Source organism: Butyrivibrio fibrisolvens, from assembly GCF_037113525.1.
Classification (GTDB): domain Bacteria; phylum Bacillota; class Clostridia; order Lachnospirales; family Lachnospiraceae; genus Butyrivibrio; species Butyrivibrio fibrisolvens.
The window spans coordinates 4,210,019-4,671,138 of the sequence record NZ_CP146963.1 but is presented as its reverse complement, the minus strand read 5'-3'; the positions used below and the strand labels follow the sequence as shown (position 1 = coordinate 4,671,138).

Here is a 461,120-nt window from a genome sequence, read left to right as displayed (position 1 = left end):
AGATTCCCCCATTAATGTAGTAAGAATAAATTAATTTTATCGTAAAAAATACAAAACATCAATTTGGCGGGATTGTGGATAACTTTTTTGAAAAATCATGAAAAAAATTTCTAAAAAAGTTATACACTAAGGTCGTTACGAACAAAATCAACCATAAAAAGGTGGATAAAAACTCAAATCAGCTCTTTTTAGTATCTCATAAAAGTACTTTATCCACATTTTTTCCACAATTTGTGGATTTTTATGAGAAAAACCAAATAAAACACAGGTTATCCACAATTTCCATATTTGGTTGTGGATAAATATTTTATATACAAGATATTGATAATTATTTTGTGGATAACTTTTTTAATAATTTTTCATTCCATAATATACGGACATTTTTCCGTTTAATCATACTTGACGAAAAAGATGTTTTTATATATAATTAGAACGATTTTTTCCACACAGGAATAATTACAGACCTATCAAAATCTGTTTTCCTGTCAGGGAAACGGATTTTATTTCCCGAGTCGAAATCCCGTTTGTTTAGGATTTCGCACTTGTATTATTTTGGTAAAGGAGGTGTTACAAGACATGGCAAAGATGACATTTCAGCCGCATAAGCTTCAGCGTAAGAGAGTTCACGGTTTCAGAGCTAGAATGAGTACTCCAGGTGGAAGAAAAGTGCTGGCTGCCAGAAGACTTAAAGGTAGAAAGAGATTATCCGCTTAAGGATACTTGACGTAAAGGCTGCATTTAATTTAAATGTAGCCTTATTTTTTAATTACATGAAATCACTTAGAAAATCACACGAATTTAAAAACGTATATAACAATGGAAGATCAATAGCAGATAGGTATCTGGTCCTGTATGTGTGGGAAAATAAGACGCAGGATAGCTATCTTGGTATTTCCTGTTCTAAAAAGATCGGAAACAGTGTTGTAAGACATCATTTTGCAAGACTGATCCGTGAGATCGTGAGGCTACATGAACAGATGTTTAATAGTGGTTTAAACATCGTAGTCGTTGCCAGATCAGCAAGTAAAGATGCTGATTATCACACGCTTGAGGATTCTTTTCTTAAGCTGATGGCAAGAGCTCACTTAATGCAAAATAGTGAGCAGGTCTGATCGGTTAATGCAGATATATTCTATAGAATATTATGGAACATGGAGAAGTTTGAAACTTTTGTACGCAATTTCGTACACTCTCCTTAATTCTCTTTATATTAATAGAAGATATTACTTATCAGATTATGTACCAAAACTGCATGTAACTTAGAAATTATGTGGCATTCCTTTTTTCTTTCAGGAGGTGCACATGAAAAAACTATTTATTATTCTTATCAGGTTTTACCGGAAATATATCTCGCCTTTTAAGAGCACTAAATGTCCATATATTCCGACATGCTCAGAATATGCTCTTGAGGCGGTTACTAAATACGGCGCTTTTAAGGGAGGATTGCTTTCTTTATGGAGAATACTAAGATGCAATCCGTTTTCAAGCGGCGGGTATGATCCGGTCCCCTGAAAAGAGCGGAGGACTGCTTAAATGTTCAATTGGATTGCAGTAATTCTCGGTTATATCATGAACGCTATTTATGTCGTTCTTGCCGGAATTGCAGGGTTATTTACAAACGGTGACGGAAGCGTTGCTGTCGGCAATATTGGTATTGCCATTATTCTTTTCACACTTATTATCTATGTAGCTATGCTGCCTCTTACATATAGACAGCAGAAATTCAGTAAACTACAGGCTAAGATGCAGCCTGAGATCAAGGCTATTCAGGATAAGTATAAGGGCAAAAAAGATACAGATTCACAGATGGCTATGAATCAGGAGATTCAGGCTGTATACGGTAAGTATGGCGTATCAATGTCAGGTAGCTGTGTACAGATGGTTCTTCAGATGGTTATCCTTCTTCCTCTGTATCGTGTTATCTATAACATTCCTAAATACGTTCCTGCTGTAAACGATGTATTTGCAAACCTTGGTAATGCTCTTGTCGGACTTGGCAATTCTGCTTCCGAGAAGGTAACAGAGCTTCTTTCAGGTTCTGCAAGTGCTTCAGCTATCGTTAAAGAGATGACTGAAAACGGAGCATCAAGCGACTATTATGCTCAGCTCCTTAACAAATTCTCTACAGCTAACTGGGAAGATCTTTCTAACTGGGCATCCTCAACAGGCAACACAGAACTTGTTGATACAATTAACACAACATCTTCTAATGTTGAGACAATGAACAGCTTCCTTGGACTTACAATTTCCAACTCTCCTCAGTTCATGTTCTCTGAGGCAATTGATAAGTTCCATTCAGCAGGATTTTCAGCAGGCGTAGTTCTTGCTATCATCCTTGCTGTTATCGTTCCTGTACTTGCTTTCCTGACACAGTATCTGTCAGTTAAGCTTACAACTTCAATGACTCAGTCAGGCCAGAAGCTTGATCCTAACGATCCTGCAGCTCAGATGCAGAATTCCATGAAAACTATGAACGTAGTAATGCCTATTTTCTCAGCATGGATCTGTTTCACACTTCCTGCAGGTATGGGTATCTACTGGATCGCAGCTGCTGTTATCCGTACAATACTTGCTATCATCGTTAATCACCGTATCGACAAGATCGACATCGATGCAATGATCGAAGAGAACCAGGCTAAGTATCAGAAGAAGCTTGAGAAGAGAAAAGACCTTACACCAGGCCTTACTAACTACGCTAACTTCTCTAACAGAAACCTTACTTCTCTTACAGAAGAGGTTACTACAAGCTCTGTTTCTGAAGATGATCGTACAAGAAGACTTGAAGAAGTAGGAGCTTTATACGATTCTGGAAAGGCACGCAAAGATTCACTTTTAAATGCTGCCAATATGGTAAAAGAATACGATAGAACTCACTAATTGATATATGTAAACTAGGAGACTAAAGATGAGTGAATATAAAGAATATGCTGCAAAAACAGTTTCCGAGGCAATAACAGAAGCTTGTGCGCAGTTATCAGTTACATCTGACCGCCTTGATTATCAGGTAGTCAGCGAAGGATCTACAGGTTTCCTCGGAATGGGAATCAAACCTGCTATTATCAAAGCTCGTATTAAGGAAGAGGAAGTTAAAGCCGAAAACTCTTTTGAAGAAAAAGAAGTTTCTGCTCCTTCAGAACCGGTAGCAGTTAATGAAGAAACTCTTGAAAATAAAGAAAGCGAAGTTTCAAATGAAACAGTAAGCGAAGACAAAGCTCCTGCATCTTTTGACGAAGAAGCTATTGTATCTGCTGCAAGAGTATTCCTTGATGACGTATTTAAGGCAATGGAAATGCCTGTAGAACTTGATATTACTTTTGATAAAGAAAATATCGTTCTTAATATAGATCTTAAGGGCGCAGATATGGGTGTTCTTATCGGTAAGAGAGGTCAGACACTTGATTCCCTCCAGTACCTGGTATCACTTGTAGTTAACCGTAACCAGGAAGATTACATCCATGTAAAGGTTGACACTGAGAATTATCGTCAGCGTCGCAAGGCTACACTTGAGAACCTTGCCAAGAATATCGCTTATAAGGTTAGAAAGACCAGAAGAAACGTATCTCTTGAGCCAATGAACCCTTACGAAAGAAGAATCATTCACTCAGCACTTCAGAATGACCGATATGTTACAACTCATTCAGAAGGCGAGGAACCATATCGCAGGGTTGTTGTTACACTTAAGAAATAATATTCGGCCTCTATTATAGGTAGAGGTGAAGAGTAAGATTTTACTATACACCCCGCTTTTTAGTGGGGTGTATTTTATGAGTTTGAAAATAATATTTTCAAACTCATTAGTCACTCGTTTCACTCGCGACATGAGGTTATGAGTTTGAAAATTAAATTTTCAAACTCTCAAAAGTGGTGTAGAGAACTCCACCACTTCAACCATTAGTCACTCGTTTCACTCGCGACATGAGGTTATTATGATACATACAAATGAAGATACAATTGCTGCAATAGCGACTGCAGCCAGTGATGCAGGTATAGGAATAATACGTGTAAGCGGCAGTAAAGCTGTAAGCGTTGTATCACGTTTTTATCAGAACTCAAAACATGAATATGACCTTGAACAGCATGCAAACGGAACTATCCGCTTTGGATATTTTTGTGATGCAAAAGGTAATCTTATAGATGAAGTCATGGTATCAGTTATGAGAGCTCCTCATTCTTATACCAAAGAAGACGTTATTGAAGTTAATACTCATGGCGGAACCATGGTCATGCAGAAGATCCTTCACGAACTTATATCTGATGAGAATGAATGCCGACTTGCAGAACCAGGAGAATTTACAAAAAGAGCTTTCCTTAACGGAAGAATTGACTTAACAAGAGCAGAAGCTGTAATGGATATTATAGAGGCTAAGTCAGAATTTGCCTTATCTAATTCTGAGAAACAGCTTCGCGGTGATATGCGAAACATCATTGTAGATATGAGAGCACAGATCATTTATGAGATGGCTTTTATCGAGTCTGCTCTTGATGATCCTGAAAATTATGATCTGACAGATTATTCATCCCGAATCATGCCAATGTGCGACAAACTTATACGAAAATGCGATAACCTACTCAAAAGCGCTGACGAAGGAAGAGTACGTGCTACAGGTCTTAGCACAGTAATTATTGGAAAGCCTAATAGCGGTAAGTCTTCACTTCTTAATGTACTTACAGGTGAAGAGACTGCAATCGTTACTGATATCGCAGGTACTACAAGAGATGTTATCGAGCATGACGTTAAGATCGATAATATACTCCTTCATGTAATAGATACAGCCGGAATCCGCGATTCTGCTGATAAGATAGAAGCTATAGGTGTTGAGAAAGCAAGAAAATTCGCCAAAGAAGCTGAACTTATTATATATATGGTAGATTCCACTTCACAGGTCGGCGATGAAGATATAGAGATTCTCACATCTGTAAAAGATAAAAAGATAATCGTCCTCCTTAACAAGACCGATAAGGAAGATGAGATAATCATTACAAAAGAAAACATACAAAAGCTATTGGAAACTGTTGGTATTAACACTGACGTTCCAATTATCACCACATCTATGATATTAGGAAACGGAATAGATGATCTAAAGACTGCGATCAGTGATCTTTTCTTTAATGGTAAGCTTGTTCCGGAAGATGAAATATATATTACTAACCTTCGTCATAAGCAGCTTCTTGAAAAAGCTGACAGATCTCTTAATCTTGTAAGAGACTCTATTGAACAGGGACTTAGCGAAGACTTCTATACAATAGATCTTCATGATGCATATGAAAGTCTCGGTCTTATCATAGGTGAAGAAGTAGGAGATGACCTTGTAGAAGAGATATTCTCTAAATTCTGCATGGGTAAATAACTCATTTTTAATATAGAAACTAATATTTTTTAAATATAGAAATACCATTTATATATTAAGGATAATTATGATTAATACCGTATTTGATAATGTTGATGTATGTGTAATAGGTGCCGGTCACGCCGGATGTGAAGCAGCTCTTGCCTGCGCACGTCTTGGTCTTGAAACAGTTGTATTTACTGTAAGCGCCGACAATATTGCTTTTATGCCCTGTAATCCTCATATCGGAGGATCTTCCAAGGGACATCTCGTAAGAGAGATAGATGCTCTTGGCGGTGAGATGGGCAAAAATATAGATAAGACTTTCCTTCAGTCCAAAATGCTTAATGTATCAAAGGGACCTGCAGTACATTCACTTCGTGCCCAAGCCGATAAGCTTCAATATTCTCTTCTTATGAAAAAGAAGCTTGAAGCTCAGGAACACCTTACGATCAAGCAGACAGAAGTTGTTGAACTTATAACTGAAGAAGTTACACCCGAAAGTGTTGATGCTTTTGGCACAAACCTTAGTAAAGAAGGTTATAAATACAGGATCACAGGTGTAAAGGTCGCAACAGGCGGAATATATAACTGCAAAGCCGTAATCCTTTGTACAGGAACTTACCTTAAGGCAAGATGTCTTTGTGGTGAATCCATTACCTACACAGGTCCTAACGGAATGCAGCCATCTAATTCTCTTTCTGCTTCCTTAATTAATGCAGGAATTGAACTCAGAAGATTTAAAACAGGAACACCTGCCAGAATGGATGGTAATTCTATAGACTATTCAAAGATGACAGAGCAGTTTGGTGATACCCCTGTTGTTCCATTTTCATTTTCAACAGATCCTGCCGAAGTTCAGAAACCTCAGGTTTCATGCTGGCTTACATATACTAATGAAAAGACACATGAGATCATCAGACAGAACATCGACAGATCACCTATGTATTCAGGTGTTATAGAAGGAATCGGACCAAGATACTGTCCTTCAATAGAAGATAAGGTTGTTAAATTCCCTGATCATGACAGACATCAGGTATTCATCGAGCCTGAAGGAACCTTTACTAATGAAGTTTATGTTGATGGTATGTCATCATCCATGCCGGAAGATGTTCAGCTTCAGATGTACAGATCCGTACCGGGACTTGAGAATTGTAAGATAGTAAAAAATGCTTATGCTATCGAGTACGACTGCCTTGAATCAGGACAGCTTTCCCCTGTTCTTGAAGTAAGAACCATAAGAGGATGCTTTAGTGCAGGTCAGTTCAACGGAAGTTCAGGTTACGAAGAAGCTGCAGCACAGGGTCTTTATGCTGGGATTAATGCAGTAAGACAGATTACAGGAAAGCCTTATATCACTATCGACAGAAGTGAGGGCTATATCGGAGTACTTATAGACGACCTTGTAACCAAAGATAATCACGAACCATATCGAATGATGACATCTCGTGCTGAGTACAGACTTTTCCTTCGTCAGGACAATGCTGATCTCAGACTTAGAAAAAAAGGCTATGAAGCAGGACTGATCTCTCAGGAGCAGTACGACTACCTTCTTCTTAAAGAAAAACTTATCGCAAGTGAGATAGAAAGGCTTAAGGCTACACGAGTTGGAGCAAATGCGGCTGTTCAGAAATTCATGACAGAGCACGGCTCTTCAACTTTAAAAACAGCCTGCACCCTTGCAGAACTTATCTGTAGGCCTGAGCTTTCTTATGACATTATTGCTGATATAGATCCAGACAGACCTCAGCTTACAAAAGATGTTACAGAGCAGGTTGAGATCAATATTAGATATGAAGGTTATATCACCAGACAGGAATCTCAGATAGCAGCATTTAAAAAGCTAGAAAATAAACTTATTCCTGCTGATATTGATTATGATAAAGTATCAAGCCTTAGAATTGAAGCAAGACAGAAACTCAAGAAGTTTAAGCCTATTAATATAGGACAGGCAAGTCGTATTGGCGGAGTTAATCCTGCTGATATATCAGTGCTTCTTGTTTATATTGATTCAGTTTATAAAACAGATAGGGCATAAGGAAAAAATATGAACGATTACAGTAAGATGATCAGTGATTTTAAATCCATAGGAATAGAATTATCTGATCATCAGATAGAACAGTTTGATAAGTATTATAATCTGCTTGTTAAATGGAATGAGGTAATGAACCTGACAGCCATCACTGAATTTAATGATGTATGTCAGCTTCATTTTGTTGACTCCATTATGGCAGCTCCATATTTTGATTTTACAAAAGAAGGACTAACACTTATTGATGTTGGAACTGGAGCCGGATTTCCAGGTATTCCACTCAAGATAGTTTTCCCTTCTCTTAAGATTACTCTTCTTGATTCACTCAATAAGAGACTTAACTTCCTTAATGAAGTTATAACAGAACTTGGCCTTAACGAAGATGGAGGATCTATAGAAACTGTTCATGGAAGAGCAGAAGATTTCTCCAAAGCAAAAGGTGGAGTTTTACGTGAAAAATTTGATATCGGAACAGCAAGAGCAGTTGCTAATATGTCAACACTTTCTGAGTACATACTTCCATATGTAAAAGTTGGTGGTTTTTTTGTTGCGTACAAAAGCAACAAAATTAATGAAGAAATTGATTTGTCAAAAGCGGCCATAAAAACTCTTGGTGGAACTATAAGCTCTGTAAATAATACATTCTTACCTGACTCTGATATAGAAAGATCTATTGTAATTATTAACAAATCAAAACCAACTCCAAAATTATACCCCCGAAAAGCTGGACTACCTTCTAAACAACCTCTATAATAAATAAGAGTTCATAACGTGAATCTAAATTCAATTTCTTTGTTTCACGTGAAACATTCCAATTTTTAGCTTTGTAATTCCAAAAAAGCACAAAACTTTGTTTCACGTGAAACAATATAATCAATATTTAGTATAATTGCCCGTGAAACATTATCAAAAATCGATAATGGCGCATGTGAAACAATAGAGTTTTGCTTCACAAAATGCGTGAAAAACGGGAATTTATAAATGTTTTCAATGTTTTTAGCTCCACGGAATTGCCAAAACTAAATAAAATAGACATCTAAAAGTCTTTCATGTTTAGTTTTGGAATGAAGATTCCAAATAAAACCACTAAAAAATGATCGCAGGCGCCGTTTGCGATTGTTTTTGTGTTTTTTATTAACGTTATAATTTGGAATCAAAGAAAATATTTCGGCGCAGAAATGGGAGATATATGGGAAGAATTATAGCGGTAGCAAACCAAAAGGGAGGAGTTGGTAAGACTACAACTTCTATTAACCTTTCAGCAGCTCTTGCTGAAGAAAACAAAAAAATTCTCGTAATCGATGCAGACCCCCAGGGAAATACAACAAGCGGATTCGGTTTAGACAAAAATGAAATAGACAGAACTATTTATCATCTTATGATAGGAGAGAGTTCTGTAGACGAATGTATTCGTCACAACATTGTCGAAGACCTTCCCGGAATAGATATCATTCCTTCTAATATTAATCTGTCAGCAGCAGAGATCGAGCTGATAGATATAGAAAAGAAAGAATATATCCTCAAAAACGAGATCGATAAAGTCAAAGACAGATACGATTTTATCATTATTGACTGTCCTCCATCACTTAGTATGCTGACAGTTAATGCGATGACAACAGCAGATAAAGTACTTGTTCCTATTCAGTGCGAATATTATGCTCTTGAAGGATTAAGCCAGTTAGTCCACACAGTAAATCTTGTTAAAGAAAGACTTAATCCAAGACTCGAAATGGAAGGCGTTGTATTCACAATGTTCGATGCAAGAACAAACCTTTCATTACAGGTAGTTGAGAATGTTAAAGATCACATTGATGAAAATGTGTTCAAAACAATAATTCCAAGAAACATACGACTGGCAGAGGCTCCAAGCTACGGACTTCCAATTAATTTATATGAACCAAAATCTGCAGGCGCAGAAGCTTATAAATTACTTGCAGAAGAAGTAATCGCAAACGAAAGTTAAATTAGGGATACGGTGAAATTCCGGAACGAAAGGGAAGAATATGGCAGTTAAAACAAAAAGAGGTCTTGGAAGAGGACTGGATAGTCTCATACCGGCAGGAGAATCAAAAAAAGAAGAAACAAAAGCAGCTCCTATAATTAAGGAAGAAAGAACAGTTACAGATCTGGCAAAACAGGTTATAAAGATCACAAAAGTTGAGCCTAATCATGAGCAGCCAAGAAAACAGTTTGATGAGGATGCTCTTGCAGAACTTGCAGAATCAATCAAGCAGGTTGGAATTCTTGAACCTCTCCTTGTAAGATCAAGAGATGATCACTTCGAGATCATTGCAGGTGAAAGAAGATGGAGAGCAGCAAGAGCAGCAGGAGTAAAAGAGGTTCCTGTTGTAATAAGAAATGATCTGACAGATCAGCAGATCGTTGAGATTCAGCTTATTGAAAATATTCAGAGAGAAAATCTTAATCCTATTGAAGAAGCTAAGGCTTTCCATAGACTCATTACAGAGTTTAATCTTAAGCAGGATGAAGTGGCTGAAAGAGTATCAAAGTCACGTGTTGCTATCACAAATTCAATGAGATTATTAAAGCTTACCGATGAAGTTCAGCAGATGATCATCGACGGAAAGCTTACAAGCGGACACGCAAGAGCCCTTATCTCAGTAGAAGATAAGAAACTTCAGATCGAGCTTGCAGAGAAGATTTTTGATGAAAAGCTCAGCGTACGTCAGGCTGAAAAACTCGTTAAAGATATAGGCAAAGAAAAGCCTGCACCAAAGCAACCTGTAGTTATAGACAAGAACCTTGAAAATATATACAGGGATCTCGAAAAGAGATGTAAAGAAAAGACTGGTACAAAGGTTGCTATTACACCAAAAGGAAACGAAGGTGGCGGTAAGATTGAGATAGAATTTTATAATAATGATGACCTTGAGAAGATAACACGTATGTTACTTCTGTAAATATATTTAGAATTCGCTCATCAAAAAATATTATACCTATACTAATACAGAACATAAAAACTAAATAATTAAGAAGGAATAGCAGATGAACAGTAATATATTAAATTATGTGGGACTTTCAAATCTTGATCCCGGTATATATGTAATAGCAATTGCAGTACTTCTCTTATTAGTACTTATTCTTTTGATCTGCACTATAAAGCAGGGCAAAGAACTTTCTCTTATGAAGAAGAGACTCAAAAAATTCATGTCAGGAAGAGATGCAGAAAGTCTTGAAGATCAGATCATCGAGCTTTTTGAAGATAACCAGTACATGAAAGCAGCATCAGACAAGAACAAGAATGATATCATTGATATCAACAGAAGAATGAGACACTGCTTTCAGAAAATAGGAATCGTAAAGTACGATGCTCTTAATCAGATGGGTGGTCAGCTTTCTTATGCCCTTGCCCTTCTTGACGAAGAAGATAATGGATATATAATAAATTCAGTACACGGCAACGAAGGTTGCTATTCCTATACTAAAGTGATCAAGAATGGAAGATCAGATATAGAGCTTGGAACAGAAGAAAGAAAAGCTCTTGAAAATGCAGTAATGAGCAGATAAAACTTCTTTTATAAAGCATATTTACTGCACATTAGATAAGGAAAAGGATTTAGAAATAATTATATAACGAAACGGAGATAGTCATGATCGATATCAAATTTTTAAGAGAAAATCCAGATGTTGTAAAAGAAAACATCAAGAAGAAATTTCAGGACCAGAAGCTTGAACTTGTAGACAAAGTTATCGAGCTTGATAAAGAAAGCCGCCAGATCAAGCAGGAGTCCGATGATCTTAGAGCAAGCAGAAACACAATCTCCAAGCAGATTGGCGTTCTTATGAAAGAAGGCAAGAAAGAAGAAGCTGAAAAAGTAAAAGCTGAAGTTACCAAGAATGCAGAAAGACTTTCACAGCTCGAAGAGAAGCAGAAGGAAGTTGATGATGAGATTCTTAATATCATGTATCAGATTCCTAACATCATCGATCCTTCAGTACCGATTGGAAAAGATGATTCCTGCAACGTTGAAATCGAAAAGTTCGGCGAGCCTGTAGTTCCTGATTTTGAAGTTCCATATCACACAGATATCATGGAAAGATTCAACGGAATCGACCTTGATGCTGCAAGAAGAGTAGCAGGTAATGGCTTCTATTATCTCATGGGTGATATCGCAAGACTTCATTCTGCAGTACTTGCATATGCAAGAGATTTCATGATCGACAGAGGATTCACATACGTAATCCCACCTTATATGATCCACGGTAATGTAGTATCAGGCGTTATGAGCTTCCCTGAAATGGATGCCATGATGTACAAGATCGAAGGCGAAGATCTGTACCTTATTGGAACATCTGAGCACTCAATGATCGGTAAGTTCATCGATCAGCTTCTTCCTGAAGATGAGATGCCATACACTCTTACATCTTATTCACCTTGCTTCCGTAAGGAAAAAGGTGCTCACGGAATTGAAGAGAGAGGTGTTTACAGAATTCACCAGTTCGAAAAGCAGGAGATGATCGTTGTCTGCAAACCTGATGATGCATGGAACTGGTACAACAAGCTCTGGCAGAACACTGTAGATCTTTTCCGTTCACTTGATATTCCTGTAAGAACACTTGAGTGCTGCTCAGGCGATCTTGCTGACCTTAAGGTTAAGAGCTGTGACGTTGAAGCATGGTCACCTCGTCAGAAGAAGTACTTCGAAGTTGGAAGCTGCTCTAACCTCGGTGATGCACAGGCAAGACGTCTTAAGATCAGAATCAAGAGCAAAGATGGTAACTATTTTGCTCATACACTTAATAACACTGTTGTTGCTCCGCCTAGAATGCTCATCGCATTCCTTGAAAATAACCTTCAGGCTGACGGATCAGTTAAGATCCCTGTAGCTTTAAGACCTTATATGGGCGGAAAAGAAGTTCTTATTCCTACGAAAGATTAAATCATAATGCACAAATACATGAGAGCTGTCGGTCTTGCAGGATTGCAAGGCCGTGGTGCGCTCGAGAAGCTTTTGGAATATTGCGTTCAGCATGCTGACGAGCGAGATTATTATAAAAATGAAGATGATGAGATATTCGCACAGTTCACAAAAGAGTTCGCACCTGGACTGGGAGTGGTAGTATACGGCCAATTTAAGAGCGACAACCATTTTATATACGAATACTATTATCCATATATAAATGGTGGTGTGACATCATCATCTGAAGACATAACTGTAGAGCAACATGCTGCCACAGATTCTTATGCCGGAGTCTGCGACGATCCAAGAGTTGGTATCACAATGATATTCTATCTTCAGAATATGATGGAATATCTCAGGATCACAGAGAACGGCCAGAAGAAGATAACCGGTACATCTGTTACTTTGTCGGCTCTTTCTGTTCAGGGAACAATAATGTTCCCTATAGCTAAAACCCCGAATCAAAAGAGGCTTCTCAAAAAGAAGCGTCAGGCAAGAACAAAACTTGTAAACTCTGCAAGAAACGGGGATGAGAATGCTATTGAATCTCTAACCCTTGATGACATGAATATCTACACTACCATCTCTGATAAGATCCTTAAAGAAGATGTATACACACTTGTAGATAACTATTTCATGCCCTACGGCGTTGAATGCGACCAGTATTCGATCATGGGTGAGATAACAGATTATAGACTTACCATCAATACCTACACCAAAGAACCTGTGTATATCTTAAGTGTCACATGTTCTGATGTAGAATATGACATAGCAATTAACCGCAAAGACCTTTTGGGAGAGCCTGCGGTAGGCAGAAGATTTAAAGGAAATATCTGGCTTCAGGGTCATATTAACTTTGGGAAATAAAAAAGCGGAGTTCATCCTGAACTTCTAATGTATTTAATAAATAATAGATTGAAAAATTTCATTTATTATGTTAAATTGTAAAAGTGCCTTTTGTAATAAAGAGGCACTCCTACGTTTGGGTAGCTCAGCTGGATAGAGCGTCCGCCTCCTAAGCGGAAGGTCGGGGGTTCGAATCCCCTCCCGAACATTTTAGTTTTATCTGTCGTAATTTTCATTTCTAGTACATCTTAGGTTTTCCAAAATTTTTCACAAATTATCAGGCAGTACTAAACATATTGAATCTTAATTAAATTATTAATAAGTTTTAGGGGTAATTATGGGGAAAAATAAGATTCTGCTTTATACTCGCGATCATGATCTGCAAAAATTCCTGAAAAAAATTGCTTTACCATATGTCAGTTTTAGGTATAATTCAACATATGAACTTGAAGTATGTAATAATATGTTAGGAATCTACAAGAGCCTTAACGAACCAACTACCAGAGTTGATTATTGCTGCTTTTATTTGGAAGATGAGAAGGAGCTTGAAATATACAAGAATATAAAGAAGGACTTTCCTCATCTCCCTATGCTTTTATTTGCATATTCCAAAATTGATCATAATTTATTTTTCAGACCAGGTCTTTTCCCAGAACTTCTGGTCACAATAGATATAGATTCAAAAACTGCGCTTAAAGTAATAATCGATATAGAAATTGCGATGAACAACATAAAAGAGTATCTGGACAGCTATCAGCCGGACGAACTTAAAGATCATCGAAAAAGCATTCAGTCAAAGCTGGATAGAAATAATATTACTCTTATAAGCGGTGAAGAAATAATAAGCATTGAAACTGATAAGTCATCCGGAAAACGCCTTCAAAAAATCCTGACAACCAGAGGAGAGTATTTTTCCAGTTTAAGTATTTCCGAAATCGAAGAGATTTTTGCTACAATGTTATACAGGTGTAGAAGAGATGCACTTATCAACAAAAGCCTGATCGTAGGATATAATATCAATAATTTAGAAGTCCAGTTATCATCAGGCAATTATGAATATACCGTTAAAGCTTCAAGAGACAAATTAAATGAAATACAAAGCGCCTGCGACGTATTTTTAAAAAATGCCATGGCGTGCTAAATTTTATCGTCATAAGCTGCATACGTAACTAGCAGCATGGAGACTCACATGAACTGCACTAACTGCCAAAGAGAAATACCTGATAACATCAAATTCTGTCCGAATTGCGGCCAGCCTGTACAGATCAAGAAGACCAAAGGCAAGGCTAAAAAAGTTATTCTTGCTCTGGTTCTTTCATTTGTTATATTAGCCTCTTTTATCGGATACAGAATTTACAGCTCCCACAATGAAGAAGAAAAGCCTTCAATCGAATATAAGTACTTAAATGGAATCACCTATTGCACTGATGGCGTAATATATGTTGATCCTGATATCACGGATGATTCAGATCCATATGTGCTTGGTACAGAAGACGAAGAACTTGTAGATGAGTGTTCTTTCATATATCTATCGACTTTCAGCCCGGATACATCGACCATATTCTACATAGCAGATATGGAAGAAAAAAAGACCGAGGTTTGCGGTTCATTATATAGCGTAAAGACAGAAGACATAACAAGTGATGCAGATGAGACCAGAAAAAGATCCACACTGATAGCCAAAGATGTCAGCGAATATTATGTTCCATCCGGAAGAGATAATGGAGTCCTGTATCAGAATGTTGACGAAGAGTTGTACTTCTATTCAGATTACGGCAACGAATATCTTATGGATATAGATGGCATATCAGACGTAAACTGCATCTATAACTATGGAAGCTCTCATATTCTTTTAACCCTCAAAGAAGGTAAGAAAAAAAGTTCAACCAGTATGTATATTGGTTCCGGATACGATGTGTACCATTACGATTCAGCTACCCAAAAGCTTAGTATTATCGATGATGATGCATCAATTCCGGTAGGAAAATACAATAAGCTTGTATATACCAAAAATATTAATAATAAAACAAATAGTCTTGATATGTGTATGTCCGAGATAACTGATGATGGAATTAAAACCACCAAAATAGACGAAGATGTAAATAATATTGATGAAACCTATTTCACAGATGACATAACACATATTACATATACCAAAAAAGGTGAGCACTACGAGGATGATTATACGTATGATCTTTTTTCATATGATAATGGTACGATAACAGAACTTGGCGAAATTGATCTTGCTAGAACAACTACTGAATATGTAACTTTCTTTAATTATTATGAACCTGATGATGAAAAGAAGAATGATACCCAATATTACACAACAGGCACATCTGAAGTATTTGAATCTCCTTTTACCAAGGTACTAAACGCACAAGTTGCAATAGACGAAGGCAAGATCCTGATCCAGGCATTAAATGAAGACAGTGTAAGCTGCGTATATCTATGCGATGTAGCATATGGGAAAGAAATTTCTAACATCCAGATGGTCGCTTACAACGCATGTGTATCCGGATCATATTCAACCAATTATTTATTCTATGCTGCGGGTGAAAAGACAAGAAACCTGTATATATCAGGCGACGGTACTTATAAGCTGATGATGCATAGCGTTCCTTCCCAAACATCTGTTTACGTGAAAACAACCCCCGTCATGGATGATAATGCATATTTCTTTTTAGTAAATTTGCTTGATTATGATACCAGCTCAAGCATATATGACATCTATATAAGAGATAACGACAAATATCTTTCAAGAGTTGAGACGATGGTTGAAAACATAATGATCACAGGCAAAGGCGCTGTTTATACTAAAGATAAAGCCCTTTATTACTACAGCGCTGAAACAAATGAAGTTGAGAAAATTGCTGATGGTACCTACTATTATGAAGTAGGCAACAAGTATGAAACCTCAATTCCTCTAAGTACATATATATACTAAAAATAAACTTCGTACATATAAAGATCATTTGTAGATAGTTCGGATATAGATGATTTTTTATATGTACGAAGTTTTTATATGAAAAGATTTTTTCAAATTATCCTCTAAAAGTATTTTAATTATGTAACAAGCAAAGAACTGGTGAATTTTGGAATATTATTAACTTGTGGTGTAAATTGGAATGCATTCCAAAAACCACCATATATAGTGTAAAAAAATATTCCAAATACAAATTAACGGCTTGTCACACATAAAAGTATTGTTTATAATAAAAATATGGTGAAGAAGAAAACATTTGCAGATCTATCTAATAGAATGCAATTTCAGTCAAAGGCATGATGCAGGGTTCTCCTGCGTCATGCCTTTTGCGCTTTTCAAGGGGGCGTTTTTCTTCTGAGAATAGGGAGATTGGAGGAATCTGCACGTATGAAGAAGACTTATGTAATCGACACAAATGTCCTGATTCAGGCTCCGTACGCGTTGGAATGCTTCGAGGACAATAACCTCGTCCTTCCACTGGTCGTACTCGAAGAGCTCGACAGACTCAAGAATGCAGATGGTGAGAAAGGAGCTAATGCAAGAGCAGCAGTTCGTTATCTTGAAAATCTCAGGATGACAGGAGATCTACTGAAAGGGGTTGATTTAAAAAGCGGCGGAAGCGTTCGCGTAGAAAAGAACTGTGTAAGCGTAGAACTTCCGGAAGATCTGCCTGATGACAAGGCAGACAACAGAATCCTCCAGGTTTGTAAAGGACTTGTGGATGAAAAGAAAAAAGGCGATCAGATAATTCTGGTAACCAAAGATCTTCTTCTGAGGATCAAAGCTCATATAATTGGTATAAAAGCCGAAGACTTCACAACAGAGCAGATCACAGATGAAGATGAACTCTACACAGGACGAAATGAGGTATTCGTTCCAGAAGAAGAAATCGATAGTTTCAAAAAAGACGGGATACCTGTTGAATGTCTGTATGATACAGATGAACAGGGAAATAGAATCGAACTTACTTTCCATGAAAATGAATTTGTAATATTAAAGCCTGACCAGTCTGACAGAAAGTCACTGCTTGGTCGAGTACGGGCAGGCAAGGTTGTACCACTTAAGTATAAAAAGTGTAAACCTTATGGAGTTACTCCAAGAAACGTAGGCCAGTACTTCATGCAGGAAGCCTTAATGGCAAGTGCTCAGGAAGCACCCCTTGTCATCATAAAAGGTATGGCAGGAACAGCCAAGACTTTCTACTCACTTGCAGTCGGACTTGAAAAGGTATTCAACAACGTAACAGGTGAATACAGAAGGATCATAGTATGTCGTCCCAACGCTCAGTTTGACGATGACATAGGTTTCCTTCCGGGTGATGAGCAGGAAAAGATAGCACCTCTCATGAGGCCCATAATCGATAACCTGGAACAGATCCTTGATTCAGATGATGAGCAGCGCTACGGAGATGAAGAACAGCTCTCTGACAAGATAGCAGAGATCTTCGATCGTGGCATCATACAGACAGAAGCTCTGAACTTCATAAGAGGAAGATCCATTGCCAAAACCTACCTCATAATCGATGAAGCACAGAACATGACACCTAATCAGGCAAAGGGTATTATCACAAGAGCAGGTAAAGATACCAAGATCATACTTCTTGGAGATCCTAATCAGATTGATAAACCTTTCCTTGATAAAAGAACTAACGGTCTGTCCTATGCAGCTAAATGCATGAAGAACAGTCCATACTGCTGGCAGCTGACGTTGTCTGCAGAAGAGTGCGAACGCTCCATGCTTGCAATGGATGCGATCAAGAGACTCTAAAAAAGTAAATACTTACTGCTCTGAGTAGCAGCATTCGATCATTTCAAATCGCGCCCGTGTCTGACGATGCGGGCGCATTTTGTGTTGGTGGGGATAGGGGAATCTTCCTGGGGGTGGTAGTTTATAAATGGTTATTGAGTCGTCAAAAGTATTCTAATTCAAGGCTTCATAGCAATAATCTTATATTTTGGAATCCAAACTCGCTTCGCTCAAACATGTGGATTCCAAACAAAATATAAGATTATTGCTATTACGCTCTTGAATTTACGAATACTTTTGAAAGACTCAATAATCATTTATAAACTACCACCCCCAGGAAGATTCAAGCTATCGTTATTGCAAATGTACAATGGTATATAGTATATGTTTTCGCAACTTTGAATCAGCAATCCGCATTTACTGCGGATTGCGTAAGAAAGTGAATCGGTAGGTAAATAGGCTAGGCACCGAAGGTGTTCTCAATTGGCCTATTTACATGACTTTTGGAACGAAGTGACAAAAAGTCATGAGTATATTTGTAAGCAGAAGCTTAGTTAAATAGTTATTGTAATTGCGAACACTAGAAAATATCGGTATTATATATGTTATAGGGTTAATATATCTTTAAAACTTCCCATTTAATCAAGTGACCGCACAGTAGAATAGATAGATTAGTAGATTGCCTTATTATTTTTAGAGCGTTATATAAGTAAAACATAGTAGAAGCAACTATTGGATTTTCAATATAAATTCGGAAGTTTGAATTAAATATATATGTCATCAATAGGGTGTGGGGGACTGAAATGATCAAGAAAAGACTGATAGAACTTTTGGCAGATGCTGTTAAGTTTATTAAAGAGCAAGTTGTATGGAAAGTATTATCACTTATAAGTCAGATCGTAATTGTGATCTGCATTTCTAATATTCTAGCGGATGTTGTCACATCAAGTTCTCTAATAATATCAGGAAGCGAAGTTGATATCAGCGCCAAGGCGTATATCAAATATATAATTCCTGCCATTATCTGTATAGGACTTAGATTCTTCTTTGATAAGAAGGAATACGAAAGCGCTTTTATGGCGAGTGCAGATGTAAAAAGTATACTTAGGCAAAAGATTTATTCAAAACTTCTGTCTCTTGGATCTTCCTATAGAGAGAAGGTTTCAACAGGTGAGATAACGCAGCTCATGACAGATGGTGTAGACCAGCTGGAAACTTATTTTGGGCTGTATCTGTCGCAGCTTTTTTATGCGATGATTTCGCCTGTGATTCTTTTTGTTGTTGTCGCTTTTATAAGTTTTAAGGCTGCAACAATTCTTCTTATATTCGTTCCGCTTATTCCAATATCAATAGTAGTAGTTCAAAAAATTGCAAAAAAGCTTCTTTCCAAATACTGGGGCATATATGCAAATCTTGGTGATAGCTTCCTTGATAATATCCAGGGGCTTACAACTCTCAAAATCTATCAAAGTGATAAAGAAGCTGCTGATAAGATGGACGCAGAATCAGAGCACTTTAGGAATATCACGATGAAGGTTCTGACTATGCAGCTTAATTCTACCAGTGTCATGGATATCATGGCATATGGCGGAGCAGCAGTAGGCATAATCATCGCCCTATCAGAATATTCTAAATCACATATATCACTTGCAGGCGCACTTATCATAGTACTTCTCGCAGCAGAATTCTTCCTTCCGATGAGACGTCTTGGCTCATATTTTCATGTTGCAATGAACGGAATGGCAGCAAGCGACAAGATCTTTGCACTGCTTGATCTTAAAGAGCCTGAAAAAGGTACGGAAGACTTCCCTGAAGGAGCAGGAACGATCACCTTTGACAAGGTTTTCTTTTCCTACGACAAGGATTGTAAATTAGAAGAAGCTGATACCACTGATACATCGCTTAGCCCCTCCGGCAATCCGGATGATATCGGGCTTATCAATAGGCAAAAAGAAAAGAAGGCTGTCCTTAAGGGCGTGTCCATGGAGATTTCCAAAGGAAGCTTCACGGCTATCGCAGGCGTGTCCGGAAGTGGTAAGAGTACCATAGCGTCACTTCTTATAGGCAGGCAAAAGAGCTACAGCGGATCATTAAAGATCGGAGATGTTGAAGTTTCTACCATCAAAGAAGATGAGCTGTTTAAAAATATAACTCTCGTATCGTCAGGGGCTTTTCTATTTAAGGGAACTATCAGAGAAAATCTTGCCATAGCAGGTGAGAATATTTCTGATGAAAAGATGCTTGAGGCTCTTAAAAAGGTCAATCTGACAGCGCTTAATGAATCAGCATTAAAAGATCAGTCAGATACAACTGATCAAGTATTCGATGAAAACAATATTACAGATAAAGAAGTTAAAAATGACTCTGATGCAAAGAAAGTCACCAATGAAAGCATACTTGATTACCACTTGACAGAAGGTGCGTCAAACATATCTGGTGGACAAAGGCAAAGACTTGCCATAGCCAGAGCTCTTCTTCATGAGACCAACATCTACATATTCGACGAAGCTACATCCAACATAGATGCCGAGTCTGAAGAAATAATTCTGAATACAATAAAAGAGATCGCAAAAGATCATACAGTCATCATGATCACCCACAGGCTGGCTAACGCTCAGGATGCAGACAAAATCATTATGTTAAAAGACGGCGTTATAGCAGAGAGCGGAACCCACAAGGAACTTATGGGGCATTTTGGAAGCTACTCACTTCTTTATAATGCGCAACAAAAACTTGAGAACTATAACGGCGGAAAATGTAAGACTGATGAAATGCCGGTTCATAAATCGGGGGCGCAACAATCTTCCAAGGTCATTGCAGCCAACACGAATGATGAAGGAGCAGCTGCAAAGGTCATTACAAAAGAAGAATTAAGTAATGATAAAGAAAAGGCTAATTCTGAAGAAAAAAATATTGAGATAAACAATACAGAAACTAGTGCTACAGAAGAAATCAATTCTGTAATCCCCGGAGCATTAAAGGATACAAATAATACCAATAACAGCGATAATACTAATAATGATAAGAATGTTTCTATTAGTATTGACTCAAAAAACTCTTCTGATAAAGGAACTGAACAAAAAAGGCGAAGCGCTATCAGCCTGATGTTAAAGCTAATAGTCCTCATAAAGGCACTTCTTCCAGTTATGCTCCTTGCAATCACGCTTGGCGTACTTGGATTTATATGCGCTATATTCCTTACAATAAAAGCTGCTATGATTCTAAAAGGAAGCGCAGCTATAGCAGGTGGTACTTCTGTTATAACATTCACCAAAGCTGCTGCATGGACACTTGTGATAATGGCAGTATTAAGAGGCTTGCTCCACTATGGAGAGCAGTACTGTAACCACTTCATAGCATTTAAGCTCCTTGCGATCATAAGACACAATGTATTTAAAGCATTAAGAAAACTGTCCCCTGCCAAACTCGAAGGCCATGACAAGGGCAACATAATCGCGATCCTGACATCAGACATAGAGCTTCTTGAAGTGTTTTATGCCCACACCATATCACCTGTAGTGATCGCTGCCATCATGACTATCATCATGGTCGTTTTTGAATGGACGATTTATCCTATAGCAGGAATCATAGCTCTTTTTTCCTATATAGGTGTAGGTATTGTGATCCCTGTTATAAGTTCAAAGCGCGGCGCCCAGATAGGCATGAAGTACAGGCAGCGTTTTGGAGATCTTAATTCATACGCTCTTGAAAGCATGAGAGGACTTGATGAGACGATCCAGTTTGGAAATGGAGAATCTCGTCAAAAAGAGATCAAGGATAGATCCACATCTCTTACTGCTATCCAGAAGGTTCTCTCAGGATACCAGGGTGACACTAGCGCTATAACAGGCGTGACAATTCAGATCGCAACCTGGATCATGCTTCTTGCAGTCTTAATCGCGGGAGCCAATGACTTTGAGAACATTAGTAAGACGATGGTAGCAGTGGTTGCAATTATGAGTTCTTTTGGACCAGTAATAGCTCTTTCCAATCTGTCCAATAACCTCAATCAGACACTGGCCAGCGCCGAAAGAGTCATTTCTCTACTTGAAGAAGCTCCTGTGGTCAAGGAAAATACAAGCGGCCAAAAGCTCTATCCCAAAGTCGAGAACATCTATACAGAAAATCTTTCTTTTGCCTACGAGGGAGAGCCTGTTTTAAATGACCTTACCATAGGATTTCCTGAAGGTAGAATCATCGGAATCCACGGGCCTTCAGGCTGCGGTAAGTCAACGCTTCTAAAACTCCTTATGAGATTCTGGGACGCTGACAGCGGAAGCGTAAGGATGATCGCAAATGAAACGGATCCTACTACTTTGGAAAAAGAGAAAGCAGATTCACAGGAAGAAAAAGCTGATTCTTCTAAAAAAGATGGCAATACTGATTCTAAAGAAAATACAGTTTCAGAAAATAAAATATCAGCAAACAATAAGGCAGGAAATAAAACTCCATCAGACAATAAATCAACATCGGGCAATGGATCAAAATCTGATACCACCACAGCAGAGCCCGAAAGCGCCGATGATACTCCTAAAGAACCCGAACCACCAAAGCCGATGTCTGCTATAGAAATGCTCAAAGCCATGCAGGCTGCTGAGAAGGAAAAGATACGAGTTCAAAAGGAGCGAGAGAACGCTTTCCTTGAAAAATCAAGAGCACTAGCTCGTCAAAAAGAAGAAGCCAGAAAGAAAGCAGCCGTTGAAGCTGAAAAGATTGAAAAGCAAAAGCGCATGACCTTAAAAGAGCGAATTGATTCACTTCTTCCAAACGCTGAGGATAAAGAAAGATCCAAAGACATAAAAGAAGTAAGAACAAAGAGTTTAAGAAGCCTTGAAGCTTACGTAACTCAGGATACCTACATCTTCCATGACACAATAGCTGCAAACATTAAAGTAGCAAAGCCATCAGCAACCATGGAAGAAGTTGAGGATGCTGCCAAGAAAGCATCGCTCCACGAATTCATCATGAGCCTTCCTGATGGGTACAACACCAAAGTTGGAGAACTTGGCGATACCTTATCAGGCGGAGAGCGTCAGAGAATTGGAATAGCAAGAGCATTCCTTAACGATGCAGACATAGTCCTTCTTGATGAACCTACCAGCAACCTCGACAGCTTAAACGAAGGAATAATCCTTAAGTCTCTCAAAGAAACAGCAGGAGATAAGACCATCATAATCGTATCTCACAGAGATTCGACTATGGCAGTAGCTGATAATGTGTATAGCTTTGAATAAACGCAAGGAGAAGCATGTTCATTTGTGCTTCTCCTTTTTTCTATTTGTTTCAAATGTCATATACATTTGCCATGCAAAGAGAGAATAAACTATATCCTTGGTCAGTTCGACATATTCTATGAAACATACGATGTTGATCCTGAAAGTCCATATTATGTACCTACAGAAAAAAGATTGTCAGCTATGTGAAAACACTGATATTTTTTGACAGTAAAGCTTTAATTTGCTACAATTACCACAGTTTTTAATGCCTTGGAAATCGCATCATCTTCCGAGGCTTTTTATTAGATTAATAAGTGCTGGGGGCTGATGCTGCTTACAGTAATAGCGCCTTTGCCGGAATGGAGATCGAAATGGAATACAATCCAAAAGCCATTGAGCCCAAGTGGCAGAAATATTGGGACGAACATGAAACTTTCAAAACAGATGTATGGGACTTTTCCAAGCCTAAATACTACGTACTTGATATGTTCCCGTATCCATCAGGTGTAGGTCTTCACGCAGGACATCCTGAAGGATATACAGCAACAGATATCGTATCCCGTATGAAGAGAATGCAGGGATACAACGTCCTTCACCCAATGGGATACGATTCCTTCGGACTTCCGGCTGAGCAGTACGCTGTATCAACAGGTAATCACCCCAACGGATTTACAGAAAAAAATATTGAGACCTTCACAGGTCAGCTCAAAGAGCTGGGCTTTGACTATGACTGGTCCAAGATGGTTAAGACATCTGATCCTTCTTTCTATCACTGGACACAGTGGATCTTCAAGCAGCTCTACCTTGACGGATATGCAAAGTATGTAGATATGCCGGTTAACTGGTGTGAAGAGCTCGGAACAGTTCTTTCCAATGACGAAGTTATCGATGGAAAGTCAGAGCGTGGCGGATATCCTGTAGTTCGTAAGAACATGAAGCAGTGGGTTATCGACCAGCAGGCATTTGCAGAAGAGCTCCTTTCTGGACTTGATGAGATCGACTGGCCACAGTCTACCAAGGAGATTCAGAAGAACTGGATCGGCAGATCTGAAGGTGTTGAGGTTGATTTCAAGATCGTAGGCGGTGGAGATTTCTCCATCTATACAACATGTATCGAGACAATCTACGGTATCACATTCATGGTACTTGCTCCAGACGGACAGACTGTTCAGGAGCTTATGCCAAGAATTGAGAATAAAGAAGAGGTTGAAGCTTATATCGCTGAGACTCTTAAAAAGACTGAAATGGACAGAACTGAGCTCAACAAGACTAAGTCAGGTTGCGAGCTTAAGGGAATCCATGCAATAAACCCTGTTAATGGCAAAGAAGTCCCTGTATTCATCGGTGACTTCGTACTTGGCGGATACGGAACAGGTGCTGTAATGGCAGTACCAAGTCATGACCAGAGAGACTTTGAGTATTCTGAGGTTCACAACATACCAAGGATCCAGGTTATCGACGGCGGCGACGTATCAGAGCACGCTTTCGAAAAGGGCGACTATCTTGGCAAGGGCTGCAAGCTCATGAATTCAGAAGAGTTCAACGGCCTCACTGTTGAAGAAGCAAAAGAAGCTATCACAGATAAGCTTGTAAAGATGGGCGTTGCAAGAAGAACTGTTAATTACAGATTCCGTGAATGGATCTTCGCTCGTCAGCGTTACTGGGGTGAGCCAATGCCTATCGTATATCTTGAGGACGGCTCAATCCACGTACTTGATGATGATGAACTTCCTCTTGAGCTTCCTGTACTTGAAGATTACAAGGGCAAAAACGGTAAAGCACCTCTTGATAATGCTACAGATTGGAAGAACTATGATCACAATGGCGTAAAGGGAACAAGAGAAACCTCTACAATGCCTGGATCTGCAGGATCTTCCTGGTACTATTTCAGATATATCGATCCTGATAACAAAGAAGAGTTTGCTAATCAGGAACTCCTTAAGCACTGGCTCCCTGTTGACCTTTATGTTGGCGGACCTGAGCATGCTGTAGGACACCTTATGTATTCAAGAATCTGGAACAAGTACCTTTACAAGAAAGGTCTTTCTCCAGTAAGCGAGCCTTTCAAGAAGCTCGTACACCAGGGTATGATCCTTGGATCAAACGGTATCAAGATGGGTAAGAGATTCCCTGAATTCGTTGTTAACCCAAGTGATATCGTAGATAAGTATGGCGCAGATACACTTCGTCTTTACGAGATGTTCATGGGTGCACTTGAAGCTTCCAAGCCTTGGTCTGATCAGGGTGTAGAAGGTGCAAGAAGATTCGTTAACAAGGTTTGGAACTATTTCTCCAATCCTGATAACATCTCTGAAAACGATGCTGACAGACTTACAAGACTTTATCACCAGTCTGTTCGTAAGATCACACACGACTTTGAGACACTTGGTTTCAACACAGCTATTGCTCAGATGATGATCTTCATGAACGAGGCAACTAAGGGAACATGTCCTAAGGCCTACGCTGAAGGATTCGTAAAGATGTTCTCATGCGTATGTCCTCATGCAGGTGAAGAGCTCTGGAGCCTCCTTGGACATAACGAAACAATCGCTTACGAAGCATGGCCTACATATGAAGAGGCTCTTTGCAAAGAAGACGTTATCGAGATCGGTGTTCAGGTTAACGGTAAAGTCAGAGGCGTTGTAGGACTTACAGATGACGATACTCAGGAGAGCGCACTTGAGAAAGCTAAAGCAATCGACTCTGTTAACAAGTTCATCGAAGGAAAGAATGTTGTAAAGGTAATCTATGTTAAAGGTAAGATCCTTAACATCGTAGTTAAATAAGATCATTATTATTCAGGCACCCTATTACAAACTTAAGGGTGCCTGATTTTTTAAAGATTAAATTCACAAATTGGTACCGCGAGCTACGCCAATATTAAACCATAAATTACTCGCGACATGAGGTTAAAATGGAAAGCGAAAACGTTTATAGATTCTATAAAGATACGTTATGTGAAAATGCTATTGAAACAGCCCTTACGATCAAAGAAGGTGTTCTGGCAAAAAAGCGTTTTCAATTACGTAAATACGAGGTAGCATGTTCTGATATTTCTGATGACCACAAATGCATTATGCTGTGTTTTGAACGATACAGTTTTAATAAGAGTAACTATGTCGGAAGTACAGTACTTATCAAAGAGTCTGATTTTAAAATGGATATAACGGTATATAACTGTGGTGGTTCTTTGATGCCGTATGATTACCTTTACGAAAGAGTGTTTGAGGTTATTCAAAATCTTGGCTTCAAATTAAAACCAAGACCAAAAGATGACGATGCGAGCATCGACCCTTCAATAAAAGAATTGTTATAGGATAACTAAAGTATTATCTCATTCATAATTAATCAAATTTAGAAAACTCTATTACTACATAGCTTGAAACATAGATTCAAAAATGTAGTAATAGAGTCTTGGAAATTTGAGTAAATATATATTAGCAATTACACCAATATTAAGAATCACTATTTATAGCCTGTCATCTGTAATCTTACTATTTTCTCCACCGTGAATCTTTTCCTGAATAAATATCCTCCAAGATCTTACTCTGTCCAGCATCTCCTCTTTATTAAGGACAGCATAAGCAAAGCCTCTTCTGACAAGTTCTTCCGGAAGGATATCATCATATTTTTCAAATACAGGCACTTCCTTTGGATATAGAAGCTCCATAGCATCAAGCGGCTCATCTGCCATATCGCAGACAACTTCAAAGAAAGTATTCCTGTCAGCTTTCATAGTAAACTGAATGAAATAAGGGCGTGATGAATCAAGGCCTTTAAGTGCGAGGAAAGGCGCGCACTTTATCTTTAAAAATCTCTCCAGTGCAAGGAAGGAATAACTTCCAAGCCATGGGAACAAAGCCCACATATTCCCGCCAAGTGATATAAGAGGGTTATCAGTAATGCCTGCAGCTCTTGCGCTTTTTCTTCCAAGAGCAAGTCTGTTCACTGCATTAGGCATAAGATAAGGGTAGCCCTTATCTTCAAGAAGAACTTTCTTCATTCTCTCTAAAATATGTGTATGTATATCGCCGGGACATTCGCCAAAGTAAGCAGGCACCTGTCCTTTGACCATCTGACAATACACGTTGTGTCTCTTATGATCTACATCTTCTACGACCCAGGTTCTGCCTGCGATAGCGATCTTTTCCCCGATAGGAGGCGGAGCGCAGAGAGTGCCAAGTTCCTGTGACTCGCACCTTACTGTGTACTCAACATTCTCCTGAAATACCGCATAAAACTTGTATGAGTTCGTGATGCGCTCGCCCTTAAGACCTACGATAAGACCGCCTCTTTCTGTCTGCTGGATATGGTCGATCTCAATAAGGTGACGAAGCAGGATCTTATAATCATCCTGAGATACTCTGTGAAAATAGGATAGTGACAACACTCTTCCTGCCAGCTCTCCGGGAGTCATCTCGCCGCCTGATGCAAGCGTAGACATGGTCTGGTGGTAGAGAAGAGAGTAGGGGAGTCTGTCAAGGACAGGCGGCTCAACCCAGCGCTCTTCGATATATACCTGAACAAGGGCGATACCCTGAAGCAGCTTCCACGGAATAGTCTCAGGGAGCATAGCTCTTGCTTCCGGCTCATCCTCACGCATTACAAACCACATCTCCGGCGGATCATCACGCCTTCCTGTTCGTCCCATTCTCTGAAGAAAAGAAGACACAGTAAAAGGAGCATCCATCTGAAATGCACGCTCAAGTCTTCCAATATCAATTCCAAGTTCAAGAGTAGAAGTTGTAACAGTAGTAAGATAAGACTCTTCATCCTTCATGGCTTCCTCTGCGGTCTGCCTGTAGGATACAGACAGATTGCCATGGTGGATCAGGAACCTTTCAGGCTCATGCTTTGCTTCGCAGTACTGCCTTAAGGTTGTGGTAACAGCCTCGGCTTCCTCTCTTGAGTTGCAGAACACAAGACACTTCTTACCTCTTGTGTGTTCAAAGATATAACCCATACCGGGATCAGCAGCCTTGGGCGCTTCATCCGTAGCCGGTGAAATATATGGAAGAGTTTTTATATCATTTTTAGAAGAGGATATATTTTCATATTTATCAGAAGAATGTTGGTATGTATCAGAAACATGAACATTACCTTCAAAATCTGAATCAATACCATTTGTTGATGTAGCCTTAGTTGCGCTCACCACATCCGCATCAATAATATCGCCCTCAGCTTCCATCTGCTGAGCTCTCTTTGACTTCGTCGCAGCTTCCCCAGCCTGAGGCCCCTGAATATAGAAATGCTCCATAGAAAGTCGCCATACCTGGCCCTTGTCTTCAATCTTCGGTATAACGCAGCCGCGTCCTGTTCCTGAGGATAAGAATCTTCCGGTCTGTTCGAGATCTCCAATTGTAGCAGAAAGTCCTATACGCCTCGGATTAACCCCTGCCATGCGGGATAACCTCTCCATAAGACAGAGAGTCTGACCTCCGCGATCACCCCTCATAAGAGAATGGACTTCATCAACCACGATAAATCTAAGGTCGCCAAAAAGCCTTGCAATATCTCCATGCTTATGAAGCATAAGAGCTTCAAGAGATTCAGGAGTTATCTGAAGGATACCTGAAGGCTTTTTTAACAGCTTATTCTTATGAGACTGATTAACATCGCCGTGCCAGTGCCAGACAGGAATATCAGCTTCCGCGCACAGATCGTTAAGCCTAGAAAACTGGTCGTTGATAAGAGCCTTCAAAGGCCCTATATACAGCGCCCCAACAGATGCTGGCGGATCTTCATTAAATAAAGTCAGTATTGGGAAAAAAGCTGCCTCCGTCTTACCCGAAGCAGTAGAAGCACACAGAAGCAGATTATCTTCTGTATTAAAAATGGCATCGCCTGCAGCTACCTGAATAGCGCGAAGCGACTCCCAGTTATTCCTATAGATAAAGTCCTGAACAAACGGAGCATATCTGTCAAAAACATCCATGATTCGTCCTCTTATGGCATGTGATACAAATGGTTAATAGTAAAAAAATAGAGAAAAATATGTAAGAAACTATTTTTCTCTATTTTACTATTATTCATCAAACTTTATCCACTCGACAACAGTATCGTTTCTATTATCACCTGTTTTTTCTTCGACTGCATCCTTGGATTTGAATGGGAGCTCATAGATAGTACCATACTCATCAGGATGACTTTCATCTTCGATGACATAATAGCCGTATACATCGCCTTTTTCTTCAATAACATATTTTTCTATTGACGCATATTCTGCCTGTTTATAATCGCCTGCAAATGTTTTAAGATTCTCAGAATCAGCACCTGCGAATAATGCAAGTTCTTTATCATTTTGAAGATTTGATATCTTAGCTTCTTTAAGAATGCTGTAGGAAAAATTAAAACTTCCATTATTAACTTTGTAGCATGTAACTGACGTTAAGCTATCTGAAATGGTGTGATAAACACGTATACTTCCTCTGTTATCCACAGTCACCTGGTCATAAATAGATATTAGAAGATTGTTATCATTGCTGAGTGCTTCGTCAGATACCACTATTGGCATAACAATGCTTCCAAGTACAGCTTCATCCCTGCTAATAGAGAATTTGATCAAAACTCCATTTTCCTGCTCGTTTACAACATATCCATCTGTAATAAGATCAAGTCCAAGCTCTTTTGCATTATCCAAAAGACTGCTTGACAGATCGGAAATGGTACATGCACCATCTGGAAAAGCATCAATAGCATCTTCCCAGATGCTTGTGATTGTATCTGATACATCGCTATCGTAGGACATTTCTGTATTAAGCATGGGGCTTGGCTGTATTAGTATATCTCCCGATAATGCACCATTGAGCTGAGAATTCTCACAGACTATGTTAGGAAGTTCTATGCTGTCACAGGCATCAAATGAGATATTGGTTATTATAAAATCAAGAGTTTTGCTTTCTTTACTAGTGCCGTTATAGGTTTCGTGTTCACTGTTTCCGTTTAAAGAAACACTTAACAGATTTTTAGTTTTAGCATCAAACGAATATATTATCTCAGTAAATCCATTAGAACTTGTCGAACCCTCTCCAAAGGCCTCTGAAATACAGTAAAGTTTTTCCCCTGTAAAAGTAACTTTAAATCGTCCTGAGGCATCCGGAGTACCATAAAAATATACAGTCGTATCTTTCATGTTGTTAAGATCCGGAGCCAGTATTTTTTCAACGTTTATGTATAATCCTGATTTGCTGCCATCAGAATACTCAGATGCTGTATATTCTTGTCCATCTAACATTCCCTTATAATACTTGAAAGATGATGATGACGATGTAGACAGATCATCGAACAGTGCCAAACTATAATCGGTACGCTCAGAATCACTATTACTTCCACTGATTGTCCATAAATAATTATCTTTATCTATGTATAATCTTTTATATTCATAACTGGTTGATGAACTGCTACTGGAAGTACCCATGTCGAAATATTCTTTTTTATCACCAAGATTTACTGTAGAAACAAGATCTTTACTTCTGGAATATGAATATTTTCCACTAATATTCAGATGGCTTGCATAGTGAACATTCTCATTAGATGCTTCGAAGAGCTTTCTAACCGAGATTTCCTGACCATCATATTCATATGTCACATCAAGCGGATGCTGATTGTTCCAGATATATTGGCGAATCTTTGGATAGCTAAAATAGACAGCACAGGCTATGATTGCTATCAGGATCAGCCTGCTAATAATCTTTGATTTCATATTAATTGTCCCCCAATAAATTTTTTAGAGAAGATCATCCTCTAAAAATCCAACTTTTTCATCAGAAATTAATCCACGTAGCATCTTTTTCTTCTCTATTGTCTTCTGTTAGTTCAGTAGCATAGTCACTAGATAAAAATGTCAGATCATATTCTTCTGAAAGATGCTTTGAATATGTTGTGTTCTCTACTACATAATAAGTATTAAAATATCCATTTTCTCGAATTTCATACTTATCCATTCTAGTATAACCTGAGTCAGAATGCTCTTTTACAAATCTATGTAATTCTGAAAAATCTCCATATGAAAACAGGGAGAGTTCTTCTGTTTTTGAGAGTCTTGAAAAAGCTGATTCTCTGGTAATTCTATGATCAAGCTTTAATATACCATCTGTGTATAACCTGTAGTATGTATCTGTAGTAATACTTGAGGTAATCCTGTGATTTATCCATATGGTTCCATCTTCCCATGCAAATAATTCATCACCAGCAAATATTAATATATTGTTTTCGTTGCAAAGCTGGGCACTATAGACTGTAAGCGGCATTAAAATATAGCCTATTTCATTTTCATCCTGGGTTATGAGATATCTTATGTAAATAGCGTTCTCATATCTATTCATATAATAGTCTTTTTTTACAATGTTCATACCGTATTCAATAGCATTATATGAAAGACTTTCTGAAATCTCATCAACGGTACATGACTCTTTTGGTATTGAGGAAACAGCATTTTGCCAAATATTTGAAATAGTACTTGAAAGGCTGCTCTTTTCAGAAGCATCGTTTCTAATAACAGAGCTTGGTTTAAATGTTCCTTCTCCTGTAAGAGCACCACTTAGGATAGAATTATCGCATACCATATTGGGAACATCTGGTATTTCGTAATCACCATAGGCTAAATCATTAATTGTCAGTTCCAAACATATACTCTCTACTGAAAAAGGTCCATTACATCCTCCATGTGAATATTCATATTTAAGCGTAACCTTAACAAGCTTTCTTGTTTGGGCATCAAATGTATATTCAGCTTCATTAAAAGGAGAGCGTGAACCATCACCCCCAAAAGCAGGTGCAATACAAGGAAGTTTATTTCCTACAAATTTCACTACAAAATGTCCCTGCTCATCTACTGATCCATCAAAATAAATTGCAACTTTTGTCAAATTATCTAAGTTAGGCATAAGAATTTTATCAACTTCAAAACGTTCACTACATTCATGACCAGAGTATCCGTAAGCTGTTTTTTTATATCCATTGATTATTCCCACATAATAACTGTAAGTTGAGATTGTGCTTTGTTCGTCGAGATCGCCATAACACGTAAACTCATAATAAGGTTCAATACATTCTCCATCCAATATTCCCAACACATTATCTTCATCTTTATAGTAATGGTCATATTTGATATTGATAGATTTATTGAGTATTTCATATGGTGATGAACCTGGTGCTCTATAAGAAGAATGATAAGATTCAGTCCTTTCACTATACGATCCAGTAACAGACCAATAAGCTGAATAATGGATATCTTCATAAGATGCCTCAAAAAGCTTCCTTACAGATATTTCCTGGTCATCATATTCATAGATTGCATCTAATGGATATAATGGATCTACCGGGGTAATAAAGATATTACAAATTTTATAGATAACAACGAGTGACAAAAGAAATATTACAATTCCCCATAAAACTTTTTTCGTATCCAAAAAACAAAATCCTCCAATTTAAAATCCCACTTTTTTCATAAAAGAGATTATAACATAGAGAATTTAGAAAATAATTATCTTTGGACATATATTAGAATTACGTAAAACAGGTTTTTTTCCAAAAAATAACCGCCCGAAGGCGGTTACAAAAGAGGTCATCATTTAACACCAGCATTGTTAATGATGTAGTTCATGTCGTCAAGCACAAGCGCAGAGCATGTGGGGAATGTAGCCATTGTATCCTCAGGATACAGCATAAGACCTGCAAAGATAGTCGCATAAAACTCTACAGATGCAGCGGCACGGCTTATGTTTTTCTTATATCCTGATGGAAGCTTGCAGGAAGAAAGGGTATAATTGTTTTTCTCTGCATTAAAGGCAGCCTCAAATTCAGCAGAAATCCTGTAATCAGTGGATATTCCACGGAGCATATTGGATTTAATTGTGATATAATGGCCGAATTCATGGCATATGGAAATCTGGGCCTGGTCAGTTACACAGGCTTTGGGTCTCTCTACAGGCTTAGTACTGAGCATGATAAGTGGACCGCTGCTCCATTCAAAATAGCCTATGATATTGCCGACATTAGTCCAGCCGGAGGTATCTATCTCAGGAAGTGGATCGTTTTCTGCATATACACGAATATTACCACCATCTGCAACATAAATATCCTGAAGAGCCGCTGGAATAAAACTCAAGTAGTATGTAGAATAGGTAGTAACAGTAGAATCTTTGACAGTAGAACTGCATTTGGAGACAGGGGACCCATCAGCATAGGACCGTAGCGGACTCCAAATAGAGAGCACTAAAAGGGCTAGTGCCAGGAATTTGATAAACGTTTTTTTGGATACAGCACAGGAATATTTGGACATATTATTCCTCCTTTCAATATAAGTCAATTTCCCAAGATGTCAGTAGTAGGTAATAGCCAAATGTCTGTAATTAGCCTACAATGTTATATCGGATAATTATCGTTATAACATTAGCTTTTAGTCGTAATCAAATGATATCACTTATCGTTTTATCGCGCAAATGTCAAATGATTAACTGTTTAACGATAAGTTTTTTCAATATTAAATTTGTAGGCGTTTAGCATGTATACCAATTGTATATTTTCTATAAACATAGTATTTCAGTCAAGATAGAAAATTATTTTTGGCATATTGCAAAACGCACGAGTTTCAATATTATCACATTTTCACAGAAAAAGCACTCAAAAAAGGTAAAGCATTAAAATGGAAAACAAAAATAATACAACAAGAAAGATCCCAAAAAGAATAGCAAGCACAGTTATACAGTCGCTTAAGGGCGGTGTAGTACCGCGTATAGGACTTCCTTATATTACTGTTGGACGTAAAAACGAGATAGACGCACTTCTTCATGATGTGGATATCATTGCAGATGGTGGTGCATCATTCAGATTTATTAATGGTAAGTATGGAAGCGGTAAGAGTTTCCTTCTTCAGACAATACGAAACTATGTCATGGATAAGGGTTTTGTAGTAGTAGATGCCGACCTTTCACCTGACAGAAGACTTCATGGTAACAAGGGCCAGGGCCTTGCTACCTACAAAGAACTCATCCAGAACATGTCCACCAAGACAAGGCCTGAAGGCGGAGCGCTGACTCTCATATTAGATAAGTGGATCCAGAATGTTCAATCTCAGGTTGTAGCTGAAGGTATCATGCCTGACTCAGATTCTTTTTCCATAGAAGTTGAGAAAAAAATCTTTGCAGTGATCTCCTCTATGAACGAGCTGGTTCACGGTTTCGACTTTGCAAAGCTACTTACTATGTATTACAGATCATACATAGACGGAGATGAGGATACCAAGGCGAAAGTAATTAAATGGCTGAGGGGAGAGTATATCAATAAGACTGAAGCCAAGGCAGAGCTTGGAGTTAACATCGTGATCACGGATGATGACTGGTATGAATATATGAAGCTTTTTGCAAGGTTCTTGCAGCAGGCGGGTTATACCGGAATGATGATCATGATAGATGAGCTTGTTAATATCTATAAGATTCCCAATTCAATAACAAGACAATACAACTATGAGAAGATGCTGACCATGTACAATGATACTCTTCAGGGTAAGGCCAGATATCTTGGCTTTATCATGTGCGGAACGCCTCAATCCATTGAGGATCCAAGAAGAGGTGTCTACAGCTACGAAGCTCTTCGTTCAAGACTTGCTGATGGTAAGTTCTCCAAAGAGGGCGCAAGGGATATGCTGGCACCTGTTATAAGACTTGAACCTCTTACAGCAGAAGAGATGCTGGTACTGTGCGGTAAGCTTTGCGAGATTCACTCGCAGCTTTATGGATATGAGAACAATCTGTCAGACAACGATCTTGCTGTTTTCATAAGGATAGAGTATGGAAGGATCGGGGCAGATTCGCATATAACACCAAGAGAAGTTATAAGGGATTTCATAGAGCTTCTTGATATCCTTTACCAGCGTCCCGATATAAATGTAGAAACGCTTCTTTCATCTGATGAGTTCAGCTATGCAAAAGATGAGCTTGCACAGCAGGAAGACGATGTAACTTCCGGACTTCGTATAGATGGTGGACAGAAGCCAGATGAGCCGGGGAATTATGCGGAGTTCAGGCTGTGAGGTTAGGCTTAGCCTCAGGAAAGCTGCTAATTAAATCATATGTCTCATGTAAAAATAACCTTGTTTTTTCTAAGGGTCTTATCCGCTTACGTAAACACGCTGTACTGCAGCTCCTAAGACCCTAAGAAAAAATAAGGTTATTTTTAAAATCGACATATGATTTAATTAGTAGCTTTCCTGTTATAAGTTAATGTCAATTTGCAATTCACCGATTCATAGAAATCTATTTAAATGAAAATTTTCGGGCAATTTGCAGAATTAATATATTTTTACTATCATTATTTATAGCAATAATATTGTGGATGAGGTTATGAGCTTGAAAATATAAATATTTCCAAGCTTTAAGAAGTGACATCGCGAGCTCTGCCACTTCCAACCATTAGTCTCTCGTTTCACTCGCGATAAGAGGTTATATTATGAAAAAGAATCTTAAGAAAACAGGAGCAGTTTTACTTGCAACTTCACTGGTAATCCAGGCAGCAGGATGCGCAGATATTAATCTGGGTAAATCTTCCGATGATGCAAGTAGCAAGGATTCTGCAGAATCTGAAACATCTTCAAATGCGCAGGAAGCTTCTACCAAAGATGCGACAACTGCTGCAACGACTTCTTCAAACACAACTACTGTATCTGTAGAGTCACTTGAAAGAACAAATATGCTTAATGGTCTTTTTTCAGAAGAGACTGTAGAGTATACAGTTAAGGCAGATGGCCTTGTACCAGAAAGTGATCTATCTAATGTTGCTAATATAGAGGATTACAGCTATTATAGCGAAGACTTCCTTACAGCGCTTGCGACAGACGGTTTTGTAATATCTCCTTATAATACGGGATATGAATTTTTTGATTCATATGAGATGAACCGTTATCTGCAAAAGTGTAACTTCGTAACGGTCGACTCCATGATGCATACTTATCATCTCTACTTCACATACCTTCTTAAGAAGACAGAGAAAGAATACCTGTCATCAGAACTTGCAGAGCTTGGTAAAGAGATGCTGGATGCATCCAAAGAGCAGTATGAAGCTTTAAAGGGAACCGACTGGGAGAATGCGGCGCTTTTAAATGTTGCATATTTTGCAGTTGGAGCAAGTCTTCTTGACGATAGCACTGACGTACCTGATTATGTTGCAGATAATGTTAAGAGCGAGCTATCTCTTATCAATAATGCTGCAGGTATTACCTCTTCACCGATCTTTGGATTTGATGAAGACTACAGCCAGTACAAGCCCCGCGGATATTATGATCAGGACGAAGACTTAAAGCCTTATTTCAGAGCCATGATGTGGTACGGCCGCATCAATTATGACACATCAGAAGATGATCTCCTTAAGGCATCTGTTCTTATGACAACAGCAATGCAGCAAGGTCCTATCACCAGATGGGAAAAGATCTATACAGTAACTGCCTTCTTTGCAGGCGAAGCTGATGATCTGTCTTATTATGAATATCAACCTGCTATTGCAAGTAGCTTTGCTGATGCTTCAGATGTTACAGCTATAGCTTCTGACAGCGACGGATATGCTTCTTTCAAGGCACTTGTAGATGCAATGGAAGGCCCTTCAATAAATTCAACTATAACAATGGATGACGGCGGCGCTACAGATCACGTTGCAGAAAGCAAAGGATTCAGATTCATCGGACAGCGCTTTTCACTTGATGCAGCTATCTTCCAGAATCTTATCTATTCAAAGACCAAAGAGAATTCAGAAGGAGAGACGAGAAACCTTCCCGATGCTCTCGATGTACCTGCAGCTCTTGGATCTGAAAAGGCAATGGAACTCTTAGAAGAGCAGGGCGATACAGATTATGAAAACTATACTGAAAATATGGAAAAGCTTCAGGGAGTAATTTCAGCCAAAGATGATACATTCTGGGAAGCAAGCCTTTCATCAGCATGGCTTAAGACATTAACACCACTTCTTTCAGAAAAGACATCAGAACATCCTTACTTCATGCAGTCTGATAAGTGGGCGATCAAAGATATCGAAGGCTTCCTTGCAAGCTGGACTGAGCTTAAGCACGATACAGTTCTTTATGCTAAGCAGCCTGTAGCAGAAATGGGCGGCGATGATATCGAAAAGGATGACAGAGGCTACGTAGAGCCTGAACCTGACGTATATACAGGTCTTAAGAATCTCATCAATAAGACGTCTGAAGGTCTTGATGCATACGGATATATCTCTGATACAGAAAAAGAAAACCTTGCACTTCTTTCAGAACTTGCAGATAACCTTTCTACAATATCTGTTAAAGAACTTGCAGGAGAAACTCTTACAGATGATGAATATGAACTTATAAGAGGATACGGCGGATCTCTTGAGCACTTCTGGCACGATGCTGTTGTTTCACCTGATGATGAAAGCCCAAGTCCTGATGAGTATCCATCAGCTCTTGTAACAGATGTTGCAACTGATCCAAATGGCGGAGAATATCTTGAATGCGCTACCGGCGGTACAGCAACTATCTATGTAATCGCCCCTGTTGACGGACAGCTTAAGATCTGCGAAGGTGAAGTATTTGCATTCTATGAATTTGCATATTCAGAAAGACTTACAGATTCCGAGTGGAGACTTGGAATGGGATTTGAACATGAATATGATCCCGAAACTTATGGATATGTAGAACACGAGCCACTTGGAATCGAAAGACCATGGTGGGCTGAGCAGCTCAGAACTTCTACATGGTAATTGCAGGTACCGGATGTAACAAGGCATAATTAGAAATACTATAATGTAATTCTATGTCGTGTTAAGTCTTACCAAATATTATTTTACAGAATAAGAATATTTTTACTCAGCTATAAAAAGGCGTCTGTATCATGTATGCAGGCGCCTTTAGGCAATAATTCTCATGCCTTCGTTATCCTTAAGGAAGTAACTATATGAAGAAAAATCTCCCCAAAATCATACCTTTGATCATCTTTATAGCAGCTATCCTAGTTGTTTTGATCATATATAATTCCAAAAATGCCTCGCTTAATATCCCAGATAACATAGTCTTTAACACTAAGGACGCATCTGTTTTTGGCTTGCAGGCAAACCTAAACGATGGCCATTTTAAAATATCCGATGAAACTGGGGTAGCAGTCTGGGAGAGTGATGCAAACTGGAAAGTACAGGACTTTCTGACATGTGACATTGATAACGACAGCGAAGATGAAATCCTCCTTCTTACATGGAAGAAGGGCAGCTTTGGCAAGCACCTTCCTTTCTGGGTAGAAAGCAACGATACCGACACAAGCCAGCATATCTATATTTATGAAAAAAGAGAAGAAAACGCTGATAAAGACGGCTTTTTAAGAGCATCCTGGATGTCGTCCGCTTTAAGCGATACGATCATTTCCTTTAGCTTTGATCCATCTACAAGACTTCGCGTCACCTATGAAGACGGAAGAGTACAGTATTTTAACTGGAATTACTGGGGATTAAAAACATATACGATTCCTTCAAGTAAGGTTACATTCACAGCTTTTGGCGACACCATAGCCCACAAGCAGATATATAACTATGCCCTGGATCATGCAGATGGCAGCTACGATTTCCTTTACGAGAATGTAAGAGACATAATATCGCAGTCAGACCTTTCCGCCATCGTGCAGGAGACTCCTTTTGCAGATGACGCATCCTATACCTTAGAAGATCTCTCTGTAAAAAGAGATATGATCTACAGCGAGTACCCCGTATTCTCATCTCCATCAGGCATAGCTTTAGCCCAAGAGGCATCAGGCTTTGACATTATCGCCTGTGCAACTAACCACATGCTGGATCAGGGAATAGAAGGAATAGACAGAACATACCATGCATATGGAGATAACACTAAAGTAATAGGCATACTTCCATCCGATAAGACCGGAGATACAAACCTTAATATCATAGAAAAGAACGGAATAAGCATAGCCCTTTTTGACTACACCTATGGAACCAATGGACAGCCTATTCCTAAAGAATATACTGATTGTATAAATATACTATCAGATGAAAACAAAGTAAGAGCCGAGCTTACAAGCGCAAGAAGTCAGGCCGACGTAGTAATGGTATTCGTCCACTGGGGAGAAGAGTACTCATCTCAAATAAGCGATTATCAAGCCAAGTGGACAGATATCTTCTATGAATGCGGCGTCAACGTAGTCATAGGCTCCCATCCCCACGTCCTTCAGCCCTACGAACTCATAGAAAAAGACGGCGGGCAGCAGATGCTCATCTACTACAGCCTCGGAAACTCTGTATCCGGCCAGAACGAAATCGAACGCGTACTTGGAGGCATGGCAACCTTTACGATCAACAAGACCGTAACCCAGGAAGGCATGACCATAACATTCACAGACTACGACCTCGAACCCATCGTAACCCACCAGGAAAAACAAGGAATCTATACAGCCTACTTCCTTAGAGACTATACAGATTCCCTTGCTTCAATGCATAGATTATCTCCCGTCATCGCAGATTTATGGATGCTTTACGATGAGGAAAAGAGTAAATAAAATTACTCGACAGATATTTTTTCTATCTTACAGGAATGCTTTTTATCTTTAGTGCTATAATTTATTCCTATTTTCAGTACTGAACCTGAAAATCCATTAAATATATCTGCGTACCGATTATTATCTATTTGCTCTAAGGCTTTTGAACTACTCTTGTCCCACTTTAGTTCTACAATAAGTGCCGGACAAGAGGCCTTTTTCTTTGGCCAGAAGACCATATCAGCAAAACCTTTACCTGTAGGCAGTTCGTCTATTCGTGAATAGTAATCTATACTGCTAATATAAGCCATCTTTATAACACTTCTTAAAGCCTGCTCATTATTGTAAAAAGTAGGAGCAGTAATTTCGCTGTGCATTTCTTCTACAAGCTGCGCAACTGTATCTTCATCCATATTCCACGTAGCATCAAGAAGCGTGTTTGATTTCTGAATGGCTTTGATAAGCTCTTTTTTATTTCCGTTTTTTAAAGCTCTTACGAATTCGCTTTTTATTTCATCATTTGGAATAGATACCTTTTCTTCATTTTCATCATAAGCAAGATAGCCTAAATGGATTAGGAGTGTTAATACATCATCCCTATTTTCCATGGATGTAAGGTCATTCTGAAAAGAATTAGTATCTACTTTGATACTTGCTCCGCCAATCATATCAACAACAGCATCTTTTAAACCATCAAAGTTCATATCAATATAATCACGCAGAGATTCATAAGTTTCAGTCTTTACCCAATAATTACTGAGCTTTTTCCTTAGAATAGACTCCATAACGGATTTTGGGTTAAAAAGATGTTCATCTCCAACATGATATCCATCGTACCAGGATTTTAGTTCTTCAAAGTTAATATCATGTTTTTTGCAAAGACCTGCAACTTCTTTTTCTGTAAAACCTATGTATTCCTGAAGAGGCCTTGGCTCAACCATGCTATATTCAAAGAAATCACTCATGGCTGATTCGTGCCCATATTTTTTTATAGGGAGAATACCGGTCATATACACGCCATCAAAGAGCCTGTCTGTAAAATTGCTTTTAAAAAGAGAACGAAGCAAATTGATGTATTTTTCTAATATCTCTGCATTATCCTTGAATTCTCTGAAAGGTGCATCCCATTCGTCGATAATGAGGATAAGTTTTTGGCCGTTGAATGCTACATATTTGCTAAAAGCATTTATAAGGCTGGTATCGTTTATAACCGCTGGGAATATGTCAGAAAGATCTTCAATAACCTCTTTTTCTATCTTATCAATAAGATCTTCGTCATCTTTTAAAGTTGAGATGAAAAAGGTCATATCAAGATAAACGACATCATGTTGATTGAGGTGGGTTTTAAATGATTTATCTTTGGCTATTATCAGATCAGAAAAAAGGTCTTTAGAATCACATTCTTTGCAATAATATGCACACAGCATTTTGGCACCAAATGACTTACCAAAACGCCTGGGTCTGCTGACGCATATCAGCTTTTGAGAAGTAGACAAGCATGAGTTCATAAAAGAGATGAGTCCGGACTTATCAATATATTCGCTATTGCGAATGGTTCTAAAACCATCATCTCCCACATTAACGTATTTTCTCAAACCGCCGGTAGATACAGAAGATAGTACCTGGAGATCTTTCTTGTAACAATAATCATCGGGTATATTCCATTTTCTGTTTACCAGCTTGGCTCCGGGAATCTTCCCAGAAGAACACAAATAATTTACCTGCCTTTTAGATATATTCCATTTCTCTGATGCTTCTTTAGACGTCATGATCATTGCACCTCCATGGATATATTATAGCATAAAGTGGGAAGTAAACGGGAAGTTTACTTCCCACTTACTTCCCACATACTTCTCGATCACTTCCCACTAAATATTCTGATGCATTTCATCCTTTATTCTTTACTGTTCGTCGAAATTTTCTTTCCTATTATGTTGCTTTATGTATAATATGCTTGGCTTATTGGGCCATACTTCAAACTGAAATATTATGGGGAATAAAAGGATTTTTGTGATGGAAACAAGAACAAAGAGCAATACAAGTTTGATTAACAAAATAAAAAGTATTTCTAAAGAATCTACATTCTACATTTATATATTATTCAATCTTATCAATCTAATAATACATATTATGGGATTCTTCTCATATCCAATGTTTGCCCAGGTTGATTATGTTTTGTATTTAACCAAAATAGCAATAGTCTTTCTTGTGCGAAAGGCGTTACTCAAAAAAGATTCTTGTTTTTTGGCTGAAGCAAGGATGTTTAAAGGCATTATTATCTGTGATTGTATAGAACTGTTTGTAAGCGTTTTTGCTTATTCAGATGGAGCATTCCTTGTAATCTTTCTGACGTTTACTCTGAAAGCACTTTTAGACTATATAATCTTTTCTTCTTTTATCAATAAAGGGATCAAAGAAGCGTATGAAAGAATCAGTGAGCATCTTTCTAAAAGACTCAGAACTTATAAGAAATATTGGCATGTTTTAAATAGTTCTATTTTGGGAGTTTTAATATTTCAGATATTTGCAAAAAAGACATTCATTCTTATGTTCTTTTTCGCTTTGGTTCTTGTTAGATTTTTTGCTCAGATTAATTTTATTTATTTAATTTGGAATAAAGTTATCAAACAGCACAGTACTGCTATTGATCATTATTATTATGAAAAAAGAGATGCTAAACTCGTTTCTTCTAGCAATCACGATGATGATAGCCATATAAAAACCGAATTTGCAGCTGTTGATGAAATGGATTATGAATTCAAAATCATTAAAAAATCCAATCAAGTGCAGGATGAATTTCAAAAGCAAAGTAAATTAAAAAACAGGCATATACTCCAAAAAATCAAGAATTTTAGTCTTATGAAGAAGCTTATTAACAAGTTTCCACGAATTGATAAAAAATACAGATATGCCATATATGGTTGCCTCTTTATATGTTTTCTTTTTATGAGAAATACATACATAGAAGGAGACAATCAGCTCACAGATGAAAATGGTAATATTCTTTCAGATCAGAAATCTGTAGACTATATGTATTGTGCGCAATACATTCCCTGGTATAGTGACGAGAAAGAACAAGTGTATCAATATAATAAATGTAACTTAATGCCATCATGGTCTATGTTCTATGATGAAAAGTATGGACTGGTCAATATAGAAACCGGACTAAATACAGGTGCTATATATGAAGAAGACTTGGCTTTTGATAACGAAGGAATAGCCTATGACTACGATAGACATTTTATTAATCTAAATGGAGAGGAAGTTATAAAAGTTCCTTACATTGTTAAAGCCAAAACTTCGTTCCGTCAAATGATCGTAAATAAATTATTGGATTATTTTGATATATATGAAAGGCAAATCTTTGGTGTAGGGGACCGATGTAATGAGTCTGGTAAATTTGTACTATCTTCTAATCATACTTATTTTGCCAATGGAGTTACTTCATATCATACAGATTTGAATGATAAGTATGGACTTATGAGTGAAGATGGAAATCTTGTAACACTTCCGAAGTATTCGCGTATAAGCGGCAGTAGAGATTTTAAAGTATCTCCAGTTATCAATTATAATCGCACAGCTTTGGATGTCATTAATTCAAAAGGAGAGTCACTTTTCGAGTCTACTCCTCACGATATTGAATTTTATGATGCTCCCCAAATAATTAAATGCAGAACATATCAAGGAGATGAGTTTTATACCTATGAAGGAGAGAAAATCGAAGGTAGTTATCATCAAATTAATGAACATGGCACCGGCCGTGTTACTTGTTTTATTTATGATCATCCTGAGGATAAGAATTGGACATTAGAAGTTTATTATGGTTCTGAATTGATTTTTTCATCTGATTTATATTACTATTGCTATTCCTTCCCGGACAAAAATGGAAAAATAAATTATCTGGTAGTTGGAGATAAGGATAACATGTATTCATTGATAGATCTGGAGGGCAATCTTATATGTCCTGATAGTTATAAAGAGATCAAATGCACAGGAGATTACAATACATTTGTAGGTATTAAGCAAAATGGACAGTTAGATCTGCTCTATTTAGATGGAACCGTTATTAAAACATATTATACGTATGTAAATATAACTTACGAAGGCGATTTGATTGAAGTTTGTAATCCTATTCCCAAAAATCTATATAACTATATTGATCTTCAAGGGAATATCCAAATGGAAGAATGGTTCGAAGACGATGATGCTTATTACGATAATTAATAGGTATATGTAACCATCTAAAATTTTATATTACAGATTATATGGCGGATATTTTATAGACTATCCGCCATATAATTACTACGCAATTTCAATCGTCAATACATTCAGCCCCAGCAGATTCTGATAATTAGCGCTGCTCGCCAGCTTCATCACCATCCTGATACCAATATTTTTAGTAATATCCTCCGAATTAAGATGCCCTGCCATATCAACAGGATCAAAGCTCTTACAATCGTCCTTTATTCTCAGAATGATCGTACCACCTTTTTTTACAACTCTTGCTTCAAGGAAGTGAGCCTTGGCATCCATACTAAAGCCGTGTTCTACAACATTTCTTGTCATCTCTTCAAGGCAGAGAGCAGAGTAGTAGGCCTTCTTCTTATCAAAGCCCTTACCTGTGCAAAACTCCTGCACCTTCTGAGATGTGGTCGAAACGTCGTCCTTATCCTTGATTCTAAGCACCAGCCTGTCTTCATCCGGTACACCAAAATCATCTTTAAAGAGTAGCCACTCATCAGAATTTCTTGGCACACGCTTCCAGAAGATCATGGCATAAATTGGATATACGACCGCCGATATCACAATTCCAATCGGGGTTGCAAGCCATATTCCAAGAGCGCCCAGTACAGGCGCAAGTATTATGGCAGGAATGATCACGCTGAACAATCCATCTATCAGGGAAAAGATATTAACGCAGATATTCTGCCCCATGGCCTGCAGATAGTTGGTCTCTATCTGAACTACCATGATAAGCGGGATAGACAAACCATAAATAACAAAGAACTGATGTGCCAGATGATAAACATTTGACGTCGTGTCTGCAAAGAAGATACTTACAACCATTCCGGAGATCATGACAACGATCGCAGCAATGACAACTGACATTATAAGAACCTTGGTAAAAGAGAGTTTAATCAGATCTTTGATTGAATCTCTGTCTTCTTCACCAACATTCACACTGGCAAGCATACGGATGACCGCACCACCGCCAAGACATAAAGCTATAAAAAAGCCCCCAATCATTCCAAGAGATGACTTGGCTGAAAGACCGTCCTGTCCTGCATAAGTAATAACGACTCTGTTTAACACTATTTCTCTAAGCGCCAGGCAAAAGACAAGTAACGCTCCCGGGAAACCTATTTTTATAAGCTCTAAGGTCTTTTCCCAATAAATATTTTTAATATCATATCGAAGCTGAGCCTTGGGGGACAGATAATAGGTTTCCAGAATGATAAAATAGATCCAATTACACATAGATGTAGAAAGAGCAAGGCCGAATATGCCAAGGTTGAAGACGACCACAAATGTGATATTGAATACCACGTTTGATACAATCATAGCTGCAACGCCAATATAATTTCTAAGACTCTGCCTCTCAAGCTGGAGAAATGCAGCTACCTGAGCACCCAAAAGCTGCGGGATTATACCAATAGAAAAGCCTATGATATAAAGTTTAAGCTCGCCTCTAAGTTCGGGACTGGCTCCGCACAGATCAGCTATGAGCCCTGAGAAAAAAGCACAGATAACTGTAAGGACTGCTCCGATTAGTGTAATTACAGTCTGATTAAGAGAGACAATGCCGCGGGTTTTATCAATATCACCCATGCCCATATATCGTCCGCACAGAACAGATGAACCTCCAAGAAATACTGAACTGATAGCACTGATCATATTGACCATTACAAAGAAAAGACCTATAACACCAACGCTTGCTGCATTTATAAATCTTCCTGCTATCACACCGTCAACAACAGAATTGATAGAACCCATTGCGACGATCATTATCTGTACAGGCAATAATTTAAAGAAAATCTTACTGTTCATGGCCTACCTCATTATTCGAAAAAGTTTTCAACCATTTGATTCCATCTTACGTTTACAGATTTCTTCAGCTCTTTGAATTATCTTGTCCTTCCAATCGTCGTCCTGAGCATCAAGTTTATAGGTGCTAAAACCATATTCTCTACCCCATGAAGCTATGACTTCTTCGTCGTCAACATGAAGCGAAATATGATATCTGCTTGGTATTTTCTGGGGAAGTACTGTTTTACTGTTTCTTTGAACTTCTTTAAGATGCCTGTCCGCATTTACGATTCCGTCAAACTTTACTCCATATAATCTGAAAAGTTTTTTGATATAACCTTCTGTCCTAAAAGACGAAGTATAGACCCAGACCTCATACCCCATATTTTGAAGCGAGTTTATCAGCTCCGGGGTACCAAGTCTCAGCCTTTCTTTAAAGATCTTATTCAGTGGAAAAATCAGCTCTTTTTCTGTCTTATGAGTGCTTGGATCAACAAAAAGCACCTCATCAAGATCAAAAGAGACTCGCATCTTAAACTTGTAATCTGTCATGCTCATCGTGATCTATCCCGTCTACGATTCCCATTACCACATCTGACCATTTACCTTTTTCTTTATTGATCTCAAATTCTTTAAATTCAATACTTTTATCACTATAGCTTTGAATGACCATGTCGTTATCAACATGAAGAGTAGATTTATACTTATCCGCCAGCATCTTATCTATATCTTTTTTACCGGCTTCATTGATACTCGTTTTCTTGGCAGTTCCTGTTACAAGGCCGTCGATATGAACATGATATTTCCTGAAAAGATTGCGCAGATAGTCCATAGAATAGAACTTCGAAGTAAATACCCAGATGTCATAATCATGCTCAGACAAAAAATGAAACAGCGCAGGAACACCTTTTCTGATCCTTTCTTTATATTCCTTGTTCAAAGGAAATGGAAGGGGTCTTTCAAGTTCATCTTCATCAGTAAAACCTAAAATGACTTCATCAAGATCAAAGGTAACTCTTTTATCATTTTTACCTTTCTCGATCATACGTTTGATATCTTCTTCATGGGTAAGATTTACGATTTTTACAGGTATTTTCTTCATGCCCATTCTGATGGCAGCAGCCCAGCGGTGGTGCCCATTAATAATTATATAATCTTCCGGATGCATTTTTTCAACGACCACGGGTTCACCGTCAAAGAGCTCTTCATGGGGATGCTTAAAATAATGCCTGATTTTCTCTTCGTATTCAGATATGATCCTGTAGCTTGGTCCTATTTCAGGCTTACAGAATTCATCAATGGGATTTGGATGCATCTTGGTGCATCTCATACTGTGAACGAACATTCGAGGGAGAACCCCGGACTTTACAGGAAAGCAAACTCCCTTATATTTAGACATCTCATCAGCTATAAATTTATTAAAATCCATAGTATCACCTGTCCTGGTTTGACCATTTGACTCTTACGTAATAATATCGGCGGATACTGTGGGTTATATGAGACTAGATGGCAGACAAATGCCAATAATATTATAGAGGAACTACAAATTGTTAAAATTATTAAATGACAGACGGTAGAAAATCATGGATGAAAGGCACATCTCGTATATTGTGCGACTAATTCGGAATGTCATTCCGAATTAGTCGCGTTGAATCGCGTGTTTATATGTGATATAATACGACTAATTAGGAATGACATTCCGAATTAGTCGCATTTTACTCATAGGAGATAGTTATCATGGAATATATCAAAAGAGCCATTGAAGATGTAATCGAACATTCCGCTCAAACCTTCAAATGTACATTGATTACCGGTGCCAGACAGACAGGTAAATCCACGTTGGTCAAGCACTTGTTTGCAGATGTAAAACGGGTATCTTTTGATGATCCTTTTGTAGAGGAACAGGCCAAAACTAATCCTGAGATGTTCATGTCCTTAAATGAGCCGCCCGTATTTTTTGATGAGATTCAATATGTACCATCTTTGTTTAGATATATAAAACAGACAAGTGATAATAATGAATCAAAAGGATTGTTCTATCTTTCAGGATCTCAACCTTTTAAGCTTATGGAACTGGCTTCAGATTCACTTGCAGGACGTGTAGCTATTATTGAACTTCCGCCTTTATCTCTTCGAGAAATATTAAAAAGTAATTTTTCAAAACCATTTCTTCCCACAATGGAGTATGTACAAGAAAGAAATAAAGACGCTGTAAAACCAGATAATATATGGAAAATAATACATCGCGGTGGATATCCTGAGATGCAGGATCCAGATATGGACTGGGCGATGTATTTCTCAAGTTATGTTAAGACTTATTTAGAGCGAGATGTAAGAGAACTCGCTTCTGTTCAGGACCTTGATGCATTTCGCAGATTCATGATTGCATGTGCTGCAAGAACAGGACAGATGCTTAATTATTCTAATATTGCAGATGAAGTAGGTAAGGATGCAAATACTATCAAAAACTGGGTATCAATATTAGAAGCATCCGGAATAATATACATACTCGAACCATATGCAAACAGTGCATTAAAACGAGCAATCAAGACTCCCAAGATGTATTTTAGGGACACAGGGCTTGCTGCATATCTTACCAGATGGTTAACTCCCGAAACACTTGCATCAGGAGCAATGAGCGGAGAATTCTTCGAAACCTTTGTGATTTCTGAAATACTAAAAAGCTATTCAAACAAAGGACTGGATTATAGATATTTTGTTTCCTATTATAGGGGAAAAGACAAAAAGAAGATCAAGAAAAACGGAGAAGTATCCCAGGAAGAAGCTGAGATAGATTTTATTATCGAACAGGATGGTATTCTATATCCTATTGAGATCAAACAAAGCAGTAATGTTTCTGCGGATATGACTTCAGCATTTCAAATATTGGATAAGATTCCTGAAAAGAAAAGAGGAACCGGAGCAGTAATATGCATGTGCTCAATGCCGGGTGCATTAAGAGATAATATTCTTCAGATACCGTTTTGGTTCATTTGATGAAAAAACGAATTGACAGCATGAACGCTGCCAATTCGTTTTTTGGTATCATTCCTCAATCAGAGTTACTGACCAATCCCAAGAATCTCTTTAATATCCTCTACATAATCTTCAACAAGAGTAGGAGACTCCCCGTCAAATTCAATGACAGTATCGCCTATTTCATCGTACATAACCTCATTGATCGAATCTATTTCTATAGATAGCATAAGGTGATTAGCTGAGACATATTCACTTACGTTTCCTCCCGAGAGCAGGAGATTAACGATTTTCAGCTGGTGCTCTGAGAGAATTGATGACGATGTTGCAGCTTCAACATTTGTGTTAACCACAGCATCATTACTCATATTATCAATCTCTTGAACAGTACCACTAACAATATCTTCTTCAAAGGAAGCAGCCTTACTATCATCAAACGCCATAAACTCATCTTCATCAGACATCTCTTCAGCTGTAATGAGCTGCTCTCTTGTATAAGCAGCATCCTTTCTGATACCAGATAATTTATCAAAATCGATATGTATCTTAGGCCTTGCAGCTTCCTCTTTTTTCCTGATATAAGCATCAATCTCATCAGTTATAGCCTGGATCACAAGCGGGAGATTAAGCTTTTGCTGAAGCGGATGCCCAAAAGAAAACTTCCGTCTGCACAGTCTGTCTATCTCCCTGCAGATGGCGCCAAGGTCGCTGCTCTTACCATTTATCTCTCTGTAAGTTTCAACGCTCCAGTGACCCTCTTTGCACCTGTAAACGCGGCAGCTGCTAAAGCGGTATTCGTAGTTGTCGTACCTTAAGTGGTCGTAGAAGAGGGCCTTCCTGAACATGTGATAAGGATAGATTCCCCTTGCTCCAAAACACTTCTCAAGGAGCATAGGCTTGTCATGTTCCTGATAAAAGAGGGATATGGCTCTATAAGCCCTGACCGCGATCTCTTCCATATCCTTAGGATTCTTCCTATAGAACAAAGAACCCGAAAGAGAATAGGAGGAGAGAGCATCAATTGCTTCAAAAATCTTATGAGTATCTTCTTCACTTAAATTAAACTCATCATTTTCTGATTCAGAAGAATTGTCGTTTTCTTTTAAAGAATTCTTACTCCGATCCGTAGCTTCCAAAATATATTTTTCATAACTAAAAAGAGTAGACAGACTATCATCAACACCCTTGTCATAGATGCCTTCAAGAAGACTTACAGGAAGGTCATAATAAACCACGTAGTCGATGAGCCATTCCTTGATATAGTCATGCATAGAGGTATCGACCTTACCAAAAACTTCATCTATGTGAAGGATCTTCCTAAATCCATCCTCAGGATCAGATACACCAATATTGCATAAAAGTTCGTAAAGGTATACATACACAAAGGAGATGGAATTAGTATCAGTATCTCCCTCTCTTATTCGTCTTCTAAAATCAAAATAGCCGCGGAGCTGGTCATTGTTCATGACATGATATGTTGGGAAAAAGCGCATGAACCTTCCATGGAAGTCATAGCTTTCCTCATAATCTTCCATGAACTTACCCTGCTTGTAGAAATAATATCCATCAGCTCCAGGCCTTGAATCAATAACGTTATATAAGGCCTTCATCTCAGCTATTCTTGGAGGAAGGCTTTCATCTACATGTCTGCGGCCACCAAATGATAATGGCTGGTCCTTGTATGTTCCTGTAAAGACAACATTACCTGTATTAGAGTAGTTGTCTGAATAATCGGAACTGCCGCTAGTCTTGGGATAATCTATATCTATTGATTTATGATAATCTATCGACTTATTAATAGATTTATTAACAGTATCAGATCCAAGATATCTATCATCATTTATATTTCTTTGATTTCCATTAGAGGAAGCCGAAATATCTTTCCTATCCCTTGTTATCTCATAACTTTCATCCAATAGCTTTATGATCTCATCAAGCGCCACACTCCCATCCAAAAGGATCGTTACCCAGTTCTTTTTACTCATATGGTACGCAGGAAGAAATCCCTCTTTTTCCAAAAGAGATGGAATCTCAGCGTCGGGACAGCGTAGATCTATGACATCATAAATACGCCCGGGGGTAAGACCCAGGCGCTGACCGTCCACATTCATAAAAAGTGCGTACCATTTAAGAGAACTCTCATGCCTGAGCACTGCATACTCAGGCAGAAGAGTCCACGGATAAATTGGCTTTATATTATATTTGTTATTGGAATAATCTAAGATATCATAACGAAGAGAGCCATCGGGAATCATCTATCAGTTCCCTTTGTTCTTTTTGGAAGCCTTTTTGATATGCTCAAGATTCAACTCCGGCATAAGCTCGGTGTCGATGATATTAAGCATCTCTTTGAGCTTGTTATAGTCTTCCTCTGAAAAACGCTCTTTGCATCTTTCATCTATAGTCTTAAGATATGACTCATAGATATTAGAATAGTTTATGTATTTTTTAGTTGGACGTATATGGTACTCACGCTGATCTTCTTTGGACTGAATTTTCTCAATATAGCCCTTCTGAAGAAGACTGTTGACCCTGTACGCTGCATTAGGCGCAGAGATATTCATCATATGAGCAAATTCAGCTATGGTTGGATTCTTAAGAGCGCTGATACATTCCATACTGAAAGTCTCAACAGTCGTGAGCGTTGCTTCACGTGTTTCAAAATTTGAAAAGATCTGCATATAAAAATGTATCCTGAATTTACTGTAAATATCTGATAGAGCCTTGCTAAGCTTATCCATCTTTGCCTCCTGCTATACTAAAAAACATATTTGACTAATTGTTCTTGATAACGATCAAAATACAATTAATTCATCCTGTTAATTAAAAAATTTATTGCACTTTAAGTATAACAGTTTTATAGATCAAAAAGAAGAATCAATGTAAAAAAGACTTATAATTTAGCGTTAATCTGTATTTTGAACTATTAGCGACTATATGTTTTTGACAAAAATGTATATCTTTTTGATCAAAAAATACAAATTACTATATTTAATCCATTGATACGGCAAACATAAGCTCAGCTTTAACTGCAATCTTGCCATCAACACGAGCCTCAGCACTTGCAATACCAAGAGGCCCTTCCTGACGAACCAGCTCGCACTTAAGCTCTACAACATCCCCCGGAACAACCTGCTTCTTAAAACGAGCCTTATTAACACCACCAAACAGAGCAATCTTCCCCCTGTTCTCCGGCATTGAAAGAAGAGCCACAGCCCCTGTTTGCGCCAGTGCTTCAAGAAGAAGTACACCTGGCATAATAGGCTCACCCGGAAAGTGTCCCTGGAAGAACGGCTCATTCATAGTAACGCATTTTCTTCCAATAGCCCACGCTCCAGGCTCATAATCTTCTATGACATCTACAAGCGCGAAAGGATAACGATGCGGAAGTATCCCCGCGATTTCCTTAGCACTAAGCTTATTTGGATTTTCTCTTGGTTCCTTAGGTAATGACATATGTCACCTCTTAATTCACTATTATGATTCAATAACTATATAAATATTACGGAAACTTGGATTTCAGGGGCGTGACTTAATAAAGTCATAAGCCGATTTTGAAAAAATTCTTGATTATTCTTAGTGTCTTAGGAGCGAAAGTACAGCGTGTTCACGTCAGCGGATAAGACACTTAGAAGAATCTAGAATTTTTTCACATGAGGCTTATGATTTTATTAAGTCACGCCCCTGAAAGGCAAAGCCCCAATAATTAAGCAGTATACTTCTTGAATATAAGGCATGCATTGTGGCCGCCAAATCCAAGGGAGTTACTCATTGCGTATTCAACATCTGCGTTTCTTCCTTCATTAGGAACGATATCAAGATCGCACTCCGGATCAGGATTCTTGTAACCGATAGTTGCTGGAATAAATCCCTCATCTACAGCCTTTACGCAGAATACCGCTTCAACTCCGCCAGCGCCGCCAAGAAGATGACCTGTCATAGATTTTGTACTTGATACAGGAACCTTGTAAGCATCATCGCCAAATACCTTCTTGATAGCCTTGGTCTCGCCTGCATCGTTAAGGTGAGTTGATGTACCATGAGCGTTGATATAAGAGATGTCAGAAGCCTTGATTCCTGCATCCTTAAGAGCAAGTCTCATACAATCTGCTGCACCGTTTCCTTCAGGGTCTGGAGCAGTGATGTGATAAGCATCGCAGTTAGCGCCGTATCCAACGATCTCAGCATAGATGTGAGCGCCTCTTTTCTTGGCATGTTCAAGCTCTTCAAGAACAAGTACGCCGCTTCCTTCGCCCATAACAAATCCGCTTCTGTCTGCGTCAAAAGGAATACTTGCACGCTCAGGATCTTCTGAGTAGGAAAGTGCTGTCATAGAAGAGAATCCACCGATTGATAAAGGAGTGATAGAACCTTCTGCACCGCCGCATACCATAACATCTTCATAGCCGTCACGTACTCTGTGGAAGGCATCACCTACAGCATTAGTTCCGCCTGCGCAGGCTGTAACAGGACATGTACACATACCCTTAAGGCCGTGGGATATAGCAACTCTTCCGGCAGCCATATTTGAGATAGAAGTTGGAATATAGAAAGGAGATACACGCTCCCAGCCTCTTTCCTGACCTCTTGTATGCTCCTGCTCGATGATACCGATGCCGCCGATACCACTTGAAATGATAACGCCGCAGTTTGCAGCTTCATCTGCATTTACCTTTGCTTCATAAAAAGGTATCTCTTTGCCCTCTTCATCCTTCTGGTTCTGATCCACAAGACCTGAATCAAGGATAGCTTCTTCTGCAGCATATAAAGCATACTGTGTGAACGGTGCCATACGTCTTGCTTCACGCTTGTTAAGACGCTTTGAAACATCGAAATCCTTAACTTCACCGGCAACCTTAACCTTAAAATCTGTTGTGTCAAAATAAGTTATGGGGCCAATTCCGCACTCACCATTCCTGATAGCATCCCAGCTTTCTGAAACGCTGTTGCCGGTAGGGTTAACGGTTCCAATTCCTGTTACGACGACTCTACGCATAAAAACTCCTTATAAATTCTTGATACTCAATAATAAAAAACGCTATTGCAAACTAAGTGATTTCATTTAGAAATACATATTGAAGATAACTAAAGACATATATCAAAAGTATTTAATAACATGAACTAATATACTAAATACTTATCTATGCTAATCTCAGCATCCCATGCCGCCATCAACTCCAAGAACCTGACCTGTGATATAGGATGACTTTTCAGATGCAAGGAAAGTAGCTGCATTTGCTATATCCTCAGGCTCGCCCGCCTTCTTCATAGGGATAGTTGCAAAGGTTGCCTCCTTGGCAGCATCTGTCATCTCCTTGGTCATATCTGTGTTGATGAATCCTGGAGCTATCGCATTACATGTAATATTTCTTGAAGCAAGCTCCTTGGCTGTAGACTTTGTAAGACCTATAAGACCTGCCTTACTTGCAGAATAGTTGATCTGACCTGCGTTACCGTGAAGACCAACAATACTTGAAAGATTGATGATACGGCCATAGCGCTGCTTCATCATAGGCCTTGTAACTTCCCTTGTCATAAGGAAAGCGCCGCGAAGGTTTGTTGAGATAACATCATCAAAATCAGAAGTGTTCATTCTCATGAGAAGGCCATCTCTTGTGATACCTGCGTTATTAACAAGGACATCGATTCGTCCAAATTCGTTCATGGCAGTTTCTGTTAAGGCTTTAGCACCTTCCTCTGTAGAAACGTCTCCCTGAACGGATATTACTCGTATATCTTTTCCTTTTTCCGTAGCTGCACTAAAACAAAGCTCTCTTGTTTCATCAGCTTTAGCGCTGTTACCGGCGTATCCGATCACAAGGTCATAACCTTTTCTGGCAAAAGAAGTTGCGATCGCTCTTCCAATACCGCGGCTTCCTCCTGTGATAACGGCACATCTTTTTGTTTCACTCATTAGTTATTCCTCTTTATTTCATGAATAAAAAATATTCTAATAATATTCCTGATACCTGATTCACAAATAAGAAATCAGAATTATGCTGTTAACATCTTTTGCGAAAGCATCTCTTCGAATTCTGCAGCTGTCTCTACTCCGTAGATCACATAATCATCTACGCCGATAGCTTTAGCAGTCTTTTTGATAAAGCCTGAAAGTGCATGTCCTGGACCAACTTCTACGAATTCTCTAACGCCAAGTTCAAATAAGCGTCTGATGATAGCTTCCATACGAACAGGACTCTGAACCTGTTTTACTAAAAGATCCTCTATTGAAAGGCCTTCTTCATTTTCTTTTCCCAAATAATCATAGAGAACTGTGATTGATTCCTTGCCCCAGGAGATATCTTTGAACTTATCTGAAAGAGCATCACCGGCGCTCTTCATGAAGCTTGTATGGAATGGTCCGCTTACAGAAAGTGGAAGAACGCGCTTAGCGCCGGCTTCCTTTGCATACTCGCCTGCTTTATCTACGGCAGCTTTCTGGCCGCTTATAACGAGCTGGCCCGGGCAGTTGAAGTTACAGATCATAACTACTTCGCCTGTTTCCTTGCTTGCCTTTTCGCAGCACTCGTTAAGAACATCCTCCTCAAGATTAAGGACAGCGCTCATGCCGCAGTCGATTTCTTCTGCAGCCTTGGCCATTGCCTTTCCTCTGAATGCTGCAAGCTCAATTGCCTCTCTTGCGCTAAGAACACCTGCAGCTTCTAATGCTGAATATTCGCCAAGTGAAAGACCTGCGACGTAATCAGCTTCAAATCCGTTTTCTTTAAGAAGCGCTGTCATACCTGCAGCAAATGCAACCATGCAGGGCTGTGTATACTGAGTTTTGATAAGCTCTCCATCTGGATCTTCGAAACAGAGCTTGTGAAGATCGAAATCCAGAACGTCGTTTGCGCAGTCGAAGGCTTTTGCAAATGTTGTATACTTTTCATACAGATCCTTGCCCATACCTGCATGCTGAGCGCCTTGACCGGCATATAATATAGCTTTTTTCATATATTCCCTTTCCATAAATACTATTCATGAGATATATCATTTATATCTCTTTATATATTGAACAACCTTATTCATAACATCATTCAAATTTATAAGATTTATATAGCCTCTTTGACTTTGCTGAAATCTAACCCCCTGCAAAGGTCTGCAAATATATCTGCTACAGGCCTTACGCTTGTCACCTGTCCGCAGGTCTGACCTGTCATAAGAGAACCAGTTCTTGTATCACCTTCAAATACAGCTCTTCTTAGTGATCCAAGTGTATATTTTTCAAGCTCTTCAAGTGTTGCACCCTCTTTTTCCTTGGCAACATACTCGCGAGCCATCTTGTTTTTAAGAACACGTACGGGAGTTCCGCCGATACGTCCTGTAACGATGGTGTCACTTCCTTTAGCCTTGATGATCGCCTCTTTATAATTGTCATGAATAGGACATTCGATAGATCCAAGAAGACATGTTCCAACCTGTACACCGCAAGCTCCAAGCTCAAGTACTGCGCGCATCTGTCTGTTGTCTGCTACGCCGCCTGCTGCGATTACAGGGATATTTACAACATCGCACACCTGAGGAACAAGTGTCATTGTTGTCATCTCTCCGATATGTCCTCCGGATTCGCATCCTTCAGCAATGATCGCATCAGCACCGCAGTCTTCAAGGTGCTTTGCAAGAATAGGAGCAGCAACAACAGGCATTACAAAAATTCCTGCCTTTTTAAACTGATCCATATACTTACCCGGATTACCGGCACCAGTTGTTACGAAAGGAATTTTTTCCTCACATACGATCTTTACGAATTCATCAGTCTGAGGATGCATGAGCATGAGATTAACGCCGAAAGGCTTATCTGTTATCTTTCTTGCATCTTCAATTTCTTTTCTCAGAACATCAGGAGTCATACCGCCTGTAGCAATGATTCCAAGTCCGCCTGCATTAGAACATGCTGCTGCAAATGCGCCTGTCGCGATGTTGGCCATGGCTCCCTGAATGATCGGATATTTTGTTCCAAGTATATTATTTAAATAATTCATACCAGTCCTCTTTACTATTCAGAAATGATTTATATTTTTGATAAAAGATCTGTTTCCATCTTTATTTTATTAGCCAGGATGGTATCTGATCTCAAGCTTTTCCACCTTCAAAGCTTATCATTACTCCGCCCCAGGTAAGTCCTGCGCCAAATCCGACAAGGATAAGCTTGTTGCCTTTTTTCAGCTGCCCTGACTCGTACAATTCCGAGAGCGCAAGTGGTATAGAGCCGGCACTTGTATTTCCGAAATGATCGAGATTTTTATAGAACTTGGAAGGGTCTTCTTTGGATTTTTTGACAACATGGTCGATGATACGGGAGTTAGCCTGATGACATACAACGTGGTCGATATCTGAAAGAGTTATGCTGTTGCCATCGTTAATAGCCAGAAGATCATCAATGCATTTAGGCATAGCCCATACTGCAAATCTGAAAACTGCCTTGCCGTCCATCTGAACGAAGCTTTCGTCATTACCTGCTCCAAGACAGGATATTTCCTTGCCGCCTCTTGCTCCAAGTACCTGACGGAAAAGAGCCTCTTCGTCCTTTTCGATTACAGCAGCACCGCCGCCGTCTCCAAAGAGTACGCATGTAGTTCTGTCTGTCATATCAAGAAGGCGGGAGAGCTGCTCCATACCTATAACAAGTCCGTATTTTTTACCACCGCCTTCAAGAAGGCCTCTTCCTACGCACAGAGCATATATAAATCCGCTACAGGCTGCGTTAACATCAAGTACCGGTATATCCTCAGGAAGACCAAGCGCCTGCTGCACAAGACATGCGACAGAAGGAGTTGCATAATCCCCTGAAATAGTAGCGCAGATAACACATCCTATATCTTCTTTGGAGATTCCCGATCTTTCCAAAGCTTTGCTTGAAGCTTCTATAGCCATGGAAACACAGGATTCGCCATCTTCACAAAAATATCTTGACTGTATACCGGTTCTGGTTCTTATCCACTCGTCATCGGTCTCAACGATCCTTGACATATCGTCGTTGGTAACCTTTTTGGATGGATGTATTCCAGCTACCGATAATATTTTGATTCCCTGCATTATTAGTTAAATTTCCTTTCAGGCCTTTTTGCGGAAAAAGGATACAGGCTCTTTTACCTCACCTATATTCCTGTACTTTTCGTGCCTGTCGGCAATGATATCTTTTGCATTCATTCTCGAATAAGCTGTGAGAGCCTTTTCTATTGCTATAGAAAGATTCTCATATACATCTTCAGAATCTACCTGCATTCCGCCTTCAGGCTCTTCGATGATCTCATCGCAAAAACCTGCCTCTTTAAGATCATAGGAAGTCATCTTCATAAGCTCGCACGCTTCCTCAGCTCTTCCTGAATCCTTCCACAGTATGGAAGCAAAGCCTTCAGGTGAAAGAACTGAATATACTGCGTTTTCAAGCATGATGACTCTGTTGGCAACGCTTATTGCAAGAGCACCGCCGGAGTTTCCTTCGCCTGTAACGATCGTGATAACAGGAACAGAAAGATGTGACATGGCAGCAAGATTTCTTGCAATGGCTTCACCCTGCCCGTGTTCTTCAGCTTCTTTACCGGGATATGCTCCTGGTGTGTCAACAAAAGTGATGATAGGACGGTGAAACTTATCTGCCTGTTGCATGATCCTTAAGGCCTTTCTATATCCTTCAGGACGCGGCATTCCGAAGTTATAATCCATATTTTCCTGAACAGTATGACCCTTACGATGGCCAAGGACTGTTACGGGACGTCCGTTAAAACGGGCAATTCCGCCGAAGATGCTCTTGTCTTCATCAAAAAGGTGATCACCTTTTTGCTCAAAAAAATCTGAAAAAAGATGCTCTATAAAGTCTTCAATATGAGGTCTTGCAATTGAACGTTCAATAGAAACGCGCTGATGTGGTGTAAGATTATTATTCACCGAATGCTACCTCCTTTTTCTGAAGAAGAGTTATGCCGTGATGTTCGCTTCCCTGGTGGAGTTTTAGAAGATCTATCAGGGTATCACGCATATCTTTTCGTTCAACTATCTTGTCAACAAAGCCGTGTGATTCAAGATATTCAGCTCTCTGGAATCCCTTGGGGAGCTTCTTGCCTATTGTCTGTTCGATAACTCTTGGTCCTGCAAATCCAACAAGGGCGCCGGGCTCAGCAAGTGTTATGTCTCCAAGTGTGGCAAAAGAAGCTGTGACACCGCCAGTAGTAGGATGTGTCAGATAACTTATATAAAGACCGCCGTTTCTTGAAAACTCTTCAATAGCATCAGCTGTTTTGGCCATCTGCATGAGAGAGTAGATACCTTCCTGCATTCTGGCGCCGCCACTTGCTGAGAAGATGATAAGGGGTCTTTTCTTCTGGGTTGCATATTCAATTGCTCTTGTAACTTTCTCTCCAACAACGCTGGACATTGATCCCATGAAAAAGTGTGAATCAAGAACAACGCATACTGCTTTGATACCACCAATGCGGCCTGTAGCACATACGGCTGATTCCTTCATGCCTGTCTTTTTCTGCTGTTTTTCAACTTTTTCTTCATATTCTGGGAAATTAAGCGGATCTGCCGGAGACATTTTTGAATCCATCTCCTTCATTGTACCTGTATCGAATACAGCCTTAAGGCGGGTTTCCGCACTCAAAGGAAGGTACTTGCCGCAGACAGGGCATACATAAAGAAGTTTCTCCCACTTGGGGATCAGCTGTCTGCGTTCACAGGAAGGACATGTAATGAAAAGTTTATCCTGTATACTCATAGGAATAAAATCCTTTCAATGATATGATGCAGGCGCCAAAAGTACCTTTTGACGCCATACATAAAAGGTTAAGCTACTTTGTTCTCTTTAAGGTAAGCAACCACCTTACCAACTGTATCAAGCTTAGCGATTACTTCATCAGGAATCTTTGTTCCAATAGCATCTTCAAGAGCCATGTGAAGCTCAACAAGATCAAGTGAATCTGCTTCAAGATCTTCTGTAAGAGAAGCGTTCTCTGTAACCTTATCCTCGTCGCATCCAAGTGTGTCTACAATAATCTTCTTAACGTCTTCGAAATTCATTTTAGTTTCCTCCTTATTAATAATGAAAAATTGTTTTCATTTAATTAAGAAACAACTACATATCGTATAACTCTATGTTTTATCACGTAGTTCACAGAACCATATGATAAAGTTTCTTTAATTAAATTATTTTAAGCATCTTAAAACTGATTAAAATATTATAACTAGTTTCCAAAGATGTCAATATAAGACTTAAAACTTTTTAATATTTTATTGATAAACTTTTGAGGAGATTTAGACTTTGCCTATTCCAGATAGTGGCAGTTTATAAATGTTTTTTGCGTCAAAAAAAGTGTTATAATTCAAGGCTTAATATCTGGAAGCTTATAGTCTGGGATCCAAACTCGCTTCGCTCAGACAGGTGGATCCCAAGCAGACTATAAGTTTCCATCTATCAAGCTCTTGAATTTAATAACACTTTTTAAAGACGCAAAAATCATTTATAAACTACCACTATCCGGAATATCCAAGTTAAAGACCTTATAAGGAATATAAATAAAGATAGATAGTAAATTTCTAGAAGAATTCGAAGATTGAGGTGTTTTAGTTTTGGTTTTCTTTGTATAGTTCTTTGATATCTTCGATTTGAAGATCAGGAGACATTACGTGTAAACCAATATACATAGTATTGAGTTTTTCAATAGGTGCTTGTGTATAAATATTCATCGGAGTCTCATCAGGATAAGCGATACTCCAGTATTTAAAAAGCCATCCTGCCCACTCCATCATATCCAGATCATAAGACGGCCCTTGCTTTATGGTGCATTCTGTTTCTAAAGTGCTCAAAAGATAAGCTTCACCAAGCCACATTGGACTTTGGTCTTTTTTATATAGATGCTCTGCAAGCTCAGAATGCATAAGCTTGTCTACAAAATCTACTGAATCATAGCCTCTTTTAACTGATAGTCCAAAGAGTCTTGCAGACATTTCGCATGTAAAAGTATCTGAACTGGTAAGTCTCATAGGCTGTATTCCTCAAGTATTTCATCAAAGAACTTAACATCAGTTGCACGGCGAAACCTTGTAGTTATTTCATTAAGTACAGTTTCGTTTTGACGTCTTCTTTGATCATTGAAAGCTTTTGCCATACTTCTTTCATTTTCAGTAAGCTTTCTGCAACAATCGGGAAATAAGAGACATAAATATCATTTGTATACAGCAACTTTAACCATAAGTCTTCCTTTTCTTGTGTTGCCGTTCTGGCCGAGGTATTTGAATTTGCCGTGGCCTCTTACGGAAACGCGTGCTCCTTCTTTTAGGTCGTAACCTGCACTGTAAGCAGTGCGACCGTCGATGAATACGAGCTGCCTAGATACGAGTTCCTGAGCCTGGCTTCTGGATATGTGGTAGACAAAAGCAAGAATCGCATCAAGTCTTTCGGATGCAACAGATCCGGAAACTTCTTCGAAGGAAGGTCTCACGTCACATTCTTTATTAAGAACAGGAATACATTTTACAGAAGTGTGTTTGATGCGGATGAGTTCCTTACAAATTAGTTCTTCCATATCTTTTAGGATGTATAAATATGCAACCTGTCCATCTTCCGAAACGAGGATATCACCTATGATATCTCTTTCGATTCCGAGGTTCATAAGGCTGCCAAGAAAATCTCTATGAGTAAGTTTGTCTGCAAATTTTGCATTTACGGGCATAACTTTAAGGCAGGATACGATGGATCCACCTTCGTCTTCCTGAAGTTTTAAATTTTCGGCATCGAGATAGGAGGGCAGAAAGCAAAGAACGTTTCGCTCGCTGTCTTCGTAGCCGCCATATAATGTAAACTTTACGCCGTTATAGACCTGGTTACTTACAGAGCCGCCGTTTTTATTTATTTCATCAAGCACAGCTGCAAGTTCAGAAAGTCCCAGGAAGTTTGTGTGCGTAGTGTAATCATTTTGGTAAGCTCTGCCGGCCAGATCCTTAACGTGGCCAACCAGTATTGAATAATCATTTTCCATGAAATGGTCCTCTGTTGTTTTTTTGAAGTGATCAATTAAAAATATCATTTGTGCTAAGCTTTTTTCTGACATTAATTGGAAGCTTTATTTTTTTCAAACATTATTAATTCAAATATGTATTTCTCATTATGAAACAAGTACAAGTTTTCGCCGGGAATTTTTCGTTATCCCCTAACGATTATCATACATCATGTCCGCGGCCGGAGGATGATTTTTTCACTCCGCCTGGCAGTATTTTTCCTAAATAGCATTATTATGTATATTTGCCATCATCTTTTTTGGCGCCCCCGGCGCCCTTTTGTATAATTTGTCGCCCGGCCCTATTGTAAACTTTTTGGCCTGCCGGTGTATATTTATACTGCGCCCCGCGCCCTCTTGTTTAATTCCCCTCGCTTTGCGTATTTGATCGTTTTTTCGATAGTGTTCGCCTCTCCACACCCCTTTTCTAAGTGCCAAACAGATTTTTTTGAAAAGTAAAAGGAGCGTATGTGTCACTGTTGCTTAATTAAAGATTAATACAACAATTCTTTTTTTATTTAGCGCAGCTCGAAAACCGCGTATTTTAAGCCTTTTCCAGAAAAAGATATGTTGTTTTTTGGAATAAAGGTGGTTCATTTTTGGATAAATTTATGTTGAACTTAGGAAAACGTTATGGTGCGTTATGGAAGGCTTCTGAAAGGGTAAGTTCTGGTGGTTTTTGGAAAAAGAATATGTTTTGTGCGGGAAAATATGGGTTTTCTTCTGGAATCCAGAATCTAACAGGTCTTGCGGGGGTTATGAAAAAGGCAAAGATGTGCTTTTTTTTGGAATAAATGGGTAAAACTTGTGTGTAAAAATGGAATTTGTAAAACGAAGATGTGGTAATATTTGGAAAATCCAGAGCTAAGTTGTGCGTAATTCTGGAATGAAAATACAAAGATGTGATTAAATTCGGAATATTACACCTATAAATTCTGCTGCTTTTTGGAATAAAAAACCTAAAGTTTGAGTGTGATCTGGAATAAAAATACGTAAGAGGTGGTGAATTTTGGAACAAAAAACTATGAAAAAGGGCAAAATTAATAACTCCGGGTCTTATACGTTTACTATGCTAAGAAGATATGGTGAGTTTTGGAATAAAGATGTGGAATTAATTGGAATTAATGGGCGTGAAAGTGCGGAAAAAACTGGATTCTTCATTCCAATTTTAGCGTACTAAGTGAAAAAATGACGTTTTAGAGATTTAATTGTTAAAAATGTAATTGTTTAAATTATCATTTTATACATTACCAAATTAATGATCTGGTGTTTTTTGGAATGAATTAATGGTTTATTTGGAATTTATCGTGGTGCATTTTGGAAGATGGAATTTCTGGAAATATTTTTTGAAATTTTTTTTTAGAATTAGTTGTGGTTGATTTTGGAATGAAAATGGTATACATCTGTCTGATTTTGGAATGAATTAATTAACTCTTGCCGAATTTTGGAATCAGACATGCCGAATTTTGGAAGATTTCGAAAGTACGAGTAAAATGGAATGCTATTGCGGGGGCATGGTCTTTTGAGTATAATGATTTTACTTATAAACTAAGACTAAATTGGAATGGATATGGGGGTTAGTAAGAGAAAATTGGAATCTAAGACGAAAAATACTGAAAACAGTACGATGCTCAGCAATGTTACGTACAAGAAGTCCAATACTCTGATCACCGCAAAGGGTAAATCTACTCTTCTTGGCCAGAAGCTTTTTGCTATTGGTATCCTGATGGCAAAAGAACTTGACGATGGAAGTCTGGAAGCGATTATTCCCGGAACCTATTTGCGTAAAGCGCTCGGCAGAAACAACGGATCTTTTTACGATCAGATCGTTGCACTTGTTGAGCCTCAGAAGAATAAGGCATCTCTTCTTGACTGGCGTATTATATACAAAGACAAGGAAGAGCAGAAGATCGAAGCATCAAATGTTATCACTGATGTTACTTTTCACGATGGCAGACTTACACTTCGATACAACAGTAAGATCAAGAAATATATCACAGGTCTCAAGAACAACTATACCGTTTTGAACCTGTCAGAATCTTTAACTTTTACAAGCATATACACATATAGACTTTACGAAGTACTTAAAGCTGAAATGGATTATCAGCGTGCGATCAGTCATTCCGAAGGTCCTTATGAAGTGACCTACGAACTCACTGATCTTAAGCTCATGCTTGGAATTATCGATCCCCAGGAGAATGCAGATATTGCTAAAGCTCTGAAAAAAGAATCTCCTGACTATGAAAAGATCGAAAAGAAGGCTGAAGAGAGTGGTATCAACAAGATGTCTAACTATACAGACTTCAGAAGATACGCTCTTGAAAGAGCTAAAAAGGAACTTAATAAAAAATCCAGTATCCATGTAGACTATAAGCCAGTAAGGATGGGCCGCGGCGGAAAGGTTGTAAGTATCTGTTTCAAACTTTCCAGAGTCGGACATGAAAAAGCTAAAGAAGTTGAGGATGCTCCAAAGAAGGATATCTTCGAGCAGATCGATGAAATGCAGCAGCTCTTCAGCGAGAAGATCACAGCAAGTGATGCTAAGGCAATCTTAGAAGCAGCAGGCATGGATATGAAAAAAGTTCGTTACGCTTATGGTATTTCCAGAAAGTCCGGACGAATTGATAATATTGTTGGATGGATGATAAGTGCGATCAAGAATGGCTATACCGAGAACGTTTCGGGTGCGTCGGATGCTGATTTTGAGCAAAACACCTACGATTTTGAAGAACTTGAAAAGAGATTCGTAGAGAATTAAGACTTATGCGCCGACTTTTAGTCGGCGCTTTTTTAGCCTTAGTTGTTTTATCTTTGGGATATTACTAATTGATGGGGATTTTGGGGACTAGTACTGGGAGGAGTTATTTTAATGCGCCTAATGCATTTATCAGATCTGCATCTTGGAATCAAGGTATACGAATTTGATCTTTATGATGACCAAAAGTATATGCTTGATCAGCTTATTGATATTGCAAGAGAAAAATCTGTTGATGGGATCATGATCTCGGGAGATATCTATGACAGACAGGTTCCACCTGCTGAGTCTGTAGCACTCTTTGACTCATTTCTCACAAAACTTTCAAACTTAGGATTTAAAGTATATATTATCTCCGGTAATCACGATTCCCAGGAAAGACTATCTTTTGGTTCAAGGCTGATGGAAGGAAGCGGGATCTATTTTGGTGGAACTTTTGACGGAACTGTTCCGAGAATAGATCTTGAGGATGAATTTGGCCCTGTCCATATTTTCATGTTGCCATTTTTGAAGCCCACGATTGTCAGAGCACATATGCTTCCTGAAAAAGCGAGCTTCGAAGAAAATCTTGAAGAAGTCTCAGATGAAGAAATTAAAGAACTGATTGCAGATAATAAAGACAACATCGAAGAAACAATAGAAAAAAACGAAAATCAAGAAACAGAAGATAAGAGTAAAGAAAAAAATAATGAGAAAATAACAGGATATCAGGAGGCAATCGATTATGTTCTGGATAATTGCGATGTTAATGAAAATGATCGCAATATCATTATGGCTCACCAGTTCGTAACCGGTGCATCAAGAAGTGATTCCGAAGAAATAAATGTTGGCGGAGTTGATGGAATTAGCGCAGATTCTTTTGCCGGATTTGATTATGTGGCACTTGGCCATATCCATACTCCCCAGATAATCGGCGGCAAAGAAACTGTAAGATATTGCGGAACTATGCTCAAATACTCTTTTTCAGAATGTAGTCAGGATAAGAGTGTTCCAGTCATAACCTTTAAGGAAAAAGGAAATACTGAAATTGAGCTTGTGCCGCTTAAGCCTCAAAAAGATATGCGTGAAATAAAGGGAACATATCTTGAGCTTACTGCAAAAAATAATTATGCAGATACAAACACACAGGATTATCTTCACGTAACTCTCACTGATGAAGAAGATGTTCCGGATGCGCTTGGAAGGCTCAGGTCTATCTATCCCAATATCATGAAGCTTGATTATGATAACCTTCGCACGAGATCTGTTTACAACAATGAGATTCCCGATGAAGTAGAAAAAAAGTCACCTTTGGATCTTTTTGATGAATTTTATAATCTTCAAAATGGTCGAAGCCTGAATGAAGAGGAGTCATCCTATGTACAGTCCAAGATCGATGAACTCTGGGAAGGTGGTATCTGATGCGTCCACTTAATCTGACAATTTCAGCTTTTGGTCCCTACAAGGATAAGACAATCATTGATTTTACAAGGCTTGGGGAAAGGGGACTTTATCTTATAACAGGAGATACCGGTGCCGGCAAGACAACTATCTTTGATGCGATCTGCTTTGCACTTTACGGAGAACCAAGCGGAAGCAGCCGTGATCCCAAGATGTTTCGTTGTAAGTATTCGGAAGGCAGTGTGCCTACTTTTGTAGAACTTGTTTTTTCTTATCATGGTAAAGAGTACAGGGTCAAAAGAAATCCGGAGTACGAAAGACCAGCTCTTCGCGGCGGTGGTACTACAGTCCAGAAGGCAGATGCGGAGCTTTTTTTCCCAGATGGAAGAGAGCCTGTTACTAAAACAAGTGAAGTTACAAAAGAGATCGAGAAGATAATAGGTCTTTCCAAGGATCAGTTTACCCAGATCGCTATGATAGCACAGGGCGATTTTATGAAGCTTCTTTTGTCTGATACGGCGGAGAGATCCAAAATCTTCAGGCAGATCTTTATGACAGGAAGATATCAGCGCCTCCAGGATAATTTGAAAAAAGAGGCTAATAAAGCTGACAGCGAATATAAGATAAAGGCAGCTGTTGCCGAGGAATACATAGACCAGATTGAAACAAGAAATGAGGAGCAGGAAGATAAGAAAAAATATCTTGAATGCTCAAAGCTTGATGAGATCGAAGCTTTGTTTGATGAGATCGAGGAAGCTGATAAGGAAGATAAAAAAGTTTTTGCCAAAAATGAATCGGACCTTTTAAAGGAGCTTGGGGAATTAAACAAGGCGATCGGAATTGCAACCGAGAGGCAAAAATCAGAAGAGCTATTAAATAAAAGTAAGGCTATGCTTGAAGAAGCAAAGCCTGAACTTGAAGTAGCGAAAGAAAATTATAAAAAGGCAAAAGAGGATTTCAAAAAAAGTGAGCCTCTTGCTATAAAGATTTCTGCATTAAAAGAAAATCTTTCTGCTTACGATAAGCTTTCTGAGATCCAGCAGAATATTGAAAGTGGCAATAAGAACGCCAAGGCTTATACCAAAGAGATCGAGGATAATAAGAAAAAGATTTTAGAACTTGAAAAAGAGCATTCTGAGAAGAAAGCTCTTTTAATAAAGCTTTCAGATGTTTCTGCAAAGAAAGTCAGAGCAGATGAAGATCTTGCCAAAGTTAAACTTAAAGGTAAAAATGTTCAGGACATTGTTGTAGCTATTCGTAACACATACCCTGAAGAAAAAGAAGAGCTTAAAGATCTTCAGGACGATTACAAAAAAGAAGCTGAAAAGTTTGAAGAATACCAGAAAAAATATGATCTTAAGAGCCGTCTTTTTTTAGATGCTCAGGCGGGAATCCTTGCGCAGGACTTATCTGACGGAGAACCATGTCCTGTATGCGGATCAACGACACACCCTCATCTTGCGATTTTACAGGATGAAGTTCCGACGCAGAAGGATATCGATATAGCCAAAAAAGATGCAGAAAAACAAAGAACTGTCATGCAAAAAGCAGCCACTCGAGCTTCAGCAAAGAAGGCTGAAGTTGATAAGCTTTTTGACAGTATCATTGAAGACATAAAAGCATATATATCTTTTGAAGATAATGAAGAGCAGCAGACTCAGAATGATTCACTGCAAGTAGAAAGCGCATGTGGTGAAAACCTCAGCGTTATCGAAAGAATTTTAAGAGATACTGATAGTATATCTTCATACAAAGAAAAACGTGAATTCCCGGAAGATCTTATTGAAAGCTTTAATGCTGAATTCGAAGAACTTAAAAAAGCTCTCAAAGATCTGAATACAAAAATCGCAGAACTTAAGAAAGAAGCAGAGCTTGCTGACAGCCTTTCTAAAGAAGTTCCTGAACTTGAAAAGAAGATCAAGTCGATTTCTGAAAAGCAAAATGAAAATGCAGTTATGCTTAAGGAAATTGAAACAAGGCTTAAGGGCTTTGCAGAAAAAGAAAAAGAGCTGAAAGAAGGCCTCGCATTTTCTACTAAAAAAGAAGCTCAGGATCAGGTAGTAGCACTTGAACTTGAGAAAAAAGGAATAGATAAAGCCTACAAAGATTCTGATACTTCTATGCGAAATGCAGAAAAGAAGATCCAGGATCTTGAAGGAAGAATTGCGGCTCTTTCTAAGAACCTTTCAAAAGGTAAATCAGAAGATCTATCCGACCTTGAAGAAAAGAAAAAAGAAGTAAACAATAAGTATATTGAAAATAATAAAGCTCTTTCCGCAGTTAAAAACAGGATAGAGGATAACAAAGAACTTAGAAATAAGCTCGTATCGTCAGGGAATGAGCTTGCAAAGCTTGAGCATGAGCTTTCCATAAAGAAGATCATATCCCAGACGGCGAATGGAAATCTTAGCGGTAAGGCTAAGATCATGCTTGAAACTTATATTCAAAGAAGCTTTTTTGACAGGATCATTGTAAGGGCCAATGTCAGATTTATGACCATGTCAGGTGGTCATTATGAGCTTGTAAGAAGAGATGAAGACAGTCTTAAATCTCAGACAGGTCTTGAGCTTGATGTGATCGATCATTATAACGGCGGAACAAGAAATGTAAGAACTCTTTCCGGCGGTGAATCCTTTATGGCATCACTGTCTCTTGCGCTTGGACTTTCTGATGAGATACAGAGGAGCGCGGGTGGAATACAGCTTGATACAATGTTTGTGGATGAGGGATTCGGATCTTTGGATGACGCAACTTTGGATCAGGCGATCAGTTCGCTGGCATCTCTGTCTGAAGGTAACAGACTTGTGGGAATCATCTCGCACGTAAATGAGCTCAAGGAGAGGATCGATAATCAGCTGATAGTGACTGGCACGCAGGGACTTGGAAGTTTCATTGAGTGCAGAGCGGAGTAAGGGGGTGTCGCAGGAGGCGGATTCAGGGCTTTGGCAAATAAAGTCATAAGCCTCATGTAAAAATAATATTGGGTTTTCTAAGTGTCTTATCCGCTTTCGTGAACACGCAGTACTTCAGCTCCTAAGACACTAAGAAAACCCGAATATTATTTTTAAAATCGGCATATGACTTTATTTGCCAAAGCCCTAAATCCGCCTCCTGAAATCTACACTTACGCAGGCTAAGAAAGAGTAAATGATGACGAGAGGCTTGTGCTATCAGATTGACAATTATTCATGAAGATTGTTTTGTATATGGGAAGTTTGTGCTGAAAGATATTGGCATAGGAGAAATGATAAAATGAAAAGAACAATGAAACTTATAGTATCCGTACTTGTCCTAGTAGTGGCGCTTACAGGATGTTCATTATTTAAGAATGGCAACCCGGATAATGCAGAGCTTAGTAAGAGTATAGTCTTTGAAGTCGAGATGGAATCGGGGCTTGTAGAGCTTGATGGTGATGCAGCTTCAGAGGGTGTATCTTTAAAAGAAGTTTCGGATGATGGTACATCGGGTGATGTTGATAAAACAGGCGAAGAGGAGAACGTCACTTCTGCAGATGAGATAGATGCTCTTGATGAAGATGGCTACTACTACGATGTAGAAAGTGTCGTTATTTATCTTGAAACTTATGATAAGCTTCCTTCAAATTTTATTACAAAATCAGAAGCCAAGGCCCTGGGTTGGGAAGGCGGCTCTGTTGAGGATTATAAAGAGGGAGCTGCGATCGGCGGAGATAAGTTTGGTAACAGGGAGGGGATTCTTCCTGATAATAACTACACGGAGTGCGATATAGATACTAATGGTAAGGATTCAAGGGGAGCTTGCAGGCTTGTTTTTTCTGATGACGGACAGTACTATTATACTGAGGATCATTATGAATCGTTTACAGAGATTATCGTAACTGACGGCGAGATTGAATATGGCGAAGTCTTTGGAGATTAAAATCCGGAACTTCACCATGGATATTAAAAAGAGGATATATATGGAAAAAATATATACGATCAATTTAAGCGAGCTCGGGGGTCTTGAAAAAGAAGAGATCTATGATCTTCTTAAAGAAAAGCTTCATCTTCCGAACTATTGCGGAACTAATCTGGATGCACTTTATGATGCGCTTACCGAGATGGGCGAGTGTAATATTAATATTGTTGATTGCAGAGAAAATCCTGACAGCATTAAAGGTTGCGCAACTGACAATATAGGCTCAGATTCAAGTGTACCTAAAAAAGGAGAGAGCTATATCGATAAGATCAGAAAAGTATTCGAGGATGCTGCAGATCTTAATCCTGATATAAACCTTAGTATTATTAGCGGTAAGTACATTTCAAAATATATTAGCCTGTATGATTATGAATACAAAAAGGGTAGGCACTATCTAAATGCAAGCAGGAGATCTCCTGACAAGCTGGTGTACACTAAATCATCAAAAGAGTTTAAGGAGATGATCCCTGATGCAGTCAGCTGTTTTGTTATCGTAGATAATGAAATGTATGATGAGCCAAGGCTTCTTTTGTCTAATGAATACAGATATCCTACAGGGCAGTTTTTACTTAGCGTTCCGGCAGGACTTATTGATGCAAATGATGCAGATAGTAAAGAGACTCTTGGGGGAAAAGAGCTTAGTCCCTGCGAGAAGGCAGCAGTAAGAGAGATCAAGGAAGAAACAGGCATTGCTCTTTCTGATAAGGATGTGATAAAGACTGTAAATCCGCTTGTCTTCAGTACTCCCGGTATGACAGATGAAAGTAATGCACTGGTTTCTGTTGTTATAAGATCTGATATTAAAGATCAGTTATCACAGGAAGGCGCAGAAGGTTCGGAGCTTTTTGACGGCTTTGAAATATTAACCAAAGAAGAAGCTAAAAAGATATTAAAGCAAGGTGTTGATAATAACGGCATATTCTATAGCGTATATACATGTATAGCATTAATGTATTTTGTTTCTGATATGTGGACGGAAGAATAAATAATATACATCATGGGAGGAATAACAATGGGACAGGTATTAGACATTATCAAAGAGCGTAGTTCAACAAGAGGCTACACAGATGAAAAGCTTACAGCAGAAGAGCTTGATAAGATCATAGAAGCTGGGCTGTCTGCACCAACAGGTATGAACAAGCAGGAGATTCATTTTACAGTTTTAAACGGAGATAATCCTGTACTTGCAGAGATCGAAGCTGAGAAAAATAGGCTTAGAAATCTCGATAAGTTAGAGCACAATTTTTACTATGAAGCTCCAACAGTTATCATCCTTAGCGCTGAAGCTGGTTTTAAATGGAGCCAGGTTGATGCAGGAATCGCTGTACAGAACATGGCACTTGCAGCAACAGAGCTTGGACTTGGTAATGTAATCCTTGGATGCATATACGATGCACTTCATGGTGAAAAGAAAGCATATTTTTCTGAGAAGTTAGCTCTTCCTGAAAACTATGAATTTGAGATTGCTCTTGCTGTTGGACATAAGGCTGTTACTAAAGAGCCTCATACATTTGAAAGAGATAAGCAGGTTACAGTTCTTTGATTTTGCAACTTGTATAAAAAACTTCGCACTTATAAAATCTTTCCAATACCTTGAAGATTTTATAAGTGCGAAGTTTGAGTTATATAAGAGATTCAACGCACTTCTTAACTTCATTCATAGAAGCAGTTGGCTCGAATCTTGCAACAACTTCGCCCTTACGGTCAATGATGAACTTTGTGAAGTTCCATTTGATGTTAGGGTTATTTTTGTAATCTTTGTCGATTGTCTTAAGCATAGCGCTCATAGCAAGAGCCTTAGCACCTTTACCGAATCCTTCGAAGCCTTTCTGGCTCTTAAGATATTCAAATAAAGGAAGCTGATTTTCACCGTTAACATCAGATTTCTTCATCTGAGGGAACTGAGTATTGTACTTAAGTGTGCAGAACTCATGGATCTCTTCATCTGTTCCCGGAGTCTGGCCAGCAAACTGATTGCAGGGAACGTCTACAACTTCAAATCCCTTGTCATGAAACTCTTCATAGATATTTTCAATATCTTCGTACTGAGGTGTGAAGCCGCAGCCGGTTGCTGTATTAACAACCATGACAACCTTTCCCTCAAAGTCTTTCATAGAAACTTCTTCACCTTTTGTATTAGGTACACTGTAATCATAAAATCCCATTACACACTCCTATCTCGGCTATATGGCACGTGAACACAATAAATTGTTTCCAATTACGTTTAACATAATACAATTATATTGTATGCAATTCAAAATGTCAACAAGATTTAAAAAAAGCTAAAAAATCCCTATTTTCTCGTTTGTCAGAAGCCATGAATTCACTGTATAATAGAACTGCTAAATACGAGGAAATATAATATGTCGAATTATATTGTTTTTGACCTTGAGTGGAATCAGGGTGAGAGCGTCAGGGAGCAGGAACTTAAAGAGCTTCCTTTCGAAATAGTTGAGATCGGAGCGGTCAGACTTAATGAAGATCGCGTGGAAACAGGCACTTTTTCAAGACTTATACATCCACAGGTTTATCAGACCATGCACCAGATCACAGGCAAGATAATACACCTTACCATGGATGATCTTAAGGATGCAGATCCATTTACTACAGTTATTGCAGACTTTCTTGAATGGTGTGGAGAAGATCCTATATTCTGCAGCTGGGGAACGCTTGATCTTCCCGAGCTTCAGCGCAATATGGATTACTATGATCTGGATCCTTTATCAGACGGTCCGATCGAATTCATGGATGTGCAGAAGCTTTTTTCCCTTGCCTTTGAAGATGGTAAATCACGCAGATCACTTGAATATGGAATAGATTTCTTAGAGCTTAGTAAAGATCAGGCATTTCACAGAGCCTTGTCTGATGCAAGATACACAGCAAGTATTTTCCAGGCGATCCCGGATAAGTTCCTTCGCTATGTTTCTTTTGATAACTATGTGACACCTAAGGATAAGCGCCAGGAGATCCACATTGTATTCGACAATTATGCCAAGTACATATCAAGAGAATTTGCGGATAAGGAAGAGCTTCTTCAGGATCCTGAGGTTATAAGCACAAGATGTTATCTGTGCCACAAGAATCTTCGTCGTAAGATAAGATGGTTTACTCCTAATGGAAAGCACTATTACGCCCTTTCCCAGTGTCCTAAGCACGGCTTCATGAAGTCCAAGGTCAGGGTCAAAAAAGCTGAAGACGGCGGATACTATGCAGTTAAGACCAGTAAGTTCGTCGATGCTGACGGAGTACAGGATATAAGGCAGAAACAGCTTCGTGCCAAGGCTCATTCAAGGCGCGTCAAGAAGAACCAGGAGCTCAAAAAGAATAATAAAGAAACTCCAAAGGAAAAAGATAATAATCCGAAAGACCAGTAATTATCATAAATAAGGCCCGAAATATTATAAATCAAATTATAAAAGTGGATTACATGGATACATTAAAAGCCCATATCGGAATGTTCATTTTTGACACATCCGATACGGGCTTATTTTTATTTCTTCTTAGGTTTTTTATAAGTGAGCTTGTGCTGTTTCAGGAGCTTTTGCCTTCGCTTATATCTTCTTCTTTCTTTAGGATCATTGCCTGCATAATGAAGCGAACTGATAAAAGCCGAAAGATTCGTTATAAAGATAATGCTTCCTGCTACGGCCGATACGATGATTATTATGAGCTTAACGTTAACGTATATCGACTGGTTCAGGGCTGTATCCTTATCAGTCGTTGTGTTCGAGAATTGGAAGGAAGTCTGCGAGCTGCTGGTCATGACTCTTGCAGACCCAACGCTTACACCATTATATGAATAGTTAACGACCGCGATAGTTCCCTTGGGCTGGCCTGACACATCGCTGCTGACTTCAGAAGAACAGTCGTTTATAGATGCTGTGATCGGCAGGATGATACTGTCATCATCGTTCCATTCAATAACATTGCCTGAGTATCCGAAGATATCATTCTCTGAGAAAAAAAAGCTCGTGTCTTCGGGAATATAGTAGTTATCATTGTCAGAAACATTTACTATCTGGAAGTTATTAAAACCGTAATCAAAAAGCGTAGTCGTATCAGTAAACTGGTATGGAGATTCTTCTTTAAGAACAACACATACAAGCTTCATACCGTTTCTGGAAGCGCAGGTTACAAGCGTCTCTCTTGCTTCTGCAGTATAACCTGTTTTGCCCCCTAAGATTCCATCATAGGAGATCTCTCCATTTATTAGCTTGTGCTTATTGTTTATATAAAAATCATCCGGCTGAGTATCAGTTGGGGTAAAGTGATATCTTGCAGTATTACCAATGCTTGACAGAAGCTCATTTGAGAAAAAAGCACAGGCGATAAGTGCAAGGTCATGGGCACTTGTATAATGATCTTCACTAAAAAGGCCGTTTGCATTTACAAAATGTGAATGAGTACACCCAAGCTCTTTGGCCCTCTTATTCATAAGATCCGCAAAGTCATCAAGCGAGCCTGCAACATGCTCAGCAACAGCGTTTGCACATTCATTTGCAGATCCAACCATGATTCCGTAAAGGCACTGTTCAAGACTCATGGACTGACCGGCATCAATACCGATATTGGAACCGTCTCTTGGAACAGAGTGAACAGCGTTATAAGAGAAGGTTACCGTATCATTCATGTCAGCATTCTCAGCTGCAAGAAGACAGGTCAGGATCTTGGTGGTACTTGCAGGGTAGAGCTCTTCATCAATATTTTTTGCATAAAGGATCGTGCCTGTGTTAGCTTCTAAAAGTATCGCTGCCTGCGCTCCGATCGCAGGACCTTCCGGCCAGTCGTCCGTATTATTGGACTGTATCTCAAGAGTTTTGCGCTGTTCCATTTCAGCTTTATAGTCGGGAGCTGCCTGACAGGTAGAAGAAAAAGATGATAATGTCACAAAAACAGCAGCAATTGCAGCAGATATACGGGCTATAGGCTTTCGGGGATTCTTTTTATACTTAATCTTTTTTCTATGATCATAAAAATCAGAAAACATTACTTATCTGACCTTTCGTTTTTTTATATTCGCCATCAAAACTTAATGTTAACGATTAGGCAATAATTTGTACATTAAATAAGTTTGACATATACTAGTAAAATTATACATAATAGTTGGTGTATTTGAAAGTACAGAAAGATATTAGTAGTAAGGAAATGTAATAATTATGCGACTTAGAAACATACCCGGCGCACGTGAAAAAATAGCTGAAAACGAATGGTCAATAAAGGACCCTGAAAAAAATAAGGGAAGATGGAATGAAGTTTTCGGCAACGACAACCCTATCCGTATCGAGGTTGGAATGGGTAAAGGCCGTTTTATCATGACACTTGCTCAGGAGAATCCTGACGTTAACTATATTGGAATCGAGAAGTATTCAAGCGTAATGCTTCGCGGCCTTCAGAAACAGGAAGAGCTTCAGCTTCCCAATATCCGTTTTATCAGAATGGAAGCAGAGGTCCTTACTGAAGTTTTTGGTAAAGGCGAGATAGATAGAATATATCTTAATTTTTCAGACCCATGGCCTAAGGACAGACATGCAAAGAGACGTCTTCCATCAAGAGAATTCCTTCACAGATATGATGAGATCCTGAAGAAAGACGGAGTTGTAGAGTTCAAGACAGACAACACAGATCTTTTTGCATTTGCTCTTGAAGAGGTAGAGCCTGCCGGATGGCATTTGGATAAGGTAACACACGATCTTCACAATGATCCTGTTATGAATGAGGGGAACGTCATGACAGAATATGAAGAGAAGTTTTCATCTATGGGAAACCCAATCTGCAAGTACATTGTTAGCAGATAAGAGACTGGGGGAGGACTAACATGCCAGAAAAAATCTATAACATCGGTGATTTCAAAAAAGAAGAGGCGCAGGGAAAAGCTCCACTTCCTCAAAAGCCGGCAGCACTTCGCACACCTTATGTCAGACCTGATGAAATGAATCCTGATGAAATACAGATTGAGGATCCAATGAATTTCCTTACTTCTGAGGAAAAACAGGAATATATCAAGGCCCATCAGGAGACAATCCTAAGGAACAATGCTGTAGGCGAAGTAAGACAGGAAGTTAACGGAAGAAGAAATGCTCAGTATATGAGCAGAAGAGTAGGTAATGATGGCCCTTATCAGGGTAATCCTGGATATTCTTATCAGGATGGTTATCAAAATCGCCCGAATGCTCAGTATGGAAGAGGCGGATATGAAAGTCACCCTTCTCAGGGATATTCTGACGGATACGAAGATGACTATTACGAACAGTACGATGATGGATATAACGATGGTTATGATCAGGGTGATTACTACGAAGGTCAGCCGGACTATCAGCAGGGATATTCCGATGAAATGTATCAGGACCAGGCAGATTATGAGGAATACGCAGAGGATATGGAAGGCGGAGAAGACAAGATGGCTATCATCACCAAGATCCTTGCAGGTGTTACAGCTCTTCTTATAATCGTAATAGCTATCATGTTCATCTTTAACAAAGTTAATGATCCTGCAAAGGAACCTGAAACAGGTGATGAATTTGCCTATACCGGCGATAATACCGTAGCAGAAGAATCCGGTGATTCAGAAGATTCACAAGGTCAGGCTCAGGAAGAGGTTGCAGGTACTCCTGTATATACCACAAGCGGTCTTAACCTTAGAACTTCACCTGAAAAGACTGATTCCAACAAGGCTATGTCTGTAGACGCCGGAACAGAGCTTATAATGGTCGGAGAAGAGAACGGCTGGGCCAAGGTTTATTATCAGGGCCAGTACTATTATTGTTCCAAAGCATACCTGACACCAAATAAATAAAATAACATTACCGGCTTAGGGATATCCTTAAGCCGGCTTTTTTGTGATAATTCCAGCAAAACTACAATAAAAAATTAATTTATACGCAAAATCGTACAATGCTTGAAGTGGTAAATTGCTGTATTGGTCGGTTTTTGAGTGTCTGTGGGCGCCTAATTAATCAGAATAACATTTCAGCACTTTTATACATTGTCACAAAATCAGGAATAGAATATTATTAATGAGGACAGAAACGGAGGCAGCAGTTACTGCCTCCGTTTCATTTGCACGGTTGTGCACAAAAGGCACAGTTAACGCGTTTTTAGATTTTCAAATAAGAAGAGTGTGACCTTATGAAGATAGGAATTTTTGATTCAGGTTTTGGCGGTCTTTCAGTACTTCACGAAGCTTACCACAGACTTGGAGATGCAGAATATCTTTTTTATGCTGATCTTGATCACGTTCCATACGGGCTTAAGACTTCCGAGCAGATCAAAGAATATACAAGAAACATAACAAGATTCCTAATAGACAAGGGAGCTGAGGCTATAGTTATAGCCTGCAATACAGCAACCGCAGTGGCAGTCGAGACTTTAAGGCAGGAGTTCGACCTTCCGATCCTTGGAATGGAACCGGCTGTAAAGCCTGCTGTAGAAGAGACCTCTTCCAAGAAGCGCATTCTTGTGATAGCAACACCTGTTACTATCAGGGAAAAGAAGCTCTCTCATCTTCTTGAAAGAGTTGATGAAGATCACAGAGTAGACCTTCTTGCCATGCCTCATCTTGTAACCTTTGCGGAGAATGAGCAGTTTGAAGGCCCTGAAGTTGATGAGTATATTAACGAGCAGTTTGCCTCCTTTGATCTGTCCAAGTACCAGGCACTTGTTCTTGGATGCACACATTTCAACTATTTTAAGCCTGCATACAGAAAGGCATTTGGTAAGGATATTCTTCTGGTGGACGGTAACGTTGGTACTATAAGGCACCTTGCTGATGTTTGCGGCCTTAAATACAACGAAAAGGAAGCTTTTAATGTATCTTTTTCAGATACAGAAAAAATGCTTCATGATATAGAAACACAATATTTTGTGTCTGGTAATCCGATAACTGAAAAAAATCTACTAAATCATGTATTACGCATGCATAATAGACTGGAAGCGGTTCGAGAGCTATAAGGCTCTTTATGTAAAAATGCTGATTGTCTAAATTTTGTGCACAATTACACGGGGTAAAGTCTCTTTACCCACTTGAAAATAACTACATTTTGTATTAACATTTATTTAGAAACACAATATATAGTAATTAAATATCCATTCACGATAGTTTTACTTATATTTTCCAAATTTTTTCAAGAATAGTTTTTTTCCATACAAATATCTCAGCATAAATTGATCAGGCGGGTGTTTTTGGGACCGCGCAGGGTACTGATGCGTTTTTGTGCTGTATTTTGATAAAAAATAATTAGGAGGGCTCCATGAAAATCATTAAGAGGAGTGGCGAAGAGGTTTTGTTTGATGGTGGTAAGATAATTGCAGCTATTAAGAAGGCTAATCTCACAGTCACTGAGGATAAGCGTCTTTCAGATGAGGATATCATCCGTATAGAGAGTGATGTTGAAGCTAAATGTAATAACCTGACTCGTGCAGCTAACGTAGAAGAGATTCAGGATTTCGTTGAGAATGCACTTATGGATGCAGGCAATAATGATGTTGCCCGTAAGTATATTACATATCGTTATCAGCATGCTCTTATGCGTAAGGCTAATACTACCGACGATAAGATCATGTCACTTATCGAGTGCAATAATGAAGAAGTTAAGCAGGAGAACTCCAACAAGAATCCTACAGTTAACAGCGTACAGCGTGATTACATGGCAGGTGAAGTAAGCCGTGATATCACAAGACGTTTCCTTCTGCCTCCGGAAGTAGTTAAGGCTCATGAAGAGGGTATCATCCATTTCCATGATTCAGACTACTTTGCTCAGCATATGCATAACTGCTGTCTTGTAAACCTTGACGATATGCTTCAGAACGGAACAGTTATTTCTGAGACTCTTATCGAGCCTCCGAAGAGCTTTTCAACTGCATGTAATATTGCAACTCAGGCTATTGCTCAGATCGCAAGCTCACAGTATGGTGGACAGTCAATTACACTTTCACATCTTGTTCCTTTTGTAGATGTAAGCCGTCAGAAATTCCGCAAGCAGGTTCGTATGGAACTTGAGCAGGCCGGAATCGATGCTTCAGATGAGAAGATCGATGAGATCGCTGAGATGCGCGTTCGCAAGGAGATCAAAGACGGTGTTCAGGAGATCCAGTATCAGGTAATCACACTTATGACTACCAATGGTCAGGCTCCTTTCATCACAGTATTCATGTACCTTGACGAGGTTCCTGAAGGACAGCTTCGTGATGACCTTGCAGCAGTTATAGAAGAGATGCTCAAGCAGCGTATCCAGGGAGTTAAGAACGAGAAGGGTGTTTACATCACACCTGCTTTCCCTAAGCTTATCTATGTTCTTGATGAGGATAATATAACTCCTGATTCCAAGTACTGGAATCTTACACAGCTTGCAGCAAAGTGTACAGCTAAGCGTATGGTACCTGACTACATCTCAGCTAAGAAGATGCGTGAGTACAAGAATGGTGACGTATATCCTTGCATGGGCTGCAGATCTTTCCTTACACCTGATACAGAAGGTCTTGGCCAGGATGGAAGCCACAAGTACTATGGTCGTTTCAATCAGGGCGTTGTTACTATAAATCTTGTTGATGTTGCTTGTTCATCAGGCCAGGACGAAGATAAGTTCTGGGAACTTATGGAAGAAAGAACAGAGCTTTGCTACGAAGCTCTTATGTGCAGACACAAAAGACTTATAGGCACACCATCCGATGTTGCTCCTATCCTTTGGCAGTTCGGTGCTCTTGCAAGACTTAAGAAGGGTGAGACGATCGACAAGCTCCTTTTCAATAACTACTCAACAATAAGCCTTGGATATGCAGGCCTTTATGAGTGTACAAAGTTCATGAAGGGCGTATCACATACAGATGAAGATGGTAAAGAGTTCGCACTTAAAGTAATGCAGTTCCTTAACGATAAGTGTGCTAAGTGGAAGGCTGAGACTAATATCGCATTTTCACTTTATGGAACTCCTCTTGAATCAACAACTTATAAGTTCGCAAGATGCCTCCAGAAGAGATTCGGAATCATTCCTGGAGTTACAGACAAGAACTATATTACAAACAGCTATCATGTACATGTATCTGAGAAAATTGATGCTTTCTCAAAGCTCAAATTTGAATCAGAGTTCCAGGCCCTTTCACCAGGCGGAGCTATCAGCTATGTAGAAGTTCCAAATATGATGGACAACATCGATGCGGTTCTTTCTATCATGCAGTATATATATGAGAACATCATGTATGCTGAACTTAATACAAAGTCAGATTACTGCCAGTGCTGCGGTTACACGGGAGAGATCCAGATCGTCACAGACGAAGATGGAAAGCTCGTATGGGAGTGCCCGAACTGCGGCAACAGAAATCAGGACAAGATGAACGTTGCAAGACGTACTTGCGGCTACATCGGAACTCAGTACTGGAATCAGGGACGTACCCAGGAGATCAAGGAAAGAGTTCTTCATGTATCAAACGAAACTCTTGTACCTGAGGCAGAAGAGATAGCAGAAACTGTTAATGCATGACTTTTTGTCACTTCGTTCCAAAAGTCATGTAAATAGGCCAATTGAGAACACCTTCGGTGCCTAGCCTATTTACCTACCGATTCACTTTCTTACGAAATCCGCAGTAAATGCGGATTTCTGATTCAAAGTTGCGAAAACATATAACTTTTAAATCTATAAGAGATTTAAGAAAACTGTGGATCTAAGAGGCGTTCACAGTAAAAATGCTGATTACCGGGAAGGTTCATATATGTATGCTCGGTATGAAAACAGCGGTATGGGGAGGATGAGGCCGGATGCAAATCCGGCCTCATTTGTAATGAGTTTGAAAACAAATTTTCAAACTCTACGACATGGTGTAACAAGTTCCACCATGTCAAATGATTAGAGGCTTGGGGCGTTCGGATATGAGGTTATGAATATGAATTATGGACAGATAATAAAAAATGATGTTGCTAATGGTATAGGCTGCAGAACTTCTCTTTTTGTATCGGGTTGTACTCATCACTGTAAGGGTTGCTTCAATGAAATGACCTGGGACTTTGAGTACGGACTTAAGTTTACCAAGGCAGTAGAAGATGATATCATCGAATCTCTTAAACCCGCCTACATTGCAGGTATCACCATCCTTGGCGGCGAACCTATGGAGATACGAAATCAGGAAGTTTTAAGACCATTCCTTGAGAGAATCAAAAAAGAAGTCCCCAAGGCAACTATATGGATCTACTCCGGATATACATGGGAAGAGTTAACAGATCCTAATAATAAGAGGTGCCACGGAAATGATACAGATGCGATTCTCTCAATGACAGATATACTTGTTGACGGAGAATTTGTACTTGCCCAAAAAGACATGATGCTCAGATTCAAAGGCTCCAGCAACCAAAGAATAATAGATGTAAGAAAAACTATTGCCGAAGGCCAAGTGGTTCTTTCAGAATATAATAACTAACGGCTTTATATGTAGAAGTGCCTCGTTTCTTGGAGATTCCTGAGACTGGCAGTTGGTAAATGATTTTGTTGTCATGAAAATAAAATCATTTACCAACTGCCAGTCTCAGGAATTTCCAAGAAACGGGACACTTTTTTAGTGTAAAGTCAGTTATTATAAAGTAACAAAGGTTGTATGTTTTTAATTTCGTAAAAGTTCAGTATATGCGTAGATGAAGGGCCCTACGCCTTTTGCTTCGTTCTCTACGACTGGTTCAGAAAAATAATACTCCAGAGAACCGTCTCGGTGAGAAGCGCCTCCGAGGCCGGAGACAAGGCAGATTCCGGAGAGCTTTGGAGTTCCATCTTCGTTTCTGCCAAGGTACTTGTCTGCGATTCCGTCGAAAGCTTTTACGCCATATTCTCTATATTTATTATCAATATAGCCAAGCCTTGTGCCCTTTAAGATTGCATAGGATATAAGAGCCGTTCCGGATGTTTCGAGATAGTTCCTTGTATCGTCTGGAAGATTAACTATATCGTAGAACAGACCACTTTCGTCCTGATACTTAATAAGGGCTTCTACAAGATCACCAAGCATCTTGTGAAGGTGTTCCTGCTCATCTTTACATACATCTCCTGCAGCTTCGCATACATCAACAAGAGATGCTGCAAACCAGCCAAGTGCTCTAAGCCAGAAATTAGGGCTGCATCCAGTATCCTTATCAGCCCAGTACATTTCTCTACTTTCATCATATCCGTGATAATAAAGACCCGTTTCAGGATCTTTCATGAACTTCTCAACATTTCTGAACTGCTTAAAGCTATCTATGCATCCTTCAATACTTCCATATCTTCTTTCATATTCCATATAAAAAGGCTGCGCCATATAAAGACCATCAAGCCATACCTGATTCGGATATATCTTTTTGTGCCAGAAGTTTCCATCTTTAGTACGAGGCATAGTTTCAAGCTGGGCTCTTACAGTGTCCATCGCTTTTCTGTATTTCTCTTTGCCTGTAAGATCATAGAGCTTAAAAAGACATGTAGCACTATTAACATTATCTATGTTGTACTCTTCAGCGCTGTAAGTCTTGATCGATCCATCTTCATTCACAAACCATCCAAGGAACTTGTCTGCAAAATCAAGATACTTCTTATCCCCGCTTATATCATAAAGATTAAGAAGACTAGTTATCATACACCCATCAATATAATTCCACTTATTAGGCTTGCCCCCTAATATCTTCTCTATATTCCACATGGGATGCTCCGCATCAGACCTCGCCATGAGCATATCCACATATTCATTTAACATAGTTATGGTTTCGTTTCTGTCCATGTTCTCCCTCATTTAGAGCATTTATAACTTGGCTACGGTTAAAAAATTATTCTTATCGCTCCAAGTTATCAGGTTTAGATGTAATTATGGTAAATTTCTAAAAGAAAGTAATCGCTTACAAGCTTTAAAAATAAACATTATTAGAAACTCATCTGTAAGCAGTTACTATTTTATCATAATAATCCCCCAAAATACATCTACCAAAATACCAATAATCATCATGCCATTTTATCTATTTTGATAATCGTGATTTTAATATTTATTTAAATATATGTTATGCAACCAAATCAGTTAGTAAAAGAGGAGCCTTTTTTCTAAAAAGCTCCTTGCAAAAACTTTGTAGTCCACTCAAAAATCTTATTCTAACAGCTCAACTTAGCAGAAAGTAAATATATCAATAACTTTGAAGATTAGGGAGGGTGGCAGTTAATAAATGATCTAGTTGTCTTCGAGAGTTTTATTAAATTCAAGAGCATGAAATCCGGGGCTCTATATTCTGTTTAGGATCCGCATGTTTGAGCGCAGCGAGTTTCGGATCCTAGAATATAAAGCCCCAGATTTCATGCCTTGAATTATAAAACTCGAGAGACAACCAGATCATTTATTAACTGCCACCCTCCCTAATCGGCACAACCTATACCAATTTAAAATCTGCCAATTTTTGCATAACAAAAGAGACGACCTTACGTCGTCTCTTTTGTTAGTACTTAATCTCCGAAAACGGTGATCATATTTCCCTGGTTCTCAGTCATTCGATCCAGCAGTCACACCACCTTTTCTTGACATCCTACCTGATTCCCAATCCGAATGAAGCGAAAGCCATTCTTATATGAATCGGAAAATACGATCTGACACGTTGTGTACAGGTCCAAGTGAAGCTTAAGCCACCCTTTCTCTGTTTGCGTCGCTCCGTTTGTATTAAGTAACTTTAATATAACAGATAAAAAGATAGTTTTCAATCACTTTTGCAAAAAAATATTTATTTTCTGTAAATTCAGTTTTATCACAACAATATACTGTTAATTTAAAATAATAAAACTATTATTCAGAGATATTGAGGGTGATAATAAAACGAAATACCACATATTGTGGTTTAAATTGTCAGAATATTTATAAAATCGTAAGAATTCTCTGTGCTTACTACCTATATTAATACAAAGAAAACCCATCGTATGGCAAGTACGATGGGTTTCAGGTAGGAGATTTACAGACTATGTTTGTTGGCGATACGGATTGGCAAGATCCGTGCCCTGGCAGGGGCATTTGGCTAACTGGCAAGTTAGCTATCGCTAACGATATTCATATTAGCATATGCTAACAAAAAGCGCAAGTACTTTTTTATTCTTTTTCGTAATATTTTTTTGATATAGCCGGTTATAAAATTCATACAATTACAACATGACGAATATTATTGTGCGAAAAGTTGTTGCGCGTATGCCGTGTGTAACGTACAATATTAATAACAATCATCTTAATGTCGGAATTATTAATTATTCGCTTTTTTATCCAAAAATAAGGGGTGTATACCGTTTATATATGCGACTAATCCCGTTCCGGCTATCATGTGTAAATTTCATAGTAAAGGGAGGTATCCTATGAGTGAGGAAATGACTTATGTAACCAGTAGTAATCTTCAGGAAATGCAAGACTATTTAAAGGAACATGTAGACGACTATTCACTCAGGGATATGGCTGATCGCTTTGCGATGTCTCAGACCAATCTCCAGACTCATTTTATGGATGGGTATGGTATGTCTATCTATAGTTATCTGAAGACTCTTAGCGATGATGGCAAATAAAACTTTGTTGTACTTTTACAAAGGAGTTATATACTAAAAATATAATTTGTGTTGATCTTGTATGAGACAAAAGATTTATGATGGAGCAGATTTAGGTCTGCTCCATTTTTAGGAAGAAACTCATTTTTAGGAAGAAACTCATTTTTAAGAAATACTAAAGTAGCAGAGAACCATTGTCCAAGTCATTCTTCACTTAATGAACGAAGAAACAGGTAATATGAAAAGAAATAATGAAGTAGAAATAAAAGTTCATATAAAAAAAACAGGACAGAAAGTAGTAGTACTCCATGCTCCTAAAAACAAAAAACTCATAGACCTTCTGCGCGAAAATGATATAAAGATTGATAGTCCATGCTCCGGATCTGGTACCTGTGGTAAATGCAGGGTAAGGTTTGAAGGAAGCGGTGTCCGTATAACAAATGCAGACATGCGACATATATCCAAAGAAGACCTGAGCAGAGGATATCGTCTTGCCTGCATGTGCATGCTTACTTCTGATGCTGAGATTTACATAGATGAATTCTGCGAAGATGAGATGGAGGTTTTAGGAAACAGTCTTAGCATAAATCAAAAAGCAGATAAGAATAAAAAATATGGAATTGGTATAGACATAGGAACTACGACACTTGCCGTATGCCTTGTTGAACTTCCGCATGAAGACAGGATCATTGGAGTCAAAACAGGAGTCAATCATCAAAGAAGCTATGGCACGGATGTAATATCAAGGATAAAGGCTTCTAAAGAAAAGGGTGCGAGGCTCAAGGAGATCATTCAGACAGATCTTGTTAACCTGATCCTGGAACTGCTTGAAGAGACGCAGTGCAGCATATCCCAGATAAGCAGTATGGCTATAGCAGGTAACACAACAATGCTTCACCTCTTAAGGGGGTATGACTGTGAATCTCTTGGAGTGTATCCTTACACGCCTTTTAGTATAGGACTTGAGAGCCTGAAGGTTGGGGATGTATTTCCTTTTTTAAAAAAAGATAATATAAACAATATCCCTGTAACTATACTTCCGGGCTTCACCGCTTTTGTAGGAGCTGATATTTTATCGGGTCTTTATGCTGAGCGTCCCTGGAAAAAGAAAAAAGGATTTCTTTTCCTTGATCTTGGTACAAATGGAGAAATGGCGGCCGGTTGCGGGGATAAGCTTTATGTTACGTCCACGGCGGCAGGCCCTGTGTTTGAAGGTAATGGGATCAGTTTTGGAGTTCCTGGGATACCCGGGGCAATATCGGAAGCATATTTTAGAGATGGAAAATTAAAACTATCAACAATAGGAAATAAACCTCCGGTTGGAATATGCGGAACGGGAGTTCTTGAAATAGTAAGTGCTCTTATAAGAGAAGGCATCATAGATAATACGGGACTTCTTAAGAAAGTATACTTTGAAAAAGGATACCCGATCTGTAAGGCAGAGGATGGAAGTGATATTGTCATAACCCAAAATGACATAAGGCAGGTCCAGATGGCTAAGGCAGCAGTCAACGTGGGCCTTGATATGATATTCGAAAAGTTAAAGCAAAAAACTTCAGAAGACAGCACCTATAAGGCGGCTGATCTTAGCGAGAGGATAAGCGGCGCCGCAGATTCAAAGCCATATGTTATAATATCAGGCGGATTTGGAGCAAATCTTTCTTTTGACAGGATAAAAGAGCTTAAGATGTTCCCTGAAGAAATTATAGATTCAGGCGACAACGTATATATAGCCGGTAATACATCTCTAAAGGGCTGTGCAAAGTACTTGTGCGTAGAAGAGTTATATGGTACAAAGATAGCCCGGGATACTCTTAGCATAATACTCAAAAATGCAGAAGAGATAGAGCTTTCCCAGGATGATGCTTTTAGTGATAAGTATTATGAGGCGATGAATTTTTGAATTGTTTGGAGGTTAGACTATGGACTGCGATACATGCGCATATTATGAATACGATGAAGAGGACGAATCCTACAGCTGCAGCGTCAATCTTGATGAGGACGAGATGTACCACTTTTTAACAAGGCGTTCAAAAAAGTGTCCGTACTGGCGTAGTGATGATGAATACGGTGTAGTAAGACATCAGATATAAAAACTTCAACATGGAAACAGTTCGAACATGGGTTTTTAATATAAAAAACATATTGGTTATGGAGCACTTTATCGAACTTTAAGAAATAAGAAGTTTTACTTTAATTGCATTGTGCCTTAATAGATTTTATAATGCTATAAGGTGCATAATTGCGCTATCTATAATAAAAGTGAGGTAACAACCTTAATGGATAACGAAAATAATAATGAACGCCGCGGGCAGGGCGGTGGAAACTCATCAAACAACAGACAAAGTCTTTTTATGCTGCTTCTGGCAGCCCTTGTCTGTATGTTCGTGATCTCTTATTTTACTAATGCCCTGAGCTCGGCATCCACTATTGAAATAAGATACGATCAGTTTATAGAGATGCTTGAAAATGAGCAGATCGAATCTGTAGTGATCGAATCGGACAAGATCACTATCACTCCTAACAAGGATGGAATAATTGCTTATAATGAAAAAGCTGAAAAGGATGATGAGATAGCAACACCTGATACCAAGTTCTATACAGGTATAGTTACTGACTTTGAACTCCAGCAAAAGCTTGAAGATGCAGGAATCGAATATACATCAACAGTTCCGGATTCAAGGAACTATATCATATCCCTTATCCTGTCATACGTTCTTCCTATAGTTCTTTTGTGGGTGATCCTTGGATTCCTCTTTAGGCGTATGTCAAAAGGTGCAGGCGGAATCTTCAATGTTGGTAAGTCCAACGCCAAGGTCTATGTTCAGAAGGAGACAGGCGTTACCTTCAAGGATGTAGCAGGTGAAGATGAAGCTAAAGAGTCACTTGTGGAAGTTGTAGACTTCCTTCACAATCCGGGCAAGTATGTTAAGATAGGTGCCAAGCTTCCTAAGGGAGCCCTTCTTGTAGGACCTCCCGGAACAGGTAAGACACTTCTTGCAAAGGCCGTTGCAGGTGAAGCACATGTTCCTTTCTATTCACTTGCTGGTTCTGACTTTATAGAGCTGTATGTCGGCGTTGGTGCAAGCCGTGTAAGAGACCTATTTGCAGAAGCTAATAAGAACGCACCTTGTATCATCTTCATCGATGAGATCGATGCTATAGGTCGTAGCCGTGATTCCAAGTTTGGAGGCGGCAATGAAGAAAGAGAACAGACCCTCAACCAGCTCCTTTCCGAGATGGACGGTTTTGATTCAAGTAAAGGTGTACTGATACTTGGTGCTACTAACAGACCTGAGATCCTTGATAAAGCCCTTCTTCGTCCGGGACGTTTCGACAGAAGGATCATCGTTGATAAGCCTGATCTTAAGGGCCGTGTTGAGATCCTTAAGGTTCATTCCAAGGACGTTAAGATGGATGAAACCGTTGATCTTGAGGAGGTTGCACTTGCAACAAGCGGTGCGGTCGGATCTGATCTTGCCAACATGATCAACGAAGCTGCCATCAACGCAGTTAAGGGTAAGCGCGACTACGTATCCCAAAAAGACCTCATGGAAGCTGTTGAACAGGTTCTTGTGGGAAAAGAGAAAAAGGATAGAATTCTTTCTAAAGAAGAGCGTAAGCTTGTATCTTATCACGAAGTCGGACATGCTCTTATCAGTGCTGTTCAAAAGAATACAGAGCCTGTACAGAAGATCACCATCGTTCCACGTACAATGGGAGCTCTTGGTTATGTAATGCAGGTTCCTGAAGAAGAGAAGTTCCTTAATACAAAAGATGAAATGCACGATGATATCGTTGTAGCTCTTGGCGGACGTGCAGCAGAAGAGGTTATCTTCAACACAGTTACAACAGGTGCACAGAACGATATCGAAAAGGCTACTGAGATTGCAAGATCCATGATCACTATGTACGGTATGAGTGACAAGTTCGGACTTATGCAGCTTGAATCTATACAGAACCGTTATCTTGATGGAAGAAAAGAGCTTAACTGCTCTGACCAGACAGCAGCAGAAGTTGATAAGGAAGTTATGAAGGTTCTTGCATCCTGCTATGAGGAAGCTAAAGAAATAATCAGAGCTCACCTGTCAACAATGGATCGCCTTGCTGAACATCTTATCAGTAAAGAGACAATCTCCGGTAAGGAATTCATGCAGATCTATCGTGAGGTAGAAGGACTTCCTGAACCTACCGAAGAAGAAAAAAATCAGTCAAGACTTAGAATATATGCAACAAGACCTGAGTCAGCAAAAGTTGGTGAAGATAAGGAAGAACCCAAAAAAGAAAGTGCAATAGACCGCCTTTCATCACAGGGTTTTTCATCCGGAAGCAGCTCATCACAGAGTACCTCTTCCAATAGCATTTCATCTTCAGGCACTACAGAGCCGGTTAAGACCAAAAGCTCTTTTGACGAAGCAATGAATGATGCTCACAACTGGATGAGCGGACAGATAAGCAGTAGTGATACATCTGCTACAAACGATCAAAGCCCTGCAAGTCAGGTTGTAGAAGAAAAGAAAGATGAGCCATATATCCAAAAGCCAAGTACTCTCTATGGAAGCGATGCTAACAAAGGCAAGGATGATAAACCATCAGAGCCTGATCCAATGGACATTCTGACAAGAAGAGGCGGCTTTGACTCAGCTAATGACAGCAGATATATCTGGGCTAATCAGCCGGAGAATCTGTGGTCAAATGAAAAGAAGGATGACAGCGAAAACACTTCAAAGTCAGGCGGAAGATTTTCACATGTTCCGGATGATTTCGATAAAGCTGACAAGTCAGATGACGCTGAAAAAGGGTCTGACAACTAAAACTAAGAAATGATCATCAAGTGCATCTGTATTACAGGTTGGAAGGCAACATGTGATTCAGGTGCACTTTGTTATAAGTATTAATGTGAAATCTGCGGATCGATCATACGATCATGGAATGGAATCTGAAAAGAAGCAGATTTAGGACAAAGTTTAAAGAGGACCAGATGGAAGAAAGCAGATTTGATGTCAAAGAAGAATTAAAAAAACTGCCCCATAATCCCGGCGTTTATATAATGCATGATGCAGACGATGTCATCATGTATGTTGGTAAGGCTATTGACCTTCATAAGCGTGTGCAGTCATATTTCAGGAAGATAGTAGGACGCGGCCCTCAGATAGATCAGATGGTATCCAAGATCGCCAGGTTTGAATATATCGTTACTGATTCAGAGCTTGAAGCCCTTGTACTTGAGAATAATCTTATTAAGGAAAACAGGCCCCGCTACAATACCCTTTTAAAAGATGACAAGACTTATCCTTATATAAAGGTTACGGTCCAGGAAGAGTACCCCAGGATTCTTTTTTCAAGACTTATGAGAAAAGATAAGGCGAGATACTTCGGACCCTTCACAAGCGCTCAGGCAGTTAAGACTACTATAGATCTTATCAACAAGATATACGGACTTAGGACCTGTAACAGGTCTCTTCCCAAAGATATAGGCCAGCAAAGACCATGCCTTAATTTCCATATGGGAAGGTGCTGCGGCCCGTGTACGGGAAAAGTAAGTCAGGAAGAATATAAAGAGCATATTGATAAGGCGCTGGACTTTCTATCCGGTAATTACAATGTTATTTTAAAAGACCTTGAAGACAAGATGTATAAGGCTTCAGAGGAAATGGATTTTGAGAATGCAGCTCGCTACAGAGACCTTCTGAATGATGTAAGAAGCGTAGCCCAGAAGCAGAAGATGACGGATTCATCTATGGAGGATAAGGATATCATCGCGATCGCTTCTGATGAAAATGATGCTGTTATTCAGGTGTTCTTCGTTCGTGACGGAAGGCTTATAGGACGTGAACATTTCTATATGACTCATGTTGGTGGTAATCCTCAGGAAGAGATTGTTCTTGATTTTGTTAAGCAGTTCTATTCCGGAACTCCTTTTGTTCCAAGGGAGCTTATGCTGCCTGTCAGGATCGAAGATCAGGAGATAATAGAAAAATGGTTGTCCGGAAGAAAAGGAAGCCGTATGTATATAACTGTTCCTGAAAGAGGTCAGAAAGAAAAGCTCATGGAGCTTGCTTCTGAAAATGCAGCGCTTGTTCTTTCCAAGGACAGAGAACGTATAAAGCGTGAAGAAGGAAGGACCATTGGAGCTGTTAAGGAAATCGAACAGATCCTTGGAATGAAGAATCTTGTCAGGATGGAAGCCTATGATATTTCTAATATAAGCGGCTTTGCCAATGTTGGTTCCATGGTGGTATTTGAAAAGGGTAAACCCAAAAAGAGCGACTACAGAAAGTTCAGGATAAAGTCAGTAGAAGGCCCTAATGATTATGCCTGCATGCATGAAGTTCTGACAAGAAGGCTTCTTCACGGTCTTGAAGAAAGGCAGGACATGGAGCTTAGAAATATAGATGCCCAGTATGGAAGCTTTACCAGATTCCCTGATCTGATCCTCATGGATGGTGGACGAGGTCAGGTCAATATATGCCTCCAGGTCCTTGAAGAGCTTGGTATCAATATACCTGTATGTGGTATGGTCAAGGACGACAATCATAGAACAAGAGGCCTTTATTTTAACAATGTAGAGCTGCCTATAGACAGACATAGCGAGGGATTTAAGCTTATAACAAGGATTCAGGACGAAGCTCATAGATTCGCTATAGAATATCACAGATCCTTAAGAAGTAAAGCCCAGGTAAGGTCTGTCCTTGACGACATACCCGGAATCGGAGCTGCCAGAAGGAAAGCTCTCATGAGAGACTTTGAGTCGATCAAGGATATCAAGGAAGCTTCAGTAGAAGAGCTTCTAAAGGTTCCTGAACTTAGGGAAAAAGAAGCTTTGGCAGTCTACGAATTCTTCCATACAGAAGTGGCCGTCAGAAGACCTGGTACTTCTAAGTGATTCTCAGCCTGATCAGAAGATTGTAGAGAACAGGAAAGTCGGCACATACTGTTTTGACGAGTATCCTGTATATGATGAGTGGCTCTCCAAATTCGATATGGAAGAAGAACATCCTAACATGATGAAGCATGACCCATTCCACTTCGCTCATCTGCCTGTATGGATCGATGGAAATGCATACTTCGAAGGTGCAAAGCCATGGAAGAACGACAGTAAAATAGGAGATAATGAAAATGAATAGTATGAATATTTCAAATTGGAAGATAAAAAGAGTATCTGACGGGACTTACTACGATTCTTCCGTGCCGGGGAGTGTTCTTGAAACTCTTTTCAGAAACGGAGTAATTCCGGATCTTTTTGTGGGAGACAATGAAAAGTATGCCCTCTCGATGATGGAGGAGGACTTTGAATACGAGGCGTTCTTTGACTGTGACAGGGAAGTTTTTGAGAGCAGAAAAAAGGAGCTGGTTTTCGAAGGGATAGATACTATAGCGGATATCACACTAAACGGAGAGAGTCTGATTCATGCTGAAAATATGCACAGGACCTACGTGGCAGATGTTACGGAGTATTTGAATGAAAAGGGAAATGTACTTAAGGTATATCTTTACTCTCCACTTAAATTCATAAGGAAGGCATATGAGGAGTGCCGCTGCGACGGATCGGAGGATGCAATGCAGGGCTTTGCTCATATTAGAAAGGCCCACTGCATGTTCGGCTGGGACTGGGGTCCAAGGATTCCTGACGCAGGTATTTTCAGACCGGTTACTCTTAGAGGCTTTAATGAAGCAAGGATAGACAATGTGAGGATACATCAAAGGCATGAGGATGGAAAGGTGTATCTGTCTCTTTTCACCGATAAAGAAATCCTTGAAGGATGTGAAGGTGCTTTTATAGACGTTACTGTGACATCTCCTGAGGGAAAAGAGACGGTGGCTGAAAATTATCAAACAGGTGATGAACTTTTGGTAGATGATCCCAAGTTGTGGTGGCCAAACGGTTTTGGTGAACAGAATCTTTATACCGTGACCGTGACCTTGAGGATGGAAGGGCATATTGCAGACTCAGTCCAAAAACGCATCGGTCTTCGCACCATGACTTTGACCAGAAAAAAGGATGAGTGGGGTGAGAGCTTTTCACACTGCGTAAATGGCATTGATATCTTTGCAATGGGAGCGGACTATATTCCGGAGGACAACTTCCTCTCAAGGATAACTCCAAAGAGAACAAGGCAACTTCTGTCAGATTGCAAAATGTCCAATTTCAACACTATAAGAGTATGGGGCGGCGGCTTTTTCCCTGGTGATGAATTCTATGACCTATGCGACGAGCTGGGACTTATTGTATGGCAGGATCTTATGTTTGCCTGTGCCGTCTACGATCTTAATGATGAGTTTGAAGAGAACATACACTGTGAGATAAGAGACAATCTGCGCCGTATTGCCGACCATGCCTGCCTTGGACTTATCTGCGGAAACAACGAGATGGAGATGTTCGTCAAGGATGGCCTTTGGGTAAGCTCTCATAAACAGAGAGCTGATTACATTAAGATGTACGAGTATCTCTTCCCCAAGTGGGTGCATGAGTATGCCCCCGACACAGTATACTGGCCTTCAAGCCCCTCCTCAGGAGGAGCCTTTGATGCCCCCAATGATGACAGCAGAGGAGACGTTCATTACTGGTCGGTGTGGCACGACAACAAGCCCTTCACCGAGTACAGAAAGCATCATTTCAGGTATCTTTCCGAGTTTGGCTTCCAGTCGATCCCTTCAATGAAGACCATGGAAACAGTCATGGAAAGACCTGAAGATTTCAATCTCTTTTCCTACAACATGGAGAAGCATCAGAGGAACAGCTCTGCCAATGCCAAGATCATGCAGTATATGCAGGCTACCTTCAGATACCCTGGCGATTTCGATACCTTAACCTATGCATCCCAGCTTCTTGCGGGAGAGGCAATAAGATTCGGAGTTGAGCACTTCAGGAGAAACCGCGGAAGGTGCATGGGAGCAATCTACTGGCAGCTTAATGACTGCTGGCCGGTAATAAGCTGGGCTTCAGTGGATTACTACGGCAGGTGGAAGGCGCTTCAGTATTATGCAAAAAGATTCTTTGCTCCGGTGCTTCTTAGCTGCGAGGAGACAAGTACGGTATCCGAGGGAATCCTTGTTAATTCCGAAAAGACTGCCTTCACTCCGGCGATCAGGCTGAATGTGTCCAATGAGACAATCAAGGAGCGCACTCTTACAGTAGAGTGGGAGCTTAGGGATGCTTCGGGAAAAGAGCTGTCATCAAAGACCACAGGTCTTGAGACCCGTGGAGTGACGCAGGTGAAGGTTTCGCCGCTTACCTCGGTATGGATTCAGGAAAAGCACTTCCAAGGCATAGACATATATTCAACGTATGCTTCTTTCAGAGCGAAAGAGGGTGACAGGGTTGTATCGGAAGGAACAGTGCTTTTTGTGCCCGCAAAATACTTCTGCTTCGAAGATCCGACTCTTAAGGTAACTGCGGTTTCAGACAACCAGATCACGGTGGAAGCCGGCTCTTTTGCCAAAAATATAGAGATAAGAAATGAGAATGATGACCTGATTCTTTCAGACAACTTTTTTGACATGAATCCGGGAAGCAGACAGATAGAGGTTATCCGCGGAAACCTTAAGGGGCTTAAGGTAAGAAGCGTCTATGACATACATTAAGGACAGGGAAGGTCTTTTGACAAAAGTATAAAAAGCGGAGGCTGTCATGAACATATATGCTGTAACAAGATACAGATATCTTAATAAGAATGCTGTTAAAGGAGAAACTCTTTTTGTGGGTTCATCATTGATGGAACATTTTCCCATTAACGAGATTCTGATGAGCAGAGGGTTATCCAAGGTCATTTACAATCGGGGGATCAGTGGCTATACTATTCCCGAACTTCTTGAATCCATGGATGAGCAGATATTTGACCTAAAGCCCTCCGTAATCTTCATAAATATCGGCACCAATGATATAAGCCGTCAGGAGGAAACTTCCGAGATTTTCGAGGCGGATTACAGGAAAATTCTTATACAGATTAAAGATAGGCTTCCTGAAACTAAAGTGTTCATGATGGCTTTTTATCCGGTTAATCAGAAGGTGGCGGATAAAGTGACAGCATGGCCCGAGGCACCTCTTGCGGCAAAGCTTCGTCTTGAAAGGCTGGATAAGGCCAACGGCATTGTCGAAAAGCTTGCGACTGAGTTCGGCTACAGGTATATAAATGTGAACGAAGGACTCTTTGGTGAGAACGGGCAGATGCTTGAGAAGTACACCACCGACGGCATTCACATGTGGCCCTGCGCATATGAGCTCATCTTCGACAATATGAAGAAATATATTTTTTAGTAATAAGGTTGTACTAAAATGAAACGTGTTGATGAGATGCTGGGGCTATATGATATCGTACAGTCGATACCGCTCATTATGTTGAAACGCTTAAGCCTGTATGATAAACTGAAACTGATTTAATGGGGACTTTAATTGCCTTGTCTTTTATACAAAAGTCAGGGCAATTGTATCTTAACTTCCTAATATATGGAGGGATCTTATTATGGCTAGCGTTAAACTTAAAACTATCATCGAATGGATCAAACTTGATAACCTGACACCTGAAATCCCGATAGATAAGATCAGGATCACACAGCCGGATATCAACAGACCTGCGCTGCAGCTTGCCGGATATTTTGAACACTTCGAGGCAACAAGACTTCAGATTGTAGGATTCGTTGAGTATACCTACATGGAGTCACTTCCACAGGAGCAGAAAGAGAAGGCTTACAGAGATTTTCTTTCATTTGATATACCTGCTGTTATCTTCTGCAGAGAGCTGGTACCGGATAATCTTTTCTTAAAGATTGCCAATGAAGAACAGGTTCCTGTTCTTATGACAAGAAAACCCACATCTGCTGTTATGGCAGAGATCATCAGATATCTTAATGAGAAGCTTGCACCATGCATCTCCATTCACGGAGTACTTGTTGATGTATATGGTGAAGGCGTTCTTATCACAGGTGACAGCGGTATCGGTAAGTCAGAGGCTGCACTTGAGCTTATTAAGCGTGGACACAGACTCGTATCCGATGATGTAGTAGAACTTAGGAAAATAAGTGATGAGCTTCTTCTTGGAAGTGCACCTGATATCACAAGACACTTCATCGAGCTTAGAGGTATCGGAATCATTGATGTTAAGACTCTTTACGGTGTATCAAGTGTTCGTGACAGTAAGGCTATAGACCTTGTCATCAAGCTTGAGGACTGGGACAAGGACAAGGAGTATGACAGACTGGGACTTGAGGAGCAGTATACAGAGTATCTTGGAAACAGGATAGTATGTCACAGAATTCCGATAAGACCAGGACGTAACCTTGCGGTTATATGCGAATCTGCAGCTGTTAACCATCGTCAGAAGAAGATGGGATATAATGCTGCGCAGGAGCTTTATAATAGAGTACAAAACTCTCTCCAGCATCATGGAGATGAGGATGATGAATAATAAAAAAGGAAGGCTATGGTATTAAAGTAATGAAGTATGCATTTGGAGTTGATATAGGCGGAACGACTGTAAAGATGGGTCTTCTCGACTATGAAGGAAACATACAGGAAAGCTGGGAGATACCCACAAGAACAGAGGATAACGGAGAAAACATTCTGCCGGATATCGCAGCTTCAATTAAGGCTAAGATTGAAGAAAAGGGACTTACAAAAGAAAGCATTGCAGGTGTAGGAGTTGGAGCACCAGGTGCAGTTGACAGTAACGGAATCATTTTCCAGGCCGTTAATATCGGATGGGGAAGAAAGAACCTTCAGGAAGAACTTGAGAATCTTGTCGGACTTCCAGTAAAAGCAGGTAACGATGCTAACGTAGCAGCACTTGGAGAAGCATGGAAGGGCGGCGGACGCGGCCACGGCGACATGCTCATGGTAACTCTTGGAACAGGTGTTGGTGGTGGTATCATCATCGGCGGCAAAATCGTTAACGGTGTTGCAGGTTCAGGCGGAGAGATCGGACATATTCACCTTGAAGACAATGAAACAAAGCGCTGCGGATGCGGCAACAAGGGCTGCTTTGAGCAGTATGCAAGTGCTACAGGTATTGTTCTTCTTGCATCACGTATTCTTGGAGAGACAGACAAGGATTCTGTACTTCGCCGCGGTCAGCTTTCAAGTAAGGGAATCTTCGATGCTGCAAAAGCTGGTGATGAAGTAGCAATAGAGATCACAAAGAAGTTCGGTTATTACCTTGGAAAGGGACTTGCAACATGTGCAACAATCCTTAACCCTGAAGTTATCGTAATCGGTGGCGGAGTATCAAAGTGCGGAACTGTAATTTTTGATCTTCTTAAACCTTCATTTGACGAATTTGTATTCAAGGGATGCAGAGATACAGAATTTGCTCTTGCTCAGCTTGGAAATGATGCAGGTATCTGCGGAGCAGCAAAGATGGTAATTGGAGATTAAAATTATCGGAGATAATTTTAATCTCTGGACTTGGTTCCCAAGTCCGTGGAGATTGATAAGAATTATAATTCTTATCAATCTCTATACTTGGTTCCCAAGTCCGTGGAGATTAAAAATCATCTTCGATAATTTTTAATCTCTGGACCTAAAAAAACAGGTCCGTGGAGATTGATAAGAAGCTCTGCAAAGTTTTGGAGGCAGTTTATTGAATCAGGAAATACTTGATCAGATTAATATGATCATCCCTCAGGAAAATATCCTGAGGGATGAACCTATGAGCAGGCACACAACATTCAGAACAGGTGGGCCTGCTGACTGTTTTATTAGAATCAAAAGCGGCGAAGAGCTTTCAAAGCTAATAGCTCTATTGACAAAAGAAAATATAGATTTTTTTATCACAGGAAATGGAAGTAACCTCCTTATGTCCGATAAAGGATACAGAGGAGTTATCATATCAATGACAGGGCTTGATGAGCTAGAAGTAGATGGAAACCGCATCCACGCAGGCGCAGGTATCCTTACATCAAAGGTTGCTCAGGAAGCCTATAAGAATTCGCTTACAGGAATGGAGGCTCTGGCTGGGATACCGGGATCTATCGGCGGCTGCCTTTATATGAACGCAGGAGCTTATGGATCTGAAATGAAGGATGTCACTGTTTCTGCTGAAATTATGTTTGGCGACGGACATATCGAAGAAGTGTCTGTAGACGACCTTGGGCTTCGCTATAGAGGCAGCAGGATAAGTGATGAAAAGCTCCTTGTCCTTTCGGTTAATCTGTCTTTATTTGCAGGTGATAAGAAGGCTATTGAAGAAGCAATGGCTGACTTTGCGGCTAGAAGAAGAGATAAGCAGCCTTTGGAATTCCCAAGTGCAGGTTCTACATTTAAAAGGCCTGAAGGCTATTTTGCAGGTAAGCTTATACAGGATGCAGGACTTCGCGGTTTTAGCATAGGCGGTGCCCAGGTTTCTGAGAAGCACTGCGGATTCGTTGTTAATAAAGGCGGCGCTACGTCACAGGATGTGATAGACGTTATAAGACATGTCCAGAAGACTGTACTTGAAGATAGCGGCGTTAAGCTTGAAACTGAGGTTATCCTTCTTGGAGATTTCGAGTAAATACTGCCATGTATTTTGAGATAGGAAACAGGGTTAGATGCTGATCTTAAATGTGTTTCTTATTTATATTTGTTTTGAAAGGAGATTTATATGCGCTTTGTTATAGTGACAGGTATGAGCGGCGGCGGTAAATCGACTGCTATTCACATGCTTGAGGATTCGGGATATTACTGCGTAGACAATCTCCCAATATCTCTTATAGAGAAATTTGTAGAACTTATATTGGTGCCTGAAAGTGGAATAACCAAAGTGGCACTTGGAATGGATGTTAGAGGCGGCGAAGCCTTCCGCGAGGTTCCGGCTGTTATCGATACCTTGAGAGAGAAAGGTGTCCCTGTTGAAGTTCTCTTTATGGAGACTAGTGATCAGGTCCTTGTCAAAAGATATAAAGAGTCCAGACGTCTTCATCCTCTTGCAAACGGCGGAAGAATAGAAGAAGGTATAAAAAGAGAAAGAGAGATTCTTTCAGGACTTAAGGAAAAGGCTGATTACATAATCGATACATCCAAGCTTCTTACAAGAGAATTAAGGATAGAGCTTAATCGTATTTTTGTAGAGAATGCGACCTATAACAATCTTATCGTTACTATTCTTTCCTTTGGATTTAAGTACGGAATACCGGATGATGCAGACCTTGTATTTGACGTAAGGTTCCTGCCCAATCCTTATTATGTAGAAGAATTAAGTCCCCAGACAGGTAATGACAAGCCTGTTCAGGACTACGTTAAGAGCTTCCCTGAATGCGGGCAGTTTATTGATAAACTTGAAGATATGCTGACTTTCCTTATCCCCGGATATATCAAAGAAGGTAAATATCAGCTTGTAATCGGAATAGGCTGTACAGGCGGTCAGCACAGAAGTGTGACCATAGCCAATGAACTGTTTGCAAGAATGTATGGAAAAGGTAATTATGGCCTCAAGATATCACATCGTGATGTTGATAAGGCAAGAAAGAGCTTTGTTCCCCCACAGGCGTGATGAAGATGCGACAGGAGAGACTTAAAGGATGTCTTTTTCAACAGATATAAAGGAAGAGCTTATAGCGCATACAGGCAAAGCAAGGCATTGCCTTCTTGCCGGACTTTCGGTTATTTTTCGTATGGAATGTTACCTTGAAAAAGACCCGCAAAGCCACGATTTAACGCTCTTTATGCAAACAGATAACGTTTTTTCGGTTAGAAAATGCTTTACAATATTAAAAAAAGCATTTAATATAGATACTGATATTCTGGAGACGGAACGAGAGTTACACGTTAATGGCCGTTATTACAAGAAAGTTTCGCTTGATCAGGACCATTTGAAAACGATACTCATGGCGCTTAAGGAAATTGATGAGGACGGGACACTTCGGGTTCCAAACGGAGTCGTAAGTCCTCTTTTGTTGCGCAGTCAGTGCTGCAAGAGAGCATTCCTTAGAGACTTGTTTATCTGTTCTGGCTCTATATCAGATCCGACGAAGTCTTATCACATGGAATTCGTATGTGATAACGAGGGACAGGCGAGACAGCTAATGGATATCCTCGGTGATTTTGGTATTAAGGGTCGGCTGATACAGAGGAAGAAATATTACGTAGTATATCTCAAAGAGGGCGAGGAGATCGTAGATCTTCTTAATATAATGGAAGCCCACGTAGGTCTTATGAATCTTGAGAATCTCAGGATCTTAAAGGATATGCGTAATTCCGTCAATCGTAGGGTTAATTGTGAGACTGCCAATATTGCAAAGACAGCAAATGCGGCATCAAGGCAGATGGATGACATCATGTATATTGAGCAGCACTATGGACTCTCGAAGTTATCAGAAGGCCTTAAGGCCATAGCAGAAGTCAGACTCGAACATCCGGAAGCAACACTGTCGGAGCTTGGAGGTTATTTAAATCCACCAGTCGGCAAATCCGGAGTCAATCACAGACTTCGAAAACTCAGTGAACTTGCAGACAAGCTGCGAGGATAAGAGAAGCAAGGTTTTAGGACGCTTAATAGCGTAGAGGAAAGAGGAGTTATGATCAAAAAATCTATCGAAATCAAACTGCCACATGGACTTGAGGCACGTCCTGTCGCTGAACTTGTACAGGTTGCAAGCAAATACGACAGCACTATTCACATCGAAGTACAGGAAAGAAAAGTAAACGCTAAGAGCATTATGGGTATGATGACTCTTAATCTTAAGAGCGGCGAAATGGTTGATGTTATCGCTGAGGGCGGTGACGAAGCTGCTGCAGTCGCTGATATGGCTAACTATCTCGAAGGCGCAACATCACTTGCCTGAGAAAAATATTTAAAAAGGGCAGACCATAAAATATATGAATGCTCCCAGAATGTTATTTGTCTATAATCCTCATGCCGGGAAAGCAACTATAAGAGGACATCTTCTTGATATAATCGATATATTTACAAAGGCAGGATATGAGGTAACTGCTTATCCTACTCAGAGCCAGGGAGATGGAGAAAAACGTGTCCGTGATCGCGCAGACGACTACAGTATTGTAGTGTGCAGTGGCGGGGACGGTACTCTTGATGAAGTTGTATCCGGCATGATGAATTCTGAATTCAAAGTGCCGATAGGTTATGTCCCGGCCGGTTCTACCAACGATTATGCAAAGAGTCTGAAGATTCCTTCTGTTATGACGAAGGCCGCTCAGATAGTAGTAAATGGTAATGATTTTTTGAGTGATGTCGGTACGATGAACGATAAGTATTTCGTTTATTGTGCTGCTTTTGGCATATTCACAGATGTCTCATATTCAACAGATCAGAGCCTTAAGAACGCCCTTGGGCATGCTGCGTATATCCTTCAGAGTGTCAAAGAGCTTCAAGATATTAAAACCTATCATATGAAAATAACGTATGGAAATGGAACTGTACTGGAAGATGAATTTATCTATGGTATGGTAACTAACTCTATACAGGTTGGCGGAATACAGAATATTACAGGTAAGAATGTTAAGCTTGATGATGGCGAATTTGAAGTCACACTTGTAAGAAAACCGAAGAGTCTAATAGATCTTCCGAATCTTGTAGGTGCGCTTCTTGATAGCAAGATACTTAGCAGTAATGACCTGATCAATATAAAACTTAGAAATATTACATTTGAATCAGATATACCGGTTGCCTGGACAAGGGACGGTGAATACGGCGGTGAACATACAAAGGTTGTGATCAATAACCTGCCACGAGCTGTGACGATCAAAGTGCCGTGAAAACAGCACCTATGATATAAGATTAAAACGGAAGGAGTCATTATAATGGCTAATCAGAACCCAATAGTAACAATTACAATGGAAAGCGGAGATGTTATCAAGGCAGAGCTTTATCCTGAAATTGCACCTAACACAGTTAACAATTTCATTTCTCTTATAAATAAGGGATTCTACAATGGAGTTATTTTCCACAGAGTAATCAGGGGCTTCATGCTTCAGGGTGGAGATCCTGAAGGAACAGGTATGGGCGGTCCGGGATATTCGATCAAGGGTGAGTTCTCACATAACGGTTTCAAGAATGACCTTAAGCACACACCCGGTGTACTTTCTATGGCTCGTACAATGATCCCTGATTCTGCAGGATCACAGTTCTTCATCATGCACAAGGATGCTCCTCATCTTGATGGTGAGTACGCTGCATTCGGTAAGGTTACAGAGGGCATGGATGTTGTTAACACAATCGCTGAGACTCAGACAGACTGGAACGACAGACCTGTTAACGAGCAGAAGATGAAGAGTGTTACAGTTGATACATTCGGTGAAACATATCCGGAACCTGAGAAGCTTCCTGAAAGATAATTGGCGTTACATATAAGTACATTCATACAATTAGCATATATAAGAACCTGCCACCAAGTGTATGGTGACAGGTTCTCATCGTGATTATATTCTTGCTAAAATCCATAACAAGTGCTACACTACAGTAGCACGTTAAAAATGATATATACAAATTAAATATATGACAAGGGGAGCTGGTTACCGGCTGAGAGGTGTGAAGAACACGACCCTGTACCTGATTTGGATAATGCCAACGTAGGAATCGTCGACAAGTAGCACTCTACTTGTAACTATAGCTATACTTAGCGCCATCCAATTAGATGGCGCTTTTTTATAAAGATCTATCTATTGGATTTCTTTATAAAAGAGTGTTTCTAAAGCGCAAAGCTTTCCTTATATCCTCAGGTATGAGGGTTCTAACACATGTTCAGCCATCCAGAACATGAATATGAATAGTCTTATACGAAAGCATCATCCTCAGATTCACATTATTACCAATTATATAACTGCAGAAGTATCTGTTAACGCAGTACTAGCTACTGGAGCTACCGCTATAGGCGCAGACAGTCCGCTTGAAGTATCCGAAATTACTTCATCTTCTGATGCTCTTGTACTTAATACTGGAACTCCGTCTTTGGAAAAATACGAAGCCTTAAAACTTGCAGGGATAAGCGCTAATACTAAAGGCATCCCCGTTGTACTTGATCCTGTTGGAGTTGGAGCATCCTCCTATAGAAAAGAAAATATCACAAGCCTTCTTAACAAAATTCATGTTACCTGTATTAGGGGTAATGCTCTAGAGATCATGAACCTTTGTTCTCTGATAAAAAATGATACAGACCATAATGCAGATGAAGTATCTGAAATAACAACCGAAACAGCAAAGAAAACAGATGAAATAACCAATAAAACAATGCCGTATCCTAAGTCTCCAAGATTATCAGATAACAGTTCTGAATTAGATTCTAAAGCTAAGAAATTGAATACATACGGTGTTGAAGATGCAGGACTTGGCTTTGATAAGGACGCTGTTATCTCTTTATCCCAAAAGCTTAATACAATAATCATCATCTCCGGAGAAACAGTCACTGTAGTATCTGCAAAAGATGATTTTTATAAAGAATTCCCAGGTGGAAGTATCTTCCAAAAGCATTTCACAGGTGCAGGCTGTATGATGTCTGCCCTTCTTGGAACCTATCTTGCGACTGGTAGAAAAGAAAACATTTCTGATCTGGACAGTATTAGCAGCTGCATATTGGACTACGAAAGCTGTGCAAGAAAAGCTGAACGAAGAATATATGGAGAAGGGAAACTAGGCACAATGAGCTACCGAAGCACACTCATTGATGAACTCAGCCTTCTTGATAAAGCATGGAGATACAGATTTGATAAATCCGATCTTAACCTATATGCCATTACAGACAGAAGCTGGCTTAAAAATACTCTTGAAGAAGATGTAGAAAAAGCAATTCTTGGCGGAGCCACAATAATCCAGCTTCGTGAAAAGAATATATCAGATGATGAATATATCAAAAGAGCAGAATCTATTAAATCAGTATGTGATAAATACAACATCCCTCTTATCATCAATGACAATGTAAACGTTGCTCTCAAAGTAAAGGCTGCAGGAGTTCATGTCGGACAAGGCGATACTTCTGTTAGCGAAGCAAGAAAACTCCTTGGAAAAGGCTACATAATAGGCGCCACAGCTCATAACCTTGAGGAAGCAAGGATTGCGCAAGATCAGGGAGCTGATTACCTGGGCGTAGGAGCTGCCTTTGGCTCTTCAACCAAGAAGGATGCCACGCCTCTTACAAGCCTTGAAACCTATAAAGAGATTACGTCTAACATTTCAATCCCGGTAGTTGCCATAGGCGGTATCAATGAATCCAATATGGACCTTCTTACAGGAAGCGGCATCGCTGGAGTTGCCATAATATCAGGCATTTTCAGTGCTTCTAATATAGAGAAACAGACTTTGATTTTAAGCCATAAGGCAAAGGAGGATTTTTTATCATGAAAAAAGCAGAAGTCAAAAAACTTGTTGTTGCAGCAATGTTTACAGCTCTGGCTGTATCATTGTCCACATTTTCTTTTCCCATAGGAGCATCTAAGTGCTTCCCTATCCAACATATGGTCAATGTACTGTGCGCTGTGTTCCTTGGACCCTGGTACGGAGTTCTGGTTGCGTTCTGTACATCCCTTATCAGGAACCTTCTTGGAACAGGAACACTTCTTGCATTCCCTGGAAGTATGGTTGGCGCTCTTTGCTGCGGACTAGCTTACAAGTTGTCCCAAAAGTATATCCCAACCTATATAGCAGAAGTTGTAGGAACAGGAGTTATCGGAGGCCTTGTGGCATTCCCTGTTGCAAGCCTAGTTATGGGTAAGGAAGCAGCTCTTTTTACCTACGTGGTCCCATTCCTTGTAAGTACTGCAGGCGGAACAGTTATAGCCGCACTTCTTATAACCGTTCTGTATAAGAGTCACGCAATCAACACACTCACATCCCTTCTTGAAAATGATTCACCTGTATCAAAGTCCAAAGCATCATAACTTAAAGAAAGAGCAAATACTATGATCAAACACACAGCACTTACAATTGCAGGAAGCGACTCATCAGGCGGTGCCGGTATCCAGGCAGATCTTAAGACCATGCTCTCCTGCGGCGTATTCGGAATGAGCGCCATCACTGCTATCACGGCCCAGAACACCATGGGCGTAAAGAGCATCATGCAGGTTACGCCGTCTATTCTTTCAGATCAGCTGGATATGATCTTCACAGATATATTCCCTGAGGCAGTCAAAGTCGGAATGACCTTCAATGCAGATCTTATAGAAGTTATCGCTACTAAGCTGTCTGAATACAAGGCCAAAAATATCGTAGTTGACCCGGTAATGGTTGCAACAAGCGGAGCAAGACTAATTAACGAAGACGCTATAGATAGTCTATGCACCCTTTTGTTAAAAGAAGCTGATCTTATAACCCCAAATATTCCTGAGGCCATGATATTGTCAGGTCTATCCAGGATATCAAATGCAGAAGATCAGCTACTGGCAGCGAGGATAATCAGGGAAAAATACGATTGCAGCGTCCTTGTAAAAGGCGGCCATATGAGCGATGACAGCATGTCGGCAGATGTTTTATATAAAGAAGATAATTCATATTTTTGGTATACATCTCCAAGAATAGATAATCCTAACACTCACGGAACAGGCTGTACTCTCTCAAGTGCCATAGCTTCTTTTCTTGCAAAAGGAGAGTCTATGGAGGATGCGATATCTAAGGCTAAGAACTATTTAAGCAGGGCTATCGCTGCTGGTCTTAACCTGGGACAAGGATCAGGACCTTTGTGGCATATGGTTCCTTCCTGCTGCGATAATACTGATACTATGAAGAACTTTTCCTCTATAAATGATAATCAAATACTGTTGTAAATAATGCGTACACGTACAAACGGTAAATATCTCATCTTATATCAAAACACAAAACAATTAAATTCAAATCAATAATAGGAGATTTCATGAACAGACAATACCACACACAAATGGAAGCAGCGAGAATGGGAATCGTAACTCCCGAGATGGAGATCGTTGCTAAAAACGAAGGAAGAACAACTGAATTTATAAGAGAGCATGTTGCAAAAGGACAAATTGCGATCCCTGCCAACCCAAGACACAAGGGCCTTAAGCCAAACGGAATCGGAAGCATGCTCAAGACCAAGATCAATGTAAATCTTGGTGTCAGCCGTGACTGTAAAGACTATGACATTGAGATGGAAAAGGTAATGAGCGCTGTTAACCTTGGTGCTGAAGCTATCATGGATCTTTCAAGTCATGGTAATACTCAGCCCTTTAGACAGCTTCTTTGCAGTAAATGTCCTGCCATGATCGGTACTGTTCCGATCTACGATAGCGTAATCCACTATCAAAGAGACCTTGCTGATCTTACAGCAAAAGATTTTATTGATGTTGTAAGACTCCATGCAGAAGACGGCGTTGACTTTGTAACTCTTCACTGTGGAATCACAAGAAAGACCATTAGCCAGATCAGGGATGGAAGCCGTAAGATGAATATCGTAAGCAGAGGCGGAAGTCTTGTATTTGCATGGATGGCAATGACAGGACATGAGAATCCTTTCTATGAGTATTACGATGAGATCTTAGAGATCTGCAGAGAGCACGACGTAACAGTAAGTCTTGGTGATGCCTGCAGACCAGGATGCCTTGCCGATGCAACAGACCCTTGCCAGATAGAAGAGCTTATAAGACTAGGAGAACTTACTCAGAGAGCCTGGGATAGGGATGTTCAGGTTATGGTTGAAGGCCCGGGCCATGTTCCAATGGATCAGATCGCAGCTAACATGAAAGTTCAGCAGACTATCTGTAAAGGTGCACCTTTCTATGTACTTGGACCACTTGTTACTGATATTGCTCCAGGATATGACCACATTACAGCTGCCATAGGCGGAGCTATTGCCGCAGCTTCAGGTGCTGCATTCCTTTGCTACGTAACTCCAGCTGAGCACCTTGCTCTTCCTAACGTAGAAGATGTCCGTCAGGGAATAATCGCAAGTAAGATCGCAGCTCATGCTGCTGATATAGCTAAGGGACTTCCCGGTGCAAGAGACCAGGATGACAGAATGGCTGATGCAAGAAGAAAGCTTGACTGGGATGCTCAGTTCTTAGAAGCTCTTGACCCGGAAACTGCCAAAGCTATAAGAGACAGCCGCGCTCCTGAAGATGATCACAGTGATACCTGCAGTATGTGCGGTAAGTTCTGCGCAGTACGTAGTATGAACAAGGCACTGGCAGGAGAATACATCGATATCTTGTAATAGAAAAATACGATGGCACAGAATGTAAATATATAGAATGTACGATTCCAACTACAGCAGAACGTTACAGGATTAATAAAAAAGATCCCTATAAAAGGGAGGATGCCAGGTAAGTCCCCACTTACCTGGCATTATTATGAAAAAGTTTTTTATTAGTATTGCTTCATCTGACAATATTAGTGTATCGCATCAATATGACTAATAAATGATTTCGAGTAAAGAAACGTAAAACAAAATGTTAACAAAATATTAAGAAGTCTGTATGAGGCGTATTTACAAGCGTTATTAGCTGATCTATTATCTACCGGAAGTGCTTTCGTTGATTCGAAAAAGAAAAAAGAGTTTTAGCTTGATATGTAAGATTTGAAACTTTTCCCTGTCTATATAAGTGTAAGCTTACAAAACAGATGACATAAGGAGTAAGGATGAGAGACGAAGAGATTATAGAGTTATATTTCCGCCGGGATGAAAGGGCTATAGATGAAACAGGCAGGAAATATGGGAACTACTGCCAGACAATAGCTAATAACATTTTAGGCAATAGGCAGGACGTTGATGAGTGTCTGGATGATACCTACATGAAAGTTTGGAACAACATTCCGCCTACAAGGCCCAGGATATTCAAGGTTTATCTTGCTAAGATCACACGTAATCTGGCTTTTAATATGTTTGAAAAAAGCCGTACAAGAAAACGGGGAGGCGGAACCATCACTGAGGTACTTGATGAGTTGTATGACTGCATCCCTGATGGTAACAATGTTGAGCAGGGAGCTCTTGAAAGAGAACTTGCAGGGATCATCAGAGATTTTGTAAGAAATCTTCCGAAGAGGGATGCAGATATTTTTACCTGCAGATACTTTTATACAGAAAGTATCGAAGAAATAGCTGAAAAGTTTGGTATTAAGAAAAATAATGTATCGGTAATACTGAAAAGGCTTCGTGACAAGCTTGCGAAGAGACTTGAAAAGGAGGAATACCTGGTATCATGAAGGCAGAGAATTTATATAAAGCAATGAATTATATTGATGATGAAATAATATATAGAAATGGTAAAGTAGAAGGAATTGGAGATATAAAGCAAAAGAGTAAAAAGCAAGTGAATAAAAAACAGGTATTTAGGATAATGGCGGCAGTTGCTGCATCCGCAGTTCTTTTTACAGGAATGGGTATCATAAGACCTTGGGAAAAAGCAGTAGTAAATACCGGTACAGGAGATGGTTCTGACATAGAGGTGGTTAATAACGATACAAATACATCCCTTGTTCAGTCTACAAGAAATATGTTTGTGATAACTGCAAATGCAGCGGAACCAATATCTGACGAGCAGGACAGTGCTGTGGCTTCCGGTGACATAATGAGCATCTGTAACACTACGGCAAGTTTTGGAAGTTCTCTGTACATGGATCAAAGGTTTGCTATATCTGGAGAAAATATAGAAAAAGTAAAGATATCTACAGACAAGTGCAATATATACTCAGTAGTGCCTATTTATGAAGGCGATGCTGATTATGAGAAGGCACAAAGATATGAAACAAGTGGAAATGACGATTATCAGCTTGTCGTAGATGAGGAAGGTACAGGAGAAGATGCTCCAATGGAAGGGATTTCCAACCATTATGAACATTTGGTTGTAGCAGGAAGTACTTATGAGGGTATTTATGACAATACGATGATGTTTGGAATGTCTGTTCCGCAGGAACTCTGGAGTACAAATAGTGACCTTCAAAAGAGCTTTTGGGAAGATATAGATCAGGTTGCTGGTGCTACGATAACCATTGAAGTTACATTCACAGATGGAAGCATAGAAGTACATCATTACCAGCTGTCCACCGGTAAGATCTTCGTTCCCACAGATGAAAATGGGTATAATCAGTGGGATAATCTGACCAGATTTCTGACTGCAGAGGAGGAAGCTGCAGGAGAATCATATGCATACGGATATCTTATGAATAAAATCGATTGATAAAGAGAAATATTAAGCCGCAATTTTGGAATGATCTGAAATTGTGGCTTTTAAATTTGAGTAGCTATCTAACTTAAAAATTTTCGCTTAGGACCTTACCTGCGCGAAATGAACATGAATCAATGTTATAATGTTATTTATAAATTCACCAATCAGGATACTGAATATGGTAAAATAGTTTTCATAAAGAGAATAGCGCATATGCTTAAAAAAGTAGTTTTAGTTTTTCACGACAATGCAAATACATCTCTAAAAGAGCTGGAAGAAGAAAAGACCTATCTGTCTGATTTCGGGATAGATCTTGAAATCATATCTTCTCAGAGAATTCAGGATATCTGGTCTTTGTATGTGGGAAGTACAAAGGCAGCAGCTGTAAAAGGCGATATTCCTGAAAACGTCAGAGAAGTTCTTTTCCTGTGTGATGATCCTGAAGATTTTGCATATCTTAAGGATAAAGGCGCATATGTTTGCGGCATGATAACTCCTGTATCAGATCAGGGTACATCATTTGAAGGGGCGCAGTATATTTTCAGCGAGATAGATGATGTAGATGCAGATTCTTTTATCAAAGCATATCAGAGGCAGGCTGGGGAGCCGTGGGATATATTGGAGACTGACAGGCTCAGGATCAGGGAGACCACGGTTGAAGACGTTGATGATCTTTATAAGATATACGCAGAGCCTTCAATGACCAGGTACATGGAGGGACTCTTTGAAGATCCTGCTGATGAAAAGAGGTACATGAAGGATTATATAGAAAAGGTATACTCCCTCATGGGCTTTGGTGTATGGAGTCTTATAAACAAGGAAGACGGGAAACTTATAGGCCGCGCAGGATTCAGTATCCGAAACGGATTTGATGAGCCGGAGCTTGGATTTTTTATCGGAGTACCATGGCAGAAACAGGGATTTGCCACGGAGAGCTGCGCCGCCATAATGGAATTTGGCAGAAATGTCCTTGGCTTTGATAAGGTTCAGACTCTTGTAAAAAAAGAGAACGAAGTTTCAATACATCTGTGCGAAAAGCTTGGATTTAAGATAATAGATGAAGTTGAAATTGAAGAAGATATATATGGCACAAGCTATATGACGCAGGGACGCGTATCCTTCGGGCCCGAAAAACGGGGGCGTTACGTAAGGCTCGAGTGGACATATAAATAATTATGGGAAAAGGGGAAAACTATGTCACAGGAAAGTTACATCTTAGCCCTTGATCAGGGCACCACATCATCACGTTGTATCTTGTTCGATAAGACGGGCAAGATCGTATCAATGGCGCAGAAGGAATTTCAGCAGTACTATCCACAGCCGGGCTGGGTTGAGCACAATCCAAGGGAGATCTGGTCTTCACAGCTTGCTGTTGCAATAGAAGCTATGGCAAGTGTTGGGGCAACCGCAGATAATATTGCAGCGATCGGTATCACTAACCAGCGCGAGACAACCATCGTATGGGACAAAGAAACAGGCGAACCAGTTTATAATGCGATCGTATGGCAGTGCAGACGAACAGCTGATATTATAGAGAACATCAAGAAACAGGGGCTTTCTGACAAGATCAGGGAAAAGACGGGGCTTGTACCTGATGCATACTTTTCTGCAACCAAGATCCAGTGGATCCTTGATAACGTAGAAGGGGCAAGACAGAAGGCAGAGAACGGTCAGCTTATTTTTGGTAATGTTGATACCTGGCTTATCTATAACCTTACAAAAGGTAAAGTTCATGTAACAGACTATACTAATGCATCAAGAACTATGCTTTTTAATATACATAAGTGTGAATGGGATGAAGAGCTTCTTAAGCTCTTTAATATTCCTATTTCCATGATGCCGGAAGTTAAGCCTTCAAGCTGCATTTACGGCGATACAGATCCGTCTATCCTTGGCGGTCCTATCATGATAGCTGGAGCAGCAGGAGATCAGCAGGCAGCGCTGTTTGGTCAGAACTGTTTTGAACCCGGACAGGTTAAGAACACTTACGGAACCGGCGGATTCCTTCTCATGAACACGGGAAGAGATGCCATAAAGTCAGAGCACGGACTTATCACAACTATTGCAGCCAGCATTGGAAACAACGTTGAGTATGCCCTTGAAGGAAGCGTATTTGTTGCAGGCGCTTCTATACAGTGGCTCAGGGATGAGATGCGAATGATCAAGACATCTGCCCAGTCAGAAGAGTATGCAGACAATGTTTTTGACACAGCCGGAGTATATGTAGTTCCTGCCTTTACAGGTATGGGTGCTCCATATTGGGATCCATATGCAAGAGGCACCATTGTTGGAATTACAAGAGGATGTAAAAAAGAGCATTTTATAAGGGCAACTCTTGAATCCATCTGCTATCAGTCAGCTGATGTAATTAAGGCTATGCAGGAGGATGCAGCATGTCCGTTAAAAGAGCTGCGCGTTGACGGAGGCGCAAGTGCCAACAACTTCCTTATGCAGTTCCAGTCCAATATCTGCGGCGTTACAAGCTACAGACCCAAGTGCATAGAGACAACAGCTCTTGGTGCAGCTTACCTTGCCGGAATAGCTGTAGGCTACTGGAAAGACAAGGAAGATGTAACAAGGAACTGGCAGCTTGGAAGAAAGTTTGAATGCAAGATGGAAGAAGAGGAGCGTATAAAGCTTCTTAAGGGATGGCACAGAGCAGTTCGCTGCGCTATCGCTTGGAGTCAGGACGACGAGGATTAAAGACTTGAACAGTTTTATTAGAAAATCAGTAAGACCTTTTTACGATTTCCTTTCAGCGATCGGTAAGACCGGTTTATGGTTTACCGTTCCAATGAAAGGAAAGGCAAAGTTAAGATTCTATTCTAGGAAAAAATGCATAGACAGAAATTTTGATCTGAATGTAGCTGCATTTGAGAAGCACAAGGAAAGAATAGAAAGAGAAAAAGGCTTTATAGAAGATCAGAATTTATATGGCGATATGAAGTATGGCGTAAGCACCATGGCAGATTCAGGCTGTGGTGTCATCGCTGTGTACAATGCTCTTAAAGTGCTTGGGATCAATGAGTCAGGAAGTGAAGGAATTCCTTCACTTCCCAATCTCATTTCTATTTTTGAAAACAGTGGTATCACTATGGCGGGCCAGCTTGGCACAGGCCCTAAATCTATCGCAGCTTTTTTTAGAAAAAGAGGCCTTGCGATAGAGACTACCTATGATCAAAAAAGATATGAAGAGATCGTAAGAAAAAGTTCTGCAAGTGTCATAATCATCCTTAATAACAGAGAACGCCTGCACGACTACGTTCATACCATGTGCATAACCAAAGAAGAAGGACGCCTTATGCTCCATAATTCAAACGGGAAAAGAGAAAACTATTCTTCCATGAGAGAATTGATGCAAGGCTGCGGCATAAAAGGTAAAGCACAGGGAATCATGCTTGTGGGAATAAAAGGATAAATGAATCAGAGTCAGAGGACAAAATTAACAAAATTTAGTAAAATTAAATTGAATATCTGTTTAAGATTTTGATCGTCTATTTATTGTAATTTTTAGGTTCATCACATATGATAAACTTGTAATAAAGCGAAGGGATTAAATGAAAAGTGGTCAGGAATAGGCCACAATGGAGATCAGATGAATACAACAGAACTATTTGAACTTATAGCCGGCATTGTTGGCGGACTGGCAATGTTCCTCTACGGAATGAATATCATGAGCGGAGGCCTTACCAAGGCAGCAGGAGGCAAGCTTGAAAGCGCTCTTGCCAAAGTTACTTCCAGAAGATGGATAGCTTATTTTTTTGGTATTGGTATCACGGCTCTTGTTCAGTCATCTTCAGCTTCAACTGTCATGGTTGTAGGTCTTGTTAATTCGGGAATTATGCAGCTTTCCCAGTCTGTTAACGTTATACTCGGTGCCAATCTTGGTACTACAGTAACTGCCTGGATTCTTTCACTTAATGGAATCGAAGGTGGTAACTTCTTTACTAATCTTTTAAAACCAACTTCTTTTACACCTTTCCTTGCACTTATCGGTATAGTACTTCTCATGTTCAACAAGTCAGAGAAGCGTAAGAATATCGGAACTGTTCTTCTTGGATTTTCCGTTCTTATGTTCGGTATGAACATGATGTCAGAAGCGGTTGCGCCTCTTAAGGAAAGCGTGGAATTCCAAAACTTCCTCAGAAGTTTTTCAAATCCTATAATCGGTTTTATTATCGGTATGGCATTTACCATGATAATCCAGTCATCTGCAGGAACTATCGGTGTAGTTCAGACTTTCGCAGGTGAGGGTATGATGACCTACGGTATGTGTATTCCTGTTGTCATGGGAGCTGAAGTTGGTACCTGTATCACAGCTATTCTTTCATCTGTTGGCGCAGGCAAGAATGGTAAGCGTACAGCTCTTATGCATCTGTACTTTAACGTTATTAAAGCAGGCACATTCATGGTGGGCTTCTATCTGCTAAATGCATTCCTTCATTTTGCATTCCTTGATGATGTTGCAAGCTACTCAGGACCTGCTATCATACATACACTTGTAAACCTTGTAGCATCTCCTCTTATGGTACCGATTTCAGGCGTACTTGTTGCTATGGCTCTTCGTACTATTCCTATTGACGAAAGAGAGCAGCAGGAGCTGGAAGAAAGCCGCGGCATCACAACTCTGGATGACCGCTTCCTTTCCAATCCTCCATTTGCTTTGGAGCAGGCAAGAAATGCAACTGTTATGATGGAAAACCTTGCTGAGAAATCTCTTTTCCTTGCTATGGAACTTATTGAAGAGTTCGATATGGAGAAGGTATCTAATGTAGAGCATCTGGAAAAAGAGATCGACAGATACGAAGATCAGCTCGATACCTATCTCATGAAGGTCAGCCAGCACCACCTGGCACCTGAAGATAACCATACACTTTCCGTACTTCTTCATACGATCAGCGACTTTGAGCGTATTTCTGATCACGCTCTTAACATAGCCCAGGTTGCACAGAGAATGTATGAGAACGAAAGACAGTTCTCCAGTAAAGCAACTGAAGAAGTTAAGGTCTTTGCAGATGCGGTAAAAGAGATCGTATCTACAACCTTCAAGTCATTTGAAAATAATGATATAAGACTTGCCAAGACAGTAGAGCCTTTAGAGGAAGTCATCGACGGACTTCATATGGAAGTTAAGCGCCGCCATGTAAGACGACTTCGTAAAGGTAAATGTACTGTGGATCTTGGATTTGATCTTTCTGATATCGGAACGGATTTTGAAAGGATCGCAGATCACTGTTCCAATATCGCAGCTGCCATCATTCAGGTCAGCGAGGACGGCTTCGATACTCACGGATATCTTGAAATGGTTAGAGCTGAGAAGAATCGGGAATTCGAGCAGGCAGTATTCTATTTCGAAAGCAAGTATTCTCTTCCTAAGATGAAGAAAGCAGACGTGATGGAAGAAGACCGCATAGATACAACATTCAAAGAAGATCATCCTGTACTTGTAGATCTGAATGTGCTTGATGAAACTGAGGCTAAGAAGGCAGTTAAGATTGAAGATGCTGCCGCAGATGACTTCGATAAAACCCTTGATAATCTCTTTAAAGAAAAGGACAAGAAGAAAAACAAAGATAAGAAAAAAGATAAAAAGAAGAAAAAGTAAATTATAATTATTATGATATAGCAGATGGCCAATATTAACGCGCTATCTGCTATAATATTGTCTAAAAGTGCAGAGATGATGTTATTTTAATTCACCGATGCTAATATGGAAATTGGTGAAGACTTTGTAACGGGTAAGTACTTTTTCACGATAGAATTATTAACCGGAGGGTAAGTGATCCATGAATATAAGAAAGCTTACAAGGCTTGATGATTATATGCAAAAGCGCGCAGGAAGCATTCCTGGCGCTACTATTTTAATAGAGCACAATGGCAAAAGAGTATATGAAAACAATTTTGGCATGGACAGAAAAGACAGTATCTACCGCATCATGTCCATGACTAAGCCTATTACAGCTCTTGCTGCAATGATCCTCTATGAAAGAGGAGAACTTGACCTTATGGAAGAAGTGGGAAAATATCTTCCTGCATTTTCAGATATAAAGGTTGCGTCTTTAGGAGGATTTAAGGCACCTATACGACCTATACTAATAAGAGACCTTCTTAGCATGACCTCCGGAATAGTACTTCCGGGTGACTACGGCGAAGCAGGTCAGTCCATGAGTCAGGCTTATAGGCAGGCCCGTGTTCAGAGAAGATCCGGAATCCTTAAAAATAATGTTGATATTGCATCCAAGTTTGCAGATTCAGTTCTTATGTTTGATCCAGGAACATCTTTTCACTACGGACTTAGTGCAGACGTTCTTGCAGCTATAATCGAGATCATTTCAGGAATGAAGTTCTCTGAGTTTTTGAAAAAAGAGGTCTTTGCTCCTCTTAATATGTCAGAAACGGACTTCATGATAGATGGTGATAAAGCTTTCAGACAGGCTGTCATGATGGGAAGACCTGATAGCAAAGGAAAGGTATCAAGAGCAGATGCTAATACTCTTGCAAGATTCGAGATGGAGGCTCCATTTGAAAATCCCTGGTATGAGTCAGGCGGAATAGGCCTTTATTCTACAGTTGAAGACTATGTACACTTCTGCCAGATGCTTCTTAATAAGGGGGCATTCCATGGTAAGGAGCTTATCGGAAGAAGAACTTTTAAGTTCATGACAACTAATCATCTGACAGATGAGCAGCTTAAGGAATTCGGAAGAGAAGGCTATGGATACGGATGCTATTACAATATCCTTATGGATCCGGTAAGAGCTGCATCTAACGGAGCTGAGGGCTCTATCGAAGTCACAGGCGAAGCCGGCACCTACTTCTGCGTTGACCCTGAAGAAGATCTTATAATCATGTACATGTCCCAAATGGACGGCGGCGCAGATCCAGCCTTCATCAGAGGGCTTCGCCAGATCGTGTATGGGGCGATGTAAAGCAGGATGACCAGTTGTTTTGGGGAGCTTTTAGGTTGTTGGCGGCAGATACCGCTGATATAATCCTCGAGCTACCTTGCCACTCGTCATAGGGGCTTTTGCAGTTCGCAATTTATTATTCGAAAGCGTAAGGTGTTTTTACGAATGGACATACGATGCCCCTGAACATTCCTCGTACGGATGACGCTCGAGGATTATATCAGTGGTATCTGCTGCGAATGCGTTGGCGTCTCCCCAAAATAACTGGGAGTTTAAGCAAGCGCTAGAAAATAGAGTGTTGATAGGATATATAGTTATGAAATTCAAATTGATCAAAAAGCTAGAGCAGGGCAAATTCATTACTCGTTATGACGTGGAATATGAAACTGAAGACAAAGAACAAAAAATATACGAGATCATAAGTCGCAATTCTGAAATAGAGTCAGAAGAAGACTTACATAATATGAAGCCTGATGCAGTAGTTTTAATCATAGAAGACGAGAAGCATGAAAGACTTCTTATAAATAAAGAATTCAGGCTGGCAGTTGATTCATGGGTATATAACTTTCCTGCAGGGCTTATCGATCCGGGTGAAACTGCTGATGAGGCTGCAAAGCGCGAGCTGATGGAAGAAACAGGGCTTGAGCTTATATCCATAGAGGATCATATAGGAAGGTCTTATAGCGCAGTAGGTTTTTCTAATGAAGTTAATGTGTGCGTTGTGGGCACAGCAAAGGGTGAGTTTAAAAAGAGTACATCCAACGTCGAGGAGATAGAGCCAGGGTGGTATACAAAGGAAGAGGTAAGAGAGTTGTTAAAGACACAGCCTTTTGCAGCCAGAACACAGGCGTATGCTTACCTTTGGTCTAGGGAATAAAAACAAAAGTAATTTTTGCCGATACTGTAATGGAAAAGTGAATAAAGCATAACAAAGAATAATAATGAAAGAGGGTATGGGAGATGACATTTATTTATCCGTCAGTTATCAAAGAAGAAAATGGGGTTTTCAAGGGCTTTTTTCCTGACCTTGATAAAGTTACTTTTGAAGGAAATGATATTAATACAGCAATAGACGATGCGCAGGCGGTATTATATGACTTTATCAGAGTAGAACTTACAGAAGAAGATTCACCGCAGCTTCCATCTGTGTCAGACGAATCCGAACTTAATCTTTCAGATGGAGAGTTCGTAAGAAATATCTGTGTTCATTTCAGATATACAGAGGGCTGGGACGAGTAATTACAATTCAAAGTACTTGTAATGAAATAAGATATGAAAAAAGTTCGTTCCGAAAAATGTGCCAAATCAGAAAAAGTTCGTTCCGAAAAATGTAAACTATTGATTTTAATGGAGGCAATTCATGAATAAGTGGAGTAGAATTAACTACCTTCCCAATCTTCCTCTTTATGAGGGAAAAGAGAGGGTTACAGAGAGTGAAGCGCATATAGAGCTTTCTAAGAATGCAGCAAAAGAGGGCATGGTTCTTCTTAAAAATGATGACAAGATCCTTCCGCTTGCACAGGGAAGCAAGGTTGCGTTGTTTGGAAAAGGAACCTTTGACTTTGTTAAAGGTGGCGGCGGATCAGGTGATGTTACTGTGTCATTTATCCACAACATCTATGATGGATTTAAAGCTCTTCCTGACTGCGTATCTGTATATGAAGAAACAGCTTCTTTTTACAAAGAAAATGTTGAGAAGCAGTATAAGGAAGGTAAGGTTCCGGGAATGCTTGAAGAGCCAAAGCTCCCTAAGGATCTTCTTGCAAAAGCAGCTATAGAAGCTGACGTAGCAGTTATCTCAATAAGCCGTTTCTCAGGCGAGGGCTGGGATCGTAAGGTTGCAGGAACTAAGGCGGCTCAGGGGCGTAAAGAAGACTGGGTTAACCCTCTTGTTGAAGAGTCAGAACAGCTTTTTGAAAGAGGCGATTTCTACCTTACTAAGGCAGAAGAAACAATGGTTAAGCAGGTTTCAAAAGCTTTCTCCAAAGTTGTTGTAGTTTTAAATGTTGGCGGCGTTGTTGATGTCAAATGGTTCGCTGATGAGAAGAAGATCCAGGGCGTTCTTATGGCATGGCAGGGCGGTATGGAAGGCGGCCTTGCAGCAGCGGAGCTTCTGTGCGGTATCGGAACACCTTCTGGTAAGCTGGCTGATACATTTGCAAAAGATCTTACAGATTACCCTTCAACAGAAGGCTTCCATGAATCTAATGACTATGTAAACTATACAGAAGATATATATGTAGGATACAGATATTTTGAGACAATTCCGGGAGCAGCTGAAAAGGTTGTATATCCTTTTGGATACGGCCTTTCATATACAACTTTCCAGGTTGTAGATCCGGCTGCAAAGGTTGAGGATATTAATAAGGATAGGGATGGAGCAGAATTTACTTTTACATTCGAAGAAGATCCTGACAATGTAGAGCTTAAACCTTCAGATGTTAAGAAGGCATATATCACAGCGTCTGCCCGTGTACGAAATTCAGGCAAGTTCCCAGGACGTGAAGTAATACAGGTTTACTTCTGTCCTCCTCAGGGTAAGCTTGGTAAGCCGGCAAAGGTTCTTGCAGGTTACCAGAAAACAAGACTTCTTGCTCCTGGCGAATCACAGCTTGTTAAGATAACATTCCCTGTAACTCAAATGGCATCTTATGATGATGAGGGTAAGGTGGCTAAGTCTGCTTATGTACTTGAAGAAGGCGAGTATGGTATTTTCCTTGGAACATCTTCAAGAAATCTTATCTGCGTAAGTGAAGTTACTCTTTCAAAAGATACTGTTGTTGAGCAGCTCACAGAGCGTCTTGCACCTGTATCTCTTCCCAAGAGACTTCTTGCAAACGGTAAGTATGAAAAGCTTAAGATGGGAAAAGCAAGAGATATCAATGCAACAAAGCTTCCTGAAAATCCTGACAAGAATATGGGCTTTATGCCGCAGGTGCGTCACGTTGATCTGATCCCTATGTGGGCTGAAAGAGATAAGCATCAGCTTATAGAGGTTGCAGAAGGTAAGATCACTCTTGATGAATTCATTAAGCAGTTTTCTGACGAGGATCTTGCAGAACTTCTTGGTGGTCAGCCTAATACTGGTGTTGCCAATACATTTGGATTTGGTAACTTCCCTGAATATGGAGTTCCGAATGCCATGACAGCTGATGGCCCTGCTGGACTTCGAATCCAGCCTGAAGCTCTCGTTCATACAACAGCATTCCCTTGCTCAACACTTCTTGCATGCAGCTGGGATCCTGAGATCGTATATGAAGTTGGTAAGGCAGCAGGTGAAGAGGTTAAGGAAAATAATATTGCAGTATGGCTTACACCTGCTATCAATATTCACAGAAGTCCCCTTTGTGGAAGAAACTTTGAGTACTATTCTGAAGATCCTCTTCTTGCAGGTAAGCAGGCAGCAGCTATGGTTAAGGGCGTACAGTCCAACCGTATAGGTGTATCTGTTAAGCACTTTGCTCTTAACAACAAAGAGACAAATAGAAACGAGAGTGATTCCCGTGCATCCGAAAGAGCTATCCGTGAGATCTACTTAAAGCCTTTCGAGATCGTGGTAAAAGAGTCTGATCCATGGACAGTAATGTCTTCCTATAACGCGATCAACGGCGTGCGTGCATCAGAAAACCACGAGCTTCTTACAGATATCCTTCGAGACGAGTGGGGCTTCAAGGGTATGGTAACTACCGACTGGTGGGGACATGGCGAGCACTACAAAGAAGTTGCAGCAGGTAATGATATAAAGATGGCTAACGGATTCCCGAAACGTATTCTTGATGCCAAGAAGAAAAAGCTTCTTACAAGACAGGAGATGGAAATCTGTGGAAAGCGTATCTTAGAGCTTATCCTTAAGCTTGATTGATATAAATCAATGCATTAAAATCAAATAATGAAGTTTAAAAAGCACCGGTTGGAAACTTCCGGTGCTTTGTTTTTTAGAAAAAGAGGCTAGTGATGAAAATAGATAAAGAACACGTGAAAAGTGTATTCGCAGGCTATGTGGCAGATTATGATATTACGGATACCAAGGTAAAACTTAAGGTTGAGCATACATACAGAGTAGCAGACCTTTGCGAGATGATTGCAAAAAGTTTAAAGCTAAGTGATGAAGATGTTGACCTTGCCTGGCTTCTTGGAATGTTCCATGATGTCGGAAGATTTGAACAGTTAAGACGCTATAACACCTTTGAAGATTCCGTATCTGTAAATCATGCCGCACTCAGCGCAGACATCCTTTTTGTAGATGGTCATGTTCGCGATTATATCGAAGACGATACTGAAGATAAGCTTATGGAAAAAGCCATAAGGCTTCATAACGTATATGAACTACCCAAGGCCTTAACAGAAAGAGAACTTATGTATTCTCAGATACTGAGGGATGCAGACAAGATTGACATTCTCAAAGTTAACTGCGACTTCCCGATGGATGAGATCTACAATATGCCTATGGAGGCTTTTTATACAGATGATATAAGCCCAAAAGTTCTTGAAGATTCTCTAAATCATCTTAATGTAAACAGGTCTCATACAGTTACATCAATAGACCACCTTGTAGGACATATATCACTTGTATACGGACTCGTATATCCCGCCAGCGTCGCAGAAGCGATGAGACAAGGTTTCATCGAACAGATGCTATCATTTGAAAGTCGTAACCCACAAGCGCAGGAAGCCATGCAGAAGATCAGGGATTGCGTTCATAAGTACATGGATGAGAGAGTGAAGGAAATCCAAAAATAACGAAGAAAAAGTGTGACGAAATATCTTTTTTATCCGTCAATATAAGTAGAGGGGACACAGTATCTTATGGGATATCTTATGGAAGACAGTACGATCATAGAGTTGTACTTTGATAGAAACGAGGATGCTATAGTACAGACCAAAAACAAATATGGAAGGATGCTAAGCAGTATCTCCATGCGCATTCTTCACAGCCTTGAAGATGCGGATGAGTGTGAGAATGATACTTACCTTAAGACATGGAATGTTATTCCTCCGCAGAGGCCTGATATTTTTTCTGCCTTTCTGTCAAGGATCGTAAGAAACCTGTCCCTGGACCGCTACGATATGATGCATGCGGATAAGAGAGGTAATGCACAGGTGGGAGTACTACTTGATGAACTTGCAGAAGTAATTGCAGATGATAAGGCTGGGGATAGCGACAGCGCGCGTGAACTTAGTGAGATCCTTAACCGTTTTTTGTCTGAGCAAAAAGAGCTTACCCGTAAGATGTTCATAAGAAGATACTATTTTGGCTATAGCGTTGCTGAGATAGCTGAAAAGTATGACCTTACAGAGAGTAATGTCAAAATGACCCTGCTTCGTGTCCGCAATAAACTAAAGGATTATCTTGAGAAAGAAGGTGTCACTGTATGAAAAGAGATAATAAAGATCTGCTGCGTGCAATGAGTGACATTGATGACAAGTTTATACAGGAAGTTCTTAATGAAGACCTTGATGATGAGTCTATTCAGAAGACTTTAAATGAAAACTTTGATGACAAGCATATTCAGGATGCACTGGATGCTTTAACAAAGGAAGAAACAGGTAAGGTTGTAGATATAAATGCCTCAAAACGCAGGAGAAGAAAAGCTATATGGAGCGTGGTTGCCGTGGCAGCAGCATGCTTCCTTGGATTAACAGCTATCAATGTTCTTGATATAGGTGTTAAGACATCGCATGAGACAGCTTCTACTGATTCTGCAGCACCGGCTGGAGGAGATGGAGCAGCAGTTCCGCAGTCAGTTGATTCAGCTCCAAAATCTGAAGAGTCAAGTGAGTCAGCGGATGATAGCGTGGAGATGGCACCAATACATGAAGGTGACGCAGCTGTGAATAGTGCGCAAACTGGCGGAGCAGAAAGTGCTCAGGAGAGTGCAGAACCTGCTGAAGACGCTGCAAGTATAGACGAGCAGGCACAGGCCGGTGAAGAAGCGGAATCAGATAACGATATAAAGGATGCAGAAAGTGAAATCTATGAAGCAAAGATCCCTGAACTGGGACTGACACTTAAAGTAAATGATCCGACTGCGACAGGAGCAACACTTGTATGGAAGCAAAAGGGCGGAAATGCTACCGGCAGTTTAGAGTTTTCTAAAGCGTATAGGATCGAAAGATTCGACGGTACAAAGTGGACTTTAGTTGATATAGATGATGATGTGGCATTCGAAGATATAGCTATGAATATAGAAGAAGACGGTACCACAGAATATGAACTCGACTGGAGTAGTGTATACGGAGAACTTCCTTCAGGCACATACAGAATCGTAATGACAGTTAACGATTACAGAGGTGCTGGAGACTACGATACATATACAATAACTGCAGAATTTGATCTTTAATTATAAGAAACACCTAAAACATGTTGTATCAGTAATTTGGTACATGTTTTAGGTGTTTTTGGATTCCAGAAAACCTTTAGCCGCGCGGTACTTTTTGCGAAGTTAATCATTTTTGTTCATGAGCACAAGCGCGTTATGAGAAAAGGGCGTAAAATCTGCCATTCTGAAGTAATACATACACAGGTCTACAAAATCGTCCCTACTGGAAATGTTATCTACATTAGAGTAAAGGAGCATCTGCAAAAAGCGAACCTCACATTCAAGAAGTTGTCCTGCCTGTGAAAGAGTCATATCCTTCTCTGAAAAAGGAAACTGGGTATAGAAGATATCATTAATGAACATCTTACATATCCAGGTATCAAGTTCCGGGAAAGTGGAGTAGAGTTTATCTCTATTAGCTTTTAATGTATCTAACGGATCATCGCTTTCTGCAACTTGTAAAAATGCGTCGCAGTAATCAGCCATCGTATAGTACTGATCTTTGACGAATTCTGCTATCTTTACAAATGTACAGATATTAATGGATTTAAAAAAGGAGTTCGCTACGTTTTCATGATCAGAAAAATGCTGATCAGTATCGTTCTCTACCGTTGCATAGTTTTGGTAATCTTGAGAATCCTGGCTTTCAAGAAAGGCTCTTATATCAGCAATCTTTTTATCTATATCAATATCTTTATTTTGAAGAATCTCAAAGAGGTAATTCTGTATTTTTTCCAGTTCATCTTTTGTAACAGATTCAGATTTTACTTCTTCTCCTGCCAGATCAAAGGAATATTCACCTGAAGTTGTGGATATATTCTCTTTAGAATCCATCAGCATCTCGATCGTTTTTTCGCATCCGCAGGAGCATGCTACTCTTGGCGAAATATTAAGACGAGGGCTTCTTGGGAAATATCTGCAGGCATAAGTCATCACATCCTCACCGCACTCATACTGAAGGCGGCAAAATCCGTTATCCATAAGCATACGACAATTGCCAAAAAAGTCATGGCAAAGCTCTGCATATTTGTATGGATCGGGATTGGAAAGAGGTTTGATGGCAAGATCAAGTCCCTGTCTTAGCTCATCAGAGCATGACAAACCGACCAGCTTGAAATATTCCTGCTGGGACATATTGATAGTAAGACCGTTGCAGCATGTATGGCGGCAATCAGGTCCTTTGCATGAAAAACTGGGATAATAATCCGGACTAAGAAAAGTATCTTTAATTGTCATAGGATGACCCGGATTCTGAGGCTACGGATTCAGATATTACAAAAGTCGCACTGTCGCTCTGTGCAGCTTTTGTTGTGGATATTGCATTATTACATCCGGTCGCGAACAGCGAAAGTGCTGCTGTGAGCAAAATTATTACGATCATACATAAATATTTCATGTTTGACATATAAAACCGAAACCTCAAAGAACTATTACAAAATATTACAAAGTTGTTTACATGTGATTATATTATAATCCTCTTTTTTGAATTTGCAACAAAAATTAAGCAGAAATTTTGTACAAATTTTATGGGCCAAGAAGACCTGTTTTGACGCAAAATTCGCTAATATAGCGAGGCATTGAAATGATTATTTTTTTCTGATATTATAGATGAGCGTTTTAACGCTTAAAAGTTAGTTGTTGATACCAGATATCTGGTAGATGGAGGTAATAAAGATGCAGTCCCGTACTCATACATGCGGAGAATTAAGACTGTCAGACGCAGGCAAGAAGGTTAAGCTGTGCGGATGGCTTGAGAATTTCAGAGAAGTAGGAGCCGAGCTTGGATTCGTTGTAATCCGTGACTTCTATGGTACAACACAGGTTGTAGCTGAGAATGCTGATATGGTTAAGCAGTTCAAGGCAATCACTAAGGAATCAACTATTTCTGTAGAAGGTGTAGTAAGAGAGCGTAGCTCTAAGAACCCTAAGCAGGAGACTGGTGATATTGAGGTCGTTCCTGAAAAGGTAGAGATCCTTGGACGCTGCCGCTATAGCGAGCTTCCTTTTGAGATCAATCACAGCCGCGAAGCAGACGAGACAGCAAGGCTTAAATATAGATATCTTGACCTCAGAAACCCTGAAGTTAAGAAGAATATCATCTTAAGATCACAGATCATTGCAGCACTTAGAAGCTCAATGCTTGATCATGGATTTATGGAGATCACAACTCCTATCCTTACAGCATCATCACCTGAAGGCGCAAGAGACTATCTTGTACCTGCTCGTAAGCATCCGGGTAAGTTCTATGCACTTCCTCAGGCTCCTCAGCAGTTCAAGCAGCTTCTCATGGTTTCAGGTATTGACCGTTACTTCCAGATTGCTCCTTGCTTCCGTGATGAGGATGCAAGAGGTGACAGATCACCGGGAGAATTCTACCAGCTTGATATGGAGATGGCATTTGCATCTCAGGAAGACGTATTTGCAGTAATCGAGGATGTTCTTCCTCCTATCTTTGCCAAGTACGGTACATATAACAGAGCATCAGGTGCTCCTTTTGTAAGAATTCCTTATCTTGAAGCTTTAGAGAAATACGGAACAGATAAACCTGATCTTCGTATCGATCTTACAGTTTCAGATGTTACAGATCTTCTTCGTACACCTGATTTCGCTCCATTTGCTGATGGCGTTATCAAGGCTGTTGTTATTTCTGACTTCCATGAAAGCCGTAAGTTCATCGACAAGACAATGGAAGCTGTAGAAGTTCAGTCAGGTAACAAGGGTTACTGGTTCAGAGTAGATGAAAATGGCGAGCTTGTTGGTGGTATCTCCAAGTTCGTAGCTCCTAAGAAGGATGAAGTTGTTAAGGCACTTTCACTTGAGTCTAACACACTTGTAGTTCTTTCTGCAGGAGATAAGGGCGCAGCAGTTAAGACTGCAGGTGTTCTTGTTAAGACATTTGGTGCAGCTGTTCCTGGTCACATGGACAAAGAGCAGTACGCATTCTGCTGGATAGTTGACTTCCCTATGTACGAGATCGGTGAAGAGTCTGGCGAACTTGAGTTCTGCCACAATCCTTTCTCAATGCCTTCAGGTGGTCTTGATATCCTTCTTAAGGCAGAAAAAGGTGAGGTTGATCCTCTTACAATCATGGCAGATCAGTACGACCTTGTTGTTAACGGCGTAGAGCTTTCATCAGGTGCTGTTCGTAACCACGATCCTGAGATCATGATCAAGGCATTCGAACTTGTAAGACTTGGTGAAGAGGACGTTAAGAAGAAGTTCCCTGCTATGTACAACGCATTCTGCTATGGCGCACCGCCACACGCAGGTATCGCTCCTGGAGTAGACCGTATGATAATGCTTCTTGCAGCAGAAGAGTCTATCAGAGAGATCATTCCGTTCCCTATGAACAAGAATGCTCAGGATGTAATGATGGGAGCACCCAGCTTTGTAACAGACAAGCAGCTTGAAGAGCTTCACATCAAGACTACAGCTACAGAAGAAGAGTAAACTTAATAAATATATAAGTATATTGACGGTCATCCTGATAATTTCAGGGTGGCCGTTTTCTCATATACAATTAACTCATAAAGATTGATTTTGTAGAAAAAAATAGATAATGTTCCCAGTATTTTCTGACAATCTTGCACATAAATTCCACACTATGGTAAAATATCTGTGAACGTGCGTGATTTTATATTTTTGATATGAAAGGTATATATGCAGGACTGGTCTAATGCATTTAAATATCTCGTATATGTTGGACAGCTGGGGCTTGATCTGATAATGCCCGTGCTTTTATGTCTTGCAGGCAGCTGGTACCTTAACACACATTTTGGTTTTGGAATGTGGATTTATTTTGTTGGGCTTTTTTTAGGCCTTGGCGCAGGTTTTATGACGTTCTGGAAATTCTACACCAAGACTGTTATGAAAGGTCAGAAGAGACCGGACAAAAACAAACCAAAAAGTCATTCTTTTTCCAAACATTACTAAAATGGGCTTTTTAGCCGAAAATATATAATGTGGACACTTACTTTAGACAGATTCAAGAGGACATTTTAAGGGGAGGGAAGTTTCATGCATTTAGATGATGATATCAAAGGACTTGTAAAGGGCGTTTACGTTGGTTGCGGGATTTTGTGCGTCATTGAGATTGTGGTCGGTTTTCTTATTTCTTTAACTGGCCTCTATTCGTTTGATGCAACTATTATTATCGGTGCAGTAGGCGGTACTCTTATTGGAATGATCTGCTTTATCTGGATGGCAGTTTCTCTCCAAAGATCGCTTGACGCGGCACAGAACGGAGGTGCAGAAGTAAGAAGAGGCGTACAAAAAGGCTACACCCAGAGAATGGGCCTTCAGGGCTTATGGATAGTAGCTGCTGTTTTTGTGCCGTTTATTAATGTAATAAGCGCTCTCGTGCCGCTTCTTTTCCCAAAACTTGCTATCTTTTTATTGCAAATAACCGGTAAGCTGAATCTCACACAGAATGTAGATTCTACGGCCGGAGTAAAAGGAGGTGAATCCTGATTTATGGACATTAATCTTCATGGCGCGAGGATCTATACGATAATAGAAGACTCGCCGATTGGGGAAATCCACATCACGCAGACAATGATCATGGGCTGGATAGTTCTGATCGTACTGTCGTTTCTTTGCTGGATACTTGGAAGAAATCTGAAAGTAACAGGCATAAGTAAGAGACAGGCGATAGCAGAGTGGATAGTCGAGCTGCTCAATAACTTCGTAAGAGGTAATATGGGTGACAAATTCGACTATTACATTCCTTTCATTGGAGCTCTGTTTGGAACAGCTATCATCAGTAACATGATAAGCCTTGTCGGTGGATGCTGGAGTCCGACTGCTGACCTGGCAACAGAGGCCGGATGGGCTATCATTGTATTGATACTCATTACCAAGCATAAGATTAAGGCTAATGGAATCGGTGGATATCTTAAGGGATATCTGGATCCAATGCCGGTTATGCTTCCAATGAATATCATCAGTGAATTCTCCACACCTATCTCTATGGCTTGCCGTCACTTCGGCAACATACTTTCTGGTATGGTTATCGGAACCCTGATCTATTCAGCACTGGGACTTGCCAGTGCCGCGCTGCTGGGATTTATCCCTGTAGTTGGAGATTGGCTCGCAGATCATATTCCGATTCTTGAGATCGGTTTACCTGCAGTCACATCACTTTACTTTGACTGGTTCAGTGGATTGATCCAGCCGTTTATCTTCTGTACACTGACATGTATTTTCATTAAACAGGCATCAGAATAAATTAATGAAGCCTAAAAACGCGATTAAGCAGCAACAATAATTCTTAGGAGGAATTAAATATGGATTTAACAGTATTAGCAAAAGGTATCGCACTTGCAGGATGTGGCATTGGCGCCGGACTTGCTCTTATAGCAGGTATAGGTCCTGGTATTGGTGAAGGTAATGCGGCAGCAGCAGCAGTTTCTTCTATCGCTCGTCAGCCGGAAGCTTCCGGTGAGATCAGATCAACACTTATCCTCGGTGTCGCTCTTTCAGAGACAACAGGTATTTACGGTTTCGTTACCGGTCTTCTTCTGATCTTCGTAGCACCAGGTCTTTTCCTTTCAAACCTTTAATAGAGGCAGGAGCGAGGATACTTAAACTCAGAAAAGGAGAATACCATGGAAGCAACATATAATTTATTGGTTTCGCTGGACTGGCAGACGATTGTTGTTCAGCTGATCAACCTGGGTATTCAGATTCTTTTGTTCAAAAAGTTCCTGTACAAACCTGTAATGGACATCCTGGCTAAGCGCCAGGGGCTTGTAGATCAGCCTCTCAAGGAAGCTGAGGAAGCTAAGGCCAAAGCGCTTGATCTTAAAGAGCAGTACGAGACAAGCCTTTCAAGGGCCAACGATGAAGCGGATCGTATCGTTAAGGAAGCTACAAGTACTGCAACCAAGAGAAGTGAAAAGATCGTTGCAGATGCCCAGTCAGAGGCAGCCTCTATCAAGAGACAGGCAGAGAACGATATTGAACAGCAGAAAAAGCGTGCGATAAATGATGCCAAGGATGAGATCGGTTCTATGGCTATGAGCATCGCGTCAAAGGTTATCGGCCGCGAAATCAACGAAAAGGATCATGAGAACCTAGTTGACGAATTCATTCAGAATGTTGGAGATACGTCTATATGATGACCGAAACAGCCAAGAAATATGGTGGAAGCTTATATGAGCTTGCTTCGGAAGAGAATCAGACGGATCTGGTTTTGGATCAGCTTGGAACTGTGCTTTCTCTTATGAAAGAGAATCCCCAGTACGTAAAGCTCCTTTCAGAACCCAGTATCAGTAAGGATGACAGAATTAAGCTCCTGGACGAAGCGTTTGGAGCTGACATGTGGCCTTATCTTCTGAATTTCTTGAAACTCATGTGTGAAAAAGGATATATGGCTGAAGTTAAGGGATGCGCAAAAGAATACCGCAGACTTTATAACGAAGCCCATGGCATTGTAGAAGCTACCGTAACAAGTGCTGTTGCACTTACGGATGCTCAGAAGAATGCTTTGCACGATAAGCTTGAGAGAATGAAAGGCAAGAAGGTCGATATGACCTGCTATGTCAATCCCGCACTTATCGGCGGTATCCGTCTCGACATGGATGGCAAGCGGTATGATGGCACAGCCAAAGAGCGTATTGATGCTCTTAATTCCATCATCAAAGATACAGTTGTATAACCCTGTAAGGGTAAGTACGCGCAGTATGCGCAGGAATAAGAGGATGAGAAATGGCGCTGAAACCTGAAGAAATTAGTCAGATAATTAAAAGCCAGATTAAGCATTATTCCGCCGCTATCGAACAGGCAGAGACCGGTACGGTTATTCTGGTCGGTGACGGTATCGCACGTGCCAGCGGAATGGAAAAATGTATGGCCGGAGAACTTGTTGAATTCTCAAACGGTACTTACGGCATGGCACAGAATCTGGAAGATAACAGCATTTCAATCGTCCTTCTGGGTTCCGACGTAGGAATTAAAGAAGGCGATATTGTAAAGCGTACAGGAAGAGTTGTATCTGTTCCTGTAGGCGATGAAGTACTTGGACGTGTAGTTAATGCCCTTGGTCAGCCAATAGATGGCAAGGGTGATATTAAGCCTGTACGCTTCGATCCAATCGAGCATACAGCACCTGGAATCATTGAACGTCAGCCTGTTAAGGAGCCACTCCAGACAGGTATCAAAGCAATCGATTCAATGATCCCGATCGGCCGTGGACAGCGTGAGCTTATCATAGGCGACCGTCAGACAGGTAAGACTGTCATTGCTACAGATACCATCATTAACCAGAAGGGTAAAGATGTTGTCTGTATCTATGTAGCCATTGGCCAGAAGAATTCCACAGTTGCCAACCTTGTTGCAAACCTTGAAGCAGCAGGCGCTATGGAATATACAGTAGTTGTTGCAGCTACGGCTTCAGAAGGTGCACCACTTCAGTACATTGCACCATATGCCGGAGCTACTATCGGTGAGTATTTCATGAATAACGGCAAGCATGCTCTCATCATTTATGATGATCTTTCCAAGCATGCTGTTGCTTATCGTGAATTGTCACTCCTTATCAGACGTCCACCAGGACGTGAAGCTTATCCTGGAGACGTATTCTATCTGCATTCACGTCTTCTTGAAAGAGCAGCTAAGCTTTCTGATGCTAATGGCGGCGGATCTCTTACAGCTCTTCCTATCATTGAGACACAGGCAGGTGATGTATCAGCATACATTCCTACCAACGTTATCTCTATCACAGACGGACAGATATTCCTTGAGACAGAGCTTTTCCACGAAGGTGTACGCCCTGCGGTTAACCCAGGTATCTCCGTATCCCGTGTAGGTGGTAATGCTCAGGTTAAGGCCATGAAGAAGGTTGCCGGAACACTTAAGCTTTTGTATTCACAGTACAGAGAGCTTCAGTCTTTCGCACAGTTCGGATCTGACCTTGATGAAGATACCAAGTCTCGTCTTGATAAGGGTGCAAGAATTGTGGAAGTTCTCAAACAGAACAGGGGAACACCTATTCCTGTTGAGAAGCAGGTTGCAATTCTTTATGCCGTTAACAATGACTACCTTAAGGAAGTTGATACTACTCAGGTAGCAGAATATGAGTCCGGACTCTATGATTTCCTTGATGCAAATGAAGGCGGTAAGGCCGTTATGGACAAGATCGCTGCAACAGGCGCATGGGATGATGAGATCGAAGGTGCTCTTAAGAATTCACTTTCTGAGTATACAAAACGGTTCACAAAGAATGCTTAAGCGGAAAGGAGAACTGACATGGCTTCGATGAAAAGCATCAAGCTCCGCATAAAATCAGTGCAGAGCACCATGCAGATTACCAGAGCTATGAAGCTGGTAGCTTCTTCCAGACTCCGCAAGGCCCAGGAACGTGTTGAGAATTGCCGTCCATATCACGAAGTTTTAGCCAAGACACTTAATGATATAGCTAATTCCAATTCTGATTTCGATTCTGCTTATCTTAAGAAAAGAGAGATCAAGAAAAGACTCTATATCGTCTTTGGCGGAGACCGAGGACTTGCAGGCGGTTACAATGCAAACATGTTCAGGATGATCGAGCAGGAAACCAAAGGTAAGGAATGTGCATTCCTTCCTGTTGGAAAAAAGGCATTGGAATATTTCCGCAAAAGAAACAGAGAGATCATATCCGATGCTTTCCCGCTGGTAGGTGAAGTATCTGTCAGTGACTGCTTCGAAATGTCGAGACTTGTATGCCAGGGATATAAAAATGGCGAGTACGACGAGATCCATGTGGCCGGAACAGTCTTCAAATCGGTTCTTTCACAGGTTCCTACAACCTGGCAGCTGCTTCCGTTTACACCGGATCCGCCGTCAGAAGAGGGACGCGAAGTGATCATGTATGAGCCGAGCTCTGAAGAGACATTCAATGCGATAATACCGGAATACATTGCAGGTATCATCTTCAGCGTAATGTGTGAAAGTGCAGCATCCGAACAGGGCGCACGCCGCATGGCAATGGAGAATGCTACCAACAATGCTGCCGACATGATCGACAATCTCAGTCTGTACTACAACCGTGCAAGACAGGCTGCTATCACGCAGGAGATCACTGAGATCGTATCGGGAGCTGGTTCATAAGCTATGGAATGAAGCATGTAACTGTAAACATCTTTTTCTAATAAAAAGGAGATAATCATTGGCTACAGAAAATATAGGTACAGTTACCCAGGTAATGGGACCTGTACTGGACATCAAATTTGAAGATGGACAGCTGCCGGATCTGATGAATGCCATTGAGATTGATAATAATGGCACACGTCTGGTAGTAGAAGTTGCCCAGCACATAGGCGACGACAAAGTCCGCTGTATCGCCATGAGCAGTACCGACGGCCTTATGAGAGGAACTCCTGCCAAAGATACCGGAGCACCTATTAAGATGCCCGTTGGCGAAGAGTGCCTTGGTAGGGTATTGAACCTCCTTGGCGAGCCTGTAGATAACAAGGAGCCCATTCAGGCTTCTGACTACTGGCCGATCCACAGAGAGGCTCCTGTGTACGAAGATCAGCAGACATCCAGTGAGATTCTGGAAACAGGTATCAAGGTTGTAGACCTCATCTGCCCTTACCTTAAGGGTGGTAAGATCGGTCTCTTCGGTGGTGCCGGCGTTGGTAAGACGGTTCTTATTCAGGAGCTGATCCACAACGTAGCAACAGAACACGGTGGATACTCAGTATTTACCGGTGTTGGTGAGCGTACTCGTGAAGGTAATGACCTTTATGGTGAAATGAGTGAGTCAGGCGTTATCAACAAGACTGCACTTATCTTTGGTCAGATGGACCAGCCTCCGGGGGCTCGTATGAGAGTAGGTCTTTCAGGACTTACTGTTGCTGAGTATTTCCGTGATGTTAAGAAGCAGGACGTGCTTCTTTTCATCGATAATATCTTCCGTTTCACTCAGGCAGGTTCTGAGGTTTCAGCGCTTCTTGGCCGTATGCCATCAGCCGTTGGTTACCAGCCTACACTTGCTACAGAAATGGGTGAACTTCAGGAACGTATCACATCAACCAAGGACGGATCTATCACATCTGTTCAGGCTGTATATGTACCTGCGGATGACCTTACGGACCCTGCTCCTGCAACAACATTCACACACCTGGATGCAACTACAGTTCTTTCCCGTGAAATAGCTTCACAGGGTATCTATCCTGCAGTTGATCCTTTGGATTCTACAAGCCGTATCCTTACTCCTGAGATCGTAGGTAAGGATCACTATGAAGCAGCCAGAGGTGTTCAGCAGGTTCTTCAGAGATACAGAGAGCTGCAGGATATCATCGCTATCATGGGTATGGATGAACTTTCAGATGAGGATAAGCTCACTGTTAGCCGTGCTCGTAAGGTACAGCGTTTCCTGTCACAGTCATTCAGCGTTGCTGAGCAGTTCACAGGTATTCCAGGTAAGTATGTACCGCTTAAAGAGACAATCAGAGGCTTCAACATGATCCTTAACGGTGAGTGCGATGAGCTTCCTGAGTCAGCATTCCTCTTCTGCGGAACTATTGATGAAGCCTTCGAAAAAGCGAAGAAATCATAAGATGAAGGAGGGATGAGCTATGGCAACTCCGTTTCATCTGCAGATAGCTACTCCTGACGGGAGTAAGCTGGACGGACAGGCTACAAGGATCATCCTCCGTACCATAGATGGTGACGTTTGTGTTATGGCCAAGCATACTAATTATTGCTCTGCACTTGGTATGGGACCTGCAAAGGTTGTACTTGAGGACGGAACAGTAAGAACAGCGGCCTGCATGGGCGGAATGATCAATGTTATGGACGGCGAATGCCGTGTTGTTGCTACAACATGGGAATGGAAAGAGGATATTGATCTTGAGCGTGCTCAGGATGCTAAAAAGCGTGCACAGGAGCGACTTGCGACCAAGGATAAACTTGGCGACAAGGACGTTATGCTTGCAGAAGCAAAGCTGAAGAGAGCGCTTATCAGATCCGATGTAGCGAACAAAAAATAACAAGTTGTATTAATAAAAAGAGCTTAGGAACATGTGAATTTACACAGTTTCTAGGCTCTTTTTTTGTTGAATAGATAGAAAATGAAAAATGAGAAAGAAATAGCAATATTTAAACATTAAAAATTGTAAATGTGTTGTAGAATTAGTATTGTTAAATGCAAATAGTATATCAGTTGTACTATAAAGTTGTATTAAAAATAATATACAACTGGTAATAGTCTCGAGAAAAGTTAAAAGGTAAAAAGAGGTAGGAGGCAAAAAAATGAACAACATTCCAGAAATCAAAATCGGAATCGTAGCAGTAAGCCGTGACTGTTTCCCAGCTAGTCTTGCTGAGAACAGAAGAAAAGCACTTGTAAAGGCTTATGCTGACAAGTATGATGCAAAGGACATTTACGAATGCCCTATCACAATTATTGAGAGCGAAATCGACATGGTTAACGCTCTTGAAGATGTTAAGAAGAACGGATGTGACGCTCTTTGCGTATTCCTTGGAAACTTCGGTCCTGAAATTTCTGAGACACTTCTTGCTAAGCACTTCGAAGGTCCTAAGATGTTCTGCGCAGCAGCAGAAGAGAGCCAGAATGACCTTTTGGATGGCAGAGGAGATGCTTACTGCGGTATGCTCAATGCAAGCTACAACCTTGCACTTAGAAACGTAAAGGCATATATCCCTGAATATCCTGTTGGCGATGCTGAGGATTGCGCTGATATGATCCACGAATTCCTTCCAATCGCTAAGGCTGTATATGCTCTTCAGAACCTTAAGATCATCAGCTTTGGACCTCGTCCAATGAACTTCCTTGCTTGTAACGCTCCTATCAAGCAGCTTTACAACCTTGGTGTTGAGATCGAAGAGAACTCAGAGCTTGACCTTTTCGAAAGCTTTAAGAACCACGCAGGCGATGCTCGTATCCCTGAAGTTGTTGAAGACATGAAGAAGGATCTTGGTTCAGGTAACAAGAAGCCTGAAGTACTTGAGAAGCTTGCTCAGTACGAGCTTACACTTCTTGACTGGATCGAGGCTCACAAGGGTTACAGAAAATTCGTTACTCTTACAACAAAGTGCTGGCCTGCATTCCAGACACAGTTCGGATTCGTTCCTTGCTATGTAAACAGCCGTCTTACAGGAAGAGGAATCCCTGTATCATGTGAGGTTGATATCTACGGAACACTTTCAGAGTTCATCGGAACAGTTATCAGTAACGACGCTGTTACTCTTCTTGATATCAACAACTCTGTACCTAAGGATATGTACAAAGAGTCAATCGAAGGCAAGTTCGATTACAAGTTCACAGATACATTCATGGGTTTCCACTGCGGAAATACATGCACAAGCAAGCTTTCATTCCATGAGATGAGATATCAGAAGATCATGGCTCGTAATCTTCCTATCGAGGTTACAAACGGAACTCTTGAAGGAGATATCGTTCCTGGTGAGATCACATTCTATCGTCTCCAGAGCACAGCTGATTCTAAGCTTCGTGCTTACATCGCTCAGGGTGAAGTACTTCCTGTTGCAACTAAGTCATTTGGTTCAATCGGTGTATTCGCTATCAAGGAGATGGGCAGATTCTACAGACACGTACTTATCGAGAAGAACTTCCCTCACCACGGTGCTGTTGCATTCGGTAACTGGGGCAAGCAGCTCTTCGAGGTATTCAAGTACATCGGTGTACCTGTAGAAGAGATTGGTTACAATCAGCCTGCAGAAGTTAAATATCCTACAGAGAATCCTTGGGCATAATTATTACCAAAGAGATCTGACTGAATAAGGGTATTTAATATCTATATTTGAAAGATCATAGGTCGGCGTACTATTTTGTACGCCGACCTTTTTTGTGCAAATGTGATAAGGCTTAAAAGCGCTATATTCCTTGAAAATGAAGCGTTTTGTCGGTATAATTTACTTAATTGGTTAGGGAAAAATAGCTTTTAAGGAGGAGGAAAATGTCAAAAAAAGTCATTCGACGGATTACAGCCGTGGTATGCGCACTTGTCATTTCTATTGCAACAGCATTTTCGACGCCGCAGGCAGCAATTGATGCTCAGGCTGCACCTGTTCTTGCAAGAGGAATAGACGTATCTCACTATCAGGGTGCGATCAACTGGACAGCAGTTGCTCAGAGTGGGATCACTTTCGCATTTGTTCGCGTAGGAACTTCAAACACAATCGATACTCAGTATGTAAATAACCTTACAGGAGCTGCAGCAGCAGGTCTTCGTGTTGGTGTTTACTGGTATACTTATGCAATGAGCGCAGAGCAGGCAGCAAGTGAAGCTAATCTTTTGCTTCAGCTTATTGCACCATATCAGGTATCATTCCCGGTAGTAATTGATATCGAAGCTCAGTGTCAGAAGTCTCTTAACATGGCACAGCAGCAGGATATCGTTAATACTTTCTGTACTATAGTTTCAAGTGCAGGATATATGCCAATGGTATATGCGAGCAGAAACTGGTATGTACAGCGTCTTGGAGATGTATCATGGCAGAAATGGGTTGCCCAGTATTCTGATACTAATACAATGCCATACAGCTACGGCGTATGGCAGTATACAAGCAGCGGATCAGTACCGGGAATCAATGGCCGAGTTGATATGGATTATCTCTACACAGATTATTCACAGGTAATCATTCCGGAGGGATTCCTTACAACTAAGACAGGTACATATTATTACAACAACTATCGCTGGCAGAAAGGCTGGGTAACACCTTCATCAGGTGGAAAATATTTCTGCGATGCATCAAACGGTCTTGTCTGGACTGGTTGGATGAATGATGGAGTTAACCAGTATTATCTTGATCCTACTAAGGGAGGAATGGCTGCTGTAGGTCTTTCTGATATTGAAAATTCAAGATACTACTTCAATGCAGATGGAATCATGCAGACAGGTCTTCTTACTATCGGAGAAGGTATCCAGACATATTTCGGTGCAGATGGTAAGGCGGTAAAAGGCTTTGTAGCACTTCCTGATGGTATAAGATACTTTAATGATGACTATGTAATGCTTACAGGTCTTCAGTCAATTGGCGACAATCTCTACTATCTCGGAGCAGATGGTATTATGAGAACAGGTCTTCTTGGTCTTGATACAGGTATATACTATTTCGATGCTGAGGGTAAGGCATACACGGGATTCTATACAGATGCAGCTACAGGCAAGACATACTACTTTGAGCCTAAAACACGTACAGCTCTTGTTGGTCTTCAGAGTGTAAACGGTAATCTTTATTACTTTAATGAAAAAGCTGAGATGCAGACAGGTATGCTTGGCATTGAAGGCTTTAAGTATATGTTCGGCGCAGATGGCGCAGCTGTAAGCGGATTCTTCACAGATCCTGCAACAGGAGCTACATATTACTTTGATCCTAAGACACACGCTGCTTCAGTAGGAAGCGTTACAATCGACAAGAGTAACTACTTCTTTGATGCTGAAGGTGTAATGCAGACTGGATTCGTTGGCGAATACTTCTACGGCGTAGATGGTAAGATGGTAGTAGGACAGATGTTCAATGCAGGAACAAACTTCTACATTTCCGGCAAAGACGGAGCGCTGCTTAAGGGTCTTTCAAAGACAAAGGATGGCACATATATGCTTGATCCTGTAGATGGTCACATGGTAATCGGATTTGTACAGATCGGTGACGGATTCTTCTACTTTGGAGAAGACGGACGTATGGTTGCAAATACCACTGTCAACATTGGCGGCGTTGACTGCACATTCAATAAGGACGGTATGCTTATTGGTCCTGAAGGACTTGTACCTCCTGTAGTAGCAGTATATTAAAACTATATGACTTATGAAGAGCTGTGGCACATATCAGTGTGTCGCAGCTCTTTTTTTGACAAAAACTGTATTTGCGCAATAAAAGTGGAAACTTTACGAAAAATGTGATAAAGTATATAGGCGATTTTGAAAACAACAGGAGCTTTGGAATAGCTATGCTATTAGCTAGGACAGATAAACGAATAATAGTCCTGACTGGAGTTTTCGGATACAATATTATGGGAAACTTAATATGAAAAAGGGTGTTTGGAGGTAAGTGAAATATGAATTACGAACAGGCTAAAGAAAAGCTTGCAAAATATAACCAGGAACACGTTCTCAAATATTATGATGAACTTTCCGAAGAAAGCAAGGCTGCTCTTCTTCAGCAGATCGATGAAACAGATTTTGAAGTTCTTTCTAAGTGCAGCGAACTTGGAAAGGGTGGAAACCGTGGAGAATTCTCTCCACTTGCAGCAATGCAGCTTCCTGAGATCGAGGCTTCAAGAGAAGAGTTTGAGAGAATCGGTATTGAGACAATAAAGGCAGGCAAGACAGCAGCAGTTCTTCTTGCAGGTGGTATGGGAACTCGTCTTGGTTCAGACAATCCAAAGGGAATGTTTGATATTGGTCTTACCAAGAATGTATATATTTTCCAGAGACTATTTGAAAATCTTATGGATAGCGTTAACGCAGCAGGCGGCGCATTCATCCATCTTTTCATAATGACTAGTGAAAAGAATCATGAAGCTACAGTAAATTTCCTTACAGAGAAGAACTTCTTTGGCTATCCAAAGGATAAGGTAACATTCTTTAAACAGGATATGGCACCGGCTTCTGACTACAACGGAAAAGTTTACATGGAAGGCAAGGACCGTATCTCTACATCTCCTAATGGTAATGCAGGATGGTTCTCATCAATGATCAGAGCAGGCCTTCTTGATGTCATCCATGCAGAAGGCATTGAATGGATCGATGTATTTGCTGTAGATAACGTACTTCAGAGAATCTGTGATCCTTGCTTCGTTGGTGCTACAGTTAAGCGCGGAGTTAGCGTTGGTGCCAAGGTTGTTAAGAAGAACGCTCCTGATGAGAAGGTTGGCGTTATGTGCCTTGAAGATGGCAGACCATCAATCGTAGAATATTACGAACTTTCACAGGAGATGATGGATGCTAAGGATGAAAACGGTGATCCTGCATATAACTTCGGTGTAATCCTTAACTATCTTTTCAATGAAAAGGCTCTTGAAGAGATCGCTTCAAAAGAACTTCCTCTTCACGTAGTTGAGAAGAAGATTCCATATATCGATGAGAATGCAAATCTTGTTAAGCCTGAAAAGCCAAACGGATGTAAGTTCGAGCAGCTCGTTCTTGATATGATCCATATGCTTGATTCATGTCTTCCTTATGAAGTTGTAAGAGAGAAAGAGTTTGCACCGATAAAGAACCCTACAGGTGTTGATTCAGTAGAGTCAGCTAGAGAGCTTTGCAAGCTTAATGGTATAGAGCTATAAGGTACATAGAAATACATCCATGTATTTCTGGACATGTACAAATTACATCCTGTAATCGTACATAGAATAAAATGGTTAGTAGCCATAATATGATTCCAAAGACAAGTAGGTCTTCAGGAATCATAATATGGCTTTTATCGTATATAGAGAGGCATTTTTGAAAATGAAAATGCATTTAACATTTTGACAGCTTTAAATAACATGTTGTTATTGAAGATATAATGGCTGACATTTATAATTCATGCATAAGAACAAGTTTTGAAGTATTTGATCAGATTGAGCTTTTTATGCACTCTTAGGAGGAAAACATTATGACAATTTTAGTAACAGGTGGAACAGGATATATCGGCAGTCATACAGTAGTAGAGCTGCAGAATGCCGGATATGATGTTGTAGTAATGGACAACCTTAGCAACTCTTCCATGAAGGTTCTTGACAGAGTTGAAGCTATAACAGGTAAGAAGGTTCCTTTTTACAAAGCTGATATAAGAAATCGTGAAGATCTTGAGAAGATCTTTTCACAGGAAAAGATCGATGCTGTTATTCACTTTGCAGGACTTAAGGCTGTTGGCGAATCAGTTCAGAAGCCTTGGGAATACTATGAAAATAACATATCAGGAACATTAACACTTCTTGATGAAATGAAGAAGCATAATGTTAAAAACATCATCTTCTCTTCATCAGCTACAGTTTATGGCGATCCTGCCATCATTCCGATCACAGAGGAATGCCCTAAGGGAGTATGCACAAATCCTTACGGATGGACCAAGCACATGCTTGAGCAGATACTTTCAGATATCCAGAAAGCAGACAATGAATGGAATGTAGTACTTCTTAGATACTTCAATCCTATCGGAGCTCACAAGTCTGGTACCATGGGTGAAAATCCTAACGGTATTCCTAACAACCTTATGCCTTATATCACACAGGTTGCTGTAGGTAAGCTTGATCACCTTAGCGTATTTGGTGATGACTACGATACTCCTGACGGAACAGGTGTTCGTGACTATATCCACGTAGTTGACCTTGCTAAGGGACATGTTAAGGCGCTTAAGAAGCTTGAGCCTGGAACAGGTCTTTCGCTCTACAACCTTGGAACAGGTGTTGGCTACAGCGTTCTCGATATTGTTAAGAACTTCGAAGAAGCTAATGGCGTTAAGATCCCTTACGAAATTGCTCCAAGAAGAGCCGGCGATATCGCTACATGTTATTCAAACGCAGAGAAGGCCGAGAGAGAACTTGGCTGGAAGGCTGAGAACGGCATCCGTGAAATGTGCGAGGATTCATGGAGATGGCAGAAGAACAATCCTAATGGATACGAAGACTGATCGATAGTTCGATCTGTCAAAAAAGATATAAATGATATACTAAGGCTTTGCAGATTGATATGTTTAGAAATACATCCCTGTATTTCTAAACATATCATCATGCAAAGCCTTTTTTGACATTAATAGTTCTGTAAGCGCATTTATAAACAGGAATCGGATACCTGTTTTCTACTAATAATGACGCTTTATCATATCAAATATACCGTTCGTCGTATAAGAGAACTTTTTTATAGTAGGGTGATAATATATAAACAAGCTTATCTATGCTCATTCATATATAGAGTTAGCAAAATCCAGATTGCATTTTTCTTCGTTTTGGTGCAAAGTAATATAAGCACGGGAAGGAATTGAAGAAAATGTTTAGATTATGGGTCAGATTATTCAAAGATAATCACATGCAAAAAGATACAGTCATATGCAATGACGACGATGATACCAGAACACATAAAGTTATGGGGAGTCTTGAAAAGGCATGCTATGAGATGGATCTTCCCAAACCTATCTGGCTTGGGGTTAACGTAAATGACTTCAAGAGGCATAGTAAATGCAGATTCACTCAGGACAGTTTTATAGAAGAAGTTCCATTTGATTATATGGAAATATGTGTTATTGAAGAAGATTAAACCGGGCATGAAAGGGGAATAACATGAACGAAGTAAAAGATAATAATTACACACAGGGCGCAGGTACATACGGCAATACAGGCGCTAATTATTCTGTTAATAATGGAATGCAGAATAATGGATATCAGTATGCCGGATATGATAATAATCCTCCTAAAAAGAAGAAAAAGGGTAAAAAGATATTAGTTTCTTTTATAGCTCTTTTACTTGTAGCAGGACTTGGAACCGGTGCTGTATATGTTGCTAAGAGCAAAGACATCTCATTAAAGGGACTTCTTGAAAGCAAGGATAAAAATGAAGAAGTTGCTACTACTGAAAATGCAGATGATGCTAATAAAACAGAAGAGCCCCTGGTTGTTGCAACAGATGTATCTGCACTGATCGATAAGGTTATGCCTTCTATCGTTAGTATAGATAATACATTTATGGTTGACCTTGAAGAATATGGTTATGAAGAAGGAGAGGGCCTTAGTGGTGGTTCAGGCTCAGGAGTTATTCTCGGTCAGAATGATACAGAGCTTTTGATCGTTTCTAATAACCACGTAGTTGAAAATGCAGATGACCTTTCAGTAAATTTTGTAAATGGTACAACTAAAAAAGCTTATATCAAAGGTACTAACTCCGGAATGGATCTTGCAGTTATAGCTGTACCTCTTTCAGAAATAGATGATGCAACTATGAACGCAATTGCTTTTGTAGAAATAGGCGATTCTGATACATTAAAACTTGGTGAGCCTGCAATTGCGATCGGTAATGCTCTTGGTCAGGGCCAGTCAGTTACAGTAGGTGTTATCAGTGCTTTAAACAGAAAACTCCTTAATGAGGATGGATCTGAAGCAATATTCATTCAGACAGATGCGTCTATTAACCACGGTAACTCCGGTGGAGCTTTATTAAACTCAAAGGGACAGCTTATCGGAATTAACTCAAGAAAAGCTGTAACTTCCGATGCGGAAGGTATGGGATATGCTATTCCGATCTCAGTAGCTAAGCCTATCATTGATGGCCTTATGGAGTCCGGATCAAAACAGAAAGCAAGCAAAGACAACAGAGGTGTTCTTGGCGTAACAGCATACACACCTACAGGTGTTGAAGGTGCATATATCTCATCAGTTGACAGCGGAAGTGCTGCAGATGAAGCAGGTCTTGAAGTTGGTGATATCATTATTCAGATTGAAGATGCAAAAATTGCTTCCAGAACAGATCTTGATACCAACATGGCATATTATGAAGCTGGACAGACAATCAAGATCACAGTTCTTAGAAAAGGCAGTAACGGATACGAAGAAGTTGAAGTAGAAGTTACACTTAAAGAGCAGAAATCAAGTAATTCAAGCAGTAAAGATGACGACAAGAAATCAGATGACAAGAAGGACTCTGATGATGATAACAAGGGTTCAGACGACTACGAAGACGACGACGACTACGAAGACGGCGACGATTACGATGATGGAGACGACTACGATGACGGAGACGGCTACGACGAAGAGAACCCTGATGATGGAGACGATGAAGAAGATGACGGAAGCGACGGCGGAGACGACTTCGGATTCTAAGTCTTATGAATTGTAAATAATACCCTTCCTTACATAAAAAATATAAAAGCCATTTTGAGGAATCATATTGAAACCTCAAAATGGCTTTTGCTTTTGAATAAAATCTTATGACTTTTTGTCACTTCGTTCCAAAAGTCATGTAAATAGGCCAATTGAGAACACCTTCGGTGTTGGGCCTATTTACCTACCGATTCACTTTCTTACGAAATCCGCAGTAAATGCGGATTTCTGATTCAAAGTTGCGAAAACATATATCTTATTCTCTTAAAAAACATAAAACCTTTCAAGAGAAATCAGAAAACTTATAAAGATACTGTCAGGCCTGAAGGAATGCGTACTGGCTGTCGTAGAGATTGTGGTAGTATCCGCCAGGTATCTTTAAGAGCTCTTCGTGAGAACCCTTCTCCTGGATCTTACCATCATCTACATACATGATGCAGGTTGCATTCTTGATAGTACTAAGTCTGTGAGCAATGATGAAAGAAGTTCTACCTTTAAGCATTTCCTGAAGACCTTTCTGAAGAAGGATCTCTGTCTCAGTATCAATACTGGAAGTTGCTTCATCAAGTATCAGGATCTTTGGGTTAGCAAGAACAGCTCTTGCAAAGGATATAAGCTGTCTCTGACCTGCAGAGAGTCTGCTTCCTCTTTCATTGACCTGTGTGTTATATCCGTCTTCAAGGCCTTTGATAAAGTCGTGAGCACATACGGTTTTGGCAGCAGCTATTACTTCTTCGTCAGTAGCATCTTTATTACCATAACGAATATTGTCCATTATGGTTCCGGAGAAGATGAAGCTGTCCTGCATCATAACGCCCATCTGCTGACGTAGGGACTTAATGGTAACATCACTTATATCAGTTCCATCAATAAGAACCTTGCCGCTTTCAACGTTATAGAATCTGCTGATAAGGTTAACGATAGTAGATTTACCTGCTCCGGTAGGACCTACTATAGCATAGGACTGTCCTGCACCAACTTTGAAGCTTACATCGTGAAGGATCTCAACTCCGTCGTCATAAGCAAAGCTAACATTCTGGAATTCTACATCGCCCTTTATCTCAGGCATTTCCTTGGCGCCTTCATTATCCTTAACTGTTATCGGAGCGTCAATGGTCTCAAAGATACGTTCAAGATAGGAAATTGCTGTAAGAAGCGAATTATAAAAGTTTGCCAGTGTCATAATAGGCTGCCAGAATCTTGAAACATATCCGACGAAGGCAGTTAAGAGACCAACTGTGATAGCAGTTTCTCCGTGTGTAAGCCAGCCAATACCTAGAACATAGATAACAGAGGTCGTGATAACCGTAATATTCTCTATAACAGGGCTTAAGATGAAGTTATATTTAACCGCGTTCATCCATGCGCTTCTTGATTCTTTGTTGAGCCTGTTGAAAAGAACTGTATTAGTATCTTCTCTGACAAAAGACTGTGTGACCCTGATTCCGTTGATACTTTCTGCTATGTAAGCATTGAGGTTTGACTGTTTATTACTCTGTATCTGCCAGGCTCTTCTCTGTCTGTTTTTTACAAAAAGGATGATAGCAGTAAGTATTGGAAGACCGCACAGGCATATAAGAGTAAATCTTACATTCAGCATCAGCATGAATATCAGGATGAATACAAGCGAGAACATATCTGTAATGGTATTAACGATACCATTGGACAGAAGATCGCTTAGATTATTAACATAGTTAACAACCCTAACCTGAATCTTGCCGTGAGGCTTATCATCGTAGTAGGAAAAGGGGAGCTTTTGCAGATGTACAAAGAGCTCGCGCCTAAGGTTATAGATGACGCCCTGACCAACTCTTGATGTAAGTTTGATCTTGTACTTCATGATGACAGCACAGGTTATACCTACAAGGAGCGCCAGGATAGCATTGATTATAATAAGGCGGACAGCCTTATCCGGTGTATATACATTGTTGTAAACAGTATCTGAGATGATATCCATGACATTCTTCATAAAAAGAGGAATGAGCATGGAAATGGCACTTGATATTACCATTATGATAACGGCGATAGTCAGATCCTTTTTATAGGAGCCGACATAGTGCGCCAGTCTTTTGAGCTGGTTTATGTCAAAACCGCTTTCCAGTTCTTCGTCTTGTTCAATTTTATTTCTGGCCATTATGCGGTCTCCTTTCTTTTCATGATCTCATCGAATTCACCGTACTGATGTTCGAATACCTTCTTGTAATAGCCATCTTTGGCAATAAGTTCATCGTGAGTTCCGGACTCGGATATGCGGCCGTTCTCAACAACAAGGATCACATCAGCATCTTTGATCGAAGATATGCGGTGAGCGATGATGAATACAGTATGTCCGTTAAGCTTTTTTAGATCGCGCTGGATCTCAGCTTCTGTCTCCATATCAACAGCAGATGTTGTATCATCAAGGATCAGGATAGACGGCTCTTTGAGAAGTGCTCTTGCAAGAGAGATCCTCTGACGCTGACCACCGGAAAGACCTACACCTCTTTCACCGACAACTGTGTCATATCCATCATCCATCTTGGTGATGAAGTCATCAGCATCAGCCATCTTTGCAGCCCACTTAACCTTCTCAAACGGGCAGTCAGGGTCTGCATAAGCAATATTACCCTCGATAGTATCTGAGAAAAGAAATATATCCTGCATAGCAATACCGATACCATCACGTAGCCTGTGAAGATCAAGGTCTTTAACATTGATGCCGTCCATAAGGACTTCACCCTTGGTTGTATCAAAGAATCTGCACATAAGGTTCATGATAGTTGACTTACCTGAGCCTGTTGCACCGATGATACCTACTGTCTGACCCGGCTTTATGTGGAAGCTTACATCATGAAGGACAGGTTCATCATCAACTGTGTAGGATACGTTTCTAAACTCGACTTCGCCCTTGATCTTATCGACTTCCTTAGGATAGCGGGGAGTCTGGATATCAGGTTTTTGAGTGATAGTCTGGTATATCTTTTCTACAGAAGTTGTAAATCTGTGGTAGTCATTAATGAGCCAGCCCATAAACTGAAGAGGGTTATTGAGCATCCACAGATAGCTGTTGATCATAACGAGGTTACCAAGTGACATGTAACCATAAATGCACATGATACCACCTGCTACCATGAGGATGAAGGTGAGCATGTTTGAAAGGAGCATAAATATAGGCACATATTTGGTCCATACTCTTGCAGCTTCAAGCTCAGCTTCTTTGTACTGGGCATTTTCCTTATCGAATTTCTCGATCTCGTACTCTTCCTTGGCGAAGGCTCTTACGACTCTGTTACCGCTTATGTTCTCTTGAACAAAGGCATTAAGAGATGAGAACTTGTCTCTTATGTTCATGAACTTAGGCTTTATGGTCTTGGACTGTGAGTAAGTCATAAAAGCTGTTATAGGAAGAACAAGGATCATGGCAAGACCTATCCTGAAGTCAACAGAGAAGATCATGAACAAAGCGATAGTGAACAGAAGGACATTTTCATAAATGTTGTAAATAACAAAGGCAACGAAATGGCGGATCGCCATCATGTCACCTGTCTGTCTGCTCATAAGGTCGCCGGTCCTGCTTCTGTTATAGAAGGCAAAGTCCTTCTCAAGAAGATTTCTGTATACGCCATCACGCATGTCATAGAGCATATCCTGTGATGCTGTCTCGAACAGATACAGGAAAATAAGTCTGAAGATAGCTCGTATAAGTGTGATGCCTATCATCAGAAGAAGGAACTTTGGAAGAAGATCCATCCTGATGTTTTTGCCATCGCCGATGATATCGTCTACGATAAAGCCTGTAATTCTGGGGTTGATGATTGCCAGAATGGAAGTAGCTGTCACAAGGATAAGTCCCAGGGCAACCTTCCACGTGTACTTTTTGAGGTAGGAATAAAACCACCTCATTGCCGATTGTCTTTTTTTGATTTTCATAATATCCCCTCATACCAAAAATATTGCCAGATGAAAATTTTATATAAAATTGCTTTGCCATAAGCAATCCGTATTTTTAATGATAGACTGTTGCTTTATTTTTACAATGATATATATTGTTTAAGATTGATTTATTTTGCTTTTTTGAGATAGTATAATAAAGATATTGTAAAGCAACCATTTTTAAAAACAGGCATATAGCAAAGCGATTCGTGAGTTTGATAGATATGAAACGTTTGATAAACTGTGCTTTTTGAAAGGGAACCGTCATGATAGCAGTTGAAGGAATTGGTTATAGATATGTTCATCAAAGCGGCTGGGAGATAAACAGACCTGATGGCCTTCAAAATTATCTTTTCCTGCATATAGAGACTCCTTCGGATATTCTGGTGGGAGATGAGATGGTCTATTATCCTGAGCCTTGCTTTATATTGTTCAAAAAGGGCCAAAGGCAGCACTTTCACAACCATGAGAAGATGACATATATAGACAGCTGGGTGCATTTCGATACAGATGGAAGCGGGGATGAAATAGACAAGCTTATAGATGACCTTGAAATTCCAAGTGGCATGCCTGTGGTCTTATATAATACGGTAGAACTAAATGATCTGTGGCAGCTTGCTGATTCGGAGTTTCACCAGGCTGGTGGTCACAGGAAGGATCTTATTGATATGAAAATGAGGGTCCTTATCTATAAATTTGCAGATGTAATGCATGCTGAGAGTAAGACTCCCAGTAAGTTTAACCGTTACAGAAGATCTTTTGGCGAACTTAGAAACAGCATATTCAGCGGCAATAATGCGGCGTCTATTACAGATGTAGAAGAACTTGCCAAGTCCCAGAATATGAGCCTTTCATATTTTGAGCATGTTTATAAGGAACTTTTTCATGTACCTGTGACCAAGGATATCATCAAGAGCAGGATAAGCTATGCCAGATATCTGCTGCGTTCTACAGATAATTCCATACAGGATATAGCCAGATACTGCGGATATGAGAATATAGAACATTTTAATCGCCAGTTTAAGGCTACAGTTGGCTATACGCCTACAATGTTCAGGAGCAGATAATAAATCATATTAATTTAATATATTTTTTCTTGCCAATATGGGTTTATGCGCATATACTTAGAATGCTGAAATCGTTTTTACATATATTGTTGAATTAAAATTCAATAATACTTAAAATGTAAATCTTATTGAAGATCAGGCGACAAGCCAGCTTTGCAGTTTTGTTTTAGAAAGAAAGGTTTTTATGAGCAGTAATTTTAACAACGACGACAACAAGGAAAAGACAGATGCAATGGATTTCCGTGAAGTAGATGATAAGGGACAATCCACAGTAAACTCCGCAGATTCAAAAGATTCTGATAATAAGGACAGTGATTTCGAAGATATATGCTTTATATGCAGACGCCCTGAATCCAAGGCAGGCCGCATGTACAAGCTTCCCAATCATATATGTGTGTGCGAAGATTGTATGCACCGCACCATGGATACTGTAAGTCAGTATGATTACAATAATCTTCTCAATAACCCGGAACTCATGAACCAGCTTAACAAGAATAGCGGCATTACTTTCATGAATCTTGGGGACCTTAACTCTAACCTTCAGGGAGGAATCCCTAATTCACAGAAGATCAAGAAGTCCAAGAAAAAAGAGGAAGAGGAAACAATAGACATTAAGAAGATCCCTGCTCCTCACAAGATCAAGGCACAGCTTGATGAATATGTAATCGGACAGGATCAGGCCAAGAAGGTTATCTCAGTTGCGGTTTATAACCACTACAAGAGAGTTGCTACAGGCACTATGGACGACATTGAGATTGATAAGTCCAATATCCTTATGATAGGACCAACAGGTAGTGGTAAGACATATCTTGTTAAGACACTTGCCCGCCTTCTTGATGTACCGCTTGCAATAGCAGATGCTACATCACTTACAGAAGCAGGTTATATCGGTGATGATATCGAGAGCGTTATCTCTAAGCTCCTTGCGGCAGCAGGCAATGATGTTAAAAAGGCAGAGCGCGGTATCGTATTTATCGATGAGATAGATAAGATCGCCAAGAAGAAGTCTACAACAGCAAGAGACGTAAGCGGAGAATCTGTACAGCAGGGAATGCTCAAGCTCCTTGAAGGATCAGAAGTTGAAGTTCCTGTAGGTGCTAATTCCAAGAATGCTATGGTGCCTCTTACAACAGTTAATACCAAGAATATCCTCTTTATCTGTGGTGGTGCTTTCCCGGATCTTACAGATATCATCAAGAACAGACTTAACAAGTCTTCATCAATCGGATTTAACTCTGAGCTCAAAGACAAGTATGATGAAGAAGATCTTCTTTCATATGTTACAACAGAGGATATCAAGAAGTTTGGTATGATCCCTGAGTTTCTTGGAAGGCTTCCTATAGTATGTACACTTTCAGGACTGACTAAGGAAGCCCTTATCACGATCCTCAAAGAGCCTAAGAATGCTATTCTTAAGCAGTATCAGAAGCTCCTTGAGCTTGATGAAGTAGACCTTAGATTTGATGACGGAGCGCTTGAAGCTATTGCAGAAAAGGCTCTGGAAAAAGATACTGGAGCTCGTGCTCTTCGTTCTATCATCGAGGAATTCATGCTTGATATCATGTATGAGATTCCTAAGGATGACAACATCGGAAGAGTAACTCTTACTAGAGATTACATCGAAGGCACAGGCGGACCTCAGATCGAGATCAGAAGCGAGAGAGTTAAGGTTGATAGCTCTAAGAAAAAGGAAGCTATCGAGGATAAGTCTGATAAAGAATAAGCTAAATATGTGAAATTTGAAAGGCTTCATGATAGTGATATGTAGCTCTTCACTGAATAATACAGTAGGAGGATGCATATCACATATGAAGCCTTTTGTTAAACCCTTGTATAAATTATCAGAAAATTCAAGGGGTTTATTGATAATATTCTGCTTTTATGATAGTATTAATTTGAATAAATATATAAAAAAGAGAGGCGTAGCGATGGAGAGCAGTCCACGCAGAAGTATGGCAAGCATGTCAGTATGGCTCGGCATCACGTCCATAATATTTTATAGTACCGGTTTTATTGCGATAATACTGGGAGGCGTAGCCATAGTACTGGCACTTCTTTCAAGAGGTAACAGTAAGAAGCTTACACGCAAGGCTGTTATAGGACTTGTTATAGGAATAATTGGTGTATCTATCACATATATAACAGTTGCAGTTATAGCTTATAGGATCTTTACCGATCCTTCTGTTGTAGCAGCAGTGGAAGCGTTCAGACAGAGCAATACAATTGATAATTACAACAATCTGTATGATGCGATCATGAACAGTACAGGTGTTATACCTCAGTAGAATATAGATAGACAATGTAGTCCGGATGGTATTAAGAGGGATTGCATATGATAAGAATAAACGCTATAGGATACGGATATGGTTATAGCGGATACGGCACATCTTCAGTTTCTTCGGCGGGTGAGAGCAAGTCAGTAGTTAATCCCGGAGAATCAAATGTTAAGTCGGCAGGCAGGAAATCTTCTCCTGCAGAGTGTGAGACGTGTCAGAATCGTAAGTACCAGGACGGATCCGATGAAATGGTATCATTTAAGACTGCTCAGCACATAAGTCCCGCTGAAGCAGGATCAAGAGTAAGAGCACATGAGCAGGAACATGTGTCGAATGCTTATGCCAAGGCAGCCCAGAACGGCGGCAAGGTCCTTCAGGCATCAGTAAGCATTCATACAGCTGTATGCCCTGAATGTGGAAGGACATATGTATCCGGCGGAACTACTACTTCTCAGATCAAATATACTAACGAAGACAATCCCTATCAGAAACAGCGCAAAGCCGCTGATGCAGGGCTTCTTACAGGAATGAATGCAGATTATTCTGTATAAATAATTATAAAAGGACAATATAATTTAATGGCTAAAGCAGCAGGCATTTCAACTTCTATGGTCAAAGCCACGGCCAGAGAAAGACTTCTTGGTAACTATGGAACGATAATAGCTGCCAGTATCGTGGTTGATATTTTTTATTTTGCGAGTATGCTTTTCATACAGCGGATAACAAACATTTATATATCGCTTGCAACGGAGATCATAATTGATCTCCTTTTTGGCGTATTTATTTCAGGAAGAAGTTATATGCTTATGAATCTGGCTTTTGATCAGCCGGTGACATTTGGAGACCTCTTTTTTGGATTTAAGCAAAATCCTGACAAAGCAATCCTTATCCAGCTGATCTATACAATTGCTATCATCATTTTGCAGATACCTATGTTTTTGAACACGTTTGGTCTGATAACTCCAATCATGCTCCTGTATGGAACACTTATTCTCCTTGTTCCATATATTATCTTTTCAGTTGCTATGTCACAGACCTTTTTTCTATTACAGGACTTTCCGGATAATTCAGTAAGACAGCTCGTAAAAAAGAGCGTGAAGATCATGCGCAATAACTATCTTAAGTATATCTGGCTGGTTCTTAGTTTTATCCCTATGATCCTTATTGGAATCATTACATTTTTTGTTCCTCTGTTATGGGTTGAAGCTTATTACAATGCCAGCAGAGCCATGTTCTACAAGGAACTAATTTCCCAAAAAGAAAAGGCTGTAAACGCCTGATAATATATTTCAAAATGCCCTGCATGAAGGAGATATATGGATCTCACAGATATCACTCGCAGTATGGTAAGAAGTAAGGAACCTGTAGCGCTTAGAAGGCTCGACACTCCCTGGACTGAAAAAGTGCTTGAATCAGTATGTCCAAAATCAGAATATCCAAGACCCCAGTTCGAAAGAGATAGTTACGTATCTCTAAACGGAATCTGGGGTTTTTGTGTTACAAAATCTGCTGCGCTTCCCCGTAAGAAGGATATAAGTGGCAGGATAAGAGTGCCTTTTTCTCCTGAAAGCGCTCTTTCTATAGTGGATGAAACTTCACAAAACAAGGAAACTTTTCTTCCCCATGTGCTTAAACCTGATGAATATCTGTGGTATTACAGAAAGGTTGAAGTTGATAACAGGCCCTCTAAAAATGCCCGCCTTTTGCTTCACTTTGGCGCTGTGGACCAGATCTGTGACGTATATATTAATAGTCACGCTGCGGCACATCACGAAGGGGGATATCTGCCCTTTACAATAGATGTAACTTCTTTTCTGAAAAATGAGTCTGAAAATGATTCTTCGGATAATGAGGCAAAAGAGTTTTTTGACATAAAGGTCTGTGTAAAAGATGTAACTGATACTTCCTGGCTTTCAAGAGGTAAGCAGACACTTCGAAGAGGCGGTATGTTTTATTCTGCGCAGAGCGGAATATGGCAGAGCGTATGGATGGAGTGGGTTCCTGAAACTATGATCTATAAGGTGGTAGTTGAACCTCAAAGTGACCTTAAAACTGCCCTTATAAAGCTTACGGTGTCAAAACCCTGCGATGTAATAATTCGAAGGTTGCCAGATACTAATGAAGATAAAGCTCCTGATAATAAACTGTTTGGGAAGATAATAGAAAGGGACACGTTTAAGCCCTGCGATCCCCTTGAATCCCAGACAGATCACGAGATACTTTCGTCAGATACGATCCCTATTGATGTAAGATATGCATATTCTTCTGAGATCAAAGTTCAGATTGAGGATGTTAAAATCTGGTCACCTGAGGATCCGCATTTGTACCATTTTGAAGTTGTTGCCAATGGTGCAAATGGAGAATCCGACAGGGTAACCTCCTATTTTGGTATGAGAACCTATACCATGGAAAAAGATGAAAAGGGTATTCTGAGGTTTTGCCTTAATCATAAACCCTATTTTATCAAAGGGGTATTAGACCAGGGATACTGGCCTGATGGTCTTATGACGGCACCTTCGGATGCTGCTCTTATCTATGACATCAAGACCATGAAAAAGCTTGGCTATAATACCCTTCGTAAGCACATCAAGATAGAGGAAGCAAGATACTATTACCACTGTGACAGACTTGGAATGCTGGTTATTCAGGATATGGTCAGCGGAGGAACTACCTATGACAAGCCGCTTGTAACCTATCTTCCGAATATTTTCCCAAATCTTATGCAGACATTTGATGATTCTGCTAAGAGTTATAAATTCCTCGCAAGATCGGATGAGGCAGGTAGAAAGGCTTTTGTAACTGAGATGCGTAATACTGTAATGTATCTCAAGAACAGTGTTTCTATAGCGATATGGACCATCTTCAACGAAGGCTGGGGACAGTTTGATGCGGCAACTCTTCCGGGTGTGCTTAAGTTTGTTGACAGCACAAGGCCTATAGATGCGGCCAGTGGCTGGTTTGATCAGGGTTCGGGAGATTTCAACAGCATACATAACTACTTCAGAAAGCCTAAAGTGCCTTATGATAAGTATGAAAGAGCCTGCTTTATTTCTGAATGCGGGGGACTAACATATTATGATCCTGATCACAGCGCAAGCAGGAAAACCTATGGATACGCAACATACAAGAGCAGGAAAAAACTGAATGAAGAGTATGGAGAGTTTATTCACCTCGAGCTTCTTCCTCTTGAAACTAAGGGCCTGTGCGGCTTTGTCTATACTCAGGTAAGTGACGTTGAAGATGAAGTAAATGGACTTCTCACCTATGACAGAAGAGAAGTTAAGATTAAGACAAGGATCTATTGACATATAAAGTAATAGTTGCGAATATGTCTAAAGGATTTTACGGATATACCTACATTTGCTGGAATTGGAACTATTATTACAGCCTTCTTCATGGGGCTACTTATTGAGTTCTTTAATGAAAAAGTCGCAAGACCTATACTAAACAAATAAGAAAACAGGGGCGTTTCATTTGAAGAAATGCCCCTGTTTTAAAGTGCGTTATTATATAAGAATTATTGTGAAACTACGTTTTTCTTTATTTTTCTACTATTTCATCTCCGATCAAAATATAATATTTACTGTCTGGACTGGTAAAACCTATTAGTTGACTTTTAACACCTTCAGAATGAAGCAAATGGCAGTAGTCACATATTGTTTCGACATCACCTGATTCTGTTCCTACACTGCATAGATACATGTCATCTTTTATGAAGAAGCATCTTTCAGAAAAAGGATCCCACAAAAGCTGGCTGTTAAGCCTGTCTCCCTGAGCAGCAACCATGACAGTACTCTTTCCTTCGGAAAGACAGTAAATATCATTGTTCATAATGAACCATACCGTGTCTAAATTTTTGTTTGTAACATAGTCAGGACCAATTGAACCAGTACTATACAATCTGGTTTCCGTAATATCTTTTCCGTCATAAGAGAACTTTACTAAATTGCCCTCAGAAGTTCCAATGCAGGCAGGCCCCTCATCAGTAATAGCAGTACTGAAATTCCGTGCTTTTTCATTACCTGATGTTAGGCAGATAATCTCTGGAACAAGGCCTGTAAAAGCATAGCAATCATCAAATGAATGCATCATAAGTGCATCTGAAAAGCAGTCTGTATCAAGAATGTAATGTTCTGAAAAAAAGGATATAGGCATACTAATGCCTCTCGCTACATCAAAGTGAAGTTCCTCTGTATCTTCAGTTATGATCACTGGCTCTCCGCTTTCGGTTTTATAGTACTTGACTCCTTCCTTATCCATGTACATTATCTGTTTACATTCTTTGTCAAAATAGCTTTCCAGCATACGTTTTGTACTTAGTGTTACTTCTTGCCCGTGGTCTATACATTTAAACTCGTCGTCTTTTCCACCAAATTCATTATAATATATCATGCTTGCGTCATTAGAAATTGCAATAAGGCTTGGATCATTATCAATATTGTATGAACGTGCTTTAATGTCTATTCCATCTGTGTATAGCCCTGGTTTCCCGTAACAGGTTGAAAAAGCAACTACCTGTCCGTTTGGCGAAATACATACAGTTATAATGTTTCCGGTATAAATTGACTCCTTAGTCTGATTCCATATATCGTAAATAAATAATTCCTGCTCTGTAGTCCCGACTTCTCCTGTTACATAGTAGCAATAACCTCCATCAAAGCAGATGCCGGCATCATTAACATCTGTCTCTATCTCAGTCATATTAAGGTCAGCATCTATGTAATAACATACATTGTCATAGACAAGAACAGCCTCAGAAGCATCAGCGTTTACAGTCATTTCCAGGTAGTATCTTTCGCCGTCATGAAAATCCTTTATGATCTTCCCGTCTGAATTATAAATATACTGGTCAGCCTGGCAGATTCTGGGACCATCATAGTTCTTGGTGCGGCGGCTTTCAACATCAGAAGCACTCTTATCGGAACCTTCTTCATCAGAAGAAAGATCATCATCTTTATTAGCATTGTCTATGTCGCTGTCTGTATCCTCAGTCTTATCATCAAGATCTTTATTTAAAGATGGAGAACCATTTTGGACAGAAGAACCAATGAATGCGATGAGCAAATATCCGGAAAGTGCTATTACAACAGCGAGTACTGCTGTGAGAATAGTTGTAAGTATTTTTTTATTTCCATTGCTTTTCATAAATTTAGAATCCTTTCTAAAAACATTATTCCTTAAACATAGATTACAAGAACGTCAAAAGTATCTCCGTTTTGGTCATTAAAGAAGTGGAAGGTTGTGGCACCTTTTTTAACAGGGGTGAAGGTGACTTTAATAGTTCCATCATCTGTGAAATGGTCATCCCAGGCAGCAGTGATCCTCTTGTTATCTCCCTGAAGATTACAGGTCCCATAAAAACTCATGGTAACGTTAATGGAAACCTCTTCTCCGCTTGTTGTCACAACGTAGCTGTCAGCATAAAAGCTTCCGCTACCTTCTTTGGCTTCAGCGTCAAAGCTTTCAAGATGCTCGCTGACCTGAATATCTGATTCATGATCCTCGATATAGTTAGAAAACTCAGTGATCTCTGTTCCAAGCTCATAGTTTACAAGATCGAGATCATCGATCTGACCGTTAAGAGAAGCGATGACTTCTTCCTGAGAAGAAACAGTTGAAATAAGTTCACTGTTCTGAGTCTGCAGGCTTTCTATGGAAGCGGAAAGCTCCCTGTTTCTTGATATAAGCGTATATGCAAAAACACTAGCGCAGGTAAGGGCTGCAAATAATAAGACAGATGCGATAGCAAGTGCAATAAGCGCCTTTTTATGTGATACAAACTTTACGACAGTAACCTCTGTTTCAGAATAGGTTTTAGACTCCTCGACAAGTTTTTGTACAAGCAGGACGAGAGTTTTTTGGGCATCGTCAGATTCTTTTGCCTCAAGACCTTTCATGATAAGATCGGCAAAGCTTGCTGCCATAACATCTTCCCAGTCAGAAGATGAGAACTGGACACTTGCACCTATATCACGGAACTTGTTGTAAAAGGACATGGAATCCCTGGAACACTTTTTGTAGTCCTTTTTAGGTACGTCTTCTCCAAGTTTATTAAGATATTCCGGAAGAATATTGTAAGCAAGCTTGGGGTTATCCCCCATAGCAGCTACAAGACAGGTCATTAGACCTATAAGAATACATTCAGCTTTCTTTTTATCTCCTTTTTCTTTTGGAAAAAGAACTTTATCGCTACAGATACTTTTAGCAGTATCTGATATACTCCCTAAAATATTAGATGTCTGTGTTTGTAGATCCATTTGCTTCTCCCCCAAGAACGACTATTTGGTAATTATACCATGAAATCTATAAAACCAAACATAAAAACGTAAATTATGGCGAGGATAAACGGTTAGTCCAATTTGTGCTATGATAATAGGGTCTAAAGTTCATGTGTTCACATATTTTTTCAGATGTTATAAGGGAGATATATTATGGCAGATAATCGTCCTCATTCAAGAACAAAAGCTCCATCATCAGGTACAGGCCACGTTAGCAAAAGAGGTAGTGGTACAGGCCATGGTCAGGTAGGAAATACTGGAGGATTACACGGACCTGGGAGAGGATCAGGATCTTTGGGTTCATCAAGACCGGCTTCTTCTTCAGGATCATCACATAGGACCGGAGGCTATTATGGAGGCGGCACAGGCGGCCCATCCTACGGCGGCATAAAACTTCTTCCTATGCTGATTATTCTTGCAGTTGTATTTTTCTTTGTAATGAGAAACTGCGGCGGAAGTTCTTTTTTGTCTGACTATGAAACAGGCACAGGTACCTCTACTTCCGGCACAGGAATAGGCGGAAGCTCTTATTCAGGAACAACGCTTTCAAATACAGGAACAGGCTGGATGACATCATCCTCAAATGCATATCAGGATACATCCATGTCTGCCGCAGACAAAACGGTTTCAGATGCTGCAAGAGATAAGTACACTACAATAAAAGGCGGCGGTGAAGACACAGTTACAGTAATGGTATACATGTGCGGAGCTGACCTTGAGAGTAGAAGCGGCATGGCAACCAGAGACCTTAACGAAATGGTCTATGCAGATCTTTCTGATAAGGTCAATGTTATTGTAGAAACAGGCGGTGCCAAAAAGTGGCAGAATTCTGTTATAAGCGCATCTACCAACCAGCGTTGGGAGGTTGAAAAGGGCGGTCTTAAAGCTCTTGATAAGAATGTTGGATCTAAGCAGATGACAGATCCTAATACTCTTGTAGACTTTATAAATTTTGCTACTAAGAATTACCCTGCAGACAGATACATGCTCATCTTCTGGGATCATGGCGGCGGATCTGTATCAGGTTATGGATATGACGAACTGTATCCTAACAGGACCATGACCATAGATGAGATTTCAAATGCCCTCAAGAAGACAGGAATCAAGTATGATTTCGTAGGATTTGATGCCTGCCTCATGGCCGGTATGGAGACAGCAATGGCGGTCGAGCCTTGCGCGGACTACCTTATCGCATCAGAAGAAACAGAGCCCGGAACAGGCTGGTACTACACAAACTGGCTTACAGATCTTTCTAATAACACATCAATAGAAACTGTTGATCTGGCAAAAAAAATAATAGATGACTTCACATCTGCATGTGCATCATCTTCTTCAAGATCAAAAACAACTCTTTCTGTTATAGATCTTGCAGAATTTAAAGGCGTAATACCTGACGTTCTTGCAAGCTTTGGAACAAGCCTTAATGCCCAGCTTAAGAGCGAGAACTATCAGGACGTTGCTAAAGCCAGAAGTGATACAAGAGAGTTTGCAAGTTCATCTCATATAGATCAGGTAGACCTTGTTAACTTCTGTAATAACCTTGGAACAGAAGATGCCTTAAAGCTTGCAGATGCTGTTAAGGGATGTGTTAAGTACAATAAAACCTATAATGTTACAAACGCATATGGAATGAGTATATATTTCCCATACAGTTCCCTTAAGTCAGTGAACTCTATGGTCAAGATATATGAAAACCTTGATATGGATGGTTCATATTCAGACTCTATCAAGTCTTTTGCTACCCTTGAATCATCCGGCCAGATCGTAACATCACAGGCTCCTCAGGGAACAGGCCTTTTTGATGTCCTTCTTGGAGGAAGCGGACAGACACAGTCGTCATCATCTTCTGTAGATATAACATCAATACTTATGCAGGCGCTCTCTGGAGCGGGTTCATCTACTAATAGCTCGTATTCAGGATCCGGATCAGGTTATGGTTCACTTCTTGACTATGCATCTCTTCTTGGTGGAAGCGGCCTTGTAAGCAGCGACTCTATTGAAAGCTTTGCATCCCTTCTTGGCGGAAGAGCACGTATCACATCAGATGACCTTGCTTTAACACAAAAAGGTGGAGAAAATGTTGTATCACTAAGCGAAGATCAGTGGTCTCAGATGAAATCAGTGGGACTTAACGTATTCGTTGATGACGGAGCAGGCTACATTGATCTTGGTATAGATAATGTTGCAAGCTACAACGATGACGGAGATCTGATCGTTACATATGATGGCACATGGATGGCAGTTAACGGACAGTTTGTTGCCTTCTATATCTGCCAGGATGATTATGATGCAGATACAGGATATTACTATCTTTTAGGCTATATCCCTGCAGAGCTTAACGGAGAATACGTTAATATAATGGTAGAGTTCTCATCAGAACATGAAGAGGGAGTGATCCTTGGAGCACAGGCTGTATATAAGGGATCTGATGGCGAGAACAGTTTTTCAACTGAAGGAAAAGGACTTGTCGAGATCGTAGAAGGTGATAAGATTGATTTCCTTTGTGACTATTACTCTTATGATGGAACTTTCCAGGATAGCTATTTCCTGAATGAAGAGTCACTTGTGGTTGGTTCAGACGGACTTTACATCGAGACACTTACAATGGACAACGAGAATGTATATTACAGCTACAGACTTACAGATTATCTGAATTCGAACTACTGGACACCGGTACAGAAGTATTAAAGAGTTGAAACTTCGCGCATATAAAGGGGTATTGGCTACGGTTTATATGTGCGAAGTTTGAATTGAAGATATTGTGGGAAATGGAAAAGGTCGCAGGATTTACCTGCGGCCTTAATTACTGGCTTAAGTCTTTTTCTTGTTACGAGAAGAACGGGTCTTTTTCTTGCTTTTTGAAGCATGTGAAGCAGAGTTTTGGGGCTTCTTGGAAGAAGGCTTAGAAGCGGTCGGCTTCTTCCTGACTGAATATCCGAAAGTTCCAAGTTTGGCGCCAAGTTCTCTGTAGGTTCCGTGTTCATATGCAAACATTCCTATGTCATCCATATGGAATGCGTTCTTTTCATCCATATATTTCTCATCTACATGAACGGCCACAACTTCAGCAAGGAACATATCGTGCGTTCCGAGGGGGATTACCTGAGTTACTTTGCACTCGATAGATACAGGTGCTTCCTCTATCATGGGAGCAGATACTACTGAACTCTTTACAGGAGTTAAGTGACATTCTTTGAATTTATCAACCTTTCGTCCTGAGGTGCAGCCGCAGTAGTCGCAAGCATGAGCCAGATCCTTGTCAGGAAGATTTATTACAAAGCATCCGCTGTCCTTTATCATCTGATAGGAATGCCTTTCTTTTCTTACAGAAATATAGGCCATTGGAGGATCTGAACATACAGTACCGGTCCACGCAATAGTTATTATATTGGGTTTTTCGTTATCGCTCTGGCAGCTGACCATAACAGCCGGAACGGGGTATATGAAATTGCCGGGTTTAGGAAATTGTATTTTACTCATAATGAATTATTCTTTTTGGGGCTGGTTTACGTTATAAAACAATAAATAAGAATCCGAAATCAATTCCAAGTCATTGAAAGCTTTTTCTTGTGCTCAGCACAATCTGTGAGATAGAGGTTTATAAGAGTCTGATAGGGGATACCAGTTTCTTCAGATTGCTCCTTAAAATAATTGATAGTGGTGATACTGATGTTCATAGTTATTTGTTTTTTTAGCTGTTTAGCGTAAGGATTTTTTCTCGGATTTAAATTGCTAATATCATATTCTTTGCGCATATTATTAACCTCCGTTATATTCTTCATAAAATGAAGCTTCTGATGTAGTTGCTTTTCTTGCAGAGATAAGTCGGATTACGTCATCTTGTCTGTAGCAATGACTGACTATACATAATTTTTCTGATTTAGTGAATCCTATTATCAAAAATCTGTCTTCGTTTTCAGAATGATCTGGGTCATCGAAAAGAATTGCATTGGTATCATAAAATACAGTCTTTGCTTCATTAAAACTTAATCCGTGTTTATTTATATTGATCCGATTTTTGTTTTCATCCCATTCAAATCTAATGTCATTCATAATTATATTATAATTATGATGTAATTAAATGTCAATTTACGCATGTAAAGCAAAAAAAGTTGTACATATACATCTTTAAATGATTGTATATATTTAACTGGCATAAGTTGTTGACATAGCTGGTGCCACTATCTATTATAGAGATACAAGTCTTTGTGCATTCATGAATTATAGATTCAAGAAGGAATGAGTTCTTTGCGGGCTTGTATCTTTTTACATTTCAGGCTGTAAAAACGGATTGATATACAAAAGATGTATTCTTTAAATCTACAACAATACAACTTCGAAAAGGGGCTGACAAGGGATATATGGCTAAATACCAGGAGATAGTCGGATGGATATCCGAGCAGATCGACAAGGGGGATTATCCTCCGGGAAGTAAGATACCATCTGAGAATGAACTTTGCAGGAAGTTTGGCATCAGCAGACAGACAGTTCGTCACGCTATTGCATATCTGATTGAAGAAGGTAAGCTGACTGCAGAACGAGGAAGCGGTACCTATGTAAAAGGCGATTTTGTAGAGAACTCTTCCAAGAGAATAGCTGTAGTTACAACCTACGTCGACAGCTATATTTTTCCAAAGACAATTCAGGGAATTGAGAACAAGCTGACAGAGTATGGCTATACCATGCAGCTTTCATTTACAGGTAATACTTTTACCAAGGAAAGGGCTATCCTTCAGGATCTCCTTGATAATGGAGACGTGGCAGGACTTCTTATAGAACCTTCAAGAAGTGCTCTTCCCAATCCTAATATAGACCTTCTTGCCGAACTTGATAAAAAAGGCACGAGGATTCTTTTCCTAAACAGTAATTATACCCAGCTCCCATTCCCGCATGTATCACTTGCAGATAAGGAATGCGCTTACCGCGCGGTCAAAGAGCTGATAGATGCAGGTCACAGGAACATTGCCTGCATATTAAAGCTTGATGACAGGCAGGGACATGAGCGCTACAGCGGATATTTAAAGGCTATGATGGAAGCGGGCATTACGGTAAGTGATGAGTGGGTTGTCTGGCTTGATACAGATGATATATCCCATATGAAAGATAATTACGACAGGATCCGCAGGAGATTTGACGGCTGCACAGCGCTTTTTGCCTACAATGACCAGGTTGCGGTTGATGCCATAGGTGTCCTTCATGCTGCAGGAATAATGGTTCCAAAGCGTATGTCGGTTGTAAGTATGGATGATTCGGATATGGCCAAGATGAACGGCTTTGAACTTGATTCCGTGCCCCATCCTAAGGAAAGGCTTGGAGAGAAGGCAGCAGAGAACATTATCCATCTTATTCATAACAGAAACTATGATGCAACATATGAATTTATAGAAGATGTAATACAGAGAGGATCTGTAAGGAACATAAAATAGGAGGAAAAGAAAATGCAGTTTACAAAAAGTTACAAGTTTTGGTTTGCAACAGGTTCACAGGACCTTTACGGTGATGAATGCTTAAGAAAAGTTGCAGATCATTCTAAAGAGATCGTTGCGGGATTAAACGCAAGCGGCAAGCTTCCGTTTGAAGTTGTACTTAAACCAACACTTATCAGCCAGGCTTCGATCAGACAGACATTTAATGATGCCAACAATGATCCTGAATGTGCAGGTGTCATCACATGGATGCATACTTTCTCACCAGCAAAGATGTGGATCCTGGGACTTCAGGAGTTTCGTAAGCCGCTTTGTCATCTTCATACACAGTTCAATGAAGAGATTCCATATGACACAATTGATATGGACTTCATGAATGAGAACCAGTCAGCACATGGCGACAGAGAATATGGTCATATCGTATCCCGCATGGGAATTGAGAGAAAAGTGATCGTGGGCCACTGGCAGGATCCTGAAGTTGTAGAAGAGCTTGCCGGATGGATGTATACAGCAGTTGGTGCCATCGAGTCATCACACATTCGTGTATGTCGTTTTGGTGACAACATGAATAATGTTGCCGTAACAGAAGGTGATAAGGTTGAAGCCCAGATCAAGTTTGGATGGGAGATTGACCACTACAACGTCAATGATCTTGTTGAGATCGTAAATGCAGTATCTGATTCTGATACTAATGCTCTTACAGATGAGTATTACTCAAAATATAAAATCCTTCTTGAAGGTAGAGATGCTGATGAGTTTAGAAAGCATGTATCTGTTCAGGCTCGCCAGGAAATAGGTCTTAGAAAGTTCCTTGAAGAAAATAACTATCATGCGGTAGTAACACACTTTGGTATGCTTGGCGGACTTAAGCAGCTTCCAGGCCTTTCAATTCAGAGACTTATGGAAGATGGTTACGGATTCGGTGCAGAAGGAGACTGGAAGACAGCAGCTCTTGTACGTCTCATGAAACTCATGACAGCAGGCAAGAAGGATGCCAAGGGTACATCTTTCATGGAAGATTACACCTACAATTTCGTTAAGGGCAAAGAAGGTATCCTTCAGGCACACATGCTCGAAGTATGTCCTTCAATTGCTGACGGCGATATCTCAATTAAGGTTTGTCCTCTTTCCATGGGTAACAGAGAAGATCCTGCACGTCTTGTATTTACAGGTAAAGAAGGAAAAGGTGTTGCATGTTCACTTATCGACCTTGGACACAGATTCCGTCTTATCATCTCCTGCGTAGATGTAAAGAAGACAGAAAAAGAGATGCCAAAACTTCCTGTAGCTACAGCATTCTGGACACCTGAGCCTGATCTTAAGACTGGCGCAGCGGCATGGATCCTTGCAGGCGGAGCACATCATACATCATTCTCATATGATCTTAATGCACAGCAGATGGTAGATCTTGCAGATGCATTCGGAATTGAGAGCGTTGTCATCGATAATAATACAGATCTTCGCAGCCTCAAGAATGAGCTTAGATGGAATGAGATGTATTTTGGAAGACGCTAAAGATGATGCATTAAACCCATGTTAATACATGAGACTGGATATATTATCACGAATATAAAATATATAAATAGTATTTCAAAAGAAATAAGGAGAGACTATGAGTAAGGAGATTATTAAAAGCGGAAAGACAGTTGTCGGAATAGAGTTTGGTTCTACAAGAATCAAGGCAGTTCTGACAGATGTGGATCACAATGTTATCGCACAGGGTGGTCACACATGGGAGAACAGACTTGAAAACGGAATATGGACATATTCACTTGATGATATATGGACAGGCCTTCAGGACTGCTACAAGAAACTTGCTGAAGATGTTAAAGAAAAATACGGCGAAGACCTTACTGAGATCGGTGCACTTGGATTTTCAGCAATGATGCACGGTTATATGGCATTTGATAAGGATGGTAACCTCCTTGTTCCATTCCGTACATGGAGAAATTCCATCACAGAAGAAGCTTCCAAGAAGCTTACAGACCTTTTTGGATATCACATCCCTCAGAGATGGTCTATCGCTCACCTTTATCAGGCAATCCTTAATGGCGAAGAGCATGTTAAAGACATCGCATTTGTTACAACACTTGCAGGTTATATCCACTGGCAGATGACAGGTGAGAAGGTTATCGGTATCGGCGACGGATCAGGTATGTTCCCTATCGACTCCTCTATCAAGGATTACAACCAGAAGATGCTCGACCAGTTCGATGAGCTTATTGCTGACAAGAATCTTCCATGGAAGATCAGAGACATCCTTCCTAAGAACCTTGTTGCTGGCGAGAAGGCAGGCACACTTACAGAAGAAGGCGCTAAGAAGCTTGACGTAACAGGCGCACTTAAGGCCGGCTGCCCTGTATGTCCTCCTGAAGGAGACGCAGGTACAGGTATGGTTGCAACTAACTCTGTTGCAAAGCGTACAGGTAACATCTCCGCAGGTACATCAGTATTCTCAATGGTAGTTTTGGAAAAAGATCTAAAGAAAGCTCACGACGAACTTGACCTTGTAACAACTCCTGATGGCGAGCAGGTTGCAATGGTACACTGCAACAACTGTACATCAGATCTTAATGCATATGTAGGACTCTTTAGAGAGTTCGCTCACCTTACAGGTAACGATATCAGTGACAACGACCTTTATGGCAAGCTCTATCTCAACGCTCTTGAAAACGGCGATGCAGATTGCGGCGGCCTTATGGCATACAACTATGTATCAGGTGAGAACATCACAGGCTTCAATGAAGGAAGACCTCTCTTCGTACGTCGTCCTGATGCCAAGATGAATCTTGCAAACTTCATGCGTACACACCTTTACACAGCACTCGGCGCTTTAAAGGCTGGTAACGATATCCTTATGAAAGAAGAAGGTGTTCAGGCTGACTACTTCTATGGCCAGGGCGGATTCTTCAAGGTTAGAGGCGCAGGCGACAGAGTTATGGCAGCAGCCCTTAACACAGAGATCCGTATGATGGAAACAGCCGGTGAAGGCGGACCATGGGGCCAGGCTATCCTTGCATCCTTCATGCTGGAAAAAGAGGATGGAGAAGGACTTGAAGATTACCTTGCAAACAAAGTGTTCAAGGAAGGCAAGGTTGAATCCTGCATGCCGAACGCAGAAGATGTAAAGGGATTTGACAAGTTCATGGAAGATTATCTTGCAGTACTTCCTGCAGAGCGCGCAGCATGTGAGACCCTTAAATAAATAGTAAAAATATCATATAAGTGTATCCTGTAACGATACACTTATTTGATTAGTAAAAAATAACTATCTATACAAAAGGTATATAGGAGATTTTCAAATGTTAGAAGAATTAAAGAAAAAAGTATATGAGGCGAATATTCTTTTGCCAAAGTATGGTCTTGTTACATTCACATGGGGTAATGTTTCTGAGTACGATCCTGAAACAAAGCTCTTTGTAATCAAACCAAGCGGCGTTGATTATGATGTTATGAAGCCTGAAGACATGGTCGTTATGGACCTTAATGGCAACAAGGTTGAAGGTGATCTTAATCCATCATCAGATACACCTACACATGTTGAGATCTATAAGGCATGGGCTGATAAGGGCGTTAAGGGTATAGTTCATACACACTCATCTTATGCTACAAGCTGGGCTCAGGCAGGCCGCGGAATTCCATGCTATGGTACAACTCACGCTGATTACTTCTACGGCGAGATCCCTTGCGTAAGATGCCTTACAAAAGAAGAAATCGAAGATGCTTACGAAGAAAATACAGGACATCTTATTGTTAATGAGTTTGAGGCAATGGGTAAAGATCATGTAGCAGTTCCTGCTGTTCTTTGCAAAAACCACGGAGTATTTTCATGGGGTAAAGATGGTATGGATGCTGTTCACAATTCAGTTGTAACAGAAGAAGTTGCCAAGATGGCTTACAGATGTGAGGTGATCAATGCCCGCGTACAGCCTGCACCACAGGAACTTCAGGACAAGCATTACTATCGTAAGCATGGTGCAAACGCATACTACGGTCAGGCTAAAAGATCGTAAAGTTCACCTTAAAAGTGACAAAAAGTCGTAAATAAATGGCAAGAAATACATGGACGTATTTGTATACATATGTTAAAGTTGTAACGGTTATAGAGTGTACTTTACCACGTGAAATAAAGGAGAATAACTATGACAAACAAGGAACTTCAGAAAACAGCTAACGAAGTCCGTAAGGGTATTGTTACAGCGGTTCATGCAGCAGGCGCAGGACATCCGGGCGGATCACTGTCTGCAGCAGATATTTTTACATATCTGTATTTTGAGGAGATGAACATCAATCCGGAGAAGCCCGCAGATCCTGATCGTGATCGTTTCGTTCTTTCAAAGGGACACACAGCACCAGGTCTTTACTCAGTAATGGCTCAGCGCGGATATTTCCCAGTAGAGGAGCTTACAACACTGCGTAAGCTTGGATCAAGACTTCAGGGACATCCAAGTATGCAGTATCTTCCAGGCCTTGATATGAGCAGCGGATCTCTTGGACAGGGAATCTCAGTTGCTTGTGGAATGGCTCTTTCTGCAAAGCTTAACAATAAGGATTACAGAACTTACACACTGCTTGGTGATGGTGAGATCGAAGAAGGACAGGTTTGGGAAGCAGCTATGTTTGCAGGATTCCGTAAGCTTGATAACCTTGTTGTCATTGTAGATAACAATGGTCTTCAGATCGATGGACCTGTTGACGAGGTTTGCTCACCTTATCCTATCGATAAGAAATTCGAAGCATTTAACTTCCATGTGATCAATGTTGATGCTCATGACTTTGATGCGCTTCGCGCAGCATTCAAAGAAGCTAGAGAGACTAAGGGTCAGCCTACAGCAATCATTGCTCACAGCCTTAAAGGTAAGGGCGTTTCCTTCATGGAAGGCCAGGTTTCATGGCACGGCGTAGCACCTAATGATGAAGAGTATGCAAAGGCTATGGACGATCTTAACAAGATCGGCGAAGCTCTTGAGGCTTGAGGAGGTTAAGATGAGCGAAGTAAAGAAGATTGCGACTAGAGATAGTTATGGTAAGGAACTTATAGAGCTTGCAAAGGTTAACGATAAGGTAGTTGTTCTTGACGCTGACCTTGCAGCAGCAACAAGAACCGGCTGGTTCAAAAAGGAATTCCCAGATCGTCACATCGACTGCGGTATCGCAGAGTGTAACATGATGGGTATCGCAGCTGGTCTTGCTACAACAGGAATGATCCCATTCGTAAGCACATTTGCTATGTTCGCTACAGGACGTGCTTTCGAGCAGGTTCGTAACTCAATCGGTTACCCACATCTTAACGTTAAGATTGGTGGAACTCACGCAGGAATCACAGTAGGTGAGGACGGCGCTTCTCATCAGTGTAACGAAGATCTTGCACTTATGCGTACAATTCCTGGAATGGTTGTTATGTGCCCTGCAGATGATATCGAGGCAAGAGCTTGCGTAAGAGCAGCTGCTGAGCATGAAGGCCCTGTATATATCAGATTTGGCCGTGCAGCTTGCCCTGTTGTTAACGACAGACCTGATTACAAGTTCGAGCTTGGAAAAGGAACACTTCTTCGTGAAGGTAAAGATGTAAGTATCATTGCAACAGGTATCGGCGTTGGTGCAGCACTTGAAGCAGCTGAAAAGCTTGCTGCTGACGGAATCGAAGCAGAAGTAATTAACATCTGCACGATCAAGCCTATCGACAGAGAGCTTGTTGTTGCAACAGCTAAGAAGACTGGCAAGGTTGTAACAGTAGAAGAGCACTCAGTTATCGGTGGTCTTGGAAGCGCTGTATGTGACGTTCTTTCAGAAGAGTGTCCTACAGTTGTTAAGAAGATCGGTATGCAGGATAGATTCGGTGAATCAGGATCTGCTGCAGCACTTGTTAAGAAGTACGGTCTTGATGGCGAAGGCGTATACAACTCAGTAAAAGAGTTCCTTAAATAATTTGGTTCGCCAGAGATATAGGTTATAATAAAGCCAAAAAAGCCGGAGATTATCTGACTTTTTTGGCTTTTCCTTTTTCAAAATGGGGGATAAAATAGGCTATGAATGAAAAACTTTTTCCGATTGAAACCAGACACTTTAAATTGATGCCCTGTGATGTAAAAGAATACTTGGGGAAGTGGACAATTTCATTAAAAGACGGGAATCAGAAAGATGTTGGAAATATTCATTTTGAAGATACTCAATTCAAGGGTGAAGTAAAGATATTTGTAGAGCTTCTTCCAGAATATGAAGAACCCAAATATATAGAGGAAATCTTCTTTATGATGGCAAGGTTTGTTTTCAGAGATCCTGAGATTGGAACTATCAGAACTCAGTGCGATCATGAAAATGAAGACTGGATCAAGGGTATCGAAAAGGCAGGATATGTCTACCGCGAATTTAAGGATGGTTACGATCAATACTCCATGAACAAGCAGAAAACTTCATGGATGGGACTGTATATGTTCCTTGGTATGATTGCCGGCTTTATCATTGGTATCACATTCTCGAATCTGTGGGCCGGAACCATTAGCGGCGTGCTGACAGGAAGTGGAATAGGATATCTTCTCGACAAGAAAACAAATATACGCAAAGATAAATGATTGCGCACATATGTAATTTCCTTATTGCTTGAGGATTCCTGAGAATGCCAGTTAATAAATGAGTTTTCGGTCATGAAAATTATATAAAATTCAAGGCATGATATCTGGAATAATATATTCTGGGATCCAAACTCGCTTCGCTCAAACATGTGGATCCCAAACAAGAATATATTATTCCATCTATCAAGCTCTTGAATTTAATATAATTTTCAAAGACCAAAAACTCATTTATTAACTGGCATTCTCAGGAATATAAAAGGTATTAGTGAAAAACTATATTTGTGAGGTTTTATTAAATATTGATATGATTCTCACCCATGCGCTTTCGTAGTTTATTGAAATGTTCATTATCTCCAAAATATTCCTTTAATTCATCGAGGCGATATGAAAGCATTTCTGTTTCTGTGCCAGAGAAGTATTTTCCGTTTCTTGTCATGTCACTTGTAGCGAGGTCACAGAATGGTGATGTGAACTTGTATACTTTCTCCTTATCAAGTGAATCATAGTAAGCTGCCATCTTTTCTGCTTTAAGGAGATACTCTATAGCTTTATCTTTCTGATCCATCATGGTGTAAAGTTCAGCTATTCGCCTATAGTTCCAACCGAGCTTTCGTGAGTATTCAAAGTAGTTACCATCTGGAATGATAATCATGAGAATGGTGTTTGCAGCTTCAATATATGCAAGCTTCTCTTCAGGCGACATGGAAGTAGTGAATCCATATTCTTTTTGAAAAGCAATTTTCACAAGTATATCAGAAATATAATTTGCCATATTTAAGATATTATCCTGAAGCTGTTTCTTCTTATCGTTTCCAGACAGAATTTCTCCAAGCAGTACTTCTTTAGAATGAAGGATATCTGTCATGCTGTTTGCAATTTTTATAGCTTCATTTGTATTACCAGATTTCATGTAATAGGTAGATAACAGAGCAAGTGCTTTGGAACGGTCTGTCTCATCTTTGCTCTCGTCAACAACTCTCTGGCACAGCATACGTATCTGCTCAGAGAAGTTCTTATCACGGTAAAGAGATACCTGCATACTGTTTCCGCCTTCGAATAGATCCATAACTTCTGCAAGATTAGTACAGAAATGCAGGTCTCGTGGAAACATCTTTCTTGCTTCAAGCATCACTTCATATGCACCATCAAGGTCTCCGTCTTTTCTAAAATTCAGATATCTTTGCTCAAACTCTGACTTTGTAATTTCAGATTCTTCATCCTCAAGACCGAACAAGTGATCGGTCGATACACCAAAGTAGCGGGCTATAACAGGGATAAGACTTATGTCAGGTGTCGATATCCCGTTTTCCCATCTGCTGATACTTTGAAATGAAACATTTAGTTCTTCTGCAAGCTTTTCCTGCGTCAGATTTTCTGCAACTCTTAGTTCTTTAATTTTTGTCCCCAAATTATTCATGATCTTCTCTTTTCTATTATTGCAATAATATTGTATTCAGCTGTAAGTAAAGTGTAGCAAAGAAAAAGCATGTATTACATATCAGCATACGTGAAAGTTTATTCTCATTATATGATATAATCTATTTCGATGAATATAGAAAAAGCACATGGAGGAATCAAAGTGCCATTTGAAGAAATTGCTAAGAACTGCATATTTGCGTATCCTTCTGATATAGAGCCGATCTTTGGAGTCTTTAGCCTCCTTGGTGGCGAAGACATGCATAATGAGTGTTCGAATATCTATGGTGAGAAGCAGGTAAGTGAGTGGAGACGCCGTTATCATTTTTTATTTGAAACTTATGAAGCGGTAAAAGAGCTATATCTGTTTGACCTATTCGATATACTTCTTGATGTGTTTGATGACTCTTTTTCTGCAAAAAGATTCTATGAACACCTTGTGTCTATGCCTGAAGATGAAAGAATATTCAGAATGGCAGGATGGAGTTATAACAAGATAAGCCAAAAAGAGATCCTGCATGCGCTTAGCGACGATGCAGCACTGGATGCATTATATTCAAAGGTACAGGATCGCTGCCCGAGCTATCTGGGGCTTTCAACTTTCATCAGACAAAATACCAGATTTATCAAAGAGTACTTTGAGCTGGCAAAAGAAATGGATACACCATCTCTTAAGGGTGCTATAGATGAGCGTAGTAGAGAACTTGAATCATTTAAGAAAAATGTGGCTGCAGCTTTAGGTAAAGGTGATCCTCTCGAAATATCTCAGAAAATCATGGGAAAGACTTTTCAAAACCGCGGGCCATACGAAACATTTTATTTTGTTCCTTCATTGCTGATACCCGGAAGATCATTCAGATTATTCTATGAAAATGGAACAAAGCATAATAAACAGATTCTTGTCTGCAGTATCAGAGAAGAGGAAAAGGATACTAAAGATACCGTCGCAGCACTTAAGGCATTATCTGATGAGACCAGATATCAGATACTTAAGCTCTTATCTAAAAACGGACCTATGAAAGGGCAGGACATAGTTAAGCAGATGCAGCTTGCACCTTCAACGATATCACATCATATGAGCGAACTTAAAGAGAGCGGACTCATAACGGAAGAACCGGTAAAGACCTCTAAATACTATGGTTTATCAAGCAACAGGCTAAAAGAGGTATTAAAGATGGTCAAAGAAGATTTTAATCTATAATTTGAGAGCCCATTTGTAAGTTAAAAAGAATAATAAAGAGGTTAAAGCGAAGCATTTGATATAGTGCTTCGCTTTTTTATTGACTTTTATTATATTTCTATTATAATCTAATTCGATGCATATAGAACAAACAAGGAGGGTGTTTATGGAACAGGTAATTTGTGTTGAAGATCTAAAAAGAGAATTTGTCAGTAAAAAAGGACTGTTAAGAAGAGAAAAGAAGGTTGTTAAGGCAGTAGATGGAATATCTTTTGACGTCAAAAGAGGAGAGATCTTTGGCCTTCTTGGACAAAATGGAGCCGGAAAGACAACTACCATAAAAATGCTTACAACACTACTTGCTCCAACATCCGGTAAGTGTGAGGTTTTAGGGTACAAAGCTTTTGGAGAAGAAAAGAAGATCAGATCCAGAATAAACTTTATCTTCGGGGGAGAGATGGGAGTCTATAGAAGACTATCCGCAAGAGATAACCTCAGGTATTTTTCCAATTTGTATCTCATCCCGAAGAAGAAACAGGATGAACGTATTGATAAAATTCTTGAGCTTGTAAATCTAAAAGACAGGGCTGATGACCTGGCAGAAACCTATTCAAAGGGAATGATACAAAGACTCCAGATAGCAAGAGGACTTATCAACGATCCGGAGATCCTCTTTATGGATGAACCCACAGTTGGCCTTGACCCTGTAGGTGCCAGAATGCTCAGAGATATTATTAGAAGACTCAAGGAAGATGGGAAAACAGTTCTTTTGACCACCCATAATCTTGCAGAGGTAGAGGAACTGTGTGACCGTCTGGTGATAATAAATAAGGGAAAAGTCATAGCTAAAGGAACCCCACAGAGCATAAAGGGAAGCTATGCCTCTTTGGAAGATTCTTATGTTGAACTTGTAAAGGGGGTGTCCGCATGATCAGAGTGATCATAAGTACTATGTTCGTCCAGATGAAACAGTCATTTGCAAGGCCTATGTTTAGATTCTGCCTGATAGCTAATCCTATACTCAATACAATACTTCTATACGAAATGTATAGAGATTCCGGTGAGACCAACTACATGGCATATGTCGTATTGGGAGCAGGACTTATGGGGCTTTGGGGGTGTATCTGTTTTTCATCTGCTGGAGATATTAATAGAGAAAGATTCAGTGGGACACTGGCGCTTATCTTTGCAGCACCGGCCACTTTTCCTGCAATTATCCTGGGAAAAATAATTGGAAACACTTTAATGTCACTGCTAACTATGGTAATATCACTGATCACTGCAAGGATTCTGTTTAGAATACCTTTGCAGTTAGTTAGTCCTGTATATTTTCTTATAGCTTTATTTGCTGCAATCATTTCTTTTATCGTGATTTCATCCATGGTAGCTTGTATCCTGACTTTATCAAGAAAAACGGAACTATATATGAATTGTATAGAAATTCCCATAATTCTATTTTGCGGCTTTGTATTCCCTGTATCAGTATTACCATCCGGAGTTAGGATCATTAGCTATGCTTTGTCACCAACGTATGCAGTTGAACTAATGAGAATGGCTGTATGGGGAGTAACGGACACTGCACTTTTCTTTGAAAAATTAGGAGCACTTATGGGACTTACTTTTATTTATGCCATATTTTCAGCGCTTCTTTACAAGAAAATAGACAGGCGTGTTCGAATATCAGCAACACTGGAGGTGGCATAATGATTAGACGTTTTTGGGATCAGGCTTATCTTTACCATAAAGGGAGAAGTGCAGCATTTGAGGCAGAGGAATTCGTCCTTATGCAGATAGGATATCCGCTTATCACGCTTATCTTTTACTGCCTTATTGCAACCTTTAGTTTTAACACATCTAACCTGACTAACTGGGTTATAGGAAATGCTTTCCTGCTCTGCACGAATGCGTGTATATTTGGACTTGGAAGAGTGTTTGTCAGTGAAAGATATTGTGGGAGGCTTAGGTCTATTATCGCATCTCCATGTTCAAAGATGTCACTGATACTGGCAAGCGGTGTGTTTCCGGCTCTTTTTGCAGTATGCTCATCAGTTTGCGGATTGGTCGTTGGAAGCCTTTTGTTTGGCGTTGATTTTTCAGGTGTGAATATGCCGCTTGTAGCGTTGGCGATCATTATTGCAATGATATCTGCTGCAAGCTTTGGACTTTTTATATCAGTATTCGGGCTTATGACAGACAGTATGCACCTTATATTAAACGTTGTAAGCTATTTGCTTATGATCTTTACAGGAGCCGAGTTTCCGGTAAGTCACCTTCCCTTGGCAGGGCAAGTTATTGCACAGATGATGCCACTTACAAAAGCTATCGCAGCTATGGATAAGCTCTTCGAAGGAGATATAAAAGAGTTCTATGTATTAATTGCGGCAGAGATTCTTACCGGTACAGTATATGCTTTGCTGACGTATTTTATTTTTGGATTTGCTGAAAGAGTTGCAAGAAAGAATGGAAAGTTTGATATGTTTTGAGTATTGACGATGCCCTAAGGGCATCGTTTATTATTATTAATAACTATGATGAGAAAGTTGTCGAAATCGTACATAAAATGGGGGAGGAAAAAGCAATGCTTTTCAAATATTGTGCAGAGTGCGGACACGAACTTGAATATATAAAATGCGGAGATGACGATTGCAAGATATGTCCGTCCTGTAAAAGAATCTATGGAAGAAATCCCATTCCTGTTGTTGAAGTCCTGGTTGTGAACGAATTTAATGAGATACTTCTATTAAAGCAGAACTATATTTCTGAGGACAAGTGGACAGTTGTATCGGGCTATATGGTCGAGGGAGAGACCATAGAAGAAGCTGTTGCCAGAGAAGTAAAAGAAGAAACAGGACAGATAGTTACAAAATGCCAGTATGTTTCTAGCTATTACTTTGAGCCGAAGCAGCTAATCATGATAGGGTTCATAGCCTATGTAAATAAAGCAGAGTTTACTGATTCTATAGAGGTAGATGATCACAAGTGGTACAAAATAGATGAAGTAGATGATGTAATAGCTAGAGTAAATAACTTCTCTGGAATGCACTTTGATAAGTGCAGGGAGTATTTGAAATAAGAGACTTAGTGTAGGGAGTATTAACAAATGAATAAGCCTAAATAGGTATAATTCAGTTATAACGATTCTCTCTATTTGAATACAGCGCTACTGCTGATATTATCATAATTGTAAAAGCGCTGATACAAAACCTCATGTCGCGAGCAAAGCGAGTGACTAATGGTTCGAATTGATGAAGCTTGCTACATCAATTCAGGAAACTACAAACATTACACAAAGCAAATAGATGAGGACAACAACATGAATAGAGACATTTTTATCAGAAACCTTACTAAAGAAAAAATAGAGATGAGCCCCAAGGGCAGAAAAGCTGGTGAGCTTTCACCTGAAGAATTTGAGAAGTGCTATGAGAACTTTTTTGATATGATCTTCGAGATCGCTGCTACTGATGTATCTGCAGTGGAAGGTTACGGAGAATTTGATGAGAACAACAAGGCTCCTTACAAAACACTGGAAGAGTTTATCCGTGCAGATATGGTAGAAGAACCTGAAGATGGTTATTGGAAGAACTGGAAGGAAATGTTCGGAACAACTTTCCTTGAGGAAGACTACTATAACGAGATTGCAGAAAAAGCTCTTAAGTATGTACCATTTTGTGAAGGCCAGAGATACCTTGCAAACAATAACACCTTCTTTTGCAATATGATCGTAGGCGATGATGGAAAGACATACTGTGCAGATTGGGGAAGAGCCGGAATCATGGATTTCATGATGGATTTTGCAATCCTTGATCTTAACAAGCCATATCTCCTGGTACCGGAAAAGCTCTATGAGTATGCTAAGAAAAAGAATATAAAGATTGATAATTTCAAAGAGCGTTTCTTATGCATGGCATATTACAAGGGAATTGTTACACTTAGATGGCACGCATCAATTGATGATCTTGAATCATGCGAGTCTATCGTTAAATCCCTTAATGCCTTAGAAGGACGCATGGCAAAATTATAAGAAAAGCGTGGAACTATTAGATGAAATATGAAAACGCCAAGAATATACTTCCTGAAAAACTATTAAAAGAAGTTCAGAAGTATGCAGAAGGAAAAGTGATATATATCCCTAAGCAGGAATCAGCCAAGGGATGGGGTGAAGCATCCGGCTATCGTGACAGGCTGAATAAGCGTAACGCCATGATATGCAATCGTTATTCTGCCGGTCACTCTATAATGGAAATAGCTGAAGAATTCTACCTTTCACCGGAGACTATCAAGAAACTTGTTTATGGTAAAAAGGTGAATCTACCCATGTTTTCACCCACTATCACTTCAGCAGAGAATTATGCATCACAGGGCCTTGGAGAAGAATGGGTACGGACTTATCTTAGCTCGATGGATGAAGATGTTCCTGATTATTCAGAATACTTTATGTCAGAACTTGTCAGGATTCCACTGCGGCTCATTAGCATAGACACTGATGAGCCGGTGGATTCCGGCGCTGAGGATTTTTCGGATCTCCCACTGATAGTCATTTATAAGAATCATACATTTTCTGTACCTTATCAGCAGGAATATCTGAAATATCTAAAGCAAGAAAAAAGAAACTCCCATTACGCCTTTGTTTTTGCAAGAAATGAAGAGTACAGGTTCTTCTGGAATAATTTTGGGAAAAACTTCCAGAGATAGAACTGTTTAACTCAAAAGATAAGAAGTTACACATAAGTTGAAAATGTTTATAGATAATACAGAGCTTAAGCCCTCCGAAACAGCAAAAATTATCGAGAAATTCATTGTCAGTAGATAAAACAATATTTTCTAATCAAAGTTGATATGACATGCTTTCTCAACTTTGTTTAGAAATAAAGATGAGATTGTTTTATAAAACGTTCAAGTGTTAATATCAATATATTAGGATCTGAAAGGAGTTTGTTGGTATGACCAGATATGTAATTGCTCAGTAGTCTGAGCTTAAAATAAAAACAAGAATAAGTAAGCTCAGATGAATCCTAACAAAAGAACAGGAGGACTAATGAGTAATATTCTATTAGAAACAGACAGATTAAAAATAACAGAAATGACAATGGACATGGCGCTGGATGTCCACAAGAACTCTCTGGATGAGGATATCAGAAGATTCGTTCCGGATGAAGTTTTTGAAACACTGGAAGATGCGCAGGAAACCATAGAGTTTATAATGTCTCAGTATGGCTCTACTGAAGGACCACTTATCTACGCGCTCATCACCAAAGAAGATGACAAGAACATAGGTTATGTTCAGCTTGTTCCGATCGGTGATGGAAAGTGGGAGATCGGTTACCATGTAGCAAAGCAGTATACTAAAAAAGGCTATGCTACAGAGGCAGTAAGTGCATTCCTGCCTGTTATGGCAGATAAAGTCGGCGTTTCAGAAGTTTATGGAATCCGCCTTCTTGAAAATAAAGCATCAGGCCGCGTATTGGAAAAGTGCGGATTTGAAACCTTTTTCACAGGAGAAGGTCCATATCACGATGGCGTATTTGAAATAAGTAAGAGTGTTTGGAAAAAGTGAATTGACACTTTATCGTATGTAATGTATATTGTTTTCATTACAAAAATTAAGGAAATATACGTATGAATTTATTATTACTGACAAACAGCTTAAGACGCAGAGCAAGGAGACATAAGTTCTTGTAACTATCGCATTTATCCGCATGGTTACAGGAGCGTATGTCTTGTTGCCGTGCGGTGCTGTTAATAAGTAATATGAGCAGAACCGTAATTGATTTAGCAGATTGCTTTAAATCTATTGCGGTTCTTTTTTTATTCAAAAAATGAAATACCTATCGATTAGAGTAGGAAAATTATTCAGTTCTAAAACATATTGGGAAGTACATTCATTTTTAGATAAAAAAGCGAGAGCTTTAAAGTAAAACTCATAGAAATTATAGGAAGGAATATGACATGAAAGAAGAAATTAGTAAAGCTGTTGAAGAAATTCTAGGATTAACAGGCACAGAGGATGAATTATCAGAGGGCATTATACAAGGCTCAAACGAAAGCTCTGTAATACTTGAGACTCCCCTGATAGCAAAATGGGAGATATAGCAATTCCATGTTTTGTATTTGCAAAGATATTGCATAAAAATCCTGCAGTAATTGCTTCAGATCTTAAAAACGGATTAGAACAGAAAAAGGAAGAACTGGGGCTTGATGAAGTAATCTGCGTTGGAGGTTACTGCAACCTTTTTGTTAATCGAAAGCTCTTTGTAGAGAATACCTTAACCAAGGCAGCAGATGGTAATCACGGCGTAGAAAAGATTGGAGAGAAGAAGACAGTATGCATGGACTACTCTTCTCCAAACATTGCCAAGAATTTCCACGTTGGACATCTTCGTACAACAGTTATAGGTAACTCTTTGTATAAGATCTATGACAAGCTTGGATATAACGTTGTTCGTATCAATCACCTTGGCGATTGGGGAACTCAGTTTGGTAAGCTGATCGTTGCATATAAGAAATGGAGCAGTAAAGAGGCTGTTGAGAAAAATGGCATTCAGGAGCTTCTTGATATTTACGTGAAATTCAATAATGAAAAAGAAGAACATCCTGAACTTATGGATGAAGCTCGCAGCTGGTTCGTAGCCATGGAACATGGAGATGAAGAAGCTCTTTCAATCTGGGAGTGGTTCAAGGACATCAGCATGGTAGAATTTGAGCGTGTATATGATATGCTCGGAATTTCTTTTGACTCATATACAGGTGAGAGCTTCTACCGTGAGAAAGTCCCAGCGCTTGTTGAACTTCTAAAAGAGAAAAATCTCCTTATAGAAAGTCAGGGCGCAAACGTAATAGATCTTTCTGAATATGACATGGCACCTTGTATGATCACTAAGAAAGATGGAAGTTCTATTTATCATTCACGTGACATAGCAGCTGTATTGTATCGAAAAGAAAAGTATGATTTTGATAAATGTCTGTATGTGACAGGGCTTGAGCAGTCACTTCATTTCAAGCAGGTATTTAAGGCTATTGAGCTTATGGGTCTCGATTATTATAAGGATCTTGTTCATGTACCTTATGGACTTGTAAGTCTTGATGGCGAGAAGTTTTCGACACGTACAGGAAATATCATATATGCAGAGGATATATTGAACGAAGCTGTCAAACGTGCATATGAGCTTATCGAAGAAAAGAATCCATCGCTCGAGAATAAGGGTGAAATTGCTAAGAAGGTTGGTATAGGCGCAGTTATCTTCCATGACCTTTTTAACCAGCGTATAAAGAACATCAACTTCTCATGGAAAGAAGTACTAAGCTTTGATGGCACAACAGGACCGTATGTTCAATATACTTATGCCCGCGCTAAAAGTGTGCTTCGTAAATATGGAAAAGAACTGCAGTGTACATTAACGGATTGTCAGGCACTTACGGATGATATTTCTTTTGCTCTTATTAAAACTATTGGCGGATATGAAAAGGCAGTTAACGTCGCAGCAGAAAGTTACGAGCCCTCCATTGTCGCACGTTACCTGATAAGCCTGTGTACTGATTTTAATAAGTTCTATCAGGAGTGTCCGATTCTAAAAGAAGAAAATGTAAAGACCAAAGAGGCAAGACTCTATTTGGTATATGTGACCTCACAGATCGTATTCGAATGCTGTGGACTTCTCGGTATAGAGTGTCCAGAAGAGATGTAAAGGACATATATATTTTAAAAATATTTTCTTCAATCTTGTAACCTTTTGGACTCCACAACTGTAATAATAATATAAGGCCTTATTTGAAGTACTTAAAACCTAAAAATACTCAGAAATGAGGGACAACATGAGACTACCTGTACAGGAACTAATGAATATGTACAAGAATAATGTCTATGCCGCGGCATTTAGTATATGCAAGAATGCAAGCGATGCAGAAGACGTTGTTCAGGATACATTTCTAAAGTACTACATGACACGCAAAAACTTTGACAGTGAGCAGCATATTCGCGCATGGCTACTCAGAGTGGCAATCAATAAAGCCAAAAATATTCAGGCATCTTTCTGGCACAGGAATGGAGTACCATTGGAAGACTATATAGAAACTCTATCTTTTGAAACGCCGGAAAGTAGGGACCTATTCGAAGAAGTTATGAAGTTGCCCGAAAAGTACCGCGTTGTAGTTCACCTTTTTTACTATGAAGACTACAGCGTCAAAGAGATAGCCAGGATCTTAAAGATTTCAGAAAGCAATATAAAGGTAAGATTATCGCGCGGTCGTGCAATGCTTAAAGACGCACTTAAGGAGGGATGGGAAGATGAGCAATAGAGATAATTATAAAAAAGCTTTCTCTGCATTACAGACCTCCTGCGACTTTTCATTGGAGGATGAAAAAATGGCTATATTAAAGAGGAAAGCAGTAATAAAGAACGTAGTGGCAGCAGCTGCAATATGTCTTGCAGTTATTGCATTATCAGGAACAGCATATGCAGCTAATGTTGGAGGTATCCAGAGAATCATCCAGCTTTGGATCCATGGTGATCAGACAACAGCTACCATAGAATTTGACGGTGCTGGTAATTACACAATGGAATATACAGATGAAGATGGTAATATAAGAGAATCCGGAGGCGGAGGAATAGCGATAGAGCCTGATGGAACAGAAAGACCTCTTACAGAGGAAGAGTTACTGGCAGACCTTGTTAATGATGTTGACGTGGAATACTATGATGACGGTAGAGTTATCCTGTATTTCATGGATCAGGTAGTTGATATCACAGATAAATTCGAAGATGGCTACTGCTATGTTTTCCTTGATGGCGAGGATGAAGATCTGTATGTAACAGTCAAGTATCAGGACGGCTGGTCTATAAGCCCTGATAAGTATCCGGAATATTGATTTTGTACATAAAACATTAATGTGAATATTATTGATGCGAATGTCAGAAAATCGCAATACAAAAGGCGGAATGAGAACATTAAACTCATTCTGCCTTTTGAAATTATTTATCTGCGTTATTCAGTTGCAAGCTGGAAGAAATTCATCTTCTGGTTAAGTGAATCTGCAAGATCCTTAAGATCTGATGCTGAGTTACTGATAAGTGCAAATGTAGCATTGAGCTCTTCCATAGAAGCGTTGGTCTCTTCTGTAGATGCTGCGTTCTGCTGAGATATAGCAGAAAGCTCTGCAATAAGGTCGATAAGCTGAGCCTTGGAAGAGTTGAGCATATTAACCTTATCAGATATTGTCTGGGTGTTCTGCTCTACGCTGTTTACTCCTGTTACAACGCCGTCCATATCAGACTTTGTGCTTGTAAGCTGGGAGCTTTGCTCATTGAAGGCTGCATTTAGTTCTTCTATTATTTCCATACTCTTAGTAGAGTCTGTTACGAGATCTTCTACTATCTCATTGATAGTTGTAGCAGCTGTACTTGACTGCTGTGCAAGAAGACCTATCTCATTAGCAACTACGCCGAATCCCTTACCATAGTCACCGGCTCTTGCAGCTTCGATAGAAGCATTAAGTGACAATAGGTTAGTCTGGCTTGATATCTCGGTGATAGAGTGAGATGCATCAGCAATCTTCTTAACAGCGTTGTTGGTAGCTTTGATCTGAGCGTCGATATCCATCATTGAAGCCATAACAGTCTTGTTCTGTTCCATAAGGCCGTCAAGGGCTTCTACTGTTCTTTTGGCAGCAGTGAGCATCTGAGTTGTAGCACTTGAAAGGTCTTCTACGCTTACGCCGATCTCATCTATGCTATCGCCCATTTCGTTAGTATTAGAAGCAGATGTTTCTACGCTTTCAGCCTGAGATACAGCACCCTTACTGATATCTCCAACAGCTTCAGCTACCTGGCTGGATACGTGTGAAGCTGTCTGAGCGGATGTGGAGAGGTTATCGCCTGACTTTGTAACTTCTCCGGAGAGATTAAGTGTTGCTGAGATGACTTCGTTGAGCTTATTTTTAAGAGTATCTGCACTTCTAACTATGTCACCAAACTCATCTTTACGATTTATGTTCTTTTCTTCAAATGAGGCAGATAGATCGCCTTTACCAAGCTTTTCAAGGCCGTTTACGACATCTTTAACTATTCTCTTGGATACAAGCAGCATAGTTAAGCCAATAGCAAAGCTTGCTAAAAGGATTATTCCACTTATTATACTCATTCTTCTGGCTGCAGAAGCTATACTAGCAGCTACATCATCTGTAGATCTTCCTGCAAAGATCATTCCAACTACTGATCCGTCAGAGTTTCTGATAGGAAGATAATATGCATACCAGCTGTTGCCACCAATCTCAAGATCTGTAGAAAGGTATTCGCTGCCGCCGCTTATAACAGTGCTGGTTACTGCTTCAGAAGCAGTGGTACCTTCCATACGAAGGCCTGTATCTGAATCAGTCAAAGTTGTTATTTTTCTGACATTTTGGAAGAATACTGTATAAGATATGCCGGTTTTTTCGCTAAGTGAATCCAGCTGGTTTTGGAAGATGTCATGAATGGCTACATCGCCCTTCATAAGGTCGTTGTCAGAATTAAGTGACCAGTCGCCTTGCCATTGACCTGCCATTTCAGATACTTGTAGTGCAGATATATGCAGCTCCTCGGCAAAAGAGTCATAGTATGCCTTCTCGACCATAGACACTCCTACGGCAGTAATTATAATAGACATAGCAATCAGCATAAGGAGTGCTGCGCCGCACAATTTTCCAATAAAAGAGAATTTAGATTTCTTCATTTGTAACCTCATTCATAAAAATAAGCACGAAGGACCAATGTCTACGTGCTTAAATGTCTGAAAGTGATCACGATTTCAGATTCATTATAAATGCAACTGGCTGACATTTTAAAGCCCCTGTAGTTTTGCGTCACAGACTTTCGTCTGCTTTGCCTTTTATTTGTTTTTCGTTAACACACAAAACGGAATTATACACATCGGGTTATGTGATTACAATATAAATAATCTACAAAAAGAATACAGGTAATTGGTAATGCGTTTGGAAAAAATAGATAAAAGCGTTTTGATACACTATATAACATAAATGCAAACAGGTTGAAAACAAGGATTTCTAAATATATTAAGGAACTCATGTTATAATATGGGGTAAGGTTTTTTGACGTAAATAGACTAAAATACGAGGTTAACCATGGATTTTAATAATGTACCAACTCCCTCTTATATAATTGATGAAAAGAAATTAAAGGATAATCTGACAATTCTTAAGGATGTTAGAGAAAAAGCAGGATGTCACATCCTTCTTGCGCAGAAAGCTTTTTCTGCATTTTGTGAATATCCTCTTATAAAAGAATATTTATCTGGCGCTACTGCAAGTGGCCTTTTTGAAGCAAGACTGGGGCATGAAGAAATGGGGCTTGAGAATCACGTTTTTTCACCTGCATATAAACCTGATGAAATAGAAGAGATAGCAGATATATGTGATCATGTTATCTTTAACTCTTTTGCTCAGCTTGGTAAATATGGAAAGATCGTAGCTGATATCCATAAAGATCAAGAAAGTAGATCTAAAAGCGCTAATGAGCCTTCATATACTGGAATAGGCCTTCGCATAAACCCCGAGTGTTCAACTCAGGAAGATGCCATCTATGATCCTTGCGCGAAAGGGTCAAGACTTGGAATCACACTTTCAGCATTTGAAAAAGGCCTTGAGGAGTACGGAGACGTATTTAAATATGTTGACGGACTTCATTTCCATACCCTTTGCGAGCAGAACAGCGACGACCTTGAGACTACGCTTAAGGCTGTAGAAGAGAAGTTTGGTAAGTACTTATCTCTTCCTCAGATCAAGTGGCTCAACATGGGAGGTGGCCATCACATTACCCGTGCTGACTATGATATTGAAAAGCTTATTGGCTGCGTTAAGAGTATAAAAGAAAAATATAACGTGGAAGTTTACCTTGAGCCTGGCGAAGCAATAGCTTTAAATGCAGGATACCTTGTAACAGAGGTTCTTGATATAGTTGATAATGACCTTAAGATACTGGTACTTGATGCTTCTGCGGCATGCCATATGCCTGACGTACTTGAGATGCCATATCGTCCGCCGCTTAGGGACTCAGGTAAACCGGATGAGAAGAAATATACTTATAGACTATCATCCTGTACATGTCTTGCAGGTGATATCATAGGCGATTATTCTTTTGACAAAGAGATCCATGTTGGAGACAGGCTTATATTTGAAGACATGGCTATCTATTCCATGGTCAAGAACAACACTTTTAACGGAATGTGCCTGCCATCAATATGTGCCATGGATGAAAAGGGCGATGTAAGACTTATCAAGAAGTTTGGCTATGAAGATTTTAAAATGAGATTATCGTAATAAATAACAGCAGCTGAAAATATGACGTTTTCAGCTGCTTATTAAAGAATAATTGGAGCTTTGGATGAAAACTATTACCCCATCACAGTTCGACCTTGAGCAGATCGCAGACAGTGGACAGTGCTTCAGGTGGAACAGAATATCAGATTATAAATACAGGATAGTCGCATTTGGTAAGATCCTTAATATAGAGCAGGATCTGGAGACAGGGTCTGTAACCATGGACTGCTCAGACAGTGACTTTGACAATATCTGGAAGGATTATTTTGACCTTGGTACAGACTATGGGAAAATAATCGAAAGAATTCCGGAAGATGATGAGTATCTTAAAAGGGCCGCCTCCATATGCGATGGAATTCGTATAATAAAGCAGGATCCATGGGAGACGCTCATTACGTTCATCATATCTCAAAGGAAAAATATCCCGGCGATCAAGGCATCTGTAGAGAAAATCTGTAAGGCAGCAGGCAAGGTTATAGGTGAAATAGACGGAGAGAAGCTCTATGCATTCCCGACGCCAAAAGAACTTGCCGCATTATCTGAAAGTGACCTATCTGCCTGCAGTCTTGGCTACCGCGCAGCATATATTTATAAGGCAGCGCATGCCGTGGCAGATGGAGCAGTAGATCTTGATAAATGGAAAGAGCTTAGTGATGATAAGCTTTTTGACAGTCTGTGCTCACTGTATGGAGTTGGTAAGAAGGTTGCAAACTGCACCATGCTTTTTGGCTTTAATAGGCTGGATTCGTTCCCAATAGATGTTTGGATGAATAAGATAAGGGACAGATATTACCCGAATGACTTTCCGATTGAGGCATATCGTCCTTATGGCGGCATAATGCAGCAGTATATGTTTGCATATGAGAGAAGCATTAATTCGTAACTGCTAAATTTGAAATATGAATTATTAGTAGAGTATCAGTTTTTGAATTTTGAATCTATGATTTGAAAATGTATATTATTTATAAAAACACCCGCGTAACATGATCAGATGCATGTTATGCGGGTATTTGTTTTATACATTTTGTAGTTACAAGTCCATCACCTTTAGGTGGTGGATAGCTATTATCTGTAGCATTCAGGCCTTCTATCCCTAAATACTCCCCAGCTCATTCGCATTTCATAAAGCTCATCAAGATCGAAAGTCGCTGTAAGAACTTCTTCCTTATCTCTTGATCCATCAGCGATTATAGCGCCGGTTCCATCTGTTATAAAAGATGAACCATAGAACTTAAGTGAAGAAGACTGATTATTATTCTCCATACAAGGTGTTACGGATTCTGTTCCAATGCGGTTTGCTGCTGCAACGGGCATAAGATTTGATCCGGAATGACCCTGCATGCAGCGGCGCCAGTGAGGCATGGAGTCTGTTTCAAGAACGGGCTCTGAACCAATGGCTGTTGGATACAGAAGTATTTCAGCTCCCATAAGAGCCATGCTTCTGGCAGCTTCCGGGAACCACTGATCCCAGCAGATGCCTACTCCTATTTTTCCAAATTTAGTATCCCAGACTTTGAATCCGGTGTTCCCTGGAGTGAAATAGAACTTCTCCTGATAGAAATGATCATCCGGAATATGAGTCTTTCTGTATACTCCAAGTATACTTCCATCAGCATCGATCATAGCGATAGAGTTATAAAGGACAGTTACGTCCTTTTCATAAAAACTTATAGGCATTGCTACGCCGAGTTCCTTAGCTACTTTCTTAAAGTGATTAACAGCAGGGTTACTTTCAAGGGGAGTAGCATACTCGTAGTAATCGTATCTGCGCTCCTGGCAGAAATACGGACGCTCGAAAAGCTCAGGAAGAAGGATTACGTTAGCACCTTTCTCTGCAGCTTCGCGAACCAGCTTGTCTGCTTTTGCAATATTTTCATTAACGTTAGAGCTCATCTGCATCTGACATGTAGCAATTGTTATATTTCTCATTTTGACCTCTCAAAGAATGGTGATATTAATTGTCTCCAACCTTATTTTTCAGGTATCTGTTGTGTTATGCAGTGGATGTTGCCGCCGCCTACTATTATCTGTCTTGCAGGAATACCTACGATCTCTCTGTCTGGGAAAAGAGCTTTAAGCTTTTTCACTGCAGCCTTGTCGTTAACATCCCCAAACTGAGGTACAAGGACAGCACCGTTACAGATATAGAAATTTACATAGCTTGCAGCAAGCCTTTCGCCAACTTCTCTTGTATCTTCGCCTTCTGCAAATTCATAACCTTCAAGCTCTTCTTCCTTGATGCATACAGGCTCTTTAGGGATCATAAGTTTGTGTATCTTAAGCTTTCTGCCTTTTGCATCCTTAGTACTAATAAGAACCTGAAGATCAGCTGCGCTCATCTTGTACTGGGGATCTTCTGTATCATTGGTCCATGCAAGAACAACTTCACCTGGTTTTGTGAAAGCGCATATGTTATCCACATGTTCATTGGTTTCATCATTATAGATGCCATAAGGGATCCAGATAACTTTTTTTGCTCCAAGCATGTTGCAAAGTCTATCTGTTAGTTTCTCTTTGGACATTTTGGGATTACGGCCCTTACTAAGAAGACAGCTCTCAGTTACGATAACTGTTCCTTCACCGTCTGAGTGGATAGCGCCTCCCTCAAGGACGAAGTCCTGAGCATCGTATACGTCGCAAGAAAGCGCTTCGCATATCTTTGAAGCAGCTGCATTATCATTTTCATAGTCAGGGTAGAGACCGTCAATCTCGCCGCCCCATGCATTGAATTTCCAGTCGATACCTCTTATACTGCCTCTTTTGTTAGTAACAAAAGTTGGACCAACATCTCTTGCCCAGCTGTCATCAGTAGGGATCACAAGAACATGTATATTGGAAGCGCCTTCTTTAAAAGAAGTGTCAGTGGCTGTTTCGCCGTTTGATGCGTCTATGATATCTGCATCAAGCATTTTGGCAGCATCAGCTGCATGTTCCTTATCAGTAAGCATGTACATGACTTCGTGCTTTGCGATTTCTTTGGCTATCTTAGTAAAGACCTTCTGAGCCTCTTTACCGCCATATGGCCAGGAGCCGGGTCTTACAGGCCAGATCATTACAGTTCCTTTATGTTTTTCAAATTCGCCGGGCATATGGAAGCCGTCAGTCTTTGGCGTTGTAGTGAATTTCTTGATCATGTTAATCTCCATAATCAATTCTTGATCCATGATGCATGCAGTGTTACATTCGGGAATACTGTTTCATATACAGTGGTCTTACTTCCCTCATTGGTTGATATGTAAATCTTACCTGTTGAAGGATCAATACTTATATCTTCAACTTCTTTAGATACATCGATAGACCATGTTCCTGCATAGTCACCTGACATGGTGAATACGTTAACCTTCTGATTACCCTTCCAGTTATATGAATCGAAGCAGGCTGTTATAGCATAGATGAAGTTGCCGTCAACTGCCATTCCCTGTATGCAGTAGCCCTGAGTGTAGTTGGCACTTACATCTTTCCATCCGGCAATCTCAAAATTATAATTCACAAGGAAAAAGCATGCCTTACCCGAATCGTTCTTGCCCATTACATAATATGCGCCGTTATAGTAGGCTATGGCATAAACATTACTTACACCTTCGATGTGATGAGTTGCTACATAGTTGAGGTTGGAATCGACTTCCATGATATCGGATGCATATCCGGGACGAGTACCACCCTCTGCGATATAAATGTGTCCGTTACCAGGGTTGTAGCACATGGCATTACCATGATCAAACCAGAGGTTATGAACGGTAGCTACTGTCTTACCTGCAGTAAGGTCGTATTTTACCAGATTGGTCTCATAATGAGACAAGTCGCCGGCGTAGTAGCTTGCATCATTGATAGATGCTGCAAATACAACGTATTTATGAGAATTCTCCGTGAAAACGGTTGAACCCTGAACGCTCTTAAATGAATAGTTTGTATATACACTTGGCTTACCAGCGCTTATGGTCTTAAGCTTGGTAGAACGCATGTTGCATTTACGAAGGTTAGAAACTGCCTGACCGTCAGCATATACAGTACCGTTGTTATCAACCCATCCTGCAAAGGTGTAGCCATCTTTGGTGAAGCCGTTAGCTCTAAGAGCAGTGTTCTGGTCATAGCTTATAAGCTGGTCATTCATGCTTCCTGATGTGGCCCCATTACCGTCAAAAGAAATCTTGTAAACCTGAGGTTCCCATGATGCATACAGCTTAAGATTATCGACACCTGTATACATGACATTGCCCTGATCGGCATAGCCTACACCTGTGCCGTTACTGTTGGTATTCCATCCGCGGAAGCGGTAACCTGTTCTTGTAAATTTATTAGCTGGAAGTGTAGAAACAGAAGTAGTACTAAAGGCTGCGGTGCTCATCTCACCACTTCCGCCGTTGGCTATAAAGGTAACCTTGTAGCTTCCTGCGGCATAGACTGTAGTACTGTTTCCAGAAAAAAAGACAACTAAAATAATAACAGACAATACTGCTAAGATTTTTCTCATACTTTCACCTCTTAAGTCATGTTACAGTTTGGATGAATCGATATGAGATGAGATCGGAAATATTTGTTGGGCCGTATCTCTCTGACACAAGACAATTCAAACACAAACAAAAAACAAGTAATTCTAGTAAATGGGACGAAACGTGGTTATATTATAACATATAAGGGGTGTCTATTCTTTTGTGCATATGGTAGAAAAAAAGGCGAAAAGTTCGGAGAATAGGCGGCTCTAAACAGAGAAAAAATAGGCACAAAGAGGATTTGGTATTTTTGTAATGCATTTATTAAATTGTTATCCTCAAGTAGATTTTTGTAATGAATAATAGCGAAATAATGAAAGAGGCTATGTAAGATGATAAGAGATGTAAATTTTGAAGATATTTCAGATGGATTTATATATAAGCCTGACGATCTTGTAAATGTGGGCTGTAATGAGTGTATGGGCTGCAGTGATTGCTGCAGGATAACAGGGGATTCTATAATTCTGGATCCTTATGATATCTACAATTTATGTAAAGGTCTTGGTAAGAGCTTTGAAGATATGATGGAAAAAGAGATAGAGATAAGAATAGTTGATAATCTTATCCTTCCAAATCTCATAACCTATGATGAAGATAATCCTGAAAAAGAGGAAAAATGTGCCTTTTTAAACGAAGAAAACCGCTGTTCAATCCATAGTTTTCGTCCCGGTTACTGTCGCCTTTTTCCAATGGGAAGACTTTATGATGAAAAGGGCATGCACTACTTTTTACAGGTTAATGAGTGTACAAAACCAAAGGCTTCAAGATATCCTGTAAAGCTCAGAGAATGGATAGGCATAGAGAACCTGTCACAATATGAGGATTTTGTAGTTTCCTGGCATGATTTTTGTAAAAAGACTGGAGAAGCTCTTTCTAAAGTTCCGGATCCTCAAAAGACCTATACGGCAAGATATATACTGCAGATATTCTATGTAGAACCTTATAAAACAGGCGTAACTTTCTGGAACCAGTATGAAAACAGACTTAAAGAAGTATCTGCCAAACTTGGATTAAAGTGATTTTGACGAAACATTTAAGTTAAATTAGATAGTGTCCTATTCGTTTTTTGCAAAAAAGCAGCAAAAAGTAATAAAAAGTCATCAATATATGTCCTTGAATGTTAGATTCAAGATGGCATATAATTACGTTTGTCGGCATATAGCAAATGAAAGGATTAGTTTTATGAACAACATTCTTGCACCGTCTATTTTATCAGCTGATTTCAAAAATCTTGGGAAACAGATTGCGGACTGTAAAACCGCCGGAGCACAGTACCTCCATATAGATATTATGGACGGAGTGTTCGTTCCTTCGATTTCTTTTGGTCTTCCCGTTATCAAGAGTATAAGGGACGCTACAGATGCGGTGTTTGATGTTCATCTCATGATCACTAATCCTATCAGATATATCAAAGAATTTGCTGCTGTCGGAGCAGATATCATAACCTTCCATCAGGAAGCAGCTCCCGATCCATGGGCAGTTATCGAACTTATCCATTCTTATGGCAAAAAAGCCGGAATATCTATAAAGCCCGGAACACCTATCGATGTTCTCGAGCCCTATCTTAAAAATGTAGACATGATCCTTATCATGAGCGTTGAGCCAGGATTTGGAGGCCAGAATTATATTCCCTCATCAACAGATAAAATCCGTGATCTTAGAAATCACTTAAATACACTTGGACTTCGTGACCTTGATATCGAGGTAGACGGAGGCATAAAGTCAGACAATGTTGAAATGGTTGTCGGAGCAGGCGCTAATGTTATCGTAGCAGGATCTGCTATCTTTAACGGCAACGTTCAGGCCAATATCAAGGACTTCCTTGGTAAGATGCATTAAAAAAATAACTTCCCGTATACCAAAAAGGTGCGGGAAGTATTTTATTGCTTAACCCATCTTTTTATGCTGCTGGTGGGCAGTCATAGGAATGAGAATATTTGATGGAACAAGCTTTGATAAAGAACATGCAAGCTTCATGCGAAGGGTAGGTACTATTACTACCTTTCTTTTTTTCATCATTTTGATAGCGTAAGATACGCAGCCTGACGCAGATATTCCTTTAAGGGCAAAAGCTACTCCTGCTACATCGTTAAATTCTGTATTAACAGGTCCCGGGCATAAAACGCCAATATAAGTCCTGCTTCCCTCAACTTTAAGCTCATGTGCGATAGCTCTTGTGAGACTCACGACATAGGCTTTAGTTGCATAATAGGTCGCCATATACGGACCTGCAGGCAGGAGCCCTGCAGATGATCCAATATTCAGAATATATCCGCCGCTTTCTTTATCCATAAGAGGAATCATACGCTTGGTCAGACGATGGAGCGCTTTTATATTGACATTTACCATCTCCATCTCACGCTTTTCATCGCAGTCGGTAAAGTTTCCGGAAAGGCCAAAACCTGCATTATTAATAAAAACAGACAGTTTGTTATCAGAATCTTCACTAAGAAGATTTTCTATATGATCGCACAATTTATTTATATCTTTTTTCTCAGAAAGGTCAGCGGTAAATATTTCGCTTTTAAATACAAGCTCTTTTTGAATTTCAAGGAGCCTGTCCTTTCGCCTTGCGACCAAGAGGATATAATATCCTTCTTTAGACAATTGCTTTGCAAACTCAGCGCCAAGGCCTGAACTTGCACCAGTAATAACTGCGATATTCTTCATATAAACGTACCTCAATGTTATGGATGCTTTTAATTATGTCCTAAATAATTCGCGTTCGCAATCTGTAATTTGAAAGGGCTAGGAGGTCGCCTATTCCTGAGGCTGGCTGTTCATAAATGATTTTCTTGCCATGAAAAATATCTAAAATTCAAGGCATGATATCTGGAATGATATATTCTGGGATTCATAAACTCGCTACACTCAAACAAATGAATCCCAAACAGAATATATCATCCCATCTATCACGCTCTTGAATTTAATATATTTTTCAAAGGCAAGAAAATCATTTATGAACAGCCAGCCTCAGGAATATTCAAAGTCTTAGTTCAAATGTACAAGTTTGAGTTTGTGATATTCAACATGTATGAAGTATTTGGGAAAGAGAGTTTAGATTAAATATGTATGATATAATAGCAAAGCGCGTATTTGTGTCATTATAAAATGTGTGTGGTTTAGGTATTTCTGTAGATATCAACGATTTTGTGGAGAAGATTGGGATACGAGAGAATGGGAGGAGCTTATGAAGATTGAAGTTCATGGCGCGTGGGGTGATGTTATAAAGGCGCAGGAGGAAGCAGAAGATCAGGTTGTTCTTGCTTGGGAGGGCGAGTATAGGAAAGATGACTTTATAGACTTTAAGGGGCTTGAGCCGGGAACTTTTTATAAGCTCAAGATAGATCCGACTATCGATGAATCACTTATCTATGTGACTACTGATTCTTTTAGGTATACGATCCCTTTTTATGAAAAGAAAACCAGTTATAATCCAATGTCTTTTGTAGGGAACAGGCACCTGGTTTCTATAAGAAAGGCATTTGATTTTGAGGTAGAAACAACCAGGAACTTATGCCTTAATCCTTGCGATCAGCATGAAGTTACCGGGGTGTATCCTCATGCATCAGCTAATGTTGAGACAAGAGGAGAAGCTGTTTTTGCTGCAAGGAATGCAATTGATGGTGTGATAGAGACAAGGTCTCATGGTGAGTGGCCTTATGAGTCATGGGGGATTAATAGGCAGGATGATGCCACTATCAAGGTTGAATTTGGTTATCCTGTAGATATTGAAGAAATACGTCTTTATACAAGGGCGGACTTCCCGCATGATAACTGGTGGATAAAGGGAACATTTAACTTTTCTGATGGAAGTTCAGATACAGTAGATATGGAAAAGAAGGTACAGAAGCCTCATATCTTTTCTATCAAAAAGAAGGGTATAGAGTGGCTTACACTTGGAAATCTAATAAAAGCAGACGATCCAAGCCCCTTCCCTGCACTTACACAGATTGAAGTATATGGAAGAATTCATGGAGGAAATAAAGAATTATGACAAAATCAGGATTATTAGAAATAAAAAAGAGATTCAAATTTAAGGACTGCTCATTTAGCGGTATGGCGTATGCCATTTTTGATAATGAGGGAAAAGAGATTGAGGGAGCGGATTCTACTCGTTTTCTGACTCTTGATGATGATGAGCAGAAGAAATATATATCACTTATAAGTAAGGCATATTCTGCTGCAGGTGGCGCATTTGCTGAGGATGTGACGGTGATCGGAGATGATGCAAAGATGCTTATGGCACTTGCGAAATCTGATATTCCGGATGCATCTTTAGTCCGCGCCTGGGCGCAGGAGATAATTGGAAATTATGACGCTGATGGTGAATATGCACTTCTTGTTTTTTCTGATGCGTATGATGTTCCTGCCAAGGATACAGGCAAGAACAAAACAGGAGAATCTGAAGAAGTATACAGCTATATCGCAGCATGTATCTGTCCTTTTAAGCCGGCTAAAGGTGGCATCATGAAGACAAGCGAAAATAAGCTTCATGCTTCTGACGTTATCAAGGTACTTGGTAATCCAGTTGCAGGCTTTATGTATCCTGCCTTTAACGACAGATCATCAGATTATGACAACATGTACTGTGTTGTCAAAAATGATCCTGAGCGCGAGATGATAAGAGGCATGTACGCAGCTGACGTTCCTGATTATGTTAAACCTGAACCTAAGAAAAAAGTTAAGGCAGATAGCGAAGAAGATGGTCTTACCATGGAAGCAGCAAGACAGGCAGCAGATGAAGAAACTGCAGATGGCTATGCTCTTCACCTTGAAGCTTCTATAAAGCAGACTGAAGGTGTTGATACATCGATCCGCCAGAATGAAGACGTTGAGATTCAGACAAGACCTGAGGGCTATGGAGAAAATATCGAAACTCTTACCGAGAAAGCTATGCAGGAAAAGCTTCGTGAACAGGCGATGATGGAAGAAGAAAAAGAGCAGGTATTTGAAGGTCTTAACAACTTCCACAAAGATCAGGTGGTACTTCCTGAAGATAAGATCATCGAGCGAGATGTTAATGGTCGTAAATTCTTCTTGGTTCCTGAATCACTCATTCCGTATGATAAGCTTCAAGAACTTCTTGAGTCACTTATGCAGGAAGCTTGAGGGAAAATATGTTTTCGAAGATCAAACGTAGCGTAAAGCGCAATTATTGGGAATAATCGGAAAATAAATAATAGGTTATGGTCAGGTTTTTTTAATACAATGTAAAAAGAAATCTGACCATTTTTTTGATTAAGGTGAATAACGATGAATACAACAGAGATTAAAAATCAGATAGACACATATAATATACGCTACGACAGCCAGTGCAAAAACGCTGGAGAATCCATGCCGCTTGGCGGACATGATGTTGGCTGCAATGTCTGGACACAGGATAATATCCTTTATCTGTACATGGCGCAGAGTGGTACCTTCGATGAAGCCGGCAATATGGTCAAGGCAGGAAGGATCAAGATTGAATTTGATAAGAGTCCCTTCAAGGATTCATATTCTCAGGAACTTCGCCTCTATACAGGAGATATACTAATTGAAGGTATGTCAGATGGCGTCAAGACCCAGATCCTTTTATGGACTGATATCAAATACGGATCAACTCATATTCAGATAGATTCTGAAGTAGACCACGATATCACTGTCTCCTACGAGAACTGGAGAAATCTGGCAGGCGGCTTCTCAAACGGAAGATTTATATTCTGTCACATGAACACAGGCGAAACACACTTTGACAGAATGGTTGCAGAAGAAGAGCTTGAGCCAATCAAAGATAAGTTTCCCGACGTACAGAAAAATCTTGTATATGGCGGATGCCTCTTTGCTGATGGCATATACTTTATTGGCAGCGAAGAATCTTCTTACGAGAATCTTCCTTGCATATCCCACAAGATGGCACTTAAGGGAAAGAGCCTCGAAATCTGCACAGTACTCCACCTTTCCTACGCAGGAGATACAGATAAGTGGAAAACTGAACTTATAAAAAAGATAGAAAAGATATTGGACGAAGGATCAGTATCCCTCAAAAAAGAGTCAGAGACCTGGTGGAAAGAAACCTGGGAGAGAAGCTATATCTTTATAAAGAAAGACAGTAAAGACGAATCTGACCCTGTATGGCAGATGGGAAGAAACTACCAGCTCTTTAGATATATGCTTGCTTGTAACGCATATGGTTCATATCCTACCAAGTTCAACGGAGGGCTTTTCACAATAGATCCATGTGTATGGGGAGCAAGATTTGGAGCAAGAACTCCTGACGAAAGAGATTGGGGTGGCATAGTATTTACAGCCCAGAACCAAAGACTCGTGTACTGGCCAATGCTTAGAAGCGGTGACGTAGCCTGGATGAAGCCTCAGTTTGACTTTTATTTCAGACTCCTTGAAGGCGCTAAAGCCAGAACCAAATTCTTCTTTGATGTTGACGATGCAGCCTGCATCCCTGAACAGACAGATGCAAACGGACTATCCGCTTACTATGGGCTCCACGGCCTTGATTACCCAATCCATGTAAGATACCACTATGTAACTTCAGTGGAATTTTCATACATGATGCTTCAGTACCTTGAGTTTACTAAGGACGAAGATCCTGCGCCCTACATAGAGTTTATCGATACAATACTTAACTTCTATGACAAGAAATACAATAAGCTTGATGAAAGAGGATGCAGAATAATCTTCCCATCCACAGCCCAGGAAACCTATCACAAAGCTGGAATAGTAGATGTCTGGGGACAGGAAGGAAGATATGCAGCTAATTATAACGAAGATGAAACAGCAGCCAAAAACCCTGCTGACGTAATCTATGCACTCCGTGCTGTTATAAAGACCCTTCTCAAGGATTCACTTGGAAGCGACGTGCAAAGAGCTAAATGGAAGAAGCTGATGGATGAACTTCCTCCTATACCATTTGAATTTAAAAATGGACATAACGTAATAGCCCCCTGCGAAGAGCCTAAGCAGTATGTAAAAACAAACTGTGAATTTCCTCAGCTCTACTGCGCATATCCATATCATGAAGTTGGAATAGGAGATACCAATAATAAAGATCTTCAGATAGCAAGAGACACCTATTTCTACGGCTGGGATGAAGAGGATCAGCTCATGAACCTGAGCTGGATGTACGTAGGCCTTCTTGCAGCAAGACTTGGCCTCACAGACGAAGCCATGAAATATCAGCTTGATAAACTTAAGGATTCAGGCAGAAGATTCCCTGCATTCTGGGGCCCTGGTCATGACTACACCCCCGACCACAACCACGGCGGTTGCGGCATGATAGGCCTTCAGGAGATGCTTATGCAAGTTATCGATGACAAGATCTACATGCTCCCCGCATGGCCTAAAGACATTGACGTAGAATTCAAGCTCTGGATCGACAAGGACAAGTTTGTAGAAGCTAAATATGTCAATGGAATATTAGAGCATAATAATTAATAACTTTATCTTTGCGTTAAAAAATACAAATAAAAAGTTCTAGCCACGTGAGGCTAGAACTTTTTCATTTTATAGAGTTTTCTGTATCCTGACGGCGTGTTACCTGTCTTTTTAAGGAACACACGGTTAAAGGACTGGACTGTTTCAAATCCGACCTTTGCAGAGATATCATTTATGCTGAGGTCAGAGTTTGTAAGATACTCCTTTGACTGCTTGATCCTGCATGCATTAACGAATTCCTTGAAACCTGTATTTGTATACTCTTTGAATATTCTTGAAAAATAACAGGTCGAAAATCCAAATTTCTCAGATACTTCCTCAAGAGTTAAATGCTCATCATAATGCGATGAAAGGTACTCACATACTTCGTTGAGTGCCTTGTTGTATTTTACAAGCTCTTTTGCACTGTTACAGTAATCTTTCTGGCTCGGAAGAGATCCCCCCATAAGACCATTGCCAATTTTATCAAGGATCTGCAGAAGGTATGAGTATACTATGAGTTCGCGAAGAGCATTTGAACCAAAGTAAGCATCATGCATCATATACAAAATGGAACCGATGTTTTCTGCAAGATCAGGGTTTTGTTCAGAGCTGATGAGGACAGGTCTTTCCATGATCTCCTTGATAAGGGCACTGCTTCTTATATCGTTGATGATAGAAGGATCAAGAAGATGAACATATCCCCTACAGTCATTCATTGGGAAAAGAGTATGGATCATCTTGCTTGGTATAAGCAGAATATCACCCGGGCATACCTTGTATTCAACACCCTGAATAGTACTGATATAGTAGCCTCGTTCACACTGGACGATCTCAAGTGGCTGGTGATAATGAAGTCCGAAGCATTCCTGCTTGGAAGTATACCAGATACGAACCATTGTTCCCGGAAGATAATCAACATATTCATAGGTTCCGTCGTACGTTGTACCGGTTCCGCCTGTGTAAGGCTGCGGACGGATGGGGTTCATGTATCTTTCCTGTTCAGTTATTGCATTCGATCCGGATATTCTTTTCTTAGACATAACTCATAACCTCATGGTGCGAGTGGTATATATACTAAAACAATACTTTAGATACAAGGAATAACTTTTTGACTGAAACATCAGTTTGCACAAATAATAATATAAAATAATTTAGATATCAATCCCATTTCTGCATAAAATTTACAAAAATATTTATAAAACGCATACACCATTCGGTATGTTGACAATAATTTGAAAGCCTCACCGCAAGAATTGATAATGATATGACAAAAACTGTGTTATTTAAGACAAGAAATGAGAAAATCTGCCGAAAGCCAAATGATATATTTTTGCCATAAGAGGAATACATGTGGGGAGGTTAAGAAATGTTCAAAAATAAACGTGAAAAGAGGGCGTTTATAAACTTTCTTCTTATAGCGCCTTTCATAGTTCTTACGCTTGTCTTTTGCTATTATCCGCTGTATGGCTGGGTATATGCATTCTTTGATTACAGACCGCCAAGACCGATGACAATTGATAGCTTTGTAGGATTTAAGTGGTTTAAATCCCTGATAGAATCAGACGTCAAGGTTAAGCAGATCGTGAGTGTTCTTAGAAATACTTTTGTAATGAGTGGAATCACACTGTCTACATCATGGATTCCAATGCTTTTTGCAGTATTTCTTAATGAGATCAGAAATACAAAATTCAGAAAGTTCGTTCAGACTGCAACAACTCTTCCTAACTTCATAAGCTGGGTACTTGTATATTCAATAGCATTTTCGCTTTTTAACAGTACAGGTATGATGAACTCCTTCCTTCAGAAGCTCACACTCATCGATGAACCGATTCTTTTCCTTCAGGCATCAGATCATGTATGGCTTACTCAGTGGCTGTGGCTTACATGGAAGAACCTCGGATGGGCAGCTATCATGTACATTTCAGCGATATCAAGTATCGATGAAGAGATGTATGAGGCAGCAAGAGTTGACGGTGCTAACAGATGGAAGATCATATGGACTATAACAATTCCAAATCTTCTTCCAACATTCTTCGTACTTCTTATGATCAACATCGGAAACTTCCTTTCAAATGGTATGGAACAGTACTACGTGTTCCAGAACGCGTTCAATAAAGAATATATACAGGTTCTTGATCTTTATGTATTTAACCTTGCGATGGGAAGCGGAAGTTACTCTATCTCAGTTGCCATCAGTATGCTTAAGAGTATCGTAAGCCTTGCACTTTTGTTCTTTGCAAATGGTGTGTCCAAGATGGTAAGAGGTGAAAGCATACTTTAACAGGTGAATAAATATAGGGATATTCACTTGTTGCATGAATTATAAGGAGAGAGGGTAATGGAAAGTATTATTCAGGAAACTGGTGATAATTCATCAAAAATATCCAAAAAGAAGTCCGGAGAAAAACATATGGCAAAAACCGGTAGTACTAAAAATAAAATGCACAGAACAACAGGAGATATTGTCCTTGAAGTTTGCTGCTACATCTTCTTCATATTTGCAGCTATCGTGTGCGTATATCCATTTTATTACATCATCATCAATACAATTAGTGCCAATGACTTGAGCCAGAGAGGCGTTATCCTCTTTTTGCCACAGGAGATCCACTTCCACAACTATGCAAGTGTTCTTAAAGTTGACGGACTGGCTCAGGCTTCTATGATATCAGTATTAAGAACAGGAATCGGTTCACTTCTTACTGTATCCGCATCATCCTATCTTGGATACATGTTTGCACAGCGTTATATGTGGGCCAAGAAATTCTGGTACAGACTTGTAGTAGCTACCATGTATTTTAACGCAGGTATCATTCCATGGTTCCTGACAATGAAGAACCTGGGACTTACCAATAATTTCCTGGGATATATTCTTCCTACAATTGTGTCACCATTTTTCATTATCCTTACCAAGACCTTTGTAGAAGGAATCCCCGGAGAACTTTCAGAAGCAGCAGAGCTTGACGGAGCAGGTGTTCTTAAGACATTTTTCCATGTAATGCTTCCTGTTATGAAACCTATCATGGCTACTATTGCAATATTTGCAGCAGTTAACCAGTGGAATGCATTCCAGGATACGCTCCTTCTTGTTACAGACAGTAAACTTTACAGTTTGCAGTTCCTTCTGTATCAGTATCTGAATCAGGCAAGTTCATTGTCATCACTTGCCAATAACTCAAGCTCCAACTCACTTGCAGCAGCTGCAGCAACAATGCAGACAGCTACAAGTATCAGAATGACGATTACAGTAATTGTAGTAATTCCTATTATGTTGGTATACCCGATCTTCCAGAGATATTTTGTAAAAGGTATCATGATCGGCGCAGTTAAGGGTTAATAACTACGCGACTTATGCGTAGAATTTTTAAAGGAGGGTTATATGAAAAACAGCTTTAAGAAAAAAGTACTTGCTACAGGTCTGACAGCTGCAATGACAATCGCTGCAGTGACCGGATGCGGTAAGGGAGCAGAAAACGGTTCCGGAACACAGACTTCCGGAGCAGGCGCAGGTGATCACTCAGAAGAGATGACATTTGAAGTTTACGACGTTGCTGCTAACTATCAGGGCGAGCAGACAGGATGGTTCGGATGGGTACTTAAGGATCGTCTGAACATTAAACTTAATATCATCGCACCTCAGGTATCAGGTGATGCATCTCAGCTCTATCAGACAAGAGTAGCATCAGGTGACCTTGGTGATATCGTCCTTCTTGATAATGCAGACATGCAGGATTGTATCAATGCAGGTCTTATCATGGATATCGGTGACGAGATCTGGAACTATCCAAACCTTTCCAAGTACAAAGAGCAGATCGAAGCATTCAATGGCAATCTTGAAGGCGCAAGTGATGGAAGCGTATTTGCTATTCCGCTTGAAATGAACTCCAATGGTCCTACAGATTATGTAGAGAATTCAGTAAGTTCAATGCCTCGTGTAAGATGGGACTACTACGTAGAAGCAGGCTCACCTGAACTCAAGACAACGGATGATCTTATCGATCTTCTTAAGACAATCCAGGAAAATCATCCTACAAATGATGACGGTGACAAGGCTTACGCTATCACAATGTGGCCTGACTGGGACGGAACAAGTATTGAAAACGTTAACCAGCTTACAAAGTGGTATGGCGAAGAAGTTAACGGTTCAGTTCTTATCTCCGGAGAAAATACAATAAGACCTCTTACAGACAAGGACGGCGCATACTACAAGATGCTCAAGTTCTTCTTCCAGGCACAGATGGCAGGTATCGTAGATCCTGACTCTGCTACACAGGACTGGAACTCAGCTTGTGACAAGATGCGTGGATCAAGAGTTTACCTTACATGGAACAACTGGATGCAGGGCTTTACAAATACACCTGCTAACGGCGAAGCAAGAAAGAACTTCGTTCCACTTCCAATTGACGACATGAACGTATTCCAGACATCAGATTCTTACTATGGTGATGGCCGTGTAATCGGTATCGGTTCAGGCGTTACACCAGAAGAGAAGACAAGGATCCTTGAGTTCCTTGACTGGTACTGCTCACCTGACGGACTTCAGACACAGCACGTTGGTATTCAGGATGTTATGTACACAGTTAACGCTGATGGCAAGTATGAGCTTACAGAAGCTGGTCTTAACAGATTCACAGCAGATGTTGAGATTCCTGAAGAGTACGGCGGCGGTAACTTCACAGATGGTAACAACAACATCAACCAGTGGATCGTTGCAGGTATCGAGACAAACCCTGAAACAGGCGAGACATACTCATCTGATTACTGGGCAAGCTATGTTGAACTTAACACAACAGCTACAACTAAGGAATGGGAAGAGAGATTCGGAGCAAAAGACGAAGTTGAATACTTAAAGGCTAACGATAAGGCAGACTTCGTTCCATGGATCAACATGTCACTTCCTTCAGATGATACAGATGTAGCTCTTGCAAGAAGCCAGTGCGGTAAGGAAATCTGTGATGCATCATGGAGAATGGTATGGGCTACAAGCGAAGAAGAGTTCGACCAGATGTGGGATGAAATGGTTACAACACTTAACGGACTTGGATGGGAGTCAGTAGTTGCATTTGATACAGAGAAATATCAGGCAGTTATCGATGCTCGTGTTGCTGCTATGCAGTAAGAATTAGTATTCCTATTAACCGGATGATGGTTTTGGATACAGATCATCTGAAATAGAATATCTATACTAAAAAATATAAGCGGGTACCATTTGTGTGGTATCCGCTTATTTAAAAGAGAGATTTCCTTATGTACAATATCGGTTCACTGATCACACCCCTCTGGGATACAAGGATAGTATATAGAGAGACTTTTGCAATGATAAAAGAGGGTGATACCTGCAAAGCCCCTTTCTTATATAAGCCTGATAGAATTCTTAAGATTGAAAGCTATGATGGCGCTGGCGTATATGAACTTGGACGTGACTGTTATCTTGATGGAAATGAAATACACATGGCGCCCGGCACTAGGATCAAAATGATAGATGATACAAGATCATTAAATCCTGAAAATGTAGATGATTTCTCAGATATAACAGACCATCAGATCGCAATAACTTATAGAACAACAGATATCTGGAAAGGTTTCATTCCTTCCAATCAGATCGATAATCTTATTTCTTTTAAAAAGAAAATTGAAAATAGAGAAAAGCTTAATATCGTATTGTACGGTGACAGTATCTGCTGTGGCTTCGATAAAGGCGCAGAGTATAACTCTGATCAGCACCAGCCTGAGTGGCCTAAGGCTCTTATCGACGGTCTTCGAGACAGCTATGCATATGATAACGATGAAGATGTTCAGCTCATAAACGTATCAGAAAGCGGAATGGATTCAGAATGGGCATATGATAATGTTAGTGACCGTGTTTTTATCCACGATCCGGATCTTGTTATCCTTGGATTTGGTATGAACGATAGTGTTGAAGGATCCGTATATGCGAAGAAAACTTTAAAAATAATCGATAAGATAAGAGACAGATTCCCAAAGTGTGAATTTGTCATAATATCACCGATAGTACCTGATCCAAAAGCGCAAGGATCTTTGGAAGACCTTGAACGATATCAGGACCAGTACTCAGAAGCTCTCAGTAGCATCACATCAAGAGGCATAGTACTTGCAGATGTTCAAAGCATCTACAAAGAAATATTGAAGCATAAGCGCTACGCAGATATAACAGGAAATCTTCCGGATCATCCTAACGAATTTATATCTGCAGTCTATGCGCAGGTGCTATATGAAACCCTGCGACTTAATTAAGCCCCTCATTGATACACCTTAGATAAAAAAGTCCCACTCTCAGATCACAAACTTTGTGAGAGCGGGGCTGCTTTTTGTTTAGAAATTCTATATGAACATGATACCTGAATCTATGACAATAACTTTAGTTAATGTAGCTTACGGAACATACTTCTGAACTATAGTAGTAAGCTCGCCGTCGACAACACTGATGTACAAGTACATGCTGCTTGTAATAAAGTATTCATCACCTTCATCTGACCACTGTGGATAGTTATCGCCTTTAAACTCTCTACCAACAATATATTCTTCTTTCAGTTCGTCGTATTCTCCGGTTGTATCAAACTTATAAAGAACGATATTGCTGTCTTCTCTTATCGGGAATGTCACATCTTCTGCGATAAGCTTTAGGAGAAGCTCGTCTGTCATAAGGGAAGCAACTTTATATTCTGTCTCGTATTCTTCTTTTTCCAGAGCGTAATAGAAATCCTGATCGCCGCCTTTTACAAGGAAACCGTCAAATCTTGTGGTTCCTATAACATCAGCCTTAAACTCTTCGTCTGTGCCATATTCAAGTTCTTTGTTTACATCTTCAAAAGATATAACTGTGAATGGTGTTCCATCTTTTGAGTAGATAATGTCACCAATCTGAGCATCATAGACGTAAGAATCATTGATAGTCTCTTCGTGATACAGATTTCCGGTAAAAGAGTTTTCATCAAAGCTATCAACATGAATAAGAAGGTTATTATCGTCGTCATAATATGTTACAGGGTCAAAGCTGTCAGCATCTGCATTTCCAAGGCATGCAAGTGAGATGGTATCTGTTTCAAATATTCCTTCACCTGAAAATGTGAGAGTAGGATAAGAGACGTTTTCATTATCAAATGTAGCATCCTGACTGTCATCAGCAGAGCCGAAATGGAATGTTATATCTTTTCCGTTTTGCTCATAATCAAAAGGTACCTGGGAAAGGCCATCGTATGTAACTGTATGACCTGAAGACTCTGAATCAAATACCAGATATCCAAGTGAGTTATAGAATTCCTCTGTGTTGTATACGCAATATACACCGCCTGCAAAACTTGGAGTGCCATCTGAAGCGATGCCTGCAGTTTCAAAATTTACAATATTAAGGTCTCCAGATTCTTCGTAAAGGCTGTCAAAGAAAAATGAATCAGAAGTTATTCCATTTTCTTCACCATCATTTGAATAGTTGTGATAAAGAGGCTCTTCGTCTGAAACATATTCTTCAACAGATTCTTTTTCAATGATGAATTTTCCTGTGGATTTCTCAACATATGCTATTTGAATAGAATGATTCGAGAGGGTAATTATTTTATTATCTGATGATACGGCAACAGGATAAGCAGTACCCCCGCATTGAACAGTAGTTACTCTTTGAAGTGCATTGTCAGAGGTCATGGCATAAATAGTAGCATCACAGGATGCCATATGACCTTCAAGATCATCAAATGTATAACTGGTTACAAGAAGCGCATCCTCACCTTCGCATATAGGTGCATAAGCATAAGACTGACCGGCATGAAGAGATGCGATTAGCTCTTCGTACGTAGAAGGGGCGCCTGTGTCAGATGAAGCATCTGCTGAAGTATCAGTTGTATCTGCTGCATCAGCATCAGTATTGTCAGAGTTTGTTTCTGAATTTGTATCTGATTCCTGATCTGTGTTTTGTGTTTCCTGGGAAGTTTCTGAAGAATTACTATTGCAGCCGCTTAAGACTGCTGCTGTCAAAGCAATAGACAGCATTAAAGAAATGACTTTGTTTCTCATAAATTCCTCCTCAACAATTATTGTCTGCAATATTACCGAAATATTATCACGATATTTAGTAAATAACAACAAAAGTAAAAAAATTTCAAATAAGCGTATAATAAAGAAGAAGGAAATTTATGAGAAGGGGGATTTTTTAGACTATGGACTTTGATAAGGCAGCATCATTTTGGGAGAGAAAAAATTCTGAATCTCAAATGGAAGACTCAGAACTCAGAGGTGCAATAGATGCTTTTGTTGGCAGACACAAGATCTGTGCACTTGCAACTGGTACGGGGGATTTTGTCAGAAATACACCTATAGAATACAACTATATTGGTGGCAAATTCTGGCTCTTTTCCGAAGGGGGACTTAAGTTCAGAGCTTTGAAAGAAAATAAGAATGTGTGCCTTGCTATCTATGAGGAGAATCCTGATTTTGGATGTCTTCACGGAATGCAGATATATGGCGTTGCGGAGGTTATCGAGCACTTCTCTGATGATTATAATAAGCTTCTTGAATATAAGAAGATTCCGCTTGATGCGGTTAAAAAGATGGAAGAGCCAATAAATCTTATCAAGGTTGTTCCTAAAGAGATCGACTTCCTTAATTCCGATTTCAAGAAAAACGGATTTGATTCAAGGCAGCATCTGAGCTTGTAAATGTAGGCATTAACAGTTAGTTGTTCCTCTTATTAGATAAGCTGAATACCAATGTTCCCAATGGAATGGCCAATACGTATTTTGAATATTTATTGGAGATAGAACATGAAAATAGTAAACGGACTTGTTTACGGAGAAAATTATAAGTTCAGTCAAAAAGATGTCTGTATAAAAGGTGAATTTTTTGCAGACACATCGGATGATGGCGCAGAGATAGATGCAGGCGGAAATTATGTTATCCCGGGTCTTGTCGATGTTCACGTACACGGCTGCCATAACAGCGATTTTTGCGATGCGACATATGAATCCATAAGTGACTTCTTAAGCTACGAAGCGGCAGCAGGTGTCACTTCCATATGCCTTACAACAATGACTGTGCCTGAAGATAAGCTTTTAAATGTAGCCAGAGCCACAGCTGAGTATTTTAAGAAGATAGAAGAAGATGAAAGTGCTATAAAAGCCCATACAAAAGAAGCTTCTTTCCTTGGGATCAACATGGAAGGCCCCTTTATATCACCTGAGAAAAAAGGCTCGCAGGAGCTTTCAGATATAAAGCTTCCTGATGTGTCTTTTGTAAGGAAGATGCAGGAGATTTCCGGGAATAAAATATGCATGGTAGATATAGCTCCTGAACGGGACGGCGCTATGGATTTTATCAAAGAACTAAGTAGCGAAATAGTCATATCTATAGCCCATACAAATGCAGATTATGATACTGCGTGTAAAGCTATGGAACTTGGTGCAAACCACGTAACGCATCTTTTTAATGCAATGAGTCCCTATCACCACAGAGAGCCGGGAGTGCTTGGAGCTGCTTTTGATAATAAAGATGTCATGATAGAGATTATAACAGATGGCGTTCACCATCATCCTACTGTAGACAGAGCTTCTTTTGCCATGCTTGGAGAAGAACGGATGGTAATCATAAGTGACAGCATGCGTGCAACAGGTATGCCGGACGGAGAGTATGAACTTGGCGGCCATAAGGTATTTGTTAATGGAAAAAAAGCTACCCTTTCTGATGGGACAATAGCTGCCAGCGTATCAAATCTGTATGACTGCATGGTCAACTGCATAAAAGTTATAAAGGTTCCTGTTGAAACGGCAGTAAGGGCAGCAACGATAAATGCTGCCAGATCCGTGAGAATGGATAAGATGTATGGAAGTATCAGCACCGGTAAATACGCAGATGTCCTTATCATTGATAAGGAAACATTTGAGATTAAGACGATAATACTTAGAGGAAATATTCTTTAAATAAACAAGCTGATAAAGCCATGTATGAAAGTAAACAGCATGAAGGAAACTATATTTCCTTCTATCAGCGATCATGATTCGACAATTTCAGGAAGTGTAGTATAACTTTGTATCATTAGTGAAGGATTATCGATTTTTCTAATGATCATATCGGCGGCCTGAAGCCCCATGTCATAGACATTTATGTTGATGATCGTGGGCTTCGGGTCGATTATTGTTGTATAGGGATATATATCAAAAGTAAGGAAAAATATATCATCAGGAACTTTGAGCCCCATTTCACTTATAGCTTTTGCAGCCCCGACTGCCAGTGTATTGTTTTCACATACGATGGCTTTTGGGGCTTCTTTCATTGATAAGAGCTTCTTTGCTGCCGCGTACCCTTCTTCCCAGGTGGATGATGTATGGATCACATATTCCGGCGGGATCTTCTTATGATACTTGAGCATTATGGTCCTGAACCCGCGCTCTCTTTCGTGGGATATGAATTCAGTTCTTTTCCCTCCGATAAAAGAAACCGGGGATACGTCCCGTTGTGATAAGTATTCTGCAGCGTACTGACCGGCCAGAAGATGGTTGGTATCTACCCAGCATAGCCTTTCGTTAAAGTCAGGATGGCCTATTACTATATGAGGAAAAGAATTACTTATTATCAGGTTAGCTATGTCTTCGTTTATAACTGATCCGTGTATCACGATTCCATCAGCGCTTTTTCTTGCAATGATTCCTGCAACGGTTTCCTTTGGATGAATGTCATCAGAGATATCCATAAGTGTCATGGTGTAGCCGCCTGAAGCAAGCCTTGTGAACACACCGCACATGATGTCAAACATATGAGGATTGGTATAGGCTTCATCCTTTGAAAGTGATGTCAGATATATGATGTTTCTGGTATTGCCACGGGCAAAGCTTACGGCCCTTGAATTTGGGGTGTAGTTCAGTTCCTTTATAGAGTTATTGACTTTATCTTTTGTGCTTTGGGAAATTGTTTTCCAATCATTTAATACTTTTGATACTGTTGAAACTGAAACTCCGGCATGTTCTGCGACATCCTTAATTGTAATAGGCACCTTGAAATCCTCCGATTATAAGCTTCTTCTTATATTTATTATCATACTGATAATATCATAAACCAAACGAAATAAAGTGCACAAAAAGAAAATAATGGTATAGCGGTTTCCTGACAGAATGATCCGTGAAAAACGTTTTCTGCTTGATAATGGCCATGCACAGATAAATAATTCAGTTATAGAACAAGATCACACAATAATATTTCAAGACAAAATCCATAAAAGCAAGGAAAACAATTTCATAAGGAGGACTAGCAATGAAAAAGAAACTTATTAGCATGCTGCTTAGTGGAATGATGGCAGTATCAATGATGGCGGGTTGCGGCAATCCTGGAGCGGAAAATGTGCAGACAACTCAGGATCAGACGGCAGGAGATGAATCTAAAACTGGTGATCAGGAAGGTACTGGGGCTTCTTCAGATGATGCAATTGCAAACCTTATCGCAGCAACAACAGATCCTGTTGAACTTACTCTCTGGTGTTCAGAGACAGAGGGATACCAGACTGTAATGGCAGAGCTTGTCGAAGAGTTCAAGGCCCAGTATCCGGATGTTGAGTTCAATATCACAATAGGAGCTGAATCAGAAGCTAACTGTAAGGATGATGTTCTTGCAGATGTTGAGTCAGCAGGCGATCTGTTTGTATTCCCTGATGATCAGCTTCTTGATCTTGTAAATGCAGGTGCTCTTCAGAGCGTTGAAGCTACATATACTTATGATCCTACAACTACTAATTCACCTGCTACAGTAGAAGCAGCTTCAATTGATGGTAAGCTCTATGCTTATCCTATGACAGCATCAAACGGATATTTCCTTTTCTATAACAAAAACTACCTTTCAGAAGAAGATGTTAAGAGCTGGGACAGCCTTCTTGCTGCAGCACAGGCCCAGGGCAAAACAGTTGGTATGGAAGTTTCAGGTGCATGGTTCATGTACGGATTCTTCGCAGGTGCAGGCCTTGAGATGAAGCTTGGTGATGATGGCAAGAACATCTGTAACTGGAATGCAGAAGATACTAAATACACAGGCGCAGCTGTAGCACAGGCTATCACAGATATCTGCAAGAACCCTGCCATGAAGAACTGTGTCAATGAAGATGCTCAGGCATTTGCTCTTAATGGCGAGATGATCGCTGACGTTAACGGAACATGGGCTACTAATGCATTTGTAGAAGCTTATGGTGACGGATATGCTGCATGCAAACTTCCTACATTTACAGTGGATGGTGAGCAAGTTCAGATGGGATCATTTGCAGGTTACAAGTTCCTTGGCGTTAATGCTTATTCCAAGAATCCGGGCTGGGCAATGCTTCTTGCTGAGTTCCTTACAAGCGAAGAAAGCCAGACCAAGATCGCACTTGCGACAGGTGAAGGCCCTTCTAATATCGTAGCAGCTTCTTCTGAAGAGATCGCTTCAGCTCCTGCACTTGCAGCTCTTTCTGAGCAGGCTGAGTTTGCTGATCTTCAGAGAGTTGGCGACAACTTCTGGGCTCCTGCAGCTACACTTGGACAGTCACTTGTTGAGGGAAGCTACACAGATGTTCAGAAACTTTTAGATGATGCTGTAGCTGGCATTACACAGTGATAGCTTTAGGGGGGAGATGAAAATCTCCCCTACCCATAAATATACTCATTTTGAGGAACAGTATGAAAAAAGAGCGAGAATCATTCTTTAGAAAATTCATAAAAGATTTTGCCAAAGGGGATATCTTTACAAAACTATCCATATTAGTCTTTGGAAGCGGATATGCTGCAAGAGGCCAGTATATTAAGGCTGTTATCATGCAGACTGTCCAGATTTTATTTTATGTATTTACTTTTGGTTTTTCTATTAATTACATTTGTAAATTAGGGACTCTTGGAACTGTTCAAAGAGAAGAAGTCTTTGATCCCAAGACCCTTACCAAAGTTGTTAATGACTATGACAACTCCCTTATGATCCTTCTTTGCGGCGTCATAGGAATCCTTATCATTTTTATGTATATCCTTCTTTCGATAAGCAATGTCAAAGCCTGCTATGAGCTTGAATGTCTCAAAAAAGATGGAAAGCACATTAATTCTTTTAAAGAAGATATCAGTAATCTTTTTAATCACAAATTTCACATAACTCTTTTGACAATACCAAGTATAGGAATCCTTCTTACAAACGTTATCCCTATACTGTTCATGATATGTATAGCATTCACCAACTATGACGGCGATCATCAGCCTCCGACTTACCTGTTTACATGGGTCGGGCTTGAGAACTTTAAAACTCTTTTTACATCAACAACAACTGTGACTTTTGGATATGCCTTTGTGCGAATCCTTGCATGGACGCTTATCTGGGCCTTTTTTGCAACTTTCTCGACATTCTACTTCGGAGTACTTCTTGCAAAGTTTATCAATGATAAAAAGACAAGATTCAAAAAGCTCTGGAGAAGTCTTTTTGTTGTAACGATAGCAATTCCTCAGTTTGTAACACTTCTTCTTGTTGGTAAGATGTTCAGTGACTATGGAATCGTTAACAGCATCTGCAATAAGATAGGACTTGTATCTTTACTTCAGGATATAGGTCTTGTAAGTAAGGGGCTTAGCTATATTCCGTTTCTTTCAAAACCAGGCTGGGCCAATGTTATGGTTCTTCTTATAAATCTCTGGGTCGGTATTCCTTTTCAGATGCTTAGTGCTACAGGAATACTTATGAATATTCCTGAAGACCAGCTTGAAAGTGCCAAGATTGACGGCGCAACAGAGAAGCAGATATTTAGAAAGATCACCATGCCGTATGTTCTTTTTGTAACAGGACCTTCTCTTGTAACAGCTTTTGTTGCCAACATCAATAACTTTAACGTTATATACCTTCTGACCAATGATTACGTAACCACCAATATGAGCTATGCCAACTCTAATGCCAAGGAGGTTGACCTTCTTATCACATGGCTGTTCACACTGACCAACGATTATTCCAATTATAAGATGGCAAGCGTGATCGGTATCTGCGTATTTGTTATAAGTGCAAGCCTTACACTCCTTACCTTTACAAGGATGATAGCAGAAGGCAGAGAGGAGCAGTTCCAGTAATGAAAAAAACTATAAGAATAATTTTACGACACCTCTTTTTGGCTTTTCTTTCATTTGTATGGCTTATACCGATTGTATGGCTTTTTGTAACTTCTCTTAGTGCTTATAAGGGAATAAATACCATGCACTTTTTTCCATCCGAGTGGTCACTTGATAATTATGTGCAGCTCTTCACAAGACCTGATACTTTGGCGAATTTTCCTGCATGGTTTAAAAACTCTTTTATAATAGGTGTTTTTACCTGCATTATTTCATCTACATTTGTACTTATGGTTTCATATGCATTTAGCTGTATGCGCTTTGCAGGCAGAAAGCAGCTTATGAGCCTTTACATAATACTTGGTATGTTCCCCGGAGTACTTTCAATGATAGCAACTTACTTTGTCATGAAAATGCTGGGACTTACTAATAGTATAGTCGGGCTTATTATCATCTACTCAGCAGGCTCAGGACTTGGCTATCTTATCTGCAAAGGCTTTTTTGACACGATTCCTCTGTCGCTAAGAGAATCAGCAAAGCTTGAAGGCGCATCCGAATACACTATTTTCACAAGGATCGTAATCCCGCTTTCTAAACCAATCATAGTCTATACCGTCATCAATGCTTTCCTTGCACCCTGGGTAGACTTTGTCATGGCAAGACTTATGATAAGATCCAAAGATCCTGTTAACTGGACGGTTGCCATGGGACTTTTTAACCTTGTCCAAAGGACCCTTGTAGGAGACTACTTCTCAGTATTTTGTGCAGGCGGAATCATTGTAGCGATACCGATCTCAGTTTTGTTCCTTATCATGCAGAGATTCTATGTAGAAGGAATTACAGGCGGAGCTGTGAAGGGCTAGTCTATTAAGAGTTCTTTTAATGAGCTATGTCCCAAACGCAAATCCAGAACTGATACGTGTTTGGGCATAACCAAATATTTACTAAAAATATATAACAGTTTGAGGATAATATGATTAAAGAAGCCGTGCTGCATATGCCCCTGTCTCAATATGCATATGCAACTTCAGAAAATGCAATTACTATACGCTTGCGAACAGCCAAAGATGATGTGACATATGTTGGTACATTTTATGGTGACAGAGTTGCCTATGAAGAGCCGATTCCCGTGACAGAAGTTTCAATGGAAAAATGTGCTACGGACGATCTGTTTGATTATTATGAAGCCAATATAAATACAGATCTGACAAGGGTTTGTTACTACTTTAAGATTTTTGATGGTAAGGATATATATTTCTACTATTCAAGAGGCTTTACTGATAATATGACTGCACACAGGACAGAGTATTTTCAGTATCCTTTCATAAGAAGAGAAGAAGTTGTAAATATTCCGGAATGGGCGTATGAGAGCGTAATGTATCATATCTTCCCGGACAGCTTTGCAAATGGGAATAGGACTATTGATATTAAAGAAAAAACAAGTATTGAAACTCCAGATGGAATTAGCATAAACAGGCTAGGAGGCACGCTTCGAGGTATCATAGAAAACCTTGACTATATCAAAGGTCTTGGTGCAAATCTTATATATCTTAATCCGATATTTGCGGCGAACTCATATCACAAGTACGACACCATTGATTATTTTAAGATAGATCCGTGCTTTGGAACAGATGATGACTTCAAAGAACTTGTATGTAAAGTCCATGAAAATGGTATGCACATAATCCTTGACGGCGTTTTTAATCACTGTGGCCCTGACTTTTTTGCTTTTAAGGATGTCCTTAAAAATGGTGAAGATTCAAAGTATTGTCACTGGTTCTATAACCTTAAGTTTCCTATAGAATATAAAGACCCGCCTAATTATGAATGCTTTGCTTATGTTAAGGAGATGCCCAAATTAAATACTTCCGACCCTGAAGTTCGCGATTATATCTGCAAGGTGGGGCGCTATTGGATAGAAGAATTCGGCATTGACGGATGGCGCCTTGATGTTGCTAACGAAGTTGATCATGACACTTGGAGAGCATTTAGAAAGGCTGTTTTATCTGCCAAAAGTGATGCATTCCTTATTGCAGAGATTTGGGAGGATGCAGATGTATGGCTTAAGGGAGATCAGTTCCACAGCGCCATGAACTATACCTTTACTTATCTTTGCAGAGACTTTTTTGCAGGTAATAAGATAAGTGCTGCTGAATTCGATCAGCAGATGCAAAAAGCTCTTATACGATATCCAAGACCTGTATCCAATGCGCAGATGAATTTTCTGGATTCGCACGATGTTCCAAGGTTTTTAAGCCTTTGCGAGGGGAATAGAAAGAAGCTTTCACTGGCTATCTTTTACCTTATGATGGCTCCCGGTATTCCGTCTGTTTTTTATGGTGATGAATGCTTTATTGAAGGCGTAACAGAAAGTAAGTACAGATCTCCTATGGCGTGGGATAAATCTGATAATGACTTTTCTAATGATATTAGTAAGTGGAGCAGTGTTCGAAAAAGGTGCGATGCTTTGAAGTTAGGAGATTATAAAGGTTTATATGTAGATGAGTCTGGTCTTTATATATTTAAAAGATCTTATGATGGTAAGAACGCTTATGTTGTGATCAACAATTCAGATTCTCAAATAGATATAAAACTATATGATATATGCCATTTGAAAGGAGATTTTACAAATATGATCACCGGAGAAAAGATTGAAGGTATATTAACACTGGAAGCCTATTCTGGGGGCGTATTTGAATAAAGACTTAGGATAGAAAAGCCTTTATAATTTTTAATAAAATTGGCCGTAAACTTGTTCTTATTCTAAAGAGATTATCCTTTTTTTCCGATATAAAAATAGGTACGTATTGCAGTATTTCTATGTCAGTAATTACAGAGTTCAGGATGAACCCTGTGCCATAAAGAAAGGAAAACTCCTTATGAACGCTGAACAATACAAGAGAGCCAATAAGAATAGTTATTATGTTACAATTGTCATTCTCTTAAGTGGTATTGCGATGACAATCTTTAATATCACCCAGGAAGGGATGTCGGGGGGTAAGATCGCCATGCTTATCAGCGCTGTTCTGGGTGGTTTGATGGCTTCTGCTGGTAATTTCAAATTCCAGGGAGAAAAAAAGGGTTCGATACTTATAATGGGCGGAGCTACAATTTTCTATGTTGTTCTTCTTTTAGCAGTTGACGAACTTGTTTATTTTGCATTCGGACTTCCTATTCTTATCTGCAGTATTATCTATCTGAATGTAAAGTTGTGTAAATACGGTATTGCTGCGATCATGATATCCTTTGTTGTCACTGTCATAAAGGACAGAGTTGTAAGCGGAAGCGTCGATATTCAGCATGTTCCGGCATTTATAACTTTGGCACTCGCATTTGTAGCATGTCTGTGCACAGTTACACTTCTTACCAAGTTTAATGAAGAAAACAATGCAGTAATAAGCGAAAATGCAGAGAAGACACTTGCTACAGGTAATCAGATGGCAGAAATTGCCAATACTATTACTGATCTGTTTAATTCATCACAGCAGAATATGCAGGATCTTACAGATATAATCAACGCTCAGTACAATGGAATGAAAGATATTGCCAGCAGTATGGAAAGCACAGCTCAGTCCATTACAACTCAGGCTCAAAGAGTTCAGGAGATCCAGGAAGAAACAAATACAACCGAGCAGCATAGACTGGATATGACCAAGGCATCTGAAAACGCTCAGAGTGCCGTATCTGATGGCGTTAAGGTTATTGAAGAACTTAAAGCAAAGTCTGAAGATGTTTCCAGAACAAGTCAGGTTACAGTTGATGCTACTCAGGCAGTTATTGATAAAGTTGCAGAAGTTACCAAGATCGTAAGTTCTATTCTTTCTATATCCAAACAGACCAACCTTCTTGCTCTGAATGCCAGCATTGAAGCTGCAAGAGCAGGTGAAGCCGGTAAAGGCTTTGCTGTTGTTGCAAATGATGTACGTGAGCTGGCTGCAGAGACTAACACAGCATCAACTGAAATAACAAATATTATCAACGAGCTTACAGAAGATGTTCAGAAGGCTATGGCAAGTATCGATGATACTGTTAATTCTGTTTCGGAACAGAATGATATGATCGAAAATGTTGGAGATAATTTCAGCAGTATAAATGAAAATGTAACTGATATGCTTGGAAGATTTGCAGAGATCGGTGAAGGAATGAAGTCCATCGCAAGCTCTACAACAGAGATCAATGACAGTATTTCTAATCTATCAGCATCCAGCCAGGAAGTTGCATCTCTTTCCAATGAGGGTGCAAGATCATCAGAAGAAGCGGTTGAGAAGTTTGAAGACTTTAAGGGAATACTTCTTAATATTTTCATGGAAGCAAATAAGCTTCGTGATATGCAGACCAAGGAATAGATTAAGGGTAATCTGTTGAATTGTTGATCATGATCATTTTAAGATCTTAGGATCAAAGTACTACTTTTTGTACACACTAAAAATCCAGCCTGCAAATGTAATTGTAAAACTACATTTGGGGCTGGCTTTATGTTGTACAAAAGTGTTTGTAAGAAATATCTATTGAAAAGACTATGTTAAAAAAATATATATTTATGCGTATTGTCTGGTGTTAGTAACAAAACTGTCGCAATAAGGACACTTTACAGTCTGACCTCTTACGATCATCAGGTTTGCACCGCAGTGAGGGCAGAAATAACTTTCCGGACGAAGCTGGTCAATACTCTGTGCTCCTGAGTTATAAGTCATGATAAGTGTATCTTCACCCTGAATTCTGATATTTTGTGATCTGTCACTTATCAGGATAGATTCTCCGTTTAATTCAGCTATCTGAACTGTTTCACCAAGGTTGAATCCGGCTTTTGAACCTGAACCGGTAGAAACTGATACATTACTGATTCTTCCATATCTGTCAAAATATCTTACTTCGAGATATAAAAGTGGTGATCCGTTTATATGTACGCTGGGATCAGTCTGATAGGAAACGATCTTGCCATAGTAGGAAATTCCTTCTTTGAGGAATTTCTTTCTTTTTAAAGCGGGTTTTATTCCTGCTATAACACATCCGATTCCAATAGTGACAAAAGGCACCAATATACCGCCTGACATTAGTGCTGTCATTGGCTCGTCTTGAAAAAGTGCTATCATCGGAACGCATATTGATAATGGTATGATCAAGAAAAGCAATCCAAATATGACCAAAAATTTATCCAGTTTCATTTTATTACTTTAACCTCTTCTTATATTCATTAAGCAACGAAACTATAATAGCATATCGTGTCAAATAATTGTTCCCAATATTAGCCTCTTTTTATAGTGATTTTGCACTTGATATAGAAGAGTTTGACAATAAAAATCCTGTGATCACGTGCGTGACCACAGGATAATAGTAATCATATTATTTCCCTGTTGACCTTAGAAATTATCAGAAGTCAACTTCTGTATCATAGTAGCAGCACTTAAGCAGCTTTTCCATCTCTTCCTGTGAAGGCTGGCGAGGATTTGAGCCTGTGCATGCATCAAGGATAGCATTAGCTGCTATGTCGTGAAGTCTTTCAAGGAATACATTTTCTGGAACGAAGCCCTGCTCTGTTGGATAGCTGTCAGCGCCATAGTTCTTGATACAGTGAGGAATGTTAAGGTCATCGTTCATCTTGCGAAGGTATTCGATGAGGAGCTTAACCTTCTCTTCGTCACTTGATCCGCCAAGGTGCATAACATCTGCGATCTTTCCATATCTCTTAAGCGCAACAGGATCTTTTGCATTAAATGCTATTACCTTAGGAAGATACATAGCATTAGCTGCGCCGTGGATGATGTGTGCACCGTGATCAGCAAAAGCGGCACCTGTCTTGTGAGCCATTGAGTGAACGATTCCAAGAAGGGCATTGGAGAATGCCATACCTGCAAGACACTGTGCGTTGTGCATTGCATCACGCTTGTCCATGTCGCCATTATAAGAACCAACAAGATCAGCCTGGATCATTTCGATGGCATGAAGAGCAAGAGGATCAGTATAGTCACAGTTTGCAGTAGAAACATAAGCTTCAATGGCGTGTGTTATAGCGTCCATACCTGTATGAGCTACGAGCTTCTGAGGCATAGTATGAGCAAGCTCAGGATCAACGATAGCAACATCAGGTGTGATCTCAAAGTCTGCGATAGGATATTTAATACCCTTGTTGTAGTCTGTGATAATTGAGAAAGCTGTTACTTCTGTAGCTGTACCGGATGTGGATGAGATAGCACAGAATTTAGCCTTTGTACGAAGTTTAGGAAGACCGAATACCTTGCACATATCTTCGAATGTTGTATCAGGATATTCGTATTTGATCCACATTGCTTTTGCAGCATCTATAGGAGAACCACCGCCTATAGCTACGATCCAGTCAGGGCCGAACTTCTGCATGGCTTCAGCACCCTTCATAACTGTATCAACAGAAGGATCCGGTTCAATACCTTCAAAAAGTTCAACTTCCATGCCGGCTTCTTTGAGATAGGATACAACCTTATCAAGGAAACCGAACTTCTTCATGGATCCGCCACCAACACAAACAATTGCCTTTTTTCCCTCAAAGGTCTTGAGTGCTTCAAGAGCGCCTTTCCCATGATAAACGTCTCTTGGTAAAGTAAAACGTGCCATAAAAAATCTCCTCCTGCATTATATAGTTTTTGGTTATCATTTTAACAATGTAACAATAATATTTTATCATAAAATAATAGAATGTGGTGTGAAAATATTGTGAACCAGCCAGTATTCCTGTATTCTTTTATAACGATTTTAAATATTATTAGTATTAATGTTTTTGCTTGGAAATGAGTTTTGATTTTGACGCATTATTGATAATGATTTAAAATTAATATGACGTAAGGGTCAAAAGTCATTTTGATTCGAGCTTGCTCGAAATCGAATATGAATTTATGACCCGCCAAATATGAGCAAAGTAGCACGTAGTGCGGATTTGCGACGCGGCAACTGGTTTAGGCAAAAGGAGAAAAGATATGAATACAAGGATATCAAAGAAAATTTCCGTAATTCTTACTTCTATAATAATTTCTATTGTGATCATTGGCACATCGTTAACTCATTCTTTTGCCCAAAGTAATGTAGGCACTACATTGAATACTCTGCAGACCTATGCGACCGCAAAAGAATACAGTAAAGCTGCACATTATCTTTATTCTATGTACAAAGACGGAGGGCTCTTTGAGCTGGGTGTAGAAAGTGGTGCTCCTGCAATAAGAGATAACAAAGACGGAACAGGATGTGGATTGTATCAGGGCGCAGACAGATTTCCCAATGGTAAGCCGGCTATATATTTCTATTATGGAGGTATGACAGGCGGTGTCAGAACAGGATCCGGAGTTATCATAAGCTGGTCATGGAACAGTGACGGGTATGAAAATGGATATTATTCTTTTGAAGGAGAATTTGCTGACGATCTCCCTAATGGCACAGGAACCGCAACGGAAGTAGTATATTATCTGTATACAAATATTACTACAGGTACATATACTAATGGCCTGGAAGATGGCGTTATGGTAGAGTCTCAGATCAAAGAAGTTTTGGAAGAGTTTGAATACAGAGACCTTACATATACTTCGGTTGGAGGAGTAAGACAGGATAAGACACAGGAAGTGGCAGATCATATATATAAACAGATTGAAGAATATGGTGTTGAGGCTTCCTGTACTAAAGAAGAAATACTTAATGAACTTAGGACATGGTCATCTCTTCAAGGCGGCTACATATATATGTATGATCCCAATTATACTAATGTATGTAATCACGGATTTGGATTTGATGAGGAAGACAGCCCATTCTGTAACTATGAATGGTGCGTATGGACAACAAGCGGGAGCACAGAGGGTGTAAGGCATATAGTGAGTTAAGACTATTAAAATACTTCGATAGAACTTCTATGAAAATATAAAGTCCGTATCATCACAATGGTATTTTTATAGAAAAAGATATAAATAACGATATGATCCCCGCATTGATTTATGCAGAATCGATGCGGGATTTCTTATATTAATAGATATATATCGGAATAAAAAATATAAAAAATTAGAGACCAGGTTTTTCCAAATTGTAAAAGAATTTTGAAGAAAGATAGAAGAATTTTCAATTTTTTTTATATAAACGGTTTATTATAATTCTTTTATCACAGAGAGGGAGATTCATCTGGCATTCGCTAGTTGATATCCAAACAAATATTATATTTCTTAATGGAGGGTAAATTATGAAGAAACAGTTACTCAAACAGGTTCTCAGCCTTGGTATGGCTGCTGCACTTCTTGTTGGTTGCTCAGGTGGCGCAACTGATGGTGGTAACGCAGGCGGCGGTGATGGCGGCGAGCAGACACAGCAGACAACAGATGGCGGAAGCGCATCTGGCGTTAAGGTTGGTGTTTCAATGCCTACTAAGGATCTTCAGAGATGGAACCAGGATGGTGATAACATGCAGAAGGAGCTTGAGGCTGCAGGATACACTGTAGACCTTCAGTATGCTTCTAACGATGTTCAGCAGCAGCTTTCACAGGTTGAGACAATGATCAACAACCAGGTTGACGTTCTCGTTATCGCTGCTATCGAAGGATCTTCACTTGGTGAAGCTCTTGATATGGCTAAGACAGCAGGAATTCCTGTTATCGCTTATGACCGTCTTATCATGAACTCAGATGCAGTTTCTTACTATGCTACATTTGATAACTATCAGGTTGGTGTAGTTCAGGCTAATTATATTATCGAGAAACTTGATCTTGAGAATACAGATAAGACATACAACCTTGAGATCACAGCTGGTGACCCTGGTGATAACAATGCTATGTTCTTCTACAACGGTGCTGTAGAAACACTTCAGAAGTACATTGACGAAGGCAAGCTTGTTATTCCTTCAGGTCAGAAAGAATTCGAAGATGTTGCAACAGCTGTATGGGCAACAGAGACAGCTCAGTCAAGAGCAGAGAACATTCTTTCTTCTTACTATGCAGATGGAACAAACGTTGATGTATGGCTTTGCTCTAACGACTCTACAGCTCTTGGTGTAGAGAACGCTCTTGCAGCTAACTACAACGGTGAGTATCCTATCGTAACTGGTCAGGACTGCGATATTGAGAATACAAAGAACATGATCGCTGGTAAGCAGTCAATGTCAGTATTCAAGGATACACGTACACTTGCTTCTCAGGTTGTTAAGATGGTTACTCAGATCGTTAATAACGAGACAGTTGATGTTAACGATACAACAACTTACAACAATGGTGTTATCACAGTTCCTTCATTCCTTTGCGAGCCTGTATTCGCAGATGCATCTAACTACAAAGAACTTCTTATTGATTCCGGATATTACACAGAGGATCAGCTTAAGTAATTAAGTAATAACCTCGGAGTGAACGGTTTCTGAAAATCGTTCACTCCGATTTTTGAAAATGGATCATTTTGATCCATTTTGTTTATGGTAAGGCATTGCGCTAAGTAGTAGTAAAAAAGGGAGAGTAAAAAGTGCTATGACAATATTGGAAATGAAGAACATAACCAAGACCTTCCCCGGAGTCAAGGCGCTTGATAATGTTAATTTCAAAGTTGAAGAGGGCGAAATACATGCTCTTGTAGGCGAGAATGGTGCCGGCAAGTCCACACTTATGAATGTACTTAGTGGAATATATCCATATGGTTCATACGAAGGGGATATCATTTATAATGGTGAGGTCTGCCAGTTCAACAAGATCAAGGATTCAGAGAGAAAAGGTATTGTTATTATTCACCAGGAGCTTGCTCTCGTACCGGAGATGTCTATCGGCGAGAACATGTATCTTGGAAATGAAAAAGGTAAAAAAACAAGAATCAACTGGAATGAAACATATTCCGAAGCAGATAAGTATCTAAAGATGGTAGGACTTTCAGAGTCCTCAAGAACACCTGTTAAAGCACTTGGAACAGGTAAACAGCAGCTTGTAGAGATCGCTAAGGCACTTGCTAAGAAGGCAAAACTTCTTATCCTTGACGAACCTACATCTTCATTAAATGAGACAGATTCTAAGGCACTTCTTGATCTTATGCTTGAATTCAAAAAGCAGGGTATGACTATGATCATCATCACCCACAAGCTCAATGAGGTTTCTTATGTTGCAGATAATATTACGGTCCTGAGAGATGGTGGTACTGTTGAAACCATCAGTAATCATGGGAAGGAACCTATCTCTGAAGACCGTATCATCAAGGGCATGGTTGGTCGTGAGATCACAGACCGTTTCCCTAAACGTCCTGATGTTAAAGTTGGTGATATCGAGCTTGAAGTTGATAACTGGACAGTATATCATCCGCTTTATCCTGAAAGAAAAGTTGTTGATAACGTATCACTGTATGCAAGAAAAGGCGAGGTTGTAGGTCTTTACGGTCTTATGGGCGCAGGAAGAACTGAGCTTGCCATGAGTATCTTCGGTCAGTCATACGGCGTTAACATCTCAGGTTCATTAAAGATCGATGGCAAAGAAGTACACATGAAGAAGAGTACAAATGATGCCATCAAGCACAAGATTGCTTATGTTACAGAAGACAGAAAGGGTAACGGACTTGTTCTTTCCCAGTCTATCAAGATCAATACGACACTTGCTAATCTGGATTCTATTTCTAAGAACTTTGTAATTGATAAAGATAAGGAATATAACATCGCAGTTGATTACAAAGAAAGACTTAAGACCAAATGTCCTTCCGTAGAACAGAATGTAGGTAATCTTTCAGGTGGTAACCAGCAGAAGGTTCTTCTTGCAAAGTGGCTTTTTGCTAATCCTGACATCCTTATTCTTGATGAGCCTACAAGAGGTATCGACGTTGGTGCCAAGTATGAGATCTACTGCATCATCAACGATATGGTAAGAGAAGGTAAGACTGTCATTATGATTTCTTCAGAGCTTCCTGAAGTACTTGGAATGAGTGACAGAATCTATATTATGAACGAAGCTAAGATTGTCGGAGAGATGCCGGCTTCTGAAGCTACACAGGAGAATATAATGGCTGCGATCCTTAGATCAGGAAAGGAGGCAACAGCATGAAAACAAATGCACTGTCTTCCTTTTTCCAGAAATACGCAATGATCCTTGCACTCATTGTTGTTGTAATATACTTTGCTATCACAACAGAGGGTAAGATTCTGTATGCGCAGAATGTAAATAACCTTATATCACAGAATGCTTACGTATTCGTTCTTGCAACAGGTATGCTTATGTGTATCCTGACAGGTGGTAACATCGACCTTGCAGTTGGTTCAGTAGTCTGCTTTGCTGGTGGTGTTGGTGCACTGATAATGAAGAGCGGAATGAATGTTTGGGTTGCAGTACTCGTAATGCTTGTTATTGGACTTATCATTGGTGCTTTCCAGGGTTATTGGATCGCATGGATAAGCGTACCTCCATTCATTGCAACACTTGCTGGAATGTATGCATTCAGAGGACTTGCAAACGTAGCAATGAACGGACTTGCAGTTGGTATTAACGACACTGTATTCCTTAAGGTATTTGGTGGCGGAGCTGACTGTTATGTAAAGGACATTTTCACGATTGAGAGTGTTAAGCTCAATGTTACTTGTCTTGTGATCGGTGCTATTGTTGCTCTTATATATCTTGCAACTACAATAAGTGGCGTCATTAAGGAAAAGAAGCTCAACATAGCTTCAGAAGATCCGGTGATCAAGCTTGTTAAGGCTGTTGTCATCTGTGTAGTTATCATGGTATTTTCATATGTTCTTGCAAGCTACAAGGGTGTTCCTACAGGTCTTATCTGGATAGCAGCAGTAATGCTTATCTATAACTATGTACTTAATAATACAGCTGTTGGTCGTTATCTCTACGCTGTAGGTGGTAATGAGAAGGCTACATCACTTTCAGGTGTTAATACCAAGCTTGTATACTTTATCGCTTATGCAAATATGGGATTCCTTGCAGGTCTTGCAGGTATCCTTACAGTAGCAAGAGCTGCTTCTGCTCAGCCTACATATGGTCAGGGATACGAGATGGACGCTATTGCAGCATGCTTCATTGGCGGAGCTTCAGCTTATGGCGGAACCGGTAAGATTTCCGGAGTATTCATCGGCGCTGCTCTTCTTGGTGTTATCAACCAGGGCATGAGTATCATGGGTGTTGACTCAAACTATCAGAAAGTTGTAAAAGGTATAGTACTTCTTCTGGCAGTTATGTTTGATATTCTGTCTAAGAGAGAGAAGCAGTAAGGGGGACGACAAAATGGAAAAAGTAATGAAATTTTTAAAATCAAATACAAGACTTCTGATTCTTGTTGTCGTATACCTTTTCTTCTGTATTATGACTCAGGGCAGTATTTTTCAATCTCAGTATTTTAGCGCACTTATAATCCAGAATGCTTATGTTTACATTCTTGGTTGCGGTATGCTTATGTGTATGCTGACAGGTGGTAACATTGATCTTTCCTGCGGATCTTTTATCTGTTTCCTTGGATCTGTAGGTGGTGTAATGATGGTAGTTCAGAAACATAGTGTTGGACTGTCCATTGTAGCAATGCTTGCTATCGGTATTATATACGGATGTGTACTTGGTGCTTTGATCGCTTATGTCAATATCCCACCGTGGATCGCAACACTGGTTGGATATCTTGCATTCAGAGGTATAGGAACATCAATCCTTTCTTCAAATAGTACAACAGGTTCAATTGCTCCTATTCCACAGACATACCTCAAAATCTTTTCAGGTAAGCTTTTTGAGACACCTGGTAAGCAGATGAACATTCCTTGTATGGTATTTGGAGTTATCTCAGTACTTCTTGTTGCTGCACTTCTTGTAAGAAGCCGTCAGGTCAAGATCAAAAAGGGATATGTTCACGATACATTTGCTATTATGATGGTTAAGATCGTTGTATTCGGTGCTGTTATAATGCTCTTTGCATACAAGCTTGCATATGCAGGTGGTATTCCTACAGCTCTTGTATGGGCTCTTGCAATTGTTCTTATCTATGCATTCATAACAGAGAAGACAACAATCGGTCGTTACTTCTATACAATTGGTGGTAACAGAGAGGCTACAAGACTTTCAGGTATCAATACCAAAAAGATACTTTTCCTTGCATACCTTAACATGGCAGTTCTTACTGTTATAAGTGCATGGACTGTTGTAGCAAGATTCCAGGCTGCAAACTCAACAGCCGGAACTAACTACGAGATGGATGCCATCTCTGCCTGCGTTGTTGGTGGTGTATCAGCATACGGTGGAAAGGGTTCAGTATTCGGCGTAGTTATCGGTGCTACTATCATCGGTGTAATTAACCTTGGAATGAGTATTCTTAGTATTGATGCTAACTATCAGAAGATCATCAAGGGCGTCGTACTTCTTGCTGCAGTTGCATTTGATATCATCTCAGCTAGAGTAGCAGCTAAGAAAAAGTAATATTCTGACTTTAAAAAAGGGCGCGGCCTCTACTTTGGCCGCGCTATTTTTGGTAATAAGATGTATAATGGTCACAGAAACGGGTACGGAGGCGATATATTGGGTTACAAATGTCTGCTTGTTGATGATGAAGAAGAGGTTATAAATGCCATCGTTCGAAAAATAGATTGGGAGGGACTGGGGTATGAGGTCCCTACCTATGCTCATAACGGACTTGAAGCTTTGGAGATGGCAGAGGGTGATACTCCTGACGTTGTCATGACGGATATTCAGATGCCGTATATGGATGGTCTTGAGTTTTCAAGACAGCTACGTAAGCTGTGTCCTGGTGTTAAGATCATTATTTTCTCAGGTTACGATGAATTTGAATATGCCAAGGAAGCGATTAAGCTTGAGGCAGAAGAGTATATCTTAAAGCCTGTTAATTCGGATGAACTAAGTAGCCTTTTTACAAGGATAAGGGAATCTCTTGATAAAGAAGCAGAAGAGCGTCAGAGTATCAGGAAGCTCTCAAGATATTATGCACAAAGTCTTCCGCTTTTGCAGGAAAACTTTTATGCTGAGCTTGTATCAGGCAGGATTCCGCAGGAACACCTTGCAGAGTATCTTCTTAATTATCAGATAGATCTTAAAGGTCCGGTATATGATGTTGTCCTTATACATACTTCTTCTACACTTGCGCCGGAGGGTCTTAATCCGGTTCTTCTTGGAATTTCAGTAAGAAGACTGGCTCAGGAAAGGCTTGAAGAGAAGTGGCGCGGTAAGTTCTTTTCCTATCAGGGAGATACTGTTATGATCGCCCAGATGGACGATTCAAGGCAGGTCATTGAGCTTACGGATGATTGTGACAGCTTCTGCAGACTTGCAAAGATAGCCTGTAAAGCGGTAGTAACAGTAGGACTTGGAATGGTATGTACCGATCCTATGGATACGGTCCATTCGCTTGAGGGCGCTTCTCAGGCAGTATCATCAAGGGCTATATATGGAATTGGTAAAGCTATTAATATCATGGAGATTGAGCCCGAACACAATAATGAGACTATTCTGGATGAAAGTGGTAAGACTCTTTCAGATATTCTCAGAAGGATACGTGTAGAAGATACAATTGATATACCTTTGGAAGCGGGGAGATTTATAGACAGCTACAGCCAGGATCTTGGCACGATGAAGCTGTATGAGTTTTTTATCACGGATACAATGAGCAGACTTTACAGATTTGCTCAGGAGAATCACCTTGTCATAGATGAGATCTTTACAGAGAACACAATAGGCAAGGCACTTCCGGATGTTGAAGAGTTTAAGATCATGCTGACGGGAATCCTTACAAGGATGCAGCAGATGATCGGGGATGTAAGGAGTAAGGGACAGAAGTCCTTCGTGCTTAAAGCACAGGAATATGTCGCTGCTCACTATAACGAAGAGGGGATTACAATAGAAAAGATATGCAAGAATCTTGGGGTAAGTTCTGCATATTTCTCAACAGTATTTAAAAAGGAAACAGGTAAGACTTTTGTTACATATCTTACGGATTATCGTATGGATAAGGCAAGAGAGATTCTTATGACATCTGACAAGAAAACCTATGTCATAGCTGCAGAAGTTGGCTTTACTGATCCTAATTATTTCAGCTATGTTTTTAAACGCCAGTATGGAATAACACCTTCAAAGTTCCGAAATAGAGGTGAAAACTCTTAAAGAGGATATATGGGGATTTTCAAAGGGAGAGATAGCAGGATAAAAAAAGGTCATCACGAGCTGAAAAGAAAACTTGGAGCACGTAATATTCAGATCACGCTCCTGACCTCATATACAGTTGTTTCAATTTTGTCCATGAGTCTTTTAGGTGCAGTTCTTTACAGGAGCTTTGCATCTATATCTCGTCAGGTTGCAACTGAAAATGCCAGAACGATCCTCTCTCAGACAGGTGAAAAGCTTGAAGATTACCTGAGACAGATGAGGCAGCTTTCTGATGCCTTTTATTACACATCAATACAGACATCTGATATCTATGTCGACAAGATAGGAAGTCAGATGAATCTTCTATATGAATCCAACAAAGATTATGTTGTTTCAATGGCACTTTTTGAATCTAATGGAAGGCTCCTGGGAGCAGCCCCATCAGCCATCCAGAAGAAAAATATCGATGTTACCACGCAGGAATGGTTCACAGACGCAACAGGAGAAGTTGAGAACATGCATTTCTCAACGCCTCATGTTCAGAACCTTTTTAGTGATTCGTCAAACAGATATTACTGGGTAATATCGCTCAGCCGTTCTGTCATGTTTACAAGGGGAGGCATCCCGAAGCAGGGTGTTCTTCTTGTAGACATGGATTATACGACTGTATATCAGATGTTCGATATTCTCAACAATTCCCTTTCACAGGGATATATATACCTGTGCGATAGAGAGGGAAGGATCATCTACCACCCTCAGAACATGCAGATCGTATCCGGTCTCTATGAAGAAAACAATACGACTGTAGCATCCTATTCTGATGGAGTTTATGAAGAGAAGTTTAATGGTGAAAAGAGAATAGAGATAGTCAACACTATAAGCTATACAGGATGGAAGCTTATAAGCGTTATCCCTACCAAGAATCTGTCTGTAGGACTTAGAAGTACAAGATCGTTTATGATCCTTATCGTTCTTCTTGTAATGCTTGCGGTACTTCTTTTGAACAGGCTTATTTCTGCGAGGATTTCAAGCCCGATAAGAAAGCTTACAGCTTCGATCCATGATATTGAAGTTACGGAAAAAAGCGTTCCGCTGGTATATATAGGCGGTTCCAGTGAAGTTCAGTATCTTGGAAGTACGCTTCAAAAGCTCCTCAATCAGATCTCTTTCCTTATGGGAGACATTATTAAGGAGCAGGAAGAAAAGAGAAAAAGCGAGCTTGATGCGCTTCAGTCTCAGGTTAATCCGCACTTTCTTTATAACACCCTGGATTCGATCGTATGGATGGTCGAGGATGGTAGAAACAAGGAAGCTGTATATATGATAACCCAGCTTTCTTCACTGTTTAGAATAAGTCTTTCAAGTGGAAGAAATATCATACGTGTCAGTGAAGAGATAAAGCATGCAGAGAACTATACCAATATTCAGAAGGTAAGGTTCAAGGATTCTTTTTCTGTAAGTTATGATATCGATCCGGAAATAATGGACTGCTGTATAGTTAAGCTTGTGGTTCAGCCTCTTTTGGAAAATGCCATCTATTATGGTGTTAAAGGCATGGAAGATCCCGGAAGTATCAAGGTTCGCGGATACAGAAAAGAAGATGAAGTATATATCGAAGTTGAAGACAACGGCTATGGAATGAGCCCTGAGCAGGCAGAAGGTCTTCTTACAGAAGAGGGAAGAACCAGAGCAAGAGGATCAGGCGTTGGCCTTATAAACGTCCACAGAAGACTTCAGCTGAGATTTGGTAAGGACTACGGGTTAATGATAGATACAGAGGCAGATGAGGGTACCAAAGTAACTATTCACATGCCATACATAGAATATTCGGAGGAAAGCGCTAAAGATGTGGAATCCGCGGAATATATTTAATGAAAGTAAATGGCTTGCTGCTATAGTAACTGCGATCGTTATAGGTATCGTTGTCTGCGCTATCGATGTGATAAATGTTGATGGTACTGTTGTTAAATACCAGATATCAGTAATCGTCGATGACAGTAACAGCGCGAGGTGGGACAGCTTTCAGACAGGACTGCGGCAGGCAGCAAGAGAAAATGGCATAAGACTTAACTATGTTACAACAGATTTTGAAGGCAGTCCTGAGCAGGAAAAAAATCTTATCTACCAGGAAATAGAAAATGGCGCTGATGCTGTAATTGTTCAGCTTTGTTCCGGAAGTGGGGGAGTAGATATCCTTTCGGATATGCCGGCTAATGTCTATGTCGAGCTTATTGATAACAATGTTGCAAAAGATGAACTGGATAACAGCAGGATAAGCTACATAGGAGCGGACAGTGTACAGGTAAGCAGTGAACTGGCAACAAGGATCGAGAACGATTATGGGGATCTGTCAGGTATAAGAATAGGTGTACTTGCAGGAAACCTTAAGCTTGCATCAGTTCAGGAGAGGATAAATGCTTTTAAAGAAGTATCACAAAAAGCCGGTGCGCAGATAGTATTCAGTGTGGAAGCAACTGAGCTGTCAGAAAGAGAGATCGGTGAACTGGTAAATATCAATGATGCTGATATCCTTGTAGCTCTTGATAATGATGTAACAGAGACGGCAGCAGACTATATACAGATGGTAGATAGTTATAATTCTTATCCAACTAATGGTCAGAAAAATGTAAAGCTTTATGGAATAGGGTGCTCACCTGAAAACCTTAGTGACCTGGATCAGGGAATAATAGGCGGTATGGTGGTCATCAATGAATATGAAATGGGCTATATGGCAATAAACAGTCTTGCCTACGTTCTTAAAGACGAACGTAACAAGATGAACGACTATACAGTTGGTTATGCATATGTTACGGGGGAAACAATGTATGATGAAGGGAATCAGCAGATTCTATTCCCGATCGGAGATTAGAAAAAAGATATTATCGTTTTATTTAATTATGACACTTATGGTCATGATAATATCCGGTTGCAGCAATATCAAAAATAAGGAAAAAGATACTATCCGTATAGGTGTCTCTGTTTATGATGCTCATGATACTTTCATAACCCAGCTTATGGATGACTTCAACAGCTATGCAGATACAAATGTTACTGTTATAACTTACAATGCCGGTCAGAGTATGAAAGAACAGAATAATCAGATGCAGGAGATGATCGATGGCGGATGTGATGTTATATGTATAAATCTTGTAGACAGAACAGAGCCGGAACATATTATAGATCTTGCACTTAAGTACGATGTGCCTGTCATATTTTTTAACAGAGAGCTGACTGGAGAAGACTTAAGACGATCTGATAAGTTCTATTATGTAGGTTCTGATGCAATGGAATCAGGTATAATGCAGGGCGAGCTTGCAGCAGAAGGAATACTTGATGATAGCCTTCATATAGATGCAAATGGTGACGGATATATTCAGTATGTTATGCTTCAGGGTGAAGCCGGTCATCAGGATGCTATCGTAAGAAGCGAGTACTGTGTTGAAACTTTGATGAACAGTGGTATCAAGCTTGACAGAAAAGGCCTTGCCATTGCAAACTTCAACAGGACTCAGGCACAAAGTAAGATAGAACAGCTCATTAATGCAAAGACTGAAATTGAACTGATCCTTGCCAATAACGACGATATGGCACTTGGTGCTATTGACGCATATATAAATATCTTTGGTGATAAGGCAAAGTCGATGCTGCCTGCGATATATGGAATAGATGGAACTATCGGAGGACTGGAAGCTGTTAAGACCGGATACATGTGCGGAACCGTATACAATGACAAGGAAGGTCAGGCTCATGCCATGTATGATCTTGCCATAGCCCTTGCTACAGGAGGATCACTTGATGATCTTGGCATAGAAGATGAGCACTATATACGGCTCCCTCATACAAAAGTCACACTTGAAAATGTGAATGACTATTTGTATTAATTATAAAAGTCACGGTCAATATATAAGGCCGTGACTTTTTGTCTTTAGAGATCATGATCTTAAGAATACGAATTCTTAAAATATTTTTTAAAGATTAAGATCATTTGTCGGAATCAAGGAATTTATAGCAAAATGCTGCAAGGGCTGCTCCGATAAGAGGAGCTACTATAAATACCCATACAGATGAAAGTGCATCTCCGCCGGCAAGAAGGGCTGGTCCAAGGCTTCTTGCAGGATTAACGCTTGTGCCTGTGAAATAAATTCCAAACAGGTGTACAAGTGTAAGAGTAAGGCCAATGACAAGACCTGCTACACTGCTAAAACCGTCGCGTGATGTAACTCCTAGTATTGCGAGTACAAATACAAATGTGAGGATCACCTCTACGAGAATAGAAATACCAATATCACCATTATAAAGGCCGTTAGCTCCAAGACCTGCATCGATGCTTCCTGATGAAGCAAGGATCTTAAGTATAAGAGCACCGATAACACCACCTATACACTGGGATATTACATATGAAATGAAATCACTTACGCTCATTTTGCCGGAAATAAGCATTCCGAGAGATACGGCCGGGTTAATGTGACATCCGGAGATGTTACCGATTGAATATGCCATGGCAACGATAACAAGACCAAAAGCAAGAGCAGTTGCAACATATCCTCCCGATACATCACAACCGATTGCGGCAGCAGTTCCGCATCCAAATACTACAAGTACACAGGTTCCTAAACATTCAGCAATACATTTCTTTAGCATGGATTCCCCTCCTCTTGATAGACATTCGGCCCCAAACGGGTCTATAGAATTAGTATAGAAATTATAGATACGATAATATTATATCATAATTCCGACATGTGAGGATTTGATCATATCACTGACAGGCATGAGTATAAGTGGGACTGTTACCCCTTGATCCCATCAAGATAAAGCTTGGCCTGATTCATTATGAATTCTTCGCCGTATCCCTGCTCGTTTACAAAAAATGATACTCTTGGAACAACTCTTTCTGCGATTCCAAGAAGTCCGTTGGAGATAGTAAGGATCTGAAGCGTTGGATCGTCGAAATGTCTGATGCTGCCGTCTTCCATGCCACGCATGAAGGAACTGAACCAGGGATCAGATTTGCTGTCGATCCTTATAAAGTTTTGGAAGCCTTCAACTTCCTTACTCTGAGGATAAGCAGTGGTATAAAGGCAGTCGAAGTCTCTTATGAAAGTTACAGAATCAACTTCTTTTATCAGTGCTTTGGCTCTTTCATTTACATACCATGAAAATTCTTCAAAGCCGTTGTTAAAATTAGAATCTTTGGGAAGATTAGTGGAAGATCTGTTGATGATCTGAAGAGATTCTTCAACGAGTTTTATCATGATATCACCCTTACTTGAAAAGTGTCTGTAAAGGGTGCTTCTGCTGCATCCTATTTTTTCAGCAAGAACCTTCATATCAAGGTTGGCAATACCATTTTTGATGATCATCTTTTTTGCAAGTTTTAAGATTTTTTCTTCAGTAGCACTTCCGTCTCTCATATATGATCCCCCAATGATCGTATAGACCTATAAAAGATCTATACGAAAGCTTGTTTTTATTAAATCATATATTAAGCGGTAGCTGCAAGTTCAAGGCAATTAACCCTGTACAAAAAGTTCTTGATTATCTCCTCATAACGATCTGAATCAGCAAGGATGTTACGAGTGTGGTCTGCACCCTCAAAAATGTGCATTTCGGTATAACCTGTTGTTGCATTTTCAAGTTCCATAGTATCTTTTATCGGTACAACGCAGTCGCTGTCACCCTGGATGAAGCAGATCGGAACTGTATTACCGCTGAGGCTGTCTTTAGTAAATATCTTTTTATAAGAAAACCCGAACATAAGCTTAAAGAAGATAACAGCCGGATCAAAAAGTACAGGTGATACATGTGCTATCTGCTGAGCAAGCTTGCAAAGAAGTGAATAAAGTGAATTGTAGCAGCTGTCAGCAATAACGAAAGAGATATTGGGATGATACTTAAGAGCTGTAAGGGCTGTTACACCGCCAAGGCATTCGCCGTGAACACCAATCTTGATATCATCTCCAAAACGGTTAACAGTATCATCTATTACACTAAGGAGATCCTTACTTTCTTTGATTCCCCATGTTGATGCTGCCTTTTTGTTATCACCATGACCTCTAAGATCAAAGAGAATACCGTTATATCCCATTTTTCTGAATATGTTAAAATATTTGATTCCGCCGATCCTGCAATAAGTTGATGAGTGAACCAGGATGACAAACTTCTTGGAAGGGATTGCTGATGGAATATAAGTTGTATGAAGTTCATAACCGTCAAAAGACTTTATTATGTATTCTTCGCTTTTCCAGTTCTTATAACCGTCAAGAAAGTGTCTGCGGTTTTCTTTCTGATATGCCTTATTTGGATCTATGCACTTAACAAGTCCCATTGATCTTGCAAGTATTGCACAGATTGTAAGATATAAAACTATTAAGATGATTAAGTTTGTTATTACGATTGCCATATTACTTTTTTCCTCTAAAAAAATCTAAGTTTTCATGTATTTCCATGATTACAGGATGTAATTAGTACATGTTCGGAAATACACGGATGTATTTCCATGTACGTTCGACTACGGAATAATATCACGAAATTTCGAAATGCAAATCACAATAATAATCATAGATTCAAGAACTTTTGCAAAAAGCATTAAAAATGAGATAAAAATGCTTTTTTGTGATAGTTTTTATGATTTTATGAATGTCTTTTATCAAAAAATGTTCGTGTGACCGTGTAACTAAATGAGCTATTGCTATTTACTTTTCTTATAACGAGTGCTACATTTCTATATGGTGCAGACAGCACCGACGGATGGTATCTCAGACTGTTGAGAACTGTACCGACAAGAGAATAAATGTTCGGAACGAAAGTCGCGTCCTCCAGGTATTGTTAAGAATAAAGGAGAATTGCGATGAAGATTGGATTTACTGGAGCAGGTAAAGTTGGTTTTAATCTGGGAAAATATTTCTCGGAGAAAGGCGTTCAGGTGACCGGCTATTATAGCAGGCATCGAGAATCGGCAAAAGAAGCAGCAGATTTTACAAACACAAAATGTTACGACACCCTAAAGGAATTGGTTTTAGAGAGTGACGCGATATTCTTGACTGTTCCGGACAGTGCTATTTCTTCTGTATATGAAGAGATAAGTTCTTTTTCTATATCGGGTAAACAGATAATACATTGCAGCGGAGCTATGACTGCGGCACAGGCTTTTCCTGGCATTGCAGACACAGGCGCAGCAGGTTTTGCAATACATCCGTTATTTCCTTTTAGCGATAAATACAGCGCTTATAAGGATCTTGCGGGTGTATTTTTTTGTCTTGAAAAAAGGGAGAATGTTTCTTTCTGGGAGGATTTTCTTAAAAACCTCGGACTCAGGACCAAGATATTAGAAGAAAGTCAGAAAACAAACTATCATCTGGCTTGCTCTATAGCTTCAAATCTGGTGTGCGGCTTATATGAGATATCCAAAAGGCATTTGGAACAATCAGGTTTTAGCGCAGAAGAAGCGATTGAGGCAGTAGCGCCTCTTGCAAGGGCCAACCTTGAAAATATACTTGCAAAAGGTCCGGCGCTTGCTCTATCAGGACCGGTAGAAAGAAATGATGCTGATACAGTTAAAAAGCATCTGTCTTTTTTGCCTGACCAAAGAGAGAAGCAGATCTACACAAAGTTATCTTATGTTCTTACACAGCTTGCCAAAGAGAAACATCCTGAAAATGATTATACGAACATATGTCAGCTGTTAGACTTGTAACTTTTATATAGAACAAAGTGATAGAAGTTACCGGATCAATGGACTGACGAAAGGGGAAAAGAATGAAACACACAGTAGCGACACTTCGCAAAATGAAAGAAGAAGGAAAGAAAATATCACAGCTTACCTGCTACGACTTTACAACAGCAAAGCTCATGGATGAGGCAGGTATCGACATGATACTTGTTGGAGACAGTCTTGGAATGACTATGCAGGGATATAATGACACACTTCCTGTAACAGTTGATGAGATGATCGTATATGGAAGAAGCGTAGCAAGAGCTTGTCAGAATACATTTGTAGTTATAGATATGCCTTTTATGAGCTATCAGATTTCACCTGCTCAGGCTCTTGAGTCTGCAGGACGCATCATGAAGGAAGCACCGGGATGCAGCGCTGTTAAGCTTGAAGGAGGCGCTTTAATGGCTCCTCAGATCAAGGCTATTACAGATGCAGGTATTCCTGTTGTGGCACACATCGGAATGACACCACAGTCAGTTAACGCTTTTGGCGGCTTCAAGGTACAGGGCAAAGGTGAAGCTAATGCAGAAAGGGTTCTTCAGGATGCTCTTGCAGTTCAGGAAGCAGGAGCTTTTGCAGTAACACTTGAGTGCGTTCCACCTAAGCTTGCAGCTCTTATCAGCAAGAAGCTTGATATCATCACAATAGGAATCGGCGCAAGCTCCTGCTGCGATGCACAGGTTCTTGTATATCAGGATATGCTTGGCATGGTAAGCGGTGTATCACCTAAGTTTGTACAGCACTTTGCAGAAGTAGGAGAAATTATGAAGAATGCATTTACTGCTTATAAGGAAGCTGTACAGGCTGGAACATTCCCGGCACCTGAGCAGACATATGCTAAGAGTGACTGCTCCGATGAGTTTTTACAGAGCCTTGATGCAAAGTACAGTGAAGAAGGATATATAAAGAGAATTTCTTAATAGAGACACAGGTGGAGGAAGTTATGATCAAAGCAGAAACAATCAAAGAAGTTAGAGACCAGGTTAAAGCATGGAGAAAGGAAGGACTCACAATAGGTCTTGTTCCTACAATGGGTTACCTTCATGAAGGACATGCAAGCCTTGTAGATAAGGCAGTATCACAATGTGACAGAGTTATCGTATCAGATTTTGTAAATCCTACACAGTTCGGACCTACAGAAGATCTTTCTACATATCCAAGAGATTTTGAAAGAGACTGTAAGCTCCTTGAAGAGCACGGTGCAAGCCTTGTGTTCCATCCTTCAGTAGAGGAGATGTACGGCGAAGCTGCAGCTACATATGTAGAGATCCTCAATGATATGCCAAAGCGCCTTTGCGGACAGACTCGTCCTATTCACTTCAGAGGTGTATGTACAGTAGTATCCAAGCTCTTTAACATTGCAACACCAGATAAGGCTTTCTTTGGAATGAAGGATGCCCAGCAGCTCTCTATCATTAAGAAGATGGTCAAAGACATGTCTTACGGCATAGAGATCGTAGGCTGCCCTATCATCCGCGAAGATGACGGCCTTGCAAAGTCATCCCGTAACACATATTTAAATGAAGAAGAGAGAAAAGCAGCACTTGTTCTTTCCAAAGCAGTAAAGCTTGGCAAAGAGATGGCTGAAAATTGCGAGAAGGATGCTGCTAAAATCTTAGAAGCACAAAAAGACCTTATAGAAAAAGAGCCTCTTGCAAAGATCGACTATGTATCAGCTGCTAATTTCGACACTCTTGAGCCTGAAACGCAGGTTAAGAGCGGAACACTTTTTGCAATGGCTGTATATATTGGAAAGACAAGACTTATCGATAACTTTTTGTATGAATAAAACTTGAAAGTTCCCGAAAGGAGTTCGTATGTTATTAACAATGCTTAAAGGTAAGATCCACCGTGCAACAGTTACACAGGCTGCTCTCGACTACGTTGGTTCTATTACAATAGATGAAGCTCTGATGGAGAAAGCCGGAATCTGTGAATACGAGCAGGTTCAGATCGTGGACGTTGATAATGGGCAGAGATTTATGACATATGCTATATGCGGCGAAGCAGGATCAGGCGTTATATGTCTTAACGGCGCCGCTGCCAGATGCGTCAGCGTTGGAGACAAGGTCATCATAATGGCTTATGCACAGATGAGCCCTGAAGAGATGAAGGAATATCATCCTCAGGTTGTATTTGTTGACGGTGATAATAAGATCGTTCGTACAACTACTTATGAAAAGCATGGCAGATTAGAGGATATGACGACATAGAAATACATCCGGAGTTCTTTACAGAACTCCTTATTTCTGAACATGTCCGAACTACATCCTGTAGTTCATAAAAAATGCTGATAAAACGACGCACCTGTCAAAAGGCTGAAATGCCCGTGGCAGGTGCGTTTTGGCGTTTTGGATCATAAAAACGAGGCCAGGATTATCATAAAAATATTATAAAAAGTTGTAAATGTGATTGATTTTATGATAGGTTTTCTGTTATTATTACATCTGTTGTAACAAATGCAACAAAACTATAATTTTTATTTAAGTAAGGAGAAGTTAGGCTGTTTTCTTTTACAGCATTAGTTCTGTGGGGGAACTTATGACTGTCTTTGTTCGATCCAGCCGAAGTTATGAAGAACTTAAAAAGAGTATTGTTTATGACAACTGCTATGGCTTATGCCACTGCGGTGCTTTCTTTTGGTGAGCCTATCATAGCCCGCGCAGAAGAAAACGCGACACAAGATGTGTCAACTGACGTAACAGATGTAACAGAAAATTCTTCAAGTGCTGCAAGCACAGACCAGGGTGCAGCACAGACTGATTCAAGTGCAGCAGCATCATCTGCAGATGGTGCACAGGAAGAAGCTCAGGAGCTTTCACCTGAAGAGCAGGCTGCATTAGAGATTGCTGCAATAATGGCAGCAGATCCAATCGGATATGATTATGAGTTTACAATGGAAGAAATCGTCCTTATGGCCAATGTTGTATATAGAGAGGCTAGAGGATCATTTAACGGACAGGTCGCAGTTGCGGAAGTAATCATGAACCGTGTGCAGTCCCCAGCCTATCCTAATACGATCCAGGGTGTTCTTTCACAGAAAAATCAGTTTTCAACTTATTCATGGGCTAGCGGCAGAAGCGCCGAAGAGACAAGCCCTGATATGATTAATCTTTGCCTTAAGGTTTTAAGCGGAGAGTACTCATATCTCAATAACCCCAATGTTCTTTCTTTCAAAAGAAATGACGGAAGCCAGACTTTCTACGGAAAGACACTTTATACAATAATTGATAATCAGGCTTTTTATTCTATCTGACACACGACATCCTGTAATTCATACCTGTTTGTTTATCTTATGCGATAAGCAAACAGGATTTTTTTATGTGAGCTTATTGTTGGTATGATAAAATGATTTTATTAATGCAGAGGGAAGGAACTCATATGGACGCACTTGAGATAATGTTTGGGAAGAAAAGTATTGCAGATAAGATTGCGGAAAGCAAGCATGAGACAGAAAAAGATAACATGGCTTATACAAAGGCTATGAAAAAAGGTGTTAGTACTGTTCAGATAAAAGATACAGAATCTGTTAAAGAGAAGCTTTTAAAGCGCTATATAGCTTTTGATACAGAGACGACAGGCTTTTCTGCTTGTAATGACAGGATCATAGAGATAGGTGCAGTTCTTTTTGAGAATGGAAAGGCTGTTAAGAGTTATGGCACCCTGATCAATGCGGGTAAGGCTGTTCCGCCGAGTGCTTCAAGGGTTAATCATATTACTAATGCTATGCTTGCGCAGGCGCCTTTAGAGAAAGATGCATATCCTGAGTTTGTGAAGTTCCTAGGAGATGCTATAAGTGGTGAAACTATTATATGTGCGCATAATGCAAGTTTTGATATGAGGTTTTTATCGGCTACATTTGAAAGGCTTGGGATTGATGCTGATATCAGATTTGTGGATACTCTTGCCATGTGCAAAAAGTGCGTGACTTGTACCAGTGATCATAAGCAGCCGACAATGGCAGCGTATTTTGGTATAGATCAAAAAGACGCACACAGAGCTGAGTCAGATGCTCTTGTGTGCGGCAAGATAATGGTTGAACTTTTGAAGATGATGTGAGGATTACAAGGCGTAATCCGGTCTTTATGTGGTATCAAAAATAATCATTGAAGGATCATTAGTCGTTCCAGTGAAGTTTGTGGAGTTCTCCGCTGAGGTTAAGACCTTCGAAGTGGTTCTGGCGGAGGGCTTCAAATAAAACGATAGCTGCTGAGTTACAAAGATTTATGGATCTGGTATCTTCGAACATGGGGATACGGACACATTCTTCTTCGTGATCTACAAGGATCTCTTCAGGGATTCCTCTGCTTTCGGGACCGAACATTATGTAATCGTCAGAGCCATATGTAACATCGGAATATACTTTATGTGCCTTAGTGGTAGCCATCCATACTTTTGGATGGTTATTTTTTTCCATAAAATCATCAAAGCTTTTATATACTTCGTAGTTGAGCTTGGGCCAGTAATCGAGGCCGGCGCGTTTGATCTCTTTCTGATCAAGGCTAAAGCCGAGGGGCTCTATAAGGTGGAGCTTTGTATTGGTTGCAACGCAGGTTCTTCCTATGTTACCTGTGTTGTATGGGATTTCTGGTTCAAATAAAACAATATTCATAATAACTTGTCAACCTTTTAAATCGATATTAAATAACAGCCTTGTCATTATATCAGACATTTTGGATACGCGCGATATATTAGTTTGGACTGATTCTTCTTTCCCAATGACTTAGTCTGAAATATATGAGCATGAGAAGACTGCACATGATCCAGCCAACAGGGAATGAGAGGCTTACAGGGTATATTGAAGATGTGAGCCTTGTTATGGTATACAGATATATCTGCCTGAACAAAACAAAGCTGAATATCATTATTACCATAGGAGCAGCTGCGTCGCCGATACCTCTAAGTACACCTGCATGCATCTGGTTAAAACAGCAGAAGAAATCGAACATACAATTGCATCTGATGAAGATGATGCCAAACTTCATAACGGCTTCATCGCTTGTAAATAAGCGAATTATGTAAGGCGCCGCGGCGTATTCCAGGGCGCAGATAACAACGGTGATGATAACGGCAAGAAGAAGTGAAACGCGTATACCCTGTTTAATACGGTCAGGGTTCCTTGCTCCGGCGTTCTGGCCGGTGAAGGTGGTATTTGCAAGGGCTATGCTCTGCAGTGGAAGCATAACGAAGGCATCAATTCTTCCGTATACCCCCCAGCCTGCGGTAGAGTTAGCTCCAAAGCTGTTGATATAGCTTTGAACGAATACGTTGGAAAAGCTGATTATAGCCATCTGAAAACCAGCAGGAAGGCCTACTGCAAATATTTTTCTAAGGATCTTTGGATCTATATGCATCTTTTGTAGAGATACGCCGTAGTTTTCTTTGGAACGCATAAGTACGAACATACCCATAAATGCTGATACAAACTGGGATATGACTGTTGCATAAGCAACACCTGCAACTCCCATCTTAAAACCTATAACAAATAAAAGATCCAGGATAATGTTAAGGATACTTGTAATGATAAGGAAGATAAGAGGTCTTACAGAATCTCCTACAGCCCTTAATATAGCTGATGTCATGTTGTAGAACATCAGCCCCAGGATTCCCATAAAATAAATTCTAAGGTATACGGTTGCAGGATTCATAACATTAGCATCAGTTCTCATGAGTACGAGAAGTGGTGGTGTAATGAAATATCCCATGATCATGAATATGATGCCCATTATAAAAGTTGTTGTCAGGGCAGTGTGGATAGCTTTTTGAAGCATGTCATCTTTTTTGGCTCCAAAAAACTGGGATATGATAACGGATGAACCTGTAGAAAATCCTACAAAAAGACCTACAAGTGTATTTATTATCATAGCGGTACTTGTAACAGCCGCAAGTGAAGCGGAGCCTACAAATTGTCCCACTATTACGCTGTCTACTGTGTTATAAAGCTGCTGAAAGGCATTACCAAGTAAAAGAGGTAATGCAAAAAGGACCAGCTCCTTAAGGATTGGTCCTTGGGTCATATCGATATTTTTCGTCCTAGCCATGTGTCCGGATCCTCCTAAGAAAAGTATAGCATAGGGCTTTGCGATGAATGTATAAACTCTTTATTAAATCACATCTCCAAAATGTTTCAGGACTCTGCAAGTTTCAGGATATGTTTGCCGAAATGTGATGCAATCAAGATTGATAGATGTTATATTAAGGTTAAATTACAGAAAAAGGGGACGGGGAAATGTATTTAGTATATTTTATCGAAGTCATTATTCTTTTTATCATTGGAATGTATGGACTGGCACAGGCTTTTGTGACCAATAAAGTTGTAAAAGATAAAAAGGGAAAAGAAAAAAGTACCAAGCCTGTAAAAGTATCAGGAGCATTTCTTGCGCTTGCATCCTGGCTCTTGGCAGGATATATCATTTATCACTTTATGGGTGTTCAGGGCTAAAGATCTTTAAAGCCCAATCTGTTTTTTCTATCGTAAACCGCTATCAGGATACATATAAGGAGTAATTGCAATGCTCACTTTCGATACAAAAGAATGTATCAGTACCATTTGGGAAAAAATAAAAAAAGCGGGTCTATTAACAGGTGGAAGCGGTAGCATTCACAGCCTTCTTGCCGATCAGAATGGAAGCAGGATCTTTGAAGAGTATGCATATCCATACAACAGCAGCAAGATGCACAGGATGTTCTCTATAACTAAATCCTTCACATCACTTGCCATAGGCTTTCTAATAGAAGAAGGGAAACTTGCGCTTGACGACAGGATCGTGACTTTTTTCCCGGAATATGAACCTGAAGACGGCTTTCATCCTTATCTTTCAAATATGACGATTCAGGACATGCTCTGCATGCAGACTTGTCATACATCAACCACCTACCAGTTTCATGGAAATCTGAACTGGGTAAGGAGCTTTTTTGTCACACCTCCATCTCACAGAAGTGGCAAGGTGTTTAAGTATGACACATCATCAGCGCATACCCTTGCAGCACTGGTAAAAAAGCTTTCCGGAGTAGGCGTCCTTGATTATCTTAGAACTAAAATTCCTGCAGAATATCTTTTTTCAAAAGATGCATATATCATAAAGGATCCCTTTGGCGATGAAATTGGCGGATCAGGTCTTATGTGTTATCCTGAGGACCTTCTGATAGTCGGCAGATTCGTGATGAATGAGCTTTTGAAAGATGCTGCAAAAGAGGACATAGCTACAGCTTTTGGTAAAGGGAAAAGCGGAGACTTTCTGAAAGAAGCTGTAAGCTTTAAAACACCTAATGTTCAGACGGGTCAGGTTACAGATGAGCGCCAGGGATATGGATATATGTTCTGGCGCATAAGAGGCGGCTTTTGCATGTATGGAATGGGGGGACAGTATGTACTTTTTTACCCCCAATACAATCTTGTGATAGTGACTACTGCTGATCTTCAGAATATAAAAGGTGGAACTCAGCCACTTCTTGATATTATCCATGATACGCTTTTGGACTATGCTTCTGATTTTGAAAAGTATGAAAAAAGTATATATGATACACTTAAAGTGAAACCGAAATACAGTAAGCTGTATCATATTTATAAAATACATGAAAACAGTTCTGATTTTGAGTCTGTTCGTCTTGGATATAAGTCTGAAAATGAATCAGGATGTGGAGAGGGTGATGCAAAGGGACTGCTTGCTATAAAGCAGAAGTCTTCAGGTGGTAGCATTGATTACGTCATTCCTTTTGATTTTCACAAAGAGGCAGAAGGAAAGCTCCCTCTTATAGATCCAAAGACAATGAGGCTGTTAAGTGATACAACAGGAGAGGTTCCTTTTGTGTCTAAAGCATGTTGGATCAGCGAGGATACCCTCTATATCGAGCTTGGACTTGTGGGAGAAGAAGTTGGTTCAATTCATATAACTTTGAATATATCAGACACAAACCTTACGGTTCAGATGAAAAAAGTAGTTGAAGCAAGGTTTGAAGACTTTAATGGATTCTTTGAGGGTGAGCCATGAAGAAATCCTGGGTTGCTGTTCTCGGAATTATCATCTTAATAGCAAACACCATAAAAGTTCCTGTAGTGGAGGCAAAGGAGCCGTCAGACACCTTGTCGGATTACAGGGATATATTTAAAGACGCCTTAAATGAAGCAAAGCAGGAAGTCGGGCCGGAAGAAGATTATAGCGGCATGACAGATCAGGAGATTCAGGAGGCCAAAGAGCAGAAGGAAGCAGAAGATAATAAAGCCCGCGAAGAAGCCCAGGAAGAAGTTGAAAATATTCAGGATGATCTAAAACAGGAGCAGGCACAGACTGGACCTGTGGGCATTATTCTGGATGTTGACATGTCTACAGATATTGATGATGTTACAGCAGTGCGAATAGCGCAGGAGCTTGAGTATCAGGGTCTGTGCCATATCATAGGTTTTGCCTATTGTTCCAAAAATCCATCCGGTAATAATATAAAAGCTGCTGAAGGAATCATGGATTATGCAGGACTTACAACAGTGCCTGTATCCAAGGCAGCAGTATCTTACGAGTATGGCGGCAATGGTGACTACTGGGGAGTTTTGTGGCAGTACAAAACGACAAACCACCCTGTGTACGACAATGCGGTGACTATGTACAAGGAGGTACTGTCTTCTTACAACGGCAAGATCCGCATAGTAACTACAGGTTTTTTGACTAACATAAGAGAACTTCTGAAAGATCCGGAAGGGTTTGAGCTTGTCAAAAATAAAGTGGATGCGATCTATATTACAGGTGGAGAGTATCAGGGGCTTTGCTACAACCTGTCTTACGATGACACGCGGATAGGATCTACTGATTATGTAACAAGAAACAGCCCTGTTCCTTTATATTTCACTATGGACGTACTTGGTGCCATAAGATGCGGCGGTCACCTGACCAAGATCGATACGGCCAATAGCGATATCCTGTCTAAAGCCTACGCCCAGTTTGGCCTTGAGGATGGCCAGAGCTACGGCAACTGTGACGGTACGGCAGTATACTGTGCTGTAACACAGGACACCAGCTATGGCGGATACTTCGTGGCTGTTCCCTGCAATTTCTCCATTAACTTTAATAACGGCGGTGTGATAACCCAGACAAGGAGCGATGCCTACACAGGTATCTATATGCTTGAAGCAACATATGCCAAGGATAAGTATGAGCTTTACGGATCATCTACCTACACCAATCTTTTTGATTCACTTTTGGAAGCTGATTATTTAAGGAGACATCAGTGAGTAAACTATTTTTAAGATCTGGCAAAAAATATATAGCTTTTCTATTGTTGATCGTCATGGCACTTTCATGCGCATCATGTAAGGCAGCAGGCGTATCTACAGCTGAGCTGACCTTTAATGATAATGTCATGATTATTAACTGCGGAGAAAACTATACTATCAATATAAACAGTATTGATGAAAAAGGTAGATATACTATAAAACATAAAAAAGATGGAAAAGATATAATGCTATCTTTTTGCACGGATGCAGAGTTTGAACCACTTGAAACTGAAATGATGACATGGACTAAGAATAGTTCTATTACTGATACAACATTTGTATTAGATGAAAGCGGAAATGGAAGACTTAAATTTTCAGGATCGAATGGCCAGAAAGAATACTTCAGGGAAGTAAGGTATCTGAAAGGAACAGATTTCTATGTTATCCTTGATACCTTTACATTAGAAGATATGGCAGGCTTTGACGAGATTAGTATTGTGACAAAGGAGGTTGCCGTAGAAGGTGATCATTCGCAAAGGATAAATGACCTTGGCAACTTTATGCTTAACTACGCAGGCACAATGGCCAATACTAAGGAAGGACAGGAAGCTTTGAATTCATCTCAAGGCTCTGGATCCGGTTCATCTACCGGAGGAAACGGTGATGGAACAGATAGCTATAGCAACAATTTTGATGAAAGTCTCTTGTCAGAAGAAGCGGTAAAAAAGGTTGCGGATGAGTTTGGATATACCGACATAAGCGAAAACTCAGGCGATGGCTACGAGACAACAATCTATGCAAAGCCTGGAAGCATATCTGAAATTCGCTTTACACTTCTTTCGGATATGACCCTTACAGATGAATATTATAAGAGCGAACTGACGTCTACAGGATATGATAAAGTTCCCAATCCTGTAGTAATGAGAGTCCCTGATGATGAAGGTTATGCAAGATACTATGCAGCAATGCATGATGAAGATGCTGTTCTTGTGATCTTCACAGATGATGCAGATGAATGTAGTAAGATATCTGCAAAGTTCGGCCTTGTTTATAACGCAGACAGTGATGCTTATGACGAGATAACCTATGGCGAGGAACCCGGCATTCCTGAAGAGGGTGTAACAGATCTTTCCATGGAAAAATACAGAGCTGTAGCATCATATTTTGGAATCATCGATGATGTGTCGGAAGACTATGATGGCGGAAACATAGTTGGCGGCGATTTCATGGACGGAACAACCATAAGTCATGCCTGGGTAGAACCAAGGTATGTTCAGGCAACCTTTGAAGAAATGCTTAAAGCATATGGAATCCAAGGCCCGAACCCTTGCGTTTTCGACATGAATTCAAGGTTTGTCATGATCGCCTACGATACAAGCGGCAACATAGTAATGGTATCAACCAAAAACGGCAACAGACTGGCGCAGATATGCGCATACTTCGGCATTAACGTGACGAAGGAGTGAGTCGCAAGGCGGGGGATTCCTGAGGCTGGCTGTTAATAAATGATTTTCTTGCCGTGAAAAACATATAAAATTCAAGGCATGATATCTGGAATGATATATTCTGGGATTCATAAACTCGCTACGCTCAAACAGATGAATCCCAAACAGAATATATCATCCCATCTATCACGCTCTTGAATTTAATATATTTTTCAAAGGCAAGAAAATCATTTATTAACAGCCAGCCTCAGGAATAATCGCGACTTTGACGATTCTCTATGTGAGTGATTTGAGATGGGATGTTAATATAAAAGTGGATGTGAATGGCTTTAAGCTGATAATAGAAAATTTTAGGAGGCAGAAAAGGTATGATTTATGGCGGAATAGAAGCGGGCGGAACTAAGATGATATGCGTTATAGGCGATGAGAATGGCAGGATCCTTGACAGGATGCAGATTCCTACCAAGACTCCTGAAGAGACCATGCCTTTGATGACCGATTATTTCAAAGATAAGGATATCAAAGCACTCGGTATAGCATGTTTTGGCCCTATTGATCTTAACAGGGATTCTAAGACCTACGGTTATATAACATCTACACCCAAGCTTGCCTGGAAGAACTATGACATAGTCGGTGCTTTCAAAAAAGAGCTGGGTGTACCGATAGGTTTTGATACAGATGTTAACGGATCCCTTCTTGGAGAGATAACCTGGGGATGTGCAAAAGACCTTACAGATGCTTTGTATCTTACTATAGGAACAGGTGTCGGCGGCGGAGTTATGGCAGGTGGCAAGCTCCTGCACGGCATGCTCCATCCTGAACTTGGGCATATCAAAATGGCAGTAGCAGATGGAGATACCTATAAGGGCAAGTGCCCATACCACGGAACCTGTTTTGAAGGAATGGCAGCAGGCCCTGCTATTGAAGACAGATGGGGTAAAAAGGCTGTAGAGCTTGCGGATGACGATAAAGTCTGGGACCTTGAAAGTACATATATAGCTCAGGCTCTGTGCACATATATCTTGACACTTAGCCCTCAGATCATCATCCTTGGCGGAGGAGTAATGCATCAGAAGCAGCTCTTTCCACTTATAAGGAAAAAAGTCCTGGAGCAGCTAAACGGATATATTGTAACCAAAGAACTTAAAGACATAGATAACTATATAGTTCCTGCCAGCCTAAACGATGACCAGGGAATAATGGGATCCATAAAGCTTGCAATGGACGCAGATATCTAATTAATCGATCAAAATTAAAAAGGCTTATATCTATCGGATTCGGCATGATAATAATGCTTAATAAGATGGATATAAGCTTTTTAACATTTTGACAGTTTTCAAAAACAATAGATGCTAACACAAGCGCAGATTATATTATAATATAAACATAGAAAATCAAAGGACAGTAGCGCACAAGATTGTTCCTTGAAATCGGTAACTTGGAATTCGGGACTATAACAAATGAAATCAAATGCCGATTTTGAAAATGCTCTTGATTTTTCTTAGGGTATTAGGAGCGAGAGTACAGCGTGTTAACGGAAGCGGAGAATACCCTTAGAAAAATCAAGGTTATTTTCACATGAGGCATTTGATTTCATTTGTTATAGTCCTGAAGGCGAAGTCTACCCCACTTATCGTAAAGCCATGCGCAGCCATCCTGTTAACAACAATATTTAAGCAAAAAGAAGAGGTATTTTATGATCGATCAGGAAATGAAACAGGCCGTTCTTGACGGCTTTGCAAAAGAATTTGGTGACAACGAAGGCGTTAAGTGCTACTTTGCACCAGGCCGAGTAAATCTTATCGGAGAACATACAGACTATAACGGCGGCCATGTATTCCCATGTGCTCTCACAATTGGAACATACGCTGCTGCAAGAAAGAGAACTGACCGCGTAATGCGTTTCGTATCTCTTAACTTTGACGGTTCAAGACGCGAGACATCCCTTGATGACCTTGTACCAAACGATCCCAAGGCAGGTTGGACCAACTATCCAAAGGGCGTTGTATGGGCTTTTGAAAAAAGAGGAATGAAGCTCGAAACAGGCTTTGATATGGTAATCATCGGCAACATTCCTAACGGTTCAGGCCTTTCTTCATCAGCTTCTCTTGAAGTACTCACAGGCTTTGCTGTTCGTGATATGTACGGCTTTGATGTAACTAATCAGGATCTTGCTCTTATCGGACAGGATGCAGAGAACAATTTCAATGGTTGCAACTGCGGAATAATGGATCAGTTCGCATCTGCTATGGGCAAAAAAGATAACGCTATTTTCCTTGACACAGCAGATCTTTCTTTTGATTATGCACCGATCCATCTTGATGGAATGAAGATCGTAGTTACTAATACTAACAAGAAGCATAAGCTCACAGATTCTCAGTATAATGCAAGAAGAAGTGCCTGCGAGCACGCTCTTTCACAGATGCAGACAGTATGTGACATTAAGGGGCTTGGAGATCTTTCTATTGAAGAGTTCGAAGCTCACAAGGATGCTATCACAGATGATGATGAAAGAGTTAAAGCAAGGCATGCAGTATATGAGAACCAGCGTACACTTGATGCAGTTGCTGCTCTTAAGGCAGGCGATCTTGAGAAGTTTGGTCAGCTCATGAATGCTTCTCACGTATCTCTTCGCGATGACTATGACGTAACAGGTATCGAGCTTGATACACTTGCTGAGGAAGCATGGAAGGTTGACGGTGTCATCGGATCACGTATGACAGGCGGCGGATTTGGAGGCTGCACAGTATCAATCGTCAAGGACGAAGCAATTGATGACTTCAAGGAAAAAGTTGGCAAGGCATACAAGGACAAGATTGGTTATGATTGCACATTCTATATCGTATCAATAGGCGACGGCCCAAGAGTTATAGAGTGATAAGTGTAATTGAATAAATATGGTGATGCATTCATACGGTTTTAGTTGAATGAGTTTTCACTGATTTTACTTAGATTTTGTTATGACATAAAACATTCTTGAAGATGGTTTCAAGGATGTTTTATTTTCAGAAATTTTAGAAGTATATCACGAGGTTATGAGTTTGAATAACATTCAAACTCTAAAAAGTGGCATCGCGAGCTCTGCCACTTTTAACCATTAGTCACTCGTTTCACTCGCGACATGAGGTTAAAAACATGATAGATAAAAATATTGTAGATCTTGTAGCATATGCATATCGTACAGGTCTTATAGAAAAAGAAGATATCGTTTATTCCTTAAATACAATCCTGATGCAGTTTGGTCTTACAGAGCTTGAAGGATCAGAAGATGACGTTTTAAAGACTGCTTCAGACATAGATCAAAAGAAGATCGATGATGGAACATTTCTTGAAGAGACAATGAAAGTCCTTTGCCAGTACGCAGCAGACAATAAGATAATCGAAGGATCAACACCTGCCTATACAGATCTTTTTGATACAAAGCTTATGGGGCTTCTAACTCCAAGACCAAGTGAGGTTATAGGTAAGTTTAAGGCACTCTATTTAGCGGATCCTGTAAAGGCAACTGACTGGTACTATACTTTTTCAAGAGATACTGATTATATAAGAAAGTATCGTATAGCTAAAGATATGAAATGGATCACTCCTACAGATTATGGTAACCTTGATATAACCATCAACCTGTCAAAACCTGAGAAGGATCCTAAGGCTATTGCTGCTGCAAGAAACGCTAAGCAGTCAGGTTACCCTAAGTGTCAGCTTTGCAGAGAAAATGAAGGTTATTCAGGAAGACTTGATCATCCTGCAAGAGAGAATCACAGAATAATACCGGTTACAATCAATGACAGCAACTGGTTCTTCCAGTACTCACCTTATGTTTATTACAATGAGCACTGCATAGTTTTTAACTCACAGCATGTTCCGATGAAAATCGAGCATGCAACATTCTGCAAGCTTTTTGATTTTGTAAAGCAGTTCCCGCATTACTTCGTAGGATCAAACGCAGACCTTCCTATCGTAGGCGGATCAATCCTTTCACATGATCACTTCCAGGGTGGTCACTATGACTTTGCAATGGCCAAAGCTCAGGTAGAAAGAACCTTTACAGTTAAAGACTTTGAAGATGTAAACAGCGGAATCGTTAAGTGGCCAATGTCTGTTATCCGTTTATCAGCACCAGATACCGACAGGATCATAGCCCTTGCTGATAAGATACTTGAGTCATGGAGAGGCTACAGCGATGAGGCAGCATTTATCTTTGCAGAAACAGATGGAACACCTCACAATACCATCACACCAATCGCAAGAAAACGCGGCGACCTGTACGAACTTGATCTTGTTCTTCGCAATAACATAACGACAGAAGAACACCCTCTTGGTGTATATCATCCTCATGCACAGCTTCATCATATCAAGAAGGAGAATATCGGACTTATCGAGGTTATGGGACTTGCAGTTCTTCCTGCTCGTCTTAAGGATGAGATGAAGAGCCTCAAGGATGCGATTCTTTCAGGTAAGGATATCCGAGGGGATGAAGTACTTGAAAAGCATGCAGACTGGGTTGATGAGTTTTCTAAAAACTACGACAAGATCGATGCGACTAACATAGATACAGTTCTTCAGGACGAGATCGGTAAAGTATTCATGCACGTCCTTGAAGATGCAGGCGTTTATAAGCGTACTCCTGAAGGTCAGGAAGCATTCGACAGATTTGTAGCATCTTTATAAATCAGAATAGAGAATAAAAAATGAGCACGTCTTCTAAGGGAAGCGTGCTCATTTTTGTAGCACAAGGCCGTCAAGCGAAACTATGCTTGCATATTGTTTCATTTGACGGCCGTAAGAACATGGAGCACGATAGTGCGGAATGTTCGCGTGCGTAATCGAGTAGGAGCCAGCCTCGATTGGTCTTTATTATGAATTTTTAACAGCATCAAATGTTTCTGTTGTTACAGCATCAGGGGCCTTGGTAACAAGACTTACAACGATATTTACTACCAGAGCAATAAGGAATGCGGGAAGAAGTTCGTATATTGCGAAGGCTCCTCCAAGCTTTGCGATCACGTATTTCCAGATGAATACAAATGCGCCGCCAGCTATCATTCCGGCGATAGCACCCTGGAGATTTGATCTCTTCCAGAAAAGTGAGAGAAGAACAACAGGACCAAAAGCTGCTCCAAAACCTGCCCATGCAAAGGATACTATCTGGAATACTGATGAGTCAGGGTCTCTTGCGATAAATACAGCTATTACAGATATGATGACTACAGTGATCTTAGCAACCTTAACCTGTGTTTCATCATCCAGCTTCTTTTTACCAAAAGCCTGAATAAGGTCAGCTGAGATGGCAGATGCAGAAGCAAGGAGCTGAGAGTCAGCTGTTGACATTGTTGCTGCAAGAATACCTGAAAGAATGATACCTGCAATGATAGCAGGAAGTATACCATAGGAACTCATAAGGTTTGTTATGTAGATGATGACTCTTTCTGCATTGCCGCTTCCTTCAAGAACAGGAATCTTACCAGTTGCGCTCATGGCAAGACCGATGATACCGATAAGAAGAGCTACGAACATGGCGATAACAACCCATACAGAAGCTACTCTTCTTGAGAGCTTTATCTTTTTTTCATCCTCAATTGCCATAAAACGAACAAGGATATGAGGCATTCCAAAGTAGCCAAGTCCCCATGCAAGAGTAGAGCATATAGTTAAGAGGCCGTAGGGTTTAGCGCTTTTGGCTACAGGATCATGGATCTGAGTTATGGTGAAGTATCCGGGAAGTGACTTGGCATTTTCAATTACCTGATCAAAGCCACCTGCCTGATTTATTCCAAAGAAAATAACAACAATAAGAGAAACAGTCATTGCAAGGCTCTGGATAAGGTCAGTCATGCAAACAGCCTTAAATCCGCCAAGTGAGCAGTAAAGAGCGATGATTATGGCACTTACTATCATGGCAAAGAGGTAGTTTACACCAAAGAGGGTATTAAAAAGTTTACCGCAGGCTGCAAAACCAGACGCAACATATGGGATAAAGAAGATTACGATTACAATGGCAGATATTAACGTTATTAGGTTCTTTTTGTCGTTATACCTGGCAGCAAAGTACTCAGGGATTGTAATAGCACCAATATTTTCTGTATAGCGTCTAAGACGCTTTGCTACAAAAAGCCAGTTAAGATATGTTCCGATGGCAAGACCTATGATAGTCCAGGTTGCATCAGCAAGACCTGTTAGATAGGCAACTCCGGGGATTCCAAGAAGAAGCCAGCTACTCATATCAGATGCTTCGGCGCTCATGGCAGCTACAAAAGGACCAAGCTTTCTTCCGCCAAGATAGAAATCTCCTGCATCGTCATTTCCTTTTGAAAAGATAACACCGATGAGGATCATCATTACAAGGTATAATACGATCACTATACCGATTGTGAATTGAATTCCCATTTTTTCTCCTCCTTATTTCAACTATTTAATTGATTAAAACTTTACCACAGTGTAGCGTTAAAAACAATTGAGTAAGATTATCTTTTTTTGAGCGTTTTTTTCTGCGCAAAATTAGCCAATATATAAGAATGAAAAGGTTATTTCGAAGGTTATAGTGATATAATATTCTTATCAGCATCTTCGGATTTGCGTATGTTTTGTGGCTGAAAAATATTAATTTGGACTATGTTTTGACAGGAGAGTATGGCATGACAGAGGATAGGATCAGATTGTTTTATCTGCTTATAATAATTATCGCGATAATGAATCTTGGAATTTTGTATTCCAAGACCAATGAGAATCTGGGTAACAAAAGAGAAGTCGGAGCATTTAAAGGCATGCTCCTGTCTTTTATGACCTATTCTCTTGTTGACCTTAGGCTTGTTGTGACTGATTTTTACACAGGTTTTCCGAGGCTGTTCGTCCTTTTTGTAATGGGCACAGGCTTTTTTGCCATGATGTGTTCTTGTTACTTTTGGTTTGTGTATGTCCTTTCGAGTACACGTATTAAGTCCAAGGTAATCCTGATACATATAGCTAAGATCCCGCTTTTACTTGTGGCGCTTGCTCTATACACACCTTTTTATACCCACGTTTATACTGTGACGGATGAGCCGACTTTTTCTCCTCTTTTATCCGTCATCCTTATGTTTGATTATGTATATCTCATCATTGCGACAGCAATCTCGATCAAAAAATATATCCAGGTCAAAAACCGCCTTGAGCGTAAAAAATACAGTGGTCAGATCTTCTATATACTGTTCTATACAGCAAGCGGATATATTATGGGGTATTTTTTGAATATCCCTGCCATTGAGTTTTGTATGATGCCGGTTGTGCTTAAACTGTTTGTTGATCTTCAGGATTCAAGAATTTATACGGATGCACTTACAAAGCTGGATAACAGACGACGTATCGATGAATATATATATCAGGAAATTTCTACATGTAGTAAGGAAAAGCCTTTAACTGTTATCATGATCGATGTGGACTTTTTTAAGAGCATAAACGATATGCTGGGGCATGATGAGGGAGATGCAGTACTAGTTGCTTTTTCAACGGCTCTTACAAACATCACTGTATCCAAATATGCCAGAGCAGCCAGATGGGGCGGAGATGAGTTCTTGATTGCCGGTAAGGAAAAAGGTCTGGCAGATGACTTTAAAGATAAGCTGATCAAGGAGCTTGAAAAGAATAAAGAACTGTCTTTTGTCCCGCATTTCAGCGTCGGAGTATTTACCTGCACATCTTCTGATACCACTACAAAGCAGGCAATTGCTGAAGCTGATGCTCAGCTTTATAAGGACAAAGAGATTCAGCACAAAAAGTACGAAGGCTTCCAGAATCAGATCAGAGAGAAAAAACTTAAGTAAATATATTGATAATATACAAAAAATAACCTTGATCTATAGTAAAAGTTTGGCGATAAAACACGCGTAAATATGCGGTTTACAGTCGTTTTTTGATTGTAAGCCGCATTTAATTATATATATGGCGGTATGACTCCAATATACACTGATGCACCGGAGAAAGAGGAAGAAACATGTTGAAAAAATTTTCTTTAGTTTTTTTATTATTACTTTTGATGACCACCGGATGTAATTTATTATTTGCAAGTGAAAATTTACCTTACATTGAAGCGTTCGGTCCTAATGAAATAGAATGTCATTCTTTCTATCACTATACATTTGACGATCAAGGCTTAAACTATATTGGCCTTAAACGTTATGATCTAGTCTCTGAAACAGATCAGGATATTTATATAGTAGAGAATCCTGAAATTCAGGAATTAACGGGGTTCTATGGAGATGATGATGGCGTTTATTACGTAGTAACAACGTCTCAGGAACAGAGCAAAGAAAGCATTTTATTTTATTATGATCTGAACTTAGGAACCATGGAAGAATTATTAACTGATGAAAACCATATAGGTGTTTACGAGGAATCAACTACAAATGAGGTAATGGTAAAAACAAAAACACAAAGTTATAGTGCTAATAAAGGAACATTACAGTATTTAGATGATTGTGGATATACTGGAAGAGCGGAATATAGTCACGAAAGTAATGTTGAGCTTGTAACGGATGATGGAACAATGGTCGAGATAAACAAGGAATATAAAGAACGTAATTTTACGTATACAATAAATGGTACGACCAACGTTATTACTGCATTATCTGATTGTGGCGGTAGTGAATCAGGAGTATATAGAAACTTTGTTATTGAAGGAGATAATGTTGTTGGTATCGTACAAATCACAAAAGGAACTCAAGGCGGCATAACTCCAACAAATTGCATTCCAGCTAATAAGTTAAAAAAGGAAGTGCTTGTTTCTTTTAATTACAAAACCGGAGAAAGTGAAATACTTTATAATACAAAAAGTAACGCTATAAGAATTATTGGATATAGTGACGGAAATGTTTTTTTGTATAAAAAAAGTAAAATTATTTGTAGGCATTTAAATAATGGTGATGAAGAAGAATTATATAAGTTATCATATAAAGGAAATGGTCAGCTAACATTTAACTGGGTTGGAAGAAATTTAGTCATCTTTGATGAAGATAATTTACAAGTAGTAGCTAATATAAAAACATAATAATAAAATAAAACCGAAGCACATGGGAACATGAGAATTCTTGTGTGCTTCAGCTTATGTTAGAGTATAATAAAATGGCATATTATAAAAGAACTCGAGGTACGCATTTTTGTTTATACACGATTTTTTTCGATCCAATCAACTGCAAAGTCAACAATTTCTCTTTGACTCATAAGCCTTGAATCGGCATCACCAATCTTACCGATCTTGGCTTTTTCATTTTCTTCAAATGATTTACCGATTTCACAAAAATCTTCACCATCGACAAATAAGGTTTCATATTCTTTCCACACCCTGTTGCCTCCTTCGATTAATGCGCTATATTCTTTACAAGTATGTTTGGATGGATACGATGCTCTGGCATCTGCAAGATGAATTGATGTGTTCTTATCATATCCTACACCAAGAAGCAGGACCTTTGCATCAAGTTCATACAATTTTCCTATAGGTGAACCATCTCCAAATATATTTGAAAGGTCATGATCTTTAGTCAGATATTCTGCATTTTTTCCATAGGCGCATACAGATCTTGCAGGGTGATCACTTCTGATACTCCCAGGCCATGATCTGAACATCTCTACAACAGCCCCCATGGTATTGGTTGGTGTGATATTTTTATCATAAGCAGGCCAGTTGTCTCTTATTAGCTGCCATTGATCTTCGTCGGCATCCCAGTGTACGCCGTCTATAGGATCTAAGTTCTTCCATGACTGCGTTGGCATCATTATGGTTCCGCTTTCGCCAACAGCCTCAATAAGAGCTTCTATAACAGCCTGCGCGCCTCCGCATACATAGCCTATACTCTTAAGTGAAGTATGAACCATCAGTGTATCGCCTTTTTTAACGCCAAGTTCCTTAAGCCCTTTTACTATTTCATCTTTTAAAATAACCCTCATGTAAGTGTCTCCTTTTTAAGCCTGTAAAAGCAAGTTGTATTAGGAAATTATAAGATCACACAAGTCAAATTATACCTAACGAAAAAGTGTCTTACAATTAAAAAGTGGCCGTAAAACGCCTGTTTTAGCGCGTTTTGTTGACAATTTTTTATAAGAAAAACATAATGTTTTTTGTACATTATCAATATAACTACTTAAGTTTCAGCACAAATAGTACAGACGCACTAGATAAGGAGGAGAAGACATGCTTAAAAAATCATTATCGATAATGTGTCTTATGGCATTTGTTCTCGTTGGTTGTAATAGATTATATACGAGTGGTTATGTTCATTATATTCATGATCTTGGTCCAAATGACATTGAATGTAATTCCTTTTATCACTATATACGTGTCGAAAAAGGTCTTAATCAATCCGGATTACAACGATATGACCTGATTACAGAAAAAGATCAGGATATATTTATATCTGAGGATCCTGATAATCAGAAGGTAACTAGTTATTGGGGTGATGACGATGAAGTTTATTATGTAGTAATAACATATCAGGAAGGTGATGATGAAAAGGTTCTTTATCACTACGATCTGCATTCAGAAACCTGTGAAGCAATGATGACCACAGAAGGCTATTTGGATGTAAGCAGGGACGTGGTTACTAATAAAGTTAAAGTTATTACTGATGAACAGAATTATTTTATTGAGGATGGGGAGCTTCAACAGATAGATCCTTCAGATGAAATAGTAAATGAATTTAGTAGTGCTGGAAGTATTGTAAGACGCATAGCCGATGATGGGACAATAGTTGAAATAAATAAGCAATATAAAGAGAACGAATTCACCATAAATGTAGATGGTATATCCCATGAAATAACAGCATTATCTAATTGCGGAGGAGAAAAATCAGGGTTATCTAATTTCTTTGTCGTAGAAGACGATAAGGTTATAGGTATAGTGCAAATAGCTAAAAATGGAAGAAATGGTATCATCCCATGTAATATTCTCCGATATGATGATCTGAAAAAAGAAATTCTGGTATCGATTAACTATAAAACCGGTGAAAGTGAAATCCTGTATGATACGCAAAAGAATTCGATCAGGATTATTGGATACAGTAATGGAAAAGCCTATTTATTAAAGAGTGGAAAAATAATCTGTATAAACTTGTCAGATGGCAGCGAAAAAGAAATATGTTCATTGTCATATAAAGAAGATAAACAATTATCATTCAGCTGGGTTGGCAGCAACTTGGTAGTTTTTGACGAGTACAATTTACAGGTAATTGCCAATATTCAAACTAAATAATCAGAAGCACATTGAAGCACACAAGAACATTGTCACTCTTGCGTGCTTCAGAAATGGGTTATAATGAAATGACACAAACAATATAATTGAGGATTTTGATCATGATAAGAAAAACCAAAGCAGTAATGAATAGAGTAACTGAAGTTTGCAAACGCCTTGATGAGCAGTACGGCTCAGATATGCGTACATATCTTGATCATAGAAATGCCTTTGAACTACTTATTGCAACGATCCTTTCAGCCCAGTGTACTGACAAACGTGTAAACATGGTAACGCCTGATCTCTTTGCAAAGTATCCTACAGTACACGACTTCGCAACTGCTGATATCAAAGAACTCGAAAAAGCTATTCACTCAATAGGCTTTTACCATGCCAAAGCCAAAAACATAATAGGCTGCGCACAAAAACTTGAAAGCGATTTTGGTGGTGAGGTACCCAGAACAATAGAAGAACTCACATCCCTCCCCGGCGTAGGACGTAAGACGGCCAATGTCATAAGAGGTAACATCTATGAAGATCCAAGCATAGTAGTAGATACACATGTTAAGAGGATTTCAAAAAGACTGGGCTTCACGAATTCAGATGATCCTGTAGTAGTGGAGCATGACCTCATGAAGATATTACCTAAAGAAAACTGGATCAGGTACAACATCCAGATAATCTACTTGGGTCGTACCATCTGCAAAGCACCTAATGCTAAGTGCTCAGAATGCTTCATGAGCGATATCTGCCCTAGTTGTAAGATCAAATGATAATTTTAAATGTTTTCAGTAGCCTGTAATTTATGCAAATAAAAAGCGTGGGCTTTAAATGTTTTTTACATGAGTGTAAAATGGGGCCTCGGGCAAATAATGGTCACTGGTCGATTTTAAAAATATTCAGGATTTCCTTAGGGTGTCAGGAGCGAAAGTACAGCGTGTCCACGTCAGCGGATGACACCCTTAGGAAATCCCGAATATTTTTAATTGAGACCAGCGACCATTATTTGCCCGAGGCCCCCGCATGCACCTGGAAATATTAAGCCCTGCGCTTACCCTGCTTCTTGCAAGAGGTACTGTTCAATCGATTCTTTATTCATGGATTTTAGCTCTGCTGCATATGGCTGCAGAGCTTTTATTTTGTCTTGGGCCTGAGAACTGGATAGCCCCAGATGATTTTTATAGACATCGCATAGCATATGATAAGTCTCGGAAATATCACACTTTGTCGAAACCGAGAATTCTAAAAGGCTAACAACCTCGTTATAAAGCCCTTCTTCATACAACACATCCGCCCATTCCTGCAAAGTCTTGATAAGAGTAATATAACTTGCATCATATTCCATGAGCTTTGTAATATTGGCAGCCCCATATTCAAGCTTTAAGTCAGTATTCGTAATCCCCGTAAGATTCACGATCTTTCTTGAATCTTTTGCAAGAGAATGGATAGTATATTCCATATGCTCGATCTCTCTATGCCCTGTAAGAGCCCCAAATGGAAGCTTATCTTCAGGGATAGTAATATAATCAAGATCTTTTAAGCTTTTAACAGGAGCAAGATTAGCCTGTCGTTCCCTTTCCAGGAAACTTTCCTGACCGGTTACTTTTTTGGAATCCTTATGAATCTCGTATCTGAGCCATGCACAGAAGATAATGAATAAAAATAAAAAAGTTGGAAAGCCAATATTATTAAACAAGTTTCCGTTCCCCCAAAAAGTGGTATAATGACGTGAGGGTTATTTATTCATGTGGTCGAAAAATTATTCTGACCAGTTATAAATTCTTCCCCACTAGATGAATAGTGCATTTGAAGAGATATGTCTTTATAATATTTCTTTAAAACCAACAATTAATATTCTATATATAATATAGCACAAGTACTGGACTGTGTCGCGGAATGCACAGATCAGATGCACTTCATACTTGTTTTTCCGCAAATAAAAGAGGTTAGATTATGAAAAAAATAGTGATTGGTGCAGCCGCTGCCTTAATGCTTATCTTGGCATTGCCCATGGCAACAGAGGCTAAGACTGAACCGAAGATTCCAAATGGAGTAACAATAGGAAGCGTAGATGTTTCCGGTATGACTTATGACGAAGCAAGTTCTGCAGTCAAGTCATATATGAGCACACTTTCAACAGCTAATATCACATTGAAGGGTGCGAGAGAAGAAGATGTTGTAACTGTTACAGCCGCAGAGCTTGGCCTTACCTGGACTAACCCGGATGTTGTAAACAGCGCTCTAAATATAGGAAAAGAAGGCAACGTAGTTCAGCGTTACAAGCAGCTTAAGGATATCGCAAATGGCGGAGTATCACTTGATCTTGAATATGCTTTTGACGACACAATGATCATGGATGTTTTTGCAAATCAGTGCGAGTCCTACAACGTAGAAGAAGTTGATTATTCCCTTAAACTTGAGAATGGTTCATTTACTGTAATTGACGGAAATACAGGTTATGAGCTTAATCAGACAGCATCTATAGATTCACTTCAGAATTACATTGTTGACAGCTGGGACGGTTCAGATTTTGAGATCGCTCTTACGATAGATGTTACAGAGCCCAAAGGAAGTGAAGAAGAGCTTGCAAAGGTTGGAGACGTTCTTGGAACATATTCAACAAGCTATAAAACTTCAGGATCATCAAGAAGTGGTAACATAGCTAACGGATGTAAACTTGCAAGCGGCATTACACTCTATCCTGGTGAAGAGTTCTCAATGCTTGATAACATTACTCCTTTTACAGAAGCTAACGGTTACTTCCTTGCAGGATCTTATCTTCAGGGTCAGGTTGTAGAGAGCTTTGGAGGCGGAATCTGTCAGGTTTCCACAACACTTTACAATGCGGTTCTTAAAGCAGAACTTGAAGTAACAGAAAGATATAACCATTCAATGATAGTTACTTACGTTGATCCTTCACAGGATGCGGCTATTGCAGAGAATGGCGGCAAGAACTTCAAATTTAAAAACAATACAGATTATCCTATTTATATAGATGGATATACAACATCAAGTAAGACCATAACATTTACCATCTATGGTGTTGAGACAAGAGATCCAAACAGAGTTGTTACCTATCAGAGCAATGTCCTTGAGACAACAGTACCTGATACAGATACATATGTACTTGATTCATCTCAGCCTGTAGGCTATGTAAAGGTTACACAGTCTGCACATAATGGAATCAAGGCGCAGCTCATTAAGGTAGTTACTGTTAATGGCAAAGAGGAAAGCCGTGAAGTAGTAAATTCAAGTACCTACAGCATGGTTCCAAGGATCGTGGCGGTTGGTACAGCCGGCGCTGATGAAAATGTCCTTGCACAGATCAATGCGGCTATTGCTACAGGATCATATGACCAGGTTGTGGCTATATGTAATTCAATGGCAGCTGTAATAGCAGCTCAGAATCAGCAGATCGATCCTGCTACAGGACTTCCTGTTGATCCTTCTGCGACACCTTCTACTACCGATGCCCAGCCGGCGGAAGGTCAGGACGCAGCTGCAGCACCAGCTGATGATCAGAATCAGAATACAGATGGGACTACAGGCGGATGAGAACTGGTAAGATTACAGAGAATGTACTCAAAAGATCTGTTTGGAAACAGATCCATAATGGAAAATACAAAAATGGCGCAGCAGGATATACCGACTGCGCCTGTTTTAGAGCTTTGGAAAATGGAGAAGATGAGGTATTGTCTTCAACCTATACAGTGACAGCAAATCTGTCACACTGCGGTAAGTATGCGGTAGTTGGTGCCTGCAACAATATTCTTGCAGGTGGCGGAAGTCCTTTTCAGGTTCTTTTATCCATAACTCTTCCCAAAGATGAGCAGGAATCTGTCATAAGACAGGTGATGAGAGATGCAGAGGATGCTGCTATCGCCTTCGGCGCAGAGATTGCAGGTGGACATACAGAAGTTTCAGGCGCTGTTAACTGGCCGCTTATAACGGCAACTGCAGTTGGATATAAGAGCGGCAATGATATGGGAAAAGAAGCATCTGCTAAAGAAAAAAAGAAAGCTTTATTAGATGATGCAGAAAGTCTTGATATTATCGTAACCAAATGGATCGCTCTTTCAGGAACAGCAATGCTTGCAGAAGAAAAGGAAGAGAACATCAGTAAAAGATATCCATCATTTATTAAAGATGCAGGATTATCTTTTGGCAGGATGGACTATCTTTCTATATTAGATGAAGCCCGTATTGCACAAGAAAACGGTGCCCTGTATATGCATGATCTTTCAAGCGGAGGCGTATTTGCAGGCCTTTGGGAACTTGGACAGATGGCAGGTCTTGGTATGGAAGTTGATCTTAAAGCTATTCCCATAAGGCAGGAAACAGTCGAGATAACTGACGTGTTTGACGTTAACCCCTACATACTGGCATCAGCAGGATCTCTTCTTATAGCAGCAAGGGATGGAAAAAAGATGGTAAGCGCTTTGGAAGCAGAAGGCATTCCTTCTACCATAATTGGAAAGCTTACTAAAGGAAATGACCGTATCATCAGAAACGAGGATGAGACAAGATTTTTGGATCTTCCTCAAAGTGATGAGATACTTAAGATATTGGCGGACTGACGCTTCCATGAATATCAAAATTAATCACTTACGGCGATCAGATTAATTTTACTCCATATGTATTGGCAATTTTTGCTTAAGAGGTAGCATGGAATATTTATGTAATCTTTGCTACTATATTAAAAATAAAAATTCATAACATAAATGTTATGGTCGCTTTTTAGCGACAGAAAGGATCAACATGGCTCTCAGAGAAGAAATTTTATCAGTCATTGAAAAGAACAGTCGAATTGGAATAGATGAGCTTTCCGCCGCGCTTGGCGCTAGTGAGATAGATGTCGCGAATGAAGTTAAAGCTATGGAAGATGCAGGTATCATCTGCGGTTATCATACAATGATCGACTGGTCTAAGACTTCTATTGAGAAAGTCATGGCCCTTATCGAAGTTAAGGTTACACCTACAAGAGGAATGGGTTTTGATTCTATTTCTGAGCGTATCTATAAATTCCCTCAGGTATCAAGCCTTTATCTTATGAGTGGTTCCTTTGACCTTATGGTAATCGTTGAAGGTAAGACACTTCTTGAAGTTGCTGAATTTGTTAATACAAAGCTTGCAGTTCTTGATACAGTTCAGAGCACAGCAACACACTTTATCCTTAAGAAATACAAGGATCATGGAACTATACTTACAGCTAAATATGAAGATACCAGAGAAAAAGTTTCACCGTGAGGAAAAAAGTAATGAGAAATCCATTATCAGATAAAGTAATAGACATTAAGCCATCAGGCATTAGAAAATTTTTTGATATAGTCCAGGATATGGACGATGTAATATCACTTGGCGTGGGCGAACCTGATTTCGATACACCATGGCATATCCGTGATGAGGGTATATATTCCCTTGAAAAAGGACGTACCTTCTATACATCCAATTCAGGTCTTAAAGATCTCAAGCAGGAAGTAAGTAATTATGTAAAGAGAACCCAGGGCGTAACCTACGATCAGGCAAGTCAGATATTCATCACTGTCGGCGGCTCTGAAGCTATCGACCTTGCCATGAGAGCAATGGTCAATCCCGGAGACGAAGTGCTGATACCTCAGCCATCCTATGTATCCTATGAACCCTGCGCAATCCTTGCAGATGCAGTTCCTGTTATCATTAACTTAAAAGAAGAGAACGAGTTCAGACTTACAGCTAAGGAGCTTGAAGAAAGTATCACAGATAAGACCAAGATCCTAGTGCTTCCTTTCCCTAACAATCCTACAGGTGCCATTATGGAAAAAAGTGACCTTGAAGCAATTGCCAGGATCATCATAGAGCACGATCTGTATGTTATCTCTGACGAAATATATGCTGAACTTACCTATAAAGGAAAGCATGTATCAATAATATCTCTTCCAGGTATGGCAGAGAGAACCATCTATATCAACGGTTTCTCCAAGGCTTATGCAATGACAGGATGGAGACTTGGATATGCATGCGGACCTGAAGCTATCATCCGCCAGATGATCAAGATCCATCAGTTTGCCATCATGTGCGCACCTACAACCAGCCAGTATGCAGGAGTTGAAGCTCTTCGTAACGGTGATGAAGATGTTGATATGATGAGAAAAGAATATGACAGACGACGCAAATACCTTCTTCATGAATTTGATAAAATGGGTATAGATTGTTTTGAACCATTCGGAGCATTCTATGTATTCCCTAACATCAAGAAGTTTGGTCTTTCATCTGATGACTTCGCACTTCAGCTTTTGGAAAAAGAAAGACTTGCAGTAGTTCCGGGAACAGCTTTTGGTGACTGCGGCGAAGGATTTATAAGAATATCTTATGCATATTCTCTTGAAGACCTGAAGAAAGCACTTGAAAGACTTAAGCACTTTATAAGCGAACTTGGTAAGTAAAAGAAAAAATAAAGATCTAAAGAATCAGTGAATTCTGAAATATTATAAGATCAAAAAATCCGGCTATCCTTAGCGATGTGTCCCATGAATTTTGGATACATATCACTAAGGATGCCGGATTATTTTATTAATACTTATTCTAGTTTATCCCTCTACTCTTGTATCAAAGAGGTTAGATTCGAAAAGTCTGTTATAGCCAAGCCAGCCCGGATCAGTTGCATTTTCTCTTATCTCTTTAAAGGTCTCCATCTTGGCATCTGTATCATCAGCCATATTGAGAGCTACAGCTTCCATAAGCACAGGCTTTTTGGGTGAGCCATATTCAAGCTGACCGTGATGAGCAAGTATGCAGTGCTCAAGCTCCTGATCAAGGAGAACAGGGAAGCCTTCGATCTTGCCTACAAGATCATGAATCATCTGAGAACCTATTACGATGTGTCCCATGAAGTTACCACAGTCTGTGTAGTCGTTTTCAGGGAATGCAGAAAGTTCTCTTGTCTTACCTATATCGTGGCAGATAGCTGCTGTTATAAGAAGATCATGATTAAGGGCAGGGTAAGATTTGCAATAGTAATCGCAAAGCTTTGCAACGCTTAATGTATGCTCTAAAAGTCCGCCGATAAATCCGTGATGAACAGATTTGGCAGCAGATGATTTACGAAATGCTGCAATAAAATCCTTGTCTTCAACAAAGAGCATCTCAAGTATTCTGTGAAGATACTGGTTCTTAACACTTGCAATAAGTGAAAGGAGCTCTTTGTACATCTCATCATTATCTTTAGATGAAACAGGCATATAAAGAGCAGGATCATATTCACCTTCGCGGCAAATGCGGGCTCTTTTTACATTGATCTGAAGCATACCGTTGAAGCTTGTTGCTTCGCCGACTACTTCGATAAAATCCTTAGAATCAAAATCGTCGATTCCTGCACTGTTAGGATCCCAGACCTTAGCATCTACGCAGCCTGTTTTATCCTGAAGGATCACATTGTCGTAGGGCTTTCCGTTCTTGGTAGTAGCAGGAGTTTTGCTTTTACAAAAGTAGATATCCTGGATTCTGTCACCAGGTCTTAAATCTTTGATGAATTTCATAAAAAATAACCTTTCTAAAGGCCGAGATTATACCAAGGCCTTAAGTAATAATAATATTCAGATATTAGCAAGTCAATTGTAATATATGCTGATTCGAGTGACTTTCAAAGACCGGTTCATGGGCCTGTTCAAAGGTAAAGCCGAGGCTGGGAGCATAGCCCCTGGTTATTTCTCAGGAGCATCTTCTAATGTGGCAGTCAGCGTTAATTCTGTATAGTCATCCGGGGTCTGGCGCATAACAGTAATAGTAATAGTATCGCCTGAAGACCTTGCATATAAAAGACTAAGGAGCTGGCTGTAGGATGTAACGCTTTCGCCGTCAATCTCAGTAATGATATCACCGCTTTGAAGGCCGCTGTCCATAGCAGGAGATCCTGTCTCTATCTTGTTTACATAAACGCCTGTAGGAAGGCTTCCGTCTTCTGTAAGGTAAGTCGGAATATCGCTTGCATGTATTCCGAAGTATGGTGGAACGATTCCGTTAGAAAGGTTCTGTATCAGAGTTTTAACATCAGATATACCGATAGCAGAAATGATGTTTTCAAGTCCCTCTTCGTTATAGGTCATATCGATGACACCGATGACAGCGCCGCTTAAGTTTATGATAAATCCGCTGGCACGGGGGCTGGCATATATATCAGTAGTCATCATTGTATATTTACTGTCAGTAAGGTCGAGAACCTGATTTGTTGCTGTTATCATGCCATAGCAGAAAGACTCAGGAGTCCCTGTTGGTGATCCGACAGCGATTACAGGTGTTCCCTGAAGATTTGCGGCAAGAGATGTTCCAAGAGTTGCTGCTGTTATAACGTCAGCGGTTTCATCTGAAATATCTTTATTGTCTACAGTTATGATACACAGTCCTGTTACATGATCGGTTGCTTTGATACTTGCCTCTGCATAACTTTCATCATTAAAGGTTACCATTATAGTCTGGGCGTCGCTTATATTGCGGCTGTCAGCAAGAATCAGCGTTTCAGAATCTGTGATCGCAACGATAAGACCTGATGTGGATGCTTCTCTGACAAAAGAGTCATTGATAAAGTCAGTGTCCTGAGTTGCAGCTGTAACAGTTACCATTGAATTTTCAGCGCTGAGGGCAACTTCTTTTAAGGAATCATAAATTGAGGCATAGTCTGCAGAAGAAAGGCTCAGTGAACTAAGGGCAGCAGCAACTTCTTTTTCTGCAGCTTCTGTAACACTTTCATTAACGGAAGCCTGCGCACTTGCTGCATCGGCAGCTGCCTTTTCCTCTTCGCTTGCAATAAGGTCTTCACGCTGTATCTCATCACTTACAGTCTCTGAAGGAAAAGAAACTGCTGTCTGCGCTTTGTCTGAAGATCCAAGCTGATTACTAAGAAGTGGCTGCAGCAAAAGGAATGTACAGCATGCTACGATTCCGAATATGATAGCCATTACTATGGTAGTAATGGTACGTCTTAGAAGCTTCTTGGAATTAATGGGACGGGATTTGATCTTTTCCCGCATGAAATCTGTATTTGCAAGGGGCTGGCCTTCATCATCGGTAGCCTCAATATTTTTGCCTGTAGTATCAGTTTTTTTGGAATCCATGTCTTCCATAAAATGGAACCTCCTAAATGGTAACGACTTATGTAATATGAACGTCAATCTAAAATTCGCAATGGATGCGGATTTGGTGGGACTTTTGATTCGAGAATAAATATATTTTACCACAAGTATAGTTATCTTTAAAAACTTGCCGCAGGGCGGAGTGTACGATATTATAGAGGGTAGGTGATTTATCGTATTTTATTGATGTTAAAGGCAGTATTAGTTTATGAATGAGAAAGTTTTAAAAGTACTTGAGTACAACAAGATTATAGAAATGCTTGTAGCGCAGGCTAATTCCGATCCGGGAAGAAAGGTTTGCAGTCAGCTTCTTCCAATGACGGATATGAATGATATTACTAAGGCACAGACACAGACAGCTGATGCAATAGCAAGAATTTTCCAGAAAGGTTCAACTTCTTTTGGTTCCAATACAGATGTTTCAGGTTATGTAAGAGCACTTAAGATTGGCGCATCACTTGATGCAGCAGCACTTCTTAAGATCGCATCAATGCTTGAGAATGTTGCAAGGATCAAGAATTACGGAAGACGTGATAAAGAAGAGACTCCTGCAGATTCACTTACTGACATGTTCGACGGACTTGAACCCCTTACACCAATTGCAAGGGAGATAAGAAGGTGCATCATCTCAGAAGAGGAGATCGCATCAGATGCAAGCCCTGCACTTGCTCATGTAAGACGCAGCATAGCACTTACAGGAGATCGTATCCACGATAAGCTCAACTCCATGGTGAATGGATCCATGCACAGCTACCTTCAGGACAACGTTATCACAATGCGTGATGACAGATATTGTCTGCCGGTTCGTGCAGAGTTCAAGTCACAGGTATCAGGTATCGTGCATGACCAGTCTTCATCAGGATCAACTCTTTTTATAGAGCCTCAGGCAATCGTAGAGCTCAACAATAAGCTCCGCGAATTCATGCTTGAAGAGCAAAAAGAGATCGAGAAGATCCTTGCTGAGCTTTCAGTCCAGACAGGTGAATATGTACAGGCAATCTCTGATAATGCAAAGCTTATGACTGAGCTTGATTTTATTTTTGCCAAAGCATCTCTTGCCCTTTCAATGAATGCAACAACTCCTATCATGAAAGAGAATCACGGCTTTAATATCAGAAAGGGCCGCCACCCTCTTATTGATAAGAACAAGGTTGTTCCTATAGACGTGTACTGCGGCGGTGATTTTAACATGCTTATAATCACAGGTCCCAACACAGGTGGTAAGACAGTTACACTTAAGACAGTCGGCCTTCTGACACTTATGGGACAATCAGGACTTGCGATCCCTGCAGGTGACAGATCAGAGCTTTCAATATTTGATGAAGTCTATGCTGATATAGGTGATGAGCAGTCTATCGAGCAGTCTCTTTCAACCTTTTCATCACATATGACCAATGAAGTTAAGATCCTCAACGAGGCTAATGAAAACTCACTTTGTCTTTTCGATGAGCTTGGTGCAGGAACTGATCCTACAGAAGGTGCAGCTCTTGCAATATCTATACTCAATGACCTTCATAAAAGAGGCATTACAACAATGGCAACAACTCACTATGCTGAGCTTAAGGTCTATGCCCTTTCTACAGAAGGCGTTAAGAATGCAAGTTGCGAATTCGATGTTGAGACGCTGAGACCAACTTATAAGCTCCTCATCGGAGTTCCGGGTAAGTCCAATGCTTTTGCCATTTCTTCCAAGCTTGGTCTTCCTGACAGGATCATCGAAGCTGCCAAGGAGCAGATCGGCAGTGATGACAAGAGATTCGAAGACCTTCTGTCTGACCTTGAGAAGAACCGTGTACTTGCTGAGAAGGAACGTACACTTGCAGAAAGATACAGACTAGAGCTCTCTGAACTTAAAAAGTCTTATGAGAAAAAAGCTGATAAGCTCGATACAACACGTGATGAGATATTAAGACGAGCTAATGAAGAAGCTCGTGATATCCTTGCTGATGCCAAGAAGGTTGCAGATGAAACCATAAAGAGTTTCAGAAAAGCCGGTAAAGATTATGGCATCCAGGAACTCGACAGAGAAAGATCAAAACTTAATAAGCATATTTCAGACAAGAATCAGAAGCTTTCTGTAGCAGCAAATGACAAAGATAATGGTCATAAGATCCTTAAAGAAAGCCAGATCCGTCTTGGCGATTCAGTTAAGATCGTATCCATGGGTCTTAAGGGAACAGTATCTTCAATGCCTGATAAGTCCGGCAATATGTTCGTTCAGTGCGGTATCATCCGTACCAAGACCAATATCAGAGACATAGTACTTGTTGCTGATGATGAAGAAAAGAAGATAAATAAGAAGTTCAAGATGGACGCGTCCACATTTGAGAATAACAGATCTCAGGGCAAGAAGCTCGATCTGTCCAAGGGCCGTGATATCCGTCATGAAGTCAACCTTATAGGACTTAACTCGGATGATGCTATCCATGAGATGGAACAGTATCTCGACCAGGCTTATATGTCCCATCTTCCAAGCGTACGAGTTGTGCATGGTAAGGGCGCAGGTATATTAAGACAGGCAGTTCAGCAAAGGCTTCGTCAGATCCCATATGTTAAGAGCTTCAAGCTTGGGGAATATGGAGAAGGCGATGCAGGTGTTACTATAGTAACTTTCAAATAAGAAGTTCGTATCTGTTTTACCGGCCTATGTGTTAAGAATAGAATATTACTAAAAGTATAAAAGCTGGTTTAATAGTATAAGGGAGATAATGAAATGGTTAATAAACAGAAAATACTGATCGTTGATGACGACAGCAATATCGCAGAACTCATATCACTTTATCTTGTTAAAGAGTGTTATGATACTCAGATCGCGGGGGATGGAGAGACTGCTCTTGAAATGTTCAAAAGCTTTCAGCCAGATCTGATACTTCTTGATCTCATGCTTCCGGGCATAGATGGTTATGCTGTTTGCAGAGAGATAAGAGCAAAGTCACAGACTCCTATCATCATGTTATCTGCAAAGGGTGAAGTATTCGACAAGGTACTCGGTCTTGAAATGGGCGCTGATGATTATATGGAGAAGCCTTTTGATTCCAAGGAACTTGTTGCAAGAGTAAAGGCTGTTCTTAGAAGAACAAGAATGGCTCCTGCCGAAAAAGAAGAAACAGATGATAAGGTAGTAAGCTATCCTGATCTTGAGATCAACATGACTAACTACTCTGTAACATACAAGGGACAGCGTGTTGAGATGCCGCCCAAGGAACTGGAACTTTTGTACTTCCTTGCAGCATCACCCAACCATGTATTTACACGTGAGCAGCTCCTGGATCAGATCTGGGGATACGAATACATCGGTGATACACGTACCGTTGACGTACATATAAAGCGCCTTCGTGAGAAGATCAAAGACCATGAAAAGTGGAAGATAGCAACTATCTGGGGAATTGGATACAAATTTGAGAGTGTGTAAATGGTATAGAGGATGAAACGTACTATTTATCTTAAATTTCTAATTGCATATGTGCTGTTTGCTGTGTTCGGTTTTATAGCTGTTGGTACTGTTATATCCAATATGACCATGGAGCATTGCAGAAGAGCAAGGGCAGAGAGTCTTTATTCTGAGGCTATTCAGATAGCTAATACTTATGCTACTGACCTTTATAACAGTGATACTACGATCTCTACAGTTCAGTCACAGCTTATTGATCTGTCCAGATATATGCAGTCGACCATATGGATCATTAACCCGTCAGGAAGACTCGTTATTGATTCAAGCAGAGTCCTTGATGAAAATGCTGAGGTTGTTGTTGATGGATTTGATCCCACTGTTACAGGCAGTACTTACTATACTGTAGGTGATTTCTTTGGAACCTTTCCGGAAGAAGAGTTGTCGGTATTTGCTCCTATTACAGCCAATTTCAAGGTAAGAGCATATGTAGTAATACATACACCAATGAGCGCTATCAAGACAGAAGCTTATGAGCTTTTAAATATCTCTTATGTGCTTCTTATAATACTCTTCCTTCTTTCTGCTATTATTCTTATCTTTTTTACAGAACTGGTATACATACCTCTCAGGAAGGTTACGACAGCTACAGAACAGTATGCTTCAGGCAACATGGATTATAAGTTTACACTGGAATCCGATGATGAGATAGGTTACCTGGGTGCTGCAGTATCCTACATGGCAGGTGAGATAGCAAGATCGGAAGAAGACCAGCGCAAATTCATAGCTAACGTATCACACGATTTCAGGTCACCTCTTACATCCATAAGAGGATATCTGCAGGCTATGATAGACGGAACTATTCCTCCTGATATGCATGAGCATTATCTTCAGGTAGTTCTTAATGAAACAGACAGACTTACAAAGCTTACTAATGGACTTCTGACCCTTAACAACATCGGAAGCGGAATGATGCTTGAAAAGGGTGAGTTTGATATTAACAAGGTCATCAGAGATACAGCTGCAACCTTCGAAGGAACCTGCAGATCCAAGATGATCGCGATAGAACTTGTTCTTACAGATGAACAGATGATAGTACTTGCCGATATGGGCAAGATCCAGCAGGTTCTTTATAACCTTATGGACAATGCCATCAAGTTCAGTCATAACGATTCTGTCATCAAGATTGAAACTACAGAGAAGAAAAATAAGATATTCGTATCCGTCAAGGATTCCGGAATCGGAATTCCAAAGGAAGATCAGAAGATGGTATTCGAGCGCTTCTATAAGTCTGACCTTTCAAGAGGAAAAGATAAGAAGGGAACAGGCCTTGGCCTTTCGATCGTCAAAGAAATCATCAAGGCTCACGGCGAGAATATCAATGTCATCAGTACTGTAGGAGTAGGAACAGAATTTGTTTTCTCTTTGCCTAAGGCTAAAGTCATGGATGAGGATTTAGTGTAAGGCTCAAAAGAAGTTAATGGATATAAATCATTGGCTTTAAAACCAAAGCAGTTTTATGAGAGGTTTTAAATGAAAGACGATAAAAAAGCCAGATTATATAAGAAAGATGATCTGCTTACAGTTGAAATTACAGATATAGGAAATGACGGAGAGGGTATAGGCAAGATTGATGGCTATACTCTCTTTATTAAAGATGCGGTAATCGGCGACCTTGTTAAAGCCAAGATAATGAAGGCTAAGAAAAACTATGCCTATGCCCATCTTGAAGAAGTAATAACACCTTCAAAAGACAGGGTTAAGCCTAAATGTCCTATCGCAAGACAGTGCGGCGGATGCCAGATCCAGAACATGTCTTATGAAAGTCAGCTGAGGTTCAAACAAAGCAAAGTCAGAAATAATATAGTAAGACTTGGCGGCTTTGATGAGAAGGAAATAGACTCTATCATGGAGCCTATCATAGGTATGGACGATCCCTTCAAATACAGAAACAAAGCCCAGTTCCCCGTTGGAAAGGATAAAAACGGCAAGATAGTAACAGGCTTTTATGCAGGACATTCTCACAACATAATCCCTAATACGGATTGCATCATTGGCGTACCTGATAATAAGGAAATCCTTGAGATCATAATAGCTCATATGGAAAAGAACCATATAGAGCCATATGATGAAGTAACAGGTAAGGGTCTTGTAAGACATATCCTTATAAGAAAAGGCTTTGTAAGCGGCCAGCTCATGGTATGCCTTGTTATTAATTATAAGAATAAAAATAATACTGATAATATATACATCAAAAATCAGGATGAGCTTATCTCAAAGCTGTCTCTTATAGATGGAATGACCAGCATATCTGTAAGTATAAATACAGAAAAAACCAATGTAATAATGGGAACTGAGATTCACACTATATGGGGACAGGATACCATCAAAGATACACTTTGCGGTCTTGAGTTTAATATTTCACCCCTGTCTTTCTATCAGGTTAATCCCGTGCAGACAGAAAAGCTCTATGGCCAGGCAATTGAATACGCTGGTCTTACAGGTAACGAAACAGTGTGGGATCTTTACTGCGGAATAGGAACCATCACTCTGTCCATGTCCAAAAAGGCTAAGCAGGTATACGGCGTAGAGATAATACCTCAGGCAATCGATGATGCTAATGACAATGCAGCAAGAAATAGTATTTCTAATGCAAAGTTTTATGTAGGAAAAGCGGAGGAAGTACTCCCTGATTTTTATGAAAAGGAATCTGAGAAAGATAGCTCTTCAAACGCACTTCATCCCGATGTTATCGTTGTTGATCCTCCAAGAAAAGGATGCGATCAGATGTGCCTTGATACCATGCTCAAGATGGCTCCAAATAGGATCGTCTACGTCAGCTGTGACAGTGCAACACTTGCTAGAGACTTAAGAATACTTTGCGACGGAGGCTATAAGCTTGAGCATGTACGCCCTTGCGATATGTTCCCGATGAGCGTTCATGTAGAGACCGTATGTCTTTTGTCTAAGCAATAAATTCTCTGTTTTTATAAAAACAAAAGCTGTGTAAAACAGACCCAAATCAGTGAATTTAATGGGTCTGTTTTTTATTTGATGTTAAATAGATAATAGGTAATAAAACCAGATTCAGTTTTTTTAGGAGATTTGAAGAAAATGAGGGAAAAGAGTTCTATATTTGGAAATGGAAAATTTTATAAAAGCGCTCTGGCGATAGCAGTACCCATAATGCTTCAGCAGCTCATACAGAGTATGGTATCGTTGATAGATAACTTTATGGTATCAGGACTTGGTGACATATCCATGTCCGGAGTAAATGTTGCAGGACAGATACTTTTTGTGTTCATGGTTTTTGTTAACACAATCTGTATGTCAGGTGGAATATTTTTAACCCAGTTCTTTGGGGCGAAGGATAAAGCAGGAATGCAGCAGGCTTTTATGTTCAAGGTTTTAGTCAGCTTTGCAGCTATGATCCCATATCTGCTTGTGTGCATTGTATATCCCAGAGAAGTACTGTCTCTTATGGTAATTGGGAACACACAGGCAGATCTTATTCTTGATGAAGCAGTAAAGTATATGAGGATCATGTCGATGATCGGAGTTCCCATGACACTGTCTGTGTGCATAGCAAGTTCCCTTAGAGATATGGGAAAAGTTAAGATACCGCTTGTTGTTACTATAATTGCTACACTGGCAAACACAGTACTAAACTACCTACTTATCTATGGCCACCTTGGACTTCCGGCACTCGGAGTGCGTGGCGCTGCACTTGCAACTGTCATAGCAAGGACAATTGAATTTATTATATTTGCAGCAATATATATTAAAACAATACCTGATTTTGCAATTCGCTTTGGCAGAGAATTTAGGATAGACGGACAGTTGTTTAGAGAAGTACTTAAAAAAGGTGCACTTATGCTGTTTTGTGAGATGACATGGGTTCTTTCTGAAACTATAACTACAGCGATATACAATGGAAGAGGCGGAGCAGATGTTGTATCAGGAATGGCATCAAGCTTTGCAATAGCAAATCTGTTCTTCATTGCATTTGGCGGAATCTATTCAGCAACCAGCGTAATTATCGGAAAGACACTGGGTGAGGGTGATCTTAAAAAAGCACGTGCTGAAAAGACATGGCTTTTATCTGGATCATTTGTATTTGGAATTTTTATGACTTTCGTGGGATTTGCTACTACACTGATCGTTCCTGTTGTATTTGGAAAGCTTAGCCCAAGTGCTATTGCTATTTCAAGGAACATGGTAATACTTATGTCCTTCTTTATGCCTGTATGGGTCTTCATTAACGCGCAGCAGGCTGTAGCAAGATCCGGCGGAGACACAAAGATGGGTGCCTATGCAGATGCAGGAATAACAATAGTAGTTATGCTTCCAATGTTGTTTATACTTGGTAGATATACTGATATTGGACCTGTACAGATGTACCTTTGCGTTAAAATTCTGGACATTATAAAGATGGGAATATTCCATCTATGGCTGAAAAAAGAGCGCTGGCTCAATAACCTGACAGTGGCTCATTCTGTCACGGAACCTGCCAATGCGTCTTAGAATGGTGTTATACTATGAGAGATCTGGGACTTAGAAAGAAATATCACTATTCATTTTGCTAGGAGAAGGACGAGTAAAAATACATGATAAAAATAGAGACAGAAAGACTTTTCCTGTATCCAATTTCAGACGATGAGATGCAGAAAAAAATTGATAACGAGAATGATCCTGAACTGAAGAAGGCATATTCCGAAATGCTTCAAGGTCGCCTAGATAACCCTACAGACAGAGTGTGGTACGCAACTTGGAATATGGAACTTAAGAAACAGCCTCAAATCATCGTTGGAGACCTCTGCTTTAAAGGAATTACAGAGGATGGAATGGTGGAAATAGGTTATGGTCTCAAAGAAGGTTATTGCGGAAATGGTTATATGACAGAGGCAGTAAAGGCTATGACTGAATGGGCACTATCACAGAACAACGTATCACGAGTCGAAGCAGAGACCGATCCTGATAATCAGCCTTCTAAGAATATACTTGCTAAGGTGGGCTTTGTTCAAACTGGTGAAATAGGGGAGGAAGGACCTAGATTTGCATTAGAAAAAAAGATTACTGTATGCGGAACAGAATATGGAATTTTGAAAAGTGGGGAACCAAATACTGGTCAAGAACATCTGAATTTGAGGAATATCTGAAGAAGACAAAGAATTGAGGTCGCAAATTGCGACCACAAACATAAAAAACTGAGTGTGATAAGCACTCAGTTTTTTATATTATCTACGATATCTTCGATAGTAAAGGAATGAAACTCATCGTAAGCATAGAAATGACCATCATAGTTATCATAATCGTAACCATAACACCATAATAGACAGTGGCTTCCAACAACAAATGAGTTCTTGTATTCATAGAATTCTACTTCTGAATCCCAAAATGCGAAACGATGATATCCGACGATTTTATATCCATCATATTCTATAACATCTTCTCTGGTTGGAAATGCTCCAATCTCCCCTGCCCAATCAATTGCCAACGTTAAACCAATAGGGAATGGTAATGGAAAGACTGCAAAAATGATAACTACAGCAGTTATAATTGAGAGCACTCGCTTAGCAATTTTATTTTGTACGCTATTATAAAACTTTATGAATCCCCATATAAATAATATAAAACTACTTGCAAGCCAAATGAAATTGATCCAGGCCCTGAACATTAATCCGAACTGTCTTAAGATGAATCTGGCCACAAAAAATAATATAAATAATAATATACCGATAAATAGTGTGTTTTTAAATAATCTCTTCATAGGAGGAAGTATAGCACAATGAATTGTTGGATGGAAGAATTTTATTGGTATAGATAGAGGTTCGAATAATATTGGTGCCATGATTAAATTGACACAAGAGTAACATAACACTATAATAGTGTCACGATTATTTTGGCACAGAAAGGATGCGATATGATCACAACACTTGAAGATGCATTAAAAAGAATCTCAGAGCTTGCGGAAGAGAATGCAAAGCTCAAAGAAGAACTTGAATATTATAAGAGCAAAAAGTTCGCTGGCAGACAGAAGCATGATGAACATTGGATGCGGTCATATAACGACTTTGTGGTTCAATATGAAAGTGGAATGACAATAATGGAGATTGTTGGGCAAGGTGCAATCAGTCGTAGGACCGCTTACAGGTATAAGGCATATTATGAGGAAATGAAGAAGATGCAGGAAAAGGCAGAGGAAATTGAATTGCAAACTTGAGGTCGAACTTTTCGACCTCAAGTTTAGAATAATTGAGTTTAAGGTGTGAAGAAGGTTATGGCAGGAAAGAAAAAAGAACAAACAGAGAAGACGAAGATAGAGGTAATTGAAATTACAGAGGAACTTCTTAGAGAAAAGCTGTATGTAGTTCGAGGAGTTAAGGTGATGCTGGATACAGACCTTGCTAAAATATATGGATATGAAACAAAGAACTTTAATAAACAAGTGAAGAATAACGCTGCTAAGTTTGAAGGCGATGAGTTTATGTTTCGATTAACAAAAGATGAATTCGATAAAATCTTGAGGTGTAAAAATTTCACCTCAAGTTGGGGCGGACCTCGATATACACCATATGCATTCACAGAGCAAGGGGTTTATATGCTTATGACTGTATTAAAAGGTGAATTGGCTGTCAAACAAAGTAGAGATTTTGTACGTACTTTTAAAAAGATGAAGGACTATATAGTAGGTAATCAAACCCTTATTGGTCAGCGTGAAGTAATGCGGCTTTCCATGCAGACCACAGAGAATATGGCAGAAATTAGTAAACTTCGTATGGATTTAGGCTCTGTAGAAAAGCAGATGTCCGATGTTATGAATCAGCTTAATGATGTTGTTACAAAATCCGACCTGGCAGATATGATGAACAGCTTTGTTAATGATGAGGATAATGGCTGGCTTATGTACAACACTAAGTATTGCAGTGCTGATATGGCGTATTCTTCTATATATAGTCAGGCGAAGAAGTCAGTCTATCTTGTTGATAATTATATAGGATTAAGGACATTAGTAATGTTAAAGAATGCTCCGGTGGGTGCGGATATCAAAGTATTCAGTGATAATGTCGGTAATGCAAAACTGCATAATGTAGAGTTTAAAGATTTTTGCAAAGAGTACCCGGGAATAAATATTACGATGCAACACACGGGTGGAGTATTTCATGACAGGTTTATAGTGCTGGACTATGGTACGAAAAATGAAAGAGTTTTTCTATGCGGAGCGTCATCCAAGGATGCTGGAGCAAGAATAACAAGTATTGTAGAGGACTTCGGAATACAAAAGTATGATCCGATCATAAAGAAACTTCTTAAGAATGCTGTGCTTGTTCTTCCATGAATAAAGTTTTTGAAACAAAAAAGAAACATGCAACCTTTTCCGTCCAAATGGCTTTACTCAATGATTTGTGCGCTTTATCGCTTACAATTGACGCTGTATCAGATAAAGAAAAATCCAAATTAAAAGATGCTATACTGATATGGCTTACGAAGGTCAAACTGTTAATAAACTAAGTTCAGGGAGAAACACAATGAAAAAGAAGATAATTAAAACCATATCAGGGGCTATGGCTGCAGCCATTATTTTATCAGGTTGTAATAGCGCACAGCTTAAAATTGATTCAGAAGATGAAGAAGCAGTAGAAGATTCTGGTGAAGCTGATTCCGAAAATGAAAGCGATGAGGAATCTACTAACGAGAGTGAAGAAGCTTCAACTAAAGAAACTGAAGATGAAGAAACGGAAGCTAAAGAATCCGATGCCGATTCATCTGCTGATGCATCTGATGCCGCTTCTGATGCTGATGAAGAAAGCGATTCAGCAAAGAAAGACAACGATAACGATTCTAAAAAGAAAACCGATGAAAGTGAATTTGAAGATATCACTGACTACGACTCTACTGTAATGCTGGACGGAGAAGAGCTTACAGAAGATGAACTTTCAGATATTCAGGATTTTCTGAATCAACATGAGAATAACGGATTTGTAGCTACATCATACAGGACTCCGGACAAGGCGAACTGGAACGAGGTATTCTATGGCGGAGCTGGTATTGAAAACTGTGATTTTCCTGACGAAGCGCTAGATGCATATCTTGATGCCATAGGCAAAGATTTTGTTGAGTATGACTTGATAGCTCTTTCAGGAGATGATGTCAGATCATATGTAGAAAGCAAAACAGGCATAACTGATTTTGATATTTCGTTATTAGGCGGCTTCACTTATATAGAAGAATACGACATTTTGTTTGATCAGGTCAGTGATACTAATCATGTGAATATTGTATGCGAAGAAGGTATTAGAAGAGATGACCTGATACAGGTTCTTGTATATGGTGAAATGCAAATGGTTGGCGAGCTTGGAGCATACAGACGTATTTCATTAATAGAAACCGGCGATTCCGATAATCCATATATGTTCTATTCAAACAGGGAACTATGGGAAGACTATGCAGATTCTGTTATTGAAGCAAGTGTTTACGGAACAGATGAAACAATTACCTGCGCTACTTCTGGTACTGCATATGGTCCTGATATTGCCATAATAGAAGATAATGCAGTTGAAGATATTATATATCCAAGGCTTAGTGATATAAATCTGTCAGACTTTAATGATGTTAAAGAAATTGCATTCTGCGATGTAAATGGTGATGACCTTACAGACATGGTACTTATCTTATCAGATGGAGATGATACAGTTGCTGTAGTATGTGATGCATATGAATACTATGAGGGATATATAGAATATTCTCAGGGAAGCAGCGCGGTAACAATCTGGCTAAGTGATAATGTCAAAAAACTTACAGCAGACAATGTTATCGAATATATTCTGAACCATCAGGATGAATATAACGAATTATAATAGTTATAAAATATAGATAATAATACATGATCAGTTCCGGTAAATGACATAACGAGCTTTCACCGGAACTGATTTTATTTTGGTAAAAGAAGATAAGTCTTTCACTTGACTCAAAATTAGTTTACGATGATGATTAAAAGCGTAGTAATCAATTTTTGAATAAATGAGGATCCTATGAAAAAAAGTGATTTATTAGCATTATTAAAAGACATGTCTCTTGAAGAGAAGATCATGCAGCTGGTACAACTCCCTGGTAGCACATTTGAAGAAGATGCTGCTGTAACAGGTCTTGCCGATGATAAGGCGCTTAAAAAACTTAAGACTCTTGCCGGAAGTACTCTTGGTCTTCATGGTACAGACAAACTAATAAAAATACAAAAAGAGTATATAGAAAATCATCCGCATCACATCCCGCTTCTGTTCATGCTTGATGTTATCCATGGACATAAGACAGTTCTTCCTTGCCCGCTTGCACAGGGAGCAACATTTGATACAGATGTTGCCAGAAACGGCGCTGCAGTGCAGGCCAGAGAGACTTCAGCAGATGGCGTTCACGTAACCTTTTCTCCGATGGCAGACCTTGTAAGGGATGCAAGATGGGGACGTGTTGTTGAGTCAACTGGTGAGGATGCATATCTTAATGGTAAGATGACAGCTGCCATGGTAGAAGGCTATCAGGGTGAAGATATTAAAGATATTGACCACATCGCAGCATGTGTTAAGCACTTTGCAGCTTATGGAGCTTCAGAAGCAGGAAGAGATTATAACAACGTTGAACTGTCTGACTATACACTGCGCTCAGAGTATCTGCCTGCATATAAAGAGGCTATATCTGCAGGCGCAAAGCTTGTCATGACGTCTTTTAACACATTAAATGGAATTCCTTCATCCGGCAATAACTGGCTTATGAGAGACATTCTCAGAGATGAGATGAACTTTGACGGCGTACTTATCTCTGACTGGGCAGCGATCGCAGAGATGTTAAACTGGGGATTTGCACAGGATGCAAAAGACGCAGCAGATAAAGCGATCGAAGCAGGCGTTGATATAGATATGTGTACTGACATGTACAGCGGCAATCTTGAAACTCTTATTAATGAAGGAAAGATCTCTGAAAAACTTATCGATGATGCAGTATTTAGAGTACTTTCTCTCAAGAATGACCTTGGACTTTTTGAAGATCCTTATCACGGAGCATCAAAAGAAAGATTTGAAAAAGTAGCGCTGTCAGATGAAAACAGAAAGATCGCAAGAGATGCTGTACGCAAGTCTCTTGTCCTTCTGGAAAATAAGAATGGAGCCCTTCCTCTTAAAAAGAGCGAGAAGATAGCCTTTATAGGACCTTACGCTGACAATATCGATCTTAGAAGTTCATGGGCTATATCAAGCGATCCCGAAACAACAGTAACTATCAAGAAGGCTGCGCAGGAAGTCTTTGGAAAGGATAGCGATGTTAGATTTGCAAATGGCTGCCAGGTAGTTCCAAACGATACTGATCTTGGAATGTTTAAATTCCATTCAGATACCTGGGAAGAGGACAATGATAAGCTGGTAAAAGAAGCTCTTGAAGCAGCTGACTTTGCAGATACAGTAGTTATGTGCCTTGGCGAGCATGTATTCCAGTCAGGTGAATCTACAAGCCGCACTGATATAAGAATCCCTTCTGTTCAGAAAGAACTTTTTGATAAGATAAAGACTAAAGGTAAAAAGCTTATAACACTGATTTTTACAGGAAGACCTCTTGTACTTGACGACATCCCAGAAGTTTCAGATGCCCTTATGATCTGTTGGAGACCGGGAACAGAAGGTGGACATGGTATCATGGATGTCCTTATGGGAGAAGTATCCCCTTCAGGTAAGCTCCCTATGAGCTTCCCATGGAGCGCATCTCAGGAACCTCTTTATTACAACTGCTTCAAAACAGGAAGACCAAAGCCTCTAGAAGGACTTAGCATCTTTACATCAAGATATCTTGACTGCCCTAATGAAGCAAGATACGCATTTGGATACGGACTTACCTATTCACAGTTTGAAATTTCAAAGTGCGAACTTGATAAAGAAGTTCTGAATAAGTCAGATCTAAGCGATAAGATCACAGCTACAGTTACTGTAAAGAACACTGGTGATACAGATGCTGCCCAGATTCTTCAGCTCTATATTAGAGACGTATCCGGCAGCAGGGTTAGACCACTTAAGGAACTTAGAGGCTTTAAGAAAGTATTCCTTAAAGCAAAAGAAGAGACAAGTGTAAGCTTCGATATTACAGAAGATCTTCTCAGATTCTGGACTATAGATAATAAATATGATAGTGAAAAAGGAAAATTTGAAGTATTTATCGGTTTTGACAGCGTGCTCATAGATGACAACATTTCTTCCTTTGAACTTATGTAAATAATATTTATAAATGTCAAAAAAACTGAGTGCTAAATAGTATGTGTCTGATATTCCAGATTCATATCATTTGCGCTCAGTTTTTTTCTATTTCTTTTCATGTCAAAAGAGATATATAGCTGACTTGAAATTTTAAATTCCAGTGAAAAGGCAAATTCTACCGCTTTTTTTAAATTCCCAGAATTTTCGGTATAGAACTATTTTTACATTTGATAATAGCGATGTGCGAAATATGATAAAATATAATTATGTCTTATCATTAATGATTCTTTGAAATAATACGATAATGTCACATAAGTTTTTTCACCAATTAAATTCAGATAGTTAAAAGCGCAGCCTTAATTAAAGAAGACTTAAGAGACCGAAAGGAGACATCTAAGTCATGAGTATAATGAAGTGCAGTTCTTTTAATATCAAAAAAATCAGAAGTTTATTATCAGTATTTGTTATCGCGGCATTGTCTGCCACACTTATTTACATAGCAGGATGCAAAAATAACAGCGAGATACCTCTTTCTGAATATTGGTCATCTGACTCTGAGGCAGCAGTGAGCCTTAGAGAATATGTGACAAAGGTTACTAATAGTAAAGATACTGCAAATTTTATCCCGGTAGAAGATCGTATAGCCGTATTCGATATGGACGGAACTCTTACCTGTGAGACTTACTACACCTACTATGACACTATGATGTTTATCAGTTTCTGTCTCGAAGATCATCCCGAAAGGGTATCAGATGAACTGACGGTAGCGGCAGCTCAGATTAGACCCGGGTACACAGCAGGCGAAGAGCTTGCAAGGAATTTTGCAAAAGCCTACGCAGGAATGACGGTGGAAGAGCTTTATGATTATGCCGTAGAGTTTGGTCAGAAGCAGACGGACAGCTTTAAGAATATGCGTTATATAGATGGTTTCTACCTTCCCATGGTGGAGGTTGTCAAATACCTTTATGACAATGACTTTACTATCTATGTGGTCAGCGGCACAGAACGCACAACGACAAGAGCGATCATAGCCAATTCTCCAATAAGTGAATATGTGTCGCCTTCCCATGTGATAGGAACCGAGTTTGAAGTGAAAGTAAAAGGAAACGAAGACGTCTCTTCAAATATGGACTATAAATATGCTGATGGAGATGAGCTCGTTTTTACAGGTGAATTCATCCAAAAGAACCTTAATGCCAATAAGACCATCTGGATAGAGCGTGAAATAGGACAGTATCCGGTTCTTGCATTTGGAAACAGCGGAAGCGACACCAGCATGATGAATTATACCCTTGATTCAAGAAATCCTTATCCGTCCATGGCATTTATGGTTGTAGCTGATGACGATGTCCGCGAATGGGGAACACAGGATTGGGATGAAAAATCAGCAGCGTATAAAGAACAGGGTTATGTACCCATTTCTATGAAAAAAGATTTCTTAAAGATTTATCCGGATACTATAAAAAGGGCTGATGTTCAGTACATAGAGCCTGAAGATGCTTTGGAAGGTGCAGCATGAAAAAACATTGGGGAATAAATAAAAAGACCCTGGTAAGTATAATCATTTTCACACTTTTATTAGTTGTGTTATTAGGAGTCAGTGGATCAATTCTCTTCGACAGAGTAATTGAAAAGCAGTATAACGACAAGGGGTATGTTATAGCTAATATCATCTCTAATGATCTGGATCATGACAAGATCGCCCAGTATACGACTACCTGGGAAGCAGATGATTACTATCATGAGATGGAAGAGTATTTGCATCACATCGAGGAATACTCAGGTGCGGCATATATTTATATTGCCGTTCCCTATGAAGATAGCACCATGAGGTACGTTTACGATACAGCGACATATATAGGCGATTCAGATCCTATCGCAGCATCCTTTGAAGAGATATGGAGAGCGTATACCACAGGTGAAAGGCCAAAAAGTTATCTTACAAGACATTCCAAAAAGTATGGATATCTTACCTCCAGTTGTCTTCCGCTTAAGGACAGTAATGGACAGACAGTGGCGCTCCTTTTTGTTGATACAAACATGGAAGTCATTTTGGAGGTTATCAGAAGCTATGTGATCAACATGGTATGTGTTTCTCTTATTCTTCTTACTGTATTCTGTATCTTGCACTGGTATTTCATGAGAAAAAAGCTTATAAATCCATTGGTGCTTATAAGAAATAATGTAAGGAATTTTGCACAGGGGACACCTGATAAAGAAAGCCTTCTGGATCAGATAAATACAAAGGATGAGCTGGAAGAACTTGCAAGATCAGTAGATTTAATGGAAAAAGAATTAAATGAGTACATTGGAAATCTGGAAAGTATTACTGCAGAAAAAGAACGTATTAAAACAGAGCTTTCCCTGGCTACAAAGATACAGCTTTCACTTATCCCCCATGATTTTCCCCCTTTTCCTGATCGCAGAGAATTTGATATCTATGCAACAATGGAACCGGCAAGAGAAGTGGGTGGTGACTTCTATGATTTTTTCCTGATAGATGATGATCATCTTGGTCTGGTAATGGCTGATGTATCCGGAAAAGGAATCCCGGCAGCTCTTTTCATGATGATATCAAAGATCATCTTGCAAAGCTGTGCGATGCTTGGAAAATCTGCCTCTGAAACCCTGGAAAAGACTAATGAAGCAATCTGTTCCAACAATCAGACAGATATGTTTGTTACCGCATGGTTTGGAATTCTGGAGATATCGTCAGGAATACTGTCATGTGCCAATGCGGGACATGAGTATCCTGTAATAAAGAGAGCGAATGGGAATTTTGAATTATTTAAAGATAAGCACGGCTTTGTAATAGGAGGCATGGATGGTACTGTTTATAAAGAGTATGATATTGAACTGAAAGCAGGAGATAAGCTCTTTTTATATACAGACGGAATTCCGGAAGCAACAGATGATCATGAACAAATGTTTGGTACAAATAGAATGATAGATGCTCTGAATTCCTCAAAAGATGCATCTGCCAAAGAGATTCTTGGAAATGTTCGGTCTGAGATCGAGAAATTCGTTAATGGGGCTGAACAGTTCGATGATATGACTATGATGTGTTTTGAGTATCTGGGTAAGGCCGAATAGGCAGGAATTCAATCTGCTGTAAAACTGATTGCTATTATGATAAAATATATATGTGTTACTGACAAAACATATTTCTTATGATTTGACAAGGAGACCAGCTATGAACATTAGTAAGAGTAAAAATGGTGAAGAACTCACAATCGCGATTGAGGGAAGACTTGATACTACAACTGCTCCTGAGCTTGACGATGTAGTTAAGAGTGAGATCGAAGGAATAACAAAGCTTGTATTCGATTTTGCAAAGCTTGAGTATATTTCATCTGCAGGACTTCGCGTTCTTTTATCTTCACAGAAGATCATGAACAAGCAGGGTAGCATGGTCGTTAAGAATGTTAGCGAGGAAGTTAACGAAATATTTGAAGTAACAGGATTCCAGGATATTCTGAGTATTGAATGATGGAACAAAGATTATCTATAGAGGCAAGTATTGATAATCTGGATGAAGTAAATGGTTTCGTTGAATCGCATCTTGAAGAAGCAGGATGCTCTATGAAGCAGATAATGCAGATGAGCCTTGCAGTAGAAGAAGTATTTGTTAACATAGCGCATTATGCTTACAGTAAGAAAGATGCAGATGGAAAGGCGATTCCTGATACCGGAACAGGCCCCGCAGAGATCATTCTAAATGCAGATGATTCAAAGATCTTGCTGACCTTCATTGATGAAGGAATGGAATATGATCCATTAAAAAAAGAAGACCCCGATACAACTTTGGCAGCAGAAGACAGGGAAATCGGAGGTCTTGGGATTTTTATGGTCAAAAAGACTATGGATGATGTTTCATATAGATATGAAGGCGGCAAAAATATTCTCACACTGACCAAGATGAGGTGAGGATTTTTTGAAGTATGACTTCTTGAATGTAAATTACAGAAACGCGCATTTACTGCGTGTTTCGTGATTCAATGAATCGGTTGGCAATCTGTAATATAAAAAAACACTGATAAAGAATCAGTAGAACCGTAAATGATCTGATTATAAGTTCATTTACGGTTCTTTTTTGTTTTACCCTTGTGTATAATTGTAATGATAAGAAATCTTGTCGATAAAGATAATTACTAAAACTTTGAAGGGGGATTATCATGGCACGAATTTTTATGAATCAGGTTGGCTTTAAGCCTGATAGCAGCAAGAAGGCAGTACTTGACTTCGCAGGATCTGATTTCTCAGTCAAGGATGAAAATGGGAAGGATGTTTATACCGGTAAGGTAAGTCACTTTGGAACAGATGAGGTATCCGGAGAAGATACATATGTAGCTGACTTTAGTAATTTTAAAGAAAATGGAACTTTTAGTATAACTTCAGGTGATGCTGTTTCCACACATTTTTCAATTGGTAATAATGTTTATGATAAGCTCATGAAGGATATCTGCAAGTGCTTCTATTTCCTTCGCTGCGGCGATGCTCTTACTAAGGAGTTTGCAGGTGAGTATTATCATGAACCCTGTCATATGGGAAAGGCTACTGTATACGGCGAAGATACTGAGCCTGTTGACGTTACAGGCGGATGGCATGATGCAGGAGATTATGGCAGATATTCAACGGCAGGAGCTGTTGCTGTCGCACATATATTGTATGGTGTCAGATTTTTCAATAACCTTCTTGATGTAGATTTTAATATCCCAAAGGTAAAAGGAGATAAGGGTAATCTCCCTGACATCCTTGCAGAAGTTAAGGTGGAGCTTGATTTTCTTAAGAAAATGCAAAGAGAAAACGGCTCTGTATGGCATAAAGTAACTACATTTTGCCACGCTCCTTTTGTTATGCCAGAAGAAGACAAGGAAGAGCTCTTCCTATTTCATGTATCATCACTTGCTACAGCAGATATAGCAGCTGTATTTGCTCTTGCATACAGCATCTATAAGGATTATGACAAAGCTTATGCTGACAGCCTTCTGGAAGTTTCAAAGAAAGCATACAAGTGGCTTAAGGAAAATCCTGACGAGCTCCTGTTCTTTAATGCAGAAGGATCAAACACAGGTCAGTATGATGAAGCTGAAGATATCTCAAATAGATTCTGGGCAGCAGCTTCTCTTTATGAAGTTACAGGTGATAAAGAATACTATGAAGATATAAAATATCAAAAAGATAGATTATTATCTTTTGATAAGAATGCTACTAAAAAAGGCTATCAGGGCAATGTACTTACATGCCTTGGATGGGCAGAAGTAGCAGGTCTTGGATCACTGTCAATTCTTCTTAAGAATGACGGCGATGACCTTAATAAAGAGATAAAGAAGGCTTTCACAGGTGAAGCAGACAGGCTTGTTTCAAATGCAAAGAAAAACGGATTTGGTCTTTGCATGGAAGCCAAAGACTTCATCTGGGGCAGTAACATGGAGCTTTTAAAATACCTTATGATCCTTACTGTTACAGATAAGAAGATAGAAGGAAAGCCTGAATATAAAGATGCGATCACATCAGGACTTGATTACCTTCTTGGTTGCAACAGCATGGACGTAAGCTACGTAACAGGTAATGGCGAAAAGGCATTCAAGAATCCGCACCTTCGTCCTACAGCAGTAGATGATATAGAAGAACCATGGCCGGGTCTTGTATCAGGCGGTCCAAATGTTGGACTTCAGGATGAGAGAGCCAAAGAAGTACCGGCAGGTTCTGCACCTATGAAGTGTTATCTTGACCATATCGACTGCTACTCACTTAATGAGATCACGATCTATTGGAATTCACCACTGGTATTCGTGATGGCAGGACTGCTTAGCTGATTATTTATAATAAGGCTCATTAAAATAAGCTCAAACTTCCTAAGATAAAAGGAGAGTTTGAGCTTATTTAATATTTCGATATTCTGCGTTTGCCTATAGTTTTGGAATAATCTAAGATTACTTTTCTATGCTATATCAAGGTCTCTAAGCCACATCTTATAGGATGCATCACTTGGCATTCGCCAGTCGCCTCTTGGAGACAGTGTCACAGAACCAACCTTAGGTCCGTCCGGAAGGCAGCTTCTCTTAAACTGCTGGGTAAAAAATCTTGTGAAAAAGCGTTTTGCTGCTGCAAGGATTTCTTCCCTATCCACATCAGGATATGCTCTCATGGCAAAAGCAGCGGTTCTTGCAGGTTCGAACCCAAACCTCAAAGTATAATATAAGAAGAAATCATTAAGGTCATACTTACCTATTTTTTCTTCAGTTTTCTGAGTGATAGCACCGTTATCTGTTGGTGTAAGTTCAGGAGTAATAGGTGTATCGCAGATAGAAAGTATGGTCTTTTTAAGTTCATCATCACCGCAGGTCTTGGCATAAGCACGGCAGACATATCTTACAAGTGTCTTGGGAACAGATGCATTCACCGCATACATTGACATATGGTCGCCATTATAAGTGCACCAGCCAAGAGCAAGCTCGGACAGATCGCCTGTTCCAACGACAAGACCGTTTTTCATATTGGCTGCATCCATAAGGATATAGGTACGCATCCTGGCCTGGGCATTTTCATAAGTAGTATCGCCTTCTCCCTGATATTCAGCGCTATGGCCTATATCTTTAAGATGGGATATCACTCCTTTTTCTATAGGTACTTCATAGCTTTCATCAGCAAGAAGCTTCATGAGTCTGTCTGCATTATTATATGTAAGCTTTGATGTGTTTCCTTTTTTGGGCATTGTATAAGTAAGTATTCTGATATCTTTTACAAGCTTTCTTGCTTCTGCACATACAAGAAGTGCAAGAGTAGAATCAAGTCCTCCTGAAATTCCTATCACAAGATTTTTAATGCCTGACATCCTCACTCTTGTTGCAAGACCCTGAGCCTGAATGCGAAGTATCTTGCGGCACCTTGATCCAAGCTCCTTATCATCAGATGGGATAAAAGGATTACGGCTGACAGGATAAGAGATATCATCAAGAATATCTGCAAGTTCGAAGCATGTCACGCTGTCGCTTCTTTCAGCCTTGATGCTGACATTTATCTTTCTATATGTCCTTTGTTCAAAACTTTCAAATGTAGTCTGATGTCTTCTGTCATGCATTATCTTTGTAAGATCGATATAAGAAGAGCTTACAAAAGGTCTTTCTTCAAAGATATCTTCTTTTAATACAGATCCTGACTGCGCAATTATGCTATGACCTGAAAAAACAAGGTCGGTACTGCTTTCATCCATACCGGCAGATACATAGATATATGCAAGATAACAGGAACCGCTCTGCTGCTCCACAAGGCGTCTTCTGTATTCTTCTTTGCCTATAAGTTCATCTGATGCAGATGGGTTAGCTATGATATTAGCTCCTGCAAGGCTCATATGGGTGCTTGGCTTATCAGGTACCCACAAGTCTTCACAGATCTCTACACCAAGTACTGCTCCGCTCATGGCGTCACTTAGAAGGATATCTGTTCCAAACGGGATGTCCTCTCCGTGTATATTAATAGTATATCCTTTGATATCTCTTCCTGATGTGAACCATCTTCCTTCATAGAATTCAGAATAGGTTGGAATGTACTGCTTGGGAATAAGAGCGCAGACTTTGCCTTCTGATACTATTGCAGCGCAGTTATATAGCCTGTTTTCATAGCGAACAGGAAGACTTACAACGGCTGTAAGACCTTTGCAGTCTGCTGTTTCATCTGCTATGCGAAACAGGGCATCTTCTGCTTTACTTAGAAGTAGCTCACTTCCAAACAGGTCAGCGCAGGTATATCCTGTGATGCAAAGTTCAGGAAATACGATCACGCCTTTACCATGACCCTTGATAAGCTCTATTATCTGGTCCGTGTTATAATCTACGTCTGCAACCCTTAATGAAGGAATTGCTGCACTTGTTTTTATAAGATTGTTCTTCATAATTAACCTCTTTTTTATTAATAAAAAAATGCAGACAAAGCGTAATCAGGCGCCTTTGTCTGCATATTGGAATTATATATCTGAGAAAAATCTTAGTCAAATTTAGTTTTAATAGCCTTAATTATCGTGGTTGTTCAGTCATTTCAACTCAATGTCGGTAACATATGAATCAGCAGAACTTAGGTATTCGTCATGCCATTGTCAAGAACTATAGCAAACTGTATCATGGTATTGGAGGTTATAGTCATGACGTTTGAAGCATATACTAATCCGGATTTTACCATTGATAAAAAGATCTTGTTCTTTTTCATTACACTTCTTGGAACTGCACTGTGTACTTTCCTTATTATACTAATTGAAAAGCTTGTATTCAGACTTGATATTGGAAAAAACGCACCTTCTTCTGACAGTAAAAAACTTTTTCACAGGATACAGAGATTATATGAGATGATAATATCAGGAACTTCTGTAATGTCGTTCTCCGTTGCCTATGTTGTTATCAATCATATAAACACACTATATAATGCAGGTCAGGGGCATTCTGATCCTTCTATAGTTAATTTCATAAACCTATGGACGGAGGGTAAAGATTTTATATTACTGCTTCTGATTCTTATATCCTGCGTACTTAATACGATTCTGGACAGCTTCCTTATTCCTCTTAAACAGCTTGATAAGAGTGAAAAGGCGACCATGCGAATGCTTGGAATGTTCTATGTAATCATTATTCTTATGTACCTTAATCTTATCGGAGATAAGAGTGAGTATGGTCCTGTAATGATGTATTATTTCGGACTAATGGTAGGTCGATTCGTATACTTCGATGCTTCGATCGGAGATTTCTTTGCAAATATAAAAAATGTTTTTATAAATCTTCCATATCTTATCATGTGCCTCATTCTTACAGCGCTTCTGTGCATGTTTGGTTTTGGCCAAGGATATTTTATTGAAAGAAACTACTACATTGTTGGTATTTATTACGCGCATCTATTCATGTTGATATGCGTATTCATCCTTAACATCGCACTTCTTATATACAAGAAAGTAGCTTATCCTAATGTGCCAGACGAAGATTCTGAAATAAATAATGATCAAACAGGAAATTATTATCCTCAGAATAACTATAATTACCAGATGAATAATAATTATTCTGGTAACATTAATAATGAAAATAACTACTACGATAATGCAAATTATGGAAGACGTAATAGTTACCCTTCCAGAGGTAATACTTCACAACTAAACTCAAATCAGGCTAATAACAGAAATATATCAAGAAGTAAAACTATGCCCAGAAACAATAGTGCACCAAGGCCTAATGCATCACAAAGCAATAATCAGCCAAGAAATAGCTATCATCAAAGCAATAACCAAACAAGAAATAATGTTCCTCAAAACAATATTCACCGCTAATAACTAAACCAAAACAAGAATATATACAAAAAGAGGAGACGCATAATGGATACAATAACAGGTAATAGTTTCTACTTTGATTTCGAAGTAAAGCTCATGGAATATCTGCAAACAGCTCTGGGAGATAAGGCGATAAGTATTATATCTTTCTTCTCAGCCTTTGGAGAAGAGATGTTCCTGATTGCGATCCTTGGATATATATACTGGTGTTACGACAAGAAATTCGGTATATATGCAGGAACAAATATGGTAATAGGAATTGTCCTAAATCCTCTTGTAAAAAACATCTTCTGGAGAAGGCGCCCCTACTTCGATAACGAAGCTATCAAGTGCCTTCGACCTGTGGACAGCAGCGCTGATATCTATGATATTAAAGCTCAGGGATTTTCATTCCCAAGCGGTCATTCCACTAATTCCATAACTGCTTATGGTTCTATCAGCAGATACAAAAAGAATAATGTTGTTAGAATACTTGCATTTGTATTTTCTCTTTTGGTAGGATTTTCCAGAATAGTTGTCGGGGTTCACTATCCAACAGATGTACTGTGCGGTTGGCTCCTTGGAATTGTAGTAATATTCCTAACCCCAATGATCATAGATAAGTTCGGCCCACAAAAGAGGTGGCTGGCATTTCTTATAATATTCCTGGTTGGATGCCTTGGATTTTTCTACTGCAAGACAACAGATTACTTCTCAGGGCTCGGCATCATGGGAGGATTCTTTGTATCCGTAGAATACGAAGAAAGATTCGTTCACTTTGAATCTACACGAAATCCTGTTTTCAGTATAACAAGAGTCTTTGGAGGCTATGCATTATACATTGCACTAAATCAAGTTCTAAAAATTCCATTTAATGCAGATTTCCTTGCATCAGGGACACTACTTTCAAATTTCGTTCGCTTTTTAAGATATTTCATTGTTGCATTTGTATGCGTTGGATTATATCCGCATGTCTTTAAGATAGAGAAGCGTTTTAAACAGTAGTTCGAACTTTTTATTTACAGTATGCAAAAAAAATCTAATTATTTTTTCATTTATGGGAATAGGGTATCAGCAATTTGATACCCTGTTTTTATTTGTCCAGGAAATAAAAAGATATGTTAGCTTTGTTGCTAATGCTTCCATTATTGGAATTCCTCATTTCTGTTAAAACGTGTAGTATATTGTAAGTATTGTGTTTTGAAGTTTTTAAGATAGGTTCTTCCTACTTCAACAGTACTCCCGTTTGATAAGTGTATTTTATTCTGGCTAAACTTAAATACGTGAGATAGATTTATTATATATGAGCGATGCACTTGAACGAATTGTCGCGGTAAAGAATTAATAATTGTATTTAGGTTATTGTATTGCGCGTACACAGTTTTTGTGGTTGTTATATCAACATAATGTCTGTTAACTGAAAATGATATTATTTCATGATAAGGAATAGATACTGTGATTTGCTGTTTGTTACGGTAGATATAACAATTGGAATGACGCTTCTTTTCAATCTCTGATAAACATCTAAAAAAGATATCATTATTTAATGGCTTTAAGAGGTAATTAAATGCATGGACATTATACCCTTCAAAGACAAAATCCTTGAAAGCTGTGAGAAAAATAATATCTCCCTTATAATCTAGAAGCCTAAGTCTTTTGGCGGCTTCTATTCCATTCATATTTCCCATTTCTATATCAAGTAAAAACAGGTCTATATTTGGACTGTAGTTTTGGGGGTCGTAAAAAAAAGATTCGGCGTTTTCAAAGTGCAATAACGAAAGCTCTATATCATAATTCTCGACCCAATCTTCAAGAGATTGTTTTATTCTTTCATATTCGATTCTATTATCTTCAAGAATTACTATTTTCATTTGTTGTTTTTTCCTTTAATGGGAACATAATATGTACACAGAAACGATTGTCATGATCAGTTATTTCAATTATTCCATCGTTTTGATCTACAATTTCATTTATACGCTTAAGTCCGGTTCCATTTAGTTTTCCAGTTTTTGTCGAAAGAAAATTGCCAGCAGAATCCTTTTTACAAATACCATTGAAGGTGTTTTCTATACTAATTAAAATCATGTTTTCAATTGGTTTTATATAAAAATCAATCAATGGAATGATTGAACTATCAGTTCTTATGAGATTTTCACAAGCGGTGATTGCATTAGTCCATAGGTTTCCTAATAAGGACGACGTTAGAATCGGATTAAGAGAAAAAGTATCTGGAACAGTTAAGACATAGGATACTTTTATACCTTTCTGTTCAGCTTTAGGAATACATGTGGATAATATGCAGTCAATTGCAGAATTTCCGGTAGATATGAATTTATTCATTTCATCAAAAGAACCTACGTAGTTCTTAATATATTCATTCAGCTCGTCGTAGCTTTTATTGTTTGCTAAAAATTGAATGGCAGATAGGTGATGCTGCATATCGTGTTTAAGTTTTCGTAAGGATTCGGTTGTTTCGATGAGGTTCTTATAATCAGCCTCTTCGAGTAGTAATTGCTGCTTTTCAGTTAATAGATTCCTGTTCTGCTCTTTTGTGCAGTATAGCATGTAAATGTACGATAGAAGAAGCAGAAATAGAATACAGTATATTGAAGATACCAATATTAATTCATTACTGAAATTGGAATTCTTAAATATGATAAAAGACTTTATTGTTACTGAAGCTATATATTGCCCAAAAAAGAAACCAATTATGCACAGTGCAATATATGAAAGGGTTTCAACCGGAGATAAAGATATATATTTCCACTTTATGAAATGGGATAAATATACAAAAATAGCTATGCAAGATAAATAAGTCAGAGTTGTAGGAACTCTTAAGGGACCACCAACTAAGGTTGTAGTCAGGTCTGATTTGGAAATGAATTGTAACAGCATAGTAGCTATAGTGTCTGAGGCATATAATATTGCCAGAAAAATACTTGAGAATAACAGCTTTATAGAAAGACTTTTTTTGTAGAAAATGAGTGTAAAAAATAAGAAAATAAAAAAAGCAATTATATAAGAGATACCATAGCTAATTTGAAAATAGTTTAAAATGCTTGTACTAATAGAGTCTAATAAAATATATAAAATCATTAATATCTTAAATCTCTTTTGAGTAAAACGATAAGAGTCCTTCATTTTGTCTTCAATAAATATATAAAAAAAAGAACTCTCGATAAGATTGATAAGTATCTCCCAAACGTATTTTAATGAAATCATTATTGCTGTAATCTCCAGTCTGTTATTATCTATCAGTGTACCACTAAAGCGGTACTTAACAAGTGTAAAAAACGTAGTTGGGGACGGGAAAAATGTAGTTGGGGACGGTGCTTCGAAAAAAGAACAAATAGTATGTTATGCTATTTCTATCGTTATAACGAATACGAAAAGGAAGATATACACCATAACAGATCATGACATGGGGAAATGTGGTTTTGCTACATTTCCCTATTTGATAGGAGGCTATTACATGAAGAAAAAGATAGTTTTTTTGATTTTATCATGTTCCATGTTATTTGTCGGATGTGCCAATAATATGCCTATAGATAATAGTCCGGCATCAGATATGGATGATGGTCATAGTAACATGCAGTCGAATGATAGTACTGCTGTTACAGTGACTATTCCGACTAAGTACCAGAATATAGATGGAAAAGTAACATTCGATGGAGAGATATCCTATGGTTCATTGGATAATCTTTGTTGTTATAGTGCTTCATTACAAAAAATCGATGCCTCTTTGGTGGAGGAGGATCTCTTAAAAGAAGAAAAGGAATATGATAGCTATTCAGATACATTTGATGATGAATACGGCAATAGTATTGACTGTACTTCTTACATCAATGTATATGATGGTTTTTACTTATCATCAGGACCAGTTAGTAGTAATTTTAGTTATTCACGTGGAAATTCCAATTTTTCTTATTATGCAGCTGCATTTAGGATAGAAAAGAAATTTGACGATTATAATGCAGATAAGTTTTCGACGCAGGAGGATCTCCCATTTGAATCTCGTCAGGAAGCGTATTCACAGATTGGAGATTTCCTAAAAGCACTTGGGTTTGACTCTGATTTTGAGTATGTTAGCTATTCTCTTGATCATAGCACTCTTCAAAACGAAGAAGTTCATTATGATATGAACGGTAATATAGATCCAAGTGAAAATAAAGATCAATGGACTCAGGAAGATGACTGTTATTATGTTGCTCTAAGACAGATTTTTAATGGAGTTCCGATTTATTATCCTTACGTTAGTACATTCGTTAATGAAGATGTTGAGAACTATCCAATAAATGCAATGGTAAATGAAAATGGTATTTTTAGTCTGAATATAGATCAGGTGTTTGAATTTGCCGATGAAGAAAAGATAGATTCTGTCGTAGAATTTGATACTGTGTTTGACGCGGTTTCAGATAAATTCAATGACATCCTGGACGACAGTACATATGTATTTGACCTTGCAGAATTGGTTTACTACGTTGATCTATCAAGTAATAACGGCATTTATGAAGTGTATCCTGTATGGATAATAAAAGGAAACGAAACATCAGGTGACAGTGAAACAGAAATACAGGTATTTGTCGATGCTAGGACAGGTGATGAGATAATACCGTGGACACAGGAGTTGTAACAGATGGTCAGGATGCTTAAATCAGACATACTAAGGATAATATTATCGTACAGACTGCCTATTGGAATAATAGCGACAAGTTTCATATTGATATTGTCATTATTAGAAGACAGGAATATTAATATCGATGTTTTATATGCTTTTGAGATAATAATGTGCGGAATACCTGCGATGCTTGTTTTGATTGCAGGAGCATTTGGGTATGCTGATTCGATTTATCTGGATATAAAGAACAACTATTATAGAAGCCAGTTGATGCGTGCCAGTCTTCACAGATATATTTTTTCAAAAGTAATAGCTATCTTTGTATCAAGTACAATGATTTTAACCTTTGGAATAACATTATTTGCTTTTATCATGCATCTTTTTGTTCCATGGTGTGATGAAGATAGTATGTCATATTATGTGGCATCTAATTATTCATGCTTTAAGTATTTTTTGACTAATCATCATTATCTATTGTTCTTCTTTTTGTCCGGTTTTAGATACGGATTGTTATCAGGAATACTATCTGTATTATCGGCATACGTGTCGCTGTTTGCAAAGAATAGAATGATAGTATTTGCATTTCCATTTATTGGAAGATATTTATGTGATCTTATCACCATGTTTCTGACATCTAAATATACTCTGTATGATATATTCTGGGAACAGCATGTAGGCTGGAAGTCTCCGGCTTTCACGATCTTTATTTTGATTGGGTTAGCTGCTTCAATAGTATTTTTGATTGGAGGTCTCATGATGAGAAAAATAGAAAGGGATTATATTGGATGACTAGATTTTCTCATTTTATATCTGAAGTAAATAGATTCTTCTTTTGTCCAAAGGTATACATTGCACTTTTATTTCAATTTGCTCTGATGCATTTTTTACATCAGGAATAAGGGCTTTATCAATAGAATCCGGCTGTAAGAGCAGTATCTGGCTTTTCCCATTTCTGTTTGGCTATGTATATTTGCAGCTTACGCATGGATTGATAACGACATACATTTTTTCTTCAGTACCATTTATGGAGAGAAAAGAGATTTATACGATCATAAGAAAAGGAAGAAAAAGATGGCTTGCAGATGCATATGCGAAAATCGTAGGAGTAAGTATTTTAATTGCTGTTGCTAATGAACTCATGAGCATATTGGTGATGCTACCGTATATATCATTAGAAAGCGGCTGGGGGAAGATATACAAAACAATTGCGCTCACTGATGCTGCTACTGTTTTTGATATTCAGATTTCTGTTCCATATTTACTGATAAATCAGTTCTCCCCATTTGAAGCTACATTAAATGTGATGCTTCGAATGATCATATTGTCGATAACACTAGGAATTATCATGTTTACAGTTGGACTGATGAGTTCAGGACTAGTAGCTGTAATTACAGGTACGTGTTTTTCCGGTCTGGTGATAATCAAAGAGAATCTGGCGTATTGTTTCCCATGGATCAGATATATATCACCGTTTTCATGGATGAATTTAGTTGATAATAACTCTAATCATATAGATAGCTTTGATAGGTGGAATATGTATTTGCTAATTCTATCGTGTGTTGTGATCATATGTGTAGCGATAGATGTGCATCTGATAAGAAGAATCGACTTTAATTTTATAGACGAGGAAGAGTGAATCTATGGAGATAGATCTTATAAACATTGAAAAAGCATATGGTAAGCATAAGGTTCTAAAGAGCATCAGTCTTAAGTGTCGCCCTGGAACTATAACAGGTATTGTAGGAAGAAACGGAGCAGGCAAAACTGTTTTGTTCAAAGCAATATGCGGGCTTGTATCCATTGACAGCGGAGAGATCAAAATAGATGGCAGGATTAAGAAAAGCGGTAGCATCTTATCATCAGCAGGAGTGATAATTGAAGGTCCGGCTTTTTTGTCCAATGCTTCAGGAATCAAAAACCTAATGTATCTATATACTATAAATAATAAGCTTGATAAAAAGCATCTTGAAGATGTTATGAGGAAGGTCGGTCTGAATCCATCGGAAAAGAAAACAGTTTCCAAGTATTCAATGGGAATGAAGCAGCGTCTTGCTATAGCTCAGGCTATAATGGAAGATCCGGAGTGCCTTATTTTGGATGAACCCTTCAACGGCCTTGATAATAAGGGAGTAGATGAGATACGATCACTGCTTCTGGATCTTAAAAAGGCTGGAAAAACAATACTTGTAGCAAGTCATAATCCGGAAGATATAAGAATATTATGCGATGAAGTATATGAAATGGATGATGGTATCATGACAAGAAAAAAGATAGCATCATAAAAATAATATCTACTAAGCAGTATTTGTTAATGATTTTAATGATGCTCTGAAAGCCGCAGATGAGCTATTATACAAGGCAAAAGAGGGTGGCAAGAATCAGATAATCATATGACCTACATGATGTTCTAAATTAAGAGAAAGAAACTCATAAATTAAAAACAGTGCCTTTTATGACATTAAAACGGCAAGGAATGAGAAGAATCATTCCTTGCTTTTTTTTATCATAAATATACGAATTCAATTGGAGGAATCTTAGGGGATGAAAAAACTATATAGACTTACAGCACTTCTTCTTGCAGGACTTTTAACTGCTTGTGCTTCCGACCAGCAGGATACGGCGCCTATAGAGTCATCTCAGGGAGAAGATAGCAGTCTTGGTTTATCCGGGGATAGCGCCACAGACGCAGAAAATAATAATGAAGAGGATAACAGCGATATGACAAGTGTTGACGTTTCACAGGCCGAGGAACTGTTTGAAGGCCTGGAATTATCAAAAGGCTACAAGGATATTTCAGATCATAATCCTTGTATGACACAGAGATTCAGTGCAGATCCCGGAGTTATGGTTTATAACGACAGGGTATATGTGTACGCTACCAATGATGGAATGGCTATGGACACTAAGCCTACTAACAATGATTATGGAAAAATCAGAACTATCAATGTGATGTCTTCAGCTGATCTTGTTAACTGGGAAGATCATGGTGCTATCATGGCAGCAGGTAACAGCGGTGCTGCAAAATGGGCAGGAAATTCATGGGCACCTTGTGCTTGTCACAAAGAAATTGATGGCAAGGAGAAATTCTTCCTTTACTTTGCAAACAGCGGTAACGGAATTGGCGTTCTTACATCCGATTCACCTACAGGACCATGGGAAGATCCGCTTGGAGAAGCTCTTGTATCACGCGAAACCCCCGGTATTGAAGGCGTTATCTGGCTCTTTGATCCGGCAGTACTTGTAGATGATGATGGAACTGGATACCTTTATTTCGGCGGCGGTGTTCCTGAAGGAAAGTCAGAAGATCCACAGAGCTTTAGAGCAGTTAAGCTTGCTGATGATATGATCCACCTTGACGGTGATGTAGTTACACTTGATGTTCCGTGGGGATTCGAGGATTCCGGTATTAATAAGATCGGTGATACCTATTATTATTCCTATTGTACAAACTGGGCAGGTGGACCACTTGGTAATGCCAAGATTGCCTATATGACATCAGATTCACCTCTTGGACCATTTACTTTCCAGGGAACATGCTTTGACAACCCGGGAGAGTTCTTTGGAACAACAGGCAATAACCACCATACTATAATCACATTCAAAGATAAGCAGTACATCTTTTATCATGCAGAGTATCTGAACAAAGAAATGTATGGCGAGATGCTTGGATACAGAACTACTCATGTTAATGAGCTTCCTATGGAGGATGGCCTTTTTGGAGAAGCCAAGGGAGATACTGCCGGCGTAGAACAGCTTTGCTTCGTTGATGCTTTTAGCTTAAACCGTGCAAGTTCTCTGGCATGGCAGGCTGGCGCTTCTTTTGAAGGAAGCGGAGATACTAAAGTAAAGCTCTCTGAAGGAGACTGGTTTGGAGTAGCAGGTGTAGACTTTGGTCAGGGCGCAGGTACAATTAAGGTTAGTGCCAAGGCTACAGAAGATACATGGATCCGTGTATCAACAGGAAGCGCTGATGGAGAACTTGTAGCATATGTATTTGTTCCTGCTTCAAGTGATTTCCAGGAAGTATGCGCAGATGTAGAAGGTCTTGAAGGCGCATGTGATCTTTTCTTTACAGCAGCAGGCGACGTAACACTGGATACTTGGATCTTCGAATGATTCATTTAATTTTGCTTATTATAATTTACCCTAAATAATATATTAAAAACCTGTCAGATGTGATAACTATTATTGTTATCCTTGTATCTGACAGGTTTTTAAGCTTTATAGAAGTTTTGGATTTACTATTTTATTAAAAATATCAATTAGCTGATTTGAAGAACTTCATCTCTTCATTGAGCTTCTGAGCTATATCCTTAAGGTCATTAGCAGATCCTGCAAGCGTAGTAACTGTTTCGGAGAGCTCTTGCATGGAAGCACCTGTTTCCTGTGATGATGCGGCATTTTCTTCTGAAATAGCAGAGAGTGCGCTCATAGTATCAACAACAGAATCTTTGGAAGATTCACAGGTGTCTGCTCCTTCGGAAATAAGGTGTACGCCGTCTACTGTAGAGCTGATATCTTCAAGCATTCCATTAACAGCATCAAGAGTTTCACCAAGAGCTATCTGCTGGTCTGTATTTCCGTTCTTAACTTCAGCTGCTGCATTAACGGCTGCTTCAGACTGTGCAAGGAGTGTTTCCATTTCTTTTCTAATATCATCAGCCATCTGCTTGGAATCTTCAGCAAGTTTTCCGATCTCTTCTGCAACTACAGCAAAGCCCTTACCGGCTTCACCTGCTCTTGCAGCTTCAATAGAAGCATTAAGTGAAAGAAGGTTGGTCTGGGTAGCAATTGATGTGATACCTTCAACTTTTTCACTTATGTTATTAACAGCATCCTTGGTTGCCTGAATGGTATTTGAAATATCGTCGATCTTGGCAGTCATCTCAGTAGATGAAGTCTGGAGAGATTCAAGAGATTTGCTTGAAATCTCTGATGCTTCCTTCATTTTACTTGCAAGAGAAGTCAGGTCGTTAGAGGAACTTTGAACGCTTCCTACTGCATCACCGATCTTGCCGACATTTTCAGTAGCACTCTGGATCTCATCAGCCTGCTGGTTTGCACCGGATGCGATCTCCTGAACTGCATGTGATACATCTTCTGCAGTCTTGGATATCTGGTCAGCCATATCTGAAAGTTCATCAGATGAGGATCCTACATCGCCTGCTGATTTTTTGATATTAGTAACGATCGTATCAAGCGTCTCTATCAACGAGTTTGTAGCTTTGGAAATAAGTCCAAATTCGTCTTTTCTCTTGTCGTGCTTTTCAACTTTATTAAATCTTCCATCAGAAAGCGATTCAAGAGACTTGGCAACTGCTTCGATTGGTTCTGTAAAGCTCTTGGCCATGATCAGCGAAATGATTATAGCAGTTATAAGAAGTGCAATTCCAACGCAAATAACAATAACTGCAGATTGTCTTGCTGCACCGAGTACGTCTTCTTCTGTTTTGGAGGTACATACTATAAATCCGGTATTCGGATCTCTTGCAAAAGCTATATAGTTATTGTCGTAGTTTGGCTCGAGGTAGAAGCCTTCTGATTCGTCATTGTTAAATACATCAAGGTTCGACATATCAACTTCGTCGTGAGCACCTTCACCTATCTCATAAGCTGCATGGGCACATAATTTACCGCTTCTGTCTATCATAAAAGCAGAATCTGTTTCAGATGCCAGAATTTCGTGGAAGTTGTTGATGTTGTAGTTTCTGTGAACTACGGCAATGATATTGTTGTTATCATCATATACAGGTGTTGAAAAAGAGATCATTCTCTTTCCGCTGGTTTTACTTACAGTCAAATCAGAAATATAAGAGTTTCCCTTCATTGCTTCCTGGAAATATGCTCTATCGGAGACATCTATAAAATCTCCTGACGTTCTGACAATCTGGAATCCATCAGGGCCTGCTATTGAAGTCTGATCACCATCATTAAGAACTTCATCACATTCTCTAATGATATCCTGAACTTCTTCATAAGATACGCTAGTGTCACCCGTGATATATTGAACAACAACGGGATTGCCGGCTATACTTTGTATCATATTCATATTGGTGGTACATATGGTTTCGAACCTTCCTTCGAAGTACCATACTTCCCATTCTGCACTGTCCGCTGCATCGGCGAGAGCTTTGGATGTTGATGTATTGTAGCTGACAGTAACAGCAACAGCCAGAGGGACAGCTGCTATCAGGATCATGATAAGTATCAATTTGGTCTTTATACTGTCAAGAAAGCCAATTCCATTTCCACTGCTTTTGTTATTTTCTTTAGCCATAGTTTGTACCTCCGGAATTATGGTTAAATCAGAACATAAACATCAAAAAAAATACCCATAACTATATCGGAAGATTGCTGTTATATATTAATGGCAGCATCCTGTAGTTGTGTCAAAACTATAAGGAGAATAATTAAGAAAGGTAAAAAAAAGGACAGCACTGGTTCGCTGTCCCTTGATGTTACGAATTGTATTCTGAATGTAGGAATTAAATTGTTATCAAAATAATAATTCTGCTATAAAAGCGATAGTCCAGGTTCAAACTAACAATCCTATTATTAGCTTAAATCCGAATGCGATGATCCATGCAACTATGCACTGCCACAGGACTACAAAGCCTGCCCACTTAACACCGAGTTCTCTTTTGATAGAAGCAACAGCAGCAACGCATGGAGTATACAGAAGACTGAATACAAGAAGTACTCCCGCTGAAAGAGGAGACAGTACTTCTGAAACGCCGCCTTCAGAACCAAACAATATTTCCAAAACAGAAACGACGCTTTCTTTTGCCATAAATCCGCTTATAAGAGCTGTGACGATCCTCCAGTCTCCGATGCCAAGAGGACGAAGAACAGGAGCGATTATTCCGGATATAAAAGCAATGATGCTGTCCTTAGAGTCAGTAACAAGGTCGAAATGGAAGTTAAAGCTCTGCAGGAACCACACGATAATTGTAGCTACAAAGATAACTGTAAACGCCTTCTGAAGGAAATCTTTAGCCTTCTCCCACATAAGCTGGAAGGTGCTCTGAAGTCCTGGAAGTCTGTAGTTTGGAAGCTCCATAACGAAAGGAACGGCTTCGCCCTTGAATATAAACTTGCGGTATACAAGTGCCATAAGGATTCCAACTACTATGCCAAGTAAATAAATTCCTGTCATAACAATTCCACCATGCTCTGGGAAAAAAGCATTTACAAAAAATGCATATATCGGGAGCTTAGCTGTACAGCTCATAAATGGTGTTAGAAGGATAGTCATCTTACGGTCTCTTTCACTTGGAAGAGTACGTGATGACATAACAGCAGGGACTGTACATCCAAAGCCTATGAGAAGAGGAACTATACTTCTTCCGGAAAGACCTATTTTCCTAAGAAGCTTGTCCATAAAAAATGCAACTCTTGCAATATATCCGCTGTCTTCGAGCAGTGATAAAAAGAAGAACATTACTACTACGATAGGAAGGAAGCTTAAAACACTTCCGACACCTGCAAATATACCATCTATTACAAGGCTTTGGATTACGGCATTAACATTAAGCGATACAAGAAGTTTTTCTACAAGCTGGGCCAGGGAATCAATGCCCATTTCAAGCCATTCCTGAAGTGCTGCCCCTATTACATTGAAGGTCAGATAGAAGACAAGTCCCATAATAAGTACAAATACCGGAATTGCTGTGTACTTGCCGGTGAGTATGCTGTCTATTTTTTCACTTCTGATTCTTTCTTTACTTTCGTGAGGTTTTTTAACACATTCTTTGGAAACCCTTCCGATATAGGCAAAGCGCATATCAGCGATAGCAGCGCTCCTGTCAAGGTTTCTTTCTTTTTCCATCTGAATGGTTATATGTTCAATCGTTTCAAGCTCGTTCTGGTCAAGCTTAAGCTGTCGGATTATCTGCTTATCGCCTTCGATTATCTTACTTGAAACAAACCTTACAGGAAGATCTCTGCTCTTAGCGTGGTCTTCGATAAAGTGACCTACGCCGTGAAGGCACCTGTGTACGGCACCGCCGTTTTCATCTTCAAGACAAAAGTCCTGTTTCTTAGGAAGTGTTCTATTCTTGGCAACAGATAGAGCCTGATGTACAAGCTCGTTGACACCTGAGTTCTTGGCAGCAGAAATCGGAACAACAGGAACGCCCAGCATTTCTGTCATCTTCTTAATGTTGATAGAGCCGCCGTTACCTGTAAGCTCGTCCATCATATTAAGAGCAACTACCATCGGACGATCCATCTCAAGAAGCTGCATGGTAAGATACAGGTTTCTTTCGATATTGGTAGCATCAACGATATTTATGATCGCGTCCGGCTTATCGTGCAGAACGAAATTTCTTGAGACAAGCTCTTCGCTTGAATATGGAGACATGGAGTAGATTCCGGGAAGATCTGTGATGACAGTGTTTGGATAGCCTATGATAGAACCATCTTTACGGTCAACTGTTACTCCCGGGAAGTTTCCGACATGCTGATTGGCTCCTGTAAGTCTGTTGAAAAGAGTGGTCTTACCGCTGTTCTGATTACCAACAAGAGCAAATTTGAGAACCCTGTCTTTGGGAAGTTCTATTTTATCTTCTTTGGATGATCTGTCTGTATGATGTGAATCGGATTCCGCAGCCTTGGTGATCTTAGTAACTTCAATCTGTTTTGCATCATCAAGTCTGAGGGTCAATGAATAACCGTGGATCTGAATCTCCACGGGATCGCCCATAGGTGCAAACTTGATTATTTCAAGCTTTGCACCGGGTATTACACCCATATCAAGAAAGTGCTGCCTTGTAGCACCCTTGCCGCCTACTGTATCAATTCTAGCCTTTTCGCCAATCTTTAACTCATCAAGTCTCATAGTAAACCTCTTCCTTATGAGTAAAATTATACCTTCTTGAATTATTATTTCAAGAAATACATAGCCTGAGAGGCTTATTTTACTTATGTTGAAAGCTTTATCAGTTACTGATTAGGAGGCTTTACAGCGTGGCTATGATAGAATCACTGAATCCAGGAGTCGATTATGGCCGCAGTCTGTCTGATCTGCTCTACATTAGTCATGGCAGGCTTTCCGTCCCCTGACTGAATACCATAGCATCCAAAGAAGGAATGTATACCTCCGTCAAGGATGTATTCGGTATTGTCGGCTGGCCAGTTAACCTTGTTTTCTTTGTAACTTTCAAGATTTATAACACCATCATTTGACCCATATATAGATAAGAGCTTAAGGTCTGTGTCAGAAAGATCTTCAGTAATATACGAAGCCAAAAGTATGATACCGTCGAATGGCATAGTATCGCCATTTTCTATAAGATCGCCTATATACATACCTGCCGCAACACCGCCAAGCGAATGCCCTGCAATATACCAGGAAGGAACACTTGATATTAAGTCGTCGTAGCCATCAGCTGCATCAATATCAAGAAATGCCAGATTCTCCGGCATCCTTGTAAGAATACACATATATCCTCTTTGAGCCAGCTCGTACATAAGCCCCGAATAAGCAGTATATTCAACCTTTCCACCCGGATAAAAAACGATACCCGCTTTTATCTTATTTTCATCTGCTGGTACGAATAAAAGAGTATCCTCATTATATTCAGTAACTGTAGCAGCATGCTGTGATTCGATTTCTGAGATAATACCTGCATCAGCCTTGTAATAGTTTGATGCGTATATCTTAAATGCAATGGCGGATGATGCTATAAGCAGTAACAAGGCAAGCGCTATGCACAGTATTATTTTTTTAGCTTTATGTTTAGTAAAAGTCGTCATAGTTACCTTCGGTAGTAAATATTCAGTCTGGAAACCCGAAATTAAAAACGAGTTTCTTAGCCACAAAGATTATATCATATATAAGGCTGAAAGTTTATATAAAAATGATTGATTATACAATGAATCTTTCAGAATTATTTGTAATAAAAATGCAGTTCATCGTATAAAAAATGCATTTCGTCAGATGAGAATCCTATAATATGCAGACATATGTACAATATTGTGGGGAGTTTTTTACTTTTTCAGAGTTAGAAATCATTTTTAATATATTTTTAGGAGACGGAATGGGAAGAATCAAAATGAACCTCGATATGCTCGAGGAAGTAAGAATGCAGCATGAGGCTGCGCTGAGCGCAACAGAAGATGTTATTAACAAGGGAAAAATTAAAGGAGAAATCGAGGAAAATGGAGAAAGTGAAGACGATGAAGAGGGATAATTATTGGAAAAGTTTAATGCCTTTAAAAGTTGCTCTTTGGATAATAGATATCATATTAGCCTATGCTATTATTATTTGTATTTTGCTTCCTGTTAGTATTGGGGTTTTGGATAATTATAAGTACTTGATTAATCCTCTTCCTTTTGGAAATATTAAGGTTACAGAATATACAGGAAATGATCAAAACATCATAGTTCCATCTCGTTTAATGTTTCTTACGATTTCAGATATTGATGACGGTGTTTATCAGGATAATGGAAATATAACGTCAGTATATATATCTGAAGATGTTCAAGTAATACCATCTTTTGATGGGTGTGCCAATTTGGAACAGCTTACCTTTTCAGAAAATAGTATTTGCAAATCTGTTGATGGGTTTTCGAGGTGCATAAACCTGAATAACGTAGTGCTACCTGAATCTGCTGAACGAATTGAAGTTGGTGCTTTTTCAGGTTGTGTTTCGCTGGAGAATATTTATATACCAGATTCTGTTACCTACATTGGCTTGGGTGCTTTTGAAACAACTTTGTTTGAATATAACCATAAAACAGATGAATACTATATTGCAGGTGATGAAATTCTTCTGTTTTATAATGGTGATACAGATTCTATAGTTATTCCTGAAGGAATAAAAAGTGTATGTGAATCTTCTTTGTATGATTCTTATGATGAAAAAACAGATGACAGATTAATTTACTATCCTTCAACAATAGTTAGGATAGATCCTTTTATAACTGAGAATACAACAGTTTATTGCCCTGTTATGAGCGAAATTGAAATTGACGATTATGATGTTAATGATATAAAAGGAACTATTGTTGCTCCGGAAGGATCATTCCTTGAATCATTCTGCAAAGAAAATAATATCAAATTTAGAGCAATGACATCTGAAGAAAAAACGATATGTGAAGAAAAGACTAATTCTGTAACCGATAAAGTCGTATATGCAAATGAGGAATGATATGGAAATAAATATAAACGATATTTTATGCAATATAAGAAAAATGTTTTGTAATATTTTTAGGAAAATAGGAGAGAGGAAAGAGGTTGCAATTTTTCTTGTAGAAATAGGTATTATAATTGCATACGCAGTAGTATGTAATATTTCGCATGATTTTCAAGAAAAGAATGCCTCATGCTTCGGATTTGATAGTAAAAATTATTATACTGCTGAATGTATTAAAATCTGGGATGAATACGGGTGTTCTGTTTTCTTTGAAGATAATCAGGAAGAGGTACTAGCGAAACTTGAGAGTATAATAAGTGATTCAGAGATTATCGATAACATACAAACAAATACAAAGATATTGGGAATATTTAATGGGTATAGTGAAGAAGAAATAGAAAGCGCTATTAATGCATTTGTTTATGGTTGTAATAATAGCGAACATATTTCAGGTAGTTATAATTCTATAAAGGATGTACCAGAGCCTCTTATAAGATGTACATATTCTGAAATTTTAAGGCACAGTGCTGATTCTGAACTACATGAGGGGGTAGAAAAAAATTTTAATAGATATATGAGTAAACTTGAACAAGATGCATTAAATCCAGATTTTATGGAATGAAATCCAAAAGCTGACTTTTAGGGATATCGTATTTGATTATTGAATCAAACGCGATATCCCTTTTGATGTGGAATATAAATTCATATGTCCCTATTCTTTTTGCAGTATCGTGCTATAATGTCAAAAACAGTGTAAAGCACAATTTAGGAGTGGCTTAATCATGATATTTCAGGACAATACAGTAACAATCAGGCCAGTACAGTTTTCTGATGCGCCTTCTCTTGTAGAAATCTACAGATATTACGTAGAAAAGACCGCTATCACATATGAATACGAGGTACCATCAGTAACTGAATTCGAAAACAGAATTAAGGCTATAACAGGAAAGTACCCTTATCTTGTAGTAGAAAAGGACAACGAAATAATCGGCTACGCCTATACCAGCGCATTCCATGTGCGAAAAGCCTACGAATGGTCCGCTGAAATGTCCATATACCTTTCAGATAAAGCCAAAGGATTGGGCCTTGGCAGAAAGCTCTACGAAATCCTTGAAGACATCTCCAAAAAGCAAGGCATAACAAACCTCTACGCATGCATAGGCGCCCCCGAAGTAGAAGATGAGTACCTGACCAATAACAGCATTCACTTCCACGAACACATGGGCTATAAGCTAATTGGAAGATTCACCAAATGCGGCTATAAATTCCACCGCTGGTACGACATGGTTTGGATGGAGAAGATAATTAAGGACCACGAGCAAGATGCCAAGGATATAGTTCCTTTTCCTGCCCTTGAGCGTTAATGTCTATTTGATAAGACTTTTATAAAAATCAAAAATTATATGAAACGCTATCGCTATTTAAGCTCCAAAGCTGCGAGTTGCTCAAATGACGCAGTACACTGATAATAGTGTATATTTTTCGAAAAACCACAGAGGCCGGCAGTTGATAAGGCATTTTGGAATTTTTGAAAATATCATTAAATTCAAGAGCTTAATAGATGGCGTTATATATTCTGCTTGGGATCCGCCTGTTTGAGCGAAGCGAGTTTCGGATCCCAGAATATATAACGCCAGATATTAAGCCTTGAATTATGATATTTTCAACATTCCAAAAAGCCTTATCAACTGCCGGCCTCTGGCTTTTACGAAAACCTATCCCCTATTATCAGTCTACAAGTATCGGATTTTCCTCTACTACCCATGGGAGGCCCCACTTGTTGAGAGCTTCCATGTATGGGTCTGGATCAAATTCATCAGTTGTAAATACTCCAGGCTCTTTCCAAAGACCTGATACAACCATCATAGAACCAATCATAGCCGGAACACCAGTTGTATAGCTGATTGCCTGTGAACCAACTTCCTTGTAGCATTCCTCGTGGTCACATACATTGTAGATGTAGATCTTACGTTCTTTGCCATCTTTTTTACCAGTGAAGATACAACCGATATTAGTCTTACCCTTAGTTCTTGGTCCAAGAGTTGCAGGATCTGGAAGAAGAGCCTTAAGGAACTGGATCGGAACGATATCCTGTCCCTGGAACTTGATCGGAACTGTTGAAAGCATTCCAACATCCTCAAGACATCTCATATGATCAAGATAGCTCTGACCAAATGTCATGAAGAAACGGATACGTTTAACTTCAGGCATGTTCTTTGCAAGAGCTTCGATCTCTTCGTGGTGGAGAAGGTACATATCCTTCATACCAACCTGATCAAAGTTATATTCTCTCTTGATGCTCATTGCAGGAATCTCAACCCAGTGGCCGTCTTCCCAGTATGAACCAGGGGCTGAAACCTCACGAAGGTTGATCTCAGGATTGAAGTTTGTTGCAAATGCATATCCGTGGTCACCGCCGTTGCAGTCAAGGATATCAATTGTATCAATAGTATCGAAATAGTGTTTCTTAGCATATGCTGCGAATACAGATGTTACGCCGGGATCAAAACCTGTTCCGAGAAGAGCTGTAAGGCCGGCTTCCTTGAACTTGTCCTGATAAGCCCACTGCCAGCTGTAATCAAAGTAAGCAGAAAATCCAGCTTCTTTGCAGCGCTTGTCATAGATTTTTCTCCACTCTGGATCATCTGTATCTTCAGGCTCATAGTTAGCTGTATCGATATAGTGAACGCCTGCTGCAAGGCATGCATCCATGATAGTAAGATCCTGATATGGAAGAGCTACGTTAAGTACTGCATCAGGCTTATATTCTTTGATAAGAGCAGTAAGAGCAGGAACATCTTCTGCATCGATCTGCGCTGTTGTGATCTTTGTCTTTGTAGTATCTTTGAGCTTATTAGCAACGTCGTCACACTTTGACTTTGTTCTTGAAGCGATGCAGATTTCTGTGAATACATCACTGTTCTGACAACATTTTGCAATAGCTACCTGTGCGACACCGCCGCATCCGATTATAAGTAATCTGGACATAAGGCAATTCCTTTCTGCCATTTAAGGCATAACCAAAATTAGTATATTTTTTGGATCTTCAATCCATTGGGTTATATCAAAAGAAGATATACTTTTAATATAGTGTTTCTAAATGTAGTATCTTATTAAAAACGCTCTTTAATATTCCTCTTCATGAAGTATATCAACAACATACCTTGGAAGCATGAATGCTGCTCTGTGAAGAGAAGTTGTATAATACTCAGTCTTTATATTTCTTTCATTCCATCTTGCTTCATCGAAGTCGGTGATAGGATGATATTTCTTACTTGCAAAACCGAAGGTCCAGTAACCTGAAGAACAGGTAGGAACGTGAGCCTGATATACACGGCTTATCGGGAAAGTCTTGAATACCTTCCTGTGCATTGAACGAAAGACGGATTCTTCTTCATCAAAGAATGGGCTTCCGTGCTGGTACACCATGATACCGTCGCTCTTAAGTGCTCTGTAGCAGCTCCCATAGAACTCTTTTGTAAAAAGACCTTCTGAATGTCCGAAAGGATCTGTAGCATCGTTGATGATAATGTCGTATTCGTTCTCTCTTCCTCTTACAAAACGAAGACCGTCCTGATAGGAAATCTGTACACGCTCATCATCAAAGCCCTTGGTACTTTCCGGGAAAAATTCCCTGCAGACTTCAACCATCTGCTCGTCAGGCTCTACAACATCGATCTGTTCGATCTCCGGATAGGAAGTGAACTCTGTTGCAACGCCTCCGTCACCACCACCGATGATAAGGACTTTTTTGACATGTGGATGAACAGCCATTGGTACATGGGCTACCATTTCATTATAAATGAATTCATCTGATTCTGAAAAAAGAACTTCACCATCAAGAACCAGGAATTTACCAAAGGATTCTGACTGGAAAACATCAATTTCCTGAAATTCGCTTATACCATGATACAGCTGATTTGTAACTCTTATATTGAGAGATACGCTGTCTGTCTGCTGGTCTGAAAACCAGATCTCTGAATTATTCCTCATAGCTTGCTCCTTAATGAGTACTCTTTATTAAGCTCCGAGTACTCCCTCAAGTACCTGAATATTATCTGCTGAAGGATCTGCCATACCCTGGAGGCTGCAGCCTTTGTCTCTTGCATATAAGATCATGCCGATAAGGTCTTCTGTGATAAGCTCTCCCGGTGACAGGATCGGGATTCCCGGCGGATAACACATAACTGATTCGCCGCATACCCTGCCCGCTGTTTTGTGTATCGGCAGAGACTGCTTCTTTGCATAGAAGGATTCCTGAGGTGAACATACGACCTTTGGAGTAACTGCATCAACATATGCAAGGTCCTCTTTATCTCTTTTATAAAGACGTCTTATATCAGAAAGAGCACTTGCAAGTCTCTCTATATCCTGCATACGATCGCCGATTGAGATGTAAGCCATGATAGTACCAAGATCACCAAACTCCATCTGGATATCATACTCATCACGAAGAAGATCATATATCTCAATACCTGTAAGACCGATCGGTTTAGTAAATACGCAGAGCTTGGTTACATCAAAGTCATATACGCTTGATCCGTCAATGAGTTCTTTGCCATAAGCATAGTAATCACCGATGGCATTGATCTCATTTCTTGCATATTCGCTCATCTCTTTAACTTTGGCAAAAGATTCTTTGCCCCTAAGAGCGAGATTACGTCTGCTTATATCAAGGCTTGAAAGCAGAAGGTAACTTGCGGATGTAGTCTGTGTAAGGTTTATGATCTGACGTACATGAGCCTGATCCATGTTTTCACCGATCAAAAGAACAGAACTCTGGGTAAGAGAACCGCCTGATTTGTGCATGGAGATGGCAGCCATGTCAGCGCCTGCCTTCATACCTGCGATCGGAAGATCGTCTGCAAAGTAAAGCTGGGTTCCATGAGCTTCATCACATAAAACCTTAAGACCATGTTCGTGTGCGATCTTGGTAAGCTTTACAAGATCAGAACATATTCCGTAGTAAGTAGGATTATTTATAAGTACAGCCTTGGCATCGGGATTAGCCTTGATAGCTTCAAGAAGGGCATCTGCCTCCATTCCAAGTGCTACTCCGATGACGGGGTGAATCTTTGGTTTTACATATACCGGAATTGCTCCGCACAGAATAAGTGCGTTGATAACGCTTTTATGAACATTTCGAGGGAGGATGATCTTGTCACCTGCAGCGCATACTGATAAGACCATTGCCTGAACAGCACTGGTCGTACCACCTACCATAAGGAATGCGTGTGCGGCGCCAAAAGCATCAGCCATGAGGTCTTCAGCTTCTGCAATGACTGAAACCGGATTACAAAGATTATCAAGCGGTTTCATACTGTTAACATCAATACCTACGCATTGCTGGCCGAGAAGCTTTGTAAGCTCCGGATTACCACGGCCTCTTTTATGTCCCGGAACATCAAAGGGAACAACCCTTTTTTTACGGAACTTTTCAAGCGCTTCACAGATTGGAGCGCGTTGCTGTCTGATTAAATCCATACCCCTGTAACTCCCTGAAAATTTATATTAATAATGTAGCCGAAAAAAGGTGTCACTTGCGATAACTTATCATAGCACAACCCTTATGTCAAGCGGAGTTTGTAGGGGTTTGGACAGGGTGGTCATGTCCTTATTTTGGACACTGATTTTGGAATCTGAAATGGATTTTATTTTTTAAAAAGCCACGTTATTTGGTGAATGAGGTAGAATGGAATAATAAAAAGAAAGAGTAAGCGTTTTTTAAAAATAATAAAAAGAGGTTAAGTATGTATAAAAATCCTATTTTATATGCTGATTATTCTGATCCTGACGTGATACGCGTGGGTGAAGATTTCTATATGGTAGCATCATCTTTTACATATCTTCCGGGAGTTCCGCTTCTTCATTCCAAAGATCTTGTTCACTGGGAGATAATAAATTACTGCGTATCAAGGCTTCCTTTTGAAAAATATAACAGACCGTCTCACGGTTCCGGAACCTGGGCTCCGTCCATAAGATATCACGACGATACCTTTATTGTTTTTATCCCCCTTCCTGATGAAGGGATCATGGTTGCAAGAAGTAAGGATCCATACGGCGAATTTGAGCTTAATATGCTCTGCACATCCAAAGGTTGGATCGATCCATGCCCTATATGGGATGACGATGGGAAAGCATATATGGTTTTTGCCTATGCTAAAAGCCGGTGCGGAATCAAGCACAGGCTTATGCTTGTTGAGATAGATCCTGAGTGTACGCATCTTTGCGGTGAACCTGAGCTTATCTTTGATGGAGAGCAGGTTGCACCTACAACTGAAGGCCCTAAGATCTATAAAAAGGATGATTACTACTATATTCTTATGCCTTCAGGAGGCGTTGCGACCGGTTGGCAGTCATGCCTTAGATCACGCGACATTCACGGTCCTTACGAGTATAAGATAGTCATGCATCAGGGCTGCACAGGCATTAATGGACCTCACCAGGGCGGATGGGTTGATACACCTGATGGCAAAAACTGGTTTATTCATTTTCAGGATGTACGAGAACTTGGAAGGATCACCCATCTTCAGCCCATGTGCTTTATAAACGGATGGCCTTTTATAGGAAGTGATCTTGACGGTGACGGTATAGGCGAGCCTGTTTACGAGTGGTCAGATCCTGTTGAAGGAGCACCTCAATATAAAATAAGAACATCCGATGACTTCAGGGAAGATAAGCTTGGCCTTCAGTGGCAGTGGCAGGCTAATCCCGACGAAGAGTGGTATCAGCTTGATGATGGTCATCTGATCCTGTACTGCGTTCCTAATAAAAGTAGAGAGAATCTTATGTGGTATGCGGGCAACGTACTGACTCAGATCCCTCAGAGCAAGGCTTTTACAGTAAAAACATCAATAAATCTGTACCCTGGTGAAGAGGGAGATATCGCCGCCTGCGGTATCCTGGGTCAAAAGTATTCTTATGCAGGAATAAAGCGCATGCAGGGCAAAAATTATATCGTCATGTTCAAAGGAGAGGTGACTGATAAAGAGCTTGAAGGTAAAGCCGTGGAAGACTGCTGTGATATCCAGCTTGTAGACGCTGCCCATGTTTTCATTAAGATAGTAGTAAAAGAAGATAAATCTTATAACTACTATTATTCTCTTGATGGAGTAAGCTATACGGATCTTGGCAGGACTCAGACGCTTGAAAGAGCGACCTGGACAGGCGCCAAGATATGCCTTTGGTCAGCCAATATGAATAATAAAGGAAGTGGCAATGGCTATGGTAGATATGACTGGGTATATATTACAGATGATACGGCGAAAGAACAATAAGATCACAGCTTAAAGTGGTTAACTCAAACTACTATTTATTTTAGGTGCGATACGAGGTGTTTATGAATATTTATTCTTCGAAATCAGAAAAAGGCTTTAAAGAAGGAATTGAGGCAGCTCTTAGCGGTGATCTTGAACTTGTAAAACAAAAGACACGTCATGGTCTGAATCTTGAAGATACTGATGAGCATGGAAGGAGCGTGCTTCACTATGCGGTTCTTGGAGGTAATCTTGAAATAGTAAGATATCTGGTGCTTAGCTGCCAGATGGATCCTACCTATGCAGATGAATGGCTTATAACTCCATATGACCTTGCAGGAGAAGAACTGTATCTTGAAGCATTAGGTATGCTGCCATCCGGTGGGAAAGCAGTATATGGCGGACTATCTGTCAAAGCCTCACAGGATTATATCTATCAAGAATATTATTTTAAATCAAAAGATAAAAATAGTAATTCGGATAGTAATTTGGATAGTAATTTGGATAGTAATGAAGACAATAATGAAGATAGTAATAATGATAACAAAAAAGATATATATACTTTTTTGAAAGAACATCTGGGTTATGATCTGAGTGATACCTACAGGAATCCGGTCATGAGATCATTTCATGCAGATCCTTCCATAGTAAGGGTTGGAGATGACTATTATATGGTCAACTCCAGCTTTATCTATTTTCCCGGAATACCGATTTCTCATTCCAAAGATCTTGTCAACTGGCAGCTCATTGGATATGCAGTTACAGATCCTGACTGGGCATCGGAGCATCTTGGCAGGCTTGAAGGTGGCAGGGGATTCTGGGCGCCGGATATAAGTTATCATGATGGTAGATTCTATATCTGCGCAACCCTTCGTAACAACGATGATATGGAATATCCGCAGACTCAGATCGTCACAAGCTCGGATAGACCGGAAGGTCCTTATGATACTCCTGTGATCCATAATATTAGTGGAATAGATCCGTCTCTTTTTACAGATGATGATGGAAGAAGATATATGCTTCTTAATAGAGGAGCATGTCTTATGGAAGTGTCATCTGATGGAAAGCGGATACTATCTGATCCTGAAATGATAGCTTACGGCTGGTCAGGCCATGCTCCGGAGGGACCGCATCTTATTAAAAAGGACGGTTATTATTACTGTTTCCTTGCTGAGGGTGGTACCGGGAGAGGGCACATGATCACTGTCCTTAGATCTAAGAATCTCAAAGGTCCTTATGAGAACTGCCCTTACAATCCTATCATGACGCAAAAAGATCCTATAGCCCCTATCCAGTGCTGCGGTCATGGCAAGCCTGTTATGACGCAGGATGGCAACTGGTACATGGTATATCTGTGTGAGAGGATGATAGATGGTAAATGGGGAATGCTTGGAAGAGAGACAGCTCTTGACAAGATCACATGGACAGCGGACGGCTGGCCTATTGTAAATATGCGCAAGGGTCCTTCTTATATAGCCAAGCTCCCATATGATCGCAAGGATTCTTCCTATGTTGCTAAAGAACCCAAAATTCCGGATGACGGAAAACATAATATGACTATTCCCGCCATTACAGGACGTAAAGGGGAATGCCCAGAAGTACAGGGATGTACTTCTATTCCCGCTATTGCAGGATGGCTCTTTGCAAGAACTGCGGATAAAAAGTTTGTAGATGTTAGGCAGGACAGTTCTGTCATGATCAAAGGAGATGGGAGAGATCTGTGTGACATTGGTTGCAGGAGTTTTGCTGTATATAATCAAAAAGACCTTGTCTGCAGGGATGAGATACAGATGATAAGTCCAAATGGCCTTTTGGATCATGAAGAAGCCGGGATGACTTTATATTATGATGAGAATTCCTATATCAAATTTGGACTTAGAAAGCAAGATGGATGTACCAAAGCTGTGATCACAGAGTATAGAGATGACAGGTATATTTATGAGCATATATTTAATATAGAAGATATATCAGAAAATACGTTCACGCTTATAACAGATAATACCCAAAGGATGTTCCTTCTTAATGGAGGATGTCTGTATACTGCCAAAGATGTGACTGGCATATGCTCCGAAGGATTGTCCAAGGGCAAGAGATTTACATCTGCTATGATCGGCGCCTATGTATTTGGCAATAATACACATATATTTATAAGAAGAAGTGAAGAATAAAAAATAAGTATTGCGATTGTAAGAGACTATTTAGGGTAATAAATACAGTAATGAACAGGTTTTTAATTTTTTTTGAAAATCTGTGAAAGAGATTACAAAAATTACTGATCAAAACAAGCTGATTTAGGGGTAAACGTAACTGCTTACAACCATCTTTTTGGCGATTTTTTATTGTTAAAATTGACGAATAAAATATGTGAAAATGCATAATTAATAGGGGGTGTTTTTCGCAATAATTTATAAAAAACACAAATATTTTCGCGGTTGTTTCGTTTTTTAGAGAGCGATAAAAGGTGGTCTAGGATGCAGTTGGGGCTGCAAACGCTGAAAAATACGGGATTCTTTGAACTACTTTGCATTTTTGGCAATTATTTATGAAAATATAGCTTGAAATACTATTTTCTACATGCTAAATTAAACACATGAGGTATTGAAAACGCTTACATTTCTTACATATTAAGGAGGGTAATTTTATGAAAAAGAAAGCGATATCATTGCTTCTCTCAGCAGCAATGATAGGAACACTTGCAGGATGCACATCCACCGAGAGTAATGGGGGAGATCCGACACAGTCCGCTAGTAACACAAGTGGTTCAGGTACAGAAGCTGGTAGCGATTATCAGCTTACACAGATCAATCTTGTATTTGATGGTACTCTTACAGCTACAGTCGATGCAGGACAGGCTGAGTTCGTAGAGCAGTGGGAAGCAGCTATCGAAGAGAAGGTTGGCTATCATGTAGATCTTAACATCACACAGCTTGATCACTCCGACTATTCAGGAACAGTTTCACGTCTCCTTACAACAGGTGAGCCTGGTGATGGCGAATATCCTGATGCTCTTATCATGAGCGCAACAATGCTTAGACAGTATCAGACAACAGGTCTTCTCTGGGATATGGCTAATGCATATGACAACGCTGAATTCCAGTCACGCCTGACACTTGATAAGATCAATGAGAATCTTAAGACTTCATCAGGAGCTCTTTACGGATTCGCTCCTACATATGGTAACGGATGTGTTACTTATGTTAAGAAGGCATGGCTTGATGCTGTAGGAATTGATGCAGCTTCAGTTACAGATTTCGATTCATATTACAAGATGCTTCAGGCTTTCACAAATGATGATCCTGATGGAAACGGATCAGCTGGTACATACGGTGTTATCGCTGCCGGCTATGGTAAGCTTGATGAAGCTCCTTATATTAACTACATGCCTGAGTTCTGGCAGGATGCATATCCTTCATTCTATCAGAATGCTGACGGTGTATGGGTAGATGGTTTCACAGAACAGGCTACAATCGACGCTCTTGCAAGACTTAACCAGGGTTACAAAGATGGCGTTATCGATCCTGATACAGAGGAAGCTGGTACTAAGCAGGCTCGTGAGAAGTGGTTCTCCAATGATCAGTCAACATCTTCAGGTGTATTCACATACTGGGCTGGTACATGGTATCAGACACTTACAGATAAGCTCATTGGTAATGAAGTTGATTCTGAACTTGTAGAGCTTGCTCCTATCAAGGAGATCAAGGACAGCTGGGGCGGATACCTTAACAGAGAAGCTCCTGTTCTTACAATCACAGATGACGGTGATGGAGACAGCGCTCGTGAGCAGGCTATCTTCGATATCCTCTTCGATACAATGCTTGATGGTGACAAGGTACAGACTCTCTGGACATATGGTGCAGAGGGCGTTCACTGGTCAACAGAAGCTGAAGAGTTTACAACTAATGCTGGAACAGATGATGCTAAGGATTACAGCTATGCAGAAGGTGAATTCCACCTTAAGCAGTCTCCTAACGATGAGAACACAGTATGGAAGAAGAACTTCCTTGATGCAAACCTTGTAATCGCACCTCTGACAAATGGTTATGCAGATAACACAGAACTTGTTGTTGAAGGTAACCAGTTCTTCACAGAGAACTGCGTAGATGCTCCTGCAGCAGCTTCCAGTGAAACTCTTACAAACTACGAAGCAGATATGGTAACAGATAAGACAACTTGGATGAATCAGGCAGTAGTAGGTGAGATCACACCTGAGCAGGCAGTTCAGAACTATGTCGACAAGTATGGTGATGCTTCTGCAACGATTCTTGAAGAACTTAACGCTCAGTAAATTCATACGACCTGAGCTGAGGTAAAAAGGCTGTAAGATTCAGAAATTCTGATCCTGCCTCGCGTTTATACGGAGGCAGGATTTTTTCTGAAAAAACAGCACATGTGTTTACTGCATTATGAAAGGAAATACAAGACTATGAGTAAAAAGTATAAGCAGGCTGATCTTGCTCTTGGAGGCGCGGTTAGAAACAAGAAGCCTCTGGGACAGCGAATATGGAATTCAAGAGGTTATTACCTCATGTTCCTTCCGGTATTCGTTTTTGTTATCATCATGTATTACTGGCCCATGCTTGGTGTAAGATATTCTTTCTACAGCTACAAGCTCAAGAATATCCATTGGGTTGGTATTGAAAACTTCCAGATAATGTTTGCAAAAGCAGAGTTCTGGTCAGCACTTAAAAACACACTTATTATTTCTATAGCAAAACTACTTATTAACACATTTGCAGCTGTTATTATTTCTGTTTTCCTTAATGAAATGGGTAATATAATTGCCAAGAAAGCATTCCAGACAGTTATTTACCTTCCGCACTTTATGTCATATGCGGTTGTAGCAGCTATCTTCACTCTTTTCTTATCCAATTCATCAACAGGTTTCATCAATGAGACTTTAAAAGAATGGGGAGTTATCTCAACTAGCATTGATTTCCTCCATTCAACTAAGATGTGGAGACCTATTTTCTATTTGATCAATATGTGGAAAGAGACAGGTTGGGGAACAGTTATCTTCCTTGCAACTCTTGCAGGTATCAATCCTGAGATCTACGAAGCCGCAGATATTGACGGTGCCACAAGACTTCAGAAGATCTGGTATGTAACAGTTCCTGAACTTGCTAATACTATTATCATCGTACTCATCCTGAACATAGCTAAGGTTCTTAATATCTTCGAGCCTGTATTCGTTCTCTATAACTCACGAGTATACGATGTAGCAGATGTTATCTCCACTTATATATATCGTCAGACATTCCTGCAGTTCATTCCTGACTATGGTTATACTACTGCAGTTGGTCTATTCAAATCAGTTGTCGGTGGTATTCTCATGCTGCTGAGTAACTTTGCAAGTAAAAAAGTCCGCGGACGCGGTATTATTTAAGGAGGTCGCGGAATTATGGCAAAAGCACAATTACGAAAGAAGTCGGGCATACATGCATTTGATGTTGTCAACTATCTTGTATTTATAATCATTTCACTTATTATTATCATTCCGCTTTGGAAGGTTGTAGTAGATTCCTTCAACGCTGTCGGAATCTACCAGTTCAAGCTCTGGCCTACACAGCCTACAATCCTTGGATATAAGACTATATTCGAAACATCCAAGCTTTATCTTCCATTCTGGAACTCAGTATGGACAACAGTAGTAGGAACACTTGTGGGTCTTATAATGTCAACACTTGGTGGCTATGTACTTAACCAGTATGACATGCCCGGAAGAACATTTTTCTCATATTTCCTTCTTGTGACAATGATCTTCTCCGGTGGTATGATCCCTGAATACCTTGTCATGAAGCAGCTTGGTCTTGTTGATAACACATGGATCCTTGTTTTCAAGCATGGTATGAATGTATATAACCTTGTACTTATGAAGAACTTCTTCGAAGGAATCCCAGGATCACTTTATGAAGCTGCCAAGATTGACGGCTGCAGCCCTATGGGAATCTTCTTCAAGATAGTACTTCCTCTTTCCAAGGCAGCACTTGCATCAATCGGTCTTATGTTTGCAGTTACTGTATGGAATGACTACAGCACAGTTCAGATTTATATTACTAATACTAAACTCGTTAACTTCCAGTATCAGCTTCGTGTCATGATCATGGATGGTGATACACCGACAACACAGTACAATGTAGCCCAGGAGACACTTTACTATGCAGCTATCGTATGCGCTATTCTTCCTTTCATGGCAGCATATCCATTCCTTCAGAAGTACTTTGTTAAGGGCGTAAATGTCGGTGCTGTAAAAGAATGATACAGGTTCTGACTCATAAGTTAATAGTCATATATGTTTGAAAACAGAGCATTTTCAAACAGTACAATCATATAGCCAGGCAGTATCAGTCTTAAAACTGTTACTCATAGTCGGAAAGGTGGAAGAGCAGTTTTTGCTTTTTCACCTTTTTGAATTTGTGTTAAGCTCGCGCTATTGTTCATAAAATATATCAATAGTAAAATTTTGTGATTTTGCTCAAAAATAAGTTTATATTTTTGTATCGTCAAACATGATAAAAACGTGTATAATGCTATATGTGTAAGAGCTTACATTATTGATTTTTCAGTAGTGGGAGATTATTTGATGAAAAATGGTGAAACTGTGGAAAATCTTCTTTTTTTGACAGAAAAACTAAAAAAAGGTCTTGAATCCGGCGCTAAGATTCCTGTATCTGATTATAGTATAGGTCAGGCTTGCATATATCTATATGATGAGACGGGCAATGATGATTATAGAAAACTTGCAGATAGTCTGCATGAAAGGCTTATAGGATTTTTGTATTCAGATGAAAGCAGTATCAGTTTATCAGGAATTAAAGATATGAGCTTTTATATGCCTTTCTATACTGATTATGAGACAAGATGGAACAAGAAGAACGGATACAATGATATCTGTGACAGGTTTAGATCGGCATTTGAGTTTCTAAGAGATGATGGCTTAAATGGTACTTACTGTAGCGATATTATTACTAATAAGATTTTTTTCCTAAAAACAGTAGTAGAGTCTCTTTGCTATATGAGTATCCAGATATACGAAGATTATAGGCTTTTAGAGGATATATTAAGACAGGGTATAAGAGAGCTCTTCTTTGATTTGAGGAGCATTGATAAGATCTGTGGCCTTGAAGATGATGTGAAGATGTGTGCCTGTTATGTACTTCTTATGGGAATAAAAGAAGGACATATCGATGCTGAGAAGTATGAAGGTCTTGCAATAAGACTTCTTAACATAGATGCAGATGAAGACTTGGATACAACTTTCCAGGATCACATAGATGAAGATTTAAAAACAAATATAGAAACGGATGCAGATTTAAAAGAAGATATTGATTCTGATTCTGAAATTAAAAAAATCAGTTTAATGAAGATGAGATCATTTCTGATCAAGGAATTTATAAATGATGATTCTATTGGTATCAAGCCTTCGGAGTCACCATGTAGTCCCAATGTCAGAAAACTTATGATTGATGCATATATTATGATGTAGCAAGCTCCACCAATTTGAACCATTAGTCACTCGCTTTGCTCGTGACATGAGGTTAAAAAAATGGCATTTGAAATACTAAAAACAGGAGCCCGTTTTATCATTCTTAAGATAAACGATGGCGGTAAATATAATACAACCTATAAATATGAATATGAGATCATACCAAAAGAAAGTATGATCGTTCCTGATCCAAAGCCTGTACGTGGGATGACAGATCGTTGCATAAATCTTATAACAGGTCTTCATCCTGATATGGATTATGAGATCAAGATCACTAACACATGCGGCGATGAAGATGGTGTATCTGAGCTTTCGGTACATACTTTACATGAAACAGTTACTCTTAATGCTTTAGAGTTTGGAGCTATCTGTGATGGAGAGCATGACGATACTATGGCTATTCAGACAGCTATAAATGTCTGCCCTGAAAGCGGAAGAGTCCTTATTCCTTCTGGAAGATATGCTGTTACAGCTCTTTTTCTTAAGTCTCATATTAGTATTGAGATTGAAGATGGGGCAGTTCTTATAGGAACCAAAGATAAGTCAAAGCTTCCTATCCTCCCGGGGATTGTCAGAAGCTATGATGAAGAGTCTGAATATAACTTTGCAAGCTGGGAAGGCAATCCTTTAAGACAGTATGCGTCTATGATCACAGGATTTGACGTAGAGGACTGCACCATATACGGACATGGAACTTTGGATGGTAATGCAGGCTTTGATGACTGGTGGAAGATTGACAAGGAGCATTTTACTGTCGCAAGGCCCAATATGTTCTTTGTTAATAATTGTAGTGATATCATGCTGGCAGGTCTTCTTATAAGACAGTCACCCTGCTGGACGCTTCATCCATATTTTTCAAAGAATATCGATGTAATAGATGTGAAGATTGAAAATCCCTGGAATTCTCCAAATACTGACGGATTCGATCCTGAGTCCTGTAGCGGTATGAGGGTTCTTGGCGTTCATTTTAGTCTTGGAGATGACTGTATAGCAATTAAGTCCGGCAAGATATACATGGGAAGGAAACATAAGCGTCCCTCATGCGATATGCTTGTGGCACACTGCCTCATGGAATCCGGACACGGTGCTGTTACAGTTGGGTCTGAGATTGCCGGCGGTGTTAATAATGTCAAGGTTACAGACTGTCTGTTCCATGATACAGACAGAGGACTTAGGATCAAGACAAGGCGAGGAAGAGGCAAGGATTCTGTTCTTGACAATATAATATTTGAAAATATTGAGATGGATCATGTGCTTACGCCTTTTGTAGTCAACAGTTTCTATTTCTGCGATCCTGACGGTAAGACGGATTATGTACAGTCAAGAGAAAACTTTCCTGTAGATGACAGAACTCCCTCTATAGGTCGTCTTGTATTTAGAAATATAAGTGCACAAGATACAGAATATGCTGCCGCTTATTATCTTGGACTTCCTGAATCGCCTATCGAAGAGATCCTTATGGAGAATGTCACAGTAAGATACAAGGATGATGCGAAGGCCGGACAGCCTGCCATGTCAAATGGAGTTCCTGATACCAGCAAGATGGGTATATATGCTGAAAATGTAAAAAATCTTATTTTAAGTAATGTTGATATACAGGGCCAGGATGGTGAAGTTGTGATAAGGAAAGGAATATCATAATAGTAAGATTTAATGACATAAAGCTTTATTATCACGACTATGAATAATGCCGGGTTATGATGGTTGTTTTTGCATTGTATTTGTTTCATAAAGCGAAACGAAGTTTCATGATATATGCTAAAGTGATAGTGGGGTGTTATTTACATCCTTTAAAAGGGACATATTTTTTGACATCTTTTAAAGGATATAAATCGAAAGGAGAAGGTTATGATCAGTCTTGGACTACGCTTCCATGATTCTATGGAAGTACCTTTTGAAGAACGACTCAAAAATATTCGCGGGCAGGGTTTTACCTGTGTTCATATTGCACTTTCTAAAGTAAAAGATATCCCATCATCTGTAGAAGCCCTTACTCCGGGCTATGCTATGTGGCTTAAAAGGGAGTTTCAAAAAGCAGATCTTGATGTTGCGGTAATAGGCTGTTACAAGAATCTTGCCAATCCTTCCAAGGACAAATTAAAGCAGATCCAGGAAGAATATATGGCCAACCTTCGCTTTGCATCAATACTTGGAGCAGGCGTAGTTGGAACAGAAACAGGTATGCCCAATGAAGATTATCATTATGAGCCGGAAGCAGCCAGATCTGACGAAGCATTGAAGATATTTATAGACGGACTAAGGCCTGTAGTCAGATATGCAGAAAGCGTTGGACAGATAATAGCAATAGAGCCTGTGTGGAGACACATTGTATCTACTCCCGAAAGAGCAAGGATCGTTCTGGATCAGATCGAATCACCCAATCTTCAGATTATCTTTGATCCGGTTAATCTCATATCTCCTTATGAATATGAGAAGAGAGATGAGACTATTGCAAGAACTATAGATATCCTTGGTAAGGATATTGCTATGATACATCTTAAAGACTGCAGACTTGATGCCAATGAAGTAAAGTCCATGGGATGCGGCCTTGGAGATATGGACTATACACAGATAGTAAAATTTGCTCTGGAGAGAAAAGATCACATCCATGCAACTTTGGAGGATACAAAGCCTGCCAGTGCAGAAGTATCCAGAAGATGTATTGAAGGATATGAGAACAAGATCCTGGGAAAATGATAAATACAGATTCGGATTATTAAACATTTTTTCATAGGATTATAAAGCAGATTATAAAAAACTAAACATTTTTTCCATAGGATAAAAGCAATTAAATCAATATAAGATATAGAGTTTTTGAATTAAAACAATATAGATAGTAAAGTACCATCGTTTAAGGAGGTTTAGAAAATGGAACTTAGAACAGCGGCATCTCCCAAGGATGTCAGATATTATGACACAAAAAGACTCAGAGAAGAATTCCTTGTTGAGAAGGTTTTCTTTGAAGATGATATAAAGCTTGTATACAGCCATATCGATCGTATTATATTTGGCGGCGCTATGCCTGTTAATAAAGAGCTTAAGCTTGAAGCAGGAGATGAACTCCGTGCTCAGTACTTCCTTGAAAGAAGAGAGCTTGGAATCATCAATATCGGCGGTGATGGAACAGTTACAGCTGATGGAGAGGTTTATGAGATTGCAGCACGTGACGGAATGTATATAGGTAAAGGAACAAAGGATATCGTATTTACATCCAAAGATCCAAAGAATCCTGCAAAGTTCTACATGTGCTCAGGTCCTGCTCACATGACATATCCAACCAAGAGAATCCTTAAAGATAGTAAGGCTACAAAGGAATATGACGTAGAGATCAAGCCTGAGAACAAGAAAGAGCTTGGTTCTATGGAAGATGCCAACCACCGTACTATTAATAAATACATCCTTCCAGGTCAGGTAGAATCCTGTCAGCTTGAGATGGGAATGACTCATCTTGAACCGGGAAGTGTTTGGAATACAATGCCATGTCATACACATGATCGTCGTATGGAAGTATATCTTTACTTCGATATGCCGGAGGATGCATTTGTAACTCATTATATGGGCGAGCCTCAGGAGACAAGACATATCATTATGAGAAATGAGCAGGCTGTAATATCTCCAAGCTGGTCTATCCACGCAGGTTCAGGCTCTAGGAACTATACTTTCATCTGGGGTATGGTCGGAGAGAATCAGGACTTTGATGATATGGACGAAGTAAGGATGCAGGATCTTCTGTAATAATTGATGATCATATGAGGAAGCAGTGCAGATATAGAGTCATATCAATTCTTTGTGCACTGACAAGCTCAACTTCTTATGAACGAAATAATAAATAGGGATTAAACCTATTGAAATATAATAATACAAATAGCACATATAAACGGAGGAAAAAATTATGGGTAACATTCTCGACAAGTTCTCTCTTAAGGGAAAGGTTGCATGGATCACAGGCGCATCATATGGTCTTGGTCTTGCTTATGCTAAAGCGTATGCAGAAGCCGGAGCTAAGATCGTATTCAATGATATCAAGCAGGAGCTTGTAGACAGAGGATATGAAGAGTACAAGAAGCTTGGAATTGATGTATACGGTGCTGTATGTGACGTTACTAACGAGGAACAGGTTCAGAAGTTCGTAGCAGATGTAAAAGAAAAGGTTGGTTCTATCGATATCCTTGTTAACAACGCAGGTATCATTAAGAGAATCCCTATGCATGAGATGAGCGTTGGCGAGTGGAATGCAGTTATCAATGTAGACCTTACAGGTCCTTTCATCTGCTCTAAGGCTGTTCTTCCGGATATGATAGAGAAGAAGTCTGGTAAGATCATCAATGCTTGTTCCATGATGTCAGAATTTGGTCGTGAGACAGTTTCAGCCTATGCTGCAGCTAAGGGCGGACTTAAGATGCTCACCAGAAATATCTGTTCTGAATATGGTCAGTACAACATCCAGTGCAATGCTATCGGACCTGGTTACATCGCAACTCCTCAGACAGCACCTCTTCGTGAGAAGCAGCCTGATGGATCAATGGCTCCATTTGATCGTTTCATCCGTAGTAAGACACCTGCACAGAGATGGGGACACACAGAAGATCTTATGGGCCTTGCAGTATTCCTTGCTTCTCCAGCTTCTGACTTTATCAACGGTCAGGTTGTTTATATTGATGGCGGTATCTCAGCATACATCGGACAGGATCCTGCAAATCTTGACGAATCTAAGTTCGCTGATGAAATTGAAGAGCAGCCTGATGTAAAGGTTAATGACTGATAAATAATATTGTTGCAGGCGAGCCCTATTAAGGTTCGCCTGTTGTTGTAAGGAAATATAAAAATAACGAAATATAAAATAACGAAAGGAAGTATCCGGTAAGTTATCTATTATCGGATCAAAAATAGTATGAAGATAGCACTCATTAATGAAAACTCACAGGCAGCTAAAAATGCCGTTATCTATAATGCACTTAAGAAAGTTGCTGATACCAAGGGATTTGAAGTTGTTAACTACGGTATGTACTCATCTGATGATAAGGCTCAGCTTACATATGTTCAGAACGGCATCCTTGCAGCAACACTTTTAAACAGCGGCGCAGCAGATTTTGTAGTAACAGGATGCGGAACAGGTGAAGGCGCTATGCTTGCGCTTAACTCATTCCCCGGCGTTATCTGCGGACATGTAGAGACTCCTCTTGATGCATACACATTTGCCCAGATCAATGATGGCAATGCTATATCACTTCCATTTGCTCTCGGATTTGGATGGGGCGGAGACCTTAATCTTGAATATATCTTTGAAAAGCTCTGGTCTGAGCCATTTGGCGGCGGATATCCTAAGGAAAGAGTTGTGCCTGAGCAGAGGAATAAGAAGATCCTTGATGAAGTTAAGAAGGTAACTTACGTTCAGGATATGTCAGTTATCCTTAAGGGCCTCGACAAGGAGCTTGTAAAGGGCGCATTTGCTGGTGAACATTTTGCAGAGAACTTCTTCAAGGACTGCAAGGATGAGAAGATCGCAGCTACTGTAAAAGAGATCATTGGATAATTATCTGACTTGCTGAATGTATGTTAATAAAGGAGCGGATTTTGGATCAGAATTACAGATCAACCTTGTGGGTTGTTGGAGATAGTACTGTATCAGGTTTTAACGACAAATATTATATGCCAAGGGTAGGATGGGGTGAAGGCCTGAAGCTGTTTTTTAAAGACAATCTTCGCATCATTAATCTTGCCATTTCAGGTACAAGTTCCAAGAGTTTTAGAAAGACTGATAACTACAGGTCTTTTCTTGAAGGAATAGCTGAGGGCGACTTTCTTATCATTGGTTTTGGCCATAATGATGAGAAAAGAGGCGATTCCACTTTTACATCAGCTATTGGAGATAAAGATAGCGAAGGATCTTTTGCACATAGTCTATACAGATACTATATAAAACCTGCAAATGATAAAGGAGCTTCCTGCATCCTTGTAACACCGATAGCAAGAAGAGATAAGGATCTTATATATAAAAATGACTTCGTTCATATAACACCTGATGGAGATTATCCCAGGGCTATAAGGCAGCTTGGCCAGGAATTGTCTATACCTGTTTGCGATCTTACGAAGCAGACTGTAGATATTGCACTTAAAGTTGACGCTGGTGATGATCCTGATAATAACACACTTATGATGCATGCAAGGACAGGATCAAGGCCTATATGCGTTGATGATACTCATACAAGTATGTTTGGAGCTGCAGTCAATGCTTATCTTATTGCGCAGGATATAAGAAAGTCAGCTCCTTCTTTGGCTCTATATCTAAAGGATGAGTATGATGACCCTTTGGAACAAGCAAGCTACTGGGTCAGCAAGTCTATAAATAAAGACTACAAAGATCCTGTTTATATAAGGCCTGATAAAGGAAGCGATTATTGGAATGCAGCATTTGATGAAAATAAAAATGTATGGTACCCGACAGTTTTTGGCGATATAAGCGGACATGGCCCAAAGAGTGACGACTTTTCTTTTGACCAAAAGGATGGATCACTTTACATATCTGCCGGCAATCATGGCAATAACGGCAAGATTGCAAGTAAGTCAGATGGCATAGCTATGTATTATATCCGTATACCTGTATCAAAGAGCTTTAAATTAAGTGCAGATATTAAGATCGAAAGCTTTAACGAATCAGGCGGCCCCAGCGACTTTGCAGCATACGGACTTATGGTACGAGATGATATCTATGTTGACAATGCTACAGGTGAGCTTCTGGGAGACTATGTCTGCGCCGGTGTTATGTTTAATCCTTCTTATCCTAAGGGAACTAACACCTTTGCAAGAAAGAGCGGTGAACTTGACTTTGAAGGCGGAGAACTCATAGCAGAACCCAAGCTTCATGACGTAAGGCATATGACAATAGAGTCTACAAGAGACGGATATAAAGCAAGTATAGAAGGCTACGATGCAGTATCTGCAGGTTATGATTATACGCTCACAGCAGTTGATCCGGAATATGTATATATTGGTATATTTGCATCAAGAGCAGTAGCTATAAGCGCAGGCAATATAAGCCTTGAGATTGACGGGCAGATAAGCAGTAGTTATGATTGTTATGAATTGGTTGGAAGATAGGTAGTGTATATGAATGTTATAAATCCTTCCGATGATTAGTTATATGTTTTCGCAACTTTGAATTAGAAATCCGCATTTACTGCGGATTTCGTAAGAAAGTGAATCGGTAGGTAAATAGGCTAGGCACCGAAGGTGTTCTCAATTGGCCTATTTACATGACTTTTGGAACGAAGTGACAAAAAGTCATAGCTGGTTGGATTTATATCATATAGAAAAAAATGTAAAGAGGTAGTAAAATGTCAGAAATTAAAAAAGACGCAAATTGTGGTTATTGTATGAAAGATGAGCATCTTGATGCTTTTGGAATCTATATATGTGATCTGTCTGTAAGTTCACTCATCCTTTTCAAGGAGCAGAGCCATCCTGGAAGATGCATAGTTGCTTACAAAGATCATGTAAGTGAGATCGTTGATATATCAGATGCAGACAGAGATGCATTCTTTGCAGATATAAACAGAGCATCCAAAGCTATTCATAAAGCTTTTAATCCCGATAAAGTCAACTACGGAGCATATGCTGATTCCGGCTGTCACCTTCATATGCACCTTGTTCCTAAGTACAAGGATGAATTTGAATGGAATACAACTTTTGAGATGAATCCTCAGAAGAAATTCCTTACAGATGATGAGTACAAAGAGATGATCGAGAAGATCAAAGCAGCTCTGTGATATATATTTGCAGATTCCCCACTTGAACGGACCAGCATCCGCAAAGACTTTATAGGGGTGGGCTGTATATAAATCATCGCCACACTGTTAATCGTTTTATTAAATTCATGAGCATGATATCCGGAGATTTTTATTCTGCCAGGGGTCTGCATGTCTGAGCGTAGCGAGTTTCAGACCCCAGAATAAAAATCTCCGGATATCGTGCCATGAATTATAAAACGATTAACAGTGTGGCGATGATTTATATATAGCCCACCCCTATAAAGTCTTTGTGGATGCTGGTTTGTTCAAGTGGGAATAATGATTACATCTCTTTATCTTTTTATATCATAGTTCATATTCATAAGATTTCTTATGGTTTCGGCATTGTCTGTTATGTTGGCATCGCCTCTTATAGTATGCTTGATTACTGATGATGCTACAGCGAAATTGATCATCTCATCTGCATCGTATCCGTTCATCATTGCATAGATAAGACCGCTTGCAAAGGCATCTCCTCCGCCAACCCTGTCCAGTATATTAAAAGTAAACAGCTTTGATTCTGTAGTTTCGCCCTGGTACCACATGAAGGCTTTTAAGCTGTTTTCAGAACCTGAATGAGCATAGCGTACATGCCTTGCTATACATTTGATATTAGGATATCTGGATATGAAGTGTCTGAATATCTTATCCTGTTGTTTGAAAGATGGCTGGAAGGGGACGCCGTCTTTTAAATCTCCTTTTTCGTGATCATTATCATCCTTATATAAGTGATAGGGTTCTATCCCGAAGAGAACATCAACATAGGGAAGGCACAATGTGCAGAAATCCCTGGCTTCTTCCCAGGTCCAGAGAGTAGATCTAAAGTTCCCGTCAAAGCTTATAGTGATATTTTTTTCTTTGGCTACTTCCAGGCACTTTAGTATAAAGTCTGCGCAGCTTTTAGAAAGAGCAGGAGTGATACCTGACAGATGAAGCCAGTCATAATCACATAAAAGCGCATCTATATCGACTTTACTAAAATCATACTCGCTAAAAGCTGAGTGCTTACGGTCATATATTACCTGGCTGGGTCTTATACCATAGCCTGTCTCAAGATAATAAGTTCCAAGCCTGTGGGTAGGAGTTTCATCAGGTGTTGTCAGGATTATGGGAGTGCAGTGTACGTCGTTACTTCGAAGCATCCTTACAGCGGATTTACCAAGACTGTTATCAGGTACTACGGTAAAAAAAGTTGAGTCTATCCCAAGGTTTGCAAGAGCAAGAGCTATATTGGCTTCGCTTCCACCATAGCTTGCATCAAAGCTTGTTGCAACCCTTATCTTGTCATAATTAGGAGGGGTTAGGCGAAGCATGACTTCGCCTATTGTAATGAATTTTGGAGAATTATTATTTCTTAAAAGCGGATTACTGTGTTCCATGATTGGCCTCATTATTTTTAGTAAAAAAGTTTGAAAACTCATCATTTTCAAACTTTTTACTATTAGATTCTATATTTATTTTTAGTTAAGGCAGGATTTCATTACTTCATAAGCGCCTTTTTCTTCTATCATCTTAGCATAACCTGTAACAGCTTCTTCGAATCCTTCAATCTTGGTAAGGTCTTCGCCCCAGAAATCTGTATTTGAAAGAACTGCATGAGTAAGAGCAGCAACGTCGTCATCCTTGTGAGCATAGTAGAACTCAAGGATAGGTCTGTCATCGCTTATTACATATTCGGATGGTCCTGAAACTACAGGTGTAACAGCGGCGCTAGGGCGAACAGCTTCAAGACCCTTATCTGTGAGCTCTTTGCCTTGATGATAGAACATCTCATAGAAGGCAAAAGATGCTGTGATGCATGAAGGAAGCTTTCCGTATTTTTCTACATAACCCTTGAAGGAAGGCATAACTCTTGCTTTCCACTTGGAAGTAGAGTTAAGAGAGATGGACAGGAGCTGGTGATCTACATAAGGGTTAGCAAAACGGTCTGTTACATCACTTGCAAACTGTTTGCAGTCGTCAGGATCAAGTGTAAGTGTAGGAATTACCTCTTCATAGAGGAGCTTGTCCATAAATCCGTGGATAGTCTCATCATGCATACAGTCACGTACGATATTCTCACCTGCAAGGTAAGCGCCAAGTACAAAGGAAGTATGTGCTCCGTTAAGGATACGAACCTTTCTCTGTTTGTAAGGCTTGTGGTCATCACAGATGAGGATTGGAAGGTCAGCCTCTTTACAAGGGAACTCTTTCTTTATGGACTGAGGTCCTTCTATAACCCAGAAACCGAATACTTCACCCACATCTACAAGATCATCATGATATCCGTTTTCTTCCTCGATCTTTTTAACTTCCTCAGCATCTCTGATACGACCTGGAACGATACGGTCTACAAGTGTAGAACAGATGATGTTCTCTTCATCGATCCACTTCTTGAAGTCATCTCCAAGATTCCACAGATCAGCATACTGAAGGAGACATTTTTTGAGCTCCTTACCATTGTTGTCGATAAGCTCACATGAGAGGATGATGAAACCCTTGCCCTTCTGATCGCCAAATTTCTGGAAACGTCTGTACATGAACTGGCAGAGTTTACCTGGATATGAAGCAGCTGGCTTATCTTCAAACTTGCAGTTTGGATCATAAGCGATTCCTGCTTCTGTTGTATTACATGTAATGAATCTAAGATCCGGGTTATCTGCGCAGGCCATAAGAGCATCGAACTCGGCATATGGATCTATGCAGCGTGATACGCAGGAGATGACTCTTTTCTTGTTGACTGCCTGACCATTCTCCTGTCCGCGAAGATAGAGAGTATAAAGGCCATCCTGATTATTGATCATGTCATGGATCATTGGAGCTGCAATAGGCTGTACCAGTACAACCTTAGAATTAAATCCAGCCTTCTCATTCATAAGATCAATGAAATAGTCTACAAATGCGCGAAGGAAATTGCCTTCACCAAACTGAAGTACTCTTTCGGGAGCATCCTTTAACAGGTATCCGTCGTATCCGTTTTCCTCAAGTGTTTTGTAACTTAAAGTTTTCATTTTTAACCCTCTCTTTATTAAATATATGAATTATTTTCTATAAATAAACATTATTAAATCCATTTGTAAGATCGTTGAATTGTAATGTTAGTATTTGAATCTTGGTTTATACACAATATTTAAAGCGTAAAAAGAAGTAACAATTAGTCTTGATCAAAGTGTTACACCCTGTTTGAATATTGCAAGGTCATGATATCCTGCATCTTCAGACTTTACAGTTTTGCCGGAAGCAACTTCGAGAACGTACTCGAATAGTTTTTCTGACAGACCGCTTACAGTATCTGTCTCTACGATAGTGCCGCAGTTAAAGTCGATCCAGTTCTTTTTCTTGTTATAAAGAGCATTGTTGGTAGAAATCTTAACTGTAGGTACAGGGCTGGCAAAAGGCGTTCCTCTTCCTGTTGTAAAGAGGATGATCTGTGCTCCGGAAGCAGCAAGCGCCGTTGATGCAACAAGATCATTGCCTGGGGCAGAGAGAAGATTAAGACCCTTTTCATGTACAGGCTCTGCATACTTAAGTACGCCTTTGACAGGAGCACTTCCTGACTTCTGAGTACATCCGTTGGACTTATCTTCGAGAGTTGAGATGCCTCCTGCTTTGTTGCCCGGTGATGGGTTCTCATATATTGTCTGGTTGTGAGCTTTGAAGTAGTTCTTAAAATCATTGATAAGGCAGACTGTCTTATCAAAGAGTTCTTCGTTGTCACATCTGTTCATGAGCTGCTGCTCTGCGCCGAACATCTCAGGTACTTCAGTAAGGATTGTCGTACCTCCTTTGCTTATGAGAATATCCGAAAAGCCTCCTACAGTTGGATTGGCAGTGATTCCGGAAAGTCCGTCGGAACCTCCGCATTTCATGCCGATTATAAGTTCTGACGCACTGCATTTTTCTCTTTTGAAAGTCTTAACATATTCTGCAAGATCAGTAAGGATGGCAAGTGCATCTTCAACTTCATCTTCAGAATTCTGACCTACAAGGAATTTGATCCTCTTGTCATCATAGTCGCCAAGGTACGGCTTTAAAACGTCGATATTGGAATTCTCGCAGCCAAGGCCAAGGACCAAAACGCCGCCTGCATTTGGATGTCTTATAAGATCAGCAAGGATCTCTCTTGTGTTCTCCTGATCATCGCCCATCTGAGAGCAACCATAAGGATGATTGAATGCAAAGATGGATTCAAGGGATCCGCCTACAAGATGCTGAGCGCTACGCTCTATCTCTTTGGCAACTGAGTTCATGCATCCGACAGTAGGAACGATCCATATTTCATTACGAACGCCGACTTTGCCGTCAGATCTTCTGAATCCGTCAAAAAATCTCTCTTCTGAGCCGGTGATACTTGCATGCACGGGATTATAGTTATATTCAAGAAGTTCACCAAGAGCGGTTCCTATATTGTGTGTGTGAACCCAGCTTCCCGTAGGAATGTCTTCTTTGGCGATCCCGATCTGATTGCCGTATTTGATTATCGCATCGCCTGATTTTATTTTGGCAAGCGCAAACTTGTGTCCCTGGGGTATATCTTGAAGCAAAGTGACTTTGATGTCACCAAGATCGATAGTCTTATCTTTTGAAAGAGGCATCAGAGCAACTGCAACGTTGTCTGAGTCATTGATTCTAATAAATTCTTTCATAAAGCTCCTTATGTGTATATTTTGAAAAAAGATTTTATGTAATTACGTTCCAAAATTATCCAAAACAAAGACTAAAAAGTCGCATTAATATAGTTTTTTATAAAAAAATGTAAGTGCTTACATAAAATATAAGACCCTTGCCTTTAAATGTCAAGAAGATTATCAGATTGCATGCTGTGGAAGAAAGTGAAAGGAACATTTAAATGATAGGCTTTTTAAGATGATTTTATCTTCTTTTGTAAGAGTTTACAAAAATGAACTTCAAAAACTGTGCAGTTTTGAAGTATAATATATGTGGTATGGTTTTGGACCTTTTTCAGATTCTAAAACAGTCCTAATGCCGTGCAACTTATTTTGTTGTTGTAAAAACGAGATATTGCATTAGCACATGCTATGCAATAGGATTTATGACAAATCATGTTAGGAGGATTATTATGAGTACACCACACAATCGCGCGGAGAAAGGTGATTTTGCAAAGACTGTTCTTATGCCGGGAGATCCGCTTAGAGCTAAATATATCGCAGAGACTTTCCTTGAAAGCCCAAGACTTGTTAATGATGTTAGAAATATGCTTGGATTCACAGGTACATACAAGGGAGCACCTGTTTCAGTAATGGCTTCAGGTATGGGTATGCCAAGTATTGGTATTTATTCATATGAGCTTTACAAGTTCTATGATGTTGAGAATATCATCAGAGTAGGATCAGCAGGAAGCTACACAGCTGACGTTGATCTCCTTGATGTTGTACTTGCAAGCAAGGCTTACAGCCAGTCCAGCTATGCTAAGATGCAGGGCGGAGCTGATTCTGAATTCATGTATCCTGATAAGGACCTTAACGGCGTTATCATGCAGTGCGCTAAGGATTCAGGAATCAAGGTTCTTGAAGCACCTATCCATTCAGGTGATGTTTTCTATTATCAGGATGGTTTCAGCAAGTTCAAAGAGATCAATAAGGATAAGGGATGCGTATGCGTAGAGATGGAAAGCTATGCTCTTTTCCATAATGCAAATGTTCTTTCCAAGAACGCTGCATGCCTTCTTACAATATCCGACAGCCTTGTAACTTCTAAAGAGACTACTGCCAAGGAACGTGAGACAAGCTTCAACGATATGATCGAAGTTGCACTCCTTGCTGCAGCAAAGCTTGATGCATGATATTATAATGGCATGATATGTGCCGCGCTGCGTAAGCACACGTAGCGCGGCTTTTTCTTAGAGCTTGTAAACTGACAGAATACGCAGTTGGAGGAGAATATGCTTGAAGTAAGGGATATAACAAGAGCATATGGTAAAAATAAAGTTTTAAAAGGAATATCTTTTGATGCCGCACCCGGTGACCAGATAGCTATCATCGGAAGAAACGGAAGCGGCAAATCTACTTTTCTAAGAATTCTCGCCGGGATCGATAAGCCTGCAGGAGGCACGATTTCTTTCTGGGGCCATAGAGCCGATAAGGAGAAGTCAGTCTTTAGACAGTTCACAGGTTATCTTCCGCAGGATAATCCACTTCTTGATGAACTGAATGTTCAGGACAATATAAGTCTTTGGAGCGGTAAGGGAGGAAGGCCGCAAGAGGATCTTGTCAGAGAATTTTACCTTGATGATATTTTGAAAAAGAAAGTTTCGCAGCTTTCAGGCGGCATGAAAAGAAGAGTTGCGATCGCCTGCGCCTGTGTCGGCAATCCTCCTGTACTTATTATGGATGAGCCTACCGCTTCGCTTGATATATATTACAAAAAAGAGATACGTACCTGGATGCAAAAATTCAGACAGGGCAACGGTATTATTGTTGTAGCCACACATGACGAACTTGAAATGAATGACAGTACAAAGGTATTCAGTATGGAAAACGGCGTACTTACAAAGAGACGATAAGCTAATGAAAAAAAGTTACCTGCTTCAGTATATACGAATTGAATATAAGCGCATGCTGTCAAGCTTTGGTCACATGCTTTTTTCCATCCTGCTTATGGCTCTTATCATCGGCATAGGAACAGCCGGGATTGGCTTTGTCATGACACATCTGACAGACTATGAAAAGGCGACCGTGGCGATGGTTCTTCCTGAGGGAGATGAGGGCAGTACATTAAAGTCCCTGTCTTCTCTTATTGAGATGCAGGATAGTGTAAGTGACATTGCAAACTTTACTTATCTGTCTGAAGATGAAGCCAGAGCTGGTATAAAAGATGGAAGTATTCAGGCTGCGATAATCTTAGGAGATACATTTATAAATGACGTTATGACAGGTATCAATACACCTGCGATAGTCCTTCTTCCTTCTGATACAGAGCTTAATACCGATGTCTTCCATGAGGAAGTCAGAAATGGCGTCTCACTTATTAGAACAGGAGAAGCCGGGATTTATGCTGCAACCGATACGTGGATAAACGGTTATTCCATGGTCATTTCAAGAAGTGATATGGAGAATCTTCTTACAGATCTTTTTACCAGAAATGCTCTTGATAGAAACAGTGTTATAAGAGACTCTTTGGTATCTGCGTTTGGAGAAGAGAGCATACTTCAGTACTATATTGCATCCGGTTTTGCCCTTATCCTTCTCTTTTTCGGTCTCATATTCGGGAATATGTATGCGGGCAATGATATCACTGTGAGAAAAAAGCTTCGTATCAACGGAATAGGTCCTGTTATTGCCGGGATGATCAGACTTTTGGTGATGACGACTATTGTTTTTGCTATATCAATATGTATGATATGTATTCTTATGATATATACAAAAACGGCGGGATCTTTTGCGGCGCTATATTTTGAAGCATCGATGATTCCAGGGCTTTTGCTCCTTTCATTTTCTCTTGGAGGATTTTTCCATTTTATATATTCACTTTCTGATATCGAAGCGCAAAACGCAATGATTCTGATACTTGTGGCAATCCTTATGGCTTTTTCATCAGGATGCATTTTCCCCATGGCTTTTTTGCCTGATGTATTTCAAAAGATTGGAAACTTCATGCCGCTTAGAATATGGAGAACAGGATTATCACAGATCCTTTTTTCATATCCGGATCCGGCTAATAGCATACTCCTTTTTGTGATAGGACTTATTTTCGGAACAGGAGGTATTATATGTCAGATAAGAAAAATGCACTCCTGAGAAGAGATAATATGTGGTTCGTCCTTCTTTTTAAAAGGCAGCTCCTACGTCCATTTTTGTGGGTGATCGCACTGTTTATGGCTTTATCTGTGATGGCAGTTCATTTTGTCACTGCGCCTTCAGCCAATAATAAAAGAGTTCTTTTGTATAGTGAAAACAGCGGTGAAAGCGCATATAGCTATGGAAGTAAACTTATAGACAGCCTGATCACAGCCTCGGATAAAGAGGATACTATTTTTGAGTTTGAGCTTGCAGATACTTATGAAGAGCTGATAGAAGCAGTAACAAGTGGAAGCGCAGAATGCGGCTTTGTTCTTACAGATGATTTTGATGAAAAAATAGCTCTTTGCGACACAGATGAGCTCATTGAATACGTTGCATCAAATTATACGACCAAGGGTGAAGTTGCCAAAGAAACTGTTTTTTCAGAATTCTTTGAGATATATGGAAGAATACTTATAGATAGTAAGAGAGCAGAGATTTACGGGTCAGATGATGAGGAATTAAGAGACTTCCTTTTGGCCGAGTATGACAGACTCCTTTTAGGAGATGAAGTTTTTAATGCGGACTATCAGACAGTGGAAGGCGTACGTGCTACATCTGATGAAAAGAAGATGCAGCCTGTCAGAGGTCTTGTGATGATACTTATCACCATGGCTCTTTTACTTAATGGTAGTGAAAAATTCTATGGAACAGCCAGCACAGTTTCGAGAGCTCTTTCTTTTAAAGAAAGGACGCGCTTTGAGATCCTTTTGTATATCGCAGGGGTCATCGTACCGGCAGCAGTAGGATTTGTTCTGGTAAGAATACTCGATCCATCTATAGGATTTTTTGCAGATATTTTCTTATTTGTGATCTTTTCATTTATTGCCGTGATGTGGACGTATCTGTTTGGCAAGCTTGTGAATAACGGAATAAGCTATATGGCGTGGATATCAACGCTGCTTATAGCTCAGCTCGTGATATGCCCTGTGTGGCAGGATGTATCAGATTATGTTCCTTCACTTAAGATCGTATCGTATCTGTTTCCTGCAGGCGCGTACCTTAGGATAATAGAACTGTTGTTTTAATGAATCAGAATACTTTTCTGACACTGCCTTTTCCAGGTTCTAAATGATAGTCACTGACATTTTCATAGTTGATGACCAGTCTGCATTTATCATCTATGGAAGTAATATGCGCATGGTATTCTTTTTTGTCTATCTCAATAAGAATATCCTTGCCAATTATAAGAGAATACGATCTATAGTCATTAAGGAAACCGTCGTGGTTTCCTTTTTTGAATTCTTCATAATATTCAAAAAAGTGATTAATAAATCCAGCTGTTATCCTGCTTCCAGCATCAAAAGTATAGTCTTCAAACAGCGCCCCTGCGATTTCGGACAGCTCTTTTGGAAAGCCATCCTTTGGGGGATAGAGATTAACACCGCATCCAGTAACACAGAAGTCAAGGCTTCCGCTTTCAAGATCGAGCGCCCCTTCAGTAAGGATGCCGCATATTTTTTTATCATTAAGGAAAAGATCATTCACCCATTTGATACCAACCTCTTTTCCCGAAACTTCCCTTAAGGATCTGCACATGGCAGCAGCTCCCATGCAGGTGATAAAGCCGGTATCCTGCAAAGACAAGTTTTCCGGCCTAAGGAGGAGACTTAAGTAAATGCCTGAGCCTGCAGGAGAATAGAAGCTATGTCCCTTATGACCACGTCCCATGCTTTGCTGCCTTGAAATGATAACAAGACCTTCTTTTGCCCCTGTAAGAGCCATTTTATAAACAGCGGAATTGGTGGATTCAGTTTCTTTAAGGATCTGAATATCAATACTGTTTTGGGGAATCGTAAGGTATCCTCTGATCTTGTCTTCGTCAAATACGTCATTGTTGTCACGAAGGCTGTATCCTTTGTTGGTCACTGCATCTATCAGATATCCTTCCTTTTGGAGAGTTTTGATATTCTTCCAGATTCCGGCGCGGGATATTCCGATAGACGTTGCCAGTTCTTCTCCTGAAACATAGGAGCCTTTATTATTGTCTAAAACTTCCAGGATCTTTTCTTTTGCAGACATGGATCATTCCTTCTTTCTTCATGGGACCTTACATCATTTTATGATAGCAAAATGGGATTAAAAAAACCATTTACAGATGTCTAAAGCGTTTTATCAGATAAAAATGACGTTTCGTCGAAGGTAATTGAATTGTAATACAAAGTATTATAGAATGGTTTTCGTGACATCTTTAGAAATTGATTGTATTGAAATGGGGGATTTCAAGAAGTTTCTTCTGTATCGTGATTTCAATACTTCAAATATTTAACATCATTGGCATTTTATTTCAAATCACAATTCAGGAGGGATATTATGAGATTTGATCCGATGACAGGCCAGCCTATTCCAGAAGGAAATGAGCAGCCAAAATTTGATCCGGCTACAGGTCAGCCGGTACAGCAGCCACAGAACGGACCAGCGTTTAATCCTATGACAGGACAGCCATTCAGCCAGACACCTTATCAGGGACAGTCTTTTGGAACAACACCAGAGAAGCCTAAGAAAAAGACAGGTCTTTTCCTTGGAATTGGAGCAGTTGCTATAATAGCTGTTCTTGTTATCTTCCTTGTTGTTAAGGTAGCAGGAATGTTTGGTTCACCGGCAACTAAGATCGAGAGAGCACTTGCTAATACTCTCAAGCAGTCAAGCGTAATTGATACATCTGTTCTTCAGGATTCTGCTGATGATCTTCAGGTAGATGTAGAGCTTAATGGTAAGGTTAGCGGCGTAAAGGTAGATGCAAGTTTAAGCTATGCCAAGACTAAAAAGGAAACGTCTGTATCCGGAGAACTTGGTGCAAGCGTGATTTCAACTCGCTTTAACTTCTATATGAACCAGTCAAAAGTTTGCTTCGATCTGAAGGGACTTGATAACCCGGTTTATTATGATTTTACAGAAGAGAAAGATGGCGATCTTGAAGATCTTATGGGCGGAGACGTTACATTTGATCAGATCGATGCCGTTCTTAAGGCTTTTGCTGATTCAGAAAGCCTTGTAAAGGACTTTGAGAAGGCTAACTCAAAAGCACTTGCAACTCTTGAGTTTGAAAAAGCTGACAAAGAAGAGTTCGAAGTTAACGGTAAAGATGTAAAGTGCATCGGATATACAACTACACTTGACAAGGACTCTGTTGAGGCAATGCTTGAAGAGTATAAGACAGCTCTTGAATCACACGAAGATCTTGTAGACCTTCTTGAGGAGGTTACAGGAACAGATCTTGAAGATATGTTTGACCAGATCACAGATAGTATGGATAAGAGCTCAAAGATGGATATTACATTCTATCTTTACAAAGACCAGATCGCTGCTATCGTTCTTGAGCCTAAGGGTGAAAGTAAGGTACAGATTCTCTTTGAAGGCGGAAGCTATCCTGCACAGAACATGAAAGTTAAGTACGGCAAAGAGACTATTTACGAAGTAAAAGGTGAAGAGAAAGACGGTAAGATCACTCAGGAAGTATATACTAACGGTACAAAGACTTCTGAGATGGAGTACGACAAGGAATCCGGTAAGATCTCAATCTCTTATAGCGATGAATACGGATACGACTCTTTCACTCTTTCAGGTACATATGAAAAGGTTAAGGGCGGATTCAAGCTTGAGTTTGATGATATTGAAATTGATTCATATTCATATTCATATTATGAAATCGAAGATTTCACATTAACAATTCAGGCAACTAAAGGTGCTAAGATCGAGAAGATCGAAATTGATGACGATGCTTTAGATCTTGGTAATGCTGATGAAGACGAGCTTGAAGAATTTGCTGAAGATGTTGAATCTTTATTTAGCGGATTCTGATCAGATCTTTATATAGGTTAAAATAGATCAACTTATCCCTTTCGGTAAGATTATGGATTTATCCTAAATCTTTCCGGGAGGGATTTTGTTTTGCAAATATGTTAATATAAGTCTGTTGTGTATTTTTATAAATATAATCATTTTCAGGATCTGGTCTTATCAAGGTGTAAGGGGAGAAGGCCGGGAATGAATTAGTTATTTAGGGTGAGGAGGTTCCACAAATGATCAATCAAGAATTTAAAGCTATGCTTGGCGCTAAAAACGTAATCAGAAACCTGGCTGAATATGCATCTGCCAGAGGCAAAGAGATCGGATATGAAAATGTATTTGATTTTTCTCTTGGTAATCCGTCCGTACCTGCTCCGCAGGAATTCACAGATACAATGATACAGATGCTTAAGGATGAGAATCCAATGAAGCTTCATGGTTATAGCCCCACACTTGGAGATCCTTCATACAAAGAAGCTATTGCAGCGTCTTTAAATAAAAGATTCGGTATGAGCTATACAGCGAATCATATCTTCCCTACAACTGGTGCTGCAGGCGCTATTTCACATGCTGTAAGAGCGGTGACAAAGCCTGGCGATACAGTTCTTACTATCGCACCTTTTTTCCCTGAATATAAACCATATATTGAAGGTGCAGGATGCACTTTAAAGGTTGTTCCTGCTAATACCGAGACTTTCCAGATCAACACTGAGGCTTTTGAAGAAATGCTTACAAGTGATGTAATGGCAGTTCTTATAAATACTCCTAACAATCCATCAGGAATAGCATATTCTACACAGACTCTTAAATATCTTGCAGATACTATGACTAAAAAGGCAGCAGAATTCGGCCATCCTATATATCTTCTTTCTGATGAGCCATACAGGGAGATCATATTCAAGGATGCAGATGCACCATACGTATCTAAGTTCTATAAGAATACCCTTTCCTGCTATTCCTTCTCAAAGGCACTGTCACTTCCGGGAGAAAGAATCGGATATGTAGCAGTTAATCCTGAAGCAGATGACGCAGAGTTCATAGTTCCTATGTGCGGCCAGATATCAAGAGGCATCGGTCATAACTGCCCACCATCCATAATTCAGCAGGCAGTAGGCAAGGTGTGCGATCTTACATCTGATCTTTCAGTATATGAGACCAACATGAACATAATATATGACACACTTGTAGACATAGGATTTACAGTTGTAAAGCCGGGCGGAACCTTCTATATTCTTCCAAAAGCTCTTGAAAAAGATTCTGTAGCATTCTGTAATAAGGCAAAAGATTATGACCTTATATTGGTTCCTGCTGACAATTTCGGTGCTCCCGGATTCTTCAGAATGGCATATTGCATAGATACTGAGAAGGTTGAGCGCGCTATGCCAAGACTTCGTCAGTTTGCAAAAGAAGTGTATGGAATTGGCTGAATGTAGTGAATCACGAATGGCGAACTGATGTTATTTGTGATCAGAAATAATTCGAATTATATATGAATAAATAGAGAGGTTTAAAATGCTGGATATAATTAAGGCAGTTTTATATGGAATAGTTGAAGGAATTACAGAGTGGCTTCCGGTAAGTTCTACAGGCCATATGATCCTTTTGGATGAATTTGTAAAAATGAACGTTTCAGAAGACTTCTGGAATATGTTCCTTGTTGTAATTCAGCTTGGAGCTATACTTGCCGTTGTAATCCTTTACTGGAATCAGATATTCCCATGGGATTTTAGTAAAGAGGCAAGGAAAGAGCATAGAGTTAACAGAAAAGATGTATGGATTTTATGGGCCAAGATCCTTGTGGCGTGCATCCCTGCTGCTATAGTGGGCGTCCTTTTTGACGACTGGCTTGATGAACATCTCTACAACGGATATGTCGTTGCAACCATGCTTATCATCTTCGGTATTCTTTTCATTATTATAGAAAATAAGAATAAGGGAAAAGAACCTGTTATTAAGACTCTGGAAGAAATTGATTTTAAGACAGCACTTATCATAGGTGTATTCCAGCTTATAGCAGCTATCTTCCCAGGTACATCCAGAAGTGGTTCAACAATAGTAGGATCACTTATGATCGGTGTATCAAGAACAGCTGCAGCCCAGTTTACATTCCTTCTTGCAATCCCTGTAATGTTCGGCGCAAGTCTTCTTAAGCTTGTAAAGTTCGGACTTGCATTCAGTTCATCAGAGATTGCGATCCTTGTAACTGGAATGGTAGTAGCTTTTGTTGTATCAATAATCGTTATCAAGTTCCTTATGGGTTATATTAGAAAGCATGACTTCAAAGTATTTGGATGGTACAGAATAATACTTGGTGTAGTGGTACTTGCTTACTTCTTCTTAAAATAATGAGGTAGGTGTCAAAAGTTCCTTTTGACACCTTATGACTAACGGATTGTTCCGTTTCTTCGAAACTCTCACAATCCTAAAACATGAGCAAATCCGCACTACGTGCTACTTTGCTCATGTTTTGCGGGTCATAAATTCATATTCGATTTCGAGCAAGCTCGAATCGAAATGACTTTTGACCCTTACGTCAAATAATAAAAAGCAATATAGATAAAAGAATTATTACGAAAGAAAATGTCGGTGGATCTTTGTTTTGATGCCACCGACATTTTTAAATCTGAAATTTAATATTAAAAACGATGTAAACAAAAGTTTTTGAAAAAATTTTGATTTTTTTCAAAAAAGATGTTGCATTCAACTTAAGTGGATGCTATACTAAAAAACGCCCGCTTGAGAGAAGCTTTACTCTTCTAGAAAGCGAGAAAATAATTTAAAAAAGTTCTTGACAAGCCGATGACAACGAGTTAAGATATAACACGTTGCGGCGGACAAGCCAAGACGCAGTGTTTCTGAAAGAAACACCAAGCACTTTGACAACTTAACAGTAATGCAACCCTGAAAATTCCAGTTCTTCTTTTTTAAGAAGAACAGAATGTTCAGAAGAACAAAAACCAAAAGTAAATTTTTGATGGTTTAGCCACCATCAAGCTGTTAGAAATAACAGTGGAGCAGAATTATTCTGATTTAAGTCAGTGTAAGTCTGAACCGGAAAGAACAAACATTAAAGTGAGAGTTCGATCCTGGCTCAGGATGAACGCTGGCGGCGTGCCTAACACATGCAAGTCGAACGGAGTTATTCGCTGATGAAGCTTCGGCAGAATCTTGAATAACTTAGTGGCGGACGGGTGAGTAACGCGTGGGTAACCTGCCTCATACAGGGGGATAGCAGTTGGAAACGACTGATAACACCGCATAAGCGCACAGTGTCGCATGACACAGTGTGAAAATATTTATAGGTATGAGATGGACCCGCGTCTGATTAGCTAGTTGGTGAGGTAACGGCCCACCAAGGCGACGATCAGTAGCCGGCCTGAGAGGGCGGACGGCCACATTGGGACTGAGACACGGCCCAAACTCCTACGGGAGGCAGCAGTGGGGGATATTGCACAATGGGCGAAAGCCTGATGCAGCGACGCCGCGTGAGTGAAGAAGTATTTCGGTATGTAAAGCTCTATCAGCAGGGAAGAAAGACCTCGTAAGAGGGGATGACGGTACCTGAGTAAGAAGCCCCGGCTAACTACGTGCCAGCAGCCGCGGTAATACGTAGGGGGCAAGCGTTATCCGGATTTACTGGGTGTAAAGGGAGCGTAGACGGTGTATCAAGTCTGAAGTGAAACCCCACGGCTCAACCGTGGGCTTGCTTTGGAAACTGGTAGACTAGAGTACTGGAGAGGTAAGCGGAATTCCTGGTGTAGTAGTGAAATGCGTAGATATCAGGAAGAACATCAGTGGCGAAGGCGGCTTACTGGACAGCAACTGACGTTGAGGCTCGAAGGCGTGGGGAGCAAACAGGATTAGATACCCTGGTAGTCCACGCAGTAAACGATGAATACTAGGTGTTGGGAGACATAGTCTTTCAGTGCCGGCGCTAACGCAATAAGTATTCCACCTGGGGAGTACGTTCGCAAGAATGAAACTCAAAGGAATTGACGGGGACCCGCACAAGCGGTGGAGCATGTGGTTTAATTCGAAGCAACGCGAAGAACCTTACCAAATCTTGAGATCCAGATGAATGATGGGTAATGCCATCAGTCCTTCGGGACATCTGAGACAGGTGGTGCATGGTTGTCGTCAGCTCGTGTCGTGAGATGTTGGGTCAAGTCCCGCAACGAGCGCAACCCTTGTCCATAGTAGCCAGCAGTAAGATGGGCACTCTATGGAGACTGCCAGGGATAACCTGGAGGAAGGTGGGGATGACGTCAAATCATCATGCCCCTTATGATTTGGGCCACACACGTGCTACAATGTCGTAACAAAGGGAAGCAACCCTGCGAAGGTGAGCAAATCCCAAAAATAACGACCCAGTTCGGACTGTAGGCTGCAACCCGCCTGCACGAAGCTGGAATCGCTAGTAATCGCAGATCAGAATGCTGCGGTGAATACGTTCCCGGGTCTTGTACACACCGCCCGTCACACCATGGGAGTCGGAAATGCCCAAAGTCAGTGGCCTAACCGCAAGGAGGGAGCTGCCTAAGGCAGGTCGGATAACTGGGGTGAAGTCGTAACAAGGTAGCCGTAGGAGAACCTGCGGCTGGATCACCTCCTTTCTAAGGAAAATAAAGAAGGAAGAAGTAGGGAGTTGCATTACTGTTTAGTTGTTAAAGGCAATGAACCTTTAAAACAGAATATTTCTGGTGACGATGCGCTTCGGGGAAACACCCGTTCCCATCTCGAACACGACGGTTAAGACCTTAGCGGCCGAAAGTACTATACTGGTAACGGTATGGGAGGATAGGTGGTTGCCAGATTTATGGGATTATAGCTCAGCTGGTTAGAGCGCACGCCTGATAAGCGTGAGGTCGGTGGTTCGAGTCCACTTAATCCCATTAACGGAATTACCAAATGGGGGTGTAGCTCAGTTGGGAGAGCACCTGCCTTGCAAGCAGGGGGTCAAGAGTTCGAATCTCTCCATCTCCATTCGAGATAGTAATCTATCTCATATTGTTCCTTGAAAACCGAATACTGAAATATAGATTATATCTAGTCATTCCAAATGATTAAGATATGTTCTATGTCCAAACCAAAATCAAGACATCAAAAAGGTGAATTTATTCATCAATTAAAAACCATTTCGTAAGAAATGGGCACTGACTATAACATATCGCTGTGTTATAGATCAGAAGAGAATCCAGAATGATCGAAAGATCAGGACTGATTCCTACGTAACTGGTTAAGTTATGTAGGGCGCAGGGCGGATGCCTTGGCACTAAGAGCCGATGAAAGACGTGATAAGCTGCGAAAAGCTGCGGGGAGAGGCAAATACTTCATGATCCGCAGATATCTGAATGGGGCAACCTAACTAGGAAACACCTAGTTGACCTTAACTGAATCCATAGGTTAAGGCCGGGAACCCGGTGAACTGAAACATCTAAGTAGCCGGAGGAAGAGAAAACAAAAGTGATTCCGTAAGTAGCGGCGAGCGAACGCGGAAGAGCCCAAACCAGAGAGCTTGCTTTCTGGGGTTCGGACTGTATAATCGATTCAAGTCTGCTAACAGAAAGGTCCTGGAAAGACCTGCCAGAGAACGTGAAAGCCGTGTATGTGAAAGTGGATAAGACGAGACAGTATCCAGAGTAGGACGAGACACGTGAAACCTTGTCTGAATGAGCGGGGACCACCCCGTAAGGCTAAATACTACTTAGTGACCGATAGCGCATAGTACCGTGAGGGAAAGGTGAAAAGGACCCCGGGAGGGGAGTGAAAGAGAACCTGAAACCCTGTGCCTGCAAGCTGCGAAAGCTCTATATACGAGTGATCGCGTACTTTTTGTAGAACGGTCCGGCGAGTTATGTGTACCGGCAAGGTTAAGTATCTAAGATACGTAAGCCGAAGGGAAACCAAGTGTGAATAGTGCGACTAGTCAGTATACATAGACCCGAAACCGGGTGATCTATCCATGGACAGGATGAAGCGGCCGTAAAAGGCTGTGGAGGTCCGAACGCACATCCGTTGAAAAGGGTGGCGATGAGCTGTGGATAGGGGAGAAATTCCAATCGAACTCGGAGATAGCTGGTTCTCCCCGAAATAGCTTTAGGGCTAGCCCTGTAGCGTGCCTGTTGGAGGTAGAGCACTGAATATCCGCGGGGGCTTCACCGCTTACCAAAGATTATCAAACTGCGAATGCCAGTCAGGTTTAGCACAGGAGTCAGACTGCACGAGATAAGTTGGGCAGTCAAAAGGGAAACAGCCCAGATCTACGGCTAAGGTCCCAAAGTACGTGTTAAGTGGAAAAGGATGTGGGATTTCATAGACAGCTAGGATGTTGGCTCAGAAGCAGCCATCCATTCAAAGAGTGCGTAATAGCTCACTAGCCGAGAGGTCCTGCGCCGAAAATTACCGGGGCTAAAACACGACACCGAAGCCTAGGGATTGCTTGTATCTACGGGTATAAGCGATCGGTAGGGGAGCATTCATAAGAGCGTTGAAACTGTACCGATAAGGAGCAGCGGAGCGTTATGAAGAGAGAATGCCGGAATGAGTAGCGAGATGAGGGTGAGAATCCCTCAGGCCGAATATCCAAGGATTCCAGGGTAAAGCTGATCTGCCCTGGGGAAGTCGGGGCCTAAGACGAGGCCGAAAGGCGTAGCCGATGGACAGCAGGTTGATATTCCTGCACCAGATATCATCAGAACTGTGGGGACACAGGTAACAGGGACAGCCCGGGAGAGCAGCCCGGGGCAAGCATGGCGCGAGGCCAGGGAGAAACCCCTTGGTAGGATCGTGCTGTGTGATGCGGAGCGAAATAAAGTAGTGAAGTGTCCGGAGGACCTGTCGAGAAAAGCCGCTATAGTGTGATATCTGCCCGTACCGTAAACCGACACAGGTGGATGAGGAGAGAATCCTAAGGCCGACGGAAGAAGCATTGCTAAGGAACTCGGCAAAATGTACCCGTAACTTCGGGATAAGGGTAGCCTTCATGTATGAGTACATGAAGGCCGCAGAGAAGAGGCTCAAGCAACTGTTTAGCAAAAACACAGGTCTATGCGAAACCGAAAGGTGAAGTATATGGGCTGACGCCTGCCCGGTGCTGGAAGGTTAAGAGGAGAGGTTAGAGCAATCGAAGCTTTGAATTTAAGCCCCAGTAAACGGCGGCCGTAACTATAACGGTCCTAAGGTAGCGAAATTCCTTGTCGGGTAAGTTCCGACCCGCACGAAAGGCGTAATGATTTGAGTACTGTCTCGGCAATGCATCCGGTGAAATTGAAGTGCCAGTGAAGATGCTGGCTACCCGCGCCAGGACGGAAAGACCCCATGGAGCTTTACTCCAGCTTGATACTGGGATCCGGTATTGTATGTACAGGATAGGTGGGAGGCTAAGAAGTGATGACGTCAGTTGTCATGGAGCCGCTGTTGGGATACCACCCTTACCGTACTGGATTTCTAACCATGGACCGTGAAACCGGTCCGGGGACAATGTCTGGCGGGGAGTTTGACTGGGGCGGTCGCCTCCGAAAGAGTATCGGAGGCGCTCAAAGGTTCCTTCAGGATGGACGGAAACCATCCGAAGAGTGCAAAGGCATAAGGGAGCCTGACTGTGACACCGACGGGTGGAACAGGTACGAAAGTAGGACTTAGTGATCCGGTGGCAGAACGTGGGATTGCCATCGCTCAACGGATAAAAGCTACCCTGGGGATAACAGGCTTATCACTCCCAAGAGTTCACATCGACGGAGTGGTTTGGCACCTCGATGTCGGCTCATCACATCCTGGGGCTGTAGCAGGTCCCAAGGGTTGGGCTGTTCGCCCATTAAAGTGGTACGCGAGCTGGGTTCAGAACGTCGTGAGACAGTTCGGTCCCTATCCGGCGCGGGCGTAGGATATCTGAGAGGAGCTGTCCTTAGTACGAGAGGACCGGGATGGACGGACCGCTGGTGTATCTGCTGCGAAGGCAATCGCATAAGGCAGGGTAGCCAAGTCTGGCAGGGATAAACGCTGAAGGCATCTAAGCGTGAAGCCCCCCTCAAGATGAGATATCCCCACGCAAGTGGTAAGACCCCTTGGAGAGTACGAGGTTGATAGGCACAAGGTGTAAGAGTGGTAACATTCTCAGCTGATGTGTACTAATAGGTCGAGGACTTAACCAAAAGTCAAGAAAGTTTGGAGATTCAGTGTTCGGTTTTGAGGGAACAATACATTCCTCAATAGCTCAGTCGGTAGAGCATTCGGCTGTTAACCGAAGTGTCGTAGGTTCGAGTCCTACTTGGGGAGCTACAGTTAAATAACTGTTTATTCGCCGAACGGCGAAGAGCGAGGCCCCTTGGTCAAGCGGTTAAGACATCGCCCTTTCACGGCGGTAACAGCAGTTCGAACCTGCTAGGGGTCATTTTTAAATATCTGGTGACATAGCCAAGTGGTAAGGCATAGGTCTGCAACACCTTGAGCGTCGGTTCAAATCCGTCTGTCACCTCTCAAGAATCCATTCGATGGATTCTTTTTTTTGCTATAAAATAAAAGAAATCCGTACTTGGTACGGATTTCTTATTTTAGTTTTATAAGAATCTGTTCATTTTTGATTTCCACTTTCCGGATAAATACTGATAAGAGAATAATACGAATAGGAGTATATTATGTCCTATCATGCATGCCCAGGCGCTTATGAGCCCTAGGCCAAATAATTTAGTGCATATAAAGGTTCCAATTATTCTGATACACCACATTCCCATTACGTTATAAATAAAGGGCGCCACTGTATTTCCAAGTCCCTGCATCATGCCCTCTATGATGATCGGAACGCCGTAGAATGGCTCAGAAACAGCTACCATTCTAAGAACTATTGTAGCAAGTGATATAACATTTGAGTCTGATGTAAATAACTTTACAAGTATTGGAGCAAATATAAAAAGCAAACTTCCTGATATGACCATTAGCCCAACTTCAAGAGGAAGTACAGTTCTGGATAATACAGTAAGCTTTTTATTGTCTTTAGCACCGTAGGCATTACCTGCAAGCGTTGCTGCAGATGTCTGCATTCCCCAGCCTGGTATATAGAAGGCCGATTCTACGGTATTCGCTATAGTATGTGCTGCTGTAGCGGTTTCTCCAATAGCATTGATCATGGAGGCAAATACTACGTAACCAAGTGATGTAGCAAACCTTTGCAACATATTAGGTAAAGCTACTTTCATTACAGAGCTAAGAATTGTAGTATCAGGTCGTATATTCTGACCTTTTGGAGAGATTAGTGTATGAGCATAGAACTTATAGGTTATTGCGAGTCCGCCCCAGATATAAGCTATTGCACTGGCAAGTGCAGCGCCTCTTATATTTAGTCCTGCACCTGGAATCGTAATGACATGGCTTCCTATATTGATAGCTCTGGTCTCGTATATGAGTAGGAAGTTAAGGATAACATTTAAAAGGTTAACCTGAATTCCTATATGCATAGGAGTCTTAGTATCGCCGGCTGCTCGAAGTACTGTTCCGAATATGATACTGGCAGTTCTAAATAGCATCGGGGCATACAAAATTCCGAAATAAGCTGCCGCATCTTTTTGAATGACTGGATCAACCTGCATCCATACAGGTACAAGATTTTTGATAAGCTGCAAAAGTAGTGTAAAGAACATACCCGTTACTATTACAATAAATACGGATTGTGCTGCAGCCTTTCTTGCCCTGTTATTATCTCCTGCACCAAGCGACTGTGCTATGTAAGCAAGAAAGCCTACTCCGAGAGCGGAGATAGTACTTCCTATAAGCCAGTTAAAGGTACTGGTTGCTCCTACAGATGCAGTAGCATGAGTGCCCAGAACACCAACCATTGCAGTATCTATGTACTGGACTGCCGTTTGCATGAACTGCTCAAGCATTGTTGGCCAGGCAAGTGCGAAGATAATAGGCAGCATTTGCCTGGAAGTGTATTCTTTTGGTTTATTATTTGTATTCATAGTCTATTATTGGTTTATTATCTAATGTGTACTCCTTTTGTCTTACTACTTATCCTTCATATATGTGAGAGTTTCGAAGAAACGGAACAATCCGTTAGTCATAAGGTGTCAAAAGGAACTTTTGACACCTACCTCATTTTATGGACTTAATCCTATGATGTAGATATGAAGTATAAGCTAATCATATAGTTGATTATAATTAATGCAAATACCATTATATGATATAATTGCGCAAAATTTAAGAGCTTATTTAATTTTGTTGTGGATTAGTATAGTAATAGAATTTGTATAATACGGCATTCTTAAATTATTAAGCAGGGATTATATGATATACTTGAATACGACATAGAAGTGCATCATAAGGGAGTTTTAAAGGTAATGCTAAGTTTAAGTCTGAGACATATTTCAGAAGTCTTTCTTTACGAATATTATATGAATCCCGATGAATATGAGATATCTAAGGATGATCTGGCTCGTCCCCATTTGGATAAGGCAGGAGACTTGTTGTCTCAGCAGAAAAATAATGAGGCCCTTCAGGAATATCTGGCTGCAAATATGGAGAATCCTGTAAGCTTTGAAGCTGTATCGGGGATCATTATTTGTTGTAAGCGTCTTGGTGATATCGAAGGAGAATATAAGTATACACAGGAGATGTACAAGCTATGCTGCACAAGAGCTGAGCTTGCAACCTATTACAGGAACCTTGGCTGGTACTACCTTGAAAAATATAAACCGGATCTTTCTGCTGCACTTTATAGATACAGTACCTTTTTCCAGGAGGGACAGGCTGCAGAAGAGGAGATAAAGTATCTTGAATCAGCTCTGAATAAGCCCATGGGCAAGGAGTCTCCTGAGCAGATTCAGAAGATGCTTGAAGATAACAAGATTCCAACAGGTCCATCAAATATCACACTGGCTCTTTTGATAAAGGCAGGAGAGGAAGCGGAGCAAAACGGTAATTATATGCAGGCAAGAGACTGCTATATGATGGTTTATGACCTCACGGAAGATGAAGAGGTTGGGTTAAAGATAAATAGGATAAGCCAGGATTAAAGATAATAGATAAGATATTAGTCAGTGCTAATAAAGATTCCATATATCAAAAATATATATGGTGTCAGAATAATTTTATGATAAAAGAATAAATAATGGCAGGAAGGTAAAAAGGGTTATGGAAGAAAAGAATGTTAATGAAGTAACAGAAAATCAGAAAGTGGAATCCATGGAGGACTATGCTGATGTAATTGAAAGATCCTTCAGAAAGCTCGAAGTTGGAGATGTAGTAGAAGGAGTAGTTTCAGGTGTAGAAGAGACTAAGGTTACAGTTGATCTTGACTACTATGCACCAGGAATCATCATGCTTGAAGATCTGTCAGACGATCCTCATTTTTCCATAAGAAATGATATTCATGCAGGCGATAAGATCTCAGCAACTATTAAGCGCATGGATGATGGAAGAGGTAACATTCTTCTTTCCAAGAAAGAGGCTAATAAGGTAATAGCATGGGATAGGTTAAAAGAGCTTCTTGAATCAGGCGAAGTTGTAAGCGTTAAGATTTCTGAAGCAGTTAAAGCGGGCGTTGTAGCTTATCTTGAAGGCGTACGTGCTTTCATACCTGCATCAAAGCTTGCTCTTTCATTTGTAGAAGACAGCGACCTTGAAAGCTATGTTGGAAAGACTATCGACGTTCAGGTAATAACAGCTGATAAGGAAGATAGCAAGCTTGTTCTTTCTGCAAAGGAGATCTTAAGGAAAAAAGCTGATGAAGAAAGAATGACCAAGGTTTCAAATGTTGAAGTCGGACTTGTAACAGAAGGAACAGTAGAAAGTCTTCAGAACTATGGAGCTTTCATTGATCTTGGAAACGGCCTTTCAGGACTTGTACATATATCTCAGATAGCAAATCAGAGAATATCTCATCCAAGTTCAGTTCTTAAGGTTGGACAGAAGGTCAAGGTTAAAGTCATTGCTATAAAGGACGGTAAGCTGTCACTTTCAATGAAGGCGCTTGATGATGTTATGGCTAAAGAGATCACAGAAGAAGAGATAGAGTATAAGAGTGAAGGCGAAGCTACAACAACTCTTGCTGACCTTCTTAAGAAAGCCGGATTCTAATAGGATTATCAGATAATTATTTTTATTGAACCTCATTGAAGAATACATAAGTTCTTTTTTCAGGGAAAGGAGTTCTGTATGGATGAAGCTATTGAGAAGTTAAAAGAGATTATCAGAGAAACCGATAACATAGTTTTCTTCGGCGGCGCAGGTGTATCAACAGAAAGCGGTATTCCTGATTTCAGAAGTCAGGACGGACTTTATAATCAGAAATATAAATATCCGCCGGAACAGATCGTAAGTCATACTTTCCTTACAAGAAAGCCTGAAGAATTCTATGAATTCTATAAAGACAGGATGATCTATAAAAGTGCAAAGCCTAACAAGGCTCATTTAAAGCTTGCACAGTGGGAGAAAGAGGGAAAGCTTAAGGCTGTTGTAACCCAGAATATAGACGGGCTTCATCAGGCGGCAGGCTCTAAGAATGTCCTGGAGCTTCACGGAAGCACACTTAGGAACTACTGTCTTAAGTGTGGCAAAAAATATGATATAGATTATGTCATTAATTCTGAGACAACAATTCCTTACTGCGAATGCGGCGGTATGGTAAGACCTGACGTAGTCCTGTATGAAGAAGGCCTTGATATGAACGTTATAGAGCAGGCTGTATCTTTTATCTCAAATGCAGATGTTCTTATAATAGGCGGAACGTCCCTTGCGGTATATCCTGCAGCGGGTCTTATAGATTATTACAGGGGCGATAAGCTTGTCGTAGTCAATAAATCGGCTACGCCAAGAGATTCTCAGGCGGATCTTCTGGTACAGGGAAGCATAGGAGAGGTATTCGACCAGCTTCCTTGAGAATAATAAAAAAATAAATTTAAGAGGATAAATATGCAGATTGAAGTAGGAGACATAGTTACTCTTAAGAAAAAACATCCATGCGGCTCCTTTGATTGGGAGGTGTTGCGAAGCGGAGCAGATTTCAGGCTTAAATGCGTGGGATGCTCGCATCAGATAATGATCGCAAGGACTGCATTGGAAAAAAATGTAAAAGCGATAAAGCATAAAGATTAAATAGTATTTTCTGACAATTTGATCTTTTGAATGAAAAAAGCAATTTGGCGTTAAAAAACTTGCAAATATGGGTTGTTCATGCTATTATGGAGTTCCGTGATATAATTTCCTTGCTTCTGCTGCAGCATTTTATATGTATCACACGCTGCACATGCAGGCGGAAGCCAGAGACCAAAAGGAGGTAACAACAGCATGAACAAGTACGAATTAGCCGTTGTTGTCAGCGCAAATGTTGATGATGAAGCAAAGACAAAAGCCGTTGACAAGTGTAAGGCACTGATCGAGCGTTTCGGAGGCACAGTTACGAACGTAGACGATTGGGGTAAGAAGAAGCTTGCTTATGAGATTCAGAAGCAGACTGAAGGTTTCTACTACTTCATTCAGTTCGACGCTGAGGCAACAGTTCCAGCTGAGCTCGAGTCACGTGTTCGCATTGTGGACAACGTCATCAGATACTTATGCGTTAGAAACGACGAGGCATAAGAAAGAGGACAAGACAGATGAATAAAGTTATACTTATGGGACGTTTAACAAGAGATCCGGATGTAAGATATAGTCAGGGAGAGAATCCACTTGCAATCGCAAGATATACACTGGCTGTTGATCGCAGATTCGCAAGAAGAGATAGCGGTGACGGACAGCAGACTGCAGATTTTATTTCTTGTAAAGCATTTGGTAAAGCTGGTGAATTTGCTGAAAAGTATTTTCACAAGGGAACCAAGATCTGTGTTACAGGAAGAATTGAAACTGGTTCTTACACTAACAAGGATGGCGTCAAAGTATACACTACAGAAGTCGTTGTAGAAGATCAGGAGTTCGCAGAGAGTAAGAATAGCAGCCAGGGAGATTTCTCTCAGCCAGCATCATCTGGATCTGCAGCACCTGTAGCGGCAGCTGATGGTTTCATGAATATTCCTGATGGAATTGATGAAGAACTGCCGTTCAACTAATGGTCAGCAGTTTAAGCTGACTAGAATTTGATAGGAGGCAAACCAAATGGCTTTCAATAAAGAAAGATCCGAAGCACCTCGTAGAAAAGGTGGCATGCACAGAAGAAAGAAAGTTTGCGTATTCTGTGGTAAGGATCATGCAATTGATTTTAAAGATGCAGCAACACTTAAGAAGTACGTTTCCGAGAGCGGAAAGATTCTTCCTAGAAGAATCACAGGAAACTGCGCTAAGCACCAGAGAGAGATCACTGTTGCTATCAAGCGTGCTAGACATCTTGCAATTATGCCATACGTAGCAGACTAATAGTCAGCAATAAGGTATATAATTCAAAGACACTTTTTAGAAGAGATTCTAAGAAGTGTCTTTTTTCTTGCAATCGATATTTATAGAGATTATGATATGTGATTTCTTATAGTCATAATAATCCAAAAAGGTATTTCTATAATAGCAAAGAACATAACTAGGTAAGGGGTCCATATGGCTAATGACCCAATATTAAGAAATTTGAAATCTATTATGTCTAACAGAATAGAATTTTGCAGACCAATTCCACCAGATGGAAAGAGAGCCTTTACATAATCGGCTATATTATTTGGTAATATCCAACCAAGTATAATAGGCATCATAAATGCTGTTAATGAAAGAATAAGTGAAACCATATTCTTTGAAGCGCATGAAGATATAAAAAGAGATAAGCATGCACATGAGATTATCATTGTTGTCCCACATATAGCCAATAACAACATTAGCTTGCCAATGTTTAGATTTATCAAATTTATAACAGAGAATAATATCTGAATGGATGTTTGCATTCCATTTGAACCCCATATAGCAAGAGTGGTAGCTCCCCATGTAGAAAGGCTTAGAATACACATTCCGATAGTTATTATAAGGGATGATGAAATCTTTATAATTGCAAGCTTTCGTCTTCCGTATCTTGTACAGCGTAAAATATCATATGCTCCAGTTTGATGATCAGTCGAGAATGTTGGAGCAACAATTACTATACAACATAGAGAAATAATAAGAATAAGCAACTCCTCATAATCAACTACAGTTGAATCAGCTCCTACATAGTATTGGTAAGGTGTGTTGACCTTTTCGAACATTTTTATAGCAGTTTCTTGAGCCGCAGGATATTGCTTTTGTTCCAACATCATATTATTTTGCAAATGTTTAGATATAGATGAGTAGAATTCATCTATATTCTCAACATCAAGTGTGTTAAGGTTAGCACCTAATCCGTTTTCTGGACCATATGCTTCCTTTATTCTCCAAAACAGGAATTCATATTTGGCAGTTTCTACTTTTCCTTCTGTTGGAAGAGAATACTCACTGTCGACGCCGTACTTTCTGGTCACTTCTTGATAAGATTTGACCGCTGCTTTTATGTCTTCATGTTCTATAGGCCCTTCTATATCGTTTCGGATTTCTTTCATGGTGCGAAGTGCATCAAAGCCTGACAGGTATTCTTTATCGCCTGAGGGGTTAACGCAATTATAAAAAGATATAGGAACATAGGCCATAAGCAAAGAAAAAAACACGGCCATCATAATCATACATACCGTAAGTCTACTCTTAAGTATTCTTTTTGTTTCCAACCATAAAAGTCTCATCTGTCATTCCTCCTTGTTTCCAAACAGCCACATGTAAAGATCCTCTAAGCGAGGTGAGACGTTTGATGCGTTGTTTATGGTCTGGGTATCGCTAATAAAGCGTATCTCTGTACGATCGGAGCTGACATTCTTAAGATTGATTATTTGCAGGGTCTTTTCCAATTCTTTAATATCTCTATTGTCAACAGTACATTCCCATACTTTTCCATCCATTTCTTTGACCAAAGTATCTGTACTGCCATCTCTGATGATTTTGCCATCTTTCATAATTACCTGTCTGGTTGCTATGTATTCAACATCAGATACTATATGTGTTGATATCAGAACAATTCTATCTTGCGAAAACTCTGATAGTAGCTGACGAAACTTGTTTCGTTCTCCCGGATCAAGACCCGCTGTAGGTTCATCCAGAATCAGTATTTCAGGATTATTCAAAAGAGCCTGAGCTATTCCGACTCTTCGTCGCATGCCGCCGGATAACTTTCGGATCATTTTTCTCCGCACATCAGTAAGTGTCATCTGCTCCAAAAGAGAGTCTATTTTTCTTTTGCTGTCGGCTTTTGTAAGACCTTTTAGAGCTGCCATATAGTCTAGGTAATCTATTACAGTAAACTCGGGATAAAATCCAAATTCCTGTGGGAGATATCCGAAAATATTTCGGTATTCAGAGTCAAGAACAGTGATTGGAACACCATCATATGTTATGTTTCCGGTATCTGGTTTTATTATGTCAGCAATCATTCTCATTAATGTTGTTTTTCCTGCGCCGTTTGCGCCAAGGAGTCCGGTTATACCTTTTTCAATGTTCAGCGAAACATCATTGACAGCAACCTTGTCTGAGTATTTTTTTGTTATATCACGTACACTTAATTCCATTACCGTCTCCTCATTTAGCAAGATTAAGCTCTCTATAGCTTTCTGAATAAACAATGTCTTTTAGAGTCTGGATCAGCGCAATAACAAGGAATGCCATTATGATGAGCAGTATTATTTTTCCTGATATGGACTCCCAAGGGTAGAACTTAACGAACAGCTCAATGGCTGTTATGGATATGGCATATAGTATTCCATATATCCAAAATGCGTTATCGGCATGATAATGTGAAAGTACAAAGAGCGTGATCGACTTCATAAGAAGGAATGGAAACATCCCATATATCAATGCAGATACTGTATGCAGGTCAAAAATAAAAACGGCAATATAAAGTCCGCTTGTGAGCATGATTAAATCACCTATGCCTATGACAAACAGCTTTATCAACATTTGCCTTCCATATGAGAGATAAGTAGACATCTCTGTTTCTTGCATTTTGTAAACAATAGAGCGATGGATAAAGGGAATCGTTATAAATGGTATGGATGCAGAGATGATGCAGAGACCTCTTATTGAGGCCAGCGGAATGCTGATCAGCCCCTGACCACCAATACTGACAAAAAGTCGAAGCATAGCTATTAGGCACAGCCCCTGAACCAGCCATATTTTCCAACCAATATATTTAATTAGACGGAGAGCTATTTTGATTATTGAATCGCTATGGGAGCTGGAGGAGATTGAATAACCCTTTACAGTATCAGATATAGCCTTATATAAGTCTTGATCATTAATGTCAGGTAAAGATGTATTAAAACTGTTTATTATCTGATCAGATAGTTTATTCATGTGATCTGGGCTCCTTTCCGGTATGCTGTTCAATTTTCTTCAAAGAACGTCTGATTTCGGTCTGCACTGTACGAAGTTTGCTACCTGTGACTTCAGCAATTTCCCTGAATGACAGATCCTGACCAAATCTGAGAATGACTAGTTCTTTCTGCCTGTCATTTAGAGGAACTAGAAATTTCTCAAAATCCAGAGTGTCTTCTGACTGTTTAAAACCTGATTCCTCATAAATTATTTCAGGTATATGCTCGCTGGGCTGCTCTGTTTTCTTCTTTTGATAGTCAATACAGGTATTTAGGGCTATCTTGTACAAAAATGCCCGGAATGTTCCGATATTCTTATAAGCGTTAAGAAATCGAATTGCTTTATAAAACGTCTCCTGAGTTATATCTTCAGCCTGCTCTTTATTCTTTATATGCCAAAAACAATACTTGTATATTTCAAGATAGTAGCTTCTGATAAGATCATTCAACGCGGACAAATCGCCTTCTTTTGCAGCTTTTATATGTCGCTGTTCCTGGTTCAAGAAAAGGGTTCCTCCAGTCTGTAGATGCTTCTATAGTATATAACGATTTAGCTATGTGAAAATGATTACAAAGTTAAGAAAAAAGTGATAGATTTAATAGTGTATTGCTGTTGTACGTACAATAGATTATAATATATATATATGATAATATCCAAGAAAGGAGCATAACTATGGCAGCAAAATCAGCAAATGTGTATGCACGTATAGAACCGGATGTTAAAGAGCAGGCTGAAGCCATTTTGGCAGTATTAGGGATTCCATCATCTAATGCTATAAATATGTTTTATAAGCAAATAATTTTAAATAAAGGAATTCCATTTGATGTAAAAATTCCGTCATCAAGGCCAGTGGATGTAACAGAATTATCAAAGTCAGACTTGAATACTGAGCTTGAGAAAGGATATGCGGATATGGAAGCGGGAAGAACTAAATCTGCGAAGCAGGTATTTTCAGATATTCGCAGAGATTATAATATATGATTTATGAACTTAAGATTACTGATCAGGCAGATAAAGACTTAAGAGGTATTTATGAATATATTGCCTTCGAAAAACTGGCTCCTGAGAATGCTGCTGGTCAGTTAGATAGGATTGAAAGTGCAATTATATCATTAGAAAAAGAACCTTGTAGATTTAGACTATATAGTGAAGAACCATGGAAAAGTCGTGGTCTAAGGATTTTCCCTGTAGATAATTATATTGTTTTTTACATTCCGGATGAAGATAATGCAGTTGTTACAATTATTAGAGTAATGTACTGTGGAAGGAATATAGAAGAACAGTTGAATATCTATACAAAGTATGAGAATAAATAATAGTCTCACGGAGTAAAAAGACCGTAATCTAGTGTCAATATGAACTATTGATGCTAGATTACGGTCTTTTTATAAAAAATAGATAACAGACGTTAACGATTAACAAACATTATCCGATATAAAAGATGAAGGGACAACTATACATTTTTTCAGGAGGTAGATAATGCCAAGAGAAGAGATGCTCCCAAGTGAAAGTGAATGGATGATCATGGAGACTCTATGGAGCTGCGGCCATGACCTTACGTCATCAGAGATAGCAGACAGACTTCCGAAAGCTTCCAAGATGACGCAGAGGATGGTTAGAGTCCTTATAAACAGGCTATGTAAAAAGGGCATGCTTTCTTATACGGTTGATCCTGATGATAGCAGGGTGTATCACTATATGGCTACAAGGACGAGAGAAGAATGTCAGAAAGCTAAGAGTAGTGCCTTTGCTAAAAGTTATTTTGAAGGAAACAGGATGTCAGCTGCGTTTTCACTGTTAGAGGACGGGAAGCTGTCGGAAGACCAGATAAAGGAACTTGAAGATTTGATTCATAGGGCAAAGAAGAATAAAGAGAGTGGTAAGAAATAACAGGTTAACTAAAGCGCTGATTATGTTTGCAGATACTGGATGTATCTAGTAAATGTTTAAAGGTTTGGAGTTCAGGAATGAGCTCACATAAACTTCAGCATTTGTAAACATAGATTATGCAGGAGAGTGCTTATGCAGGGAATGTCACTTTTCTTTCATGAACTTTATATATTCCTGGAATTCGTATTTGTCTATTATGCGACTATACTGGGCTTTTGCACCATATTGTCTGTATTTGTGCTGGGGATCATTATGATTCTCAGAGGTACCTTGTTTTCAAAGTATATTTTTGGTAAAGGATTTTTGTGGTGTCTTTTAATACCTGTGATTTTTTGTGGAAAGCTGCATTTTTATTTTAGGTCAAGGGTAGGAGTGAAAGTTTTTTACTGGTGGTATGTTGCTGGCTATATGCATAGGTGGATCTTTGGTATTTTTTTAGGAGGCATTATTGTTTCCGGTATTTGGTTCTTAGTTAGGAGATTAAAACTCAAAAGATTTGTCAGTGGGCTTGAGGAATCTAAAGATTATGATTCCAAATATAAGATCATGATATATCATGGGAAAATTGCTTCGTTTTGTACAGGATGTTTTAAACCTGTAATTGTGATTCCGGAAGGAATGTCAAAGGGCGAAGCTGAAGTTGTGATAAGGCATGAAGAAACACATATATTGTTGGGACATCTTTGGATGCTTCTTGGTTATGAGATCTTGAGATCTTTGTTTTGGCCCAATGTTTTTCTGCATCTATGTGTTAGATATTTTAAAAGAGATCTTGAGAATATATGCGATAGCGTAACTATACAAAGAAACGGTTTTGATGAATTCAGCTACGCATACGCAATTCTAAAATGTGCCAAAGATGTGTCATTTATAAAGAAAAACGGATATGAAAGCGAAATGTCTTTTGCCATAGAAGATAGGTATATGGTCTTGAAAAGAAGGCTTGAAAATATACTTAAGCGAAGGGCATATAAAACAGGGATTGTAATAGGCGGAGCAATCGTTACACTGATAGCAGTGCTTGCATCAATAGTTGTTATAAAAGAAGTTTCTTTTGCCAGAAGTAATGATATTGGTATGGTTAGCTCCATCTGCTATACAGGGAACGTGGACAAAATATACACGGATATGGACAGTAATATTGTCATACGATTTGATGATGACTACATCTATATTAATGGTGAAGCACTGCTTGACTATTATCCGGAAGCAAGGAATGGTAGCGAGTGGTTCTACATCAGTGCCGGTGGCTATTACAAGATTCCGGGAATGGGCGGCGGTAATAGTTATGGAGAAATTAAAGCGGCGGACATTCATGACGGCATTATTGTGATTCCTAATCACAATGAAATAGATATATGGAACAGGATAATCATGTGGTTGTAAATGAAGCGGGCGCAAAGCTACAAGGAGGTGGTTTATGTGTACGGATGGGAAGTAAGCGTAAACGGAAGTACGACAAAGTACACGAAGAAGCTCTATGATGTCTATGGCAATCATGTTGGGACTATAGGAATTTCAAGGCCTACAAAGCAGACGGGCAAGAAAAAGAAGTCGGCGCTATATAGCTTCAAGCAGGTTTCTTCTCAGGTGCTTAATGCTAAAACATCCAATAAGGCAGCGCAGGTATCAAGGAGTATCAGGTCAAAGATAGGGCTTTTACAAAAGCAACTGAAAAATGGTGACTATGATGAAGAAGAGATCCTAAGGGCAATACTTCATGCTCAGATGGTCCAGCGTGCCTGTGAAAAGAAAAAGAAGAATCTGAAGATGGAAGAGCAGGCTGAACGTGGCATTGAAAATGAAGAGGAGATGAGCTTTGAATCATTAGAAGAAGACCCTATAGAAGAAATAGCTGAAGATGAAGAAATCAGGGAACTTGAACAGGAAGAGTTTGAAGCCTTGATGGAGAAGCTTCAAATGTCTATGGATGACATGATGGAGATGGCAGAAGAGGCAGCTGAGTTTGACGAAGGTCTTGATGAGATGGCAGAGGCCCTTTCAGGAACTATGACACCTGAAGATCTTGAGCAGCTTAAGGTGAAGCACAGATCGGATGAAGCGAGGGAAATTTTAAAAGCTGATCTTAAGTATTTGAAGGCTTTGTTTGACAGGCTTCAGTCGGAAAAAGAAAGTGTAGGTAAATCTTCCATGGCAGGTAATTTTGACAGCGGCGTTATATTGAGTCTTGGCGGAGCTGATATTCCGGTAGCCGAGACCGTTCAGCAGAATACATCCGTGGAAGTGGGCGGATCGTTTGATGTGGAGGTATAAATTTTTTATTCAAACGATTAACAAATGTTAATGAAAGGATTCACAAGTTATAAATGGAGGTATGCATATGAGTATCGCAATCAATAACAATTATGGAAATTATAATTTTGCAGTTAACAATAATACTTATCTAAAGACTTCTAAGGATGATGAAAAGGATACGGGTAAAGAGTCAGGCGTAGTTCAAAGTGGTGTTACTTATGAAAAGACAGCCAAAGATGAGAACAGTAAGGAAGAGGAAACTCCCATCTATAAGAAATCTTCAACTGACAGAGCGGCTATTGTTGAGCAGCTTAAGGCAGCAGAGGAGCAGCGAAGAAATCAACTGATGTCGATAGTTCAAAAGACGCTGCAGGGCCAAGCGGGTGCTTATGGCAAGGCTACAGGTGATAATATATGGCAGCAGCTTTCAAGTGGTAATGTTAAGGTTGATGCTGCTACAAGAGCTCAGGCACAAAAGGATATTTCAGAAGACGGATATTATGGCGTTAAGCAGACATCACAGAGACTCTTTGATTTTGCTTCAGCTCTTGCCGGAGACAATGTAGACAAGATGAAAGAGATGCAAAAAGCTATGGAGAAGGGCTTCAAGCAGGCAACTAAGACCTGGGGCAAGGAGCTTCCTTCTATATGTAAAGAGACTATAAATGCGGCTAATAAACTGTTTGAGGATTATTATAAGTCCAAAGAATGAGCGTTGTGGAAAGGGGCTGAGGTTATGAAGATAGTAGGTGCGTATGATCCATATGTAATAAATAGTGGTGAAATATCCAGGAAAAAATCGAATTCTGTTAAGGATTATTCTAATTATCTTACTCAGAAATATGGATGCTTGACGCCTGGCCCTAATTCTGCAGTCTCGATAACTGGAGGATTGTTACGAAAAGCAATGGCTGACGAGAAGACAGGTGCATGGCTGGAAAGAGAGTTATCTAAGGCACCAGATTACATAAAAGAAGCTCAACAGTCGGCTAAAGCACGCGGATCCACACTCAAATCCGTATCTATAGAATTTGGAGAGGAATACACTACAATGTGCGTTTGTACAGTTACAGATGGTGGTGGAACTGACTCAAAGATAGATAAATGGCTTGAAAAGCTTAAAGAGAAGAAGGCTGAACAAAAGAAAGCTGAGAAGAGACTGGAGAAAGAACAGAAAGTCATGGAATCACAAGAGGATCTTTATTCTATGGAACTGCAAGGTAAAGATCTTGAAGATCTGACAAAACAGTTTTCCAGAAAATTGTCAGAGAAAATGGTTGTGAATCCAAATGGCAGTTTTGATGTCAGGGCTTGACTAAAAGTTATTTTTTGCCGATATACAAATAGAAAACCATAATTATGCATGATACATGATAGTGTCAGATTTATCGCAGGTGGAGGTGCTTTATGAGGATACAACAGAACACGGATGTTCAAATAAATCCTTTTCAAAATCAGGATAATGTCAGGACTGCCGCAGGTGCGGGAAAAAACGCTCATAAGAGTGGTAATCTGTCCTCAGTATCCGGGGCTAATCTCAAGGGTGAAAGCCTTGTTCAGCAGAGGCAGGGCCTTGCAAGAAAGCAGGCACTTAAGGTTGTGTCAGATGCTTTTGGCGGCGAGAAGAAGCTGGATGCACAGATGCAGTCTATTAAAGATGAGATAAAGCGCCTTCAGGACGAGATCAACGAAAAGACTGCGAACACTATGGAGAATGATGCCAGATTAAAAGAACTCCAGGAAGCATATGGAATTGATCCGGACAGCGAAGAGAATAATGAGCTTTCAAAACTTGCGTTTAAGATGAATAATTCCAAGGATGGCTTATCTGATGAAGAAAAAAGCAAAATGTCAGAGTATCAGCGGCAGGCTTTATACTATGTTGCGAAGAATCAGCAGAATTCACTTGATATAGACAGGGCAAAAGCTCAGCAGATGGGAAATGTTCAGGGCTTTGCAGATATGAAAAGAGAACGAGCTAAGTCACAGGATATGCTGAAAGCTCAGGATGAAGCTGAAGATATTATGGAAGCAGCGGGCGAAGAGGCTATAGCTCTTTTGACACAGGAAGCAGTTGAGCATGTTGATGAAGAGCAGAAAGAACGCGAGGAAGAGGCCAAAGAGGCAGCTGAAAAGAAGAAAGAAGAGAAGAAGGAAGAAGCAAAGAAACTCGAAAAAGAAGCTATGCAGCAGGAAATGATAGAGAACATCAAGGAACATGCGATGGAGAGCCAAAGGACCAGCGCTGATACTAAGCGGGCTATTGCAAGAAGAGAACGTGCTGAAGCTGACAGCATAGGAGCAGAGGATACCCAGAGAACTATTATTTCTGAGGGTGCATCCATGGAGGATGCGCAGAATGCTGTTAATTCTGAGATTACAAATATCCTCAATAAGCTGAGTTTGCTTTCAAATGATGTTAAGGGAAGCTCTGTTGACAGCCAGATATGAGATAATCGCTATTCATGACATAGATGATGCTATTGGTGACATTCGTATTATCTGATAAAGGTTTGATGCCGAAAGAAAAAAGAGAAAACCCTGTGATATTCACAAATCATGTACATGGAGGTAGATGATTATGGCTGGAATCAATATTACTTCAGTAAACAGACAGGTAAAAGACATTAGTCAGGAAATATATGCTGATAAGCTTCAGCGTGACGAGTTGCAGGCAAAGTCTGTAAACAAGGATGAGAGCAGTGGTTTGCAGAATGCTGTCGCCGAGAAACTAAGTGATAAATCCAACATAAATACTGCTTTCTCAGATACGGCAGCTACCTTGTCTATTTCTGCTTTAGGTGCTGAGGAATTGGAAAAAGTAAGAGACTCCTGGAATAATCATCCTGTCAGCGCGTTGTATGAAAAAGATATACCTGTAAGCAAAAATGCAGAGGGTGTATATAAAATCGGCGGAGCTTCATTTAATGATGAGGAGTTATCTGCCGCAAGAGATTTGATAACAGGTGTAGGAAGTCAGTTAAAGAAAGGATATCTCAGTTACAGAGATTATGCAAAGATGGAAGTTGCGCAGAAGGTTGTTGATGAATGTGCCTCCAAAGGCTTTAATGAAGATCAGGCAAAAGCTATTAGCAAGGCCATGAAAGATTATAATAACAACCTGGTCAGAACACAAGAAAGACTACTGGCAAATAAGAAAACCAAGACCAATGATGATACTACATCAGGAAAATATTTTGGCATTGAGGTTCATGTGCCAAATGAAGTAAGAAAATCAACTAATGAGTATGCAAGCACAGATATTGCAACAAACCAGGATCTTATTGCAAACATCCGTGACAACATCAGAAGCACAACGCTTTCAGACAAAAATGCGGTTAACAAATTAATAGCCTCGTATGAAGATATAATGAGACCTGCTTATAATGCTCAGTATCCTGCGCAGCTGAAGTCAAATGTTGATGATGTTATTTCAAGGGATGTAAATGATCTGATAAAGCTGTTTGATTTCTCGGAAAAATGGAAGAGATAGTAATGTCCATTCATTACAATAATATGTCCATTCATGACATGAATATATAAAGAGTAATCTTTATGATGATATGATAAATAAAGAGTAATAGTAAAAAATGCTTACATGGAGGTCCGTGCTAAGCATTTTTATATTTGGGGGCGAATTCAAGTTGAGGAAAGCGTAAATGGATAAATATCGTTTTGCAGTATGCGATGACGAGGAGAATGTCAGAAGTCTGATTGCTGGGTGGCTTTCAAAAAGTCCATACGAAGCAGAAATAAAAGAATATGTTTCCGGCGAAGAACTGATTAGGGACATCGATGCAGGAATAAAACTTGATATACTTTTCCTGGATATTGCTATGGGTGGAGCTGATGGTATCGATATAGCCAGGGAGCTTGGAATGAGAGTAGAGAAAAATGGTAAGAGTATGCGAGCTTCCAGACCACTAATAATATATGTTACGGGGATCCCGGACAGAATGGGAGATGCGTTTGGCGTAAAGGCTTATGACTATTTGTTAAAGCCGGTCTCACAACCTGTATTTGAAGGAGAACTTAGGAGAGCTGTTGAAGAATTAAAAAGACTTGACGCGCAGCTTGTATGTGAGACAAGATATGGAAATACTCAGATCGAACAGTATATTGTTGTTCAGACAGGCAAAGACACACTTAATCTAAAATCCAGAGATATTATTTATATCGAGAGCAATGGAAGAAAATCAATTATCCACAGTGAAGGAAAAATTTATGAAGTGTATAAGCAGATGTCTGAATTTGAAAACGAATTAGGAAAAATATTCTTTAGGATTCACAGAGGATATCTTGTTAATATGCAGCATATTAAAGGATATTCAAGGACAGAGGTGTACATGGATAACGGAGAGTCGCTGATTATTTCAAAATATAAGTATGGGGAGTTTATAAAAGCATATATGAATTTTTTGACCTGAGTAGTTGGTGGAGCAATGAGTGAGAATGATTTTCGTATTGTTGAACAATTTTATGGAGTAATGATAATACTCGTCCGTGGTTTCTTTTTTCAAGCGCTGATAAATACCTTTGTAAGTGAAGAAATAATGGATAAAGCAAAGAAAATGGCACTCTCAATAGTTGTTACAATTGAGGGAATCATTTTATTTGTGTTGCCTGTTAAAACGACAGGAGCTTGGACTATTATAAGCTTTCTGACTATACTGGTGGTATTCTTTTTTTATAACAAAAAAGTCATGCCACATATATTTTTCGTATACTTTCTGTGGCTTAATATGTTTTTTGTGTGGTATATCGCAAATGTGGTTTTGTCCGATTGCTTATCGGATTGGCTGATAGAGAGCATGGATTATTCTAGGCCGGATGCACTTGCATTTTTCTACAAAAAAATGCTCTTTAATATGAGCCTGGAGATTGTTTTTTTAATAGGTGCATTTATTGCTATATATTATTGTATCGCGAAGATATGCAAATTGAGACGAGATATGTCCTGGACCGAAGCGTTGTTTCTCTCTATATACTCTGTGGTTTCATATTGCATAGCCTATATGATTGCGCAGGTAATGGTTGTTCCGTTGGACGAAGGAGTTTTTGTCCTTCTGGATGAAAAGAGAAACTTAAGGATTGCACTTCCTATACTGGCTTTACTTATATTTGTTGGAGAAATGACGGCTATTGCAACATGGCAGAGATACAGAAGGTTATTGGAAGAAGATCTTTTGCTTCAGGAACAGGTTCAGGAACAGGAATATATTAGAAAAAAGGTTGAGTATACTGAAAAGTACCATGACCAGATCCGAACCCTACGTCATGATATGGCTGGAAAACTTATGATTCTAAAGAGCTTTCTCGAAAATGGAAAGTATAATGATGCATCTGAGTTTCTAAGTGAGATGGATATTGAACTTAATTTCAGTAGTATGAAATTTTCTACTGGTAATCCTGTGACTGATGTGGTTATAAATGAAGCTGCTTTTCAGGCAGAAAAGCTTGGATGTGCGTTCATATGTGATTTCTGTTTTGCATCAGATAAGGGAATTAGTGCTGTTGATATGGGTATTGTCCTTAATAATCTATTGGATAACGCTTTGGAAGCTGTCTCAAATATTTTGGAAGAAAAACGATATATTAAGCTTTCTGGGAAGCTTAAAGACAATTTCTTTTTGATAAAAGTAGAAAACTCTTTTGATGGCAAAGTCAACAGAGGCATTGACGGCAGAATAGTCAGCAGAAAGAAAGAATCTGAAGATGGAAAACAGCATGGAATTGGATTGAGAAGTGTCATGCGTATAGCAGATAAATACTTAGGAACTACATCTATTAAATCAGAGGCAACAGTATTTGAAGTGAAAGTTATGTTCCAAGGAGCTGCTTCATAACTATTCGTTACATAATATAGACCGTTCGTTACATGGCTATTCAAACGCCTTCTTTTATAGACGATACTTGAATTGAAGCAAAGTATTAGTCCATAAAAGGAGGTGCTTTTTATGATTTTTGGACATAATTATTTTGATGTTTTGACGAGCAGGTTTGGCGGAGCCTCCAATATTTGGAACAGACAGGGATTGTCTAATGTAAACAGCATGAGTAAAACAAGTGGAGTGCGCGGTTCATCCAGAACTACCGGCGTTGGCAATAGTTATTATGGGCTAAGTGCCAATACTATAAAGGCAATGAATAATGCGTTCAATACTACCGTTAATAAGTCGTACATGGCAGATACAAGCGTGGCAGATGGTGCAGTAAAGGTAGAAAATGCCGGACGTAAACTTTCCTATGAAGAACTTTATCAGGATAAGAATACTGAGGAACTGCTTAAGACGGTAAAGAACTTTGTAGAAGGATACAATGAAATTATTCCATTAATACAGGAATATATGGAGCAAATGGTAGATATGGAAGTAACAGCATTCTCGGCGGCTATGGCGGATATAGTTCATTTCTTTCATCAATGTTCTCAAGCTGGTTCTAACGAGGTAGTAAATATATGAAGATAGCAAATAGTGATGTATATTCAGGTGCAAACTACAGCTATCAAAAGGAATTGGCAACAGCAGGAGCAGGGACTAGCGGATTTTTTGCTGGGATTGTAGAGAAGCATGTTGAAAAAGAAAAATCAGATTATAAAGCATCAGGCAAGGTGCAGACAGAAGACGGTAGAGATATAAAGGTTGAGGTTAATGTGAGCATGGCTAGGAAGAAAGAACGTGACACGTTCATAGCCATGTCATCGCCACTGAATAACCTATTCGATCCGCTTATAATCAATACAAAAGCACAGACATCAGGACTCAGCGATAAAAAATTTAAATTTGATCTTGATGCGGATGGTAAGCAAGATGAGATTTCCATGACGAAGTCGGGAAGTGGTTTCCTGGCCTTGGATAAAAACGGTGATGGAAAGATTAATGATGGCACAGAGCTCTTCGGCGTTAAGAGTGGAGACGGATTTAAAGACCTTGCTGACTACGATACCGACGGTAATGGTTGGATTGATGAAAATGACGAGGTTTTTGAAAAGCTCAAAGTCTGGAGCAAGACAGAGAATGGTAAAGATGAGTTAAAGTGCCTAAAGGAATCAGGAGTGGGCGCGATTTTTCTTGGAGCAGAGAACACAGAGTTCACTATTGAAGGTGAAGATGGAGTATTGGATGGTAAGGTAAGAAAGACTGGTATCTTTTTGAAAGAAGATGGAACTGCAGGTACAATCCAGCATGTTGATCTTGCCATAAAAGGTCGTGAATCCGAACTCATGAGTGCTGCTGAAAAGCTGGATGAAGTCCTGGAAAAGATGCGCAGTGAAAGATCTCAGAGAAATAGGCGTAATAACAATAACGATAATGCAAGGCGTAGAGCTCAGAAAGCAAAGCAGAAAAAGCTTCTTGAGGATTATCAAAAGAAACAGGAGCGAAAAAAAGAGCTGACAGAACAGGCTATAGAACGGCATAAGAGACTTTATGAAACATAATATATTCTAGTTTAGGTATCAACAATAGGTACAATTATAATAAGTTTTGATAACGTGATATGAGAAGTCGCTTAAGACCATAATAAAAAGAATGCTAAGAAAAAGAGGAGAGCCAATCGCTCTCCTCATCATTTTAGTAGAATAACCATTCTGTATAATGCTGATTACCATAAATATCAGTAATGATATATCTGTAGCAGTTCTCCTGCGTTCCCTTATGTTCATCTGAAATCATATTATAGAATCCATCAAGTCCATTAGGTCCTACAGTGATCTCATCGTAATACTCAGTGAAGACATGAACTGTAGAAGGGTCTTCATCATCAAGGTAATATCCGTAATTGTACATTAAGATATTGTCGCCTTCCTGGAAGGTGAAGACAGAACGGTTTCCGGCTTCGTTTTGTCCGGTATACATATATCCGATAACGTCGGATTCGTAGTTGTCAACTGAGTAGAAAGTATTTTCTACGATTATATAAATATAATCAGTATCATTTAAGACAGCAGGAATCAACTGAATTGAATATAAGGAACCATCTTCATTGTATTCGCTATCGTATACTACAAAGAATGGATATGCATCTCCGCCATCATCCAAAGACTCAATTCCTGATAACATACCATCCCAGGATGCAATGATATGATCATTTTCGTTTACAGATACCTTACAAACATTTTCACCCCATGCAAGGATTGCATAATGTTCATTACCGTCTTCGTCGGTATAATACGGTGAACAGAAACCACCTTCAACGGAGATAGATGCAATTTCATTGATCTGGTCTTCAGTAAGTGTAAGTACGTACTGATCATTTTCTTCTTCGAATTCAAGATAATCAGGAATTGAAGCGCTGGCAGTAATATTGTTGGATGAGTCGCCTTCATATTCGATATCTGTATTACCTGAAGCCATATAGGAGCAGAACAGGTCAAAATAAGAAAGATAATCATCATCAAGACCGATCGCTTCAAGTTCAGGAATAGCAAGGGGCTGGTATAACTCGATCAGGTAATAAGGTATATATACGGATAAACCGTTTGAACCCGGAATCTGGGAGTTTTCATATGCGATACAATCGCGAATTGTTTTTTCCAGATCAAAGCTTCCGGTAAGGTGTGTCTTATCGATGTAATCAAGTAGGTCAACCATGTCATAGTGCATTTCTGTAACGTTTCCTGTATAAGGGTCAACCTCTTTGATATCACCATAGCCGCGGGCTTCAAGTCTTGCTTTTGACTGCTCGGCAAAGCCGCCGTTATCCAGATCATCTTTTAATGAAAGAAGATAAGTGAGCCATGCTTCATATACATCGTCCATCTTACTTAAGTCGATCATGGAAAGCGTAGCTGACTTTCCGTATTCTACTTCGACGCCGTATTTTTCATATACATAATCTTCAAACTCGTTATAAGAATCTTCGTTTTCTGAATCAAATTCCTGATTGCTGGAGATCATTCCGTCTACGATCTTACGTCCAAGAGATTCTGTTTCTATATCAGGATCTTCGCCAAGGCTGTTAAGCCAGTCGGTGTAATACCAGCCAATATTGGACTCGGATTCTTCTGATGCGATCAGGTAATTTGCACAGTCTTTTAATGCGTACGCGTTTTCAAAGGTTGCCATCATACAAGCATCAAAACCGACGAACTCCATGTGGGCTTCGGATTTTTTGATAGCTGATGCAACATCTGAGATCATCATGTTGGCTTGATCATATAATTCATCATTACCGTATCCGCCGAGAAGACCGCCGCCATGATTCCAGAGTATGAGTCCGAAACGCTTTGCAGGATAATTCTCAACGCCAAAAGAGATAAATTCTTTTAATGGTGACTGGGCACTCATCTGTTCAAGTGGAAGCTCTTCAAGTAGATCAAGACTTCCGTCTCTCATTTCAAAACGCTGAAGCTTATCTGCAGAAACAGCATCGTTAGCCCATTCAGCAGCTCCGCCTGTTTCGATGATGAGATTGATATCATCGCCCCATCTTCCTTCTGCCATTTCCATCAAGTCTCTTGTAGCTGCGCCGCCGGCTTCAAGGCCTGCTTCGCCACCTGACTCCAGGTTTGAACCGATCATGTATACAAGAATTGTGAATGAATCATCTTCGCTTGATGTGTCGATCCACTCAACATCTTCGGATGCACTTTCCGTTGCATTACTTGATCCGGTAGTGGATGCTTCCACGGATACATTATTTTCAATATCAGGTTCTTTATCATTTTTTGCAGTCTCTACAGGTCTCTTGCCATCAAAATAGCGACTTGCAAGAACCCCTCCGACAATTCCGATCACTACAAATATAGCTATGAAAGCTGCAATGATCTTGCCAGGCCCTTTCTTTTTCTGCATCTGGGGCTGGTTATACATAGGCGGAACATTGCCCGGATATGTATTATACGGAGGAACCTGCGGCCCTCTCATTTGCTGCATAGACGGACCCTGCTGGTAAGTACGCTGCTGCATAGGTGGAACTTGCTGGTATCCTCCCTGCTGAGCACCCTGTTGAAAATTCTGTTGCTGATAACCCGGCTGTTGATAATTGGGTTGTTGGGTGTTTGGTTGTTGAAAACTTTGCTGAAGATTTGGTTGCTGGCTAGTGTTGTTCTGAAAACTCTGTTGATTAAAACGAGCCTGCTGACCATTCTGCTGGACGCCCTGCTGAGCCCCTTGCTGCATTTGTGGATTAGGCTGATTATTTGTCGGCTGAGACAAATTCTGTATCGCTGCTCCGCAGAACGGACAGAATTTAAGCCCATCATTAATCAGCTTCCCGCATTTTGGACAAATCATTACTAAAAATACCTCCAATAAAACTTTACAAGTACAACACAAGAAAAACTATCTTGCTTTTACTTTGAAATAATCTCTAAACAATATACCATGTATTATCGATTTAAACATCATATATAATTAGAAAAAAACAGGTAAATGATTTCAAATTTTTCGGCTGTTTTAGTACACAATAAAGTGGATTTTTCGGATTTGACTGAAGATATCCCATAACGATTTCCAACCTCTTCAAAGAAACTATAAAGCTTGATCTTACAGTATTCACACATTAAATATCGCTAATATGTAGAGTCCCCTCCTCGGGAATCCCCCACTATTAATCCGCAAAATAGTTAGGTGGCGGCCGCAGGCAATAAATGTTATAATTCGTTTTAAAGGAGCCGTGGAGGGTTATTCAAATGAAGAGAAATAGAATCAGATTAAAGGGACGTCTGCGCACTTTTCTTACGACATTTCTTTACCTGGATATTATATTAATTCTGGTTACATTCCTTGTTTACTTGTTTGGCGGTATTCAGGCAGGGATAATTCTAACTATTTTCACAGTTCTATATACTGTAATAGTTTTTCTAATGTATTTTATGACCCGGCCCATTGTTATAAATGAGCTTATTAGCTTTGCCACCCAATACGGACAGATTCAGAAGACACTTCTACGTGAGATGGATCTTCCAAGCTGTCTTTTAGACGACACCGGCAAAGTTATCTGGTCTAACATAGCTTTTGAAAAGACTGTTCATGAAAAAAAGAATTTCCATAAACCGATCACATCAGTATTTCCATCTGTAACAGCTGATAAATTCCCTGCTATGGATGATGAAGAAGTTCAGTATGACCTTGAGTATGAGAACAACTATTATTCTCTGAGAATGCGCAAGATATCTCTTGAAGAGATGGCCAATAACAGCGATATAATCGAGGCCGGGAGCTATGACGGATACCTTATCATAGTATATCTCTTTGACCAGACAGCACTTCGTCTTGCGGTTCAGGAAGTTGATGACCAGTCTATGGCAGCAGGTCTTATCTATCTTGATAACTACGAAGAAGCGCTTGAAAGTGTCGAGGAAGTAAGAAGATCACTCCTTATAGCACTTATCGATCGTAAGATCAACAAGTATATTGCAAGCTGTAACGGTATAGTTCGTAAGACGGAAAAAGATAAGTATTTTGTTGTAATGCCCAAGCGTTATTGTAAGGTAATGCAGGAAGCAAGATTTGATATCCTTGAAGAGGTTAAGACTGTTAATATCGGTAATGAGATGGCTGTTACTCTTAGTATTGGTATGGGTGTAGATGGCCTTTCATATTCGCAGAATTATGAGTTTGCACGTAATGCCATAGATCTTGCCCTTGGACGAGGCGGCGATCAGGCGGTTGTTAAGACTCCTGATAATACTATCTATTATGGTGGTAAGAGTCAGCAGATCGAGAAGAATACAAGAGTTAAGGCAAGAGTTAAGGCTCATGCCCTTAAAGAGATCATCACAGCTAATGATACAGTCCTTGTCATGGGACACAGACTTGGCGATGTAGACAGTTTTGGTGCTTCTGTTGGTATTAACCGTATCAGTAAGTATCTGGACAGAAAGTGTCATATAGTACTTAATGATGTTACTAAGTCCATGCAGCCTCTGGTTGATCTTTTTAAGAACAATCCTGAGTATGAGGATGACATGATCATAGGCTCTCAGACAGCGATTGACATGGCTGGCGGCAATGTTGTTCTAGTAGTAGTCGATGTTAATAAGCCGTCTATTACAGAGTGTCCTGAGCTTCTTAGATTCTGTAAGAATATCGTAGTACTTGACCATCACAGACAGGGTACTGAGATCATTGAGAATGCTACCCTTTCTTATGTTGAGCCTTATGCATCATCTACCTGTGAGATGGTATCTGAGATCCTTCAGTATATCGGTGAGAACGTTAAGGTCAACACAGAAGAAGCTGACAGCATGTATTCAGGTATCATGGTTGATACCAATAACTTCATGCAGAAAACCGGTGTCAGAACCTTTGAGGCAGCAGCATTCCTTAGAAGGAACGGTGCTGATGTTACAAGAGTAAGAAAGCTCTTTAGAGAAGATGCTAACGAATATAAGACCAAGGCTGATGCTGTAAGTCAGGCTGAGATCTACAAGGGAGCTTATGCTATATCTATCTGTAACAGTGAAGATATCGTAAGTCCTACTATCATCGGTGCCCAGGCTGCCAACGAGCTCCTTAATATCAAAGGAATCAGAGCAAGCTTCGTATGTACTGAATACCAGAATATGGTCTATGTCAGCGCAAGATCGATTGATGAAGTCAATGTACAGATCGTCATGGAAAGACTTGGCGGCGGTGGTCATATGACCATGGCAGGATGTCAGATGGAAGGCATCACTGTTACAGAGGCTATAGGAGTTATTAAGAAAACAATAGATACAATGATTGAGGAAGGTGAACTTAAATGAAAGTAATTCTTTTGGAAGACGTTAAATCTCTTGGTAAAAAAGGAGATATTGTTAAAGTAAGCGACGGATATGCACACAACATGCTGTTCAAAAAGAACCTTGGTGTAGAAGCTACAAATGCTAATCTTGCAAGACTTAAAGCTGAGCAGAAGCACGATGCAAAGGTTGCAGAAGAAAAGCTCGAAGATGCTAAAGCATTTGGTGAAAAGATCGAGAAGGAACTTATTCAGGTTAAGATCAAGACAGGTGAAGGCGGAAAAGTATTCGGTTCTATCTCAACAAAGGAAATCGCTCAGGCTGCTAAAGACCAGTTCGGATTCGATATTGATAAAAAGAAGCTCGTGCTTTCAGATCCTATCAAAGCATGCGGAACATATGAGATTCCTGTAAAGCTTCATCCACAGGTAACTGCAAAAATAAGAGTATCTGTAACAGAAGCATAAGCAAAAAATATTTGGATAGTATAGAATCTCTAAATAATACTGATTTTTATAAGTTGTGAATCTTAGATATATAAAGGATTAATATGGCAGACGAACAATTTATGGTAAAAAGGGTTCCTCCGCAGAGCCGTGAAGCAGAGCAGTCTGTTGTAGGTGCTATGCTCATGGACAGAGAGGCCATAGAAGTTGCCACGGAGTATATTAGTGGTGATGACTTCTATGATCGCCAGCTCGGAACCTTTTTTGACGCGTGTGTTGAACTTAATAAAGAGGGAAGACCGGTTGACCAAGTTACTCTTCAGGAAAGGCTCAAAGACAAGAACGTGCCCCCGGAGTATGCTTCAACCGAGTATATAGTTAATCTTGTTGCAGCAGTACCGACATCAGCTAATGTTAAGTACTATGCCCAGATAGTAGCAGAGAAGTCCACACTTAGAAAGCTCATCAAAGTCTGTGAAGAGACTTCATCTAACTGCTATGCAGGAAGCGACAATCTTGAAACGATCCTCAACAATGTTGAGAAGGACGTTTTCAATGTAACCCAGAGAAGGGACAGCGGAGAGTTCGTTCCAATCAGACAGATCGTTGTAAATGCCCTTAATAAGATCGCTACAGCATCCCGTAACACAGGAACTGTAACAGGTATAGCAACAGGATTTACAGATCTTGACTATGATACATCAGGTTTCCAGCCATCAGACCTTATCCTGATCGCTGCAAGACCTTCAATGGGTAAGACAGCCTTTGCTCTTAATATCGCAGAATATATGGCCTTCAGGAACAATGTAACTGCAGCTATATTCTCGCTGGAAATGAGTAAGGAACAGCTTGTAAACAGACTTTTCGCCATGGAATCTCATGTAGAAGCACAAAGTCTTCGAACAGGTAAGATGTCTGATGGCGACTGGGAAGCACTTATCGATAGTGCTGATCTTATAGGCTCTTCCAATCTCATTATTGATGATACGCCAGGTATCTCGGTTCAGGAGATGAGATCAAAGTGTCGTAAGTACAAGATGGAACATAATCTTGGTATTATATTCATCGACTACTTACAGCTTATGTCAGGCGGCGGAACAAGAGGCTCTGAATCAAGACAGCAGGAGATCTCCGACATATCAAGATCTTTAAAGGCTCTTGCAAGAGAGATCAACGTCCCTGTAGTTGCCCTTTCACAGCTGTCCCGAGCTGTTGAGCAAAGGCCCGATCACAGGCCTATGCTTTCTGATCTTCGTGAATCCGGAGCTATCGAGCAGGATGCCGATATGGTTATGTTCATCTATCGTGATGATTACTATAACCATGACACTGAAAAAAAGGGTATAGCCGAGATCATCATAGCTAAGCAGAGAAACGGCCCTATCGGAACCGTAGAACTTCTCTGGATGCCGCAGTTTACTAAATTTGCCAACCTTGAGAGGCATTGATTTTGGGCAGATCGTAAAAATGCTGACTGGCACTAAAAGCCGTTGACAGAGACTGTTAGCAATAATGATAAAAGATATCATGTATACTGTCTGCATCTAAAGTTGACAATTTATATACTAAATGTAATAGATTTGTAACGATAGATGTAGATGATAAAATGTATCAATAGAACAAAGAACACTAAAAAAAGCAGGTAAGCATTACGCTTACCTGCTAATTTTTTACTATTAAAATCAGTTTTAATAATTCAGCACGGCATTAAAGCCTTACAGGAATTATCCCTGAGCGATTGCAGATACAGGGCACTGAGCAGCGCATGAACCGCAGTCGATACATGTGTTAGGATCGATCTCGTACTGAGAAGCTCCCTGAGAAATAGCTGATACAGGGCACTGAGCAGCACATGAACCACAGCTGATGCAAGAATCACTAATAACGTATGCCATAGTAAAATCTCCTTCCTTACGAATAGATAAGTAATAATACTAATGAGCTTGCCAACTCATCATTTACTTAGTTGCAATCATAATAGTATATCAAAAAAAGGAATTTAGCAAGTTTGTTAGCTTTTGCTAATGCCGAAGATGTTGGTACTTATGGATATTGCACATATTAGTGTATGTCGAAAGTTTAAGGATTGTTAATAATTACTCGCGTTGACATTGATTGACCCAAATGATATTATGATATTTGCAGTATTATATGATAATAACGGGCTATTTTGTGCTCATTTCTGGCAAAATTTTCTGCACAAATCGTTATATCAGAAAACTTGCATAGAAATGTGGGATTTTTTACAAAAATCTTTTCATTTCCGGAAACTGTAGATACAGATCTTCATATAGGGTCTGTATTGTAAAAATAAGGTAGGAGGAATAATAATGGCAAGAAACATGAAAACCATGGACGGCAATGAAGCTGCTGCATATGCATCATACGCCTATACAGAAGTAGCCGCCATGTACCCGATCACACCATCATCTGTTATGCCTGAGCATGTAGATGAATGGGCAACTGCAGGAAAGAAGAACATCTTCGGACGTACAGTACAGATTACAGAAATGCAGGCAGAGAGCGGCGCAGCTGGCGCTGTTCACGGATCACTTGTAGCCGGTGCCCTCACATCAACTTATACAGCATCTCAGGGTCTTTTATTGATGATACCTGATCTTTATAAGGTTGCTGGTGAGCGTCTCCCCGGTGTTTTCAACGTATCAGCTCGTTGCGTAGCTTCACACGCACTGAACATTTTTGGTGATCACTCCGACGTATATGCATGCCGTCAGACCGGTGCTGCAATGCTTTGTGAGTCATCAGTTCAGGAAGTTATGGATCTTACTCCTGTTGCTTATTGTGCAGCACTTGAAGGAAAACTTCCTTTCATTAACTTCTTCGATGGTTTCCGTACATCTCATGAAATTCAGAAGATCGCTGTTTGGAGCGATGAGGATCTTAAGGATCTTGCTCCATTTGATGCAATCGACGATTTCAAGAAGAATGCACTCAATCCAAATCACCCTCGTCAGATGGGCTCAGCTCAGAACCCTGATATCTTCTTCCAGACAAGAGAATCATGCAATAACGCTTATACAGCTATTCCTGACATCGTTCAGAAATACATGGATAAGGTTAATGCTAAGATCGGTACTGACTATAAGCTCTTCAACTATTATGGTGCAGCTGATGCTGAAACTGTAATCGTAGCGATGGGTTCAGTTAACGATACAATCGAAGAGACAATCGATTACCTTGAAGCTAAAGGCGAAAAGGTCGGCGTAGTTAAGGTAAGACTTTACCGTCCATTCTGCGCTAAGGCCCTGGTTGATGCACTTCCTGCTTCAGTTAAGAAGATCGAAGTTCTCGACAGAACTAAAGAGCCCGGATCACTTCATGAGCCTCTTGCTCTTGATGTTATCGCATCTCTTAAGGGCACAAAGTTTGAAGCTGTTCCTGTATTCTGCGGCCGTTATGGTCTTGGATCAAAGGATACAACTCCAAACCAGATCGTTGCTGTATTCCACAACGATTCTAAGCCTGAATTCACAATCGGTATTACTGATGATGTTACTAACCTTTCACTTGATGCTGGTGCTCCTCTCGTTACAACACCTGAAGGAACAACCAACTGTAAGTTCTGGGGCCTTGGTGCTGACGGTACTGTAGGTGCTAACAAGAACTCCATCAAGATCATCGGTGATAACACAGACATGTATGCTCAGGCATATTTTGACTATGACTCCAAGAAGTCAGGTGGTGTTACCATGTCTCACCTTAGATTTGGTAAGAAGCCTATCAAGTCAACATACCTGATCAAGACAGCTAACTTTGTAGCTTGCCACAATCCTTCATATATCCGTAAGTTCAACATGGTACAGGAGATCGTTGATGGCGGATCATTCCTCCTCAACTGCCCATGGTCTGTAGAAGATCTGGAAAAAGAAATTCCTGGACAGGTTAAGAAATATATTTATGATCACAAGATCAACTTCTATATCATGAACGGTTCCAAGATCGGTGTTGAAGTTGGAATGGGACCTACAAGAATCAATACAATCCTTCAGTCTGCATTCTTCACAATTACAGAGATCATTCCTAAGGAAGACGCTCTTAAGTTCATGAAGGACGCTGCTCAGAAGACATACGGACGTAAAGGTCAGGATGTCGTTGAGAAGAACTGGAAGGCTATTGATGCTGGTGCAGATCCTAAGAACCTTATCAAGGTTGAGATCCCTGAGTCATGGAAAGATGGCAAGGATGAAGGCCTTGACTTCACAGTAGCTAAGGGCGATCGCAAGGATGTTATTGACTTCGTTAACAACATTCAGGCTAAGGTTAACGCTCAGGAAGGTAACAACCTGAAAGTTTCCGATGTTGCTCCTTATACTGATGGTTCTACACCTTCAGGATCATCTGCATACGAGAAGCGTGGTATTGCTGTTAACGTTCCTGAATGGAACCCTGAGAAGTGTATCCAGTGTACATTCTGTTCACTTGTATGTCCTCATGCAGCAATCCGTCCTGTAGCTATGACAGCTGATGAAGCTGCTAAGGCTCCTAAGGACATGAAGCTCGTAGACCTCAAGGGTATGGATGGATACAAGTTCGGTATCACAGTATCTGCTCTTGACTGTACAGGTTGCGGATCTTGTGCAAATGTATGTCCTGGTAACATGCAGGAGAAGGTTACTCTTGTTATGGGTGCGCTTGCTAAGAACCAGTGGCAGCAGGAAGGCTTTGACTATGCCGTAACACTTCCTACAAAGACAGACGTTGTAGAGAACTTCAAGTCATCTACGATCAAGGGCTCACAGTTCCTGAAACCTCTCCTTGAGTTCTCAGGCGCTTGCGCAGGCTGCGGTGAGACACCTTATATTAAGCTTGTTACACAGTTGTTTGGTGACAGAATGTACGTAGCTAATGCTACAGGATGTACATCTATCTGGGGTAACTCCTCACCTTCAACTCCTTATACAGTAAACGAGAAGGGTCATGGCCCTGCATGGGATAACTCACTCTTCGAAGACAATGCTGAGTTTGGTTTCGGTATGCTTCTTGCTCAGAACGCTCTGCGTGATGAAGTTAAGGAACAGGCTGAGAAGCTCTCTGACAATGCAGCAGTTAAGAAGTACCTCGATACATTTAATGATGGTGCTACAAATACAGCTGCTACAGAAGAGATGATCGCTGCACTTGCAGGTGACAACTCTGAAGCTGCAACATTCATCAAGAAGAATGCAGACTTTGCTGCTAAGAAGTCACAGTGGATCTTCGGTGGTGACGGATGGGCATTCGATATCGGATTCGGTGGTCTCGACCACGTACTTGCTTCCGGTAAGGATGTAAACGTTCTCGTTGTTAACACTGAGGTTTACTCAAATACAGGCGGACAGGCTTCCAAGGCTACTCCTGTAGGTGCTGTTGCACAGTTCGCAGCAGGTGGTAAGGCTATCAAGCAGAAAGACCTTGCTTCTATCGCTATGAGCTATGGCTACGTATATGTAGCTCAGATCGCTATGGGTGCTAACATGAACCAGACACTTCAGGCTCTTCGTGAGGCTGAGGCTTATCCGGGTCCATCACTTGTTATCGCTTATGCTCCTTGTATCAACCATGGTATCAAGGTTAACGGCGGTATGACAGGATGTATGACAGAGGAAAAGAGAGCCGTTGAGTGCGGTTACTGGAACCTCTTCAGATACAACCCAGCAGCAGAAGGCAAGAAGTTCACACTCGACTTCAAGAACACAAAACCTGAGAACTATCAGGAATTCCTTGATGGTGAGGTTCGTTACATGTCACTGAAGAAGAGCAATCCTGCTAATGCTGACAGAATGTACGCTGAGAATGCTCAGAATGCTAAGGATCACCTTGCATACCTTGAGAGACTCGTATCAATGTATGATACAAACAGTTAAGAGATAAGGATCGCCAATAGGTGACCTAATCTAAAAAGACACAATTATCCCTCTGCGGCGTAAGCTGCAGGGGGATTTTTATAGTGTCAGGCAGCATTCAGACTATTTGACGTACCGGGACACAAAAAAGAAATCCGCAGAAGACTGCGGATTTCGTAGAATTTTTATTCACTTGCTGAAGCTAGTTTTTGAAGGGCTTTATCAGCTATAACTATTGGATAGTGCTCTTCAAGGAAGATAGAGCTGTAGGTTGCTGTATCCACCATCTTTGCATATTCACCGAACAGATTGCAAAGATTGATGAAACGCTTATCATTCTGGTTGCCATATATGCAGAGAAGATATCCGCCCTCATCCTCATTGCGGAATAAGGTATTACGAGCGTGGAATCCCGGAGGAAGGAGTGCCGGGAGCTTAAGTACATCATGCATGGATCCAAGCTTGAAGCAGCAGAAGGAATTTTCACTGTTTCTTGCAGCTCTTTTTATAGATGCATTTAAACCTGTCTTAAGTCTCTTGGACTCATGATTTGTAACTCCATCAAGGAAACCGGAGAAATCGCCATCCTGAAGACGATGGAACAGATCCATGACCTCTTCATCTTCGTTTTCTTCTGTATTTTCTGAATAGTCGACATTCCCGTTTTCATACGACGCATTATCATCCTGAACAGACGGCCCGAATTCTGAAAAACGGGTATCGAGTTCTTCAGGATCCTCGGACTTTGTAATAACTAATATTATACATTCGGAATTAACAGGAATAGCCTCTATCATGAGCGGAACGTCCTCTGCATTAAAGCCAAAACGAGTATTGGCCTGATGCATCATTTCCTGGAAAAGTTCACGCGCTTTATCAGTACCATATGCGAGCTCACTAACTTTGAGCTGTCTCTTGGTAAGATCCTCTCTGGTAAGTGTGCAACGGATCTGGTGATCATTCACCTTCTCAATTTTCATAAACTTACCTCCTGCTTTTGTTATTTCATCCTTGAAAACCTGGCTGTAAAAATTGATTACACAAATACTAAGGTAAACCATGGGTAATGTCAATATATGTATCGGTCCAAAGCCCTAAATTTAAGAGCCTTTTTTCTAAAAAATAAAAAAGATTTTATTAATAAGACCCTTGCGAAAAGACACTAATGGGTATATAATACATTTTCGTGAGACGCCTTTCCAGGATATGTATCCGGAAGGGGGGTATGTTTTCTAAAATTTCGTAATTAGTTCTGCATCAGTCAGAACGCCTTACAGACATATTGGTCTGAGGGATTACCCATTTTTGAAAAATAACAAACAATTTTAATTAAACAACGTATCAAATTCTGAAATTATCATACCTGCGGTATTTTTATGGGTTATGTGTTTTGGGAGCCATAATTTGCAGATATACCAAAACAAAAACGCTGATATTTCGCAGTCTGTAAGTAGCATTTCGCTACGATATTTCAAGTAAGTTTTTTATCAGGGTACGGAATGGCATCTCATAAGAAGATAGAGCATCTTTTTTGCAAAAAAGGATAAGTTTGAAAATAAAATTTTCAAACTTCACAAAGTGGTGTCGCGAGCTCCACCACTTCAACCATTAGTCACTCGTTTCACTCGTGACATGAGGTTAAAATATGAAATTGTATCAGTAAGTATATCACGGATACCTTTTGGTGCTGATACAGGTCTTTTTTGGCAAAAGAAATACTTGTGACAAGAGTACATTTATAACAAGAGGATCCCGCCAATTGCATATACTTGTAACTGGGGTCACAAAGCCTATAGACGCACAGCCATTCGACTAATGATCAGATGGCTGTGCTTTTTTAATATATCACAATGTGGTAAAATATAACCCGGCCAAAACTATTAGAATTTGAGGGAAGAGATTTTATGAAACATAAGGTTATACCGGTACTAATAATTGTTGTCCTTATCATACTGCTTGGAGGAGGCTATGCAGGTAAGTATTTATATGACAAATACTCCTACAGTAATGAACAGGCTGATACTACAAGCTATTTTGGAATAGAAGATGAAGCGGATGTTCCGATAATTCTCCAGTATGAAAAAACTGATCTTCACGCGAGACTTATTGATGGCGTATATTATATGACATTTTCTGATGTACAGGAGTACTTAAACGACCGTTTCTACTACGGCGAAGAGGAAGAAATCCTTGTTTATACAACTCCTACTGCGATCTTAACTATCGGAGTTGGCGAAAGCACTGTAACTTCTACTGACGGATCATCAGAAGATCTTGGATATAAAGCTGCAGTTTTCGAAGGTGATACCCTTTACGTAGCAATGGACTATGTAAAGAAATACACTAACTACTCATATACAGCTTACACCGATCCTAACCATATCACAATGTTTACTGAATTTGGTCAGGAGGTAAGAGCTACTATCAAAAAGGATACCAAGCTTAGACTCCGCGGAGGCGTTAAGAGCGAGATCCTTGTCGGACTTAAAAAAGCAGACACAGTCGTAGTCCTTGAAAAGCTTGAAGACTGGGCCAAGGTTGTAAGCCCTGACGGCTATATCGGATATGTTGAGAACAAGTTCCTTGATAATATCCAGACAGTTGATCTCCTTGCTCCAAGTCATTATGCAGAGCCTGAATATACATCTGTTAAGATGAATGGCAAGGTTAACCTTGTATGGCACTCTATTGGCGGCCAGGCTGGTAATTCAACCCTTTCATCTGCAATTTCAGGAACTACCGGGATCAATGTTATATCACCAACCTGGTTTTCACTTAGTGACAACGAAGGCGGCATAGAATCTTTTGCCGGACAGGATTATGTAAATACAGCTCATAATAATGGAATGCAGGTATGGGCAGCACTTGATAACTTCAACAACTCTTTCTTCCGTGATGGAGAGGGTAATACTGCTACGGTACTTGCAAGCAGCACATCAAGAGCAAGGCTCATTGATAACCTTATGAGCGAAGTAAGAGCCTATGGAATCGACGGAATCAATATCGACCTTGAGTTTACAGGTTCAAGCCTTGAAGATATCACAGCTGATGGCGGCGAAGATTATATTGAGTTTTTAAGGGAACTTTCAATAGCCTGCAGGGCAAATGGAACAGTACTTTCTGTTGATATTCCTGTTCCTATGGGCAATAGCTTTTTCCACAGAAAAGAGCTTGGAGTTGTATGCGACTATGTGATCATAATGGCATATGATGAGCATTATGAAGGAAGCGCAGAAGCCGGCTCCGTTGCATCCATATCCTATGTTGAAGACGGTATCAAGAATACTCTTGAAGATGTACCGGCAGATAAGCTTGTCAATGGTATTCCTTTCTATACAAGAATATGGTTTACAAGTACTGATGGAACAGTAACCAGCCAGGCAGGCGGAATGTCATGGGCAAGTGAATATATAAGAGCCAATAACATCGAGATGACCTGGGATCAGAATACATGCCAGTATTATGGTACTTTTACAAAATCTGACGGAACTAAGGTTGAGATCTGGCTTGAAGATGCAGAATCCATCCAGACCAAGCTCAATGTCATGAATGTAAACGGCTGTGCAGGCGTTGCTGCATGGCAGCTTGGATACGAGACAAGCGATATATGGCCTATACTGGAGACATACGTTAATAATTAACGATATATTTGCAGATGGCAGTAAGAAAAAAACAAATGATAGAAATATATATCAATAAAAAGCAAATGATATCTGTATAAATATAATATTTATATAAGAGTTGATTTAAATATCGATAAAAGAGTGGTAAGAGGAAGTAAAAGTGGAAACACAGGTAGTAGTAATTGATGAAAACAATATTGACGAAAAGGCGCAGGAAGCTTTGAAAAAAGCAGGCCAGATCCTTCTTGCAGGAGGCCTTGTTGCTTTTCCCACAGAGACTGTATACGGACTTGGCGGGGACGGAAGAAATCCTGACTCGTCAAAAAAGATCTATGCTGCAAAGGGCAGACCTTCAGATAATCCGCTGATAGTGCATATCTGGCAGGTTGAGGATCTGTACAAGGTAGCATCAGATGTATCGGAAGAAGCTTTAAAACTTGCTAAGGCTTTCTGGCCGGGACCACTTACTATGATCCTTAATAAGTCAGATCTTATCCCGCTTGAGACAACAGGCGGTCTTGATACTGTTGCAGTACGTATGCCAAGCAATAAGATCGCAGCACAGATGATCAGGGAAGGCGGCGGATTTATTGCAGCGCCAAGCGCTAACACATCAGGAAGACCGTCACCTACAGTTGCCAAGTACTGCATAGAAGATCTTGACGGCAAGGTTGACATGATAATAGACGGAGGCCAGGTTGGAATAGGCCTTGAGTCAACTATAGTCGATCTTACTTCAGATGTTCCCATGATACTTCGCCCCGGTTACATAACCTATGAGATGTTAAAAGAGGTACTTCCAAATGTAAGTATCGATAAGACGATAATAGATTCAAATTCAAAAGAAAAGCCCAAGGCACCCGGTATGAAATACCGCCACTATGCGCCTAAAGGCGAGCTTACAATAGTGGAAGGTTCGCAGGAACATGTGTTAGAATATATTAATGAGCGTGCGATAAAGATGCATGAGCAGGGTCTTAAGGTCGGTGTCATTGCTACAGATGCAACGGCTGGGGATTATAAAGCTGATGTAGTCAAGAGCGTAGGGTCAAGGGAAAACGAGGAGAGCGTTGCGCACGAGCTTTTCCGCATACTTCGTGAGTTTGATGACGAAGATGTGGATGTCATGTTTTCAGAATCCTTTGATACAAATGGTATAGGTCAGGCTATAATGAACCGGCTTTTAAAAGCAGCCGGTCAGCATGTAGAACACTTAGATTAAAGTTGATAAATCAGCTGCATAGATGATTTCATCATAAACCAGAAAAATATGGAAGGAAGTACAACAATGATAGCACTTGGCAGTGATCATGGCGGCTATGATCTTAAAGTCGCAGTAATGGAGCATCTTAAGGAGAGAGGAATCGAGTACAAGGATTTTGGTACTTATGACAAGAATTCCTGCGATTATCCTGATTTTGGTCTTGCAGCAGCTAAGGCTGTAGCATCCGGAGAATGTGAAAAGGGTATTGTTATCTGCACAACCGGAATTGGTATTTCAATGGTAGCTAATAAGGTTAAGGGCGTTCGCTGCGCACTTTGCTCTGAAGTATCATCAGCAAGACTTACAAGGGAGCACAATGATGCTAACGTTCTTGCTATGGGAGGCGGATTCGTAGGCCCTGTTCTTGGATGTGAGATCGTTGATACATTCCTTGATACAGAATTTTCAGGTCTTGAAAAGCACAGCCGCAGAATTCAGAAAATGATGGATATGGAAGCCTGAATCAATAAATAATTAGCATTAGATATTTTTCTTTATATGCATCAAAAGTTATATAACTATTATCTATAAAAGAGGAGAACAACAATGTCCAAAATAGTAGTAATGGATCACCCACTTATCAAACACAAGATTGGTCTTATCAGAAGAAAGACAACAGGAACAAACGAATTCAGAAGAATCATCGGTGAGATAGCTGAGCTTATCTGCTATGAAGCTACAAGAGATCTTGAGCTTCAGGATGTTGAGATAGAGACACCCATTACTAAGACAGTCGTTCAGGAACTTAAAGGAAGAAAGCTTTGCGTAGTTCCGATCCTTCGTGCAGGTCTTGGAATGGTTGATGGTATGCTTGAGCTTATACCTGCTGCAAAGGTTGGTCACATCGGACTTTATCGTGATCCTGAAACACTTAAGCCGGTAGAATACTACTGCAAACTTCCTGCTGATGTTACAGAAAGAGAGATCTTCGTAGTAGATCCTATGCTTGCTACAGGCGGATCATCAGCTGCAGCTATTCAGATGCTCAAGGACAAGGGCTGCAGACATATCCACTTTATGTGCATCATTGCTGCTCCTGAAGGAATCAAGGCTGTTCAGGAAGCTCATCCTGATATTGATATCTTCATTGGAACAGTTGATGAGAAGCTTAACGAGAACGGCTACATCGTACCTGGACTTGGCGATGCAGGTGACAGAATTTTCGGAACAAAATAATTTGTTCGGAGGACTAAGATGAAAAGAGAAGACTATATTACCTGGGATGAGTACTTTATGGGAGTTGCGAAGCTTGCAGGCATGAGATCCAAGGATCCCAATACTCAGGTTGGTTCATGCATAGTAAGTGAGGACAACAAGATATTATCCATGGGTTATAACGGATTTCCTAAAGGCTGCTCTGATGAAGAGTTCCCCTGGGAAAGGGACGGCGAGGATGAACTTGCAACTAAATATCCATTCGTTACCCATTCAGAGCTTAATGCGATCTTAAACTATCGCGGTGGTTCACTTGAAGGTGCAAAGATATATGTCTCTCTTTTCCCTTGTAATGAATGTGCCAAGGCTATCATCCAGGCAGGAATAAGAACTGTCATCTATGATAGTGACAAGTATGAAAACACAGCATCCACAAGAGCATCCAAGAAGATGTTCAATGCTGCAGGTGTAAGGTATTATCAGTATCAGCGTACAGGTCGTAATATACACATTTCTATTTAAGACGGAATTTTTATGGCGAGAAGGCGAGGGGCGAAACAAACACATAGAAGGGTGAAAAAAGCATTTCAGGTCATGGCACTTTGTGTCGTGACTTCGATTTGTATACGCTTTGCTGCGGTTAACGAACCTTTTACAGTGTTTGCTACATCTGAAACCAAGAAAGCTTTGGAAGATGCCAAGCAGGAGCGCGAAGATCTTCAAAATGAGCTTGATGATAAAAATGAGGATATAGATGACCTTAAGTCTACCCAGAGCGACCTTAAATCTGAGCTTTCAGACCTTAATACCCAGTTGTCGGATGTAAGTAATAATCTGGCTAGAATAGAGGCTGATATCGATGCCAAAAAGACAGAGATAGAAGAAACACAGGCCCAGCTTGAGGCTGCAATGCAGACAGAGGCAGACCAGTATGCTGCTATGAAAAAGCGCATTCAGTTCATATACGAGTCTCAGGATTTTGTGCTTATAGAAATGCTTCTTGAATCTGAAAGCTTTGCGGATTTTCTGAATAACAGTGAGTATATACAGCGCCTTTCTGAATATGACAGAGAGCAGCTGCTTGCGTATCAGAATACTGTAGCGCAGATCGAAGAAGCCAAGGCGCTTCTTGAAGAAGAGCAGGCACAGCTTGAAGCATATCAGACAGCTCAGATGGAAGAGCAAAGCAGAGTATCAGGACTTGTTACATCTACAAGTAATGCTGTAAGTAGCTATGCTGATCAGATCGATGCTGCGGAAGCAGAAGCTGAGGCTAAAGAAGCGGAGATTGCTGCTAAGGACAATGATATAGCAGAGCTTCAGAAAAAGCTTGAAGAAGAGATAAGACTATCAAGACTTGCTGCACAATCCTCATGGAGAGATATATCAGAAGTAACATTTGCAGAAGGTGACAGATACCTTCTTGCTAATCTTATTTACTGTGAAGCAGGCGGAGAGCCATATGATGGACAGCTTGCAGTAGGCGCTGTCGTAATAAACAGGGTATTATCCAGTGTGTATCCTGATACGGTTGTGGGAGTTATATACCAAAACAAACAGTTTGCACCTGTTGCCAGTGGAAGACTTGAGCTTGCACTTGCGCAGGACAAGGCAACAGCTTCCTGCTACAGGGCAGCAGATGAAGCCATGAGCGGAGTGACTAATGTTGGAACCTGCGTATACTTTAGGACTCCTATTCCGGGACTTGAAGGTATACAGATCGGCAACCATATTTTCTACTAAAGATGGGCAGATTTATATCCCTTTAAGGATAATGTCAGATGACTTTCATTTAGTGGACATTGTTCCGCTCTTTTGAGATCTGGATCTCCAAAGGAAGGTAAAGTTCAGACAGTCTTCCTTCGTTGATGATCTTTATAAGGCGGTCAAGACTTTCAAGACATTCGTGCATCTGTCCGGCTGTCAGAAGGCTCTTGTCATAAGCCTGGGCTAGTTCGTCCAGATCGACGACTTCGAACCTGCCATCAGGATAGATGACAACATCTGCCAGAAGGTCAACGACCATTATTGAATTGTCTTCGGGACCTTTTTGATAGGATACGATGTCAAAATACCACCTGCTGAAGGTGCCATCGTCTCTGTAGAACTTACTTAATTTGAAGCCTTGATCCAGGAAATAACAGGAATACCCGTAAGAAAGATAATCTTTTTTGCGAAAAGCATGCCACGACGTCATGATCATGCTTGAATCATGATAGAGAATGACGTCATCCTTTAATTTAATACACTCATCTGGTATTATCCGCTTACGGTACAGAATTGGATTTTCCATATTCCACCTCACGGTTTTCCATATATGCTAAACGTTAGGTTATTAAAAATAGCTTACATTGTGACGGATAATAAGTCAAATGATAAAATATATTTGGTAAACCATCATGAAAAAGACGATAATAAAGATCATATATATAATCATAGTTTTTATCTTGAGCCTTATTCTGATAAGTCGTTTTACTAATCATCAGAGAAGTGATATGACTGCTCAGATGTCTTTGGCGACTCTTCCGACATTGTCTTTAATTGAAAATGAAAATTCCCTGTGTACCCTTTATGGTTATACATCTGAAATGGATGTAAAGTACATACATGGTACTATTTTCCCCACAGGAGTAAACAGGGAAATAACTGCAGTGATGAATCTGTATGGTCAGGATGCTACGAATTTCAAATTCGAAGTAAGAACTCTTGACGGCAGCAGCCTTGTTGAAAGCACCCAGATAGACAGCGCTTCAAAAAGTGCTGCGAAGGATACTGTAACACTTAATTTCCAGATAAAAGACCTTATAGATGAAAATAAAGAATACGCTCTTGTGATAATGGCTGACGTAAATGACCAGACTGTCAGATACATTTCAAGGATCGTATGGACAGGTGATGAAGAGCGCTATTATTTTGACGAGAAGCTTGATTTTGTAAAGCACTTTTCAGAGACTACTTTTGACAAAGAAAAAGCTCCTGAAGAAATAAAGACATATCTTGAGTCTAATTCATCAGGTGATAATACTTCATATGCCAAGGTTAATATCAATTCAAGTTTAAATCAGGTCACCTGGGGTGATCTTGAGATTAAGTCCCATACTGATCCTGAAGTTCTGACTGTGGATCTTCACAAGCAGACAGGAAGCTTTCTTCTTAAGTATCAGGTGACAGTAGGTGGAGAAAAAGAATATACCTGCAATGTAGAAGAGTATTTCAGAGTGCGCTACACCAAAGACAGGATCTATCTTCTTAACTATGAACGCACGATGGATAGCATTTTTACGCCTGATAAATCTGAGTTTGACGGCGGAGAGATAAGTTTAGGAATAGCTGATACAGACAATATAGAATTTACTGAAAATGAGGGCGGATCAGCATTTGCATTTGTATGTCAGGACAGACTCTTTTCCTACAATGTTACAAATAATAAACTTGCATTTATCTTTGGCTTCTATGATGAAAATAATAATGATACAAGATGCATGTATCAGGGTAACTCGATTCAGATCCTGAATATCGATGAAGCGGGTAACGTATATTTCTCTGTTGCAGGATATATGAACCGCGGAATTCATGAGGGAAAAGTCGGTATTGCGGTTTATGCTTACAATGCATCCACCAATACTGTAGAAGAGCAGGTCTTTATCCCGAGTAATCAGTCTGAAGACATTATCATGGCATATGCCAAAAAGATCGCTACACTTGGTAACAGCAGCCAGTTCTATGTAATACTTGGAAGCGACCTGCTGGCAGTTGATCTTGAAGGCAGGACCTATGAATCAGTCATCAGCAATATGCTTGGCTGTGAGTATGAGATGCCAGAGTCAGGAGAGATGATAGCTTGGCAGGACAAGTCAAGCAGGGACGGCCTTAAGTCCATAAATATCATGAACTTTGCAACTCAGGCTGTTACTACTATTGAGCCTGATGACGGCGAGTATATAATCCTTCTTGGATACATGGACGATGACCTTGTATATGGCGTTGTCAAAGAAGAAGATATCCATGATGATCAGATGGGTAATCCTGTATATGCTATGTATTCAATTAGAATACAGGACAAAGAGGGAAGACTTCTTGAAAACTATAAGTCAGAGGGTAACTTTACTGTAGGAACTCTCATTAAGGACAATCAGATCATCTTGTCCAGAGTTAAATGGAATGAAGGAACAGGCTTTTACGAGGAGTCAACTCAGGACCAGATCATGAGTACGCTTGAAGTCGAAGAAGGCTCTAACATTCTTGAATATGTAAATACTGATGCTTATAAGCTTACTGCAAGGATAAGCCTTAAGAACTCAGTAACAGCGGCTTCTCTTAAGGTGCTGACTCCTTCTCAGACATTATATGAAGGAAGCAGGGAAGTACCTGTTGAAAAGAGCAGTACAGAAAACAATATGTTCTTTGTATATAACAAGGACCAGGTTACGGATATCACGGTAGATGCCGCTGATGCTCTTAATAAGGCTTACGCCTGCAAGGGTGTTATAGTGGATAACTCTAACGATTACGTATGGTATTCTGGTAACCTTCTTACAAGTAATCAGATCATGAGCATAACCTATAATGTAGAAGATAAGAATTACAGTGCTGATAATTCTACAGAAGTGTGCCTGAGGACTATGCTTGAATTTGAAGGCATAAATGTTGATGTTGGAAAGATGCTTGAAGAGGGCAGTACTGCAGAAGAGATCCTTGCGCAGAGTCTTCCTGGAGCGACTATCCTTGAATATGATGGCTGCGACATGAATGCTATGCTCTATTACCTTAATCAGGATATCCCTGTAATGGTAAGATTATCTGATGGTAGCGCTATGCTTCTTATAGGCTTTAACAGCCAGAATATAGTCCTCTTTAATCCTGCTAAGGGAACAGCCAGCGTTTATAAGAATGGAATGAATGATTCTATAGACTTATTTGAGGAAAACGGAAATCATTTCCTGACGTATCTGTACAAATAGAAACGAGAATTTATAGAATCATAGAATCTATGATGCAATGACAACGCAAACTTCGCACAGCGAAAAATAAAAGGACCATCACTCCCCAGTGATGGTCCTTTAAAAGTTGGTGTAAGTTTTTCGTAACTTGATTTTTGACTGAAAAAATTTAATTTTTCAGTGTTGCGAATTCTTCTAATTCTCCGTTATTGTAACGAGTTATGATTGAATTGATACGTTCTACAGGATTAAGAAGATCACTGATAGAAGCATCATGATTAAGTGTGTCGATAATATAAGCAATATACTTGCTCATGTCAGTACTAATGTACCATTCGCGTGAGAGAAGCTCCGGTGTCTGATAGATCAGATTGGTCGTCAGGATTCTGTCGATAATGCCCTTTTCATAGGCTTCATCAAACTTCTCGAGTCCTGATGTGAAGAGTCCAAAGGTCGAGAATACGTAGATCCTGGCGGCCTTGCGCTCTTTCAGCTCTGCGGCAACATCAAGCATGCTTTCCCCGGAAGAGATCATATCGTCTATGATGATAACTGTCTTACCTTCTACTGAAGATCCCAGGAATTCGTGGGACAGTATCGGGTTACGTCCGTCAACTACCTGAGTGTAGTCACGACGCTTGTAAAACATGCCTACATCAAGGCCAAGTACGCTGGCCAGATATATAGCACGGCCCATGCCTCCCTCATCAGGGCTTATTACCATCATATGATCCGAATCAATCTTGAGGCCGCTCACATTGCGCAGGAGTGCTTTTATAAACTGATAAGTTGTACGAACTGTTTCAAAACCATTGAGCGGAATAGCGTTCTGTACACGAGGATCATGTGCATCGAATGTGATAATGTTATCTACACCCATGGATGTCAGTTCCTGAAGCGCGATTGCACAGTCGAGGGATTCGCGTCCTGATCTCTTGTGCTGACGTGACTCATAAAGGAATGGCATGATCACTGTGATTCTGCGTGCCTTACCGCCAACAGCTGCAATAATTCTCTTTAAATCCTGATAATGATCATCAGGAGACATATGATTTTCTTTGCCAAAAAGTTTATATGTCAGACTATAGTTAACAACATCTACCAGAATGTAAAGGTCATCACCTCTTACAGAAGTCTTGATAACACCTTTACCTTCACCGGTTCCGAATCTTGGAAGGTCACAATCCAGAAGGTATGAAGGACGCTCATAACCGGAGAATGCGAGACTCCCCTTGTGCTCGTTCTCACGTTCTGCCCTCCATTTAACAAGGTAATAATCTACCTGTTCAGCCAGTTTCCTGACACCCTTAAGGGGGATAACTCCCAGGGAACCTACCGGAATGGTCTCCAGATCACGTTTTTCTTCTCTTTTTGGCATTGAAAAAAATCCTCACTTTCACTTGAAAACAGTATTCCCAAAACTTACCTTTTTGCTTTTTGCAGACGTATGTCTGTACCCGTTAATTTAAGAAGCTGGAAATGACTCATGATACGTGAAAATACCCTGTCCTGATATCTGCCATGTATTTCCTGTAGTGAGAGATTAGTTGAAATAATAGTAGATCTATGCCTTAAGTCTCTCTCGTTTAGGATAGTAAACAACTGAGCGATAACAAAGGAGTTTGTAAGTTCTGTACCTAAATCATCTATTATCAGCAATTCACAATTGTAAAGGTAATCGCAAAGGTTTTCAAGTTCGGATTTTGAATTATAATCAAATGCATAATCCGAAAGTTGTCTGAAAAGGTCGCTGCTACTGAAATATATCACGGCAGTTCCCTGATCAAGCAGTTCCTTTGCTATGCAAATAGATAAAAAGGTTTTACCGGTTCCTACTGTACCATAGAAAACTATATTTTGGTAGTCTGTTCTGAAGTTTTTAACGAAGCTTTTAGAGATTTTTTCCGCTGCCTGAAAATGCGCTAGATCATCACCTCCATAATACTCTTCCGACAACTTATTAAAGTTGTTTGTACTGGTCAACAGTTCCAGATTGGACTTAGCATAGAGAAGCTTAATTGTGCGCTGTTGAAAACAATGGCATTTCCCAGTACCTATATAACCTGTGTCCTTACAGTCAGGACATTCGTATACAGGTTCGAGATAGTCTTCCGGAAGACCAGCCTCCTTCAGCAGGGATTTCTTGCGTGCGATGACAGCAGCCAGCTTTTGCCTCAGAACATCCATGCTCTGATTGTCACCTGATAGCCTCCCTATCTCAAAATCAACCGAAATGGAGGGAATCGACTGATCCAGTTCCCTGTATCCCGGGACATGAGCGTAAACATAGTCGCGTCTTTTGTCTGCCTCTGCGCGGCTCTTAAGCTGTTTGATCTCGTACTCGTGCATGATTTCATTATATTGCGCGTTATTAAGTGCCAATGGTCTGCTCCCTGAGGTGTATTTTGGTTCAAACTTCCCGGTTATTATGGGGAAGTTGATAGTTGTGGCCGGAAGATTCCGCTGAAATAATCCTCGCTCTACCTTGCCACTCGTCGTAGGGGCTTATGTTGTTCGCATTGTATTTATCGAAGACGTAAAGTGGTTTTACGTTTCAACATACGATGCCCCTGGGCACTCCTCGTACGGATAACGATCGAGGATTATTTCAGCGGAATCTTCCTATATAGTCTTAAGCATCTCCCCATAATAGCTGGGAAGTTTGGTTTGCTTGTTGCGTTTGATATTTCAGTTTTTTATTAGTTCTTTTTCTAAAGCATCAAAGTCATAGGTGTTCTGCTGGAACTGAAGATATAAGTTGTTCTTGCCTGATGTCTTCTTTGAAGCTTTAGTATTATCTGAAGATTCTACGGTATGACTCTGGTCGAGCTTAGTTATATCTTCCTGAGATGACACATTAGATTCATGCCAGCTCTTTAATATACCTTCTGCATACTGGAGTCTGTTCTTTTGTGTAGAAAGAACTGTTCTTGAACAGGCTTCGATAACGATTTCGAGAGAAAAGCCATATTCGTTGAACCAGCGTTCTATATATGCAGCTTCTGCAGGAGCGGGAGTATTATCAAATCCAAGCTCCTTCATAACGGTATAAACATTCTTATTATATTTTCTTGCTCTTGCTTTTGCCTGACGAGTAGTCTTGATTCCTGCCTCTGCCCAGTTCTCAGCGACTTTCTCCATATAACGGAAGTCTTTTTTGCCCTGTTCAGCGCAGTACTGCATCAGGTAGTCCATAAGATCCATAGAGAACTCAAGGTCATTATGTATATAGAAGATCTTCTGGATATCAGCGGGACTTAAAGTTCTGCCAAAGTACTGCTCTGCAAGGAATACAAGCTGCTGATTCTCTTTCTCGTCTGATTTCTTAGGACGATGAGCAATTGCAGGAGTAGCAGGTGAACTTGCCTTGATGGCTCTTGATCCGGGCATAACAGTGACTTTAGCGCTGTCATGGACTTCCGGAATATCTTCTAAAGAAATGCTAAGAAGATGACCTGCCCCGTCATACTCAAGGCTTATGAGTCCTTTCTTTTCCCAATAAGTAAGGGCTCTCATTATATCTTTTTCGGTGTCATTGAATTTATCAGCGATATCACAGACGCTGGTAGAAAGTCCTGCCTGCATCATGCGCAGAAGGTAAAGGTAAACCTTGATCTGAGCATCATTGGCATCTCCCATATAGTAATCAATAAATGCGTTGGTAACAGCAGTCTGGCTGGCCGCTGTGTGATGACTCATTGTCACTTTCCCCATCATAAGCTAGTGTCCCCTTTGGTGTCACAAATTTTACGAAATGTCTTCCTCCCTACAAGCCAGGCACTTCGTTTGTGTAAAAAATAAAACATGAGCCTTATACTGTGAAAAAAACATTTAGATAGATCCGCTTTGGATCTGAGTGTTCGGCTTTGAATACCTCCGAACAATTCAGAGTATAGCACAGGGATTTTTTCGTGCAAATAGGCAAAAAGACGATTTGCCCTCCTTGCGTAGCTTGCTAAAAGATTTTATAAAATCAGTGTGGAGACGGTGGATAATGTGGAAGTTTCAAAAAAGAACCGCCACATTTACAAGCCTTTGGGGATGTGAATGTAACGGTTGTTATCTTAAAGGTTTTCGCTCCAAAAATCCGGTTTAAAATGTGGACAATGTGGAAAAATCATTTGCCATCTTGGTGATTGCCGATTCTTTACACATTTGCGGCACCCCTTGTTATCAACAAGTTTCCTTTAGTGCAATTTTGCAAAAGAAATTTTTAAAGCTAACTAATGTTTTCAAAAGTCGGAAATAGTTGTATATTTGGGCATGTGCGTTAATCCACTGAAAAGAATCAGTTTATTTTACTACGTTTCTGAACCATTTATCCGCAGGTCCTGCAGTTAATAGTATAATCAGATACCCATCGCTGTGGTCTGCCTTTATTTTTTCCGCAAGGTCATCATCAAGTTCAGCTACAAATGCCTTATCCTTTGCACTTATATCAGCTATAAACTCCTCAGGTGTTATAACAGGAAGGCTTTCATCTTCTCTTGTAAGATAAGTAGGAAGCCAGTATATCTTGTCCGCTTCGTCGAAAGCATCCTTATACAGGTGCCTTACTTCGTGCTGGCGGGTATTCTGATGGGGCTGATAAATGACTACAACGCCCTTTTTGGAAAGCTTCCTGGCTTCTTCTTTGGCAATATCTATTGTAGCTTTTACTTCCTCCGGGTGGTGGGCATAGTCTGAATAAAAGCCTTCACATATACGCTCGAATCTACGTCCTACTCCTGGGAATTCGTTTAAAACGCAGAGGATTCTTTCATCGGAAACCTCTTTGCCGCAGAAACTAAGCATTTCTTTTATGGCAAAAAATGCTGTGGTTGCATCTTCTCTTCTTGGACTTCCTGAAAGATTGATACGCTGATCGATCCCTGGGATGATCTGCAGATTTTTGCCCTTAGCTTTAAGGACGTCTACGCCGTGGATGGAAGCTTCTTTAGTTGCAAAGATTACCTTCTCAGACTGGTCCTCAAACTGTATGAAAGCCTGTTCATAATCTTCCCTTGTCTTATAAATATCAGGATGATCGTAGGATACATAGGTTATTAAGCTTACCCATGGATGGAAATTAAGGAAATTCCTATCGTACTCATCCGCTTCATAAATAAAGAACTTGTCCCCTTCTTTGTAGGATCCGGATGGAACAAAAGAAAGAGTGGTTCCTACAAGATATGAAGAGGGCAGGAGCCTGTTATTATTATCATCTGTAAGCTTGTCTATTGCCCAGACCAGCATTGATGTAGTAGTTGTTTTACCATGTGTTCCGGCTATAGCTACCATTTTAAGGTCAAGATCTTTTACCAGCTTAGCTATAAGTTCATCTCGCTTTGATACCTTGATTCCTCTGTCTCTTGCCATAACAAGTTCAGGGTGATCCTGAGGAAGAGCTGAAGTGTAAATGAACCAGTCTATTCCAACTGAATCTATTTTTTCAGAAAAATAGGTGCCATCCTGAGGACCAACCTGGTACTCAATTCCTGCGTTTTCAAGCTCATTTGCTATTGCACCAAGGCTCCTGTCGGAACCATAAACATTTATTCCGGCTTTTTTGGCCATTAAAGCAAGTGGTCCCATTCCGGTTCCAGATATTCCTGAAATATATATATTCATATTTATTCTCCTACTATATTATAGATAAATTATTTCGTGTACCGCGTTTTGAATTGCCAATTCAAGAATCTAAGATTTCCTGAAGTTGAAAAATTCGTGCACTTTCAAAGTGTACCAGGCCTTATTATAGCAAATCTCTATCAGACTGTTAAATAAGCAATAAATGACGTTAACTTCGCACACCGAAGCGTCACACATCGAAAAACGCCTAAAAATAGAATTTAACAGGTGGCCGGATATTATATATAATATCCGGCCACCGGCTAAAACTAAATTATATCTTTTCCTATGCAAGAAGCCTAAGTAAATGATTAAATGAATTATTGCGATTTTACGTTTCATAATGGCACATTCTGTGATATACTTTTAATCGGAGATATTTCGCATCTTCGTTTCTTTATGTTTTACCATAGTTCTACCGTTGCAGTCACGTTCTGCAATATCAGGCTGCAATATAGTTCCGCATTATTTTTTCAGTGCTAATGCACAATTTTAAAAGAACAGAAATGTTCAAAATCGACATCATACGCGAGGTGGCAAGATGATTAAAAAGGAAATGATAGCCATGCTGCTCGCAGGGGGGCAGGGTAGCAGATTGGGCGTCCTCACTGATAGGATGGCTAAACCGGCAGTTTCATTTGGGGGAAAGTATAGAATTATAGACTTCCCACTCAGTAATTGTATTAATTCTGGAATTGATACCGTAGGCGTACTTACACAGTACAGACCTCTTAAGCTCAATTCACATATCGGAATCGGAATATCCTGGGACCTCGACCGTAATTTTGGTGGCGTAACTGTTCTTCCTCCTTATGAGAAAGTTGGAAACAGTGAATGGTATACAGGTACTGCTAATGCGATCTATCAGAACATGGAGTATATGGAAGCATATCATCCTGATTATGTTCTGATCCTTTCCGGTGACCATATTTATAAGATGGATTACGAGACAATGCTCGATTTCCATAAGGCTAATAATGCAGATGTTACTATCGCAGTTATGCCTGTTCCTATGGAAGAAGCAAGCCGTTTTGGTATCATGATCACAGATGATCAGAACCAGATCGTAGACTTTGAGGAAAAGCCTGAGCATCCACGTTCAAACCTTGCTTCAATGGGTATTTATATCTTTTCCTGGAAGGCACTCAAAGAGGCTCTCACAGTTAACCGTGACCAGCCTGGACTTGATTTTGGTAAACATATTATCCCGTATTGCCATGGCAAGGGCGAAAGACTCTTTGCTTACGAATTTGACAGTTACTGGAAGGACGTAGGAACACTTACTTCATATTGGGAAGCTAATATGGAGCTTATAGATATTGTTCCTGAGTTCAACCTCTATGAAGAATACTGGAAGATCTATACCAAGAATGACGTTCAGCCTCCGCAGTACCTCGGACCTGACAGTACTATAGAAAGAAGTATCATAGGTGAAGGATCTGAGATCGAAGGTGAAGTTTACAACTCCGTAATAGGCAGCGGTGTTAAGATCGGTAAAGGAACCGTTGTCAGCCATTCTATCATAATGAATGGTACACAGATCGGAGAGAACAGTAATATAGAAAAAGCGATCATCGCTGAGCAGTGCCATGTAGGCTCTTATGTAAAGCTTGGTGATGGTGAGGAAGCGCCTAACGAAACGAGGCCAGATATATACAGGGAAGGACTTGTTACTCTCGGTGAAGGAACTGTGATTCCGGATAAGGTAACGATCGGTAAGAACGTAATGATCAACGGCGTTACTGAAGCCAAAGACTACAAGAATGGAAAGCTTTCAAGCGGCAAGACTCTGGATAAGGCAGGTGATGAATCATGAGAGCAATAGGAATTATTCTGGCAGGTGGTAACAGCTCCAAGATGGGCGAGCTCTCTGAGAAAAGAGCTGTATGCGCAATGCCGATAGCAGGTCATTACCGCAGTATTGACTTCGCACTTTCAAATATGTCCAACTCTCACATTCAGACAGTTGGAGTTATAACACAGTACAATGCGGGTTCACTTAATGAACACCTTTCATCAAGTAAATGGTGGGATTTCGGACGTAAGCAGGGTGGTATGTTCATATTCACACCAACCCAGACTGCTAGTAATTCAAGATGGTACAGAGGTACTGCGGATGCAATTGGTCAGAACCTCGACTTCCTTAAGAAATGTCATGAACCCTATGTGATAATCACATCCGGTGATTGTGTCTACAAGATGGATTATAACAAGCTCCTTGAATATCACATCAGCAAGCAGGCTGACATCACAGTAGTATGTAAGGATATGCCTGCAGACGTTAATACCGACAGATACGGTACTATCAGAATGAATGAAGAGAGCCGTATTGATGAATTCGAGGAAAAGCCTGTTGTAGCTAAATCAAACACAGTATCCTGCGGTATCTACGTTATCCGCAGAAGACAGCTCATCGAACTTATCGAGAAGGCTGAAGCTGAAGAAAGATTTGATTTTGTACGTGATATTCTTGTCAGATACAAAGACATGAAACGTATCTACGGCTATAAGATCAAGGAATACTGGTCCAACATAGCTACAGTTGAAGATTATTACAAGACCAACATGGATTTCCTTAAACCGGAAGTCAGGAACTATTTCTTTAATGAGTATCCGAGTATCTACACCAAGGTTATCGACCTTCCTCCGGCAAAATATAATGTCGGCGTAAGAGTCAAGAACAGCCTTATCTCAAGCGGATGCATCATTAACGGAACCGTCGAGGATTCACTGGTATTCAAAGAATCCTTCATAGGAAATAATTGCTATATTAAGAATTCCATCATCCTAAACGATGTTTATATTGGCGATAACTCTCATATCGAGAACTGTATTGTGGAAAGTCACGGCACGATACAGGCCAACTCCTATTGTAAAGGAGAAGACAAAGTTCAGGTGGTGGTAGAGAATAACGAGAGATATGTCATCTGAGTATAAATTCATCCGGCGCATGACAACTTGATTGCATGAATGCCAAAAGTGCCTACGAGGGGGCAAAACAAATGAAGATTACAGATGTACGTGTTCGTAAGGTTCTTAAACAGGGCAAAATGAAAGCAGTAGTTTCAATTACTTTTGATAATGAATTTGTAGTTCATGATATCAAGGTAATCGAAGGCGAAAAAGGATTGTTCATTGCAATGCCATCCAAAAAGTCGGCGGATGGTGAATACCGTGACATAGCTCATCCAATTAATTCCGACACACGCCAGCAGATCCAAACGATGATCCTTGATGCATATGAAAAGGCAGCTGTAGAAGACGATACAGCGCAACCGGCAGAAGAAACGCCGGAAACACCTTTTGTTTAAACCAAAACTCAGGAACGATACATAACTCTCACGCAGGGGCGGGGCTAAATTTTGTCAGATAGACAACTTTTAGCCCTGCCTCTGTGCTTTTTCCGCTTATTTAAGGCATTCTTGAATTTATAATTTGCTATTATATGGTATAATATGGTGAGGATTGTGTGTTCAATTGGGGTTGGAAAAATATTAAACAATAAATGAGGACAATTATGAAACTACTTAGCGTGATCGTTCCATGTTATAACGAAGAAGAGAACGTGGCGGATTTTTATGAAGAGCTTATGAAGACAGAAGAGTTCTTCAAGGGTAAAGATGTTGATTTTGAGATCATTTATATAGATGATGGATCTAAGGACGGTACTGCGAAGGAAGTCCACAAGCTTATAGACAGGGATAACAGAGTCCATTTTGTAAGCTTTTCAAGAAATTTTGGAAAAGAGGCTGCTATCTATGCCGGTCTTCAGCATGCAAAGGGAGATTATGTAGTAATGCTTGATGCTGACCTTCAGGATCCACCGGCACTTCTTCCACAGATGTACAGCTATATAGTAAATGAAGGCTATGATTCTGTTGCAACAAGACGCGTTGACAGAAAAGGTGAGCCACCTATCAGGTCCTTCTTTGCAAGAAGGTTCTATCACCTTATCAACAAGATGTCCAAGACAGAGATCGTAGACGGAGCAAGAGATTATCGTCTTATGACAAGACGATTTGTTGATGCGATCCTTTCCATGGAAGAATATAACCGTTTTTCCAAGGGTATCTTCGGCTGGGTAGGCTTTGATACCAAGTGGATCGAATTTGAAAATATCGAAAGAAAAAAAGGCGAGACCAAGTGGTCTTTCTGGAAGCTTTTTATATATGCAATCGATGGAATAATAGCATTTTCAACAGTTCCGCTTGCCATTGCATCCATTATCGGAACACTGTTTTGCGCCATAGCTTTTGTAGGAATACTCTTTATCCTTATAAGAAGTCTTTTCTGGCAGGATCCCACAAGCGGCTGGCCATCAATGGTCTGCATCATAATGCTTGTAAGCGGTGTACAGCTCTTTTGCCTTGGAGTTGTCGGACAGTACCTGTCCAAGACATATCTCGAAGTTAAGAAAAGACCTATGTACCTTGTAAAAGAGGATATATAAGGGCATCTTCTTCGAAAAGATCACGCATTATATAGGTGCAGGAGAAAGGTTATATGGCACGCAGACGTTATTCTGAATCTACAAAACGAATTATTACACTTATCATCGGCCTGTGCGAACTCATCCTTGAAACAGTGGTATATGCATGGTTCTGGTTTGGAAGATACTATCCGGAACTTTCATCTGTTCGAATCAGTCAGGATGGCTACGTACTTGGTAATGGTATTAAATACACGATGAACGGACATATCGTAGTCCTGCTCATCTATTTCAGCTTACTCTTTTTCTTTTCACGTACATACGGAGGATTAAGAGTTGGATATGACAAGCCTCTGGATGTATTTTTATCACAGATTTTTACACTCCTTATCGTAAATATCATTTCCTACTTCCAGCTCTCACTTATGAGAAACTGGCTTGTTTCAACAGGACCTATCATCCAGGTTCTTTTTATTGAACTTGCATTATCTTTTGTCTGGACCTACGTTGTGGACTTTCTGTACAAAAAGTTTGTGCAGATGCCAAGAGAACTTCTTCTCATATCAGGCAATCATCCGACGGATGACATTGAGCACAAGTTTGGTTCAAGACCTGACAGATTCCATATCACAAAGAGGATCAATATAGATGCTGATATGGATCTTTTGAAAAAAGAGTGTCTTAGCAAAGCTTACGGCGGCGTTATCATCTGGGATATACCAACCCAGAAGAGAAATGAGCTTGTAAAATTCTGCTATGCTCATTCTGTAAGAATGTATATCATGCCTAAGATCACTGACGTTTTAGTAAGAGGATCAGATCAGCTCCACCTTTTCGATACTCCTATCCTTCTTCTTAGAGAGTATTCCATCAAGATTGAGCAGAGGATCGTAAAGAGGTTTATCGATATCATATGTTCACTCATTTTGATAGTGCTCACCAGCCCTATCATGCTTATAACTGCTATATGCGTACATCTTTATGACGCAGGTCCTGTATTTTATAAGCAGGTAAGATGTACTGTAAACCAGAAGCCTTTCAAGATCATCAAGTTCAGAAGTATGAGACAGGATGCGGAAAAAGACGGTGTTGCCCGCCTTGCATCCAAGAACGATTCAAGGATCACACCTATCGGTAACTTTATCCGTAAAGTTAGGATCGATGAGCTTCCTCAGCTCTTTAACATACTTAAGGGCGAAATGTCTTTTATCGGACCGCGTCCTGAAAGACCTGAGATCATAGAGCAGTACATGGAAGAGATGCCTGAGTTTGCATACAGAATGAAGGTTAAGGCCGGACTTGCAGGATACGCGCAGGTTTATGGCAAGTACAACACAACTCCTTATGATAAATTAAAGCTCGACCTTTTCTACATACAGAACTACTCTGTATGGCTTGATATAAAGCTTATGCTCCTTACTATCAAGATCCTCTTTACACCTGATGCAACAGAAGGCGTAGATGAGAATCAGATCACAGCCATGAAAAAACAATCCGAGGAGAACGAGAACTGATGGCACTTGAAGATACCGGACACAGAAGTGAAAACATGAATATCAGAAGCTTCTATGGAAGACTTGTAAGAAAGATATGGCTCTTACCTCTTGCGGCAGTAATAGGAGCTGTTGTTGGTTTCATCCTGTATTTTGCTTCCCATGTGATCTATGGACCGGCAAGGACTTATGAGACAACTTCCATGCTGTATCTTATCTTTGCTCCTGATGAAAGCGGAGAAGTATACGATCACTATAATGGTTATACCTGGAACCAGCTCATGACAACGGATGATATTGTCAACACCACCATGGACAATCTCAAGCAGATGGGAATAACAGAACTTGCATCCGGAAGTGAGACTCCCGGATCCATTGAAGGCGGTGTTACAAGAGATGAAGTTCTTAGAAGTACTACTGCAGCTGTTCCTTCAGACCTTAGATATCTTGTTATCACCATCAACAATGCAGACAAGGACCTTGCGCAGGCGATCCTCATTGCTACAGACAATGCCCTTATATCCTATGGTCAGAAAAGAGATGAATTCATCTCTATTAAGCTCGAAAGAGAAGATGAATCGGCCAAACTTGAAGCTGTAACAGACAGAACAGTAGTGGCTACGGCGCTTGGCGCAGGAATATTTGTGATTCTTATGATCATGGCTATGATGCTTATGGATGCCATGGATGATGCAGTATATGTTCCTGAGGATGCAGAAAAAAGGTATCATATGCCGGTACTTGGAGTTATGCCTGGAGACGGCCAGGAACTTCCTACCAGATTTAAGAACGAACTTTTGGCCTGCAGTAAAAAGATTCTTGGATCTCATTCTTCTATAGCAGTAATATCTGCAAGCGACGTAGAAGGATCAGAGGATGCCACAAAATCTGTAGAAGAGTTTAAAAAAATCGTTAAGGGTACCTTCAACTTTGACAGAACGAAGATAGAAGCTATGCCTGTTCCGGGCTCCACACTTGAGTCTTATAGAGAAGCATCTGACTGCGAGGGTGTTGTGATATTAGTTCCTGCAGGTGAAAGAAGAGGCGCTTTTGTAGAGCACATGATCAGCCAGCTTCATAAGCATGACTGCCCTGTACTTGGTATCATCGTTACTAAAGCAGATATGGGCTTTTTGAAGTGGTATTATCGGATAAAATAAATGAGAAAAGCCATATATTATCAGTATAGTGGCTTTTTGATCCTTACAAATATGAGGACAGGTAAAGTATGGAAGATAATAAAGCTCCTGAACTTGAAGTGTTGATTTCTGCTGTAGACCAAAATACTACTACACTTGCAGCAGCTATGAACCTTCAGTGTGATGCTATTATAGTTAATCAGTGCAACGAGTTTGCCTATTCAGAATACAATTACAGGACTCACCTTATCAGATGCTTCCACTGCAATGAGCGAGGAGTCGGTAAGTCCCGTAATATTACTATTACCCATGCAAACGCTGACATAATCCTTTTTTCAGATGAGGATATCCTTTATCGCGAAGGCTATAAAGAAGATGTGATAAAAGAGTTTGCTGCCCATCCCGAGGCTGATATGATCCTTTTTAACATCAAGCAGTCAGAAGGAAGAGAGACTTATTACAACAAGAGTTTCGGACGCGTTCGCTGGTACAACTATGGAAGATATCCCGCTTACAGTATCGCGGTAAGAAGAGATAAGCTCCTTAAGAGCGGCGTTACTTTCTCCCAGCTTTTTGGCGGCGGAGCAAGATATTCCAATGGAGAAGATTCTCTTTTCTTAAAGCAGTGTCTTGATAAAAAAATGAAGATCTATAAGACCAATGTGACTCTTGGCAAAGAGATCCAGCGTAAGTCTACATGGTTTGAAGGATATACTTATAAGTTCTTCTACGACAGAGGCGTTTTGTATCACTATCTTTATGGATGCATGGCCCTTGTATTTGGCTTTAGGTTTATTTACAAGAACAGGGGACAGATGGTCAAGGATAAGACCTTTATCGAGTGCTTTAAGATATTTGCAAATGGCGTTAAGAACGCCGAGAAATAAATATATTTATAAGATAGATTAGTAAGGAGGAGGATCTGGGGACTATATGTGGATTTATCTCCTTTTGACCCTTGTGACTATAGGACTTGCCTTTAATGTACGAAAGGTGATTCCTGAAGGAGAGGGTAAGTATGTTTTCGTTTACAATATGCGCTCTCGTCAGCATGTGCTGAATATAATTAGCATGGTGAGTATCTTCATCATGCTTTTTGCGGTGTCTGCACTTAGGCTTAATGTTGGTAACGACTATGCCAAATATACGAATTTTATGCATTTGATATATGCAAATGCTTATGTGCCGACAGAAGTTGGTTTTAACATCCTTGTGTGGGCTATCTATTTCCTGAGCGGATATGAAAATTATATTCTTGTTTTTGCGATATTTTCTTTTGTCACAGTACTGCTTTTTATGTATGCAATGAATGATCTTAGTCAGTCTTTTCGCTGGTCATTTCTTATGTTCATGCTTCTTAGCTACTATTTCCAGTCTCTATCAACAGTAAGATATTATCTGGCGCTTGGAGCTGCCCTTCTTGCTTTTAGCTACATTAAAAAAGGTGACTGGCCAAGGTTTGTTTTTATAGTTCTTCTTGGAGCATGCTTTCACAAATCGCTCCTTGTGATCCTTTTTCTGTACCCAGCATGCTGTATTAAGTGGAAGAGGTGGATGGGACTTGCTACAGGAATTGTGTGTCTTAGTTTTCTTTTCCTTCAGGATTATTATCTTAAACTGCTTCTGATAGTATACCCGTCATATCAGGATACAGACATGCTGGAAGGCGGAACAAGTCTTATATCTATAGCAAGATGCATTGCAGTACTTGCTTTTGCCTTTTTGTACAGGGACAAGATCAAAGATGACAGGATGAACATCATATATGTTAAGTGCAATACTCTGGCGCTTATATTGTACGTGTTCTGCAGCTTTATTCCTGTAATATCAAGAATAGGATATTACCTTACTGTAACGCAGATACTGCTTGTACCTTCAATACTTGAACGGATTGAGGATGAGACCAAAAAGAAGATCTTTAAGCTTGCTGTTTTGATCGCATGCCTTTTGTATTTTTTGATATTCATGTGGAAGCAGGCACCGGCAGATGGCGTAAGGATCCTGCCGTACAATACCTTTTTACTTAATGATATGGTGCCGCTTGAGTACCAGATCCTGGACTAGGAGATCATATATGTCAGTTTTTTTTCAGATAATAGTCGTAAGCTTTAATGCAGGCGATGAGCTTATAAAAACTATAGATAGTATTAGGCAGCAGACCTTTGATTCATGGAAGGTTTATATTAAAGACGGCCTTTCTACAGACGGATCCATCGATAAGCTTAGGGATGAGCTTTCTATCGATAAGGAAAGCGTGGCATCTGCTGACGGGAAGTTTGTGCTTGTATCGGAGAAGGATACAGGAATCTATGATGCTATGAATTCGGCGCTTAACATACTTCCTGTTGAGGATACGGATTCTTATGTGTACTTCCTTAACTGCGGCGATTATCTTAAGGACAATGACACTCTTCAAAAGATACATGACCATATTGCGGAGGCGGGGCCTGATAAGGATAAAAAGCACATCTTCTACGGCGATATATATGAAAGACTGACAGGGCAGGTTGTGGCATCAAATCCTAAGATGGACGACTTTGCATGCTATAGGAATGTTCCCTGCCATCAGGCATGCTTTTATGATGCCAAGCTCATGTTGGCAGAGCACTTTGATACAACCTGGCACATAAGGGCTGACTATGAGCATTTCCTTCGCTGCGTATATATAGATAAGGCGCAGACACACTATATACCGGTTACTGTGGCTGATTACGAAGGCGGCGGATATTCTGAAAGCGGAAATGCAAAAGCTGTATCAGAGCGCGAAAGGTCCTTGATCGTAAACAGGTACCTTCCAAGGAGCAAGGTCTTAAAGTATGACTTTATAAGGATGATAACGCTGGCTCCTCTTCGTACCAGGATCGCGCGTAATCCTAAGACAGCACGCTTTTATAACAGCATTAAAAGCGCATTATATAAAAGGAAATAACCACATAGCTTGAATCTAAGGCATGAATGGCTTAAGGAAAAGTTATAAATGCAAGGTAAAGGTAACCATATGAAAGTTTTATGGCTTTGTAATATCATGCTTCCTGCATTTGCAAGGCATGAAGGAATTGAATATACGAATCGTGAAGGGTGGCTTTCAGGTTCTTTTGACAAGATATCTGCCCAGAGAAAAATGGGGAAATGCGACATAGATCTTGCCGTATGCTTCCCTGTGCCTGAGCATGAAAAGTGGGACAAAAAAGAAGTAGACGGTGTTGTGTTCTATGCTTTCCATGAAGATCTTAATACACCTGAAGTTTATAAGCCTGAGCTTGAGACAAGATTTCAGGAGATAATATCAGACTATGATCCTGATGTAGTCCACATCTTTGGAACTGAGTTTCCTCATTCACTTGCAATGATCAAAGCTTTTGGAAAGCCTGAAAGAACTCTTCTTGGAATTCAGGGTCTTTGCACGGCTATTGCAAATGAGTATATGGCAGACCTTCCTGAGAATGTTAGAAAAGATGCTACTTTGAGGGACAGACTTAAAAATGATTCTCTTATGGAGCAGCAGGCTAAGTTCAGACTTCGCGGCGAGAATGAGATAAATATGATAAAGCTTGCAGGTCACATTACAGGCAGAACCTCTTTTGACAGAGAAGCAGTACTTGCGATCAACCCTGAAGCCAAGTACCATTACATGAACGAAACAATGAGAGAGGACTTCTATGAAGGAACCTGGAAGGAAGCGGATGCTGTGCCTCATTCCATATTCCTGTCGCAGGGAGATTATCCTTTAAAGGGATTTCATTTTATACTTCAGGCGCTTCCTGCTCTTATTGAAAAATATCCTGATACCCACGTCTATGTTGCAGGAAACAGCATAATAGGCGGAATAGACAGAAAGACGGTTACAGTTCCAAATGAAAACGGAGTGCAGATAAAAGGAAGCAGATATCCTCTTTTTATGAGAATATCAGCCTATGGTAAATATCTTAAGATCCTGATCGCAAAGGGACATCTTAAGAATAATGTTACTATCCTTGGAAAGCTTTCTGCCGCGCAGATGAAGGAGCAGTACCTTAAGGCAAGCGTGTTTGTATGCCCGTCTATTATTGAGAATTCTCCTAACAGCGTCGGCGAAGCAATGCTCCTAGGCGTTCCAACTGTAGCTTCAAGGACGGGCGGAATTCCAAGCATGCTGGACGACGGACGGGATGGAATATTGTTTGAGCCGGGGGATGTTAAGGGGCTTACGGAAGCTATACTTCAGATATGGGAAGAGAAAGTTATAACTGATGTGTATTGTGAAAATGCACGTGCGCATGCGCGGATGACGCATGATGCGGATATAAATTATGCGAGACTTCTTGAGATATATCATGCGCTGGGATGAGTTTGAAAATATACTATTTTCAAACTCATTATATGAGGTTAAATTATGCGGCCGATAGATAAATTTTTACATGAAAAGATAAGTATATTCGGGATCACCATGGAGTTCATCGACATCTTTTTTGCCGTGTCTCTTATAATGATGGGACTTATGGCGAGGTTTGCCGTGTTCGAGATGATGTCGGGCGACTATGAGATGGCATTTGCAGACTGGATGGTTGAGATAAGAAACTGCCACGCTGCAGGAATTCCCTATACTGGAGTTGAGCCGGGAGGCGCAGACCATCTGTCAACCTTTGACTATAACTGCCTGTATCAGTATCTGCTTGTCTTCCTGAACCTCTTTAATAATGGCGGCGGCAATGACATGTTCCTTGTGAAAATGTCAGACTGCATTTTTGATATAGTTGCTGCAGTTACCGTGTTCAGGATCATGTATGAGATGACACATGATACCCATAAGTCCGTTATGGCAATGGGCGTAATACTTGTGATTCCTACAATGCTCCTTAACTCAGCGGCCTGGGCTCAGAACGATGCTATTTATACCTCGTTCCTTCTGCTTAGCTTTTTGTCTTTTATCAAAAAAAGAGATGTAAGGACGTGGCTATATTTCGCCATAGCATTTTGCTGGAAGCAGCAGGCACTGTTTTTTGCCCCGGTACTTATAATCGCATGGCTTCGAAATAAAACCAAGATACGCTACGCGCTACTTGTGCCTGCAATGTACGTTCTTGTAATAATCCCTGCTACTATAGCAGGAGCCTTCGTACCGGAAAAGGTTACAGTAAGCATTGAAGCACTTACTGACACAGGTAATGTGTCATGGATATCAGACTTTGCGGCAACAGGAGACACTCTCGTGCTCGAACCTGTTGGAAGAACCTTTGGATCACTTCTTGGAATATATGGCCATCAGGTATCCATGTTTTCAAGGCTTACAATGAATTATCCGAACATCTACACTATCATCTATTCGGATATCAATAAGGAACTTAGGCAGATGATAATCACCTGCGGAGAATTCGTTACCATCATGCTCCTTGGAGTGCTGGCTTTTTATCTCTACAATCGCAAGTTCAAGGACAGCAGGCTCTTTTACCTGACACTGGTTGTGTTTGTGAGCCAGCTTGTAGTATACTGCCTCCCATGCATGCATGAAAGGTATGGATACGTTGCGGAAGTATTTGCTTTTATATACGGAATGTTTGGATTTAAGCGCCTTTGCATCGCGATAATGCTCCAGGGTATAACGCTTGTGACTTATACGAGATTCTTGTGGGGGGCATCGTCGTCGCTTACGACGGCTAATCTTGTGGTGTTTGCGTTCCTGCTACTGGGGATTATCCTTCTTATGGGAAAAGACCTTTATGCGCAGATTCATAAGGTTGAGCTGAAGGTGGAGAAACAGGACGAGAAGCTTGTGGCGGAGAATAAGTGAGGAAGTAATGGGAAAACCCAAGATTACGGTTATTATACCGGCTTACAATATTGAAAATCTCATAACAAGGTGCGTTGAGTCTGTTGTGAATCAGACTTATCCTAAAGAATTAACGCAGATTATCGTGGTAGACGATGGCTCAACAGATAACACCGGCAAGATCATAGACGAGCTTGCATCAAAGTACGATAATGTTACAGCTCTTCATGAAGAAAACGGCGGATCATCCAAAGCAAGGAACTACGCCCTTTCAAAGGCAGAAGGCGATTTCATTGGCTTCGTTGACAGTGACGATTATGTAGAGCCTTTCATGTACGAAAAACTTGTTGATGCTCTTGTTAGAAATAATGCTTTAATGGCTCAGACAGGAAGAGACGAGATCGCAGAAGACGGATCAAAACTTCCTAACGTTGTAGAAGTTCCGCAGTGGGAGACTATCTATACAGATAAGGGCTTTTTGAAAGAGCTTCTTATGCATAAAGGCGACGCGTCTTTTTGTACTAAGCTTACGGCAAGGTCGCTTTTTGATATTGATGGAAGATTAGAAGAATCTGTGAAAGAGAATAGTTCAGATGGTTCGAATGTGAGGTTGTTCCCTGAGGGAGTCCTCAATGAAGACTTCTGGCTCTTGTACCATATGCTCCCTGATGTTAGAGAAGTAGTTGTTACTACAGATACAGGCTACCATGTTTTTTACAGAAGCGGATCGAATTCAAGGAAGAAAGCAGAAGACAAAGATTATTTTCCCAGAGTATTTACTGATATAGTTGTGAATTCTGATGAAGTGACTGCGTTTGCGAGGGACAAGTACCCGGATCTTTCAGAATACACAATGAGATTTTCGTTGGTACAAAGGCTCGACTACTTATTGCATATACCGATCTCTAAAATGACTAAGGATAACGCCTTTTATCAGGATGTATGCAGATTCGTTAAGGAGCATAAGAAGGAGATCAAGACGAATCCTTATCTGTCCAGAAGGCAGAGATTATACTTGTATCTTTTTACAAGTAATGCAAGGACAGTCAGAGTGTTGCATGCGAAGATACGCGGGTTATGAGATTCACATATACATATATGAAAGGGTAATGTGAGATGCAAAGCTAATTGCTATTGTGTTTTGCATGAGGTTAATAATGGATCAAAGCAGCTTTAAAGCGAGATATAAAACAATTGGATATATACTTCTTGTATTGCAGCTTCTTGTGTGCATTCTTGTGGGCGCCAAAAAACAGGGCTTCCACGAAGACGAGTATTATTCCTACTTTTCTTCAAACAGGACAGCAGGTCTTTTCGTGACTGACAGGCAGTGGCAGGATACACGCACCATTAAGGATGAATTCGTAGTAATCCCCGGTCAGGGATTTAACTATTCCCTGGTTTCTACAGTGCAGTCCTGGGACGTACATCCGCCGCTTTACTATGATATCCTGCATACAGCATGTTCCATACTCCCAAGACTCTTTTCTAAATGGCTTGGAATCGTGGTCAACATGATCGCTTTTACGCTTTCATGGTTTTTGCTTCTTATGCTGATGGAGCTTTTGCGGGTATCGGACGTAACGAAGCTACTGGTACTTGCAATCTGGGGCTTTAACCCCATGACCATATCCTTTGTGATGTTCACCAGAATGTACATGTGGATGACAGCTTTCATCATATGCTGCGCGCTCCTTCACATAAGACTACTTCAGGCAACAAGAGCAGTTCAGAACACCATCCTTTTATCAGGCCATAAATCTATGTTTATGTTCTGGCTAAAAAATATTTTTCCTGTGATGATCTGTTCATATCTAGGATTCCTGACCCACTACTACTACCTGATATTCTTCGTATTCATCGGCATGTGCTTTACCATATGGCTTTTATTCAGAAGATCAGGAAATAAAGTTAAGATATCAAAGAAAATATATGAAGGCCTGGTATATGTTGCAAGCTGCGTGGTATCACTCCTTCTTGCAGTAGCAACATACCCCTCGGCAGCAGCCCACATATTTGCAGGCTACAGAGGAACAGAAGCCATAAACGAGTTTTCAACCCTCGCTAACTTCCCATCAAGACTTCTCTTCTTCGCAGGCCTCATGAATGACGGCGTATTCGCAGGAGTATTCCTTGTGCTCGCGGCAGTGCTACTTGTATGCTTTATCCTACTTCGTATAAGAGTAAGCTCTGAATACATGATGCTCGTAATCACAGGCTGCGCCTATTTCGTAGTAGTTGCTAAAACAGGCCTCCTCCTCGGAGCAACCTCCAACAGATACGAAATGCCCGTTTACTGGTTGTATATCCTGATCATCATAACCGCATTAGAACTCGTCCTGTACGAAATATCTTTAAAACTTGAAACAAAGAAATTCCTTCCTCTTAAGATAAAAGAGAACCTCGAAACTTTCGGAAAAGTAATCCTCTATGCATTTTGTGCCTTACTTATATTGTGGGCTACAACCTGCGACCTTTCGGGGAAAAACATCCTCTTTTTATACGAGGAAGAGGGTGCAAAAGTCGACTACGCAAAAGATAACCGCGACACTCCGGCCGTTATTCTGTATAACAGCGCCACACCTGATAAAGTCTGGTGGATTACTAATGAGATATTGGAATACCCCAAAGTCTACTTTGTCAGTGAAGAAAATGATGCGGTGATCGATGATGAAGTCATACTGTCATCTGATAAGGTGATCGTATACGCCGCAGATGATGAGAATCAGGATAAAATGATAAAGATGCTCGTGGATGCTAACGATAACCTGACTGAAGCAACTGAGGTCGCCCACGAAGAAAACTGGACTACCTACGAGCTCACCGGAGCTGGAGAATAAACATGAGTAAACGAATATATATATGCCATACCTTTTATCATGCATATGTTTCTTTTTTGAAGGAACTTGCATTACCACAAGAAGAAAGAGGACATGCTGACCTTATGCTTTCAGTAATGTCTAACAATTTTGGAGATTTTGCGTTAAGAGCAGAACTTACAGGATTGTTTGGTAAAGTCATTATCTTTGATGAAAAAGAAGATACATTTTTCCCGGAACTTGCAAGATATAAGCAGGATAAAGGAAACATCATTGCTAATCTTATCCAGAGAATAAAATATACAAAAAAGTTTGCAAAGCTTGAAGAACCGTATATTCCTGTGAATCTGAAAGAGTATGAAAAAGTATATGTTTTTTGTGATTCAGATCCCATAGGATATTATCTGAATCAGAATCATATAAGGTATCATGCACTTGAAGACGGGCTTAATTGCCTTGTTCACTTTGATGCAGCCAGATTTGATAATAGAGGTCATTTTGGACTTAAGGCTTTTATGTCCAAAAAATTGAATCTGATATTTGTTCAAAATGGTTACGGCAAATATTGCATGGATATGGAAGTTAATGATATAGCTGCGATAGAAATGCCTTGCCCTTACTATGTTGAACTTCCAAGAAAAATACTTGTCGATCGTCTTACTGGTGATGACAAAAAGCTTATACTATCAGCGTTTGTAAAAGATATAAATGATGTTGTAGATAAGCTTTCAGATATGAGAGCAGGTGAAAGAACCCTGATACTTACAGATCCGCTTTGCGATCTCGAAACGAGAACAAGGATTTTCCAGGATATAGCAAAAGTATATAAGGCCAAAGGACAGATATTCATCAAACCTCATCCCAGAGATCTTCTGGATTATAGGACAGTATTCCCTGATGATATCGTATTTGATGGATCTATGCCGATGGAAATGCTTGATTATTTTGACAATATACATTTCGAGAATGTTGTAACGGTATACACAGATCTTAACGGTATATCTTTTGCAGATAAAAAGATCCGTCTGGGACATACATTTATGGATAAATATGAAGACCCTGAGGTTCATAACAAGAACCGTCAGGCAGGAATAAAGCAGGAAGAAGACGATAAACTGGAATAGGAGAATATCACAAATGTCAGCAATAGCGATAATTACTGCAAGAGGTGGCAGTAAACGAATTCCTCGTAAAAATATAAAAGAATTTTGCGGAAAACCTATAATCGCATATTCAATTGAAGCTGCGATTGGCAGCGGGATTTTTGATGAAGTAATGGTATCAACTGATGATGAAGAAATATCTCAGATTGCACTTGGTTATGGCGCAAAAGTTCCATTCCTTCGAAGCGAAAAACTCTCTGGTGATTATGCTACTACCAGTGATGTCCTTTTTGAAGTTCTGGATGAATATGAAAAAAGAGGTCAGAGTTTTGATATAGGATGCTGTATATATCCTACAGCGCCATTTATAACTTCTGATAAGCTCAAAGAAGCCGGAACAAGATTCAGAGAATCAGATGCAGATTCACTTATACCGGTAGTCCCTTTTTCTTATCCTCCGCAAAGATGCTTTGTTATAAGTGACGATAAGCTTAACTTTAAATATCCTGAATATCTGAACACAAGATCACAGGATCTGGAAAAAGAATATCATGATGCCGGACAGTTCTATTTTTTCAGAACAAAGAACTTTAGGAAAAGTGGAAATCTCCTGCTTGGCAATGTAATTCCTATGGTTGTTGATGAAATGGAAGTACAGGATATAGATAATCTTACAGATTGGCAGATCGCTGAACTAAAATACAAACTTATGGCAGATAAAACTGGGATTTAATTTATGAAATTTGTACGTGCAGATGGAAATGAAATAATAGGCATGGGACATATCATGCGGTGTGAAGCAATTTCCTGTCAGATGTGGGGTGACGAGGATATTTGCTTTATTCTTGCTGATAAGAAACCTGCCAGGGAGCTTTTGGCCAAAGGCTTTAAAACCATAGTCCTTGATACGGATTATCAGGATATGGAAAAAGAACTTCCAAAACTTATCAGCGCTGTAGATGAAAAAACAGGATTTCTCCCAAAAACTGATAAAACCAAACATGGCAAAGGTCAGAATGCAGCTAAGCCCGAAATATTAGTCGATAGCTATTTTATCACCCAAAAGTACATGGAAGAACTTTCCGGATATTTTAAAGTTGTACTTATTGACGATCTGAAAAAAGAAATATTTTCCTGCGATAAACTCATTAACTACGCAATATATGCTACGGATATGGGATACGAGAAGGACTATCCCCAAACACAGCTTCTTTTAGGCCCGGAGTATGCTCCTGTTAGATATGAATTTAAAAATGTAAGACCTGCCAGTATAGAAAAAAGCATAAAAAATATCATGGTCACAACCGGTGGCAGCGATGGACTTCACTTCGAAAAAGCTTTTGTTCAAAAGCTCATACAAGATGATGCACATGCTATTGTTCGCAATAAAAGTGTATGCTGGCATCTTATAGTTGGACCTATGAGTAAAGATGGAGAAGATCTGAAAAAACTGGTAGCAGGAGATAAAGACCTGAATATCAGGATTCATGAGAACGTAACGAATATGGCAAATCTTATGAAAGATATGGATGTTGCCATCGCCGCTTCAGGATCAACTCTCTTTGAATTATGCAGAATGGGGATTCCAACAATAGGTTTTATTACAGCTGATAACCAGAAGTTAAACCTTGATTCTTTTAGTAAGAAAGCCGGAATTAAAGATGCCGGTAATTTTCAGACTAATACGGATGGAATCCTTGAAAATATTCTGGATGAACTTGATAAGCTTGAAGATCAGACTATAAGAAAAGAGTTATCATCCAAAATGCATTCTGTTATCAGTAAAGATGGTTACAAAAAGTCTGGAAAAAAAGTCAGCGGACCTTTAATAGCTTTTTTTACAACAGTAATTGCTCTACTTTTGATAATAGGACTACTGGTTATAACTATAGATCCCTTTTTCCATTACCATAGGCCCATTAGCGGATTTCCATATATAGTGGACAACCAGCTTTCACAAAATCCCGGTATGGCAATGAACATGATCTATGACAGTGCCATAGTGGGTTCATCTATGACAGTTAATTTTAATACCAATGATTTTGCAGGTATCATGGGACTTAATACCATAAAGCTTAGCTATAGCGGTGCTCTTCCTAAAGATGATTCCAATATTTTGTCTTTTATATATGATGAGGATTCATATTCAAGGAAGCAAAATGATGTTGATGCCATATTCATGGTAATAGATCCAAATGTCATGACTGCTGATATTAATGCGACCAAGTATGAACTGCCCATGTATCTTTACGATGATAATGTTATTAATGATATAAAATATCTTTACAATAAAGATGTGTTGTTTCAGTATATACTAAAACCTATTATCCAAAGAAAGGGGTCAGATCTCTCTACAATCTATTACAGCTGGTGGACACCGGAGTATTATAACGAGCAGTGGGTAATGCACAATTATAATCCGGTCAGTCATAATGAAGAAGAGCTTGACGCTGATGCTTTTTTACCTCAGACTTCCAAAAACCTTGAGGTTAATTTTCTTCCATATATCAAGGAACATCAGGAGACAACCTTCTATATTTTCTTTGCTCCATACAGCGTGCTCTATTGGTATGACATAATGCAGGACAATAATCTTGAAGCAACAATTGCACAGGTAGAACTTATAGCAAATACGCTTTTGGAATATGACAATGTCAGACTCTTTGACTTTATGGATAACGAAGAGATCATAACAGACCTGTTTAATTATGCAGATACGATTCATTATAAACCTGAGTATAACTCATGGATGGTAGAGTGCTTTAATAGCGGCGAAGAAGAAATATTTAAAGGCGATATTGAAGCAGATATGGATAGACTTCGCCAAATAGTTACAACATATGACTATGAATCTTTATTTGCAAAGTATCCAAAGTGAATTATCAAAAGTTGCTAAAATTTTCGAATTAAATTATACTCAACGAGGACAATCGACAGTAGTTTTAAGGAGGAAGATAAATGCGAAAAAATAGAGTACTTGTAACTGGTGGTGCCGGATTTCTTGGATCACATCTTTGTGACAGACTTATAGAATCAGGTAATGATGTTATTTGTGTTGATAATCTTTTTACAGGAAGTAAGGACAATATTCGTCATCTTCTCGATAATCCTTATTTTGAGTTCATAAGACATGATGTTACACAACCTATTTTTGTAGAGTGTGATCAGATTTATAATCTGGCTTGTCCTGCAAGCCCTATTCAGTATCAGAGAGATCCGATCTACACTACAAAGACATCCATCTATGGAGCTTTTAATGCACTTGGACTTGCAAAAAGAACCGGAGCCAGGATTCTTCAATCATCAACATCAGAAGTGTATGGTGATCCTGAGTGCAACCCTCAGCCTGAAAGCTATAGAGGCCGTGTTAATACGATTGGCCCGCGTTCTTGCTATGATGAAGGTAAGCGTGTTGCAGAAACTCTTTTCTTTGATTATCACAGACAGCATGGCGTGGATATCAAAGTCATGCGTATATTTAATACTTATGGTCCTCGTATGGACATAGGCGATGGACGAGTTGTTTCTAACTTTATTGTTCAGGCCCTTCGCGGACAAGATATTACAATTTATGGCGATGGAAGTCAGACAAGAAGTTTTTGCTACGTTGATGATCTTATTGAAGGTATGATAAGACTCATGAACAGTCGTGAGGGATTTACAGGACCTGTAAATATTGGTAATCCTGGAGAATTTACAATTAAACAGCTTGCTGAAATGGTAGTTGAGCTTACAGGAACAAACTCCAAGATCATCTATGAAGATCTTCCTGTTGATGATCCTACTCAGCGCAAACCCGATATAACACTTGCCAAGAAAGAACTTAACTGGGAGCCTACAGTTGCACTTCGCGACGGACTTCAAAAGACTATAGATTACTTTAAGGGTGTCATCTGATGCTATTTAATTCATATGCATTTGTATTTGCATTTTTGCCGCTCTTTGTAGCCGGCTTTTATACAGTTTCACATGTGACCAAAAGTTATTGTTTGCAAAATAAGGCTGATGGTCTGACATACGAAAAGCCCGCCTGCGTGCCAAACGCAGTCGAGCTTTACTGCGTTATTTTTTCATTCATATTTTTTGCCTTTTTTGGAGTTAAGGTTTTAGGCGTTTTTGTAATAAGTCTTGTGTGGAACGGTATTGTTTTGTATTTATTAAAATCTGATATAAATACAAAAGCTAAGATCGAAGCATCTGACATTTCTGTCTCTACTAAAAATCAGAATATTTCATATTCCAAGTCAAAACCATTACTTATAATTGGAATCTGCGGTAATGTTGCACTGCTTCTGTTCTTCAAATACGCTGGCTTTTTTGCTGAGATCATAAACACCCTTTCAGGAAGCTCCATAACTGTATCAATACTACTTCCCATAGCAATCAGCTTTTATACATTCTCACAGATATCACTTCTTGTAGACGTATTCAGAGGCGAAGTTACAGAGCTGTCCATAGTTGACTATCTGGCGTACATAACCTTTTTCCCAAAAATCCTTCAGGGTCCGATAGTAAGATATAATGATATGAAGGACCACTTTATAAAAGGTGCTGAGCATAAGTGGGATACAGAAAACTTTATGCAGGCCGTGATGCTCTTCGTGCTAGGCCTTTCCAAGAAAGTCATAATAGCAGACACTCTGGCAATAGCCGTAGACTACGGTTATGGGAGCCTAAATACCCTGACACCAATGGATGCCATACTTACAGCAATATGCTATTCATTCCAGATTTACTTTGACTTTAGCGGATACTGCGACATGGGAAGAGGTATCTGCAAGATGGTTGGAATGGACCTCCCCGTAAACTTCGAAAGCCCATACAAAGCAAGAAACATAGACGATTTCTGGAAGAGATGGCATATGTCACTTACAGCCTTTTTTACCAGATACGTATACATCCCCCTCGGCGGCAACAGAAAAGGAAAAGTCAGAACCTACATCAATTTCATGATAATATTCATCCTGTCCGGCTTCTGGCACGGCGCTGGATTCACCTTCATAGTATGGGGAGCCATGCACGGACTTCTGTACGTTGTGACTAGGGCTATATCAGGTAAAAGTAAGAATACTTCTAAAACTACTTCATCTGATCAAGTTGTTGATAGTATGAGTACTATTAAATCGAATAAGGATACAGTAGGAAAAACAAAAGCTCAAAAGCTCATACCGTACCCTATAGCACTTGTACTGACGTTCATATTTGTAAGTATCGCCTGGGTATTCTTTAGAGCTGAAACAGTACAGGATGCAGCTATCCTTATATCTGCAATGACCAGATTCAAAGACTACGGCGCCGCAGCACTAATGATAAGCCCTGACTTTATCAAGTGCTTCCAGATAGACGAACTCTGGTACATATTTAAGATAACCCCCATCGCCAACACGCCATGGGGACCTAAGATATGTATGTGGCTTATAATACTTATAAGTGCAGTCTTTGCATTCATAACACCAAATGCAGCAAAGCTAACAGAAAAGCACAAAGTGAATACATCTGGCGCTGTGGCTCTTGCAGTATTGCTGGTATGGTCTATCATTAAATTTGCAAATGTAAGTACATATATTTATCTTGGTTTCTAAAAAGTTAATATTTATGTTTAAGTAGCAAGAGTTTTATGAATATGTAGCTTTTATGGACTGACGCAAACGTACGCCACCCTTGACATCACAAAAAATAACTGCTGCAGTTTTATCACCGACGGCGATGAACTCAAGAACAGAAATTTTTATTCCGTCGTGCTCAGCAGCTTAGCAGTTATTTTTTGTGACATCAAGGGCAAGCCGCTAACGCGGTGGCTGGTACATTACCTCTGGCTCAGAATCTAAGAACAGCTATTGGAGACTCGCTCCCATTTCTTTGCTGCTTGCTAGTGAGCATATACTGCTATATATAATGCTATAAGCCGATTTATGAAATTGTTCTCGTTTTTATTAGGTCGTGCGGAGCTGTAGTATAGCATGTCCACGGAAGCGTAGCAGGACCTTAGAAAAACGTAGAACAATTTCATTGAGGCGTTAGCATTATATATAGCAGTATATGCGGACCTCAACAGGAGGATATTTTGAAGCTAAGCATTATTGTGCCTGTGTATAATCAGGCTGCGGATGATAAATTGAAGTGGTGCCTTGATAGTCTGGTGGGCCAGACTCTACCTAAGGACCAGTATGAGATAATTGCCGTTGATGACTGCTCTACAGACGATTCCTTCAAGATCATGCAGGAATATGAGCGAAGCAACAGCTCTTTTTTCCATGCCATACACTCAGAAGTCAATCACCACCAAGGCGGAGCCAAGAACATCGGCCTTGCCGTAGCAAAGGGTGACTGGATCGGATTCATAGATGCAGATGACTGGATCACGCTAGATTTTTATGAAAAGCTTTTAAATAAAGCAGAAGAAACCGGTGCTGATATGGTTGGTTGTGACTATCATCTTACGCCGGAACATAGCAACAAGATTGGTAAAGTTGTTCATAATAATAACGAAGCCCAGACAGGAATCCTTGACAGGGAAAAGTACAAAAAGCTTATCCTTGATCCCGGAAGCCTTGTTGTCAAAATCTATAAAAGGGATATAATCCTGAAGGGTACTTCAGGCAAGATCTTTCCGGAAGATATATTCTATGAAGATAATGCTGTAGCCAATACCTGGATGCTCAGGGCAGAGCATTTTGAATATATTCCTGAGCCGATGTATTATTATTATCAGCATGAGGCCTCCACAGTTCATACAATTTCAAAAAAGAACCTTGAGGACCGCAAGGTCGCAGGACGCCTGCTTCTCATGGAGGCAATGAAACAGGGATATATTGAAGATTATAGACCGGAAATAGAATTCAAATACACTGTACTGTTTTATATAAATACTCTTTTTTCGGCGATGCCAAGATCTCAGCATTTTAGGGGATGTTATGGTTTTACAAAAGATCTGGCTAAAGAGATGAAGCGGACTTTTCCGAACTTCCAGAACAATATATATTATAAGCAGCGTATAGGTGAAGAGGAAAAGAAGCTTATTGCAATGCAGATGAAGAGTCATTTGCTGTTTTATATTTATTACAGAATGCTCTGGGCATACAGAGATTTAAGAAAAAAGATAAATCATTAAAGAGGATCATATGCGTAAAATTTGGAATGAACTTATGGTTCTGCTTTCTAAAAAGCAGAAGCACCAAATGGTTGGAATTATAATACTGATGCTTATTGGAGGCATACTGGAATCACTGGGAATAGCCCTTATTTCTCCTATCATGACAGTAGTTATGGATCCGGAAGCTATAGAGAAAAAGTGGTATCTCAGAATCGTCTATCACGGTCTTCATATTTCTGATGTGACTAAATTTGCAGCACTTATACTAGGCGCCTTAATAGCTGTATTTGTGATCAAGAATATATTCCTTTTCTTTATGAACAAGGTTCAGCTTAGGTTTGTTTTCACCAACCAGTTTGAAACATCTCAGCGCATGATGGTCAACTTTATTAATAGACCTTATGAATATTATCTTAATGCTGACACATCTGTTGTTCAGAGAATGATCACCTCTGATGTTATTAATATGTATGGCCTTATCCTGGCTGTACTTCAGCTTATCAGTGAATTCATAGTATTTACCTGTATTATAGTTATCCTGCTTATACAGGATACTGTCATGACTGTTTTTATAGCGGCAGTTCTTGTATTGACACTTCTTGCCATAAGAAAGTTCATTAAGCCTGTCATGAAGAGATCCGGTGAAGAGAATCAGAATTTTTACAGTGGACTTTTCAAATGGATAAGTGAAGCTGTTGTAGGAATCAAGGAAATAAAGATAGCTTCAAAAGAAGGCTATTTTGTTGATGAATACTCAAAGTGCGGTGACGGATATGTTCAGGCTGTTCAGCGTTATAACCTTTTTACAGCTACTCCTCGACTTTTGATAGAAACAGTAAGTATTGCTGCGATGGTTGGATATATTATAGTGATGGTCCTTAATGGCGTTAGTATGAGTGATATTGTTCCTCAGCTTGGCGTTCTTGTAGGTGCGGCATCAAGACTTCTTCCAAGTGCCAATCGTATCAATAACTATCAGACGTCTATCGCGTATTTTGAACCTTTCCTCGATAACGTTATGAACAATCTTAGTAATGAGATCCATGATACGAGCATAAAATATGATCCGACAGCTTATAAGCGATCTATGGAAGCTTCAAAACTTCCTGTAGAAAAAGAAATAAAGCTGGAGGGAATCAAATACCATTATCCGAATTCAGAAAACTATGTTCTTAATAATGCTGACATGACAATACCGGTTGGAAAATCTGTCGGAATAGTAGGTACGACAGGTGCAGGAAAGACTACTATTGTTGATGTTATGCTTGGCCTTCTTCAGATTGAAGGCGGCAAAGTTACGGCAGATGGAGTTGATGTACAGACCAATTATCAGGGATGGCTCAAGAACGTCGGATATATTCCGCAGACTATTTTTATGATAGACAGCACTATTCGTAAAAATGTAGCATTCGGAATCAAGGACGAAGATATTGATGATGATAAAGTATGGCAGGCTCTTAAAGAGGCTCAGCTCGACACCTATGTAAGAAATCTTCCGGAAGGCTTGGATACAGCTATAGGTGAAAGAGGAATTCGTCTCTCGGGTGGTCAACGCCAGAGAATAGGAATTGCACGTGCTCTTTTTGAAAATCCGGAAGTGCTTGTTCTTGATGAAGCAACTTCAGCTCTTGATGGCGAGACAGAGAAGGCAGTAATGGATTCTATTAACAGCCTTCATGGTCGTAAGACACTTATTATTATTGCGCACAGACTTCAGACTATTGAAAAGTGTGACATGGTTTACAGGATTGAAAATGGTAAAGCTATAAAGGAGCGCTGATCATGATCAGTGGCTTAGCCATTTAAACAGACACCTTGCAAATGGGAGGAATTTATGACAACAAGAAAGAGAGAGGCCAATTTTGAGATCTTAAGGGTTATTGCCATTCTTATGGTATTAACACTGCATTATCTTTCTCATACAGACCTTCTTCTTAAAACCGGGGAAAAGGCGACAAGCCTTCAGTTTGCAGGACAGCTTATAGAATCTTTTTGTATAGTTGCAGTTAATGTATGGGTTCTTATAAGTGGATATTTTCTTTCAAAATCTGATTTTAAGCTTTCAAGGATACTTCAGCTTGTTGCTGAGGTCTATTTCTATACTCTTTTAGTAACCCTGGTGATGCAGGTTGTTAATACTGCAAACGTTGCTGAGACAGACAGGATCTTCAAGACAACCCAGTTCTTTTTTCCTATATCTTCAGAGCATTATTCTTTTGCAACAGCATATATTCTTTTGTATGTTATAGCTCCGCTCCTTAATAAAGGAGTTCTGCATCTTACAAGGAAGCAGCTCAAAGCTTCTATAATAGGCCTCCTTATTTGGTTTTGCTTTATCAAGAGTTTCATTCCTGTTAATTTTCCAACTGACATGATGGGCTATAATCTTGATTGGTACATATGTCTGTATCTTATTGCAGCATATATCAGAAAATATAATGTAAGAATTGTTAATAGCGGTAAAACAAGCATTTTACTTTATGTGGGTGCATCTTTCTTAAGCTTTTTAATGGCTGTAGTCCTTCATGAAATAAATTATAAAACAGGAAGATTTATTTACTATTCAGGTGTTACTTTCCACTATAATTTCATTCTCTGCCTGGTTGGAGCACTTGGACTTTTTTCAACATTCAGATATTTAAAAGTCAAGGAAGGTATTGTTGCCAAAGCAGCAAGGATACTGGCCCCATTCAGCTTTGGAATATATCTTCTTCACGAACATCTTGAGATCAGGGACAGATGGGTTGAGTGGATGAAAGGCATATTTGGCAATGTACCTGCAACTATTCCGGGAATGATCGGACATTTGATCTTATGCATACTTACACTGTTTGTAAGCTGCGTATTCGTAGACTGGATCAGAAGCGTGATATTCGGATTTGTAGAAAGAGTATGCAGCGGTTCAAAGATCTGGAAGAAACTCATGGATATCGATAAGGAGCTTAAGGCTGATGAAAAATGAAAGGCTAAGAGACAGAGCTTATTCAAAACTTAAAAAGTTTCAACCTTTATCAGAACAATTTCTTTTCCCGCTTCTTCTTCTGATCTTTCCTTTTTTATCTGTTGATCAGGGACTGGATATTAGCGATACACTTTACAGTCTTGGGAATTATACCTTTTATGATCTGATGGATACAAATTGGAAGCTATCTATTTTTATTCCAAGCGTTTTCGGACATCTTCTTACTTTCCTTCCCGGGGCAGGAACTGTTCTTGGAATGAAGATATATACTACATTAGTGATAAGCGCGATGGCACTTTTGGTTTATTATAGCCTTAAGACTGTAATTCCCGGATGGATGCTCTTTGTTGGCGAATGGATCGCTGAGAGTGTCTGCTGGTGCCCAAGTATAATCCTATACAATTATCTGACTTATTTTTTCATGACACTTGGCATACTCCTTTTGCTGGCAGCTATCATGACTGCAGAAGGGGGCAGGCAGAAAAGAAGATTGTTCCTAGCCGGACTGTTTTTGGGAATAAATGTAGCCGTAAGGCTTCCTAATGTACTTGAAGCCGGATTTATTCTCGTATTATGGTTTGCAGATTTTCTGGAGAAAAAGAAATTAAGAGATTCTATAAGAAATACTCTTATGTGCATTTGCGGCTATATTGTGGGTGCAGGTGTATGTATCCTTGGTGCAGTAGTCATATATGGACCTTCTTCTTATGGATCAATGCTAAACTGGTTATTTGGGATTGCCAATGATTCACAGAGTACTCATGGGGCGTCATCTACATTGAGAACAACGTTAGAAGCATATGGTCATACGTTGTCAGTTATGATTGTAATGATTCCTTGTATAGTTGCGGGTGTGATTCTCTTTCAGCTTAAGTTCAAAAAGGTCTGGATGATAAGGCTGGCAAAGATCCTGTATCTTATGGGAATACTTATCCTTGTACGATACTATTTTGCTGAAGGCGTATTTACGACCAACTACTATTATTATGACTCTATGTTTCAGGCTGCTATGATGTTCATAATACTAAGCATAGTACTGGATATTCTGGATATTATTTCAGGGGTTATGGACAGGCTTGGATATGTATCCATAATGCCGGGAACAAATGGTGAAAGAATCTTTGCGATGTTATCGATCCTTATAATATTGATAACACCGCTTGGTAGTGATAATTACACATTTCCTCTTATAAATAATCTCATCCTGCTGGCACCGATATCTCTTACCCAGTTAAGACGTGTGATCAGAAGATCGAGAGGAGGAGCTGTACACTTTCCATGGCATTCAATGTCTATGATGGTAGTAGTAGTATTGCTCGTTCAGGGAACCTTGTTCAAATACGGGTACTCTTTTATAGATGGAATGGATGGAACAAAGCGCGATACCAGAATGTCATCAGAAATTCCGAAGGCAGCAGGGCTTGTTACAACAGCAGATAATGCTTCTGAGCTTACAAAGCTGTATAATGTGCTGGCAGATAACGACCTTTTGGATCAAAAACTTTTGCAGTTTGGTAATGCTCCCGGAATGCCTTATCTTTTTGATATGGAACCGGCTATCTATACAAGCTGGCCTATATTGGCAAGCAACAGGATAGAAGATTTTGATAATGCGCTTATGAATATGTCAGACTATCCTGTAATAGTGACAGATGCTGTTATAAATACAGACAGCTACGGGGTTAGCGATAAATTGGATATATTGATGGACTATATTGCTTCGAATGATTATAATATAGTCTTTGAAGATGAAAAATATGTGGTATATGCGATATCACATAATCAGTAACGTTAGGAGTAGTTTTGGAAATTATGGAAGCAACAGAGAAAAAAGATATTTTTGACAGGATCATGGCACTTCCTGTTCTTAATATATTTGAACCCTTTTATAAAAAGTATAAGGAAGCACTATTATATTTGTTTTTTGGAGGATTAGCTTTCTTTTTAAGCATCTTTCTTTATTGGTTTATGTCTGCTGTTATGCATCTTAACGCACTAGTTAATAACACTATAGACTGGATCATATGTGTAGCTTTTCAGTTTTTTACTAACAGAACCTGGGTATTCGATGGCAAAGTTGAAAGCACAGAAGAGTTCTTAAAACAGGCAAAAGATTTTACTTTAGGAAGAGTATTTACACTTGTTGTTGAGAATGCAATAATTTTCATTTTCTTTACAAATCTGGGTTTCAAGGAAATGCCTGTAAAGCTTGTAGCTACCTTCGTAGTTATTGTACTTAATTATGTTATAAGCAAGTTGTTTGTTTTCAAAAAAGGAGAATAAGCTTATGAACGACAATTTTATACCTTTTAACATTCCTCCTTATACAGGTAAAGAAATGGATTACATCCGCGAATGTGTGGATAACCAGAAGATCTGCGGAGATGGTGAATTTACTGCAAGAGACAATGAATGGATTGAGAAGAAGACGGGTGTAACTAAGGCACTTCTTACAACCTCGTGTACACACGCTACAGAGATGGCAGCAATTCTTTGTGATATCAAAGAAGGCGATGAAGTTATCATGCCTTCCTACACATTCGTTTCAACAGCTAACGCATTCGTACTTCGCGGAGCTACAGTAGTATTCGTTGATATCAGACCTGATACAATGAATATTGATGAAAATAAGATAGAAGCTGCTATCACACCTAAGACAAGAGCTATCGTTCCCGTTCACTATGCAGGTGTTGCCTGTGAGATGGACACTATCATGGACATAGCAAAGCGTCACAATCTTGTCGTTATCGAAGATGCAGCTCAGGGCGTTATGGCTTCTTATAAGGGCAAAGCTCTTGGTGCTATCGGAGATTTTGGTAACTACTCATTCCATGAGACCAAGAACTACAGCATGGGTGAAGGCGGAGCACTTCTTCTTCGCGACGAGACATACGTTGATGATGCTATCATCATCCGTGAGAAAGGTACTAACCGTACTCTTTATAAGCTTGGTAAGGTTGATAAGTATTCATGGATCGAGCCAGGATCATCCTTCCTTCCAAGTGATATGAACGCCGCATACCTTTATGCACAGCTCCAGATGGCAGATGAGATCAATGATGCACGTATGGATCACTGGAACAGATATTTTGAAGCGTTAAGACCTCTTGAAGAAAAAGGACTTATCGAGCTTCCTGTAGTACCTGAAGGCTGCGTACACAACGCTCACATGTTCTATATTAAATGTAAGGATCTTGAAGAAAGACAGGGACTTATTGAGTATCTTAAGAGCAACTGCATACTTCCTGCTTCTCATTATGTACCTCTTCATTCTTCAAAGGCAGGCCTTAAATATACAAGATTCCATGGTGAAGATGTATATACAACCAAAGAAAGTAACAGGCTCCTCCGACTTCCTATGTACTACAAACTTCGTAACGATGAGATCGACGAAGTTGTTAACAGAGTAAAGCTTTATTATAAGTTCAGCTGAAAATTTGTTTTTTAGCCAGTGTGGAGGATAAAGGTTGCAAAGCAGTAAAAAGAGGACTCTTTTAAATATATGCATAGCAGCTGGAATCACTGCAGTAATAATGCTGATGATTGCAGCATTATTTGATTACTATTTTGATCTTAATGATGATGTGCTAATGAAGGACCTGCTTAGCGGAAGCTATACAGGGACTCCTGCAGCACATAATATACAGATGCTGTATCCTGTCAGTGCTCTGATAAGTCTTTTATACAGACTTTTTAGAAAAACTAATGTATACGGCATCTTTTTATGCCTTTGCCAATATGCATGCCTGTTTTTGATCCTGCATAGGACCATAAATATAGAAAAAAACAGGATTGCAAAGTTTATAGCGGTTACTGCTCAGGTGCTTATGTATCTTGGATGTCTGACAGGGCATCTGATATATGTCCAGTACACCTTTACAGTAGCTATGATGGCAGGAACAGCAGCTTTTCTTGTAATAACAGGAAGTGGCAGGAGTAACAGGATACTCGTATGTATCATTATATGGCTCTCTTTTCTTGTACGTTCAGAGATGCTTCTATTAATGCTTCCTATTGCCGGCATGGCCTGGGGATACAGATTCATTAGCGATTACAAAGAAGAAAAAAAGAAAGAGATAAGAACCATCTATTTTCGTTGGGCTCTGATTCTTTTTGCAGGACTACTAATATGTAAGGGCATCGATGTACTTGCTTATAGCTCTGACAGATGGACTGAGTTTAGAAATCTGTTTGATTCGCGAACTGAATTATATGACTATCAGACTATCCCGGATTATGAGTCTAACAGGGATTTTTACGAGTCGATTGGTCTTGATGAGACAGAGGTTGAGCTTTTGTTTAACTACAACTTCGGCCTTGATGAAGAGATTGATTCAAAGACCATGTTGCAGGTGGCTGAGTATGCAAAGTCGATAAAAGAAGAGACACCAATGCCGCAGAGGATCAAAGCAGCTTTTTCAAAGTATATTTACAGACTCCATCATTTCGGATTTCAGGAAGGCTTTGAATACCCTCAGACAGATGCGCCATGGAACCTTATCATTCTTATCATGTACCTTAGCATCTGTATTGCTGCAGTATTAAGGAAAAGAGAAGGAATTTTTGAGATAGCTTTTCTTGCAGTGTTATTTATTGTCAGATCACTTCTGTGGATGTACATACTGGTTGGAGAAAGAGATCCTATAAGGATAACACATGGGCTTATGTTCGCTGAGATGGCTCTTTTGCTGGGAATTATGATAAATAATATTTCAAGTAATTCCTGGAAAGTATATGTCAGAGCAGGACTTATAATCGTTTCTGTCATCTCTGCAATATATGTTCCCAATAATATGACTGTATCCCAGCTGGAAGCAGAAGACAGAAAAATGGTTAACGAGCCCTATATCGAGCTGTATAAGTATATTGATGATAAATCAGAAAACTTCTATTGGATAGATGTGTATTCATCAGTGTCATATTCTGAGAAGATGTTTACAGACACAGATAACAGCCTTGATAATTTTGATATACTTGGTGGATGGGCATGTAAGAGCCCTTTGCAGGACGCAAAGCTAAAAGCCTTTGGATTTAAAGATATTCAGTCATCACTTTTATCTGAAAATGTATATCTGGTAGTAAAAAGTGAGTATTCGACTGATTGGCTTATGTCATATTATAATAATAAGGGTGTTGGTATTGAACTGAGCGAAGTTGATACTGTTGCAGATACCTTCAGAATTATAAAAGTTAATGAAAAGAGATAAATTCTAATGAAAAAACTTATCAGCTATGTAATTCCATGTTACAGATCTGAAAATACACTTTCAGGTGTTATAGATGAACTTAATGAAGCCATGGGGAAAATGGCAGATGATTATGATTATGAGATCATCTGTGTAAATGATGGATCTCCCGATGAAACCTGGAAGGTTATCAGAAGACTGTGTAGTCTTAATAAGAACATGACAGGCATCAATTTTGCCAAAAACTTTGGGCAACATGCGGCCCTTATGGCAGGACTTAATAAGACTAAAGGCGATATTGTTGTATGTCTTGATGATGATGGACAGACACCTGCATGTGAAGTGGGTAAGCTTATTCAGGCTATAGAGCAGGGCGCAGATGCTGCCTATGCAAGATATGAACACAAGAAACATTCTGCTTTCAGAAATTTTGGTTCAGCCATGAATGAGTGGATGCTTCATATTATGCTTGAAAAGCCTAATGATCTGTTTGTATCAAGCTATTTTGCAGTTAGAAGATTTGTAGTTGATGAGATGTGCAAATATAAGGGTTCATATCCTTATGTAATAGGTCTTGTACTACGTACTACCAGAAATATAGTTAATGTTGATATTAACCACAGGGCAAGAACTGAAGGCGCAAGCGGTTATAATCTTGTAAAGCTATTAAGACTTTGGATGAACGGATTTACAGCTTTTTCAATTCAGCCTCTTAGGATCGCAACTGTTTCCGGAAGCGTCTTTGCTATAATCGGTTTTATTTATGGTATATATACGATCATTAAGAAAATGGTCCTTGGTGATCAGCTTGATGTACTTCCACTAGGTTTTAGTGCCCTTATGTCAGTAATGGTATTTATGGGCGGAATCCTTATGCTTATGGTGGGTATGGTAGGCGAATATATAGGAAGATCCTACATATCACTTAATAAGGATCCTCAGTATGTTATCCGCGACATAGAAGGAGCAGGAAGTGACCAAAAAGACATTTGATAGAAAAATAATATGGGCCTATTTATATGGCACGCTGCTTTCTTTTTCACTTGTATTTGGTTATCAGCTTGAATCCCAGGATTATCTGACTCTTGGCAAAGTGTCCGATCTGTTGATCTTTGTAGGATTATCGATAGTGTTAGGAACTATTGTTAATTCTTTTTATAAGATGATTGATAAGGGAAATTCAAATACAGATGAGGGTTACAAAGATTCAGGCGTATTAGCTGATTCAGGTATAGAAAAAAGTGAAATAGCATATTTCCTGAAGATATGGCTTATCCTTTTTCTTATGCAATTGCCAGTGCTTATAGCTGATTATCCCGGATTCTTTTGCTATGATGCAGCAGATGAGCTCAATCAGATCCTTACAAGAGAGTTTTCAAACCATCATCCTCTGATCCATGTCCTTTTACTTGGCACAACGATTGCCTTTGGACATAAAGTGACCGGCTCATGGAACGTGGGAATATGCACGTATATAGTCATTCAGTCGATTATAATGACTGCCATATTCGCATATCTGATCACATTTATAAAAAGATGCGGAGTCAAAAAAGTATTTAGAATCATATCCGTACTATTTATGGGAATGTTCCCGACAATAGTAATGTATACTTTATGCTCCACCAAAGATGGCCTGTTCTCAGCATTTTTACTACTTTTTGTGATAAAACTGTTGCAACTGTCAGGTGATCCGGAAGCATTCTTTAAGAATAAAAGAGACACATCTGTGATGATGCTTTCGGCTGTTATGGTATGTCTGTTCAGACATAACGGCTTTTATGCATATCTTGTTTTTATTCCGATCGCACTGATCATTTTTAGGAAGTATTGGAAAAAGATGATGATACTTCTTTTGCTTCCTGCGATCATAAGTATGATACTGGATAGTGGAATGACACTGGTCTTTGATGCAGACAGTGGTGAACATCAGGAAATGCTTACTGTTTCAATTACACAGCTGGCAAGAACATGGAACAGCAGTCCGGAAGCTTTTTCTGAGGAAGACAAAGAAGTATTATTTTCATATATTCCGGAAAGAGCGCTTTATGCCTATGAACCAAGGGTTTCGGACTATATGAAATCATTTTTCAATAATGATACATATGATAAAGATGCAGCTTCTTATTGGAAATTATGGTTTAAGATGCTTAAGGGGCATCCGGTTACTTATGTGAATGCCTGGTTTTTGACAAGTTATGGATACTGGTATCCTTTTGCTGTGTTTAATTCATACAAGGGACATCAGCTCTATAATATTACTTATGATGAAAGCAGCTATTTTGAATATGAAGTCGAACCTCCGGGAGAGAGAGTTGTCCTGATAAAATGGATCGACAGCTTATATTACAAAATGTCGCTTACTCCGTTCCAGCAAGTAACACCAATAGTTTCGCTACTTTTTGCACCGGCCTTTTATTTTTGGGTATGGGCATTTATACTAGTATATGCACTTCGAAACCATAAACTCAGAGCTATCATGCCGCTTATCCCGGTTATGCTCGTATGGCTGACGGTTCTTCTTGGACCTGTTTATGTTGTGAGATATGTGATAATCCTGTGGTATATTGTTCCGCTTATGCCGGTTATTTATAGCAGGATCAGAAAATAACAGTTTATAGACTTATGCAGAGGTTACCTATAAATGGGAGATAAAAAGATAAAGACAGGCTTTAATAAAGCGAAATTTTATAGACGCCTTGTGCTTATAATCTACGATATTATAAGCATTGTAGCTACCAGCTATCTGGCAGTTTTAGTCAGGTACGATTTTCATATATCAAGCGTACCTGATCATTTCCTGACTCCTATTAATGAGTTCCTTGCTATAAACATCATTATCACTATCTTTATATTTGCTGCCTTCAGGTTGTACGACAGCTTATGGGCATTTGCAGGCGAGATGGAGCTTCAGAATCTTGTGGTATCCTGTACTATCTCTGGTGTTGTTAATGCGATCGGACTTCAGTTTTTCAAGATTGAAAAGCAGCCTGTTCCACAGAGTTATTATTTCCTGTATACATTCCTGCTTGTAATATTTATTTTTGTAAGCAGATTTTCATACAGATTCTTAAGAACTCAGAAGCATAAGCATGAAAAGAGTCAGGACGTATCTTCTGTTATGGTTATAGGTGCAGGAGAAGCTGCCAACGTTATCATCAAAGAGATCGTTAATAGCCTTTACCTTACTATGCAGGTTAAGTGTATTGTGGACGATGATCCCAATAAATGGGGAAGATATATTCAGGGAGTTCGAGTTGTTGGCGGAAGAGACAAGATAAAGGAATGCGCTGATCTTTTTGAGATCGATCAGATCATACTTGCAATTCCTTCTGCTCCAAGAAAAGAGATAAGTAAGATCCTTGAGATATGTAAAGAGACTAACTGTGAACTTAAGACTCTCCCCGGCGTATACCAGCTTGTTAACGGAGATGTCAATGTATCAAGACTTCACAATGTTGAGATCGAAGATCTCCTCGGAAGAGATCCTGTTACAGTAGATATAGATTCTATCCTTGGTTATGTAAAAGGTAAGGTTGTATGCGTAACTGGAGGCGGCGGATCAATTGGAAGTGAGCTTTGCAGACAGATCGCAGGTCATAGTCCCAAGCAGCTTATCATTGTTGATATATATGAGAACAACGCATACGATATTCAGCAGGAGCTTAAGAATAAGTATCCTGAACTTGATCTTCAGGTATTAATAGCATCAGTTCGTAATACTAACAGAGTTAACTGGATATTCGAGCACTACAGACCTCAGATCGTGTACCATGCAGCGGCTCATAAGCATGTGCCTCTTATGGAGGACAGCCCTAACGAAGCTATCAAGAACAACGTATTTGGTACCTTCAAGACAGCTATGGCGGCAGCCCAGAATGGTTGCGAGAAGTTCGTAATGATATCAACAGATAAAGCTGTTAACCCTACTAACATCATGGGTGCCAGCAAGCGTATCTGTGAGATGATCATTCAGACCTTCAACAAACATTATGATACAGAATTTGTAGCAGTAAGATTTGGTAACGTACTTGGATCAAACGGAAGTGTTATCCCTCTTTTCAAAAAGCAGATAGCAGCCGGTGGTCCTGTAACAGTTACGGACCCTAACATCATCAGATACTTTATGACCATTCCTGAAGCTGTATCACTCGTTCTTCAGGCGGGTGCTTATGCCAAGGGCGGAGAGATATTCGTCCTTGATATGGGAGAACCTGTAAGGATCCTGGATCTTGCTGAGAACCTTATTAAGCTTTCCGGCTTTAAAGTTGGCGAAGATATCAAGATCGAGTTCACAGGCCTTCGTCCTGGTGAAAAGCTCTATGAAGAGCTTCTTATGGATGAAGAAGGGCTTAAGGATACAGAGAACAAGATGATTCATATAGGTAAACCTATTGATGTTGATGAGAGCAGATTCTTTGAGGATCTTGAAAAGCTCAATCATGCATCCAAATCTGAATCATCAAATATCAGACAGATAGTACAGGAGATAGTTACAACATATCATCCTAATATCAACGACGCAGAGCAGCATTCTGCTGAGCACGTAAGAGAACTTCAGAGAGTTGCGGCCAAGATTAATGCGACGGATTGAGATTAGTTGTTAAAGCGGGGGCGGCCTGATAGGATGAATAATCCAAAAGCTTGCCTTACACTTCGTACGGTCTGCGCTTTTGGATTATTCATCCTATCAGGCCTATACGGCAAACTTTAAGAACGATAAGTAATACGTTGAAGAGGATATGAAAATGGAAAAAAACTTTAATGGCATAGAACCGTTTGAAAAGAAGATTTGGCTTTCGTCTCCTACAATGCACGGTGAAGAGCTTGATTATATCAAAGAAGCATTTGATACCAACTGGCTTTCTACAGTAGGTAAGAACATAAATGAGTGCGAGCGTATGGTTGCTGAGTATGTTGGCTGTAAGTATGCTGTAGCACTTAGTGCTGGAACAGCAGCGCTTCACCTGTGTGTAAAGCTTGCAGGTGAGAAGATATATGGAATGGCTAAGCCTAATGAGGGTACACTTAGAGGTCACAAGGTCTTTTGTTCAGATATGACTTTTGATGCTACAGTTAATCCTGTGGCATATGAAGACGGCGAGGCAGTATTTATCGATACTGAGCGAGATACCTGGAACATGGATCCGGTAGCTTTGGAGAAAGCATTTGAGATATATCCAGAAGTTAAGCTTGTTGTGATAGCTCACCTTTACGGAACACCTGGCAAGATCGATGAGATACGTGCAATATGCGATAAGCATGGAGCACTCATCATAGAAGATGCTGCTGAATCGCTTGGTGCAACATATAAGGGTGTTCAGACAGGAAACTTTGGTAATTATAATGCAATCTCTTTTAACGGTAATAAGATAATCACAGGCTCTTCAGGCGGTATGTTCCTTACAGATAGTAGAGAAGACTGTGACAAGGCTCGTAAGTGGTCTACTCAGAGCAGGGAAGATGCGCCATGGTATCAGCATGAGGAAGTTGGATATAACTACCGCATGAGTAATATAATAGCTGGTATTGTTAGAGGTCAGATGCTTCACCTTGATGAGCATATTGCTCAGAAGAAAGCTATCTATGAGCGTTACAAGGAAGGCTTAAAGGGACTTCCTGTAACAATGAATCCTTATGATGAGGAAAAATCCGAGCCTAACTTCTGGCTTAGTTGCATGCTTATAGATAAGGATGCTATGTGCAGACAGGTCAGAGGTGAGCGCGACGTTCTTTATATAAGTGAAGAAGGTAAGTCCTGTCCTACAGAGATTCTTGAAGCGATCTCCAAGTTTAATGCAGAAGGCCGCCCCATCTGGAAGCCTATGCACATGCAGCCTATATATAGAAACAGTCCTTTTGTAACGGCAAAGGGCAATGGACGAGCTGTAACTAATGCATATATTGACGAGGGAGAAGCTCTTGATGTTGGTATGGATATCTTTGAGCGTGGCCTTTGTCTTCCTTCAGATAACAAGATGACACCTGATCAGCAGGATGTGATCATAGAGATTATCAGGAGATGTTTTGATAAGTAAATGAGTATGAAAAAAAATTCATTCTATTCCAAGTATGTAAAAAGATTTCTGGATATATTGATCTCTCTTATGGTCATTGTACTTCTTTGCTGGCTGTACGCTATTCTTGCGCTGCTTGTAAGAACAAAGCTGGGATCTCCTGTTCTTTTTAAACAGGACCGTCCAGGATATAAAGGCAAGGTATTTAAGCTGTACAAGTTCAGGACTATGACAGATGAAAAGGATGCGAATGGTAACCTTCTTCCTGATGAGATAAGACTTACTAAATTCGGAAAATGGCTTAGATCAACAAGTCTTGATGAAATACCTGAATTTTTGAACATCCTTAAAGGCGATATGAGTTTTATTGGCCCCAGACCACTCCTTGTTCAGTACCTGCCATTGTATTCTCCTGAACAGGCAAGACGTCATGATGTAAGACCGGGGCTTACAGGATACGCACAGGCTCACGGACGTAACGCAATAAGTTGGGCCAAAAAGTTTGAGCTTGATGTCTGGTATGTAGATAATATAAGCTTTGGAACAGATGTGAAGATAATAATCGATACGATCAAAACCGTTGTCAAAAAAGAAGGCATAAGCAGTGCTACATCTGCAACAATGGAGCCTTTTAACGGGCATAACTGATCATATTTTTGTGCACATAAATACTGTTGGATTATTAAATTGATTTTTTAGGAGAACACCTTATGAAAATAATGTTTACTTCTGTAGGACGCCGTGTAGAGCTTATGCAGGCGTTCAGAAGTGCAGCAGACAGACTATCAGCAGATGTTACTATAATTGGAGCAGATCTTGTTACAGATGCACCTGCTCTTTATTTTTGTGATGAACATCTGCAGGTTGTAAGAATTAGTGATCCGTTGTATATTCCAAATCTTATTAAGTACTGTTCTGAGAATAAGGTTGACTGCCTCATTCCGACGATAGATACAGATCTGAACCTTCTTGCCATGAATAAAGAGAAGTTTGAAGAAGTTGGAACAAAGGTTTTAATAAGTGGATTTGATAAAGTTAAGCTTTGCAGAGATAAGAACTTTACAGCAGATTATTTTATCTCACTTGGACTTAAGTCGCCAAAGCCTGTAAATAGCGTAGAAAAGTTTGAAGAAGCAGTTGCACAGGGCAAGGCTTCTTTTCCTGCATTTATAAAACCCAAGGATGGAAGCTCATCTATCGATGCTTATAAAGTTAATAATATAGAGGATCTTAAAGTATATGCCCAGAAAATAGGCGATTACATAATCCAGCCCTTTATAAGTGGCAGAGAATATACAATTGATATATTTGGAGATTATGAAGGAAATCCTGTATTTATCACACCTAGAGAAAGACTTGCAGTAAGATCCGGAGAAGTCTTAAAGACAAGGATCACGCAGGATAACAAGATGATCGAAGAGATGAAGGTTCTCTGTGCTGATTATAAACCCTGCGGACAGATCACCGTTCAGCTCATTCGTGAAGAGTCAACAGGAGATGACTACTACATAGAGATAAATCCAAGGTTTGGCGGCGGTGCACCACTTTCTATAAAGGCAGGAGCTGATAGCGCAGAAGCGGTTATCAGAATGCTTATGGGACAAAGCCTTAGTTATCAGGAGGGTGCTGCAAGAGACGGCGCTATATACAGCAGATTCGATCAGAGCATCTGTATTAATCCCGAACAGTAACGTTGAACATTACAGGTACGAAATAAAAGATGATAACGATAAAACGCATTCTGGAAGCAAAAAATTATATAGACGATTTTGATGGAATTATCTTTGACCTTGATGATACCCTCTATGGAGAAAAGCAGTATGTACGAAGCGGATATAAAGAGGTAGCTAAGGTAATTCCTCAGGTAGACAGGGCTTATGATAAGCTATACGAAGCATTTTTAAGACATGAGAATGCGATCGATGTTGTCCTTGCATCAGCTGGAATTGCTTCTGAAGAAGTAAAGTCATTATGCCTTGAAAGATATCGTTATCAGGAACCTGATATAAGCCTCTATGACGGCGTTGCAGAGTTGCTTGATACTATCAGAAAGTCCGGTAAAAAGATTGGTATCATAACCGACGGAAGACCGGAAGGGCAGAGAGCCAAGATAAGAGCTCTTGGCCTTGAAAAAAAGGTCGACCACATCATTATCACAGATGAACTTGGCGGAACGCAGTTCAGAAAACCGTGTCCTGAGGCATTTAAAAAGATGCGTGAGCTTATGGATTTGCCATATGAAAAACTTGTGTACATAGGTGATAATATGCGTAAGGATTTTATAGCTCCCCAGGAACTTGGGATGGGAGCTATACATTTCAACAATGTTGATGGATTATATTATTCTTTATGAAGGGCAATGTAATGTCTAAAGTTTTATTTTTGGCTAATAATTCTACAGGCCTTTATGCTTTTAGAAATGAGCTTTTACTTTCTTTGAAAGATGAAGGCTATGATGTAGTTGTAAGTATTCCCGATGATGAACACAGAGAGGATATTGAAAAAGAGGGAATAAGAGTCGTACATACTGATCTTGACAGGAGAGGAATGAATCCTGCCAAAGATCTTAAACTTATAAAAAAATATAAGAAGCTTTTAAAAGCGGAGAAACCTGATGTGGTCCTGACATATACCATAAAGCCTAATGTCTATGGCGGGTATGTATGCGGACGATCAGGTATTCCTTTTATAAGCACTATTACAGGACTTGGAAGTGCCTTTGAAAAAGGCGGAATGGTTCAGAAGCTTGTAACTTTCATGTACAAAGCTTCTATGAAAAAATGTTCCTGTCTCTTTTTCCAAAATGCAGAAAATAAAGCCTTATTTGAAAAGCTTGGAATTACAGGAAAAAAGACAGCTCTGGTAGGCGGTTCAGGAGTAAACCTTGATTATCATAAAAAAGCTGATTTAAATGAACATGGAGATGAGATTAGGTTCCTTTATGTTGGCAGGCTTATGAAAGAAAAAGGAATAGAAGAATATTTATATGCCGCACAGAAAATGAAGCAGGAATATGGCGACAGAGTTTCTTTTTCTACTCTTGGATATGATGATGATTCTTATGCTGATAGGATGAAAAGCGCGCAGGAAGAAGGCATTGTAACGGCGATCCCTTTCCACAAGGATGTTCGTCCTTTCTATGCGGAATGTGATGTACTGGTACAGCCTTCCTATCATGAAGGTATGTCCAATGTTATCATGGAAGCTGCATCAGCAGGCAGACCTGTTCTGTGTTCAGATATAAGCGGATGTAGGGAACTTGTTGATGATGAAAAGACCGGTTTTGTATTTAAACCGTGTGATGGGCAGGCTTTATATGAAGCCATGACTAAATTTATGAACCTGTCAAAAGAGGAAAAGTTAAGACTAGGAGATGCCGGCCGTATCAAGATGGAGAAGGAATTTGACAGACGTATCATAGTTAGGGCATATGTTAATGAAATCAAACATATTCTGGCAAGATAATTAATTCTTGAATCTTCGATTCAAAAATATACATATGTGCAAATGTGAGGCTGATCAAAGGAGAAATAATGTTCAGTAAAAAAAACAGCACAGGAGCAGCTAAATTTAAGCTTGTATCTCTTGTTTTACTTATTATATTTTATGTGGGAGTAGCTCTTATTGATGGACCTGTATGGTGCGTGGATACTTACAGTTATGCCACCATGGATTTTTGCAGAGAGCCCGTTTATCCCTTGTTTTTATTATTATTTCGTCATTTGTTTGAAATGCTGCATATAACAGCTACCCCATATGGCCTTCCGGCTTATCTGACTCTGGCAGTGATCGTTCAGAGCCTTTTGTGGGTTTTTGCAGCGTATTATCTTGGATCATATATTCTTGATGTTACAAGTTCTCTTGGGAGTAAAAAATCTTTCTTTTTATCTGCAATAGCAATGCTGTTACAGGTAGGTGTTGCAGGAATCAACCGTTTTGTTGCAAACCGTGGTTCCATGTATTCAGAAAGCCTTATGACAGAGGCTCTGGCAATGCCGCTGTATGTGATATTTACGATAGAGCTTATTAAGAGTATTGAGAATTATGATCGCAGATCCCTCTTTAAACTCTTTGTTTTAGGTGTCCTTATCTGTAGCATCAGAAAGCAGATGCTCATAGTGCTTATCACATGGGGATTTGCATCTTTTGTTTATCACCTTCTGGTAAAAAAGAGCCGCGACATAAGAAAATTTATTCTTACTTGCGTATTACTGATCCTTGCTTATGCATCCATTATTTTCCTGGACAATGGATATCAGTATCTGGTTCGTGGCGTTTTTGCAACTCATATTGGGAACAGTAAGGGCGGCCTTGATACTATGATGTATACGGCAAGTCGGGAGGATGCAGATATATTTGCAGATGCTGATCCTGAAAAGTATCCGGAGATAGATGATCTGTACATCGAGATTTATAATGTCTGTCAGGATCAGGGACTTACGATAGATTTTGCACCGGGTTATGAACTTAAGGATAAGTCAACTGTATTTAATTCTGACTGGACGGCTATGGTAGATCATTATGCCGAGTGTTATGACGTGATCGGATTTGATGTTGTAAGACCTGCTCTGGAAACATATGTTGAGCATTATTTTCCGGATCTTGATAATATCCATTCCCAGATAAAGCAGGATGAGGTTGAAGCCTTTCTTTTTAAAACGCTTCTTAAAGATAAGATAAGTAAAGTGTTTAATGGAACTGATAAAGGTGCAGTCTATGTTCTTACTGCTAATGTTCTGAAGGCTTTTGTTATCTCGAATGCAAATATGTCACCAAAAGTACTGATAAAGATTTCGGCGATCATATACGCAGCTTTCCTGTTGGTATTTATCATTGCCTTACTTAAAAAGAATGCTCCTTGCCGCGATCTTACCTTGCGCCTTATGCTTATAGTAATGGCTGGAATTGTCATAAACAGCCTTGTTACAGGTGCTTTGATTTTCCCGCAGCCGCGTTATATGTGCTATGGCATGGGACTTTTCTATCTGGCATTTTTGTTAGGTATAGTTGGAGATTTTTTACATTTGAGTTATAATGTTCACGGTCATAAGTAAAAAAATAATTCATCATAATATATTTATAATGAATCTTGGAGGTTTAAATCATGGATTTATATGAAAAACTCCTTTCAGGAGAAGAAAAACTTTCTCTTGTAGGACTTGGATATGTAGGTATGCCTATTGCTGTAGCATACGCTAAGAAGATCAAGGTAGTCGGATATGACTTCAATGCAGCTAAGGTTGATCTTTATAAAAAGGGAATTGACCCTACAAGAGAAGTTGGTAACGATGCTATCAAGGAGACAACTGTAGAGTTCACAGCTGATCCTGAAAAATTAAAAGAGTGTAAGTTCCACATCGTTGCTGTTCCTACTCCTGTTAATGATGATCATACACCAGACCTTACTCCTGTAGAGAGCGCAAGCCATACACTTGGTAAGCACCTTACAAAGGGCTCTATCGTAGTATACGAGTCAACAGTATATCCCGGAGTTACAGAAGATGTATGTGTACCGATCCTTGAAGAAGAGTCCGGACTTAAGTGCGGAGTAGACTTTAAGGTTGGTTATTCTCCGGAGCGTATAAATCCAGGTGATAAGGTTCACAGACTTGAGACTATCACTAAGATCGTATCTGGTATGGATGAAGAAACACTTGACGTGGTTGCTAAGGTTTACAGCCTTGTTGCTCTTGCAGGTGTATATAAAGCTGAGAACATCAAGACAGCAGAAGCTGCTAAGGTTATCGAGAACTCACAGCGTGATATCAACATCGCATTCATGAACGAGCTTTCCATGATCTTCAACCGTATGGGAATTGATACTCAGGCAGTACTTAAGGCAGCAGGAACCAAGTGGAACTTCCTTAACTTCCAGCCTGGCCTTGTAGGCGGACACTGCATCGGTGTAGATCCTTACTACCTTACATACAAGGCAGAGGAACTTGGCTATCACTCACAGATCATCCTTTCAGGCCGTCGTATCAATGATGATATGGGTAAGTATATTGCAGAGAGCTGCGTTAAGAAGCTTATAGCTAACGATGTTCCTGTAAAGAGTGCAAGAGTTGCGATCCTCGGATTTACCTTCAAGGAGAACTGCCCTGATACACGTAACACCAAGGTTATCGATATTTACAAGGAGCTTGGAGAGTACGGAATCACACCTGTAGTAGTTGATCCTCAGGCAGATGCTGATGAAGCAAAGCGCCTTTACGGTATAGATTTTGATTCTATGGATGCAGTTAAGGATATGGATGCAGTAATAGTAGCTGTTGCACATGAAGACTTCACTTCATTCTCAGCTAAGGACATCGCAGCATTCTTTGATCCTAAACACAGTACAAAGGTATTCCTTGATATCAAGGGAATTTTTGATAAAAAAGATTTCACAAAGCCAGAGTTTGATTACTGGAGACTGTAATTATATGCTTGGGAGAAGCCAGATAGATGACTAATAAAAAAAGATGGGCTGATTTGATCTTAGTTATACAGGCATTTGTGACCATATGGAGTTTCGAGTGTCTTGGGATGTTTGGAGCATCTAATATTATCTGGCTTATCCTCTTAGTAGCTATAATTCTTTTATACAGATTTAGTTCAGGATATACAGCCGGATTGAATACTAAGACAGCACTAGTAACAGCGGCTGTATTTAGTGGATTATATTCTTTTTATAACATGACAGGTATAACAAAGCAGTACGATAACCTTTTATTTAAGGCTATCGTACTGTTTGTTGTGTTTACGGGTATTTTTATTCTTTTTTATCATGGACTCAGGATTGTTTATAAATGGTATCTGAGCGGACAGGCTCTGGATTTTTTTAAAGCTTCAGATACTCCGTTATCTAAGGGAATAATATCCAGAGTGTTTTTAGTATCATTTATTTTATGCATGCTTTTCTGGCTTCCGGGATACCTGTATGAATTTCCGGGGATCATAACACCGGACAGTATCAACCAGATAGAACAGGTTTTGTCTCTTGCTCCTTTGTCCAATCATCATCCGCTTGCACATACTTTTCTGATAGGGCTATGTCTTCGCCCTGCATATGCCATTACCGGAGATTTAAATATTGCCATAGGTTTTTATACCTTTGTCCAGATGGTGCTTATGGCTTTGATAGTCTCATATAGCGTTAACACCTTAAAGCTTATTGGCCTGAAGCTAAGATGGGCATATCTGTCTCTGGCTTTTTATACCCTTATTCCCTTCCAGTGGGTATATATGGTTACAGTATGGAAAGATGTTCTTTTTGCAGGATTTATAATGCTGTTTGTAGCAACGTTTATAAGAGTATTGCTTCCTGGCATTGAAAAAATAAAGATTTCAGATCTTATTCTTCACTTTATTGCCTGCGTGGGGACGGCTCTTTTTAGAAGTAATGGCTTATATGCCTTTTTCCTTATGATACCTTTCCTGTGTATATGGGGATTCAAGGCATTTAAGTATAGAAAGCGCATGATATATACCTGGGGACTGTCGCTTGCAGTTATACTTATCATAAGATTCCCGGTTATGGGCGCATTTGGAGTCATTCAGGCAGACTTTGTAGAATCTCTCTCTATTCCCATACAGCTTTTTTGCAGAGTTCTTGTTGAAGACAAGGACCTTGGCATGGAAGATACCATGATGGTGGATAAGGTCATAGACACCACCTATATTCATGAATTGTATGCTCCCGACTTTGCTGATAACATGAAAGAACTTTTCAGAGCAGGAGATACTGATTATCTGGAAGAACATATCTTTGAGTATGCAGCGCTTTGGATAAGGACAGGATTTAAGTATCCGGGCCTGTATATTGATGAATATAAAAACATGACCTATGGCTACTGGTATCCGGATAATCCGTCAGGAGAAGGCTCTTATACTGTGGCTGATAACGATGGCGTATGTAACAACGCCCTGGGAATAGAACGAAAATGGCTTATGGGCGGAGCCCTTGCCAGACTGTGGCTGAAGATAAGAGAAATAGGTACCAAGCTTGGCACTATGCTTCCTGTATATAGTGTATTATTCTGTATGGGGGCAGCCTTTTTTATCGAATGTATATCTATTGGAATAGTATTGTCCAGAAAGCATAAAGGAAAGATACTTCCATTATTGCTGCCGCTGTTTGCAGTATGTACAGTACTTATAGCTACACCTGTAGCTGCTGACTTTAGATATACATATTTTCTGACTATGCTGTTGCCGACGATCATCATATATCCGGCATTTACAGACTATAAATTAACGGAGTGATTTCATGAACAAAAAGATCAGTACAATCAAAGGAATAAAAGCAGTAATTTTGATCATCTCACTACTTCTTATCATCTCCATATTTCCGCTTCGTATGTGGACCAGTATCAAGGAAGAAACAGGAGGCGGAGAAATTGTTGGATACACAGAAAACGTTGATTCCACTCATGATGCGATCCAGGATTTCATAGCGCAATATGACAGGCTTGATTCAATATCCGTATTTGTTAATGAGCTTGTTGGCGGACGCTACATGCGCGTTGCATTTTGGGATTATGAAAAGTGGGTCGTAATGTATCAGGATCTCATTGACCTTGGAGAAGAGACCCTTCCCGGTTATGTTGAAATTCCTATGGGAATAGACCTTGAAGTTGGAAAGACCTACAGGATTTTCATAACAGTACAGAATGCTTCATTTACTGTTGGAACTGAAAACATTACAGAAAACGCCAATGCAGCAATAGGCACATTTTACTATAACGATTCGACTTTTGATGGATATCATCTTGCTGCTAAATACAACTATGAGCTTCCCATATCTAAGAGTAAGAGCTTTGTATACATGGGCATTGTAGCAGCCATATGTATCGTTCTTTTGATAGCTGCGGAATTTATCGGAAGGAAAAAAAGCTTCGGCGATATAACCGTGCACAGCCTTGTAAAGTATACGCTTAACCCTGTTGTTACTGCAGGTTATGCGGTTTTAGCTTTCATGGTATTCCCCATGAAGCTTTTTGATGACAGGATCACGGATATCCTGTTCTATGAAGCAGGTCTGTTGATTTCATATCTTATCTTGCTTTATGCTATCAATCACAAACGAAGAGATAACAGAGAAGAAGTTTTCACATCCTTTGGATCTGTTTACGATAATATCAGGCATTATGGACAGATGATCCTTATAGCCATGGCAATCTGGTACGGATGTGATTATATGAATGGCCTTGCCAACATATTCCATACGATATCTGAAAGACAGATGGCTGTATGCCTGCTTGGAGTTATAATACTTACATTTTCTGCCAAAGAACTCCTCAATGTATATAATGCAGTAGCAGTAGTAATAGGAGCTATAGCAGGATTCATCTATTACAATGGCAATAAGCTGCCTGAAACTGAAAAAGAATATGACCTTCATAACCTTATACTGACTCTGCTTATTGTTATATTGATAGAATGCCTGATTCTTCTTCTGAATCTGATAAGGCTCTTGTGGCTTAGGATAAGAAACAAATCAGAATGGAAGAACAAAAAGCTCACCTTATCCTGGTATGCAGTGATAGTGATCGCATTCTTTGCCCTGATCATCATATTCAGATTTGCCCGTTTATGGGGAGTAGCCCTTGCAGCAATATATTCAGGGTTATATTTTAGATATTATGTATCAGGCGATCCTAAGAAGATGCTTAAGGTTCTGTCAGGTGGCCTGTCATTTAATATCATATATACCATTGGATATTGCCTGTATTGCAGATATTTCTATGGCTTTATCATGGGAAGATATTCCATGCAGTTCCATACAGTTACTGTAACAGCGGAGTACCTTACTATAATGCTGTGTGCAACCGGCGCACTACTCATCGGTAAGATGATCAAAGCTCAGGATGAAGAAGGTTTTTTTGATAAGCTGTCTGTTATCTGGAAGGAAGCTGTGCTCTTTGGATTTGTTACGGCATATATGTTCTTTTCAGCATCCAGAACTGGTTTCCTTGCAATAATTATCACGATGTTTGTGATGCTGGTCATAGCTGCAATAACTCAGAAGAAAAAGATACTTAGTTTTATAAGTTTTGTAGTGATCTGCATCCTGGCAGTAGTGATCACCTTTGCACCTGCATTTACACTTCAGAGGATTGTACCTGTTATGATAGGACATCCCTATTTCATCGAGATAGAAGATGCTGTTCCTGATGTACGAGGCTCTAAGGACTGGGATGATTACAGTTACATGTCCATAGAACGTTTTATCTCTGTGTTTAGTGAAAAGATGTTTAGCACAGATGGAATAGATTATGACTACTCCGAAGATAAGATGAACTACGATGAAAATGGAAATCCGTTATATGATGCAGATGGAAATCTTATTGTAAGTTCACAGCAAAGTACTGATGATCAGACTTTAGAAACAGAAGATGCTGAATATGTTGAAGCAGAGAGTACTGAAGCAGACGCTGTCGTTGAAGAAATATCTGAAGCTGAGGTTGCTGCATCTGATAATCCTGAAGAAGCAAGCGGTATCGAAGAATACAGTAATGGAAGATTTGATATCTGGAAAGCTTATTTAAGCAGCCTTAATATGACAGGTCATGAGACTATGTCTGCAGTTGCAGAAAATGGAGAAAATCTCATCCATGCCCATAATTCATATATTCAGATTGCATTTGATCACGGTATTCCAACAGGAATAGTATTTTTCCTGATGATCGTATGCGGAATAATTCTTGCGATAGTACGTTATTTAAAAAGCAGGAATGAAATATTATCACTCCTGCCCTTTGCAATAATATCCGGTTTTGCGATAGCTGCTCTTACAGAATGGACCTTCCAGCTGTGCAATCCTATGACGATCGCATTAATGCTGACCCTTCCTTCTCTCATGTTCAGAGATAAGAAGTGAATAACCCATTGCAGCGTAAGGAAAAAGAATAACGTAATAAACAATTGTATATTGGGCTTTGGCTTCCCAGAAAAGATGGAACAGAAAGCCTCCTATAAGTATCATGGCGAATATCATATTCTGCCATGATATTTTTTTGTTCCCAAGTAATATGTACAGAAAAGATCCAAAATAGATGATGAACATAACAACTGACATTATGGATTCGATCAGCATATTGAGTTCGCCATAGTACAGGTTGTAGATAACAGGCGATTCACCTATATAATTTCCATGTCTGCCACTATTCCATAATGATTGAAAATCAGGATTGAGCCACATGGAATTAAGCTTTTCTGCAAAAAAGGAAAAAGCATATGAAGGTGAAGATGTGAATTTGTTAAGTGAGTCGGATATTTGTTCGATAGCGAATTCTTCTGCAACTTTAGGATCGCATCCAAGCTCTATATATTTGTCCCAGGTATATCCATTGAACCAGCCATTAGCAAGTTCATCATTTTCAGAAAGTCCCATAGCTACGGCCAGAGCTGTAGGCTGACCATAGTAGCCTATATTTGTATATTGCCCCTGACATGCCCATTCATAATATTTAAAGACAGCCTTGTGAGAGACAGAAAATGAAATGATAACTAAAGGGATGAAGATAAGAAGTTTCCATCTCTTTGAACCAAGAAAACATCCTGTCACAAGGATACACATAGCGATAATGATGATAAGATTGTTATTTCTGACAAGTGCACCAAAGGTGATAAAAAAGGTGGCGGCTAATATATTGAGAATAGTATGCTCCTCTTTCTTACAAGCCTTCATCAGGAAATATAAAGCTGTAATTGCAAGACTGTGTCCGATTACTGTTCCGTATACAAATGAAACAAATAAAAGAAGTGGTATATCAAAAAATTCGAGTAAAAGAAAAAGGTTGATACTGAATTTGTCCTCAGTCATCATGCAAACGATCTTGTATAAGAAAAACTGTATATTGCAGATTAGAAAAGCATTAATAAGCTGCCATACGAAAGCAGTTGTGTTTCCAAATAAAAGGAAGAATGGCTGATACAAAAGAGCAAGTCCAAGCTGGAAGGGGTACATACCCATATAACCATCTACATTAAAAGTAGAAAAGTCGCCACCCAGCATCTGCTGAGCAGCCTTGAAAACCTGTCCCTGATCGCTTCCTTCATGTACATTGGCGATGATGATCCAGCAGGTAGTAAATACATAGGTATAAGCGATGAGAATTTTTGAAAGTTTAGCTGAATTTAAGGAAGTTATTTTATCTTTTAACTTGTAGATGGCTACAATAAAGATAATGAATGCAGCAATAAGGAGGTACCATAAGGTATGGACGAACTCAGTCTTTTCCGATACCTGGGATACTTCCAGCTTTGCATTGATAAAAAGAGAACCTAGTGAAAGGTATAATAATATCGGGATTGCAAATATTAGAACAATGATCTTAAAAACATTTAATGTCTGCTTCATGCATGACCTCCGGGAACTGAATATAGAATCTTTGCTTCAATATTCTATCATATTTTTGTTAATATTAATGAAAAGTGCTATTATGAATTAGCGTATGCGTAAAAATAAAATTATTTAAGAGGTATGTTATGAGTTACGAACAGTTAACCTTCCCAGAGGGAAGTACATTTCTTGTTACCGGTGGTGCGGGCTTTATCGGATGTAATATCACTGAAGCTCTTCTTAAGAAGGGTTGCAAGGTACGTGTACTTGATAACCTCTCAACAGGACATATAGAGAATATAAATCCATTTATGGATGATCCTAACTTCACATTTATAAAGGATGATATCAGAGACCTTGAGGCATGTATGAGAGCAACAGACGGCGTTGACTATGTATGTCATGAAGCCGCATGGGGCTCTGTTCCACGTTCTATCGAGATGCCACTTCTTTATGAAGACATCAACATCAGAGGAACACTTAACATGATGGAAGCATCACGTCAGAACGGCGTTAAGAGATTTGCATATGCATGCTCATCATCTGTATATGGCGATTCTACAGTACTTCCAAAGAGAGAAGATCAGGAAGGTAATCCTCTTTCTCCATATGCTCTTACCAAGCAGACCAATGAGAAGTATGGAATGCTTTATAAGAAGCTTTACGGACTTAACACATACGGATTGTCATACTTCAATGTATTCGGACGTCATCAGGATCCTAACGGCGCTTATGCAGCTGTTATCCCTAAGTTCATCAAGCAGCTCCTTAATGGTGAAAGACCTACCATCAATGGCGACGGAAGACAGAGCCGTGACTTTACATATATCGACAATGTAATCGAAGGTAACCTTCGTGCCTGCCTTGCTCCTGAAGATGCAGCAGGTGAGATGTACAATATCGGTGCAGGCGGAAGAGAGTATCTTATTGATGTATATAACAACATCTGTGAAGCTCTCGGAGTAGATGTAGAGCCTATATTTGGACCTGCCCGTGCAGGCGATATCCGTGATTCCAACGCAGATATCTCTAAGGCAAGACAGAAGCTTGGCTACGATCCTTCTTACGATTTTGCTAAAGGTATTAAACTTGCAATCGAGTGGTATAAAGAGAATCTGTAATGACATATGAGATTGCAAAGCAATCCATTTATAACTCGTAAGTTCACGAGTTTAACTAAAACACGAGGTTTGTAATGAAGATCGCCATCAGACTTGATGACATTACTCCGGACATGAACTGGAGCAATTTTGAACGCTTTAAAAGTCTACTTGATAAATATAATATTAAAGCCCTCCTTGGCATAGTTCCGGAGAATCGTGACCCCAAGCTTATGATCAATCTTCCAAGAAAAGATTTCTGGGAGTATATAGGTGATCTGCAAAAAGAAGGCTGGACACTTGCTATGCATGGCTTTCACCATGTGTACACAACTCATAACGGAGGCCTTCTTCCACTTAACAGAAATTCTGAGTTTGCAGGACTTTCTTTTAACCGTCAGGACAGGATGATCAGAAGCGGTAAAATGTTACTTGAAAAGAATGGTATTACCACTGATATTTTCATGGCTCCGTCTCATTCATATGATATGAATACGTTAAGAGCCCTTAAAAAGAACGGCTTTACAGGTATCACTGACGGATTTGGAAAAGGTCCCTATATGTGGGAAGATATAGTATTCTACCCAATCTCTTTTAAAAAGAGCAGTTCCCTTAAGTCTAAAAAAGAGGGATGTGTTACATTTGTAGTACATACCAATACTATGACAGACAAGGATTTTGAAGCTTACGAGAAGCTCTTTTCAAGCAGAAGAGATGATATAGTATCTTATAGCGAGCTGCTGAAAATAAGACCGGTTGTAGCCGGTAAGTACCACCATGCTATGGAAAAACGCATGGCTGACACCAAGTATTTTCTTCGCGAAGGTCTCAGACTTGGCAAGAATTTAAGAAAAAAGCTTAAGAAAAGAAGTTGAAAACAGGAGTAAGTAGATGCCGCAGGATTTTGATATAAACAGCATACCGATTAGAACCAAAGAGCCGATCAGGGTCCTGCATGTTTTTGGCCGTATAGGTCTTGGCGGTGCAGAAAGCCGTATCATGGACCTGTACAGGAACATTGATAAGACCAAAGTCCAGTTCGACTTCCTTGTTCACTGCGATACTCCGCTTCCGGCCGGAGTAAAGTATTCATCAGAAGAACTTATGAAAGTTCGTAAGCCCGACTACTTTGATGAAGAGATCAAGAGACTTGGCGGGAATATATATGCGGTTCCAAGACTTAACAGGAAAAACATACTTAGTTACAAGGGCTATATAGAAAGCTTTTTTAAAGCTAACCGCGGCAAGTGGAACGTGGTTCAGGGACATATGACCAGTACTGCAGCTATCTATCTTCCAATCGCCAAAAAGTACGGAGCAGGAGTTACAGCTTCTCACGTACGAAGCGGCGGAACAGACCCTGGACTTAAAGGAAAGCTTACAGAATTTTTAAGAAGACCCTTTAAAAAAGAGGGAACCTGCGACTACTATCTGTCATGTACAGAAGCAGCCGCAAGACATGTCTACGGTGATGAACTTGTAGATGCAGGTAAGGTTCATATCATACCTAACGCTATCAATGTAGATAAATTCGCTTATAATGAAGAGACAAGAGATAAGATAAGGACTGAGCTTGGAATATCCAATGCAATAGTCATAGGACACGTTGGAAGATTTCATTATGCAAAGAATCATGAGTTTCTCATAAGAGTTTTTGCAGAAGTTGTTAATCTTATAAGAGAAGATGATAAGGGCAGATATACTCTTATATACGGCCTTCCGCTTCGCCTGATGCTTCTTGGAGAAGGCCCTCTTATGGCTGATGCCCAAAAACTCGTACATGAACTTGGTATGGATTCAAGGGTTCTTTTCCTTGGGAATAAGTCCAATGTAAGTGACTATTATCAGGCCATGGACTATTTCTGCTTCCCTTCAAGATACGAGGGACTTCCCGGAACAGTCGTGGAAGCACAGGCAGCAGGACTTCAGTGCCTTGTCTCCGATTCGATCACAACGGAAGTTGATATAACAAGGCTTGTAAGCCGCATGTCAATTGAACTTGATCCAAGAAAGTGGGCTGAGAAGATTTTAAATGATCTTGTTCCAAGGCAGGATGTATATGCTCACGAAGTTCCGGATGAGCGTTTTGATAATGCGTTTGACAGAATATATGACAAGGATCAGGGATATGGTAAAATCTCTGAGGCTATGGGCAATGTGCTTTTAGATCTTCCTGAGGAGCATCCTTATGACAGGACGCATACAACTGCTTTTCTTGCACAGGCTATCAAGAAAGCGGGATTTGATGTGCGTACTCAGGCGGTGATGATGACCTACTTCTATGAACATGGATCATTTAGGGATGATTCCGGCAGAAAACTTAGAGAAGTACCGTAGCCAGAAGAAAAGGAAAAACACAAAATGAAAAAACTAATGTTGATCACCCCTATGCTCCATCAGGGCGGATTCGAACGCGTATGCGTAACAACTGCCAGACTGATGCAGGAATATTATGATGTTACGATCCTTATCTTTTCCGATAAGGACATCAATTATGATATTACAGGGCTTAATGTTGTTAATATAGATGTTCCCAGCAAAAAGAGCAAAGTCGCTAAAGTTATAAACCTTTTAAAACGTATAGTTAAGACCAGAAAGGTCAAAAAAGAGCTTGGCATAGATATTAGCTACAGCTTTGGTTCATCTGCCAATTATGTTAACGTGCTTTCAAGAAGACAGGAGAAGGTCCTGACGGGACTCCGCTGTTCTACAGATATGGAAGCACCAGATCAGGTAAGACTTTTTTGTAAAAAGGCCGATCAGGTTCTTTCCTGCTCCAAAGAGATCATGAGACAGCTTAAGCGTGATTTTAACTACGACAGAAGCAGTTATATCTATAATCCTCTTGAAGTAGATATGATAAATAAGAAAGCTAAAGAGCTCGTAGAAGATCTGCCCTTTGGTCTTGATCAGAAAAGGAATGATGATCTAAAGCTTATCGTTTCTGTTGGAAGACAGGATTATATCAAGGGCTTCTGGCATCTTATCAAAGCATTTTCTATAGTGGAAAAAGAGAACAAGAATGCAAGACTTATGATAATAGGAACCGGAAACTGGTCAGGCTATGAGAAGCTTGCAAGTGACCTTGGAGTGAGTGATAAAGTGGCATTTATGGGACTTAAAAAGAATACCTTCCCATATGTTGCAGCATCTGATCTTTACGTTCTTCCTTCCAATCATGAAGGCTTTCCCAATGCGCTTTTGGAAGCTATGGCTCTTGCAAAGCCCTGCGTTGCAGCTGATTGTAAGACAGGCCCTAGAGAGATCCTTTTGTCAGAAGAAAGTTACAATGACCTTATTACAAGAATCCCTGACGGCAGCTCTACAGATTCTGTTATAGAGGGCGAGTTTGGCGTTATCGTTCCTGATATGAGCGAGAAGGTTGATCTTGATGCTTCTAACATAGAAAAAGGTGAGAGAATCCTTGCAGGAGAGATCCTTAAAATGCTTGCTGACGAAAACAGACTTTCTGATTATGGAAAAAGAGCCTTTGAAAGAGCTCAGGGCTATAAGCCACTTAAATACCGCGAGGAACTCGCCGGCATTTTACAAAGGTTCTGCTGAGGTAGCATTATTTAGTAAAACATAGTAAAATAATATGGCAAATTGCGCCCAAAAGAGGATAGATATGCATTATAAGCTTGTTGTATTCGGGGTTAAAGATACCTCTGAGAATATAATCGATTTTATACAAAAGGAGCTTTGCCCGGTTGATCTTGTAATAACGATCGCACCCAAGGTTACTGAGAATAACCAGGTTTCAGGCTTCAAGGGACTGTCTTTTCTGACAGATAAGTATGGAATACCTGTATATGAAGCAGACAGTTATTATCTTAAGGATGAGAAGACTATCAAGTTCATAAGTGAGAATACTTTTGATATAGGAATCGTAATGGGATGGCAGAGGCTTATCCCTAAGCATGTCCTTGATGCATTTTCAAAGGGTATATACGGATTCCATGGCAACTGCGGATACCTTCCGTTTGGAAGAGGAAGATCTCCACTTAACTGGTCAATGATCCTGGGAGATACAAGATTTAACCTTAATCTTTTCAGATATGATGAGAAGGCAGATAGTCCTAATGTATTCGGAACTGAGATGTTCTCGATCAATCCTCATGATGATATAAGAACTGCCCAGTACAAGAACATGATCTGCTCCAAGCGTCTTATCAGGAAGCTTGTAACAACCTACTTGTCAGGAGAGGAGATCAGGATAAGGACTGATTCCAAAGATTTTGACAGCTGGTATGAAAAAAGAACTCCTGCCGATGGTAAGGTAGACTGGCACGCAAGAACACGTGACATATATAACCTTATCAGAGGCGTTGCTGCGCCCTTCCCCGGAGCTGTATGCTTTGCAGGAGAAGGCGAAAGTCACGAGATGAAGATATGGCAGGCACATCCGTTTGATGAGATGATTGATTTCTCTGCATTTGAACCTGGAGAAGTCATAGATATCTTTGATGGTAAGCTTGTTGTAAGAACAGTTGACGGATCGATCCTTATAGATAGATTTGATTGTGATATAGAAGTCACCAAAGGAACAGTACTTCACTGAAATAGTATATGAGAACAATAGCATTTCATTTAAATTGCCTTGTAAAGGGCGGCGCTGAAAGGGTCGTAAGTAACCTTGCCAACAAGTTCGCCCAGGAAGGCTACAAAGTTTATGTTGCAACTGAATGGTATGATGAGAATGAATTTGTTCTTGATGAGCGCGTTACCCGTGTTCATGTAGGTCTTCGCAAGGAAGATGAGAACAAGAACAGGATCACAAAATTCTTTCTCAGGATCAAATACCTTAAGCAGTTTATGAAAGAGTATCATCCGGATCTTTTGATCGCATTTGCACAAAGGGCTAATTACAGAGCTCTTATGGCACAAAAGGGAACGGATGTTCCTGTTGTTATTTCCATAAGGACTAACCCTACAGGACATTATGATGCCTTATCTGATAAGATTCAGATAAAGTGGCTCTTCCCTAAGGCAGCAGGATGCGTTTTCCAGACAACAGGCCAGAAGGAGTTTTTCAAGCCTTACCTTCAGGACAATTCAACTATAATAATAAATCCGATAAATCCAAAGTTTTTCGATGTTCCTTTTCCTGCGGAACGCGAAAAAGCTGTTGTACATCATGCAAGGATCGTAGATTTCAAAAATCAGCCAATGCTGATAAGAGCCTTTGTAAAGGTTCACAAGAAGCATCCTGACTGGGTACTTAGAATTTACGGTGATGATTCCCATGATGGAACACTTGAGATTCTTAAGAGTCTGATCAGTGAGAATAAAGCTGAGGATTATATATTCCTTATGGGTGACAGTGAGACCCTTGAAAAGGAAATAGTCAAAGGCAGAGTATATGCCTTTACATCAGATTGGGAAGGACTTCCAAATTCTCTTCTTGAAGCTATGGCACTTGGAATGCCTATCGTTTCAACAGACTGCCCATGCGGCGGTCCAAGAACTGTTATGGAAGACGGCGTAAGTGGCCTTCTTATTCCTATCAAAGACGAAGATGCTCTTGTAGATGGCCTTAATAAGCTTATTGAGGATCCTGAGCTTTGTGAGCGCCTTGGAAGTGAGGCTTCAAAGATCAAAGAACGTGCCAATGCTGATGCAGTATTTGAGCAGTGGAAGGACTATATCGAACTGGTACTTAATAGATGCGGCAAGAATTGATATTTTATCAATAGATAAAGTCATCTTTTATAAATATAAACAGGACAATTTTCTGAGAGGAATTAGAGATGTTTTCATACGATGATTACAAAAAAATAATCAAGATAATTAAAGAGTCAGGCCGTCAGGCAACATATCAGGAAGCTCTTAACAAAGATGACTTCATTATCATGCGTCATGACGTTGAATATTCTGTAGAAAGAGCATACAAACTTTCAAAGGTTGAAGAAAGTATGGATTTCAGGTCAACATTCTTTTTTCAGTGGACCAATAATTCATACAATATTCTCTCAAGAAAGAACAGGGATATCCTTACTGATATGCACGAAAGAGGTCAGGAGATAGGACTTCACTTCGCTCTTAACGGCATGACAGACATGAACCTTATCAGAGACAGAATAAAGCAGGAGATAGATATGCTTAGCAACATGCTTGGCTTTGAGATCACAACTTTCTCTATCCACAGACCATCGCCTGCTGTACTTGCAGAGAATATCAAGCTTCCTGGCATTATCAATGCATATCAGGATGAGTTCTTCTCTTTTGATCCTAAAGCAGCAGAAGGTGCAAAGCTTGATGTTAAGTACATGTCAGATGCCAACCACATCTGGAGATACGGATATCCTGATGAAGAGAGTATCCTGAACAATAAGAAAGTACAGATCCTTGTTCACCCATTTGGTTGGACCAAAGAAGGATACGATAATTTCAATAATTACAGAACTCTTATTGATGAGAAGTATGATGAGATGATCGATTCAATAGATAATGAGTGCAAGGACTTTGCAGAGTTTCGTGATAAGTTTGAGATCAAACATGTTAGATAAATCGCGGAATTTTAGAGATGTTATTTAAGACCTATAAAAACATGTTTTGTAAAAAGAGGCAGATTTGAAAGAATTAGAATACCCTTTTGATTCAGCATATATACTGAAAAGATCAAAGAGAATAAAAAAGCAGCTCCTTGAAGATGCTTCATCCCGTATTCACAAGAAGATCGCAGTTCTGGGTGGTTCAACCACTCATGACATAATCCGTATTATGGAGCTTTTCCTTCTTGATAATGGCATCGAACCTGAGTTTTACGAGTCAGAGTATGGACAGTACTGGCAGGATGCAATGTTCCCTTCAGATGAGCTTATTTCTTTTGCTCCTGACATGATATATGTTCATACATCAAACAGGAATATTACAGATTATCCGGTAATGTCAGATGATAAAGCGCAGGTAGAGGATAAGCTTAGCCGTGAATACTCACACTTTACAGTTATGTGGGATAAGCTTGCGGCTACTTTTAACTGCCCGATAATACAGAACAATTTTGAATCTCCTTTTTACAGGCTTTTAGGTAACCGTGATGTTTTTGATATACATGGTCGCCTTAATTTTATCAATGCACTTAATACGAAGTTCTGTGAATATGCGGCTTCTCATGAAGGCTTTTATATAAATGATATAAATTATCTTTCATCCTGCTACGGCCTTGATGCCTGGTCTGATCCTCTTTACTGGCACATGTACAAGTACAGCTTATGCGTTCCGGCTATTCCGTATCTGGCTTTTAATGTTGCCAATATCATTAAGTCAGTTTATGGTAAGAACAAAAAAGCGCTTGTCCTTGACCTTGATAACACGCTGTGGGGCGGAGTTGTCGGAGACGACGGGGTTGACGGTATCGAGATCGGACAGGAAACTAACCTTGGCCAGGTATATTCTGAGATCCAGACCTACCTTAAAGCTCAGAAGGATATCGGCGTTATGCTCAATGTCGATTCCAAGAATGATGAAGAGAATGCTATCGCAGGTTTAAATCATCCTGACGGAGTTCTTAAACCGGATGACTTCATATACATCAAAGCCAACTGGGAACCCAAGAGTGAGAACTTCAAGGCTATTGCAAAAAGCATGAATATCCTTCCGGAGTCCATGGTCTTTGTTGATGATAACCCTGCAGAAAGAGAGATCATAAAGCAGCAGGTTACAGGCGCTCCGGCACCTGAGATCGGAAAGCCTGAAGATTATATAAGAGTTATTGATCACTCCGGATTTTTTGAAGTTACAAATCTGTCTGAGGATGATAAGAAGCGTAACGATATGTACAAAGCTAATCGTGAACGCGAAAAGCTTGAAGAGAGTTTTCAGGACTACGGACAGTATCTGACATCTCTTGATATGAAGGCTGTCATAAAGCCCTTTGAAGATCTTTATATGGCAAGGATTGCCCAGCTTACTAATAAGAGCAATCAGTTCAACCTGACTACAAAACGCTTTACTCAGGAAGAGATTGCAAAGGCAGCAGCTGATGATTCTAACATAACCCTATATGGCCGCCTTATGGATAAATTCGGAGATAACGGAATAGTCTCTCTTGTTATGGGTCATCAGGAGGAAAAGGAGTGTCATATAGACCTTTGGCTTATGAGCTGCCGTGTATTAAAACGCGATATGGAATTTGCCATGATGGATGCTCTTGCAGATGAATGCCAAAAGCGCGGTATAGATACGATCATCGGCTACTATTATCCAACAACCAAGAACAAGATGGTCAAAGAATTTTATTCCTTGCAGGGCTTTGATAAAATAAAAGAAGATGCTGATGGCAATACAGTGTGGAAACTTGATATATCATCAGGATATGAAAACAAAAACAGATATATTGCCCTTGATAATGACTTGAAGTAAAATAACATATATTTTTGTGGTAAAAACAGGAGATTATAGATATGACAAGAGAAGAAGTATTTGAGCGCCTTAACGAAGTATTCCGTGACGTTTTTGATGAGGAAGATATTACTGTAAACGATGAAACAACATCTAATGACATCGACGGATGGGATTCACTTGAGCACATCAACCTTGTAAATGCTGTTGAGCAGGAATTTGGCGTTAAGTTTGATATGGGTCAGATCGTTTCTATGAAGAATGTTGGTGAGATGGTCAACATCATCATGTCACAGCTTTAATAAGAATGGTACTTTTATGACAACATTTAATGTTCATCACGTTGGCTATCTGTGCAAGAATCTTGAGAAATCAAGAGCTAAGTTCCTTGAGCTTGGATACTCCATAGAGCAGGAGAAAGCCTTCGATGATATAAGAAAAATATATATAGAGTTCCTTACAAGCGGAGGCTACAGAGTAGAACTCATCCAGCCCTCTGACAAGGAATCACCTATGTATCCACTTCTTTCAAGATATAAGAATACACCCTATCACTTCTGCTATGAAGTTGAGGATCTTGAAGAGGCAACTAAAGAACTTGAGAATAAGGGCTATACTATTTTCCAGAGCCCTGAAAAAGCACCCTGTATAGAAAATGGCAGGGTTGTATTTATGATCAACACAGCAGCAGGCATTGTTGAACTACTTGAAAGGGCAACCTGATTTTTATGGAACTTACATCTTTCTACTTTCTGTGCTTTTATGCTGCAGTTCTTATACTGTATTATATTGTACCTGTAATATTCAAAGGCAGGGGACAGTGGGTTGTACTGCTTGCAGCCAGCGTAGGTTATTACTACATGGCTGAAGGCGGGAAACTTCTTCTGTACCCTTTTTTTGCGTCCTTTGTTACATGGGCGCTTGTCATGGCACTGACAAGACTTGATAAGAAAAAATCAGCTGCAAGAAGGGCTGTTCTAATTCTTGAACTTCTCATACTTCTTGGAATCCTTGCAGGTCTTAAATATATACGATTCGTATATGCCGATTCCATAAGTCTGGCTGTACCACTTGGACTATCCTTCTACACCTTCATGCTCCTTGGATACTTTATCGATGTATATAACGGAATCTGCGAACCTCAGACAAGTCTTTTAAAGACCTGCCTCTATGGAATGTACTTCCCTCTTATGACTTCCGGTCCTATCGTGAAGCTAAGAGAAGGTGGAAAGCAGTTTTTTGAAAGACACGAGCTTTGCTATGAGAATATAACATTTGGTATGCAGAGAATGCTCTGGGGCTTTTTCAAAGAGCTTGTTATATCCCAGAGACTCGGCAAGGTTGTAAGTACAGTCTATGCACAGGACTCAGGCTATACAGGAGTATATGTCTGGTTTGCAACAGCCTGCTTTGCTTTTCAGCTCTATACTAACTTTTCAGGCTGTATGGATATCGTAATAGGTCTTTCAGAAACCTTTGGACTTGTAATGCCTGAAAACTTCAGGACTCCATTCCTTGCAAAGAATATTTCCGAGTACTGGAGACGCTGGCATGCAACTCTTGGAATCTGGATGAAGGACAACCTCTTTTATCCTCTCCTTAGAACCAAGTTCTTCATGAATCAGGCCAAGTCCTTTAAAAAGAAGTTTGGCAAAAAACTTGGCAAGCAGCTTAATACCTGGCTTGCAATGCTGATCCTCTGGACAGCTGTCGGCCTTTGGCATGGCGGAGATCTTAAATATGTAATAGGTTCAGGTATACTTCACTGGGCTTATATAGTTATTGGAGAAGCAACCCTTCCTTTCTTTACCTGGCTTTTTAAAGATAAGCTCCATATAAATATGGAAGGTAAGGCTGCAAATGCATTCAGAGTTGTAAGAACATTTTTCCTTGTAAATATTGGATTCGTATTCTTCAGGGCAGACTCAACAGGCCATGCCTTAAAGCTTCTTGCAGCAGGCGTAAGCACCTTTAATATTGCAGAACTTTTTAATGGTCATATATTCGACCTGGGACTTGATTTTATAGAGATGACAGTTGCATTCGTATCTATAGCAGTACTGATAGTCGTGTCAGTTCTTCAGTACAGAATGGATCTAAAGGCAGAAGAGGACAGAGAATACGCAGGACCAAAGAGCGTAAGACAGCTTATAGCTTCAAAGCCTATTGTCCTTCGCTGGGCTATTTGGATTGCACTTATCATGTATGTTATACTCCTTGGAGAATATGGCCCCGGATATAGCGCGGCTGAATTTATTTACGAGGGCTTTTGATTAAGATTATGAGTAAAAAGCAGATTTTAAAAGCGGCAGTATTTGCCGTCATATTCATATTTCTCATAAGGTCTGTCACCTACGTATTAAGAACTAATGGTGATGTAAAAGACAGGTTTACAGGATTCTATGCTGAGCCGGACAACACTATCGATGCTGTTGTGATAGGTTCAAGTCCTGTCTATCCTGCTATTGTCACACCCAAGATCTATGAAGATACAGGTATTACTGTATATCCTTTGTCAAGTAATATGCAGCGTCCTGTTGCTGGCATGTACCTTGTCAAAGAGGCCGAGAAGACCCAGTCTCCAAAGCTCTATATCTTTGAGATGAGAATGTATACAGCCAATGACGAAGATATAATCGGCAATATGGCTCATACAAGAGAAGTAACAGACAACATGAAGTATTCCATGAACAGAATAGATACGATCAATGCAATGGTAGATGATAAGAGCGAAAGACTCACCTACTATTTTGACATATTCAAGTATCATTCTAACTGGAAGACACTTTTCATGTGGTCTCAGCTTAGAGATTTTAATTACGAATACCCGGATGACCTTAAGGGGTATGTGGTTTACGACCAGGTTGGACCGACTCAGCCTGTTGATACAACTGATATCACAGGAAAAAGACCTATTCAGGACAAGCAGGAGAAAGCCCTTCGCGATCTCCTTGACTATCTTTCGGCCAATGATCTTCAGGGACTTTTTATAGTACTTCCTGAACTTATGACAGAAGACAGTCAGAAGAAGTATAACTATATGGAGGCTATAATCGAGTCCTATGGCTATAACTTCCTTAACATGAACGAGTATTATGATGAGATAGGCATTGATTATGAAACAGACTTCCGTGACTACGGTAACCATACTAATGCTCTTGGCGCAGTCAAGGTTACAGATTATCTGGAAGAATACCTTGTAACTAACTATCAGTTCATAGATGATCACAGACTTGATTCAAGCTTTAGCTCATGGGAAGATGCCTATAAGCTCTGGCAGGAAGAATATGCCAAAGCCACAGAGACTATTAAGCAGACGATAGCTGACGAGAACTGGTACGAACCGGAAGTAGAGGAATGACATCATGTGCGGAATTTGCGGATATTTATCAAGAAAAAGAATAAGTGAAGATGAGCTTCGTATCATGAACGATACGATGATACATCGTGGCCCCAATGATAATGGAGTAGAGATATACGATGGTCCTGACGGATACAGTATCGGTATGGCTCAGCGAAGGCTGTCCATTGTCGACCTGTCTCCCCTTGGTCATCAGCCCATGCACTCCGCAGATAAGAGAGTAACAGTCGTATTCAACGGCGAAATATATAACTTTCTTGAGCTCAAAAAAGAGCTTACAGGTTATCCCTTTAAATCAACCTGCGATACTGAAGTAATAATAGCAGCATATCTTAAATGGGGTATACAGTTTACAGACCATATCCATGGCATGTTTGCCATCGCCCTTTATGACAGAGAGACAGAAGATTTTTATCTCATAAGAGACAGAATAGGCAAAAAGCCTCTTTATTACTGGGTAGATGGAGACAACCTTGTATATGCTTCAGAGCTTAAGCCTATCATGAAATGCCCCGGCTTTGAAGGAAAGATAAGACGTGAAGTTATTTCAAGATACCTTTACCAGCAGTATATAAATGCTCCTGACAGTATATTTGAAGATGTATATAAATTAGAGCCCGGTGCTGTTCTTAAGTTTTCAAAAGGAAAGAGACAGATCTGGAAATACTGGGATATACGAAAAGCTTATGAGGAGAACAGTAAGAACCCTGTAACAAGCTATGACCAGGCCAAGTCAGAACTCAAAGACCTTCTTAAAAAGGCCGTAGCTGACAGAATGATAGCAGATGTTCCTCTTGGAACATTTCTTTCAGGCGGCTTTGATTCAAGCCTTATAACAGCTCTTGCTCAGGACAATTCAACTGAACCTGTAAAGACTTTTTCCATAGGCTTTAATGAAAAGAACTATAATGAAGCCGAGTTTGCTAAGGCAGTAGCAGCGCATCTTGGCACTGATCATACAGAACTCTATATCGATGAAAAAGAGATGTTTGATCAGATCGAAGATATGGCAAAGTACTATGATGAACCCTTTGCTGATTCATCACAGATTCCTTCAATGCTGGTGTCAAAGCTTGCAAGACAGAAGGTAACAGTAGCCTTGTCAGGAGACGGCGGCGATGAGTTTTTCTGCGGATACAATATCTACGCAGATCTTGCACTTGCAAGAAAGCTGGATCTTCTTGGCAATATAGCATATGGAGTAGGCCAGATACCTTTGGGATCCGGCACTAAGCTTCTTGATAAGTATCCATTTAAAGTCAGAGTTATTGCAGAAAATCACAACAAGGAAACCAAGAGCCAGCTCTCATCAGAAGGATATGTAAGAGCAGCCATGGCTTTTATGAATAACGAAGAAGGCCTTCCTTGTAAATATCCTGTTGAATCTTCCTATCCGGGAAGTAACTGGCAGATAAAGAGAATGCTCCTTGATATGGATACATACCTTCCGGGAGACATCCTTTGCAAGATGGACAGAGCATCCATGAAGTATTCTCTTGAGAACAGATGCCCTATAATGGACACAGCAGTAATGGAGTATTCTTTCAGGATCCCTCACGAGTATAAATATTTTAAGGGAGATAAGAAGCATATCCTTAAGGATATAGCATATGATTATATCCCACGTGATCTTCTTGACAGACCTAAGGTTGGTTTCGGTGTACCGCTTGATAAGTGGATGAGAGGACCTTTGAAAGAGAAGCTCCTTAGCTACGCGAGCTCAGATTACCTTAAGAAGCAGGGCTTATTTGATCCTGCATATGTCAATAAGTTCATTGGCGATTACCTCACAAATGGAGATGGAGGTAGAGCTTCAGGAAGAAATTATTCTGGCATAGCATGGAGCTTCTTCGTATTCCAGCAGTGGTATCAGTACTTTGGATTATGATTGATCGATCGTATAGCATTTCACGAGTATGATTTATAGATAACAGGACGTAGAATATGTGCGGAATTTCAGGACTGATTAATTACAAAGGCAATGTTCGTGCAGTAATAGCAGGCATGAATGAACATATGAAAGACAGGGGACCGGATGCAGATGGCATCTGGATAAGCCCTGATTCTAAGATTGCACTTGGTCATCGGAGATTAGCGATACGTGACCTTTCTTCGAACGGTGCCCAGCCCATGAGATCCCATTCCGGCCGCTATATGATGGTCTATAACGGAGAGATCTATAACGCATCACTTCTTAAAGACCGTCTTATCAAAGAATCTTTTTGCAAAGATTCAGATTTCAGAGGTACTTCAGATACGGAGATCCTTTTGGAAGGTATCGAAGCTTACGGCTTATATGAAACACTGTCAGTATGCAAAGGAATGTTTGCTATAGCTGTCTATGATACAGTTACAGGAAGACTTCAGCTTGCAAGAGACAGAGTTGGAGAAAAGCCTTTATATTACGGCTTTGTCGGACATGACAGTTTTGCTTTTGCTTCTGACATAGGATGCTTTACCTGCATTTCTGAATTTGAGAAAAAGGTAAACAGAGCAGTCCTTCCGCTTTATTTTTCACACGGATATATTCCTGCTCCTTACAGCATCTATGAAGATGCTTATAAGCTCATGCCCGGAACGATCCTTACGATCGATGATCCTTATGCCTACTTTGATCCGGTGTCAGACGGTGACTTCGCCCAGTATTATAAAAACGGCAAGGCAGGTTTTTGCTTTAACTCATCCGATTATCTTAATGCTTCATCCTCTAAAGAAGTGGAAAAAAACACAGGTGACCTTTGCAGCGAAAACGGCCATGTTTATACCATTTACTGGTCCATGAAAGAAGCCGCAGATAAAGGCCAGAACAATCTTTTTACAGGATCAGAGCAGGAAGCTGCAGATGAGCTTGAAAGACTTATCAAAGAGTCCATTAAAGGCCAGATGATATCGGATGTTCCGCTTGGAGCATTCCTTTCTGCCGGTATAGATTCAAGTACTATAGTATCTCTTATGCAGCAGATAGCACCTGGGAGAGTTAAGACCTTCACCATCGGAATGCATGAGGAAGGCTTTAATGAAGCTGATATAGCAGGAGAGATTGCAGGTATCCTCGGAACAGAACATACAGAGATGTACATAGATGACAGCGATGCCAAGGCTGTTATCCCCAAGCTTGCAGATATGTTTGGAGAACCCTTTGCAGACAGCAGCCAGATTCCTACTTACCTTGTAAGTAAGATGACCCGTCAGCACGTGACAGTATCCCTTTCAGGAGATGCAGGCGATGAGCTCTTCTGCGGTTACACTTCCTATAGATCTATAGAAAGGATCTGGAATAAAACAGGTAAGATTCCTTATCCTGTCCGCAGGGCATCAGGAGCTTTACTTTCTTCTATAGCCCAAGGAGATAACGCTGTAAGAGCAGCACTTTTAAAAGCATCTGACTCTGCAGGCCTTCATATGATCGAGCAGGATCCGTATGGATATGGCAGAAGGATTCCGATCATTGGTAGAGAGGCTTGCCGTGATCGTTATTCTAAAGCAGTCCTGTATGCAGGTAATACACAGGGAAGTTACCTTGATGAAGTCAATCATAACATCATGCTCCTTGATATGAACCTGTATCATCCTGATGATATTCTTGTTAAGGTTGACAGAACTGCCATGGCAGTATCCCTTGAAACCAGAGTTCCTTTCCTTGATAAGGATGTTGTTGAGTTTGCATGGACACTACCTATAGACTACCTGCGAGATGAGAAGGTAGGCAAAAAGGTCCTTAGAAACATACTTTACCGCTATGTTCCTAAAGAACTTATGGACAGACCTAAAAAAGGTTTTTCAATTCCTATTATGAAATGGCTCCTTGAGCCCCAGCTTAGGGAATGGGCTGAAAGCCTTATTGATCCTTCAAAGATCAAACGTCAGGGCTTCCTTAATGAAAATGAAGTTACAAAGCTTTGGAATGATTTCGTAACCAAAGGAGAGTGGCGTTTGCAGATATGGTACATTCTCATGTTCCAGCAGTGGCTCGAAAGTATTGGATTATAATCCAATAGATAAAGTTCTATTGTGAAGACAAGCGGAACTGGCTTTATTACTGTGTTTTTGAATCTATGATTTCAAGGAGATCTTATGCATATAAGAAAAGCTTGTATAGAGGATGCTCTCTCCATCTTAGAATGGAGAAACGACGAAACCACAAGAATGAATTCCTTTGATCATGAAATAATAGCAGAGGAAAACCATATCAGGTGGTTCAAGAATAAGCTGTCTGATAAGTCCTGCCATTTTTTTATTCTTGAAGACGAAGAAGGACCTGCAGGCTGCGTAAGAGTCGATGTTATAAAAGACGTCGGTGAAGTTAGCTATATGATCGCACCAGGAAGGCGCGGTAAAGGTTATGGCACTAAATGTTTAAGTCTCATGGAAGAAGAATTTAAAAAGACGGATGTAAAGTCATTAGTCGGCTTTGTGATAGGTCAAAACCTTGCATCAGCAAAGTGCTTTGAGAATAATGATTATGTGAAAATGTCCGCAGGAGATGTAAACTGCTTTATAAAGAATATATGATCTCTCGGATGTAGATAACTAAAACGCATATCATATAAAAATCGATTTAGTAGACAAATAGGAATGGTGACAGATATGTTCAAAAAATGCTTCAAGATCGGAAATAAAGCTGTAGGTAGTAATGATAAGACATTCATCGTTGCAGAACTTTCCGGCAATCATAATGGTGATTACAACAGGGCTGTAGAGATCATTCATGCAGCTGCTGAGGCCGGAGCTGATGCTGTAAAGCTTCAGACCTACACAGCTGATACTATTACAATAGATTGTAATAAGCCATGGTTTATGACATCAGCTGGAAGCCTTTGGGAAGGAAGAACTCTCTATGATCTTTATAAGGAAGCATACACCCCATGGGAGTGGCATGAGGGCCTTATAAAGGAAGCCAATAAGCTTGGCCTTGAATGCTTTTCTTCACCCTTTGATCCCACAGCTGTCGATTATCTGGAGAATCTCAACGTTCCTGCCTACAAGATAGCCAGCTTTGAGATCAACGATATTCCTCTTATAAGGAAAGTTGCAAGACTCCATAAGCCCATCATCTTTGCAACAGGCATAGCTTATGAAGAAGATATCAGACTTGCACTTGATACCTGTCTTGAAGAGCAAAACGAGAATATTATCTTACTTAAGTGTGTAAGCGCATATCCTACTCCATACGATATGGTCAACCTTCGTATGATGGAGGATCTTGCTGAAAAATACGACTGCCTTGTGGGACTTTCTGATCACACACTTGGAAGCGTAGTTGCAACCGGAAGTGTAGCCCTTGGCGGCAAGATGATAGAGAAGCACCTTACCCTTGACAGAAAAGCAGGCGGAGTAGATGATGCATTCTCAATGGAGCCAAAAGAATTTGCTGAAATGGTCAGAAACGTCAGGATAATGGAACAGGCTCTTGGCCAAAAAGAATATGAGCTTTCAGACAAGCAGGCTGCAGAAAGGCACCTTAGCAGATCTTTATTTGTAGTCAAGGATATAAAGGCAGGAGAACAGATCACTACAGAAAATGTAAGATCCATAAGACCTGGTAACGGAATGCATACCAAGCATTACGAAGAAGTACTTGGTATGACAGCAGTTAATGATATCGAAAAAGGAACACCTCTTAGCTGGGATCTGATCAGATAAGAAAAGATCAGACAAGATAAATCTGATTAAGATAAATCAGATTAGATAAATCAGATTAGATAAATCAGATAAGATAAAAAGAGCTCATGGAGTAATAATTCACTCCATGAGCGCTTCAACGTAGCGTTCCCATTCTTTAAATACATTAGTAGCGGAATATTCATCTCTTATCTTTAGAGCGTTATCTCCTAACGACTTTGCATATTCAGTATCCTTAAGAACATCAGTCATTTCACGTACAAGGGAATCTTCATCTCCAACAGGAATGAGGATTCCATTTTTATGATTATCTATAAGCATTGCAGGACCGCCGCAGGGACAGTCTGTAGCTATGCAGGCAAGACCTGTA

At 39.9% G+C, this 461,120-nt stretch carries 376 protein-coding genes, 6 tRNA genes, 3 rRNA genes, 2 pseudogenes and 2 riboswitches (1 of these 389 cut by a window edge); of the genes and pseudogenes, 302 read left to right on the top strand and 85 right to left on the bottom strand.

The features are described from left to right. Positions 1-576: 576 nt before the first annotated feature. From rpmH to WAA20_RS19775, 21 genes and pseudogenes are all read left to right on the top strand, one after another. The gene (gene rpmH / locus WAA20_RS19875; RefSeq protein WP_022753299.1) at positions 577-714 is read left to right on the top strand and encodes a 50S ribosomal protein L34; all 138 of its coding nucleotides are present in this window, start codon (positions 577-579) and stop codon (positions 712-714) included. A gap of 56 nt (positions 715-770) precedes the next feature. Further along, positions 771-1,112, top strand: a complete 342-nt coding sequence (gene rnpA, locus WAA20_RS19870; RefSeq protein ID WP_073389358.1) for a ribonuclease P protein component — start codon at positions 771-773, stop codon at positions 1,110-1,112. Positions 1,113-1,302: 190 nt separating this feature from the next. Continuing rightward, positions 1,303-1,512: a membrane protein insertion efficiency factor YidD gene (gene yidD / locus WAA20_RS19865; protein ID WP_073389359.1), complete on the top strand. Its 210-nt coding sequence runs from the start codon at positions 1,303-1,305 to the stop codon at positions 1,510-1,512. Between the two features lie 21 nt (positions 1,513-1,533). Next, positions 1,534-2,877 carry a YidC/Oxa1 family membrane protein insertase gene (locus WAA20_RS19860; protein ID WP_073389361.1) on the top strand — a complete coding sequence of 448 codons (1,344 nt, stop codon included), beginning with the start codon at positions 1,534-1,536 and terminating at the stop codon, positions 2,875-2,877. A gap of 28 nt (positions 2,878-2,905) precedes the next feature. Then, positions 2,906-3,688: an RNA-binding cell elongation regulator Jag/EloR gene (gene jag / locus WAA20_RS19855; RefSeq protein WP_073389363.1), complete on the top strand. Its 783-nt coding sequence runs from the start codon at positions 2,906-2,908 to the stop codon at positions 3,686-3,688. A gap of 238 nt (positions 3,689-3,926) precedes the next feature. After that, the gene (gene mnmE, locus WAA20_RS19850) at positions 3,927-5,348 is read left to right on the top strand and encodes a tRNA uridine-5-carboxymethylaminomethyl(34) synthesis GTPase MnmE (RefSeq protein WP_073389365.1); all 1,422 of its coding nucleotides are present in this window, start codon (positions 3,927-3,929) and stop codon (positions 5,346-5,348) included. A gap of 67 nt (positions 5,349-5,415) precedes the next feature. Further along, positions 5,416-7,365: a tRNA uridine-5-carboxymethylaminomethyl(34) synthesis enzyme MnmG gene (gene mnmG / locus WAA20_RS19845; RefSeq protein WP_073389366.1), complete on the top strand. Its 1,950-nt coding sequence runs from the start codon at positions 5,416-5,418 to the stop codon at positions 7,363-7,365. Positions 7,366-7,374: 9 nt separating this feature from the next. After that, entirely contained in the window at positions 7,375-8,112 is a 738-nt protein-coding gene (gene rsmG / locus WAA20_RS19840; protein WP_073389368.1) for a 16S rRNA (guanine(527)-N(7))-methyltransferase RsmG, read from the top strand. A 436-nt stretch (positions 8,113-8,548) separates the two neighbouring features. Further along, complete coding sequence (locus WAA20_RS19835) at positions 8,549-9,322, top strand: AAA family ATPase (RefSeq protein ID WP_073389370.1); 774 nt, start codon at positions 8,549-8,551, stop codon at positions 9,320-9,322. Positions 9,323-9,362: 40 nt separating this feature from the next. Beyond that, positions 9,363-10,280: a ParB/RepB/Spo0J family partition protein gene (locus WAA20_RS19830; protein ID WP_073389372.1), complete on the top strand. Its 918-nt coding sequence runs from the start codon at positions 9,363-9,365 to the stop codon at positions 10,278-10,280. Positions 10,281-10,365: 85 nt separating this feature from the next. Then, positions 10,366-10,887: a DUF4446 family protein gene (locus WAA20_RS19825; RefSeq protein WP_073389373.1), complete on the top strand. Its 522-nt coding sequence runs from the start codon at positions 10,366-10,368 to the stop codon at positions 10,885-10,887. A gap of 83 nt (positions 10,888-10,970) precedes the next feature. Continuing rightward, complete coding sequence (gene serS, locus WAA20_RS19820; RefSeq protein WP_073389374.1) at positions 10,971-12,260, top strand: serine--tRNA ligase; 1,290 nt, start codon at positions 10,971-10,973, stop codon at positions 12,258-12,260. 6 nt (positions 12,261-12,266) lie between these two features. After that, positions 12,267-13,148 (top strand): DUF3881 family protein, encoded by an 882-nt coding sequence (locus WAA20_RS19815; RefSeq protein WP_073389376.1) that lies wholly within the window; start codon positions 12,267-12,269, stop codon positions 13,146-13,148. A 113-nt stretch (positions 13,149-13,261) separates the two neighbouring features. Next, a tRNA-Arg gene (locus WAA20_RS19810) sits at positions 13,262-13,335 on the top strand. Between the two features lie 318 nt (positions 13,336-13,653). Next, positions 13,654-14,268 (top strand): LytTR family transcriptional regulator DNA-binding domain-containing protein, encoded by a 615-nt coding sequence (locus WAA20_RS19805; RefSeq protein WP_167562752.1) that lies wholly within the window; start codon positions 13,654-13,656, stop codon positions 14,266-14,268. A 48-nt stretch (positions 14,269-14,316) separates the two neighbouring features. Continuing rightward, entirely contained in the window at positions 14,317-16,074 is a 1,758-nt protein-coding gene (locus tag WAA20_RS19800; protein ID WP_167562753.1) for a zinc ribbon domain-containing protein, read from the top strand. Positions 16,075-16,500: 426 nt separating this feature from the next. Then, on the top strand, positions 16,501-17,880 hold the full coding sequence (locus tag WAA20_RS19795; protein WP_073389380.1) for a PhoH family protein: 1,380 nt from the start codon (positions 16,501-16,503) through the stop codon (positions 17,878-17,880). Between the two features lie 782 nt (positions 17,881-18,662). Next, positions 18,663-21,737 (top strand): annotated as a pseudogene (locus tag WAA20_RS19790) (ABC transporter transmembrane domain-containing protein); the annotation flags it as partial. Continuing rightward, positions 21,738-23,093, top strand: coding sequence for an ATP-binding cassette domain-containing protein (locus WAA20_RS19785; protein WP_338802771.1), 1,356 nt, complete (start codon positions 21,738-21,740; stop codon positions 23,091-23,093). It begins immediately after the preceding pseudogene. Between the two features lie 341 nt (positions 23,094-23,434). Beyond that, on the top strand, positions 23,435-25,861 hold the full coding sequence (gene leuS, locus WAA20_RS19780) for a leucine--tRNA ligase (RefSeq protein ID WP_345786449.1): 2,427 nt from the start codon (positions 23,435-23,437) through the stop codon (positions 25,859-25,861). 128 nt (positions 25,862-25,989) lie between these two features. Further along, a complete protein-coding gene (locus tag WAA20_RS19775; protein WP_073389177.1) occupies positions 25,990-26,391 on the top strand; it encodes a hypothetical protein in 402 nt (133 codons plus the stop codon). 153 nt (positions 26,392-26,544) lie between these two features. Here the strand turns inward: WAA20_RS19775 and WAA20_RS19770 are convergent, their stop codons facing one another. From WAA20_RS19770 to WAA20_RS19755, 4 genes are all read right to left on the bottom strand, one after another. Beyond that, on the bottom strand, positions 26,545-29,010 hold the full coding sequence (locus tag WAA20_RS19770; protein WP_073389179.1) for a DEAD/DEAH box helicase: 2,466 nt from the start codon (positions 29,008-29,010) through the stop codon (positions 26,545-26,547). A 90-nt stretch (positions 29,011-29,100) separates the two neighbouring features. Then, complete coding sequence (locus tag WAA20_RS19765) at positions 29,101-30,777, bottom strand: hypothetical protein (protein WP_073389180.1); 1,677 nt, start codon at positions 30,775-30,777, stop codon at positions 29,101-29,103. Positions 30,778-30,838: 61 nt separating this feature from the next. Further along, positions 30,839-32,485: a hypothetical protein gene (locus tag WAA20_RS19760; RefSeq protein ID WP_073389182.1), complete on the bottom strand. Its 1,647-nt coding sequence runs from the start codon at positions 32,483-32,485 to the stop codon at positions 30,839-30,841. Between the two features lie 158 nt (positions 32,486-32,643). Next, positions 32,644-33,183 carry a hypothetical protein gene (locus WAA20_RS19755; protein WP_139263818.1) on the bottom strand — a complete coding sequence of 180 codons (540 nt, stop codon included), beginning with the start codon at positions 33,181-33,183 and terminating at the stop codon, positions 32,644-32,646. Positions 33,184-33,720: 537 nt separating this feature from the next. Here WAA20_RS19755 and WAA20_RS19750 point away from each other — a divergent pair. From WAA20_RS19750 to WAA20_RS19740, 3 genes are all read left to right on the top strand, one after another. Then, entirely contained in the window at positions 33,721-35,106 is a 1,386-nt protein-coding gene (locus tag WAA20_RS19750) for an ATP-binding protein (RefSeq protein WP_081373916.1), read from the top strand. Between the two features lie 416 nt (positions 35,107-35,522). Beyond that, positions 35,523-37,796 carry a DUF3160 domain-containing protein gene (locus tag WAA20_RS19745; protein WP_073389185.1) on the top strand — a complete coding sequence of 758 codons (2,274 nt, stop codon included), beginning with the start codon at positions 35,523-35,525 and terminating at the stop codon, positions 37,794-37,796. Positions 37,797-37,990: 194 nt separating this feature from the next. Then, a complete protein-coding gene (locus WAA20_RS19740; protein ID WP_073389186.1) occupies positions 37,991-39,589 on the top strand; it encodes a CapA family protein in 1,599 nt (532 codons plus the stop codon). Between the two features lie 2 nt (positions 39,590-39,591). Here the strand turns inward: WAA20_RS19740 and WAA20_RS19735 are convergent, their stop codons facing one another. Continuing rightward, positions 39,592-41,337, bottom strand: coding sequence for an AAA family ATPase (locus WAA20_RS19735; RefSeq protein ID WP_081373922.1), 1,746 nt, complete (start codon positions 41,335-41,337; stop codon positions 39,592-39,594). A gap of 244 nt (positions 41,338-41,581) precedes the next feature. Here WAA20_RS19735 and WAA20_RS19730 point away from each other — a divergent pair, with 244 nt between their 5' ends. Further along, positions 41,582-43,792 carry a hypothetical protein gene (locus tag WAA20_RS19730; protein WP_073389188.1) on the top strand — a complete coding sequence of 737 codons (2,211 nt, stop codon included), beginning with the start codon at positions 41,582-41,584 and terminating at the stop codon, positions 43,790-43,792. Between the two features lie 78 nt (positions 43,793-43,870). On the opposite strand, the gene WAA20_RS19725 is transcribed toward WAA20_RS19730, so the two are convergent. From WAA20_RS19725 to WAA20_RS19715, 3 genes are read right to left on the bottom strand one after another with little or no spacing between them, the layout of a single operon-like run. After that, positions 43,871-45,616 carry an MATE family efflux transporter gene (locus tag WAA20_RS19725; RefSeq protein WP_073389189.1) on the bottom strand — a complete coding sequence of 582 codons (1,746 nt, stop codon included), beginning with the start codon at positions 45,614-45,616 and terminating at the stop codon, positions 43,871-43,873. 27 nt (positions 45,617-45,643) lie between these two features. After that, the gene (locus WAA20_RS19720; protein WP_338801930.1) at positions 45,644-46,147 is read right to left on the bottom strand and encodes an HAD family hydrolase; all 504 of its coding nucleotides are present in this window, start codon (positions 46,145-46,147) and stop codon (positions 45,644-45,646) included. Further along, a complete protein-coding gene (locus tag WAA20_RS19715) occupies positions 46,128-47,024 on the bottom strand; it encodes a ParB/RepB/Spo0J family partition protein (protein ID WP_073389191.1) in 897 nt (298 codons plus the stop codon). Before WAA20_RS19715 ends, WAA20_RS19720 begins: the two co-directional genes overlap by 20 nt. Positions 47,025-47,332: 308 nt before the next feature. On the opposite strand from WAA20_RS19715, the gene WAA20_RS19710 reads away from it, so the two are divergent. Further along, the gene (locus WAA20_RS19710) at positions 47,333-48,592 is read left to right on the top strand and encodes an ATP-binding protein (RefSeq protein ID WP_073389192.1); all 1,260 of its coding nucleotides are present in this window, start codon (positions 47,333-47,335) and stop codon (positions 48,590-48,592) included. A gap of 65 nt (positions 48,593-48,657) precedes the next feature. Here the strand turns inward: WAA20_RS19710 and WAA20_RS19705 are convergent, their stop codons facing one another. The 14 genes from WAA20_RS19705 to WAA20_RS19640 all read right to left on the bottom strand — a co-directional run bounded on the left by WAA20_RS19705 (position 48,658) and on the right by WAA20_RS19640 (position 61,548). Next, a complete protein-coding gene (locus WAA20_RS19705; RefSeq protein WP_073389194.1) occupies positions 48,658-50,826 on the bottom strand; it encodes a TerB N-terminal domain-containing protein in 2,169 nt (722 codons plus the stop codon). Between the two features lie 3 nt (positions 50,827-50,829). Further along, the gene (locus WAA20_RS19700; RefSeq protein ID WP_073389195.1) at positions 50,830-51,312 is read right to left on the bottom strand and encodes a MarR family transcriptional regulator; all 483 of its coding nucleotides are present in this window, start codon (positions 51,310-51,312) and stop codon (positions 50,830-50,832) included. 250 nt (positions 51,313-51,562) lie between these two features. After that, positions 51,563-52,027, bottom strand: a complete 465-nt coding sequence (fabZ, locus tag WAA20_RS19695; RefSeq protein WP_073389201.1) for a 3-hydroxyacyl-ACP dehydratase FabZ — start codon at positions 52,025-52,027, stop codon at positions 51,563-51,565. A gap of 250 nt (positions 52,028-52,277) precedes the next feature. Continuing rightward, positions 52,278-53,567, bottom strand: a complete 1,290-nt coding sequence (gene fabF, locus WAA20_RS19690) for a beta-ketoacyl-ACP synthase II (RefSeq protein WP_073389202.1) — start codon at positions 53,565-53,567, stop codon at positions 52,278-52,280. A 156-nt stretch (positions 53,568-53,723) separates the two neighbouring features. Continuing rightward, complete coding sequence (gene fabG / locus WAA20_RS19685) at positions 53,724-54,485, bottom strand: 3-oxoacyl-[acyl-carrier-protein] reductase (RefSeq protein WP_073389204.1); 762 nt, start codon at positions 54,483-54,485, stop codon at positions 53,724-53,726. 80 nt (positions 54,486-54,565) lie between these two features. Further along, the gene (gene fabD, locus WAA20_RS19680; protein ID WP_073389205.1) at positions 54,566-55,525 is read right to left on the bottom strand and encodes an ACP S-malonyltransferase; all 960 of its coding nucleotides are present in this window, start codon (positions 55,523-55,525) and stop codon (positions 54,566-54,568) included. Positions 55,526-55,623: 98 nt separating this feature from the next. Then, on the bottom strand, positions 55,624-56,553 hold the full coding sequence (locus WAA20_RS19675) for a nitronate monooxygenase (protein WP_073389207.1): 930 nt from the start codon (positions 56,551-56,553) through the stop codon (positions 55,624-55,626). A 91-nt stretch (positions 56,554-56,644) separates the two neighbouring features. Beyond that, positions 56,645-57,607, bottom strand: a complete 963-nt coding sequence (locus tag WAA20_RS19670; protein WP_073389208.1) for a beta-ketoacyl-ACP synthase III — start codon at positions 57,605-57,607, stop codon at positions 56,645-56,647. Positions 57,608-57,625: 18 nt separating this feature from the next. Then, positions 57,626-58,459: an acetyl-CoA carboxylase carboxyltransferase subunit alpha gene (locus WAA20_RS19665; protein WP_073389210.1), complete on the bottom strand. Its 834-nt coding sequence runs from the start codon at positions 58,457-58,459 to the stop codon at positions 57,626-57,628. Further along, the gene (gene accD, locus WAA20_RS19660) at positions 58,452-59,288 is read right to left on the bottom strand and encodes an acetyl-CoA carboxylase, carboxyltransferase subunit beta (protein ID WP_081373918.1); all 837 of its coding nucleotides are present in this window, start codon (positions 59,286-59,288) and stop codon (positions 58,452-58,454) included. Before accD ends, WAA20_RS19665 begins: the two co-directional genes overlap by 8 nt. Positions 59,289-59,356: 68 nt before the next feature. Continuing rightward, complete coding sequence (acpP, locus tag WAA20_RS19655) at positions 59,357-59,590, bottom strand: acyl carrier protein (RefSeq protein WP_073389211.1); 234 nt, start codon at positions 59,588-59,590, stop codon at positions 59,357-59,359. Positions 59,591-60,133: 543 nt separating this feature from the next. Further along, the gene (locus WAA20_RS19650; protein WP_073389213.1) at positions 60,134-60,553 is read right to left on the bottom strand and encodes a hypothetical protein; all 420 of its coding nucleotides are present in this window, start codon (positions 60,551-60,553) and stop codon (positions 60,134-60,136) included. Continuing rightward, the gene (locus tag WAA20_RS19645) at positions 60,550-60,678 is read right to left on the bottom strand and encodes a hypothetical protein (protein WP_338801922.1); all 129 of its coding nucleotides are present in this window, start codon (positions 60,676-60,678) and stop codon (positions 60,550-60,552) included. The genes WAA20_RS19650 and WAA20_RS19645 overlap by 4 nt, the downstream gene beginning before the upstream one ends. Positions 60,679-60,735: 57 nt before the next feature. Further along, entirely contained in the window at positions 60,736-61,548 is an 813-nt protein-coding gene (locus tag WAA20_RS19640; protein WP_073389214.1) for a YlmH/Sll1252 family protein, read from the bottom strand. 617 nt (positions 61,549-62,165) lie between these two features. Between WAA20_RS19640 and WAA20_RS19635 the strand changes: the two genes are divergently transcribed. From WAA20_RS19635 to WAA20_RS19605, 7 genes are all read left to right on the top strand, one after another. Beyond that, positions 62,166-62,360, top strand: coding sequence for a hypothetical protein (locus WAA20_RS19635; RefSeq protein WP_073389218.1), 195 nt, complete (start codon positions 62,166-62,168; stop codon positions 62,358-62,360). An 833-nt stretch (positions 62,361-63,193) separates the two neighbouring features. After that, positions 63,194-64,324 carry a replication initiation protein gene (locus WAA20_RS19630; protein ID WP_338801921.1) on the top strand — a complete coding sequence of 377 codons (1,131 nt, stop codon included), beginning with the start codon at positions 63,194-63,196 and terminating at the stop codon, positions 64,322-64,324. 111 nt (positions 64,325-64,435) lie between these two features. Next, positions 64,436-65,722 carry an exonuclease SbcCD subunit D gene (locus WAA20_RS19625; protein WP_073389219.1) on the top strand — a complete coding sequence of 429 codons (1,287 nt, stop codon included), beginning with the start codon at positions 64,436-64,438 and terminating at the stop codon, positions 65,720-65,722. Next, the gene (locus WAA20_RS19620) at positions 65,722-68,613 is read left to right on the top strand and encodes an AAA family ATPase (RefSeq protein WP_073389221.1); all 2,892 of its coding nucleotides are present in this window, start codon (positions 65,722-65,724) and stop codon (positions 68,611-68,613) included. The genes WAA20_RS19625 and WAA20_RS19620 overlap by 1 nt, the downstream gene beginning before the upstream one ends. A 340-nt stretch (positions 68,614-68,953) precedes the next feature. Then, positions 68,954-69,598 (top strand): ribonuclease domain-containing protein, encoded by a 645-nt coding sequence (locus WAA20_RS19615; protein ID WP_207649300.1) that lies wholly within the window; start codon positions 68,954-68,956, stop codon positions 69,596-69,598. 40 nt (positions 69,599-69,638) lie between these two features. Further along, a complete protein-coding gene (locus WAA20_RS19610; protein ID WP_167562747.1) occupies positions 69,639-70,622 on the top strand; it encodes a barstar family protein in 984 nt (327 codons plus the stop codon). A gap of 27 nt (positions 70,623-70,649) precedes the next feature. Continuing rightward, positions 70,650-71,180, top strand: coding sequence for a nitroreductase (locus WAA20_RS19605; protein WP_073389222.1), 531 nt, complete (start codon positions 70,650-70,652; stop codon positions 71,178-71,180). Between the two features lie 79 nt (positions 71,181-71,259). Here WAA20_RS19605 and WAA20_RS19600 read toward each other — a convergent pair whose 3' ends face one another. Beyond that, entirely contained in the window at positions 71,260-71,802 is a 543-nt protein-coding gene (locus tag WAA20_RS19600) for a glutathione peroxidase (protein ID WP_073389224.1), read from the bottom strand. A gap of 198 nt (positions 71,803-72,000) precedes the next feature. Here WAA20_RS19600 and WAA20_RS19595 point away from each other — a divergent pair, with 198 nt between their 5' ends. Next, on the top strand, positions 72,001-73,011 hold the full coding sequence (locus tag WAA20_RS19595) for a 3'-5' exonuclease (protein ID WP_073389225.1): 1,011 nt from the start codon (positions 72,001-72,003) through the stop codon (positions 73,009-73,011). Between the two features lie 116 nt (positions 73,012-73,127). Here the strand turns inward: WAA20_RS19595 and WAA20_RS19590 are convergent, their stop codons facing one another. Continuing rightward, positions 73,128-74,624: a D-alanyl-D-alanine carboxypeptidase family protein gene (locus WAA20_RS19590; RefSeq protein WP_073389227.1), complete on the bottom strand. Its 1,497-nt coding sequence runs from the start codon at positions 74,622-74,624 to the stop codon at positions 73,128-73,130. 169 nt (positions 74,625-74,793) lie between these two features. On the opposite strand from WAA20_RS19590, the gene trmB reads away from it, so the two are divergent. From trmB to nrdG, 5 genes are all read left to right on the top strand, one after another. Further along, complete coding sequence (trmB, locus tag WAA20_RS19585) at positions 74,794-75,432, top strand: tRNA (guanosine(46)-N7)-methyltransferase TrmB (RefSeq protein WP_073389228.1); 639 nt, start codon at positions 74,794-74,796, stop codon at positions 75,430-75,432. 20 nt (positions 75,433-75,452) lie between these two features. After that, positions 75,453-76,430 (top strand): SH3 domain-containing protein, encoded by a 978-nt coding sequence (locus WAA20_RS19580; protein ID WP_073389230.1) that lies wholly within the window; start codon positions 75,453-75,455, stop codon positions 76,428-76,430. 332 nt (positions 76,431-76,762) lie between these two features. After that, the gene (gene murI, locus WAA20_RS19575) at positions 76,763-77,584 is read left to right on the top strand and encodes a glutamate racemase (RefSeq protein ID WP_073389231.1); all 822 of its coding nucleotides are present in this window, start codon (positions 76,763-76,765) and stop codon (positions 77,582-77,584) included. A 299-nt stretch (positions 77,585-77,883) separates the two neighbouring features. Continuing rightward, positions 77,884-80,109, top strand: a complete 2,226-nt coding sequence (gene nrdD, locus WAA20_RS19570; RefSeq protein WP_073389233.1) for an anaerobic ribonucleoside-triphosphate reductase — start codon at positions 77,884-77,886, stop codon at positions 80,107-80,109. Between the two features lie 400 nt (positions 80,110-80,509). Beyond that, on the top strand, positions 80,510-81,040 hold the full coding sequence (gene nrdG / locus WAA20_RS19565) for an anaerobic ribonucleoside-triphosphate reductase activating protein (protein ID WP_073389242.1): 531 nt from the start codon (positions 80,510-80,512) through the stop codon (positions 81,038-81,040). A gap of 180 nt (positions 81,041-81,220) precedes the next feature. Here the strand turns inward: nrdG and WAA20_RS19560 are convergent, their stop codons facing one another. After that, positions 81,221-82,360, bottom strand: a complete 1,140-nt coding sequence (locus WAA20_RS19560) for a glycoside hydrolase family 88 protein (protein WP_073389244.1) — start codon at positions 82,358-82,360, stop codon at positions 81,221-81,223. A 1,595-nt stretch (positions 82,361-83,955) separates the two neighbouring features. Between WAA20_RS19560 and WAA20_RS19555 the strand changes: the two genes are divergently transcribed. From WAA20_RS19555 to WAA20_RS19395, 33 genes are all read left to right on the top strand, one after another. After that, a complete protein-coding gene (locus tag WAA20_RS19555; protein WP_073389245.1) occupies positions 83,956-84,159 on the top strand; it encodes an AraC family transcriptional regulator in 204 nt (67 codons plus the stop codon). 217 nt (positions 84,160-84,376) lie between these two features. After that, positions 84,377-86,041, top strand: coding sequence for an ASKHA domain-containing protein (locus WAA20_RS19550; RefSeq protein WP_167562748.1), 1,665 nt, complete (start codon positions 84,377-84,379; stop codon positions 86,039-86,041). A gap of 19 nt (positions 86,042-86,060) precedes the next feature. Further along, positions 86,061-86,231 carry a DUF6472 family protein gene (locus WAA20_RS19545; RefSeq protein WP_167562749.1) on the top strand — a complete coding sequence of 57 codons (171 nt, stop codon included), beginning with the start codon at positions 86,061-86,063 and terminating at the stop codon, positions 86,229-86,231. A gap of 186 nt (positions 86,232-86,417) precedes the next feature. Then, entirely contained in the window at positions 86,418-88,952 is a 2,535-nt protein-coding gene (gene ftsH / locus WAA20_RS19540; RefSeq protein WP_081373923.1) for an ATP-dependent zinc metalloprotease FtsH, read from the top strand. 167 nt (positions 88,953-89,119) lie between these two features. Beyond that, positions 89,120-91,024, top strand: a complete 1,905-nt coding sequence (gene uvrC / locus WAA20_RS19535; protein ID WP_073389248.1) for an excinuclease ABC subunit UvrC — start codon at positions 89,120-89,122, stop codon at positions 91,022-91,024. A 97-nt stretch (positions 91,025-91,121) separates the two neighbouring features. Then, positions 91,122-91,265 carry a hypothetical protein gene (locus WAA20_RS19530; RefSeq protein WP_338801906.1) on the top strand — a complete coding sequence of 48 codons (144 nt, stop codon included), beginning with the start codon at positions 91,122-91,124 and terminating at the stop codon, positions 91,263-91,265. Then, complete coding sequence (locus tag WAA20_RS19525) at positions 91,258-93,723, top strand: glycoside hydrolase family 2 protein (RefSeq protein WP_330393665.1); 2,466 nt, start codon at positions 91,258-91,260, stop codon at positions 93,721-93,723. Before WAA20_RS19530 ends, WAA20_RS19525 begins: the two co-directional genes overlap by 8 nt. 46 nt (positions 93,724-93,769) lie before the next feature. Then, on the top strand, positions 93,770-94,396 hold the full coding sequence (locus tag WAA20_RS19520) for a GDSL-type esterase/lipase family protein (RefSeq protein WP_073389252.1): 627 nt from the start codon (positions 93,770-93,772) through the stop codon (positions 94,394-94,396). 205 nt (positions 94,397-94,601) lie between these two features. Beyond that, a complete protein-coding gene (gene hprK / locus WAA20_RS19515) occupies positions 94,602-95,543 on the top strand; it encodes an HPr(Ser) kinase/phosphatase (RefSeq protein ID WP_073389253.1) in 942 nt (313 codons plus the stop codon). Positions 95,544-95,572: 29 nt separating this feature from the next. Beyond that, complete coding sequence (locus tag WAA20_RS19510) at positions 95,573-96,508, top strand: ROK family glucokinase (RefSeq protein ID WP_073389255.1); 936 nt, start codon at positions 95,573-95,575, stop codon at positions 96,506-96,508. A 205-nt stretch (positions 96,509-96,713) separates the two neighbouring features. Further along, positions 96,714-97,625 carry a UDP-N-acetylmuramate dehydrogenase gene (gene murB / locus WAA20_RS19505; protein ID WP_242951211.1) on the top strand — a complete coding sequence of 304 codons (912 nt, stop codon included), beginning with the start codon at positions 96,714-96,716 and terminating at the stop codon, positions 97,623-97,625. Between the two features lie 90 nt (positions 97,626-97,715). Continuing rightward, positions 97,716-98,603 (top strand): RNase adapter RapZ, encoded by an 888-nt coding sequence (rapZ, locus tag WAA20_RS19500; protein ID WP_073389256.1) that lies wholly within the window; start codon positions 97,716-97,718, stop codon positions 98,601-98,603. A 28-nt stretch (positions 98,604-98,631) separates the two neighbouring features. Then, positions 98,632-99,579, top strand: a complete 948-nt coding sequence (whiA, locus tag WAA20_RS19495) for a DNA-binding protein WhiA (RefSeq protein WP_073389258.1) — start codon at positions 98,632-98,634, stop codon at positions 99,577-99,579. A 48-nt stretch (positions 99,580-99,627) separates the two neighbouring features. Continuing rightward, entirely contained in the window at positions 99,628-99,894 is a 267-nt protein-coding gene (locus tag WAA20_RS19490) for an HPr family phosphocarrier protein (RefSeq protein WP_073389259.1), read from the top strand. A 34-nt stretch (positions 99,895-99,928) separates the two neighbouring features. Beyond that, positions 99,929-100,825, top strand: a complete 897-nt coding sequence (locus WAA20_RS19485) for a diacylglycerol kinase family protein (RefSeq protein WP_073389261.1) — start codon at positions 99,929-99,931, stop codon at positions 100,823-100,825. Positions 100,826-100,870: 45 nt separating this feature from the next. Then, positions 100,871-101,404: a peptidylprolyl isomerase gene (locus WAA20_RS19480; RefSeq protein WP_073389262.1), complete on the top strand. Its 534-nt coding sequence runs from the start codon at positions 100,871-100,873 to the stop codon at positions 101,402-101,404. Between the two features lie 156 nt (positions 101,405-101,560). Next, positions 101,561-101,663, top strand: a riboswitch (TPP riboswitch). A 162-nt stretch (positions 101,664-101,825) separates the two neighbouring features. Then, positions 101,826-103,403, top strand: a complete 1,578-nt coding sequence (gene thiE / locus WAA20_RS19475; protein ID WP_081373924.1) for a thiamine phosphate synthase — start codon at positions 101,826-101,828, stop codon at positions 103,401-103,403. Beyond that, positions 103,400-103,939: an energy coupling factor transporter S component ThiW gene (gene thiW, locus WAA20_RS19470; RefSeq protein WP_073389264.1), complete on the top strand. Its 540-nt coding sequence runs from the start codon at positions 103,400-103,402 to the stop codon at positions 103,937-103,939. The genes thiE and thiW overlap by 4 nt, the downstream gene beginning before the upstream one ends. 21 nt (positions 103,940-103,960) lie before the next feature. Further along, positions 103,961-104,821, top strand: a complete 861-nt coding sequence (thiD, locus tag WAA20_RS19465) for a bifunctional hydroxymethylpyrimidine kinase/phosphomethylpyrimidine kinase (RefSeq protein ID WP_073389265.1) — start codon at positions 103,961-103,963, stop codon at positions 104,819-104,821. A gap of 86 nt (positions 104,822-104,907) precedes the next feature. Further along, positions 104,908-106,221, top strand: coding sequence for a phosphomethylpyrimidine synthase ThiC (gene thiC, locus WAA20_RS19460; RefSeq protein ID WP_073389267.1), 1,314 nt, complete (start codon positions 104,908-104,910; stop codon positions 106,219-106,221). A gap of 425 nt (positions 106,222-106,646) precedes the next feature. Continuing rightward, positions 106,647-107,210 carry a sigma-70 family RNA polymerase sigma factor gene (locus tag WAA20_RS19455; protein ID WP_073389268.1) on the top strand — a complete coding sequence of 188 codons (564 nt, stop codon included), beginning with the start codon at positions 106,647-106,649 and terminating at the stop codon, positions 107,208-107,210. Then, positions 107,207-108,184: a hypothetical protein gene (locus tag WAA20_RS19450; RefSeq protein ID WP_073389270.1), complete on the top strand. Its 978-nt coding sequence runs from the start codon at positions 107,207-107,209 to the stop codon at positions 108,182-108,184. The genes WAA20_RS19455 and WAA20_RS19450 overlap by 4 nt, the downstream gene beginning before the upstream one ends. A gap of 201 nt (positions 108,185-108,385) precedes the next feature. Next, positions 108,386-109,345 carry a GNAT family N-acetyltransferase gene (locus WAA20_RS19445; protein ID WP_073389271.1) on the top strand — a complete coding sequence of 320 codons (960 nt, stop codon included), beginning with the start codon at positions 108,386-108,388 and terminating at the stop codon, positions 109,343-109,345. A gap of 21 nt (positions 109,346-109,366) precedes the next feature. Then, positions 109,367-110,875 carry a glycerol kinase GlpK gene (gene glpK / locus WAA20_RS19440; protein ID WP_073389273.1) on the top strand — a complete coding sequence of 503 codons (1,509 nt, stop codon included), beginning with the start codon at positions 109,367-109,369 and terminating at the stop codon, positions 110,873-110,875. A gap of 4 nt (positions 110,876-110,879) precedes the next feature. Then, positions 110,880-111,590 (top strand): hypothetical protein, encoded by a 711-nt coding sequence (locus tag WAA20_RS19435; protein ID WP_073389274.1) that lies wholly within the window; start codon positions 110,880-110,882, stop codon positions 111,588-111,590. A gap of 177 nt (positions 111,591-111,767) precedes the next feature. Next, the gene (locus WAA20_RS19430; protein WP_073389276.1) at positions 111,768-113,777 is read left to right on the top strand and encodes a Na/Pi cotransporter family protein; all 2,010 of its coding nucleotides are present in this window, start codon (positions 111,768-111,770) and stop codon (positions 113,775-113,777) included. A 181-nt stretch (positions 113,778-113,958) separates the two neighbouring features. Then, complete coding sequence (locus tag WAA20_RS19425; RefSeq protein WP_073389277.1) at positions 113,959-115,101, top strand: serine hydrolase; 1,143 nt, start codon at positions 113,959-113,961, stop codon at positions 115,099-115,101. Between the two features lie 295 nt (positions 115,102-115,396). Next, entirely contained in the window at positions 115,397-115,957 is a 561-nt protein-coding gene (locus WAA20_RS19420) for an NUDIX hydrolase (RefSeq protein WP_073389279.1), read from the top strand. Between the two features lie 83 nt (positions 115,958-116,040). After that, complete coding sequence (locus WAA20_RS19415; protein WP_073389280.1) at positions 116,041-116,319, top strand: type II toxin-antitoxin system HicB family antitoxin; 279 nt, start codon at positions 116,041-116,043, stop codon at positions 116,317-116,319. Between the two features lie 121 nt (positions 116,320-116,440). After that, complete coding sequence (locus WAA20_RS19410) at positions 116,441-118,942, top strand: glycoside hydrolase family 3 C-terminal domain-containing protein (protein WP_073389282.1); 2,502 nt, start codon at positions 116,441-116,443, stop codon at positions 118,940-118,942. A gap of 92 nt (positions 118,943-119,034) precedes the next feature. Continuing rightward, positions 119,035-119,820 carry an HD domain-containing protein gene (locus WAA20_RS19405; RefSeq protein WP_073389283.1) on the top strand — a complete coding sequence of 262 codons (786 nt, stop codon included), beginning with the start codon at positions 119,035-119,037 and terminating at the stop codon, positions 119,818-119,820. A 66-nt stretch (positions 119,821-119,886) separates the two neighbouring features. Further along, positions 119,887-120,456 carry an RNA polymerase sigma factor gene (locus WAA20_RS19400; RefSeq protein WP_242951212.1) on the top strand — a complete coding sequence of 190 codons (570 nt, stop codon included), beginning with the start codon at positions 119,887-119,889 and terminating at the stop codon, positions 120,454-120,456. Next, positions 120,453-121,421, top strand: coding sequence for an immunoglobulin-like domain-containing protein (locus WAA20_RS19395; protein ID WP_073389285.1), 969 nt, complete (start codon positions 120,453-120,455; stop codon positions 121,419-121,421). Before WAA20_RS19400 ends, WAA20_RS19395 begins: the two co-directional genes overlap by 4 nt. 102 nt (positions 121,422-121,523) lie before the next feature. On the opposite strand, the gene fliB is transcribed toward WAA20_RS19395, so the two are convergent. Further along, positions 121,524-122,636, bottom strand: a complete 1,113-nt coding sequence (gene fliB / locus WAA20_RS19390) for a flagellin lysine-N-methylase (protein WP_073389286.1) — start codon at positions 122,634-122,636, stop codon at positions 121,524-121,526. Continuing rightward, positions 122,626-122,805, bottom strand: a complete 180-nt coding sequence (locus WAA20_RS19385) for a hypothetical protein (protein ID WP_073389288.1) — start codon at positions 122,803-122,805, stop codon at positions 122,626-122,628. Before WAA20_RS19385 ends, fliB begins: the two co-directional genes overlap by 11 nt. Before the next feature lie 269 nt (positions 122,806-123,074). On the opposite strand from WAA20_RS19385, the gene aspS reads away from it, so the two are divergent. The 17 genes from aspS (at position 123,075) to WAA20_RS19300 (ending at position 141,162) form a co-directional block, all read left to right on the top strand. Beyond that, positions 123,075-124,850, top strand: coding sequence for an aspartate--tRNA ligase (gene aspS / locus WAA20_RS19380; RefSeq protein WP_242951213.1), 1,776 nt, complete (start codon positions 123,075-123,077; stop codon positions 124,848-124,850). Positions 124,851-125,060: 210 nt separating this feature from the next. Continuing rightward, the gene (locus WAA20_RS19375; protein WP_073389291.1) at positions 125,061-125,333 is read left to right on the top strand and encodes an AtpZ/AtpI family protein; all 273 of its coding nucleotides are present in this window, start codon (positions 125,061-125,063) and stop codon (positions 125,331-125,333) included. An 84-nt stretch (positions 125,334-125,417) separates the two neighbouring features. Then, positions 125,418-125,870, top strand: coding sequence for an ATP synthase subunit I (locus tag WAA20_RS19370; protein ID WP_073389293.1), 453 nt, complete (start codon positions 125,418-125,420; stop codon positions 125,868-125,870). 3 nt (positions 125,871-125,873) lie between these two features. Beyond that, a complete protein-coding gene (locus tag WAA20_RS19365) occupies positions 125,874-126,626 on the top strand; it encodes a F0F1 ATP synthase subunit A (protein WP_073389294.1) in 753 nt (250 codons plus the stop codon). A 59-nt stretch (positions 126,627-126,685) separates the two neighbouring features. Next, complete coding sequence (atpE, locus tag WAA20_RS19360; RefSeq protein ID WP_073389296.1) at positions 126,686-126,961, top strand: ATP synthase F0 subunit C; 276 nt, start codon at positions 126,686-126,688, stop codon at positions 126,959-126,961. A gap of 45 nt (positions 126,962-127,006) precedes the next feature. Continuing rightward, a complete protein-coding gene (atpF, locus tag WAA20_RS19355; RefSeq protein WP_073389298.1) occupies positions 127,007-127,519 on the top strand; it encodes a F0F1 ATP synthase subunit B in 513 nt (170 codons plus the stop codon). Next, on the top strand, positions 127,516-128,058 hold the full coding sequence (atpH, locus tag WAA20_RS19350) for an ATP synthase F1 subunit delta (protein WP_242951214.1): 543 nt from the start codon (positions 127,516-127,518) through the stop codon (positions 128,056-128,058). The genes atpF and atpH overlap by 4 nt, the downstream gene beginning before the upstream one ends. A gap of 50 nt (positions 128,059-128,108) precedes the next feature. Then, positions 128,109-129,629, top strand: a complete 1,521-nt coding sequence (atpA, locus tag WAA20_RS19345) for a F0F1 ATP synthase subunit alpha (RefSeq protein ID WP_073389299.1) — start codon at positions 128,109-128,111, stop codon at positions 129,627-129,629. A gap of 18 nt (positions 129,630-129,647) precedes the next feature. Continuing rightward, complete coding sequence (atpG, locus tag WAA20_RS19340) at positions 129,648-130,487, top strand: ATP synthase F1 subunit gamma (RefSeq protein ID WP_073389301.1); 840 nt, start codon at positions 129,648-129,650, stop codon at positions 130,485-130,487. A 58-nt stretch (positions 130,488-130,545) separates the two neighbouring features. After that, the gene (gene atpD, locus WAA20_RS19335; RefSeq protein ID WP_073389302.1) at positions 130,546-131,940 is read left to right on the top strand and encodes a F0F1 ATP synthase subunit beta; all 1,395 of its coding nucleotides are present in this window, start codon (positions 130,546-130,548) and stop codon (positions 131,938-131,940) included. Positions 131,941-131,959: 19 nt separating this feature from the next. Further along, positions 131,960-132,373, top strand: coding sequence for an ATP synthase F1 subunit epsilon (gene atpC, locus WAA20_RS19330; RefSeq protein WP_073389304.1), 414 nt, complete (start codon positions 131,960-131,962; stop codon positions 132,371-132,373). 262 nt (positions 132,374-132,635) lie between these two features. Then, positions 132,636-134,120 carry an L-fucose/L-arabinose isomerase family protein gene (locus WAA20_RS19325; protein WP_073389305.1) on the top strand — a complete coding sequence of 495 codons (1,485 nt, stop codon included), beginning with the start codon at positions 132,636-132,638 and terminating at the stop codon, positions 134,118-134,120. A 203-nt stretch (positions 134,121-134,323) separates the two neighbouring features. After that, the gene (locus tag WAA20_RS19320) at positions 134,324-136,162 is read left to right on the top strand and encodes a GH25 family lysozyme (protein ID WP_073389307.1); all 1,839 of its coding nucleotides are present in this window, start codon (positions 134,324-134,326) and stop codon (positions 136,160-136,162) included. 263 nt (positions 136,163-136,425) lie between these two features. Beyond that, entirely contained in the window at positions 136,426-137,655 is a 1,230-nt protein-coding gene (locus WAA20_RS19315) for a UDPGP type 1 family protein (protein WP_073389308.1), read from the top strand. 311 nt (positions 137,656-137,966) lie between these two features. Next, entirely contained in the window at positions 137,967-138,983 is a 1,017-nt protein-coding gene (gene galE / locus WAA20_RS19310) for a UDP-glucose 4-epimerase GalE (protein WP_073389310.1), read from the top strand. 356 nt (positions 138,984-139,339) lie between these two features. Continuing rightward, on the top strand, positions 139,340-139,606 hold the full coding sequence (locus WAA20_RS19305) for a hypothetical protein (protein WP_073389311.1): 267 nt from the start codon (positions 139,340-139,342) through the stop codon (positions 139,604-139,606). Between the two features lie 23 nt (positions 139,607-139,629). Next, entirely contained in the window at positions 139,630-141,162 is a 1,533-nt protein-coding gene (locus tag WAA20_RS19300) for a trypsin-like peptidase domain-containing protein (RefSeq protein WP_073389313.1), read from the top strand. A 316-nt stretch (positions 141,163-141,478) separates the two neighbouring features. Here WAA20_RS19300 and WAA20_RS19295 read toward each other — a convergent pair whose 3' ends face one another. Together WAA20_RS19295 and WAA20_RS19290 are read right to left on the bottom strand one after the other, a co-directional pair. Beyond that, entirely contained in the window at positions 141,479-143,296 is a 1,818-nt protein-coding gene (locus tag WAA20_RS19295; protein ID WP_073385835.1) for an ABC transporter ATP-binding protein, read from the bottom strand. Beyond that, positions 143,296-145,071 (bottom strand): ABC transporter ATP-binding protein, encoded by a 1,776-nt coding sequence (locus WAA20_RS19290; RefSeq protein ID WP_073385833.1) that lies wholly within the window; start codon positions 145,069-145,071, stop codon positions 143,296-143,298. Before WAA20_RS19290 ends, WAA20_RS19295 begins: the two co-directional genes overlap by 1 nt. A 269-nt stretch (positions 145,072-145,340) precedes the next feature. Between WAA20_RS19290 and WAA20_RS19285 the strand changes: the two genes are divergently transcribed. The 6 genes from WAA20_RS19285 (at position 145,341) to WAA20_RS19260 (ending at position 151,722) form a co-directional block, all read left to right on the top strand. Next, entirely contained in the window at positions 145,341-146,141 is an 801-nt protein-coding gene (locus WAA20_RS19285; RefSeq protein ID WP_073385831.1) for an AraC family transcriptional regulator, read from the top strand. Between the two features lie 232 nt (positions 146,142-146,373). Continuing rightward, entirely contained in the window at positions 146,374-147,864 is a 1,491-nt protein-coding gene (gene clpX, locus WAA20_RS19280; RefSeq protein ID WP_139263624.1) for an ATP-dependent Clp protease ATP-binding subunit ClpX, read from the top strand. Between the two features lie 205 nt (positions 147,865-148,069). Next, the gene (locus tag WAA20_RS19275) at positions 148,070-148,426 is read left to right on the top strand and encodes a hypothetical protein (RefSeq protein ID WP_073385828.1); all 357 of its coding nucleotides are present in this window, start codon (positions 148,070-148,072) and stop codon (positions 148,424-148,426) included. A 47-nt stretch (positions 148,427-148,473) separates the two neighbouring features. Continuing rightward, positions 148,474-148,968, top strand: a complete 495-nt coding sequence (locus tag WAA20_RS19270) for a hypothetical protein (RefSeq protein ID WP_073385827.1) — start codon at positions 148,474-148,476, stop codon at positions 148,966-148,968. A gap of 27 nt (positions 148,969-148,995) precedes the next feature. Further along, positions 148,996-149,697 (top strand): DUF975 family protein, encoded by a 702-nt coding sequence (locus WAA20_RS19265; protein WP_073385825.1) that lies wholly within the window; start codon positions 148,996-148,998, stop codon positions 149,695-149,697. 63 nt (positions 149,698-149,760) lie between these two features. Continuing rightward, positions 149,761-151,722, top strand: coding sequence for a glycoside hydrolase family 2 TIM barrel-domain containing protein (locus WAA20_RS19260; RefSeq protein ID WP_338801866.1), 1,962 nt, complete (start codon positions 149,761-149,763; stop codon positions 151,720-151,722). Positions 151,723-151,957: 235 nt separating this feature from the next. On the opposite strand, the gene WAA20_RS19255 is transcribed toward WAA20_RS19260, so the two are convergent. Together WAA20_RS19255 and WAA20_RS19250 are read right to left on the bottom strand one after the other, a co-directional pair. Next, positions 151,958-153,562, bottom strand: coding sequence for a hypothetical protein (locus tag WAA20_RS19255; RefSeq protein WP_073385822.1), 1,605 nt, complete (start codon positions 153,560-153,562; stop codon positions 151,958-151,960). Between the two features lie 32 nt (positions 153,563-153,594). Further along, complete coding sequence (locus WAA20_RS19250) at positions 153,595-154,674, bottom strand: hypothetical protein (protein WP_073385821.1); 1,080 nt, start codon at positions 154,672-154,674, stop codon at positions 153,595-153,597. Between the two features lie 174 nt (positions 154,675-154,848). On the opposite strand from WAA20_RS19250, the gene WAA20_RS19245 reads away from it, so the two are divergent. After that, the gene (locus tag WAA20_RS19245) at positions 154,849-157,383 is read left to right on the top strand and encodes a clostripain-related cysteine peptidase (RefSeq protein ID WP_073385819.1); all 2,535 of its coding nucleotides are present in this window, start codon (positions 154,849-154,851) and stop codon (positions 157,381-157,383) included. Positions 157,384-157,506: 123 nt separating this feature from the next. Here WAA20_RS19245 and WAA20_RS19240 read toward each other — a convergent pair whose 3' ends face one another. From WAA20_RS19240 to WAA20_RS19230, 3 genes are read right to left on the bottom strand one after another with little or no spacing between them, the layout of a single operon-like run. Then, positions 157,507-158,175, bottom strand: coding sequence for a flavin reductase family protein (locus tag WAA20_RS19240; protein WP_073385818.1), 669 nt, complete (start codon positions 158,173-158,175; stop codon positions 157,507-157,509). Between the two features lie 59 nt (positions 158,176-158,234). Further along, complete coding sequence (locus tag WAA20_RS19235) at positions 158,235-158,450, bottom strand: antitoxin (RefSeq protein WP_073385816.1); 216 nt, start codon at positions 158,448-158,450, stop codon at positions 158,235-158,237. A 4-nt stretch (positions 158,451-158,454) separates the two neighbouring features. Further along, on the bottom strand, positions 158,455-158,748 hold the full coding sequence (locus WAA20_RS19230) for a BrnT family toxin (RefSeq protein WP_073385815.1): 294 nt from the start codon (positions 158,746-158,748) through the stop codon (positions 158,455-158,457). A gap of 308 nt (positions 158,749-159,056) precedes the next feature. Here WAA20_RS19230 and WAA20_RS19225 point away from each other — a divergent pair, with 308 nt between their 5' ends. The 7 genes from WAA20_RS19225 (at position 159,057) to WAA20_RS19195 (ending at position 166,693) form a co-directional block, all read left to right on the top strand. After that, on the top strand, positions 159,057-160,121 hold the full coding sequence (locus WAA20_RS19225) for a GntR family transcriptional regulator (protein ID WP_073385813.1): 1,065 nt from the start codon (positions 159,057-159,059) through the stop codon (positions 160,119-160,121). A 12-nt stretch (positions 160,122-160,133) separates the two neighbouring features. Next, entirely contained in the window at positions 160,134-161,636 is a 1,503-nt protein-coding gene (araA, locus tag WAA20_RS19220; protein ID WP_073385811.1) for an L-arabinose isomerase, read from the top strand. A gap of 97 nt (positions 161,637-161,733) precedes the next feature. Beyond that, entirely contained in the window at positions 161,734-163,326 is a 1,593-nt protein-coding gene (locus WAA20_RS19215) for an FGGY-family carbohydrate kinase (protein WP_073385810.1), read from the top strand. Between the two features lie 97 nt (positions 163,327-163,423). Then, positions 163,424-164,134 carry an L-ribulose-5-phosphate 4-epimerase gene (locus tag WAA20_RS19210; protein WP_073385808.1) on the top strand — a complete coding sequence of 237 codons (711 nt, stop codon included), beginning with the start codon at positions 163,424-163,426 and terminating at the stop codon, positions 164,132-164,134. Between the two features lie 129 nt (positions 164,135-164,263). Next, positions 164,264-165,097 carry a transketolase gene (locus WAA20_RS19205; protein WP_073385807.1) on the top strand — a complete coding sequence of 278 codons (834 nt, stop codon included), beginning with the start codon at positions 164,264-164,266 and terminating at the stop codon, positions 165,095-165,097. Positions 165,098-165,107: 10 nt separating this feature from the next. Then, the gene (locus WAA20_RS19200; protein WP_073385805.1) at positions 165,108-166,049 is read left to right on the top strand and encodes a transketolase family protein; all 942 of its coding nucleotides are present in this window, start codon (positions 165,108-165,110) and stop codon (positions 166,047-166,049) included. Between the two features lie 101 nt (positions 166,050-166,150). Then, on the top strand, positions 166,151-166,693 hold the full coding sequence (locus WAA20_RS19195; protein ID WP_073385804.1) for a GNAT family N-acetyltransferase: 543 nt from the start codon (positions 166,151-166,153) through the stop codon (positions 166,691-166,693). Between the two features lie 292 nt (positions 166,694-166,985). Here the strand turns inward: WAA20_RS19195 and WAA20_RS19190 are convergent, their stop codons facing one another. Then, a complete protein-coding gene (locus tag WAA20_RS19190) occupies positions 166,986-168,110 on the bottom strand; it encodes a helix-turn-helix transcriptional regulator (protein WP_073385802.1) in 1,125 nt (374 codons plus the stop codon). 162 nt (positions 168,111-168,272) lie between these two features. Here WAA20_RS19190 and WAA20_RS19185 point away from each other — a divergent pair, with 162 nt between their 5' ends. From WAA20_RS19185 to WAA20_RS19130, 12 genes are all read left to right on the top strand, one after another. After that, positions 168,273-169,310 carry a metalloregulator ArsR/SmtB family transcription factor gene (locus WAA20_RS19185; RefSeq protein ID WP_167562665.1) on the top strand — a complete coding sequence of 346 codons (1,038 nt, stop codon included), beginning with the start codon at positions 168,273-168,275 and terminating at the stop codon, positions 169,308-169,310. A gap of 145 nt (positions 169,311-169,455) precedes the next feature. Next, positions 169,456-170,220, top strand: a complete 765-nt coding sequence (locus WAA20_RS19180) for an ABC transporter ATP-binding protein (protein ID WP_073385801.1) — start codon at positions 169,456-169,458, stop codon at positions 170,218-170,220. Then, positions 170,217-170,993 (top strand): ABC transporter permease, encoded by a 777-nt coding sequence (locus WAA20_RS19175; protein WP_073385799.1) that lies wholly within the window; start codon positions 170,217-170,219, stop codon positions 170,991-170,993. Before WAA20_RS19180 ends, WAA20_RS19175 begins: the two co-directional genes overlap by 4 nt. After that, positions 170,993-171,772 carry an ABC transporter permease gene (locus WAA20_RS19170; RefSeq protein ID WP_073385798.1) on the top strand — a complete coding sequence of 260 codons (780 nt, stop codon included), beginning with the start codon at positions 170,993-170,995 and terminating at the stop codon, positions 171,770-171,772. Before WAA20_RS19175 ends, WAA20_RS19170 begins: the two co-directional genes overlap by 1 nt. Positions 171,773-171,867: 95 nt before the next feature. After that, positions 171,868-172,362, top strand: coding sequence for an NUDIX domain-containing protein (locus WAA20_RS19165; protein ID WP_073385796.1), 495 nt, complete (start codon positions 171,868-171,870; stop codon positions 172,360-172,362). 240 nt (positions 172,363-172,602) lie between these two features. Then, positions 172,603-173,310, top strand: coding sequence for a hypothetical protein (locus WAA20_RS19160; protein WP_027203625.1), 708 nt, complete (start codon positions 172,603-172,605; stop codon positions 173,308-173,310). Positions 173,311-173,330: 20 nt separating this feature from the next. Continuing rightward, a complete protein-coding gene (locus WAA20_RS19155) occupies positions 173,331-173,981 on the top strand; it encodes a CD3324 family protein (protein WP_073385795.1) in 651 nt (216 codons plus the stop codon). A gap of 343 nt (positions 173,982-174,324) precedes the next feature. Beyond that, the gene (locus WAA20_RS19150; RefSeq protein WP_073385793.1) at positions 174,325-174,843 is read left to right on the top strand and encodes a GNAT family N-acetyltransferase; all 519 of its coding nucleotides are present in this window, start codon (positions 174,325-174,327) and stop codon (positions 174,841-174,843) included. A 392-nt stretch (positions 174,844-175,235) separates the two neighbouring features. Continuing rightward, the gene (locus tag WAA20_RS19145) at positions 175,236-175,379 is read left to right on the top strand and encodes a hypothetical protein (protein ID WP_167562664.1); all 144 of its coding nucleotides are present in this window, start codon (positions 175,236-175,238) and stop codon (positions 175,377-175,379) included. Next, the gene (gene argS / locus WAA20_RS19140; RefSeq protein ID WP_073385791.1) at positions 175,367-176,971 is read left to right on the top strand and encodes an arginine--tRNA ligase; all 1,605 of its coding nucleotides are present in this window, start codon (positions 175,367-175,369) and stop codon (positions 176,969-176,971) included. The genes WAA20_RS19145 and argS overlap by 13 nt, the downstream gene beginning before the upstream one ends. 127 nt (positions 176,972-177,098) lie before the next feature. Further along, entirely contained in the window at positions 177,099-177,581 is a 483-nt protein-coding gene (locus WAA20_RS19135; RefSeq protein ID WP_073385790.1) for a sigma-70 family RNA polymerase sigma factor, read from the top strand. Then, positions 177,571-178,152, top strand: a complete 582-nt coding sequence (locus tag WAA20_RS19130) for a DUF4179 domain-containing protein (protein ID WP_073385788.1) — start codon at positions 177,571-177,573, stop codon at positions 178,150-178,152. Before WAA20_RS19135 ends, WAA20_RS19130 begins: the two co-directional genes overlap by 11 nt. 116 nt (positions 178,153-178,268) lie before the next feature. Here the strand turns inward: WAA20_RS19130 and WAA20_RS19125 are convergent, their stop codons facing one another. Then, the gene (locus tag WAA20_RS19125) at positions 178,269-179,993 is read right to left on the bottom strand and encodes a methyl-accepting chemotaxis protein (protein WP_073385786.1); all 1,725 of its coding nucleotides are present in this window, start codon (positions 179,991-179,993) and stop codon (positions 178,269-178,271) included. Positions 179,994-180,081: 88 nt separating this feature from the next. Beyond that, a riboswitch (cyclic di-GMP riboswitch) is annotated at positions 180,082-180,157 on the bottom strand. Between the two features lie 245 nt (positions 180,158-180,402). On the opposite strand from WAA20_RS19125, the gene nspC reads away from it, so the two are divergent. Together nspC and WAA20_RS19115 are read left to right on the top strand one after the other, a co-directional pair. Further along, positions 180,403-181,596 (top strand): carboxynorspermidine decarboxylase, encoded by a 1,194-nt coding sequence (gene nspC, locus WAA20_RS19120; RefSeq protein WP_073385785.1) that lies wholly within the window; start codon positions 180,403-180,405, stop codon positions 181,594-181,596. A gap of 64 nt (positions 181,597-181,660) precedes the next feature. Then, positions 181,661-182,479: a DNA glycosylase gene (locus WAA20_RS19115; RefSeq protein ID WP_073385783.1), complete on the top strand. Its 819-nt coding sequence runs from the start codon at positions 181,661-181,663 to the stop codon at positions 182,477-182,479. Between the two features lie 182 nt (positions 182,480-182,661). Here the strand turns inward: WAA20_RS19115 and aguB are convergent, their stop codons facing one another. Genes aguB through WAA20_RS19100 form a run of 3 tightly spaced genes read right to left on the bottom strand, consistent with a single transcriptional unit; the run spans position 182,662 to position 186,067 of the window. Continuing rightward, positions 182,662-183,525, bottom strand: coding sequence for an N-carbamoylputrescine amidase (aguB, locus tag WAA20_RS19110; protein WP_073385782.1), 864 nt, complete (start codon positions 183,523-183,525; stop codon positions 182,662-182,664). A 41-nt stretch (positions 183,526-183,566) separates the two neighbouring features. Next, positions 183,567-184,730, bottom strand: a complete 1,164-nt coding sequence (gene aguA, locus WAA20_RS19105; RefSeq protein WP_073385781.1) for an agmatine deiminase — start codon at positions 184,728-184,730, stop codon at positions 183,567-183,569. 14 nt (positions 184,731-184,744) lie between these two features. Beyond that, a complete protein-coding gene (locus tag WAA20_RS19100) occupies positions 184,745-186,067 on the bottom strand; it encodes an InlB B-repeat-containing protein (RefSeq protein ID WP_073385779.1) in 1,323 nt (440 codons plus the stop codon). A gap of 351 nt (positions 186,068-186,418) precedes the next feature. Here WAA20_RS19100 and WAA20_RS19095 point away from each other — a divergent pair, with 351 nt between their 5' ends. Further along, entirely contained in the window at positions 186,419-187,105 is a 687-nt protein-coding gene (locus WAA20_RS19095; RefSeq protein WP_073385778.1) for a YkgJ family cysteine cluster protein, read from the top strand. Positions 187,106-187,268: 163 nt separating this feature from the next. Beyond that, on the top strand, positions 187,269-187,925 hold the full coding sequence (gene rpe, locus WAA20_RS19090) for a ribulose-phosphate 3-epimerase (RefSeq protein WP_073385776.1): 657 nt from the start codon (positions 187,269-187,271) through the stop codon (positions 187,923-187,925). A gap of 48 nt (positions 187,926-187,973) precedes the next feature. Here the strand turns inward: rpe and WAA20_RS19085 are convergent, their stop codons facing one another. After that, complete coding sequence (locus WAA20_RS19085; RefSeq protein ID WP_073385775.1) at positions 187,974-188,756, bottom strand: SDR family oxidoreductase; 783 nt, start codon at positions 188,754-188,756, stop codon at positions 187,974-187,976. Positions 188,757-189,276: 520 nt separating this feature from the next. Between WAA20_RS19085 and WAA20_RS19080 the strand changes: the two genes are divergently transcribed. From WAA20_RS19080 to WAA20_RS19070, 3 genes are all read left to right on the top strand, one after another. Beyond that, the gene (locus WAA20_RS19080; RefSeq protein WP_073385774.1) at positions 189,277-190,083 is read left to right on the top strand and encodes a carbohydrate-binding protein; all 807 of its coding nucleotides are present in this window, start codon (positions 189,277-189,279) and stop codon (positions 190,081-190,083) included. Next, a complete protein-coding gene (locus tag WAA20_RS19075) occupies positions 190,080-191,198 on the top strand; it encodes a DUF4317 family protein (protein ID WP_073385772.1) in 1,119 nt (372 codons plus the stop codon). Before WAA20_RS19080 ends, WAA20_RS19075 begins: the two co-directional genes overlap by 4 nt. Before the next feature lie 144 nt (positions 191,199-191,342). After that, positions 191,343-193,517, top strand: coding sequence for a DUF5703 domain-containing protein (locus WAA20_RS19070; RefSeq protein ID WP_073385771.1), 2,175 nt, complete (start codon positions 191,343-191,345; stop codon positions 193,515-193,517). Positions 193,518-193,570: 53 nt separating this feature from the next. Here WAA20_RS19070 and WAA20_RS19065 read toward each other — a convergent pair whose 3' ends face one another. Beyond that, positions 193,571-194,539: an AraC family transcriptional regulator gene (locus WAA20_RS19065; RefSeq protein ID WP_073385770.1), complete on the bottom strand. Its 969-nt coding sequence runs from the start codon at positions 194,537-194,539 to the stop codon at positions 193,571-193,573. A 326-nt stretch (positions 194,540-194,865) separates the two neighbouring features. On the opposite strand from WAA20_RS19065, the gene WAA20_RS19060 reads away from it, so the two are divergent. The 4 genes from WAA20_RS19060 (at position 194,866) to WAA20_RS19045 (ending at position 199,751) form a co-directional block, all read left to right on the top strand. Then, a complete protein-coding gene (locus tag WAA20_RS19060; RefSeq protein ID WP_073385768.1) occupies positions 194,866-195,780 on the top strand; it encodes an ABC transporter permease subunit in 915 nt (304 codons plus the stop codon). A 57-nt stretch (positions 195,781-195,837) separates the two neighbouring features. Further along, a complete protein-coding gene (locus tag WAA20_RS19055) occupies positions 195,838-196,833 on the top strand; it encodes a carbohydrate ABC transporter permease (RefSeq protein ID WP_242951145.1) in 996 nt (331 codons plus the stop codon). Between the two features lie 42 nt (positions 196,834-196,875). After that, the gene (locus tag WAA20_RS19050) at positions 196,876-198,615 is read left to right on the top strand and encodes a sugar ABC transporter substrate-binding protein (RefSeq protein WP_073385767.1); all 1,740 of its coding nucleotides are present in this window, start codon (positions 196,876-196,878) and stop codon (positions 198,613-198,615) included. A 128-nt stretch (positions 198,616-198,743) separates the two neighbouring features. Beyond that, positions 198,744-199,751, top strand: coding sequence for an SGNH/GDSL hydrolase family protein (locus WAA20_RS19045; RefSeq protein ID WP_081373684.1), 1,008 nt, complete (start codon positions 198,744-198,746; stop codon positions 199,749-199,751). 138 nt (positions 199,752-199,889) lie between these two features. On the opposite strand, the gene WAA20_RS19040 is transcribed toward WAA20_RS19045, so the two are convergent. Continuing rightward, complete coding sequence (locus tag WAA20_RS19040) at positions 199,890-201,524, bottom strand: hypothetical protein (protein WP_073385765.1); 1,635 nt, start codon at positions 201,522-201,524, stop codon at positions 199,890-199,892. 143 nt (positions 201,525-201,667) lie between these two features. On the opposite strand from WAA20_RS19040, the gene WAA20_RS19035 reads away from it, so the two are divergent. Both WAA20_RS19035 and nagA read left to right on the top strand, forming a co-directional pair. Further along, positions 201,668-202,165, top strand: a complete 498-nt coding sequence (locus tag WAA20_RS19035) for a pyridoxamine 5'-phosphate oxidase family protein (protein WP_073385764.1) — start codon at positions 201,668-201,670, stop codon at positions 202,163-202,165. A 105-nt stretch (positions 202,166-202,270) separates the two neighbouring features. After that, positions 202,271-203,422 carry an N-acetylglucosamine-6-phosphate deacetylase gene (nagA, locus tag WAA20_RS19030; protein ID WP_073385762.1) on the top strand — a complete coding sequence of 384 codons (1,152 nt, stop codon included), beginning with the start codon at positions 202,271-202,273 and terminating at the stop codon, positions 203,420-203,422. 71 nt (positions 203,423-203,493) lie between these two features. Here nagA and WAA20_RS19025 read toward each other — a convergent pair whose 3' ends face one another. Continuing rightward, a complete protein-coding gene (locus WAA20_RS19025; protein WP_073385761.1) occupies positions 203,494-204,492 on the bottom strand; it encodes a LacI family DNA-binding transcriptional regulator in 999 nt (332 codons plus the stop codon). A 257-nt stretch (positions 204,493-204,749) separates the two neighbouring features. Between WAA20_RS19025 and WAA20_RS19020 the strand changes: the two genes are divergently transcribed. The 5 genes from WAA20_RS19020 to WAA20_RS19000 all read left to right on the top strand — a co-directional run bounded on the left by WAA20_RS19020 (position 204,750) and on the right by WAA20_RS19000 (position 211,878). Beyond that, positions 204,750-206,075 (top strand): extracellular solute-binding protein, encoded by a 1,326-nt coding sequence (locus WAA20_RS19020; RefSeq protein ID WP_073385759.1) that lies wholly within the window; start codon positions 204,750-204,752, stop codon positions 206,073-206,075. 62 nt (positions 206,076-206,137) lie between these two features. Then, positions 206,138-207,553: a carbohydrate ABC transporter permease gene (locus tag WAA20_RS19015; protein WP_073385758.1), complete on the top strand. Its 1,416-nt coding sequence runs from the start codon at positions 206,138-206,140 to the stop codon at positions 207,551-207,553. Then, on the top strand, positions 207,553-208,395 hold the full coding sequence (locus WAA20_RS19010; RefSeq protein WP_073385756.1) for a sugar ABC transporter permease: 843 nt from the start codon (positions 207,553-207,555) through the stop codon (positions 208,393-208,395). Before WAA20_RS19015 ends, WAA20_RS19010 begins: the two co-directional genes overlap by 1 nt. A gap of 110 nt (positions 208,396-208,505) precedes the next feature. Continuing rightward, complete coding sequence (locus tag WAA20_RS19005; protein WP_073385755.1) at positions 208,506-210,233, top strand: glycoside hydrolase family 13 protein; 1,728 nt, start codon at positions 208,506-208,508, stop codon at positions 210,231-210,233. A gap of 106 nt (positions 210,234-210,339) precedes the next feature. After that, positions 210,340-211,878, top strand: coding sequence for a methyl-accepting chemotaxis protein (locus WAA20_RS19000; RefSeq protein ID WP_073385753.1), 1,539 nt, complete (start codon positions 210,340-210,342; stop codon positions 211,876-211,878). Positions 211,879-212,070: 192 nt separating this feature from the next. Here the strand turns inward: WAA20_RS19000 and WAA20_RS18995 are convergent, their stop codons facing one another. Together WAA20_RS18995 and WAA20_RS18990 are read right to left on the bottom strand one after the other, a co-directional pair. Continuing rightward, positions 212,071-212,598, bottom strand: coding sequence for a hypothetical protein (locus WAA20_RS18995; RefSeq protein ID WP_338801839.1), 528 nt, complete (start codon positions 212,596-212,598; stop codon positions 212,071-212,073). A 304-nt stretch (positions 212,599-212,902) separates the two neighbouring features. Then, positions 212,903-214,120 (bottom strand): iron-containing alcohol dehydrogenase, encoded by a 1,218-nt coding sequence (locus WAA20_RS18990; protein ID WP_073385750.1) that lies wholly within the window; start codon positions 214,118-214,120, stop codon positions 212,903-212,905. A 359-nt stretch (positions 214,121-214,479) separates the two neighbouring features. Between WAA20_RS18990 and WAA20_RS18985 the strand changes: the two genes are divergently transcribed. The 9 genes from WAA20_RS18985 to WAA20_RS18945 all read left to right on the top strand — a co-directional run bounded on the left by WAA20_RS18985 (position 214,480) and on the right by WAA20_RS18945 (position 226,448). Then, the gene (locus WAA20_RS18985) at positions 214,480-215,370 is read left to right on the top strand and encodes a hypothetical protein (protein ID WP_073385749.1); all 891 of its coding nucleotides are present in this window, start codon (positions 214,480-214,482) and stop codon (positions 215,368-215,370) included. 350 nt (positions 215,371-215,720) lie between these two features. Further along, positions 215,721-216,851 (top strand): sugar-binding protein, encoded by a 1,131-nt coding sequence (locus tag WAA20_RS18980; protein ID WP_073385747.1) that lies wholly within the window; start codon positions 215,721-215,723, stop codon positions 216,849-216,851. 136 nt (positions 216,852-216,987) lie between these two features. Next, positions 216,988-218,532 (top strand): multiple monosaccharide ABC transporter ATP-binding protein, encoded by a 1,545-nt coding sequence (mmsA, locus tag WAA20_RS18975; protein ID WP_073385746.1) that lies wholly within the window; start codon positions 216,988-216,990, stop codon positions 218,530-218,532. Next, complete coding sequence (locus WAA20_RS18970; protein ID WP_073385744.1) at positions 218,529-219,704, top strand: sugar ABC transporter permease; 1,176 nt, start codon at positions 218,529-218,531, stop codon at positions 219,702-219,704. The genes mmsA and WAA20_RS18970 overlap by 4 nt, the downstream gene beginning before the upstream one ends. A gap of 13 nt (positions 219,705-219,717) precedes the next feature. After that, positions 219,718-220,890, top strand: coding sequence for a sugar ABC transporter permease (locus tag WAA20_RS18965; protein WP_073385743.1), 1,173 nt, complete (start codon positions 219,718-219,720; stop codon positions 220,888-220,890). Positions 220,891-220,989: 99 nt separating this feature from the next. Further along, positions 220,990-222,585, top strand: a complete 1,596-nt coding sequence (locus tag WAA20_RS18960) for a response regulator (protein WP_167562662.1) — start codon at positions 220,990-220,992, stop codon at positions 222,583-222,585. Positions 222,586-222,594: 9 nt separating this feature from the next. Then, positions 222,595-224,439 carry a sensor histidine kinase gene (locus WAA20_RS18955; RefSeq protein WP_073385740.1) on the top strand — a complete coding sequence of 615 codons (1,845 nt, stop codon included), beginning with the start codon at positions 222,595-222,597 and terminating at the stop codon, positions 224,437-224,439. Further along, on the top strand, positions 224,414-225,436 hold the full coding sequence (locus tag WAA20_RS18950) for a substrate-binding domain-containing protein (RefSeq protein ID WP_073385738.1): 1,023 nt from the start codon (positions 224,414-224,416) through the stop codon (positions 225,434-225,436). The genes WAA20_RS18955 and WAA20_RS18950 overlap by 26 nt, the downstream gene beginning before the upstream one ends. Before the next feature lie 28 nt (positions 225,437-225,464). After that, entirely contained in the window at positions 225,465-226,448 is a 984-nt protein-coding gene (locus WAA20_RS18945) for a galactose ABC transporter substrate-binding protein (RefSeq protein WP_338801838.1), read from the top strand. 100 nt (positions 226,449-226,548) lie between these two features. Here the strand turns inward: WAA20_RS18945 and WAA20_RS18940 are convergent, their stop codons facing one another. From WAA20_RS18940 to WAA20_RS18930, 3 genes are all read right to left on the bottom strand, one after another. After that, positions 226,549-227,208 (bottom strand): MIP/aquaporin family protein, encoded by a 660-nt coding sequence (locus tag WAA20_RS18940; RefSeq protein WP_073385736.1) that lies wholly within the window; start codon positions 227,206-227,208, stop codon positions 226,549-226,551. A gap of 146 nt (positions 227,209-227,354) precedes the next feature. Further along, positions 227,355-227,978 carry a TetR/AcrR family transcriptional regulator gene (locus WAA20_RS18935; protein WP_073385735.1) on the bottom strand — a complete coding sequence of 208 codons (624 nt, stop codon included), beginning with the start codon at positions 227,976-227,978 and terminating at the stop codon, positions 227,355-227,357. A 71-nt stretch (positions 227,979-228,049) separates the two neighbouring features. Continuing rightward, complete coding sequence (locus tag WAA20_RS18930) at positions 228,050-228,967, bottom strand: alpha/beta hydrolase (protein ID WP_073385733.1); 918 nt, start codon at positions 228,965-228,967, stop codon at positions 228,050-228,052. Positions 228,968-229,414: 447 nt separating this feature from the next. On the opposite strand from WAA20_RS18930, the gene WAA20_RS18925 reads away from it, so the two are divergent. The 6 genes from WAA20_RS18925 (at position 229,415) to WAA20_RS18900 (ending at position 234,340) form a co-directional block, all read left to right on the top strand. Then, positions 229,415-230,260, top strand: coding sequence for a Rossmann-like and DUF2520 domain-containing protein (locus tag WAA20_RS18925; protein WP_073385732.1), 846 nt, complete (start codon positions 229,415-229,417; stop codon positions 230,258-230,260). Between the two features lie 62 nt (positions 230,261-230,322). Then, entirely contained in the window at positions 230,323-231,201 is an 879-nt protein-coding gene (panB, locus tag WAA20_RS18920) for a 3-methyl-2-oxobutanoate hydroxymethyltransferase (RefSeq protein WP_073385730.1), read from the top strand. A gap of 23 nt (positions 231,202-231,224) precedes the next feature. Then, the gene (panC, locus tag WAA20_RS18915) at positions 231,225-232,070 is read left to right on the top strand and encodes a pantoate--beta-alanine ligase (RefSeq protein ID WP_073385729.1); all 846 of its coding nucleotides are present in this window, start codon (positions 231,225-231,227) and stop codon (positions 232,068-232,070) included. Between the two features lie 28 nt (positions 232,071-232,098). Then, positions 232,099-232,494, top strand: coding sequence for an aspartate 1-decarboxylase (gene panD / locus WAA20_RS18910; RefSeq protein WP_073385727.1), 396 nt, complete (start codon positions 232,099-232,101; stop codon positions 232,492-232,494). A 359-nt stretch (positions 232,495-232,853) separates the two neighbouring features. After that, a complete protein-coding gene (locus WAA20_RS18905) occupies positions 232,854-233,537 on the top strand; it encodes a cell wall hydrolase (RefSeq protein ID WP_139263616.1) in 684 nt (227 codons plus the stop codon). A gap of 125 nt (positions 233,538-233,662) precedes the next feature. Further along, positions 233,663-234,340, top strand: a complete 678-nt coding sequence (locus WAA20_RS18900; protein ID WP_073385725.1) for a 3'-5' exonuclease — start codon at positions 233,663-233,665, stop codon at positions 234,338-234,340. 58 nt (positions 234,341-234,398) lie between these two features. Here the strand turns inward: WAA20_RS18900 and trmL are convergent, their stop codons facing one another. Then, a complete protein-coding gene (gene trmL / locus WAA20_RS18895) occupies positions 234,399-234,896 on the bottom strand; it encodes a tRNA (uridine(34)/cytosine(34)/5-carboxymethylaminomethyluridine(34)-2'-O)-methyltransferase TrmL (RefSeq protein ID WP_073385723.1) in 498 nt (165 codons plus the stop codon). A 76-nt stretch (positions 234,897-234,972) separates the two neighbouring features. Next, positions 234,973-236,322: an MATE family efflux transporter gene (locus WAA20_RS18890; protein WP_073385722.1), complete on the bottom strand. Its 1,350-nt coding sequence runs from the start codon at positions 236,320-236,322 to the stop codon at positions 234,973-234,975. 188 nt (positions 236,323-236,510) lie between these two features. Between WAA20_RS18890 and WAA20_RS18885 the strand changes: the two genes are divergently transcribed. From WAA20_RS18885 to galT, 7 genes are all read left to right on the top strand, one after another. Then, positions 236,511-236,723: a hypothetical protein gene (locus tag WAA20_RS18885; protein ID WP_073385720.1), complete on the top strand. Its 213-nt coding sequence runs from the start codon at positions 236,511-236,513 to the stop codon at positions 236,721-236,723. 70 nt (positions 236,724-236,793) lie between these two features. Beyond that, on the top strand, positions 236,794-238,272 hold the full coding sequence (locus WAA20_RS18880) for a serine hydrolase (RefSeq protein ID WP_073385719.1): 1,479 nt from the start codon (positions 236,794-236,796) through the stop codon (positions 238,270-238,272). Beyond that, positions 238,269-239,504: a nucleoside hydrolase gene (locus WAA20_RS18875; RefSeq protein WP_073385717.1), complete on the top strand. Its 1,236-nt coding sequence runs from the start codon at positions 238,269-238,271 to the stop codon at positions 239,502-239,504. Before WAA20_RS18880 ends, WAA20_RS18875 begins: the two co-directional genes overlap by 4 nt. Further along, positions 239,501-240,952: a hypothetical protein gene (locus tag WAA20_RS18870; protein ID WP_073385716.1), complete on the top strand. Its 1,452-nt coding sequence runs from the start codon at positions 239,501-239,503 to the stop codon at positions 240,950-240,952. Before WAA20_RS18875 ends, WAA20_RS18870 begins: the two co-directional genes overlap by 4 nt. 347 nt (positions 240,953-241,299) lie before the next feature. Beyond that, positions 241,300-242,169: an ROK family protein gene (locus tag WAA20_RS18865; RefSeq protein ID WP_073385714.1), complete on the top strand. Its 870-nt coding sequence runs from the start codon at positions 241,300-241,302 to the stop codon at positions 242,167-242,169. Between the two features lie 458 nt (positions 242,170-242,627). Beyond that, positions 242,628-243,809, top strand: coding sequence for a galactokinase (locus tag WAA20_RS18860; RefSeq protein ID WP_081373680.1), 1,182 nt, complete (start codon positions 242,628-242,630; stop codon positions 243,807-243,809). Between the two features lie 257 nt (positions 243,810-244,066). Further along, on the top strand, positions 244,067-245,599 hold the full coding sequence (gene galT / locus WAA20_RS18855) for a UDP-glucose--hexose-1-phosphate uridylyltransferase (RefSeq protein ID WP_073385713.1): 1,533 nt from the start codon (positions 244,067-244,069) through the stop codon (positions 245,597-245,599). Between the two features lie 186 nt (positions 245,600-245,785). Here galT and WAA20_RS18850 read toward each other — a convergent pair whose 3' ends face one another. Next, the gene (locus WAA20_RS18850) at positions 245,786-247,315 is read right to left on the bottom strand and encodes a sodium/proline symporter (RefSeq protein ID WP_073385711.1); all 1,530 of its coding nucleotides are present in this window, start codon (positions 247,313-247,315) and stop codon (positions 245,786-245,788) included. Positions 247,316-247,563: 248 nt separating this feature from the next. Between WAA20_RS18850 and WAA20_RS18845 the strand changes: the two genes are divergently transcribed. Beyond that, positions 247,564-248,727: a GGDEF domain-containing protein gene (locus WAA20_RS18845; protein ID WP_073385710.1), complete on the top strand. Its 1,164-nt coding sequence runs from the start codon at positions 247,564-247,566 to the stop codon at positions 248,725-248,727. Positions 248,728-248,897: 170 nt separating this feature from the next. After that, positions 248,898-249,950: a hypothetical protein gene (locus WAA20_RS18840; protein WP_073385708.1), complete on the top strand. Its 1,053-nt coding sequence runs from the start codon at positions 248,898-248,900 to the stop codon at positions 249,948-249,950. Between the two features lie 113 nt (positions 249,951-250,063). Here the strand turns inward: WAA20_RS18840 and WAA20_RS18835 are convergent, their stop codons facing one another. Continuing rightward, positions 250,064-250,846, bottom strand: coding sequence for an aminoglycoside N(3)-acetyltransferase (locus tag WAA20_RS18835; RefSeq protein ID WP_073385707.1), 783 nt, complete (start codon positions 250,844-250,846; stop codon positions 250,064-250,066). Positions 250,847-251,090: 244 nt separating this feature from the next. Here WAA20_RS18835 and WAA20_RS18830 point away from each other — a divergent pair, with 244 nt between their 5' ends. Beyond that, a complete protein-coding gene (locus tag WAA20_RS18830; RefSeq protein WP_073385705.1) occupies positions 251,091-252,146 on the top strand; it encodes a hypothetical protein in 1,056 nt (351 codons plus the stop codon). 101 nt (positions 252,147-252,247) lie between these two features. Then, a complete protein-coding gene (nth, locus tag WAA20_RS18825; RefSeq protein ID WP_073385704.1) occupies positions 252,248-252,898 on the top strand; it encodes an endonuclease III in 651 nt (216 codons plus the stop codon). Positions 252,899-253,176: 278 nt separating this feature from the next. Here nth and WAA20_RS18820 read toward each other — a convergent pair whose 3' ends face one another. Further along, positions 253,177-253,821 (bottom strand): hypothetical protein, encoded by a 645-nt coding sequence (locus tag WAA20_RS18820; protein WP_081373679.1) that lies wholly within the window; start codon positions 253,819-253,821, stop codon positions 253,177-253,179. Between the two features lie 257 nt (positions 253,822-254,078). Here WAA20_RS18820 and WAA20_RS18815 point away from each other — a divergent pair, with 257 nt between their 5' ends. The 4 genes from WAA20_RS18815 to WAA20_RS18800 all read left to right on the top strand — a co-directional run bounded on the left by WAA20_RS18815 (position 254,079) and on the right by WAA20_RS18800 (position 258,547). Further along, positions 254,079-255,680, top strand: coding sequence for a VanW family protein (locus WAA20_RS18815; RefSeq protein ID WP_073385702.1), 1,602 nt, complete (start codon positions 254,079-254,081; stop codon positions 255,678-255,680). Next, positions 255,677-256,702 (top strand): AIR synthase related protein, encoded by a 1,026-nt coding sequence (locus tag WAA20_RS18810; RefSeq protein WP_073385700.1) that lies wholly within the window; start codon positions 255,677-255,679, stop codon positions 256,700-256,702. The genes WAA20_RS18815 and WAA20_RS18810 overlap by 4 nt, the downstream gene beginning before the upstream one ends. A 181-nt stretch (positions 256,703-256,883) precedes the next feature. Then, the gene (locus WAA20_RS18805) at positions 256,884-257,372 is read left to right on the top strand and encodes an Lrp/AsnC family transcriptional regulator (protein WP_073385699.1); all 489 of its coding nucleotides are present in this window, start codon (positions 256,884-256,886) and stop codon (positions 257,370-257,372) included. 11 nt (positions 257,373-257,383) lie between these two features. Beyond that, a complete protein-coding gene (locus tag WAA20_RS18800; RefSeq protein WP_073385698.1) occupies positions 257,384-258,547 on the top strand; it encodes an aminotransferase class I/II-fold pyridoxal phosphate-dependent enzyme in 1,164 nt (387 codons plus the stop codon). A gap of 144 nt (positions 258,548-258,691) precedes the next feature. On the opposite strand, the gene WAA20_RS18795 is transcribed toward WAA20_RS18800, so the two are convergent. Continuing rightward, positions 258,692-259,639 (bottom strand): HD domain-containing protein, encoded by a 948-nt coding sequence (locus tag WAA20_RS18795; RefSeq protein ID WP_073385696.1) that lies wholly within the window; start codon positions 259,637-259,639, stop codon positions 258,692-258,694. Positions 259,640-259,804: 165 nt separating this feature from the next. Next, on the bottom strand, positions 259,805-261,220 hold the full coding sequence (locus WAA20_RS18790; RefSeq protein ID WP_073385695.1) for a S1C family serine protease: 1,416 nt from the start codon (positions 261,218-261,220) through the stop codon (positions 259,805-259,807). Between the two features lie 217 nt (positions 261,221-261,437). Here WAA20_RS18790 and WAA20_RS18785 point away from each other — a divergent pair, with 217 nt between their 5' ends. From WAA20_RS18785 to WAA20_RS18760, 6 genes are all read left to right on the top strand, one after another. Continuing rightward, positions 261,438-263,849, top strand: coding sequence for an endonuclease MutS2 (locus WAA20_RS18785; protein ID WP_073385694.1), 2,412 nt, complete (start codon positions 261,438-261,440; stop codon positions 263,847-263,849). 93 nt (positions 263,850-263,942) lie between these two features. Beyond that, positions 263,943-264,641, top strand: coding sequence for a response regulator transcription factor (locus WAA20_RS18780; RefSeq protein WP_073385692.1), 699 nt, complete (start codon positions 263,943-263,945; stop codon positions 264,639-264,641). A gap of 12 nt (positions 264,642-264,653) precedes the next feature. Beyond that, on the top strand, positions 264,654-266,081 hold the full coding sequence (locus WAA20_RS18775; RefSeq protein ID WP_073385691.1) for a HAMP domain-containing sensor histidine kinase: 1,428 nt from the start codon (positions 264,654-264,656) through the stop codon (positions 266,079-266,081). A gap of 69 nt (positions 266,082-266,150) precedes the next feature. After that, entirely contained in the window at positions 266,151-267,593 is a 1,443-nt protein-coding gene (gene rlmD, locus WAA20_RS18770; RefSeq protein WP_073385689.1) for a 23S rRNA (uracil(1939)-C(5))-methyltransferase RlmD, read from the top strand. Between the two features lie 138 nt (positions 267,594-267,731). After that, entirely contained in the window at positions 267,732-269,141 is a 1,410-nt protein-coding gene (locus WAA20_RS18765; protein ID WP_073385688.1) for an MATE family efflux transporter, read from the top strand. Between the two features lie 83 nt (positions 269,142-269,224). Further along, entirely contained in the window at positions 269,225-269,776 is a 552-nt protein-coding gene (locus WAA20_RS18760; protein ID WP_081373678.1) for a GNAT family N-acetyltransferase, read from the top strand. Between the two features lie 65 nt (positions 269,777-269,841). Here WAA20_RS18760 and WAA20_RS18755 read toward each other — a convergent pair whose 3' ends face one another. After that, the gene (locus WAA20_RS18755; RefSeq protein WP_139263614.1) at positions 269,842-270,468 is read right to left on the bottom strand and encodes a hypothetical protein; all 627 of its coding nucleotides are present in this window, start codon (positions 270,466-270,468) and stop codon (positions 269,842-269,844) included. A 51-nt stretch (positions 270,469-270,519) separates the two neighbouring features. Here WAA20_RS18755 and WAA20_RS18750 point away from each other — a divergent pair, with 51 nt between their 5' ends. The 9 genes from WAA20_RS18750 to WAA20_RS18710 all read left to right on the top strand — a co-directional run bounded on the left by WAA20_RS18750 (position 270,520) and on the right by WAA20_RS18710 (position 281,667). Continuing rightward, entirely contained in the window at positions 270,520-270,840 is a 321-nt protein-coding gene (locus WAA20_RS18750) for a resolvase (protein ID WP_338801828.1), read from the top strand. A 57-nt stretch (positions 270,841-270,897) separates the two neighbouring features. Next, the gene (locus WAA20_RS18745) at positions 270,898-271,956 is read left to right on the top strand and encodes an ORF6N domain-containing protein (protein WP_073385683.1); all 1,059 of its coding nucleotides are present in this window, start codon (positions 270,898-270,900) and stop codon (positions 271,954-271,956) included. Between the two features lie 190 nt (positions 271,957-272,146). Next, positions 272,147-273,475, top strand: a complete 1,329-nt coding sequence (locus WAA20_RS18740) for a hypothetical protein (RefSeq protein WP_073385682.1) — start codon at positions 272,147-272,149, stop codon at positions 273,473-273,475. Between the two features lie 174 nt (positions 273,476-273,649). Continuing rightward, entirely contained in the window at positions 273,650-275,866 is a 2,217-nt protein-coding gene (gene bglX, locus WAA20_RS18735) for a beta-glucosidase BglX (protein WP_073385680.1), read from the top strand. A 382-nt stretch (positions 275,867-276,248) separates the two neighbouring features. Continuing rightward, a complete protein-coding gene (locus WAA20_RS18730) occupies positions 276,249-277,367 on the top strand; it encodes an HAD family hydrolase (protein WP_073385679.1) in 1,119 nt (372 codons plus the stop codon). Next, the gene (locus WAA20_RS18725) at positions 277,364-278,941 is read left to right on the top strand and encodes a SpoIIE family protein phosphatase (RefSeq protein WP_073385677.1); all 1,578 of its coding nucleotides are present in this window, start codon (positions 277,364-277,366) and stop codon (positions 278,939-278,941) included. Before WAA20_RS18730 ends, WAA20_RS18725 begins: the two co-directional genes overlap by 4 nt. 100 nt (positions 278,942-279,041) lie before the next feature. Continuing rightward, the gene (locus WAA20_RS18720) at positions 279,042-279,338 is read left to right on the top strand and encodes an STAS domain-containing protein (protein ID WP_073385675.1); all 297 of its coding nucleotides are present in this window, start codon (positions 279,042-279,044) and stop codon (positions 279,336-279,338) included. Next, positions 279,338-279,775, top strand: a complete 438-nt coding sequence (locus WAA20_RS18715) for an ATP-binding protein (protein WP_330393603.1) — start codon at positions 279,338-279,340, stop codon at positions 279,773-279,775. Before WAA20_RS18720 ends, WAA20_RS18715 begins: the two co-directional genes overlap by 1 nt. A gap of 248 nt (positions 279,776-280,023) precedes the next feature. Further along, positions 280,024-281,667: a glycoside hydrolase family 9 protein gene (locus WAA20_RS18710; RefSeq protein WP_073385672.1), complete on the top strand. Its 1,644-nt coding sequence runs from the start codon at positions 280,024-280,026 to the stop codon at positions 281,665-281,667. A 125-nt stretch (positions 281,668-281,792) separates the two neighbouring features. Here WAA20_RS18710 and WAA20_RS18705 read toward each other — a convergent pair whose 3' ends face one another. Continuing rightward, on the bottom strand, positions 281,793-283,742 hold the full coding sequence (locus tag WAA20_RS18705; RefSeq protein WP_073385671.1) for an NAD(+) synthase: 1,950 nt from the start codon (positions 283,740-283,742) through the stop codon (positions 281,793-281,795). A gap of 246 nt (positions 283,743-283,988) precedes the next feature. Between WAA20_RS18705 and WAA20_RS18700 the strand changes: the two genes are divergently transcribed. Next, the gene (locus tag WAA20_RS18700) at positions 283,989-285,155 is read left to right on the top strand and encodes a hypothetical protein (protein WP_073385669.1); all 1,167 of its coding nucleotides are present in this window, start codon (positions 283,989-283,991) and stop codon (positions 285,153-285,155) included. A gap of 45 nt (positions 285,156-285,200) precedes the next feature. Then, entirely contained in the window at positions 285,201-286,139 is a 939-nt protein-coding gene (locus WAA20_RS18695; protein ID WP_073385668.1) for a phosphatase PAP2 family protein, read from the top strand. A gap of 140 nt (positions 286,140-286,279) precedes the next feature. On the opposite strand, the gene WAA20_RS18690 is transcribed toward WAA20_RS18695, so the two are convergent. Both WAA20_RS18690 and WAA20_RS18685 read right to left on the bottom strand, forming a co-directional pair. Continuing rightward, positions 286,280-287,005 (bottom strand): LytTR family DNA-binding domain-containing protein, encoded by a 726-nt coding sequence (locus WAA20_RS18690; RefSeq protein ID WP_073385666.1) that lies wholly within the window; start codon positions 287,003-287,005, stop codon positions 286,280-286,282. Then, entirely contained in the window at positions 286,986-287,699 is a 714-nt protein-coding gene (locus WAA20_RS18685; RefSeq protein ID WP_167562661.1) for a GHKL domain-containing protein, read from the bottom strand. Before WAA20_RS18685 ends, WAA20_RS18690 begins: the two co-directional genes overlap by 20 nt. Positions 287,700-287,703: 4 nt before the next feature. Here WAA20_RS18685 and WAA20_RS18680 point away from each other — a divergent pair, with 4 nt between their 5' ends. From WAA20_RS18680 to WAA20_RS18655, 6 genes are all read left to right on the top strand, one after another. Beyond that, on the top strand, positions 287,704-287,949 hold the full coding sequence (locus WAA20_RS18680; RefSeq protein WP_167562660.1) for a hypothetical protein: 246 nt from the start codon (positions 287,704-287,706) through the stop codon (positions 287,947-287,949). 657 nt (positions 287,950-288,606) lie between these two features. Beyond that, complete coding sequence (locus WAA20_RS18675) at positions 288,607-289,767, top strand: hypothetical protein (protein WP_073385663.1); 1,161 nt, start codon at positions 288,607-288,609, stop codon at positions 289,765-289,767. 93 nt (positions 289,768-289,860) lie between these two features. After that, a complete protein-coding gene (locus tag WAA20_RS18670; RefSeq protein WP_139263612.1) occupies positions 289,861-290,541 on the top strand; it encodes a hypothetical protein in 681 nt (226 codons plus the stop codon). A 235-nt stretch (positions 290,542-290,776) separates the two neighbouring features. Further along, on the top strand, positions 290,777-291,388 hold the full coding sequence (locus tag WAA20_RS18665; RefSeq protein WP_073385660.1) for a hypothetical protein: 612 nt from the start codon (positions 290,777-290,779) through the stop codon (positions 291,386-291,388). A gap of 4 nt (positions 291,389-291,392) precedes the next feature. Then, positions 291,393-292,034, top strand: coding sequence for an ABC transporter ATP-binding protein (locus WAA20_RS18660; protein ID WP_073385659.1), 642 nt, complete (start codon positions 291,393-291,395; stop codon positions 292,032-292,034). 259 nt (positions 292,035-292,293) lie between these two features. Beyond that, positions 292,294-293,868: a glycoside hydrolase family 43 protein gene (locus tag WAA20_RS18655; protein ID WP_073385657.1), complete on the top strand. Its 1,575-nt coding sequence runs from the start codon at positions 292,294-292,296 to the stop codon at positions 293,866-293,868. Between the two features lie 142 nt (positions 293,869-294,010). On the opposite strand, the gene WAA20_RS18650 is transcribed toward WAA20_RS18655, so the two are convergent. The 3 genes from WAA20_RS18650 to WAA20_RS18640 form a co-directional block, all read right to left on the bottom strand. Next, positions 294,011-296,029, bottom strand: a complete 2,019-nt coding sequence (locus WAA20_RS18650) for a methyl-accepting chemotaxis protein (protein ID WP_073385655.1) — start codon at positions 296,027-296,029, stop codon at positions 294,011-294,013. Positions 296,030-296,287: 258 nt separating this feature from the next. After that, on the bottom strand, positions 296,288-298,591 hold the full coding sequence (gene feoB / locus WAA20_RS18645; protein ID WP_073385654.1) for a ferrous iron transport protein B: 2,304 nt from the start codon (positions 298,589-298,591) through the stop codon (positions 296,288-296,290). A 143-nt stretch (positions 298,592-298,734) separates the two neighbouring features. Further along, on the bottom strand, positions 298,735-299,508 hold the full coding sequence (locus tag WAA20_RS18640; protein WP_073385652.1) for an alpha/beta hydrolase: 774 nt from the start codon (positions 299,506-299,508) through the stop codon (positions 298,735-298,737). 200 nt (positions 299,509-299,708) lie between these two features. Between WAA20_RS18640 and WAA20_RS18635 the strand changes: the two genes are divergently transcribed. The 4 genes from WAA20_RS18635 to WAA20_RS18620 all read left to right on the top strand — a co-directional run bounded on the left by WAA20_RS18635 (position 299,709) and on the right by WAA20_RS18620 (position 302,255). Further along, on the top strand, positions 299,709-299,945 hold the full coding sequence (locus tag WAA20_RS18635) for a hypothetical protein (RefSeq protein ID WP_081373677.1): 237 nt from the start codon (positions 299,709-299,711) through the stop codon (positions 299,943-299,945). Further along, a complete protein-coding gene (locus WAA20_RS18630; protein ID WP_167562659.1) occupies positions 299,914-300,906 on the top strand; it encodes a leucine-rich repeat domain-containing protein in 993 nt (330 codons plus the stop codon). Before WAA20_RS18635 ends, WAA20_RS18630 begins: the two co-directional genes overlap by 32 nt. 1 nt (position 300,907) lies before the next feature. After that, positions 300,908-301,513 carry a hypothetical protein gene (locus tag WAA20_RS18625; protein ID WP_073385649.1) on the top strand — a complete coding sequence of 202 codons (606 nt, stop codon included), beginning with the start codon at positions 300,908-300,910 and terminating at the stop codon, positions 301,511-301,513. A 160-nt stretch (positions 301,514-301,673) separates the two neighbouring features. After that, positions 301,674-302,255: a GNAT family N-acetyltransferase gene (locus WAA20_RS18620; RefSeq protein ID WP_073385647.1), complete on the top strand. Its 582-nt coding sequence runs from the start codon at positions 301,674-301,676 to the stop codon at positions 302,253-302,255. Between the two features lie 364 nt (positions 302,256-302,619). Here WAA20_RS18620 and WAA20_RS18615 read toward each other — a convergent pair whose 3' ends face one another. The 3 genes from WAA20_RS18615 to WAA20_RS18605 form a co-directional block, all read right to left on the bottom strand. Continuing rightward, a complete protein-coding gene (locus WAA20_RS18615) occupies positions 302,620-303,879 on the bottom strand; it encodes a saccharopine dehydrogenase family protein (protein ID WP_073385646.1) in 1,260 nt (419 codons plus the stop codon). A 138-nt stretch (positions 303,880-304,017) separates the two neighbouring features. Beyond that, on the bottom strand, positions 304,018-304,884 hold the full coding sequence (speE, locus tag WAA20_RS18610; RefSeq protein ID WP_073385644.1) for a polyamine aminopropyltransferase: 867 nt from the start codon (positions 304,882-304,884) through the stop codon (positions 304,018-304,020). A 27-nt stretch (positions 304,885-304,911) separates the two neighbouring features. Further along, positions 304,912-306,375 carry an aminotransferase class I/II-fold pyridoxal phosphate-dependent enzyme gene (locus WAA20_RS18605; protein ID WP_073385637.1) on the bottom strand — a complete coding sequence of 488 codons (1,464 nt, stop codon included), beginning with the start codon at positions 306,373-306,375 and terminating at the stop codon, positions 304,912-304,914. A gap of 266 nt (positions 306,376-306,641) precedes the next feature. Between WAA20_RS18605 and WAA20_RS18600 the strand changes: the two genes are divergently transcribed. The 13 genes from WAA20_RS18600 (at position 306,642) to WAA20_RS18540 (ending at position 323,396) form a co-directional block, all read left to right on the top strand. Beyond that, the gene (locus WAA20_RS18600) at positions 306,642-308,168 is read left to right on the top strand and encodes a glycoside hydrolase 43 family protein (protein ID WP_073385635.1); all 1,527 of its coding nucleotides are present in this window, start codon (positions 306,642-306,644) and stop codon (positions 308,166-308,168) included. Between the two features lie 62 nt (positions 308,169-308,230). After that, entirely contained in the window at positions 308,231-310,315 is a 2,085-nt protein-coding gene (locus WAA20_RS18595) for a family 43 glycosylhydrolase (RefSeq protein WP_073385633.1), read from the top strand. A gap of 473 nt (positions 310,316-310,788) precedes the next feature. Further along, positions 310,789-312,432, top strand: a complete 1,644-nt coding sequence (locus WAA20_RS18590) for a hypothetical protein (protein ID WP_073385632.1) — start codon at positions 310,789-310,791, stop codon at positions 312,430-312,432. A gap of 138 nt (positions 312,433-312,570) precedes the next feature. After that, positions 312,571-313,530 carry a sugar ABC transporter permease gene (locus tag WAA20_RS18585; protein WP_073385630.1) on the top strand — a complete coding sequence of 320 codons (960 nt, stop codon included), beginning with the start codon at positions 312,571-312,573 and terminating at the stop codon, positions 313,528-313,530. Between the two features lie 15 nt (positions 313,531-313,545). After that, on the top strand, positions 313,546-314,403 hold the full coding sequence (locus WAA20_RS18580) for a carbohydrate ABC transporter permease (protein WP_022754752.1): 858 nt from the start codon (positions 313,546-313,548) through the stop codon (positions 314,401-314,403). Between the two features lie 324 nt (positions 314,404-314,727). Next, positions 314,728-315,630: a hypothetical protein gene (locus WAA20_RS18575; protein ID WP_073385629.1), complete on the top strand. Its 903-nt coding sequence runs from the start codon at positions 314,728-314,730 to the stop codon at positions 315,628-315,630. A gap of 60 nt (positions 315,631-315,690) precedes the next feature. Further along, on the top strand, positions 315,691-317,271 hold the full coding sequence (locus tag WAA20_RS18570) for a glycoside hydrolase family 28 protein (protein ID WP_073385627.1): 1,581 nt from the start codon (positions 315,691-315,693) through the stop codon (positions 317,269-317,271). Between the two features lie 207 nt (positions 317,272-317,478). Further along, positions 317,479-318,327: a sugar phosphate isomerase/epimerase gene (locus tag WAA20_RS18565; RefSeq protein WP_022759062.1), complete on the top strand. Its 849-nt coding sequence runs from the start codon at positions 317,479-317,481 to the stop codon at positions 318,325-318,327. Positions 318,328-318,498: 171 nt separating this feature from the next. Next, the gene (kduI, locus tag WAA20_RS18560; RefSeq protein WP_073385625.1) at positions 318,499-319,365 is read left to right on the top strand and encodes a 5-dehydro-4-deoxy-D-glucuronate isomerase; all 867 of its coding nucleotides are present in this window, start codon (positions 318,499-318,501) and stop codon (positions 319,363-319,365) included. 157 nt (positions 319,366-319,522) lie between these two features. Then, positions 319,523-320,392 (top strand): gluconate 5-dehydrogenase, encoded by an 870-nt coding sequence (locus tag WAA20_RS18555; RefSeq protein WP_022759060.1) that lies wholly within the window; start codon positions 319,523-319,525, stop codon positions 320,390-320,392. A 129-nt stretch (positions 320,393-320,521) separates the two neighbouring features. Then, entirely contained in the window at positions 320,522-321,163 is a 642-nt protein-coding gene (locus WAA20_RS18550; protein ID WP_022754758.1) for an RpiB/LacA/LacB family sugar-phosphate isomerase, read from the top strand. Between the two features lie 41 nt (positions 321,164-321,204). Further along, positions 321,205-322,728: a GDSL-type esterase/lipase family protein gene (locus WAA20_RS18545; protein WP_073385624.1), complete on the top strand. Its 1,524-nt coding sequence runs from the start codon at positions 321,205-321,207 to the stop codon at positions 322,726-322,728. 236 nt (positions 322,729-322,964) lie between these two features. Continuing rightward, on the top strand, positions 322,965-323,396 hold the full coding sequence (locus WAA20_RS18540) for an HIT family protein (RefSeq protein WP_073390387.1): 432 nt from the start codon (positions 322,965-322,967) through the stop codon (positions 323,394-323,396). A 314-nt stretch (positions 323,397-323,710) separates the two neighbouring features. Here WAA20_RS18540 and WAA20_RS18535 read toward each other — a convergent pair whose 3' ends face one another. The 3 genes from WAA20_RS18535 to WAA20_RS18525 all read right to left on the bottom strand — a co-directional run bounded on the left by WAA20_RS18535 (position 323,711) and on the right by WAA20_RS18525 (position 328,042). Then, the gene (locus WAA20_RS18535) at positions 323,711-324,796 is read right to left on the bottom strand and encodes a sugar kinase (RefSeq protein ID WP_073390391.1); all 1,086 of its coding nucleotides are present in this window, start codon (positions 324,794-324,796) and stop codon (positions 323,711-323,713) included. Positions 324,797-324,877: 81 nt separating this feature from the next. Beyond that, complete coding sequence (locus WAA20_RS18530) at positions 324,878-326,407, bottom strand: tagaturonate reductase (protein ID WP_073390394.1); 1,530 nt, start codon at positions 326,405-326,407, stop codon at positions 324,878-324,880. A gap of 153 nt (positions 326,408-326,560) precedes the next feature. Then, entirely contained in the window at positions 326,561-328,042 is a 1,482-nt protein-coding gene (locus WAA20_RS18525; RefSeq protein WP_073390396.1) for a UxaA family hydrolase, read from the bottom strand. 434 nt (positions 328,043-328,476) lie between these two features. Here WAA20_RS18525 and deoD point away from each other — a divergent pair, with 434 nt between their 5' ends. The 4 genes from deoD to WAA20_RS18505 all read left to right on the top strand — a co-directional run bounded on the left by deoD (position 328,477) and on the right by WAA20_RS18505 (position 332,223). Beyond that, on the top strand, positions 328,477-329,199 hold the full coding sequence (deoD, locus tag WAA20_RS18520) for a purine-nucleoside phosphorylase (protein ID WP_073390398.1): 723 nt from the start codon (positions 328,477-328,479) through the stop codon (positions 329,197-329,199). A gap of 99 nt (positions 329,200-329,298) precedes the next feature. Beyond that, entirely contained in the window at positions 329,299-329,919 is a 621-nt protein-coding gene (locus WAA20_RS18515; RefSeq protein ID WP_073390399.1) for an ABC transporter ATP-binding protein, read from the top strand. A gap of 4 nt (positions 329,920-329,923) precedes the next feature. Continuing rightward, positions 329,924-331,153: an ABC transporter permease gene (locus WAA20_RS18510; RefSeq protein ID WP_073390400.1), complete on the top strand. Its 1,230-nt coding sequence runs from the start codon at positions 329,924-329,926 to the stop codon at positions 331,151-331,153. Further along, entirely contained in the window at positions 331,126-332,223 is a 1,098-nt protein-coding gene (locus WAA20_RS18505) for a hypothetical protein (RefSeq protein ID WP_073390402.1), read from the top strand. Before WAA20_RS18510 ends, WAA20_RS18505 begins: the two co-directional genes overlap by 28 nt. A gap of 4 nt (positions 332,224-332,227) precedes the next feature. Here the strand turns inward: WAA20_RS18505 and WAA20_RS18500 are convergent, their stop codons facing one another. Next, on the bottom strand, positions 332,228-333,217 hold the full coding sequence (locus tag WAA20_RS18500) for a biotin--[acetyl-CoA-carboxylase] ligase (protein WP_073390404.1): 990 nt from the start codon (positions 333,215-333,217) through the stop codon (positions 332,228-332,230). Positions 333,218-333,508: 291 nt separating this feature from the next. Here WAA20_RS18500 and WAA20_RS18495 point away from each other — a divergent pair, with 291 nt between their 5' ends. The 11 genes from WAA20_RS18495 to WAA20_RS18445 all read left to right on the top strand — a co-directional run bounded on the left by WAA20_RS18495 (position 333,509) and on the right by WAA20_RS18445 (position 343,457). Then, complete coding sequence (locus WAA20_RS18495; protein ID WP_073390406.1) at positions 333,509-334,996, top strand: hypothetical protein; 1,488 nt, start codon at positions 333,509-333,511, stop codon at positions 334,994-334,996. A gap of 221 nt (positions 334,997-335,217) precedes the next feature. Next, positions 335,218-336,411 carry a pyridoxal phosphate-dependent aminotransferase gene (locus WAA20_RS18490; RefSeq protein WP_073390409.1) on the top strand — a complete coding sequence of 398 codons (1,194 nt, stop codon included), beginning with the start codon at positions 335,218-335,220 and terminating at the stop codon, positions 336,409-336,411. A gap of 85 nt (positions 336,412-336,496) precedes the next feature. After that, positions 336,497-337,330 (top strand): undecaprenyl-diphosphate phosphatase, encoded by an 834-nt coding sequence (locus tag WAA20_RS18485; protein WP_073390411.1) that lies wholly within the window; start codon positions 336,497-336,499, stop codon positions 337,328-337,330. A gap of 722 nt (positions 337,331-338,052) precedes the next feature. Then, positions 338,053-339,597, top strand: a 16S ribosomal RNA gene (locus WAA20_RS18480). 83 nt (positions 339,598-339,680) lie between these two features. Next, positions 339,681-339,798, top strand: a 5S ribosomal RNA gene (gene rrf / locus WAA20_RS18475). Positions 339,799-339,802: 4 nt separating this feature from the next. Then, a tRNA-Ile gene (locus WAA20_RS18470) sits at positions 339,803-339,876 on the top strand. Positions 339,877-339,894: 18 nt separating this feature from the next. Continuing rightward, a tRNA-Ala gene (locus WAA20_RS18465) sits at positions 339,895-339,967 on the top strand. A 251-nt stretch (positions 339,968-340,218) separates the two neighbouring features. Continuing rightward, positions 340,219-343,134, top strand: a 23S ribosomal RNA gene (locus WAA20_RS18460). The 16S, 23S and 5S rRNA genes sit together here with 5 tRNA genes alongside, the layout of an rRNA operon. Before the next feature lie 51 nt (positions 343,135-343,185). Continuing rightward, positions 343,186-343,258: transfer RNA gene (locus WAA20_RS18455), tRNA-Asn, on the top strand. 43 nt (positions 343,259-343,301) lie between these two features. Then, a tRNA-Glu gene (locus tag WAA20_RS18450) sits at positions 343,302-343,373 on the top strand. 13 nt (positions 343,374-343,386) lie between these two features. Continuing rightward, a tRNA-Cys gene (locus tag WAA20_RS18445) sits at positions 343,387-343,457 on the top strand. Between the two features lie 82 nt (positions 343,458-343,539). Here the strand turns inward: WAA20_RS18445 and WAA20_RS18440 are convergent. Further along, a complete protein-coding gene (locus WAA20_RS18440; protein ID WP_073386643.1) occupies positions 343,540-344,937 on the bottom strand; it encodes an MATE family efflux transporter in 1,398 nt (465 codons plus the stop codon). A gap of 378 nt (positions 344,938-345,315) precedes the next feature. Between WAA20_RS18440 and WAA20_RS18435 the strand changes: the two genes are divergently transcribed. From WAA20_RS18435 to rpsR, 7 genes are all read left to right on the top strand, one after another. After that, positions 345,316-345,990 carry a hypothetical protein gene (locus WAA20_RS18435; RefSeq protein ID WP_022759699.1) on the top strand — a complete coding sequence of 225 codons (675 nt, stop codon included), beginning with the start codon at positions 345,316-345,318 and terminating at the stop codon, positions 345,988-345,990. Between the two features lie 118 nt (positions 345,991-346,108). Next, positions 346,109-347,053, top strand: a complete 945-nt coding sequence (locus WAA20_RS18430) for a S1 RNA-binding domain-containing protein (protein WP_073386641.1) — start codon at positions 346,109-346,111, stop codon at positions 347,051-347,053. A 78-nt stretch (positions 347,054-347,131) separates the two neighbouring features. Beyond that, on the top strand, positions 347,132-347,854 hold the full coding sequence (locus WAA20_RS18425) for an NAD-dependent protein deacylase (protein WP_022759697.1): 723 nt from the start codon (positions 347,132-347,134) through the stop codon (positions 347,852-347,854). Positions 347,855-347,887: 33 nt separating this feature from the next. Then, positions 347,888-348,070 (top strand): DUF951 domain-containing protein, encoded by a 183-nt coding sequence (locus WAA20_RS18420; protein WP_022759696.1) that lies wholly within the window; start codon positions 347,888-347,890, stop codon positions 348,068-348,070. Between the two features lie 192 nt (positions 348,071-348,262). Next, positions 348,263-348,553 carry a 30S ribosomal protein S6 gene (gene rpsF, locus WAA20_RS18415; RefSeq protein WP_022759695.1) on the top strand — a complete coding sequence of 97 codons (291 nt, stop codon included), beginning with the start codon at positions 348,263-348,265 and terminating at the stop codon, positions 348,551-348,553. Positions 348,554-348,570: 17 nt separating this feature from the next. After that, positions 348,571-349,020 (top strand): single-stranded DNA-binding protein, encoded by a 450-nt coding sequence (locus WAA20_RS18410; RefSeq protein ID WP_073386640.1) that lies wholly within the window; start codon positions 348,571-348,573, stop codon positions 349,018-349,020. 46 nt (positions 349,021-349,066) lie between these two features. Beyond that, complete coding sequence (gene rpsR, locus WAA20_RS18405; protein ID WP_022759693.1) at positions 349,067-349,324, top strand: 30S ribosomal protein S18; 258 nt, start codon at positions 349,067-349,069, stop codon at positions 349,322-349,324. Between the two features lie 89 nt (positions 349,325-349,413). Here the strand turns inward: rpsR and WAA20_RS18400 are convergent, their stop codons facing one another. The 4 genes from WAA20_RS18400 to WAA20_RS18385 all read right to left on the bottom strand — a co-directional run bounded on the left by WAA20_RS18400 (position 349,414) and on the right by WAA20_RS18385 (position 352,820). Beyond that, on the bottom strand, positions 349,414-350,637 hold the full coding sequence (locus WAA20_RS18400) for a hypothetical protein (protein ID WP_073386638.1): 1,224 nt from the start codon (positions 350,635-350,637) through the stop codon (positions 349,414-349,416). A gap of 3 nt (positions 350,638-350,640) precedes the next feature. Further along, a complete protein-coding gene (locus WAA20_RS18395) occupies positions 350,641-351,513 on the bottom strand; it encodes an ABC transporter ATP-binding protein (RefSeq protein WP_073386637.1) in 873 nt (290 codons plus the stop codon). Positions 351,514-351,523: 10 nt separating this feature from the next. Next, positions 351,524-351,901, bottom strand: coding sequence for a hypothetical protein (locus tag WAA20_RS18390; protein WP_167562687.1), 378 nt, complete (start codon positions 351,899-351,901; stop codon positions 351,524-351,526). A gap of 388 nt (positions 351,902-352,289) precedes the next feature. Continuing rightward, positions 352,290-352,820: an RNA polymerase sigma factor gene (locus WAA20_RS18385; RefSeq protein WP_073386634.1), complete on the bottom strand. Its 531-nt coding sequence runs from the start codon at positions 352,818-352,820 to the stop codon at positions 352,290-352,292. Positions 352,821-352,990: 170 nt separating this feature from the next. Here WAA20_RS18385 and WAA20_RS18380 point away from each other — a divergent pair, with 170 nt between their 5' ends. From WAA20_RS18380 to WAA20_RS18320, 13 genes are all read left to right on the top strand, one after another. Beyond that, positions 352,991-353,299: a type II toxin-antitoxin system RelB/DinJ family antitoxin gene (locus tag WAA20_RS18380; RefSeq protein WP_073386632.1), complete on the top strand. Its 309-nt coding sequence runs from the start codon at positions 352,991-352,993 to the stop codon at positions 353,297-353,299. Beyond that, positions 353,296-353,634, top strand: a complete 339-nt coding sequence (locus tag WAA20_RS18375; RefSeq protein WP_073386630.1) for a type II toxin-antitoxin system RelE/ParE family toxin — start codon at positions 353,296-353,298, stop codon at positions 353,632-353,634. The genes WAA20_RS18380 and WAA20_RS18375 overlap by 4 nt, the downstream gene beginning before the upstream one ends. Positions 353,635-353,797: 163 nt before the next feature. Beyond that, the gene (locus WAA20_RS18370; RefSeq protein ID WP_073386628.1) at positions 353,798-354,208 is read left to right on the top strand and encodes a BlaI/MecI/CopY family transcriptional regulator; all 411 of its coding nucleotides are present in this window, start codon (positions 353,798-353,800) and stop codon (positions 354,206-354,208) included. Between the two features lie 132 nt (positions 354,209-354,340). Beyond that, positions 354,341-355,594, top strand: a complete 1,254-nt coding sequence (locus tag WAA20_RS18365) for a M56 family metallopeptidase (protein WP_073386626.1) — start codon at positions 354,341-354,343, stop codon at positions 355,592-355,594. Positions 355,595-355,630: 36 nt separating this feature from the next. After that, the gene (locus tag WAA20_RS18360; RefSeq protein ID WP_073386624.1) at positions 355,631-356,482 is read left to right on the top strand and encodes a hypothetical protein; all 852 of its coding nucleotides are present in this window, start codon (positions 355,631-355,633) and stop codon (positions 356,480-356,482) included. Between the two features lie 67 nt (positions 356,483-356,549). After that, the gene (locus WAA20_RS18355; protein ID WP_081373736.1) at positions 356,550-357,176 is read left to right on the top strand and encodes a hypothetical protein; all 627 of its coding nucleotides are present in this window, start codon (positions 356,550-356,552) and stop codon (positions 357,174-357,176) included. A 24-nt stretch (positions 357,177-357,200) separates the two neighbouring features. Then, positions 357,201-357,779 (top strand): DUF6033 family protein, encoded by a 579-nt coding sequence (locus tag WAA20_RS18350; protein ID WP_073386622.1) that lies wholly within the window; start codon positions 357,201-357,203, stop codon positions 357,777-357,779. A 92-nt stretch (positions 357,780-357,871) separates the two neighbouring features. Beyond that, a complete protein-coding gene (locus WAA20_RS18345) occupies positions 357,872-358,915 on the top strand; it encodes a hypothetical protein (RefSeq protein ID WP_073386620.1) in 1,044 nt (347 codons plus the stop codon). A gap of 130 nt (positions 358,916-359,045) precedes the next feature. After that, positions 359,046-359,957 (top strand): hypothetical protein, encoded by a 912-nt coding sequence (locus WAA20_RS18340; protein WP_073386618.1) that lies wholly within the window; start codon positions 359,046-359,048, stop codon positions 359,955-359,957. Between the two features lie 166 nt (positions 359,958-360,123). Continuing rightward, positions 360,124-360,891: a LytTR family DNA-binding domain-containing protein gene (locus WAA20_RS18335; protein WP_073386616.1), complete on the top strand. Its 768-nt coding sequence runs from the start codon at positions 360,124-360,126 to the stop codon at positions 360,889-360,891. Positions 360,892-361,479: 588 nt separating this feature from the next. After that, entirely contained in the window at positions 361,480-362,310 is an 831-nt protein-coding gene (locus WAA20_RS18330; RefSeq protein WP_338801774.1) for an ATP-binding protein, read from the top strand. 111 nt (positions 362,311-362,421) lie between these two features. Further along, positions 362,422-362,925, top strand: a complete 504-nt coding sequence (locus WAA20_RS18325) for a hypothetical protein (RefSeq protein ID WP_073386612.1) — start codon at positions 362,422-362,424, stop codon at positions 362,923-362,925. Beyond that, a complete protein-coding gene (locus WAA20_RS18320) occupies positions 362,922-363,902 on the top strand; it encodes a hypothetical protein (protein ID WP_073386610.1) in 981 nt (326 codons plus the stop codon). Before WAA20_RS18325 ends, WAA20_RS18320 begins: the two co-directional genes overlap by 4 nt. A 133-nt stretch (positions 363,903-364,035) precedes the next feature. Here WAA20_RS18320 and WAA20_RS18315 read toward each other — a convergent pair whose 3' ends face one another. Both WAA20_RS18315 and WAA20_RS21080 read right to left on the bottom strand, forming a co-directional pair. Then, entirely contained in the window at positions 364,036-366,339 is a 2,304-nt protein-coding gene (locus WAA20_RS18315) for a clostripain-related cysteine peptidase (RefSeq protein WP_167562684.1), read from the bottom strand. A 294-nt stretch (positions 366,340-366,633) separates the two neighbouring features. Further along, a pseudogene (locus tag WAA20_RS21080) lies at positions 366,634-366,699 on the bottom strand (zinc-ribbon domain-containing protein); the annotation flags it as partial. A 398-nt stretch (positions 366,700-367,097) separates the two neighbouring features. On the opposite strand from WAA20_RS21080, the gene WAA20_RS18310 reads away from it, so the two are divergent. The 3 genes from WAA20_RS18310 (at position 367,098) to dnaB (ending at position 371,025) form a co-directional block, all read left to right on the top strand. Continuing rightward, positions 367,098-369,155, top strand: coding sequence for a DHH family phosphoesterase (locus tag WAA20_RS18310; RefSeq protein ID WP_073386602.1), 2,058 nt, complete (start codon positions 367,098-367,100; stop codon positions 369,153-369,155). Beyond that, the gene (rplI, locus tag WAA20_RS18305; protein WP_073386600.1) at positions 369,152-369,598 is read left to right on the top strand and encodes a 50S ribosomal protein L9; all 447 of its coding nucleotides are present in this window, start codon (positions 369,152-369,154) and stop codon (positions 369,596-369,598) included. Before WAA20_RS18310 ends, rplI begins: the two co-directional genes overlap by 4 nt. An 83-nt stretch (positions 369,599-369,681) precedes the next feature. Further along, positions 369,682-371,025 carry a replicative DNA helicase gene (dnaB, locus tag WAA20_RS18300; protein ID WP_073386598.1) on the top strand — a complete coding sequence of 448 codons (1,344 nt, stop codon included), beginning with the start codon at positions 369,682-369,684 and terminating at the stop codon, positions 371,023-371,025. A gap of 276 nt (positions 371,026-371,301) precedes the next feature. On the opposite strand, the gene WAA20_RS18295 is transcribed toward dnaB, so the two are convergent. After that, a complete protein-coding gene (locus WAA20_RS18295) occupies positions 371,302-371,472 on the bottom strand; it encodes a 4Fe-4S binding protein (protein ID WP_073386597.1) in 171 nt (56 codons plus the stop codon). Positions 371,473-371,907: 435 nt separating this feature from the next. On the opposite strand from WAA20_RS18295, the gene nifJ reads away from it, so the two are divergent. Next, positions 371,908-375,441, top strand: a complete 3,534-nt coding sequence (nifJ, locus tag WAA20_RS18290) for a pyruvate:ferredoxin (flavodoxin) oxidoreductase (RefSeq protein ID WP_073386596.1) — start codon at positions 371,908-371,910, stop codon at positions 375,439-375,441. A gap of 164 nt (positions 375,442-375,605) precedes the next feature. Here nifJ and WAA20_RS18285 read toward each other — a convergent pair whose 3' ends face one another. Continuing rightward, complete coding sequence (locus WAA20_RS18285; RefSeq protein ID WP_073386594.1) at positions 375,606-376,400, bottom strand: adaptor protein MecA; 795 nt, start codon at positions 376,398-376,400, stop codon at positions 375,606-375,608. Positions 376,401-377,324: 924 nt separating this feature from the next. On the opposite strand from WAA20_RS18285, the gene WAA20_RS18280 reads away from it, so the two are divergent. The 6 genes from WAA20_RS18280 (at position 377,325) to WAA20_RS18255 (ending at position 383,205) form a co-directional block, all read left to right on the top strand. After that, the gene (locus WAA20_RS18280) at positions 377,325-379,061 is read left to right on the top strand and encodes a glycosyl hydrolase family 18 protein (protein WP_073386593.1); all 1,737 of its coding nucleotides are present in this window, start codon (positions 377,325-377,327) and stop codon (positions 379,059-379,061) included. 142 nt (positions 379,062-379,203) lie between these two features. Beyond that, complete coding sequence (locus WAA20_RS18275; RefSeq protein ID WP_073386591.1) at positions 379,204-380,265, top strand: L-threonylcarbamoyladenylate synthase; 1,062 nt, start codon at positions 379,204-379,206, stop codon at positions 380,263-380,265. 66 nt (positions 380,266-380,331) lie between these two features. Continuing rightward, on the top strand, positions 380,332-380,769 hold the full coding sequence (rpiB, locus tag WAA20_RS18270) for a ribose 5-phosphate isomerase B (RefSeq protein ID WP_073386589.1): 438 nt from the start codon (positions 380,332-380,334) through the stop codon (positions 380,767-380,769). An 84-nt stretch (positions 380,770-380,853) separates the two neighbouring features. Further along, the gene (gene upp, locus WAA20_RS18265; protein ID WP_073386587.1) at positions 380,854-381,483 is read left to right on the top strand and encodes a uracil phosphoribosyltransferase; all 630 of its coding nucleotides are present in this window, start codon (positions 380,854-380,856) and stop codon (positions 381,481-381,483) included. 18 nt (positions 381,484-381,501) lie between these two features. Continuing rightward, entirely contained in the window at positions 381,502-381,984 is a 483-nt protein-coding gene (locus WAA20_RS18260) for a dCMP deaminase family protein (RefSeq protein WP_073386585.1), read from the top strand. Between the two features lie 51 nt (positions 381,985-382,035). Beyond that, entirely contained in the window at positions 382,036-383,205 is a 1,170-nt protein-coding gene (locus tag WAA20_RS18255; RefSeq protein WP_242951158.1) for a cell wall hydrolase, read from the top strand. Between the two features lie 49 nt (positions 383,206-383,254). On the opposite strand, the gene WAA20_RS18250 is transcribed toward WAA20_RS18255, so the two are convergent. Beyond that, positions 383,255-383,755 (bottom strand): DUF402 domain-containing protein, encoded by a 501-nt coding sequence (locus WAA20_RS18250; protein WP_073386581.1) that lies wholly within the window; start codon positions 383,753-383,755, stop codon positions 383,255-383,257. A 106-nt stretch (positions 383,756-383,861) separates the two neighbouring features. Between WAA20_RS18250 and WAA20_RS18245 the strand changes: the two genes are divergently transcribed. Beyond that, entirely contained in the window at positions 383,862-386,423 is a 2,562-nt protein-coding gene (locus WAA20_RS18245) for a hypothetical protein (protein ID WP_073386580.1), read from the top strand. Between the two features lie 148 nt (positions 386,424-386,571). Here the strand turns inward: WAA20_RS18245 and WAA20_RS18240 are convergent, their stop codons facing one another. From WAA20_RS18240 to WAA20_RS18225, 4 genes are all read right to left on the bottom strand, one after another. After that, positions 386,572-387,780 (bottom strand): ribose-phosphate pyrophosphokinase, encoded by a 1,209-nt coding sequence (locus tag WAA20_RS18240; RefSeq protein WP_073386578.1) that lies wholly within the window; start codon positions 387,778-387,780, stop codon positions 386,572-386,574. 44 nt (positions 387,781-387,824) lie between these two features. Then, on the bottom strand, positions 387,825-388,784 hold the full coding sequence (locus WAA20_RS18235) for an ATP-binding protein (RefSeq protein ID WP_073386576.1): 960 nt from the start codon (positions 388,782-388,784) through the stop codon (positions 387,825-387,827). A 306-nt stretch (positions 388,785-389,090) separates the two neighbouring features. Beyond that, complete coding sequence (locus tag WAA20_RS18230; RefSeq protein ID WP_242951157.1) at positions 389,091-390,119, bottom strand: DnaD domain protein; 1,029 nt, start codon at positions 390,117-390,119, stop codon at positions 389,091-389,093. Positions 390,120-390,695: 576 nt separating this feature from the next. Continuing rightward, positions 390,696-392,012 (bottom strand): Mur ligase domain-containing protein, encoded by a 1,317-nt coding sequence (locus WAA20_RS18225; protein WP_073386574.1) that lies wholly within the window; start codon positions 392,010-392,012, stop codon positions 390,696-390,698. Between the two features lie 541 nt (positions 392,013-392,553). Here WAA20_RS18225 and WAA20_RS18220 point away from each other — a divergent pair. The 37 genes from WAA20_RS18220 to WAA20_RS18040 all read left to right on the top strand — a co-directional run bounded on the left by WAA20_RS18220 (position 392,554) and on the right by WAA20_RS18040 (position 440,860). Next, the gene (locus tag WAA20_RS18220; protein ID WP_073386572.1) at positions 392,554-393,828 is read left to right on the top strand and encodes a glucose-1-phosphate adenylyltransferase; all 1,275 of its coding nucleotides are present in this window, start codon (positions 392,554-392,556) and stop codon (positions 393,826-393,828) included. After that, positions 393,825-394,943 carry a glucose-1-phosphate adenylyltransferase subunit GlgD gene (gene glgD, locus WAA20_RS18215; RefSeq protein WP_073386570.1) on the top strand — a complete coding sequence of 373 codons (1,119 nt, stop codon included), beginning with the start codon at positions 393,825-393,827 and terminating at the stop codon, positions 394,941-394,943. Before WAA20_RS18220 ends, glgD begins: the two co-directional genes overlap by 4 nt. Positions 394,944-395,014: 71 nt before the next feature. Further along, positions 395,015-395,323: a septation regulator SpoVG gene (gene spoVG, locus WAA20_RS18210; RefSeq protein WP_073386568.1), complete on the top strand. Its 309-nt coding sequence runs from the start codon at positions 395,015-395,017 to the stop codon at positions 395,321-395,323. Positions 395,324-395,529: 206 nt separating this feature from the next. Continuing rightward, positions 395,530-396,462, top strand: a complete 933-nt coding sequence (locus WAA20_RS18205; protein WP_073386567.1) for a glycosyltransferase family 2 protein — start codon at positions 395,530-395,532, stop codon at positions 396,460-396,462. Positions 396,463-396,515: 53 nt separating this feature from the next. Continuing rightward, entirely contained in the window at positions 396,516-397,955 is a 1,440-nt protein-coding gene (locus WAA20_RS18200; protein WP_081373731.1) for a sugar transferase, read from the top strand. After that, positions 397,955-399,094, top strand: coding sequence for a hypothetical protein (locus WAA20_RS18195; protein ID WP_073386565.1), 1,140 nt, complete (start codon positions 397,955-397,957; stop codon positions 399,092-399,094). The genes WAA20_RS18200 and WAA20_RS18195 overlap by 1 nt, the downstream gene beginning before the upstream one ends. Positions 399,095-399,162: 68 nt before the next feature. Further along, positions 399,163-399,960, top strand: coding sequence for a glycosyltransferase family A protein (locus WAA20_RS18190; RefSeq protein WP_073386564.1), 798 nt, complete (start codon positions 399,163-399,165; stop codon positions 399,958-399,960). Between the two features lie 46 nt (positions 399,961-400,006). Continuing rightward, positions 400,007-401,137, top strand: coding sequence for an EpsG family protein (locus WAA20_RS18185; RefSeq protein ID WP_073386563.1), 1,131 nt, complete (start codon positions 400,007-400,009; stop codon positions 401,135-401,137). Positions 401,138-401,147: 10 nt separating this feature from the next. Beyond that, positions 401,148-402,002: a glycosyltransferase gene (locus WAA20_RS18180; protein ID WP_073386561.1), complete on the top strand. Its 855-nt coding sequence runs from the start codon at positions 401,148-401,150 to the stop codon at positions 402,000-402,002. A 69-nt stretch (positions 402,003-402,071) separates the two neighbouring features. Beyond that, complete coding sequence (locus WAA20_RS18175; protein WP_073386560.1) at positions 402,072-403,400, top strand: glycosyltransferase family 4 protein; 1,329 nt, start codon at positions 402,072-402,074, stop codon at positions 403,398-403,400. Between the two features lie 45 nt (positions 403,401-403,445). After that, positions 403,446-404,840: a hypothetical protein gene (locus tag WAA20_RS18170; RefSeq protein ID WP_073386558.1), complete on the top strand. Its 1,395-nt coding sequence runs from the start codon at positions 403,446-403,448 to the stop codon at positions 404,838-404,840. A gap of 7 nt (positions 404,841-404,847) precedes the next feature. After that, positions 404,848-405,900 (top strand): glycosyltransferase family 2 protein, encoded by a 1,053-nt coding sequence (locus tag WAA20_RS18165; RefSeq protein WP_073386557.1) that lies wholly within the window; start codon positions 404,848-404,850, stop codon positions 405,898-405,900. A gap of 76 nt (positions 405,901-405,976) precedes the next feature. After that, positions 405,977-407,659: a hypothetical protein gene (locus WAA20_RS18160; RefSeq protein WP_073386555.1), complete on the top strand. Its 1,683-nt coding sequence runs from the start codon at positions 405,977-405,979 to the stop codon at positions 407,657-407,659. Between the two features lie 2 nt (positions 407,660-407,661). Further along, on the top strand, positions 407,662-408,762 hold the full coding sequence (locus WAA20_RS18155; protein WP_073386553.1) for a glycosyltransferase family 52: 1,101 nt from the start codon (positions 407,662-407,664) through the stop codon (positions 408,760-408,762). Positions 408,763-408,775: 13 nt separating this feature from the next. Then, entirely contained in the window at positions 408,776-409,474 is a 699-nt protein-coding gene (gene pseF / locus WAA20_RS18150) for a pseudaminic acid cytidylyltransferase (RefSeq protein ID WP_073386552.1), read from the top strand. Positions 409,475-409,477: 3 nt separating this feature from the next. Next, on the top strand, positions 409,478-411,619 hold the full coding sequence (pseG, locus tag WAA20_RS18145) for a UDP-2,4-diacetamido-2,4,6-trideoxy-beta-L-altropyranose hydrolase (protein WP_081373729.1): 2,142 nt from the start codon (positions 409,478-409,480) through the stop codon (positions 411,617-411,619). An 80-nt stretch (positions 411,620-411,699) separates the two neighbouring features. Further along, positions 411,700-412,638: a UDP-glucuronic acid decarboxylase family protein gene (locus tag WAA20_RS18140; protein ID WP_073386550.1), complete on the top strand. Its 939-nt coding sequence runs from the start codon at positions 411,700-411,702 to the stop codon at positions 412,636-412,638. Then, a complete protein-coding gene (locus tag WAA20_RS18135) occupies positions 412,638-414,323 on the top strand; it encodes an MBOAT family O-acyltransferase (protein WP_073386549.1) in 1,686 nt (561 codons plus the stop codon). The genes WAA20_RS18140 and WAA20_RS18135 overlap by 1 nt, the downstream gene beginning before the upstream one ends. Before the next feature lie 482 nt (positions 414,324-414,805). Next, a complete protein-coding gene (locus WAA20_RS18130; protein WP_073386547.1) occupies positions 414,806-415,852 on the top strand; it encodes a glycosyltransferase in 1,047 nt (348 codons plus the stop codon). Positions 415,853-415,862: 10 nt separating this feature from the next. Then, positions 415,863-417,614: an ABC transporter ATP-binding protein gene (locus tag WAA20_RS18125; protein ID WP_073386545.1), complete on the top strand. Its 1,752-nt coding sequence runs from the start codon at positions 415,863-415,865 to the stop codon at positions 417,612-417,614. Between the two features lie 54 nt (positions 417,615-417,668). After that, the gene (locus WAA20_RS18120) at positions 417,669-418,796 is read left to right on the top strand and encodes an acyltransferase (protein WP_073386544.1); all 1,128 of its coding nucleotides are present in this window, start codon (positions 417,669-417,671) and stop codon (positions 418,794-418,796) included. After that, on the top strand, positions 418,786-420,585 hold the full coding sequence (locus WAA20_RS18115) for a hypothetical protein (protein ID WP_073386542.1): 1,800 nt from the start codon (positions 418,786-418,788) through the stop codon (positions 420,583-420,585). The genes WAA20_RS18120 and WAA20_RS18115 overlap by 11 nt, the downstream gene beginning before the upstream one ends. 23 nt (positions 420,586-420,608) lie before the next feature. Then, complete coding sequence (locus WAA20_RS18110) at positions 420,609-421,079, top strand: GtrA family protein (RefSeq protein WP_073386541.1); 471 nt, start codon at positions 420,609-420,611, stop codon at positions 421,077-421,079. Between the two features lie 4 nt (positions 421,080-421,083). Further along, positions 421,084-422,229 (top strand): dTDP-4-amino-4,6-dideoxygalactose transaminase, encoded by a 1,146-nt coding sequence (gene rffA, locus WAA20_RS18105; RefSeq protein ID WP_073386539.1) that lies wholly within the window; start codon positions 421,084-421,086, stop codon positions 422,227-422,229. Positions 422,230-422,263: 34 nt separating this feature from the next. Continuing rightward, complete coding sequence (locus WAA20_RS18100) at positions 422,264-424,003, top strand: hypothetical protein (RefSeq protein WP_073386538.1); 1,740 nt, start codon at positions 422,264-422,266, stop codon at positions 424,001-424,003. Positions 424,004-424,009: 6 nt separating this feature from the next. Then, positions 424,010-424,975 (top strand): glycosyltransferase family 2 protein, encoded by a 966-nt coding sequence (locus tag WAA20_RS18095; RefSeq protein ID WP_073386537.1) that lies wholly within the window; start codon positions 424,010-424,012, stop codon positions 424,973-424,975. Beyond that, positions 424,956-426,590 carry a DUF6020 family protein gene (locus tag WAA20_RS18090; protein ID WP_073386536.1) on the top strand — a complete coding sequence of 545 codons (1,635 nt, stop codon included), beginning with the start codon at positions 424,956-424,958 and terminating at the stop codon, positions 426,588-426,590. The genes WAA20_RS18095 and WAA20_RS18090 overlap by 20 nt, the downstream gene beginning before the upstream one ends. Before the next feature lie 33 nt (positions 426,591-426,623). Then, complete coding sequence (locus WAA20_RS18085) at positions 426,624-428,573, top strand: nucleoside-diphosphate sugar epimerase/dehydratase (protein ID WP_073386535.1); 1,950 nt, start codon at positions 426,624-426,626, stop codon at positions 428,571-428,573. Between the two features lie 154 nt (positions 428,574-428,727). Beyond that, the gene (locus tag WAA20_RS18080; RefSeq protein WP_073386534.1) at positions 428,728-430,017 is read left to right on the top strand and encodes a DegT/DnrJ/EryC1/StrS family aminotransferase; all 1,290 of its coding nucleotides are present in this window, start codon (positions 428,728-428,730) and stop codon (positions 430,015-430,017) included. Between the two features lie 6 nt (positions 430,018-430,023). Next, a complete protein-coding gene (locus WAA20_RS18075; protein WP_073386649.1) occupies positions 430,024-430,644 on the top strand; it encodes a sugar transferase in 621 nt (206 codons plus the stop codon). Between the two features lie 62 nt (positions 430,645-430,706). Continuing rightward, positions 430,707-431,687, top strand: coding sequence for an ATP-grasp domain-containing protein (locus tag WAA20_RS18070; RefSeq protein WP_073386533.1), 981 nt, complete (start codon positions 430,707-430,709; stop codon positions 431,685-431,687). 29 nt (positions 431,688-431,716) lie between these two features. Next, a complete protein-coding gene (locus WAA20_RS18065; RefSeq protein ID WP_073386532.1) occupies positions 431,717-432,349 on the top strand; it encodes an HAD family hydrolase in 633 nt (210 codons plus the stop codon). Positions 432,350-432,360: 11 nt separating this feature from the next. Then, positions 432,361-433,461 carry a glycosyltransferase family 4 protein gene (locus WAA20_RS18060; RefSeq protein ID WP_073386531.1) on the top strand — a complete coding sequence of 367 codons (1,101 nt, stop codon included), beginning with the start codon at positions 432,361-432,363 and terminating at the stop codon, positions 433,459-433,461. A 68-nt stretch (positions 433,462-433,529) separates the two neighbouring features. Then, complete coding sequence (locus WAA20_RS18055) at positions 433,530-435,050, top strand: hypothetical protein (RefSeq protein WP_073386530.1); 1,521 nt, start codon at positions 433,530-433,532, stop codon at positions 435,048-435,050. A gap of 50 nt (positions 435,051-435,100) precedes the next feature. After that, positions 435,101-436,417, top strand: coding sequence for a nucleotide sugar dehydrogenase (locus WAA20_RS18050; protein ID WP_073386529.1), 1,317 nt, complete (start codon positions 435,101-435,103; stop codon positions 436,415-436,417). 26 nt (positions 436,418-436,443) lie between these two features. Next, the gene (locus WAA20_RS18045; protein ID WP_073386528.1) at positions 436,444-438,243 is read left to right on the top strand and encodes a DUF6020 family protein; all 1,800 of its coding nucleotides are present in this window, start codon (positions 436,444-436,446) and stop codon (positions 438,241-438,243) included. Between the two features lie 4 nt (positions 438,244-438,247). After that, entirely contained in the window at positions 438,248-440,860 is a 2,613-nt protein-coding gene (locus WAA20_RS18040) for an O-antigen ligase family protein (RefSeq protein WP_073386527.1), read from the top strand. Here WAA20_RS18040 and WAA20_RS18035 read toward each other — a convergent pair. Then, positions 440,816-442,342: a hypothetical protein gene (locus tag WAA20_RS18035; protein ID WP_073386526.1), complete on the bottom strand. Its 1,527-nt coding sequence runs from the start codon at positions 442,340-442,342 to the stop codon at positions 440,816-440,818. The genes WAA20_RS18040 and WAA20_RS18035 overlap by 45 nt on opposite strands. A gap of 128 nt (positions 442,343-442,470) precedes the next feature. Here WAA20_RS18035 and WAA20_RS18030 point away from each other — a divergent pair, with 128 nt between their 5' ends. From WAA20_RS18030 to pseI, 16 genes are all read left to right on the top strand, one after another. After that, positions 442,471-443,445: an SDR family oxidoreductase gene (locus tag WAA20_RS18030; RefSeq protein WP_073386525.1), complete on the top strand. Its 975-nt coding sequence runs from the start codon at positions 442,471-442,473 to the stop codon at positions 443,443-443,445. Between the two features lie 74 nt (positions 443,446-443,519). Then, on the top strand, positions 443,520-444,299 hold the full coding sequence (locus tag WAA20_RS18025) for a DUF2334 domain-containing protein (RefSeq protein WP_073386524.1): 780 nt from the start codon (positions 443,520-443,522) through the stop codon (positions 444,297-444,299). Between the two features lie 16 nt (positions 444,300-444,315). Next, positions 444,316-445,761 carry a glycosyltransferase family 1 protein gene (locus WAA20_RS18020; RefSeq protein WP_073386523.1) on the top strand — a complete coding sequence of 482 codons (1,446 nt, stop codon included), beginning with the start codon at positions 444,316-444,318 and terminating at the stop codon, positions 445,759-445,761. A 24-nt stretch (positions 445,762-445,785) separates the two neighbouring features. Continuing rightward, positions 445,786-446,988, top strand: coding sequence for a glycosyltransferase (locus tag WAA20_RS18015; protein ID WP_073386522.1), 1,203 nt, complete (start codon positions 445,786-445,788; stop codon positions 446,986-446,988). A gap of 64 nt (positions 446,989-447,052) precedes the next feature. Further along, positions 447,053-447,985 carry a formyltransferase family protein gene (locus WAA20_RS18010; RefSeq protein ID WP_073386521.1) on the top strand — a complete coding sequence of 311 codons (933 nt, stop codon included), beginning with the start codon at positions 447,053-447,055 and terminating at the stop codon, positions 447,983-447,985. An 8-nt stretch (positions 447,986-447,993) separates the two neighbouring features. Next, positions 447,994-449,106, top strand: a complete 1,113-nt coding sequence (locus WAA20_RS18005) for a glycosyltransferase (RefSeq protein ID WP_073386520.1) — start codon at positions 447,994-447,996, stop codon at positions 449,104-449,106. 68 nt (positions 449,107-449,174) lie between these two features. Then, the gene (locus tag WAA20_RS18000; RefSeq protein WP_073386519.1) at positions 449,175-449,933 is read left to right on the top strand and encodes a hypothetical protein; all 759 of its coding nucleotides are present in this window, start codon (positions 449,175-449,177) and stop codon (positions 449,931-449,933) included. Positions 449,934-449,997: 64 nt separating this feature from the next. Continuing rightward, positions 449,998-451,788 (top strand): HAD family hydrolase, encoded by a 1,791-nt coding sequence (locus tag WAA20_RS17995; RefSeq protein ID WP_073386518.1) that lies wholly within the window; start codon positions 449,998-450,000, stop codon positions 451,786-451,788. A 41-nt stretch (positions 451,789-451,829) separates the two neighbouring features. Then, a complete protein-coding gene (locus WAA20_RS17990; RefSeq protein WP_073386517.1) occupies positions 451,830-452,069 on the top strand; it encodes an acyl carrier protein in 240 nt (79 codons plus the stop codon). A 16-nt stretch (positions 452,070-452,085) separates the two neighbouring features. Then, positions 452,086-452,490 (top strand): VOC family protein, encoded by a 405-nt coding sequence (locus tag WAA20_RS17985; protein ID WP_073386507.1) that lies wholly within the window; start codon positions 452,086-452,088, stop codon positions 452,488-452,490. 5 nt (positions 452,491-452,495) lie between these two features. After that, positions 452,496-454,040 (top strand): MBOAT family O-acyltransferase, encoded by a 1,545-nt coding sequence (locus WAA20_RS17980; RefSeq protein ID WP_073386506.1) that lies wholly within the window; start codon positions 452,496-452,498, stop codon positions 454,038-454,040. Continuing rightward, positions 454,037-455,128 carry an SGNH/GDSL hydrolase family protein gene (locus WAA20_RS17975; protein WP_242951156.1) on the top strand — a complete coding sequence of 364 codons (1,092 nt, stop codon included), beginning with the start codon at positions 454,037-454,039 and terminating at the stop codon, positions 455,126-455,128. Before WAA20_RS17980 ends, WAA20_RS17975 begins: the two co-directional genes overlap by 4 nt. A 4-nt stretch (positions 455,129-455,132) precedes the next feature. Next, positions 455,133-457,016, top strand: coding sequence for an asparagine synthase (glutamine-hydrolyzing) (asnB, locus tag WAA20_RS17970; RefSeq protein ID WP_073386504.1), 1,884 nt, complete (start codon positions 455,133-455,135; stop codon positions 457,014-457,016). A gap of 56 nt (positions 457,017-457,072) precedes the next feature. Beyond that, positions 457,073-459,118 (top strand): asparagine synthase-related protein, encoded by a 2,046-nt coding sequence (locus tag WAA20_RS17965; protein ID WP_073386503.1) that lies wholly within the window; start codon positions 457,073-457,075, stop codon positions 459,116-459,118. 84 nt (positions 459,119-459,202) lie between these two features. Further along, complete coding sequence (locus WAA20_RS17960; RefSeq protein ID WP_073386501.1) at positions 459,203-459,640, top strand: GNAT family N-acetyltransferase; 438 nt, start codon at positions 459,203-459,205, stop codon at positions 459,638-459,640. A gap of 75 nt (positions 459,641-459,715) precedes the next feature. Continuing rightward, a complete protein-coding gene (gene pseI / locus WAA20_RS17955; protein WP_073386646.1) occupies positions 459,716-460,771 on the top strand; it encodes a pseudaminic acid synthase in 1,056 nt (351 codons plus the stop codon). Positions 460,772-460,870: 99 nt separating this feature from the next. On the opposite strand, the gene WAA20_RS17950 is transcribed toward pseI, so the two are convergent. Then, a protein-coding gene (locus tag WAA20_RS17950) for a glycosyltransferase (RefSeq protein ID WP_139263672.1) crosses the window boundary here: on the bottom strand, positions 460,871-461,120 show its end. 1,043 nt of this gene lie beyond the right edge of the window; the window shows 250 of its 1,293 coding nt (coding positions 1,044-1,293); the start codon falls outside the window, past its right edge; its stop codon occupies positions 460,871-460,873.

Coding starts and splice junctions, on each gene's coding strand:
- rpmH (WP_022753299.1), top strand. CDS start 577: ATGGCAAAGATGACATTTCAGCCGCATAAGCTTCAGCGTAAGAGAGTT.
- rnpA (WP_073389358.1), top strand. CDS start 771: ATGAAATCACTTAGAAAATCACACGAATTTAAAAACGTATATAACAAT.
- yidD (WP_073389359.1), top strand. CDS start 1,303: ATGAAAAAACTATTTATTATTCTTATCAGGTTTTACCGGAAATATATC.
- WAA20_RS19860 (WP_073389361.1), top strand. CDS start 1,534: ATGTTCAATTGGATTGCAGTAATTCTCGGTTATATCATGAACGCTATT.
- jag (WP_073389363.1), top strand. CDS start 2,906: ATGAGTGAATATAAAGAATATGCTGCAAAAACAGTTTCCGAGGCAATA.
- mnmE (WP_073389365.1), top strand. CDS start 3,927: ATGATACATACAAATGAAGATACAATTGCTGCAATAGCGACTGCAGCC.
- mnmG (WP_073389366.1), top strand. CDS start 5,416: ATGATTAATACCGTATTTGATAATGTTGATGTATGTGTAATAGGTGCC.
- rsmG (WP_073389368.1), top strand. CDS start 7,375: ATGAACGATTACAGTAAGATGATCAGTGATTTTAAATCCATAGGAATA.
- WAA20_RS19835 (WP_073389370.1), top strand. CDS start 8,549: ATGGGAAGAATTATAGCGGTAGCAAACCAAAAGGGAGGAGTTGGTAAG.
- WAA20_RS19830 (WP_073389372.1), top strand. CDS start 9,363: ATGGCAGTTAAAACAAAAAGAGGTCTTGGAAGAGGACTGGATAGTCTC.
- WAA20_RS19825 (WP_073389373.1), top strand. CDS start 10,366: ATGAACAGTAATATATTAAATTATGTGGGACTTTCAAATCTTGATCCC.
- serS (WP_073389374.1), top strand. CDS start 10,971: ATGATCGATATCAAATTTTTAAGAGAAAATCCAGATGTTGTAAAAGAA.
- WAA20_RS19815 (WP_073389376.1), top strand. CDS start 12,267: ATGCACAAATACATGAGAGCTGTCGGTCTTGCAGGATTGCAAGGCCGT.
- WAA20_RS19800 (WP_167562753.1), top strand. CDS start 14,317: ATGAACTGCACTAACTGCCAAAGAGAAATACCTGATAACATCAAATTC.
- WAA20_RS19795 (WP_073389380.1), top strand. CDS start 16,501: ATGAAGAAGACTTATGTAATCGACACAAATGTCCTGATTCAGGCTCCG.
- WAA20_RS19785 (WP_338802771.1), top strand. CDS start 21,738: ATGCTTCTTGCAGTCTTAATCGCGGGAGCCAATGACTTTGAGAACATT.
- leuS (WP_345786449.1), top strand. CDS start 23,435: ATGGAGATCGAAATGGAATACAATCCAAAAGCCATTGAGCCCAAGTGG.
- WAA20_RS19775 (WP_073389177.1), top strand. CDS start 25,990: ATGGAAAGCGAAAACGTTTATAGATTCTATAAAGATACGTTATGTGAA.
- WAA20_RS19770 (WP_073389179.1), bottom strand. CDS start 29,010: ATGGATGTTTTTGACAGATATGCTCCGTTTGTTCAGGACTTTATCTAT.
- WAA20_RS19765 (WP_073389180.1), bottom strand. CDS start 30,777: ATGAAATCAAAGATTATTAGCAGGCTGATCCTGATAGCAATCATAGCC.
- WAA20_RS19750 (WP_081373916.1), top strand. CDS start 33,721: ATGGAAAACAAAAATAATACAACAAGAAAGATCCCAAAAAGAATAGCA.
- WAA20_RS19745 (WP_073389185.1), top strand. CDS start 35,523: ATGAAAAAGAATCTTAAGAAAACAGGAGCAGTTTTACTTGCAACTTCA.
- WAA20_RS19740 (WP_073389186.1), top strand. CDS start 37,991: ATGAAGAAAAATCTCCCCAAAATCATACCTTTGATCATCTTTATAGCA.
- WAA20_RS19735 (WP_081373922.1), bottom strand. CDS start 41,337: ATGACGTCTAAAGAAGCATCAGAGAAATGGAATATATCTAAAAGGCAG.
- WAA20_RS19730 (WP_073389188.1), top strand. CDS start 41,582: ATGGAAACAAGAACAAAGAGCAATACAAGTTTGATTAACAAAATAAAA.
- WAA20_RS19725 (WP_073389189.1), bottom strand. CDS start 45,616: ATGAACAGTAAGATTTTCTTTAAATTATTGCCTGTACAGATAATGATC.
- WAA20_RS19720 (WP_338801930.1), bottom strand. CDS start 46,147: ATGACAGATTACAAGTTTAAGATGCGAGTCTCTTTTGATCTTGATGAG.
- WAA20_RS19715 (WP_073389191.1), bottom strand. CDS start 47,024: ATGGATTTTAATAAATTTATAGCTGATGAGATGTCTAAATATAAGGGA.
- WAA20_RS19710 (WP_073389192.1), top strand. CDS start 47,333: ATGGAATATATCAAAAGAGCCATTGAAGATGTAATCGAACATTCCGCT.
- WAA20_RS19705 (WP_073389194.1), bottom strand. CDS start 50,826: ATGATTCCCGATGGCTCTCTTCGTTATGATATCTTAGATTATTCCAAT.
- WAA20_RS19700 (WP_073389195.1), bottom strand. CDS start 51,312: ATGGATAAGCTTAGCAAGGCTCTATCAGATATTTACAGTAAATTCAGG.
- fabZ (WP_073389201.1), bottom strand. CDS start 52,027: ATGTCATTACCTAAGGAACCAAGAGAAAATCCAAATAAGCTTAGTGCT.
- fabF (WP_073389202.1), bottom strand. CDS start 53,567: ATGCGTAGAGTCGTCGTAACAGGAATTGGAACCGTTAACCCTACCGGC.
- fabG (WP_073389204.1), bottom strand. CDS start 54,485: ATGAGTGAAACAAAAAGATGTGCCGTTATCACAGGAGGAAGCCGCGGT.
- fabD (WP_073389205.1), bottom strand. CDS start 55,525: ATGAAAAAAGCTATATTATATGCCGGTCAAGGCGCTCAGCATGCAGGT.
- WAA20_RS19675 (WP_073389207.1), bottom strand. CDS start 56,553: ATGAATTATTTAAATAATATACTTGGAACAAAATATCCGATCATTCAG.
- WAA20_RS19670 (WP_073389208.1), bottom strand. CDS start 57,607: ATGCAGGGAATCAAAATATTATCGGTAGCTGGAATACATCCATCCAAA.
- accD (WP_081373918.1), bottom strand. CDS start 59,288: ATGAGTATACAGGATAAACTTTTCATTACATGTCCTTCCTGTGAACGC.
- acpP (WP_073389211.1), bottom strand. CDS start 59,590: ATGAATTTCGAAGACGTTAAGAAGATTATTGTAGACACACTTGGATGC.
- WAA20_RS19650 (WP_073389213.1), bottom strand. CDS start 60,553: ATGAGACTTACCAGTTCAGATACTTTTACATGCGAAATGTCTGCAAGA.
- WAA20_RS19645 (WP_338801922.1), bottom strand. CDS start 60,678: ATGGCAAAAGCTTTCAATGATCAAAGAAGACGTCAAAACGAAACTGTA.
- WAA20_RS19640 (WP_073389214.1), bottom strand. CDS start 61,548: ATGGAAAATGATTATTCAATACTGGTTGGCCACGTTAAGGATCTGGCC.
- WAA20_RS19630 (WP_338801921.1), top strand. CDS start 63,194: ATGCTCAGCAATGTTACGTACAAGAAGTCCAATACTCTGATCACCGCA.
- WAA20_RS19625 (WP_073389219.1), top strand. CDS start 64,436: ATGCGCCTAATGCATTTATCAGATCTGCATCTTGGAATCAAGGTATAC.
- WAA20_RS19620 (WP_073389221.1), top strand. CDS start 65,722: ATGCGTCCACTTAATCTGACAATTTCAGCTTTTGGTCCCTACAAGGAT.
- WAA20_RS19615 (WP_207649300.1), top strand. CDS start 68,954: ATGAAAAGAACAATGAAACTTATAGTATCCGTACTTGTCCTAGTAGTG.
- WAA20_RS19610 (WP_167562747.1), top strand. CDS start 69,639: ATGGAAAAAATATATACGATCAATTTAAGCGAGCTCGGGGGTCTTGAA.
- WAA20_RS19605 (WP_073389222.1), top strand. CDS start 70,650: ATGGGACAGGTATTAGACATTATCAAAGAGCGTAGTTCAACAAGAGGC.
- WAA20_RS19600 (WP_073389224.1), bottom strand. CDS start 71,802: ATGGGATTTTATGATTACAGTGTACCTAATACAAAAGGTGAAGAAGTT.
- WAA20_RS19595 (WP_073389225.1), top strand. CDS start 72,001: ATGTCGAATTATATTGTTTTTGACCTTGAGTGGAATCAGGGTGAGAGC.
- WAA20_RS19590 (WP_073389227.1), bottom strand. CDS start 74,624: ATGTTTTCTGATTTTTATGATCATAGAAAAAAGATTAAGTATAAAAAG.
- trmB (WP_073389228.1), top strand. CDS start 74,794: ATGCGACTTAGAAACATACCCGGCGCACGTGAAAAAATAGCTGAAAAC.
- WAA20_RS19580 (WP_073389230.1), top strand. CDS start 75,453: ATGCCAGAAAAAATCTATAACATCGGTGATTTCAAAAAAGAAGAGGCG.
- murI (WP_073389231.1), top strand. CDS start 76,763: ATGAAGATAGGAATTTTTGATTCAGGTTTTGGCGGTCTTTCAGTACTT.
- nrdD (WP_073389233.1), top strand. CDS start 77,884: ATGAAAATCATTAAGAGGAGTGGCGAAGAGGTTTTGTTTGATGGTGGT.
- nrdG (WP_073389242.1), top strand. CDS start 80,510: ATGAATTATGGACAGATAATAAAAAATGATGTTGCTAATGGTATAGGC.
- WAA20_RS19560 (WP_073389244.1), bottom strand. CDS start 82,360: ATGGACAGAAACGAAACCATAACTATGTTAAATGAATATGTGGATATG.
- WAA20_RS19555 (WP_073389245.1), top strand. CDS start 83,956: ATGAGTGAGGAAATGACTTATGTAACCAGTAGTAATCTTCAGGAAATG.
- WAA20_RS19550 (WP_167562748.1), top strand. CDS start 84,377: ATGAAAAGAAATAATGAAGTAGAAATAAAAGTTCATATAAAAAAAACA.
- WAA20_RS19545 (WP_167562749.1), top strand. CDS start 86,061: ATGGACTGCGATACATGCGCATATTATGAATACGATGAAGAGGACGAA.
- ftsH (WP_081373923.1), top strand. CDS start 86,418: ATGGATAACGAAAATAATAATGAACGCCGCGGGCAGGGCGGTGGAAAC.
- uvrC (WP_073389248.1), top strand. CDS start 89,120: ATGGAAGAAAGCAGATTTGATGTCAAAGAAGAATTAAAAAAACTGCCC.
- WAA20_RS19530 (WP_338801906.1), top strand. CDS start 91,122: ATGGAAGAAGAACATCCTAACATGATGAAGCATGACCCATTCCACTTC.
- WAA20_RS19525 (WP_330393665.1), top strand. CDS start 91,258: ATGAATAGTATGAATATTTCAAATTGGAAGATAAAAAGAGTATCTGAC.
- WAA20_RS19520 (WP_073389252.1), top strand. CDS start 93,770: ATGAACATATATGCTGTAACAAGATACAGATATCTTAATAAGAATGCT.
- hprK (WP_073389253.1), top strand. CDS start 94,602: ATGGCTAGCGTTAAACTTAAAACTATCATCGAATGGATCAAACTTGAT.
- WAA20_RS19510 (WP_073389255.1), top strand. CDS start 95,573: ATGAAGTATGCATTTGGAGTTGATATAGGCGGAACGACTGTAAAGATG.
- rapZ (WP_073389256.1), top strand. CDS start 97,716: ATGCGCTTTGTTATAGTGACAGGTATGAGCGGCGGCGGTAAATCGACT.
- whiA (WP_073389258.1), top strand. CDS start 98,632: ATGTCTTTTTCAACAGATATAAAGGAAGAGCTTATAGCGCATACAGGC.
- WAA20_RS19490 (WP_073389259.1), top strand. CDS start 99,628: ATGATCAAAAAATCTATCGAAATCAAACTGCCACATGGACTTGAGGCA.
- WAA20_RS19485 (WP_073389261.1), top strand. CDS start 99,929: ATGAATGCTCCCAGAATGTTATTTGTCTATAATCCTCATGCCGGGAAA.
- WAA20_RS19480 (WP_073389262.1), top strand. CDS start 100,871: ATGGCTAATCAGAACCCAATAGTAACAATTACAATGGAAAGCGGAGAT.
- thiE (WP_081373924.1), top strand. CDS start 101,826: ATGAATATGAATAGTCTTATACGAAAGCATCATCCTCAGATTCACATT.
- thiW (WP_073389264.1), top strand. CDS start 103,400: ATGAAAAAAGCAGAAGTCAAAAAACTTGTTGTTGCAGCAATGTTTACA.
- thiD (WP_073389265.1), top strand. CDS start 103,961: ATGATCAAACACACAGCACTTACAATTGCAGGAAGCGACTCATCAGGC.
- thiC (WP_073389267.1), top strand. CDS start 104,908: ATGAACAGACAATACCACACACAAATGGAAGCAGCGAGAATGGGAATC.
- WAA20_RS19455 (WP_073389268.1), top strand. CDS start 106,647: ATGAGAGACGAAGAGATTATAGAGTTATATTTCCGCCGGGATGAAAGG.
- WAA20_RS19450 (WP_073389270.1), top strand. CDS start 107,207: ATGAAGGCAGAGAATTTATATAAAGCAATGAATTATATTGATGATGAA.
- WAA20_RS19445 (WP_073389271.1), top strand. CDS start 108,386: ATGCTTAAAAAAGTAGTTTTAGTTTTTCACGACAATGCAAATACATCT.
- glpK (WP_073389273.1), top strand. CDS start 109,367: ATGTCACAGGAAAGTTACATCTTAGCCCTTGATCAGGGCACCACATCA.
- WAA20_RS19430 (WP_073389276.1), top strand. CDS start 111,768: ATGAATACAACAGAACTATTTGAACTTATAGCCGGCATTGTTGGCGGA.
- WAA20_RS19425 (WP_073389277.1), top strand. CDS start 113,959: ATGAATATAAGAAAGCTTACAAGGCTTGATGATTATATGCAAAAGCGC.
- WAA20_RS19420 (WP_073389279.1), top strand. CDS start 115,397: ATGAAATTCAAATTGATCAAAAAGCTAGAGCAGGGCAAATTCATTACT.
- WAA20_RS19415 (WP_073389280.1), top strand. CDS start 116,041: ATGACATTTATTTATCCGTCAGTTATCAAAGAAGAAAATGGGGTTTTC.
- WAA20_RS19410 (WP_073389282.1), top strand. CDS start 116,441: ATGAATAAGTGGAGTAGAATTAACTACCTTCCCAATCTTCCTCTTTAT.
- WAA20_RS19405 (WP_073389283.1), top strand. CDS start 119,035: ATGAAAATAGATAAAGAACACGTGAAAAGTGTATTCGCAGGCTATGTG.
- WAA20_RS19400 (WP_242951212.1), top strand. CDS start 119,887: ATGGGATATCTTATGGAAGACAGTACGATCATAGAGTTGTACTTTGAT.
- WAA20_RS19395 (WP_073389285.1), top strand. CDS start 120,453: ATGAAAAGAGATAATAAAGATCTGCTGCGTGCAATGAGTGACATTGAT.
- fliB (WP_073389286.1), bottom strand. CDS start 122,636: ATGACAATTAAAGATACTTTTCTTAGTCCGGATTATTATCCCAGTTTT.
- WAA20_RS19385 (WP_073389288.1), bottom strand. CDS start 122,805: ATGTCAAACATGAAATATTTATGTATGATCGTAATAATTTTGCTCACA.
- aspS (WP_242951213.1), top strand. CDS start 123,075: ATGCAGTCCCGTACTCATACATGCGGAGAATTAAGACTGTCAGACGCA.
- WAA20_RS19375 (WP_073389291.1), top strand. CDS start 125,061: ATGCAGGACTGGTCTAATGCATTTAAATATCTCGTATATGTTGGACAG.
- WAA20_RS19370 (WP_073389293.1), top strand. CDS start 125,418: ATGCATTTAGATGATGATATCAAAGGACTTGTAAAGGGCGTTTACGTT.
- WAA20_RS19365 (WP_073389294.1), top strand. CDS start 125,874: ATGGACATTAATCTTCATGGCGCGAGGATCTATACGATAATAGAAGAC.
- atpE (WP_073389296.1), top strand. CDS start 126,686: ATGGATTTAACAGTATTAGCAAAAGGTATCGCACTTGCAGGATGTGGC.
- atpF (WP_073389298.1), top strand. CDS start 127,007: ATGGAAGCAACATATAATTTATTGGTTTCGCTGGACTGGCAGACGATT.
- atpH (WP_242951214.1), top strand. CDS start 127,516: ATGATGACCGAAACAGCCAAGAAATATGGTGGAAGCTTATATGAGCTT.
- atpA (WP_073389299.1), top strand. CDS start 128,109: ATGGCGCTGAAACCTGAAGAAATTAGTCAGATAATTAAAAGCCAGATT.
- atpG (WP_073389301.1), top strand. CDS start 129,648: ATGGCTTCGATGAAAAGCATCAAGCTCCGCATAAAATCAGTGCAGAGC.
- atpC (WP_073389304.1), top strand. CDS start 131,960: ATGGCAACTCCGTTTCATCTGCAGATAGCTACTCCTGACGGGAGTAAG.
- WAA20_RS19325 (WP_073389305.1), top strand. CDS start 132,636: ATGAACAACATTCCAGAAATCAAAATCGGAATCGTAGCAGTAAGCCGT.
- WAA20_RS19320 (WP_073389307.1), top strand. CDS start 134,324: ATGTCAAAAAAAGTCATTCGACGGATTACAGCCGTGGTATGCGCACTT.
- WAA20_RS19315 (WP_073389308.1), top strand. CDS start 136,426: ATGAATTACGAACAGGCTAAAGAAAAGCTTGCAAAATATAACCAGGAA.
- galE (WP_073389310.1), top strand. CDS start 137,967: ATGACAATTTTAGTAACAGGTGGAACAGGATATATCGGCAGTCATACA.
- WAA20_RS19305 (WP_073389311.1), top strand. CDS start 139,340: ATGTTTAGATTATGGGTCAGATTATTCAAAGATAATCACATGCAAAAA.
- WAA20_RS19300 (WP_073389313.1), top strand. CDS start 139,630: ATGAACGAAGTAAAAGATAATAATTACACACAGGGCGCAGGTACATAC.
- WAA20_RS19295 (WP_073385835.1), bottom strand. CDS start 143,296: ATGGCCAGAAATAAAATTGAACAAGACGAAGAACTGGAAAGCGGTTTT.
- WAA20_RS19290 (WP_073385833.1), bottom strand. CDS start 145,071: ATGAAAATCAAAAAAAGACAATCGGCAATGAGGTGGTTTTATTCCTAC.
- WAA20_RS19285 (WP_073385831.1), top strand. CDS start 145,341: ATGATAGCAGTTGAAGGAATTGGTTATAGATATGTTCATCAAAGCGGC.
- clpX (WP_139263624.1), top strand. CDS start 146,374: ATGGATTTCCGTGAAGTAGATGATAAGGGACAATCCACAGTAAACTCC.
- WAA20_RS19275 (WP_073385828.1), top strand. CDS start 148,070: ATGGAGAGCAGTCCACGCAGAAGTATGGCAAGCATGTCAGTATGGCTC.
- WAA20_RS19270 (WP_073385827.1), top strand. CDS start 148,474: ATGATAAGAATAAACGCTATAGGATACGGATATGGTTATAGCGGATAC.
- WAA20_RS19265 (WP_073385825.1), top strand. CDS start 148,996: ATGGCTAAAGCAGCAGGCATTTCAACTTCTATGGTCAAAGCCACGGCC.
- WAA20_RS19260 (WP_338801866.1), top strand. CDS start 149,761: ATGGTAAGAAGTAAGGAACCTGTAGCGCTTAGAAGGCTCGACACTCCC.
- WAA20_RS19255 (WP_073385822.1), bottom strand. CDS start 153,562: ATGAAAAGCAATGGAAATAAAAAAATACTTACAACTATTCTCACAGCA.
- WAA20_RS19250 (WP_073385821.1), bottom strand. CDS start 154,674: ATGGATCTACAAACACAGACATCTAATATTTTAGGGAGTATATCAGAT.
- WAA20_RS19245 (WP_073385819.1), top strand. CDS start 154,849: ATGGCAGATAATCGTCCTCATTCAAGAACAAAAGCTCCATCATCAGGT.
- WAA20_RS19240 (WP_073385818.1), bottom strand. CDS start 158,175: ATGAGTAAAATACAATTTCCTAAACCCGGCAATTTCATATACCCCGTT.
- WAA20_RS19235 (WP_073385816.1), bottom strand. CDS start 158,450: ATGCGCAAAGAATATGATATTAGCAATTTAAATCCGAGAAAAAATCCT.
- WAA20_RS19230 (WP_073385815.1), bottom strand. CDS start 158,748: ATGAATGACATTAGATTTGAATGGGATGAAAACAAAAATCGGATCAAT.
- WAA20_RS19225 (WP_073385813.1), top strand. CDS start 159,057: ATGGCTAAATACCAGGAGATAGTCGGATGGATATCCGAGCAGATCGAC.
- araA (WP_073385811.1), top strand. CDS start 160,134: ATGCAGTTTACAAAAAGTTACAAGTTTTGGTTTGCAACAGGTTCACAG.
- WAA20_RS19215 (WP_073385810.1), top strand. CDS start 161,734: ATGAGTAAGGAGATTATTAAAAGCGGAAAGACAGTTGTCGGAATAGAG.
- WAA20_RS19210 (WP_073385808.1), top strand. CDS start 163,424: ATGTTAGAAGAATTAAAGAAAAAAGTATATGAGGCGAATATTCTTTTG.
- WAA20_RS19205 (WP_073385807.1), top strand. CDS start 164,264: ATGACAAACAAGGAACTTCAGAAAACAGCTAACGAAGTCCGTAAGGGT.
- WAA20_RS19200 (WP_073385805.1), top strand. CDS start 165,108: ATGAGCGAAGTAAAGAAGATTGCGACTAGAGATAGTTATGGTAAGGAA.
- WAA20_RS19195 (WP_073385804.1), top strand. CDS start 166,151: ATGAATGAAAAACTTTTTCCGATTGAAACCAGACACTTTAAATTGATG.
- WAA20_RS19190 (WP_073385802.1), bottom strand. CDS start 168,110: ATGAATAATTTGGGGACAAAAATTAAAGAACTAAGAGTTGCAGAAAAT.
- WAA20_RS19180 (WP_073385801.1), top strand. CDS start 169,456: ATGGAACAGGTAATTTGTGTTGAAGATCTAAAAAGAGAATTTGTCAGT.
- WAA20_RS19175 (WP_073385799.1), top strand. CDS start 170,217: ATGATCAGAGTGATCATAAGTACTATGTTCGTCCAGATGAAACAGTCA.
- WAA20_RS19170 (WP_073385798.1), top strand. CDS start 170,993: ATGATTAGACGTTTTTGGGATCAGGCTTATCTTTACCATAAAGGGAGA.
- WAA20_RS19165 (WP_073385796.1), top strand. CDS start 171,868: ATGCTTTTCAAATATTGTGCAGAGTGCGGACACGAACTTGAATATATA.
- WAA20_RS19160 (WP_027203625.1), top strand. CDS start 172,603: ATGAATAGAGACATTTTTATCAGAAACCTTACTAAAGAAAAAATAGAG.
- WAA20_RS19155 (WP_073385795.1), top strand. CDS start 173,331: ATGAAATATGAAAACGCCAAGAATATACTTCCTGAAAAACTATTAAAA.
- WAA20_RS19150 (WP_073385793.1), top strand. CDS start 174,325: ATGAGTAATATTCTATTAGAAACAGACAGATTAAAAATAACAGAAATG.
- WAA20_RS19145 (WP_167562664.1), top strand. CDS start 175,236: ATGAAAGAAGAAATTAGTAAAGCTGTTGAAGAAATTCTAGGATTAACA.
- argS (WP_073385791.1), top strand. CDS start 175,367: ATGGGAGATATAGCAATTCCATGTTTTGTATTTGCAAAGATATTGCAT.
- WAA20_RS19135 (WP_073385790.1), top strand. CDS start 177,099: ATGAGACTACCTGTACAGGAACTAATGAATATGTACAAGAATAATGTC.
- WAA20_RS19130 (WP_073385788.1), top strand. CDS start 177,571: ATGAGCAATAGAGATAATTATAAAAAAGCTTTCTCTGCATTACAGACC.
- WAA20_RS19125 (WP_073385786.1), bottom strand. CDS start 179,993: ATGAAGAAATCTAAATTCTCTTTTATTGGAAAATTGTGCGGCGCAGCA.
- nspC (WP_073385785.1), top strand. CDS start 180,403: ATGGATTTTAATAATGTACCAACTCCCTCTTATATAATTGATGAAAAG.
- WAA20_RS19115 (WP_073385783.1), top strand. CDS start 181,661: ATGAAAACTATTACCCCATCACAGTTCGACCTTGAGCAGATCGCAGAC.
- aguB (WP_073385782.1), bottom strand. CDS start 183,525: ATGAGAAATATAACAATTGCTACATGTCAGATGCAGATGAGCTCTAAC.
- aguA (WP_073385781.1), bottom strand. CDS start 184,730: ATGATCAAGAAATTCACTACAACGCCAAAGACTGACGGCTTCCATATG.
- WAA20_RS19100 (WP_073385779.1), bottom strand. CDS start 186,067: ATGAGAAAAATCTTAGCAGTATTGTCTGTTATTATTTTAGTTGTCTTT.
- WAA20_RS19095 (WP_073385778.1), top strand. CDS start 186,419: ATGATAAGAGATGTAAATTTTGAAGATATTTCAGATGGATTTATATAT.
- rpe (WP_073385776.1), top strand. CDS start 187,269: ATGAACAACATTCTTGCACCGTCTATTTTATCAGCTGATTTCAAAAAT.
- WAA20_RS19085 (WP_073385775.1), bottom strand. CDS start 188,756: ATGAAGAATATCGCAGTTATTACTGGTGCAAGTTCAGGCCTTGGCGCT.
- WAA20_RS19080 (WP_073385774.1), top strand. CDS start 189,277: ATGAAGATTGAAGTTCATGGCGCGTGGGGTGATGTTATAAAGGCGCAG.
- WAA20_RS19075 (WP_073385772.1), top strand. CDS start 190,080: ATGACAAAATCAGGATTATTAGAAATAAAAAAGAGATTCAAATTTAAG.
- WAA20_RS19070 (WP_073385771.1), top strand. CDS start 191,343: ATGAATACAACAGAGATTAAAAATCAGATAGACACATATAATATACGC.
- WAA20_RS19065 (WP_073385770.1), bottom strand. CDS start 194,539: ATGTCTAAGAAAAGAATATCCGGATCGAATGCAATAACTGAACAGGAA.
- WAA20_RS19060 (WP_073385768.1), top strand. CDS start 194,866: ATGTTCAAAAATAAACGTGAAAAGAGGGCGTTTATAAACTTTCTTCTT.
- WAA20_RS19055 (WP_242951145.1), top strand. CDS start 195,838: ATGGAAAGTATTATTCAGGAAACTGGTGATAATTCATCAAAAATATCC.
- WAA20_RS19050 (WP_073385767.1), top strand. CDS start 196,876: ATGAAAAACAGCTTTAAGAAAAAAGTACTTGCTACAGGTCTGACAGCT.
- WAA20_RS19045 (WP_081373684.1), top strand. CDS start 198,744: ATGTACAATATCGGTTCACTGATCACACCCCTCTGGGATACAAGGATA.
- WAA20_RS19040 (WP_073385765.1), bottom strand. CDS start 201,524: ATGAGAAACAAAGTCATTTCTTTAATGCTGTCTATTGCTTTGACAGCA.
- WAA20_RS19035 (WP_073385764.1), top strand. CDS start 201,668: ATGGACTTTGATAAGGCAGCATCATTTTGGGAGAGAAAAAATTCTGAA.
- nagA (WP_073385762.1), top strand. CDS start 202,271: ATGAAAATAGTAAACGGACTTGTTTACGGAGAAAATTATAAGTTCAGT.
- WAA20_RS19020 (WP_073385759.1), top strand. CDS start 204,750: ATGAAAAAGAAACTTATTAGCATGCTGCTTAGTGGAATGATGGCAGTA.
- WAA20_RS19015 (WP_073385758.1), top strand. CDS start 206,138: ATGAAAAAAGAGCGAGAATCATTCTTTAGAAAATTCATAAAAGATTTT.
- WAA20_RS19010 (WP_073385756.1), top strand. CDS start 207,553: ATGAAAAAAACTATAAGAATAATTTTACGACACCTCTTTTTGGCTTTT.
- WAA20_RS19005 (WP_073385755.1), top strand. CDS start 208,506: ATGATTAAAGAAGCCGTGCTGCATATGCCCCTGTCTCAATATGCATAT.
- WAA20_RS18995 (WP_338801839.1), bottom strand. CDS start 212,598: ATGACAGCACTAATGTCAGGCGGTATATTGGTGCCTTTTGTCACTATT.
- WAA20_RS18990 (WP_073385750.1), bottom strand. CDS start 214,120: ATGGCACGTTTTACTTTACCAAGAGACGTTTATCATGGGAAAGGCGCT.
- WAA20_RS18985 (WP_073385749.1), top strand. CDS start 214,480: ATGAATACAAGGATATCAAAGAAAATTTCCGTAATTCTTACTTCTATA.
- WAA20_RS18980 (WP_073385747.1), top strand. CDS start 215,721: ATGAAGAAACAGTTACTCAAACAGGTTCTCAGCCTTGGTATGGCTGCT.
- mmsA (WP_073385746.1), top strand. CDS start 216,988: ATGACAATATTGGAAATGAAGAACATAACCAAGACCTTCCCCGGAGTC.
- WAA20_RS18970 (WP_073385744.1), top strand. CDS start 218,529: ATGAAAACAAATGCACTGTCTTCCTTTTTCCAGAAATACGCAATGATC.
- WAA20_RS18965 (WP_073385743.1), top strand. CDS start 219,718: ATGGAAAAAGTAATGAAATTTTTAAAATCAAATACAAGACTTCTGATT.
- WAA20_RS18955 (WP_073385740.1), top strand. CDS start 222,595: ATGGGGATTTTCAAAGGGAGAGATAGCAGGATAAAAAAAGGTCATCAC.
- WAA20_RS18950 (WP_073385738.1), top strand. CDS start 224,414: ATGTGGAATCCGCGGAATATATTTAATGAAAGTAAATGGCTTGCTGCT.
- WAA20_RS18945 (WP_338801838.1), top strand. CDS start 225,465: ATGACACTTATGGTCATGATAATATCCGGTTGCAGCAATATCAAAAAT.
- WAA20_RS18940 (WP_073385736.1), bottom strand. CDS start 227,208: ATGCTAAAGAAATGTATTGCTGAATGTTTAGGAACCTGTGTACTTGTA.
- WAA20_RS18935 (WP_073385735.1), bottom strand. CDS start 227,978: ATGAGAGACGGAAGTGCTACTGAAGAAAAAATCTTAAAACTTGCAAAA.
- WAA20_RS18930 (WP_073385733.1), bottom strand. CDS start 228,967: ATGGCAATCGTAATAACAAACTTAATCATCTTAATAGTTTTATATCTT.
- WAA20_RS18925 (WP_073385732.1), top strand. CDS start 229,415: ATGAAGATTGGATTTACTGGAGCAGGTAAAGTTGGTTTTAATCTGGGA.
- panB (WP_073385730.1), top strand. CDS start 230,323: ATGAAACACACAGTAGCGACACTTCGCAAAATGAAAGAAGAAGGAAAG.
- panC (WP_073385729.1), top strand. CDS start 231,225: ATGATCAAAGCAGAAACAATCAAAGAAGTTAGAGACCAGGTTAAAGCA.
- panD (WP_073385727.1), top strand. CDS start 232,099: ATGTTATTAACAATGCTTAAAGGTAAGATCCACCGTGCAACAGTTACA.
- WAA20_RS18905 (WP_139263616.1), top strand. CDS start 232,854: ATGAAGAACTTAAAAAGAGTATTGTTTATGACAACTGCTATGGCTTAT.
- WAA20_RS18900 (WP_073385725.1), top strand. CDS start 233,663: ATGGACGCACTTGAGATAATGTTTGGGAAGAAAAGTATTGCAGATAAG.
- WAA20_RS18890 (WP_073385722.1), bottom strand. CDS start 236,322: ATGGCTAGGACGAAAAATATCGATATGACCCAAGGACCAATCCTTAAG.
- WAA20_RS18885 (WP_073385720.1), top strand. CDS start 236,511: ATGTATTTAGTATATTTTATCGAAGTCATTATTCTTTTTATCATTGGA.
- WAA20_RS18880 (WP_073385719.1), top strand. CDS start 236,794: ATGCTCACTTTCGATACAAAAGAATGTATCAGTACCATTTGGGAAAAA.
- WAA20_RS18875 (WP_073385717.1), top strand. CDS start 238,269: ATGAAGAAATCCTGGGTTGCTGTTCTCGGAATTATCATCTTAATAGCA.
- WAA20_RS18865 (WP_073385714.1), top strand. CDS start 241,300: ATGATTTATGGCGGAATAGAAGCGGGCGGAACTAAGATGATATGCGTT.
- WAA20_RS18860 (WP_081373680.1), top strand. CDS start 242,628: ATGATCGATCAGGAAATGAAACAGGCCGTTCTTGACGGCTTTGCAAAA.
- galT (WP_073385713.1), top strand. CDS start 244,067: ATGATAGATAAAAATATTGTAGATCTTGTAGCATATGCATATCGTACA.
- WAA20_RS18850 (WP_073385711.1), bottom strand. CDS start 247,315: ATGGGAATTCAATTCACAATCGGTATAGTGATCGTATTATACCTTGTA.
- WAA20_RS18845 (WP_073385710.1), top strand. CDS start 247,564: ATGACAGAGGATAGGATCAGATTGTTTTATCTGCTTATAATAATTATC.
- WAA20_RS18840 (WP_073385708.1), top strand. CDS start 248,898: ATGTTGAAAAAATTTTCTTTAGTTTTTTTATTATTACTTTTGATGACC.
- WAA20_RS18835 (WP_073385707.1), bottom strand. CDS start 250,846: ATGAGGGTTATTTTAAAAGATGAAATAGTAAAAGGGCTTAAGGAACTT.
- WAA20_RS18830 (WP_073385705.1), top strand. CDS start 251,091: ATGCTTAAAAAATCATTATCGATAATGTGTCTTATGGCATTTGTTCTC.
- nth (WP_073385704.1), top strand. CDS start 252,248: ATGATAAGAAAAACCAAAGCAGTAATGAATAGAGTAACTGAAGTTTGC.
- WAA20_RS18815 (WP_073385702.1), top strand. CDS start 254,079: ATGAAAAAAATAGTGATTGGTGCAGCCGCTGCCTTAATGCTTATCTTG.
- WAA20_RS18810 (WP_073385700.1), top strand. CDS start 255,677: ATGAGAACTGGTAAGATTACAGAGAATGTACTCAAAAGATCTGTTTGG.
- WAA20_RS18805 (WP_073385699.1), top strand. CDS start 256,884: ATGGCTCTCAGAGAAGAAATTTTATCAGTCATTGAAAAGAACAGTCGA.
- WAA20_RS18800 (WP_073385698.1), top strand. CDS start 257,384: ATGAGAAATCCATTATCAGATAAAGTAATAGACATTAAGCCATCAGGC.
- WAA20_RS18795 (WP_073385696.1), bottom strand. CDS start 259,639: ATGAAATTCATCAAAGATTTAAGACCTGGTGACAGAATCCAGGATATC.
- WAA20_RS18790 (WP_073385695.1), bottom strand. CDS start 261,220: ATGGAAGACATGGATTCCAAAAAAACTGATACTACAGGCAAAAATATT.
- WAA20_RS18785 (WP_073385694.1), top strand. CDS start 261,438: ATGAATGAGAAAGTTTTAAAAGTACTTGAGTACAACAAGATTATAGAA.
- WAA20_RS18780 (WP_073385692.1), top strand. CDS start 263,943: ATGGTTAATAAACAGAAAATACTGATCGTTGATGACGACAGCAATATC.
- WAA20_RS18775 (WP_073385691.1), top strand. CDS start 264,654: ATGAAACGTACTATTTATCTTAAATTTCTAATTGCATATGTGCTGTTT.
- rlmD (WP_073385689.1), top strand. CDS start 266,151: ATGAAAGACGATAAAAAAGCCAGATTATATAAGAAAGATGATCTGCTT.
- WAA20_RS18765 (WP_073385688.1), top strand. CDS start 267,732: ATGAGGGAAAAGAGTTCTATATTTGGAAATGGAAAATTTTATAAAAGC.
- WAA20_RS18760 (WP_081373678.1), top strand. CDS start 269,225: ATGATAAAAATAGAGACAGAAAGACTTTTCCTGTATCCAATTTCAGAC.
- WAA20_RS18755 (WP_139263614.1), bottom strand. CDS start 270,468: ATGGCACCAATATTATTCGAACCTCTATCTATACCAATAAAATTCTTC.
- WAA20_RS18745 (WP_073385683.1), top strand. CDS start 270,898: ATGGCAGGAAAGAAAAAAGAACAAACAGAGAAGACGAAGATAGAGGTA.
- WAA20_RS18740 (WP_073385682.1), top strand. CDS start 272,147: ATGAAAAAGAAGATAATTAAAACCATATCAGGGGCTATGGCTGCAGCC.
- bglX (WP_073385680.1), top strand. CDS start 273,650: ATGAAAAAAAGTGATTTATTAGCATTATTAAAAGACATGTCTCTTGAA.
- WAA20_RS18730 (WP_073385679.1), top strand. CDS start 276,249: ATGAGTATAATGAAGTGCAGTTCTTTTAATATCAAAAAAATCAGAAGT.
- WAA20_RS18725 (WP_073385677.1), top strand. CDS start 277,364: ATGAAAAAACATTGGGGAATAAATAAAAAGACCCTGGTAAGTATAATC.
- WAA20_RS18720 (WP_073385675.1), top strand. CDS start 279,042: ATGAACATTAGTAAGAGTAAAAATGGTGAAGAACTCACAATCGCGATT.
- WAA20_RS18715 (WP_330393603.1), top strand. CDS start 279,338: ATGGAACAAAGATTATCTATAGAGGCAAGTATTGATAATCTGGATGAA.
- WAA20_RS18710 (WP_073385672.1), top strand. CDS start 280,024: ATGGCACGAATTTTTATGAATCAGGTTGGCTTTAAGCCTGATAGCAGC.
- WAA20_RS18705 (WP_073385671.1), bottom strand. CDS start 283,742: ATGAAGAACAATCTTATAAAAACAAGTGCAGCAATTCCTTCATTAAGG.
- WAA20_RS18700 (WP_073385669.1), top strand. CDS start 283,989: ATGACGTTTGAAGCATATACTAATCCGGATTTTACCATTGATAAAAAG.
- WAA20_RS18695 (WP_073385668.1), top strand. CDS start 285,201: ATGGATACAATAACAGGTAATAGTTTCTACTTTGATTTCGAAGTAAAG.
- WAA20_RS18690 (WP_073385666.1), bottom strand. CDS start 287,005: ATGAAAATAGTAATTCTTGAAGATAATAGAATCGAATATGAAAGAATA.
- WAA20_RS18685 (WP_167562661.1), bottom strand. CDS start 287,699: ATGCTATACTGCACAAAAGAGCAGAACAGGAATCTATTAACTGAAAAG.
- WAA20_RS18680 (WP_167562660.1), top strand. CDS start 287,704: ATGTACGATAGAAGAAGCAGAAATAGAATACAGTATATTGAAGATACC.
- WAA20_RS18675 (WP_073385663.1), top strand. CDS start 288,607: ATGAAGAAAAAGATAGTTTTTTTGATTTTATCATGTTCCATGTTATTT.
- WAA20_RS18665 (WP_073385660.1), top strand. CDS start 290,777: ATGGAGAGAAAAGAGATTTATACGATCATAAGAAAAGGAAGAAAAAGA.
- WAA20_RS18660 (WP_073385659.1), top strand. CDS start 291,393: ATGGAGATAGATCTTATAAACATTGAAAAAGCATATGGTAAGCATAAG.
- WAA20_RS18655 (WP_073385657.1), top strand. CDS start 292,294: ATGAAAAAACTATATAGACTTACAGCACTTCTTCTTGCAGGACTTTTA.
- WAA20_RS18650 (WP_073385655.1), bottom strand. CDS start 296,029: ATGGCTAAAGAAAATAACAAAAGCAGTGGAAATGGAATTGGCTTTCTT.
- feoB (WP_073385654.1), bottom strand. CDS start 298,591: ATGAGACTTGATGAGTTAAAGATTGGCGAAAAGGCTAGAATTGATACA.
- WAA20_RS18640 (WP_073385652.1), bottom strand. CDS start 299,508: ATGACGACTTTTACTAAACATAAAGCTAAAAAAATAATACTGTGCATA.
- WAA20_RS18635 (WP_081373677.1), top strand. CDS start 299,709: ATGCAGACATATGTACAATATTGTGGGGAGTTTTTTACTTTTTCAGAG.
- WAA20_RS18630 (WP_167562659.1), top strand. CDS start 299,914: ATGGAGAAAGTGAAGACGATGAAGAGGGATAATTATTGGAAAAGTTTA.
- WAA20_RS18625 (WP_073385649.1), top strand. CDS start 300,908: ATGGAAATAAATATAAACGATATTTTATGCAATATAAGAAAAATGTTT.
- WAA20_RS18620 (WP_073385647.1), top strand. CDS start 301,674: ATGATATTTCAGGACAATACAGTAACAATCAGGCCAGTACAGTTTTCT.
- WAA20_RS18615 (WP_073385646.1), bottom strand. CDS start 303,879: ATGTCCAGATTACTTATAATCGGATGCGGCGGTGTCGCACAGGTAGCT.
- speE (WP_073385644.1), bottom strand. CDS start 304,884: ATGAGGAATAATTCAGAGATCTGGTTTTCAGACCAGCAGACAGACAGC.
- WAA20_RS18605 (WP_073385637.1), bottom strand. CDS start 306,375: ATGGATTTAATCAGACAGCAACGCGCTCCAATCTGTGAAGCGCTTGAA.
- WAA20_RS18600 (WP_073385635.1), top strand. CDS start 306,642: ATGTATAAAAATCCTATTTTATATGCTGATTATTCTGATCCTGACGTG.
- WAA20_RS18595 (WP_073385633.1), top strand. CDS start 308,231: ATGAATATTTATTCTTCGAAATCAGAAAAAGGCTTTAAAGAAGGAATT.
- WAA20_RS18590 (WP_073385632.1), top strand. CDS start 310,789: ATGAAAAAGAAAGCGATATCATTGCTTCTCTCAGCAGCAATGATAGGA.
- WAA20_RS18585 (WP_073385630.1), top strand. CDS start 312,571: ATGAGTAAAAAGTATAAGCAGGCTGATCTTGCTCTTGGAGGCGCGGTT.
- WAA20_RS18580 (WP_022754752.1), top strand. CDS start 313,546: ATGGCAAAAGCACAATTACGAAAGAAGTCGGGCATACATGCATTTGAT.
- WAA20_RS18575 (WP_073385629.1), top strand. CDS start 314,728: ATGAAAAATGGTGAAACTGTGGAAAATCTTCTTTTTTTGACAGAAAAA.
- WAA20_RS18570 (WP_073385627.1), top strand. CDS start 315,691: ATGGCATTTGAAATACTAAAAACAGGAGCCCGTTTTATCATTCTTAAG.
- WAA20_RS18565 (WP_022759062.1), top strand. CDS start 317,479: ATGATCAGTCTTGGACTACGCTTCCATGATTCTATGGAAGTACCTTTT.
- kduI (WP_073385625.1), top strand. CDS start 318,499: ATGGAACTTAGAACAGCGGCATCTCCCAAGGATGTCAGATATTATGAC.
- WAA20_RS18555 (WP_022759060.1), top strand. CDS start 319,523: ATGGGTAACATTCTCGACAAGTTCTCTCTTAAGGGAAAGGTTGCATGG.
- WAA20_RS18550 (WP_022754758.1), top strand. CDS start 320,522: ATGAAGATAGCACTCATTAATGAAAACTCACAGGCAGCTAAAAATGCC.
- WAA20_RS18540 (WP_073390387.1), top strand. CDS start 322,965: ATGTCAGAAATTAAAAAAGACGCAAATTGTGGTTATTGTATGAAAGAT.
- WAA20_RS18535 (WP_073390391.1), bottom strand. CDS start 324,796: ATGGAACACAGTAATCCGCTTTTAAGAAATAATAATTCTCCAAAATTC.
- WAA20_RS18530 (WP_073390394.1), bottom strand. CDS start 326,407: ATGAAAACTTTAAGTTACAAAACACTTGAGGAAAACGGATACGACGGA.
- WAA20_RS18525 (WP_073390396.1), bottom strand. CDS start 328,042: ATGAAAGAATTTATTAGAATCAATGACTCAGACAACGTTGCAGTTGCT.
- deoD (WP_073390398.1), top strand. CDS start 328,477: ATGAGTACACCACACAATCGCGCGGAGAAAGGTGATTTTGCAAAGACT.
- WAA20_RS18515 (WP_073390399.1), top strand. CDS start 329,299: ATGCTTGAAGTAAGGGATATAACAAGAGCATATGGTAAAAATAAAGTT.
- WAA20_RS18510 (WP_073390400.1), top strand. CDS start 329,924: ATGAAAAAAAGTTACCTGCTTCAGTATATACGAATTGAATATAAGCGC.
- WAA20_RS18505 (WP_073390402.1), top strand. CDS start 331,126: ATGTCAGATAAGAAAAATGCACTCCTGAGAAGAGATAATATGTGGTTC.
- WAA20_RS18500 (WP_073390404.1), bottom strand. CDS start 333,217: ATGTCTGCAAAAGAAAAGATCCTGGAAGTTTTAGACAATAATAAAGGC.
- WAA20_RS18495 (WP_073390406.1), top strand. CDS start 333,509: ATGAGATTTGATCCGATGACAGGCCAGCCTATTCCAGAAGGAAATGAG.
- WAA20_RS18490 (WP_073390409.1), top strand. CDS start 335,218: ATGATCAATCAAGAATTTAAAGCTATGCTTGGCGCTAAAAACGTAATC.
- WAA20_RS18485 (WP_073390411.1), top strand. CDS start 336,497: ATGCTGGATATAATTAAGGCAGTTTTATATGGAATAGTTGAAGGAATT.
- WAA20_RS18440 (WP_073386643.1), bottom strand. CDS start 344,937: ATGAATACAAATAATAAACCAAAAGAATACACTTCCAGGCAAATGCTG.
- WAA20_RS18435 (WP_022759699.1), top strand. CDS start 345,316: ATGCTAAGTTTAAGTCTGAGACATATTTCAGAAGTCTTTCTTTACGAA.
- WAA20_RS18430 (WP_073386641.1), top strand. CDS start 346,109: ATGGAAGAAAAGAATGTTAATGAAGTAACAGAAAATCAGAAAGTGGAA.
- WAA20_RS18425 (WP_022759697.1), top strand. CDS start 347,132: ATGGATGAAGCTATTGAGAAGTTAAAAGAGATTATCAGAGAAACCGAT.
- WAA20_RS18420 (WP_022759696.1), top strand. CDS start 347,888: ATGCAGATTGAAGTAGGAGACATAGTTACTCTTAAGAAAAAACATCCA.
- rpsF (WP_022759695.1), top strand. CDS start 348,263: ATGAACAAGTACGAATTAGCCGTTGTTGTCAGCGCAAATGTTGATGAT.
- WAA20_RS18410 (WP_073386640.1), top strand. CDS start 348,571: ATGAATAAAGTTATACTTATGGGACGTTTAACAAGAGATCCGGATGTA.
- rpsR (WP_022759693.1), top strand. CDS start 349,067: ATGGCTTTCAATAAAGAAAGATCCGAAGCACCTCGTAGAAAAGGTGGC.
- WAA20_RS18400 (WP_073386638.1), bottom strand. CDS start 350,637: ATGAGACTTTTATGGTTGGAAACAAAAAGAATACTTAAGAGTAGACTT.
- WAA20_RS18395 (WP_073386637.1), bottom strand. CDS start 351,513: ATGGAATTAAGTGTACGTGATATAACAAAAAAATACTCAGACAAGGTT.
- WAA20_RS18390 (WP_167562687.1), bottom strand. CDS start 351,901: ATGTTGATAAAGCTGTTTGTCATAGGCATAGGTGATTTAATCATGCTC.
- WAA20_RS18380 (WP_073386632.1), top strand. CDS start 352,991: ATGGCAGCAAAATCAGCAAATGTGTATGCACGTATAGAACCGGATGTT.
- WAA20_RS18375 (WP_073386630.1), top strand. CDS start 353,296: ATGATTTATGAACTTAAGATTACTGATCAGGCAGATAAAGACTTAAGA.
- WAA20_RS18370 (WP_073386628.1), top strand. CDS start 353,798: ATGCCAAGAGAAGAGATGCTCCCAAGTGAAAGTGAATGGATGATCATG.
- WAA20_RS18365 (WP_073386626.1), top strand. CDS start 354,341: ATGCAGGGAATGTCACTTTTCTTTCATGAACTTTATATATTCCTGGAA.
- WAA20_RS18355 (WP_081373736.1), top strand. CDS start 356,550: ATGAGTATCGCAATCAATAACAATTATGGAAATTATAATTTTGCAGTT.
- WAA20_RS18350 (WP_073386622.1), top strand. CDS start 357,201: ATGAAGATAGTAGGTGCGTATGATCCATATGTAATAAATAGTGGTGAA.
- WAA20_RS18345 (WP_073386620.1), top strand. CDS start 357,872: ATGAGGATACAACAGAACACGGATGTTCAAATAAATCCTTTTCAAAAT.
- WAA20_RS18340 (WP_073386618.1), top strand. CDS start 359,046: ATGGCTGGAATCAATATTACTTCAGTAAACAGACAGGTAAAAGACATT.
- WAA20_RS18335 (WP_073386616.1), top strand. CDS start 360,124: ATGGATAAATATCGTTTTGCAGTATGCGATGACGAGGAGAATGTCAGA.
- WAA20_RS18330 (WP_338801774.1), top strand. CDS start 361,480: ATGATTGCGCAGGTAATGGTTGTTCCGTTGGACGAAGGAGTTTTTGTC.
- WAA20_RS18325 (WP_073386612.1), top strand. CDS start 362,422: ATGATTTTTGGACATAATTATTTTGATGTTTTGACGAGCAGGTTTGGC.
- WAA20_RS18320 (WP_073386610.1), top strand. CDS start 362,922: ATGAAGATAGCAAATAGTGATGTATATTCAGGTGCAAACTACAGCTAT.
- WAA20_RS18315 (WP_167562684.1), bottom strand. CDS start 366,339: ATGCAGCAAATGAGAGGGCCGCAGGTTCCTCCGTATAATACATATCCG.
- WAA20_RS18310 (WP_073386602.1), top strand. CDS start 367,098: ATGAAGAGAAATAGAATCAGATTAAAGGGACGTCTGCGCACTTTTCTT.
- rplI (WP_073386600.1), top strand. CDS start 369,152: ATGAAAGTAATTCTTTTGGAAGACGTTAAATCTCTTGGTAAAAAAGGA.
- dnaB (WP_073386598.1), top strand. CDS start 369,682: ATGGCAGACGAACAATTTATGGTAAAAAGGGTTCCTCCGCAGAGCCGT.
- WAA20_RS18295 (WP_073386597.1), bottom strand. CDS start 371,472: ATGGCATACGTTATTAGTGATTCTTGCATCAGCTGTGGTTCATGTGCT.
- nifJ (WP_073386596.1), top strand. CDS start 371,908: ATGGCAAGAAACATGAAAACCATGGACGGCAATGAAGCTGCTGCATAT.
- WAA20_RS18285 (WP_073386594.1), bottom strand. CDS start 376,400: ATGAAAATTGAGAAGGTGAATGATCACCAGATCCGTTGCACACTTACC.
- WAA20_RS18280 (WP_073386593.1), top strand. CDS start 377,325: ATGAAACATAAGGTTATACCGGTACTAATAATTGTTGTCCTTATCATA.
- rpiB (WP_073386589.1), top strand. CDS start 380,332: ATGATAGCACTTGGCAGTGATCATGGCGGCTATGATCTTAAAGTCGCA.
- upp (WP_073386587.1), top strand. CDS start 380,854: ATGTCCAAAATAGTAGTAATGGATCACCCACTTATCAAACACAAGATT.
- WAA20_RS18260 (WP_073386585.1), top strand. CDS start 381,502: ATGAAAAGAGAAGACTATATTACCTGGGATGAGTACTTTATGGGAGTT.
- WAA20_RS18250 (WP_073386581.1), bottom strand. CDS start 383,755: ATGGAAAATCCAATTCTGTACCGTAAGCGGATAATACCAGATGAGTGT.
- WAA20_RS18245 (WP_073386580.1), top strand. CDS start 383,862: ATGAAAAAGACGATAATAAAGATCATATATATAATCATAGTTTTTATC.
- WAA20_RS18240 (WP_073386578.1), bottom strand. CDS start 387,780: ATGCCAAAAAGAGAAGAAAAACGTGATCTGGAGACCATTCCGGTAGGT.
- WAA20_RS18230 (WP_242951157.1), bottom strand. CDS start 390,119: ATGATGGGGAAAGTGACAATGAGTCATCACACAGCGGCCAGCCAGACT.
- WAA20_RS18225 (WP_073386574.1), bottom strand. CDS start 392,012: ATGAATATATATATTTCAGGAATATCTGGAACCGGAATGGGACCACTT.
- WAA20_RS18220 (WP_073386572.1), top strand. CDS start 392,554: ATGATTAAAAAGGAAATGATAGCCATGCTGCTCGCAGGGGGGCAGGGT.
- glgD (WP_073386570.1), top strand. CDS start 393,825: ATGAGAGCAATAGGAATTATTCTGGCAGGTGGTAACAGCTCCAAGATG.
- spoVG (WP_073386568.1), top strand. CDS start 395,015: ATGAAGATTACAGATGTACGTGTTCGTAAGGTTCTTAAACAGGGCAAA.
- WAA20_RS18205 (WP_073386567.1), top strand. CDS start 395,530: ATGAAACTACTTAGCGTGATCGTTCCATGTTATAACGAAGAAGAGAAC.
- WAA20_RS18200 (WP_081373731.1), top strand. CDS start 396,516: ATGGCACGCAGACGTTATTCTGAATCTACAAAACGAATTATTACACTT.
- WAA20_RS18195 (WP_073386565.1), top strand. CDS start 397,955: ATGGCACTTGAAGATACCGGACACAGAAGTGAAAACATGAATATCAGA.
- WAA20_RS18190 (WP_073386564.1), top strand. CDS start 399,163: ATGGAAGATAATAAAGCTCCTGAACTTGAAGTGTTGATTTCTGCTGTA.
- WAA20_RS18185 (WP_073386563.1), top strand. CDS start 400,007: ATGTGGATTTATCTCCTTTTGACCCTTGTGACTATAGGACTTGCCTTT.
- WAA20_RS18180 (WP_073386561.1), top strand. CDS start 401,148: ATGTCAGTTTTTTTTCAGATAATAGTCGTAAGCTTTAATGCAGGCGAT.
- WAA20_RS18175 (WP_073386560.1), top strand. CDS start 402,072: ATGAAAGTTTTATGGCTTTGTAATATCATGCTTCCTGCATTTGCAAGG.
- WAA20_RS18170 (WP_073386558.1), top strand. CDS start 403,446: ATGCGGCCGATAGATAAATTTTTACATGAAAAGATAAGTATATTCGGG.
- WAA20_RS18165 (WP_073386557.1), top strand. CDS start 404,848: ATGGGAAAACCCAAGATTACGGTTATTATACCGGCTTACAATATTGAA.
- WAA20_RS18160 (WP_073386555.1), top strand. CDS start 405,977: ATGGATCAAAGCAGCTTTAAAGCGAGATATAAAACAATTGGATATATA.
- WAA20_RS18155 (WP_073386553.1), top strand. CDS start 407,662: ATGAGTAAACGAATATATATATGCCATACCTTTTATCATGCATATGTT.
- pseF (WP_073386552.1), top strand. CDS start 408,776: ATGTCAGCAATAGCGATAATTACTGCAAGAGGTGGCAGTAAACGAATT.
- pseG (WP_081373729.1), top strand. CDS start 409,478: ATGAAATTTGTACGTGCAGATGGAAATGAAATAATAGGCATGGGACAT.
- WAA20_RS18140 (WP_073386550.1), top strand. CDS start 411,700: ATGCGAAAAAATAGAGTACTTGTAACTGGTGGTGCCGGATTTCTTGGA.
- WAA20_RS18135 (WP_073386549.1), top strand. CDS start 412,638: ATGCTATTTAATTCATATGCATTTGTATTTGCATTTTTGCCGCTCTTT.
- WAA20_RS18125 (WP_073386545.1), top strand. CDS start 415,863: ATGCGTAAAATTTGGAATGAACTTATGGTTCTGCTTTCTAAAAAGCAG.
- WAA20_RS18120 (WP_073386544.1), top strand. CDS start 417,669: ATGACAACAAGAAAGAGAGAGGCCAATTTTGAGATCTTAAGGGTTATT.
- WAA20_RS18115 (WP_073386542.1), top strand. CDS start 418,786: ATGAAAAATGAAAGGCTAAGAGACAGAGCTTATTCAAAACTTAAAAAG.
- WAA20_RS18110 (WP_073386541.1), top strand. CDS start 420,609: ATGGAAGCAACAGAGAAAAAAGATATTTTTGACAGGATCATGGCACTT.
- rffA (WP_073386539.1), top strand. CDS start 421,084: ATGAACGACAATTTTATACCTTTTAACATTCCTCCTTATACAGGTAAA.
- WAA20_RS18095 (WP_073386537.1), top strand. CDS start 424,010: ATGAAAAAACTTATCAGCTATGTAATTCCATGTTACAGATCTGAAAAT.
- WAA20_RS18085 (WP_073386535.1), top strand. CDS start 426,624: ATGGGAGATAAAAAGATAAAGACAGGCTTTAATAAAGCGAAATTTTAT.
- WAA20_RS18080 (WP_073386534.1), top strand. CDS start 428,728: ATGGAAAAAAACTTTAATGGCATAGAACCGTTTGAAAAGAAGATTTGG.
- WAA20_RS18075 (WP_073386649.1), top strand. CDS start 430,024: ATGAAAAAAAATTCATTCTATTCCAAGTATGTAAAAAGATTTCTGGAT.
- WAA20_RS18070 (WP_073386533.1), top strand. CDS start 430,707: ATGAAAATAATGTTTACTTCTGTAGGACGCCGTGTAGAGCTTATGCAG.
- WAA20_RS18065 (WP_073386532.1), top strand. CDS start 431,717: ATGATAACGATAAAACGCATTCTGGAAGCAAAAAATTATATAGACGAT.
- WAA20_RS18060 (WP_073386531.1), top strand. CDS start 432,361: ATGTCTAAAGTTTTATTTTTGGCTAATAATTCTACAGGCCTTTATGCT.
- WAA20_RS18055 (WP_073386530.1), top strand. CDS start 433,530: ATGTTCAGTAAAAAAAACAGCACAGGAGCAGCTAAATTTAAGCTTGTA.
- WAA20_RS18050 (WP_073386529.1), top strand. CDS start 435,101: ATGGATTTATATGAAAAACTCCTTTCAGGAGAAGAAAAACTTTCTCTT.
- WAA20_RS18045 (WP_073386528.1), top strand. CDS start 436,444: ATGACTAATAAAAAAAGATGGGCTGATTTGATCTTAGTTATACAGGCA.
- WAA20_RS18040 (WP_073386527.1), top strand. CDS start 438,248: ATGAACAAAAAGATCAGTACAATCAAAGGAATAAAAGCAGTAATTTTG.
- WAA20_RS18035 (WP_073386526.1), bottom strand. CDS start 442,342: ATGAAGCAGACATTAAATGTTTTTAAGATCATTGTTCTAATATTTGCA.
- WAA20_RS18030 (WP_073386525.1), top strand. CDS start 442,471: ATGAGTTACGAACAGTTAACCTTCCCAGAGGGAAGTACATTTCTTGTT.
- WAA20_RS18025 (WP_073386524.1), top strand. CDS start 443,520: ATGAAGATCGCCATCAGACTTGATGACATTACTCCGGACATGAACTGG.
- WAA20_RS18020 (WP_073386523.1), top strand. CDS start 444,316: ATGCCGCAGGATTTTGATATAAACAGCATACCGATTAGAACCAAAGAG.
- WAA20_RS18015 (WP_073386522.1), top strand. CDS start 445,786: ATGAAAAAACTAATGTTGATCACCCCTATGCTCCATCAGGGCGGATTC.
- WAA20_RS18010 (WP_073386521.1), top strand. CDS start 447,053: ATGCATTATAAGCTTGTTGTATTCGGGGTTAAAGATACCTCTGAGAAT.
- WAA20_RS18005 (WP_073386520.1), top strand. CDS start 447,994: ATGAGAACAATAGCATTTCATTTAAATTGCCTTGTAAAGGGCGGCGCT.
- WAA20_RS18000 (WP_073386519.1), top strand. CDS start 449,175: ATGTTTTCATACGATGATTACAAAAAAATAATCAAGATAATTAAAGAG.
- WAA20_RS17990 (WP_073386517.1), top strand. CDS start 451,830: ATGACAAGAGAAGAAGTATTTGAGCGCCTTAACGAAGTATTCCGTGAC.
- WAA20_RS17985 (WP_073386507.1), top strand. CDS start 452,086: ATGACAACATTTAATGTTCATCACGTTGGCTATCTGTGCAAGAATCTT.
- WAA20_RS17980 (WP_073386506.1), top strand. CDS start 452,496: ATGGAACTTACATCTTTCTACTTTCTGTGCTTTTATGCTGCAGTTCTT.
- asnB (WP_073386504.1), top strand. CDS start 455,133: ATGTGCGGAATTTGCGGATATTTATCAAGAAAAAGAATAAGTGAAGAT.
- WAA20_RS17965 (WP_073386503.1), top strand. CDS start 457,073: ATGTGCGGAATTTCAGGACTGATTAATTACAAAGGCAATGTTCGTGCA.
- WAA20_RS17960 (WP_073386501.1), top strand. CDS start 459,203: ATGCATATAAGAAAAGCTTGTATAGAGGATGCTCTCTCCATCTTAGAA.
- pseI (WP_073386646.1), top strand. CDS start 459,716: ATGTTCAAAAAATGCTTCAAGATCGGAAATAAAGCTGTAGGTAGTAAT.